At 55.7% G+C, this 461373-nt stretch carries 407 protein-coding genes, 16 tRNA genes, 3 rRNA genes, 2 other RNA genes and 1 other annotated feature (2 of these 429 only partly in view); of the genes, 150 read left to right on the top strand and 278 right to left on the bottom strand.

Going from position 1 to position 461373, the window contains the following annotated elements:
* The 4 genes from ACXKZG_RS06900 to ACXKZG_RS06885 form a co-directional block, all read left to right on the top strand.
* Window positions 1-395, top strand: the final stretch of a protein-coding gene (locus tag ACXKZG_RS06900) for a 4-aminobutyrate--2-oxoglutarate transaminase (protein ID WP_488875886.1). It extends 865 nt beyond the left edge of the window; only the last 395 of its 1260 coding nucleotides appear in the window; its start codon lies off the left edge, out of view; it ends in the stop codon at window positions 393-395.
* 75 nt (window positions 396-470) lie between these two features.
* Window positions 471-1496 (top strand): ABC transporter substrate-binding protein, encoded by a 1026-nt coding sequence (locus ACXKZG_RS06895; RefSeq protein ID WP_488875885.1) that lies wholly within the window; start codon window positions 471-473, stop codon window positions 1494-1496.
* 56 nt (window positions 1497-1552) lie between these two features.
* Entirely contained in the window at window positions 1553-2818 is a 1266-nt protein-coding gene (locus tag ACXKZG_RS06890; protein WP_013203111.1) for an ABC transporter permease, read from the top strand.
* A 10-nt stretch (window positions 2819-2828) separates the two neighbouring features.
* Window positions 2829-3656, top strand: a complete 828-nt coding sequence (locus tag ACXKZG_RS06885; RefSeq protein ID WP_013203112.1) for an ABC transporter permease — start codon at window positions 2829-2831, stop codon at window positions 3654-3656.
* A 76-nt stretch (window positions 3657-3732) separates the two neighbouring features.
* On the opposite strand, the gene yfcD is transcribed toward ACXKZG_RS06885, so the two are convergent.
* Together yfcD and yfcF are read right to left on the bottom strand one after the other, a co-directional pair.
* Entirely contained in the window at window positions 3733-4278 is a 546-nt protein-coding gene (gene yfcD, locus ACXKZG_RS06880) for an NUDIX hydrolase YfcD (RefSeq protein ID WP_013203113.1), read from the bottom strand.
* 96 nt (window positions 4279-4374) lie between these two features.
* Complete coding sequence (yfcF, locus tag ACXKZG_RS06875; protein WP_346566498.1) at window positions 4375-5019, bottom strand: glutathione transferase; 645 nt, start codon at window positions 5017-5019, stop codon at window positions 4375-4377.
* A gap of 131 nt (window positions 5020-5150) precedes the next feature.
* Between yfcF and ACXKZG_RS06870 the strand changes: the two genes are divergently transcribed.
* Complete coding sequence (locus ACXKZG_RS06870; RefSeq protein WP_053144308.1) at window positions 5151-6044, top strand: TIGR01777 family oxidoreductase; 894 nt, start codon at window positions 5151-5153, stop codon at window positions 6042-6044.
* 48 nt (window positions 6045-6092) lie between these two features.
* Here ACXKZG_RS06870 and hisP read toward each other — a convergent pair whose 3' ends face one another.
* The 15 genes from hisP to ACXKZG_RS06795 form a co-directional block, all read right to left on the bottom strand.
* Window positions 6093-6866 carry a histidine ABC transporter ATP-binding protein HisP gene (gene hisP / locus ACXKZG_RS06865; RefSeq protein ID WP_013203116.1) on the bottom strand — a complete coding sequence of 258 codons (774 nt, stop codon included), beginning with the start codon at window positions 6864-6866 and terminating at the stop codon, window positions 6093-6095.
* 8 nt (window positions 6867-6874) lie between these two features.
* The gene (locus tag ACXKZG_RS06860) at window positions 6875-7591 is read right to left on the bottom strand and encodes an ABC transporter permease (protein ID WP_013203117.1); all 717 of its coding nucleotides are present in this window, start codon (window positions 7589-7591) and stop codon (window positions 6875-6877) included.
* Window positions 7588-8274: a histidine ABC transporter permease HisQ gene (locus tag ACXKZG_RS06855; RefSeq protein WP_013203118.1), complete on the bottom strand. Its 687-nt coding sequence runs from the start codon at window positions 8272-8274 to the stop codon at window positions 7588-7590. The genes ACXKZG_RS06860 and ACXKZG_RS06855 overlap by 4 nt, the downstream gene beginning before the upstream one ends.
* 102 nt (window positions 8275-8376) lie before the next feature.
* Window positions 8377-9159, bottom strand: a complete 783-nt coding sequence (gene argT / locus ACXKZG_RS06850; protein WP_013203119.1) for a lysine/arginine/ornithine ABC transporter substrate-binding protein ArgT — start codon at window positions 9157-9159, stop codon at window positions 8377-8379.
* A gap of 284 nt (window positions 9160-9443) precedes the next feature.
* Entirely contained in the window at window positions 9444-10013 is a 570-nt protein-coding gene (locus ACXKZG_RS06845; protein ID WP_013203120.1) for a UbiX family flavin prenyltransferase, read from the bottom strand.
* A 109-nt stretch (window positions 10014-10122) separates the two neighbouring features.
* Window positions 10123-11640, bottom strand: a complete 1518-nt coding sequence (gene purF / locus ACXKZG_RS06840) for an amidophosphoribosyltransferase (protein ID WP_013203121.1) — start codon at window positions 11638-11640, stop codon at window positions 10123-10125.
* A gap of 36 nt (window positions 11641-11676) precedes the next feature.
* Complete coding sequence (cvpA, locus tag ACXKZG_RS06835; RefSeq protein WP_013203122.1) at window positions 11677-12162, bottom strand: colicin V production protein; 486 nt, start codon at window positions 12160-12162, stop codon at window positions 11677-11679.
* A gap of 291 nt (window positions 12163-12453) precedes the next feature.
* Entirely contained in the window at window positions 12454-13182 is a 729-nt protein-coding gene (gene dedD / locus ACXKZG_RS06830; RefSeq protein ID WP_053144315.1) for a cell division protein DedD, read from the bottom strand.
* Window positions 13172-14434, bottom strand: a complete 1263-nt coding sequence (gene folC, locus ACXKZG_RS06825) for a bifunctional tetrahydrofolate synthase/dihydrofolate synthase (RefSeq protein WP_346594018.1) — start codon at window positions 14432-14434, stop codon at window positions 13172-13174. Before folC ends, dedD begins: the two co-directional genes overlap by 11 nt.
* A 64-nt stretch (window positions 14435-14498) precedes the next feature.
* Window positions 14499-15416, bottom strand: coding sequence for an acetyl-CoA carboxylase, carboxyltransferase subunit beta (accD, locus tag ACXKZG_RS06820; RefSeq protein ID WP_013203125.1), 918 nt, complete (start codon window positions 15414-15416; stop codon window positions 14499-14501).
* A 146-nt stretch (window positions 15417-15562) separates the two neighbouring features.
* Window positions 15563-16225 carry a DedA family protein gene (locus ACXKZG_RS06815; protein ID WP_013203126.1) on the bottom strand — a complete coding sequence of 221 codons (663 nt, stop codon included), beginning with the start codon at window positions 16223-16225 and terminating at the stop codon, window positions 15563-15565.
* Between the two features lie 30 nt (window positions 16226-16255).
* Window positions 16256-17071, bottom strand: coding sequence for a tRNA pseudouridine(38-40) synthase TruA (truA, locus tag ACXKZG_RS06810; protein WP_488875884.1), 816 nt, complete (start codon window positions 17069-17071; stop codon window positions 16256-16258).
* Window positions 17071-18081: an aspartate-semialdehyde dehydrogenase gene (locus ACXKZG_RS06805; protein ID WP_053144321.1), complete on the bottom strand. Its 1011-nt coding sequence runs from the start codon at window positions 18079-18081 to the stop codon at window positions 17071-17073. The genes truA and ACXKZG_RS06805 overlap by 1 nt, the downstream gene beginning before the upstream one ends.
* A gap of 89 nt (window positions 18082-18170) precedes the next feature.
* Window positions 18171-19307, bottom strand: a complete 1137-nt coding sequence (pdxB, locus tag ACXKZG_RS06800) for a 4-phosphoerythronate dehydrogenase PdxB (RefSeq protein WP_338574224.1) — start codon at window positions 19305-19307, stop codon at window positions 18171-18173.
* 78 nt (window positions 19308-19385) lie between these two features.
* On the bottom strand, window positions 19386-20186 hold the full coding sequence (locus ACXKZG_RS06795; RefSeq protein ID WP_346594015.1) for an AraC family transcriptional regulator: 801 nt from the start codon (window positions 20184-20186) through the stop codon (window positions 19386-19388).
* Window positions 20187-20285: 99 nt separating this feature from the next.
* On the opposite strand from ACXKZG_RS06795, the gene ACXKZG_RS06790 reads away from it, so the two are divergent.
* A complete protein-coding gene (locus ACXKZG_RS06790; protein WP_346566490.1) occupies window positions 20286-21200 on the top strand; it encodes a DMT family transporter in 915 nt (304 codons plus the stop codon).
* Window positions 21201-21404: 204 nt separating this feature from the next.
* Window positions 21405-22442 carry a flagella biosynthesis regulator Flk gene (flk, locus tag ACXKZG_RS06785; RefSeq protein WP_013203132.1) on the top strand — a complete coding sequence of 346 codons (1038 nt, stop codon included), beginning with the start codon at window positions 21405-21407 and terminating at the stop codon, window positions 22440-22442.
* Window positions 22443-22445: 3 nt separating this feature from the next.
* Here flk and ACXKZG_RS06780 read toward each other — a convergent pair whose 3' ends face one another.
* On the bottom strand, window positions 22446-22895 hold the full coding sequence (locus tag ACXKZG_RS06780) for a rhodanese-like domain-containing protein (protein ID WP_488875883.1): 450 nt from the start codon (window positions 22893-22895) through the stop codon (window positions 22446-22448).
* An 88-nt stretch (window positions 22896-22983) separates the two neighbouring features.
* Here ACXKZG_RS06780 and pdxR point away from each other — a divergent pair, with 88 nt between their 5' ends.
* Window positions 22984-24417: a MocR-like pyridoxine biosynthesis transcription factor PdxR gene (gene pdxR, locus ACXKZG_RS06775; RefSeq protein ID WP_488875882.1), complete on the top strand. Its 1434-nt coding sequence runs from the start codon at window positions 22984-22986 to the stop codon at window positions 24415-24417.
* Here pdxR and ACXKZG_RS06770 read toward each other — a convergent pair.
* Complete coding sequence (locus ACXKZG_RS06770; RefSeq protein ID WP_488875881.1) at window positions 24411-25586, bottom strand: MFS transporter; 1176 nt, start codon at window positions 25584-25586, stop codon at window positions 24411-24413. The genes pdxR and ACXKZG_RS06770 overlap by 7 nt on opposite strands.
* Window positions 25587-26216: 630 nt before the next feature.
* On the opposite strand from ACXKZG_RS06770, the gene ACXKZG_RS06765 reads away from it, so the two are divergent.
* The 7 genes from ACXKZG_RS06765 (at window position 26217) to ACXKZG_RS06735 (ending at window position 33406) form a co-directional block, all read left to right on the top strand.
* Window positions 26217-27203, top strand: coding sequence for an autoinducer 2 ABC transporter substrate-binding protein (locus ACXKZG_RS06765; protein WP_013203136.1), 987 nt, complete (start codon window positions 26217-26219; stop codon window positions 27201-27203).
* Between the two features lie 78 nt (window positions 27204-27281).
* Window positions 27282-28775 (top strand): sugar ABC transporter ATP-binding protein, encoded by a 1494-nt coding sequence (locus ACXKZG_RS06760; RefSeq protein WP_013203137.1) that lies wholly within the window; start codon window positions 27282-27284, stop codon window positions 28773-28775.
* Window positions 28768-29754: an ABC transporter permease gene (locus tag ACXKZG_RS06755; RefSeq protein ID WP_013203138.1), complete on the top strand. Its 987-nt coding sequence runs from the start codon at window positions 28768-28770 to the stop codon at window positions 29752-29754. The genes ACXKZG_RS06760 and ACXKZG_RS06755 overlap by 8 nt, the downstream gene beginning before the upstream one ends.
* A gap of 1 nt (window position 29755) precedes the next feature.
* The gene (locus ACXKZG_RS06750) at window positions 29756-30709 is read left to right on the top strand and encodes an ABC transporter permease (protein ID WP_488875880.1); all 954 of its coding nucleotides are present in this window, start codon (window positions 29756-29758) and stop codon (window positions 30707-30709) included.
* A 15-nt stretch (window positions 30710-30724) separates the two neighbouring features.
* Entirely contained in the window at window positions 30725-32359 is a 1635-nt protein-coding gene (locus ACXKZG_RS06745) for an FGGY-family carbohydrate kinase (RefSeq protein ID WP_053144343.1), read from the top strand.
* Window positions 32359-32964, top strand: a complete 606-nt coding sequence (locus ACXKZG_RS06740) for an SIS domain-containing protein (RefSeq protein WP_346566483.1) — start codon at window positions 32359-32361, stop codon at window positions 32962-32964. The genes ACXKZG_RS06745 and ACXKZG_RS06740 overlap by 1 nt, the downstream gene beginning before the upstream one ends.
* Window positions 32965-33034: 70 nt before the next feature.
* Window positions 33035-33406 carry an MmcQ/YjbR family DNA-binding protein gene (locus ACXKZG_RS06735; protein ID WP_013203142.1) on the top strand — a complete coding sequence of 124 codons (372 nt, stop codon included), beginning with the start codon at window positions 33035-33037 and terminating at the stop codon, window positions 33404-33406.
* Between the two features lie 37 nt (window positions 33407-33443).
* Here the strand turns inward: ACXKZG_RS06735 and fabB are convergent, their stop codons facing one another.
* Window positions 33444-34667: a beta-ketoacyl-ACP synthase I gene (gene fabB / locus ACXKZG_RS06730; protein WP_013203143.1), complete on the bottom strand. Its 1224-nt coding sequence runs from the start codon at window positions 34665-34667 to the stop codon at window positions 33444-33446.
* 157 nt (window positions 34668-34824) lie between these two features.
* Between fabB and mnmC the strand changes: the two genes are divergently transcribed.
* A complete protein-coding gene (gene mnmC / locus ACXKZG_RS06725) occupies window positions 34825-36834 on the top strand; it encodes a bifunctional tRNA (5-methylaminomethyl-2-thiouridine)(34)-methyltransferase MnmC2/FAD-dependent 5-carboxymethylaminomethyl-2-thiouridine(34) oxidoreductase MnmC1 (protein WP_488875879.1) in 2010 nt (669 codons plus the stop codon).
* A 40-nt stretch (window positions 36835-36874) separates the two neighbouring features.
* Here the strand turns inward: mnmC and ACXKZG_RS06720 are convergent, their stop codons facing one another.
* Genes ACXKZG_RS06720 through prmB form a run of 6 tightly spaced genes read right to left on the bottom strand, consistent with a single transcriptional unit; the run spans window position 36875 to window position 41428 of the window.
* Window positions 36875-37156, bottom strand: a complete 282-nt coding sequence (locus tag ACXKZG_RS06720) for a YfcL family protein (RefSeq protein ID WP_488875878.1) — start codon at window positions 37154-37156, stop codon at window positions 36875-36877.
* Window positions 37157-37186: 30 nt separating this feature from the next.
* Window positions 37187-37732: an elongation factor P hydroxylase gene (locus ACXKZG_RS06715; protein ID WP_013203146.1), complete on the bottom strand. Its 546-nt coding sequence runs from the start codon at window positions 37730-37732 to the stop codon at window positions 37187-37189.
* Window positions 37733-37743: 11 nt separating this feature from the next.
* A complete protein-coding gene (locus tag ACXKZG_RS06710) occupies window positions 37744-38547 on the bottom strand; it encodes a sulfite exporter TauE/SafE family protein (protein ID WP_488875877.1) in 804 nt (267 codons plus the stop codon).
* Between the two features lie 9 nt (window positions 38548-38556).
* Complete coding sequence (mepA, locus tag ACXKZG_RS06705; RefSeq protein ID WP_346566479.1) at window positions 38557-39381, bottom strand: penicillin-insensitive murein endopeptidase; 825 nt, start codon at window positions 39379-39381, stop codon at window positions 38557-38559.
* A gap of 4 nt (window positions 39382-39385) precedes the next feature.
* Window positions 39386-40471: a chorismate synthase gene (gene aroC, locus ACXKZG_RS06700; protein WP_151036854.1), complete on the bottom strand. Its 1086-nt coding sequence runs from the start codon at window positions 40469-40471 to the stop codon at window positions 39386-39388.
* A gap of 24 nt (window positions 40472-40495) precedes the next feature.
* Complete coding sequence (gene prmB / locus ACXKZG_RS06695; protein WP_013203150.1) at window positions 40496-41428, bottom strand: 50S ribosomal protein L3 N(5)-glutamine methyltransferase; 933 nt, start codon at window positions 41426-41428, stop codon at window positions 40496-40498.
* Window positions 41429-41616: 188 nt separating this feature from the next.
* Between prmB and smrB the strand changes: the two genes are divergently transcribed.
* Complete coding sequence (smrB, locus tag ACXKZG_RS06690) at window positions 41617-42168, top strand: endonuclease SmrB (RefSeq protein WP_013203152.1); 552 nt, start codon at window positions 41617-41619, stop codon at window positions 42166-42168.
* Window positions 42169-42204: 36 nt separating this feature from the next.
* Here the strand turns inward: smrB and sixA are convergent, their stop codons facing one another.
* From sixA to ACXKZG_RS06670, 4 genes are all read right to left on the bottom strand, one after another.
* Window positions 42205-42687, bottom strand: coding sequence for a phosphohistidine phosphatase SixA (sixA, locus tag ACXKZG_RS06685; protein ID WP_013203153.1), 483 nt, complete (start codon window positions 42685-42687; stop codon window positions 42205-42207).
* A 170-nt stretch (window positions 42688-42857) separates the two neighbouring features.
* Complete coding sequence (gene fadJ, locus ACXKZG_RS06680) at window positions 42858-45032, bottom strand: fatty acid oxidation complex subunit alpha FadJ (protein ID WP_488876235.1); 2175 nt, start codon at window positions 45030-45032, stop codon at window positions 42858-42860.
* Window positions 45033-45037: 5 nt separating this feature from the next.
* A complete protein-coding gene (gene fadI, locus ACXKZG_RS06675) occupies window positions 45038-46348 on the bottom strand; it encodes an acetyl-CoA C-acyltransferase FadI (protein WP_013203155.1) in 1311 nt (436 codons plus the stop codon).
* 165 nt (window positions 46349-46513) lie between these two features.
* A complete protein-coding gene (locus tag ACXKZG_RS06670) occupies window positions 46514-46810 on the bottom strand; it encodes a YfcZ/YiiS family protein (protein ID WP_013203156.1) in 297 nt (98 codons plus the stop codon).
* A 377-nt stretch (window positions 46811-47187) separates the two neighbouring features.
* Between ACXKZG_RS06670 and fadL the strand changes: the two genes are divergently transcribed.
* On the top strand, window positions 47188-48471 hold the full coding sequence (gene fadL, locus ACXKZG_RS06665; RefSeq protein ID WP_013203157.1) for a long-chain fatty acid transporter FadL: 1284 nt from the start codon (window positions 47188-47190) through the stop codon (window positions 48469-48471).
* Between the two features lie 63 nt (window positions 48472-48534).
* On the opposite strand, the gene mlaA is transcribed toward fadL, so the two are convergent.
* The 10 genes from mlaA to ccmA are packed head-to-tail and all read right to left on the bottom strand — an operon-like array spanning window position 48535 to window position 56292.
* Entirely contained in the window at window positions 48535-49296 is a 762-nt protein-coding gene (mlaA, locus tag ACXKZG_RS06660) for a phospholipid-binding lipoprotein MlaA (RefSeq protein WP_013203158.1), read from the bottom strand.
* A gap of 31 nt (window positions 49297-49327) precedes the next feature.
* A complete protein-coding gene (gene ccmI / locus ACXKZG_RS06655) occupies window positions 49328-50539 on the bottom strand; it encodes a c-type cytochrome biogenesis protein CcmI (RefSeq protein ID WP_488875876.1) in 1212 nt (403 codons plus the stop codon).
* Complete coding sequence (locus ACXKZG_RS06650) at window positions 50539-50994, bottom strand: cytochrome c-type biogenesis protein (protein ID WP_013203160.1); 456 nt, start codon at window positions 50992-50994, stop codon at window positions 50539-50541. The genes ccmI and ACXKZG_RS06650 overlap by 1 nt, the downstream gene beginning before the upstream one ends.
* A complete protein-coding gene (locus ACXKZG_RS06645) occupies window positions 50991-51548 on the bottom strand; it encodes a DsbE family thiol:disulfide interchange protein (protein WP_013203161.1) in 558 nt (185 codons plus the stop codon). Before ACXKZG_RS06645 ends, ACXKZG_RS06650 begins: the two co-directional genes overlap by 4 nt.
* Window positions 51545-53500: a heme lyase CcmF/NrfE family subunit gene (locus ACXKZG_RS06640; protein WP_488875875.1), complete on the bottom strand. Its 1956-nt coding sequence runs from the start codon at window positions 53498-53500 to the stop codon at window positions 51545-51547. Before ACXKZG_RS06640 ends, ACXKZG_RS06645 begins: the two co-directional genes overlap by 4 nt.
* Complete coding sequence (ccmE, locus tag ACXKZG_RS06635; RefSeq protein WP_134824651.1) at window positions 53497-53988, bottom strand: cytochrome c maturation protein CcmE; 492 nt, start codon at window positions 53986-53988, stop codon at window positions 53497-53499. The genes ACXKZG_RS06640 and ccmE overlap by 4 nt, the downstream gene beginning before the upstream one ends.
* Window positions 53985-54218, bottom strand: a complete 234-nt coding sequence (gene ccmD / locus ACXKZG_RS06630; RefSeq protein ID WP_013203164.1) for a heme exporter protein CcmD — start codon at window positions 54216-54218, stop codon at window positions 53985-53987. The genes ccmE and ccmD overlap by 4 nt, the downstream gene beginning before the upstream one ends.
* Window positions 54215-54958: a heme ABC transporter permease gene (locus ACXKZG_RS06625; protein ID WP_013203165.1), complete on the bottom strand. Its 744-nt coding sequence runs from the start codon at window positions 54956-54958 to the stop codon at window positions 54215-54217. Before ACXKZG_RS06625 ends, ccmD begins: the two co-directional genes overlap by 4 nt.
* A gap of 57 nt (window positions 54959-55015) precedes the next feature.
* Complete coding sequence (gene ccmB / locus ACXKZG_RS06620; RefSeq protein ID WP_013203166.1) at window positions 55016-55675, bottom strand: heme exporter protein CcmB; 660 nt, start codon at window positions 55673-55675, stop codon at window positions 55016-55018.
* Window positions 55675-56292, bottom strand: a complete 618-nt coding sequence (gene ccmA, locus ACXKZG_RS06615) for a cytochrome c biogenesis heme-transporting ATPase CcmA (protein ID WP_053144373.1) — start codon at window positions 56290-56292, stop codon at window positions 55675-55677. Before ccmA ends, ccmB begins: the two co-directional genes overlap by 1 nt.
* 240 nt (window positions 56293-56532) lie before the next feature.
* Here ccmA and ACXKZG_RS06610 point away from each other — a divergent pair, with 240 nt between their 5' ends.
* Entirely contained in the window at window positions 56533-57450 is a 918-nt protein-coding gene (locus ACXKZG_RS06610; protein WP_346566471.1) for a formate/nitrite transporter family protein, read from the top strand.
* A gap of 449 nt (window positions 57451-57899) precedes the next feature.
* Window positions 57900-57974 (top strand) — tRNA-Arg (locus tag ACXKZG_RS06605).
* Between the two features lie 128 nt (window positions 57975-58102).
* Here ACXKZG_RS06605 and ACXKZG_RS06600 read toward each other — a convergent pair.
* From ACXKZG_RS06600 to ACXKZG_RS06585, 4 genes are all read right to left on the bottom strand, one after another.
* Window positions 58103-58819: a YoaK family protein gene (locus ACXKZG_RS06600; protein WP_013203238.1), complete on the bottom strand. Its 717-nt coding sequence runs from the start codon at window positions 58817-58819 to the stop codon at window positions 58103-58105.
* A 112-nt stretch (window positions 58820-58931) separates the two neighbouring features.
* Window positions 58932-59228 carry a hypothetical protein gene (locus tag ACXKZG_RS06595; RefSeq protein ID WP_013203245.1) on the bottom strand — a complete coding sequence of 99 codons (297 nt, stop codon included), beginning with the start codon at window positions 59226-59228 and terminating at the stop codon, window positions 58932-58934.
* A 24-nt stretch (window positions 59229-59252) separates the two neighbouring features.
* Window positions 59253-59594, bottom strand: coding sequence for a hypothetical protein (locus ACXKZG_RS06590; protein ID WP_346566384.1), 342 nt, complete (start codon window positions 59592-59594; stop codon window positions 59253-59255).
* 150 nt (window positions 59595-59744) lie between these two features.
* Entirely contained in the window at window positions 59745-60152 is a 408-nt protein-coding gene (locus ACXKZG_RS06585; RefSeq protein WP_488875874.1) for a hypothetical protein, read from the bottom strand.
* A gap of 274 nt (window positions 60153-60426) precedes the next feature.
* Here ACXKZG_RS06585 and ACXKZG_RS06580 point away from each other — a divergent pair, with 274 nt between their 5' ends.
* Entirely contained in the window at window positions 60427-60747 is a 321-nt protein-coding gene (locus tag ACXKZG_RS06580; RefSeq protein WP_346566383.1) for a hypothetical protein, read from the top strand.
* Between the two features lie 114 nt (window positions 60748-60861).
* Entirely contained in the window at window positions 60862-61074 is a 213-nt protein-coding gene (locus ACXKZG_RS06575; RefSeq protein WP_013203249.1) for a hypothetical protein, read from the top strand.
* Window positions 61075-61126: 52 nt separating this feature from the next.
* Here the strand turns inward: ACXKZG_RS06575 and ACXKZG_RS06570 are convergent, their stop codons facing one another.
* Window positions 61127-63061, bottom strand: coding sequence for a methyl-accepting chemotaxis protein (locus ACXKZG_RS06570; protein WP_151036842.1), 1935 nt, complete (start codon window positions 63059-63061; stop codon window positions 61127-61129).
* Window positions 63062-63388: 327 nt separating this feature from the next.
* On the opposite strand from ACXKZG_RS06570, the gene ACXKZG_RS06565 reads away from it, so the two are divergent.
* Window positions 63389-64639 (top strand): mechanosensitive ion channel family protein, encoded by a 1251-nt coding sequence (locus tag ACXKZG_RS06565; protein WP_013203252.1) that lies wholly within the window; start codon window positions 63389-63391, stop codon window positions 64637-64639.
* 191 nt (window positions 64640-64830) lie between these two features.
* Window positions 64831-66057 (top strand): L-lactate MFS transporter, encoded by a 1227-nt coding sequence (locus ACXKZG_RS06560; RefSeq protein ID WP_134824780.1) that lies wholly within the window; start codon window positions 64831-64833, stop codon window positions 66055-66057.
* Window positions 66058-66114: 57 nt separating this feature from the next.
* Here the strand turns inward: ACXKZG_RS06560 and ACXKZG_RS06555 are convergent, their stop codons facing one another.
* Window positions 66115-66996 carry an SMP-30/gluconolactonase/LRE family protein gene (locus ACXKZG_RS06555; RefSeq protein WP_053144385.1) on the bottom strand — a complete coding sequence of 294 codons (882 nt, stop codon included), beginning with the start codon at window positions 66994-66996 and terminating at the stop codon, window positions 66115-66117.
* Between the two features lie 296 nt (window positions 66997-67292).
* Between ACXKZG_RS06555 and ACXKZG_RS06550 the strand changes: the two genes are divergently transcribed.
* The gene (locus ACXKZG_RS06550) at window positions 67293-67454 is read left to right on the top strand and encodes a hypothetical protein (protein WP_013203255.1); all 162 of its coding nucleotides are present in this window, start codon (window positions 67293-67295) and stop codon (window positions 67452-67454) included.
* 119 nt (window positions 67455-67573) lie between these two features.
* On the opposite strand, the gene ACXKZG_RS06545 is transcribed toward ACXKZG_RS06550, so the two are convergent.
* The 4 genes from ACXKZG_RS06545 to ACXKZG_RS06530 all read right to left on the bottom strand — a co-directional run bounded on the left by ACXKZG_RS06545 (window position 67574) and on the right by ACXKZG_RS06530 (window position 70218).
* On the bottom strand, window positions 67574-67861 hold the full coding sequence (locus ACXKZG_RS06545) for a putative periplasmic lipoprotein (RefSeq protein WP_013203256.1): 288 nt from the start codon (window positions 67859-67861) through the stop codon (window positions 67574-67576).
* Window positions 67862-68111: 250 nt separating this feature from the next.
* Window positions 68112-68918: a hypothetical protein gene (locus ACXKZG_RS06540; protein WP_346593996.1), complete on the bottom strand. Its 807-nt coding sequence runs from the start codon at window positions 68916-68918 to the stop codon at window positions 68112-68114.
* Between the two features lie 52 nt (window positions 68919-68970).
* Window positions 68971-69423, bottom strand: coding sequence for a universal stress protein (locus tag ACXKZG_RS06535; RefSeq protein WP_151036839.1), 453 nt, complete (start codon window positions 69421-69423; stop codon window positions 68971-68973).
* 12 nt (window positions 69424-69435) lie between these two features.
* A complete protein-coding gene (locus ACXKZG_RS06530) occupies window positions 69436-70218 on the bottom strand; it encodes an IclR family transcriptional regulator (protein WP_013203259.1) in 783 nt (260 codons plus the stop codon).
* 167 nt (window positions 70219-70385) lie between these two features.
* Between ACXKZG_RS06530 and ACXKZG_RS06525 the strand changes: the two genes are divergently transcribed.
* The 3 genes from ACXKZG_RS06525 to ypdK all read left to right on the top strand — a co-directional run bounded on the left by ACXKZG_RS06525 (window position 70386) and on the right by ypdK (window position 73279).
* Window positions 70386-71987: an MFS transporter gene (locus ACXKZG_RS06525; RefSeq protein WP_105760586.1), complete on the top strand. Its 1602-nt coding sequence runs from the start codon at window positions 70386-70388 to the stop codon at window positions 71985-71987.
* 4 nt (window positions 71988-71991) lie between these two features.
* Window positions 71992-73020, top strand: coding sequence for an HlyD family secretion protein (locus ACXKZG_RS06520; RefSeq protein WP_134824785.1), 1029 nt, complete (start codon window positions 71992-71994; stop codon window positions 73018-73020).
* A 187-nt stretch (window positions 73021-73207) separates the two neighbouring features.
* Window positions 73208-73279 (top strand): membrane protein YpdK, encoded by a 72-nt coding sequence (gene ypdK / locus ACXKZG_RS06515; protein ID WP_105760737.1) that lies wholly within the window; start codon window positions 73208-73210, stop codon window positions 73277-73279.
* Between the two features lie 51 nt (window positions 73280-73330).
* Here the strand turns inward: ypdK and alaC are convergent, their stop codons facing one another.
* Entirely contained in the window at window positions 73331-74566 is a 1236-nt protein-coding gene (alaC, locus tag ACXKZG_RS06510; protein WP_013203262.1) for an alanine transaminase, read from the bottom strand.
* Between the two features lie 118 nt (window positions 74567-74684).
* Complete coding sequence (locus ACXKZG_RS06505) at window positions 74685-75212, bottom strand: GNAT family N-acetyltransferase (protein ID WP_471719759.1); 528 nt, start codon at window positions 75210-75212, stop codon at window positions 74685-74687.
* 120 nt (window positions 75213-75332) lie between these two features.
* Between ACXKZG_RS06505 and ACXKZG_RS06500 the strand changes: the two genes are divergently transcribed.
* From ACXKZG_RS06500 to ACXKZG_RS06490, 3 genes are all read left to right on the top strand, one after another.
* The gene (locus ACXKZG_RS06500) at window positions 75333-76571 is read left to right on the top strand and encodes a DUF1479 domain-containing protein (protein ID WP_488875873.1); all 1239 of its coding nucleotides are present in this window, start codon (window positions 75333-75335) and stop codon (window positions 76569-76571) included.
* A gap of 125 nt (window positions 76572-76696) precedes the next feature.
* Complete coding sequence (locus tag ACXKZG_RS06495) at window positions 76697-78391, top strand: LytS/YhcK type 5TM receptor domain-containing protein (protein ID WP_488875872.1); 1695 nt, start codon at window positions 76697-76699, stop codon at window positions 78389-78391.
* A 26-nt stretch (window positions 78392-78417) separates the two neighbouring features.
* Window positions 78418-79149: a LytR/AlgR family response regulator transcription factor gene (locus ACXKZG_RS06490; protein ID WP_013203266.1), complete on the top strand. Its 732-nt coding sequence runs from the start codon at window positions 78418-78420 to the stop codon at window positions 79147-79149.
* A gap of 47 nt (window positions 79150-79196) precedes the next feature.
* On the opposite strand, the gene glk is transcribed toward ACXKZG_RS06490, so the two are convergent.
* Both glk and ACXKZG_RS06480 read right to left on the bottom strand, forming a co-directional pair.
* Window positions 79197-80162, bottom strand: coding sequence for a glucokinase (gene glk, locus ACXKZG_RS06485; RefSeq protein ID WP_013203267.1), 966 nt, complete (start codon window positions 80160-80162; stop codon window positions 79197-79199).
* Between the two features lie 161 nt (window positions 80163-80323).
* On the bottom strand, window positions 80324-81976 hold the full coding sequence (locus tag ACXKZG_RS06480) for an alpha-keto acid decarboxylase family protein (protein WP_488875871.1): 1653 nt from the start codon (window positions 81974-81976) through the stop codon (window positions 80324-80326).
* 204 nt (window positions 81977-82180) lie between these two features.
* Between ACXKZG_RS06480 and mgrA the strand changes: the two genes are divergently transcribed.
* Window positions 82181-83170 (top strand): L-glyceraldehyde 3-phosphate reductase, encoded by a 990-nt coding sequence (gene mgrA / locus ACXKZG_RS06475; RefSeq protein WP_013203269.1) that lies wholly within the window; start codon window positions 82181-82183, stop codon window positions 83168-83170.
* Between the two features lie 155 nt (window positions 83171-83325).
* Entirely contained in the window at window positions 83326-83685 is a 360-nt protein-coding gene (locus tag ACXKZG_RS06470; protein WP_013203270.1) for a DUF2502 domain-containing protein, read from the top strand.
* A 64-nt stretch (window positions 83686-83749) separates the two neighbouring features.
* Here ACXKZG_RS06470 and ACXKZG_RS06465 read toward each other — a convergent pair whose 3' ends face one another.
* On the bottom strand, window positions 83750-84988 hold the full coding sequence (locus ACXKZG_RS06465) for an Nramp family divalent metal transporter (protein ID WP_013203271.1): 1239 nt from the start codon (window positions 84986-84988) through the stop codon (window positions 83750-83752).
* Between the two features lie 364 nt (window positions 84989-85352).
* Here ACXKZG_RS06465 and ACXKZG_RS06460 point away from each other — a divergent pair, with 364 nt between their 5' ends.
* Window positions 85353-86543 (top strand): NupC/NupG family nucleoside CNT transporter, encoded by a 1191-nt coding sequence (locus tag ACXKZG_RS06460; protein WP_488875870.1) that lies wholly within the window; start codon window positions 85353-85355, stop codon window positions 86541-86543.
* Between the two features lie 58 nt (window positions 86544-86601).
* Here ACXKZG_RS06460 and ACXKZG_RS06455 read toward each other — a convergent pair whose 3' ends face one another.
* Complete coding sequence (locus tag ACXKZG_RS06455; protein WP_488875869.1) at window positions 86602-87918, bottom strand: NtaA/DmoA family FMN-dependent monooxygenase; 1317 nt, start codon at window positions 87916-87918, stop codon at window positions 86602-86604.
* A gap of 1 nt (window position 87919) precedes the next feature.
* Complete coding sequence (locus ACXKZG_RS06450; RefSeq protein ID WP_258167029.1) at window positions 87920-88780, bottom strand: ABC transporter substrate-binding protein; 861 nt, start codon at window positions 88778-88780, stop codon at window positions 87920-87922.
* Between the two features lie 306 nt (window positions 88781-89086).
* Here ACXKZG_RS06450 and ACXKZG_RS06445 point away from each other — a divergent pair, with 306 nt between their 5' ends.
* Genes ACXKZG_RS06445 through ACXKZG_RS06430 form a run of 4 tightly spaced genes read left to right on the top strand, consistent with a single transcriptional unit; the run spans window position 89087 to window position 93320 of the window.
* On the top strand, window positions 89087-90169 hold the full coding sequence (locus ACXKZG_RS06445; protein WP_488875868.1) for an LLM class flavin-dependent oxidoreductase: 1083 nt from the start codon (window positions 89087-89089) through the stop codon (window positions 90167-90169).
* On the top strand, window positions 90169-91143 hold the full coding sequence (locus tag ACXKZG_RS06440) for an ABC transporter substrate-binding protein (RefSeq protein WP_488875867.1): 975 nt from the start codon (window positions 90169-90171) through the stop codon (window positions 91141-91143). Before ACXKZG_RS06445 ends, ACXKZG_RS06440 begins: the two co-directional genes overlap by 1 nt.
* Complete coding sequence (locus ACXKZG_RS06435) at window positions 91136-91726, top strand: cysteine dioxygenase family protein (protein WP_134822508.1); 591 nt, start codon at window positions 91136-91138, stop codon at window positions 91724-91726. The genes ACXKZG_RS06440 and ACXKZG_RS06435 overlap by 8 nt, the downstream gene beginning before the upstream one ends.
* Window positions 91719-93320 carry a rhodanese homology domain-containing protein gene (locus ACXKZG_RS06430; RefSeq protein ID WP_488875866.1) on the top strand — a complete coding sequence of 534 codons (1602 nt, stop codon included), beginning with the start codon at window positions 91719-91721 and terminating at the stop codon, window positions 93318-93320. Before ACXKZG_RS06435 ends, ACXKZG_RS06430 begins: the two co-directional genes overlap by 8 nt.
* Window positions 93321-93360: 40 nt before the next feature.
* On the opposite strand, the gene ACXKZG_RS06425 is transcribed toward ACXKZG_RS06430, so the two are convergent.
* Both ACXKZG_RS06425 and ACXKZG_RS06420 read right to left on the bottom strand, forming a co-directional pair.
* A tRNA-Ala gene (locus ACXKZG_RS06425) sits at window positions 93361-93436 on the bottom strand.
* Between the two features lie 49 nt (window positions 93437-93485).
* Window positions 93486-93561: transfer RNA gene (locus ACXKZG_RS06420), tRNA-Ala, on the bottom strand.
* 430 nt (window positions 93562-93991) lie between these two features.
* Here ACXKZG_RS06420 and ACXKZG_RS06415 point away from each other — a divergent pair.
* Window positions 93992-94780 carry a formate/nitrite transporter family protein gene (locus ACXKZG_RS06415; RefSeq protein WP_013203279.1) on the top strand — a complete coding sequence of 263 codons (789 nt, stop codon included), beginning with the start codon at window positions 93992-93994 and terminating at the stop codon, window positions 94778-94780.
* Between the two features lie 149 nt (window positions 94781-94929).
* Window positions 94930-95289, top strand: coding sequence for a YfeC-like transcriptional regulator (locus ACXKZG_RS06410; protein WP_488875865.1), 360 nt, complete (start codon window positions 94930-94932; stop codon window positions 95287-95289).
* Window positions 95290-95339: 50 nt separating this feature from the next.
* Here ACXKZG_RS06410 and gltX read toward each other — a convergent pair whose 3' ends face one another.
* A complete protein-coding gene (gene gltX, locus ACXKZG_RS06405) occupies window positions 95340-96755 on the bottom strand; it encodes a glutamate--tRNA ligase (protein WP_013203281.1) in 1416 nt (471 codons plus the stop codon).
* Window positions 96756-97028: 273 nt separating this feature from the next.
* On the opposite strand from gltX, the gene ACXKZG_RS06400 reads away from it, so the two are divergent.
* The 6 genes from ACXKZG_RS06400 (at window position 97029) to ACXKZG_RS06375 (ending at window position 98126) form a co-directional block, all read left to right on the top strand.
* Window positions 97029-97104, top strand: a tRNA-Val gene (locus ACXKZG_RS06400).
* Between the two features lie 50 nt (window positions 97105-97154).
* Window positions 97155-97230 (top strand) — tRNA-Val (locus tag ACXKZG_RS06395).
* Between the two features lie 30 nt (window positions 97231-97260).
* Window positions 97261-97336 (top strand) — tRNA-Val (locus ACXKZG_RS06390).
* Window positions 97337-97340: 4 nt separating this feature from the next.
* Window positions 97341-97416, top strand: a tRNA-Lys gene (locus tag ACXKZG_RS06385).
* 31 nt (window positions 97417-97447) lie between these two features.
* Window positions 97448-97570: non-coding RNA, RtT sRNA (locus tag ACXKZG_RS06380), on the top strand.
* 202 nt (window positions 97571-97772) lie between these two features.
* A complete protein-coding gene (locus tag ACXKZG_RS06375; protein ID WP_013203282.1) occupies window positions 97773-98126 on the top strand; it encodes a FlxA-like family protein in 354 nt (117 codons plus the stop codon).
* On the opposite strand, the gene ACXKZG_RS06370 is transcribed toward ACXKZG_RS06375, so the two are convergent.
* The gene (locus ACXKZG_RS06370) at window positions 98123-99043 is read right to left on the bottom strand and encodes a LysR family transcriptional regulator (protein WP_053144426.1); all 921 of its coding nucleotides are present in this window, start codon (window positions 99041-99043) and stop codon (window positions 98123-98125) included. The two genes, ACXKZG_RS06375 and ACXKZG_RS06370, sit on opposite strands and share 4 nt — an antisense overlap.
* A gap of 96 nt (window positions 99044-99139) precedes the next feature.
* On the opposite strand from ACXKZG_RS06370, the gene ACXKZG_RS06365 reads away from it, so the two are divergent.
* Window positions 99140-100159, top strand: a complete 1020-nt coding sequence (locus ACXKZG_RS06365) for a bile acid:sodium symporter family protein (protein WP_106381734.1) — start codon at window positions 99140-99142, stop codon at window positions 100157-100159.
* Between the two features lie 18 nt (window positions 100160-100177).
* Here ACXKZG_RS06365 and ACXKZG_RS06360 read toward each other — a convergent pair whose 3' ends face one another.
* The 3 genes from ACXKZG_RS06360 to zipA all read right to left on the bottom strand — a co-directional run bounded on the left by ACXKZG_RS06360 (window position 100178) and on the right by zipA (window position 103462).
* Window positions 100178-100393: a DUF3820 family protein gene (locus ACXKZG_RS06360; protein WP_013203285.1), complete on the bottom strand. Its 216-nt coding sequence runs from the start codon at window positions 100391-100393 to the stop codon at window positions 100178-100180.
* Window position 100394: 1 nt separating this feature from the next.
* Window positions 100395-102413, bottom strand: coding sequence for an NAD-dependent DNA ligase LigA (ligA, locus tag ACXKZG_RS06355; RefSeq protein ID WP_013203286.1), 2019 nt, complete (start codon window positions 102411-102413; stop codon window positions 100395-100397).
* Window positions 102414-102499: 86 nt separating this feature from the next.
* Entirely contained in the window at window positions 102500-103462 is a 963-nt protein-coding gene (gene zipA / locus ACXKZG_RS06350) for a cell division protein ZipA (RefSeq protein WP_488875864.1), read from the bottom strand.
* Window positions 103463-103682: 220 nt separating this feature from the next.
* On the opposite strand from zipA, the gene cysZ reads away from it, so the two are divergent.
* The 5 genes from cysZ to crr all read left to right on the top strand — a co-directional run bounded on the left by cysZ (window position 103683) and on the right by crr (window position 108690).
* Complete coding sequence (gene cysZ, locus ACXKZG_RS06345; RefSeq protein ID WP_013203288.1) at window positions 103683-104444, top strand: sulfate transporter CysZ; 762 nt, start codon at window positions 103683-103685, stop codon at window positions 104442-104444.
* A gap of 129 nt (window positions 104445-104573) precedes the next feature.
* A complete protein-coding gene (gene cysK, locus ACXKZG_RS06340) occupies window positions 104574-105545 on the top strand; it encodes a cysteine synthase A (protein WP_013203289.1) in 972 nt (323 codons plus the stop codon).
* 392 nt (window positions 105546-105937) lie between these two features.
* Window positions 105938-106195: a phosphocarrier protein Hpr gene (gene ptsH / locus ACXKZG_RS06335; RefSeq protein WP_013203290.1), complete on the top strand. Its 258-nt coding sequence runs from the start codon at window positions 105938-105940 to the stop codon at window positions 106193-106195.
* Between the two features lie 220 nt (window positions 106196-106415).
* Window positions 106416-108143, top strand: coding sequence for a phosphoenolpyruvate-protein phosphotransferase PtsI (gene ptsI / locus ACXKZG_RS06330; protein ID WP_013203291.1), 1728 nt, complete (start codon window positions 106416-106418; stop codon window positions 108141-108143).
* 43 nt (window positions 108144-108186) lie between these two features.
* A complete protein-coding gene (gene crr / locus ACXKZG_RS06325; protein WP_053144436.1) occupies window positions 108187-108690 on the top strand; it encodes a PTS glucose transporter subunit IIA in 504 nt (167 codons plus the stop codon).
* A 49-nt stretch (window positions 108691-108739) separates the two neighbouring features.
* Here crr and ACXKZG_RS06320 read toward each other — a convergent pair whose 3' ends face one another.
* The 8 genes from ACXKZG_RS06320 to ACXKZG_RS06285 all read right to left on the bottom strand — a co-directional run bounded on the left by ACXKZG_RS06320 (window position 108740) and on the right by ACXKZG_RS06285 (window position 117649).
* Entirely contained in the window at window positions 108740-110242 is a 1503-nt protein-coding gene (locus ACXKZG_RS06320; protein WP_488875863.1) for an amidohydrolase family protein, read from the bottom strand.
* Window positions 110230-111420 carry an amidohydrolase family protein gene (locus ACXKZG_RS06315; RefSeq protein WP_488875862.1) on the bottom strand — a complete coding sequence of 397 codons (1191 nt, stop codon included), beginning with the start codon at window positions 111418-111420 and terminating at the stop codon, window positions 110230-110232. Before ACXKZG_RS06315 ends, ACXKZG_RS06320 begins: the two co-directional genes overlap by 13 nt.
* On the bottom strand, window positions 111417-112442 hold the full coding sequence (locus tag ACXKZG_RS06310) for an ABC transporter ATP-binding protein (RefSeq protein WP_488875861.1): 1026 nt from the start codon (window positions 112440-112442) through the stop codon (window positions 111417-111419). The genes ACXKZG_RS06315 and ACXKZG_RS06310 overlap by 4 nt, the downstream gene beginning before the upstream one ends.
* Window positions 112439-113431, bottom strand: a complete 993-nt coding sequence (locus tag ACXKZG_RS06305) for an ABC transporter ATP-binding protein (protein ID WP_471721104.1) — start codon at window positions 113429-113431, stop codon at window positions 112439-112441. Before ACXKZG_RS06305 ends, ACXKZG_RS06310 begins: the two co-directional genes overlap by 4 nt.
* Window positions 113432-113445: 14 nt before the next feature.
* A complete protein-coding gene (locus ACXKZG_RS06300) occupies window positions 113446-114414 on the bottom strand; it encodes an ABC transporter permease (RefSeq protein ID WP_488875860.1) in 969 nt (322 codons plus the stop codon).
* Between the two features lie 10 nt (window positions 114415-114424).
* On the bottom strand, window positions 114425-115390 hold the full coding sequence (locus ACXKZG_RS06295; RefSeq protein WP_488875859.1) for an ABC transporter permease: 966 nt from the start codon (window positions 115388-115390) through the stop codon (window positions 114425-114427).
* Window positions 115391-115413: 23 nt separating this feature from the next.
* Window positions 115414-116988 (bottom strand): ABC transporter substrate-binding protein, encoded by a 1575-nt coding sequence (locus tag ACXKZG_RS06290; RefSeq protein WP_134822519.1) that lies wholly within the window; start codon window positions 116986-116988, stop codon window positions 115414-115416.
* 259 nt (window positions 116989-117247) lie between these two features.
* Complete coding sequence (locus tag ACXKZG_RS06285) at window positions 117248-117649, bottom strand: nuclear transport factor 2 family protein (protein WP_488876234.1); 402 nt, start codon at window positions 117647-117649, stop codon at window positions 117248-117250.
* Between the two features lie 148 nt (window positions 117650-117797).
* Here ACXKZG_RS06285 and ACXKZG_RS06280 point away from each other — a divergent pair, with 148 nt between their 5' ends.
* A complete protein-coding gene (locus tag ACXKZG_RS06280) occupies window positions 117798-119021 on the top strand; it encodes an amidohydrolase family protein (protein WP_488875858.1) in 1224 nt (407 codons plus the stop codon).
* Here the strand turns inward: ACXKZG_RS06280 and ACXKZG_RS06275 are convergent.
* From ACXKZG_RS06275 to xylF, 12 genes are all read right to left on the bottom strand, one after another.
* Complete coding sequence (locus ACXKZG_RS06275) at window positions 119018-119713, bottom strand: GntR family transcriptional regulator (protein ID WP_105760908.1); 696 nt, start codon at window positions 119711-119713, stop codon at window positions 119018-119020. The two genes, ACXKZG_RS06280 and ACXKZG_RS06275, sit on opposite strands and share 4 nt — an antisense overlap.
* A gap of 64 nt (window positions 119714-119777) precedes the next feature.
* Window positions 119778-121127 (bottom strand): ATP-binding protein, encoded by a 1350-nt coding sequence (locus ACXKZG_RS06270; protein WP_013203303.1) that lies wholly within the window; start codon window positions 121125-121127, stop codon window positions 119778-119780.
* Window positions 121124-121804 carry a response regulator transcription factor gene (locus tag ACXKZG_RS06265; protein WP_013203304.1) on the bottom strand — a complete coding sequence of 227 codons (681 nt, stop codon included), beginning with the start codon at window positions 121802-121804 and terminating at the stop codon, window positions 121124-121126. The genes ACXKZG_RS06270 and ACXKZG_RS06265 overlap by 4 nt, the downstream gene beginning before the upstream one ends.
* Window positions 121805-121897: 93 nt before the next feature.
* The gene (cysM, locus tag ACXKZG_RS06260) at window positions 121898-122776 is read right to left on the bottom strand and encodes a cysteine synthase CysM (protein WP_488875857.1); all 879 of its coding nucleotides are present in this window, start codon (window positions 122774-122776) and stop codon (window positions 121898-121900) included.
* Between the two features lie 80 nt (window positions 122777-122856).
* Window positions 122857-123945: a sulfate/thiosulfate ABC transporter ATP-binding protein CysA gene (gene cysA / locus ACXKZG_RS06255; protein ID WP_013203306.1), complete on the bottom strand. Its 1089-nt coding sequence runs from the start codon at window positions 123943-123945 to the stop codon at window positions 122857-122859.
* Window positions 123935-124810: a sulfate/thiosulfate ABC transporter permease CysW gene (cysW, locus tag ACXKZG_RS06250; protein WP_488875856.1), complete on the bottom strand. Its 876-nt coding sequence runs from the start codon at window positions 124808-124810 to the stop codon at window positions 123935-123937. The genes cysA and cysW overlap by 11 nt, the downstream gene beginning before the upstream one ends.
* A complete protein-coding gene (gene cysT / locus ACXKZG_RS06245; RefSeq protein ID WP_013203308.1) occupies window positions 124810-125643 on the bottom strand; it encodes a sulfate/thiosulfate ABC transporter permease CysT in 834 nt (277 codons plus the stop codon). Before cysT ends, cysW begins: the two co-directional genes overlap by 1 nt.
* Entirely contained in the window at window positions 125643-126659 is a 1017-nt protein-coding gene (locus ACXKZG_RS06240) for a sulfate ABC transporter substrate-binding protein (RefSeq protein WP_013203309.1), read from the bottom strand. The genes cysT and ACXKZG_RS06240 overlap by 1 nt, the downstream gene beginning before the upstream one ends.
* A 162-nt stretch (window positions 126660-126821) precedes the next feature.
* Window positions 126822-128000 (bottom strand): D-xylose utilization transcriptional activator XylR, encoded by a 1179-nt coding sequence (xylR, locus tag ACXKZG_RS06235; RefSeq protein WP_013203310.1) that lies wholly within the window; start codon window positions 127998-128000, stop codon window positions 126822-126824.
* 133 nt (window positions 128001-128133) lie between these two features.
* Window positions 128134-129312: a xylose ABC transporter permease XylH gene (xylH, locus tag ACXKZG_RS06230; protein ID WP_013203311.1), complete on the bottom strand. Its 1179-nt coding sequence runs from the start codon at window positions 129310-129312 to the stop codon at window positions 128134-128136.
* A complete protein-coding gene (locus tag ACXKZG_RS06225) occupies window positions 129290-130831 on the bottom strand; it encodes a xylose ABC transporter ATP-binding protein (RefSeq protein WP_206403785.1) in 1542 nt (513 codons plus the stop codon). The genes xylH and ACXKZG_RS06225 overlap by 23 nt, the downstream gene beginning before the upstream one ends.
* Before the next feature lie 31 nt (window positions 130832-130862).
* Window positions 130863-131858 carry a D-xylose ABC transporter substrate-binding protein gene (gene xylF, locus ACXKZG_RS06220; protein WP_053144461.1) on the bottom strand — a complete coding sequence of 332 codons (996 nt, stop codon included), beginning with the start codon at window positions 131856-131858 and terminating at the stop codon, window positions 130863-130865.
* A gap of 353 nt (window positions 131859-132211) precedes the next feature.
* On the opposite strand from xylF, the gene xylA reads away from it, so the two are divergent.
* Window positions 132212-133531, top strand: a complete 1320-nt coding sequence (gene xylA, locus ACXKZG_RS06215) for a xylose isomerase (RefSeq protein WP_013203314.1) — start codon at window positions 132212-132214, stop codon at window positions 133529-133531.
* A 17-nt stretch (window positions 133532-133548) separates the two neighbouring features.
* Window positions 133549-135012: a xylulokinase gene (xylB, locus tag ACXKZG_RS06210; RefSeq protein WP_013203315.1), complete on the top strand. Its 1464-nt coding sequence runs from the start codon at window positions 133549-133551 to the stop codon at window positions 135010-135012.
* A gap of 64 nt (window positions 135013-135076) precedes the next feature.
* On the opposite strand, the gene ACXKZG_RS06205 is transcribed toward xylB, so the two are convergent.
* The 4 genes from ACXKZG_RS06205 to ACXKZG_RS06190 form a co-directional block, all read right to left on the bottom strand.
* Entirely contained in the window at window positions 135077-135973 is an 897-nt protein-coding gene (locus ACXKZG_RS06205) for a Dyp-type peroxidase (protein WP_346566344.1), read from the bottom strand.
* 15 nt (window positions 135974-135988) lie between these two features.
* A complete protein-coding gene (locus ACXKZG_RS06200; RefSeq protein WP_013203317.1) occupies window positions 135989-136606 on the bottom strand; it encodes an RpoE-regulated lipoprotein in 618 nt (205 codons plus the stop codon).
* 115 nt (window positions 136607-136721) lie between these two features.
* Complete coding sequence (locus ACXKZG_RS06195; protein WP_013203318.1) at window positions 136722-137168, bottom strand: DUF2919 domain-containing protein; 447 nt, start codon at window positions 137166-137168, stop codon at window positions 136722-136724.
* A gap of 56 nt (window positions 137169-137224) precedes the next feature.
* The gene (locus ACXKZG_RS06190; protein ID WP_013203319.1) at window positions 137225-137650 is read right to left on the bottom strand and encodes a GNAT family acetyltransferase; all 426 of its coding nucleotides are present in this window, start codon (window positions 137648-137650) and stop codon (window positions 137225-137227) included.
* Window positions 137651-137861: 211 nt separating this feature from the next.
* Between ACXKZG_RS06190 and amiA the strand changes: the two genes are divergently transcribed.
* Both amiA and hemF read left to right on the top strand, forming a co-directional pair.
* Window positions 137862-138740 (top strand): N-acetylmuramoyl-L-alanine amidase AmiA, encoded by an 879-nt coding sequence (gene amiA, locus ACXKZG_RS06185; RefSeq protein WP_134822531.1) that lies wholly within the window; start codon window positions 137862-137864, stop codon window positions 138738-138740.
* 50 nt (window positions 138741-138790) lie between these two features.
* Window positions 138791-139699: an oxygen-dependent coproporphyrinogen oxidase gene (gene hemF / locus ACXKZG_RS06180; RefSeq protein ID WP_206403781.1), complete on the top strand. Its 909-nt coding sequence runs from the start codon at window positions 138791-138793 to the stop codon at window positions 139697-139699.
* Between the two features lie 60 nt (window positions 139700-139759).
* On the opposite strand, the gene maeB is transcribed toward hemF, so the two are convergent.
* The 7 genes from maeB to ACXKZG_RS06145 form a co-directional block, all read right to left on the bottom strand.
* Complete coding sequence (gene maeB / locus ACXKZG_RS06175; protein ID WP_346566340.1) at window positions 139760-142039, bottom strand: NADP-dependent oxaloacetate-decarboxylating malate dehydrogenase; 2280 nt, start codon at window positions 142037-142039, stop codon at window positions 139760-139762.
* 297 nt (window positions 142040-142336) lie between these two features.
* Window positions 142337-143299, bottom strand: coding sequence for a sugar-binding transcriptional regulator (locus ACXKZG_RS06170; protein ID WP_013203323.1), 963 nt, complete (start codon window positions 143297-143299; stop codon window positions 142337-142339).
* Window positions 143300-143453: 154 nt separating this feature from the next.
* Window positions 143454-144311 (bottom strand): phosphogluconate dehydrogenase C-terminal domain-containing protein, encoded by an 858-nt coding sequence (locus ACXKZG_RS06165; protein WP_488875855.1) that lies wholly within the window; start codon window positions 144309-144311, stop codon window positions 143454-143456.
* Between the two features lie 4 nt (window positions 144312-144315).
* Window positions 144316-145122 carry a sugar phosphate isomerase/epimerase family protein gene (locus tag ACXKZG_RS06160; protein ID WP_346566337.1) on the bottom strand — a complete coding sequence of 269 codons (807 nt, stop codon included), beginning with the start codon at window positions 145120-145122 and terminating at the stop codon, window positions 144316-144318.
* Window positions 145107-145901, bottom strand: coding sequence for a triose-phosphate isomerase family protein (locus tag ACXKZG_RS06155; protein ID WP_488875854.1), 795 nt, complete (start codon window positions 145899-145901; stop codon window positions 145107-145109). Before ACXKZG_RS06155 ends, ACXKZG_RS06160 begins: the two co-directional genes overlap by 16 nt.
* Window positions 145901-147652, bottom strand: a complete 1752-nt coding sequence (locus ACXKZG_RS06150; RefSeq protein ID WP_134822537.1) for a dihydroxyacetone kinase family protein — start codon at window positions 147650-147652, stop codon at window positions 145901-145903. Before ACXKZG_RS06150 ends, ACXKZG_RS06155 begins: the two co-directional genes overlap by 1 nt.
* Window positions 147649-148989, bottom strand: a complete 1341-nt coding sequence (locus ACXKZG_RS06145) for an MFS transporter (protein WP_471719739.1) — start codon at window positions 148987-148989, stop codon at window positions 147649-147651. Before ACXKZG_RS06145 ends, ACXKZG_RS06150 begins: the two co-directional genes overlap by 4 nt.
* A gap of 415 nt (window positions 148990-149404) precedes the next feature.
* Here ACXKZG_RS06145 and rpiB point away from each other — a divergent pair, with 415 nt between their 5' ends.
* The 3 genes from rpiB (at window position 149405) to tkt (ending at window position 153159) form a co-directional block, all read left to right on the top strand.
* Window positions 149405-149863, top strand: a complete 459-nt coding sequence (gene rpiB / locus ACXKZG_RS06140) for a ribose 5-phosphate isomerase B (protein WP_105760893.1) — start codon at window positions 149405-149407, stop codon at window positions 149861-149863.
* Window positions 149864-150182: 319 nt separating this feature from the next.
* Window positions 150183-151133 carry a transaldolase gene (gene tal / locus ACXKZG_RS06135; protein ID WP_013203330.1) on the top strand — a complete coding sequence of 317 codons (951 nt, stop codon included), beginning with the start codon at window positions 150183-150185 and terminating at the stop codon, window positions 151131-151133.
* A 25-nt stretch (window positions 151134-151158) separates the two neighbouring features.
* Complete coding sequence (gene tkt / locus ACXKZG_RS06130; RefSeq protein WP_013203331.1) at window positions 151159-153159, top strand: transketolase; 2001 nt, start codon at window positions 151159-151161, stop codon at window positions 153157-153159.
* Window positions 153160-153297: 138 nt separating this feature from the next.
* Here the strand turns inward: tkt and ACXKZG_RS06125 are convergent, their stop codons facing one another.
* The 9 genes from ACXKZG_RS06125 to ACXKZG_RS06085 form a co-directional block, all read right to left on the bottom strand.
* Window positions 153298-154389: a DUF1176 domain-containing protein gene (locus ACXKZG_RS06125; protein WP_488876233.1), complete on the bottom strand. Its 1092-nt coding sequence runs from the start codon at window positions 154387-154389 to the stop codon at window positions 153298-153300.
* Between the two features lie 657 nt (window positions 154390-155046).
* Window positions 155047-155625: a GDP-mannose pyrophosphatase NudK gene (nudK, locus tag ACXKZG_RS06120; RefSeq protein WP_488875853.1), complete on the bottom strand. Its 579-nt coding sequence runs from the start codon at window positions 155623-155625 to the stop codon at window positions 155047-155049.
* A gap of 63 nt (window positions 155626-155688) precedes the next feature.
* A complete protein-coding gene (locus ACXKZG_RS06115) occupies window positions 155689-157017 on the bottom strand; it encodes a M20 family metallopeptidase (RefSeq protein WP_488875852.1) in 1329 nt (442 codons plus the stop codon).
* A gap of 3 nt (window positions 157018-157020) precedes the next feature.
* Window positions 157021-157965: an ABC transporter permease gene (locus ACXKZG_RS06110; protein ID WP_134822541.1), complete on the bottom strand. Its 945-nt coding sequence runs from the start codon at window positions 157963-157965 to the stop codon at window positions 157021-157023.
* Window positions 157962-158939: an ABC transporter permease gene (locus tag ACXKZG_RS06105; protein ID WP_245174164.1), complete on the bottom strand. Its 978-nt coding sequence runs from the start codon at window positions 158937-158939 to the stop codon at window positions 157962-157964. The genes ACXKZG_RS06110 and ACXKZG_RS06105 overlap by 4 nt, the downstream gene beginning before the upstream one ends.
* Window positions 158939-159922, bottom strand: a complete 984-nt coding sequence (locus tag ACXKZG_RS06100; RefSeq protein WP_488875851.1) for an autoinducer 2 ABC transporter substrate-binding protein — start codon at window positions 159920-159922, stop codon at window positions 158939-158941. Before ACXKZG_RS06100 ends, ACXKZG_RS06105 begins: the two co-directional genes overlap by 1 nt.
* Before the next feature lie 33 nt (window positions 159923-159955).
* Window positions 159956-160729 (bottom strand): ATP-binding cassette domain-containing protein, encoded by a 774-nt coding sequence (locus tag ACXKZG_RS06095; protein ID WP_041692094.1) that lies wholly within the window; start codon window positions 160727-160729, stop codon window positions 159956-159958.
* A gap of 324 nt (window positions 160730-161053) precedes the next feature.
* Window positions 161054-162523: an L-asparagine permease gene (gene ansP / locus ACXKZG_RS06090; RefSeq protein ID WP_013203339.1), complete on the bottom strand. Its 1470-nt coding sequence runs from the start codon at window positions 162521-162523 to the stop codon at window positions 161054-161056.
* Window positions 162524-162842: 319 nt separating this feature from the next.
* Window positions 162843-163118, bottom strand: coding sequence for a YdgH/BhsA/McbA-like domain containing protein (locus ACXKZG_RS06085; protein WP_013203341.1), 276 nt, complete (start codon window positions 163116-163118; stop codon window positions 162843-162845).
* A gap of 379 nt (window positions 163119-163497) precedes the next feature.
* Between ACXKZG_RS06085 and narQ the strand changes: the two genes are divergently transcribed.
* Both narQ and acrD read left to right on the top strand, forming a co-directional pair.
* Complete coding sequence (narQ, locus tag ACXKZG_RS06080) at window positions 163498-165156, top strand: nitrate/nitrite two-component system sensor histidine kinase NarQ (RefSeq protein WP_488875850.1); 1659 nt, start codon at window positions 163498-163500, stop codon at window positions 165154-165156.
* Between the two features lie 262 nt (window positions 165157-165418).
* Complete coding sequence (gene acrD, locus ACXKZG_RS06075; RefSeq protein ID WP_346566325.1) at window positions 165419-168535, top strand: multidrug efflux RND transporter permease AcrD; 3117 nt, start codon at window positions 165419-165421, stop codon at window positions 168533-168535.
* A gap of 85 nt (window positions 168536-168620) precedes the next feature.
* On the opposite strand, the gene ACXKZG_RS06070 is transcribed toward acrD, so the two are convergent.
* A complete protein-coding gene (locus tag ACXKZG_RS06070; RefSeq protein ID WP_225309844.1) occupies window positions 168621-168668 on the bottom strand; it encodes a hypothetical protein in 48 nt (15 codons plus the stop codon).
* A gap of 213 nt (window positions 168669-168881) precedes the next feature.
* Between ACXKZG_RS06070 and ACXKZG_RS06065 the strand changes: the two genes are divergently transcribed.
* Window positions 168882-169316, top strand: coding sequence for a GNAT family N-acetyltransferase (locus ACXKZG_RS06065; RefSeq protein ID WP_488876232.1), 435 nt, complete (start codon window positions 168882-168884; stop codon window positions 169314-169316).
* A gap of 38 nt (window positions 169317-169354) precedes the next feature.
* Here the strand turns inward: ACXKZG_RS06065 and ACXKZG_RS06060 are convergent, their stop codons facing one another.
* The gene (locus ACXKZG_RS06060) at window positions 169355-169549 is read right to left on the bottom strand and encodes a hypothetical protein (RefSeq protein ID WP_013203346.1); all 195 of its coding nucleotides are present in this window, start codon (window positions 169547-169549) and stop codon (window positions 169355-169357) included.
* Between the two features lie 143 nt (window positions 169550-169692).
* Between ACXKZG_RS06060 and ACXKZG_RS06055 the strand changes: the two genes are divergently transcribed.
* The 3 genes from ACXKZG_RS06055 to ACXKZG_RS06045 are packed head-to-tail and all read left to right on the top strand — an operon-like array spanning window position 169693 to window position 171388.
* The gene (locus tag ACXKZG_RS06055; protein WP_013203347.1) at window positions 169693-170052 is read left to right on the top strand and encodes an ArsC family reductase; all 360 of its coding nucleotides are present in this window, start codon (window positions 169693-169695) and stop codon (window positions 170050-170052) included.
* Between the two features lie 2 nt (window positions 170053-170054).
* Entirely contained in the window at window positions 170055-171182 is a 1128-nt protein-coding gene (gene dapE, locus ACXKZG_RS06050) for a succinyl-diaminopimelate desuccinylase (RefSeq protein ID WP_488875849.1), read from the top strand.
* A 17-nt stretch (window positions 171183-171199) separates the two neighbouring features.
* Window positions 171200-171388, top strand: a complete 189-nt coding sequence (locus ACXKZG_RS06045) for a YpfN family protein (protein ID WP_013203349.1) — start codon at window positions 171200-171202, stop codon at window positions 171386-171388.
* Between the two features lie 59 nt (window positions 171389-171447).
* On the opposite strand, the gene ACXKZG_RS06040 is transcribed toward ACXKZG_RS06045, so the two are convergent.
* The 5 genes from ACXKZG_RS06040 to dapA form a co-directional block, all read right to left on the bottom strand.
* Window positions 171448-173469, bottom strand: a complete 2022-nt coding sequence (locus ACXKZG_RS06040) for a tRNA(Met) cytidine acetyltransferase TmcA (RefSeq protein ID WP_488875848.1) — start codon at window positions 173467-173469, stop codon at window positions 171448-171450.
* Window positions 173470-173471: 2 nt separating this feature from the next.
* Window positions 173472-174344, bottom strand: coding sequence for a KPN_02809 family neutral zinc metallopeptidase (ypfJ, locus tag ACXKZG_RS06035; protein WP_105760887.1), 873 nt, complete (start codon window positions 174342-174344; stop codon window positions 173472-173474).
* Window positions 174345-174516: 172 nt separating this feature from the next.
* A complete protein-coding gene (gene purC, locus ACXKZG_RS06030) occupies window positions 174517-175230 on the bottom strand; it encodes a phosphoribosylaminoimidazolesuccinocarboxamide synthase (RefSeq protein ID WP_134822547.1) in 714 nt (237 codons plus the stop codon).
* Window positions 175231-175359: 129 nt separating this feature from the next.
* On the bottom strand, window positions 175360-176394 hold the full coding sequence (bamC, locus tag ACXKZG_RS06025) for an outer membrane protein assembly factor BamC (RefSeq protein ID WP_013203353.1): 1035 nt from the start codon (window positions 176392-176394) through the stop codon (window positions 175360-175362).
* Window positions 176395-176409: 15 nt separating this feature from the next.
* Window positions 176410-177288, bottom strand: a complete 879-nt coding sequence (gene dapA / locus ACXKZG_RS06020; RefSeq protein WP_013203354.1) for a 4-hydroxy-tetrahydrodipicolinate synthase — start codon at window positions 177286-177288, stop codon at window positions 176410-176412.
* 158 nt (window positions 177289-177446) lie between these two features.
* On the opposite strand from dapA, the gene ACXKZG_RS06015 reads away from it, so the two are divergent.
* Window positions 177447-178040, top strand: a complete 594-nt coding sequence (locus tag ACXKZG_RS06015) for a glycine cleavage system transcriptional repressor (protein WP_013203355.1) — start codon at window positions 177447-177449, stop codon at window positions 178038-178040.
* On the top strand, window positions 178018-178485 hold the full coding sequence (gene bcp / locus ACXKZG_RS06010; RefSeq protein ID WP_013203356.1) for a thioredoxin-dependent thiol peroxidase: 468 nt from the start codon (window positions 178018-178020) through the stop codon (window positions 178483-178485). The genes ACXKZG_RS06015 and bcp overlap by 23 nt, the downstream gene beginning before the upstream one ends.
* Window positions 178486-178587: 102 nt before the next feature.
* Here bcp and ACXKZG_RS06005 read toward each other — a convergent pair whose 3' ends face one another.
* The 9 genes from ACXKZG_RS06005 to ACXKZG_RS05965 form a co-directional block, all read right to left on the bottom strand.
* Window positions 178588-179661, bottom strand: coding sequence for an AI-2E family transporter (locus ACXKZG_RS06005; protein ID WP_134822548.1), 1074 nt, complete (start codon window positions 179659-179661; stop codon window positions 178588-178590).
* A 105-nt stretch (window positions 179662-179766) separates the two neighbouring features.
* Complete coding sequence (locus ACXKZG_RS06000; protein WP_488875847.1) at window positions 179767-181374, bottom strand: sensor domain-containing diguanylate cyclase; 1608 nt, start codon at window positions 181372-181374, stop codon at window positions 179767-179769.
* Window positions 181375-181533: 159 nt separating this feature from the next.
* Entirely contained in the window at window positions 181534-182367 is an 834-nt protein-coding gene (locus ACXKZG_RS05995) for a phosphodiesterase (RefSeq protein WP_488875846.1), read from the bottom strand.
* Between the two features lie 23 nt (window positions 182368-182390).
* Window positions 182391-183371: an ABC transporter ATP-binding protein gene (locus ACXKZG_RS05990; RefSeq protein WP_488875845.1), complete on the bottom strand. Its 981-nt coding sequence runs from the start codon at window positions 183369-183371 to the stop codon at window positions 182391-182393.
* On the bottom strand, window positions 183371-184192 hold the full coding sequence (locus tag ACXKZG_RS05985) for an ABC transporter permease (protein WP_134822552.1): 822 nt from the start codon (window positions 184190-184192) through the stop codon (window positions 183371-183373). The genes ACXKZG_RS05990 and ACXKZG_RS05985 overlap by 1 nt, the downstream gene beginning before the upstream one ends.
* A complete protein-coding gene (locus tag ACXKZG_RS05980) occupies window positions 184192-185070 on the bottom strand; it encodes an ABC transporter permease (RefSeq protein WP_134822553.1) in 879 nt (292 codons plus the stop codon). Before ACXKZG_RS05980 ends, ACXKZG_RS05985 begins: the two co-directional genes overlap by 1 nt.
* Window positions 185070-186089, bottom strand: coding sequence for an ABC transporter substrate-binding protein (locus tag ACXKZG_RS05975; protein ID WP_471719727.1), 1020 nt, complete (start codon window positions 186087-186089; stop codon window positions 185070-185072). Before ACXKZG_RS05975 ends, ACXKZG_RS05980 begins: the two co-directional genes overlap by 1 nt.
* Before the next feature lie 34 nt (window positions 186090-186123).
* A complete protein-coding gene (locus ACXKZG_RS05970) occupies window positions 186124-187137 on the bottom strand; it encodes a LacI family DNA-binding transcriptional regulator (protein ID WP_488875844.1) in 1014 nt (337 codons plus the stop codon).
* 181 nt (window positions 187138-187318) lie between these two features.
* Window positions 187319-187924, bottom strand: coding sequence for a DsrE family protein (locus ACXKZG_RS05965; protein ID WP_013203365.1), 606 nt, complete (start codon window positions 187922-187924; stop codon window positions 187319-187321).
* A gap of 823 nt (window positions 187925-188747) precedes the next feature.
* Here ACXKZG_RS05965 and bepA point away from each other — a divergent pair.
* Window positions 188748-190208 (top strand): beta-barrel assembly-enhancing protease, encoded by a 1461-nt coding sequence (gene bepA / locus ACXKZG_RS05960; protein ID WP_041692383.1) that lies wholly within the window; start codon window positions 188748-188750, stop codon window positions 190206-190208.
* Between the two features lie 35 nt (window positions 190209-190243).
* Here bepA and hda read toward each other — a convergent pair whose 3' ends face one another.
* The 3 genes from hda to upp all read right to left on the bottom strand — a co-directional run bounded on the left by hda (window position 190244) and on the right by upp (window position 193010).
* Window positions 190244-190945, bottom strand: coding sequence for a DnaA inactivator Hda (hda, locus tag ACXKZG_RS05955; RefSeq protein ID WP_219845779.1), 702 nt, complete (start codon window positions 190943-190945; stop codon window positions 190244-190246).
* Between the two features lie 87 nt (window positions 190946-191032).
* On the bottom strand, window positions 191033-192316 hold the full coding sequence (uraA, locus tag ACXKZG_RS05950) for a uracil permease (RefSeq protein ID WP_479994430.1): 1284 nt from the start codon (window positions 192314-192316) through the stop codon (window positions 191033-191035).
* A gap of 67 nt (window positions 192317-192383) precedes the next feature.
* Window positions 192384-193010 (bottom strand): uracil phosphoribosyltransferase, encoded by a 627-nt coding sequence (gene upp / locus ACXKZG_RS05945; RefSeq protein WP_013203369.1) that lies wholly within the window; start codon window positions 193008-193010, stop codon window positions 192384-192386.
* Window positions 193011-193253: 243 nt separating this feature from the next.
* On the opposite strand from upp, the gene purM reads away from it, so the two are divergent.
* Both purM and purN read left to right on the top strand, forming a co-directional pair.
* A complete protein-coding gene (purM, locus tag ACXKZG_RS05940) occupies window positions 193254-194294 on the top strand; it encodes a phosphoribosylformylglycinamidine cyclo-ligase (RefSeq protein WP_041692384.1) in 1041 nt (346 codons plus the stop codon).
* Window positions 194291-194929, top strand: coding sequence for a phosphoribosylglycinamide formyltransferase (purN, locus tag ACXKZG_RS05935; RefSeq protein WP_013203371.1), 639 nt, complete (start codon window positions 194291-194293; stop codon window positions 194927-194929). The genes purM and purN overlap by 4 nt, the downstream gene beginning before the upstream one ends.
* 50 nt (window positions 194930-194979) lie before the next feature.
* On the opposite strand, the gene pstB is transcribed toward purN, so the two are convergent.
* The 3 genes from pstB to ACXKZG_RS05920 are packed head-to-tail and all read right to left on the bottom strand — an operon-like array spanning window position 194980 to window position 199545.
* Window positions 194980-195753 (bottom strand): phosphate ABC transporter ATP-binding protein PstB, encoded by a 774-nt coding sequence (gene pstB / locus ACXKZG_RS05930; protein WP_013203372.1) that lies wholly within the window; start codon window positions 195751-195753, stop codon window positions 194980-194982.
* Between the two features lie 13 nt (window positions 195754-195766).
* On the bottom strand, window positions 195767-197413 hold the full coding sequence (gene pstA / locus ACXKZG_RS05925) for a phosphate ABC transporter permease PstA (protein WP_488875843.1): 1647 nt from the start codon (window positions 197411-197413) through the stop codon (window positions 195767-195769).
* Window positions 197410-199545 carry an ABC transporter permease subunit gene (locus tag ACXKZG_RS05920; RefSeq protein ID WP_471719725.1) on the bottom strand — a complete coding sequence of 712 codons (2136 nt, stop codon included), beginning with the start codon at window positions 199543-199545 and terminating at the stop codon, window positions 197410-197412. Before ACXKZG_RS05920 ends, pstA begins: the two co-directional genes overlap by 4 nt.
* A gap of 157 nt (window positions 199546-199702) precedes the next feature.
* Here ACXKZG_RS05920 and ppk1 point away from each other — a divergent pair, with 157 nt between their 5' ends.
* The 3 genes from ppk1 to tehB are packed head-to-tail and all read left to right on the top strand — an operon-like array spanning window position 199703 to window position 203904.
* Window positions 199703-201763 (top strand): polyphosphate kinase 1, encoded by a 2061-nt coding sequence (gene ppk1, locus ACXKZG_RS05915; protein WP_013203375.1) that lies wholly within the window; start codon window positions 199703-199705, stop codon window positions 201761-201763.
* Between the two features lie 6 nt (window positions 201764-201769).
* Window positions 201770-203302, top strand: a complete 1533-nt coding sequence (gene ppx / locus ACXKZG_RS05910) for an exopolyphosphatase (protein ID WP_013203376.1) — start codon at window positions 201770-201772, stop codon at window positions 203300-203302.
* Window positions 203299-203904, top strand: a complete 606-nt coding sequence (tehB, locus tag ACXKZG_RS05905; RefSeq protein WP_151036790.1) for a tellurite resistance methyltransferase TehB — start codon at window positions 203299-203301, stop codon at window positions 203902-203904. The genes ppx and tehB overlap by 4 nt, the downstream gene beginning before the upstream one ends.
* Window positions 203905-203929: 25 nt before the next feature.
* Here the strand turns inward: tehB and ACXKZG_RS05900 are convergent, their stop codons facing one another.
* Window positions 203930-206146: an EAL domain-containing protein gene (locus ACXKZG_RS05900; RefSeq protein WP_134822559.1), complete on the bottom strand. Its 2217-nt coding sequence runs from the start codon at window positions 206144-206146 to the stop codon at window positions 203930-203932.
* Between the two features lie 288 nt (window positions 206147-206434).
* Here ACXKZG_RS05900 and ACXKZG_RS05895 point away from each other — a divergent pair, with 288 nt between their 5' ends.
* The gene (locus ACXKZG_RS05895; RefSeq protein ID WP_013203380.1) at window positions 206435-206611 is read left to right on the top strand and encodes a YfgG family protein; all 177 of its coding nucleotides are present in this window, start codon (window positions 206435-206437) and stop codon (window positions 206609-206611) included.
* 124 nt (window positions 206612-206735) lie between these two features.
* Window positions 206736-208172 (top strand): magnesium transporter, encoded by a 1437-nt coding sequence (mgtE, locus tag ACXKZG_RS05890; protein WP_346566305.1) that lies wholly within the window; start codon window positions 206736-206738, stop codon window positions 208170-208172.
* Between the two features lie 96 nt (window positions 208173-208268).
* On the opposite strand, the gene guaA is transcribed toward mgtE, so the two are convergent.
* A complete protein-coding gene (guaA, locus tag ACXKZG_RS05885; protein WP_013203382.1) occupies window positions 208269-209849 on the bottom strand; it encodes a glutamine-hydrolyzing GMP synthase in 1581 nt (526 codons plus the stop codon).
* A gap of 81 nt (window positions 209850-209930) precedes the next feature.
* Complete coding sequence (gene guaB / locus ACXKZG_RS05880) at window positions 209931-211397, bottom strand: IMP dehydrogenase (protein WP_488875842.1); 1467 nt, start codon at window positions 211395-211397, stop codon at window positions 209931-209933.
* 170 nt (window positions 211398-211567) lie between these two features.
* On the opposite strand from guaB, the gene xseA reads away from it, so the two are divergent.
* The 3 genes from xseA (at window position 211568) to ACXKZG_RS05865 (ending at window position 214394) form a co-directional block, all read left to right on the top strand.
* Window positions 211568-212947, top strand: a complete 1380-nt coding sequence (xseA, locus tag ACXKZG_RS05875; protein WP_488875841.1) for an exodeoxyribonuclease VII large subunit — start codon at window positions 211568-211570, stop codon at window positions 212945-212947.
* 101 nt (window positions 212948-213048) lie between these two features.
* A complete protein-coding gene (locus ACXKZG_RS05870; protein WP_013203385.1) occupies window positions 213049-214062 on the top strand; it encodes a M4 family metallopeptidase in 1014 nt (337 codons plus the stop codon).
* The gene (locus tag ACXKZG_RS05865; protein ID WP_488875840.1) at window positions 214062-214394 is read left to right on the top strand and encodes a protealysin inhibitor emfourin; all 333 of its coding nucleotides are present in this window, start codon (window positions 214062-214064) and stop codon (window positions 214392-214394) included. Before ACXKZG_RS05870 ends, ACXKZG_RS05865 begins: the two co-directional genes overlap by 1 nt.
* Window positions 214395-214479: 85 nt before the next feature.
* Here the strand turns inward: ACXKZG_RS05865 and ACXKZG_RS05860 are convergent, their stop codons facing one another.
* The 12 genes from ACXKZG_RS05860 to ACXKZG_RS05805 all read right to left on the bottom strand — a co-directional run bounded on the left by ACXKZG_RS05860 (window position 214480) and on the right by ACXKZG_RS05805 (window position 234505).
* A complete protein-coding gene (locus ACXKZG_RS05860) occupies window positions 214480-216906 on the bottom strand; it encodes a glucose/quinate/shikimate family membrane-bound PQQ-dependent dehydrogenase (protein WP_488875839.1) in 2427 nt (808 codons plus the stop codon).
* Between the two features lie 434 nt (window positions 216907-217340).
* Window positions 217341-218828, bottom strand: coding sequence for a ribosome biogenesis GTPase Der (gene der / locus ACXKZG_RS05855; protein WP_013203388.1), 1488 nt, complete (start codon window positions 218826-218828; stop codon window positions 217341-217343).
* A 176-nt stretch (window positions 218829-219004) separates the two neighbouring features.
* On the bottom strand, window positions 219005-220186 hold the full coding sequence (gene bamB / locus ACXKZG_RS05850) for an outer membrane protein assembly factor BamB (RefSeq protein ID WP_488875838.1): 1182 nt from the start codon (window positions 220184-220186) through the stop codon (window positions 219005-219007).
* A gap of 47 nt (window positions 220187-220233) precedes the next feature.
* Entirely contained in the window at window positions 220234-220854 is a 621-nt protein-coding gene (locus ACXKZG_RS05845) for a YfgM family protein (protein ID WP_013203390.1), read from the bottom strand.
* A 39-nt stretch (window positions 220855-220893) separates the two neighbouring features.
* Window positions 220894-222168: a histidine--tRNA ligase gene (hisS, locus tag ACXKZG_RS05840; RefSeq protein WP_053144532.1), complete on the bottom strand. Its 1275-nt coding sequence runs from the start codon at window positions 222166-222168 to the stop codon at window positions 220894-220896.
* A gap of 98 nt (window positions 222169-222266) precedes the next feature.
* Window positions 222267-223388, bottom strand: a complete 1122-nt coding sequence (ispG, locus tag ACXKZG_RS05835) for a flavodoxin-dependent (E)-4-hydroxy-3-methylbut-2-enyl-diphosphate synthase (protein ID WP_013203392.1) — start codon at window positions 223386-223388, stop codon at window positions 222267-222269.
* Between the two features lie 41 nt (window positions 223389-223429).
* Window positions 223430-224419 carry a cytoskeleton protein RodZ gene (gene rodZ, locus ACXKZG_RS05830; protein WP_013203393.1) on the bottom strand — a complete coding sequence of 330 codons (990 nt, stop codon included), beginning with the start codon at window positions 224417-224419 and terminating at the stop codon, window positions 223430-223432.
* The gene (gene pilW / locus ACXKZG_RS05825; protein WP_105760869.1) at window positions 224409-225140 is read right to left on the bottom strand and encodes a type IV pilus biogenesis/stability protein PilW; all 732 of its coding nucleotides are present in this window, start codon (window positions 225138-225140) and stop codon (window positions 224409-224411) included. Before pilW ends, rodZ begins: the two co-directional genes overlap by 11 nt.
* Before the next feature lie 82 nt (window positions 225141-225222).
* Complete coding sequence (gene rlmN, locus ACXKZG_RS05820; RefSeq protein ID WP_013203395.1) at window positions 225223-226392, bottom strand: dual-specificity RNA methyltransferase RlmN; 1170 nt, start codon at window positions 226390-226392, stop codon at window positions 225223-225225.
* A 181-nt stretch (window positions 226393-226573) separates the two neighbouring features.
* Window positions 226574-227005 (bottom strand): nucleoside-diphosphate kinase, encoded by a 432-nt coding sequence (gene ndk / locus ACXKZG_RS05815; RefSeq protein ID WP_013203396.1) that lies wholly within the window; start codon window positions 227003-227005, stop codon window positions 226574-226576.
* A gap of 174 nt (window positions 227006-227179) precedes the next feature.
* Entirely contained in the window at window positions 227180-229468 is a 2289-nt protein-coding gene (gene pbpC / locus ACXKZG_RS05810) for a peptidoglycan glycosyltransferase PbpC (RefSeq protein WP_488876231.1), read from the bottom strand.
* A gap of 72 nt (window positions 229469-229540) precedes the next feature.
* The gene (locus ACXKZG_RS05805) at window positions 229541-234505 is read right to left on the bottom strand and encodes an alpha-2-macroglobulin family protein (protein ID WP_488876230.1); all 4965 of its coding nucleotides are present in this window, start codon (window positions 234503-234505) and stop codon (window positions 229541-229543) included.
* A 254-nt stretch (window positions 234506-234759) separates the two neighbouring features.
* On the opposite strand from ACXKZG_RS05805, the gene sseA reads away from it, so the two are divergent.
* A complete protein-coding gene (gene sseA, locus ACXKZG_RS05800) occupies window positions 234760-235605 on the top strand; it encodes a 3-mercaptopyruvate sulfurtransferase (protein WP_134822567.1) in 846 nt (281 codons plus the stop codon).
* A 71-nt stretch (window positions 235606-235676) separates the two neighbouring features.
* On the opposite strand, the gene sseB is transcribed toward sseA, so the two are convergent.
* The 5 genes from sseB to trmJ form a co-directional block, all read right to left on the bottom strand.
* Window positions 235677-236456: an enhanced serine sensitivity protein SseB gene (gene sseB / locus ACXKZG_RS05795; RefSeq protein ID WP_488875837.1), complete on the bottom strand. Its 780-nt coding sequence runs from the start codon at window positions 236454-236456 to the stop codon at window positions 235677-235679.
* 15 nt (window positions 236457-236471) lie between these two features.
* The gene (gene pepB, locus ACXKZG_RS05790) at window positions 236472-237755 is read right to left on the bottom strand and encodes an aminopeptidase PepB (protein WP_346593916.1); all 1284 of its coding nucleotides are present in this window, start codon (window positions 237753-237755) and stop codon (window positions 236472-236474) included.
* A 167-nt stretch (window positions 237756-237922) separates the two neighbouring features.
* Window positions 237923-239128, bottom strand: a complete 1206-nt coding sequence (locus ACXKZG_RS05785) for an IscS subfamily cysteine desulfurase (RefSeq protein WP_013203402.1) — start codon at window positions 239126-239128, stop codon at window positions 237923-237925.
* Between the two features lie 130 nt (window positions 239129-239258).
* Window positions 239259-239756 (bottom strand): Fe-S cluster assembly transcriptional regulator IscR, encoded by a 498-nt coding sequence (gene iscR / locus ACXKZG_RS05780; protein WP_013203403.1) that lies wholly within the window; start codon window positions 239754-239756, stop codon window positions 239259-239261.
* A gap of 166 nt (window positions 239757-239922) precedes the next feature.
* Window positions 239923-240651 (bottom strand): tRNA (cytosine(32)/uridine(32)-2'-O)-methyltransferase TrmJ, encoded by a 729-nt coding sequence (trmJ, locus tag ACXKZG_RS05775; RefSeq protein WP_013203404.1) that lies wholly within the window; start codon window positions 240649-240651, stop codon window positions 239923-239925.
* 118 nt (window positions 240652-240769) lie between these two features.
* Between trmJ and suhB the strand changes: the two genes are divergently transcribed.
* On the top strand, window positions 240770-241573 hold the full coding sequence (gene suhB, locus ACXKZG_RS05770; RefSeq protein WP_013203405.1) for an inositol-1-monophosphatase: 804 nt from the start codon (window positions 240770-240772) through the stop codon (window positions 241571-241573).
* 65 nt (window positions 241574-241638) lie between these two features.
* On the opposite strand, the gene ACXKZG_RS05765 is transcribed toward suhB, so the two are convergent.
* Complete coding sequence (locus tag ACXKZG_RS05765; protein ID WP_488875836.1) at window positions 241639-242643, bottom strand: nickel/cobalt transporter; 1005 nt, start codon at window positions 242641-242643, stop codon at window positions 241639-241641.
* Entirely contained in the window at window positions 242634-243281 is a 648-nt protein-coding gene (locus tag ACXKZG_RS05760) for a DUF1007 family protein (protein WP_105760862.1), read from the bottom strand. The genes ACXKZG_RS05765 and ACXKZG_RS05760 overlap by 10 nt, the downstream gene beginning before the upstream one ends.
* Before the next feature lie 138 nt (window positions 243282-243419).
* Here ACXKZG_RS05760 and csiE point away from each other — a divergent pair, with 138 nt between their 5' ends.
* Window positions 243420-244688 (top strand): stationary phase inducible protein CsiE, encoded by a 1269-nt coding sequence (gene csiE, locus ACXKZG_RS05755; protein WP_134822574.1) that lies wholly within the window; start codon window positions 243420-243422, stop codon window positions 244686-244688.
* Here the strand turns inward: csiE and ACXKZG_RS05750 are convergent, their stop codons facing one another.
* Both ACXKZG_RS05750 and glyA read right to left on the bottom strand, forming a co-directional pair.
* A complete protein-coding gene (locus tag ACXKZG_RS05750; protein WP_488875835.1) occupies window positions 244689-245825 on the bottom strand; it encodes a 3-phenylpropionate MFS transporter in 1137 nt (378 codons plus the stop codon).
* Between the two features lie 124 nt (window positions 245826-245949).
* Complete coding sequence (gene glyA, locus ACXKZG_RS05745) at window positions 245950-247203, bottom strand: serine hydroxymethyltransferase (protein ID WP_013203410.1); 1254 nt, start codon at window positions 247201-247203, stop codon at window positions 245950-245952.
* A gap of 256 nt (window positions 247204-247459) precedes the next feature.
* Here glyA and hmpA point away from each other — a divergent pair, with 256 nt between their 5' ends.
* Window positions 247460-248644 (top strand): NO-inducible flavohemoprotein, encoded by a 1185-nt coding sequence (hmpA, locus tag ACXKZG_RS05740; protein ID WP_488875834.1) that lies wholly within the window; start codon window positions 247460-247462, stop codon window positions 248642-248644.
* 74 nt (window positions 248645-248718) lie between these two features.
* On the opposite strand, the gene glnB is transcribed toward hmpA, so the two are convergent.
* From glnB to purL, 5 genes are all read right to left on the bottom strand, one after another.
* Entirely contained in the window at window positions 248719-249057 is a 339-nt protein-coding gene (glnB, locus tag ACXKZG_RS05735) for a nitrogen regulatory protein P-II (RefSeq protein ID WP_013203412.1), read from the bottom strand.
* A 142-nt stretch (window positions 249058-249199) separates the two neighbouring features.
* Window positions 249200-250534 (bottom strand): two-component system response regulator GlrR, encoded by a 1335-nt coding sequence (gene glrR / locus ACXKZG_RS05730; RefSeq protein ID WP_013203413.1) that lies wholly within the window; start codon window positions 250532-250534, stop codon window positions 249200-249202.
* A complete protein-coding gene (gene qseG / locus ACXKZG_RS05725; RefSeq protein ID WP_338574063.1) occupies window positions 250531-251226 on the bottom strand; it encodes a two-component system QseEF-associated lipoprotein QseG in 696 nt (231 codons plus the stop codon). Before qseG ends, glrR begins: the two co-directional genes overlap by 4 nt.
* Window positions 251226-252656 (bottom strand): sensor histidine kinase, encoded by a 1431-nt coding sequence (locus tag ACXKZG_RS05720; protein ID WP_041692098.1) that lies wholly within the window; start codon window positions 252654-252656, stop codon window positions 251226-251228. The genes qseG and ACXKZG_RS05720 overlap by 1 nt, the downstream gene beginning before the upstream one ends.
* 590 nt (window positions 252657-253246) lie before the next feature.
* A complete protein-coding gene (gene purL / locus ACXKZG_RS05715; RefSeq protein WP_488875833.1) occupies window positions 253247-257137 on the bottom strand; it encodes a phosphoribosylformylglycinamidine synthase in 3891 nt (1296 codons plus the stop codon).
* A gap of 269 nt (window positions 257138-257406) precedes the next feature.
* Between purL and mltF the strand changes: the two genes are divergently transcribed.
* Window positions 257407-258864 (top strand): membrane-bound lytic murein transglycosylase MltF, encoded by a 1458-nt coding sequence (mltF, locus tag ACXKZG_RS05710; protein ID WP_013203417.1) that lies wholly within the window; start codon window positions 257407-257409, stop codon window positions 258862-258864.
* Between the two features lie 27 nt (window positions 258865-258891).
* Here the strand turns inward: mltF and tadA are convergent, their stop codons facing one another.
* The 4 genes from tadA to murQ all read right to left on the bottom strand — a co-directional run bounded on the left by tadA (window position 258892) and on the right by murQ (window position 262351).
* Entirely contained in the window at window positions 258892-259377 is a 486-nt protein-coding gene (gene tadA / locus ACXKZG_RS05705) for a tRNA adenosine(34) deaminase TadA (protein WP_231853721.1), read from the bottom strand.
* A 70-nt stretch (window positions 259378-259447) separates the two neighbouring features.
* A complete protein-coding gene (yfhb, locus tag ACXKZG_RS05700; protein ID WP_041692099.1) occupies window positions 259448-260086 on the bottom strand; it encodes a phosphatidylglycerophosphatase C in 639 nt (212 codons plus the stop codon).
* Between the two features lie 3 nt (window positions 260087-260089).
* A complete protein-coding gene (locus tag ACXKZG_RS05695; protein WP_488875832.1) occupies window positions 260090-261448 on the bottom strand; it encodes a PTS transporter subunit EIIC in 1359 nt (452 codons plus the stop codon).
* 3 nt (window positions 261449-261451) lie between these two features.
* Entirely contained in the window at window positions 261452-262351 is a 900-nt protein-coding gene (gene murQ, locus ACXKZG_RS05690; RefSeq protein WP_488875831.1) for an N-acetylmuramic acid 6-phosphate etherase, read from the bottom strand.
* Window positions 262352-262547: 196 nt separating this feature from the next.
* Between murQ and ACXKZG_RS05685 the strand changes: the two genes are divergently transcribed.
* Window positions 262548-263387 (top strand): MurR/RpiR family transcriptional regulator, encoded by an 840-nt coding sequence (locus tag ACXKZG_RS05685; RefSeq protein ID WP_013203422.1) that lies wholly within the window; start codon window positions 262548-262550, stop codon window positions 263385-263387.
* Window positions 263388-263444: 57 nt separating this feature from the next.
* Entirely contained in the window at window positions 263445-263699 is a 255-nt protein-coding gene (locus ACXKZG_RS05680) for a YfhL family 4Fe-4S dicluster ferredoxin (RefSeq protein WP_013203423.1), read from the top strand.
* Between the two features lie 41 nt (window positions 263700-263740).
* Here ACXKZG_RS05680 and acpS read toward each other — a convergent pair whose 3' ends face one another.
* From acpS to rpoE, 12 genes are all read right to left on the bottom strand, one after another.
* Entirely contained in the window at window positions 263741-264121 is a 381-nt protein-coding gene (gene acpS, locus ACXKZG_RS05675) for a holo-ACP synthase (protein WP_013203424.1), read from the bottom strand.
* A complete protein-coding gene (gene pdxJ, locus ACXKZG_RS05670; protein ID WP_488875830.1) occupies window positions 264121-264852 on the bottom strand; it encodes a pyridoxine 5'-phosphate synthase in 732 nt (243 codons plus the stop codon). The genes acpS and pdxJ overlap by 1 nt, the downstream gene beginning before the upstream one ends.
* Before the next feature lie 77 nt (window positions 264853-264929).
* The gene (gene recO, locus ACXKZG_RS05665) at window positions 264930-265664 is read right to left on the bottom strand and encodes a DNA repair protein RecO (RefSeq protein WP_013203426.1); all 735 of its coding nucleotides are present in this window, start codon (window positions 265662-265664) and stop codon (window positions 264930-264932) included.
* A 5-nt stretch (window positions 265665-265669) separates the two neighbouring features.
* The gene (gene era, locus ACXKZG_RS05660; RefSeq protein WP_013203427.1) at window positions 265670-266575 is read right to left on the bottom strand and encodes a GTPase Era; all 906 of its coding nucleotides are present in this window, start codon (window positions 266573-266575) and stop codon (window positions 265670-265672) included.
* The gene (gene rnc, locus ACXKZG_RS05655; protein WP_013203428.1) at window positions 266572-267252 is read right to left on the bottom strand and encodes a ribonuclease III; all 681 of its coding nucleotides are present in this window, start codon (window positions 267250-267252) and stop codon (window positions 266572-266574) included. Before rnc ends, era begins: the two co-directional genes overlap by 4 nt.
* A gap of 136 nt (window positions 267253-267388) precedes the next feature.
* On the bottom strand, window positions 267389-268351 hold the full coding sequence (lepB, locus tag ACXKZG_RS05650; RefSeq protein ID WP_013203429.1) for a signal peptidase I: 963 nt from the start codon (window positions 268349-268351) through the stop codon (window positions 267389-267391).
* Window positions 268352-268376: 25 nt separating this feature from the next.
* Complete coding sequence (gene lepA / locus ACXKZG_RS05645) at window positions 268377-270176, bottom strand: translation elongation factor 4 (RefSeq protein ID WP_013203430.1); 1800 nt, start codon at window positions 270174-270176, stop codon at window positions 268377-268379.
* A gap of 286 nt (window positions 270177-270462) precedes the next feature.
* The gene (locus tag ACXKZG_RS05640; protein ID WP_488875829.1) at window positions 270463-271608 is read right to left on the bottom strand and encodes an ABC transporter substrate-binding protein; all 1146 of its coding nucleotides are present in this window, start codon (window positions 271606-271608) and stop codon (window positions 270463-270465) included.
* Between the two features lie 202 nt (window positions 271609-271810).
* Window positions 271811-272275 carry a SoxR-reducing system protein RseC gene (gene rseC / locus ACXKZG_RS05635; RefSeq protein WP_013203432.1) on the bottom strand — a complete coding sequence of 155 codons (465 nt, stop codon included), beginning with the start codon at window positions 272273-272275 and terminating at the stop codon, window positions 271811-271813.
* Window positions 272272-273228: a sigma-E factor regulatory protein RseB gene (gene rseB / locus ACXKZG_RS05630; RefSeq protein WP_013203433.1), complete on the bottom strand. Its 957-nt coding sequence runs from the start codon at window positions 273226-273228 to the stop codon at window positions 272272-272274. Before rseB ends, rseC begins: the two co-directional genes overlap by 4 nt.
* On the bottom strand, window positions 273228-273884 hold the full coding sequence (rseA, locus tag ACXKZG_RS05625; protein ID WP_488875828.1) for an anti-sigma-E factor RseA: 657 nt from the start codon (window positions 273882-273884) through the stop codon (window positions 273228-273230). Before rseA ends, rseB begins: the two co-directional genes overlap by 1 nt.
* 30 nt (window positions 273885-273914) lie before the next feature.
* Complete coding sequence (gene rpoE / locus ACXKZG_RS05620) at window positions 273915-274490, bottom strand: RNA polymerase sigma factor RpoE (RefSeq protein ID WP_013203435.1); 576 nt, start codon at window positions 274488-274490, stop codon at window positions 273915-273917.
* Window positions 274491-274963: 473 nt separating this feature from the next.
* Here rpoE and nadB point away from each other — a divergent pair, with 473 nt between their 5' ends.
* Window positions 274964-276565, top strand: coding sequence for an L-aspartate oxidase (nadB, locus tag ACXKZG_RS05615; RefSeq protein ID WP_488875827.1), 1602 nt, complete (start codon window positions 274964-274966; stop codon window positions 276563-276565).
* A gap of 4 nt (window positions 276566-276569) precedes the next feature.
* On the opposite strand, the gene trmN is transcribed toward nadB, so the two are convergent.
* Window positions 276570-277307, bottom strand: coding sequence for a tRNA(1)(Val) (adenine(37)-N(6))-methyltransferase TrmN (gene trmN / locus ACXKZG_RS05610; RefSeq protein ID WP_488875826.1), 738 nt, complete (start codon window positions 277305-277307; stop codon window positions 276570-276572).
* A gap of 132 nt (window positions 277308-277439) precedes the next feature.
* On the opposite strand from trmN, the gene srmB reads away from it, so the two are divergent.
* Window positions 277440-278771: an ATP-dependent RNA helicase SrmB gene (srmB, locus tag ACXKZG_RS05605; RefSeq protein WP_013203438.1), complete on the top strand. Its 1332-nt coding sequence runs from the start codon at window positions 277440-277442 to the stop codon at window positions 278769-278771.
* Window positions 278772-279016: 245 nt separating this feature from the next.
* Here srmB and grcA read toward each other — a convergent pair whose 3' ends face one another.
* Window positions 279017-279400, bottom strand: a complete 384-nt coding sequence (grcA, locus tag ACXKZG_RS05600; RefSeq protein ID WP_134822583.1) for an autonomous glycyl radical cofactor GrcA — start codon at window positions 279398-279400, stop codon at window positions 279017-279019.
* A 282-nt stretch (window positions 279401-279682) separates the two neighbouring features.
* Between grcA and ung the strand changes: the two genes are divergently transcribed.
* The gene (gene ung / locus ACXKZG_RS05595) at window positions 279683-280363 is read left to right on the top strand and encodes a uracil-DNA glycosylase (protein WP_013203440.1); all 681 of its coding nucleotides are present in this window, start codon (window positions 279683-279685) and stop codon (window positions 280361-280363) included.
* 49 nt (window positions 280364-280412) lie between these two features.
* On the opposite strand, the gene grpE is transcribed toward ung, so the two are convergent.
* The gene (gene grpE / locus ACXKZG_RS05590; RefSeq protein WP_013203441.1) at window positions 280413-280994 is read right to left on the bottom strand and encodes a nucleotide exchange factor GrpE; all 582 of its coding nucleotides are present in this window, start codon (window positions 280992-280994) and stop codon (window positions 280413-280415) included.
* A 124-nt stretch (window positions 280995-281118) separates the two neighbouring features.
* Here grpE and nadK point away from each other — a divergent pair, with 124 nt between their 5' ends.
* The 3 genes from nadK (at window position 281119) to bamE (ending at window position 284251) form a co-directional block, all read left to right on the top strand.
* The gene (nadK, locus tag ACXKZG_RS05585; protein WP_013203442.1) at window positions 281119-281997 is read left to right on the top strand and encodes an NAD(+) kinase; all 879 of its coding nucleotides are present in this window, start codon (window positions 281119-281121) and stop codon (window positions 281995-281997) included.
* Between the two features lie 88 nt (window positions 281998-282085).
* Entirely contained in the window at window positions 282086-283747 is a 1662-nt protein-coding gene (gene recN / locus ACXKZG_RS05580) for a DNA repair protein RecN (RefSeq protein WP_346566268.1), read from the top strand.
* A gap of 153 nt (window positions 283748-283900) precedes the next feature.
* Window positions 283901-284251: an outer membrane protein assembly factor BamE gene (gene bamE / locus ACXKZG_RS05575; RefSeq protein WP_013203444.1), complete on the top strand. Its 351-nt coding sequence runs from the start codon at window positions 283901-283903 to the stop codon at window positions 284249-284251.
* A 40-nt stretch (window positions 284252-284291) separates the two neighbouring features.
* Here the strand turns inward: bamE and ACXKZG_RS05570 are convergent, their stop codons facing one another.
* Together ACXKZG_RS05570 and ACXKZG_RS05565 are read right to left on the bottom strand one after the other, a co-directional pair.
* Window positions 284292-284579, bottom strand: a complete 288-nt coding sequence (locus ACXKZG_RS05570; protein WP_013203445.1) for an RnfH family protein — start codon at window positions 284577-284579, stop codon at window positions 284292-284294.
* Complete coding sequence (locus ACXKZG_RS05565; protein ID WP_013203446.1) at window positions 284572-285006, bottom strand: type II toxin-antitoxin system RatA family toxin; 435 nt, start codon at window positions 285004-285006, stop codon at window positions 284572-284574. Before ACXKZG_RS05565 ends, ACXKZG_RS05570 begins: the two co-directional genes overlap by 8 nt.
* A 158-nt stretch (window positions 285007-285164) precedes the next feature.
* Between ACXKZG_RS05565 and smpB the strand changes: the two genes are divergently transcribed.
* From smpB to speG, 5 genes are all read left to right on the top strand, one after another.
* The gene (smpB, locus tag ACXKZG_RS05560; RefSeq protein ID WP_013203447.1) at window positions 285165-285647 is read left to right on the top strand and encodes an SsrA-binding protein SmpB; all 483 of its coding nucleotides are present in this window, start codon (window positions 285165-285167) and stop codon (window positions 285645-285647) included.
* Between the two features lie 52 nt (window positions 285648-285699).
* Window positions 285700-286063, top strand: a transfer-messenger RNA (tmRNA) gene (ssrA, locus tag ACXKZG_RS05555).
* 125 nt (window positions 286064-286188) lie between these two features.
* Window positions 286189-287043, top strand: a complete 855-nt coding sequence (locus tag ACXKZG_RS05550) for a PA4780 family RIO1-like protein kinase (protein ID WP_013203448.1) — start codon at window positions 286189-286191, stop codon at window positions 287041-287043.
* Between the two features lie 530 nt (window positions 287044-287573).
* Window positions 287574-288440 (top strand): nucleoside-specific channel-forming protein Tsx, encoded by an 867-nt coding sequence (locus ACXKZG_RS05545; RefSeq protein ID WP_013203449.1) that lies wholly within the window; start codon window positions 287574-287576, stop codon window positions 288438-288440.
* A gap of 142 nt (window positions 288441-288582) precedes the next feature.
* Window positions 288583-289140 carry a spermidine N1-acetyltransferase gene (gene speG, locus ACXKZG_RS05540; RefSeq protein WP_041692388.1) on the top strand — a complete coding sequence of 186 codons (558 nt, stop codon included), beginning with the start codon at window positions 288583-288585 and terminating at the stop codon, window positions 289138-289140.
* 71 nt (window positions 289141-289211) lie between these two features.
* Here the strand turns inward: speG and ACXKZG_RS05535 are convergent, their stop codons facing one another.
* The 4 genes from ACXKZG_RS05535 to ACXKZG_RS05520 all read right to left on the bottom strand — a co-directional run bounded on the left by ACXKZG_RS05535 (window position 289212) and on the right by ACXKZG_RS05520 (window position 292577).
* The gene (locus tag ACXKZG_RS05535; protein WP_041692100.1) at window positions 289212-289631 is read right to left on the bottom strand and encodes a hypothetical protein; all 420 of its coding nucleotides are present in this window, start codon (window positions 289629-289631) and stop codon (window positions 289212-289214) included.
* 108 nt (window positions 289632-289739) lie between these two features.
* Window positions 289740-290612 carry a homocysteine S-methyltransferase gene (mmuM, locus tag ACXKZG_RS05530; protein ID WP_245174183.1) on the bottom strand — a complete coding sequence of 291 codons (873 nt, stop codon included), beginning with the start codon at window positions 290610-290612 and terminating at the stop codon, window positions 289740-289742.
* A gap of 49 nt (window positions 290613-290661) precedes the next feature.
* The gene (gene mmuP, locus ACXKZG_RS05525; RefSeq protein WP_488875825.1) at window positions 290662-292080 is read right to left on the bottom strand and encodes an S-methylmethionine permease; all 1419 of its coding nucleotides are present in this window, start codon (window positions 292078-292080) and stop codon (window positions 290662-290664) included.
* Window positions 292081-292241: 161 nt separating this feature from the next.
* Window positions 292242-292577 carry a DUF2002 family protein gene (locus tag ACXKZG_RS05520; protein ID WP_013203454.1) on the bottom strand — a complete coding sequence of 112 codons (336 nt, stop codon included), beginning with the start codon at window positions 292575-292577 and terminating at the stop codon, window positions 292242-292244.
* Between the two features lie 162 nt (window positions 292578-292739).
* Between ACXKZG_RS05520 and ACXKZG_RS05515 the strand changes: the two genes are divergently transcribed.
* From ACXKZG_RS05515 to emrB, 12 genes are all read left to right on the top strand, one after another.
* On the top strand, window positions 292740-293066 hold the full coding sequence (locus ACXKZG_RS05515; protein WP_053144600.1) for a DUF883 family protein: 327 nt from the start codon (window positions 292740-292742) through the stop codon (window positions 293064-293066).
* 277 nt (window positions 293067-293343) lie between these two features.
* A complete protein-coding gene (gene nrdH, locus ACXKZG_RS05510; RefSeq protein ID WP_013203456.1) occupies window positions 293344-293586 on the top strand; it encodes a glutaredoxin-like protein NrdH in 243 nt (80 codons plus the stop codon).
* 4 nt (window positions 293587-293590) lie between these two features.
* Complete coding sequence (nrdI, locus tag ACXKZG_RS05505; RefSeq protein ID WP_013203457.1) at window positions 293591-294001, top strand: class Ib ribonucleoside-diphosphate reductase assembly flavoprotein NrdI; 411 nt, start codon at window positions 293591-293593, stop codon at window positions 293999-294001.
* A gap of 17 nt (window positions 294002-294018) precedes the next feature.
* Complete coding sequence (nrdE, locus tag ACXKZG_RS05500) at window positions 294019-296124, top strand: class 1b ribonucleoside-diphosphate reductase subunit alpha (RefSeq protein WP_488876229.1); 2106 nt, start codon at window positions 294019-294021, stop codon at window positions 296122-296124.
* A gap of 43 nt (window positions 296125-296167) precedes the next feature.
* Window positions 296168-297127, top strand: coding sequence for a class 1b ribonucleoside-diphosphate reductase subunit beta (gene nrdF, locus ACXKZG_RS05495; RefSeq protein WP_488875824.1), 960 nt, complete (start codon window positions 296168-296170; stop codon window positions 297125-297127).
* Window positions 297128-297522: 395 nt separating this feature from the next.
* Window positions 297523-298722, top strand: a complete 1200-nt coding sequence (gene proV / locus ACXKZG_RS05490; RefSeq protein ID WP_013203460.1) for a glycine betaine/L-proline ABC transporter ATP-binding protein ProV — start codon at window positions 297523-297525, stop codon at window positions 298720-298722.
* A complete protein-coding gene (proW, locus tag ACXKZG_RS05485) occupies window positions 298715-299953 on the top strand; it encodes a glycine betaine/L-proline ABC transporter permease ProW (RefSeq protein WP_488875823.1) in 1239 nt (412 codons plus the stop codon). Before proV ends, proW begins: the two co-directional genes overlap by 8 nt.
* 70 nt (window positions 299954-300023) lie before the next feature.
* The gene (gene proX / locus ACXKZG_RS05480; protein WP_013203462.1) at window positions 300024-301019 is read left to right on the top strand and encodes a glycine betaine/L-proline ABC transporter substrate-binding protein ProX; all 996 of its coding nucleotides are present in this window, start codon (window positions 300024-300026) and stop codon (window positions 301017-301019) included.
* Between the two features lie 140 nt (window positions 301020-301159).
* Window positions 301160-302344 (top strand): MFS transporter, encoded by a 1185-nt coding sequence (locus tag ACXKZG_RS05475; protein WP_134822590.1) that lies wholly within the window; start codon window positions 301160-301162, stop codon window positions 302342-302344.
* Window positions 302345-303061: 717 nt separating this feature from the next.
* On the top strand, window positions 303062-303592 hold the full coding sequence (mprA, locus tag ACXKZG_RS05470) for a transcriptional repressor MprA (RefSeq protein ID WP_013203464.1): 531 nt from the start codon (window positions 303062-303064) through the stop codon (window positions 303590-303592).
* 162 nt (window positions 303593-303754) lie between these two features.
* The gene (emrA, locus tag ACXKZG_RS05465) at window positions 303755-304927 is read left to right on the top strand and encodes a multidrug efflux MFS transporter periplasmic adaptor subunit EmrA (protein WP_013203465.1); all 1173 of its coding nucleotides are present in this window, start codon (window positions 303755-303757) and stop codon (window positions 304925-304927) included.
* A gap of 17 nt (window positions 304928-304944) precedes the next feature.
* Window positions 304945-306480, top strand: a complete 1536-nt coding sequence (gene emrB / locus ACXKZG_RS05460) for a multidrug efflux MFS transporter permease subunit EmrB (protein WP_013203466.1) — start codon at window positions 304945-304947, stop codon at window positions 306478-306480.
* Between the two features lie 66 nt (window positions 306481-306546).
* Here the strand turns inward: emrB and ACXKZG_RS05455 are convergent, their stop codons facing one another.
* Window positions 306547-307584, bottom strand: coding sequence for a tRNA/rRNA methyltransferase (locus tag ACXKZG_RS05455; protein WP_013203467.1), 1038 nt, complete (start codon window positions 307582-307584; stop codon window positions 306547-306549).
* A gap of 277 nt (window positions 307585-307861) precedes the next feature.
* Between ACXKZG_RS05455 and trxC the strand changes: the two genes are divergently transcribed.
* The 5 genes from trxC to ACXKZG_RS05430 all read left to right on the top strand — a co-directional run bounded on the left by trxC (window position 307862) and on the right by ACXKZG_RS05430 (window position 313665).
* The gene (trxC, locus tag ACXKZG_RS05450) at window positions 307862-308281 is read left to right on the top strand and encodes a thioredoxin TrxC (protein WP_488875822.1); all 420 of its coding nucleotides are present in this window, start codon (window positions 307862-307864) and stop codon (window positions 308279-308281) included.
* A gap of 85 nt (window positions 308282-308366) precedes the next feature.
* The gene (locus ACXKZG_RS05445) at window positions 308367-309074 is read left to right on the top strand and encodes a tRNA-uridine aminocarboxypropyltransferase (RefSeq protein ID WP_013203469.1); all 708 of its coding nucleotides are present in this window, start codon (window positions 308367-308369) and stop codon (window positions 309072-309074) included.
* 92 nt (window positions 309075-309166) lie between these two features.
* Window positions 309167-311818, top strand: coding sequence for a bifunctional acetate--CoA ligase family protein/GNAT family N-acetyltransferase (locus tag ACXKZG_RS05440; RefSeq protein ID WP_134822593.1), 2652 nt, complete (start codon window positions 309167-309169; stop codon window positions 311816-311818).
* Window positions 311819-311935: 117 nt separating this feature from the next.
* On the top strand, window positions 311936-313291 hold the full coding sequence (pssA, locus tag ACXKZG_RS05435) for a CDP-diacylglycerol--serine O-phosphatidyltransferase (protein ID WP_013203471.1): 1356 nt from the start codon (window positions 311936-311938) through the stop codon (window positions 313289-313291).
* Window positions 313292-313344: 53 nt separating this feature from the next.
* Window positions 313345-313665 (top strand): YfiM family lipoprotein, encoded by a 321-nt coding sequence (locus ACXKZG_RS05430; protein WP_206403705.1) that lies wholly within the window; start codon window positions 313345-313347, stop codon window positions 313663-313665.
* Here the strand turns inward: ACXKZG_RS05430 and ACXKZG_RS05425 are convergent.
* The 8 genes from ACXKZG_RS05425 to rluD all read right to left on the bottom strand — a co-directional run bounded on the left by ACXKZG_RS05425 (window position 313662) and on the right by rluD (window position 325274).
* Window positions 313662-314966 carry an MFS transporter gene (locus tag ACXKZG_RS05425; RefSeq protein WP_134822594.1) on the bottom strand — a complete coding sequence of 435 codons (1305 nt, stop codon included), beginning with the start codon at window positions 314964-314966 and terminating at the stop codon, window positions 313662-313664. The genes ACXKZG_RS05430 and ACXKZG_RS05425 overlap by 4 nt on opposite strands.
* A gap of 380 nt (window positions 314967-315346) precedes the next feature.
* Window positions 315347-315462, bottom strand: a 5S ribosomal RNA gene (gene rrf, locus ACXKZG_RS05420).
* A gap of 107 nt (window positions 315463-315569) precedes the next feature.
* A 23S ribosomal RNA gene (locus ACXKZG_RS05415) occupies window positions 315570-318477 on the bottom strand.
* Between the two features lie 227 nt (window positions 318478-318704).
* Window positions 318705-318780: transfer RNA gene (locus ACXKZG_RS05410), tRNA-Glu, on the bottom strand.
* A 73-nt stretch (window positions 318781-318853) separates the two neighbouring features.
* Window positions 318854-320394 (bottom strand): 16S ribosomal RNA (locus ACXKZG_RS05405).
* Together the 16S, 23S and 5S rRNA genes with 1 tRNA gene alongside form the textbook arrangement of a ribosomal RNA operon.
* A gap of 475 nt (window positions 320395-320869) precedes the next feature.
* Window positions 320870-323443 carry an ATP-dependent chaperone ClpB gene (gene clpB, locus ACXKZG_RS05400; protein WP_346567022.1) on the bottom strand — a complete coding sequence of 858 codons (2574 nt, stop codon included), beginning with the start codon at window positions 323441-323443 and terminating at the stop codon, window positions 320870-320872.
* A gap of 125 nt (window positions 323444-323568) precedes the next feature.
* Window positions 323569-324297, bottom strand: coding sequence for a purine nucleoside phosphorylase YfiH (gene yfiH / locus ACXKZG_RS05395; RefSeq protein ID WP_488875821.1), 729 nt, complete (start codon window positions 324295-324297; stop codon window positions 323569-323571).
* A complete protein-coding gene (rluD, locus tag ACXKZG_RS05390) occupies window positions 324297-325274 on the bottom strand; it encodes a 23S rRNA pseudouridine(1911/1915/1917) synthase RluD (protein ID WP_013203476.1) in 978 nt (325 codons plus the stop codon). The genes yfiH and rluD overlap by 1 nt, the downstream gene beginning before the upstream one ends.
* Window positions 325275-325404: 130 nt before the next feature.
* Between rluD and bamD the strand changes: the two genes are divergently transcribed.
* The 5 genes from bamD to ACXKZG_RS05365 all read left to right on the top strand — a co-directional run bounded on the left by bamD (window position 325405) and on the right by ACXKZG_RS05365 (window position 330056).
* Window positions 325405-326136, top strand: a complete 732-nt coding sequence (gene bamD / locus ACXKZG_RS05385; protein WP_013203477.1) for an outer membrane protein assembly factor BamD — start codon at window positions 325405-325407, stop codon at window positions 326134-326136.
* A gap of 268 nt (window positions 326137-326404) precedes the next feature.
* Complete coding sequence (gene raiA / locus ACXKZG_RS05380) at window positions 326405-326737, top strand: ribosome-associated translation inhibitor RaiA (protein WP_013203478.1); 333 nt, start codon at window positions 326405-326407, stop codon at window positions 326735-326737.
* 97 nt (window positions 326738-326834) lie between these two features.
* Window positions 326835-326968 (top strand) — a sequence feature (Phe leader region).
* A 23-nt stretch (window positions 326969-326991) separates the two neighbouring features.
* Window positions 326992-328152: a bifunctional chorismate mutase/prephenate dehydratase gene (gene pheA, locus ACXKZG_RS05375; RefSeq protein ID WP_053143930.1), complete on the top strand. Its 1161-nt coding sequence runs from the start codon at window positions 326992-326994 to the stop codon at window positions 328150-328152.
* A gap of 132 nt (window positions 328153-328284) precedes the next feature.
* On the top strand, window positions 328285-329337 hold the full coding sequence (locus ACXKZG_RS05370; protein WP_488875820.1) for an ABC transporter substrate-binding protein: 1053 nt from the start codon (window positions 328285-328287) through the stop codon (window positions 329335-329337).
* A complete protein-coding gene (locus ACXKZG_RS05365; protein WP_488875819.1) occupies window positions 329337-330056 on the top strand; it encodes a substrate-binding domain-containing protein in 720 nt (239 codons plus the stop codon). Before ACXKZG_RS05370 ends, ACXKZG_RS05365 begins: the two co-directional genes overlap by 1 nt.
* A 33-nt stretch (window positions 330057-330089) precedes the next feature.
* On the opposite strand, the gene tyrA is transcribed toward ACXKZG_RS05365, so the two are convergent.
* Together tyrA and ACXKZG_RS05355 are read right to left on the bottom strand one after the other, a co-directional pair.
* Window positions 330090-331211 carry a bifunctional chorismate mutase/prephenate dehydrogenase gene (gene tyrA, locus ACXKZG_RS05360; protein ID WP_471721090.1) on the bottom strand — a complete coding sequence of 374 codons (1122 nt, stop codon included), beginning with the start codon at window positions 331209-331211 and terminating at the stop codon, window positions 330090-330092.
* A gap of 2 nt (window positions 331212-331213) precedes the next feature.
* A complete protein-coding gene (locus ACXKZG_RS05355) occupies window positions 331214-332293 on the bottom strand; it encodes a 3-deoxy-7-phosphoheptulonate synthase (RefSeq protein ID WP_206403679.1) in 1080 nt (359 codons plus the stop codon).
* A gap of 383 nt (window positions 332294-332676) precedes the next feature.
* On the opposite strand from ACXKZG_RS05355, the gene ACXKZG_RS05350 reads away from it, so the two are divergent.
* Entirely contained in the window at window positions 332677-333192 is a 516-nt protein-coding gene (locus tag ACXKZG_RS05350) for a GNAT family N-acetyltransferase (RefSeq protein ID WP_488875818.1), read from the top strand.
* 61 nt (window positions 333193-333253) lie between these two features.
* Here ACXKZG_RS05350 and rplS read toward each other — a convergent pair whose 3' ends face one another.
* From rplS to ffh, 5 genes are all read right to left on the bottom strand, one after another.
* The gene (gene rplS / locus ACXKZG_RS05345; protein ID WP_013203485.1) at window positions 333254-333616 is read right to left on the bottom strand and encodes a 50S ribosomal protein L19; all 363 of its coding nucleotides are present in this window, start codon (window positions 333614-333616) and stop codon (window positions 333254-333256) included.
* A gap of 78 nt (window positions 333617-333694) precedes the next feature.
* Window positions 333695-334450 carry a tRNA (guanosine(37)-N1)-methyltransferase TrmD gene (gene trmD, locus ACXKZG_RS05340; RefSeq protein WP_013203486.1) on the bottom strand — a complete coding sequence of 252 codons (756 nt, stop codon included), beginning with the start codon at window positions 334448-334450 and terminating at the stop codon, window positions 333695-333697.
* Window positions 334451-334467: 17 nt separating this feature from the next.
* Window positions 334468-335016, bottom strand: coding sequence for a ribosome maturation factor RimM (gene rimM, locus ACXKZG_RS05335; protein ID WP_041692103.1), 549 nt, complete (start codon window positions 335014-335016; stop codon window positions 334468-334470).
* Between the two features lie 18 nt (window positions 335017-335034).
* Entirely contained in the window at window positions 335035-335283 is a 249-nt protein-coding gene (gene rpsP, locus ACXKZG_RS05330; protein ID WP_013203488.1) for a 30S ribosomal protein S16, read from the bottom strand.
* 136 nt (window positions 335284-335419) lie between these two features.
* Window positions 335420-336781: a signal recognition particle protein gene (gene ffh, locus ACXKZG_RS05325; protein WP_013203489.1), complete on the bottom strand. Its 1362-nt coding sequence runs from the start codon at window positions 336779-336781 to the stop codon at window positions 335420-335422.
* Window positions 336782-336945: 164 nt separating this feature from the next.
* Between ffh and ACXKZG_RS05320 the strand changes: the two genes are divergently transcribed.
* Together ACXKZG_RS05320 and ACXKZG_RS05315 are read left to right on the top strand one after the other, a co-directional pair.
* The gene (locus ACXKZG_RS05320; RefSeq protein ID WP_134822602.1) at window positions 336946-337737 is read left to right on the top strand and encodes a cytochrome C assembly family protein; all 792 of its coding nucleotides are present in this window, start codon (window positions 336946-336948) and stop codon (window positions 337735-337737) included.
* Window positions 337738-337762: 25 nt separating this feature from the next.
* A complete protein-coding gene (locus tag ACXKZG_RS05315; RefSeq protein WP_041692104.1) occupies window positions 337763-339049 on the top strand; it encodes an HlyC/CorC family transporter in 1287 nt (428 codons plus the stop codon).
* Between the two features lie 85 nt (window positions 339050-339134).
* Here ACXKZG_RS05315 and luxS read toward each other — a convergent pair whose 3' ends face one another.
* From luxS to ACXKZG_RS05235, 16 genes are all read right to left on the bottom strand, one after another.
* Complete coding sequence (luxS, locus tag ACXKZG_RS05310) at window positions 339135-339650, bottom strand: S-ribosylhomocysteine lyase (RefSeq protein ID WP_488875817.1); 516 nt, start codon at window positions 339648-339650, stop codon at window positions 339135-339137.
* A gap of 153 nt (window positions 339651-339803) precedes the next feature.
* Window positions 339804-341405, bottom strand: a complete 1602-nt coding sequence (gshA, locus tag ACXKZG_RS05305) for a glutamate--cysteine ligase (protein ID WP_041692105.1) — start codon at window positions 341403-341405, stop codon at window positions 339804-339806.
* Window positions 341406-341436: 31 nt separating this feature from the next.
* Window positions 341437-341865 (bottom strand): YqaA family protein, encoded by a 429-nt coding sequence (locus ACXKZG_RS05300; RefSeq protein ID WP_041692106.1) that lies wholly within the window; start codon window positions 341863-341865, stop codon window positions 341437-341439.
* Window positions 341862-342428 (bottom strand): fructose-1-phosphate/6-phosphogluconate phosphatase, encoded by a 567-nt coding sequence (gene yqaB, locus ACXKZG_RS05295; RefSeq protein WP_488875816.1) that lies wholly within the window; start codon window positions 342426-342428, stop codon window positions 341862-341864. The genes ACXKZG_RS05300 and yqaB overlap by 4 nt, the downstream gene beginning before the upstream one ends.
* A 450-nt stretch (window positions 342429-342878) precedes the next feature.
* Window positions 342879-342955, bottom strand: a tRNA-Arg gene (locus ACXKZG_RS05290).
* 136 nt (window positions 342956-343091) lie between these two features.
* Window positions 343092-343168: transfer RNA gene (locus ACXKZG_RS05285), tRNA-Arg, on the bottom strand.
* A gap of 93 nt (window positions 343169-343261) precedes the next feature.
* Window positions 343262-343338, bottom strand: a tRNA-Arg gene (locus ACXKZG_RS05280).
* Between the two features lie 108 nt (window positions 343339-343446).
* Window positions 343447-343523, bottom strand: a tRNA-Arg gene (locus tag ACXKZG_RS05275).
* A 3-nt stretch (window positions 343524-343526) separates the two neighbouring features.
* Window positions 343527-343619, bottom strand: a tRNA-Ser gene (locus tag ACXKZG_RS05270).
* 405 nt (window positions 343620-344024) lie between these two features.
* Window positions 344025-344210: a carbon storage regulator CsrA gene (gene csrA, locus ACXKZG_RS05265; protein ID WP_004155916.1), complete on the bottom strand. Its 186-nt coding sequence runs from the start codon at window positions 344208-344210 to the stop codon at window positions 344025-344027.
* Between the two features lie 245 nt (window positions 344211-344455).
* Window positions 344456-347083, bottom strand: a complete 2628-nt coding sequence (alaS, locus tag ACXKZG_RS05260; RefSeq protein ID WP_488875815.1) for an alanine--tRNA ligase — start codon at window positions 347081-347083, stop codon at window positions 344456-344458.
* A 139-nt stretch (window positions 347084-347222) separates the two neighbouring features.
* Entirely contained in the window at window positions 347223-347738 is a 516-nt protein-coding gene (locus tag ACXKZG_RS05255; protein ID WP_488875814.1) for a regulatory protein RecX, read from the bottom strand.
* 139 nt (window positions 347739-347877) lie between these two features.
* Complete coding sequence (gene recA / locus ACXKZG_RS05250; protein ID WP_013203498.1) at window positions 347878-348945, bottom strand: recombinase RecA; 1068 nt, start codon at window positions 348943-348945, stop codon at window positions 347878-347880.
* A 98-nt stretch (window positions 348946-349043) separates the two neighbouring features.
* Window positions 349044-349538, bottom strand: coding sequence for a nicotinamide-nucleotide amidase (pncC, locus tag ACXKZG_RS05245; protein WP_206403676.1), 495 nt, complete (start codon window positions 349536-349538; stop codon window positions 349044-349046).
* 110 nt (window positions 349539-349648) lie between these two features.
* Window positions 349649-350422: a trans-aconitate 2-methyltransferase gene (gene tam / locus ACXKZG_RS05240; RefSeq protein ID WP_013203500.1), complete on the bottom strand. Its 774-nt coding sequence runs from the start codon at window positions 350420-350422 to the stop codon at window positions 349649-349651.
* Between the two features lie 25 nt (window positions 350423-350447).
* Complete coding sequence (locus ACXKZG_RS05235) at window positions 350448-351581, bottom strand: trans-sulfuration enzyme family protein (protein ID WP_013203501.1); 1134 nt, start codon at window positions 351579-351581, stop codon at window positions 350448-350450.
* A gap of 97 nt (window positions 351582-351678) precedes the next feature.
* Between ACXKZG_RS05235 and ACXKZG_RS05230 the strand changes: the two genes are divergently transcribed.
* The 6 genes from ACXKZG_RS05230 to ACXKZG_RS05205 are packed head-to-tail and all read left to right on the top strand — an operon-like array spanning window position 351679 to window position 356639.
* Window positions 351679-352869, top strand: coding sequence for a M20 metallopeptidase family protein (locus tag ACXKZG_RS05230; protein ID WP_488875813.1), 1191 nt, complete (start codon window positions 351679-351681; stop codon window positions 352867-352869).
* A 29-nt stretch (window positions 352870-352898) separates the two neighbouring features.
* The gene (locus ACXKZG_RS05225) at window positions 352899-353747 is read left to right on the top strand and encodes a transporter substrate-binding domain-containing protein (RefSeq protein ID WP_134822609.1); all 849 of its coding nucleotides are present in this window, start codon (window positions 352899-352901) and stop codon (window positions 353745-353747) included.
* A gap of 15 nt (window positions 353748-353762) precedes the next feature.
* Window positions 353763-354482 (top strand): ABC transporter permease, encoded by a 720-nt coding sequence (locus ACXKZG_RS05220; RefSeq protein ID WP_013203504.1) that lies wholly within the window; start codon window positions 353763-353765, stop codon window positions 354480-354482.
* A gap of 10 nt (window positions 354483-354492) precedes the next feature.
* On the top strand, window positions 354493-355179 hold the full coding sequence (locus ACXKZG_RS05215; RefSeq protein WP_488875812.1) for an ABC transporter permease: 687 nt from the start codon (window positions 354493-354495) through the stop codon (window positions 355177-355179).
* Window positions 355176-355952 (top strand): ABC transporter ATP-binding protein, encoded by a 777-nt coding sequence (locus tag ACXKZG_RS05210; protein WP_488875811.1) that lies wholly within the window; start codon window positions 355176-355178, stop codon window positions 355950-355952. Before ACXKZG_RS05215 ends, ACXKZG_RS05210 begins: the two co-directional genes overlap by 4 nt.
* A 9-nt stretch (window positions 355953-355961) precedes the next feature.
* Window positions 355962-356639: a GntR family transcriptional regulator gene (locus tag ACXKZG_RS05205; RefSeq protein ID WP_105760035.1), complete on the top strand. Its 678-nt coding sequence runs from the start codon at window positions 355962-355964 to the stop codon at window positions 356637-356639.
* 3 nt (window positions 356640-356642) lie between these two features.
* On the opposite strand, the gene mltB is transcribed toward ACXKZG_RS05205, so the two are convergent.
* The 8 genes from mltB to ACXKZG_RS05165 all read right to left on the bottom strand — a co-directional run bounded on the left by mltB (window position 356643) and on the right by ACXKZG_RS05165 (window position 364059).
* Window positions 356643-357710 (bottom strand): lytic murein transglycosylase B, encoded by a 1068-nt coding sequence (mltB, locus tag ACXKZG_RS05200; protein ID WP_346567031.1) that lies wholly within the window; start codon window positions 357708-357710, stop codon window positions 356643-356645.
* Between the two features lie 135 nt (window positions 357711-357845).
* Window positions 357846-359078 carry an L-fucose:H+ symporter permease gene (gene fucP, locus ACXKZG_RS05195; protein ID WP_053143899.1) on the bottom strand — a complete coding sequence of 411 codons (1233 nt, stop codon included), beginning with the start codon at window positions 359076-359078 and terminating at the stop codon, window positions 357846-357848.
* A gap of 86 nt (window positions 359079-359164) precedes the next feature.
* The gene (locus tag ACXKZG_RS05190; RefSeq protein ID WP_013203510.1) at window positions 359165-359515 is read right to left on the bottom strand and encodes an L-rhamnose mutarotase; all 351 of its coding nucleotides are present in this window, start codon (window positions 359513-359515) and stop codon (window positions 359165-359167) included.
* Window positions 359512-360288, bottom strand: a complete 777-nt coding sequence (locus tag ACXKZG_RS05185; protein ID WP_013203511.1) for an L-fucose dehydrogenase — start codon at window positions 360286-360288, stop codon at window positions 359512-359514. The genes ACXKZG_RS05190 and ACXKZG_RS05185 overlap by 4 nt, the downstream gene beginning before the upstream one ends.
* On the bottom strand, window positions 360285-361133 hold the full coding sequence (locus tag ACXKZG_RS05180; protein WP_488875810.1) for an amidohydrolase family protein: 849 nt from the start codon (window positions 361131-361133) through the stop codon (window positions 360285-360287). The genes ACXKZG_RS05185 and ACXKZG_RS05180 overlap by 4 nt, the downstream gene beginning before the upstream one ends.
* Window positions 361133-362422: an L-fuconate dehydratase gene (locus tag ACXKZG_RS05175; RefSeq protein ID WP_488875809.1), complete on the bottom strand. Its 1290-nt coding sequence runs from the start codon at window positions 362420-362422 to the stop codon at window positions 361133-361135. Before ACXKZG_RS05175 ends, ACXKZG_RS05180 begins: the two co-directional genes overlap by 1 nt.
* 24 nt (window positions 362423-362446) lie before the next feature.
* Window positions 362447-363289 (bottom strand): fumarylacetoacetate hydrolase family protein, encoded by an 843-nt coding sequence (locus ACXKZG_RS05170; RefSeq protein ID WP_488875808.1) that lies wholly within the window; start codon window positions 363287-363289, stop codon window positions 362447-362449.
* A 29-nt stretch (window positions 363290-363318) separates the two neighbouring features.
* A complete protein-coding gene (locus ACXKZG_RS05165) occupies window positions 363319-364059 on the bottom strand; it encodes an SDR family oxidoreductase (protein ID WP_151036718.1) in 741 nt (246 codons plus the stop codon).
* Between the two features lie 214 nt (window positions 364060-364273).
* Here ACXKZG_RS05165 and ACXKZG_RS05160 point away from each other — a divergent pair, with 214 nt between their 5' ends.
* Window positions 364274-365026, top strand: a complete 753-nt coding sequence (locus ACXKZG_RS05160; RefSeq protein ID WP_013203516.1) for a FadR/GntR family transcriptional regulator — start codon at window positions 364274-364276, stop codon at window positions 365024-365026.
* Window positions 365027-365077: 51 nt separating this feature from the next.
* On the opposite strand, the gene narI is transcribed toward ACXKZG_RS05160, so the two are convergent.
* The 5 genes from narI to ACXKZG_RS05135 all read right to left on the bottom strand — a co-directional run bounded on the left by narI (window position 365078) and on the right by ACXKZG_RS05135 (window position 373480).
* The gene (gene narI / locus ACXKZG_RS05155; protein WP_346595679.1) at window positions 365078-365755 is read right to left on the bottom strand and encodes a respiratory nitrate reductase subunit gamma; all 678 of its coding nucleotides are present in this window, start codon (window positions 365753-365755) and stop codon (window positions 365078-365080) included.
* A 2-nt stretch (window positions 365756-365757) separates the two neighbouring features.
* Complete coding sequence (gene narJ / locus ACXKZG_RS05150; protein ID WP_455916806.1) at window positions 365758-366480, bottom strand: nitrate reductase molybdenum cofactor assembly chaperone; 723 nt, start codon at window positions 366478-366480, stop codon at window positions 365758-365760.
* Window positions 366477-368021, bottom strand: a complete 1545-nt coding sequence (narH, locus tag ACXKZG_RS05145; protein WP_013203519.1) for a nitrate reductase subunit beta — start codon at window positions 368019-368021, stop codon at window positions 366477-366479. Before narH ends, narJ begins: the two co-directional genes overlap by 4 nt.
* Window positions 368018-371779 (bottom strand): nitrate reductase subunit alpha, encoded by a 3762-nt coding sequence (locus ACXKZG_RS05140; protein WP_488875807.1) that lies wholly within the window; start codon window positions 371777-371779, stop codon window positions 368018-368020. The genes narH and ACXKZG_RS05140 overlap by 4 nt, the downstream gene beginning before the upstream one ends.
* 306 nt (window positions 371780-372085) lie before the next feature.
* A complete protein-coding gene (locus ACXKZG_RS05135) occupies window positions 372086-373480 on the bottom strand; it encodes a NarK family nitrate/nitrite MFS transporter (RefSeq protein WP_488875806.1) in 1395 nt (464 codons plus the stop codon).
* A gap of 368 nt (window positions 373481-373848) precedes the next feature.
* On the opposite strand from ACXKZG_RS05135, the gene narL reads away from it, so the two are divergent.
* Entirely contained in the window at window positions 373849-374451 is a 603-nt protein-coding gene (gene narL, locus ACXKZG_RS05130; protein WP_049789667.1) for a two-component system response regulator NarL, read from the top strand.
* Between the two features lie 29 nt (window positions 374452-374480).
* Here narL and ACXKZG_RS05125 read toward each other — a convergent pair whose 3' ends face one another.
* Complete coding sequence (locus ACXKZG_RS05125) at window positions 374481-375428, bottom strand: LysR family transcriptional regulator (protein ID WP_197535583.1); 948 nt, start codon at window positions 375426-375428, stop codon at window positions 374481-374483.
* 148 nt (window positions 375429-375576) lie between these two features.
* Between ACXKZG_RS05125 and ACXKZG_RS05120 the strand changes: the two genes are divergently transcribed.
* Window positions 375577-376563 (top strand): aldo/keto reductase, encoded by a 987-nt coding sequence (locus ACXKZG_RS05120; protein ID WP_013203524.1) that lies wholly within the window; start codon window positions 375577-375579, stop codon window positions 376561-376563.
* Between the two features lie 103 nt (window positions 376564-376666).
* Here the strand turns inward: ACXKZG_RS05120 and ACXKZG_RS05115 are convergent, their stop codons facing one another.
* From ACXKZG_RS05115 to ACXKZG_RS05080, 8 genes are all read right to left on the bottom strand, one after another.
* Window positions 376667-376927 (bottom strand): hypothetical protein, encoded by a 261-nt coding sequence (locus tag ACXKZG_RS05115; RefSeq protein WP_488875805.1) that lies wholly within the window; start codon window positions 376925-376927, stop codon window positions 376667-376669.
* A gap of 57 nt (window positions 376928-376984) precedes the next feature.
* Window positions 376985-377581: a nucleotidyl transferase AbiEii/AbiGii toxin family protein gene (locus ACXKZG_RS05110; protein WP_488875804.1), complete on the bottom strand. Its 597-nt coding sequence runs from the start codon at window positions 377579-377581 to the stop codon at window positions 376985-376987.
* Window positions 377582-377587: 6 nt separating this feature from the next.
* On the bottom strand, window positions 377588-378361 hold the full coding sequence (locus ACXKZG_RS05105; RefSeq protein WP_488875803.1) for a type IV toxin-antitoxin system AbiEi family antitoxin domain-containing protein: 774 nt from the start codon (window positions 378359-378361) through the stop codon (window positions 377588-377590).
* Between the two features lie 189 nt (window positions 378362-378550).
* Window positions 378551-379570: a fimbrial protein gene (locus ACXKZG_RS05100; RefSeq protein ID WP_134822622.1), complete on the bottom strand. Its 1020-nt coding sequence runs from the start codon at window positions 379568-379570 to the stop codon at window positions 378551-378553.
* On the bottom strand, window positions 379571-382030 hold the full coding sequence (locus ACXKZG_RS05095; RefSeq protein WP_488875802.1) for a fimbria/pilus outer membrane usher protein: 2460 nt from the start codon (window positions 382028-382030) through the stop codon (window positions 379571-379573).
* Window positions 382031-382186: 156 nt separating this feature from the next.
* On the bottom strand, window positions 382187-382876 hold the full coding sequence (locus tag ACXKZG_RS05090; RefSeq protein ID WP_013203529.1) for a fimbrial biogenesis chaperone: 690 nt from the start codon (window positions 382874-382876) through the stop codon (window positions 382187-382189).
* Window positions 382877-382937: 61 nt separating this feature from the next.
* Window positions 382938-383489 (bottom strand): fimbrial protein, encoded by a 552-nt coding sequence (locus ACXKZG_RS05085; protein ID WP_013203530.1) that lies wholly within the window; start codon window positions 383487-383489, stop codon window positions 382938-382940.
* Window positions 383490-383700: 211 nt separating this feature from the next.
* On the bottom strand, window positions 383701-384120 hold the full coding sequence (locus tag ACXKZG_RS05080) for a DUF4354 family protein (protein ID WP_488875801.1): 420 nt from the start codon (window positions 384118-384120) through the stop codon (window positions 383701-383703).
* A 1108-nt stretch (window positions 384121-385228) separates the two neighbouring features.
* Between ACXKZG_RS05080 and mutS the strand changes: the two genes are divergently transcribed.
* The 4 genes from mutS (at window position 385229) to biuH (ending at window position 391605) form a co-directional block, all read left to right on the top strand.
* A complete protein-coding gene (gene mutS / locus ACXKZG_RS05075) occupies window positions 385229-387790 on the top strand; it encodes a DNA mismatch repair protein MutS (protein ID WP_488876228.1) in 2562 nt (853 codons plus the stop codon).
* A gap of 329 nt (window positions 387791-388119) precedes the next feature.
* The gene (locus ACXKZG_RS05070; RefSeq protein ID WP_346567044.1) at window positions 388120-389562 is read left to right on the top strand and encodes an amidase; all 1443 of its coding nucleotides are present in this window, start codon (window positions 388120-388122) and stop codon (window positions 389560-389562) included.
* A gap of 37 nt (window positions 389563-389599) precedes the next feature.
* The gene (locus ACXKZG_RS05065; protein ID WP_488875800.1) at window positions 389600-390901 is read left to right on the top strand and encodes a purine-cytosine permease family protein; all 1302 of its coding nucleotides are present in this window, start codon (window positions 389600-389602) and stop codon (window positions 390899-390901) included.
* Between the two features lie 17 nt (window positions 390902-390918).
* Window positions 390919-391605: a biuret amidohydrolase gene (gene biuH / locus ACXKZG_RS05060; RefSeq protein ID WP_488875799.1), complete on the top strand. Its 687-nt coding sequence runs from the start codon at window positions 390919-390921 to the stop codon at window positions 391603-391605.
* A gap of 69 nt (window positions 391606-391674) precedes the next feature.
* Here biuH and rpoS read toward each other — a convergent pair whose 3' ends face one another.
* The 13 genes from rpoS to cysG all read right to left on the bottom strand — a co-directional run bounded on the left by rpoS (window position 391675) and on the right by cysG (window position 403066).
* Window positions 391675-392667: an RNA polymerase sigma factor RpoS gene (gene rpoS, locus ACXKZG_RS05055; RefSeq protein WP_013203537.1), complete on the bottom strand. Its 993-nt coding sequence runs from the start codon at window positions 392665-392667 to the stop codon at window positions 391675-391677.
* Between the two features lie 54 nt (window positions 392668-392721).
* Complete coding sequence (gene nlpD / locus ACXKZG_RS05050; protein WP_013203538.1) at window positions 392722-393888, bottom strand: murein hydrolase activator NlpD; 1167 nt, start codon at window positions 393886-393888, stop codon at window positions 392722-392724.
* Window positions 393889-394031: 143 nt separating this feature from the next.
* Window positions 394032-394658 (bottom strand): protein-L-isoaspartate(D-aspartate) O-methyltransferase, encoded by a 627-nt coding sequence (locus ACXKZG_RS05045; RefSeq protein WP_013203539.1) that lies wholly within the window; start codon window positions 394656-394658, stop codon window positions 394032-394034.
* Window positions 394652-395413 (bottom strand): 5'/3'-nucleotidase SurE, encoded by a 762-nt coding sequence (surE, locus tag ACXKZG_RS05040; RefSeq protein WP_488876227.1) that lies wholly within the window; start codon window positions 395411-395413, stop codon window positions 394652-394654. The genes ACXKZG_RS05045 and surE overlap by 7 nt, the downstream gene beginning before the upstream one ends.
* Complete coding sequence (truD, locus tag ACXKZG_RS05035) at window positions 395394-396440, bottom strand: tRNA pseudouridine(13) synthase TruD (protein WP_488875798.1); 1047 nt, start codon at window positions 396438-396440, stop codon at window positions 395394-395396. Before truD ends, surE begins: the two co-directional genes overlap by 20 nt.
* Window positions 396440-396919, bottom strand: a complete 480-nt coding sequence (gene ispF / locus ACXKZG_RS05030) for a 2-C-methyl-D-erythritol 2,4-cyclodiphosphate synthase (protein ID WP_013203542.1) — start codon at window positions 396917-396919, stop codon at window positions 396440-396442. The genes truD and ispF overlap by 1 nt, the downstream gene beginning before the upstream one ends.
* Window positions 396919-397629: a 2-C-methyl-D-erythritol 4-phosphate cytidylyltransferase gene (gene ispD, locus ACXKZG_RS05025; protein ID WP_346595946.1), complete on the bottom strand. Its 711-nt coding sequence runs from the start codon at window positions 397627-397629 to the stop codon at window positions 396919-396921. The genes ispF and ispD overlap by 1 nt, the downstream gene beginning before the upstream one ends.
* Before the next feature lie 9 nt (window positions 397630-397638).
* Window positions 397639-397959, bottom strand: a complete 321-nt coding sequence (ftsB, locus tag ACXKZG_RS05020) for a cell division protein FtsB (RefSeq protein ID WP_013203544.1) — start codon at window positions 397957-397959, stop codon at window positions 397639-397641.
* 203 nt (window positions 397960-398162) lie between these two features.
* Window positions 398163-398483, bottom strand: coding sequence for a DUF3561 family protein (locus tag ACXKZG_RS05015; RefSeq protein ID WP_013203545.1), 321 nt, complete (start codon window positions 398481-398483; stop codon window positions 398163-398165).
* A gap of 204 nt (window positions 398484-398687) precedes the next feature.
* Complete coding sequence (cysC, locus tag ACXKZG_RS05010) at window positions 398688-399296, bottom strand: adenylyl-sulfate kinase (protein ID WP_013203546.1); 609 nt, start codon at window positions 399294-399296, stop codon at window positions 398688-398690.
* Window positions 399296-400723, bottom strand: a complete 1428-nt coding sequence (gene cysN / locus ACXKZG_RS05005) for a sulfate adenylyltransferase subunit CysN (RefSeq protein WP_013203547.1) — start codon at window positions 400721-400723, stop codon at window positions 399296-399298. Before cysN ends, cysC begins: the two co-directional genes overlap by 1 nt.
* A gap of 9 nt (window positions 400724-400732) precedes the next feature.
* Complete coding sequence (gene cysD, locus ACXKZG_RS05000) at window positions 400733-401641, bottom strand: sulfate adenylyltransferase subunit CysD (RefSeq protein WP_013203548.1); 909 nt, start codon at window positions 401639-401641, stop codon at window positions 400733-400735.
* A gap of 9 nt (window positions 401642-401650) precedes the next feature.
* The gene (cysG, locus tag ACXKZG_RS04995) at window positions 401651-403066 is read right to left on the bottom strand and encodes a siroheme synthase CysG (RefSeq protein WP_134822632.1); all 1416 of its coding nucleotides are present in this window, start codon (window positions 403064-403066) and stop codon (window positions 401651-401653) included.
* Window positions 403067-403321: 255 nt separating this feature from the next.
* On the opposite strand from cysG, the gene ACXKZG_RS04990 reads away from it, so the two are divergent.
* Together ACXKZG_RS04990 and ACXKZG_RS04985 are read left to right on the top strand one after the other, a co-directional pair.
* Window positions 403322-404341 (top strand): aminopeptidase, encoded by a 1020-nt coding sequence (locus tag ACXKZG_RS04990; RefSeq protein WP_346595697.1) that lies wholly within the window; start codon window positions 403322-403324, stop codon window positions 404339-404341.
* Window positions 404342-404354: 13 nt separating this feature from the next.
* Window positions 404355-404639, top strand: coding sequence for a YciI family protein (locus ACXKZG_RS04985; protein WP_013203551.1), 285 nt, complete (start codon window positions 404355-404357; stop codon window positions 404637-404639).
* 61 nt (window positions 404640-404700) lie between these two features.
* On the opposite strand, the gene cysH is transcribed toward ACXKZG_RS04985, so the two are convergent.
* From cysH to cysJ, 3 genes are read right to left on the bottom strand one after another with little or no spacing between them, the layout of a single operon-like run.
* Entirely contained in the window at window positions 404701-405432 is a 732-nt protein-coding gene (gene cysH / locus ACXKZG_RS04980) for a phosphoadenosine phosphosulfate reductase (RefSeq protein ID WP_013203552.1), read from the bottom strand.
* 13 nt (window positions 405433-405445) lie between these two features.
* Complete coding sequence (gene cysI, locus ACXKZG_RS04975) at window positions 405446-407161, bottom strand: assimilatory sulfite reductase (NADPH) hemoprotein subunit (protein ID WP_013203553.1); 1716 nt, start codon at window positions 407159-407161, stop codon at window positions 405446-405448.
* Window positions 407161-408966, bottom strand: a complete 1806-nt coding sequence (gene cysJ / locus ACXKZG_RS04970) for an NADPH-dependent assimilatory sulfite reductase flavoprotein subunit (protein ID WP_488875797.1) — start codon at window positions 408964-408966, stop codon at window positions 407161-407163. The genes cysI and cysJ overlap by 1 nt, the downstream gene beginning before the upstream one ends.
* Window positions 408967-409272: 306 nt before the next feature.
* On the opposite strand from cysJ, the gene queD reads away from it, so the two are divergent.
* Window positions 409273-409632, top strand: a complete 360-nt coding sequence (queD, locus tag ACXKZG_RS04965) for a 6-carboxytetrahydropterin synthase QueD (protein WP_013203555.1) — start codon at window positions 409273-409275, stop codon at window positions 409630-409632.
* A 103-nt stretch (window positions 409633-409735) separates the two neighbouring features.
* Here the strand turns inward: queD and queE are convergent, their stop codons facing one another.
* Window positions 409736-410407: a 7-carboxy-7-deazaguanine synthase QueE gene (gene queE, locus ACXKZG_RS04960; RefSeq protein ID WP_488875796.1), complete on the bottom strand. Its 672-nt coding sequence runs from the start codon at window positions 410405-410407 to the stop codon at window positions 409736-409738.
* A 146-nt stretch (window positions 410408-410553) separates the two neighbouring features.
* Window positions 410554-412440: an acyltransferase family protein gene (locus ACXKZG_RS04955; protein ID WP_488875795.1), complete on the bottom strand. Its 1887-nt coding sequence runs from the start codon at window positions 412438-412440 to the stop codon at window positions 410554-410556.
* A gap of 297 nt (window positions 412441-412737) precedes the next feature.
* Between ACXKZG_RS04955 and ACXKZG_RS04950 the strand changes: the two genes are divergently transcribed.
* Complete coding sequence (locus tag ACXKZG_RS04950) at window positions 412738-414162, top strand: amidohydrolase family protein (protein ID WP_488875794.1); 1425 nt, start codon at window positions 412738-412740, stop codon at window positions 414160-414162.
* An 83-nt stretch (window positions 414163-414245) separates the two neighbouring features.
* On the opposite strand, the gene eno is transcribed toward ACXKZG_RS04950, so the two are convergent.
* The 5 genes from eno to rlmD form a co-directional block, all read right to left on the bottom strand.
* Window positions 414246-415541, bottom strand: coding sequence for a phosphopyruvate hydratase (eno, locus tag ACXKZG_RS04945; protein WP_013203559.1), 1296 nt, complete (start codon window positions 415539-415541; stop codon window positions 414246-414248).
* Between the two features lie 135 nt (window positions 415542-415676).
* Entirely contained in the window at window positions 415677-417314 is a 1638-nt protein-coding gene (pyrG, locus tag ACXKZG_RS04940) for a glutamine hydrolyzing CTP synthase (protein WP_013203560.1), read from the bottom strand.
* A gap of 194 nt (window positions 417315-417508) precedes the next feature.
* Complete coding sequence (gene mazG / locus ACXKZG_RS04935; protein ID WP_488875793.1) at window positions 417509-418291, bottom strand: nucleoside triphosphate pyrophosphohydrolase; 783 nt, start codon at window positions 418289-418291, stop codon at window positions 417509-417511.
* 206 nt (window positions 418292-418497) lie between these two features.
* Window positions 418498-420726, bottom strand: a complete 2229-nt coding sequence (gene relA / locus ACXKZG_RS04930) for a GTP diphosphokinase (RefSeq protein WP_013203562.1) — start codon at window positions 420724-420726, stop codon at window positions 418498-418500.
* 32 nt (window positions 420727-420758) lie between these two features.
* On the bottom strand, window positions 420759-422075 hold the full coding sequence (gene rlmD / locus ACXKZG_RS04925) for a 23S rRNA (uracil(1939)-C(5))-methyltransferase RlmD (RefSeq protein WP_013203563.1): 1317 nt from the start codon (window positions 422073-422075) through the stop codon (window positions 420759-420761).
* 125 nt (window positions 422076-422200) lie between these two features.
* Between rlmD and barA the strand changes: the two genes are divergently transcribed.
* Window positions 422201-424927, top strand: a complete 2727-nt coding sequence (gene barA / locus ACXKZG_RS04920; protein WP_488875792.1) for a two-component sensor histidine kinase BarA — start codon at window positions 422201-422203, stop codon at window positions 424925-424927.
* A 35-nt stretch (window positions 424928-424962) separates the two neighbouring features.
* Here barA and ACXKZG_RS04915 read toward each other — a convergent pair whose 3' ends face one another.
* From ACXKZG_RS04915 to ACXKZG_RS04890, 6 genes are all read right to left on the bottom strand, one after another.
* The gene (locus tag ACXKZG_RS04915; protein WP_346567055.1) at window positions 424963-426102 is read right to left on the bottom strand and encodes a glycerate kinase; all 1140 of its coding nucleotides are present in this window, start codon (window positions 426100-426102) and stop codon (window positions 424963-424965) included.
* Window positions 426103-426176: 74 nt separating this feature from the next.
* The gene (garR, locus tag ACXKZG_RS04910; protein ID WP_013203566.1) at window positions 426177-427061 is read right to left on the bottom strand and encodes a 2-hydroxy-3-oxopropionate reductase; all 885 of its coding nucleotides are present in this window, start codon (window positions 427059-427061) and stop codon (window positions 426177-426179) included.
* A gap of 24 nt (window positions 427062-427085) precedes the next feature.
* Window positions 427086-427856 (bottom strand): 2-dehydro-3-deoxyglucarate aldolase, encoded by a 771-nt coding sequence (gene garL, locus ACXKZG_RS04905; protein ID WP_013203567.1) that lies wholly within the window; start codon window positions 427854-427856, stop codon window positions 427086-427088.
* Window positions 427857-427878: 22 nt separating this feature from the next.
* Entirely contained in the window at window positions 427879-429219 is a 1341-nt protein-coding gene (gudD, locus tag ACXKZG_RS04900) for a glucarate dehydratase (protein WP_471721068.1), read from the bottom strand.
* A 23-nt stretch (window positions 429220-429242) separates the two neighbouring features.
* Window positions 429243-430580, bottom strand: coding sequence for an enolase C-terminal domain-like protein (locus ACXKZG_RS04895; protein ID WP_488875791.1), 1338 nt, complete (start codon window positions 430578-430580; stop codon window positions 429243-429245).
* 9 nt (window positions 430581-430589) lie between these two features.
* On the bottom strand, window positions 430590-431933 hold the full coding sequence (locus ACXKZG_RS04890; protein WP_488875790.1) for an MFS transporter: 1344 nt from the start codon (window positions 431931-431933) through the stop codon (window positions 430590-430592).
* Between the two features lie 525 nt (window positions 431934-432458).
* Here ACXKZG_RS04890 and garD point away from each other — a divergent pair.
* Window positions 432459-434018, top strand: a complete 1560-nt coding sequence (garD, locus tag ACXKZG_RS04885; protein WP_013203572.1) for a galactarate dehydratase — start codon at window positions 432459-432461, stop codon at window positions 434016-434018.
* An 88-nt stretch (window positions 434019-434106) separates the two neighbouring features.
* Here the strand turns inward: garD and ACXKZG_RS04880 are convergent, their stop codons facing one another.
* The 4 genes from ACXKZG_RS04880 to syd all read right to left on the bottom strand — a co-directional run bounded on the left by ACXKZG_RS04880 (window position 434107) and on the right by syd (window position 436807).
* Complete coding sequence (locus ACXKZG_RS04880; RefSeq protein WP_013203573.1) at window positions 434107-434556, bottom strand: flavodoxin; 450 nt, start codon at window positions 434554-434556, stop codon at window positions 434107-434109.
* Between the two features lie 21 nt (window positions 434557-434577).
* Window positions 434578-435357 carry a tRNA pseudouridine(65) synthase TruC gene (gene truC / locus ACXKZG_RS04875; protein ID WP_488875789.1) on the bottom strand — a complete coding sequence of 260 codons (780 nt, stop codon included), beginning with the start codon at window positions 435355-435357 and terminating at the stop codon, window positions 434578-434580.
* Entirely contained in the window at window positions 435357-435683 is a 327-nt protein-coding gene (locus ACXKZG_RS04870; RefSeq protein WP_013203575.1) for a YqcC family protein, read from the bottom strand. The genes truC and ACXKZG_RS04870 overlap by 1 nt, the downstream gene beginning before the upstream one ends.
* A gap of 560 nt (window positions 435684-436243) precedes the next feature.
* A complete protein-coding gene (gene syd, locus ACXKZG_RS04865) occupies window positions 436244-436807 on the bottom strand; it encodes a SecY-interacting protein (protein ID WP_488875788.1) in 564 nt (187 codons plus the stop codon).
* Between the two features lie 92 nt (window positions 436808-436899).
* Here syd and queF point away from each other — a divergent pair, with 92 nt between their 5' ends.
* The 3 genes from queF to xni all read left to right on the top strand — a co-directional run bounded on the left by queF (window position 436900) and on the right by xni (window position 440109).
* Window positions 436900-437745, top strand: a complete 846-nt coding sequence (gene queF / locus ACXKZG_RS04860) for an NADPH-dependent 7-cyano-7-deazaguanine reductase QueF (protein WP_013203577.1) — start codon at window positions 436900-436902, stop codon at window positions 437743-437745.
* A 189-nt stretch (window positions 437746-437934) separates the two neighbouring features.
* Window positions 437935-439299 carry a nucleotide 5'-monophosphate nucleosidase PpnN gene (ppnN, locus tag ACXKZG_RS04855; RefSeq protein ID WP_013203578.1) on the top strand — a complete coding sequence of 455 codons (1365 nt, stop codon included), beginning with the start codon at window positions 437935-437937 and terminating at the stop codon, window positions 439297-439299.
* Between the two features lie 48 nt (window positions 439300-439347).
* Complete coding sequence (xni, locus tag ACXKZG_RS04850) at window positions 439348-440109, top strand: flap endonuclease Xni (protein WP_488875787.1); 762 nt, start codon at window positions 439348-439350, stop codon at window positions 440107-440109.
* Window positions 440110-440185: 76 nt separating this feature from the next.
* On the opposite strand, the gene rlmM is transcribed toward xni, so the two are convergent.
* The 4 genes from rlmM to ACXKZG_RS04830 form a co-directional block, all read right to left on the bottom strand.
* Complete coding sequence (gene rlmM, locus ACXKZG_RS04845; protein WP_013203580.1) at window positions 440186-441286, bottom strand: 23S rRNA (cytidine(2498)-2'-O)-methyltransferase RlmM; 1101 nt, start codon at window positions 441284-441286, stop codon at window positions 440186-440188.
* Window positions 441279-441674 carry a DUF423 domain-containing protein gene (locus ACXKZG_RS04840; protein WP_013203581.1) on the bottom strand — a complete coding sequence of 132 codons (396 nt, stop codon included), beginning with the start codon at window positions 441672-441674 and terminating at the stop codon, window positions 441279-441281. Before ACXKZG_RS04840 ends, rlmM begins: the two co-directional genes overlap by 8 nt.
* A 60-nt stretch (window positions 441675-441734) precedes the next feature.
* The gene (locus ACXKZG_RS04835) at window positions 441735-442652 is read right to left on the bottom strand and encodes a transcriptional regulator GcvA (protein ID WP_013203582.1); all 918 of its coding nucleotides are present in this window, start codon (window positions 442650-442652) and stop codon (window positions 441735-441737) included.
* Between the two features lie 344 nt (window positions 442653-442996).
* Window positions 442997-443221 carry a YgdI/YgdR family lipoprotein gene (locus ACXKZG_RS04830; RefSeq protein ID WP_013203583.1) on the bottom strand — a complete coding sequence of 75 codons (225 nt, stop codon included), beginning with the start codon at window positions 443219-443221 and terminating at the stop codon, window positions 442997-442999.
* A gap of 224 nt (window positions 443222-443445) precedes the next feature.
* On the opposite strand from ACXKZG_RS04830, the gene csdA reads away from it, so the two are divergent.
* On the top strand, window positions 443446-444651 hold the full coding sequence (csdA, locus tag ACXKZG_RS04825) for a cysteine desulfurase CsdA (protein ID WP_134822642.1): 1206 nt from the start codon (window positions 443446-443448) through the stop codon (window positions 444649-444651).
* Entirely contained in the window at window positions 444651-445094 is a 444-nt protein-coding gene (gene csdE, locus ACXKZG_RS04820; protein WP_053143802.1) for a cysteine desulfurase sulfur acceptor subunit CsdE, read from the top strand. The genes csdA and csdE overlap by 1 nt, the downstream gene beginning before the upstream one ends.
* Window positions 445095-445116: 22 nt before the next feature.
* Here csdE and tcdA read toward each other — a convergent pair whose 3' ends face one another.
* Together tcdA and mltA are read right to left on the bottom strand one after the other, a co-directional pair.
* A complete protein-coding gene (gene tcdA / locus ACXKZG_RS04815) occupies window positions 445117-445917 on the bottom strand; it encodes a tRNA cyclic N6-threonylcarbamoyladenosine(37) synthase TcdA (protein WP_105760081.1) in 801 nt (266 codons plus the stop codon).
* A gap of 55 nt (window positions 445918-445972) precedes the next feature.
* Window positions 445973-447118, bottom strand: a complete 1146-nt coding sequence (gene mltA, locus ACXKZG_RS04810) for a murein transglycosylase A (RefSeq protein WP_013203587.1) — start codon at window positions 447116-447118, stop codon at window positions 445973-445975.
* Window positions 447119-447323: 205 nt separating this feature from the next.
* Between mltA and ACXKZG_RS04805 the strand changes: the two genes are divergently transcribed.
* The 3 genes from ACXKZG_RS04805 (at window position 447324) to ACXKZG_RS04795 (ending at window position 447686) form a co-directional block, all read left to right on the top strand.
* A tRNA-Met gene (locus ACXKZG_RS04805) sits at window positions 447324-447400 on the top strand.
* 65 nt (window positions 447401-447465) lie between these two features.
* Window positions 447466-447542 (top strand) — tRNA-Met (locus ACXKZG_RS04800).
* Window positions 447543-447609: 67 nt separating this feature from the next.
* A tRNA-Met gene (locus tag ACXKZG_RS04795) sits at window positions 447610-447686 on the top strand.
* A gap of 112 nt (window positions 447687-447798) precedes the next feature.
* Here ACXKZG_RS04795 and amiC read toward each other — a convergent pair.
* Window positions 447799-449052 (bottom strand): N-acetylmuramoyl-L-alanine amidase AmiC, encoded by a 1254-nt coding sequence (gene amiC, locus ACXKZG_RS04790; protein WP_488875786.1) that lies wholly within the window; start codon window positions 449050-449052, stop codon window positions 447799-447801.
* Between the two features lie 236 nt (window positions 449053-449288).
* On the opposite strand from amiC, the gene argA reads away from it, so the two are divergent.
* Window positions 449289-450635, top strand: a complete 1347-nt coding sequence (gene argA, locus ACXKZG_RS04785; RefSeq protein ID WP_013203590.1) for an amino-acid N-acetyltransferase — start codon at window positions 449289-449291, stop codon at window positions 450633-450635.
* 53 nt (window positions 450636-450688) lie between these two features.
* On the opposite strand, the gene recD is transcribed toward argA, so the two are convergent.
* The 4 genes from recD to recC form a co-directional block, all read right to left on the bottom strand.
* The gene (gene recD / locus ACXKZG_RS04780) at window positions 450689-452524 is read right to left on the bottom strand and encodes an exodeoxyribonuclease V subunit alpha (RefSeq protein ID WP_488875785.1); all 1836 of its coding nucleotides are present in this window, start codon (window positions 452522-452524) and stop codon (window positions 450689-450691) included.
* Window positions 452512-456057 carry an exodeoxyribonuclease V subunit beta gene (gene recB, locus ACXKZG_RS04775; RefSeq protein ID WP_488875784.1) on the bottom strand — a complete coding sequence of 1182 codons (3546 nt, stop codon included), beginning with the start codon at window positions 456055-456057 and terminating at the stop codon, window positions 452512-452514. The genes recD and recB overlap by 13 nt, the downstream gene beginning before the upstream one ends.
* A complete protein-coding gene (ptrA, locus tag ACXKZG_RS04770; RefSeq protein WP_134822647.1) occupies window positions 456054-458939 on the bottom strand; it encodes a pitrilysin in 2886 nt (961 codons plus the stop codon). Before ptrA ends, recB begins: the two co-directional genes overlap by 4 nt.
* Window positions 458940-459098: 159 nt before the next feature.
* Window positions 459099-461373, bottom strand: partial view of an exodeoxyribonuclease V subunit gamma gene (gene recC, locus ACXKZG_RS04765; RefSeq protein ID WP_488875783.1) — the 3' portion only. Its footprint extends 1094 nt past the window's final position; only the last 2275 of its 3369 coding nucleotides appear in the window; the start codon falls outside the window, past its right edge; it ends in the stop codon at window positions 459099-459101.

Genomic DNA, 461373 nt, shown 5'->3' with positions numbered 1-461373 from the left:
TGCCTGGCGGACTGGGTGGCACCTATGCCGGCAACCCGCTGGCCATCGCCTCTTCGCTGGCGGTACTGGAGGTGATTGACGAAGAAGCGCTGTGCGAACGCGCGCTGCGTCTGGGTGCAGAACTGGTTGAAACGCTCAACGGCTGCGGCAATCCGGCGCTGGTTGAAGTGCGTGCCCGAGGCTCGATGGTGGCCGCCGAATTCAACGATCCGGCAACCGGCAAACCTTCTGCGGAAATCGCCAAAAACATTCAGCAAAAAGCGCTGGAACACGGCCTGATCCTGCTGACCTGTGGCGTGCATGGCAACGTCATCCGCTTCCTTTATCCACTGACTATTCCGGACGCCCAGTTTAAACAGGCGCTGACGCTGCTCGACACGCTGTTGCGCGCGTAGCTCCGCTGGCACAAATACTGCAATAACGCACCGGCAGCGCTGGCTGCTGATAACAATAACGAGGGGAGTTTTGGCATGGTTAAGACGTTGGCATTAATGATTCTGGCTGCTTTTGCCGTACAGGCGCAGGCAGAAACCCTGACCGTCGTTTCTTTTGGCGGCACCAACAAGGATGCGCAGGAGAAGGCTTTCTACAAACCCTTTACCGCCGCAGGTAAAGGCACCATTGAAGCCGGCGAGTATAACGGCGAGATGGCGCGCATCCGCGCGATGGTCGAAACCGGCCAGATTGGCTGGGACGTGGTGGAACTGGAAACCCCGGAACTGCAGCGCGGTTGTGAAGAAGGTCTGTTTGAAACGCTGGACTGGAACAAACTGGGTAAAAAATCTGACTTTATCCCGGCAGCGGTCACCGAATGTGGCGCCGGTATTTTTGTCTGGTCTACCGTGCTGACTTACGATGCCACCAAGTTAAAGAAAGGGCCAACCAGCTGGGCGGACTTCTGGGACACCAAAGACTTCCCGGGTAAACGTGCGCTGCGCAAAAGCGCCAAATACACGCTGGAAATCGCGCTGATGGCCGACGGCGTGAAGCGTGAAGACGTGTATAAGGTGTTAGCCACCCCTGCCGGGGTCGATCGCGCCTTTAAAAAGCTCGACCAGATCAAACCGAATATTCAGTGGTGGGAATCCGGCGCTCAGCCGCTGCAGTGGCTGGTTTCCGGCGATGTGGTGATGAGCTCGGCCTACAACGGCCGCATTGGTGCCGCGCAGGCTGAAGGACATAACTTCAACATCGTCTGGGACAACGCGCTATACGACCTGGATAACTGGGCGATCGTCAAAGGCTCGAAGCACAAGGCCCTGGCCGAACAGTTTATTGCCTTCGCTAACCAGCCTGAAAACCAGAAGGTGTTTGCTGAAAACATTCCTTACGGCCCGACCAACCTTAGCGCCGGCAAGATGCTGGCTCCTAAACGCCTGAGCACCCTGCCAACCGCGCCGGAAAACCTGGCGAAGTCGTTACAGGTGAGCAGTGATTTCTGGCTTGAGCACGGCGAAGATCTCGAACAGCGCTTCAACGCCTGGGCAGCCAGATAAGTTAAGCCGGCCGGGCCAGCATCGCGCCCGGCCGCACCTGAATTAAGGAGTCAGCAATGAGTCAAAATCCGGTTCTGGAGTCCAACATGCCCCCTGCACTGAACGGCGAGCTGTCCCTCAGTCAGCGTCTGCGCCGCGTGGACCGGGCGAAAACCCGCCGCTCACTGATGCTGATAGCGCCTTTGCTGATCTTCGTGGTGGTCTGTTTTCTTTTTCCGATCGTTTCCATTCTGAGTAAAAGTGTTGAGAACCCGGAGTTCCACGACACGCTGCCGGAAACCACCGCCGCGCTGGCGCAGTGGTCAGGCAACGCCCTGCCCGATGAATCCCTGTATGCCACGCTGGGCAAAGAGCTGAAGAGCGCCCGCGAGCAAGGCCAGATTGCGGCCATCGCCAAACGGATGAGCTATGAGGATCCCAGCTTCCGCCGGCTGATTGTGACCGCGCCGCGTCTGGTGCCCGACTCGGGAAGCCAGGTAAAAGAAGCGATGATCGCCCGTCAGCCGTTGTGGGGCGAACTGTCTACCTGGCAGACGCTGCAACGCGCCGCCAAACCGCTGACCAGCTACTATCTGCTGTCGGTCTTCGATCGTAAGGTGGATGTCAAAACCGGTGAGGTAGTGAAGATCCCGGCTGAGCAGGCGCTGTATGTTAACGTGCTGCTGCGCACGCTGTGGATGGCGTTGGTGGTGACCTTACTCTGCGTGGGCATTGGCTATCCGCTGGCGTACTGGCTGGCAAAGCAGCCCTCTAATCGCGCGAATCTGCTGATGATCCTGGTCCTGCTGCCGTTCTGGACCTCGCTGATCGTCCGCACCGCCAGCTGGATTGTGCTGTTGCAGTCAGGTGGGTTAATTAACCGCGCATTGATGGCAGTGGGCTTAATCGACCACCCGTTAACGCTGGTGTTTAACCGCATTGGCGTCTTTATCTCGATGACCCACATTCTGCTGCCGTTTATCGTGCTGCCGTTATATGCAGTGATGAAAGGCATTTCCCCCACCTATGTGCGCGCGGCTATTTCCCTTGGCGCGCATCCGTTCCTCGCTTTCTGGCGCGTCTACGTGCCGCAAACCTACGCCGGGATTGCCGCGGGTGCGCTGCTGGTCTTCATGATGGCGATTGGCTACTACGTAACGCCCGCCCTGCTGGGCGGACCGGATGACCAGATGGTCAGCTACTTTGTGGCGTTCTTTACTAACAGCACCATGAACTGGGGCATGGCCGCAGCATTGGGCAGCCAGCTGCTGATTATCGTGATGTTGCTGTATGTGGTTTATGTCCGCGTGACCCGCACCTCTGCCGAATCGGCAGCCCATTAAGGAGACGATGATGAGACAAAATGGAAGCCAACTGCTTCGCCTGTGGAACGCCTTCTTCACCTTTTATGGCGCGGCGGTACTGCTGTTTCTGATCGTGCCGGTCCTGGTGATTGTGCCGCTGTCGTTTAACTCAAGTTCGTTTTTAAGCTATCCCCTCAGCGGCTTCTCGCTGCGCTGGTATCAGACCTTCTTCCATTCAGGTGAGTGGCTGAATGCGCTCGGCAACAGCCTGATGATTGCGCCGATGGCCACCTTAGTGGCAACGGTGCTGGGCGTGCTGGCGGCGATGGGGCTGGTGCGGGGGGAATTCCGTGGCAAAGGGATCGTGATGGCCATTCTGATTTCGCCGATGGTGGCGCCGGTGGTGATCATCGCCGTGGGGATGTTCTTCTTCTTTGCGAAACTCTCGCTGCTGAACAGCTACCTCGGGCTGGTTCTTGCTCATGCCCTGCTTGGCGTGCCGTTTGTGGTGATCACCGTGGTGGCGGTACTTAAGAGCTATGACAGCAATCTGTCGCGCGCGGCCGCCAGTCTGGGGGCTTCGCCGCTGTATACCTTCCGCAAAGTGACGCTGCCGCTGATTGCGCCCGGCGTATTCTCCGGTGCGCTGTTCGCCTTCGCCGCCTCTTTCGATGAAGTGGTGGTGACGCTGTTCCTCGCCAGCCCGCGTCAGCGAACCTTGCCCATTCAGATGTTTGCCGGCATCAGGGAAAATCTTGACCCGACCATCGCCGCGGCGGCGACGTTGATGATTGGCGCGTCCTTGATCCTGCTGATCGTTATGGAACTGCTGAGAAGGCGCGGCGAGAAAATGCGTCAGTCGGCACCGGCTCATTAGACTCGATGCCAGAAAAGCAAAACGCCTGACGAAATTCATCAGGCGTTTTTTTTGCACTAAGGCGAGCCGCCGGAGGTTACTCCTGGCGTGAACTGCCAGAGCTGGAACGGCCGGACTCGTTATTACGGCTGAGCCACAGTGACAGGGCTTTCAGTGAATCATCGGTGAATTCATCGCAACGGGCGGTGATCTCTTCCGGCGTCATCCAGGTGACCTCATCCACTTCTTCTTCCTGCATGGCAAACGGACCGTGTGAGACGCAGCTAAACAATCCGCCCCAGACGCGGCAGTGCTGATCTTCAAAGTAGAACAGGCCGTGTTCAGCAAAAGGAACCGCCGCAATACCCAGCTCCTCTTCCGCCTCACGGCGCGCTGATTCCAGCATATCTTCGCCACTTTGCACCACGCCACCGGCGGTCGCATCCAGCATACCCGGCATAAAGTCTTTGGTTTCTGTACGGCGCTGTACCAGAATTTTGCCCATCCCATCGTGTACCACGATGTAGGTCGCGCGATGGCGCAAACATTGTGCCCGCATATGCGCACGGCTGGACTGTGCGACGACCTCGTTTTCTTCATTAACGATGTCTACCCACTCCGTGCCGCTCTCTTGCTCCACCATCCGTAACCCTTATTTGTTCTGGCGCATCAGCGCACGTTTACTCTTGCCCGCACAGTGTGCCACGGACCGTAAAAAAATTATAACCCGCGAGTGTGATTAACAGGCGGTCTTGGAGGATTCTGAGAGCCAAAGTTGCACGGATGCACGTTGCCACTGGAAATGGGCATAGTCAGCCACGCGATCGGGCACCGGATCGCCGTGCAGAGCCAGCCGATTGATCATCACCGCCAGGTCGGTATCAGCAATTGACCATTCGCCAAACAGGTTTTGCTGGCCCGGCGAGAGCCGACGCTCCACCGCGTCAAACAGCTTTTGCGCAGACGCCTGCGCATCTACGGTTAAGGCCGGAAATTTTTCATCGGCAAACAGCACTTCCGTGGGGCGCTGCTGGCGGATCGGCAGAAAATCGCTGCGCAGCCAGGCCTGAATTTCACGCGCTCTGGCCCGTTTTTCACGATCTTTAGGATACAGGCGTTCATATTCCGGGGCAGGAAAACGCTCTTCCAGATATTCGGCAATCGCAGAAGATTCGGAAAGCAGGAAATCATCAATCTGTAAGGCCGGTACGCGACGCGTCAGCGAGATCTCGCCAAACGCATTTTCAAGATGCTGCTGGCTGGCGAGATCAACATGCTGCATCGAGAACGGCACGCCCTTCTCGCTCAGCGCAACAAAGACCGACATCACATAGGGGCTAAAAAAACAGGCATCGGACCACAGCGTTACGTTTGGGTAATTCATCCTGATATCCTTACAAGGCGGCGTCTGCAACCTGTTTACCCATTTTTTCACATAAAGGCAATCCCCCAAACTTCACCTAAGCTGAAAGCAGGCTGTTGGATTTTTTATTTCTCTGATTAAGGACAGACAGCATGCATATTTTACTGACAGGCGGCACCGGCCTGATTGGCAGCCACCTTATTCCCCGCCTGCTGCATCGGGGTGAAACCGTCAGCGTGGTGACACGCGACGTCGCCGCAGCACGGGCGAAGCTGGGCCCGGAAGTGCACCTCTGGTCCGGCCTCGATCAACAACTGGATCTGAATGACGTTGATGCGGTAATCAATCTGGCCGGTGAACCGATTGCCGATAAGCGCTGGACCGAGCAGCAGAAGCGCCACCTGTGCGAAAGCCGCTGGCAAATCACCGAACGGCTGGTGAGCCTAATCCATGCCAGCAGTAACCCGCCTTCGGTACTGATTTCCGGCTCCGCCACCGGCTTTTATGGCGATACCGGTGACCTGGTGCTGACCGAAGACGATCCCGGTCACGATGAGTTTACCCATCAGCTTTGCGCGCACTGGGAACAGCTGGCGCTGGCGGCGGCCAGCGAACATACCCGGGTTTGCCTGATGCGTACCGGCGTGGTGCTGGCGAAAGAAGGTGGCGCGTTAAGCAAAATGAAATTGCCCTTCAGAATGGGCATCGGCGGCCCGATAGGCAGTGGCAAGCAGTATATGCCGTGGATCCATCTGGATGACATGCTGAATGCCATCCTGTGGCTGCTGGACAGCCCTGGCTTAAGCGGTCCGTTCAACATGGTGGCGCCGTATGCGGTGCGCAATGAACAGTTCGCTGCCACGCTGGGACACGCCATGCACCGCCCGGCCTTTATGCGCACGCCGGCGACCGCCATTAAGCTGATGATGGGCGAATCGGCGATTCTGGTGCTGGGCGGGCAACACGTGTTGCCTAAGCGGCTGGAAGAGTCGGGGTTTGCCTTCCGCTGGTATCAGCTGGACGAGGCGCTGGCAGACGTGGTGTAAGCGCAAGCATCAACCCCGGAAACCGGGGTTGATGTCAGCGCGAACCGGTTACTTCAGCGCACCGGAAAGGAATTGCTGCAGACGGGTGCTTTTCGGATTATTGAACAGCTCCTGCGGCGGCCCTTCTTCCTCAATTTTCCCCTGATGCAGGAAGATCACATGGCTGGAAACGTGGCGGGCAAACTCCATTTCATGCGTCACCACCACCATGGTTTTCCCCTCTTCTGCCAGCTTCTGCATAATCTTCAGCACTTCACCGACCAGCTCAGGATCCAGCGCAGAGGTGGGCTCATCAAACAGCAGCACTTCGGGCTCCATCGCCAATGCGCGGGCAATAGACACACGCTGCTGCTGACCCCCTGACAGATTCACCGGATATTTGCCGCGCGCACGCTCATCAATCCCCACTTTATCGAGGTACTTGATCGCCCGTGACTGCGCTTCCGCTTTGCTCAGGCCCAGCACCTGGATTGGCGCTTCCATCACGTTCTGCAGCACCGTCATATGGCTCCACAGATTGAAGTGCTGGAATACCATGGTCAGGCTGGTGCGCAGTTCACGCAGCTGTTCTTTGTTGGAGACCTTCAGCTGGCCATCGGTATCACGCACCAGGTTAATCATCTGGTTGTTCACCGCGATGGTGCCTTCGCTTGGCTTCTCAAGGAAGTTAATGCAGCGCAGGAAGGTACTTTTGCCTGAACCGGACGAGCCGATAATGCTGATCACATCGCCGGCATTGGCCTGCAGCGATACGCCCTTCAGCACTTCATGCTCGCCATAACGTTTATGCAGTTCAGTTACGCTTAATTTATTGTCGGCCATAATTCTGCTCAATGAGTTGATGAAGGTTTAACGTGCTTCAGCCAGCGTTTTTCCGCCTTGCGGAACAGACTAATCAACACATACGAGATCATAAGATACAGCACCGCCGCAATGCCAAAGGCCACAAACGGCTGATAGGTTGCGGAGTTAATGTCGCGGGCGACCTTCAGCAGATCGGGCACCGTGGCGGTAAACGCCAGTGCCGTCGAGTGCAGCATCAGGATCACTTCATTGCTGTAAGCAGGCAGCGCGGTGCGCAGTGCGGAAGGCATGATGATGCAGCGATACAGTTTGAAGGTGGAGAAACCATAGGCCCGCGCCGCTTCAATTTCACCGTGCGGCACCGAACGGATTGCCCCGGCAAAGATTTCGGTGGTGTAGGCACAGGTATTCAGCGTTAACGCCAGCAGCGTACAGTTAAGGCCGCTGCGGAAGAAGGCGTTGAGCAAATCGTTGCCCTTCACAATCTCCAGCGTGTACATGCCCGAGTAGAAGATCAGCAGCTGCACGTATAACGGCGTGCCACGGAAAATATAGGTGAACAGCCACACCGGGAAACGCACGGCGGTAATCGAGGAGACGCGCGCAATGGACAGCAATACCGCCAGGCAGCCGCCCAGCACCACGGAAATAATCAGCAGCCACAGCGTAATCGCCACGCCTGAAAAACGGTATCCGTCAGTCCACAGCAGGGCTTGCCAGTAGTCATGAATAATGTCGATCATAGGTCAGCCCTTCTTACACCCACCGAATAACGGCGTTCAAGCCACAACAGCACGCCGTTTGACAGCGTGGTAAACACCAGATAGATCACCCCGGCCACCACCGCAAAATAGAACGGCTGCCAGGTACTTTTCCCCGCCAGCTGGGTCGCTTTGACCACGTCTTCCAGCCCCAGCAATGACACCAATGCCGTTGCCTTGAGGATCACCTGCCAGTTATTGCCGATGCCCGGCAGCGCATAGCGCATCATGCCTGGGAACAGGATCCGACGGAAAGTCTGGGAAGAGGTAAAACCGAATGCCGTCGCGGCCTCAATCTGGCCTCTCGGCACCGCCATATAGGCGCCGCGGAAAGTTTCAGTGAAGTACGCGCCGTAGATAAAGCCAAGGGTGATGATACCGGCAACCATCGGATCAATATCAAACTGATCGACGCCCAGTGCATCAGTAAGTTGGTTCAACGCAATTTGCAGACCGTAGAAGATCAGCAGCATCAGAACCAGATCGGGCACGCCACGGATCAACGTGGTGTAACCTTCGAAAATCAGGCGTAACGCCCGATTGCTGGAGAGCTTGGCCCCTGCGCCAATCAACCCAAGGATAACCGAGAGCAGCACCGAGCTGAGAGCCAGCTCAAGCGTGACCAGCGCACCTTTAAAAATCACTTCAGAATAGCCATACAGCATAAGGATGTCCTGTCTTTGGATTAACTTCGCGTTTCATCCGCCTGTGGCGTACAAAACAGGGGCCGCAGTCTACCGACTGTCGGCCCCCATGACAGGTTTTACTTAACCGCCGTACACGTCAAAGTCGAAATATTTTTTCGCTAACTTATCGTAGGTTCCATCTTTACGCATGGAATCGAACGCTTTATCGATCGCGGCTTTCAGGTCGGCATCATCTTTACGCATGCCCATCCCGGTACCCACACCGAAGATTTTCTCGTCTTTTACTGCCGGACCTGCAAAGGCAAAGCCCTTACCGGCAGGCTGCTTCAGGAAGCCTTCGCTGGCGGCAACTTCATCCTGGAAGGCGGCATCGATACGTCCCGCGGTCAGATCCTGATACACCAGGTCCTGGTTCGCGTAAGGGGTAACGGTGATGCCTTTTGGACGCCAGTTTTCGTTGGCGTACGTTTCCTGCGTGGTGCCCTGCAGCAGACCGATGGTTTTGCCTTTCAGCGAATCCAGCGTCGGCATGATTTTCGAGCCTTTCGGCGCGATCAGACGGGCGTTAGCTGCGTACAGTTTTTCCGAGAAAGCGATTTCCATCTGACGCTTTTCGGTAATTGAGAGCGAGGAGATGATGGCATCAATTTTTTTCGCTTTCAGAGAGGGGATCAAAGCATCGAAATCACTTTCCACGTAGGTACATTTGGTCTCCATACGCTTACAGATCTCATTCGCCAGATCGATATCGAAGCCAACCAGTTGCCCCTGAGCGTTTTTAGACTCAAACGGAGCATAGGTCGGATCGGTGCCGATGCGCAGCGTTTTCGGCGCAGCAGCAAACGCGCTGCTTGCGCTGGAGAGAGCCAGCAGCAGAGAAAGAGCCAGGACCTGCTTTTTCATAGATTACCCTCGAAGATGATTTTTTATTATGTCAGTCGTGATGTTGTTAGCGCAGTTGGAACAGTTGTCTTTTGCAGATTTCATGCCAGTTTTGTGCTGCCCTGCCCCATTGCTGCGCAATCAGCGCGTTTCGCCTGTTGGCGGCGTAAACGCCTTGATTGTGGGGAAATATATAACAGGTTTGTACATTCGAGGTGGTAACAATGTTGCATTTTGGTGCACTCAATGCACGAAATGCGATTCAGCACCAATTAAAGCACCATGATGGTGCATAGCAGGCGGCTTTATGCACCCTGCCAGCGCGTAAACAGATCTTTATCGAGCGTGATCTCGAACTGGTCGAGCACGCGATTGACGGTCTGATCGACGATATCCATGATGCTTTCAGGACGATGATAGAAGGCGGGGACCGGCGGCATAATGATCGCGCCAAGTTCGGCAGCGGTGGTCATCATCCGCAAATGGCCGACATGCAGTGGGGTTTCACGCACGCACAGCACCAGCCGGCGGCGCTCTTTTAACACCACATCGGCGGCGCGGGTCAACAGGCCGTCGGAGTAGCTGTGCACAATGCCCGAGAGGGTTTTCATTGAGCATGGCAGAATGGCCATGCCGTCGGTTTTATAGGAACCGGAGGAGATGCTGGCGGCAATGTCGCGCACGTCATGGACCACATCGGCCATCGCCTGCACGTCACGTACCGAATAATCACTTTCCAGTGCCAGCGTCTGGCGTGCAGCCGCGCTCATCACCAGATGGGTTTCCACCCCGCTGACCTGCTGCAAAATCTGCAGCGCACGGACGCCATAAATGACGCCGCTGGCACCTGAGATGCCAATAATAAGTCGTTTCATAAATATCCTGCGGGGGTAGCTAAAGACTGAAGTATGCCATCTGCGACGCTAAAATAGAAATGGGCCGGAATCTCTTCCGGCCCATCTGACCTGCCACACCACTCAGGGATTAACCTTCGTTGTGCATTTCCAGGTTTTCCACTTCGTTAACGCGCGCCATCGCTTTGGCATCATCGTTACGCAGCGACTGGAGGTACTCCAGATATTGCTGATCGACATCTTTGGTCACGTAGATCCCGTTGAACACCGAGCACTCGAACTGCGCGATATCCGGGTTTTCTTCTTTGACCGCTTCGATCAGATCGTCCAGGTCCTGGAAGATCAGGCCATCAGCCCCAATCAGCTGGCGGATCTCTTCCACTTCACGGCCATGGGCAATCAGCTCCGTTGCGCTCGGCATATCAATGCCGTACACGTTCGGGAAACGGATTTCCGGTGCTGCGGAAGCCAGATAGACTTTCTTCGCACCCGCTTCACGGGCCATCTCGATGATCTGCTCACAGGTGGTGCCGCGAACAATGGAGTCATCGACCAGCAGCACGTTTTTACCACGGAACTCAGCACGGTTCGCGTTCAGCTTGCGGCGAACCGCGCTGCGGCGCTGGTGCTGACCCGGCATGATAAAAGTACGGCCGACGTAGCGGTTTTTCACAAACCCCTGACGGTATGGCTTGTCCAGAATGCGGGCCATCTCCAGCGCGATATCGCAGGAGGTTTCCGGGATTGGAATGACCACGTCAATGTCCAGGTCTTCCCACTCACGGGCGATTTTCTCACCCAGCTTGGTGCCCATGCGAACGCGGGCGCTGTAGACGGAAATTTTGTCCAGGAACGAGTCCGGGCGGGCAAAATAGACGTACTCAAACAGGCACGGATTGCATTTCGGATTCTCTGCACACTGACGCGTGAACAGCTGACCTTTCTCGGTGACGTAAACCGCTTCGCCCGGCGCAACATCACGCAGGAATTCGAAGCCGAGCGTATCCAGCGCCACGCTTTCAGAGGCAACCATATACTCATGGCGACCGTCTTTCATGCCACGCTTGCCAATCACCAACGGACGGATGCCGTTAGGATCGCGGAACGCGACCATGCCATGGCCGATGATCATCGACACGCAGGCATACGCGCCACGAACGTGCTGATGAACCGCTGCCACAGCGGCAAAAATATTGTCTGCTTCCAGCGGGAAGTGCTGAAAACGATCCAGCTCCTGAGCAAAGATATTGAGCAGGATTTCAGAATCTGATGTGGTGTTAACGTGACGACGACCGCTTTCGAACAGCTGCTTACGCAGTTCGTGCGCGTTGGTCAGGTTACCGTTGTGCGCAAGCGTAATGCCGTAAGGCGAGTTCACATAGAAAGGCTGCGCTTCGGAAGCACTGGAGCTTCCCGCAGTTGGGTAACGGACGTGACCGATGCCCATATTGCCTTGCATACGCTGCATATGGCGGGCTTCAAATACATCGCTAACCAGGCCGTTTGCTTTACGCAGGCGGAAGCAATTCAATGCATCAATGGTTACGATGCCTGCGGCATCCTGCCCACGGTGCTGGAGCACCGTTAACGCGTCATAAATCGACTGGTTGACCGGCATAAATCCGGCGATCCCGACAATACCGCACATGTGGTTATTTCCTCATAAGCCGCAACCCAGGTTCTATTACCGGGGCAAAAAACTCGACGTGCTTTTCAGGTAGTCAAAAAACCACCTGATGATGTAACTGAACTGGGGAACCAGCTGAGACTGTTGCCAGTCCGGACTTTTGGAAAATCCGGTGAATGTATCGAGGAAAAACAGAATGGCTGAGACTATCAGCACGCCACGTAATGCCCCGAAACAGACTCCCAACACTCTGTCGGTACCCGACAGGCCGGTTTTTTCAACCAGCGACCCAATAACGAAGTTGACGATAGCCCCAACTAACAGCGTGGCAACGAACAACACCGCAATGGCGATCCCATTTCGAACCAGTTCGTCTTCAAAACCGGTGAACCAGACCGCGAGGAAGGAGTAGTAATGACTGGCGACAAAAAATGCGCAACCCCAGGTGACGAGTGATAATGCTTCCCGAACGAACCCACGGATCAGGCTGACAAGAGCCGAAAAACTAATAACCGCAATAATGACGTAATCTATCCAGACCATGAACTCTTCCAGCGACTGTGCCCCTGCATCCAGTTCGGGGCGAATTCTAACAGAAAAAGAAAACGTTTGCGTAGGGTTTTCCTTTGCCAGTTTAATTAAAACAATTTGCTAAAAAAACCAGCAATCATGCGCGCTGGCGGCTATCCGACCTTGTCGGACAGCCCGGTACTGCAATCTTTTGATTTGCATCGGGTAAGCCGCCCAAAAGGCGGTTTTACCCGAGTGAAGCGCCTGGCCGAAAACGGCCGTTGGCAAGGCGCAGACTCTTACAGTAATAGCGACAGGCTAACGTTAGCGAGCGCTATATGGTTTCACCACGCCGCCCAATCCTGATATGCCTTTCAGCTCTGAGATTGATGCCTGCATTTTCGCTTTCGACGCGTCCGGCCCGACATAAATACGGGTGATTTCGCCCTGAACCGGCGTGGAAGGCACGGTAAAGGCGCGATAACCGGAAAGACGCAGCTGGGCGACAACCTGGTTCACCTTGCTGGCATTCTTCAGTGCGCCGAGCTGAACGACGTAAGCCTGACCGGTTGGTGCGCTCTCCGGCTCGGCGGCCTGAGGTGCAGGTTCTGGCTTCGGCTCTGGCTTCGGTTCGGCCTTCGGCTGTGCTTTCGGTTTCTCAACCGGTTTTTCAACCGGCTTCGGCTTCGGTTTTTCCACCGGCTTCGGCTGCTGTACCGGCTTAGACTCGACCATCGGCGGCGGGGAAATCACGCTGGGCTTATTGACGGATTTTGGCGCGGTTGAGCCACTTTCAGCCTGCGAGGTATTGCCCGGCGTTTTGCCTTCCACCGCCGTGGCTGCACCTTCCGGCGGCTGCGAAGGTAAAGACTGCGTTACCGGAGGAACCAGATCGTTCTCCTGCTGGTCGCCCGGTTTAGGCACCAGCGGGATCGCGGCAAACTCTTCTTTATAGTGCTTCTTCTTGCCGTCGAGCAGGCCTGGCAGAATGATGACACCCAGTGCAACTATTATGACGGTCCCGACTAAACGGTTCTGAAACTTACTGGCCACTGCCGTTCTCCGTTTCCCTCGTTTCCATAACCTGTGCCACGGTGTGGAACGATCCGCACACCAGCACAATATCCTGCGCTTCAGCCTGTTGCAGCGCCTGGCGATAAGCATCGGCCACGCTGGTAAAGGTCTGCGCTGTCGGCAAATGGGCCTTCAGCTGTTCAGCGCTGGCACCGCGCGGGCCGTCCAGCGGCGCGCAATACCAGTAATCCACTTCAGGTTGCAGACAGGCCAGCGTACCGGCAATGTCTTTGTCATGCAGCATACCCACCACCGCGTGAACCTTGCCGCTTTTTGGCAGTTCACTGAGTCGACCCGCCAGATAGCTGGCCGCATGCGGATTGTGCGCCACGTCCAGAATCACCCTCGGTGACTCGGCGACCGTCTGAAAACGGCCTGGCAGAATCGCCTTGTCCAGCCATTGGTAGATGATTGCATCATCCACCTGCAGCGAGGAACAGCGCAACGCAGCCAGCGCGGTGGCAGCATTAGGCATCGGCACCTGCGGCAGAGGCAGTGCGCTTAGCGTGCCCTGCGCATCGCTAAATGACCAGCTGCCCTCTTCCGCGGTGTAAGACCAGTCACGGCCGCGCTTCAGCAGCTGCGCGCCGAGATTATCGGCCACTTCGGCGATGGTGTACGGCATATCAGGTTCACCAACTACCGCCGGTTTACCGCCACGGAACACGCCGGCTTTCTCGCGACCGATGCTTTCACGATCCGGACCCAGCCAGTCGGTGTGATCCAGCGCGATACTGGTCACCACCGCGACGTCGGCATCGACGATATTGGTGGCATCCAGTCGACCGCCCAACCCAACTTCGAGGATCACCACATCCAGCTTAGCGCGTTTAAACAGCCACAAAGCGGAGAGCGTCCCGAATTCAAAGTAGGTCAGTGAAGTGTCGCCCCGTCCGGCGTCGATATCCGCAAACGACGCGGTGTGATCGGCTTCGGGCAGCTCTTCGCCCTGAATGCGCACCCGTTCGGTATAGCGCAGCAGATGCGGGGAGCTGAACACGCCGACGCGATAGCCTGCGGCCATCAGCAGCGTTTCAAGGGTTCGACAGGTGGTGCCTTTGCCGTTGGTCCCGGCGACGGTGAAAACCACGGGAGCAGGTGTTAACAGGTCGAGCGACGTAGCCACGCGATGGACGCGTGTCAGCCCGAGTTCGATAGCTTGAGTATGGAGATTCTCAAGATAATGAAGCCACGTGACCAAAGGTGACGTGGCTTGAGGAAGATTATCCATTTGTCCCGTTCACAGCGTTACGGTTCATTGGTAAAAGGGGCTGTCCGCCCCTTTCAATCGTTGATCAGGCCTCATGGCCCTGCGACGCGTCTTCGTCCTGGACCGCTTCTTTATGCGTATCTTCCACTGGCGCAGGGATATTCATCATCTTCGCCAGAATGCTGGCCAGCTTGAAGCGCATCACCGGACGGCGCACGATCATATCGATAGCGCCCTTCTCGATCAGGAACTCACTGCGCTGGAAGCCTGGTGGCAGTTTCTCACGCACGGTCTGTTCGATAACGCGTGGACCGGCAAAGCCGATCAGCGCTTTAGGTTCAGCAATGTTCAAATCGCCCAGCATCGCGAAGCTGGCAGACACGCCACCCATGGTTGGGTCAGTCAGTACCGAAATATACGGCAGACCGCGTTCCTGCATCTTCGCCAGCGCGGCGCTGGTTTTTGCCATCTGCATCAGCGACATCAGCGCTTCCTGCATACGGGCACCGCCGGAAGCGGAGAAGCAGATCATCGGGCAGTTGTCTTCCAGCGCCTGTTCCACCGCACGAACGAAACGCGCGCCAACAACAGAACCCATTGAGCCGCCCATAAAGGAGAACTCAAACGCAGCAGCCACGACCGGCATGCCGTGCAACGTCCCTTTCATCACGATCAGCGCGTCTTTTTCGTTGGTCTCTTTCTGAGCCGCAACCAGACGATCTTTATATTTCTTGGAGTCTTTGAACTTGAGCAGATCTTTCGGCTCGAGTTCGCTGCCCAGCTCTGTCATTGAGCCTTCGTCCAGCACGCTGTGCAGGCGGTCGCGACCATGCATACGCATGTGGTGATCGCATTTCGGGCAAACTTCCAGATTACGTTCCAGCTCGGCGCGGTACAGGACCTGGCCGCAGCTGTCGCATTTGGTCCAGACCCCTTCAGGAATACTGGCTTTACGCGATGGAGTGGTGGTGCTTTTATTGAGAATTCGTTCAATCCAGCTCATTGATGACCTTTCTGTTTGAACCTGGTGAAACCAGTTTTCTTTTTTCCACGCCGCAGGCAGCGCAGACCATAATGTCGCTCATTAAACCATAACCGCCCGATGCTGTGGATAAAAATCTGGTATCCGGGCGGCAGTTTAGCGATGTATTACTGCGATTTTTGCTGCTTTGCGGCCCGACGGTGACGCCAGACTTCAATCACACCCGGCAGAATCGACAGGACGATTATTGCCACGATCAGCAGCTTCAGATTCTCCTGCACAACCGGCAAATCACCAAACAGGTAACCCGCGTAGGAGAATAGCAGCACCCAAAGCAACCCACCCGAGATGTTATACAGGGCAAAGTGGCGATAGGACATTTTTCCCATACCGGCGACAAACGGCGCAAATGTCCGGACGATCGGCACGAAGCGCGCAAGAATAATCGTTTTCCCGCCGTGACGCTCGTAAAATTGATGGGTTTTATCGAGGTGGCTGCGACGGAAGATTTTCGAGTTCGGGTTACTGAACAATTTATCGCCAAACAACCGGCCAATGGTGTAGTTCACCGCATCGCCGACGATAGCCGCCACGGCCATCAGCGCCACCATGACATGGATATTCAGATCGTTGGTCGGTAACGCCGCCAGCGCACCGGCAACAAACAACAGCGAATCCCCAGGCAGGAATGGGGTCACCACCAGTCCGGTTTCACAGAACAGGATCAGGAACAGAATGGCATACACCCACATGCCGTACTGCGCCACCAGCTCCGCCAGATGGACATCAATATGCAGGATAAAGTCGACTACAAAACGAATCAGTTCCATACACCTTTCCTTAATTCGTAAGGCTTAAAATTAATCCTCGAGGAACAATGGTCCCATCGGCGGACGTGGTAATTCAAAATGGTCAGGATAATCGACTGACACCAGGTACAGTCCTTCGGCCCGGGCAGTCGCCGCCGCCAGCGTGCGATCTTTCGCTGCCAACAGCTCTGCTATCCAGCGTTCCTGCTGATTACCACAGCCTACTTCCATCAGGCTTCCGACAATATTGCGCACCATATGGTGGACAAAGGCGTTGGCTTTAATGTCCACAATCACGTAAGCGCCAAAGCGGCTGACGTTCAGGTGGAACACTCTGCGCCACGGCGTGCGGGACTGACACTGCACGGCGCGGAATGAGGTGAAATCATTTTCGCCTAACAGGCTCTGCCCGGCCCGCTGCATCTTTTCCACATCCAGAGGATGGTAAAAGTGCGTCACGCCGCCATGCAGAATGGCCGGACGTAAACGGCGGTTATAGATGACGTAACGGTACCGGCGTGCAGTGGCGCTGAAGCGGGCATGAAAATCGTCGCTGACCGGTTTTACCCAGCGCACCGCGATATCATCGGGCAAATTTGCATTCACCCCCAGCGTCCAGGCGGCATCTTTACGCAGCGAGGTGGTTTCAAAATGCACCACCTGACCGGTGCCGTGCACGCCCGCATCGGTGCGGCCGGCACAAAACACGCTGACCGGATGGTCTGCCACTTTCGACAGCGCCTTTTCCAGCTTTTCCTGCACGCTGCGGACTTCCTGCTGCCGCTGCCAGCCATAATAGTGGCTGCCGTCATATTCAATGCCGAGCGCCAGCTTATGCGTTTGCTCCGGCAAGGCTGCTTCTGACATCAGTACATATACTCCTGAACCAGTTTCTCGGCCGTTTTCACCGCCATCAACGCGCCGCCGAAACGGACGTTGTCAGACACTGACCAGAACTGCAGCATTTCCGGCACGCCGTAATCGTTACGCACGCAGCCGATGCTCAGGTGATCGTTGCCGGAGGCATCGCCAACCTGAGTCGGGTAATCCGTTTCGTCAGACAGCGCGATATCTTCCGCCTGAAGCAGCACTTCGCGCGCCTCTTCGGCGGACATCGGACGCAGGTTTTCCAGATGGATAATCTGCGCGTTACCGTAGAACACCGGCGCCTGTACGGTAGAAACCGAGACCGGCAATCCTTCGTCCTGCAGCACTTTGCGCACCTGATCCACCAGGCGACGCTCCTGCACCACGCTACCTTCCGCATCTGGCAGTAACGGCAACATGTTAAAGGCCAGCTGACGATCGAAGAAACCGGCTTCGACCGGCAGGCCGTTCAGCAGACGGGCACTTTCACTGGCCAGGGAATCGACCGCGGCTTTGCCGTGCGCCGAGGCGGCAATCAGGCTGGTGACCTGAATGCGGCTTAAACCCGCCTGATCGACCAGCGGTTTGATGGCGCACAGCAGTTGGCTGGTCACGCTGTCAGCAACGCTGATGATATTGCGATTGCGGTAATCGCCGAGTACCTGCGGATTGACATCGGGCACCACCAGCGGCACATCCGGCTCCAGCGCGAACAGGTCGCTGCTGTCAATCACCAGGCAACCCGAGTTGGCCGCTTCTTCCGCATAGGTTGCGGAAGCTTCGCGTCCGGCGACAAAGAACGCCAGCTGTACCTGCGACCAGTCAAAATCTTTCGCATCCGTCACCAGCACGGATTTGCCATCAAAACGCAGGGTTTCGCCCGCGCTGCGTTCGCTGGCCAGCAAATGCAGTTCACCAACCGGGAACTGGCGTTCCGCCAGCAGTTCCAGTAAAGCTCGCCCTACTGCGCCTGTAGCGCCCAATAGCGCAATGTTCCAGCCGTCAGACATGTTGGTTAACTCCAGAAATGAAACAAAAAGAGAAGGCGGTGTTCACACCGCCCGAAGAATAAGACTATGAACTAAGGCTTATCCTAACCTTAGGTTGCCGGCTGAAAAACGGCGTTGAATCCGAGTTTTTTCAGCAACGCCGCGACCGGCTCCACGTCGCACTGCACCTGCAGTGACGACCATTCGCGACGTTCCAGATAATTCTTACGCAGGCGATCAAATTCGCCTGGGATTGCGGCCACGGCTCGCAGCGGCGCATCATCGCGGCGCACATCATACACCAGATGCACCAGTCTTTTTAGCGTTGGCTGATCCAGCTCGCCATGCAGGGTGATCTGACCAAACTCAGGGGCCGGCAACAGCGTGTCCAGCGCCACCTGTTGGGGCTCACCCAGGAACGCCGTCCAGGCTTCAAATACCTGCGTGGTGCCGCGCGCCTTGCCTTCCAGCGTATAGCCAGCAATGTGCGCGGTGGCGATGTCCACTTTAGCCAGCAGCGGCAGAGACAGCTCGGGTTCCGGCTCCCAGACGTCAAGGATCACGCTCAGATCGTCACGCTGTTCCAGTACCTTCAGCAGCGCGGCGTTATCAACAACCGGGCCACGACAGGCGTTGATCAGGATGGTGCCCGGCTTCAGCGCCTTCAGCAGCGCTTCGTCAGCAAGGTGCAGCGTTTTATAGTCACCCTGCTTATACAGCGGCGTATGGAAAGTCAGGATATCGGCGTCGGCCACCAGCGTGGAGAGCGGCAGAAACTCGCCGTCATCACCGCGATCGGCACGCGGCGGATCGCACAGCAGGGTTTTGATCCCCAGCGCTTCAAGGCGAGCCTGCAAACGGCCACCCACGTTACCCACGCCGACGATACCGACCGTGCGGTCCTTCAACAGGAAGCCGTCACGCTCAGCCAACAACAGCAGAGAAGAGAACACGTATTCCACCACGGCAATCGCATTGCAGCCAGGCGCCGCAGAGAAGGCAATGCCCTGCTCCTGCAGAAACGCCTCATCAATATGATCCGTACCGGCGGTGGCGGTACCGACAAATTTCACCGGTTTGCCGCTCAGCAGTTCCGCGTTCACTTTGGTGACGGAACGCACCATCAAACCATCCGCATCGTCCAGCTCGGCCTGCGGCACAGGACGGCCCGGCACGGCAACCACGGTTCCGGTGCGGCTGAACAGCTCGCGGGCGTAAGGCATATTTTCATCAACGAGGATTTTCACTGTCGTGTTCCTGCTTGGGTCGGGTGGGGCAATATTCTGCCATAAACCCGCGGGCCGGATAACCCTCAGGTGCGGTGATTAGGATGTTGTCCGTTTACAAGGCCGTAAAGCGTGGCGATAGCGCTCCGGCGTGGTGCCAGACTGCTGCTGAAACATGACAATCAATGCCGAGGCGGAGTTGTACCCCAGATCCAGTGCCGTCTCCTGCACGGTCTTTCCCTGTTCCAACAGCGAGATGGCATGCAGAAAGCGCAGACGTTGCCGCCATTCGCTAAACGACATCCCCAGCTGTGCCTGGCAGCGCCGCGACAGCGTGCGCTCGGTGGTGAACACGCGCGTCGCCCACTGCGCCAGCGTGGTGTTATCCGCCGGATCCTGTTCTAACGCCAGCAATACCGGCGACAGGATTTTATCGTCGGAGGTCGGCAGATAACTCTCCTGCTCTTCCGCCAGCTTGAGTTGATCCAACAGCACCCCGCACAGTCGTCGATCTTCCTCACTGGCAGGCACCGAGACGGCGCGCTGCGCGAAGTCCTCCATGATCGCCTTGACGATCGGATTGACGTTCAGCAGGCAGGCGCTGGTGGGCAGGCCCGCGCAGAATTCCGCCGCCACGTTAAAGGTGTAGAAAAAAGCCTGTTTCGGATTAAAGCTGGTGTGTTCGACCCCTGGCGGGATCCAGATCGGGATCGCGGTGGGCGTCAGCAGGCGCTGTCCCGCCACCTGCATTTGTAGCACGTTGCTCTGGACAAAAATAACCTGTCCCCAGACGTGCGTATGCGGCAAATATTCGGTATTGGCGTTGGCATGCTCATAACGAAAGAAGTAGTGCAGGCTGCTGGCATCCAGCGGGGCGGTGTAGGTAATTTGCGCGATCATTCTGTCCGGTCAGTAACGGTTATTGTCCGATATTCACTATCTGTCTTTAATGCGACAAGCGTACACTGTTTCCTCTGGCTTCCCAACCTGGTTTTATCGATGAATTTTCTGTTTCCCCTGCTGGCCGTGCTGATCTGGTCAGTGAACGCCATCGTCAGCAAAGTGTCGGCTGGCGCGATCGATCCTGCGGCGATCTCCTTCTATCGCTGGCTGCTGGCGTTGCTGACCCTGACGCCCTTTGTGCTGCCTTCCGTCTGGCGTAACCGTCAGCAGATCCTCAAGGTGTGGTGGAAACTGTTGGTCCTCGGCCTGCTGGGCATGGTGCTGTATCAGAGCCTGGCCTATTACGCCGCGCATAGCGTGACCGCGCTGTTTATGGGCATCCTCAATGCGCTGATCCCGCTGTTAACGGTGTTAATCAGCATTGTGCTGCTGCGGGTGGCACCGACGGTGGGCATCGTTATCGGCAGCCTGCTGTCGTTTGGCGGTCTGGTGTGGTTGGTCAGCCAGGGGCATCCGCAACAGCTGCTGTCGCACGGCATGGGCCAGGGCGAACTGATGATGTTCGCCGCCTCAACATCCTATGCGCTGTATGGCGTGCTGACCAAACGCTGGGCAATCCCACTGCCTAACTGGCAGAGTTTGTATGTGCAGATTGTGTTTGGCGTGCTGATGCTGTTACCGAACTTCCTGATGGCGAAGGACGTTTCGCTTAACCTGCACAACATTCCGCTGGTGCTGTTTGCCGGTCTGTTCGCCTCAATCCTCGCCCCGTTCCTGTGGATCCACGGCGTGATGCGGATGGGTGCCAACACCGCGACCATCTTTATGAATCTGGCGCCGATTTTTACCGCCATTATCGCCGTGCTGTTCCTGCATGAGCAGCTGCACAGCTATCACTATATCGGCGGTGGCATCACCCTGCTGGGCGTGATCCTGGCACAGCGTCTTCGCACCCCGTTACGGGTGAAGAAAACCGCAACGGTCGACCCCGTTTTGCCCAGGGCTGAATGAGCGGGTAATCCCCCGAAACCTGACCGTCGCTGAGTGAATCATTAAGGCCGGAGATTTCCGGCCTTTTCTTTCTCTTGTGCCGATAAATTATTTCCCGCTGCCATGCCCTCGCCACTACCTATCACCGGGCGGGATTGTTATCATAGCCAATCATACTTTCTCCGGCGTGCCCCGGATGTTGACCTTTCAGTGAAGGATTTTGTCATGCAACCTCTTAGCGGCCCCGGTGCGCCGATCCCCGGCGACCGGACGACGGTCGATGCCAAACCTGGCACCACCCGCCCAGGCCCGGGAGATCAACCCTTATCACCCGCACAGCGCACCACGCTGGAAAGGCTGATCGTCAAAATCATGTCGCTGAGTTCGCTGAAGTCGCCTGAACTGTGGGCCGGAATGCGCCACGAAGTGGGAGTGAAAAACGATGCGGGTTTGCTGTCGCGCCATTTTCCGGCAGCGGAGCAGTTTCTCAATACGCGCCTGTCGCAGGTACAGAACACCCATGCGACCCGCCAGCTGTTCCAGCAGTTGACCGATCTGCTGCCGCAGGGAAATAACCGCCAGGCGGTCAGTGACTTTATCCGCCAGCAGTTTGGCCACACGGTGCTCAGCTCGCTGAACCCGGACCAGCTGCGCCAGGTGCTGACCATGTTGCAGAACGGCCAGATGGCCATTCCTCAACCGCAGCAGAGTCGCGTGTCCGATCGCACCCTGCTTCCGGCAGAGCATCACACCCTCAATCAGCAGATTTCCCGCCTGGCTGCCGCCACCGGCGAACAGCCGGTCAAGCTGTGGGCGTCGGCGATGAAGATGGTGAATTTGCACAGCGGCGATCCCATCCCGTCACGCCTTTATCCGCTGCTGACGCAATACCTGCAGGCCAGCCAGACGCTGAGCCAGCATCCGGCCCCGACCTTACCGATGCTGTTAGCCTCGCTAAAAGTGCCGCCGGACCATGCCGAGCAACGCCTGCTGGAAGATGCCAGCCAGCAACGTTTCCAGCAGCCACCGCTGGCGGTGCTGACCACCTCGCAGGCGCAGGATCTGATGAACCTGCTGTTTGCCCGTCGTGCGGAACGCCTGCGCGAGCAGCTGCTGCCGGACAGCGAAATCAACCCTCAGCCGATTGTCGCTCCGCTGTCTGGCAACCTGCCGCCCGTGCTGCAGCCGCTGGTCAATCGTCCGGTCTTCACCGCCTTTGCGGTGCTGGTGCTGATTGTTTTCCTGATGTGGATTTTCCTCTAAGCCTTAGCAGCCGCAATCCTCAGGCGTTGTCTGCACAGGCCATTCGCCTGCGGCTTCTCCCTGCGTGACCGGATGCCGGTCACGCCGCCAGAAATCCAGCCCGCCGATTAACTCTTTCACCCGAAATCCCGCCGCCGCCAGCTTCCAGGCCCCCTTGGTCGATCCGTTACAGCCAATGCCATCACAATAGGTGACGTACACGTTGTCGCTGTTCAGCTGTGACAAGGTTTCCGCCGTCATCGTGCGGTGTGGAAAGCTGACTGCACCGCAGATATGTCCGGCCTGATATTGCTCAGCAGAGCGCGTATCCAGCACCACAATGTCGCTGATACCGCGCGCTAAATCCTGCGCCACATCCCAGGCATCGGCGTAATACGCCAGCTTATCCCTGAGCCACGCCTCGCTTGTCGCTGCTGAAGGTGGCGGAAACTGTAAAACGGCTGATTGAGACATGCTAACTCCTGAGCATTGGGTGAACGCTGATGATACGATGAATGGGCCTTAGCGATAGTACCCATTCAGAGGAGAGGATAAGACCATTATGCCGCACGCCACGGTTGCCATTATTCAGCTGTTTGACTCGCTACAGGCCCAGACCAAACGGGAAAAGCTCTGCAGCACCTTGCGCCAGCTGATCCGCAGCGGCATGTTGACCAGTGGCGAGCGCCTGCCTTCCTCCCGCCTGCTGGCGAGTGATTTGGCGCTGTCCAGAATTACGGTTGAGGCGGCTTACGCGCAGCTTGAAAGTGAAGGCTATCTGCAACGCCAGATTGGAAAAGGCACCTTCGTGTCGGTGAGTCTGGCAGACCATCCGCCACGCAAAAAACCGCCTGAGCCGATGGCGGCCACGCTTTCCGCCCGTGGCAACCGCATCGTGGCCACCGGCGGTTGCCAGGATCCGCTGTTTCCGCAGGCGTTTGCCGCCGGTTCCCCTGACCTGCACGCCTTTCCTCATGCCATCTGGCGCAGGCTGGTGGGTCAGCGCCTGCGGCACGCGCCGGAAGAGATGATGCGCTATGGTCATCCGCAGGGTTTGCCGCTGCTGCAGCACGCGGTGGCCCGCTACCTTGCACAGTCACGCGGCGTGCGCTGCGAACCGGAGCAGGTGATGATCCTCACCAGCTCCCAGCAGGCGCTGCAAATGCTGGCGCTGCTATTGTGCGATGCGGGTGATACCGTCTGGCTTGAGGAGCCCGGCTACAGCGGTGCCCGCAATGCTTTTATCAGCGCCGGCGCCAACGTCATCCCGATGCCGCTGGATGAAGAAGGAGCAACGATACCCGATAAAAAAGCCGCCAGGCTGGTGTATCTGACCCCTTCCCATCAGTATCCCACCGGCGTGGCGATGACGCTCCAGCGCCGCCTGCAGTGGCTGGCTTTGGCCCGCCGCGAAGGCTGCTGGTTGCTGGAAGACGATTACGACAGTGAATTTTATTACCAGGATCAGCCGATGCCCGCGCTACAAGGGCTGGATGACAGCAATCGGGTGCTGTATCTCGGCACCTTCTCTAAAGTGCTGTTCCCTTCACTGCGGCTGGCGTATCTGGTGGTGCCGCCTTCGCTGGTTGATCCGCTGTCTAAGCTGCGCAGCGTGATGGACGGTCACAGTGCCCAACTGATGCAGGCCGTCACCGCCGATTTTATCAATAACGGCCATTTTCAGGCGCACCTGCGGCTGATGCGCAAGCTCTACGCCAGCCGCAGAGCATTATTACTGGAGCAATTAGCCAGCAAGCTGGGCGATAACCTGGTGCCGCTAAGCCACAGCAGCGGGCTGCAGCTGGCGGTGACGCTGCCGAAAGGTGGAGAAGCGCGATTGACTGAGGAAGCGTTGCAACGGGGGATAATCCTGCCGCGCCTGTCGCCGTTATATTCCGCAAACGCGCAGCAGGAAGGATGGATATTAGGCTTCTCTGCCCTGCAACGGGCAGAGATTATTCAGGCGGTAGAGAAGCTGGCGAAGCTGCGTTATTGATTGCGGGCAAAATTCAGCGTCACGGCGATACCCAACAGGGCGCAGACGGCGCCGGCCAGATACACCGAGCCGTAGCCCAGCGAGGTGGCCAGCAGACCGGTTAACGGGCCGCTGGCACCGTAGGCGATATCCTGAAAGGCTGAGAATCCTCCCAGCGCCGTACCGCGCACCTGTGGCGCAACGCGCTTAACCACCTCCACGCCCAGTGAAGGGAACACCAGCGAACAGCCGCTACCGGTCAGCGCCGCACCCAGCAACGCCATCCACGCCGAGGTGGATAAGCCCAGCACCATCAGGCCAACCGCTTCCACCGTCAGTGAAATCAGCGCCACTTTCAAACCGCCAAGGCGGTCCGGCATCCAGCCAAACAGAATGCGCACCAGCACAAACGAAAGGCCAAATGCGGTCAGGGCAAAACCGGCATTCCCCCACTGCTGGCTGGCGAAATAGAGCGAGGTGAAGGTGCCGATCACCGCAAAGCCCACGCCCTGCAACGCCAGCCCAAAACCTGGAGAAAGGATCTGCCCCACCACCGTCCACAACGAAGGACGCTCGCCGCCGTGGGTGGGCACCGGCTTGACCCAAACGTTAAACAGCAGCGCGACAACGGGCAGGATCATGGTGGCAATGCCCATCGCCATAAAGCCCCATTTGTCATGCAGCATCAGGCCCAACGGGGCGCCCGCCGCCAGCGCGCCATAGATGGCCATGCCATTCCACGACATCACCTGGCCGGAACGTTTCGGGCCAACCAGCCCCATTCCCCAGGTCAGGTTGCCGGTCAGCAGCTGGCTTTCTCCAAAGCCCAGCAGTAAACGCCCTACCACCAGCAGCGCAAACTTACCCATCACCGGCAACGGCAGCACCGCCGCCAGCACATACGCCAGTCCGACCAGCGTACAGGCGAGCATGCCCTGTAACACCGAGCGTTTGGCACCGCGCTGATCCGCCAGCCTGCCGGCATAGCCGCGCGTCAGTAAGGTCGCAAAAAACTGAATACCGACCGCGACCCCGACCATCACGTTATTCAGTCCCAGCTCCTGATGCACGAACAGCGGGATCACCGGCAAGGCGAGGCCGGCAGTCAGATAGGTGAGGAACACGGCAAAAGAGATGCTCGCCAGCGAGGTGGTTGGCTTAGCTGAGCGTTCAGAAAGTGTTGTCGACATGGTTGTCCTTGTTTTACGTAAGGGTTCGCCGGTTCAGACGCGCCCAAAAGTGCCATTGCCGGAGCAATGCCAGGGGCGCGTTGTTTGACGTTAGACGCTTACGCAACATCGTGGCGACGTTGAGGGGAGTAATCTTGAGTGGAAAGTGTGGAGGAAAGTCCGCCAACCGTCAACGTTTGTAAACGGGACGACTGTAAGCGAATTACGTCGGAAATTACCGGGAAATTGGGCCAATCTTGGGCTTGTTTGCCCTTCAACTGCGAAAAAACTCACACTTCCTGCATATCAAATGCGCACGGGCGTCAACAGTTGGCCATTTTTGAATCAGACCGTTAGCCTTGCCAGCAAATTGTTAATGAAAAGATATCAAATCATCTAAATTTAACAAAATAAAAACATTATTTTGGCGTATAAATCCAATATTTATAATTAAATAACAATTATTTAACTATATTTACGCTAAATTTTAACTAAAAAAGTCAGCGATCACACTTCACTCAGCTGGCTGCCAGAGTCCTGAAAATTGCTTGCTATCTTGCTCCGGTGGCTAACGCCATATCTGACCACTATAAGCTCGCGCCTGGCGGGTAACGAAAGCGGAGAGTCCGCGCCCTACAATAAGGTATTGCTATGAAATTCAACGTCGCATTACTCAATGCATGTGTGGTTTCTGCCTGCATGCTGTTTACAACACCCTCCTTCTCAGCTGAAAAACATGATATCGCTGTGGTGGCGAAAGTCACCGGCATTCCCTGGTTTACCCGCATGGAAGTGGGCGTGAAAGAAGCCGCCACCAAGCTTGACGTCAATGCCTATCAGGTCGGCGGTTCAACGCCCGATCCGGCGCAGCAGGTGAAGGTGATTGAAGATCTGATCGCCAAAAAAGTCGATGCCATTATCGTGGTGCCAAACGATGCCAAGGTGCTGGAGCCGGTGCTGAAGAAGGCCCGCGATCAGGGCATCGTGGTGTTGACCCATGAATCCCCGGATCAGCCGATTGGTCAGTGGGATGTGGAAACCATCGACAGCCAGAAATATGCCGAAAAGAACATGGATGAGCTGGCCAGTGCGATGGGCGGCAAAGGCGGTTACGCGATTTATGTCGGATCGCTGACCGTGCCACTGCATAACGCCTGGGCTGACGCCGCCATCAAATACCAGAAACAGAAATACCCGGATATGCATGAAGTCACTTCCCGCCTGCCTGTGGCGGAGAGTATTGATAAATCCTACGCCACCACCCTCGATCTGATGCGCACCTACCCTGACCTGAAAGGGATCATCGGCTTTGGCTCGCTCGGCCCGATTGGTGCCGGTCAGGCGGTGAAAAGCAAACGGGCGAAAAACAAAATTGCCGTAGTGGGTATCGCGATGCCAGCGCAGGCCGCGCCGTACCTGGCGTCTGGCGACATCAAAAAAGCGCTGCTGTGGGACCCGAAAGATGCCGGCTTTGCGCTGGTGAGTCTGGCCGACCAGATTCTGGATGGCAAACAGGTCACGCCTGACCTGACTATCGATGGCCTCGGTAAAGCCGATGTGGATATGAAAACCCATGTGATCCGCTTCAACCGCATTCTGGAAGTGACCAAAGATAACGCCAAAACGCTCGGATTCTGATGGCTGGGCCCGGCCGGTCACATCGGTGACCGGCAAGCGGGCCGCCTGCGGCTACAGTCCCTACGGTGAGTAAATTCTATGTCGCAAACCTTTCTCTCTCTCGACCATATCAGCAAATCCTTTCCTGGCGTTCAGGCGCTGGATAACATCAGCCTGACGCTGAATAAGGGCGAAGTCCACTGCCTGGCCGGACAAAACGGCTGCGGGAAAAGCACGCTGATTAAAGTGATTTCCGGGGTGTATCAGCCCGATAAAGGCTCGCACATTGGCATCAATGGCAAGCTGTTCAACCATCTCAGCCCTTCCCTGTCGGCCTTTTACGGCGTGCAGGTGATTTATCAGGATCTGTCGCTGTTTCCCAATCTGACGGTGGCAGAGAATATCGCCGTGCATCGCTATCTGCCCGGCGGTGGCTTCTGGGTAAAAAGAGCGGCAATGCGCAAACTGGCGGTCGATACCCTGCAACGCATTGGTGTGACGCTGGATCCGGACCGCAAAGTCGAAAAGCTGTCGATTGCCGATCGCCAGTTAGTGGCTATCTGTCGCGCGCTGGCCGCGGATGCCAGTCTGGTGATCATGGATGAGCCCACCGCTTCCCTGACCCGGCATGAAGTCAATGGCCTGCTGCGGGTGGTCAACGAGCTGAAAGCCGCCGGGATCTGCGTAGTGTTTGTCAGCCATAAGCTGGATGAAGTCATGGAAGTGGCGGACCGCATCAGCGTGATGCGCGACGGCAAACTGGTGGGAACCTTCCCGGCCAGCGAGCTGAACAGCGACGAACTGGCGTTCCTGATGACCGGGCAACGCTTTGCCTTCAGCCATCTGCCTGAACGGGCCGATAAAAGCGAAACGCCCCTGCTGGAAGTGCGCAACCTGTCGCGCAAAGGCCAGTATCAGTCGATCAATCTGAGCCTGCGCCGGGGTGAGATTACCTCAATTGTTGGCCTGCTCGGGGCCGGACGCACCGAGCTGTGCCTGTCCCTGTTTGGCATGACCCAGCCAGACAGTGGTGAAATCTGCGTTGAGGGCCAGCCGGTCAGCCTGCGCAGCAACCGGGATGCGATCCGCCACGGTATTGCCTATGTTTCCGAAGATCGGCAAACCCAGGGGCTGGTGATGCAGCAATCTATTTTCGACAACATGCTGGTGCCGATTTTTAACCGGCTGCATAACCGTGCCGGGCTGATGGACCAGAAAAAGGCCCGTCATCAGGTCGCCACCCTGATCCGCGAACTGAATATCAAGGTGTCGGACAGCCAGCTGCCGGTGCAAACCCTGTCCGGCGGCAATGCGCAGCGCGTGGCCATCGCCAAATGGGTGGCGACCCATCCGAAAGTGCTGATCCTTGACTCGCCCACCGTCGGCGTCGATATCGCCAATAAAGAAGGGATCTACCGGATTGCCCGCGATCTTGCCGAATCCGGCATGGCCGTGTTGATGATTTGCGATGAGATCCCGGAAGCGTATTACAACAGCCATCGCGTACTGGTGATGCGGAAAGGCGAACTGGTCGCCAGTTTTGCGCCGCACCAGTGCCAGGAAGACGAGATTGCCGGGGTGGTCAATGAATAACAAATTACGACATCTGATCGGCCACCATGAGTTCTGGCTGGGGATGCTGATCCTGCTGCTGGCTGCGGGCCTCAGCCTGCGCTCCAGCGAGTTTTTAACGCTCGGTAACCTGACCGATGTCGCCACCAGCTATGCCATCCTCGGTATTCTGGCCTGCGGCCTGTTTGTGGTGCTGATCGCCGGCGGGATCGACATTTCCTTCCCGGCCATGACCGCGATTGCGCAGTACGCAATGGCCAGTACCCTGCTGGCGCACGGCGGCAACTTCGTGACGATCTTCGCGATTGCCATGGGGTGCGGGCTGCTGCTGGGGCTGATCAATGGCGCGCTGGTCTACTTCTTACGCGTTCCGGCGATCATCATCACTATTGCCACGCTCAACCTGTTCTATGGCCTGCTGGTGTGGTTTACCGATGGCACCTGGCTGTACGGTTTCCCCGAGTGGTTTATGAACGGCATCAACTGGTTCTCTTTCACGGCCGCCGATGGCTATGAATACGGGCTGACGCTGCCGCTTTTATGCCTGCTGGCGGTGTTTGTGCTGACCGGCGTGCTGATGCGCTATACCCGGCTGGGACGGCAGATTTATGCGATGGGCGGCAACCGCGAATCCGCTTCCCGGCTGGGCATGAACCTGCTGACGCTGCACTTTTACGTCTACGGCTATATGGGACTGCTGGCCGGTGTTGCCGCCATCGTTCAGGCGCAGACCACCCAGTCAGTCGCGCCCAATTCGCTGGTCGGCTATGAACTCACGGTGCTGGCCGCCGTGGTTCTCGGCGGCACCAGCATGACCGGCGGCCGCGGCTCCTTATTCGGCACGCTGCTGGGGGTGCTGCTGTTGGCCTTCCTGCAAAATGGCCTGACGCTGCTCGCCGTCTCCTCTTACTGGCATATGGTGTTTAGCGGGCTGATTATTCTGGTCAGCATCAGCGCCACCGCGTGGAATGAAAAACGCAAACTGGCGAAGGGGATGTGAAATGAACGCCATAATCAAAATCCTTCCGGGCGACCGGATTATTCGCCTGCAGCTGCTGATGATTGTCATTGTGCTGGCGCTGTTCTCGCTGACGCTGGGTGGACGGTTCTTCAGCGCGGGCAACTTTCAGTCGATTGCCACCCAGCTGCCCGTTTTAGGCTTACTGGCGCTGGGCATGGGGCTGACCATGCTGACCGGCGGCATCAACCTGTCGATTATCGCCAGCGCCAACGCCTGTTCCCTGCTGATGGGCGCGATCATCGTTGCCCATCCGGGCCAGCCGCTGTTTCTGATGCTGGCGCTCATCGCCGGTGCGCTGCTGGCGGTGCTGATCGGCACGCTGAATGGTCTGCTGATCGCGGTGATTGGGGTGTCGCCGATACTCGCCACGCTCGGCACCATGACGCTGATCGCCGGGTTGAATATCCTGCTCTCCAACGGCGCGGTGATTTCCGGCTTCCCACCGCTGATTCAGTTCCTCGGCAATGGCGAGGTGTTTGGCGTGCCTTTTGCCCTGCTGCTGTTCCTGCTGGTGGCCTTTGCGCTATGGGTTCTGCTGGAGCAGACCACGCTGGGCCGCAGCATTTATCTGCTGGGATCTAACGAACAGGCCACCCGCTTCAGCGGCATCAACACCGCGCGGGTGCAAATCACGGTGTATATCTTCTCTGCCCTGCTGAGCTGGGGCGCGGCGCTGCTGATGATGTCGATGTTCAACTCGGCGAAGGCAGGCTACGGCGAGTCCTGGCTGCTGGTGACCATTCTGGCCTCGGTGCTGGGTGGGGTGAATCCCGACGGCGGGTTTGGCCGGGTGATTGGCATGGTGCTGGCGCTGATCGTCTTACAAATGCTGGAAAGCGGGCTCAATCTGCTGGGCGTGAGCAGCTATCTGACGATGGCGCTCTGGGGCGGTGTGCTTATCCTGTTTATTGCGTTACAGAATCGCAGAACCTGACGGTCGAGGCTAACAATGACAAGTTATTATCTGGGTGTGGATGTAGGGACCGGCAGCGCACGTGCGGGAATTTTCGACCTTAAGGGCCGGATGATGGGCCAGGCCAGCCGGGAAATTGCGCTGTTTCGCCCGCAGGCCGATTTTGTCGAGCAGTCGTCAGACAATATCTGGCAGGCGGTGTGCCAGGCGGTGCGCGATGCCGTCAATCAAAGCAACATCAATCCGGTACAGATTAAAGGCATCGGCTTTGATGCCACCTGTTCACTGGTGGTGCTGGATAAAGAAGGCAAACCGCTGACGGTCAGTCCGTCGGGCCGCAGCGAGCAGAATATTATCGTGTGGATGGATCACCGCGCCATTTCGCAGGCCGAGCGCATCAACGCCACCCAGCACCGGGTGCTGGACTATGTTGGTGGGGTGATCTCACCCGAAATGCAGACGCCAAAGCTGCTGTGGCTGAAACAGCATATGCCCAACAGCTGGCAGAATATCGGCCATTTATTTGACCTGCCCGACTTCCTCACCTGGCGGGCCACCCAGGATGAAACGCGTTCGTTGTGCTCGCTGGTGTGCAAATGGACTTATATGGGCCATGAGAACCGCTGGGATGAGAGCTATTTCCGCCAGATTGGGCTGGAAGATTTGCTCGAGCATGACGCGGCGAAAATTGGCCGCGATGTAAAAACCATGGGTGAACCGTTGGGGCACGGCCTGACGCAGCGAGCCGCCAGCGAAATGGGCCTGCTGCCCGGCACGGCGGTGAGCGTATCGATCATTGATGCCCATGCGGGCAGCCTCGGCACGCTGGGTGCGGCGGGCGCGTCCGGGGAACATGCTGACTTTGACCGGCGCATCGCGCTGATAGGCGGCACCTCCACCGGCCATATGGCCATTTCGAAAGAGCCGCGCTTTATTAAAGGCGTCTGGGGCCCCTACTTCTCCGCCATTCTGCCCGACTTATGGCTGAACGAAGGCGGCCAGTCGGCCACCGGCGCGCTGATTGACCATATGATCCAGTCTCACCCCTGCTATGCCACGCTGCGCGATCAGGGAAAGGCTCAGGGCAAAACCATCTATGAAGTCCTTAACGACCTGCTGCGCAAAATGGCCGGCGAGCCCGAAAAGATTGCCTTTCTGACCCGCGATATCCATATGCTGCCCTATTTTCACGGTAACCGCTCACCGCGCGCGAACCCGAATCTGACCGGCATCCTCACCGGCCTCAAACTCTCGCGCACGCCGGAAGATATGGCGCTGCACTATCTGGCGACCATTCAGGCGATTGCGCTGGGAGCCCGCCATATCATCGAAACCATGAACCAGACCGGCTACAGCATCGATACCATTATGGCCAGCGGCGGCGGCACCAAAAATCCGATCTTCGTGCAGGAACATGCTAACGCCACCGGCTGTGCGATGCTGCTACCGGAAGAGAGTGAAGCGATGCTGTTGGGCAGCGCGATGATGGGCACCGTGGCCGCCGGGGTGTATGAATCCCTGCCGGAAGCGATGAATGCCATGAGCCGCATCGGCAAAACCGTCACGCCGCAAACCAATGAGATCAAACATTACTACGATCGCAAATACCAGGTGTTCCGCGAGATGTATCACGACCATATGAAGTATCGCCAGATGATGCAGGAGGCCTGATGGAGCACATCGACGCCTGGTCACAGGCCACCTGTGGCTGGCAGACCTATCGCGATGCGCTAACCACGCTGGAAAGCCAACTCGACCGTCAGCAGTGGCTGGCGGTACTCAACACGCTGGCACGCTGCGAGGGGAAAATTGCGGTCACCGGCATAGGTACTTCGGGCATTGCCGCCAGAAAGATCGCCCATATGCTTTCCTGCGTAGAGCGCCCCGCCACCTGGCTCAGCGCTGCCGATGCGGCGCACGGTGATATCGGTTTTCTGCGCGCCAGCGACGTGCTGATTATGCTGTCGCGCGGCGGCAATTCCGATGAGTTAACCCGCTTATTGCCGACGGTAAAAAGTAAAGGCTGCACGCTGGTAAGCGTCACTGAAAACGCAGGTTCAGCTATTGCGCAGGCGGCAGACCGACTGTTGCTGATGCCTGAAACTCAGGAAATTGATCCGCTAAATATGCTGGCCACCACCTCGATAATCAGCGTGCTGGCGGTGTTTGACGCGATGATAGCGGTGTTAATGACGCAAAGTGGCTACAGTCGGGAAACGCTGCTGGCGGTTCATCCTGCGGGAAATGTCGGCAAGGTGCTGCGGGAGCAAGAATAAAATCGGGGTGAGCCGGAGGGTGCGGTTATGCTAGCCTTCCGGACAGAAATCCCCGCGATGGAGCCATACAATGGACGGAAAAGAGATTCAGCAACTGGCGGCTGACGTCGCACGTACCCTGCCTTCAGCCGAGCTTTGCTACCCGTTTGGCCCGGAATATGAGGTATTTAAGGTGCGCGGCAAGATGTTTGCCTTACTGGCACAGGTTCGCGGCGAGCGGATTGTGAATCTGAAGTGCGATCCCGAAAACGCACTGTTACAACGGGCGATCTACGACAGCATTCATGCGGCTTACCATATGAATAAACGTCACTGGATCTCGATTTATCCCGGCGAACAAATTAGTGAAGGCCTGGTACGGCAGCTGGTAGAGGAATCTTACGATTTGGTGGTTGCCGGCTTGCCGAAGCGATTGCGGCCGATGGAACAGAGAGAACGCTGAAGGGAAAGACAGGGGGCGACATTTCGCCCCCTGAAACTTAGTCGAGCTTACGCATCACCAGGGTGGCGTTAGTCCCGCCGAAGCCAAAGCTGTTAGACATAACGGTCTTCAGCTTCTGCTCGGTTGGCTTGGTCACGATGTTCAGACCTTTCGCCGCGGGGTCCAGCTCATCAATGTTGATGCTTGGCGCGATAAAGCCGTGTTCCAGCATCAGCAGAGAGTAAATGGCTTCCTGCACGCCGGCGGCACCCAGAGAGTGGCCCGTCATTGCTTTGGTCGCGGACATGGCAGGCATATTCTCGCTAAACACTTCACAGATTGCGCCCAGTTCCTTCACATCGCCCACTGGCGTAGAGGTACCGTGGGTGTTCAGGTAGTCGATTGGGGTATCCACATCGGCCATTGCCAGACGCATACAGCGCATTGCGCCTTCGCCTGATGGGGCAACCATGTCAGCACCGTCAGAAGTCGCGCCGTAGCCAACCACTTCTGCATAGATGTGAGCACCGCGAGCCAGCGCGTGTTCCAGTTCTTCAACCACCACCATACCGCCGCCGCCAGCGATAACGAAGCCGTCACGGCTGGTATCGTAAGTACGGGAGGCTTTTTCTGGGGTTTCGTTGTACTTGGTGGACAGTGCGCCCATCGCGTCGAACTCACAGGACATTTCCCAGCACAGCTCTTCGCCGCCGCCAGCAAAGACCACATCCTGTTTGCCCAGCTGGATCTGCTCAACCGCGTTACCGATACAGTGAGCGGAAGTGGCACAAGCGGAGCTGATGGAGTAGTTCACACCGTGAATTTTGAACGGTGTTGCCAGGCAGGCAGAAACGCCGGACGCCATGGCTTTGGTCACCATATAAGGACCCACGCCACGCAGGCCTTTCGCACGCATACCATCAACGCTGGCAGCCTGGTTGTAAGGGGAACCGCCACCGGAACCGGCAACCAGACCCACACGTGGGTTGTTCTGGTACTGCTCGGCGGTCAGGCCGGAATCTTTCACCGCTTCCAGCATGGAGATGTAAGCATAAATGGACGCATCGCTCATGAAACGCAATACTTTGCGATCGATGAGAGCTGAGATTTCGTCTTTAGACAGTTTGACGTTACCCCAGACGTGACTACGCATGCCGGAATCTTTCAGCTCCTGGGAGAAGGTGATGCCTGAGCGACCCTCACGCAGAGATGCCAAAACTTCCTCTTGGTTATTACCAATGCTGGAAACGATACCCAAGCCAGTAATCACTGCACGTTTCATTCAATACCTCATTCACTACTTATATTAGGATTCGACAGGCACTTTAGCTTACAGTTGTACGCCGAACAAGTCCGATCAGCGCTTAACTTTTGTAAATTTGCGTGGGCCAGCTCACACCGTTACAATCGCGGCACCGCCTGATAACCGAGCTTCCCCCTTGAAAACGACCCCGATCGAGTATGCCGAATTAAGCTGGAATGAACAGGGTACACCTGTATCCCGAGCGTTTGGCGACGTCTACTTCTCCAATGAAAATGGTCTGGAAGAGACCCGCCATGTGTTCCTCGGTGGCAACCAAATACCCGATCGATTTGCTCAACATTCGCGCGATTTATTTATCGTTGCTGAGACAGGTTTTGGGACTGGTCTGAACTTTTTGACCCTTTGGCAGGCGTTCGATCGCTTCCGGGAAACGCATCCCGAGGCTAAATTACAGCGTTTACACTTCATCAGCAGTGAGAAATATCCTTTAAACGTGACAGATCTCGCCAGTTCGCTGGCCGTCTGGCCTGAACTGGCCGACTACGCGGCGGAACTTTGCCAACAGTGGCCGCAAGCGTTGCCAGGCTGTCACCGCTTGCTGTTGGACGGCGGCCGCATCACGCTGGATCTGTGGTTTGGCGATATTAACCAGCTGATCCACACTTTTGATGACAGCCTGCAGCATCAGGTCGATGCCTGGTTCCTGGATGGCTTCGCGCCCTCTAAAAATCCCGATATGTGGACGCCCGAACTGTTTGCCTGCATGGCGAAACTGGCCCGCCATGGCGGCACCTTTGCCACCTTTACCGCCGCGGGCTTTGTTCGTCGCGGTCTGAGAGATGCGGGATTTAACGTTATTCGCAGCAAAGGCTTTGGCCCGAAACGCGAAATGCTTTGCGGTACAATGGACGCGTTAACGTCCCCTCAGGCAAACATGCCGTGGTACGCACGTCCGGCTGCTGAAGGCGATGATATCGCCATTATTGGCGGCGGCATTGCCAGCGCGCTGCTGGCGCTGGCGCTGTTACGTCGCGGCAAAAAGGTCACCCTATACTGCGCGGATGCCAGGGCCGCCGAAGGCGCGTCCGGGAATCGTCAGGGCGCGCTCTATCCCCTGCTCAATCAGCACGATCCGGCATTAGCCACCTTCTTCCCACTGGCGTTCACCTTTGCCCGCCGGCTTTACGACAGCCTGCCGGTGGCCTTTGATCACGACTGGTGCGGCGTCACGCAGCTGGGTTGGGATGAAAAAAGCCGCGAGAAGATCGCCAAACTGCTGAGCATGGGCTTGCCTGAAGAAATCGCCCGCGAAGTATCGCAGGCTGAAGCGGAAGCCTTGTGTGGCGTGGAAACAGGCTGCGGCGGAATAAGCTACCCGCTGGGCGGCTGGCTCTCTCCGGGGCAACTGACCCCGGCGCTGTTTGAACTGGCTATGCAGCAAGGATTGCAGATCCACTGGCAGCATACGCTAACGGAAATGCGGTCCGAGGCGGATGGCTGGCAGTTACAGTTCCATGACCAGCCTGCTAAGCCACACCGCAACGTGGTGCTGGCCACCGGCCACACCCTGGCGTCCTTTGCCCAGAGCGAAATGCTGCCCGCTTACGCCGTTAGCGGCCAGGTCAGCCATATTCCCACCACGCCTGGGTTAAGCCCGCTAAAGCAGGTGCTGTGTTATGACGGTTACCTGACGCCGGCAAACCCGAACAATCAGCATCACTGCATTGGTGCCAGCTATCATCGCGCGGACACCTCAACCGACTACCGTGAAGAGGACCAGCAGGAAAACCGCGAAAGGCTGATCCGCTGCCTGCCACAGGCAGACTGGCCGAAAGAAGTCGACGTCAGCGCCGGTGAATCCCGCAGTGGCGTGCGGTGCGCCTCTCGCGACCATTTGCCGATGTTTGGTCCCCTGCCCGATTATCAGCAAACGCTGGAACAGTATGCCGATCTGTCACAGCATAAAGAGACCGCACAGGCAGCGCCGGTGCATAAAGGCTTGTTTGTGTTGGGTGCGTTAGGTTCACGCGGGTTGTGCAGCGGTCCGTTGGGCGCAGAAGTGCTGGCGGCAGAACTCTGTGGCGAGCCGATCCCGCTGGATGCCGACACGCTGGCAGCGATGCATCCGAATCGTTACTGGGTAAGGAAATTACTGAAAGGGAAAGCGATTAAAACGGCGTTCTGACAGGAGAATTAAGCTAGGCGGCACGGTGGCCGCCTGGTTTTCAGGAAGGTTTGCGCGCTTGCAGGAACAGATTGTCCCACATGCCAATCACCAGCGCCTGATCGCGCGGAGAAAGTTCACCGGCCTGGATGGCGTTCTGCAGACTTCTCTGCACCTGAATCTGTAATGCTTCAGGAGTATGCTCGCCGGAGAGTTCAATCTCAGCCACGGCCAGCGTCAGATGCCCACGCAGATAACCACTGGCAAACAGCTCGTCGTCACTGGCGCTTTCCACCATGTCGTCGATCAGGGCCAGAATACGCGCCGCAAATTCATCGATCATAAAATTCCTTATTCGTTCCTGTCCCCACGATCACAGGTCTTCTGGCCAGGGAAACTGTGCCGCCGTCAGCGGGGGCGTTGAGTAATACGAGCAGAGTTCAGCAATCAATCGGGCTGGACGAGCAGGAAGGCCCTGTTCCAGATGCGTCATGACCTGAGCATGGACTTTGCGCTGAAACGCGATGCGATCCGGCTCACAATCTCCGTTGAGATTGTCACAACTTACATTGAAGGGAAACCCTGCCGCAACACAAAACATCCACTCCAGCGATTGCGGTTTCACTTCTACCGTTTCGAATTGGTTCTGCGTCATGGCATCACGGCCATCCGGGCAATACCAGTAGCCAAAATCAACCTGTTTGCGGCGTTCAGCACCGGCAATGCACCAGTGCGAGATTTCATGCAGCGCGCTGGCGTAATAGCCGTGAGCAAACACCACGCGGTGATAATTCACGTCGTCATCAGCAGGAAGATAGATCGGTTCGTCATCGCCTTTAATCAGGCGTGTCTGAAAATCGGCAAAAAAGCAGCGGTCAAAAATTTCAATCAGCTGCGTGTAGTGGTGGCTATCGTTCATTCTTTCTTTTCTCAACCCAACAGATGGTGACACCAGGCCGCAATCGCCGCGCCATGACTGTCGTAAAGCAGTTTTGCACTCATCACAGCAGACACGATCACCACCATCGGGCGGATCAACGTTTGCCCACGGCTTAACACCATGCGTGCACCTAACCGGGCACCACAGATGGCGCCCACCAGCATCACCAGTCCGGTTCCCCACACCACTTTGCCGCCAAACATAAAGAACAGCAGGCCACCAAAATTGGAGGTGAAGTTCAGCACTTTGGCATGAGCCGTGGATTTGGCGAGGTTATAGCCGCACAGGGTGACGAAAGCCAGCGCGTAAAAAGAGCCCGCGCCGGGACCAAAAAAGCCGTCATAAAAGCCGACGCAACCACCGGCCACCAGCGCAAATGGCAAGCCGTGCAGGCGACGCTGGCGATCTTCTTCGCCAATTTTCGGCAGCAGCAGGAAGTACAGCCCGATAGCGATCAGCAGGATCGGCAGAACCTGCCGCAGCAGTTCGGCCTGCAAATGCTGGATCAGAATGGCGCCGGTCACTGCACCCAGAAACGTCATGCCGATATTCAGCCGCTGCTCGCGCAGATTGACCGCGCCACGACGGACAAAATAGAGGCTCGCCGAGAACGAGCCGCCGACTGACTGCAATTTATTGGTGGCAATCGCCTGCGCGGGAGAGAGGCCCACGGACATCAGCGCCGGCACGGTCAACAGCCCGCCGCCACCGGCAATCGAATCGATAAATCCGGCCAGCATGGCGACTAAGAACAGCAGCCCAACAAACAGAGGGCTGACGACGAACCAATCCATCTTCGATCCCTAAAGCAAATGTTTATCCAGTAACGCCTGACAGGAAGGCGGTAACGGCGGCGGCTCGCGCTTCACTGGCGCACCACTGCCCGGTTTGGCAGGCAGGAACCAGCTTTGCAGCTCGGCACCACAGCCATCACCGGCCGGCGGCGCGGGCTGATCCTGGCACTGCAGGCTGCCCGCCGGGCAACGCAAACGCACATGCATGTGCGCGCGGTGTCCAAACCATGGACGCACTTTGCGTAACCAGTCCCGATCGGCACCGGCATCGGCACACAGCTGCTTTTTAATTGCCGGATTGACGAAGATGCGCGTCACATCATCATCTTTCGCCGCCAGTTTAATCAGGCTGTCGATTTCCGGCTGCCAGTGGCGCGCGACCACGTTTTTACCGTCCGCCGCCACCAAATCCAGTGGCTGAGGCTTTAACAGCATCGCCGATGACCAGCGCGATTTAGGCAGCTGTAACCAGATATCCACATCCAGTCCCGACTGATGGCTGGCATGACCGCTGCTGAAGCGCCCACCGGCGGCCATGCCCATATCACCAATCAACACTTCGCCGAGCTGCAGGTTATGCACCTGCGTACTCAGACGCTGAATAAACATGATCAGGTCGGGATGGCCGAAGTAGCGACGCTGATCCTGGCGCATCACCTGATATTCAGGCGCATCCAACGGCAGTTGTTCTGCGCCAACGATACAGCCGTTAGCAAACTGGCCAATCGACTGCGGCGTGCCGCTAATCGGTTGGCGGATCGATTGCCAGGGCGTTGCCGCCAGCGAGGAAGCACTTATCAGCAGCGCACCAAGCGCCATCAGCGTCTTTTTCATTCGGTTACCAGCGAGGAATGTCCGTGTGCACATCAGCGTTCTGAGCGCGCTGACGCAGTAAGTGATCCATCAACACGATCGCCATCATCGCTTCCGCGATCGGCACCGCGCGGATCCCCACGCAGGGATCGTGGCGGCCTTTAGTGATCATCTCGATTTCTTCACCAAAGCGGTTGATGGTTTTGCCCGGCACGGTAATGCTCGAGGTTGGCTTCATGGCGATGTTCGCCAGAATCGGCTGACCGCTGCTGATGCCGCCCAAAATGCCGCCGGCGTGGTTGCTCTGGAAGCCATCAGCACGAATTTCGTCACGGTGCTCGCTGCCGCGCTGGTTGACGACGGCAAAGCCGTCACCAATCTCAACGCCTTTCACTGCATTGATGCTCATCAACGCATGCGCCAGATCGGCATCCAGGCGATCGAAAACCGGTTCGCCAAGGCCAACCGGGACGTTTTCGGCCATCACCGACACTTTTGCACCAATCGAGTCACCCGCTTTCTTTAGCCCGCGCATCAGTTCATCCAGCGCCTCCAGCTTCGAGGGATCCGGGCAGAAGAACGGGTTCTGTTCAACCTGATCCCAGTCCTTCAGCTCACAGGCCACATCGCCAATCTGCGCCAGGAAACCGCGGACTTTGATGCCGTGCTTCAGTGCCAGATACTTTTTGGCAATGGCGCCAGCGGCAACGCGCATCGCGGTTTCACGGGCCGACGAACGGCCACCGCCACGGTAGTCGCGCAGGCCATATTTCTGCTCGTAGGTGTAGTCAGCATGGCCGGGACGGAACACGTCTTTGATCTCACTGTAATCCTGAGAACGCTGGTCGGTGTTCTCAATCAACAGCCCGATGCTGGTGCCGGTGGTCACACCTTCAAACACGCCGGAGAGGATTTTGACCTGATCCGGTTCGCGACGTTGGGTGGTGTAACGTGACGTACCAGGACGACGGCGATCCAGATCGTGCTGCAGATCGGCTTCGGTCAGCGGAATGCCGGGCGGCACGCCGTCTACAATACAGCCCAGCGCCAGTCCATGAGACTCACCGAAGGTGGTGACGCGAAACAGTTGCCCAATAGTGTTACCAGCCATGATGACCTCTTTTATTGTTCTTTATTAATCTTTGAAAATGCCAAAGTGGTGCTGCGCATCGACGATCTGCTGACGCGTCAGCATAAAGACGCCGTCGCCGCCGTTGGCAAACTCCAGCCAGGTAAACGGCACGTCAGGGTACTGGTCAATCATGTGCACCATGCTGTTGCCCACTTCACAAATCAGCACGCCCTGCTCGCTCAGGTAATCTGGCGCGTTAGCCAGGATACGGCGCGCCAGCTTCAGACCATCACGTCCGGCAGCCAGGCCCAGTTCAGGCTCATGGCGGTATTCGTTTGGCAAATCGTCCATGTCGTCTTCATCCACGTACGGCGGATTGGTGACGATCAGGTCGTAAGGGGTTTTTGGCAGTTCGCGGAACAGATCGGCGCGGATCGGCGTGACGCTGTGGGTCAGGCCATGCGCTTCAATATTCTGCTCGGTCACCGCCAGCGCGTCAGTGGAGATGTCGACCGCATCCACTTCGGCGTCCGGGAAGGCATAGGCACAGGCAATCGCGATGCAGCCGCTGCCGGTACACATATCCAGAATATATTTCGGCTCATCCGGGATCAGCGCCGCAAAGCGATCGTTGATCAGCTCGCCGATGGGCGAACGCGGCACCAGCACGCGTTCATCGACATAGAACTCGTGTCCGCAGAACCAGGCTTTGTTGGTCAGGTAGGAGACCGGAATACGTTCGTTGATGCGGCGGATCACGCGCTCGACAATGCGATGACGCTCGCTGGATGTCAGCCGTGCGCTGCGCATGTCTTCCGGGATATCCAGCGGCAGATACAAGGTGGGCAACACCAGCTGAACCGCTTCGTCCCAGGGATTATCGGTGCCGTGACCATACCAGAGCTCGGCGGCGGAAAAACGGCTTACCGTCCAGCGCAGCATATCCTGAATGGTGTGCAGCTCACTGACTGCCTCATCGACGAAAATTTTGTCCAAAGTGCCCTCCACAGGCCTTACTAAAACTCGGCAGCTAGTTTGCCATGAAGCGGGCCATAATTCAGCGCGGCGGTGTGAAAAAGCTGACATTTGTTTTTTGCCGCCACAACTCAGGGTAGACTGTCAGCATTTCCTGAAGACGACGTTCCGCGCCGTTTTGCCTTATTAAGCCGGACAATGAGAACCTGATGAGTAAAAAACAGCCCCTCAGCGCCGAAGATCAGGCGTTGTTTCGCGGATTAATGACCGGCACCCGAAAGCTGGCGCAGGACACCATTGTCCACAAACCGCAGAAGAAAAACCTCGCGGTGGTTCCGCAGAAAAAGCTGATTTCTGAGCAGATGGATGCCAGTCACTATTTTTCCGATGAATTCCAGCCTTTGCTGGCCGAGGAAGGCCCCACGCGATACGTGCGCAGTGATGTCAGCCATTACGAGCTGAAAAAGCTGAGGCGTGGCGATTACACGCCGGAAATTTTTCTGGATTTGCATGGGCTTACGCAACGGCAGGCCAAGGAAGAGCTGGGTGCGTTGATTGCAGCGTGCCGACGTGAGCACATTTTTTGCGCCAGCGTGATGCACGGCCACGGCAAGCATGTATTGAAGCAGCAGTCGCCGCTGTGGCTGGCACAGCATCCGATGGTGATGGCATTTCATCAGGCGCCCAAGCTGTTCGGCGGCGATGCCGCGCTGCTGGTGCTGATTGAGGTGGAAGAGTGGATGCCGCCAGAATTACCTTAAGACGGCGTCAGGGCCAGATCGCCTGGCCCTGTAACATCACATCGCTTTCGCCAGTTTGGAAGGACTGACCTGCCACTCCAGCTTACCGGTGCCGTTGTCAGCATCGTAGTCGATACGGGCAATGGCCGAGGTCGCGAACATCGGCGGCGATTCCTGCGGGCAGAGCTCAGACACCAGGTAGCCCACCAACGGCAGGTGGGAAATCACTAATACAGATTTCACCCCTTCTTTCGCCAGCACTTGCAGGTAACTAGCCACCATCGCGGGATCGCCGCCAGGCGTCAGTTCAGGCAAGACCTCCTGCCCCTCCGGCAGGATCAGTGCTTCACGCACCGTAGCCAGCGTCTGTTCAGCACGCAGGTACGGGCTGACTAACACACGTTCAATATCTACTGTCTGGCCATTAAGCCATTTCGCCATCTGGCGTGATTCATCACATCCGCAATGAGTCAGAGGTCGTACAGAATCACTAGCCGCATCTAATGCCGCATCGCCGTGACGCATAATGAAAACTTGCATAATGCACCGCTGTTGTTAAACGTAAACGCCGGAAAACACAGCTTCCCGACTCTTCATTCAGTGAATGAACGCTGTGTTGTACCCTAATGCCTTGAGTATAGTCAACCGATTGTTTATTAAATGAGCGCTTTCCAGAACAGTGCTAAAGCGCCCCTGTTTTGCGGTAAAATCTAACCCCCTGAATCGGCATGGCTATTCGATTTTTCCGCCGTTTTGTAAAAACGTTCGCCGCTGGCGGCCCGTCGCTTCAGCGCCTCGCACGGGGCAAAACGTTCGCCGTGTGACTGCATCAGCCGCTCTAATGTGTTGACCACGTCCGCCGCCCCAAGACGATCCATATAGCGGAACGGGCCGCCGAGGAACGGCGGGAAACCGATGCCAAACACCGCGCCAATATCGCCATCGCGGGCGGAATGAATCACGCCTTCGTCGAGGGTTCTCGCGGCTTCGTTCAGCATCATCATCACACAGCGCTCAGCGACAGAATCGGCGCTGAGATGGCTTTTAGGGTTCAGCGTAAGCAGTTTATAAATACTCTCATCAACCGACTTTTTACGGCTGAAGGTTTTACGGTTGTAGAGATAGAAGCCACGTCCATTCTTGCGCCCTTTACGGTCATCATTCAATACCGCGGCAAAGGCGTCCGGCGTGTTAAAGCGCTCGCCCCAGGCCTGTTCCAGCACCGGCATAATGTGCGTGCCGACGTCGATGCCCACTTCATCCAGTAACTGGATTGGCCCGACCGGGAAACCGAACTTCACCAGCGCCCGATCGATGCTGTCGATCGGCTCTCCTTCCAGCAAACAGCGCATGGCTTCAATAATGTACGGCGCCAGGATGCGGTTGACATAAAATCCGGCCCGGTCGGCCACCACAATCGGCGTTTTGCCCTGCTTTTTCGCCAGCGAAACCACGGTGGCGATGGTTTCGGCCGAGGTGGTGGTATGCGGGATCACTTCGACCAACGGCATTTTGTCTACCGGGCTGAAATAGTGCAGGCCGATGACGTTTTCCGGCCGGCTGGCGTTAGCTGCAATATCAGCAATCGGCAGCGAGGAGGTATTGGAGGCAAAAATCGTCTGGCCCGAAGTATTGGCTTCAACCTCTGCCACCATGATTTGCTTCAGCGTCAGGTCTTCGAACACCGCTTCAATGATCACGTCACGATGATGGAAGCCCTGGTAGTCGGTGCCGCCGCCAATCAGGGCCATTTGTTGCTGGCGCTCTGCCGGGCGCAGATGCCGACGCTGCACGCTTTTGCTCAGCAAATCCCAGCTGTATTTCATCGCATGATTAATGCCTTCCGGCTTAATGTCTTTGATGCGCACCGGCAACTTGCCACGCGTTGCGGTGACATAGGCAATGCCGCCGCCCATTAAGCCGCCACCCAGCACGCCAATCGCTTTCAGTTCACGCGGGCTGGCATCCGCACCGCGATCCTTTTTCATCTCGGTGGTGGCGAAGAAAATCGACCGTAACGCCTGTGATTCCGGCGTCATCGCCAGCTCGCCAAAGGCTTTGGCTTCTGCGGCATAGCCGATAATACTGCCCTTCAGCAGGCCGGTTTTCACCACCGACAATATTTTCCGGGTGGCCGGGTAATTGCCTTTGGTTTTGGCTTCCGTCTGTCTGGTCGCCATGGCAAACAGCAACGCGCGCCCTGCCGGAGCATTCAGCAGCCGCTCGCGCAGCGGTAAGGTTTTTCGCGGCTTACGGCCGTTAAGGGCCATCTTCACCGCCGTTTCCAACAGAATAGCCTGCGGCACGGCGTCTTCCACCAGCCCCATTTTGACGGCCTGCTTTGCCCGCAGGGTTTTGCCGGTGAGGATCAGATCCAGCGCTCTCGATGCGCCAATCAGTCGCGGCAGTCGCTGTGTACCGCCGGAGCCCGGCAGCAAACCTAACTGCACTTCTGGCAGCCCGAGCCGGGTTTTATCATCCAGCGAACACACGCGTTGATTGCAGGCCAGTGCCAACTCCAGCCCACCGCCGAGGCAGGCGCCATGAATCGCAGCAACTACCGGCACGGAAAGCGAGGCAATTTCGGCCATCACCTTCTGTCCTTCATGCGCCAGCGCTTCTGCTTCCTGCGCCGTTTTGCAGCGGTCGATCATCGAGATGTCCGCACCGGCAATAAACGAGTCCGGTTTGCCGGAAATCAGCACCAGTCCCGCGAGGTGCGAATTAGCGCGCGCCTGGGCGATCACCTCCCGGATCTGAACGGCAAACTCCGCCTTCAGCGTATTCATCTTTTCGCCAGGCACATCAATGGTGATTACCCCGACGTTATCCAGCCGCATCACCAGGCTGAATGCCGAGGCTTTTTCTGGGTTGTGCGTCATCATCGTTGTCATTCGGCCTCCAGAACCATTGCTGCGCCTAACCCGCCCGCGGCACAGGCGGTGACCAGCCCCAGCCCACCGCCGCGTCGACGCAACTCGTTCAGCGTCTGGGTAATCATGCGTGCGCCGGTCGCCGCAAAAGGATGGCCGTAAGCGATTGAACCGCCCATCACGTTAAATTTCTCTTCGTTCACTTCGCCCAGCGCATGCGGGCGTTTTAACACCTCGCGGGCAAACCGCTCGTCGGCAAACATTTTCAGATTAGCCAGCGTTTGCGCGGCGAATGCTTCGTGCATATCGATCAGCGTCAGATCGTCCAGGGTGATCCCGGCCCGGTCCAGCGCCAGCGGCGAAGCGTACGACGGCCCGAGCAGCATGTCCTGCCAGACGTCTATCGCGGTAAAGGCATAGCTGCGCAGATAGCCCAGCGGCACGATGCCCAGCGCTTTCGCCCGCGATTCGGTCATCAGCACCACAGCAGCGGCACCATCGGTCAGCGGCGTACTGTTGGCGGCGGTGACGGTGCCGTGCTGCCGATCGAAGGCGGGACGAAGACGCGCGTAGTCATCCAGCGTCGAGGCCATGCGCACGTTATTGTCCTGCTCAAACGCTTTGCGCCACGGCGGAACAAAAGCGGTCATCACTTCACCCGCCAGGCGGCCATCTTCCCAGGCCCGGGCGGCACGCTGATGGGAACGGTGAGCCAGCGCGTCCTGTTGCTGGCGGGTAATGCCATGGGTTTTTGCCATCTGCTCGGCGGTGTCACCCATTCTGAGTCCGGTAGAGTATTCTGCCACGGCGGGCGGCACCGGCAGCAAATCGCGCGGGCGCAGCTGGCTGAACAGCGACATTTTCTGCGAGAAGGTTTTTGCTTTATTGAGATCGACCAGAATACGACCGAGCTTTTTGCTGACGCCAATCGGCAGCACTGAGGAAGAGTCCGCCCCGCCGGCAATTCCGGCCTGAATGGTGCCTGCCAGCATGCTTTCAGCAACGTTCGCTACTGCCTGAAAACTGGTGGCGCAGGCGCGGCTGACGCTGTAGGCATCGGTCGACACACTCAGGCCGCTGCCAAGGACGATTTCGCGGGCAATATTCGGCGCTTCGGGCATCTGCACCACCTGGCCAAACACCAGCTGTTCGATGACTTCGGGCGGCAGTTCGCTACGCGCCAGGAGTTCACTCACCACCATCCGCCCCAGCTCAATCGCCGGCACGCCGTGTAATGCCGTTGCCTGGCGGGCAAACGGGGTGCGGAGTCCGTGTGTAATAGCGATGCGATCGCCCTGACGCGTCAGCAAAGGAAGCGCTTTGCTCATTCTGATTACCCTTAACAGTCAAACGGCATCATTGCCTAACAGGTCTGACCTCTAAGGTTAACCAGATTTTAACAATGTGCACGCGGAATGAGAGAAAATTGCGAGAGCAAACACGCTTTAGAAAACAATGAGTGGGAAAACCCACTCATTGCGGAAGACGGGGGATTAACGCAGGCCGAGCTGAAAAATCATCGTTTCAGCCTGGCAGCTGAAGGTGAAATCAGCGTCAAGCAGCACACCCTCAGGCTGCTCGCTAAAGCGCGCGTCAATCTGGCAGGGATCGGATTCGACCTGACGCGCTTTTTCCGTCAGCTGGCTGAGCATGGCTTCCGCCTGCTGGCGAGTGCCGTACAGCTGGCTCCAGCTTGCGGTGCAGTCGGTATTGTCCATGATCGTACCAACATCGACACAACAGCAGGCGGCGGTTTCATTGGCGCTGCATTTATTAATGGCATGGGACATGGGAAATCTCCTGTTAGCCGCGCGGGTTGCGGCAGAAAGTGTATTCGCTGGCCGCTATGTTACCCCTGCGGCGAAAGGCTGTCTGGCAATTGCGCGATATAGCGCCAATAAGTGCCATATATCCACGTCAAATTTGATCTGAAACAAGCTAGACTCGATAGGTTCAATTCAGACACGCAGTTTTTTGTTAAGCAGATCGCTTTTCTTAGATCATTTCAGAAATATTTATAAAACAATATTGCAACATCGATACAGGTCGGACCTATACTGGTGCCACTGGTCTGATTTGTTAGCCGTACGTCAGTCCCTAAAATTCGTGAACCTTTGTTACATCCGTGACAAAGTTCAATAAAAATCAAATAAATGAGGTTGTGGTCATGAACCATAAAAACCTGTTTGCGAAGTCTGCTCTCGCAGCTGCAGTGGCAATTGTTTCTTCTAACGTTTACGCAGCCGGCTTTCAATTGAATGAATTTTCGGCCATAGGTTTAGGACGCGCTTATTCAGGCGAAGGCGCGATGGGGGATACCGCGGCATCTGCCAGCCGTAACCCGGCCACCATGGCGTTAATGGATCGACCGATGTTTTCTGTCGGTGCCGTATTTATTGACCCTGATGTCAATATCAGTGGCGACAGCCAGTCAGGACAAAGTCTGGATGCCAATAATATTGCGCCAACGCAATGGGTACCCAACCTTCATTACGTCCAGCCTATTAACGATCAATGGTGGTTAGGCGCGTCGGCAACCTCCAATTATGGCCTGGCAACCGAATTTAATGATGACTACACCGCGGGCGGATATGGCGGTAAAACCGATCTGCAAACGGTGAACTTTAATTTAAGCACCGCTTATCGTCTTAATCAGAACTTCAGTTTTGGTGTGGGCTTTGATGCGGTTTATGCCCGTGCCAAGATTGAACGTTATGCGGGTGAATCCGGTGCCGCCCTGGGCTTGCCAGCAGATACGCAGATTGCCCATCTGAAAGGGGATGAATGGGGTTACGGCTGGAATGCCGGTATTCTGTATGAAGTGGACCCGAATAACCGTTTCGGCTTTACTTACCGCTCTGAAGTTAAAATCGACTTTGACGGCGATTATAAGAGCAGCATCCCAACCTATATTAACCCAATTAATCAGGCGGGTAATTTCGGCCTGCCTTACGGTACCAGCGGTCAAACTGTTCCGGGCGCATTGACCCTGAACCTGCCTGAAATGTGGGAGCTGTCCGGTTACCATAAAGTGGCGCCGCAATGGGCCGTGCATTACAGCCTGACCTATACCAGCTGGAGCCAGTTCCAGGAGCTGAAAGCGACCGGCAGCAATGGCCAGACGCTGTTCTATAAAGATGAGAGCTTTAAGGATGCTTACCGCATCGCGCTGGGAACGTCCTATTTCTATGATGAAAACTGGACCTTCCGTACCGGTATTGCCTTTGATGACAGCCCGGTCCCGGCAGAAAACCGTTCCATCTCTATCCCGGATCAGGATCGTCTGTGGTTGAGCGCCGGTGCTTCCTACGCCTTTAACCAGGATGCTTCCGTCGACGTTGGCCTGTCCTATATGCACGGTCAGCATGTCACTGTAGAAGAAGGCCCTTACACCTTTAACTCTACCGGTAAAGCCTGGCTGTACGGCGCGAACTTTAACTACAAGTTCTGATATCACGCCGGCAACAAAAAAGGCCTGTCGCAAGACAGGCCTTTTTTTATATCACCGCAACGGTTAGTTAGAGTCGATATCGTTGAGATCGCCCTGAATCGCCGAGGCGTTAGGGTTTTCCTGCGGGATCAGCCTGCCATCGCTGGCGAGGAAATCATGATGCTGGAAGTATGCCGCACGCACAAAGGCATAAGGGTCCTTCGAGTTACGCAGCATCGCATCTGAATCCAGCAGCTGGGCACGGGTTTCAACCCCTTCCAACGCCCACTTCCCTGCCGACATCCACCAGGTCAGCCAGCTGAGCGGCGCATAAAGATCGTCAACCAGCCCACCGACATCCTCACGCGGGGTGAAGCCACCGTAGCCCGGCACTTCAACGTAGGGACCATAGCCGACGCCGTAATTCCCCAGCGTACTACCAAACCCGCGCGCCTCTTCTTTGGCCAGCTTTGGATTCGCCATGCTCGCCACGTCGATAAAGCCGCCCATCCCCAGAATGGTATTCAGGAAGAAGCGGTTGAAGTGGATCATCGCTTTATAAGGTTTACCCTCAATAAAGTAGTTCACCATCGTCGACGGCTCATCAAGGTTGCTGAAGAAGTTACTCAGCCCGGTGCGCGCAGGCACCGGCAGATAGTCACGCCAGGCCACCGCCACAGGACGAACTACGTACGGGTCGAGCACGTTGTAGTTAAAGTTGAACATCGAGCGGTTAAAGCCCTCGAACGGATCGGACCGCCCTTGTGGCTCATCTGCCGTATTCGAACTGGCGCAACCTATCAGCAGCACGCTGGCCAGCGCTACACCCGTCACGCGGTAGCTCATCTCTTACTCCCTGTCTTCTGTGTAATACCGCCTATGGCTGCTGCTGATTAATCTCAACAGACAGTTGCTGATGACCATCAAATGGCGTGACGGCACTGGTGCCGAACCAATCCCCGGACTGCGGGTTGGCGCTGCCATCACGTGAGATACGCACGCGTACCTGAACCTGATGCTGAGCAGAAAGAAGCCGCTCCGGCATCATGGCATTGCTGTCATCCAGCGTCAGCGATAGAGGAAAATGGCTTAACGGTAATTTTTTCACCGCCACCGGGACGGGAGAAACACCATCAGCAACGGAAATATACAACACTCCGCCAGCGGGTAACATTTTTTCTGCACCCGGGGCCAGAGTGACGGAAAGCGCCAGATGGCTGTTTTGCTTACCGGATTCCGTTTTTGCCTGCTCGATGCTGCGCTGGATCATTACCCCGCGCTTATCGTCAGCAGGTAACAATTGTAACATCTTTTGCCAAACGGCAATGGCCTCAGGATAGTGCTGCTGACTAAAAGCATTAAATGCCAACAGGCTCAGCACCCGCAGATTATCACCGTCCGCTTTGATCATCTCGTTCAGCATCACGCTCGCCTGACGATTATCTTCCGGATCGGGAGAACGCGTCAGTACGTCCGCGTAGCTGAGCTTCACTTCGGGATTATTGGGCGCCAGCTGCATCGCGCGCTGGAAGGCTTTGATGGCCGTATCGGCATTATTCAGCACCATGCCGATCCGCCCCAACATTAGCCAGTCGTTGACGTTCTGCGGATCGTCCTGCAGCGAGCTGCGCACGCCAAGCCCCAGCCGCGCCAGTTCTTCCATGGTCAACGGTTTGGCAGCGGGATCCATCACCTGCGCACGCAAGGCCGGCAGATCGTTTTTCACCTGCTGCCAGGACATCACCTGCGCAAAGCCACCGGTTTTGAAGTAGAAGCCCAGGCTGACCAGGATCAGCACCAGCACGCCAGGCAGCAGCACCCAACGCCCTACGCTACGTTCAACGATCTCTTCATCTTTTGGGATATCGTGCAGCAGGGTTTGCTGTAACTCACGCACCATCTCTGGCCGCTCGCCCACCACACCCTGATCTTCATCTTCTTCCAGCTCTTTCAGACGCTGATGATAAAAGGCTTTATTCAGCGCATCGCGTTCAATTGAAACCGGGCGATGTTTGCGCCCGCCGGCAATCAGCAACAGCGCGCAGGACGCTATTAACAGCGCCAGAATGGTTAACCAGAATCCACCCATTATTGCTTCCTGTTATTCTTTAAGAGCGCATTCAGGCGCTGTTGCTGTTCCGCATCCATCTCGTCATCTGGCCTGCGCTTTTTACTGCGCAGTACAATCACCATCGCGCCAATAATCACAAACAGCGCCGGACCGGCCCACAAAATCAGGGTTGATGGCATTACCGGCGGTTCATAGGTGACGAAATTGCCGTAGCGCGCCACCATATATTGCTTAACCTGATCCGGCGTCTGGCCGTTTTGCAGCAGTTCATAGACCTTCAGCCGCATATCGCTGGCGATCATCGCGTTGGAATCGGCGATGCTGTTGTTCTGGCATTTTGGACAGCGCAACGATTCCGTCAGATGGCGATACTGCTGCTCCTGATCGACGGAAGAAAATTTATAGGTATCAATGTTGTCAGCCAGCACGCTGCCACTGAGAAACAGCACTAAAATCAGGACGATCCCTTTCATGCACCCGCCTCCTTGCTGTATTTATCCCATAACGGCTTCACTTCACGGTTCCACACGTCGTCGTTCAGATCCCCGGCGTGGCGATAGCGAATAATCCCTTTGCCATCGATCAGGAAGGTTTCCGGCGCGCCATAGACGCCCAGATCCAGCCCCAGCATGCCATCACCGTCATACAGGCTCAGTGCATAGGGGTTGCCCAGCGTGTTCAGCCAGTTGATCGCCTTATTGCGATCGTCCTTATAATTCAGCCCGACCACGCGCACGCCCGTTGACGCCAGCGAATTCAGATACTGATGCTCGGCCCGGCAGGTCGGGCACCAGGTCGCCCAGACGTTCAGCAGGATCGGTTTGCCGTCAGTGAGTACTGACTGATTGTAGGTTTTACCCGGCTGATCCAGTGATTCCAGCTTAAACACCGGCACCGGCTTGCCGACCAGGGCCGACTCCAGCAGCGTGGGATCGTCACCGTGCGCATTGCGGTTCAGCTGCCACATCAGGGCCGCCGCCAGCAGCAGGAACAGCACCAGCGGGATATAAAGAATTTTCTTGCTCATGCCAGCTCCTTCTCTGCTTTTTTGCGTGAACGATAGCGCGGGTCACACAGGCAGAAAATACCGCCAACGGCCATAAACAGACCGCCGAACCAGATCCAGCGAACGAAAGGTTTGTAGTAAATACGCACCGCCCAGGCGTTATCGCCCAGCTCTTCACCTAATGCGGCGTACAGATCACGGGTGAAGCCGCCGTTGATCGCGGCTTCGGTCATCATGGTGTGCGCCACGCTGTAGTAGCGTTTTTCCGCGTGCAGTGTCGCTTCGTGCTTGCCGTTACGCGTGACGTCGATAATGCCGACGCCGCCGGTATAGTTCGGCCCTTGCAGGTTGTGCACATCGCGGAAGGTGAAGTGATAGTTTTGGATGTCGACCGTATCGCCCGCGCGCATGCGCACATCGCGCTCAACGCTGTAGTTCTGGCTGAAGGCAATACCGATAACCGTCACCGCCACGCCCAGGTGACCCAGCACCATTCCCCAGTGGCTGCGGGAAAGATGGGTTAATCCTTTGAAGAAGCTGTGACGGTGAGTGGCGCGTTCGTGCAGCTCCATCAGCGTCAGGAAAATGACCCAAATCGACATCAGCAGGCCGACGACCGCCATCGCTTCGATGCGGTCCTGCATCAACCACGGCAGCAGGATCGACAGCACCAGCGTCCCCACCAAGGCCACCGCCAGACGCTTCCACAGTTTCTGCGGATCATCACGACGCCAGCGCACCAGCGGGCCAATACCCAGCATCAGCGCCATTGGCGCCATCAGCCAGGTAAACAGGGTATTAAAGAAGGGTTCGCCAATCGAGATACTGCCCAGGCCCAGCTGTTTGTGCACCAGCGGCAACAGCGTTCCCAGCAAGACCACCAGCATCGCGGCGATCAGCAGCACGTTGTTACCCAGTAAGAAGGACTCGCGCGACCAGACTTCATTCTGCACGCGGCTGCGGACTTTGCTGCCCTTCACCGCATACAGCAGCAGCGAGCTACCGATAACAATCACCAGGAAGGCGAGGATAAACATCCCGCGCGACGGATCGGATGCGAACGAGTGTACCGACACCAGCACGCCAGAACGCACCAGGAACGTCCCCAGCAGGCTCAGTGAGAAGGCGGTTATCGCCAGCAGCACTGTCCAGGCTTTAAAGGTGCCGCGTTTTTCGGTCACCGCCAGCGAGTGGATCAGCGCGGTGCCGGCCAGCCACGGCATAAAGGACGCATTTTCAACCGGATCCCAGAACCACCAGCCGCCCCAGCCAAGCTCATAATAAGCCCAGGCCGAACCCAGCACGATGCCGACGGTCAGGAAGACCCATGCTGCGGTGGTCCACGGGCGTGACCAGCGCGCCCAGGCGGTATCCAGCCTGCCCGCCATCAACGAGGCGATCGCAAACGCAAAGGCCACCGAGAAGCCCACGTAACCCATATAGAGTATCGGCGGGTGGAAGATCAGGCCGATATCCTGCAGCATCGGATTCAGGTCGCTACCGTCGATCGGGAAGTCCGGCAGCGTGCGGGTAAACGGATTCGACGTCAGGGTGATAAACAGCAGGAAACCGAGGTTAATCATTCCCATCACTGCCAGCACGCGCGCGATGGAATCCATCGGCATGCCGCGGCTGAACAGCGCGACGGCGAGCGTCCAGGTGCTGAGCAACAGCAACCACAGCAGCAGCGAGCCTTCATGCGCACCCCAGGTGGCCGCAATACGGTAGTAAACCGGCAGCAGCGTATTGGAGTTGGTCGCCACATAGGCCACGCTGAAATCGTTGACGATAAAAGCATGAACCAGTATCGCAAAAGCGCCAAGGATACAGGCAAACAGCGCGAAGCTCAGCGGGCGCGCCAGCCCCATTAAACGGCGATCCTGCCGGGCGGCGCCCCACAGCGGGTAGATACTTAACAGCAGCGAAATAGCCAGCGCCAGACAGAGCAGAAAACTGCCGATTTCCGGCATCATGACTGGCCACCTTGTACGGGTGGCTGATAGGCCGACTGCGGGCCTTTAGGATTGGTTTTCATCGCGTCCTCAATTTCTGGCGGCGTATATTTTTCATCGTGTTTTGCCAGCACTTCCTTGGCTTCCACCAGATTGCCGTTCTGCAGCACACCTTGTGCCACCACGCCCTGTCCTTCACGGAACAGGTCAGGAAGAATGCCGAGATAGCTAACGCTGATCACGCCACGGGCATCATACAATTTGAAGGAGACCTGAAGCGTCTGCGGATCGCGCTTCACGCTGCCCGGCATCACCATGCCGCCGACGCGCAGGCGCTGGCCGGGTTCGGGCTTCACGTGGGCTTCCCCTTTACCGTCAATAATTTCACCGGGTGTGTAAAAAAGGTCGATGTTTGAACGCAGCGCGTACATCACCAAAGAGGTGGCCAGGCCGAGGCCTACCAGAATTGCTGTCACCATGATCAGGCGACTTTTACGGCGCGGATTCACTGTTGTTCTCCTGCGGCTTCACTGGCTCGTTTTTTACTTTTGGCGGCGCGGATGCGACTTTCCCGCGACTGACGCTGGCGAATGTCATGCAGCAGGCGATGACGCTGGATAACGGTGTGCAGCACCAGCCCGGCGAGGGCAATCAGCGTGCAGGCAACCGCCAGCCAGACATAAAAGGCGTAACCGCCCATGGCAAAGAATGCTGACCAGGATGAGAATGCTGGGGTCATGCTTTACGCCCTCCTTTCGCTGCCAGTTCAGCCACCCACGGGCGATGGCGTTCGGTAAACAGCAGCAGATTGCGCAAGCGCATCAGCGTCAGTGAGATGAACACCAGCAGATAACCGAGGATCGACCAGCGCAGCGGCGAGCGCATGCTGGGGTCAATCGACTGCTGAAGCATGCCGGAGGAACCCTGATGCAAGGTGTTCCACCACTGCACCGAGTAATGAATGATGGGCAGATTAACCACGCCGACCAGGATCAGGATCCCGGCGGCACGTCCCGCCATCCGGCGGTCGTCAAAGGCGTTGTACAGGGCGATGACGCCCATATAAAGGAACAGCAGAACCAGTTCAGAGGTGAGGCGGGCATCCCAAATCCACCAGGTGCCCCACATCGGCTTACCCCAGGCAGAACCGGTGATCAGCGCAATAAAGGTAAACACCGCGCCCACCGGCGCCATGGCGGCAGCAGCCAGGTCGGCGGTTTTCCATTGCCAGACCAGACCAATAAAGGCAGCGATAGCCATTGAGGCATAGATACCCATTGACCACATGGCGGCCGGGACATGGATATACATGATGCGGTAGCTGTTTCCCTGCTGATAATCGGCCGGGGCGAAACCAAATCCCCAAATCCAGCCCAGTAACAGTGCTGCGACGCCCAGCACCGCGAACCAGGGCACCAAACGACCGCATAACCGGTATAGCCGGTCGGGCTTACCGAGTTGATGTAACCATTTCCACATTATTATTTTGCTCACATAAAAAGAAAAAGCGTTCTGGTGTTTTTTATTAGAAATCAGTTAATGCACGCTAACCCGCAATGCTGCGGCGGTGGCGAACGGCGCCAAGGTGGCACTGCCCACCAACAGGGCTCCCAATATAGCCAGGTAGCCGTCAATCGGTAATCCCATGCCGGCAGCGTCTATGGCTGCACTGGCAAATATCAGCACCGGCACCGCCAACGGCAATACCAGCAAACTCAGTAATACGCCGCCGCGACGCAATCCGACGGTCAGTCCAACGCCGATGGCCCCAAGAAAACTCAGGGTTGGCGTACCCAGCAGCAGCGTCAGGGCAATGGCTCGCCAGCTGGCAAAATCCAGCGAAAGCAGTAAAGCAGCCAGAGGAGATAGCAACAATAACGGCAGGCCGGTTACCACCCAGTGAGCGGCCACTTTCCCCAAAACCGTTATCGGCAGTGGCGTCGGCAACAACAGCAGTTGTTCCAGCGAGCCATCAAGAAAGTCATCACGAAACAGGCGTTCAAGGGCCAGCAACGAGGAAAGCAATGCCGCCACCCAAACGATGCCCGGCGCGATACGCGCCAGCAATTTAGGTTCTGGCCCAATTCCCAACGGGAACAGGGTAATCACGATCAGGAAGAACCACAGCGGATTAATGATTTCCGAGCCACTGCGAAACGCAATGCGCAGTTCGCGCTTAAGGACACGCCAGAACATCAGACTACCTCCGAAGAGGTAAGACGAATTTTGCGAACTGTGCGATGTGCCGACGGTAAATCCTGATGGGTGGTTAAAATCACCGCCCCGCCGTTCTCAGCATGGAGGTTAAACAGCGCCATCAGCTTTTCCACGCCGGATTTATCAATCGCGGTGAGCGGCTCATCCAAAATCCATAAAGGCGAGCGGCTTAACCATAATCTGGCCAGCGCCACACGACGCTGCTGGCCTGCGGAAAGCTGGGAGACGGCGACATCTTCAAATCCGGTTAAATCCACCTCTTCCAGCGCCGCCATCAGTGACGCTTCAGACTGACTGGCATGATAAAAATGCAGGTTCTCGCGTGCGGTCAGTACCGCTTTCACACCGGGCTGATGCCCAAGGTACAGCAGTGCGGCGTGCCAGGTTTCACGCTGGTGACGAATGGGCTTTTGCTGCCACAGCACGTCGCCCTGTTCAGCCCGGCTGAGCCCGGCAAGGATCCGCAGCAGAGAGGTTTTCCCTGCCCCATTCGCCCCTTCAATCTGGACAATATCGCCCGCTGAAACGGTAAAACTGAGATCGTTAAACAGCGTGCGTTCATCACGTACGCAGGTCAGATTGTTGGCTTCCAGCATCAAAAAAATTCGCGCTTAGTAGAATTGGGCGAAATAGTACCACAGGCAATCAGTTCATCGCAGCCTGCAGTAGCCCTGCATTTTTCCCGGGTAAGGCATTATGCCTGTTACGCGTCACAAATCGCGCAAAAAAGCCTTGCGGTTAAAGGTTTGTTACGCTTCTTCTGAGGTTTCGTTACATTTCAACTTCCCGATAAACACGCTACGCTTAGAGAGTAATTACCACTGGGAACTAAAATAATGAATAAGAAACAGGATGATGGCGAAGTAGAAAGTCAGGAAAGTGAACAAGGCGAAGAGATCGAGGTGGATGAGGAGGCCCTGCCCTCGCGCGCGGCGGCGGTGCATGAGCAGATCCGTCAGGAGGGTGAAAAGGAGTTAGAACGTGATGGGCTGGCCCTGCTGTTTTCGGCCATTGCGGCAGGGCTTTCGATGGGTGCTTCGCTGATGGCCAAAGGGATTTTTCAGGTCAATCTGGAAGGCGTGCCGGGCGCGTTTATTCTGGAGAATCTGGGCTACACCTTTGGCTTTATCATTGTGATTATGGCGCGACAGCAGCTGTTTACGGAAAACACCGTTACGGCGGTATTGCCGATTATGCACAAACCGTCGGGCAGCAACCTGCTGCTACTGCTGCGTTTGTGGGGCATCGTGCTGGGCGGTAACCTGGTCGGTACGGCGCTGGCGTCACTGGCCTTCACCCATATGCCGATATTTGATCAAGCTACGCGGGATGCCTTTGTGGCCATCAGTCAAAAAGTGATGGAGAACTCACCGGGAGAGATGTTTGCCAATGCGGTGGTATCCGGCTGGATTATCGCCACCATGGTGTGGATGTTCCCTTCTGCCGGTGCGGCAAAAATTTGGGTCATTATCCTGATGACCTGGCTGGTGGCCCTGGGCGACCTGGCGCATATCGTGGTTGGTTCGGTGGAAGTGCTCTATCTGGTGTTTAACGGGGTGATCAGCTGGCATGAATTCCTCTGGCCGTTTGCCCTGCCAACCCTGGCCGGCAATATCATCGGCGGCACCTTTATTTTCGCGGTGATCAGCCATGCACAGATCCGCAACGATATGAGCACCAAAGCCAAGGCTAAGGCGAAAGCAGAAGCAAAAGCCAAAGCGAAGAAAGAAGGCAAGGTTCAGCAGGCGGAGTAAGGCGGTTTTGTCACGCAGCAGACTTGAATGATAAAGGCCCCGATGGGGCCTTTTTTACAGGATAACCGGCGAGATTGGCATCCTGTCAGCGCTTAGTTGAACATCGACCAGGTGGCGGCGTAGAAGGTTCCGGCATAGACAACATAACCCACCCAGATCACTGTGATCACCGCAAGGGACAGTTTCATAGACATAGTCTTACCTCTTCAGGACGTTAGCGTAGAGCCGTGGATTTACTTTGCTTTACAGTAGTCCTGCACGATTAGGGCAATATTGATCCAGCGCATAAATTGCGGATTTAGCTGCTATAGGGAAAATTGCGTTTGCGGGGTGTTTTGCGGTAACCGGGCAGTTGCGGCAGGAAACTGTGGGTAACTGGCGACAAAACCAGCAGTTGACCGGGTAAGTGCTTAATCTGCGACTAAAAGCGCGCTATACTGCCGCCCGCTGTCTCCTTAGTTAAATGGATATAACGAGCCCCTCCTAAGGGCTAGTTGCAGGTTCGATTCCTGCAGGGGACACCATCTGACCGTTCGCTACCCTCCGCTTTAGTTCGCAAATCCCAAGTCAATCAACCTCCCCTTAAATCATTTTACGCATTGTTTTTTTGGCCGTTTACTTGAGCGGAAAAGAGGCAGGCGGTGAAAAGTTATTATGAGTTTTTATGCCTCTTTAGCATGTTATGCAGCGCCAGAAATATCAGACCAACACCTATCAGTATCAGGAACGCATATCCAAGTGAATGGAACAACCCTATTCCTGCTATCCCGCCGGCCAGAAATGACAGCAAGGTGAATGAGTGCAGCCTGAGTCTCTCAAGATAAAGCGGAGCGTCCTTAGGTGATTCCTTTCGCCTGAGCACGTCGAAGAGCAAGGCCAGCTCTATACCGATATCCGTAGATGTGCCTGATACATGCGTTGTTCTTACACGCGCGTTAGATATTCGCGTGACGACAGCATTTTGTAAGCCCATTAAAAAGCTCAGGCTTAAGATAAGTAACACGCCGGGGGAAACTGGCGTGAGATAGCTCTCAACAATACCGAGCACGACAAGCCCGACACCCTCTATAAAAATATTAATGGCGTATACCGTACGCATTTTCTTTCTGCGACCTGAATTGATAACAATTGTCGAGAATGCAGAACCGGCAATGAAAATGCTGACAATCGACAGAAAGAAAATGGCTGGTGCCAGGTTTGCTTTGGCAAGATGATCTGACAGTGAAGAGACGTTTCCCGTCATGTTGGCAGAGAAAAAACCGACAGCTTCAAATGCTGCGGTGTTCAGGGCTCCGGCAACGGCGGCGAGCGTACAAGCGAGTTGTGTATCTGCTACATGACTTCGCGAATTCTCAGTGCTAATTAACATGGAACCTGCCGTGTTCACCTGGGGTAACCACATGATCCGCTCATTTTTCATCAGTGACAAGATGACCAGCCAGGGTATCTGCAGATGGCACCATTGCTTTATCCCCCTTTCCTCAGGTCTTACTCACCGTGTAGCTTTTAACCTTGCCGCCATCGAGTTGCACCGTTAGGGTTTTGCCTTCAGTGGTACTGCCGGCTTTCGCCTGACTGTAGCTCCACATCATCAGCAGATGATTCTCCGGGTATGGTGTTTCCGTGGTCGGCTGGCCGAACAGCGAAATCAGATCCTGGCGGCTGGTTTGGCCGTACTGGATTTTGCTCAGCTTGGCGTCATCGAAATCCTTGCCGGTTGAAGAGGTGCAGCCGGAAAGAAACAGAACAATGGCCAACACAGTCAGTATTTTTCTCATCTATGTTCTCGTCAAACTGAAGGGCTATCCGACTTTTTCACAGTCGTAGGAACCGCTGATGCGGATCTGGCTGGCGCTGGTTCGCACCACCTGCACGTTCAATGTCGCCTTGCCGTGCTGAACAGCCTGGTCCATATCCAGCATACCCGGTGCCTTGGTATTCTTAACCCGCAGATGGATTTTCACATTTTCGTAATCCCCTTTATCACCGGTAAAAGTGACTTTCTGCTGGCTGGGCTTGGTGTTATTGACGTAAACGCTACCGTCCTGGTGGCGATCTAAATGAAAAGGACCGCATTGCATTGCCGCCATTGCCGGTGAAAGGCACAGCATTAGCGTGGAGAGAAGCAGGGATGTTTTTATCATAACGGAGGCATGACCTGTTGAAGCGGAGGCAGGAAGTGGACCTGCTAACCAGGGTAAAGTGTGCATCACTGCAATGCATACTTTACCGTTCAGGCCGTCAGTATAACTGATGACAGGGCGAAAGAGATCTGTCGCCCTGGTGTTGAAATTCTATTTGGTGCGCCACATGCGATATTGTCCCCAGAAACCCACCTCGGCGACATATTCCTGATCGGTACCGTCTGCGGTAATATCCAACGTTTTTCTCATTCCCATCGTCAGCACACTACAATCGTTACTGACGCGTAATTTATGCGGCCCGTTTTTCAAATAGCTCGTCACAAATTGGTTCTGACGCAATAAAGCCACTTCAGTATTATCAACGGTAATAACAAACCTACATATCCCACCACTCATGCTGCCAATAAACTGCTTCTGCCGGGTGATGGTGACCTTGGTCTGCTGACCGGATGAAGATGGGGTAACAATCTGATTATCCAAAATTTTATCTGCAGGACCATAAGGCCTTGCACAGCCTGCCAAAGTTAACACTGCTAAGGCCAAAACCAACTTTTTCATTTCCCTGCCCTTTTATTAACGAATTTCCTGAAAGCACGCAAAACGGCCAGATAAAAATAAGGTTATCTGCAAGAGTATTATGTTGAGGGTCGATATATTAACGCCTGACCATGTTGTGAATCAATAATTATATTTACCATTATCCTCTTTGAAGTGAAAAAAGCGCGACCTCAATTGAATCAATTAATTCTCATTCAATAATATTTTAAAAAACGTCGCATTAAGAAAAATTAACAGGGTAAACTCCAGTCATCTGAATAAGGAGATGCACTGAATGCCTGCCACTTTTACCCTGCGTATGGCCCACCGTGTGAGTGATGTTTTGCTGCCCGATCTGAAAGCGCTGATCCCACCCGAGTCGATGCAGTTCTTCTCCAATGAACTCGATGAAGAGTGGCATTACACTTTGCTCTGCCAGCAGAGTGACGAAACCTGTTCGCTGGCGGTATCGGCTATTCTGGTCTGGCATCAGTTAAAAAGAATCACCCTGATGAATTACAGCAATGCCACCGTGCAGAAAGATCTTTCCCATTGCGCTGCGGCCGACCTGTTTAACTTCCTGAAAATGCCCGGTGCGGTATTGCACCTGTCCTGATGCGCTCGCCCGATTTGATTAGCCACCGTTATGCCGGTGTATTCCATTGATTGATTTTTGCTCCCTGCCCCTAAGCTGGTGGGAAATACATACCGAATCATGGCGGAGTACCCTATGTCAGAAAAAGATCCTATCGTTGAACGCCTCACCGTTGAAGTCGTTGCCCTCAGGCATATCGTGCAGATGCTGATTGCCTATGGCAACGTGCCAACCGGCGGCAAACTGAATAAATACCTGATGAAAGTGGCCGAGGACGCGGAACATCGCGACGATCGCCACGCGAATAAAGCCATCGCTGACGCTATCCGCAGCTATATTCAGAAGTAATAAAAAACCCGGTCCAGCATCTGGACCGGGTTTTTGCATTAACATCCGGCCGTTACGAGGTAGCCACCTTAAACGAAGAGATGTCCTGAGCCAGCTGTGAAGCCTCGGCCCGTAATGCCTGGGTGTTTTCCGCGGTCTGATTGACCAACAGCAGGTTCTGCTGAATGCTGCGCTCCATCTGCGAGACGGCCAGCGTCACTTCACCAATTCCTTTACTCTGCTCATCGCCCGCAACGCGGATTTCACCAACAACCTGCTTCACTTTCAGCACGTCGTTCACCAAACCTTCCAGCTGTTCCCCTGCACCTTCCACCAGTTTACTGCCTGCCAGCACCGTGGTATCCGACTGGCTGATCAAGGTTTTGATCTCCTGCGCCGCATTAGCGCTTCGCTGTGCCAGCGCGCGGACTTCGGCGGCCACTACCGCAAATCCACGGCCCTGCTCACCGGCCCTGGCGGCTTCAACCGCAGCGTTCAGCGCCAGAATATTGGTCTGGAAAGCAATGCCATCAATCACACTCAGGATCTCGCCGACGCGGCTGGAAGAGGTTTTGATGGTCGCCATGGTATCAATCACTTTATGCATTACTTCGCTGCTGCTGCGGGCAATCTGCGCCGTCTGCTCGGTGAAGGCATCTGCCAGGCGGGTGTTCTCGGCATTCTGCTGCACGGTGGCGTTGAGCTGCTCCATCGCAGCGGCACTCTGCTCCAATGCAGCGGCCTGATCGCCAATCTTCGCCGACAGAGCCTGATTGCCCTCTGCCAGGAAGGTGGCATTGGCAGCCACGTTGATGCCGCTGGCCTGCACATTAGTGATAACGCCGGCAATCTTGTCGACAAACTGGTTAAACGATACGGCAATTTCCGCGATCTCATCCTTGCCGGAAGCATCCAGACGGCGGGTTAAATCCCCATCGCCATTGGCAATCTCATCCAGCGCGGCACGCGTGGATTCCAGACGCGTGGTCAGCCCGCGTGCAAATAACCAGGCACCCGCCAGCAGAACCAGCAGCGCCGGGATCAGCACCACGAAGATATCCTGCATGATATTTCTGGCCAACGCGGTCACGTTTGCTTCCGGCGTGACCAGGCCGATCACCCAGCCGGTATCCGGCATCTTAAACAGCGTGACCTGAGCACGGGTATGCAGGTAATCATCCTGCAAATTATTCAGCGTGGTGGTTCCCGGCTGATGGGCTGCCGTCGCAAGGCCTTTTACCACCGGCGCCAGCCACTTCTGCTCATCCGCCAGCGCACTGAATTTCTTCAACGCTTTGTCTTTACTGCCGGGGAAATACAGCACGTTACCGGACTGGTCCAACGCGAAGGCATAGCCGCCGGTCAGGTTGCCATTCTTCGCCATAAAGCCAGACAGGTTGTCCAAAAGCACGTCAAAGGTTGCCACGCCGGCAAACCTGTCGCCTGCGGTGTAAGGCACGCTACAGGTGACCATATTCACGTTGGAAACCGGGTCCTGGTACACTTCGGACCAGTTACACTTGCTGCGCGATGCAGCTTTAGTTGAGGTGTACCAACTTTCATTGTGGTAACCCGCACCGGCAGGATCGTTGTAGCCGTCGGAGTAATCCAGCGTGCCGTTGGCGCCGCGTGACCAGAAGAAGCTGCGACGGGCAACCCCCTCGGTAAAGGCATTCGGTTCCGGCCAGATGCCGCCACCGGCAATGCTTTTGTCACCTTTGCTGTCGATAATCTGCGGCAGCACGCTCTTGAATAAATCGTCCTGATGGGGCAGCACTTCCGCCAGACGCGCCATGCTGACGACTTCGCCTTCAATGCGGATCAACTGCTGATTCAGCTGGCCGACAATGTTTTCGCCGGTCTGCTGGATCAGACTGTTACTGGCTTCGATCACCCTCGGTTGGCCGCGCAGCGAGATGGCAAGATAAACAATTAATGTGATGAGTAGCAGCATCGAAATGCCGCCTAGTGTCAATTTCCCTGACAGACGAACTGGGATCCCCGGCATAGTGATTTCCTTCATAGTAAAGAAGTCGTGATAACTGAGAGAAAGGGTGGCGTAAGAGATGACACAGCGTGATTGTTAACCATCACATCCCCGGGTTATCGGCCTGCCGCGAGAAAACCTTAAACAGAGTATGTCAGCGCAGGTAAAGGATCGGATTTACCCTTCATTCATCGCCGCGCTTAATTGATAATAACGGCTGGCAGCGGAACGTCTGCGCTGTCAAAGGCCGGGTGGCTGGGGTTCGGATGAGCCCAAAGGCCCGCCTGAACGATAATTTTTGACTGAAACTGCACTCTGGACAGCTTCACCTGAAGGGATAATAGCCACATGCAACTTTTAATAACCGGATGGCTGACCGCCTTCGACCTGCCCTACGCGCCGCTGATTGCGCTCTTCGCCATCATCGCCCTGATTGCCATCATCTCATTGATTGTGCATGGCTTACTGCACCGCGCGGTGCTGCCATTCCTGCGTCGGTTTGCCGACCGATCCTCACACCTGTGGCCAAAATCCATCATTGATAAAAAGCTGTTCAGCCGTTTCGCGCTGCTGATGCAGGGCGTGCTGCTGCAAATCCAGCTTGAGGTGTTCCTGAAGGGCGACGAGCCGATTTACTCCGTGCTGATGATCGCCAGTCAGGTCTGGCTGATGATCTTCACCCTGCTGATACTTTACTCGCTGCTGGACGTCCTGCTGGAGCTCTCCGATAACAGCAGCTTTGCCGGCCAGCTGCCGTTACGCGGCATTTTTCAGAGCATCAAACTGATCGCCACCCTGTTGATTGGGCTGATGGTGATCTCGCTACTAATTGGCAAATCCCCGCTGGTGCTGTTGACTGGTCTGGGTGCGATGACCGCAGTGTTGATGCTGGTGTTTAAGGATCCGATCCTCGGCCTGGTCGCCGGCATTCAGCTTTCGGCCAACAATATGCTGAAAATGGGTGACTGGCTGGATATGCCAAAATACGGCGCGGATGGTGACGTGATTGATATCGGGCTGACCACGGTGAAAGTGCGCAACTGGGACAAAACCATCACCACCATTCCAACCTACGCGCTGATTTCTGACTCGTTTAAGAACTGGCGCGGCATGTCCGAATCCGGTGGCCGCCGCATCAAGCGCAGCCTGAATATTGATGCCACCAGCATTCATTTTCTGTCAGATGAAGAGATCGCCCGGATGAATCGCGCGCAGCTGCTGACGCCGTATCTCGACGGCAAGGTCGCTGAAGTCGCTAACCACAATGCCAGCCTGGGCTGCGATCTCACCACGCCACTGAATGGCCGGCATATGACCAATATTGGCACCTTCCGCGCCTGGCTCGAAGCCTGGTTGAAGTCTCATCCCCAGATCCACAAAGATATGACGCTGATGGTTCGCCAGCTGGCGCCGGGTTCTGAAGGCCTGCCGATTGAGATTTATGTCTTCACCAACACCACGGTCTGGCTGGAGTACGAAAAGATCCAGTCAGATATCTTTGACCACATCTTTGCGCTGCTGCCTGAATTCGGCCTGCGCGTGCACCAGACGCCGACCGGCAATGATATGCGCAATATGCGCTTTTCCCCCGCGGAATAAGGGCTGAACCGGCGGACGGGATGCTGAAAAGCCCGTCCGCCAACGCCCGCTGTGTATTTCGCCATGCCATTCATACCCCCTAACAGGCATTTCATTCCGCTCTGACGGCAGTTCATGCCCTATTCTCCCCGCGCGCGAAGTCCCGGCTTATCATCTGCTCATTCTCTTAAACTTTCCCCCGGGAGCTTTCCATGAGCACACAGCCCGTCAGCACAAGCGTTAACCGTACCCGCTGGTTAACCCTGTTCGGCACCATCATTACCCAGTTCGCGCTGGGCTCCGTTTATACCTGGAGCCTGTTTAATGGTCAGTTGTCGCATAAGCTGGATGCCCCGGTTAGCCAGGTGGCGTTCTCCTTTGGCTTGCTGAGCCTGGGGCTGGCGATTGCCTCTTCCCTGGCCGGCAAGCTGCAGGAGCGTTTTGGCGTGCGCAACGTCACCATCGGTGCGGGCGTGTTGATGGCGATTGGTTTTTATCTGACGGCGCACTCCAGCAACCTGTTTATGCTGTATCTGAGCGCGGGCGTGTTGGTGGGACTGGCTGATGGCGCCGGCTATCTGATGACCCTGTCGAACTGTGTGAAGTGGTTCCCGGAACGCAAAGGGCTGATTTCCGCCTGTGCCATCGGGGCTTACGGTCTGGGCAGCCTCGGTTTTAAATTTATCTGCGGCTACCTGCTCAGCGTCTACAGTCTGGAAAATACCTTCCTGATTTGGGGTCTGCTGGCGATGGCGCTAATTGTCACCGGCGCACTGTTTATGAAGGAAGCGCCGAAACAATCTGCCGCAGCGCAGGGCAGTCACAGTAAAGCCCGCGATTTCTCTCTGGCGGAAGCGGTGCGTCTGCCACAGTACTGGATGCTGGCTCTGATGTTTCTGACCGCCTGTATGAGCGGCCTGTATGTGATTGGCGTGGCGAAAGATATTGGCGAAGGCTTGGTGCATCTGTCGACGCAAACGGCGGCCAATGCGGTGACCATTATCGCCATTGCTAATTTGAGTGGACGACTGATCCTCGGCGTGATGTCCGACAAGATGGCCCGTATCCGGGTGATTACTCTGGCGCAGGTGGTCTCGCTGGCGGGCATGAGCATCCTGCTGTTTACCCAGATGAATGAAACCACCTTCTTTATCTCTATCGCCTGCGTGGCCTTCAGCTTTGGCGGCACCATTACCGTTTACCCCTCGCTGGTCAGCGACTTCTTCGGCCTGAACAATCTGACCAAAAACTACGGGCTGATTTATCTGGGCTTTGGTATTGGTAGCGTATTGGGGTCGTTGATTGCTTCGCTGTTTGGCGGCTTCACCATCACCTTCAGCCTGATTATGGCCCTGCTGGTGATTTCGCTGATTATGTCTGCCACCATTCGCTTACCGCACCGTGCGGAAGAAGAGAAAAAGGCCCTGCAGCACGCGTAAAAAAAATGGGGCGATAATTCGCCCCATTCATACACCGTAGATATATCCCTTCCCGGATTATTTCGCCTGAAACAGCGGCTCGGCAATTCCCGCCACCGCCACTCTTACCGCAAACACATCGCCTGACTGAGGATAGCGCGCCAGCTCTTCTGCCGTGCGGTCTTCGCGTGAACTGGTGATATACAGCGTCTTCAGATCCTCCCCGCCGAATGCCACCATGGTCGGCCAGCGAACCGGCAACGGGATCTCATCCACAATGCGTCCATCAGCGGGATCGAGACGGATCACCCGGGAACCATCAAACATTGCCGCCCAGTAGAAGCCTTCACTGTCGACGGCGGCACCATCAGGCAAACCGCCCTCTTCCTGCACAAAGCGTTGCAGCACTTCGCGTGGACCGATTTCGCCCTGTTCATCCATCGGATAACGCCAGAGCACGCCGTTTGGCGTATCGGTCTGATACATCCAGCGACTGTCTGGTGAGAAAGCCAGCCCGTTGGAGATTTTGATATCTTCAGCCTGCACCGTCAGCGTCAGGTGTTCGTCCAGACGGCACAGCTTGCCGCCGTTGCGATCCTGCGGTTCCCACAGGCTGCCACACCAGAAACGACCGTGGCGATCGACGCGGCCATCATTAAAACGGCTGCGTTCCGCATCACCCGGATTTGGCGCGATGCGCTGAGTAATCTGCCCGTGATCATCCAGCATGCAGACGCCGCTGCGTAATGCGGCAACAAATCCACCCTGAGCATTCAGGCCAAAGCAGCCAATGTCCTCAGCCACCGGGAAAACCTGATGCTTACCACTCTGTGGATCGAACCGGTGCAAAGCAGGCGCCAGAATATCGACAAAATAGAGGACCTGTTCCCTGACAGACCAGACCGGACACTCACCCAGTTCCGCCTGCGCCGACAGCACGTTTTCTACCTGATAACTCATAGTTTCTCCTTAGTCAGTCTGCCCTAAGTCTACTGCATATTTGATGTCGGTGGCGGCCTGAGGTGAAATTGATTCGTATTAAGGTTTATTCGCTGCTGGCGCTAAATTAAGAGCATTCCGGATGGAAACGGCTTATTTTAGGCCTTATCTTATTTATGAATATTATGCCGCGATTATTAAACTCAAATTTGAAATATCTGGAAATACCTGATTAAATAACTCTACACAACCGGCATTATTCCTCCACTTTTCTCAAGTAAAGTTGTAGTCATTGAAAAAGTGAAGGAGCATTCACAATGAAAAAACTTATCAAAGTTGTCTCGGTTCTGGGCGTAATGCTGATGTTGAACGGTTGTATCGTGCATGATGGATATCGTGGCGGACATCACGGCGGCGGTTATCATAACGGGTATCATGGCGGCTATCACCACGGAAATGGCCCGCATCGGGGCTGGTAAGCAGAAATTCTAAGAGGGTGAGGAAACTCATCCTCAAGCGGGCAAAGCCTGCACACGGCAATATAATAAGATCGTTGAAAAAAATATTGGGCGGGAATTTTCCCCGCCCTTTTTTCGTTTTAGCTTTTAATGCTGTAATTACACTGATACCAGGCGTTCATTAATCCAGGTACCCGACTTTCCTGCGGTTTAATCGGTTCCACTTTATCAAACCCGCGTTCTGTACAGTAGCGTTCCACATCCTCTTGCATCGCCATCTTATTGACGGTGGACGGATTAAAACGATACTGCACAGTATTTACCGCAGGATCTTCATCAACTTTTTCAAATGCCCCTGGCTTGCTGGAAGTACAACCGGCTAATACAAATACAGCCAGCGCAACGGCGCCAGTCACTAACTTCTTCATTTTAGCTCCTTCGTTCGGTGCGGCATGATAACAGCCGACTTTCCTGACGCCATCGGAAAATCCCGCATTTGCAGTTTCTTTACCGTGCAAATGCATTGTTTTACCAATTGAATCGATTCAGGAAGCCGTCTGGCGCTATCTGGAAAGGGATGCGATTATCCGTACAGACATCTTTTAATGTCTGCCAACACCATGAATGACTTACAATAACAATGTGTTATGCCCGCGGCGAGCGGGCTTTTTTTTGCGTTTAATTCGCGTTACCGTCGAGAATAATACGTAAAACGTCTGCAGAATTATTAACCGGAAGTGCCAGAACCGACTGATAAAGGTCAATGGTCATATCGCAGAGTTTACCTTTATCAGAACCCGCTTCGGCCGGGGAGTTAAGCGTTTGCAGATCGCTGCCCCACTTGCCATAAAGCGAACGCACGATGGTTTGCAGAGCGGCACGGCCCTTCGCCACATCGACCTGCTGCTGTGCGCCGTGGCTGTGCAGCAGGAAATCATCAATGCTGGCCATCTCTTTGTCGATCAGCGCCTTGGGTAATATTTCTGCGGTGTTAACGCCACCTTCCACCTGAGGGAAAAGGTATTTGAAACAGAGAGCACTGTCCTTCTGCCTGATGACTTTCATTTCTTCCAGCGCTACGGCCATATAATCATGCAGTTGCCGATCGCCGGCATAGCTGATGCGCTGATTCAGCAGGTCTGACAGCATCGGACGTAACCGTTCCAGCGCCTGTTGCTCGCTGTTGCCTTCACGTAAGGCGCGAATAAATTCCTGATCCAACGTCTGGAAAAGTGCCGGCTGCTGATCTTTGATGGTGCGGTAGACCGGCAGCGTCGCCAGACGTTGCTCTGCCGCAGCCAGGCGGGCTTCCTGCTGCTGTTGCGGCGCCACAAAACCAAAGTAATAAAGGTTACCGGCAAACAGCAGCACAAAGGCCAGCAAAACCGCTTTGGCTTTACTGAGGGAACCCCGCTTTGACAACCACGCGAGAAATAAAACGACCAGCAGGCCGCTAATAAAGGAGATGAGTGTAGCCTGGGACATGACAGTAAATACCTGTAGAGGCGGGCCGCGATGCGCGGCCCAATAGGCGGAGTTAATCTAGCCGAACATCCACCAGCACCGGGCAGCTGGCGCGCTCGATCACGGCAGCACTGACAGAGCCCTTCAGCAGACGGTTAAAAGAGGAAAGATGACGGCGGCCCATAATGATCATCGCAGCAGAGAGTTCATTGGCCTGCGCGACGATGGTTTCCGCGGACTCACCGGCCACCACACGCCCGGTGGAGGCGATGCCGGCGCGCTGCAGTTCCGCCAGTGCCTGACGCACCGCGGCTTCAGCGGTGTTTTGCTCATCCAGCGCGCAACCGAAATCATTCGGGTCTTCGCCGGCCTCGATAAGGTAGGTGCCGGTGGTGCTGGCATAGCTGGCATCGATACAGCACAGCACCACAACGTTGGCCTGCAAAGCCTGCGCCTGTTCAGTGGCCAGTGCCACCACCTTGCGGGCTATAGCGGAATTATCAACGGCGACTAAAAGCGTTTTCATTTCCCTCTCCTGTCAGTCACGTAAGGCCGCTTTGCCTATCTCATCCACCAGCGCCTCTTTGCATTTAAGGATCTCTGTACGGTAGAGCGCCTCGTGCTTCTGAAAACGGGTAGACGGAACCAGCAAGCTGATGGAAAAACGGCCCAGAATGGTATCGATCGCCACCGCCATGGTGGAGATCCCTTCCAGCGTCTCGCCCCGATCGTAAGAAAGACCCGTGCGGCGGATCTCTTTAAGGCGTTCAATCAGTTCAGGAAACGCCTTAACGGTCAGATCGGTAATGGCTTCATAGGCATCGCCGACGACGGCGCGAGCCTGTTCATCGCTGTCCAGCGCCAGCAGCGCTTTGCCACCGGAGGTGCTGTACAACGGCAGATTCAGGCCGATGCGCGGAACCACGCGCAGCTCACGATCGGCCACCACATAATGCACGATCGCCAGCTGCAATCCGCTGGCACGCGCCAGAGAAACCGTTTCACCGGTGGCATCGCACAGCGCCTGCAGCCAGGGCTGAGCAATCGCCACCACGTCGGTATGCAGCGTGGCAATGAGCCGAAGCAATGCCGGCCCAAGCCGGACGCCACCCGCGCCGGGACTGCGTACCAGCTGCACCGAATCCAGCGCCGCGACGATGCGTTGCACGGTTGAACGGGGTAAATCCACCGCCTGAGCGATTTCGCCCAGGCTCATGCCGTCGGGACGGTTGCCCAACGCATCCAATATTTTCGCCGCACGAGAGATCACCTGGATCCCCCCAGTGCGCTCATCCTCACGCTGTGTAATAGGGTCAGACATACGCGTTGCTCCTTGCTTGATGACGATACTTTAGCACTTATTTACCGTTCGAGGCAGGCTGTATCGCATTGCAATACACCCATTCACACTGTAAACTCTGCGGCAAATGTACCACAATGCAATACAGTGCATCGTAATTTTATTTCCTTCCTGACGGAGCCCCTGCTATGACTGCTCAACCAGCAGCGCCGCCTGCTCCCCACCCGTTTACCTTGCGTCTGGCGTTGGGACTGGTGGGTGTACTGATCGCTGCGTTGACCTCAGGATTAAACGACCGCGTCACCGACCTGGCGCTGGCCGATGTGCGGGCAGCCATTGGCTTCAGCTATGACCAGGCCAGCTGGATCACCTCGGTGTATCAGGCGGCAGAAGTCGCCGCGATGATGATCGCTCCCTGGTTTGCGGTGACGTTTTCCCTGCGGCGCTTTACACTGACCGTCGCAACCGGCTTTGCGCTGGTGGGTTTATTGCAGCCTTTCGCACCCACGCCTTCTTTATTTATCGCGTTACGCGTGATCCAGGGGATTTTTGGTGGCGCGCTGCCGCCGATGCTGATGACCGTGGCACTGCGTTTTCTGCCGCCGCCGATCAAGCTTTATGGTCTGGCTGCCTATGCCTTAACCGCCACCTTCGGCCCCAACATTGCCGCGTCGCTGGCGGCATTCTGGACCGATTCGGTCGGCTGGCAGTTCGTCTTCTGGCAGGTGATCCCGCTGATCCTGATCGCCAACCTGTTAATTGGCTGGGGAATTCCGCAGGATCCCACCCGCTTTGAGCGTTTTAAACAGATCGATTTGTTCGGCATGTTGACCGGCACCAGCGGTATTGCGCTGTTAATCCTGTCGCTGAGCCAGGGCGAACGCCTTGACTGGTTTGCCTCGCCGCTGATTAGCGGCATGATGCTCAGCGCCTTTGCCTTGCTGATCGTCTTCCTTATCAACGAGTGGTATCACCCGCTGCCGCTGTTTAAGTTGCAGATGCTGGAGCGCCGGAATCTGACCCATGGCTTGCTGGTGCTGGCGGGCGTGCTGATGGTGTCGCTGTCCGGCTCGGCTCTGCCGTCGGGGTACTTCGGTCAGGTCAGTGGATTCCGCACGGTGCAGTTCGCGCCGCTGGCCCTGACCATCGGTTTGCCACAGCTGATCATTGCGCCCTTTATGGCGGCGTTACTCAATCGGCGCTGGATAGACTGCCGCTGGATGCTGGCCTGCGGCGCGGCGTTGATGATCATCTCCTGCCTGATGGGCATGCAGTTGACTGACGACTGGGCGCGACAGAACTTCTGGCTGATCCAACTGCTGCAAGCCTTCGCCCAGCCGATGCTGATCCTGCCGGTATTGATGAGCGCCACCAGCGTGGTTCTGCCACCGGAAGGGCCTTTTGCCTCGGCCATGTTTAACACCGTGCGCGGTTTTTCCAGCGTGGCGGCCAGCTGTCTGGTGGAGAATTTCCTGACCCACCGCGAGAAGTTTCACTCGCATACGCTGGTCGATAACCTGGGCAATCGTCCGTGGCTGATGACCGCGGACACCTCTGCCAGTGCCAGCAGCCTGACGCCGTTATTGCCGGATGGCAGCGCCAGCTCAACAGAAAATCTGAGCCACTTCGCCACGCTGCTCAAGCATCAGGCGGTGATCCTTAGCATCAGCGATGCCTATCTGCTGATCATTGGTTTTGCCCTGCTGATGGTGCTGTTGACCGTCTGGCTACCCAAGCGTGTTTATCCGCCGCAAACCCTTTTACAACAAGCCGCAAAAGCAACGAGATAATAATATGAGCTTCACACCTGCCAAAAGAACCTTAATGTTAGTGCTGCTGCTAGCGATCCTGCTGGGCATCGTGTTTTTTGTCTGGTCAGCAATGAATCGCCACCAGTCACGCACCGATGACGCCGTGGTGACCGCGGACTACACGCTGGTTGCGCCAAAAGTGTCGGGGTATATCCGCACCGTTAACGTCAGCGATAACCAGGCGGTTAAGGCCGGTGCCCTGCTGGCGACCATCGATGACCGCGATTATCGCGTCGCGCTGGAAACCGCAGAAGCCAACCTGCAGGTCAGCCAGGCCAAGCTCACCAGCGTTCAGGCGCAGCTCGATCAGCAGCAGGCGACCATAGCGCAGAATGATGCGGCGGTCAGCTCCAGCGAAGCAACGCTGAACTATGCCGGACAGAATGCCGAGCGTTATCGCCGCCTGCTAAAAAGCGGCACCACCACCGCCGACGAGCAGCAGAAAACCAACGCCTCAATGCGTGAAGCCTCGGCTCAGCTGCGTCAGAGTCAGGCCGCTGCCCTCGCCTCACGCAAGCAGGTGGGTATTTTGCAGGCCAGTATCAAACAGGCTGAAGCCGATATCGCCGCGTCAACCGCCAGTGTCGATCAGGCGCGCCTGAACCTGTCGTACACCACCATTACGGCGCCGATTGATGGTTCAGTGGGTCAACGCTCGGTCCGTCAGGGCGCTTGGGTGGCCGCCGGAACCCGCCTGCTGGCGGTGGTTCCCTTGCACCAGACCTACGTTGTGGCGAATTTCCTCGAAACTCAGCTGACCGACGTCAAGCCAGGCCAGCCGGTTTCCGTTGAGGTTGATGCGCTGCCGGGCGTGACGTTACGCGGGCATGTCGACAGTATTGCTCCGGCCACCGGTTCCACCTTCGCGGCAATCACGGCTGATAATGCCACGGGTAACTACACCAAGGTGGTGCAACGCCTGCCGGTGAAGATTGTGTTTGAACCGGGCCAGGCCGATGTGGCGCGTTTGCGGGTTGGGATGTCGGTGATCCCGTCCATCGAGACGCCGTAATCGCAACGATTCATAGCACAATCGGCTTTATTTTGCGAAACAGAGCGGGTAAATTAGCGAACGATCCTGCCATAAGCTTCTTATGGCTACCTGATACGGTAGGGCGTAACTGTCTGCCGTATCGTATCTGTTCGCGTTACGCAGGCCCGGGATCGCCCCAGACGTAGGCGCTCAGAGGAGTTTTGCGGTGAAATATGCTTTGATGGGGATCTCTTTTATCCTGCTACTTTGGGTTGGCACCTTCTATCTGATGGTTTAACCCTGCCAGGGCTGATTAAGCGGGTCAGGCCACACGGCCTGACCCCAGTCCTTACGCTTCTTCTTCGTTCAGCTTCGTTGCGCCTGGCAAAATGCCATCCGCGCGGAACATCGATTTAATGCCTCTCACCGCCTGACGAATACGGTCGCTGTTTTCAATCAACGCAAAGCGCACGTGGGTATCACCGTAATCACCAAAGCCAATGCCCGGCGAGACGCAAACCTTGGCTTCCTGCAGCATATGCTTGGCGAACTCCAGCGAGCCCATCTGTGCGTAATGATCGGGGATTTTCGCCCAGACGTACATCGAGGCTTTCGGGATTTCGACCATCCAGCCCGCTTCATGCAGCCCTTTCACCAGCACATCACGACGACGTTTATACTGCTCGGCAATGTCCTTCACGCATTGCTGATCGCCTTCCAGCGCTGCAATGGCGGCGACCTGAAGCGGAGTAAAGGTGCCGTAATCGTGATAGCTTTTGATTCGCGCCAGTGCCGCCACCAGCTCTTTGTTGCCAACCATAAAGCCAATACGCCAGCCGGCCATGTTGTAGCTTTTCGACAGGGTGAAGAACTCAACGGCGACATCACGCGCGCCCGGCACTTCCATAATCGACGGAGCTTTCCAGCCGTCATAGACGATGTCGGCATAGGCCAAATCGTGGATCACCAGAATGTTGTATTGCTTCGCCAGCGCAATCACGCGCTCGAAGAAATCTAACTCAACGCACTGCGCGGTTGGGTTAGACGGGAAGCCGAGGATCATCATTTTCGGCTTTGGATAGCTTTCACGGATCGCCCGCTCCAGCTCGGTAAAGAAGTCGACGCCCGCCACCAGCGGCACGGAACGCACCTGCGCGCCGGCAATCACCGCACCGTAAATATGAATCGGATAGCTTGGGTTCGGCACCAGCACGGTATCACCGTGATCCAGCGTGGCCAGCATCAGATGCGCCAGGCCCTCTTTTGAGCCGATGGTGACAATCGCTTCAGACTCGGGATCGATATCCACCTGATAGCGGTCTTTATACCAGTGTGAAATGGCCCGACGCAGGCGCGGAATACCGCGCGAGGTAGAGTAGCCGTGAGTATCGTCACGCTGAGCGACAGCACAGAGTTTTTCCACGATATGCGGCGGCGTAGGGCCATCGGGGTTACCCATACTAAAATCGATGATGTCTTCGCCACGACGGCGTGCGGCCATTTTCAGTTCGGCCGTGATGTTAAACACGTAAGGGGGAAGACGTTCAATGCGGGAAAAACGGCGTGGTGAGCTGTTGTCAGCCATAGATACCTCTGATTTACGTTAGCGCCCGGACCATCCGAGCGACGCTGACCAGAAACTGGTCGAACAACGAACATAACGTAGAGTCCGCTGCCCTGTCGAGAGGCGGGATAAAATATTTTCAGGCGTCGCTTTTCAGCTTTCCAAACACCCAATCGTTCACCCATTGCCCGCGTAACAGATAATTATCCCGTAGGGTGCCTTCAAGGATAAAACCGTTTTTCTCCAGCACCCGCCGCGAGGCCCAGTTGCCTTCCACCACCTGCGCTTTGAGTTTATGAAACTCACAATGTTCGAAAAGATAGCCCGCCAGCGCGCCTAATGCCTCGCTGCCATAGCCATGGCCAAAGTGCTCGCTAAGGAAGGAATAGCCCACTTCGGCCTGGCGATACGGTGCCCACTCGGCGTTGGCGCCAATCAGCCCAAGGATCTCACCGCTGCTTTTCAAGCGGACAGTCAGGCACAGCATATGAAAACTGGTGACCTGCCACGGGGCCAGACGATCGTGAAAACGCTGGCGGATATCGGCCAGCTGCGGCACGGCGCTGATAAATTCCATGCTGGTTTTATCGGTATGGACCCGATGGAAAAGTTGCCAGTCTTCCGGCTTTAACCCTTTCAGCTCCAGCCGTTCGGTAAACAGATGCATAGTGTCCTCACAAAAGGGGAAGTCTCGCACAAACTTAGCCCCTTTTAATTTCCGCTTTTAAACGCTGTAATTCACATCAACCCTACATAACCATAACGAGAGTGTTACAGGAGAATCGCCATGTCTTCCCTCAACATTGATAACATCCCGCAGGCCGTTGCGGATATTAAACGTCAGCTGCGCAAGGCACTGCCGAACTATGCAGACGTATTTGCTGAAGTTGATGCCAACATCCGCCAGCAAATTGCCGAACTGAATGCGCAGCAGCAACGCGGTGAAAATCCCGTGCCGCAGCTGGATGCCGAAGATATCCTTCAGCACCGCGTCACCCGCCAGCAAAAAGCGCAGATCCTGCAACGTGGCTGTTGCGTCATCCACGGCGTTTTTCCACAGGAACAGGCCGAGGCCTGGAATCAGGAAGTCGGTAACTACCTTGACCGTAATAACTTTGTCGAGCGCCTGAAGCATGCGGCGGAAGACAACTATTTTGGCGATCTCAAACAGGGTAAACCGCAGATTTACGGCATCTACTGGTCGAAGCCGCAGGTTGAAGCCCGCCAGCACGCGCGGATGAACGCGGTACAGGTATTCCTGAATACGCTGTGGCAAACCGAAAGTCACGGCAAGCAGCATTTCGACCCTGCGCGCATCGTCAGCTATGCCGATCGCACGCGTCGCCGTCCCCCGAACTCGGGTTCACTTGGCCTGTCGCCGCACATTGATGGCGGCTCGCTTGAACGCTGGCTGGATGAGAATTTCCGCCACGTTTACCGTCACGTGTTCAGCGGCAACTGGCAGCAATATAACCCATTCGATGGAGAAATGCGTACCGAGGTGCGTGAATTTGCGTCACCGGCCGTATGCTCAATGTTCCGCACCTTTCAGGGCTGGACGGCGCTTTCGCCGCAGCGTAAACATGGCGGTACGCTGAACCTGCTGCCGGTAGCAAACGTGATGGCGTGGATCCTGTTGCGTGCCATCCAGGATGATGTGCCGGAAGACGATCTCTGTGGCGCGGCGCCGGGCCGCGCACTCTCGATCAGTGAAAAATGGCATCCCCTTTTGCTGACTGGGATTTCCGCAATTCCTGATATGGAAGCCGGCGATACCGTATTCTGGCACTGCGATGTCATTCATTCGGTTGAAAATGAACATCAGGGCGATTTCGACAGCAACGTGATGTACATTTCTGCCGCGCCCTGGTGTGCGAAAAATGCAGCCTACCTGCAGCGTCAGTGGCCAGCCTTTATTGAGGGCCGCTCGCCGCCGGACTTTGCCGCCGATGATTTCGAAGTGGACTTTGTCGGCCGCGCAACGGAAGCCGAATTGACCGAACTGGGCAAATCCCAGATGAAATAGCCCATCAGAGATTGATCTGGACAGGCATCGGCGCAAATCACTGCGCCGATGCCTGGCACATCCCGCCCGCTTTCCTTATCATAGCCCTTTCCCCTCTTCCCTCCGCCGAGGCGCCCGTGCACTCGATGTTTGAAATGCTGTTAGCCGTGCTGGACCGCGCCGCGCTGATGCTGATCTGCCTGTTCTTCATGACCCGCACGCGCCATTTCCGGCAGCTGCTGCAAAAAGACGAGCATTCACGCCAGGAACTGATCGCCGTTACCGCCATCTTTTCGCTATTTGCCCTGTTTGGTACCTGGAGCGGCATCAACGTTGATGGCTCGCTGGTTAACGTCCGCACCATCGCGATTATGTCCGGCGGCATTCTGTTTGGGCCCTGGGTCGGAATAGTTACCGGCGTGATTGCCGGCCTGCACCGTTTCCTGATCGATGTTCATGGCGTGACCTCGGTGCCTTGCCTGATCACCAGCATCATCGCCGGCGTGGTTTCCGGCTATATCAACCTGAAAGTGGTAAAAGAGAAGCGCTGGAGCGTGGGCATTCTCGGCGGCATGCTGTGTGAATCCCTGACCATGATCCTGATTGTCGTCTGGTCACAGCCCACTACCTTAGGCATTGAAATCGTCTCGGAAATCGCGGTGCCGATGATCCTCGGTGCGGTAAGCATCGGGTTGATTGTGCTGTTAATCCAGAGCGTTGAGGGCGAAAAAGAAGCCATTGCCGCCAGGCAGGCCAAGCTGGCACTGGAGATTGCCAACAAAACCCTGCCGCTGTTCCGGCATGTCAACAGCCAGTCGCTGCGTCAGGTGTGCGACATTATCCGCAATGATATCAATGCCGATGCGGTCGCCATCACCAACAAAAACCAGATCCTCGCCTATGTCGGCGTTGGCGAAGCGAATTACCACAACGGTGATGACGCGATCAGCCCGACCACCGCCCGTTCGATCGCCAACGGCGAGATCATCATCAAGAATAACGACGAGGCGCACCGCACGCCGGAAATTCACTCGATGATTGTGATCCCACTGTGGGAAAAAGGGGAAGTCACCGGCACGCTGAAAATTTACTATCGCCATGCGCACCGCATCACCTGGTCGCTGAAAGAGATGGCGGTAGGCCTGTCGCAAATTATCTCCACCCAGCTGGAAGTGTCCCGCGCCGAGCAGCTACGTGAAATGGCGAACAAAGCCGAACTGCGCGCGCTGCAAAGCAAAATCAACCCGCATTTCCTGTTCAATGCGCTGAATGCCATCTCCTCCTCAATCCGCATGAATCCGGATACCGCGCGGCAGCTGATCACCAATCTCGCGCGCTACCTGCGCTATAACCTTGAGCTGAACGATGATGAGATCATCGATATCAAGAAAGAGCTGTATCAGGTTAAGGATTATATCGCCATTGAACAGGCGCGTTTTGGCGACAAGCTGACGGTAATCTACGACATTGATGAAGACGTCAACTGCGCGCTGCCCAGCCTGCTGCTTCAGCCGTTGGTTGAGAACGCCATCGTGCATGGCATCCATCCCTGCCGTGGAAAAGGCGTGGTGACCATCAGCCTGAAAGACCAGGGCGACCGGATCCGCATCGCCGTTCGCGATACCGGCAATGGCATTAGCGAAGAAGTGATGGCGCGGGTGGAAAGTAATGAGATGCCCGGCAATAAAATCGGCCTGCTCAACGTTCATCACCGCGTAAAGCTGCTTTACGGCGAAGGTCTGCATATTCACCGGCGCAATCCGGGCACCGAAATCGCCTTTTATATCAGTAAAAACGGCACGGCTTTGCCGGCCACTGAAAGCGTCTCTTTACGGGCGTAATGCCCTGCTAACTCCGGGAAAATGATGTGAAAGCGATAATTGTTGAAGATGAGTTTCTGGCCCAGCAAGAGCTGAGCTGGCTAATCAGACAACACAGCCAGCTGACGCTTGAGGCCACGTTTGACGATGGTCTGGACGTGCTGAAGTATCTGCAAAGCCACCAGGTTGACGTGATTTTTCTCGATATTAATATTCCGTCACTGGACGGCGTGCTGCTGGCGCAGAACATCAGCAAGTTCGCGCAAAAGCCGCTGATCGTCTTTATCACCGCCTATAAGGAACATGCGGTGGATGCCTTTGAGCTGGAAGCGTTCGATTACATCCTCAAGCCCTATCATGAGATGCGCATTATCACCATGCTGCGCAAGGTCGAAAATACGCTGCAGCAGGCCGCGCACCAGAGCAATCCGGAAGCCGTCCGCAGTTCGGTACATACCATTAACCTGGTCAAGGATGAGCGGATTATCGTCACCGATATCAACGACATTTATTATGCCGAAGCCCATGAAAAGATGACCTTTGTCTACACCCGGCGGGAAGAGTATGTGATGTCGATGAATATCACCGAATTCTGTAGCAGGCTGCCGGAAGAGGCCTTTTTCCGCTGCCATCGATCGTATTGCATCAATCTCAGCAAGATCCGCGAAATCGAACCCTGGTTTAATAACACCTACATGCTGAAACTGCGGGATTTGGAATTTCAGGTGCCGGTCAGCCGCAGCAAAGTCAAAGAGTTTCGCCAGCTGATGCGGTTATAGAGGAAGGAAGCAAGATCAGGGCCGGGAAACTGGCCCTGTTACCACTGTTACAGCACGCTGCCCAGCGTCTGACGCAGGTGCGCGCCGGCACCCAGCAAGCCTGGCTGATCATGAGTGATCAGGAATACCGGAATATTCTGCACGTAATCCTTAAAGCGGCCTTTGTCTTCAAATGCGGCACGGAAGCCGGACGACTTAAAGAATTCCAGGAAGCGAGGCACGATACCGCCGGCGATATACACCCCGCCAAAGGTACCGAGGTTCAGCGCCAGGTTGCCACCAAAGCGGCCCATGATCACGCAGAACATCGCCAGTGCACGGCGGCAATCGGTGCAGCTGTCATCCAGCGCACGTTGCGACACGTCTTTCGGCTTCAGGTTTTCCGGCACCCGGTCATCTGATTTAACAATCGCCCGATACAGATTCACCAGGCCAGCACCAGACAGCACGCGCTCGGCAGAGACGTGGCCCAGTTCCGCACGCAGCACTTCGAGGATCAGGTCTTCTTCTTCACTGTTAGCAGCGAAATCGACGTGACCGCCCTCGCCCGGCAGGCTGACCCAGCGCTTATCAACGTGAACCAGGTGAGCAACGCCCAGACCGGTCCCTGCGCCGTAGACCGCAACAGGCTTGTCGTTGACCGCTTTGCCGCCACCAAACTGCATCACATCGTCTGCGGACAGCATCGGGATGGCCATAGAAACGGCGGTAAAGTCGTTGATGATCTCCAGGTGCTCAAAGCCGAGGTTAGCTTTCATTTTACTGGTGGAGAACGCCCAGTCATGGTTGGTCATCTCGACCCAGTCGTCAGTGATTGGACAGGCAATAGCGATACAGCCGTCGGTAATCTCCTGCTTCTGTTCGTCAAGATAGAAGCGGATCACAGCTTCAAGGCTGTCGTAGTCTGCTGTGGAGAAAGTTTTGGCTTGTGAAAGGGCACCGTTTTCTACTTCACACAGTGCCAGGCGGGCATTCGTGCCGCCAACATCACCTACCAAAGCATACTTAGTCATTATTGTTTTGCTCCGCTTACGTCATTTAAACACACTATAAATTTCCCCCACTCAAACAACAACGCCTCCCCGGTCAAAACAGGCACGCGAGGCACGTTAATCGACTACCTTACCTGCCCGCGACGTCCTTGCCCACGGGCATCAATCTGAATTCTGTAACATTATGCAGAATTTCGTTTATTTAGAGCTTCACAGACCGCCTGCAACAGCGGCGGCACGTCCAGCGGTGGCAGTACCACCTCCACCAGCGACAGGCGATCGCTTTGCGCGATAACCTTCATCACTTCAACCAGTTGCACCGTTTGCTCCACCCGCCAACTCTGCGCGGCGCAGTTCAGGCTCAGCGCCTGCGGCAGCTGCGTCCAGTTCCAGGCGGCAATATCATTGTAGCGTTGATGCTCGCCATGGATCGCCCGCTCGACAGTATATCCTGCATTATTCAGGATAAAGATGACGGGTTTCATACCATCCCGCAGCATCGACCCTAATTCCTGGATGGTCAGTTGAGCCGATCCATCGCCGCTAAGCAGCACCACCCGACGATCGGGACAGGCAACCTGCGCGCCATAAGCGGCGGGTAACGTATAGCCAATCGATCCCCACAGCGGCTGACTGATAAAGGTCACGCCTTCAGGCAGCCTTAACGCCGCTGCGCCAAAAGCCGAGGTGCCCTGGTCGGCCAGCACAATATCACCAGGCTTAAGAAAATGCTGTATTGCCTGCCAGAAACTGTCCTGCGTGAGCGCGTCTGACGGCACATCGTTGAGCGGCGGAGGCGAAACCTCGGGTTCAGGCCATTGCGCGGCATAACGTTTAACCAGCGGCTGCAGCGCGGTTAATGCGGCGCTCATCGGCAACGGGGTAAAGGTCTTGTCCCCAATGCGGCTGGATGAAAGCCCGATAGCGAGTGTTTTGCCGCTGTCGATATTTTGCGTGAATCCGGCGGTGATGGTGTCGGTATAGAGCACGCCCACGGTAATCAGCACGTCGGCCTGCTCAATAATTTGCTGGGTGTGACCGGCACTGGCAGCACCGGCATAGGTTCCGGCAAAACCGGTATGCTGCTCGGGGAGCACGCCCTTACCCATCAATAAGGTGGCAAACGGCATCGGCGCATCGGTTAACAACTGTTTAAGCTTGCCCTGCTGCTGCGCCCGGTCGGCGAGGAAGTCCGCCAGCATGGCGACGTTTTTTGCCCCCGCCAGCAGTTGGTCGGCCGCATCAGCAAAGGCGGCGACGGTCGCCGCATCGCAGGGCCGTTCTGTCGCCAATGACGTGGCGGCTGGGGTGATTTTTGCCACCGCCACATCGGTTGCTAAGTAAAGGTAGACCGGACGGCGTTCATGTAAGGCGGCGATCAGCAGGCGGTCGATCTCTTCCACGGCGTTCTCTGGCGTTAATATTGTCTGGGCGACCGTCACCTCCTGCGACATGCGCATAAAGTGGCGATAGTCACCGTCACCCAGCGTGTGGTGCAGCAGCAGACCTTCGCGGGCGGCGGCCGTTGCAGGCGCACCGACAATATGAATAACCGGCAAGTATTCGGCATAGCTCCCTGCCACGCCGTTTAACGCACTCAGCTCACCGACGCCAAAGGTGGTCAGTAACGCCGCCGCGCCGTGGCAGCGCGCATAGCCATCGGCCGCGTAGGCGGCATTTAACTCATTGGCGCAGCCAACCCAACCAATCTCGCTGCTGGTAATAACATCATCGAGAAACTGCAAATTGTAGTCACCCGGCACGCCGAACAGATGCCCAATCCCGGCTTCCCATAAACGCGACAGCAGGTACTCCCCAACGGTAAGACTTTGCATAGCTCTTTCTCCACAGTTGTCCTCAGCAAAGTATTAGCGATATTTTTCAATGCGCAGCACAGTGGCAGGCTGCCGCAGTGGCAAGCTGTCGTTACGCCTCGGAATTATCCTCAAGTTGCGATCTACCGCGCGAACCGGTTCGGTGTAACCGTATACACTGCTATGCTTTCCCGGAAACCGACCTCTACTGAACAGGATTTATTCATGGTTTATCAGGCAGATGCAGAACGTTATCAGAAAATGACCTATCACCGCAGCGGACGGAGTGGCCTCAAGCTACCGGCAATTTCGTTAGGCTTATGGCATAACTTCGGCGACAGCACCCGCGTGGATAACAGCCGTCAGCTGCTGCGCCATGCATTTGATAACGGTATCACTCATTTCGATCTGGCTAACAACTACGGTCCACCACCGGGTTCAGCTGAAGAAAACTTTGGCCGCATCCTGCGGGAAGACTTTGCGCCGTACCGTGATGAGCTGATCATTTCGTCCAAAGCGGGTTACACCATGTGGGACGGCCCTTATGGTGACTGGGGTTCGCGTAAATATCTGATTGCCAGCCTGAACCAGAGCCTGAAGCGGATGGGACTCGATTACGTCGATATCTTCTATCACCACCGTCCAGATCCTGAAACGCCGCTGGAAGAGACGATGGGCGCACTGGACCACATTGTGCGTCAGGGCAAGGCGCTGTATATCGCGCTGTCCAACTATCCGGCTGAACTGGCGGCAGAAGCCATTGGCATCCTCAAGCAGCTCGGCACGCCATGTCTGATCCACCAGCCGAAATACTCGATGTTCGAGCGTGCGCCAGATAACGGTCTGCTGGACGTGTTGATAAAAGAAGGCGTCGGCAGCATTGCCTTCTCCCCATTGGCTGGCGGCGTGTTGACCGACCGCTACCTGAACGGTATCCCGGAAGATTCGCGCGCGGCCAGCGGCAGCCAGTTCCTCAGCGGCGACCAGTTGACCCCGGAGAAAATGGAGAAGGTGCGTCAGCTGAACGCGATGGCGCAGGAGCGTGGGCAGAAACTGTCTCAGATGGCGCTGGCCTGGGTGCTGCGGGAAAACCGCGTGACCTCGGTGCTGATTGGTGCCAGTAAAACCAGCCAGATTGATGATGCGGTTGGCATGCTGCAGAAGCGTGATTTCAGCCAGGCTGAACTGCAAAAAATCAGCAGCATTCTCGGCTAAACCCGTCCCGCCGCGCCCTGCGGCGGGATCGCTCCAGATAAATCTCAAATCTCCCCGGCAGGCAGTTTTTCGGAATCCCCCAGGCGAAACGGCAACAAACTCTTTATAATCTTGGCTGCACAGCGGAGCAGGTGAGCCGTTGATAAGGAGATCCAATGAAACGTTTATTACTTGTTGCCACCTTAGTGGCAAGTTTATCCCCGTTGGCAATGCACACAGCGCAGGCTGACAACGCAAATATCACCTTAGCTCCTGGCGTCTCGTTACATATTGGTGACCGCGATCCGCGCGGTAATTACTGGGACGGCGGCCGCTGGCGCGATGGGCACTACTGGCGCAGCAACTACCGTTATGATGAAGGCCGCTGGTGGCGACACGAGCAGTGGCGCAGGCATGAAGAGATGCGCCGTCGTCACGAATGGGAGCGGGAACGCAGATGGCACGATCGCGAACGTCATCGCGAATACCGTCATCATGAAAGAGAGCGTCATCACGACCACGATCATCGCCATTAAGCGATCAAAAAAGCCGACCTGTTAAGGTCGGCTTTTTTATCGGCTGCGCAGTAATGAAGTCGGCTTACAACCCCATGGCCATCGCCACCAGCAGATACAGATTCAGCGCCACCACCACCAACACAATCACCTTGCCTGCCAGCTGCATCGGGCGTGAGTTCACCATATCGCCCATCAGCTCGCGGTTGCCGGTAAAGGTCAGCAGCGGGATTAACGCCAGCGCGATACCGAAGCTCAGCAGTACCTGACTCATCACCAGGATACGTGTCGGCTCCCATCCGGCAAGGATCACGATAAAGGAAGGCAGCATGGTCACCACGCGGCGCACCAGAATCGGAATGTGAATATGGACGAAGCCCTGCATCACCACCTGCCCGGCCATGGTGCCCACCACGGTGGAAGAGAGTCCGGCAGCCAGCAGGCTCAGACCAAACACCAGCGCCGCTGCGCGACCCAGCAGCGGATCCAGCGTCAGGTAAGCCTGATCCAGATCGGCAATGCCGGTATGACCGCTAAAGTGGAACGCGGCCGCCGCCGTGGCCATCATCGCCAGATTGACGAAGCCGGCAATGGTCATCGCAATCGCCACATCCAGTTTGGTTGACGAGTAGCGCTGTTCACGCGAGCCGCCGTCGGGATTTTGCGTTAACGAGGAGTGCAGATAGATCACGTGCGGCATAATTGTCGCGCCCAGCACGCCCGCCGCCAGTAACACCGCATCGGCGGTTGGCAGCGAAGGCACGGCCAGTCCCTGCATCAGATCGGTAATCTTCGGCTGTGAGAAGAACAGTTCGATGACGTAAGCCGCCGCGACAAACAGCAGCAGGCCACCAATCACCAGTTCCAGCGGCTTTTTACCGTGGTTTTGCAGCATCAGGATCAGGAAGGTGACCACGCCGGTGAGCACCGCGCCCTGCAGCAGACTGACGCCGAAAATCAGCTTGAAGCCAATCGCCGCCCCGATGAATTCCGCCAGGTCGGTCGCCATGGCAATAATTTCAGCCTGCACCCAGTAAAACCAGACGGCAGGACGCGGGAAACGATCGCGGATATGTTCAGCGAGGTTTTTCCCGGTAGCGATGCCGAGTTTGGCAGACATCAGCTGGATCACCATCGCCATAATGTTGGCCCACACCACCACCCACAGCAGCGTATAGCCATAAGAGGCGCCGGCCTGAATATTGGTGGCAAAATTGCCGGGATCGATATAACCGATAGCCGCGATAAACGCAGGGCCCATCAACGCAAATTTGATTTTGCGCGATCCGCGAACCGTTTGTTCTACTGTGCGGCCTTCAAACATAGTTAGTCCCCTAAACACCTGAAGAGATCATTGTCTTTTAAATGATAATGATTATCAAGCGCATTTGAGTGGGTTTTGCATATCGCTCTGATAGCCAGTACTAAGAAATATAGCAAAGGCTATACCTTGATTTCAAACTACTCCATAGCTAAAAAATGAGCAATCACTTTTCGTGCGCCGGTAAAAGCTTAACCTTCCGATGCGTGGGGTGTTTTTTTAAACAGTATCAGGATGTGATCAATCAGGGGATTCTGTCGGGAAGGGTGATAGGTAATTGTTATATTGTGTTCTAGATCTCGTTTTTCAGTTTCTTGTTACATAGAATGTGCAGCGAAATATAACATCCTTCAAAAATGGAGCACACATGTCAGGCATTTTTCATTTTGCTTTGGCGCTGGTGATGGTAGCCGTGCTGGCCTTACTGGTTAGCACCGATCGGAAAAACATCCGCGTACGTTTTATTATACAGCTTCTGGTTATCGAAGTGCTGCTTGCGTGGTTCTTCCTTAACTCTGAAGTGGGTCTTGGCTTCGTTAAAGGGTTTGCGGGTCTGTTCGACAAATTGCTGAGCTATGCAGCACAAGGGACTAATTTCGTTTTCGGCAACATGAGTGATAAAGGCCTGGCATTCTTCTGGCTCAATGTTCTCTGCCCTATCGTGTTTATCTCTGCACTGATCGGGATTTTGCAGCACTTCCGTATCCTGCCGATTGTTATTCGCGCCATCGGTACCGTGCTGTCAAAAATCAACGGCATGGGCAAGCTGGAATCTTTTAACGCCGTGAGCTCGCTGATTTTAGGTCAGTCAGAGAACTTCATTGCCTACAAAGATATCCTCGGAAAAATGTCTCAGCGCCGCATGTACACCATGGCGGCAACGGCGATGTCTACCGTATCAATGTCAATTGTGGGCGCGTACATGACCATGATTGATCCGAAATACGTGGTGGCCGCGCTGGTACTGAACATGTTCAGCACCTTTATCGTGCTGTCGATCATCAACCCATACAGCGTCGACAGCGAAGAAGAACTGACGCTGGGCGCTCTGCACAAAGGGCAGAGCTTCTTTGAGATGCTGGGTGAATACATCCTGGCCGGTTTCAAAGTTGCGGTGATCGTCGCGGCGATGCTGATTGGCTTTATTGCGCTGATTTCAGCGATTAACGCCCTGTTCGATTTCGTCTTCGGCATCAGCTTCCAGGGTGTGCTGGGTTACGTCTTCTACCCGTTTGCCTGGGTGATGGGCGTGCCGGCAGGTGAAGCGCTGAAAGTGGGTAGCATCATGGCAACCAAACTGGTGTCTAACGAGTTTGTGGCGATGATGGATCTGCAAAAAGTGGCGGCTGAACTGTCACCACGCGGCGTCGGCATCCTCTCCGTGTTCCTGGTCTCTTTTGCGAACTTCTCGTCTATCGGGATTGTGGCAGGCGCGATCAAAGGCCTGCACGAAGAGCAAGGTAACGTGGTTTCCCGCTTCGGCCTGAAACTGCTGTACGGCTCAACGCTGGTGAGCGTGCTCTCTGCTTCCATTGCAGGATTAGTGCTGGCCTGGTAACACGCCAGAACGAAAAAAGGCGAACCTGTGATGGGTTCGCCTTTTTTTTACTCGTCGTTCAGCGAGGCGTGACCAGCGGTAAATCCAGATGGTCGCGCAACGTGGTTCCCTGATAGCCCTGCCTGAAGGCACCGCGCTTTTGCAGTTCCGGGATGACCCGTTCAGCAAAATTATTCAACGAGGCCGGCATATCAGCGGGCATCAGCACGAAACCGTCGCAGGCTTTGGCCTCTACCCAGGCAATCATCTCGCTGGCAATCTGTTCTGGCGTGCCGGCAATCACCTTAAATGAGGCGCTGGCCGCATAGGCTTTCGCCACTTCGGCCAGCGTTTTCCCCTCTTTCCTTGCCTGAGAAATCACGTACTCAAAGCGCCCTTTGCTGCCGCTGATTTTGTCGAAGATATCCGGGAATATGTCGTTTTCATCATGCTGGGACAAATCGTAATTCATGCTGGCAGACATAAAGCTCAACCCGGCTAACGGATTGACCAGTTCATCCAGCCGACGGCGCTTCTCTTCCGCCTCCTGCTGCGTTGCGCCCACAATCGGCATCAGGCCGGGCAGCACTTTACAGGCTTGCGGTGGACGACCCAAGGCGGCCATCTCCTGCTTAAACTGCTGATAAAATTGCTGCGCGCGCGCCATGTCGGGTTGAACGGTGAAAATCACCTCTGCCACCCGGGCGGCAACCTTTTTAAAATCCTCCGAGACGCCCGCCAGGATCTGCACCGGCCTACCCTGCGGCGAGGCGGCGACGGTCAGCGGCCCTTTGATATGGAAATGCTCGCCGTGAAAATCGGTATAGCTGACCTTTTCCGGATCCATATAAACGCCGCTCTCCTGGTCGGCCACCAGCGCACCAGGCTGCCAGCTGGCAAGCAGCTGATGCACCGCATCGATAAACTCTCCCGCACGCTGATAACGCGCCTGATGGCCTAAATGCTGCTGGCGGCTGAAATTGCGTGCTTCGCCATCATTGGTCGAGGTCACCGCGTTCCAGCCCATTCTGCCGGCGCTAAAATGATCGATTGTGGCGATGGTGCGGGCAGTATGGAAAGGCTCACCGTAGGTGGTCGATACGGTAGCGCCTAAGCCAATGCGATCGGTAAACAGGCTCAATGCGGTCAGCAGCGCCATCGGTTCCGGACGGGCATAACCCGGACGCGACTGAAGGGTGCTGGCGATGTCGTTACCGTAAATATCATCGATCGACAGTTTGTCGGCGATAAATGCGAAATCAAATCCGGCCTGCTCGGCTTTTTTCACCAGCGTCAGCCAGGTCTGCAGCTGCATCGGATCGTTATTTTGCGCCTCAGGATGCCGCCAGCCTCCGGCGTGCAACCCGGTGTCGCTGAGATAAAGCGCCAGATGCATGCTATTTCCCCTGCGAAAGGCTGAGGTCAATAAAGGAAGCCGCCTTCAGCGGTGCCGGGATCAGGCCATTTTTCACGTAGAAATCGGCGGTATTTTGCTGCACCGCAACCACGTCCTGACTGTTGGTGTCGACGGAGTTCACTTCGCGCTTCACCTTTGCCAGCGCCACGTCCTGCGGGATCCTTAACAGTTTGCTGATGGAGGCCGCATAGGCGTCAGGATGCTGGATGCCCCAGGCGCGGGCACGGCTCAACCGCTGCGTGAAGTCGGCCAGTTCGGCCTTCTTGCTGGCAATGGCGGCGTTGCTGGCCACCAGATAGTTGAGGGCCGGATAGTCTTTACCGTCCGCCAGGATCTGTGCGCCTGACTGGTGCGTGGCAAACGACACGTAAGGTTCCCAGGTGGAAACCGCATCGACGCCACCCTGATCCAGCACCAGCGTCGCTTCTGCTGGCGTGGTAAAGACAAAGCTGACCTGCTTAGGATCGACACCGGCTTTTTGCAGCGCCTGCAAAGCCAGGTTGTGCCCGGATGAACCTTTGACCGTCGCAATGCGTTTGCCAATCAGATCCTTCACGCTGTGAATCGGGCTACCCTTTTTGACGATAATGGCGTTGCCGGCATAGCGCGTCGCCAGGATCCCTTTGGCATCCAGCCCTGCCGCCACGGCGAAAGTTAAGGGTGCATCCCCCACCGAACCGGCATCTATTGAACCTGCGCGCATCGCTTCCAGCAACGGTGCGGCGTTAGCAAACTCATGCCAGTCCAGCGTATAAGGCGTGTTGTTTAACTCGCCGGAGGCTTCAAGGATCGCCCGCGCATTGCCCCGCTGGTCGCCAACTGAAAGCGTATTCGCAGCCAAAACGGGCGCCGTGACCGCCGCGAGAAGTACAGCAAGTGCAGAAAGAGAAAGGGTTTTCATCTGGTGTCTCAATAAGGAGAAAACCCGAGACTAACACCGGCTTTTTTAGAACCTAAATGCATTTATTGCGCATAATTTATGCAAAATGAACATAACGAGCGGCACGCTCACCGTCGGTTGCCTGCGACTGAGTAATAGCTGTATTTGCGCAAAGCTTCGCAGATTAATGAATTTCACACTCCCGCCCATCAACTATACGGTTTTCTCTCTGCCGGCGTTTACCGGCCCTCACCTGGAGAGAACCTGATGAGCATTCAATTCCTCGGTATGATTGGCCATCGCCTGGCGTCCGAAATCATTCCTGCCAGCGGTCCGCTATTCAATAAACAGTACATTGCAGACTTTGCCCGTGCTCATGAGCAGGCCGGTTTCGATCGGGTGTTGGTCGGCTACTGGTCCGATCAACCGGATGGTTTTCTGGTCACTGCGCATGCCGCCGCCAACACCTCAACATTGAAATTCCTGCTGGCCCACCGTCCGGGCTTTGTCTCGCCGACGCTGGCAGCCCGTAAACTCGCTACCCTCGATCAACTCACCGATGGCCGCCTGGCGGTGCATATCATCAGCGGCGGCAGCGATGTTGAACAACGCCGTGATGGTGATTTCCTTAACAAGACCCAGCGCTATGAGCGCACCGATGATTTCCTGAGCGTATTAAGGCAGAGCCTCACTTCCGACACGCCATACGATCACCAGGGCGAGCATTATCAGGTTGAGCAGGCGTTTTCGGCGGTGAAGCCACAGCAAAGCGCGCTGCCGATCTATTTCGGCGGCTCCTCGCCTGAAGCGATCAAAGTGGCAGGTCGTCATGCGGACGTGTTCGCCCTTTGGGGTGAACCGCTGGCCGGTGCCGCAGAAACCGTGCGGACGGTGCGTGCAGAAGCCGCCAGACAGGGCCGCAAGATTGGTTTCAATATCTCCTTCCGCCCGATTATTGCCGCCACGGAGAAAGAAGCCTGGGAAAAAGCCGAGCATATCCGCGAAGTCGCCCGCAAAAAGCTGATTGAATCCGGCCATGATTTTGGTTTGCCGAAGCCGCAAAGCGTCGGCGCGGCCCGCCTGATGGCCGCCGCCAATGAAGGGGAACGCCTCGACAAATCCCTGTGGACCGGCATCGCTAAACTGGTTGGCGGCGGTTATAACTCCACCTCACTGGTCGGTACGCCGGACCAGGTCTCCGACGCGCTGCTGAAGTATTACGACCTGGGCATTGAAAGCGTGCTGATCCGCGGCTTCGATCCGCTGAACGATGCGCTGGATTACGGCCGTGAACTGATCCCGCTGACCAGAGAGAAAGTCGCGGCCCGCAAAGTGGCAAGGAGTGCCTGATGCGTTTTCCTTTTTTACTGGCAGTCGTACTGTCATCGCTCGCCACCTCAGCGCTGGCGGAGAAAGTCACCCTGCGGCTGGGCGATGTGAAAGGCGATCGCTTTATTTCGCTGCGCGAGTCCGGGCAGTTAAAAGACCTGCCTTATGATTTGAAGCTCACCTCTTTCGATTCCGGCGCACCGGTGCAGGAAGCGCTGAACGCGGGCGCGTTGGACGTGGGATTCACCGGCGATCTGCCGTTCTTATTTGTGTATGCCGCCGGCGCACCGGTAAAAGCGGTGGGTGCCTGGCAAAACAACCCTGACAGCATTGCCTTACTTACCCGCCCGGATTCGGGCATCCACAGCTTAAAAGATCTGAAGGGCAAACAAATTGCCGTCAACCGTGGCGGCTGGGGCCACTATCTGTTGCTGGGTCTGCTGGACAGAGCCGGCCTGAAACCCTCTGACGTTACGCTGCGCTTCCTTGGGCCGGTTGATGGACGTGCCGCGCTCGCCAGTCATTCTGTCGATGCCTGGGCCACCTGGGAACCGTACGTCTCTTCCGCCGTGGTGGTCGATCAGGATGTGTTAGTGCCGCAGGGCGGCGGCAAAGGGATCCTGTCCGGTTACTCCTATGCCTTAGCCCGTGAAGAAGCGCTGAAGGATCCAGGCAAACGCAAGGCGATAGCCGACCTGCAGGCACGGCTGGCAAAAGCGCAAATCTGGGCGCAGCACCATCCTGAGGCCTTCGCTAAGGCACTGTCGACCTCACTGGGCATGCCAGAGAACATCACCCAACGCTGGATTGCCAGTGCGCAGATCCGCCCGGTGGAATTCACGCCAAAGCTGGCGGATTCCCTGCAGCAATCCGCCGATTTTTTCTATAAAAATCATGTGCTGCCGAAGTCGATTGATGTCCATCAGGCCTTCGATTACAGCCTCTCCAGCCAATCCAATCAGCTGGCCTTAAGCCAGGAGGCAAAACATGAGTGAGTTGAACAGCGCTCGCCTGCGCGAGTTTGTCGGTAGCCTGGCCACGCTGGTGGATGAACAGCCGCAGGAAGCCGATCTGCTTCATCGCGGCAGCCAGCTGCTGCATCAGCTCATCGCCCATGATGACTGGCTTCCCGAGGCGTTTGCCCAGCCAAATCCGGCCCGCTACCAGCAGTATTTGCTGCATGCCGATGCCCGCCAACGGTTTTCGGTGGTCAGCTTTGTCTGGGGCGCAGGGCAATCGACGCCGGTGCATGACCATCGCGTCTGGGGATTAATTGGCATGCTGCGCGGCGCGGAAATTTCACAGAATTTCATCCGCGATGCGCGCGGGTTATCGCCACATGGCGATCCGGTGCGGCTGGATCCCGGCACGGTTGAAGCGGTCTCGCCGCAGGTCGGCGATATTCACCGGGTCAGCAACGCTTTCAGCGATCGCACCTCCATCAGTATTCATGTTTATGGCGGCAATATCGGCGCAGTTCAGCGCGCGGTTTACAGCGAAACCGGCGAAGAAAAACCGTTTATTTCCGGCTATAACAACGCGTATTTACCTAATATTTGGGATCTTTCACATGGTTGATCATTTACTCCACACCCGCAGTTTTCACGACATCCGCCAGGCGTTGCTTCAGCAGCAGGAGCTGGCGTTAATTGACCTGCGGGAAGAGGCGCAGTATGCCGAAGGCCATCCGCTGTTTGCGGTAAACATTCCGCTGTCAAAGCTGGAACTGGAGATCCTTAACCGGGTACCGCGCTTTGCCACGCCGATTACCGTCTATGACAACGGCGAAGGGCTGGTGGCGCTGGCCATTGAGCGCCTGAAAGACTTCGGCTATGCCAACGTCGCCCTGCTGGAAGGCGGCCTGCAAGGCTGGAAGGATGCAGGCGGTGAACTGTTTATCGATGTTAACTCGCCAAGCAAAGCCTTTGGTGAGCTGGTCGAGAGTCGGGTGCACACCCCGTCGCTGCCCGCGGAAGACGTTCAGGCGTTATTAAACAGCGGTGAACCGGTGGTGGTGCTGGACAGCCGTCGATTCGATGAATATCAGACCATGAGCATTCCTGGCAGCATCAGCGTGCCGGGTGCAGAACTGGTGCTGCGGATGCAGGATTTGGTTCCTTCGCCAACCACAACGGTTATCGTTAATTGCGCGGGCAGAACCCGCAGCATTATCGGTACGCAGTCGCTGGTGAATGCCGGGATTACCAACCCGGTATTTGCGCTGCGAAATGGCACCATCGGCTGGACGCTGGCCGGACAACCGCTGGAGCATGGCCAGAGCCGACGCTTTGGTGAAAGCAGCGAGACGGCCAAAGCCCAGGCCGCGCAACGCGCCCGCCATGTCGCTGACCAGGCAGGCGTCAAGCGTCTGACGCGGGCGCAGCTGCAGCAATGGCAGCAGGATCACGCCCGGACGCTGTATCTGTTTGATGTCCGCGATCCTGAAGAATATGCCGCCGGTCATTTGCCCGGTTCACGATCGGTGCCGGGCGGTCAGCTGGTGCAGGAGACGGATCACACCGCCAGCGTGCGCGGCGCACGCATCGTGCTGATTGATAACGACGGTGCACGCGCCAATATGAGTGCGTCCTGGCTGGCGCAGTTGGGCTGGGATGTGTCGGTACTGGATGGATTGGTTGAGCACGATTTCAGCGAGCAAGGCCCTTGGGTAGCGAAAGTCCCTGCCCTGCCAGAGCAGGAAGAGGTTTCACCCGCCGTGCTGGCGGACTGGCTGAATACGCCCGGTACCCAGGTATTGGACTTCACCACCAGCGCTAACTATGTTGCCAGCCATATTCCGGGCGCAGCATGGCTGCAGCGCGGTTTACTGACGCAGAAAGGCCTGCAGGCACTGCCCGCCGCCGATCGGTATGTGGTGACCTGTGGCAGCAGTTTGCTGGCACGCTATGTCGTGGAAGAGTTGCAGCAGCTTAGCGGCAAGCCGGTCAGCGTGCTGACGGGCGGCAATGCGGCGTGGAGAGCGGCAGGTTTACCCATAGAACAGGGTGAAACGCAGCTGTTACAGCCAAGAAGCGATCGCTATCGTCGCCCGTATGAAGGCACGGATAATTCTGCCGACGCGATGCAGGCGTATTTAGACTGGGAGTTTGGGCTGATTGCGCAGTTAGATCGCGATGGAACGCATGGATTTACGGTGCTTGAACTGAAATAAAACGGATGCTGGGGGAGAGTGAAGCAAGAAAGGAATTGATTGGTGGAGATAAGCGGGATCGAACCGCTGACCTCTTGCATGCCATGCAAGCGCTCTCCCAGCTGAGCTATACCCCCACATAATTCAATCTGTTATCCGGTGCCACAAAATCTGCTGGTGAAGATTTGGTGGAGATAAGCGGGATCGAACCGCTGACCTCTTGCATGCCATGCAAGCGCTCTCCCAGCTGAGCTATACCCCCAAGCCGGATAACCTCGTCAGACAACCGGAGTCGTCTCAACGGCGGGGATAATATGAAACGGGGATGAAGGTGTCAACGGCAAATTGCCAAACTCTGTCTAATCGCTGAAAAAGCCGCCAAACCGCACCAATTACAGCTTGTTGAGTCACCGTTTATCCAGAGAGAACTGCCTTGAACTGGCCTGTTGAAACGACAAAATAGGGTAAAGAGTGCAATTTCATCCGGTTATTCCTGCCGACACAGTTTGACCGCGCCAATCTTGTAAACAACGCGTTAATTAGCGGTCTAATTGATCTTGTTTTTGTTAATTTCTCGTGCAAAACTGCCCGCGCTTTCGAAGGCCGGAGCCCTCTCAGCGCTGGATGCGCGCGTTTCCCGACGCGACGGAACCGGCCATTTCATCCTTAACTACACCAGAATCAGAGCTCCTATGTCCTTGCATTCACCTAAAGAAATCGCAGCGGTTGCTATTCAATCCGGCGTGGCGAAAAGCCATTCATCTGTTTCGACTTTATTGATCCTTGGCTTCCTGGCCGGTGCGTTTATTGCCCTTGGCTTCCTGCTGGATATCCACGTTATTAACTCCTTACCTGCAGACTGGGGCTCATTTGGCGGCCTGCTGGGCGCTGCGGTGTTCCCGGTGGGAATTATCATGACGGTTCTGGCCGGCGGTGAACTGCTGACCGGCAACATGATGACCATGCCCATTGCCTGGTTCGCGCGTCAGATCAGTGCTTACAGCGTGTTGCGTAACTGGTTTTGGGTCACCATCGCTAATTTTATTGGCAGCATCGCCATCGCCTGGTTCTTTGGTCATATGCTGGGCATGACCGAAGGCGACTACCTGAAGAAGACCGTTGCTATTGCCACCGCGAAAGTAAACGCTGACTTCACTCACGCCTTTATCTCTGGCGTCGGCTGTAACTGGCTGGTCTGCCTGGCGACCTGGCTGGCGTTTGCCAGTAAAGATGTGGTCGGCAAAATCTTTGGTATGTGGTTCCCGGTGATGGCCTTTGTGGCGATCGGCTTCCAGCACGTGGTGGCCAACATGTTCATCATTCCTGCGGCCATTTTTGCCGGTCAGTTAAGCTGGGCGGAATATCTGCCTAACTTTGCCGCCGTGTTCCTCGGTAATACCTTTGGCGGCGCGGTGTTCGTCGGTCTGGCCTATTATATGGCTTACCGTCCGCAGGCAGAGTCAGCTAAAGCGCAGGGCTAATCCCCCTTTCCCTCTGCCTGCGGGCAGGGGGAAATTTCTTCTTTTCAATTGCGAACCGCCTCCCTTTTCAGCGCTTGCTGTTAGTTGTCCACGCAACAAAATCCTGTAATATGTTCGCGTTATCTCACGTCGCAAACAGGAATTGCATTATGAAAAAGGAATGGTTAACACCAGAAGAGCTGGCCCAGGAAACAGGTTTCAGCCGTCAGACGATCAACAAATGGGTCAAGAAAGAGCAGTGGACAACCATGCCGAAAACCGGCGTCCAGGGCGGTAAAGCACGGATGATCCAAATTGATGACCGCGTCAAAACGTATCTAAAATCCACGCGCCATGCGTCGGAACCCTCTGCAACTTACCGCGTTGCCCCCAACTCTCTGCAATCTTTACTGATGACCTCATTGCAGCAAATGAATGCCGCCGAACAGGAAAGGCTTTACGCGTTGCTGTTACGTGAAGGCGTACAAGGTTTACTGAGCCGCCTCGACATCAGCGACGCTCAGGCATAAAAAAACCGGCCAGTTGGCCGGTTTTTTTTATTTGCAGACGTCAGCTGAGATTACTGCTGAGCTTCGCGCTCTGCGATAAAGCTTAATGCCTGATTGATGCGCGCCACTGAGCGCGTTTTGCCGATGGCGTGAACGGTGACATCCAGCGCAGGAGACTGACCGGCACCCGTTACCGCCACACGCAGCGGCATGCCGACTTTGCCCATACCGACTTCCAGCTCATCAGCCGTGGCCTGAATGGCCTGGTGAACGTTTTCTGCCGTCCAGTCAGTTAAAGCAGCCAGTTTGTCACGCACAACTTCCAGAGGCTGGCGAGCGACCGGACGCAGGTGTTTTTTCGCTGCATCCGCATCAAACTCCGCGAAGTCCTCATAGAAGTAGCGGCATGACGCAGCCATCTCTTTCAGCGTTTTGCAGCGCTCACCCAGCAGTTTGACCAGCTGAGCCAGTTCTGGGCCGGTACGCGTATCAATTTTTTCCTGCTCGATGTGCCATTGCAGATGCGTCGCCACGTACTCAGGCGCCAGGGTATTGATGTAATGATGGTTCAGCCACTGCAGCTTTTCGGTGTTGAAGGCGCTGGCAGATTTGCTGACCGCGTCCAGCTCGAACAGCTCTTTCATCTCAGCAATAGAGAAGATTTCCTGATCGCCATGGGACCAGCCCAGACGCACCAGGTAGTTCAGCAGCGCTTCTGGCAGATAGCCATCATCGCGATACTGCATCACGCCCACGGCACCGTGACGTTTGGACAGTTTTTTCCCGTCGTCGCCGAGGATCATCGACACGTGCGCATAAACAGGCACCTGCGCACCGATCGCTTTCAGGATGTTGATCTGACGCGGAGTGTTGTTGATATGGTCTTCACCGCGGATCACGTGGGTAATTTCCATATCCCAGTCATCAATCACGACGCAGAAGTTATAGGTCGGCGCGCCGTCAGTACGACGGATGATCAGATCGTCCAGCTCCTGGTTGCTGAATTCGATCGGGCCACGGATCTGGTCATCAAAGATTACCGATCCTTCCTGCGGGTTACGGAAACGCACCACGCACGGCTCATCATCGGCATGATGTTCGTGGCTGTCGCGGCAGTGGCCGTCATAACGCGGCTTTTCATGATTCTCCATCTGCTTTTCGCGCAGCGCGTCGAGGCGCTCTCTGGAGCAGTAGCATTTATAGGCTGTGCCGGCGTCGACCATCTGATCAATCACCGCGTTATAGCGGTCAAAACGTTTGGTCTGGTAATACGGGCCCTCGTCCCAGTCGAGGTTCAGCCAGTTCATGCCATCCATAATCGCGTCGATAGCCTGCTGGGTGGAGCGCTCCAGATCGGTATCTTCTATACGCAGCACAAACTCACCGTCCTGGTGACGGGCAAACAACCAGGAGTAAAGCGCGGTACGCGCGCCGCCAACGTGCAGATAGCCGGTTGGGCTGGGTGCGAAGCGGGTTTTGATTTTCATTAACAGCTGCCTTATTACGCTATCAGAGTCGCGCATTGCTGGAGGAGGTCTGTAAAGACCAACACAAAGTGGGCAACATTCTACCATCTGCAAACGAATCCTCAACGGCATTCCCCCGGTTGTTAGAGGCCTTTGACGGAAAAGCCAGCGGCACCCCCCCATTTTTGGATAAAACCCCAACATCTTGATTAAATTTAAGACGAACGAACATTTTCGTTTTAAAAACCGTTGACTCATTTGCCGCGATCCCTATAATGCGACTCCACACAGCGGGGGTGATTAGCTCAGTTGGTAGAGCATCTCCTTTACACGGAGGGGGTCGGCGGTTCGAGCCCGTCATCACCCACCACTCTAAACGGTGGCTCCGCAGTGTTAAGCAGTACCGAAGTTCTCAGAGATGGGTGATTAGCTCAGTTGGTAGAGCATCTCCTTTACACGGAGGGGGTCGGCGGTTCGAGCCCGTCATCACCCACCATCTCTCAGCAGTTTCGTGAAGTACCGAAGTGGGTGATTAGCTCAGTTGGTAGAGCATCTCCTTTACACGGAGGGGGTCGGCGGTTCGAGCCCGTCATCACCCACCACTTCGGGTCGTTAGCTCAGTTGGTAGAGCAGTTGACTTTTAATCAATTGGTCGCAGGTTCGAATCCTGCACGACCCACCAATGTACGAAGGCGCCCTAAAGGCGCCTTTTTGCTATCTGCGATTCGTGAAGGATTTGAACCTGCAGCAGGTCGAGTCGAACGCAGTGAGACAGCGTTGCGACAGCAACGACCCGAAGGGCGAGGCGTAGCCGAGTCATCCTGCACGACCCACCAATGTACGAAGGCGCCCTAAAGGCGCCTTTTTGCTATCTGCGATTCGTGAAGGATTTGAACCTGCAGCAGGTCGAGTCGAACGGAGATAGACAGCCACTCTTTTTCCTTTTCGATTTTTTAGCACTTCTTTTACGATTTTTCTTATCAAGTATCCCGCCACTCCTACCGATAACCGTATTGGTCTATTACACAGGAGAAAGCGATGACTACAATCAGTTCCAACTCCCTATCCTCTATTGGCTCTGGAAGTTCAGGCGGCGGGTCGGCCTCTCAGGTTGCCACCCTCAACAAGCAGATCACCCAACTGCAGGCGCAGTTAAAGGATTTGGGCAACGACACGACGCTGACGGATGAACAAAAGTCTGAACAACAGCAGTTGATCGAAGGCCAGATTCAGATGATTGAAGCGCAGATTGCTCAGGTTGAGCAGCAGCAGGCTGAGAAGGCGCAGGAAAAGCAAAGCAGCGCGAAAGATGACACTGCCAACACCATTTCCAAAGCGGCAGACGGCGTAAACCGCCCTACCGCCACCAACACGCTGAACGTCTATATCTAAAACGCCGGAGTTTTCTTGCGTTGTTGCGTCAGCAGGAGTGCCTGCTGGCGTACTTCCTGCCAGATGGCCTCGGCTGCGGGCGTAAGCGAGCGATTTTTACGGCGCACCAGCACAATGGTGCGGTTAATCTCCGGCACCATACGCCTCACCAGCAACGGCCTGCCTTCAGGCAACGGCAATGCCAGCGCCGGAAGAATACTGATGCCAATTCCCGCTTCCACCATCGGATAGAGCGTGGCGGGATGACCGATCTCCTGCACGATCTCCGCCTGCACCTGCTGGACGCGTAATGCCTCATCGATAAGAACCCGACTGCCGGAGGCATAATCCTGCAGCACCAGCTGCCGCTGGTTAAGCATCTGCCAGTGAATGGTTTGCTGAGCCGCCAACGGATCGTCCTTACGGCACAACAGCAAAAAAGGTTCATCGAGAATCGCTTCCGTTTCGAAATCCTCTTCCGGCAGCGGCCCGACAACAATACCGAAGTCCACTTCCGCATTGCGAATGCTTTGCAGCACCCATTGCTGAGGACGATCGCGCAGCATCACTTTGATATCAGGAAAATGCTCCGTGCTGGCGGCAAGGCACTGCGGCATTAAATGCGCGGCGATGGTCTGGCTGGCAGCTACCCGCACCGTGCCGCTTCTCTGCTGCCCGTAGCTGCGTACATCCAGCAAGGTGGTATTCAGCTCTTCCAGTAGCCGCTCAAGCCGGCTGGAGAGCTGTTCTCCGGCTTCGGTCAGCAACACTTCCCGCGTGGTGCGGTCCAGCAAACGGATGCCCATCTCCCCTTCCAGCTCTTTAATGCTGTGGCTGACCGCGGACTGGCTCAGTCCGATCAGCTGCCCGGCCTGGCTGAAACTGCCTTGCTGGGCAACGGCGACAAACACGCGAAGTTGACGCAGGGTATAATTCATCTGTTTTATTCATATATGTATTCAATAAATCAATTTTATTTCTAAAACCGCCCGGCGCACAATAGCCCCCATCATTTTTTTAACCAGGCATTAACAATGGGCATCTTCCGTATCGATCCACTGATGTTGAAACTGATTATTACCGTGCTGCTGGCAACCTTCCTGCCCGCGCGTGGGCATTTTGTGGAATTCTTTGAATACCTGACCACGGCGGCGATTGCGCTGTTGTTCTTTATGCATGGCGCCAAGCTGTCTAAAGAAAAAATCATTGCCGGTGGCAGCCATTGGCGACTGCATCTGTGGGTGATGTGCAGCACCTTCGTGCTGTTCCCGATCCTTGGCCTGCTGTTCGTCTGGTGGCACCCGCTGCCGGTAAGCGCGGAAATCTATACCGGCTTCCTGTACCTGTGCATTCTGCCGGCCACCGTCCAGTCAGCCATTGCCCTGACCTCACTGGCGGGCGGCAACGTCGCCGCGGCGGTGTGTAGCGCCTCGGCGTCCAGCCTGCTGGGCGTATTTATCTCGCCGATGCTGGTGGGCCTGGTGATGAACGTGCACAGCGATGCGGCCGGCGGCAGTTTTGAGCAGATCGGTAAGATTATGCTGCAGCTATTAGTGCCGTTCGTGGTGGGTCACCTTTCACGCCGCTGGATTGCGGGCTGGGTGGAGAGAAACCGTGGGCTGATTGGTAAAACCGACCAGGCGTCGATTCTGCTGGTGGTCTATTCCGCGTTCAGTGAAGCGGTGGTAAACGGCATCTGGCATCGCGTGGGCGCATCTACGCTGCTGTATATCGTTGCAGGTAGCCTGGGGATCCTGTTTGTGGCGCTGGTGATCAACCTGCTGGTCGCACGACTGTTCCGCTTTAATCGCGCAGATGAAATCACCATCCTGTTCTGCGGCTCGAAAAAGAGCCTGGCGAACGGTGTACCAATGGCCAACATTCTGTTCCCGTCGGCCTCGGTGGGCATCATCGTGCTGCCGCTGATGATTTTCCATCAGGTGCAGCTGATGGTCTGCTCGATGCTGGCGCAACGCTATAAAAAAGCTGGCGAGAAGCTGGCGGCTAAGCAGCAGATGGAAGCAAAACCCGCCGTGGTTGAATCGCAGAAGTAATGCAGACCGGGCTGGTGATCACCCGCGCTTCAGCGGTTTCACCAGCCCATCAAGCCCTTCGATTTTTATCGCGAGGGTGAGCTGCAACAGCTCACCCAGATGACCCGCCGGAAATTCACCCTTCCGTTCAAACCACAACAGATACTCTTCCGGTAAATCAATCAGCGCCCTGCCCTTATATTTACCAAAAGGCATGATGCTGTTGGCGATTTCAAGCAAATGCTCTTTTTCCATCTCACTCTCCCAGTAAACGGATCATCTCAGCTTCATCAATCACGTCGATACCCAATTCCTGAGCCTTGGCCAGCTTGGAGCCTGCCGCTTCGCCGGCAATCACCAGATCCGTTTTCTTCGATACGCTGCCGCTGACCTTGGCGCCTAACGCCGTCAGGCGATCTTTCGCTTCATCGCGCGACAGAATCGTCAGTGAACCGGTCAGAACCACGGTTTTTCCGGCAAACGGACTGTCGATCTCTGCCGCATTGACCACTTCAACGGCCGGCCAGTTGATACCCGCTTCTTCCACCAGCTGACGGATCACCTCGCGGTTGCTCTCTTCATCCATAAAGTTACGCAGATGGCTGGCCACCACGGTGCCGACATCCTGTACCGCGATCAGCGCGTCCAGATCGGCGGCCATGATCTTCTCCAGCGAGCCAAAGTGCGCGGCAAGGTTAGCGGCTGTCGCTTCACCCACTTCGCTGATGCCAAGGGAGTAAAGGAAACGCGCCAGCGTGGTGGTCTTCGCCTTCTCCAGCGAGTTCACCACGTTTTGCGCTGACTTTGGCCCCATCCGATCCAGCCCGGTGAGTTTGCCTGCGGTAAGCCTGAACAGATCGGCTGGCGTATGGACGTACTCTTTCTCCACCAGCTGATCGATAATCTTGTCGCCCATGCCATCAACATCCAGCGCGCGGCGGGAAACGAAATGCTTCAGTGCGCCTTTGCGCTGAGCACCGCAGATCAGGCCGCCGGTACAGCGTGCAACGACTTCACCCTCGACGCGCTCGACATCGGAGCCACAGACCGGGCAATGGGTTGGGAATACCACTTCGCGCGCATCGTCCGGGCGCTCTGACTCAATCACCCCGACCACCTGCGGGATAACGTCACCGGCGCGACGGATAATCACCCGGTCGCCGATACGCAGTCCAAGACGCTCGATTTCATCGGCGTTATGCAGCGTGGCATTGCTGACAATCACGCCAGCCACCTGCACCGGCTCCAGTCGGGCTACCGGGGTGATAGCGCCCGTCCGGCCCACCTGAAACTCGACATCACGCACGGTGGTCATCTGCTCCTGCGCCGGGAACTTAAACGCCACCGCCCAACGCGGGGCCCTGGCGACAAACCCTAACTGCTCCTGCAGATCCTGTGAATCCACCTTGATAACCACACCATCAATATCAAAGCCTAAGGTCGGGCGATCCTGCTCAACCTGACGATAGAAGGCCAAAACTTCCTCGGCAGTATGGCAAAGCTTGATGCGGTCGCTGACCGGCAAGCCCCAGGCCTTAAACTGCTGCAAACGCGCCATATGGCTGCGCGGCATCTCGCCGCCTTCCAGCAGGCCAAAGCCGTAACAGAAAAAGGTCAGCGGGCGTTTGGCGGTGATGCGGGGATCAAGCTGGCGCAGCGAGCCTGCGGCGGCATTGCGCGGGTTGGCAAAAACTTTGTTACCTGTGCGGCGCGCTTCATTATTTAACGCTTCAAATCCTGCCAGCGGCATAAAGACTTCGCCACGCACTTCCACCCGCGACGGGATATTCTCGCCGTGCAGACGTAGGGGAATGGCGCGGATAGTGCGCACGTTGGCGGTAATGTTCTCACCGGTTGTGCCGTCGCCACGCGTCGCAGCCCGCACCAGCAGGCCATCTTCATACAGCAGACTGACCGCCAGTCCATCCAGCTTCAGCTCGCAGCAGAAGGTGATGTCATCGGTATTCTTTAACCGATCCTGCACCCGCTTATAGAAAGCCAGATAGCTCTCTTCATCAAAGGCGTTATCCAGCGACAGCATCGGCACTTCGTGACGTACCTGCTCAAAAGCGCCGAGCGGTGCCGCGCCAACGCGTTGAGTGGGCGAATCGGCGGTGACCAGTTCAGGATGTGCCTGTTCCAGCTCGCGCAGTTCGCGCATCAGCCGATCGTATTCCGCATCGGGAACCTCAGGATCGTCCATCACGTGATACTGATATTCGTGATGGCGGAGAGTGGTTTGCAGCGCAGTGATTTTGTCTTGTACGGATTCCATAGCGGCACCATAGCGATAAAAAACCCCCGACTGGCGGGGGTTTTGGAAAAACGGGAAGTCAGGCTGTTGCCTTACTGCTCAGTGAGTCAGGCGTTGGCCTCGATCACATCACGAATACGGTTTTTATAGGTTTCCAGCTTCTGCGGCGTCATCATGCGGCGCTCATCATCCAGCACCACACCGCCCACATCGTCGGCGATACGCTGGGCAGATTGCAGCATCAGCTTGAAGTTCTGATTCGCATCACCATAAGAAGGCACCATCATAAAGATGGAAATGCCCGGCGTGGTGAAATCACCCATATCGTCGGGGTTAAACGAACCCGGTTTCACCATGTTCGCCAGGCTGAACAGCACAGGGCCGCTTCCGGCCGGGCTCAGGTGACGGTGGAAGATGTTCATCTCACCGAACTGGAAGCCCGCCTGCAGCACGCCCTGTAACAGCGCTTCGCCGTTCAGCGTGCCGCCAGCATGGGCGCCAACATGCAGCACCAGCACGGTTTCCTTCGCGCGTTCCTGCTTCGCTGCCGCTGCAGGCGCTTCTGGCTCTGCGGCGACCGGTTCCGCTTTAGCCTCGGCAACCGGCGCACGGGTAGCGACGTCAGGCTTAGCGGCAGGCTGCGGCTGATGAACAAGCGGCTGCTGACGAACAGGCTCCGGCTCATCGTCGTAATCAGGTTCAGGCGCATGCGGCAGCTCGCCACCGAACAGCGGATCGAGTTCCGGCTGCTCGTCAATCTGCGGCTGGTGACGTACCGGTTCAGGCTGGGCACGAACGGGACGCGGTGGCGCTTGATCAGTGCCAAAAGCGGCTGGAGGAACGACATCATCGTCTTCATCATCAGCTCGCGACCGTTTCACCCGCACTTCACCCACGCCATCATCGACGTCGTCAAATGTCTCTTCTCTTTCCTGTTTTAAACGCTTGTGAGGGCGATCGCGAAAAACGGATGAGCGCTCTTTACGGCTGGTCCAGAGGCCGTGCAGTAAAAGCGCTATTATGGCGATCGCGCCAACAACGATTAATATCAGACGCAAATCCTGCATCATTGTATTCTCTGTTGTTCCAATACCTTGCCACCGCGGCAAACTTTATCCTCTAACTGTATTTGCCCTGGTTAACAAGTGCAAGTCCGTGCAGTATTTTCTGACAAATAAGCGTGCATCAACACGGTTTTTTGCTGTTTTTTCGTTCAAAAGCGCACTGGTCAGCGCAAATAGCTGAGTTATGCTAGCGTTGCAACACCGTCTGTAAGGAGAAAATCAGACCATGGCCCCGACAAATACCCCACCTTCTGTTAATGGCATTCACTATTTTTCGCAGGGCTGGAAGTTGATCCGCTTGCCGGGCATCCGCCGCTTTGTGATTGTGCCATTGGCGATCAACGTCCTGCTAATGGGCGGTGCTTTTATCTGGCTGTTCTGGCAACTTGGCCAGTGGCTCCCGGCCCTGATGGCTAAAGTTCCCGACTGGCTGCAATGGCTAAGCTATTTGCTCTGGCCGCTGACCGTTATTTCAATCGTATTGGTGTTCAGTTATTTCTTCTCCACCATTGCCAACTGGATAGCCGCGCCGTTCTGTGGCCTGTTGGCCGAGCAGCTTGAAGCCAGATTAACGGGCAAGCCGCTGCCAGACAGTGGCTGGGCCGGTCTGGTGAAAGACCTTCCGCGCATCATGAAACGCGAATGGCAAAAGCTGGCCTACTACCTGCCCCGCGCGATTGTGCTGTTGATCCTTTACTTTGTGCCGGGCTTTGGCCAGACCGTTGCGCCGGTGCTGTGGTTCCTGTTTAGCGCCTGGATGCTGTCGATTCAGTACTGTGACTATCCGTTCGATAACCATAAAGTCAGCTTCCAGCAGATGCGTATGGCATTGCGGCAAAACAAAACCGACAACATGCAGTTTGGCGCGCTGGTCAGCCTGTTCACCATGGTCCCTATTCTGAATTTAGCGATCATGCCGGTGGCGGTTTGTGGCGCCACGGCGATGTGGGTTGACCGCTATCGCACGACGCTCGGGCGGGTGGCGTAGGGCCTTATGCCATTTCCATTGCCCTTATTTCTGCATAACATATATATATACGATTTCTTCACTTCCTTGAGAAACTGAAGCGGGTATGCTTTCTGCGTTCCCAATTTTTCATACAGTTAAGGACGGGCTATGAGTAAGATTTATGAAGACAACTCTTTAACAATCGGTCATACACCGTTGGTTCGTCTGAACCGCATCGGTAACGGTCGCATTCTGGTAAAAGTGGAATCCCGTAACCCGAGCTTCAGCATAAAATGCCGTATCGGTGCCAATATGATTTGGGACGCAGAGAAACGTGGCATTCTGAAGCCAGGTGTTGAACTGGTTGAACCAACCAGCGGTAACACCGGTATCGCACTGGCCTATGTTGCCGCTGCGCGCGGTTACAAGCTGACGCTGACCATGCCGGAAACGATGAGCGTTGAGCGCCGCAAGCTGCTTAAAGCGCTGGGTGCCAACCTGATCCTGACCGAAGGCGCAAAAGGCATGAAAGGTGCCATCGCCAAAGCGGAAGAAGTGGTTGCCAGCAATCCGGACAAATTCGTGCTGTTGCAGCAGTTCAGCAACCCAGCCAACCCAGAAATCCACGAAAAAACCACCGGTCCTGAAATCTGGGAAGACACCGATGGCAACGTGGATGTGTTTATCGCCGGTGTCGGTACCGGCGGAACGCTGACCGGCGTTAGCCGTTATCTGAAAAATACCAAAGGCAAAAAGGATTTGATCACCGTTGCAGTAGAGCCAACGGATTCTCCGGTTATCGCTCAGGCGTTAGCAGGCGAAGAGATCAAGCCTGGTCCGCACAAAATCCAGGGTATCGGTGCCGGGTTTATCCCAGGCAACCTCGACCTGAACCTGATTGACCGCGTGGTGGCGATCACCAACGAAGAATCCATTTCTACTGCCCGTCGTCTGATGGAAGAAGAAGGGATTCTGGCCGGCATCTCTTCCGGTGCGGCGGTTGCTGCAGCACTGAAGCTGCAGGAAGAAGAAGCCTTCGCTAATAAGACCATCGTGGTGATTTTGCCGTCCTCCGGCGAACGCTATTTGAGTACTGCGCTGTTTGCCGATCTCTTCACCGAGAAAGAATTGCAGCAGTAACGCTGCAGCAGGCGGATTTGTCTAAAAAAGCACCCAAACGGGTGCTTTTTTGTGGAGCACATCAAAGTTTTGCCATCCTGCAGATTGCTTTTACCCGTCAGTGTCTGGTATCTAAGCTGCCATTATTTCGATCCACAAAATTAATCGCCGCGTGAGATGGATCAAGCTGAATCGATTTACTGGTTTGGCGCTACGGCACAATTCGCGGCATAATGGGAACAGGTTAGTGATGGCGCGTAACAGGTTTTACTCCGCCTCCACCCTACCCTTAAACAGCGCATTTTTTGGCGCGTCTTTGTACGCAGGCCAGCGCGACACATCCAGGCTAAAGTCCGGTCACCAGGCTAGACTTTAGGTCGATAACATCAAACAAAATAAGTTGGGGAAAAAGCATGTTCCAGCAAGAAGTTACCATCACCGCACCTAACGGCCTTCATACCCGCCCTGCTGCACAGTTCGTGAAAGAAGCGAAAGCTTTTGCATCAGACATCACCGTGACCTCTAACGGCAAATCAGCCAGCGCGAAAAGCCTGTTCAAGCTGCAGACTCTGGGCCTGACTCAGGGAACTGTGGTGATGCTGTCTGCTGAAGGTGAAGACGAGCAGAAAGCGGTTGAGCATCTGGTCAAGCTGATGGCAGAGCTCGAATAAGCGCCTCTTCTCACGCTGAGCCAGTAAAATTAGTGCAAACATATTGATCGCGGACAGCATGTCCGCGTTGTTGCTTTCGTAAAGTACGTTTCTGTGCAAACCGGGAGCAGCCAGCGTGTTACGCTGTCGCCTACATAGAGGCTGGCTCGCTGAGGTGATTGACCCACAGATTCTGGGTTGTTCGCCCCGGGTGATTACTAGTAATTAAAAAGGTAGGGTTATGATTTCAGGTATTTTAGCATCACCGGGTATCGCTTTTGGCAAAGCGCTTCTGCTGAAAGAAGATGAGATAGTCATCAACCGGAAAAAAATTGCTGCCGACCAGGTTGAGCAAGAAGTTCAGCGTTTTCTCGACGGTCGCACCAAGGCTGCAAGCCAGCTGGAAGCGATCCGCATCAAAGCCGGCGAATCGCTGGGTGAAGAGAAAGCGGCCATCTTCGAAGGGCATATTATGCTGCTGGAAGATGAAGAGCTGGAACAGGAAATCATAGCCCTGATTAAAGACGATCTGTCTTCTGCCGACGCGGCTGCTCACTCTGTGATTGAAGGCCAGGCGAAAGCGTTAGAAGAGCTGGATGATGAATACCTGAAAGAGCGTGCGGCTGACGTGCGCGACATCGGTAAGCGTCTGTTGCAGAACATTCTGGGTCTGCACATCGTCGATCTCAGCGCCATTGCTGATGAAGTGCTGCTGGTTGCCAAGGATCTGACGCCGTCAGAGACCGCACAGCTGAACCTCGACAAGGTGCTCGGCTTTATTACCGATCTGGGTGGCCGTACCTCACACACCTCGATTATGGCGCGTTCCCTTGAGATCCCTGCCATCGTCGGTACCGGCAATGTCACCTCTCAGGTTAAGAATGACGACTATCTGATTCTGGACGGCGTAAACAACCAGATTTACGTCAATCCAACCGCAGAAAAAATTGAAGAGCTGAAGGCGATTCACGCGCAGTACGTGGGCGAGAAAAACGACCTGGCGAAACTGAAAGATCTGCCGGCGATTACGCTTGATGGCCATCAGGTTGAAGTCTGTGCCAACATCGGTACCGTGCGCGACGTCGCCGGCGCTGAGCGTAACGGCGCAGAAGGTGTCGGCCTGTACCGTACCGAATTCCTGTTTATGGACCGTGACTCCCTGCCTACCGAAGAAGAGCAGTTCCAGGCTTATAAAGCCGTGGCTGAAGCGATGGGCTCGCAGGCAGTGATCGTGCGCACCATGGACATCGGCGGCGACAAAGATCTGCCTTACATGAACCTGCCAAAAGAAGACAACCCATTCCTCGGCTGGCGCGCCATCCGTATCGCGATGGACCGTCCGGAAATCCTGCATGCTCAGCTGCGCGCTATCCTGCGTGCTTCCGCTTTCGGCAAGCTGCGCATCATGTTCCCGATGATCATTTCGGTCGAAGAAGTTCGCACCCTGAAAGGCGAGCTGGAAACGCTGAAAGCGCAGCTGCGCGAAGAAGGCAAAGCCTTTGATGAGACCATTGAAGTGGGCATTATGGTGGAAACACCGGCTTCAGCGGCAATTGCGCATCATCTGGCTAAAGAAGTTGATTTCTTCAGTATTGGTACCAACGACCTGACGCAGTACACGCTGGCGGTTGACCGTGGTAACGATCTGATCTCGCATCTGTACAACCCGATGACCCCTTCCGTACTGACACTTATCAAGCAAGTTATTGATGCGTCTCATGCTGAAGGCAAATGGACAGGGATGTGTGGTGAGCTGGCTGGCGATGAACGTGCTACACTGTTGTTATTGGGAATGGGGCTGGACGAATTCAGCATGAGTGCCATTTCTATCCCACGCATCAAGAAAATTATTCGTAATACGAATTTTGAAGATGCGAAGGCATTAGCAGAGCAGGCTATGGCTCAACCGACAGCGGATGAGTTGATGAACCTGGTTAACAAGTTCATTGAAGAAAAAACACTCTGCTAAGATGTGTAGACGCTGGCCCAATATTACTGCTTAGGAGAAGATCATGGGTTTGTTTTCAAAACTTTTTGGCGATAAGTCAGATACCGCATCTGGAGCCATTGAGATCGTAGCGCCGCTGTCTGGTGAAATCGTCAATATCGAAGACGTACCGGACGTAGTGTTTGCGGAGAAAATTGTTGGCGACGGTATCGCTATCAAACCTACTGGCAATAAAATGGTTGCGCCGGTTGATGGCACCATCGGTAAAATTTTCGAAACCAATCATGCATTTTCCATCGAGTCAGACAACGGCATCGAGCTGTTCGTCCACTTCGGAATTGATACGGTTGAACTGAAGGGTGAAGGCTTCAAGCGCATCGCTGAAGAAGGCCAGAAAGTGAAAAAAGGCGACGTCGTTATTGAGTTCGACCTGGCACTTTTGGAAGAAAAAGCGAAATCAACGCTGACGCCGGTCGTCATCTCCAACATGGATGAGATCAAAGAGCTGGTTAAACTGACAGGTTCTGTGGTCGTGGGTGAAACACCTGTGATCCGTATCCGTAAGTAATCGGTTTTGCGTCTGAAACAGAGCCCCCTGAGCAGTCAGGGGGCTTTTTTTATGGCTGTTTGCCGCGTCGGATGGGGAACGAAGAGCGAAATATCTCGCTGACCTCAGGATGCTGCCAGCTTCGCTCCGGATAGGTTTGTTGCAACTCCGTCAGCTGAATGCCCGCCTGGTGATGCAGCCGATCGAGATCAAAACCCGGCTTAACCAGCTGTCGGTCCCACAACACCTTCTCTCCTGCCACAATCACGCCCTGCACATCGCGGCCGTTGCCGTTAATCACCAACGCGGTGATCGGATCAAAAACCTGCCCCATCGCCGGTTCATCCAGATCGAACAGCACAATATCCGCCTGCGCGCCCGCAGCCAGTCGCCCTAAATCCTCTCTGCCAAGGGCTTTGGCACCGCCCAGCGTTGCCATGCGGTAATATTCGGCCGCGCTGGCTGCAGCGCTGTCCGACGCCACCACGCGGCTCAGAATGGTGCCGAGATGCATATTGCTGATCATATCGGGCGGGAAGGTATCGGTGCCAAGCGCAAGGTTTACGCCCTTCTCACGCAGCTCGTCGAAGGATTCGAGATATTTACCGTGCCGCCCTGACACCAGCGGGCAGGAAATCAGCGTGGCCTGCGACGCCGCCAGCCGCGCGATGTCTGCGGAGATCTTCACGCTGTCAGGCTGAGGACCACCTAAAAACTGCCCATGCGGTAACAGCATGTGGCGATTGAGCAGCGAGAAATCCTCCAGCACTTCCAGCGAGCTCTTGCCCGCAAAGCGGGAAGCCACCTCATTGACCTCCAGCTGGCTTTGGCAACAGTGCAGGCGTGTCGGACAGCGCAGCGCGTTAACAGCCTGTGAGAGACCGTTAAACAGCGCGGGCGTGCCACCTTCAATTCGATCCGGTGCCAGCATACCTTTAACCGTTGCGCAGTTCCGCGCCGACAGCCGGTCGACAAACGCCACCGCCTGCTCAAGTCCGTGCAGACCTTTGGCTTCATCCAGCCGCAGAGTAATGCTACCGTCGGCTTCCACTACGTGGTAGCCAGCCATAAAGGCCGGACCAAGATAAGCGCGGATGCCCAGCGATTCCGCCACGTCAGCGGCGTAGCAGTATTCATCAAAGGTTTCTGCCCACTCGCGATAGAGGATTGAGGTGATGGGAAGTGCGGTGGTAATGCCGTTGCGTAACAGCTGGCTGTAAGCATAGCGTTTACTGAAGTCGAGCTGGTCCCGGCTGTACAGGTCGCGCCGGACCCAGTCGGCGGCGACAACCCGGCCCTTACGCCAGCCGGGCTGGTTATCAAATCCCAGCACGGTGGTATCGACATCGCCCAGCGCGTCCAGGTCGATAAAACCGGGCCCCACCAGCGCATTTCCGGCCTCAATCTCATCATCAACCTGGCCCGGATAACCATGGCCGACAAAAAGTATCTGCGCGCCCTGCCAGACCACTTCGCCATCCTGAAAAAGCTGATGATCGCCGTTTTCATAGCCAACCACCCAGCGCGCCCGGATGCGGCTGACTTTCTGCGGGATATCGGTCAAAACAGGCACTCCCCGTTGCGGGCAATCACCACGCCCTGTTTGATCACGGTGCGTCCCGACGGCGGGCAGGCGATCGCTTCCGCCATTGCGCGGGCCGGCACCAGCACCATATCCGCCCGACAGCCAACGTTCAGACCGTAATTTTCCAGCCGCATCACCTCCGCGCCGCCTTCGGTAACGGTTCGCGCAGCCTTGAGGATTTCACTGTCCTTGCGCCAGCGGTAGCGTAAGCCCATCAGCATCGCGCGCTGCAACATATCGCCGTTGCCATAGGGGTTCCAGGTATCGCGCACGCCGTCATTCCCGGCGCAGACCCGCACGCCTGCGGCACGCAGCAGATCGAAAGGCGGAACGGCGACGTTAGGGGGTGCGGTGGTGGCGATGGCGATGTCCAGCTCCGCAAGCTGGTCGGCAAAGCGTTTCTGCGCGTCGGCATCGACCATGCCGAGGCAGAAGGCGTGACTGATGGTCACTTTGCCAGCTAAACCGTATTCCCGCGTGCGGTTGATGATCAGCTCGGTGCTGAACGCCCCCAGTTCACCCAGCTCATGCAGGTGAATGTCCACGCCTTTGCCATATTTCGTCGCCAGGCGGAAAATGATATCGAGGTGTTTAACCGGATCCTTTTCATACGAGCAGGGATCCAGTCCGCCAATCAGATCGGCCCCCATCTGCAGCGCTTTTTCCAGCAGTGCTTCCGTTCCCGGACTGCGCAAAATCCCGCTCTGCGGGAAGGCGACGGTTTCAATATCCACCTGCCCGCGCAGCGTTTCTTTGGTAGCCAGCACGCCAGCAAGGTTATTCAGCCCGCATTCGTTATCGATGTCGATATGGCTACGGATAAACGCGGTGCCGTGGCTGATGCACTCACGGACTATCCGCTCCGATTGCAGCTGAATATCCGGCTGCTGATTGCGGCGATAGTCCCGTTCGTTGGCGATAATCGCCGTCAGATCCCGCGGCACATCGTTGTGATACCAGTCGCGTCCCCAGACGCTTTTATCAATGTGCGCGTGCCCATCCACCAGACCTGGGAAGAGCTGGAAGCCGCGGCCATCAATCACCGTACAGTCAGCGGTCGGTGCGGGCAACGTCGCGGCTCTGGCCACGATTTTACCCTGCTCCAGCAGCCAGTCTTCGGGTTGATGATGGTCAAATGCCGTCGCCTGCTTAATCAATAAGGTCATAAGGTTGCTGCTCCTGTGATAAGGGATTGCTGAGGCTGTAACGCCAGCTCGGGGAAATGGCATTCCACCTGATGGCTGGCCGAGCGGGAGTGGATAACGGGCGCTTCACTGCGGCATATTGCCGTGGCGTGCGGACAACGCGGGTGGAAGGCACAGCCGGAAGGCGGATTTAAGGGGCTGGGAACCTCGCCGGTTAATGCGCTGCGTTCGCGGGTGTTGCCCTCAAGATTAGGGATGGCGGCCATCAGCAGGCGGGTATAAGGGTGCGTCGGATGACTGAAAATCTCCTCGACGGTGCCGGTCTCAACGATGCGCCCCAGATACATCACGCCCACGCGATCGGAGAAGTGCGAAATCACCGACATATTATGGCTGATAAAAAAGTAGGTCAGCCCCAGCTCGCGCTGAAGCTTGCGCATCAGGTTCAGCACCTGTGCCTGCACCGACACATCCAGCGCCGAGGTGGGCTCATCACAGATCAAAAATCGTGGCTGGGTTGCCAGCGCCCGGGCGATAGAAATTCGCTGCCGCTGCCCGCCTGAAAACTGGTGCGGATATTTCTCCATATCAGCCGCCGTCAGCCCCACCTGCTCCAGCAGAGCAATACATTGCTGCCGCGCCTGACGGTAGTGCCCTACCCGCTTTTGCAGGCATAGAGGCTCGGCAATAATCCGCTCGATTCGCCAGCGGGGATTCAGGCTGGCGTAGGGATCCTGAAAAATCATCTGAATGCCGCTGGCAGAAGGTGCCGCCAGGGGATCTAACGTTTGCCCGGCAAAAGCGATCTCGCCCGCTTCCGGCTGATAAAGCCCGGCCAGCGCGCGCGCCACCGTCGATTTACCGCAGCCGGATTCGCCAACCAGGCTGAAGGTTTCGCCCTGACGAATATCGAAGCTGATACCGCGCACTGCCTGCAGCCGCGGCGGCTTACCTTTGCTGAACAGGCTGCGCTGCCCGACCCGAAAACTGATATGCAGATCCTTGACCGACAGCACCACGCGTGGAGACGCAACGGGTTTCATAGCGAACTCCCAGGCAGGTTAAGACAGGCGACGCTTGATGAGCCGACAGTCAGCAAGGCGGGCTCCTGTTGACGACAGTGTGCCGTACAGTGCGTGCAGCGCGGATGGAAGGTACAGCCCGACGGCAGTTGCGTCAGACGCGGCATCGCGCCTTCAATCTGGGTGAGGAATTCCTGACGTTGATGCATCGACGGAATAGACGCCATCAACCCCTGGGTATAGGGATGACGGGGATGGTGAATGACGTCGGCAACCGGCCCAATCTCTACCAGTCTGCCGGCGTACATCACCGCTACCCGATCGCAAATTTCGGCGATCACGCCCATATCATGGGTAATCAGCATCACGGCGGTTTGGTGCTGTTTGCATAACCGCCGCAGCAGCGCCAGCACCTGCGCCTGCACCGACACATCCAGCGCCGTGGTCGGTTCATCGGCGATCACCAGCTGCGGATCGACGCACAGCGCCAGCGCGATAACGATGCGCTGACGTAACCCACCCGAAAGCTGATGCGGGTACTGGTCCATACGCATTTCCGGGCTGCTGATGCCGACTTCGGTCATCAAATCAATCGCCCGCTGGCGACAGGCCGACGCGGAGAGCTTGAGATGGGTGGCAATGGTTTCGGTCAGCTGGTCGCCGATGGTCAACACCGGGTTCAGGCTGGTCAGCGGATCCTGGAAGATGCAACCAATCGCTTTGCCACGCAGCTTGCGGCGGGGTTCCTCTTTCAGGTTATCAATGCGTTGGTGATTAAAGCGGATCTCGCCACCGCTGATGCGGCCTGGCAGGGTCAGCAATCCGCTGATCGCCGCGCCGGTAAGCGATTTCCCCGCACCGGATTCGCCAACGATGCCGAGGATTTCCCCCGGCTTCAGCGAGAAGCTGACCTCATGCAGCGCCTGCACATCGCCTTTACGGTGCAGGAACTCCACCGAAAGTTGCTTCACTTCCAGCAACGGTTCAATTTCAATCGCGTCAGGATTCATCATTCTTTTCTCACTTAGCGCAGACGCGGGTTAAGCACATCGCGCAGCCAGTCGCCCAGCACGTTAAACGCCAGCGACAGCGTCACCAACACCAGCGCCGGGAATAACACCACCCACCACTGACCCGAGAATAAAAACTGATTGCCTTCGTTGATCAGCGTGCCCAGCGAAGGTTGATCCGGCGGCATGCCGACGCCGAGGAACGAGAGCGTGGCTTCAGTGAGGATCGCCATCCCAAGATGCAGGGTCGCCAGCACCGACAGCGGGCTGATGACGTTCGGCAGGATATGGGCAAACATGATATGCAGGGTGCCGCCACCGCTGATGCGGGACGCCTGGACATACTCTTTCTGCTTCTCCAGCAGCGTCAGACTTCTGATGGTGCGGGCATACTGCATCCAGCCGGTCAGGGTAATCGCCAGCACAATCACCGGCATCGCCACCGCACCGTACATCTCTTTCGGCACCAGCCCTCGCGCCACGCCGCTGATCAACAGTGAAAACATGATGGTGGGAATACTTAACATCGCGTCGGCAAGCCGCATGATCAGCGTGTCCACCCAGCCGCCGAGATATCCGCTGATCACCCCGAGCAGCGTGCCCACCACCAGCGAGCAGCCCACGCTGATCACCCCAACCGTTAAGGAGATGCTTAAGCCGTAAAGAATTAAGGAGAGCACATCCCGGCCCTGCACATCCGTTCCCAGCCAGAAGCGCGGATCGCCGGCCTCCAGCCAGGCCGGCGGCAGTTCTGAATCCATCAGATCGAAGCTGGAACTGTCAAAAATCGCGTGCGGTGCCAGCCAGTGGCTGAACAACGCCGCCAGCAGCAGCACCAGCGTCCAGATAAAGGCCAGCACCACCGGTTTTGAGCGCCAGAACAGCCAGAGAAAATCACTGTCCCGCCAGGCCGAAAGGCGCTGACGTAACCGGGTCAGGCTCCCGCTGGGCGCGGCTACGGCCGGGTTTTGTGGCATTTTCATTATTCCGCCCTCACTGTTTTTTCATTCGTGGATCGATCAGGAAATAGAGCAGATCGACCGTGGTATTAATAACGATAAAAATCAGTGCGATAAAAATCAGATAGGCCGAAATCACCGGGATATCGACATAGTTAATCGCCTGAATAAACAGCAGACCCATGCCGGGCCACTGGAACACGGTTTCGGTGACGATGGCGAAGGCGATCAGCCCGCCGATTTGCAGGCCGATAATGGTCACCACCGGCAGCAGCGCATTACGCAGCGCATGGTGGAACCAGATGCTGCGGGACTTCAGCCCTCGCGCCCGGGCGAACTTGATGTAATCGGTGCCCATCACCTCCAGCATCTGCGTTCTTACCAGGCGGATAATCAGGGTGATCATAAACAGCGACAGCGAAACCGCCGGCAGGATCACCGAGCGCCAGCCGCTCAGGCTTAACAGGCCGGTACTCCAGAAGCCCAGATGCACCGTGTCACCGCGCCCGCTGGAAGGGAACCAGCCCAGCCACACCGAGAAGATGATGATCAGCAGGATGCCGGTCAGAAAGCTGGGTAACGAGATGCCGATTAACGACAGGCCCTGGATCAGGCCGGGCATCACCCGGTTCTTGCTGATAGCCGACCAGACGCCCAACGGAAATCCCACCATCAGCGACAGCACCACCGCCACAAACACCAGCTCCAGCGTGGCGGGCAGGCGTTCCATAATCAGATGGAACACATCGACCTGGTTGTAATAGGAGATGCCGAAATCGCCGTGCAGGATGCGCTGCATAAAGTGCAGAAACTGCGTCAGCATCGGATCGCTCAATCCTAACGAATTTCTCAGCTGCATCCGTTCCGCCTGGGTGGCGCTTTCCGGCAGCATGTTATTCACCGGATCGCCCAGATACTGGAACATCGAGAAGGCGATAAACGCCACCACCACCATCAGACACAGCGCCTGAATCAACTTCTTAATCAGAAAGAGAGGCATAGGTCATCTGTCCGTTCAGAGGGTTACTTAACGCTGCTGTACCACAGGCGCACCACGTTGTCCGGGCTCTGCTTGATGGCGATATTTTTCTTCGCCACCCACACCACCGGCTCGAAATGCATCGGCATAAACGGCAGGTCTGCCTGCGCCAGGTTGATCTCCTGACGCAGCATTTCGGTTCGTTTCGCGCTGTCCAGCTCCGGGATAGACTGCTCGATCAGCTTATCGACGGCGGGATTCGAGTAGCGCGGCACGTTGAACATGCCGTAGCCGCTGCCGTCATTGGTATGCAGCAGCTGCACGGAAATGCTGTAGGCATCCATAATCGGCAGGTTCGCCCAGCCCAGCACGCCAATATCGGTTTTGCCGTTATCGGTGATCTGGTTGTAAACGCTGTTGGTATGCATTGTCAGCGTGGTTTTGACGCCGATTTTTGCCCAGTAGCTCTGCACCGCCTGGCACCACTGCGGCGCGTTCATATACATCCCTTCCGGGCAGTCAAATGCCAGTGAAAAGCCTTTGCCGTAACCCGCTTCGGCCAGCAACGCTTTGGCTTTTTCCGGGTTGTAGTCCAGCGTGATGGCGCTGGCCGCGTCATAGCCAGGAATGGCCGGTGCCAGATAGGTATTGGCGACGCTGGTCATTTTGCGCATGATTTTTTGCACGATGGCCTCGCGGTTCACCGCCATCATCAGGGCCTGCCGCACGCGCAGATCTTTCAGCGGGTTTTTGCCGTCGACGTTGCCGGCATTCAGGGTGTCGCGCAGGTTAAAGGTGAGGAAGTCGACGCGCAGCGAGGGACTGATCAGGGTTTGCAGCGTCCGATCCTGATTCAGCCGGGCGATATCCTGCAACGGCACGCTGGTCACCAAATCGTATTCGCCCGCCAGAATGCCGGAGAGACGCGTGGCGTCGGCGGTGATCGGTTTGAAAATAATGCGGTCAATGTTGGTTTGCGAATGCGCCTTGTTCCACCAGTTGGGGTTACGCACCAGCACCATCTGCGCTTCACGCTGGCGACTTTGCAGCATAAAGGGTCCGGTGCCGTTGGTGTTATTGGTGGCGAAGCCTTCGGTTCCCTGGCTCATGCTGGTCGGGGACAGCGCGTTATGCTGTGCCATCCACTCCTTGTCCATCATCATCACGCCGCTCAGTTCATTCAGCGCGATACCGCTTTTCTCTTTCAGATGAATATCGACGGTGTACTTGTCGACGGCCACCGCATCTTTGATGGTGGAGGCGTTGGCACGGATGCCGGAAGCCGGATCGGTGACGCGCGCAATGGACGCCACCACATCGGCCGAATCAAAGTCATCACCGTTCTGGAACTTAACGCCCTGACGCAGGGTAAAGCGCAGCGTGGTGTCGTTAACATATTCCCAGCCTGTCGCCAGCGTCGGCTGCAGCTTCAGTTCGTTATCGCGCTGCAATAACGCCTCATAGATATGGTTCTGGAAGGTCAACGCCGTGGTAGAGGCATAGGCGTAAGGGTCCAGCGTGGGAATATCTGCGGCAACGGCCCAACGTACGACGTTTTCAGCCTTTGCCCACGGAGAAGCAATCAGACCCAACAACAGTGTAACCATGACTTTTTTCATTTTTCCGCCTGGAGGTAACAGTGAAAGAAGAGGCACCTTAAACAAATAGCAACAAACCCTTTAATTGCTAGCAATCATTGCTAGCATTAACTGTGCCAGATCTCAGAAAAGAAAAAATAAGCTGATAACACGGGAGATTAGGCGGAGGGGAGAAAAAGCATTGCGGGTTGAGTTGCCCAAAAATGGAACAAAAAAAGCAGGAAAACACACCGTATTGGTGCAAAGCGGCAGGAGCGGAAGCGATCCGCTCCTGCGGGGATCAGGCCGTGCGGCCGATTTCTGGCGTCAGGATCCATTCAGCGCTGTCGTTCAGCACGTCCATATGGGTGATTTTACCTTCACGCACTTCGTAACGGTCGACGTAGCGATTGCCGGCAAACTCGCGGCCATCGGGCCACTGGCCATACAGCGTGCCGGTCGCATAGACCACAACATGATCGCCCCGATCCATCCAGTCGAACTGCCCCAACTGTTTTTTTACCCATTTATAGCGGGCACCGTTAAATGCCGTGATCGCCTGCGGATCGGGCATTTCGCGCCGTCCGGTGAAGGTGATTTTTACATCATTGGTCATATAGGTGGCCGCCAGCACCGGGTCCGGTGCCATTGATGCCGCCAAAAAGTCTTTGACGAGATCAACCGCTGAACAATCGTTAGTCATGGTTTTCTCCAGTTTTACTTGAACAGGCATCAGGGGATTCCGTCAGCGCCATACCGGCGCTGGTCAGCCCGGATGGGGTGAGGAATAACAAAATGGCATCTAAATTGCTAGAGATAATTATTATATTGCTAGCAATTAAGGATTCACCATGAGTGCTGTTCAGTTTATTCATGCCCGCCTGGCCGACAGCGACCGGCTTCAAACCTTGTGGGTGCAAGACGGCCGCTTTATCTCCTCGCCTGAGGAAGCAATCCCCGGCTGTTCCACCGTCGATTTAGGCGGCAATCTGGTGCTGCCGGGGCTGGTGGAAACCCATCTTCATCTGGATAAAGCCTGTATTTTGTCCCGCTGCCAGCTGCACAAGGGCACGCTCGGCGAAGCCATCGAACAAACCCGGCTGGCGAAAGCCACCTTTAGCGAAGAGGATGTCTATCAACGCGGGGCGAAAGTGCTGGAGCAGGCCATTTTGCAGGGCACCAGCTGGATCCGCACGCATATCGAAATCGATCCGCAGATTGGGCTCACCGGGTTTAAGGCGATCAAACGGCTGAAAGCGGATTATGCGTGGGCGATCGATCTCAGCCTGTGCGTTTTCCCGCAGGAAGGCTTGCTGAACAATCCGGGCACCGAGGCGTTGCTGGAGGACGCGCTGGCTTCAGGTGCCGATCTGCTCGGCGGCTGCCCGTATACCGACAGCGATCCCTGCGGGCAGATTGACCGCCTGTTTGCGCTGGCCGCTCGCTGGCATGTGGATCTCGATTTCCATCTGGACTTCGATCTGCAGGCCGACAGCAGCAACATGGACTATGTGATTGCCGCCACCGAACGCTGGCAGATGGCGGGCCGGGTCACGCTGGGCCATGCGACACGTCTGGCAGCCCTGACTGAACCGCAGCTGATCGCGCTGGCACACCGGCTGGCGAAAGCGGGCGTGCAGATCACCGCCCTGCCTGCCACCGACCTGTTTCTCACTGGCCGTGACCAGTTTCAGCTGAAGCCGCGTGGCGTTGCGCCGCTGGCCACGCTCGATCGCTGCGGCGTGACCTGCTCACTCTCCAGCAACAACATTGGCAACCCGTTCACGCCGTATGGTGATGCGTCGCTGGTGCGTCAGGCAAACCTGTTTGCCAACGTCACGCAGCTGGCCACGTCAGCAGAAATGCTGCGCTGCCTGGCGTGGATCTCCAGCCAGTCGGCGAAAATGTTGCGGCTAAAAAACTATGGCTTAACGCCGGGATGTCAGGCTGATTTTGTGGTGTTTGCCAGCGCGCAGGCGTGTGAGGTCGTGAGGGAAATTGCGGTGCCGCTGATGGGCTTTAAGCGCGGGCGACAAACCTTTCATCGCCCGGCCGCGCAGTTACTCAGAGACTAGGAAGAGAGCGTCAGCGCCTGGCGCAGGCTCAGGGAATCTGGCGAGGTGTCATTCAGATCCAGCTGCTGCTCCAGCTCATTAAGATGGGCAATCATAATCGCCTGCGCACGGGCCAGATCGCCCTCTTTCAGCGAGCTGACAATTGCGCTGTGCTCGTCGCACTGGCAGGAAGGAATATCGTTACGCTGGTAAAGCGCCACAATCAGCGAGCTGCGCACCATCAGGTTGGCGAGAATTTCACTGAGCACCTGATTGCCACTGACTTTGCCTAACAGCAGATGAAACTGGCTCAGTTCGCGAACAATTTCCCGGCGGTCATCAAGCTTAGTGGCATTCATTTCCGCCAGCTGCTGGGCTTCCAGCTCAGCCAGATGGGCAGCCATATTTTCAGGCGTGATGCAGGCAATGATGGCACTTTCGATGGCGCGGCGGGCGGTGAAAATTTCGCGGGCTTCACGGGCTTCTGGCTGCGCGACCATCGCGCCACGGTTGGGCTCAATGGTGACGATATGCTGCAGCGCCATGCGTTGCAGGGCCGACTGAACGTGGTTGCGATTGGCATCCAGCACGTCCACAATTTGCGCTTCCACCAGTCGCGTTCCCGGCTTTAGACGATGCTGAGCGATGGCAATGGACAACGCTTCAACGATCCGCTGGACTTCCTGTTGCTTGCTGGTCGCAACTTTACTCATCCCTTACCTCATGAACGTGATTGCTAACGATTTAAGCCGACAATCATAGCACCGTGCGGCACACTTAAACCACCCAGTGTGGCAAACGTAACGTAAGTTCCAGTCCGCCGTTCTTGCCGTTGACTGCGCTGACCTCGCCCTGATGGGCCAGCAGCACTTTGCGGACGATCGACAGCCCCAGTCCGTAGCCTTTTCCCGACAGCGGCGAATTCACCCGCACAAAGGGATCGAAGATGCTGGAGAGCTTATCGGCATCCACGCCCGGCCCCTGATCGATCACGCTGATATTCAGCCAGCCCTGCTCCTGACGCAGATTGATCACCACCCGTTGTCCCTGCAATGAGTAGCGAAGCGCGTTACGCACCACGTTTTCCACCGCCGATCGGATCAGCTTGGCATCCCCTTTAACGGTGTAGTCGCCGCTCTTGTCGGCAAACAGCAGGATTTCCACGCCGGGGATTTGCGCTTCATAGCGGGCATCGTTTGCCACCGCTTCCAGCAGGCCCAGTAAATCAAAGTACTGCTCGTCGGGCATGGCTTCATGTTCAGCCCGCGAGAGGGTCAACAGTTCGCCAATCATCTTATCCAGACGACGCGCCTCTTCATCGATGCGATCCAGCGACTGGCCAACGGATTCCGGCGTCTGGCGGGCCAGTCCGGTTGCGAGCTGCAAACGTGCCAGCGGTGAGCGTAATTCATGGGAGACATCATGCAGCAGCTCTTCGCGCGCCTTCACCAGCACCGAAAGGCGCTCAACCATTGCATCGAAATCCTGCGCCACCACCGACAGCTCATCGTAACGACGTCGCATTACCGGGAACAGGCGTACCGAAAGATCGCCTTTGGAGACGCGGTCAAACCCGGCGCGCAGCTGGCGCATCGGTCGGGTCAGGTTCCATGCCAGTATCAGGCTGAAGAGTAAACCGCCGCCGCCGGCCAAAAATAGCATCGGCTCGGGGATATTGAGGAAGCTGCGGCGCGGGCCGCCCATATGGCTGTCTTCGCGCAGGCCCTGCACATCGTAGCGCAGCTGATACTGCTGGCCGTCGGCACCGGTTACCCACTCAATCACTTCTTTAGGAAACTCACCCGGACGAAGGTCACGATTCAAATCGCCGCGCGGAATTTCCTGCGGCGGCTTTTGCATCACCTGCACCGAGAAGAAACGGCGGTCGCTGTCAGACCAGTCGGCCATCATATCATTCAGCGCGTCCATGCCGCCGCGCTGCAGGACTGACACCGCCGAGGTCATCTGCAGATTGACGATGCGCCGGGCCGCGAGGCTTTCCGGCGGCTCATGGTGCTTGCCGTAAAAGGAAAAGCTCAGCCACAGAAACTGGCTCATGATCAAAAAGGTCAGCCAGAAGCCCAGCAAAATTTTCCAGAACAACAGCCCGCGAAACCCTGCTTTCATCGGATACGGTAGCCAATGCTGCGCACGGTTTCGATGTTGATCGTCTCGTTAGTTAAGGCGGCCAGCTTCTGGCGGATGTTGCTGATATGCACGTCGACGCTGCGGTCATAGGCTTCGCGCGGGCGTCCAAGGCCTTTTTCAGACAGCTCGTCCTTGGAGACCACGCGGTCAGGAGAACGCAGCAGCAGATCGAGCAAGTTGAACTCCGAGGCCGTTAAATCAAACGCCTGTTTTTTCCATTCGCTGATGCGCGTGGCCGGATTCAGCGTCAGATCGCCCCAGGTTGCCAGCTCTTTGCTTTCGACAACCACCGGCTGCTCTTCAACGCGGCGCAGTACGGCGCGCAGTCGGGCGACCAGCTCGCGCGGATAGCAAGGTTTCGGCACGTAGTCATCGGCACCCATTTCCAGGCCAATCACCCGGTCAATGTTGTCGCCTTTGGCGGTCAGCATGATCACCGGCAGGCGGCAGTTCTGCCGGACCTGGCGCAGCACATCAATACCGCTCATATCGGGCAGCATAATGTCGAGGATCATCGCGTTGTACTCGCCAGACAGTGCGCCTTCCACGCCCGCTTTGCCGGTTAACACCAGCGAAGCGTCGAAGCCTTCAGCAATCAGGTACTGGCTGAGCATGGTGCCCAGCTCGAGGTCGTCGTCGACCAGTAAAATTTTCATACAGCATCTCTCAGTGAGTCAGCCGCTATATTCACCTGTCGGTGACTTAATAGCAGCCGGTTTTACCTAATCCTTACAGTGTATCAGCAGGAATTAGTAAACGCCGGTAGAGAGATAACGGTCGCCGCGATCGCAAACTATCGCCACCACGATACTGCCCGGCTGCTCCTCCGCAATGCGCAGTGCGCCGGCAACCGCACCGCCGGAACTGACGCCGCAGAAAATGCCTTCACGGCGGGCCAGCAAACGCATGGTTTGCTCAGCTTCGGCCTGCGCCATATCGATCACCCGATCTACCAGCTCCGGGCGATAAATGCCCGGCAAATAGGCCTCGGGCCAGCGACGGATACCGGGAATGCTGCTGCCTTCAGCGGGCTGCAAACCGATGATTTGCACGCTGTCGCTCTGCTCTTTCAGATAGCGACCCACGCCGGTAATGGTGCCGGTGGTGCCCATGCTGGAGACAAAATGGGTTAATCGTCCGGCAGACTGCTGCCAGATTTCCGGTGCGGTGGTGGTGTAATGTCCCAGCGGATTGTCCGGGTTGTTGAACTGATCGAGGACCTTGCCCTCGCCTCTGGCTTCCATCTCCTTCGCCAGATCGCGTGCGCCTTCCATCCCGAGAGTTTTGCTGACCAGAATCAGCTCGGCACCGTAAGCCTGCATCGCCATCTGGCGCTCCACGCTCATGTTCTCAGGCATCAACAGCTTCAGCGCATAGCCTTTCATCGCGGCGATCATCGCCAGCGCGATCCCGGTGTTGCCACTGGTGGCCTCGATCAGCACGTCGCCCGGCTGGATCTCACCGCGACACTCGGCCCGATCGATCATCGAGAAAGCGGCACGATCCTTTACCGAACCTGCGGGATTATTGCCTTCCAGCTTCAGCCAGATTTCGCTGCCGTTGGCGGGCGTCATGCGCTGAAGCTTGATCAGTGGCGTGTTGCCGATGGTATTTTCTAGTGTGGTCACTGTGCGATTCCTGGAAGGAGCCAGAAAAGCTGGCAAAAAAAAAGGGTCAGGAAGACCTGACCCTGTTCGACTAGAAAATATCAGGCACTTTGCGCAAAGGCAACCTGTCGCAACGGCGTTTCACCTTTGTACAGGCGAGCCTGTTGCAGGCCTACAAACAGCTGCTCGCCGCGAACCGGCGCAGTCTGCGTGCCTTCCACCACCAGCGTAATCGGATCCAGTCCCCAGCCGGCTGGCTGCGCAACCAGCTGCCAGTAGTGACCGCGCGGGCTGACTTCCAGCACCTGCACCGGTAACGGCGTTTCCAGGCTGCTGTGGCGGCTGACGTCGATTTCCCACGGACGCAGGAACAGCTCGACGCGGCCCTGATGCGCGGGCGTATAGCCCAACGGCCAGTGATGCGCGCCAACGTGGAACTGGGAACCATGCACTTCGGCTTCAAAGCGGTTCACTTCACCGAGGAACTCCAGCACAAACCGGGTAGCCGGATCGCGCCAGACGTCGTCCGGTGTGCCGACCTGTTCAATGTTGCCCTGGCTCATCACCACCACGCGATCGGCCACTTCCATCGCTTCTTCCTGGTCGTGGGTCACGAACACGCTGGTGAACTTCAATTCTTCATGCAGCTGACGCAACCAGCGGCGCAGCTCTTTACGTACCTGGGCATCCAGCGCACCGAACGGCTCATCAAGCAGCAGGATCTGCGGTTCAACCGCCAGCGCACGCGCCAGCGCCACACGCTGTTTCTGACCGCCCGAAAGCTGTGCCGGGAAGCGCGTAGCCAGATGGCTTAACTGCACCATCTCCAGCAGCTTGGTGACTTTCTGCTTAATCACCGCCGCAGAAGGACGTTCGCGGCGTGGCAGCACGGTCAGGCCGAAGGCGATGTTATCGAACACCGTCATATGGCGGAATAAGGCGTAATGCTGGAACACAAAGCCCACCTGGCGGTCGCGCGCGTGCAGCTGGGTGACGTCTTTGCCATTAAAGCTCAGACGGCCGCTGTTCTGGCTTTCCAGCCCGGCAATAATGCGCAGCAGCGTGGTTTTCCCTGAGCCAGAAGGCCCAAGCAATGCCACCATCTGACCGGAAGGGATATCCAGTGAAATATCGTTCAGGACCTTAGTACGGCCGAAAGATTTGTTAATTTTGCTGATATCAATGCTCATGGTTCCCCTCCTGTTGCAAACGCTTGTTCTGGTGTTCTAAACGCCATTGCAGCGCGCTCTTCAGAAACAGTGTGACTATCGCCATCAGGGTTAACAGCCCGGCCGCCGTAAAGGCCCCGACGGTGTTGTAATCCTGATGCAGTAATTCAACTTGTAATGGCAGCGTGTAGGTCTCGCCGCGAATCGAGCCCGATACCACCGAGACCGCACCGAACTCGCCAATCACACGGGCATTGGTCAGTACCAGACCGTACAACAGCGCCCAGCGGATATTGGGCAGGGTCACCCGCCAGAACATTTTCCAGCCTGACGCGCCTAACAACACCGCCGCTTCATCTTCATTGCTGCCCTGACTCAACATCACCGGCACCAGCTCACGGACTACAAACGGACAGGTCACAAAGATGGTCACCATCGCCATCCCCGGCCAGGAGAACATCAGCTGGATATTGTGCGCGTCCAGCCAGCCGCCTGCCGGGCCGTTGACGCCCCAGAACAGCAGATACATCAGCCCCGCCACCACCGGCGACACGGCAAAAGGAATATCAAACAGGGTCAGCAGCAGCTGGCGGCCGGGGAAATCAAAGCGCGTAACCAGCCAGGCCAGCAGCGTCCCGAACACCAGATTGACCGGCACGGTAATCAGCGCCATCAGGACGGTCAGCCAGATTGAGTGCAGCATGTCGCCATCTTTCAGGTTGCTGAACGACGCCATAAGGCCGTTGGAGAAGGCGCTGGTAAAAATCGCCACCATCGGCACCACCAGCAGCCCAAAGGAGATCAGCATGCCCAGCGCAATCAGGATCCATTTACCCCAGTTGATGCGGCTGCGGCTGGCCCCTTTCAATTCGGTGATATCGGCCATTAATGACCTCCAATACGACGGCCAAAGCGGCTCTGTAAGGTGTTAATCGCGAACAGTAGCAGCAGCGATGCCGCGAGGATCACTGACGCAATGGCGCTGGCGGCAGGATAATCAAACTCCTGCAAACGGACGAAAATCATCAGCGAGGTCACTTCGGTTTTCCAGGCAATGTTGCCGGCAATAAAGATCACCGCACCAAACTCGCCCAGGCTGCGGGTAAAGGACAAGGCGGTGCCGGCCAACAATGCCGGCGCCACTTCAGGCAGCACCACGCGACGGAAGCTCTGCCACGGCGTGGCGCCCAGCGTTTCGGCCGCTTCTTCGTATTCCGGGCCCAGTTCTTCAAGCACCGGCTGAACGGTACGCACCACAAACGGAATGCTGGTAAACGCCATGGCGACGGCAATGCCCAGCCAGGTGTAAGACACTTTAATGTCGAACTGCGCCAGCCATTGACCATACCAGCCGTTGACCGAGAACAGGCCCGCCAGCGTCAAGCCCGCCACCGCCGTCGGTAAAGCAAACGGCAGATCCATTAAGCCATCCAGCAGCGTGCGGCCAGGAAAACGGTAGCGGGTAAGGATCCACGCCATCAGCATGCCGAACACGGCATTGAACAGCGAGGCCACGCCGGCTGAAATCAGGGTAACTTTGTAGGCGGCCATCACCTGTGGGTTGGTCACGACTTCCCAATACTGAGACAGCGTCATTTGCGACAGCTGCATCAGCAGTGCGCTGATCGGCAACAGCAGGATCAGGCAGGTGAAGAACAGGCTGCTACCGAGGCTGATACCAAAGCCTGGCAGCACGCGCTTACTTTTAGTGGCAAACATTACTGATGTCCTGCGGCTAACAATTTGTCCAGCTCACCACCGCTGGCGAACTGGGTTTTCATTACCTGGTCCCAGCTGCCGAAGGCCTCTTCCACGCGGAAAAGGTCAACCGCCGGGAAACGCTCTTTCTGCTGCGCCATCAGCTCAGGATTGTTCACGCGGTAGTAATACTGCGTGATAATTTTCTGCGCCGCTGGCGTGTAGAGATAGCCCAGGTAGGCTTTAGCGGCTTTGCCAGTGTTATTGGCATCGACGTTTTTATCGACCCAGGTCACCGGGAACTCCGCCAGGATATTGGTTTTCGGCACCACCACTTCGTAGCCATCTTTGGCGTACTGGTTGCGGATATTGTTCACTTCGGACTCGAAGCTGATCAGCACATCGCCCTGCCCACGCTCAACAAAGGTGGTGGTGGCACCGCGACCGCCGGTATCAAAGACCTCGACGTTTTTCAGGAACTGAGTCATAAACTGCTCGGTTTTAGCCCGATCTTTACCGTCCGCTTTATCGGCGGCACCCCAGGCAGCCAGGTAGGTGTAACGCCCGTTGCCTGACGTTTTTGGATTGGGGAACACCAGCTTCACATCAGTTTTCACCAGATCATCCCAACTGTGGATGTTCTTGGGGTTGCCCTTGCGCACGAGGAACGCCATGGTCGAATAGAACGGTGAGCTGTTATTGGGGAAACGTTTTTGCCAGTCGGCCGGGATCAGATTGCCGCGATCGTGCAAAATCTGCACGTCAGTCACCTGGTTGTAGGTCACCACATCGGCTTTCAGGCCCTGCAAAATGGCCAGCGCCTGCTTGGATGAGCCGGCGTGTGACTGTCTGATAGTCAGCTTGTCACCGTTATTTTGCTCGGCCCACTGTTTTTCAAAAGGCGCATTCAGGGCGACAAACAGCTCGCGCGAGACGTCGTAGGAGCTGTTCAACAGCTCGGTAGCCTGAGCGGACCCGGCTAACAGCAACGAGAAAGCGGCACTGCTCATTATTTTTTTAACCGTCGGTAACGTCATTATGCACCCTGGGAAACAGTCGGCTCGCGCCCTGAAGTATCCTCAGTTTATTTATAACCACACTAAAAGCAGTAACGATTTCATATACCGTTTGGTGATTTGGAAGTTTAAAACGCTATAAGCGAATGGAATTGTTTATGCAGGGGATGGGAAAGCAGACGATCAGCACAGCACCTCACCGTACTTATCGCGGTGCTCTTTCGGCGTCATATCGTAATCTTTGCGGAATACCGAATAGAAGTACTGTAAGGAAGGATAGCCGCACATCTGTGAGATCTCGTTGATTGACAGCGAGCTGGAAATTAACAGGTTGCGCGCCCTCTCCAGCTTCTCGCCGTGGATCATATTGTGGATGGTCTGGCCGGTCTCATCCTTGAAGCGCTTCTCCAGGTTCGATCGCGACATGCCGACCGATTCCAGCACCTGCTCCACCTTAATCCCTTTGCAGGCGTGATGGCGAATATAATGCATCGCCTGGATCACCGCCGGGTCGCGCAGCGAACGGAAGTCGGTCGAGCGCCGTTCCACCACCTTTACCGGCGGCACCAGAATGCGTTGCAGCGGCATTTCCCGCTCGTTCAACAACTGATGCAGCAGTTTTGCCGCACGGTAGCCCATTTGCCGCGTGCCCTGTGCCACCGAAGAGAGCGCCACGCGCGATAAATAACGCGTCAGCTCTTCATTATCGATGCCAATCACGCTGAGTTTTTCCGGCACGGCAATGTCCAGATGCTCACACACCTGCAGCAGATGACGGGCGCGGGCATCGGTGACCGCAATAATTCCGGTCTGCTGCGGCAGGGTTTGCACCCAGTCCGCCAGCCGGTTTTGCGCGTATTGCCAGTTCTCCGGCGCGGTTTCCATTCCCTGATACACCACGCCCTGATACTGCTCGGCCGAAACCAGATTGCGGAAGGCCTGTTCCCGCTCCTGCGCCCAGCGCTTGCCGCCTTCCGGCGGTAAGCCGTAAAAGGCAAAGCGGTTCAGGCCCTTTTCCTTCAGGTGCATAAAGGCCGCTTCGACCAACGCATGGTTATCCGTGGCGATGTAATGCACCGGCGGGTAATCTTCTTTTTGCAGATACGATCCGCCCACGCCAACGATAGGCACCTTAACGTTGTGCAGCAGCCTGGCTATCTCACCGTCGTCAAAATCCGCAATCACCCCATCGCCCAGCCAGTCGCGGATATTGTCGATGCGGCAGCGGAAATCTTCCTCAATAAAGATGTCCCAGTCGCACTGTGAAGCCTGCAGATATTCGCCGACGCCTTCCACCACCTGACGGTCATAGACTTTATTGGCGTTAAACAGCAAGGTAATGCGAAAACGTTTGCCGAACATACGGGTTCCCCTGAAATCATGCTGCTCTCTGGATAGCACAGCCATCAACAGAGCAGTGAAAATGCCGCCAGATTTGTGAGGCAACGCGAAGCCTTTCGCTGGGCCGGCACATTCTGGCGGCATTCCAGGCGATTCATACCCGACGCTTGGTGGCGGAATCCATCCACACCGCCAGCAGCAAAATCGCCCCTTTAACGATGTACTGCCAGAAGGTCGGTACGTCCAGCATGCTCATGCCGTTATCCAGCGACGCCATAATAAAGGCCCCCATCACCGCGCCGGCGACGCTGCCGATGCCGCCCGCCAGGCTGGTTCCGCCAATTACGCAGGCCGCTATCGCATCCAGCTCGGCAATGTTGCCGGCCGAAGGTGAACCGGCACCCAGTCGGGAGCTGAGGATCAGCCCGGCAATCGCCACCATCAACCCATTAATGGCGAACACCGCCATCTTGGTGCGCTCAACGTTTACGCCCGACAGGCGCGCGGCATCGATGTTGCCGCCAATAGCATAAATGCGTCTGCCAAAGGCGGTTCGGGTGGCCATAAACATTCCGGCCAGCATCAGCGCGGTCAGGATCAAGACCGGCGTGGGCACCCCGCGATAATCATTCAGCAGATACACCGCGCCCAGCACGATAATCGCCATGATGCTTTGGCGCGTGACGTCGCCGCTGGCACTGGCCACCGGCAGTCCCATTTGTGCCCGACGGGCGCGACGTCGCCACTGCCAGGCGACAAACAGCATCAGCCCCACCGCCCCGATACCAAAGCCCAGCCCGCCGGGCAGATAGCTTTGCCCCATCAGCGACATCGCATCGCTGGTCGGCGCCACCGTGGTACCGTTAGTGATACCGATCAGCACGCCGCGAAACGCCAGCATGCCGGCAAGGGTGACGATAAATGACGGAACCTTGCGGTAAGCCACCCACCAGCCATTCCACGCGCCCAACAACACCCCGGCCAGCAGCGTCACCACAATGGTCAGCGGCAGCGGCCAGCCCAGCCAGACATCGAAGATCGCCGCCGCACCGCCCAGCAATCCCATCATTGAGCCCACCGAAAGATCGATTTCGGCAGAGACAATCACGAACACCATGCCCACCGCCAGAATGCCGGTGATCGCCGTCTGGCGCAGCAGGTTGGAGATATTACGGGCGCTCAGGTAGGCACCTTCGGTAGTGAAGGTAAAAAACAGCATGATCACCACAATGGCGGCCAGCATCACGAAGACTTGCAGATTGAGCGACTTCAACCGCAGGCCGCGTGGCGTGACTGGCGGTAAACTCACTTCAGATTGCGTGCTTTTCGACATCAGTTTCACTCCTTAACGCGGCTTCCATAATCTGTTCCTGGGTCAGGTTGCGGTTCGGCAGATCGGCTTTGATTCGCCCTTCATGCATCACCAGCACCCGGTCGCTCAGCCCCAGCACTTCGGGCAGTTCAGAAGACACCACAATTACGGCGATGCCCTGCTGCACCAGCTGGTTAATCAATTTGTAGATTTCATATTTCGCCCCGATATCGATGCCGCGCGTGGGCTCATCGAGGATCAGGATTTGCGGGTCCAGCAACAGACAGCGCGCCAGAATCGCTTTTTGCTGATTGCCACCGCTGAGCCGCCCAATCGCCAGTAAGGGCGAGGAGGTTTTCACCTTCAGCCGCGCCAGCGAATGCTGAATGGTGGCCTGTTCTTTGGCTTCATCCAGCAGCGAGAAGCGGCCGCTGTACTGGCCTAATGCCGCCAGAGTGATATTTGCCCCCACGCTCATCACCGGCACGATGCCGTCACGTTTACGATCTTCTGGCACCATCGCAATGCCCTGCGCCATCGCATGGCGACAGTGCTGAATGGTCACCGGGCGCCCGTTTACCGCGATGTTGCCTTGCCAGCGGCCAGCGTAAACGCCAAACAGGCACTGCATGGTTTCGGTACGGCCCGACCCCACCAGCCCGGCGACACCGAGGATTTCGCCGCGCCGCAGGGTAAAGGAAACGTCATCGACGCGGCGAATATGGCGGTTAACCGGATGCCACGCGGTGAGGTTGTCCACCTGCAGTACCACCTCACCAATCTGATGCGGCTCCTGGGGATACAGCTCGGTTAACTCACGCCCCACCATCATCGCAATGATGTCGTCTTCGTTCATGCCTGCGGCAGAGCGCGTGGCGATATGCCGCCCGTCCCGTATCACGCAGATTAAATCCGAGATGGCTTTCACCTCGTTCAGCTTGTGCGAGATGTAGATGCAGGCAATATCGTGATCGCGCAGATCGCTGATGATCTCCAGCAACGTGGCGGTTTCGCTTTCGGTGAGCGAAGCGGTTGGCTCATCCAGTACCAACAGGCGCACCTGCTTATTCAGCGCTTTGGCAATTTCCACCAGCTGTTGCTGGCCCAGGCCAAGCTCACCCACGCGGGTATTGGGGTCGATGTTCAGCTTGACCTGCGCCAGCATTCGCTGGCAGCGCAGATACATCGACTCGTAATCCATCAGGCCAAACCGGCCCCACTCGCTGCCGAGAAACATGTTCTCCAGCACGGTCATTTGTTTCACCAGCGCCAGCTCCTGGTGAATAATGGCGATGCCCTTTTGTTCGGTTTCCCGAATGGTTTTCGCGGTGATCAGATCGCCTGAAAAATAGATCTCACCTGAATAACTGCCGTGCGGATATATTCCGCACAGCACTTTCATTAGCGTTGATTTCCCTGAACCATTCTCACCACAAAGTGATAATACCTGGCCTGCTTCAAGCTGCAGGCTGATATTATCGACGGCTTTAACCACGCCGAATTGCTTGGTGATATTTTTCATCTCTAAGAGAATAGCCATTCTGTCCTCCCGTTATTTCGCTGCGGAGGGTTCAATTTAATTCGGCTTTTTTATGGAATCCGTCAGCGATAATGGTACTGTCGATATTCGATTTATTGACCGAAATCGGCGTTAATAACCAGGACTTCACCTCTTTAGCGCCATTATTTAATGTGGCATTACTTTCTGGCTGCTGGCCCGAACCTAATTGCACCGCAATTTTCGCCGCGTCATCTGCCAGCTTGCTGATCGGTTTATACACCGTCATGGTTTGGGTGCCCGCCTCAATGCGTTTCACCGCCGCCAGGTCAGCATCCTGCCCCGAGATCGCCACTTTCCCCGCCAGCCCCTGGGCCGATAGCGCCTGAATCGCCCCACCCGCGGTCGCATCATTCGACGCCACCACCGCATCAATGTGGTTATTGTTGGCGGTCAGCGCATTCTCCATAATCTTCAGCGCGTTCTCTGGCAGCCAGCCGTCGACCCACTGATCGCCCACCACTTTGATTTTCCCGCTATCGATCAGCGGCTTCAGCACGGTCATCTGCCCCTGACGGAACAGCTTGGCGTTGTTATCCACCGGCGAGCCGCCCATCAGGAAGTAATTCCCCGTAGGCACGCGCTGTACCAGGCTTTGCGCCTGCAGCTGCCCGACCTTTTCGTTATCGAAAGAGATATAGAAATCGATGTCGGCGTTGTTGATCATCCGGTCATACGCCAGCACCTTGATGCCTTCGCGTTTGGCTTCTTTGATCACGTTGCTTAGCACCTGGCCGTTGTAAGGAATGATCACCAGCACATCGACCCCGCGATTGATCATGTTCTCAATCTGCGCCATCTGCGTCTCTTCGTTGCCGTTGGCGGACTGCACAAACACGTTTGCGCCCAGCGACTCGGCCTTCTTCACAAAAATATCGCGATCTTTCTGCCAGCGCTCCAGACGCAGATCGTCAATCGCCATCCCGATTTTGATTTCTTTACTGTACCCAGGCTGGCTGGCCAACACGAACAGCGCGCAGGCAGAGAGTAAGAGGTGCTTGAATTTCATTTTTATTACCCTTTTTTATTGATGGTGTCGGGGAAATAGAGGTCACGAAACGTCCAGCGGATTGTTGTCAATTGCTTCCGGTTGAGCAATTACTGATTCTTACCCGTTGATTACGATTTTTGGTTTAGTTTTTGTTTTATGACCACGGTCATGTTTTGCTGTCGTCATTCACCTTCAGCGCATTTAAAAATGCGGCACCGGCTGAAGTTAACTTTTTCCGCTGAATAATGAGATCTCACGCACAGTTAATAATTCTCTGAATTTGAGTGTGAAATAACGTAATTGTGGTTCGGCCCCTGAACTCCGAAGATGCCCCTATCCCGCCAGACGGGCCAGCTACCCAGGAGTCAACCATGCAACCCTATTTTGATCAGCTTGAACAGGTTCGCTTTGAAGGAACCGGCAGTAAAAACCCGCTGGCGTTTCGCCATTACAATCCCGACGAGATCGTCCTCGGCAAACGGATGGATGAACATCTGCGTTTTGCTGCCTGTTACTGGCACACCTTCTGCTGGACCGGGGCGGATATGTTTGGCGTCGGGGCGTTCGAGCGGCCGTGGCAGCAGGCGGGGGATCAGCTGGCGCTGGCAAAGCGTAAGGCCGATGTCGCCTTCGAATTCTTCCAGAAACTGAACGTGCCTTACTACTGCTTCCACGATGTGGACGTCTCGCCGGAAGGCGACTCGCTGAAGACCTACCTGAATAACTTTGCGGTGATGAGCGATGTGCTGGCGGAAAAACAGCAGTCCACCGGCGTCAAGCTGCTGTGGGGCACCGCCAACTGCTTTACCCATCCCCGCTATGGCGCAGGCGCGGCCACCAGCCCCGATCCGGAAGTGTTCAGCTGGGCAGCGACTCAGGTGTTCACCGCGATGAACGCAACGAAGAAACTGGGCGGCGAAAACTACGTGCTGTGGGGCGGACGCGAGGGTTATGAAACCCTGCTTAACACCGATTTACGTCAGGAGCGCGAGCAGATCGGCCGCTTTATGCAGATGGTGGTTGAGCATAAGCATAAAATTGGCTTCCAGGGCTCGCTGCTGATTGAGCCGAAACCGCAGGAGCCGACCAAGCACCAGTATGATTACGACGTGGCGACGGTGTATGGCTTCCTGAAGCAGTTTGGCCTGGAAAAAGAGATCAAGGTGAATATCGAGGCGAACCACGCCACCCTCGGCGGCCACTCCTTCCATCATGAGATTGCCACAGCGATTGCGCTGGGGATCTTCGGCTCGGTCGATGCCAACCGTGGCGATCCTCAGCTCGGCTGGGATACCGATCAGTTCCCGAACAGCGTCGAAGAAAATGCGCTGGTGATGTTTGAAATTCTTAAAGCGGGCGGCTTTACCACCGGCGGCCTCAATTTTGATGCCAAAGTCCGCCGTCAGAGCACCGATAAATACGATCTGTTCTATGGTCATATTGGTGGCATGGATACCATGGCGCTGGCGCTGAAGGTGGCGGCGAAGATGATTGAAGAGGGTGAGCTGCATCAGCTGGTCGCCAAACGCTACGCCAACTGGAACGGCGAGCTGGGCCAGCAGATCCTGCAAGGCAAGCTGTCGCTGGATGCGCTGGCGAAATACGCCGGCGATCATAACCTGGCCCCACAACATCAGAGCGGTCATCAGGAAAAGCTGGAGAATCTGGTGAATCGCTATCTGTTTGGTTAATACAAGGACACGTCCCTATGTATATCGGCATCGATCTCGGCACCTCCGGGGTGAAGGCTATCCTGCTCAGTGAAAGCGGGCAGTTGCTTGCCACGCACGGTGAGCCGCTGACGATTTCACGCCCGCAGCCATTATGGTCCGAGCAGTCGCCTGCTGAATGGTGGCAGGCAACGGATAAGGCGATGCAGGCGCTGGCGAAACAACAGGATTTGCAGCAGGTGAAGGCCATCGGCCTGACCGGACAAATGCACGGCGCCACGCTGCTGGATGCGCGCCAGCAGATCTTACGTCCGGCGATCCTGTGGAACGACGGCAGAAGCGCGGCGCAATGTCGGGAACTGGAACAGGCGGTTCCGGCCTCGCGTGATATCACCGGCAACGTGATGATGCCGGGGTTCACTGCGCCCAAGCTGCTGTGGGTGAAGCAGCACGAGCCGGAGATTTTCAGCCAGATCGACAAAGTGCTGCTGCCGAAGGATTACCTGCGCTGGCGGATGACCGGTGAATTCGCCAGCGATATGTCCGATGCGGCGGGAACGATGTGGCTGAACGTCCGTCAGCGTGACTGGAGCGATGAACTGCTGTCCGCCTGCGGCCTGTCCCGCAACGCCATGCCTGCGCTGTTTGAGGGCAACCAGATAACCGGCAAGCTGCACGCCGAACTCGCCGAGCATTGGGGGCTGGCGGGTAGCTTACCGGTGGTGGCGGGCGGTGGCGATAATGCCGCCGGCGCGATTGGCGTTGGGCTGTATCAGCCGGGCCAGGCCATGCTGTCACTTGGCACCTCGGGGGTTTATTTCGCGGTGAGCGACGGCTTCAGGAGCAATCCGGAAAGTGCGGTGCACAGCTTCTGCCATGCGCTGCCGGAAACCTGGCATCTGATGTCGGTCATGCTGAGCGCGGCGTCCTGCCTGGACTGGGCCTGCAAGCTGACCAATATTCGCGATGTGCCGACGCTGCTTACGTTGGCGGAGCAGGCCAAACCGGTTGATGCGCCGGTGTGGTTCCTGCCCTACCTTTCCGGAGAACGCACGCCGCATAACAATCCGCAGGCGAAAGGCGCTTTCTGGGGGCTGACGCATCAGCACGGTGCCGAACATCTGGCGCGCGCCGTGCTGGAAGGGGTGGGTTTTGCGCTGGCGGACGGCATGGATGCGCTGCATGCCAGCGGCCTGCAACCGCGCAGCATCACGCTGATCGGCGGCGGTGCGCGAAGTGCCTGGTGGCGGCAGATGCTGGCGGATATTTGCGGACATGCACTGGAGTACCGCACCGGCGGTGACGTGGGTCCTGCGCTGGGTGCGGCCAGGCTGGCGCAAATCGCGATCAATCCTCACAAGCCGCTCAGCGAGATGTTGCCCGAGCTGCCGCTGGAACAACGCCATACGCCGGATGCGGAAAATCATCAGCATTATGCCCAACAGCGGGAAACCTTCCGCCAGCTGTATCAGGCGCTGTTGCCGTTTATGACTGAGGAGTAATGCCGGTTGAGGAAGGATCTGTGAGCAGGGAATTAAGCCCCTTTCGTGAGGGGCTTATTGCGTATTACAGGGCGGCTAACTGCTGCTGAGAAGGCGCATAGAAATAGCTGCCGCTGACCGGCTTGGTAAAGCGCAGCATGGCATCGAACTTATTGTCCAGCTCGCCGAACATGCTTAACAGCTGCTTTTCAATGTTGTAAAGCGTGGCGCAATAGGCGAGGAAGAACAGCCCGTTGGTGCCGCTGGCCGTACCGTATGGCAGGCTCTGGCGCAGAATTTTCAGGCCTTTGCCGTCCTCTTTCAGGTCGACACGGGCCACGTGCGACGTGGCCGGGCGGTCGTCGCCTTCCAGCTCTTCATTGCTCTCTTTGGTGCGGCCCATAATCTGCTCCTGCTTATTCACCGCCATGCGGTTAAACATCTTCAGATTATGTTCCCAGCGCTGGCTGAAGACGTAGCTGCCACCGGCATTTTCGCCTGCGCCAATCAGTGCCACCATCGGCCGCTGCTCGCCCTGCGGGTTTTCCGTACCATCAACAAAGCCGCTTAAATCGCGATCTTCCACCCAGCGGAAACCGTGGGTTTCTTCCACCACGGTAATCGCTCCGCCAAATGCCGCCACCGCCGCCTGCGCCAGGCTGAAGTTCACGTCATGGCGTAAGGACTGAATATGGATCAGCAGATCGCGCTGCGTGGCGGGTGCCATGCCCTTCCCCAGCGGCTGAAAGTCTTTCAGCTCAGCAGTGCTGTTTGCAGGGTTCAGATCGTTCCATAACGCCGGGCCAAAGGCGATAACCGCACCCAGTCCCGCATCCGGCCAGCGCTGTTGCAACTGCTCAAGCTGCTGCAGGAAAAGAGGAATACCCTGACGAAAGGCGGCTAAATCGCCCTGCATCATCGCTTCAAGGTAAACAGCAAAACGGCGATGTTCTAATAAAATGCCGCTCTGGGACTGGGACATGGTGTGGCTCTCCTGCTATTTTTGCCAGATGATTTTACTGATGGTCCATTTCTGCAGCGCCTCATCCGACGGCATCAGGCCTTCCGGACCGTGCCATTCGCCGGTAAAGACGTAGCTGATATGCTGACTGCCTGGCGCATTACACTCCACGCCGTCGCTGTCTTTGCCGGTGCCTTTCTGGCAGGCGCCGAAGGCTTTGCGGAACAGATCGCTGAACGGCGTACCGATTTTATTGCCGTCGGCGGAGGCAATGCTGCTGTCGGTCACCTCAATACGGTCGACGGTCGACTGCCCGCTCACTTCCACCTTAACCTTGGCATCTTTCACGGCCTGGAAGAAGGTCACCACGTTGCCATTATCACTGCGCATCCCTTTGCGCACCTGATAGTTGCCGTTGAGGCCGTCACTGATAGCCTCTTCGGTCATGGCGGTGCTGCCATTCAGCGTGCCGACACCCTGCTCTTCAACGGTGAGCGAGGAGCCAAACCAGTGCCATGGCGCCAGGCTGGACCACGAATAGGTCAGCGGATTCCACCAGGTCGCGCCGTTGGACGGCTGGGGTGAAGGGCCTGAACTGGCGCAACCGGCCAACAGCAAAGCGACGGCGATCAGTGCCGGGCGAACAGATTTCATTGCAACTCCTGTCATGGTGACTAAAACGTCTGAACTGGTTGGAGTGTTAATCCGTGAAAAAGTTTTATCCGGCTCACAGAGTGGGATAAAAACCTGAAAGCGCCAGGCGACAGGTTTATGCCATATTGCTGGCAGGATCAAAACAGGCTTTTAACCGCCGGTTGAAAGCCAGCCAGTACAGCGCCAGCAGGTCAAAACCGGTAAACAGGATCACCAGCGGTGAAACGGCGTCGTCGCCGTGCCACAGGGTGAAGGCCTGCAACGCCAGCATCGCCACCAGGGTCAGCATCAGCACCCAGCGCCAGGCCTGCCAGAGTTTCGGTGCGCGCTGGCGATAGCCGGTTAACAGCAGGCCCAGCGCGGCGGGCACGCCTAATCCCAGCCCCAGCCAGAAGGCATGGGTGTCAGGATAGAATAACGCCAGCAGCGAAGTCCCTTGCTGACGCGAGGCGCCAGCCATCACAAACAGCACCCAGGTGCGGGCCTGTAACAGCAAAATCGCCCAGAAGCCCAGCGGTAATCGCAGCTGGCCTCGGGCATCGTAATCGTCAGGGGAATACATCAGGTTATTTCACATCACAGGCAGGAACGTCGGGTGACACCGCGCCACCCGAGCGATTAATATTCGCGATCTTCGATCAGGCGTTTGCCGAGCAGCGCGCTGTCCACCGCTTCATAATCGAGCTTTTCATAAAAGCCCATTACCGCATCATTTTCTTCACGCACCATCACGTGGATTTTCGGACATCCGCGGGCGATCAGCTTTTTCTCCAGCCGGTTGATCAACGCATTAGCAAAGCCACGGCCCTGATAATCGGGATGAACGCCGAGATAATAAGCCGATCCACGATGACCGTCGTAGCCGCCCATCAGCGTGCCGACAATTACCCCACCGACGACCGCCACCAGAAACAGATCGGGATCGTGATTGAGCTTACGCTCGATATCCATTTCCGGATCGTTCCAGGGACGTAACAGATCGCAACGCTCCCACAGGGTAATCACTTCTTCAAAATCGTCCTGGCTAAATACGCGAATTTCCATGGCGTTGCCCCAGATGTTAACCACAATTTGCTGATTATCACGCTTTCTTTCGGCGGTGCAAGCCTCAACCACCATTAAGAGCGAAAAAAACGCCCGAGCCCATCTGTTAGCCTGCTGAAATGGAAAGTAAAAAGTTGAAATAGTTCCCTCCTCGCGCGGGAGCTATTGTTACGATATAACAATAAGCACTTTGTGCCCTGAGGATGTGTTGATGAAAAAGTTTGGCCAGATGACCCCGTTAACTTCCCGACGTCAGCTGCTGCTTTCCGGCCTGGCGTTGGCTTTACTGGTCAATAAACCGGCAAGGGCGAAAGAGGAAAGCGCGTCGCTAAAACTCGCTTCGGCACGGGCTAAAGCCAACACCCCGCCACCGCCGTCCGCCAACGGTAAAAAAATCGTGATGATCGATCCGGGCCACGGCGGCATTGACTCCGGTGCGGTGGGCGAAGAGGGTTCCGAAGAGAAGCATGTGGTGCTGGAAATTGCCAATCATATCCGCACCATGCTCAACGACCATCCGCATATCGAAGCGCGGCTCACCCGCGAGTCCGACCACTTTATTCCGTTGGGTGAGCGTGTCGAAATCGCCCATCAGCACGGCGCGAACCTGTTTATGTCGATCCACGCCGACGGTTTTACCAGCCCCGATGCCAACGGTGCCTCGGTGTTTGCCCTGTCCAATCGCGGGGCCAGCAGCAGCATGGCGCGCTACCTGTCGCAGCGTGAAAATGCCGCCGATGACGTCGGTGGCGTCAAAGCCGCCGATAAAGACCACTATCTGCAGCAGGTGCTGTTCGACCTGGTACAGACCGACACCATTAAAAACAGCCTGACGCTGGGCAAACACGTGCTGGGCCAAATCCGTCCGGTGCATCACCTGCACAGCCAGCATACCGAACAGGCGGCGTTTGCCGTGCTGAAGTCCCCTTCGATCCCGTCGGTGTTAGTGGAAACCTCCTTTATTACCAACCCGGCTGAGGAGCGTCTGTTAGGCACCACCGCCTTCCGGCAAAAAATCGCCACGGCGATTGTCGGCGGCATCGTCAGCTACTTTAATGAGTTCGATGCCAATAACAGACGCCCCAGCTGACCCATTTTGGCGTATACTCCGCGCGTCAATTTTCATCAGCAAGGTAAGCCATGAACGCACCCGACCTCGCCCAGGTGAAGCAGTTTCTGCTCACATTACAGGACAGCATTTGCCAGCAGTTAGCCCAGGCTGACGGCAAGGCAAATTTTGAAGAAGACAGCTGGGACCGCGAAGGCGGCGGCGGCGGTCGAAGCCGCGTGCTACGCAACGGCGCGATATTCGAGCAGGCCGGCGTTAACTTCTCCCACGTTCATGGCGATCAAATGCCGGCGTCTGCCACCGCACACCGCCCGGAGCTGGCAGGCCGCAGCTTTGAAGCGATGGGCGTGTCGCTGGTGATCCACCCGGAAAACCCCTATCTGCCGACCAGCCATGCCAACGTGCGCTTCTTTATTGCCGAGAAGCCCGGTGCCGATCCGGTGTGGTGGTTTGGCGGCGGGTTCGATATGACCCCGTATTACGGCTTCGCCGAAGACGCCGTGCACTGGCACCAGACGGCCAGCGATCTCTGCCAGCCGTTTGGTGAAGATGTCTATCCGCGCTATAAAAAGTGGTGCGACGACTACTTCTTTATCAAGCACCGCAACGAGCAGCGCGGCATCGGCGGGCTGTTCTTTGACGACCTGAATACCCCTGACTTTGACCATTGCTTCCGCTTTACTCAGGCGGTGGGCGAAGGCTTTTTGCAGGCCTATCTGCCAATTATCGAACGCCGCAAGGGGTTGAGCTGGGGCGAACGTGAGCGGGATTTCCAGCTGTACCGCCGTGGCCGCTACGTGGAGTTCAATCTGGTGTGGGATCGCGGGACCTTGTTTGGTCTGCAAACCGGTGGGCGAACCGAGTCGATCCTGATGTCGATGCCGCCGCTGGTGCGCTGGGAGTATGACTACGCGCCGCAGCCAGGCACCCCGGAAGCCGCGCTCTATACCGATTTCCTGCCGGTGAAAGACTGGATTTAAGCTAAAAAAAAGGGGCGATAACACGCTTATCGCCCCTTGCATCCTCTTCAGCCTGCGGCTTTATAACGGTGCCGTTTGCGCCTCAACCACCGCCAGCGCCACCATATTAACGATACGCCTGACCGAGGCGATTGGCGTCAGCACATGCACCGGTTTGGCAATCCCCATCAGTACCGGACCGACGGTCACCCCTTCCGAACAGGAAACGCGCAGCAGGTTGTAGCTGATCCGCGCCGCCTCGACGTTCGGCATAATCAGGATATTCGCCGCGCCTTTTAACGGGCTGTCCGGCATCAACTCCTGACGGATGCTTTCCACTAACGCCGCATCGCCATGCATCTCACCGTCTATTTCCAGCTCCGGCGCGCGCGCTTTCACCAGCGCCAGCGTTTCCCGCATCTTACAGGCGGCCGGCGCGTTGGAGGTGCCGAAACTGGAGTGTGAGAGCAGCGCAACTTTCGGTTCAATACCAAAGCGGCGCACGGTTTCCGCCGCCATCAGCGTCAGCTCGCACAGCTGTTCCGGCGTGGGATCCTCATTGACGTAAGTATCGGCGATAAAGGTGTTGCCGGCAGGCAACAGCAGCGCGTTCATCGCTCCGGCGACCCTGACGCCTTCGCGGAAGCCAAACAGCTTTTCAATCACCTCGTAATGCTCTTTAAAGTCGCCAATGGTGCCGCAGATCAGCGCATCCGCTTCACCGCGATGTACCATAATTGCGCCAATCAGCGTCGGGTTGCCGATCACCGCGCGCTGGGCCTGTTCCGGCGAGACGCCGCGCCGCTTCATAATCTGGTAATACTCGCTCCAGTAGGCTTTGAAACGCGGATCGGATTCGTTATTCACCACGTCAAAATCCTTTCCGGCTTCAATCTTCAGCCCCAGCTTTTTCAGCCGCATGTCGATCACGCTCGGGCGGCCGATCAGGATTGGTTTCGCCAGCCCCAGCGAGACTAACTCCTGGGTGGCATGCAGCACTCTGGCTTCCTCGCCTTCCGCCAGCACAATCCGTTTCGGATCTTTGCGCGCCTGCGAAAAGATCGGCTTCATAAACAGGTTGGTTTTATAAACAAACTCGCTGAGCTTTTCGCGATAGGCGTCCATATCCTCAATCGGCCGCGTCGCCACGCCGGAATCCATCGCCGCCCTGGCCACCGCCGGCGCTATCTGCACAATCAGCCGTGGATCGAAGGGTTTGGGGATCAGGTAATCCGGGCCAAACGCCAGTTCTTCATCGCCATAGGCGGAAGCCACCACGTCACTCTGCTCTGCCAGCGCCAGTTCGGCGATAGCATGCACCGCAGCCAGCTTCATCTCTTCATTTATCGCCGTCGCACCGACATCCAGCGCGCCACGGAAAATAAACGGGAAGCACAGCACGTTATTCACCTGGTTGGGATAGTCAGAACGTCCGGTACAGATAATCGCATCCGGCCGCACCGCTTTTGCCAGCGGCGGCAGAATTTCAGGCTCTGGATTGGCCAGCGCGAGGATCAGCGGATCGCGCGCCATTTTTTTCACCATCTCCTGCGACATCACGCCGGGACCCGAACAGCCCAGGAAGATATCGGCACCTTCAATCACCTCATCCAGCGTGCGTTTGCCGCTGTCCTGCACCGCATAGGCCGCTTTGGTTTCGGCCATATTTGCTTCGCGCCCCTGGTAAATCACCCCTTTGGAGTCGCAGACCACGATGTTGTGTTTTTGCATTCCCAACGCCACCAGCAAATTCATGCAGGCGATGGCGGACGCACCGGCGCCGGAAACCACCAACCGCACGTCGGAAATGGTTTTCTTCACCACCCGCAGCCCGTTGAGTACCGCGGCGGTACAGATTATGGCGGTGCCGTGCTGATCGTCATGGAATACCGGGATATTCATCCGCTCACGCAGCGTCTTTTCGATATAGAAGCACTCGGGCGCTTTGATATCTTCCAGATTGATGCCGCCAAAGGTCGGCTCCAGCGCGGCAATCACGTTGATCAGCTTGTCGGGATCCAGCTCATCTATTTCGATATCGAACACGTCAATGCCGGCGAACTTTTTAAACAGCACGCCCTTCCCTTCCATCACCGGCTTACCTGCCAGCGCACCGATATTGCCCAGCCCCAGCACGGCGGTGCCGTTAGAGATCACCGCCACCAGATTTCCCCGCGCGGTGTACTTAAAGGCGGCGAGCGGATCGGCGGCAATTTCCAGACAGGGCGCCGCCACGCCTGGCGAGTACGCCAGTGCCAGATCGCGTTGTGTTGCCAGGGGTTTCGTCGGTGAGACCTGAATTTTTCCCGGAACCGGGAACTGATGAAAATCGAGCGCACTCTGCTTCAGTTGTTCGTCCATTATCAGGATCCTTGTTTTCTACGGAGGGAGTCAACGCGTCAGTATAAAAGGGCTTCGCCGGGCAAAACTTGAAGCAGTGCATAAAACCGCCAGGAAGTGGGGTTTTATGGAAATGGTTTCCAGTAATCAGCAACAGCGAATAAAACCCGCCCGGCGTCAGCAACGTGGTGCCTTCAAAGACGGGATAAATGCCTGCGGGGGGGAGAAAAGGCAGAGCAGCCATAAAGGCTGCTGCAGAGTAAATCAGCGAGGAAAGGGCTATCGTTGAACGCCGCGATATCCGCGCGCGTTCCAGCGTTACTTGGTCATATTCAGCAAGGTGCGGATGTTCTGTGCCGAGCTGGCAATAATATCGATAGCGCCGGTTCTTAACGCGCCAAGAATGGCCATGGCTTTGGTATTTTCCGAGGCGATGGCAATCACGCAGGGTATTTTGCGCAGCTCTTCGATACTCAAACCGATCACCCGATCGTTCATCACCGTATCAACGTGCTGGCCCTGCGCATTAAAGAAGTCATAGCCCGCCACATCCCCGGTGACGCCCTGATTCAGGCTGGCATCAATAATTTCATGCGGCGTAAACCAGCCGAGCTTCACCATATAGCTGTTCTCGTTCATGTCACCAATGCCGACCAGCGCAATATCGGCTTTGCGGGCGCGATCGAGGGTCTCTTTAATGGTGCCGTTCTGCATAAAGGACTCTTTCAGCGCGCGGTTTTCCACGTAGGCCGGGGCATACAGCGTTTCGCTGATGCCGCCGAACTTGCGCGCCAGACGGCGGCTGATATGGTCGGCGTTGATCGCATCGCCAGGCCGATGGGTGCCGCCAATGCCGCTGATAAAGTGGCAGTTGCGGATCGGCACGTTGCCGGGATGATCGGCCACCGCGGCGATATTGCGTCCCTGTCCCACGGCGACCACCGCGTTATCCTTCAGCGTCTGCGCCAGATGCGCGGAAACCAGCGCCGCAACCTGACGGCGCTGCTCTTCTTCATCCTGATAATCCAAAGCGATTAAGGCACGTTGCAGCGGAAAGCGCTCAAGCAGCTGCTGTTCCAGGCGGGTACTGAACACCGGGTGATAGCGCACGTTGATTTCAACAATGCCCTCTTCCTTGGCCCGCTTAAGCAAGCGACCCACTTTGATGCGGGAAATACCGAATTTACGCGCGATCTCTTCCTGGGTAATTTCGTCCTGATAGTAGGCAACGGCAATTTCCGTCAGCAGTTCTGTATCCTGAGAAGGCGAGTTCTTTTCCATCCGGGTTCTCTTGAGCTGGAGATAAGTCGGTGCCTGGCGGGCAACAAAGCCCGGGCGGCACTCGGGCCGCCCGCACGGTATAGACCGGATTTATACCACTTTCCCCCGGCGATGAGCCAATGATTGCCCATTCTTGCCCGGGGGACGCTCACAATTAGCGGCGGATTGCGTCAATTTTCAGCATACGGGCAATGACGATATCCAGCTCTTTCTCGTCAAAAATCTGCTTCCAGTCGGGTTTCACAATCTTCTCACGGCCATATTCCATGGCGATCATGCAGGCATCCGAGAACGGGTTGGTGGCGCGGAAAGCCACCGCCAGCGCAATCTGAATATGTCCGTAGAGCATCGCTTTCGCAGCGGCTTCCGGCACGCCAGAATGCTTGACCGTTTCGTCCAGCGCTTCTTTCATAAAGGCACCGACCATACAGGCCACGGTTTCCACTAACGTTGGCTCCAGATAGGCCAGCTGCTTCACCGTTACCCAGTGCACTTCCTCAACCGGGCCGTACATCACGCTGACCACCTTGCCCAGCTGGGCTTTTTGCGCGTCGCTGCCGGTCTCATAGGATGCGGCAATGTGCTGGATGGCGGCCACACCTCCGAACGCATCGGCATGTTCTTCCTTGGTGTAACGCTCGAGGAATACCGAGGGATGGCAAGGGTGCGCAACCGCGTACTCAATGCCGTCGCGCTGGGCGATCAGGTTGGCATAGGCGGCAGCCGGATCCAGCGTTAACAGGATGCCGCCGGTTTTCATCTGCGGCACCACGATTTCAGACACTTTGCCCAACACGATGTCCGGCACCGCGAGGATCACCACATCACTGACCGGCACCACCGATTCAGCGGCTGACAGTTCACGGCCCTGGGCGGTGACCTGTTCCTGCGCCTGTGGCGCGCTCTCACAATAGAAGACCTGATAATCACTTTTTTGCAGATTGGCTGAGATGCGCATGCCCATTTTGCCGCCGGCGCCAATAACGGTAATTGTTTTTAATTGTGTGCTCATAAAATCACTCCTGGAATTGATGTTTCGCTAAATAATCGACGCTTTGTTGAGTCCACTGCTGTTCCAGCTGGCAGGTGCGTTGCGCATCCTGCTGCCAGGGTAACCAGTGCTCGACGATTTGGTTGATGCCTCTGCTGTCCGGGCGCACGCGCTCAATCAGCTGGCGATAATTCAGTAAGCCTTCGCCCATCGGACTGCCGGCGAGGGTAAAGCCGACCCAGCCATCCTGACGCGAGAAAGCAAAATCTTTGATATGCAGGTTCAGTACCCGATCGACGGTGTTTTCAATCACCTGTTCAGGCAGTTCCAGCGCGGCCACGCAGTTAGCCGGATCGAGACATACGCCCAGAGACGGGGAGTCGAAGCGGTTGATCACCGACATCATGTCGGCGCTGCGCACCTGCTCGTAGGTTTCCAGACAGAGTTTGACCTGCTGCTGCTCAAATTTTGGCAGCACGGTTTCGATCATCGCGCCCGCTTCGGCCAGCGTCGGTCGTGACGTCGCGCTGTTGAACATTGACCGCAATACGGTCACTTCAAGCGCATCGGCCAGTTCGAGGTAGCGTTGCAGATGCCCGGCCTGCAGGCCACGCGTGCCCAGCTCAAGCGCCATGCCCAGCTGGTCAGCTTGCTGACGCAGCGCCTGAAGCTGCGCCGCGCTCCAGCTTTCAATCTGCGGATAGTCGCAAATCTGGAACAGCGACACGCCTATTTCAGCGGTGTGCTGCAGGACCTGTTGCAGGGACATCGGTGCCGGGACTTTTTCTGACATCCGCCAGAAATAGGCGTAGGTGCTTAAGCCTGTTGCCATGCTGCCTCCTGAGATGTAGCCAGTTCGGCGGCTTCATCAATAATTGACGCCAGTGCCGCCGGCTGATGGGCAAAGCGTCCAAGGAACAAACCGTCAACGTGGTGACCCAGACGGCGTAATAAGCCCGGCCCCGCGCTGCCGCCATAAATCACGCTGAAGGTGAATTCCCCCAGCCCGCTGAACGCACGCAGGCCGTGGCAGACCTCAGCGATAAAATCGTCGGGCGCGGAGGTGGCCGCGCCAATCGCCCACTGCGGTTCATAGGCCAGAACGATGTGGCCGGAAAGCTGTTGCTGGCGGGCCGTCAGCAGATAAGCGTCCAGCTGCTGACGACAAACGGCAATCGCCTCCTGACTGGTGCCCTGTTCTGATTCACCCAGACAGAGCACCGGCGTCAGGCCATTGCGCAGCGAAGCGGCCAGCTTGGCGGCAATCAGCCTGTCGTCTTCGGCAAAGTAGCGACGGCGCTCGGCATGACCGATTTCGGCGAAGCCACAGCCCATTTCCGCCAGCATCGCGCCGCTGACTTCACCGGTCCAGGCACCGTTATCTTCCTGACACAGATCCTGCGCACCGACCAGCACATTGCTGCCGGCAAATGCCTCAAGCACCGGCGGCAACGCGGGAAACGCGGGCAGGACAAACAGCGCCACCTCACCACTGATTATTGCCGGATGGTTGCGGGCAATGGCCGCGACCGCCTGACTCCACGCCAGCGTCTGCTGATAGCTGAAATACATCTTCAGGCTAACGCCCAGCGTTATACGCGGCTGTGTCATCAGTGCACTCCCTGCAGGCGGGCTTCGGTCTGCGCGGTCAGCTGCTGATGAATTCTGTTAACGATCAGCGCCAGTGAGACGGCACCGGCATCCGGCGTGCCGACGCTTTTTTCGGCCAGCGGACGGGCGCGGCCCATTTTCGGCACCATCTGACGGGTGGCTTCGGCACTCAGCGTCGCCTGCTTCGCGGCGGCGGCCCAGGCATCATTCAGCGAATCACCGGCCTCAACGCGGGCGCTCAGCGTTTCGCTGAACGGTACCAGCACATCGACCAGGGTTTTATCACCGACCTTGGCCTTACCAAAGTGCATGATGCCCTCTTTGGCATGCTGCACGCCCAACGCCACGCGTTGCGCATTCGGCGACTCAGCGTCACCCAGCGCGGAGCCAATGGCGGTTAACGCCACGCCCCACAACGCGCCCGAGGTGCCACCAGCTTTATCCGCCCAGGCATCGGCAGCGCGGCACAGTAAGGTGCCGGCGCCCGCGTGGCGCTGGTGCATTTCGACCGCTTTTTCCACCGCACCGGTCACGCCGCGCGCCATGCCAATGCCGTGGTCGCCGTCACCGGCCACCGCATCGATGCGGCCTAGCTCTTCTTCATGCTGATAGATAACCTCTGCCATCGCCTTCACCACCGCCAGCACGCAGCGCGCGGACTGTTGTGACGCTTGCGAGGCGTTCGGCACCTCATCCACCTGCGGCAAAATCAGTTCGGCTGCGCTCAGCGGTTCAGCCACCAGCACGCTGCCTTTGCGGAAGGCCGGGGCATTGGCCGGCGCGCGCCAGAAGGTTTCCAGCTCGTCATCCAGCCACACCAGCGTTAATGACGCGCCGGCCATATTGAAGCTGGTGACAAACTCACCCACCTCGGGTTCAACCACTTCCAGTCCGGCGTCTTTCAACAGCTGGGCAACGCGGCGATAGACCACAAACAGCTCTTCATATTTTACCGAGCCAAGGCCGTTGAGGATCGCCGCCACGCGCTGACCGCGCGGTTCGCCAATCTCTTGCGGACACTCTTTTAGCAGGTGCTCAACAAACAGCTCCGCCAGCGTATCGGCCGGTGGAATGGCACATTCGCTGATGCCCGGTTCGCCGTGGATGCCCATTCCCAATGCCATGGTGCCGTGCGCCACTTCAAACAGCGGCTGGCTGGCGCCGGGCAGCGTACAGCCGGAAAAGGCCACGCCGAGGGAACGGGTGCGGTGGTTGGCATGGCGTGCCAGCCGGGTGACCTCGGCCAGCGAGTAACCCGCTTCAGCCGCGGCGGCAGCGGCTTTAAATACCGCTAAATCACCGGCGACGCCGCGTCGCTTTTCCTGCTCGGACAGCGACGCGCTGGAGATATCGTCGGTGACCGCCAGCAGTTCACAGGGAATGCCTTCGGATTTCAGGCGCTCACAGGCCTGGCCGAAGTGCAGCACATCGCCGGCATAGTTGCCGAACGCCAGCAACACGCCGCCGCCATTGTCGGCCGCGCGGGCCACGTTATAAATCTGCTGAGCGGAAGGTGAGGCAAACAGGTTACCCATCGCCGCACCGTGCGCCATCCCCTGCCCGACCAGGCCAGAAAATGCCGGGTAGTGCCCGGAGCCGCCGCCGATAACAATCGCCACACAGCCCGGCTTGCTGCGCGTGCTGCGCACCACGCCGCCCGCCACCTGACGCACTTTGTCCGCATTCGCCGCCACAAACCCTTCAATCAGTTCATTGGCAAACGCAGAGGGTTGGTTAAAGAGATAGGTCATTGTGAAGGCTCCTGTGAAAGACGGGCAGACTGCATTCCTGAACGTTTGGCGTTGAGCAACAGCATCAACACGGCGGAGAGCAACATAAAGCCGCCGACCACCATCATCGACACGGTGTAGCTGCCGGTGGCGTCTTTTAGCATCCCGGTCAGATAGCCCGCTGAGAATCCGGCCACGTTGCCCAGCGTGTTAATCAGGGCAATTGCCGCGGCTGCTGAAGCGCCGGTCAGGAACTGCGTAGGTAAAGTCCAGAAATTAGGTAAGGCAGCAAAGATTGAGCTGGCGGTGATGGAAATCACCAGAATGGTCGCCATCGGCGAGTCCATATACAGCGCCAGCGGCACGCTGATAGCACCGGTCAGGGCCGGTAGCGCGATATGCCAGGTTTTGCAGCCACGACGTGACGCATCACGCGACCAGAAGAACATCACCACCGCCGCAAAGATGTACGGCACGCCGGTAATCAGCCCTTTCTCAATCACGTTAAACGAGGTGCCGAACTGCTGCTGGAAGCCAGAGATAATGGTTGGCAGGAAGAAGGCCAGCGCGTACAGGCCATAGATGAAGCCGAAGTAGATCAGGCACAGCATCCACACGCGGCCATTAAACAGCACGCTGCGCAGGCCTGGATGGGCGTTGCCCTGCTTCTGGTCACGCTCTTTTTCCAGCTCGCTGCTCAGCCACGCTTTCTCTTCGGCGTTAAGCCACTTAGCCTGACGCGGCGAGTCGGCCAGATAGAACCAGGTGACGATACCGATGACGATGGCCGGGATCGACACGCCAAGGAACATCACCCGCCAGCCGGATAAACCAAACAGGCCATGCTGTTCGATCAGCGCGGCGGCCAGCGGTGCACCAAACACCACCGTCAGCGGCTGGGCCAGATAGAACAGCGACAGCACCTTGCTGCGATGGCGCGCCGGTACCCACATGCTCAGGAACAGAATGGCACCCGGGAAGAAGCCGGCTTCCGCCACGCCCAGCAGCATCCGCAAGGTGTACAAGCCTTCGACGCTGCTTACCCAGGTAAACAGTAACGAGACGATGCCCCAGCTGACCATGATCCTCGCCAGCCACTTGCGTGCGCCGAAGCGATGCAGCGCGAGGTTGCTTGGCACCTCCAGCAGGATATAGCCAATAAAGAAGATGCCCGAGGCGAGGCCGAACTGCGCCGCGTGCAGCCCCAGATCCTCGCTCATGCCGTTTGGCCCGGCGAAAGAGATCGCCGTACGGTCAAGGAAGTTGATGAAAAACATCAGCGCCACAAAGGGCACCAACCGCATTGAGACTTTGCGGATAGCCGACTTTTCGACGGCCGATTGCAGATGAGTTGTCATGCCACGACCCCTTTTGCCACCGGCATCAAGGAAGAAACGGCTAACGTTGTGTAGGGCGATGAACCTGGTTGAAAGTGAATTTGACGCATGGTTTGAGTCCTCAGTGGGTCTTCTTGTGCATTGCATCAATGCGTGAACATATGAACACTACCTGTATCAATGCTCATTGCCCACGGGACAATCACAAAAGTGTGAGCGACCTCAAAACCTTTCATTTTTCCGACTTCCGCCGAATAAAAGCGCAATTAAGCGACACTCGTCACCATACCTCGCATATTAATCTCACGATCAAAAAAAACAAAAGAACATCTATTGAACATATGAGCATTTTTATGCGAGGGTAATAGCAGTTCGCCGTCGACCGGTTTTCCTGACGTCAGGATGCCCAGCGGCCCCCTTACCCGTGGAGTAACCTATGACTTCTATTGCAATTGGTGCTGATGATGCGGCGCTGGAATTAAAAAACCTGATTAAACAGTACCTTCAGACGCTGAATCTGGATGTCAGCGACTACAGTAATGATGCGCAGACCGATAAACCGATCTACCCGGACATCGCCTGGACGCTGGCCAATGCCATTAAAGACGGCAAGCATGAGCGTGGGATTTTGATTTGCGGCACCGGCATTGGCATGGCGATCGTCGCCAACAAGGTGCCGGGCATTCGTGCGGCGCAGTGCCACGATACCTATTCCGCCGAGCGCGCCCGCAAAAGTAACAATGCGCAGGTGATGACGCTGGGTGCGCGAGTGATCGGCCCTGAACTGGCGCGATCGATTGTATCCAGCTGGTTGAATTCGGAATTTGAGGGCGGCGGTTCGTCGGAGAAGGTCGATAAAATCAGCTATTACGAGCAGCACGCCGTCGCGAAATAAGCCTGCCGTTGGCGGGCAACCGTGCGCGCCATCACGAAATCCCAGGGAAGTGCTACACTGAAAAGTGCGGCATTTTTTTCGTCCGCGCGGCCTGACCATTGGGCGAACCCATTGCAATAATCAGAGAAAACGCATTTCTATTACAGGACGTCTGATGCAATGTTTGGCCTGAGAACAGAAAACCCTGTCGGGCAGACCGGCTGTTAGCCACTGAAAATTCCCCCTTATGAGAAGATTCAAGGCTGGATAGTTGGCCTTCAGCCCACGTTGTCCGCAAGGGTCGTAAACGTATGCAGATTGCACATCAAGGAGCCAAGAGATGAACCAGCTAGACGCACTGAAACAATACACCACCGTGGTGGCTGACAGTGGCGATATCGAATCCATCCGCAATTATCACCCGGAAGATGCCACCACCAACCCGTCTCTGATCCTGAAAGCCTCCAGCCTCGATTCTTACAAACACCTGATTACCGACGCTATCGACTACGCCAAAAAACAGGGCGGCAGCAAAGAGACTCAGATCATCAATGCCAGCGACAAGGTCGCGATTAACCTCGGTATGGAAATTCTGAAAAGCGTTCCAGGACGCGTTTCAACCGAAGTGGATGCACGTCTGTCGTTCGATCGCGGTATGTGTGTCACCAAGGCTGAGAAGCTGGTCAGAATGTACGAAGACAACGGCATTGACCGTTCGCGCATCCTGATCAAACTGGCTTCCACCTGGGAAGGTATCCGCGCTGCGGAAGAACTCGAAAAGAACGGCATCAACTGTAACCTGACGCTGCTGTTCTCCTTCGCCCAGGCGCGCGCCTGTGCTGAAGCCGGCGTGTTCCTGATTTCGCCGTTTGTGGGCCGTATCTTTGACTGGTACAACAGCCGCAAGCCGATCGACCCGTATGTCGTTGATGAAGATCCGGGCGTAGTGTCCGTACGCAACATCTACGAATACTACAAACAGCATCGCTATAACACGGTGATCATGGGTGCCAGCTTCCGTAAAGTTGAGCAGATCCTGGCACTGGCCGGCTGCGATCGTCTGACTATCTCCCCTAACCTGCTGGAAGAACTGCAGGCCAGCGATGCGCCGGTTGAGCGTAAGCTGAAGCCGTCAACCGAGGCCTTTAACCAGCCAACGCCGATGACTGAAGCCGAGTTCCGTTGGGAGCACAATCAGGATCCGATGGCGAATGACAAGCTGGCAGAAGGTATTCGTCAGTTCGCCGTTGACCAGCAGAAGCTGGAAGACGTGCTGTCCGCCAAGCTGTAAACACTCAATAACCAGGGAGAAAAATATGTCTTCACGTAGAGAACTGGCTAATGCCATCCGTGCATTGAGTATGGATGCGGTGCAGAAAGCCAATTCCGGTCACCCAGGTGCCCCAATGGGCATGGCAGATATCGCCGAAGTGTTGTGGCGCGAGTTTATGCATCACAACCCGACCAACCCACTGTGGGCCGATCGCGACCGTTTTATCCTGTCTAACGGCCACGGTTCAATGCTGCTGTACAGCCTGTTGCACCTCACCGGCTACGATTTGCCGATTGAAGAGCTGAAAAACTTCCGTCAGCTGCACTCTAAAACGCCAGGTCACCCGGAATACGGCTACACGCCGGGCGTCGAAACCACCACCGGCCCGCTGGGTCAGGGTCTGGCGAATGCGGTCGGTATGGCGATTGCGGAACGTACGCTGGGCGCGCAGTTTAACCGCCCAGGTCACGATATCGTCGACCACAACACCTACGTCTTCATGGGCGATGGCTGCCTGATGGAAGGGATTTCCCATGAGGTCTCTTCTCTGGCCGGTACGCTGGGTCTGGGTAAACTGATCGGTTTCTATGACCACAACGGCATCTCGATTGATGGCGAAGTGGAAGGTTGGTTCAGCGATGATACCGCCAAGCGATTTGAAGCCTACAACTGGCATGTGATCCACGAAATTGATGGTCACGATGCCGATGCCATCAAAAATGCCATCAAAGAAGCGCAAAGCGTTACCGACAAGCCTTCACTGATTATCTGCAGAACGGTAATTGGTTTTGGTTCGCCGAACAAAGGCGGTAAGGAAGAAGCGCACGGTGCCGCACTGGGCCCTGAAGAAGTGGCGCTGACCCGTAAGCAGCTCGGCTGGAACTACCCTGCCTTTGAAATCCCGAAAGACATTTATGCCCAATGGGATGGCAAAGAAGCCGGTGCGAAATACGAGAAGTCGTGGAACGAGAAATTTGCTGCTTATCAAGCTGCGCATCCGGAACTGGCGAAAGAGTTTTTACGCCGTATGGCCGGCGATCTGCCGGACGTCTGGGAGCAGGAAACGCAGAAGTTCATTACTGAACTGCAGGCTAACCCGCAGAAAATTGCCAGCCGTAAAGCGTCACAAAATACGCTGGAAGCTTACGGTAAGCTGCTGCCGGAATATCTGGGCGGCTCCGCTGACCTGGCGCCAAGTAACCTGACCATCTGGTCTGGCTCTAAGTCGATCAAAGAAGACCATGCCGGTAACTATATTCACTACGGCGTGCGCGAATTTGGTATGACCGCCATTGCCAATGGTCTGGCGCTGCACGGTGGCTTTATCCCGTACACCGCGACCTTCCTGATGTTTGTGGAATATGCCCGTAACGCCGTGCGTATGGCCGCGCTGATGAAAGCCCGTCAGATTATGGTTTATACCCATGACTCGATTGGTCTGGGCGAAGATGGCCCGACGCACCAGCCGGTTGAGCAGCTTGCCAGCCTGCGCGTCACGCCAAATATGAGCGTCTGGCGTCCGTGTGACCAGGTTGAGACCGCCGTGGCGTGGAAACATGCCGTTGAGCGCCATCATGGGCCAACCGCGCTGATCCTGTCACGTCAGAACCTGTTGCAGCCTGAGCGTAGTAAAGAGCAGGTCGACAACATCTCTCGTGGTGCTTACGTGCTGAAAGATTGCGAAGGTACGCCGGAAGTGATCCTGATTGCCACCGGTTCAGAAGTGGAAATCACGCTGGGCGCAGCGGCGAAACTGACCGCAAGCGGCCATAAAGTGCGTGTGGTATCGATGCCGTCGACCGAGCTGTTTGATAAGCAGGAAGTGGGTTACCGTGAATCGGTGCTGCCATCCAACGTCACCGCGCGTGTTGCGGTGGAAGCGGGCATTGCAGATTACTGGTTCAAATATGTTGGCCTGAACGGCGCTATCGTCGGCATGACCACCTTTGGTGAGTCAGCGCCTGCCGATAAGCTTTTTAACGAGTTTGGCTTCACGGTTGAGAATATCGTCAGCCATGCTGAAGCACTGCTGAAACCTCACTGAGGTGACTGACCGTCACGATCGCTGACTGAAGGCGATCGCTGATGGACAACAAAAAGCCCGGCAATCTGATTGCCGGGCTTTTTTTATGCCGCGAGAAGCGGCTCCGTTGGCTTTATCACCGGGCTTCGCGCGGGGAAGTTAAGGCGTCATTTCCACATTACCGGTTGGCGTCACCGGCAAGGTTTTGCTGGTCCACAGCGTTGGCCAGTCATCGCTGCCGTGCCAGGCGTCGCAGGTGCCCTCTTCCGCGAACTCGGCCAGCACAAACTGACGTCCGTTGAACTGCCAGCGTGACGCGGTGCCACAATCTCCCAGCCCGCGATCCTTGCTGAAGGTCAGCAGCTCTCCCGAGTTGGCGTCATATTCAGCGTTAATCAATTCCAGCTGCTTATCACCGTGGCCAGGCGGCACAAACGGCAAGGTCAGCGTGATGCCCTTAGCAATATAGGGTTCGCTGCGGCTGACTTCAAAAGCCAGATCGATGACGTTGTACGCTCCCATCTCACAGCTCACCAGCAGCAGCGCTTTCTGATCGGATAACGGGGCGACGCTGACTTCACGACGTTGCGGATCCAGCGAGCACTCATCGGTATTGATCCGCCAGGTTCCAAAATCAATCAGGCCGGTGGTTTCTTCGCGCGTCAGCGGTAAAGGCGGACGCGGCGGCGGGATGATTTCAGGCATCGCCGGCTCAGGCGGCACATCCATCGCCGCACGATCGCCCCGCTTAATCCAGGCGCTCATGCCATTAACCCGTCCCTGAACGTCGTCCATCAGCAGCAGCGCCGCTTTCAGCCCGTGCAGGGAAATGGTGGCGTTTGGCCGGTACAGCAACTGGATATTATCCGCGTCCATCACCTGCGCCAGAAACTCATCGATGGAGATGTTATGCGCGGTGGTCAGATGATGGGGTTCTACTTCCCAGTGCTTCAGGTCGGGCTTCAGTCGCTGCCCGTCCAGCAGCAGGTTATCCTTCAGCGCGGCGCCCTTCAGCTCACCGGTATAGCGGTTGCCATAATCAATGCGCAGCAGCGGCCGGTCATTAATTCCGGCATTACGGCTGAGGGTCATCACCAGGCCATCATCGCCGGGGAAATTACGCACCACACAACCATTAAGGTTATTGCAGGTAATCTGCCAGCCGGAAAAGACTTTTTGCAGCGGCTCGGCATGTAGCGAAGCAGCAAACAGCAGCAGCGAAGCAAAAGGTAATTTCATCCAGTAAGGCATTGAAAACGTGTATCCCAGGGTGACGTAATGGCGACGGAAACGTGCGGATAAGATCAAAAATTCGATACCGCTATGATGACGTCTGCAGGCGGGCAGCTCAATCGGATTTTTCGGACAGTGTTAGTAAAACGTTAAATCAGTCAAATCCACGCATTCGGTCAAAAGCGGTCATGTTATTCTGATTCGGCAATAAGACCGTAGCCGACTATTTCTCTGCGGCACCGTGCCACAATAGCGAAATAATGTGATGTGGTTCAAGCTGCGGACTTAAAAACATTGCCATTCAATGATTTAAATTAATCACCTTCCCATCAGAAAATGACTTAACTGGGGTTAATTCATTGATCCGGTTTATTTACTGAAGGGATATGCGTTTAGCGCTTGTTTAAACGCCTCATGCTTTTTTCCGGCAAAGAAAATCTTTATTAAGGACATCCGAAAATTGCTGATGTTCTTGTTCCCGTATTTGCTATTAGCCTAAGTGAGCTTTTAATTATCAGTATGCTGAGAGAGAGTCGATCTGATTAATCGGGTTGGTGTGCCCCGGCAAATGTTGACTTTATTTTGCAACAATAGCGGCATGACGCGGCAGTTTAGCTGCCGCTATCTGGGAAAAGTCCGGCCGCGATACTCTCCGCGTAAGCCGGTCAGAGAGGGTTACAGTTTTAGCCAGCCTTCCAGCAAGGCGTGCTGAAACAGCATCACCGTTTTGCCGTCCTTGATGCGCCCCTCTTTGACCATCGCCCAGGCCTTGGGGAAAGGAATTTCCATCACATCGATATCTTCATCATCCACGCCGCCGCCCGCATTGGCGCGCAGGGAATCATTGTATTCTGCGGCGAAGAAGTGGATCAGTTCGGTCACGCCGCCCGGCGACATATACATTTCGTACAGCTTCTCAACGTGGCCGACCTCGTAGCCGGTCTCCTCAATCGCTTCCTTACGGATGCAGTCTTCCGGCGAATCATCGTCCAGCAGCCCGGCGCAGGTTTCAATCAACATGCCGGTTTCATTGCCGTTAATAAAGGTCGCAATACGGAACTGACGGGTGAGGATCACGCTGTTTTTTTCGCGGTTATACAGCAGGATGGTCGCGCCATTGCCGCGGTCATAAACCTCGCGCTTGTGGCGGATAGTGGAGCCATCGTTGGCGGTAAGATCGTAAGTAAAGTTACGCAAAACGAACCAGTTTTCTGACAGGATTTTATTCTTAATCACTTCGATTTTGGCTGACATACAGGCTCCATTGCGTTTTTAAGGAGCCTGTCATCATACGGCCAGGCTTTGCGGAAAACTATCCTAATTCGGGCTTTGTTGCGGGCCGCTCCAGCGGGCGATCGCCAGCGCGATGGCGGTGGTGCAGGCAAGCAGGTCAGCCACCGGAACATGTTCATTGGGCTGATGGCATAACGCCGGGTCGCCGGGGCCAAAGTTGACGGTCGGCGTGCCGAATAATCCCGGCAGGCCAATATCACTGTGTGCACCAAAGCCGACCAGCGCCGGCGGCATTGCCGCTTCGGTGACCGCTGACTGGAAGGTGGTGACGAAAGGATGGTCGGCGGGCACTTCCGCGCAGTCGGCATCGAGGATCCATTCAATGCGCACCGGATGCTGCTGCAAATAGGGATCGACCGCGCAGACCCGCGCCAGATAGTCTTCCAGCTCGGCCTTAACGTGGCCGCCGAGACCGAATTGATCCTTTTCCGCCGGCAGATACTGCACGTCAATAATGATTTCGGCCCGTCCGGCGATCGACGCCGGATGCTCACCGGCCTTCAGCTGCGTGACGATGATCTGATTCGGCAGATCCATCAATGGATGATTTTTGCGTGGGTCGGTCTGCCAGCGGCGATTCAGAATATCTATCGCATCGAGCATCTGGCGGCACAGCATAATGGCGTCGACCGGCCCGCTGCTGTTCCAGGCGTTCGGCGTCAACTCCGCGTGGCCGCCGATGCCCTCCAGCACAATTTTGCCCCACAGCACGCCATGGCAGATCGGCGCGATGCGGTTGGCGGTGGGTTCGGTCATGATCCCGGCATCGGCCTTAAAGCCGCGATCGACCATCGCCAGCGATCCCATGCCACCAATCTCTTCGTCTACCACCGTAGTGAAAACCACATCACCGGCCAGCGGAATGTTCAACTCTTTGAGAAACGTCAGCGCCATCAACATGCAGGTGACGCCGCCTTTCATATCTACCGAGCCACGTCCATACACCGCACCGTCCTTCACCACCGGGGTAAAAGGATCGGTGTGCCAGTGCTCCGCAGCACCCGGCGGCACCACGTCGACATGGCCGTTGAGCATGATTGAACGCCCGCCGCCGCTGCCCGCCAGAATCCCGCCCAGATTCGGCCGCCCTTCAAAGGTGCGGCCTTTATTGGCGCCCGGTCGGCCCTGGTATTTGGCGTACAGCGCCGGGCCATCGGGATCCCACAGATCGGTGGTCATGCCTAATGCCTGCAGCCGTTGCTGAAGGTAAAGCTGGCAGCCACGCTCGCCCGGCCCGGCTTCACGCGGATCGACTTTGACGATCGATGGGAAGGCGATCAGATCGCAAAGCGTCTGCACCAGACGATCGGTGTTGGCCTCAACGTGACGCGCAATCTGCTGTGCTAATGTCATAAATTATCTCCGGTAAGATGAGAAGCGGTCGGCCAGCAGCACGGCGATCAGTAACACCCCTACCACGCCCACTTGCCAGACCGTATTGATGCCAAACTGCAACAGGCTGGTTTTGATCGCCACCAGCAACAGGGTGGCGGCAAACACGCCCACCACACCGCCCCGGCCACCAAAGATCGCCATGCCACCCAACAGCGCGGCGGTCAGCGATTCCAGCTCCAGATTCACGCCGACATTGGGGCGTCCGCTGCCCAGCCAGGCCAGAGTAATAAATCCGGCACAGCCCGCCAGCGCACCGCAAATGCCGTACACCAGCATGCGCAGACGATCGACAGGAATGCCCACCAGCCTGGCCGAACGTTCGTTGAATCCCATCGCATAAATCCATCGGCCCCAGCTGGTAAAGCGCAGGATTGCCCAGGCGATAACAAACGCGGGGATCACACAGCAGAGGAACGGCAGCGGAATGGCCGCCAGTACGCCGCGTCCCCACGGCAAAATATCGCGCGGGACGCCGGATTGGGCGGCCCCGCCGGTCAGCGCCAGTGCCAGACCGGACCAGGCGTAGAACGTGCCCAGCGTGACGATCAGCGGCCAGATTTTTAGCTTCGCCACCAGATAGCCGTTGAACAGGCCAAGCAGGAAACCGCAGAGCAGGCAAATAACCGGCAGCAGCACCGGCGGTAAACCGGCATGCAGCGCCATCATGCCCGCCACTGCCGAGAGCGAAACGTTGCCACCGACCGACAAATCGATCCCGGCGCCGCCGGCCAGCACCACCAGCGCCTGGCCTAATGCCACCAGCGCCAGTACGGTGGCAAATTGCAGGATGGTGGTCAGGGTTATCGGGTCCAGCATGCCGGGTTGCAGAATCAATACCGTGCCCAACAGCAGACACCACAACAACACCAGCAGAGAGGCCACCAGATGCGCACGTAAAAATTTCATGCCCTTCCCCGCTTCAGTCCATTCAGGTTTACGCGTCCGCTAATCACTTCCGCACTCAACACCAGCAATAACAACACGCCCGTCACCACCGTCTGCCACAGCGACGGCACGCCCACCAGCAGCAGGCCGTTTTGCAAAATCCGCAGCAGCAGAACGCCTAACACCGTGCCCAACAAACTGCACTGCCCACCGGTGATGCGGGTTCCGCCCAGCACCACCGCCGCAATGGCTTCCAGCGCCAGCGTGCTGCCGACGGTCATCTCCACGTTGCGGTAGGTGGCCACATAAAAGGTGGCTGCCAGCCCGCACAGCAGGCCGCTCAACATAAAGGTGATAAAGCGCACCCGGGTGACCGGTACGCCGGACAGGCGGGCTTTCTCTTCCGAATGGCCAATCGCCAGCAGATGCGGGCCATAGGCCGTGCGCCGCAACGCCAGCCAGACCAGCAGATAAGCCAGCGCTATCAGCCACGCCATCAGCGGCAGGCCAAGCAAGCGGCCATCCACCCAACGCGTCAGCCCATCGGGCAGACCCGATAACCACTGACCGCCGAGTAAGGCAAAAATGGCGGTGCGGTAGACGCCGTACAAACCCAGCGTGCCGACAATGGCCGGGATGCGTCCCAACACCACCACCACCGCCGTAAAGGCACCGACCAGCATGCCAATCAGCGGGCCGGCAATCGCTGCGGCCAACACCGCGTTCGCCCCCAATAACTGTCCCACGCCCCAGGCCGCCAGCCCCATCACCACGCCGACGGAAACATCGACGCCGCCCATCGCCAGAATCAACGTCATTCCCAAACCAATCAGCAGCAGCTCAACGCTGTTACGCAATACCGTGCCCAGGTTGTCGACGGTGGCAAACCAGGGCGAGGCCAGTGAGAAGATCGCGCAGGCCAGCAGGCAGACGATGGCAAGGGTGATTTCACGCGCCGACCAGCGCCACAGGGTTCCTTTAAGTTGCATGCTCATCAGAAGTGATACTGATCGACGTTATCTTTGGTGAAGACCGCAGGAGCACCCAGCAGCAGGATACCGGTTTTGCTGTCATAGCGGACCGGCTCGGCAAAGCCCGGCACGCGGTTTTCCGCCGCAAATTTTTTGCCGTCGATCAGCGCTTTGCCAGCCCAGACGGTCAGGTAGCCCAGTTTCTCCGGGTCCCACAGCACGCTGTAACCAAAGGCGCCGCTCTTCAGATAGGCGCGCGCGGTGTTCGGGCTGCAGTAGCCTGCGCCAATCACCTTGCCGATTTTCCCGGCGGTTTCGATGGCCTGCGCCACGCCAGGGCAGGTGGTGGACGCGACGGCAATAATGCCTTTCAGGTCAGGATTGGAAGACATCAAATCGGTGGAGATTTGTGCCGCACGACTGGCGGTGCCACCGGCAAACTGCGGTGCCAGTAAGGTAACGTTCGGGTATTTCGCTTTCACCCTCGCCTGCATAAAACCGATCCAGGCATTGAGATTCGATGCGGTCGCTTCGCCAGAGACGATGCCAATTTTGCCGCGATCGCCTACCCGTTTAACCATCTCATCAATGATGCTTTCGCCCAATCCCTGGTCCGTGGCCTGGGCAACATAGACCGCCCGGCCGCTGTCCGGCGCATCGCTGTCGCTGGTGTACAGCGAGATGCCGCGTGATTTGGCCTGTTCAACCACCGGGGCCAGGCTGGAAGCATCCAGCACGCTGACCGAGATGGCCTTTACGCCCTGCGCAATCAGGTTCTGCACGATTTGCAGCTGATCCATCGGGTTGGTGTCCACCGGGCCGGAATAGATAAAATCGACGCCCAGTTCCTTCGCCGCACGGTTGCCACCGTCCTGCATCGCCTGGAAGTACGGAATGCCGACTATCTGCGGCACAAAGGCCACGTTCGGTTTGTCGGCAGCGCTGACCAACTGGCTGACAAGGTAAACAGAAGACGCAAGCAGTGTAAGAGTGACGCGTTTCAACATAGTTAAATTCCACCCAGAGAAAGGAACGATTGGTTAGTCACGGCGTTGTTCAAAGGCGCGCGCATCGGGATGCGCGCCGGTGATCAGCGAGACGATTTCATCCGGCGAGGTCTCTTCCCGTCGCCGTTCGGCAATTTTGCGGCCACGGCGGAAAACCACCATGCGATCGGCCACTTCAAACACGTCGCTGATGTTATGGCTGATCAGCACCACGCCACAGTTACGCTCGGCCAGCCGCCGCGTCAGTGAAAGCACCTTGCGGGTTTCGGCTACCGCCAGCGCGGCGGTCGGTTCGTCCATGATCACCAGTTGGGCATTGAGATTCAGCGCGCGGCAGATCGCCACCGCCTGACGCTGACCGCCTGACAGACTGCCTACCGGCGCTTCTGCATCGGAGATATGCGCATCCAGTTCGGCCAGCAGCTGTTGCACCCGTTCACGCATCGCCTGCATACGTAAAAATGGGATGCCCAGCACCTGCCGTTTCAACTCGCGACCGAGAAAGACGTTTTCGGCAATCGACAGGTTTTCCGCCAGCGCCAGCTCCTGATAAATGGTGGCGATGCCGCAGTCGGACGCCTCTTTCGGCGAGGAGAAACGCACGCTTTTACCGGAAACAACCAGCTCGCCTTCCGTGGCGCTGTAGGCACCCGACAGGACTTTGGTAAAGGTCGACTTTCCGGCGCCGTTATCCCCTAGCAGCGCAAGCACCTCTCCCCGGTTGATCTCCATGTTGACGCCGTTGAGCGCGGTCAGCGCGCCAAAGCGCTTGGTAATGTTGGTAGCTTTAACCAAAACGTCACCCATAACGGTTTCCCTGATGCTGGCAATAAACGAGTAAACCGGTTTACCCCTTTTCAACATCCCGGGCTTACGGCGGTGGTCTTATGGAGGATTATTAAGCAGTTCGCGTGCCAGTTCAGAGGGGTTATGACAAATATAAAAGCCAGGCGACTGAAAACCCTGCACTAATTTGTGAATGGTCTGGTAAACCGGTTCACGTGTCAGCAGCGGGAATTTTCCGTGTTAAATCAAGGATGCGACATCGTTGTGCATAATTGCGCCAGTGTGAGGCACGGGCATAAAAAAAGGCGACCTGTAAAAGGCCGCCTTTTTCTGAACGTCTCAGGATTACTTCGCTGAGGTTTCCTTCACCGGTGCATGCTCGGTTTGCGCCACCGCATGCACGCGCTTGCGCACGCCAAACCAGCCGAGGATCAGGATCAACGCAATCAGCGGCACGGCGGCAATGGTGTAAGTCCCGTTAGGGTAATCAAACGCCATCAGCACCAGCACGCTGGCCAGGAACACCAGGGTCAGCCATGAGGTGAACGGTGCCCACGGCATTTTGAAGCTGACGTCTTCCGCTTTCCCTTCTTTGATCGCTTTACGCAGACGCATCTGGCAAACCACGATAAAGCCCCAGGAAGAGATGATGCCCAGTGAAGCGATATTCAGCACGATCTCAAACACGCGCGATGGCACGATATAGTTGAGGTAAACCCCAATAATATAGACGCCAATCGTCACCAGGATGCCCATATAAGGCACCTGCTGACCGCTCATTTTTGACATGAACTTAGGTGCCGAGCCGCCCATCGACATCGAACGCAGAATGCGGCCGGTGGAGTACAGGCCGGAGTTCAGGCTGGACAGCGCCGCGCTCAGCACCACGATATTCATGATGCTGCCAACGTAAGGCACGCCCAGTTTCGAGAAGAAGGTCACGAACGGACTCTGTCCTGCCTGGTAAGCATTCCACGGCAGTAACAGCACCAGCAGCACCACCGAGCCAACGTAGAACAGGCCAATACGCCAGATCACGCTGTTAATAGCCTTCGGCAGCATGGTTTTCGGGTCTTTACATTCGCCGGCCGCCGTCCCCACCAGTTCAATGGAGGCAAAGGCGAAGACCACACCCTGCACCAGCACCAGCGCCGGTAACAGACCGTGCGGGAAGAAACCGCCGTTATCGGTGATCAGGTGGAAGCCGGTTGAGTTGCCGTCCAGCGGTTTACCGGTGCCAAGGAACACCACGCCGACAATCAGGAAGATGGCGATAGCCAGTACCTTGATCAGCGCGAACCAGAACTCCATTTCGGCGAACCACTTTACGCCGATCATGTTCATGGTGCCGACAATCGCCAGCGCGCCCAGCGCGAACACCCACTGCGGCACATCGCCGAACGCGCCCCAGTAGTGCATATACAGCGCCACCGCCGTGATATCCACGATACCGGTCATCGCCCAGTTGACGAAGTACATCCAGCCCGCCACGTAGGAAGCTTTTTCGCCGAGGAATTCACGCGCATAGGAAACAAAGCTGCCGCTTGATGGGCGGTGAAGAACCAACTCACCCAGCGCACGCAGGATAAAGAAGGAGAAGATGCCACACACTAAATAGACGATTGCCAGCGCCGGGCCGGCAATCTGCAGACGGGCTCCCGCACCAAGAAACAGTCCTGTACCTATCGCCCCACCAATCGCAATCATCTGAACGTGACGATTATCCATGGCCTTGTGATAGCCAGAGTCATGAGAATTTAACCAACGTCTTCTTGCGGCGCGTTTGTCTGCGACCGCTGTTTTATCAGCTTTCATTTTCTTTCCTATTATCCTGTCCACAGTATTACGGTTACCCGTCCCAGGTATCCTGATGTCTGTCGCCAACCAAACGATTGCGTCGCAGCACAAACGTCTGGGCAAAAGCCGACTTCCTGTAATTATATTCTTAGCGGAAGCGGCAAAATTGCGGCGATGCATCCTAACCGTTCTGGAAAGCTGACGCAAAAGTTCCGCGCGTGAAATCGTGAGCTTTTGTAATTTTTGCCGGATGGCGCATAAAAAAACCGACCGCAAAGGGCGGTCGGTTCAGTGAAATCACTAAGGCTACACAGGGATAAAACGGAGAGGGTACAGCTTAACGGTAAATCTCTGCGTTACCGCTCCACAGGCTTGAATCACCCGGGGTATCAGCGCGGATAACACGATAGTGCGTGGCGCCCATTTCAGATGCTTTCTGAGAAAGCTGATGGGTTGCGTCATCCAGCGAACCGCTAACGGCCGAGACGGACACCGTACCCATTGATTGCAGATTCTGGCTCTGCTGTGCATCGACCTGAGTAGCGGCCAATGCTGAGAAAGAGGTTGCAGCTAAAAGGGTGGCGGCGACAAGCGCAGGTATTTTGATATTCATAATTGATTTCCTCGTCGAAAGTTATCATTCGTCAGAAAGTTGATGTTGGTTACGGAATCAATTATGACCGTGCTAATGAAAAGCAGGGTGAGCGAGGGGTAAAGGTGTTTAAGGATTGTGAAGAGATCGCGGATTTATCTTAAGAAGCGTCAATAAAAGTTACATTTAACCAGGGATGTAAACAGAGGTGTCAAACCGCACGGGGGAGATACATTTAATCGGGTATTTTAAGCAGTGAAACCACTGTATCCGGGTTGCCACGGCGCTTCAAGCGATACACCGCACGTTTTGAACATTCTTTTTTGCAGCCGCTTCAGGTCAGTATTTTGCTTGTGGGTTGCGGCTATACTGACCGCCTCTCTGATAAAGGATAAGCCGGATGTTTAAACGTTCCGTCACTGGCAGCCTCGCCCGCGCGCTGTTCGCCATTGCCCTGCTTTCAGTGCTGTCGACCGGTCTGGCGCTGCTGACGCTCTCCACCAGCCTGCGCGATGCGGAAGCGGTGAACATTGCCGGATCCCTGCGGATGCAAAGCTATCGACTGGCGTGGGATGCTGCCAGCCAGCGGTCTGAATTGCCGAAAGATATCGCCGCGTATCAGAAATCCGTGCAGGCGCCGCCTTTGAAAGCGTTGGATCGGGCCTATGTGCCGGAGAGTGTCCGGGCCCGCTATCATGCCCTGCTCCATGACTGGCAGAGCCTGCAGCCGGCGTTACTGGCGGGAGAGACTCAGCACTACCAGCAAAACGTCTCCTTATATGTCGCGCAGATCGATCGCTTTGTGCTGGCGCTGCAGCACTGGGCCGAACTGAAGATGAAACTGGTGGCCGGCGTCAGCCTGCTCGGCTTTATCGCCATCGCCCTGCTGGTGTTTCTGACGTTAAGACGGGTGAAGCGCCAGGTGGTGATCCCGCTGAATAAGCTGGTGAACGCCAGCCATGAGATTGAGCAGGCCCATTTTCAGCACGCGCCGCTGGATACCGGACTGAGCAACGAACTGGGCGTGCTGGCCCGCGCCTTCACCAGCATGTCGGCTGAACTGGATAAACAGGTGCAACGTCTCGAACAGGCGGTAAAAGAGAAAACCAGCGACCTGAGTCAGGCTAACCGCCATCTGGCGCTGCTTTATCACTGCTCGGAAACCCTTAACCGCCACCTGAATCCTGCCGACGCCTGGCCGGAGGTGCTGGAAAAAGTCATTGAGCATCAAGGCCTCAGCGCGATTGAACTGAGCGCCGATCCCCACGGCACGCTGAGCGCTGGCCAGCCGAATCCCCATCTGCCGTGGCTCAGCCTGCCACTGGCGGAGAAGCCCGCATCGGCATTACGCTGGCAGGCAACAACCAGTGAGCCGCAACTGATGCAGGGACTGGCCACCATGCTGGCCCGTTCGCTGCAACTCGATCGCGCGCAGCAAAGAGTTCACCATCTTCTGGTGATCGAGGAGCGCGCCACCATCGCCCGCGAGCTGCATGATTCCCTGGCACAGTCCCTCGCCTATCTGCGCATTCAGCTCGCCAGATTAAAACGGGTGGTCGATAGCAAGGCGGAACCGGCGCTGGCGATTGTGGCTGAGATCGATCGCGCCCTGACCGAAGCGAATATTCAGCTGCGCGAGTTACTGACCACCTTCCGCCTGTCGGTTGAACCCGCAGATTTAGCCACCGCGCTGCGCCAGGCGATCGCCACCCTGCGCACGCAGTCCAGCGCTGAAATCGTGTTAGAGAGTGAGCCAGCAGTACAGCACCTGGAGGCACAACAGCAGGTTCATGTGCTGCAAATCGTGCGCGAAGCCCTGCTCAATGCGATTCGTCATGCCCAGGCATCGCGGATTGTGATCCGCTGCAGCCGCATGGATTCGGGAGAAAATCTGATTGAAATTCATGATGATGGTGTCGGTATCGCCGACGCGGCCTCGCCACCCGGGCATTACGGCCTGTCGATTATGCAGGAACGGGCCAAAAGCCTGCGCGGCGGCATAACCATCTGTTCCGCCGGCCACCAGGGGACCACCGTCTCATTACGCTTCCCGGCATAGCGATGAGGTCACGGTCGTCAGATCAGATATTGCTGATGGCACAAGGGCTGACGGCGTACGTCTGCGGACGAATTAGCACGATAATTTACACTTTCTCCTCATTTTCTCCACGATTCTTCACAATGCTGAGGGTAAAGTGTTTGCTGCCGAAGCAGTTTGAATAAACTAGAAAAATTTGCGGCGGACCGGATTTCAGAAGCCCGCGCCCAAGAATAAGGCCGGCGCATTTCCTTTCCCGATTACTTGCCAGGAGCCTTATTCAATGGCGAATTTTTTTATCGATCGCCCGATCTTCGCGTGGGTGATAGCGATTTTACTTTGCCTGACCGGCACACTGGCTATTTTAAAACTCCCCATTGAGCAATATCCCGACCTGGCTCCGCCTAACGTCCGCATCACTGCCAACTATCCTGGTGCCTCCGCCGAAACGCTGGAGAATACCGTAACCCAGGTTATCGAACAGAATATGACGGGCATCGATAACATGATGTACATGTCTTCCCAGAGCAGTAATACCGGGCAGGCAACCATCACCCTGACCTTTACCGCCGGAACCAACCCGGATGAAGCGCGCCAGCAGGTGCAGAACCAGCTGCAGGCCGCGCTGCGTAAGCTGCCGCAGGACGTGCAGACCCAGGGCGTCACGGTCACCAAAACCGGTGACACCAATATTTTGATGGTGGCGTTCGTCTCCACCGACGGCAGCATGGATAAGCAGGATATTTCCGACTACGTCGCCAGTAACGTGCAGGATCCACTCAGCCGTATTGATGGCGTGGGCGAAGTGGATGCTTACGGTTCGCAGTACGCGATGCGCATCTGGCTCGATCCCAACAAGATGATCAATTACGCCCTGACCACCTCGGATATAGTTTCGGCGATTGAGTCGCAAAACAGTCAGGTGGCCGTGGGTCAGCTGGGCGGCCTGCCGTCGGTCGATCGCCAGGCGCTGAATGCCACCATTAACTCGCAATCCCTGTTAAACACGCCGCAGCAGTTCCGTGATATCACCCTGCGGGTAAACCAGGACGGGTCAGAAGTCAAACTCGGCGACGTGGCGGATGTGGCACTGGGCGCGGAGAAATATGACTTCCTCAGCCAGTACAACGGCCAGGCCGCCTCCGGTCTGGGGATCAAGCTGGCGTCCGGCGCGAATGAGCTGCAAACCGATGAGCTGGTGCGCGCCCGTATTGAAGAGCTGTCGCACTTCTTCCCACACGGGCTGAAAGCAGAGGTCGCTTATGAAACCACGCCGTTTGTTAAAGCGTCGATTGAGGATGTGGTCAAAACCCTGATTGAAGCGGTGATCCTGGTATTTGTGGTGATGTATCTGTTTATGCAGAACTTCCGCGCCACGCTGATCCCAACCATCGCCGTGCCGGTGGTGTTGCTCGGGACCTTTACCATCCTGTCTGCCTTCGGTTTCAGTATCAACACCCTGACCATGTTCGCCATGGTGCTGGCAATCGGGCTGCTGGTCGATGACGCCATTGTGGTGGTGGAGAACGTTGAGCGAATAATGAGTGAGGAAGGACTCTCGCCGCGTGATGCCACCCGAAAATCAATGGGACAGATTCAGGGCGCGCTGGTGGGGATTGCGCTGGTGCTGTCAGCGGTCTTTATTCCGATGGCCTTCTTTGGCGGCACCACCGGAGCAATCTACCGTCAGTTCTCGGTGACCATCGTGTCCGCCATGGTGCTGTCGGTGCTGGTGGCGATGATCCTGACCCCTGCCCTGTGCGCCACGCTGCTTAAACCTATCGCTAAGGGCCATCATCATGGTCGCCGCGGGTTCTTCGGCTGGTTCAACCGCATGTTCAACCGCAATGCCGAACGCTATGAACGTGGCGTGGGCAAAATTCTGGCCAAAGCCGGACGCTGGATGGTGCTGTATGTGCTGCTGATCGCCGGGATGGCCTTTATGTTCCTGCGCCTGCCAACCTCCTTCCTGCCGCTTGAAGACCGTGGCGTGTTCACCACCCAGGTGCAGTTACCGCCGGGTTCCACGCTGCAGGAAACCAATAAGGTGGTTAATAAGGTTGAGCAGTACTATCTGACCGAGGAGAAGAACAACGTGCTGTCGGTGTTCTCGACCATTGGTGCCGGTCCGGGCGGGAATGGTCAGAACGTGGCGCGTATGTTTGTCCGCTTAAAAGACTGGGGAGACCGCCCAGGCGCCGAAAACACCTCCTTCGCGATCATTGAACGGGCAACGGCCGCCTTTAAAAAGATCAAAGAAGGCCGCGTGATTGCCAGCAGCCCGCCGGCCATTACCGGGCTGGGGAACTCAGCCGGATTTGATATGGAATTGCAGGATCACGCCGGCCTGGGCCACGATGCGTTGATGAAGGCGCGCGATCGGCTGCTGGCCGCCGCCGAGGGCAATGCCTCGTTAGTGCGCGTGCGCCATAACGGGCTGGATGATACGCCGCAGTTACGGATTAACGTCGACCAGCATAAAGCTCAGGCGCTGGGGGTTTCCATTGATGATATCAATAACACCCTGCAGACCGGCTGGGGCTCGACCTACGTTAACGATTTCCTTGACCGTGGCCGCGTGAAGAAGGTCTATGTTCAGGCCGCAGCAAAATACCGCATGTTGCCGGACGACATCAGCAAGTGGTACGTGCGCAACAGCAGCGGCGGCATGGTGCCGTTTACCGCCTTTGCCACCACCAGTTGGGAAACCGGTTCGCCACGCCTGGAGCGCTATAACGGCTATTCCGCGGTGGAAATTGTCGGTGAATCCGGTCAGGGGATCAGTACCGGTACCGCCATGGACGTGATGGAAAATCTGGTCAGCAAACTGCCTACCGGCTTTGGCCTGCAATGGACCGGGGCGTCCTATCAGGAACGGATGTCCGGATCGCAGGCGCCTGCGCTGTATGCCATTTCCCTGCTGGTGGTGTTCCTCTGTCTGGCGGCACTGTATGAGAGCTGGTCGATTCCGTTCTCAGTGATGCTGGTGGTGCCGCTCGGCGTGATCGGCGCGCTGGTGGCCACCTGGGCACGCGGTCTGGAAAATGACGTCTACTTCCAGGTTGGCCTGTTGACGGTGATTGGCCTGTCGGCGAAGAATGCCATTCTGATTGTGGAATTCGCCAATGAAATCAATTCAAAAGGCCGGGATCTGCTGGAATCGACCCTGGAAGCCTCGAAACAGCGTCTGCGTCCGATTCTGATGACCTCACTGGCCTTTATCTTCGGCGTGTTGCCGATGGTGATCAGTAACGGGGCCGGCTCCAGTAGCCAGCATGCGGTGGGCACGGGCGTGATGGGCGGTATGATTTCCGCCACGGTGCTGGCGATCTTCTTTGTCCCGCTGTTCTTTGTGTTAGTCAGACGGCGCTTCCCGGTACAGGAAAAACCCGGCAAATAAACGAACAAAGGCAGCACCGAGGTGCTGCCTTTTTCTGTTCTGGAGGTGGCCGGTGTTGCCCGATCCGCCTTACTTAAAGAAGGTGTTATTTACGCGTTAACATTGCTTCGATAAAGTCTTTCCAGGTCCCCATTTCTGTATCAATCATAAATCACCTCTCTTTTATTGTGGGTCCATTATAGGATTAATCCTAAGGCGAAGTGAATCATTTTCGCTCACCCATACCATCGGCAGTTTCGATCAAAACTGTAATTTGCGTGGCAGGACACAGTTCTGCCGTTATCATTGGCAGACTAATCAATAGCGTGATTATCGTTCGAAAACCAGAGGGAAAAACATGATTCAGATGGTACTGACAACCTCTTACGAAAAGCCTGACGTCGACTGGCAGGAACTGGCCGAACTTATCGAGCGCGCCGGCCTTAGCCGCCGCGATCCGCACACTCTTCAGCGTGCCTATCAGCATTCGCAGTTTGTCTGGTTTGGCTACGTAGACGGTAAGCTGATGGCGACGGCGCATGCCATTAGCGACATGACCTATGCTTCCTACCTTTCCGATGTGATTGTCGACGCCTCTTTCCAGGGCAAGGGCTATGGCGGGCAATTGATGGCGGCGATTATGCAAGCGCTGGCGCCCTGTGGAAAAATCTTTATCTACTCAATGCCGGACAAAATCAGCTTCTATAAGAAACTGGGCTATGCGCCATTAACAACCGGGATGATTTATGCAGAAGGGACGGCATTACTGAGGTTGCAGGAGAAGGGATTCGTCAGCGGATAGAACCTGGGGGGCCCTGCGCCCCCCATCCACGTCCACTGTTATTTCAGAACTATCACTTTATCGTAGCCGCCGCTCTCGCTGTCGATATGCGTTTTGGCATCGGGATGGTCCAGCATCACCGCCTCAACGATGTGATTGAACTCATCACACCGGCTGGTTTTCTTCCGCACGATCACGATCATTGATTGTGTCTCTTCAACCGAATGGGCGGAAGACGCTTTCATATAGTTCATATTGTCCCTCCTTACGCTAAGTCTCTGTCTGGGTGATGATATTCTGTGCTTCCCTGCTGCCTCGCAGGCGTATCCGTTGTAGACTAACCGCCTGAACAGTATCGAATATAGTTGAAACCCACAGAAAAAAGAAGGGAACCGTCATGCTTACAATGTACGGCATCAAAAATTGCGACACCATTAAGAAGGCGCGAAAGTACCTGGAAGCTGAGGCGGTGGCCTATCAGTTTCATGACTACCGTGCCGATGGCCTGGACAGCGCAACCTTACAGGGCTTCATCGACGTGCTGGGCTGGGAAGCCTTGCTGAATACCCGTGGCACCACGTGGCGCAAGCTCAGCGAAGAAACGCGCAATGGGGTGAATAATGCGGCAACTGCTCGCGAACTGATGCTGGAACAGCCGGCAATCATCAAACGCCCGTTGCTCTGCAGCGCAGACGGCTCTATGCTGCTGGGCTTTAGTGAAGCAACCTACCAGCCATTTATTTCGGAGAAGTCCTGATTATGTTTTGTCCGGTCATTGAGCTGACGCAGCAGCTTATTCGTCGCCCTTCCCTCAGCCCGGATGATGCCGGCTGTCAGGCTATTTTGATCGAACGCCTTAAGGCGCTTGGCTTCACTATTGAGCCGATGAACATTGGCGATACCCTCAATGTCTGGGCGTGGCGTGGCCAGGGCGAAACGCTGGCCTTTGCCGGGCATACCGACGTGGTGCCAACCGGCGATGCCAGCCGCTGGATCAACCCGCCGTTTGAACCGACCATCCGTGATGGCATGCTTTACGGGCGCGGCGCAGCCGATATGAAAGGCTCGCTGGCAGCGATGATTGTTGCGGCTGAGCGCTTCGTGACCAGTAATCCGAACCATAAAGGTCGTCTGGCATTTCTGATCACCTCAGATGAAGAAGCCAGTGCCACCAATGGCACGGTGAAAGTGGTTGAAGCGCTAATGGCGCGCAAAGAGCGCATGGATTACTGTCTGGTCGGCGAACCGTCCAGCACCGAAATCGTCGGCGACGTGGTGAAAAATGGCCGCCGCGGATCGATGACCGCCAATCTGACCGTGCATGGCGTTCAGGGGCACGTGGCCTATCCTCATCTGGCCGACAACCCGGTTCACCGCGCGCTGCCGGCGCTCAATGAGCTGGTCGCCACCGAGTGGGACCAGGGCAATGAATTCTTCCCGCCGACCAGTATGCAGATTGCCAACGTGCAGGCCGGAACCGGCAGCAACAATGTGATCCCCGGTGAATGCTTAGTGCAGTTTAACTTCCGCTTCAGCACCGAGCTGACGGACGTAATGATTAAGCAGAAAGTGCAGGAGCTGTTGGATCGTCACCAGCTGCGTTACACGCTGGAGTGGAATGTTTCCGGCCAGCCGTTCCTGACGTCTCGCGGTAAGTTGGTCGATGCGGTAGTAAATGCCGTTGAGCACTATAATGAAATTAAACCGCAGTTGCTGACCACCGGCGGCACTTCAGACGGTCGTTTTATCGCCCGAATGGGTGCGCAGGTGGTTGAACTGGGTCCGGTGAATGCCACCATTCATAAAATCAATGAGTGTGTCAAAGCCGCCGACCTGCAATTGCTGAGCCGCATGTACCAGCGGATTATGGAACAGCTAATCGCTTAAGCGAATAAGGTGAGAATATGGAATGGCTGAAAGAGTATTGGTGGCTGTTGGTGATTGTGCTGATGGTAGGCGTGCTGATGAACGTCTATAAAGATCTGAAGCGCATCGATCCGAAAAAATATATGGCGAACAAACCGGATTTGCCACCGCATCGGGATTTTAACGACAAGTGGGATGACGACGACGACCTGCCGAAAAAGAAATAAATCGCAGGGGCTTTGGCCCCTGCTTTACCCTTCCGGTTCGACCCGCTCACTTTCCTGAATTACGATAATGCTTTGATTGCCTCTATCACGCTCTGCCAGCGTTCGCTGGCTGCGGCATCCAGGCCCGTTAACGCTCTTTGCGTCTCCTGCCGCCACCCGGCCAGCAGTGCCTTGCGGCCAGACAGGCCAAAGTGCTGATTGAGTTCCGCTGCTGACTTCTCCGCCACCATCGCCCCGTTAAGCAACGGCAGATCGCTCTGGCACTGGCTGACCAGCCGCCCCAGCGCGCCAAAGCTGGCTTCAAACGGACGGTGGCCCCAGGCAAAGCCTGCCAGCTCGCGCCAGTCTTCTTCATTCAGCTGCCGATCGTCCGCCTCAGGCAGTTGCAGTGCGATGCCGGGAACAAGTCGCTGTAACCACGGCCAGTCGCGTTGAAGCCTTTTTTCGGCACAGGCCTGCAGCTGTTCAGCCGGTTCACTTAATGGCAGGATCGCCATCGCCGTAAAACAGCCGCTGCTGGCTTCACGCTGGCTGCCCAGCCGCATCAGCTTAAAGCCGCAGGATTGCCAGAAGGCCCAAAGCTCTGCGGTATACCCAAAGCTGACCGACAAATAATCCAGCCCGTCGGCATCTTCCCTGCTCCGTTCCACCATTTGACGGCCGATGCCCTGGCGCCGCCGTTCAGGTGCAATGGCAATCCGACTGATACGCCGGGAACGAAGCTGGGCGGCTGCGGGCCAGCCACCATGAGCGGCAAGAGACTGCGCCACCAGATTTCCCCGGGGACGCCTAAAGCCGGCCCAGACCGCCTCGGACAGAGCGGCAGTCAAACCACCTTCATCAACCAGTATCATCGCGCCCTGCACGGTATTGCCCTGCGATGCCAGGCTGAAATGCATGCCTGGCGCATCCATCATCCGCCGTAAATCCAGCGGCGAAGTACGATAGTGGGCGCTCGCCAGCAGCTGGTACATGGCGGACAATTGTTCCGGCTGAGTCAGCCATGCTGATTGCTCAGGGAACGAAAATTGCAGCGGCAGGGTGCTTTGCTCTGGCTCCGCTTCCGCAATTAGCAGCGCCTGATTAATAAAGCGCTCCAGCGGATCATCGGCTGACCAGCGCAGCGGCTGATCCAGTTTGAGCAGCGTCACCTGCGGCAGGCTGGCACAGAATTTCAGCATAAAGCCGCGACCGGTGCCTTCGTAACCCTGCAAGGTTGAGGTCAGCAACACGCGGGGATACAGCGCCACCAGCTGCCGCAGGATCGGCGCCGGTATGGCTGCGGCTTCGTCCACAAGCAGCCAGTCGATCGGCTGCGGCCGCTGTTCAGGGCTGAGAGCCAGCAGCCGGTCCGGTGCGATAAACTCAAAAGCGTCGCCGGCGAATTCTGCCAGCACTTCGGTGGCCACTTTGGCCGGTGCGGTCATCAGGCAACGCCCTGGCCAGCGTGCCGCCAGCAGCCCGGCCAGCGCAGACTTTCCTCTGCCGCGCGGTGCAGTAATCACAGAGATACCGGGTTCGCTTGCCAGCAACGCATCAAGCACCGCCTGCTGCTGTGACGTATCATCAGGCTGCCAGGCTGGCGATGTGGGCAGAGACGGTAAGGTGAATGACTGATGCTGCTGGAGCAGCGCAATGCTGTCGTCCTGCTCAACCAGTTGCTGAAAACGACGGATAAAATTAAATGAAGGAATGGCCGAAGCCTGTTCGCTCCAGCGCAATGAATCGGTGTCTGGTAAGGTGGCCCAACGCGACCAGTCAGGCACCAGCATCAGCAGCCAGCTGCCCGCTTTTAGCGTGCCGGAAAGTGCGGCCAGCGCTTCGGCATGAAAACCGCTGCGGGCATCAAACACCGCGTGCAGAAACTCGCGCCCCAGCAGGGTTCTTGCCGCCGCCGGCGCGCAGTTCAGCGGACTGTGGGGTGCATCGCCCAGCCACATCCAGTCGCCTGGTAACCAGGCCATCCACTGCTCGGCCTGATGCTGGCACCAGCTATCGTCGCCGCTGATCACCAGGATTTGCCGCAGCCCGTGCTGCCTGAGATGTTCGCTATGACGTAGTGTGTCGTTAACCCCGGCCATAATCAGCGACTAAAGGTGTCGCACTGGCCCGGATTACCGCTATCAAACCCTTTTTTGAACCAGCTGTAACGCTGCTCTGACGTCCCGTGGGTAAAGCTGTCCGGTACTACCCGGCCCTGACCACGCTGTTGCAGACGATCGTCACCGATCGCTTCAGCGGCGTTAAGCGCTTCCTGCAAATCGCCAGGTTCAAGGATATTTTGCTTTTGCATGTAGTAACCCCACACGCCCGCAAAGCAGTCCGCCTGTAACTCCATTTTCACCGAAAGCTGATTAGCCTGAGTCTGGCTTGCACCCTGCTGCATCTGGCGGACTTTTTGCTCAATGCCCAACAATCTCTGTACGTGGTGACCCACTTCATGAGCAATAACATATCCCTGGGCGAAATCTCCGTCCGCCCCCAGCTTGTTTTTCATTTCATCGTAAAACGACAGGTCAATGTAAACCGTGGTATCAGCCGGGCAGTAAAAAGGCCCCATCACTGACTGACCGGTACCACAACCTGTGCGGGTGGCCCCGCGATACATCACCAGTTTGGGTGGCGTATAGGTTTTACCCATTTTCTGAAAAAGCTGCTGCCAGGTATCTTCCGTGGTGGCAAGGATCACTGAGGTAAATTTGGCCGCTTCATCCTGCTGCGGCTTGATGCTGCTCTGGCGTTGCGGGGCTGGCTGAGAAACGCTGCTGCTTTCACCGGTCAGCAACGGGCTAAGGTCATAGCCATAGTAGCTGGCGATCACCACCACAATCAGCAGAATGATGCCGCCTTTGCCCCGGGGAATGCGCATTCTTCCCGCCCCCATTGATGGCGACGAACCAGAATCATCACGGCGATCTTCCACATTGTCGCTCTCGCGGCGCCCTTGCCAACGCATACCTTACCTCTCGTTATATCCATTTCACGGCTGTCAGATTGATTTTAGACGTGTGTCTCGGGTAACACCAGTTAACCGGGCGTAACCTGCGATTTGAGTGAATCAGGCGGGGAGAATACGGGCAATGCGAGGGAAAAGAAAGGCTGCGGTATGAGCGCCGCAGCCACAAATCTTAGTCGAGCTTCACACCCAGACGGGTAGCAACTTCTTCATAGGCTTCGATCAGGCCGCCCAGACTCTGGCGGTAACGGTCTTTGTCCATCTTGTTCAGGGTGTCTTTATCCCACAGGCGCGCGCCGTCCGGCGAGAACTCATCGCCCAGCACCACTTCGCCATTGAACAGACCAAACTCCAGCTTAAAGTCCACCAGGATCAGTCCAGCATCGGAGAACAGCTTGCTCAGTACTTCGTTCGCTTTGTAGGTTAGCTCACGCATACGGGCCAGATTCTCTTTGTTCACCCAACCAAAGGTTTCGCAGTAGGATTCGTTAACCATCGGATCGTGCTTGGCATCATCCTTCAGGAACAGGTCAAACAGCGGTGGGTTGAGGATCATTCCCTCTTCCACGCCCAGACGCTTCACCAGCGAGCCAGCGGCACGGTTACGCATCACGCACTCAACCGGCACCATATCCAGCTTTTTGACCAGCGATTCGTTATCAGACAGCAGCGCTTCCATCTGCGTTGGGATACCGGCTTCCTGCAGTTTAGTCATGATGAAATGGTTAAACTTATTGTTAATCATTCCTTTGCGATCAAACTGTTCGATACGTTCACCGTCCAGTGCTGACGTATCGTTGCGGAATTCGAGTACCAACAGATCCGGGTTTTCGGTGCTGTAAACGGTTTTCGCTTTGCCGCGATACAACTCAGCTTGCTTTTGCATCTTCTTAAACTCCAAAAATAGAACGGGGAAAATTGTGCTGTGACCAGTTTATTCTCTGTGGCGAAAAAATCGAAGCAATCGTTTACGTACAGAGGAATAAAAAAGGCCGGAGAGATCCGGCCTTAAGGTTTACTTGCTAAAGGCTGCGTTGAATACGGCAACCAGCGCGTCATTTTGCGACTGGGTCAACGTATGACCTTTAGGATCGAGGAACTGCAGGCTGCTGCGGTTATCCAGATCGCCGACCTGCAGCTTATAATCGCCGTTGGTCAGACCCGGATCTTTCGCGCCCAGCGCGTCCCACTCATCACTGCCCAGCGTTTTGTAAGTCACGTTCAGGCTGCCCTGAGAACGGTTAGTATCGGTGACTTTCCAGCCTGCGCGTTGCAGGGCTGCTGGCAGACGTTCCCACACGGTGTTGAACGGTGCGCGAACAATCAGATCCGGCAAGCCGGTATCATCTGCGCCGCTCTGCACGTCAATCTGCGCGGAACTGCGTTTGGCCGCTGCGTTTTCACGCGAGGTTTCGTTTTTATCCAGACCGCTGCTCAGCTCGTTCAGCATCTGCGCGGTGTAGCGCTGCAGCTGGACCGGTGAGTTCACGCCTTTGCCTTCCTGCTGCAGTTCCAGCAGTTTGACCGACAATGCCTGCTGATAACCCTGCTGCTGCACGCTGATCTGGTAGCGGCCACGATACTGGTGATCTTCATCAGCACGGTTCCACTGCACCCAATCGGTGGTCAGCGTCTGGGTGGCATCAGTCCGGCTGGCAATCGGGTAATTCTTCGCCTGCACCACATCGACAACCTGCGGCCACAGTGAACCGGTACGCGCGCTGTCCAGTAACAGGACGCCAGAATTACCGGCAAACTGCGTCCGGGTGCCGTTCATCAACGCCAGTGGCTGAGCCGGTGGACGGATGTCCAGCTGCTTACCAATCGCGCCGGTGGTGCTGGCGGAAGGAATGTCGAAATCGCCATTCTGCAACGGCATCACCATCCCTGCCGGGGCGTGCAGATCGCTTACATCAGCCGCTTTCAGATAAGATTCATCGCCGCTGACCTGACGCTTGTAACGCTGGTCGCTGGAACATGCTGCCAGCAGCATCACCAAAGAAAGCCCTACCACTTTTGCTACCGTGGACTTTTGTACTGAATAAGCCATTAAAACTCCCTAAATTTACAGCAGACCTGCGCTTTTCAGTGCCTGCTCAACAACCGGACGACCGGCATCAGTCATCGGCGTCATCGGCAGACGCAGCGTGTCGGTTGCAATTAATCCTAACTGCTTAGCAGCCCATTTAACCGGGACAGGATTAGGCTCAATGAATAGCTTCTGATGCAGATGCATCAGGCGCTGATTAAGGCGTCGCGCTTCGGTAAAATTGCCCTGGCTGGCCAGTTTGCACAATTCTGCCATTTCACGCGCGGCAATGTTTGCCGTCACAGAGATTACGCCCTGTCCGCCAAGCTGCATGAAGTCGAGGGAAGTCGCATCGTCGCCACTTACCAGGATGAAATCTTCATCAACCAGCTCTTGGATCTGACTAACCCGCGATAAGTTCCCGGTAGCCTCTTTGATTCCGATAATATTTTTTATTTTCGCCAGGCGACCCACCGTTTCTGGCAGCATATCGCAACCCGTACGTGACGGGACGTTATACAGCATTTGCGGCAAATCGGTGCTTTCAGCAATGGCTTTGAAGTGCTGATACAGCCCTTCCTGAGTGGGACGGTTGTAGTATGGCGTCACGGTCAGGCAGCCTACCACGCCGCTTTTTTCAAAGCGTTTGGTCAGAGCAATCCCTTCAGCGGTGGCGTTAGCGCCGGTTCCGGCGATCACCGGAATGCGGCCGTCGGCCAGTTCCAGCGTCATCATCACCACGTCACCATGTTCGTCATGGCTTAATGTGGCGGATTCACCGGTAGTCCCTACTGAGACAATTGCCGCGGTTCCGCTGGCAACATGATAATCAATCAGTTTTTTCAAACTCGCACGGCAGACAAACCCTTTGTCATCCATCGGCGTGACGAGTGCAACAATACTTCCCGTGAACATTAGCCATCCCCTCCACAAACAAGTCCTTCATGGTACGGTTTACGGCACTCTAAAAGCAAGCAGACAAGCCCCCCAGGCCACTTGGCATAGGGTATTTTTTATGTTTACCTTAGAGTTATCACAATTGCTAATCATCATGACGGACAGGAAGCATCATTTTGCCGCAGTCACAGCAACATCATCTGGTTATCACCGCACTGGGGGTTGACCGCCCGGGGATCGTTAACACCATCACCCGCCACGTCAGCAGCTGCGGTTGCAACATTGAAGATAGCCGTCTGGCCATGCTGGGTGAGGAATTCAGCTTTATCATGCTGCTTTCCGGCAGTTGGAACGCGATTACGCTGATTGAATCCACCCTGCCGCTAAAAGGCGCGGAGCTGGAGCTGCTGATCGTGATGAAGCGCACCACCTTCCGCGAACGGCCGCCCATGCCCGCCACGGTCTGGGTTCAGGTGGAAGTAAAGGATTCACCGCATATTATTGAGCGCTTCACCGATCTGTTTGATTCCCATCAGATGAACATCGCCGAGCTGGTGTCCCGCACGCAGCCCGCGCAAGAAAATCAGCCGCCTTTACTCTATATTCAAATTACCGCTCACAGCCCCGCCAGCCAGGATGCCTCATTTATTGAGCAGGCATTCAACAGGCTATGTACAGAACTGCAGGCGCAAGGCACTATTAACGTCGTCCAGTACCCACAGCATGATGAAAAAATGGAGAGTAGTGATGAATCCACTGAAAGCCGGTGATACCGCACCGAAATTTAGCTTGCCCGATCAGGATGGCGAACAAGTAAATTTGACCGACTTCCAGGGACAGCGCGTTCTGGTGTATTTCTACCCGAAAGCGATGACGCCAGGTTGCACCGTTCAGGCTTGCGGTCTGCGTGACAGCATGGATGAGCTGAAAAAAGCCGGTGTTGATGTGTTAGGGATCAGCACCGATAAGCCAGAGAAACTGTCGCGATTTGTTGAGAAAGAGCTGCTGAACTTTACGCTGCTTTCCGATGAAGACCATCAGGTCTGCGAACAGTTTGGCATCTGGGGTGAGAAGACGTTCATGGGCAAAACCTATGATGGCATCCACCGGATCAGCTTCCTGATTGGCACCGATGGCAAGGTTGAGCATGTGTTTGATGACTTCAAAACCGCCACTCACCACGACATCGTGATGGACTACCTGAAGAGCGCCTGATCCCAGGCGCAACATAAAAAGGGCAGAAGAGAGTGCCCCTTAATCTCCGGTTTGTCGCCGAAGATTAAGGCACAGCGCCGCTTCTGCCCTTTTCTTATCCCGCTATGTGCGTTTTTTCGGCTCGACGTTCAGCTCATCAGGCCAGGCATGCACCACCGCTTTGATCAGCGTGGCCAGCGGAATGGCGAAGAACACCCCCCAGAATCCCCACAGCCCGCCAAATATCACCACCGACAGAATGATCACCAGCGGATGCAGATTGACCGCTTCTGAGAACAGCACCGGCACCAGAATATTGCCGTCCAGCCCCTGAATAATCAGATAGACGATAATCATCGTCCAGAAGTCACCGCCGAGGCCCCATTGCGCCAGGCCCACGCCGATGACCGGAATGGTCACCGCCAGTGCGCCGACGTAGGGGATCAGCACCGAGAAGCCAACCAGCACCGCCAGCAGCAGCGCATAGTTCATGCCGATCGCGAGGAAGCCAATCCAGGTGGCGATACCGACCACCACCATCTCCAGCACTTTGCCGCGAATGTAGTTGGAGACCTGCTGGTTCATCTCTGCCCACACCTGACCGGCCAGGCCACGGTTGCGCGGCAGAACGCGGCTAATGGCTGCCAGCATCTGGTCTTTGTCCTTCAGCAGGAAGAACACCATCAGCGGCACCAGCACCAGATAAATCGCCAGGGTCATAATGCCCACCAGCGAAGCCAGCGAGTATTTCACCAGCTGGTCGCCCATGCCGCTCAGGCGGCTGCGCAGGTTCTCCACCACGATATCGATGATGCCCACGTCCATCAGCGTAGGGAAGCGCTCCGGTAAGCGGGTGGCATAGTGATACAGGCCGTTAAGCATGGTCGGCAGTTCATGCGCCAGGTTAATCCCCTGTTGCCAGGCAACCGGCGCGACCACCAGCACTAACACCATTAATAAAGAGGCAAAGATAATCAGGATGATGGCGGTCGCCCAGGTACGGGAACAGCCCAGGCGTTCGAGGCGCACCGTTGGCCACTCCAGCAGATACGCCACCACTAACGCCACCAGCAGCGGGGCCAGCAGGCCGTTAAAGAAAAACAGAATACAAAAGGCGGCGATCAGGATGGCCAGCAAGGCGATAGCCTGTGGATCGCTGAAGCGGCGGCGATACCACTGAATTAAGAGGTCCAGCATGGGAAACGTCCTTGCGTACTAAGGGGGGAAACAGTCTACCTGAAGGGTGAGGCTCTGTCGCGTGGCTGTCCGGCGTGGCGGGATGCCAGGCCGGACGGGTGAGGATTAGCCGTTGTGACGTTGCGGGTGCATCTCAAGCTGCGGTTCTGGCTGGCTGGCGATGACACGGTTACGTCCGGCATTTTTCGCCTGATAAAGCGCATCATCAGCCTGCTTGAACACCCGCTCCATCGAGATTTCATCCGGTGACCAGAACGCCACGCCAATCGAAATCGAAATATGCCCAACGGTCGGTAATTCCAGCTGCTCAATCTTTCTTCTGACGCGCTCGGCAATCGCCATTGCCACATCACGATCGGCGCCAGGCATGATCATCAGGAACTCTTCCCCGCCGTTACGGCAGACAACGTCTGTCTGTCGGGAGCTATTACCCAGCTGATCGGCGACGCTTTTAATCACGTTATCGCCCACATCATGACCCCAGGTATCGTTCACCCGCTTAAAGTGATCGATGTCCACCGCCAGCACGGCAAACGGCTGACGGGTCGCGAGGAAATATTCCAGCACCGCGTTCAGGCCGCGACGGTTAAGCAGTTCGGTCATTGGATCGGTCTGCACCTCGAACTTCAGCCGGCCAATTTTATCCTGCAACAAACCAATCCCGGCCAGCATCGCGCGTTTGATTTGCGACGATTCATAATACCAGGAGCGGATGCCGTTAATCTCTTTCGACACGCCTGGCGCGTCCATCTGGCTGGCCTTACGGGCCAGTTGCCACAGCGGTAACGCAATCAGGCGCGCAAGGATCCAGGCACAAATCAGGGTCAGTAGCGCGAAGGGAACCGAATGCTGAAGCACCTTCATCAACAGGCTGTTCAGCGGTTCAAGGGTGGTCTGCGTCGGTTTAAGCGCGACGATGGTCCAGCCCGGCGTGGAGACCGTGGCGTAACCTGCCAGCATCGGTTCGCCGCTGGCTTTCGGGATCTGCTGGTAGCCGTTGCTGTTCTTCTCCCGGACATCGTCCGCGATCAGCGGAGCAATTTTCTGCCCAATCAGTTTGGCGTTCTGGTGGTAGAGCACCCGGTTGTCGCCATCAACCACATACAGTGACGAACCATCGCGGTAGAACTGCTCGCCGAGCAATTCATTGAGAATGCTTTTTTTCTTCAGGTAAATCGTGCCGCCGACAAAGCCCAGATAGCTGCCGGTTTTTGACCAGACAGGATAAGAGACAAACACCATCAGGTTGTTGGCCGCCGAAATGCTCGGTTTGCCGATCAGCGGTTTGCGCTCAGTCAGTGCTTGCGTGGTGCTGCTGGTAGTGAGATGCATGCCTTTCAGCATCAAAGACTCGGGCGAAATCGCTTTCACCCAGCCATTGGCGTCGACAATCACCACCGAGTTAAAGCTGTTGGTCTGTTCGCGCAGGCGATCGACCTCACTTTGCAACGCCGCATCGTTATCCATACCGTCGCCCAGCACTTTGGCACTGAACGCCAGCTGTGACTGCGCCAGCTGAAAAAACATTTCAGTGGTGGAGGCCAGTTTCGTGGCGTAAACGCGGTTGGATTCGAGCGTATTATTGATCAGCACTTCACGCTGTACTCGCCAGGTGGCGTACAGTGAGTTGGCCAGTGTAATCACGATGCTGGCCACGGCTAATAATGTAATAAGCGTGCGTAAGTCCGTCTTGGGGCGACTTAGCCTCAACATGGACTCACCTCGGTGAGACGTTTCATAATGTAGCGCCTTATTATTTTATGTGCGCATTTGATAAGTGCGTGTTATGCCCTGGTAAAGCACACGCCAATTGTACACCTCTCGTTCGTTTTGGGAATATTCTGACGCCCTTTATACCAATAATAATTTGGTTTAATCGATAAGCCCGTTGGCATCATAGAAGGGATAAGGGCCATCAAATTGCCCAACGACGCACTGATGGGTGACCACCCCCTGCTCCGGCGTCCAGCGGTGCAGTAAATAACCGGCGGGCTCCAGGCAGAAGTTGGCCGGGCCGTCGGTTTGCAAATCAAACGCCACCTGATGGGATACACCTGGCGCGCTGCACGCCAGCGTACCGGCAAACCTGACCTGCATACTGCGATGAAGATGCCCGCACAGCACCCTTTCCACCTGCGGATGGCCCTCGATCACCGCAGCTAACGAGTGGGGATTACGCAGCCGCTGGCGATCCATATGGTCAATCCCGCTGATAAACGGCGGATGGTGCAGCATCACTATTGTCGGCCGCAGAGGTTGTTCCTTTAGCCTGTCAGACAGCCAGCCCAGACGTTCTTCGCAGAGTTCCCCTTGCGGTTGTTGTGGCACGGTGGAATCCAGTGCCAGCAGGCGTAACGGCCCGCATTCGCCTTCCCACTGAATGAATTCGTGGTGCTGAAAAAGATGCGTTTGGTCGGCAAAGATTTTTCGCATCATCTGGCGATCGTCGTGATTGCCCGCCATCAGCCAGTACGGCAATTCAAGGTGGGATAACGCTTCCTTCAGCGTCAGATACTCTTCTTCGTGGCCAAAGTCGACCAGATCGCCGGTAATCACCACCGCATCAGGGCGTGGCAATAGCGCATTCAGTCGGGCAATCACCTGGCGTAATGCGCCAAGGGTATCCACTTTGCGGTAGGACAATTTGCCCTGGGCTTTAATGTGTAAATCACTGATCTGGGCCAGTAACACCGCTTGCTGAGTCAAAATAACGATCCCTTAATCCCGAATTAAAAATGCATCACCCGTTCGTCGGTGATGATCAATCCTACCCTCTGACCGGTCTGCCAGACCTCACGGGCAGAACGTTCGACCTGAATCGGTTTTTCGCTGCCGATATCAATCAGCAAGCGCTGGCTGGCACCGAGAAACAGCTGTTCGACGATACGGCCATGACGCAAGCCGGCATCCGGCTGACCAAGCTGAATATCTTCAGGCCGGCAGAAACGGGCCGGCGTGCCGTATCCGGCTGGCTGAATGCAGTTGATGGCACCGACAAAATCAGCGACAAACCGGGTGGCAGGCTGCTGATAAATGGTGCGCGGCGTGTCGATCTGCGCGATCCGTCCACGCTCAAGCACCGCAATCCGGTCGCCCAACGCCATCGCTTCCTGCTGATCGTGCGTGACATAGACGGCAGTGATGGCCAGCGTTCTCAGCAGATGGCCGATATCCTCACGCAGGCGCTCACGCAGCTTCACATCAAGCGCCGCCAGCGGCTCATCAAACAACAGAACCTTTGGCCGGGCTGCCAATGCGCGCGCCAGCGACACGCGCTGCTTTTGCCCACCGGAAAGCGCCTGCACCGGGCGATGAGCAAAGGGCAACAGATCGACCATCGCCAGCATCTCATCCACCCTTTCCTGCCGTTCCGCTTTGGGCACACCCTGAATACGCAGGCCGTAGCCGACGTTATCCGCAACGTTTAAATTGGGGAACAGCGCATAGTTCTGGAACACCATGCCGACATTGCGCTTCTCAATCGGCAAGTGGGTGACGTTACGATCGCCAAACCAGACTTCACCGCCAGCGTCTGGCGTTTCCAGGCCGCTGATGATGCGCAGCGTGGTGGTTTTCCCGCAGCCAGACGGCCCCAGCAGCACCAGCGTTTCGCCAGCCACAATGTCGAGATCCAACGGGTGCAATGCCACTGAACCGCCGGCAAAAGTGCGTGAACAGTGACGTAAATGAATACTCAGGGAGTCTGCCATCAGACGGTTTCCTTAACGGGTAACGCTCGCGCATCTGCCCGGCGCTGAGCAAACTGGGTGACCCAGCTCAGCGCCAGCAACAGCGGCAAAATAATCGCGAGGAAAATCAGGGTATAGGCCGAGCCCACTTCCAGACGCATGGAGGCATAGCTGTCCGCCAGACCCACCGGCAGCGTTTTCGTCAGCGGCGTGTGCAGCATCCAGGTGATATTGAATTCACCAATCGACAGCGTCAGCACCATAAATGCCCCGGCAAGAATGCCGTTACGGCAGTTCGGTACGATGACGGTAAAGAACCGACGCCAGAAACCGGCGCCCAGGCTGGCGGCCGCTTCTTCCAGCTGCAGCAGCTGGCTGGCGCGCATCACCGACAGGACCGGACGCACCATAAAGGGCAGAGTGAACAGCACATGGCCGATCAAAATAAACAGCCAGCTGCTGCGTAAACCGTGGAAGCCGCCATAGATGACAATCAGGCCGAGCGCCGTGGCCAGTCCGGGTAACGCCACCGGCAGCAACAGAAACTCTTCAATGCGGCTGGCCCAACGTGAGGGGGTTTTCAATAATCCCCATGCGGCTGGCACGCCTAATACCAACACGCACCCGAGGCAGCTGACGGCGATCAGTAGCGACAGCCCGATCGTGCCGGCGTACAGCTCCCAAACCTGGGCAACCCAGCGCAGCGTCAGCCCGCTTTTCAGCCCGATAAAATAGTTCTCCGTCACCCCTGCCAGCAGCGAAAGGACGATGGGTACCACCATAAACAGGCACAGGCTGAGCGTGAAAATCAGCTGTAACCAGAACAGTCCGGTGCGTTTCATTACGCCATCTCCTTATGCTCACCGGCCAGCCAGCGCGCCAGAATCAACGCCAGCCAGGCGACACCGCCCATCGCCACGGACAATGCGGCCGCCGTGGCAAAATTGGCGTAATTGGTGAACTCACCGTAAATCGTCAGCGGCAAAACCTTCAGGTCGGTGCCAAGAGTAAACGCGGTGCCAAAAGCGCCCATACTGGTGGCAAAGCAGATGGCGCCGCTGGAAAACAGTGCCGGCGAGATCCCCGGCACAATCACATCCCACACCACTCGCCACTGGCTGGCACCAAGGGATCGCGCTGCCTCCTCCAGCGACGGATCGAGTTTTTCGCAGGCGGCGACCAGCGTCATCACCACGCGAGGGATGGAGAAATAGAGATAGCCCACGAACAGCCCCGCCAGCGAATAGGCAAACATCCAGCGTTCGCCGGACAACGTCAGGCTAATTTGCGCAATCAGCCCCTGGCGTCCCGCCAGCATCACCACCAGAAAGCCCACCACCACGCCTGGAAAAGCCAGCGGGAAAGTTAACACCGCCAGCAACAGCGAGCGCCCGGCAAAGCGGTGACGCGCCAGAAAACAGCCGACGATGGCACAAATCGCTACCGCCAACAGGGAAACCAACAGCGACAGCAGCACCGTCACCCCGAGGCTGCGCAGGTATTGCGGCTGCGTCAGAATGGTCCAGTACGCATTCACACCGGTGCTGTTATCGGCTTCGGTGCCCATCATGATCAGAGTGGCGAAAGGCAGCAGCCAGAACGCCGCAAAAAACAACAGGGCGGGAACCAGCATCCACTGCACCTTTATCCGGCGGAGAAATGGCGTGGCGCGCGCCCCGACATGGGGACGCGAACCGCTGCTGACTAATGGCGCAGACATTACTGGATCTCACTCAGATAACGCGCGGAAAAGGCTTTTTGCGCGTCAGCCATCTGCTGATAATCGACGGTTTTGGCGCGGGCATAATCACTGTCAGGCAGGAAGCGTTTCTTCGCCTCAGCCGACATCGCTTCCGGCCGGACCGGGCGCAGATAAGCATTGGCCCAAATCGCCTGCCCTTTGTCGGACAGCACGTAATCAATCACCTTTTTGCCGTTATCCGCGTGTGGCGCGTTTTTTACCAGGCTGATGACGTACGGCACGGTAACGGTCCCCTCTTTCGGGATCACAAAGGCGACGTTGGCATGGTCGGTGTATTTCGCGCGATAGGCATTGAAGTCATAATCCAGCAGGATTGGGATTTCGCCGGACAGCAGACGCGCATAGGCGGTTTGCTTCGGCACAATCGGCTTATTGGCTGACAGTTTTTTAAAGTACGCCAGGCCAGGTCCGAAGTCCTGCAGGGTGCCGCCCATTGCCAGGTTCGCGGCGACCGCGCCCACGTAACCGACGAACGCGCTGGAAGGGTCGAGGAAGCCAATCATGCCTTTATATTCCGGCTTCAACAGGTCATTCCAGGATTGCGGCACCGGCAAGCCGCCTAAGGCATCGACATTGACCATAAAGCCCATGGTGCCAGAGTGCAGCGCGACCCACTTCCCGTCAGGATCCTTCATGCCAGCCGGGATCGCATTCCATCCGGCGGGTTTATACGTCTCCACCACGCCCGACTTTGCCGCCTGAATACCAAAGGTGACGCCCAGATAGGCCACATCGGCCACCGGGTTGGCTTTTTCCGCCACCATCTGTGCCAGCGCCTGACCGGAGTTTTTATTGTCCTGCGGCACGTTGATGCCGGTATCGGTGGCAATCGCTTTTAACTGCGTGCCCCAGTCAGCCCATTCTGGCGGGCAGTTATAACAAATGGCATCGGCTGCTGACGCCAGCTGGCTGACCATTGCACTCCCCGCCAGCAGCGCGGCGACGGCAATCTTGCTGAACTGTTTACGCTGTAACATAAGTTTTCCCGGATGTTGGTGTAATAAAAAAAGGTTAAGGCAAAGGCAGAACTGGCGGCGGCGCGATGCTTTCACCCAACCGCAGTTGCACCGGTAGCGGCGCAACAGGATCCGGACGCTGACCGGCAATTAATGCCAGCAGATGGGTAATCGCCTGCGTTCCCATATTCTGTAAAGGTTGCACCACGGAACTGAGCGACGGATAAACCAGCCGCCCGAGATCGATTCCGTCGAAGCCAATAATTGAAATTTGCTGCGGCACGCGATAGCCCGCACGAAGCAGCTCGCCGATCACGCTTATGGCCAGCAGATCGTTAGTGCAGAGCAGCGCGGTCATCGCCTGATGGCCCTGTAAGGCGGGTTGCAGCGTCTGCAGGCCTGAACGGGTATGGCTGGGCATTTCCAGCACCGCGGCGGGCGTCAGACCGGCGGCGTTCATCGCATCGCAGTAGCCCTGATAACGCTGAAGCGCGCGGTCAGATTGCAGGATTGGCCCGGCAATCATGCCGATGTGGCGATGCCCGAGGCCAAGCAGGTGCCCGGTGGCCTGACGCATGGCCTGGCGGTTATCAACACACACCGACGGCAGCGTGATTTTTTGCGGCGCGTTGTGGACCAAGACCACCGGCACATCTTCCCGCTGAAGGTTGGCGAGAACCTGGCTGCTGTCGGCATCGGCGACGGTCAGCACCAGCCCATCAACGCGCTGGCGGAGCATATTTTCCACGATGTCCGCTTCGCGCTGCGACTGATAATCACTGGTGGCAATCAGCAGCCCGTAGCCTCTTTGCTGAGCAGCCACTTCCATCGCCTGCAGCTGTTCAGCAAAAACGGGGTTACTTAACGAAGGCAACAACACCCCCAGCGTGCGGGAAGATTGGGTGCGGAGCTGGCGGGCAATAAGATTTGGCCGGAAGCCAAGCGCATCTGACGCAGCAAATACTTTCAGCCGGGTCTCTTCACGCACCAGCTCAGGCGAAGAGAAAGCCCGTGCTGCCGTAGCGCGTGAAACGCCCGCCAGTTTTGCTACCCGCAATAAATCCGTCATTCGCTCACCTTTTCACCATGAGATCGATCTCATGGCAGGCAAGTTAACAACGATTTATGACAGAAAAATGATCGCAGAATGGGCCGTGCAGCGGCTCAGGGAAGGTGATCAACGAAAGGCGGCAGAAGCCTGAGTCCGGATTTGCGGGCCAGCGGCCCGCGTTATAGCAGGGACGGCAGAATTACATCGCGAGGAAGGCGTAGCCCTGGTTTTCCAGGGTTGAAACCGTGGTCGGGCTGGACAGCGCATGGGTAACGGATTTATCAATCCAGTCATGCTGGAAATGGTGGAAGGCGACAGACTGATCGCAGACCGAGACATCCACTCCTTTGGCCCGCAGCTGGCTGATGAGCTTCAGGTTAGGATTATCCATACCAAACATTTTTTTATACTGTTCGTTATTTAACATCGCCGGGGTGCCATCACCGGTGACAGAAACCACGAACTTCAGCTGGTCGACCGGCACGCCAGAAGCGACATACAGATTCACAACCCTGGCAACACGCTCCAGGCCGAGATTAGGATCGTTGGGGCCATTTTCCGCTTTGGTGATCTGGAAAACGATTTTATTACTCTCACCCACAGCCGGTTTATACGCCACGTCTGATTCGTAATGAATTTTGCCGTAACCCTCAATGGTTGGAGTTGACCAGAAACCTGCGGGATCGGCAGCCGGGGTGCCAAAACGGGCACTGATTTTATCGGCAATATCGGGGGCCTTTGAAAAACTGGCGCCGACAAAACCGGCTACAACAGCGATGACTAAATAGGATACGACAGGACGCATAGGATGCTCTCCGCAACAGGGCAACGAGTCAGATGGCTCACGGATAAAAAGGCTGTAGAGTGTCGCCAACTGCGGCGATAACAGGATCTATACCATAGCTTTGACGAATTGCTTGCGGCTGAAAAAAGCATAAGAGCGCAATTAGTTTAGCGATGAAATCATTGATATTATGCAATATCAAAAAAATATTGAAAGTTACTGATTACAACAGGTTGCGCAAAGATCCAGCCAGTGCTCAGCGCATTAAATAGAGTGTATTTTTTATCGTCATGGTTAATATCCATAATTAAAATTTAACTTAAGTTATTAATGGTACTGTTAGTTAACCAATAAATTAATAATTGGCTCTGTTTAATTGCTGATATCAGTCAAAATAAAGTAATTATGCTAATAAACACATCGTTCACTCCCCGGTTCATTAGGGGTATTTTTAGGACTAAACCTAATCAAATTCCATGCCATCATCAGATTAATTGAATAAATTTACCTAACTTTAAGGAAAGCGCGGCTAAGATTCGCTGACAGGTCACATTTATTTGTGATCGGGGACGCAGTAAAACCAGAAATATCAGGCGCTGCCTGTTGTGCTCAAAGCAAAGTGCGTTAAGCCGCCTGATTGGGGTTAGCGATGAGATAGTCAATTTTTTACGGCAATAATGGCCGTTTTGCAGAAAATCATTCAGTAACCGTCTGTTGCAACCGTTCCCTTACGACTGACTAGTGATTAAGATACCCTGCGAAAAGTACAACGATTGCCCACGGCTGCCAGAACATTTGGTCAGACTGTCGGTCGAAAGAAGACGTCATCAGAATGGGATTCCGCATGATCAGTAGATTGAAGAAGTGTGCTCTGGCCTCACTCATCTTTTCTCTTTCGGCCGCTTCACTGCCGTTGAAAGCGGACGTCAGCGACAATCTGCCGGACATTGGCACCACGGCAGGCAATACGCTTTCCATCGGCCAGGAAATGCAGATGGGTGACTTCTATGTGCGCCAGCTGCGTGGCAGCGCGCCGTTGATCAACGATCCGCTGTTAAACGACTACATCAATCAGTTAGGCCAACGGCTGGTCGCTCACGCCTGGTCGGTAAAAACGCCGTTCCACTTCTTCCTTATCCGCAATGATGAAATTAACGCCTTCGCCTTCTTTGGCGGCAATGTGGTGCTGCATTCTGCCCTCTTCCGCTATACCGACAATGAAAGCCAGCTGGCCTCGGTGATGGCGCACGAAATCTCGCACGTCACCCAACGACACCTGGCGCGCGCGATGGAAGAGCAGCAGCGCAATGCCCCGCTGACCTGGGTGGGTGCGCTGGGCTCAATCCTGCTGGCCATGGCCAGCCCGCAGGCGGGCATGGCGGCGTTAAGCGGTACGCTGGCGGGCGCGCAGCAAGGGGTGATCAGCTTTACCCAGCAAAACGAGCAGGAAGCCGATCGCATCGGCATTCAGGTGTTGCAGCGTTCGGGCTTTGATCCGGAAGCAATGCCGAACTTCCTGCAAAAACTGGCCGATCAGTCCCGCTTCTCCTCCAAGCCGCCGGAGATCCTGTTAACGCACCCTTTACCGGATAGCCGCCTGTCGGATGCCCGCAACCGCGCCAACCAGATGAAGCCGGTGGTGGTGCAGTCTTCGCAGGACTATTACATGGCGAAAGTTCGCGCGCTGGGCATGTACTCCACCGGACAAAACCAGCTGACCGATGACCTGCTGGATACGCTGAATAAAGGCAACACGCGGGAGCAGGCGGCGGGACAGTACGGAAAAGCCGTGCAGTTTTTACAGGCCAAAAGCTTCGCCAATGCCAAAAAGATCATTGCGCCGTTACTGGCAAAGCAGCCGGACAACGTCTGGTATCTGGATATTATGAGCGATATTGATATCGGGCTTAATCAGCCGCAGCAGGCAATCTCGATGCTGCTGGCCGCGAAAGGCGTCAGTGCCAGCGCGGTGGTTCAGCTCAACCTGGCGAATGCCTATGTCGAAGCGAAGCAACCCGCCGAAGCCAGCAAGATTCTCAATCGCTATACCTGGGCGCACAAAGACGATCCGAACGGCTGGGATTTACTGGCGCAGGCCAGTGCCGATCAGGGATTAACCGACGAAGAGCAAGCGGCCAGAGCGGAGAGTTTGGCGCTGAACGGCCAGCTCGATCAGGCGATCAGAAGTTTGAGCAGTGCCAGTGCCTCGGTGCCGTTGGGTAGCCTGAAGCAGGCAAGATATGATGCGAGAATCGATCAGCTGCGTCAGTTACAGCAGCGGTTCAAGCCTTATATGCGATCGTGATCCAGAGCGGGCTGATGCAGTGGCCCGTTGCCGAACTACAGACCGAGCGCTTCTTTCACAAAAGGAATGGTCAGCTTACGCTGGGCACTGATTGAAGCGCGGTCCAGCTTATCCAGCGTTTCAAACAGCGTGCGCATCTCACGATCCAGCCTTTTCAGCAGAAAACGGCCCACGTCTTCCGGTAGTTCAAAACCTCGCAGTCTGGCCCGCAGCTGCAGCGCCTGTAACTTATCCTCATCGGATAACGGCTGCAGGCGATAAATCTGCCCCCAGTCGAGGCGGGAAGCTAAATCGGCTAACTTGAGGTTTAACTGGCGGGGAGGACGATCGGCGGTGATCAGTAAGCGGGTGCGGCCGGTTTCCAGAATGCGGTTATAGAGATCGAAAATCGCCATTTCCCAGGGTTCATCCCCGGCAATGCATTCAATATTGTCGATGCAAATCAGCGGCAGCTGCTCCATGCCATCCAGCACTTCCGGCACAAACCAGGTGCGCTTATCCAGCGGCACATAGCCGACGGCCTCGCCACGGGCGGAGAGCTCGGCGCAGGCGGCATGCAGCAAATGGCTGCGGCCTCCCCCTTCACGCGACCAGAAATAAAAATAGCTGCCGTGCTCCTGTTGCAGCGCACTTTGCAGCGCGGCAATCAGCGACGGGTTTTCCCCCGGCCAGAAGCTGGCGAAGGTTTCGTCATCGGGCAAATACAAGGGCAAAGACAGCTGTGCCGGTGTGTTCAGAAGCACCTCAGTGTTGATCGGGCAAAATCCGGCTGGAGTTTATCACAACTTTCTTCTGTTAATAAACGCAGGCCGGATTGCCGTCGCTTACAGGCGATCGCGATCCTGCGGATCGAGCACCACTTCTTCAGGGCGGATCAGGCTGATCGCCTTGAAGATCAGGCTCAGCAGAATGCCGATGATGGTGGCCAGCGCCATGCCTTTCAGCTCCGCCGCACCGATATGCACCGTTGCGCCGCTCACGCCAATAATGAGGATCACCGAGGTCAGGATCAGGTTCTGCGCCTTATTATAATCAACCTTGGACTCAATCAGCACGCGAATACCGGAAGCGCCAATCACGCCGTATAACAGCAGTGATACGCCGCCCATAACCGGCACCGGTACCGCCTGGATCACCGCGGCCAGTTTACCGACGCAGGACAGCAGGATCGCCAGAATGGCCGCGCCGCCAATCACCCAGGTGCTGTAGACGCGGGTGATGGCCATTACGCCAATATTTTCACCGTAGGTGGTGTTGGGCGTGGATCCAAAGAAGCCGGAGATGACCGTAGAAATGCCGTTGGCAAACATCGAGCGATGCAGACCCGGATCTTTCAACAGGTCCTTTTTCACGATGTTGGCGGTGACCACCAGATGACCGACATGCTCGGCAATCACGACCAGCGCGGCCGGCAGGATAGTTAACATCGCATACCATTCGAAACGCGGCGTATAGAAGGTAGGCAGCGCGAACCAGTGCGCGGCTTCTACCGAAGACCAGTCGACAATGCCCATCGCCGAAGAGAGCGCATAACCGGCAATCACCCCAATCAGGATCGGGATAATCGCCAGAAAGCCGCGGAACAGCACCGAGCCAAACACCGTTACGCCCAGCGTCACCATCGAGATGATAATGGTTTTGCTGTCAACGGAAGCGCCGTCAGCGGGCAGCAGTCCGGCCATTTTCGCCGCCACGCCCGCCAGTTCCAGCCCGATAACCGCCACAATCGCGCCCATTGCCGCCGGTGGGAACATCACGTCCAGCCAGCCGGTGCCAGCTTTTTTGACAATCAACGCCACCAGGCAGAACAGCACGCCGCAGAGAATAAAGCCGCCGAGCGCCACTTCATACCCGAGCGGCAACAGCAGTAACACCGGAGAAATAAAGGCAAAGCTTGAACCGAGGTAAGCCGGGATTTTGCCCTTACAGATAAAGAGATAGAGCAAGGTGCCGACGCCGTTAAACAGCAATACCGTGGCCGGATTGATATGGAACAGGATCGGCACCAGCACGGTGGCGCCAAACATCGCAAACAGGTGCTGGAAGCTGAGTGGGATGGTTTGCAGCAGCGGTGGCCGCTCGCTGACGCCAATTGCACGACGTGTCATAGTATTACCCCTTGTTTTACCCATTAAAAAGCCGACTCTGCGGTCGGCTTGTCTCGTTGATGACGGCTTATTTGGTGCCGAAGATCTTATCGCCTGCGTCACCGAGGCCCGGAATGATATACCCTTTCTCATTCAGACCCTGATCGATAGACGCGGTGTACAGCTCAACATCCGGGTGCGCTTTTTCCAGCGCGGCAATGCCTTCCGGTGCGGCGACCAGCACCAGCACTTTAATGCTGGTACAACCGGCTTTTTTCAGCAGGTCAATGGTGGCAATCATTGACCCACCGGTAGCCAGCATTGGATCCACCACCAGCGCCATGCGCTCTTCGATATTCGAAACCAGCTTCTGGAAATACGGGACCGGCTCCAGCGTCTCTTCATCGCGGTAAACACCGACAACGCTGATGCGCGCGCTTGGCACGTGCTCGAGTACGCCTTCCATCATGCCCAGTCCCGCACGCAGGATCGGCACCACGGTGATCTTCTTACCTTTGATTTGCTCGATTTCTACCGGACCATTCCAGCCTTCAATGGTCACCGTTTCGGTGGCTAAATCAGAGGTGGCTTCGTAAGTCAGCAGACTTCCCACTTCTGAGGCGAGTTCACGAAAACGTTTGGTGCTTACGTCATGCTCACGCATCAGACCCAGTTTATGTTTGACCAGCGGGTGTTTGACTTCCACGATCTTCATTGTTGTACTCCCGGAGTGTTAAGCTGCAAAAAAAAATCGCGAGATTATAGCGCCATTTACGCTCCACGCCATATGACTTAGTGCAACTTTTGATTAAACCGTCCCTACCCGTCAATAATTAGCTAAAATCCAGTTATCCGCAACGCGTCTGAAGATGGCACTCGCAAACGTTTGCCTGCGCTGTTAGAATTGCCGCGCTTTATTTTCCATACCACCAACCGCAAACCGCGTGGGGATTTCGCAGTGACCGATAAGACCTCTCTCAGCTATAAAGACGCCGGCGTAGATATCGACGCGGGTAATGCTTTAGTCGATCGTATTAAAGGCGTAGTGAAAAAGACTCGTCGCCCGGAAGTGATGGGTGGACTAGGCGGTTTCGGTGCCCTTTGTGCGCTGCCGCAAAAATACCGCGAGCCGATTCTGGTTTCCGGCACTGACGGCGTCGGCACCAAGCTGCGTCTGGCGATGGACCTTAAACGCCACGATACTATCGGTATCGATCTGGTCGCGATGTGCGTGAATGATTTGGTGGTTCAGGGCGCCGAGCCGCTGTTCTTCCTGGATTACTATGCCACGGGCAAACTGGAAGTCGACACCGCAGCCAGCGTGATCACCGGCATTGCTGAAGGCTGCTCGCAGTCTGGCTGTGCGCTGGTCGGCGGCGAAACCGCAGAGATGCCGGGCATGTACCACGGCGAAGATTACGACGTGGCAGGCTTCTGCGTTGGCGTGGTTGAAAAATCAGAAATCATCGATGGCAGCAAAGTTCAGGACGGCGACGTACTGATTGCCCTCGGCTCCAGCGGCCCGCACTCCAATGGCTACTCGCTGGTCCGTAAAATTCTGGAAGTCAGCAACACCAATCCGGAAACGACGCAGCTGGAAGGCAAGTCGCTGGCCGATCATTTGCTGGAACCTACCCGCATCTATGTGAAGAACATCCTCAGCCTGATCGAACAGGTTGATGTTCACGCGATTGCTCACCTGACCGGTGGCGGCTTCTGGGAAAATATCCCACGCGTGCTGCCAGACAACACCCAGGCGGTGATTGAAGAGTCAAGCTGGCAGTGGCCGGCCGTCTTCGGCTGGATGCAGGAAGCGGGCAACGTCAGCCGCTTTGAGATGTACCGCACCTTTAACTGCGGCGTGGGCATGTTAATCGCCCTCAGCGCAGACGAAGCTGATAAAGCGGTACAGCTTATGACTGACGCGGGCGAAAAAGCCTGGAAAATCGGCGTGATCAAAGCGTCCGATTCTGAAGAGCGTGTGGTCATTAACGCATGAAACGGCTAGTCGTGCTGGTTTCCGGCCAGGGAAGCAATCTTCAGGCAATCCTGGATGCCTGCCAGCAAGGCCAGATCCACGGCAGCGTCGCTGCCGTGTTCAGCAACAAGTCGGACGCGTACGGTCTGACCCGCGCGCGTGAGGCCGGTGTTCCGGCCCATGCGCTCGCCGCTTCCCAGTTTGCTGACCGTGAAGCGTTCGATCGCCAGCTGATGCTGGAAATCGATGCTTATGCGCCCGATTTAGTGGTGCTGGCCGGTTACATGCGGATCCTCAGCCCGGCCTTCGTCCAGCACTATGCCGGACGCATGCTGAACATCCACCCTTCCCTGCTGCCGAAATACCCGGGTCTGCACACTCACCGCCAGGCGATTGAAAATGGCGATGAAGAGCACGGCACCTCGGTGCATTTCGTTACCGAGCAGTTGGACGGCGGCCCGGTGATCCTTCAGGCGAAGGTGCCGGTGTTTGCAGAAGACAGCGAAGAGGATGTGAACGCCCGCGTTCAGCATCAGGAGCACGCTATTTATCCGCTGGTGGTCAGTTGGTTTGTCGATGGCAGACTGGCGATGCGTGATGATGCGGCGTGGCTGGACGGTGAAAAGCTGCCTGAAGAAGGGCATGCTGGCGACTAGCTTGTCGTAGCGCATATTAAGGGGGAGATCGTCGATCTCCCCCTTTTTTATTAGCCGTAGCGGCCGGTAATGTAATCTTCCGTGCGACGCTGGCGCGGCGTGGTAAACAGTTCGTCAGTCTCGCCAAACTCCACCACGCTCCCCTGATGCATAAACGCGGTGTAATCTGACACCCTCGCGGCCTGCTGCATATTGTGCGTGACCAGAATCAGCGTGAAGTGCTGCTTCAGGCTGCTCATCAGCTCTTCAATCACCAGCGTCGAAATCGGATCCAGCGCCGAGGTCGGTTCATCCAGCAGCAAAATTTCCGGTTCAATCGCAATCGCACGGGCGATCACCAGCCGTTGCTGCTGACCGCTGGACAGCGTCAGCGCATTCTGCCACAGGTTATCCTTCACTTCGCCCCACAGCGCCGCCGCCCGCAACGCCCGCTCAACCGCTTCATCCAGCACCCGCCGATCGCGAACGCCCTGCAGGCGCAGACCATAAACGATGTTTTCATAGATGGTTTTCGGAAACGGGTTGGGCCGCTGGAACACCATGCCAACGCGCCGACGTAGCGAGGATAAGTCCTGACTGCTGCCGAGGATCGACTGCTGGTTCAGCCGGATATCGCCTTCGGTGCGGCAGCCATCAATCAGTTCGTTCATCCGGTTCAGGCTGCGTAACAGCGTCGATTTTCCGCAACCGGAAGGGCCAATCAGCGCGGTGATGCGATTTTTTGGGATCCGCAGGTTGATCTCATTCAGCGCCTGCTTTTCGCCATACCACAGCGACAGGTTCTCCAGCTCAAGCGTGCTTTCCAGCAAATCGGACTTCACCATTTTTCTCTCACCATCAGTTCATCAGGGCGCGATAGCGTTCCCGCAGGCGATGCCGTAACACCATCGCCAGCATGTTCAGCGCCAGAATTATCGTTACCAGCAACAACGCGGTGGCAAAGACCAGCGGACGATCCGCCTGAGCATTCGGGCTCTGGAAAGCCAGATCGTATATCTGGAATCCAAGGTGCATAAATTTACGGTCCAGATGCAAATAAGGAAACACCGCATCGATCGGCAGTTCTGGCACCATTTTCACCACGCCCACCAGCATCAGCGGCGCGGTCTCTCCTGCTGCGCGCGCCACGGCGAGGATCAGCCCGGTCAGCATCGCAGGAACGGCCAGCGGCAGGGTCACGTGCCACAGCGTTTCCGCCTGGGTGGCCCCTAAGGCTAGCGAGCCCTGACGCAGGGATTTAGGGATACGCGACAGGCCTTCTTCAGTGGCGACAATCACCACCGGCAGCGTCAGCAATGCCAGCGTCAGCGAGGCCCACAGCAGGCCAGGCGTGCCAAAGGTAGGGTCGGGCAAGGCATCGGCAAAGAACAGTTTGTCGAGGCTGCCGCCCACCAGCCAGACAAAGAAGCCGAGGCCAAACACGCCGTAAACGATCGAAGGCACGCCCGCCAGGTTCACCACCGCAATCCTCACCAGCCGGGTCATCAGACCGTTTCCGGCATATTCATGCAGCCAGATTGCCGCGATCACCCCCAGCGGCATCACCACGATCGACATCAGCAGCACCATCAGCACGGTGCCGAATATCGCCGGGAACACGCCGCCTTCGCCCAGGCTGTCGCCCTGGGTGCCGCTGACAAAGTGCCAGATCTGCCAGGCCAAATGCAGCCATTTCTCGCCGTAGCTCATCGCATTGGGATACCAGGCGCCGAGGATCTCGTTCATCGCAATGCGGTGCTGCTGGCCCTGAGCATCCCGCAGGATCAGCACCGTGCTGCTGCTTTCATCATTCAGGTCGCTGAGCTGCTGGGCCTTCTGCACAAACTGACGCTGCAGCTCGGCACTGTCCGCCTGATGGATCGACTGTGCCTGCGCCGTGTACTGGTGCTGTTGCTGAAGATGCCGCTGTTGCTGCGCCAGCTGCTCCAGTTCGCTGTTCAGCCTGGCCATGCTCACCCGGCGGATTTTCTCCGCCTGCGACATATGCTGTTGCGACTGTTTAATTCGCTGCTGCAAGGTACGCATCATATTGCGCGCCACCAGCGGCTGACCGTTCTCCAGCAGGCCGTCGAACCAGCCGTACGCCATGCCGCCGGTACGACGTTGCAGCGCGATCACCCCGGTAGGCTGCTCGCTGGACACAATCTGGCTGCTTAAGATGCTGTGAAAATCGGACGCGGCGAAATCGCGGTTGCCGGTTTTAATCAGATAGCGGGTCAGCTCTTGCGGCAGCCCGGCTGGCAACACGCGGCCACTCTCCTCAAGCTGCTGGCGGGAAACCGTCTGTGACTGGGCAACTTCACCCAGCATCTGCGTGGTGCCGACCGTTTGCTGAACCGTATACAGCGTAACCGGATGCGGCCAGAAATACTTCATGCCCTGCCAGGCAAGCAGAGCGATCAGCAAAATAAACGCCAGCAGGCTGACCGCCACCGCGCCACCGGTCAGCCAGCGCCAGCGGTGATTGTTCATCACTCCACTCATAACGTCTCCTCCTGCTGACTGTAACGCCGGCGAAGGCGCTGGCGGATCAGTTCAGCCAGGGTATTTACCGTCAGGGTAAACACCAGCAGCACCAGCGCGCTTAAGAACAGGATGCGGTAGTGACCGCTTCCGGCAGCCGCCTCGGGCATTTCAATCGCCACGTTAGCCGCCAGGCTGCGCACGCCCTGCAATAAACCGCCTTCGGTGACCGGCGTGTTGCCGGTTGCCATCAATACAATCATCGTTTCACCCAGCGCCCGACCAAAGCCAATCATCAGGGCGGCGAAAATGCCGGAAGAGGCGCCCGGCACCACCACGCGAGTGAGCGTTTGCCACTGCGTTGCACCAAGCGCCAGTGAGCCCTGCCCTAGCGATGCCGGCACGCTGAAGATGGCATCTTCCGCCAGGGTGAATATTAACGGCACCAGCGCAAAGCCCATCGCCACGCCGGCAATCAATAAGTTACGTTGCTGATAGCCGCTGCTGAAACGGTCGGCCAGACCCTGACCAAACAGGCTGTGCTCAATGGCGGGCAGCAACCCCAGGCAGAAGACGCCGGTCAGCAGCATCAGCGGCAGCAGGATCCAGATTTCACGCCCTTCATCACACAGGCGGCGACGCCAGCGCGCAGGCAGTTTCAGCGAGGCCCAACTGCATAAAAGCAGGACGCCAGCCAGCATTAGCGGCAACAGCAGCACGCCGAGCAGTTTGTCAGCCAGTAGCGGGGCCAGCCACAGCCCGGCAATCAGGCCGATGACCACGCTGGGCAATGCGCCCATCATCTCTATCGCCGGTTTCACCCAGCGCCGTAAACCCGGCGCCATAAACCAGGCGGTATACATTGCCGCAGCCAGTGCCAGCGGCGTGGCAAACAGCATCGCCAGGCCAGCCGCTTTCAACGTCCCCATCACCATCGGGACCAGGCTGAATTTGCCCTGATATTCGTCATTGGCCGAGGTCGATTGCCAGACGTAATCAGGCGAGGGATAGTGTTCATACCAGACTTTTTGCCAGAGGTTGCGCCAGCTGATATCGGGCCACGGGTTATCAATTTTATAGTGCTGCAACATGCCGCCGTGCTCCAGCAGCAAACCATCACCCTGCGGCGAAAATGCGCCATTTTCGGCATTGGCAGCCAGCTGGCGTGACAAAATCGCGCCTCTTTGCTTACTGGCATACAGCTTGAGTTCACCAGCGGGGCTGAGCGTGGCAAACACCCGCCGATGCGCCTCGCTGAACAGCAGCCCGCGATCTTCTGCTCCGGCAAACTGGCGGATAGGCTGCAAATGCGGCCCGGTTTCGCTGGCGATATCAAACCACTGCGCAATCCCATTGGCATCGGACAACAGCAACGAGCTTCCGCCGCTCAGTAAGGCAATTCGATGGGGTGCGCTGGTTAAGGTGCGCGTATCGCGCAGAACCGGCCCGTCCGGGGCGATCCGCCAGACGCGGAGAATATTGCCGGCGACGCCGAACAGCAGTTTGCCATCCGGGGAAAGCAGCAGTTGATTGATGTCCGGCACCGCAAGCGTGAATTTCTCAGGCGCAGCGCCTGCCGCATACCGCAACAGCGTGATCTGCTGCGCACTGCCCTGAGCAATCAGCCAGCGATCGTCGGCATGGGCCAGGCTCATGACCGTTGCATTGGCATCGCTGCCCGCTAACGGTCGATCGCCGAGCGGGAACTTCCACACCGGTTCGTCGTGGCTGACGGTTAGCTGTGGCTGAACCAGCACCAGCCCGCTGGCGCTATGCAGCAACACGCTGCCATTATCGGCGGACGTCACGGCACTGACTTCGCCAGCGGCAAGCGGAAAGGCCACTGACGGCGGCTGTGCATCAAGCGGGATAAACATGCCCTGTCCCTGGCGGTCAATTCGCCATGCCCACTTTTGCCGGGTATCCATCCCCAGCGCCACTGACGGTGTTGAGGCGGGCAGCCTGATGGTCTGCGCACTGCCAATCGACGGTGACGAGAACAGCGGCACCACCACCCACAGCAGCCAGACAAACAGCAGCAGCATCACCAGCAGGATCGCCAGCCCGCAGACTCTGACGACGCGGCGAGTCAGCCGATCAATAAATTGACGGCGCCGGTCGTTGAACTGGGCGGGAATGGGGGTCGAACTCATGCGTTAAGTGCTTTCCTGTGGGCGTTGAAGCCGCTATGTTGCCCGTATGTGGTTAATAAGACAATCAACAATGTCCGTTGGACTTTCCTGCCATACTCTCGCCATAATGAAGTGAGACAATGGCCGGTCAAGGGCAGGATCTTCATACGGAGTAAAAATGGGTCAGGAAAAGCTGTATATAGAAAAAGAATTGAGCTGGTTATCGTTCAATGAGCGCGTTCTCCAGGAAGCGGCAGATAAATCCAACCCCCTGATTGAGCGTATGCGCTTTTTAGGCATTTACTCCAATAACCTGGAGGAGTTCTATAAAGTCCGCTTCGCCGACCTGAAACGCCGCATTCTGATTGGCGAAGAGCAAGGCATTCCCAATACCCCGCGCCACTTACTGAAAAAAATTCAGGCCAGGGTGTTGAAAGCGGACCAGGAATTCGACGGCCTTTACAATGATTTGCTGCTGGAGATGGCCCGTAATCAGATCTTCCTGATTAACGAGCGCCAGCTTTCGCCAAACCAGCAGAGCTGGTTGCGCCACTATTTCAAACACCAACTGCGTCAGCACATCACGCCGATTCTGGTCAATCACGACACCGACTTGATTGAGTTTCTGAAGGATGACTACACCTATCTGGCGGTAGAGATCATCCGTGGCGATCAGATCAGCTATGCGCTGCTGGAAATCCCGTCAGACAAGGTGCCGCGCTTCGTCAATCTGCCGCCGGAAACGCCGCGCCGCCGCAAACCGATGATCCTGTTGGACAATATTTTGCGCTATTGCCTGGGCGATATTTTCCGCGGCTTCTTTGATTACGATGCGCTGAACGCTTACTCGATGAAGATGACGCGCGATGCCGAATACGATCTGGTCACCGAGATGGAATCCAGCCTGCTGGAACTGATGTCCTCCAGTCTGAAGCAGCGTTTAACCGCCGAGCCGGTGCGCTTCGTTTATCAGCGTGATATGCCGGATGCGATGGTTGAGATGCTGAGCAAAAAGCTGAACATCACCAACTACGACTCCATTGTGCCGGGCGGCCGTTACCATAACTTTAAAGACTTCATTACCTTCCCGAACGTCGGCAAGGCCAATCTGGTTAACAAACCGCTGCCGCAGTTGCGCCACATCTGGTTCGACCGTTTCCGTAACGGCTTCGATGCCATCCGTAATCGCGATGTGCTGCTGTATTACCCGTACCACACCTTTGAGCATGTGCTGGAACTGCTGCGTCAGGCGTCGTTTGACCCGGCGGTGTTAGCCATCAAAATCAATATTTACCGTGTCGCCAAGAACTCGCGCATTATCGACGCGATGATCCATGCGGCTTATAACGGCAAAAAAGTCACCGTGGTGGTGGAACTGCAGGCGCGCTTTGATGAAGAAGCGAATATTCACTGGGCCAAACGCCTGACGGAAGCCGGCGTACACGTGATTTTCTCGGCTCCTGGACTGAAAATTCACGCCAAGCTGTTCTTAATCTCACGGCGTGAAAACGGCGAGATTGCCCGTTATGCCCATATCGGCACCGGTAACTTCAACGAAAAAACCGCGCGTATTTATACCGACTACTCATTGTTGACCGCCGATGCGCGTATCACTAACGAAGTGCGCCGGGTGTTTAACTTTATTGAAAACCCTTATCGCCCGGTCACCTTCGAGCATCTGATGGTTTCGCCACAGAACTCGCGCCAGATGCTGTATCAGCTGATCGATAATGAGATCGCCAATGCGCAGAAAGGCATTCAGGCTGGCATCACGCTTAAAGTGAACAATCTGGTGGATAAAGGCCTGGTCGACAGGCTGTATACCGCTTCCAGCGTCGGCGTGAAGGTCGATCTGCTGATCCGTGGCATGTGCTCGCTGATCCCCAATCTGGAAGGAATCAGTGAAAATATCCGCGTAATTAGTATTGTTGACCGCTACCTTGAGCACGATCGCGTCTATATTTTTGATAACGGTGGCGACAAAAAAGTCTATCTCTCCTCGGCTGACTGGATGACCCGCAATATCGATTACCGTATCGAAGTGGCCGTCGCCATTCTTGACCCTATTCTGAAACAGCGGGTGCTGGATATTATTGGCATCCTGTTAAGTGATACGCTTAAAGCGCGCTTCGTAGACAAAGAGTTGAGCAATAAGTATGTTCCGCGCGGCAATCGCCGCAAAGTGCGCGCCCAGCTGGCTATTTACGATTACATTAAATCTCTGGAACAACCTGACTAACTCACTATGCCAATATCCCAGAAAAATACGCCCAAACCGCAGGAATTCGCCGCAATCGACCTGGGCTCGAACAGTTTTCATATGGTGATTGCCCGCGTGGTGGATGGTGCCATGCAGGTGCTCGGCAGGTTGAAACAGCGGGTTCATCTGGCCGACGGCCTGGATCACAATAACGTGCTGGGCGAAGAGGCGATTGAGCGCGGGTTAAGCTGCCTGGCGCTGTTTGCCGAACGTTTGCAGGGTTTCAGCCCGGCCAATGTGACCATCGTGGGTACTCACACGCTGCGTGAAGCGGTAAACGCCGAAGATTTTCTGCGTCGTGCCGCCGATGTCATCCCCTACCCGATTGAGGTGATTTCCGGCAATGAAGAGGCCCGTCTGATCTTTATGGGCGTCGAGCACACGCAGCCGGAGAAAGGACGCAAGCTGGTCATTGATATCGGCGGCGGCTCAACGGAAATGGTCATCGGGGAAGACTTCGAGCCTAAGCTGGTCGAGAGCCGCCGCATGGGCTGCGTCAGTTTTGCTAACCTCTACTTCCCTGGCGGCGTGATCAGCAAAGAGAATTTCCGCCGTGCCCGCCTGGCCGCTGCGCAAAAGCTGGAAACCATGGCCTGGCAATATCGCCTGACAGGTTGGCAGTTTGCCCTCGGCGCGTCTGGCAGCATCAAAGCCGCCTGTGAAGTGTTGCTGGCGATGGGTGAGAAAGAGAAGCTCATCACGCCTGAACGCATTGAGATGCTGTACGACGAAGTGATCAAACATAAATCGTTTGATGCCCTGAGCCTGCCAGGCCTGTCTGAAGAGCGCAAAGCGGTGTTTGTGCCGGGCTTAGCCATCCTCAGCGGCGTGTTCGATGCGCTGGCCATTCGCGAACTGCGTCTGTCGGACGGCGCGCTGCGTGAAGGCGTGCTGTATGAAATGGAAGGTCGGTTCCGTCATCAGGATATTCGTAGCCGGACCGCGCAAAGTCTGGCCAATCATTATGCCATCGACAGCGACCAGGCGCGACGCGTGCTGGAAACCACCGAAAAACTCTACCTTCAATGGCGCGAACAGAATCCGAAGCTGACCAATCCACAGCTGTCAGCCATGCTGAAATGGGCCGCGATGCTGCATGAAGTCGGACTGACCATCAACCACAGCGGCATGCAGCGCCACTCCGCGTATATCCTGCAAAATACCAATCTGCCGGGCTTTAACCAGGATCAACAAACGCTGCTGGCAACCCTGGTACGCTTCCACCGTAAAGCGGTGAAAGTCGATGAAATGCCTCGTCTAACCCTGTTCAAGAAAAAGCAGTTCCTGCCGTTAGTGTTCCTGTTGCGCCTTGCCACGCTGCTGAATAATCAGCGTCAGGCCACCAACACGCCGGACGTGCTGAAACTGGATACGGATGATGGCCACTGGACGCTGACTTTCCCGGTCGACTATTTCAGCCAGAACAACCTGGTACAGCTCGATTTAGAACGCGAGCAAAGCTACTGGAAAGAGGTTACTGGCTGGCAGTTAACGATTCAGGAAGAGAACAAGCCATGATTGTCAGGCCCGATGACTACTACACCGAAAAATATCAGCTTTCCCCGACCCATTCTGAGGTGCTGGAAGCGCTGCAACTGATTGCGCCCGGACGGGCGCTGGACGTAGGCTGCGGCAGTGGCCGAAATTCGCTTTACCTCAACCTGAAAGGGTTTGAGGTTACCGGTTGGGATAATAATCCGGCCAGCCTGGCGCGGCTGAACCAGATTATTGCCGATGAGCAGCTGACCGGGATCGAGACCGCAGAAAAAGATCTCAACGATCTGCGTTTCAACGGCGGCTGGGATTTTGTACTGTCTACCGTGGTGATGATGTTTTTGCAGCCGGAAACCATCCCGCAGTTGATTGCCGATATGCAGGCCAGCACGGTCAAAGGCGGCTATAACCTGATTGTTGCGGCGATGGATACCGACGATTATCCGTGCGATCAGGGCTTCCCTTTCGCCTTCAAATCCGGTGAGCTTAGCGACTACTACCGCAAATGGCACATTCTGAAATACAACGAGCACGTCGGTCAGCTGCATCGTACTGACGAGCACGGCAATCGGATTTCGCTGCGCTTTGCCACCTTGCTGGCACAGAAAGAGATCACGAAAGACTAATCTCTGCGGATTCAGGCTGGCTACATCACTTCTCCACGCCGGCCTGAATCATTTCCTGCAGCGGCCTTGCCGCACCGATCGCTTCCCCCTGAAAATAATCCACTCCGAGCTGGCGCAGCGCCTGTTCTGTTTCCGGTGAATTTACGCCACAGGCAATAACGCCCATGCGCTTACTTTGTGCCAGCGCACAGATTGCCGCTATCACCTGATAATTCAGGCAGTCCTGCAGCATGCTGCTGATAAAGCGCGCGTCCACTTTCAACATATCGCCTTCCAGCTCTTTCAGCCTGGCGTAGCCGGCAAACTCACTGCCAAAATCAGTGACCACTACCCGACAGCCCAGTTGCAGCAGCTGTAAAGCTGAACGCCCGCCCCATCTGGCTTGATTCATCAGCGGCGAATCCGCCACCTGGATAATCAACTGCCAGGGCTGCAGGTCATAAAGCTCCAGATACCCTTTGATCTCTTTAGCCAGCGTGGGCCGGCACAAGCTGGAGATAAACAGGGTCACGGCAAAACGGCTGACTGCAAGCCGATCCCGCTGCCGGTCGGCAAAGGCCAGCACGTGCTCGAGGGTCCAACGATCCACTTCCCAGCTCAACCCCAGCTCATCCAGTTTCTCCGGAGATAGCGTTTGTCCTGAGCTGTCCTGCATGCTGAGCGTAAGGTCGTAGTAATCATCTCCCCGCACGCCCTGTACCCGCTGTGCCAGGATCGGATAGCCCTGGTTTCGCAGCCTGTCGCGGATCTCATCCATCACCGCCACCTTTTCCGCGATCCGGCGCTGAACCGGCAGACTGTTATTCCGCAGCAAGCTTTCCGCGATGCCGGTTCTGAGCGACTGTTCGGCCATGGCGCTCATCTCGCCCAACAGCTCGTAAAGATGCGTCACCGGGCGGCGGACGGTGCAATAACTGATGCCAATATCGGGATGGATCGGCAGACCTTCCCAGCGCAGATGGAACGCCTTCAGACTGGCCTCAATGCTTTCTATACGCTGCTGGCGAGCGGTGTAATTAAGCCTGATCGCCAGATCAAAACCGGGCAGCTGGTAGACATCCTCGCCCGGCTGCAGGTCATTGAGCAGATAGTTCGCCAGGCTGCGCTTGTACTGGATGCGCAACCGTAATCCATACATACGGCTGAGCCTGTCGAGTTCCGGGATGCTCAGGTAGAACAGTAGGGTCAGCGGGATTTCATTCAAATCCGCGCTGAGTGCGCGCAGATTGGGTAGGTTGAAAACCGGATCGCTTAAGGCAGCCAGCCTGGTTTTGATTAAGATCCGCCGCTGGCGGGTACTGATCGCCGCCATCATCAGGATCGTCAGACTGAATACCAGCAGGTTCGCCGACATCACCGCCAGATGGTAAGGCTCGGTCTCAGGACAGAGAAAGCGGTCGCGTAACTGGTACAGCACCACCAGCAGCACGGCCCAACTCAATGACGTGAAGAGGTAACCAAACCGCATTGCCGACCACAGCATCAGCGGCAGCAGCAAAGGAAGGCCATAATCGCTGGCCAACAGGTTGTCTTCGCTTTGCTGCATCAGCAGCAACATCACCAGCAGAAACGCCACCAGCGAGAGCCATGCCACACACTCATACGGGTGGAGATTGGCCGCCCGTTGATGGGTAAGCCGACAGTAAATCACCCGAATAAATCGCGGCTTGCGGATGCAACGGATAGCAAAGTAGTAAATCTGCACCATCGTCACGCAGGACAGCAGTACGGATTGATAATTAAGCAGCGTGTGCAGAGTGAATAAGCCGGGGGTAAAAACCGTGCCATCCAGCGCGACCACGCCCGTGGTTGCCACGCCCTGCATACCAAAGACGAACAGGGTTGGCATCAGAAAAGCCAGCCAAAGCAAACGCACCTGTGCCAGGCTCAGGCCACCATAATCCGCCTTACCGCGCCGGCCAGCATGGAGTTTATAGCCCTTCATACCCAGCGCCAGCACGGCAAGCGTAACGCTAACGATCAGCGCGGCGGGCAGCGGGCTAAAGCGCGAGAAATAGTACAGGCTCAGCACCAGCGCAATTCCCGGCATCGCTCGCCAGTCAAAAACCAACAGCATGGCAAGGTACATGGCCAGTGGCAGATAGATCAGATAGACATAGCCGCCTTCAACCACCAGCCGGATGGAGAGCTGGGTGGAAAGCGGCATCAGCAGCAACGGTAAAATCAGGGGCAACCCGAAGGCGCTTTGGCTGAAGCGGGAGATCCAGTGTGTGATATTCATGGTGCTCGACAGGGTGGCAAAAACGTCAGGCCATAACAGGTCTTTGCACGTTTCTCGGGGTCGGATTCGGTTATAGTAAAGTCAGCAGTTAAGTAAAAATTGATTTAAATCAAACCTGGCTGATTTGCTGTCGTTAATGCCGACGCGTTTAAGCAAATGATCGTTTAGCCTTGTCAAAATCTGATTTGGCGCAATCTGTTGGCCCGCGCGCAGCCTCAACGTTGACCTGCTGGGCTGGCTGTGCCTAAATTGTATTAATGCCTGCGGGCTTTTTTCAGGAACCGTTGCGTGAATAGCGCTATGTCATTTAGAAAACGTCGTAAAACCAGCCATATGACCCGAATTATATTGCTGGTGAGCTTTATTATCTTAGTGGGACGGTTAATTTTTGTGGTGCCCGGTGCCATCAAACATCATCAGCAAAAAAATCAGGACGTTGCTGTGCCTACCGTCATAACGAAATAATCGGCTCTGCCATCGTATTCCCCCCAGGGAGTTGCTATAAAAATGCGACTTCTCTCACTCTTTTGCCTGATTTGAGCAATACTTACCGTCTCGCTCGTCTTTTGCCAGACACAAGGGAATTTTTATGTCTGTAGCCTTATCCCATGCCCAGCAACTTGCTGAAATCCGTGGCCGTATCCTCAATCTGCTGTTAAATGACGGCGATCTGGTCGATACGCTGCTTGAACGTCCGCTAAATGAAACACCTGCCGAGGCCAGGGCGCACGAGGAACAGGCGGAAGAGATCAGGCAGTATATTCCCCTGCTGCACGCTGCGGATATTGCTGACCTGCTGGAAGCCCTGCCGGAAGATGAACGCCTGGCATTGTGGCATCTGATTGACACCGAGCGCCGCGGGATGGTGCTGGTCGAAGCCTCTGAAAGCGTCTGGGACAGCCTGATCGAAGAGATGAGCGACCGCGATTTGCTGCGCGCCATCGCCCCGCTGGATATTGATGAGCAGGTTTACCTGTCAAAATATCTCTCGCGGGATTTAACCGGCCGACTGCTGACCTCTCTGGATCCGGCGTTACGCTCCCGCGTGCTGGAAGTCATGGATTTCGATCGCGATCGCGTCGGTCGCATCACCGACTTCAAGCTGATCACCATGCCTGCTGACGTAACCCTTGCCACCGTGCAGCGTTACCTGCGGCGTAAAAAATCCATTCCTGATGGCACCGATAAGCTGTTTATCACCGATGAGCACAACACCCTGTTAGGTGAGCTGGCGCTGACTGACATTCTGCTGAACAAGCCGAAGAAGATGGTTCATGAAGTGATGAACGACAAGCCGACCACCTTCCGCATCGATGATAAGGCGGAAGATGCCGCCGGGGCCTTCGAACGTTATAACCTGATCTCTGCGGCGGTAATTGATGCCAAGGGCAAGTTAATGGGCCGTGTGACCATCGAAGATGTGGTCGACCTGGTCAACGAAGAGAACGACAGCAACATCCGTAAAATGGGTGGGGTGAACCCGGATGAGGACGTGTTCGCGCCGGTACGTAAATCGGTGCGCACGCGCTGGACATGGCTGGCCGTTAACCTGTGTACCGCGTTTGTCGCCTCACGGGTGATTGGATTATTTGAAGGCACCATTTCGCAAATCGTCGCCCTTGCGGCACTGATGCCGATTGTCGCGGGCATCGGCGGCAATACCGGTAATCAGACCATTACTATGATTGTCCGTGCTCTGGCATTGCACCAGGTCGAACCGGGCAACTTCTCCTTCCTGATTGGCCGTGAACTTGGCGTCGCGCTGATTAACGGATTGTTCTGGGGAGGCATTATGGGCGGCGTCACCTGGGCGATGTACGGCAATCCGGCGCTGGGCGGCGTGATGATGCTGGCGATGGTGCTGAATCTGTTGCTGGCCGCGTTAATGGGCGTGCTTATCCCGTTGATGATGACCAAATTCAAAAGGGATCCCGCAGTCGGTTCCAGCGTATTAATCACCGCGCTGACCGACACCGGCGGCTTCTTTATTTTCCTCGGTCTGGCGACGATTTTCCTGATCCACTAACCGGTCTGGCTCCGCCCAGCAGCCTGATAACGGACATAAAAAAGCCCGCGATTACGCGGGCTTTAGTTTCAACGTTCAGAACGGGTTAGCTGAGCGCTATTCCCACTCAATCGTCGCCGGTGGTTTACCTGAAATATCGTAAACCACACGGGAAATGCCGTTGATTTCGTTGATGATGCGGTTAGAGACGCGGCCGAGGAATTCATACGGCAGGTGCGCCCAGTGCGCGGTCATAAAGTCGATGGTCTCTACCGCACGCAGAGAAACAACCCAATCGTATTTACGGCCATCGCCCATCACGCCAACGGAGCGCACTGGCAGGAAAACGGTGAACGCCTGGCTGACCTTGTTGTACAGGTCGGCTTTATGCAGCTCTTCAATGAAGATGGCATCCGCACGACGCAGCAGGTCACAGTACTCTTTCTTCACTTCGCCCAGCACGCGAACACCCAGGCCTGGACCCGGGAACGGATGACGGAACAGCATGTCGTGAGGCAGACCCAATTCCAGACCGATTTTGCGCACTTCGTCTTTGAACAGCTCTTTCAGCGGCTCAACCAGACCCAGCTTCATCTCTTTCGGCAGTCCACCCACGTTGTGGTGCGACTTGATCACGTGCGCTTTGCCGGTGGCAGACGCAGCAGACTCGATCACGTCCGGATAGATGGTGCCCTGCGCCAGCCATTTCACGTCCTGCAGCATGGTGGCATGCTCGTCGAACACTTCAACGAAGACGCGACCAATGGTCTTACGCTTCGCTTCAGGTTCGTCGATGCCAGCCAGCGCATCAAGGAAACGGTCTTCAGCGGCAACGTGAATGATGTTCAGACCGAAGTGGTCACCGAACATATCCATTACCTGCTCGGCTTCGTTCAGACGCAGCAGGCCGTTATCCACGAACACGCAGGTCAGGCGGTCGCCAATGGCGCGGTGCAGCAGCATCGCGGTTACAGAGGAATCCACACCGCCAGACAGGCCGAGGATGACTTTGTCGTTGCCAACCTGCTCACGCAGACGCTCAACGGTGTCTTCGATGATTTTTGCCGGTGTCCACAGCGCTTCACATTCACAGATATCGCGAACAAAACGCTCCAGCAGACGCAGGCCCTGACGGGTATGCGTCACTTCCGGGTGGAACTGCACGCCGTACAGACGCTTCTCTTCGTTGGCGATAATCGCGAACGGACAGGAATCCGTGCTGGCAACGGTGACGAAATCAGCCGGGATAGCGGACACTTTGTCGCCGTGGCTCATCCAGACATCCATCAGCGGCTTGCCATCTGCGCTCAGGGAATCTTCGATGCCACGGGTCAGTGCGCTCTGCAAGGCAATTTCAACCTGTGCATAGCCAAATTCACGCTCGTTAGAGCCTTCCACTTTGCCACCCAGCTGCATTGCCATGGTCTGCATGCCGTAGCACACGCCCAGCACCGGCACGCCCGCATTGAAGACATACTCAGGCGCACGTGGGCTTGCGTGCTCGGTGGTGCTTTCCGGGCCACCAGAAAGGATGATGCCGTTCGGGTTGAACCCGCGGATCTGCTCTTCGGTGACATCCCACGCCCACAGTTCACAGTAGACGCCCAGCTCACGCACGCGGCGTGCAACCAGCTGCGTGTACTGCGAGCCGAAATCAAGGATCAGAATGCGATGTTTATGAATATTTTCCGTCGTCATTGGGCTATTCCAGGGCGATATAACAAATTCAGGGAGAAGGAGTAAAACGCCCGGCTAAGCCGGGCGTGGGGTTCAGCGATGTTATGAACCCATACGGTAGTTCGGGGACTCTTTGGTGATCGTCACATCGTGAACGTGACTTTCCGAAATACCGGCGCCGCTGATGCGGACAAATTCTGCTTTGGTGCGCAGGTCGTCGATGGTAGCACAACCGGTCAGACCCATACAGGAGCGCAGGCCACCCATTTGCTGGTGAACGATCTCTTTCAGACGGCCTTTGTAAGCCACACGGCCTTCAATCCCTTCCGGTACCAGTTTGTCCGCCGCGTTGTCGGTCTGGAAGTAACGGTCAGAGGAGCCTTTGGACATTGCGCCCAGCGAACCCATGCCACGGTAGGATTTGAATGAACGGCCCTGATACAGCTCGATTTCGCCCGGAGATTCTTCGGTACCCGCCAGCATTGAGCCAACCATGACCGCGCTTGCACCTGCCGCAATCGCCTTAGCGATATCACCCGAGAAGCGGATACCGCCATCAGCGATAACCGGAATCCCGGTGCCTTCCAGCGCTTCAACCGCGTCAGAAACCGCAGTGATCTGAGGCACACCGACGCCGGTCACGATACGCGTGGTACAGATGGAACCCGGACCGATACCGACTTTCACTGCGCTGACGCCAGCTTCAACCAACGCCAGTGCGCCTGCACCGGTCGCCACGTTGCCGCCCAGGATCTGCAGATCGGGATATTTCGCACGGGTTTCACGGATACGTTGCAGAACGCCTTCAGAATGGCCGTGTGAGGAGTCAATCAGCAGCACGTCAACACCCGCAGCCACCAGCGCATCAACACGCTCTTCGTTGCCGGCACCGGCGCCAACCGCAGCACCAACACGCAGACGGCCATGCTCGTCTTTACAGGCGTTAGGTTTACGTTCGGCTTTCTGGAAGTCTTTCACGGTGATCATGCCCAGCAGATGGAATTTATCATCCACCACCAGCGCTTTCTCTACGCGTTTTTCGTGCATTTTGTGCAGAACCACTTCGCGGGATTCGCCTTCGCGAACGGTAACCAGACGGTCTTTCGGGGTCATTACCGCAGAAACCGGCAGGCTCAGGTCGGTCACGAATCGCACGTCACGACCGGTAATGATACCGACCAGTTCGTTGTCGCCGTTCACCACCGGGTAGCCTGCAAAGCCGTTACGTTCGGTCAGCACTTTCACATCGCTCAGCGCGGTGGTTGGCAGAACGGTCTGCGGATCGGTAACCACACCACTTTCATGCTTCTTCACCTTGCGAACTTCTTCCGCCTGGCGCTCGATTGGCATGTTTTTGTGGATAAAGCCGAGTCCACCTTCCTGTGCCAGTGCGATAGCCAGACCGGCTTCGGTCACGGTATCCATAGCAGCGGAAAGCATTGGGATGTTCAGACGGATAGATTTGGTAAGCTGGGTGCTGAGGTCAGCCGTGTTTGGTAAGACTGTGGAGTGAGCAGGAACGAGCAAAACGTCGTCGAAAGTCAGGGCTTCTTTAGTGATTCTTAGCATGGCAATATCTCAACCTCAGGGTGAATGAGAACTTGTAAAATATTGCCGCGGCATTATACAGGCCGTAATCGATTGCCTCCAGCATTATTTACGAAAAGTTCTTGATCCCGCCAGTCAGGCCTGTAGTATCGGTCAATTAGCCCTCTGATTTAAAGTTTGATCTTCATCACATGTCGCTACCGCCATCAGCCAATATTTTTACCGTCAGCCGTCTCAATACCACAGTGCGCAAGCTGCTGGAGATGGAAATGGGCCAGGTCTGGCTGAGTGCTGAAATCTCTAACTTCTCGCAGCCCTCTTCCGGTCACTGGTATTTCACTCTGAAAGACGATGGTGCCCAGGTGCGCTGTGCGATGTTCCGCAACAGCAACCGGCGCGTCACCTTCCGGCCGCAAAATGGTCAGCAGGTGTTAGTCAGAGCAACCATCACCCTGTATGAACCGCGCGGGGATTACCAGCTGATTGCCGAAAGCATGCAGCCCGCTGGTGAAGGTCTGTTGCAACAGCAGTTCGAGCAGTTGAAGCAGAAGCTGATGAGCGAAGGGCTTTTTGAACAGAGCCATAAACAGCCGTTGCCGGACCCGGCCCGTCAGGTTGGGGTGATCACCTCGTCAACCGGCGCCGCGTTGCATGACGTGCTGCGCGTACTGCATCGACGCGATCCCTCGCTGCCTGTCGTCATCTACCCTACCCCGGTTCAGGGGGTTGATGCGCCGGCCAGCATTGTTCGCGCCATTGAAACCGCCAACGCCCGTGCCGAATGTGACGTGCTGATTGTGGGACGCGGCGGCGGCTCTCTGGAAGATCTGTGGAGCTTCAACGACGAGCGGGTTGCCCGCGCGATTTACGCCAGCCGCATTCCGATTGTCAGTGCCGTTGGCCATGAAACCGATGTGACCATCGCCGATTTTGTTGCCGACCTGCGGGCACCGACGCCTTCTGCTGCCGCCGAGCTGGTGAGCCGTAACCAAATCGAACTGCTGCGTCAGCTGCAATCTCAGCAAACCCGGCTGGAAATGGCGATGGATTATTTCCTCGCGCAGAAGAGCCGGACCTTCACCCGTATTCAGCATCGTTTGCAGCAGCAGCATCCGCAGTTACGCCTGGCCCGTCAGCAGACCGCGCTGATGCGTCTGCAACGCCGTCTGGACGACGCAATGCAGTTACGAGTGCGTCAGGCTGGCCGTCAGCAAGAACGCGCTGAGCAGCGTCTGAGCGCGTTTCAGCCGCAGGCGCGCATCCATCGCGCTCAGCAAAACCTGCAGCAGTGGCAGTACCGTTTGCAACAGGCGATGCAGCAGCAGCTGAACGGCGGGAAACAGCGCTTCTCAACGCTTACCGCGCAACTCGAGGGCGTCAGCCCACTGGCGACGCTGGCGCGTGGGTTTAGCGTCACCACGGCCCAGGATGGCCAGGTGGTGAAAAAGACCCGCCAGGTGCAGACCGGCGACACGCTGAAAACCCGGTTAGATGACGGTTGGGTCGAGAGCGAAGTCACTGCCGTAACCCCGACTAAAAAACCGCGCAAGCCGAAAAATCCCGCATCCTGATTGCCATGCCGCCTGATTAACAGGCGGTACTGACTTCACCGCACAACTCTCCCCTGGCGACTATACTTTTCGCATACCCATCATCGACCAGGGAGCTTGGTATGCACTATGGCGTTATTCCCCCTTACATCCTGCGCAAAATAATCGATAACGGTTCCGGGCAGCAGCAAAGCTGTGCGCGCAATACGTTAGTCCACGTTCAGACGCTGATGGCCGAGAACTGGATCAAACCTGAAGGCACAACAAACGCCACGCCCGGCGAGGTCCAGCGGGAAATTTACGATTCAGAACAGACGCAAAATCTGCCCGGTACGCTGGTTCGTCGCGAAGGCCAGCCCGCAGGCAGCGATATCGCCTCGACCGAGGCGTATGACTATCTTGGTTTTACCTATGATTTCTTCTGGCAGGCCTACCAGCGCAACTCGCTGGACAATCAGGGCCTGACGCTGAAAGGCACCGTCCACTATGGTAAAGACTATCAAAATGCCTTCTGGAACGGTCAGCAGATGGTGTTCGGTGATGGAGACGGCGAGATATTTAATCGCTTTACCATCGCGCTGGATGTGGTCGGTCATGAACTGGCACACGGCGTCACCGAAACCGAAGCCGGATTGATTTACTTCGAGCAGGCTGGTGCGCTAAACGAATCGCTGTCGGATGTCTTTGGCTCGCTGGTGAAGCAATTTCATCAAAAGCAGACAGCCGACCAGGCCGACTGGATTATTGGCGAAGGCCTGCTGGCCGACAAAATCAAAGGCAAAGGCCTGCGATCGATGTCAGCGCCCGGTACCGCCTATGACGACCCGTTATTAGGCAAGGATCCGCAGCCCGCCGACATGAAAGGCTACATCCAGACCCGCGATGATAACGGTGGTGTGCACCTCAATTCCGGCATTCCAAACCGCGCATTCTATCTGGCGGCAAAAGCGCTGGGTGGCTATGCATGGGAACTGGCCGGATACGCCTGGTATGACACGGTCTGTGACAAAACCCTGCCACAGAATGCCGATTTCAAAACCTTTGCCGGTTTCACCATCAAGCATGGTCAGAAACGGTTTAACAAATCCGTCGCGGAAGCGATTGAAGAGGCCTGGAAACAGGTTGGCGTACTCTGATGGACAGCTTGCCGGAACTGAGCGATGACGCGGTGATTGATGTGGCGCGTGAAGGAGGCTTTGCTTATATCCCTAAACTGTCGGGACCGCGACGCATTGCGCTGGCAAAGCTTAGCGGGCCTCAGCGTGAGCATGTGTGCAATGTTTTGCGCCAGGCCATGCCGCTGGCCGAATCGCCGGCAGAACAAAGCCGGGCTGGTCAGGGCGATCAGCGCTATTACCGCATAGAGATCAGTTATGCCACGCCCGATCGGCTGGGTAACATCGTGATTATCATTGCCGAAGATCAGGCACCGCCGGCGTTGGTACAGCTCTGGCAGGACGGGCAATAGCCCTGACACGCAGGCAATAAAAAAGCCCCTTCAGTGATGAAGGGGCTTTGTTTTTTCAGGCCTTCAGAGGTTTCCCCCGCAGGACTTACTCATCCAGTGCGTAAGCAATCACGTAGTCGCCACGGTCTGGAGACTGACGGCCACCGCCTGCAGAAATCAGGATGTACTGCTTCCCGTTCTCTGGTGAGACGTAGCTGATTGGCGTACCCTGGCTGCCCACTGGCAGACGCGCTTTCCACACTTCTTTACCGGTTGCGGTATCGAAGGCGCGCAGGTAGTAATCCTGAGTACCGGCAATGAACACCAGGCCGCCCTGAGTGGCCATGGTGCCGCCCAGTGTTGGCATACCGACAGGCATCTGTGCATGCATTTTGATACCAAACGGACCGGTATCCTGCACGGTGCCGACCGGCACCTGCCAGACGATTTTCTGGGTATTCAGGTCGATTGCAGACAGCGCACCGAACGGTGGCTTCTGGCAAGGGATGCCCAGCGGCGACATGAAGCGGTTTTTGTTCACTGCATACGGCGTGCCTTTCATCGGCACCAGGCCCATACCGGTGTTAACGGCTTCGCCACCGTTGTTCACCGCGCCATCTTTCGCCGGTGCCGCAGCAACCATCTGCTGCCACAGGCCCAGACGCATATCGTTGACGAACAGGTAGTTATGGTTTGGATCGGTAGACATGCTACCCCAGTTCATCCCGCCCAGAGAGCCAGGGAAGCTGAGGGAGATATCGGTGCCTGGCGGGGTGTAAAGCCCGTTATAGCGCATCGATTTGAAGCTGATACGGCATGCCAGCTGATCGAACGGCGTTGCACCCCACATGTCAGACTCTTTCAGCGTTTCGTTGCCGATCTGCGGCATGCCCACTGAACGTGGCTGAGTTTTGGAATACTGCTCGTTCGGAATGTTAGCCGTCGGAACCGGCTGCTCTTCCACTTTGGTCAGCGGCTCACCGGTCAGACGATCGAGAACGTAAATCTGACCAGACTTGGTGCCGATCACCACGGCCGGTTTCTTGCTGCCATCTTTCATCGGGAAGTTGACGAGGCTTGGCTGCATTGGCAGGTCGAAGTCCCACAGATCGTTATGCACGGTCTGGTAAACCCACTTCTCTTTACCGGTCGTTGCATCAACGGCCAGAACCGCTGCACCGTATTTGTGGTCAAGCTTGGTACGGTTAACGCCCCACAGATCGACAGACGAGCTGCCCATCGGGATGAACACGGTGTTCATGTTCGGGTCGTAAGACATCGGTGCCCATGAGTTAGGCGTGCTGCGGGTGTAGTGCTCGCCCGGCATCAGGATCGCATTTGGATCGTCTTTGCCTGGATCGAACGCCCAACGCATTTTACCGGTGATTACGTCAAAGCCACGCATTACGCCGCCAGGCATATCGGTGCTGACGTTATCCGCCACACGTCCACCCACCACGACGGTGCTGCCAGCCAGCGTTGGCGCTGACGTCAGGACGTAGCTTGGGTCTTTTGCATCGCCCATACCTTCACGCAGATCAACGGTGCCGTTCTTGCCGAAGTCAGCACAGAACTGGCCGTTATCGGCATCCAGCGCAATCAGACGGTCATCAATGGTGTTCATCAGAACACGACGCTGACAGGCAGCACCTGCAGGCAGGTTAACCGGTGCTGGCGCGTTTGAACCCGGCGCAGCAGGCTGCGTCAACGGTTTGGTCGCGTCGAAGTAAGCCAGACCACGGCAGCGCATCCAGACGGAGGATTTCGCGTTGATGTCCGCTTTCCAGATCTGCTTACCGGTATCAGCCGCAACGGCAATCACGTTGTTGTGCGGCGTACACAGGAACACGGTGTTACCAACCTGCAGAGGCGTCTGCTGATCTTCCGCACCATTGCCGTCCGGGCTCAGTGGGATATCACCAGTGTGGTAGGTCCAGGCAACTTTCAGATCCTTCACGTTATCGCGTGTGATCTGGTCCAGCGCCACAAAGCGGCTACCGCCAGGGGTATTACCGTAGTTGTCCCAGTCTTTCTGCTGCTGATCTTTCGCAACAGGAACCAGTGGCAATTCCTGACCGTTTGCCACGGGCGGCTGGAACATCTGCACCAGCGTGGCCACCAGGCCAACCACCAGTACCGCAGAGATCGCGTAAGCCGGCTTAGCCGCCGATGATTTGCCTTCGCGCTTGCGCAGGGCTGGCAGCGTAATCATCGCCACCAACAGCAGGCCGGCCAGCGTCATCAGGCGGGAAACCAATGGCCAGAAATCCATGCCCGCGTCCTGCACGGCCCAGATAGCCGAGCCAATGAACACCAGCGCGAAAATCGTCACGGCAGAAGATTTGCGGCGGAAGAATTGAATCGCGGAAAGAACGGTGAACACGCCGGCAATAACGAAATACCAGCTACCGCCCAGTGAAACCAGTTTCCCGCCACCAATCACAAAGAAAAGGCCGGTCGCCAGCAGGATTAACCCGAGCAATACGCACCACAAGCTCAGCCATTTTGATGGCCGGGCATTCAGTTGAGACATGGTAAAAATACTCCTGAACAAAATAGGGCTTCAGCACAATCTTCATTTTGCATCTGTACCGCAAACACGAAGGTTGGCAGGTAGCGGAGGGCGATGAACATTATTCTTAAGTCACTAAACTTATTAACAATTCGATACGGGCTGTCCCCGTCCTGTATTAGCCAAAGCCCCTGACGACGCCTGTTGCAGGCGGGGTGGCTCTGAAATAACGGCAAAATTGTACCACGTGGTTCGTAAAGGAATAAACACAAACTTAACAAACTTCACACTTCTGGCTCTTTTTGGCAAAAGCAGATAGCACGCGTAAAAAGCGGAAGAAATAGTTCAGCGCCACAATTATCCATTATAGCTGAAGTGATTTTTTTGATATTCAGAAGCGGGAATAAAATAAAGGGAATAAAAAAGGGAGCCAGGCGGCTCCCTTAATATCCATTTTACTTTTTCTTCAAATGGCTGATTAAACGCTTACGTTTGCGCAGCTGATTTGGCGTCAGCAGGTTACGTTTACCTTCGTACGGGTTATCGCCTTCCTTAAACTGGATACGGATTGGCGTGCCCATCACTTCCAGCGAACGGCGGAAGTAATTCATCAGGTAGCGTTTATAGGAATCCGGCAGATCTTTCACCTGATTACCGTGAATAACCACAATCGGCGGGTTATATCCCCCGGCGTGAGCATATTTCAGCTTCACACGGCGGCTACGAACCAGCGGCGGCTGATGGTCATCAGCCGCCATGTTCATGATGCGGGTCAGCATAGAGGTGTTCACGCGGCGCGTTGAACAGTCATAGGCTTCGGTGACCGATTCAAACAGGTTACCCACACCGCTGCCATGTAAAGCAGAGATGAAGTGTACGCGCGCGAAGTCGATAAAGCCCAGACGGAAGTCCAGCGTCTCTTTCACTTCATCACGCACTTCCTGTGACAGACCATCCCACTTATTGACCACAATCACCAGCGAGCGGCCGCTGTTGAGGATAAAGCCCAGCAGCGACAGATCCTGATCGGAAATGCCTTCGCGGGCATCGATCACCAGCATTACCACGTTAGCGTCTTCGATAGCCTGCAGGGTTTTGATTACCGAGAATTTCTCAACGGTCTCCGTCACCTTGCCGCGCTTACGTACACCGGCGGTATCAATCAGGATGTATTCGCGACCGTCGCGCTCCATCGGGATATAGATACTGTCACGGGTGGTACCCGGGGCATCAAACACCACGACACGGTCTTCACCCAGAATACGGTTAGTAAGCGTTGACTTACCGACGTTAGGACGACCGACGATAGCCAGCTTGATCGGCAAATCCAGCGGGTTGAAGTTGTCTTCAGCTTCCGCTGCTTCGATTTCACCCTGCTCTGCCGCTTCCAAATCAGCCCAGTAAGCGGCGTTTTCTTCTTCTTCCGTCAGCGGTGCAGACTCTTCCACGACTTCGCGGTAAGGCTCCAGCACATCCTCCAGCAGGCTAGCGACGCCGCGGCCATGAGAAGCAGCAATCGCATGGATCTCGCCCAGGCCTAACGAGTAGAAATCCACCACGGCAGAATCAGGATCCAGACCGTCAGTTTTGTTCGCCACCAGGAAAGTCGGTTTTTCGCGCGAGCGTAAATGCTGGGCGATAGCGATATCAGCAGGCATCAGGCCGGCACGGGCATCAACCATAAACAGCACCACATCGGCTTCTTCAATCGCCAACAGGGACTGCGCGGCCATGCGTGTTTCCACACCTTCTTCGTTACCATCAATACCGCCGGTATCGATGCAAATAAACTGCTGCCCTTCGACCTCAGCACGACCATATTTACGGTCACGCGTCAGTCCAGGAAAATCCGCCACCAGCGCATCTCGCGTATGCGTTAAACGGTTAAACAGGGTGGATTTTCCCACATTGGGACGCCCGACCAGCGCGACCACAGGTACCATATTGAAGCCTCATGACAAAAATTAAGCGCCTGACATACATACTATTCATGCACGACAAACAAAAAGAGTGCTGACGCACACGCAGGCTGAAGGCGTAGAGGATACCACGCCCAGAGAAAAACGAAACGGCCCCTGACGAATCAGGAGCCGTTTAAGACCAGAACAGCGGGTGGAAGTTAGCGGGTAAACGCGTAAACTTCGCCGCCTTTTGCCTGGATCAGTAACTTATCGCTGGCGACGACCGGTTCAGTCTGGAAGCCGGAGCTGTCGACGTTCTGCTGAGCAACGAAACGACCGTCATCGGTATTAATCCAGTGCAGATAGCCTTCGCTATCGCCGACAACCAGATAGCCGTTGTACAGCACAGGCGAGGTCAGGTTACGGTGCAGCAGATCGCTCTGACGCCAGATGGTCACGCCACCTTCGGTATTCAGGGCAACCACACGGTCATCCTGATCGACCAGGTAGATACGGCCGCCATCAACGATCATATCGTGCACGGAGCCAATTTCACGCTTCCACAGGATCTGACCAGAACGCAGGTCCATCGCGGTCAGGTTGCCGTTGTACGCCAGGGCATAAACCACGCCATTGACCACCACCGGCGTGGTATCCACGTCAGACAGGCGATCGATTTCCGTGGCGCCGCTTGGCTGGGAAATACGCTGCTGCCAGATAATCTGGCCCTGGTTCATCATCACGGCGCTCACGCGACCGTTATCACCGCCAACAATCGCCGCACCAAAGGCTGCCGTAGGCGCAGACTCACCGCGCAGGGAAAGCGCCGGCACGTCGAGGTTCACAGACCACTTAATGGCACCGCTGGTCTGATCCAGACCCTGCAGCATGCCGTTACTGGTGTGAATCAATACCAGGCCATCGCTGACCACCGGACGGGACAGCACTTCGCCGGCCGCCTGGGTCTGCCAGGCAACGGAGCCGTCGCTGGTGTTCAGGGCATAGACCTGAGCACGTTCGCTACCGAGGTAGACATGACCACCGTCAACCGTCACGCCGCCTGAAATCAGCGCAGGACGATTGCTGGAGAAGAAGCCGGTTTTTTCTGACAGGTCAACTTTCCACTGTTCTTTACCGTCGCCCGCATTCAGTGCTTTCACAATGCCATGGCGATCGGCGGCATAAACCGTACTGTCTGCCCAGCCTGGATGCAGGTTGGAGTAGTAATCACCTACACCATAACCTACTGAGGTGCTCCAGACTTTTTCCGGGGTAAACTGATTTTCAACTTTTGGTAACGGTGACATTTTGACGACGTCTTCTTCACCGCTAAACCATGAACATCCGCTGAGCAAAGTGACTGAAATCAGTCCCGGCAGAAGTATCTTACGCAATTCCATGAAATCCCTCTTGAGCCTGTGGAGGCAATTTTATACCGCGGGTAAACTTAGCCGGGTAAATTATTCATTTTCATCTGCAGCATCTCTTTCAGCGCCGGAGACGCGTCAGAGTCAATGCCTTTGCTCCAGGCATCGTGGGCGCCTTTGGTGTCGCCTTTGCTGAGCAGGGCTTCACCACGCACGTCAGCCACGATAGCTGTCCAGCCGTCACCTTTGATTAAATCGAGGGTTTTTACCGCCTCATCAGGTTTCTTCTGCTGCAGCTGAATACGCGCCAGGCGCAGATTCAACACGGCTTGCAGGTTCGCGTCTTTAGTATCTTTCAGGCCGCTTTGCAGCTGGGCTGCCGCTTGATCCAACTGGTTGCCGTCGGCGTAGCGCTTGGCCACGTCCAGAGAAGCCAGCGCACCGTAGGTGTTGCTGTTTTCACTGGCAAATTTGGCCGCAGCGGCCAGCGTTTCTGGCTTGCTGCTGTCCAGCGCGCCAGACACCTGCTGATAAGCTGCGGAGGTTTCACGGCTGCTGCCATCTTCATGGCTGCTCCAGTAGCGCCAGCCGGCCAGGGCACCAATACCAATAATGACGCCGATAACCAGTGCTTTACCGTTCTGGGCAAAGAAACCGCGTAACGCATCAACCTGTTCGTTTTCGTTGCTATAGACTTCCACGCAAACCTTCTCCTTTAAAACCGCGATACCGCTTTTGGCTTATTTCAACATCGCTGCCAGTGTGGCTGCAGCATCACGTTGCGCCAGCGTCTGTTGCTCGCCATTGCGCAAATCTTTAATAGTCACCTGCCCGTTGGCAACTTCATCTTCGCCAAGCATCAGTGCAACGCGAGCGCCCCACTTGTCCGCACGGGCGAACTGCTTCTTGAAATTACCGCCGCCGAAGTTAGTCATTAACTTCAGTGTCGGGTCTGCATCACGAATCTGCTCGGCCAGTTGCATGGCGGCTGACTGCACGCCTTGACCCGAAGCGATAACATAGACATCGACAATTCGCGTCGGTTCAAATTCCGGATTAACTGCCTGAACCAGCAGCACCAGACGCTCCAGCCCCATCGCAAAACCGACGGCTGGGGTCGCACGACCGCCAAGCTGTTCAACCAGACCATCATAACGGCCGCCGCCACAAACGGTGCCCTGCGAGCCCAGACTGGTGGTCACCCACTCGAAGACGGTGCGGTTGTAGTAATCAAGCCCGCGCACCAGACGCTGGTTAACGGTATAGGCAATACCCGCTGAGTCCAGCAGTTCACACAGGCCAGCAAAGTGCTCGCGTGATTCAGCGTCCAGATAATCGCTCAACTCCGGTGCCGCGTTCAGCAACGCCTGAATATCCGGGTTTTTGCTGTCCAGCACACGCAGCGGATTGGTGTACATACGGCGCTTGCAGTCTTCATCCAGCACGTCCTGGTGTTGTTCCAGGAAAGCGATCAGCGCATCACGATAGTTAGCACGCGCCTCCAGTGAACCAATTGAGTTCAGCTCGAGCTTAACGTGTTCAGAAATGCCCAGCGCTTTCCACCAGCGCGCGGTCATCATGATCAGCTCAGCATCAACGTCAGGGCCCTGAAGACCGAAGACTTCCACACCCATCTGATGGAACTGGCGATAACGGCCTTTCTGCGGACGCTCGTAGCGGAACATGGGTCCCACATACCAGAGACGCTGCTCCTGATTGTACAGCAGACCATGTTCGATACCGGCACGTACGCAACCTGCCGTGCCTTCCGGACGCAGCGTCAGGCTTTCACCGTTGCGGTCTTCGAAGGTGTACATCTCTTTTTCAACCACGTCGGTGACTTCACCTATGGCGCGTTTAAACAAAGGGGTCTGCTCTACAATCGGCAGGCGGATTTCACTGTAACCATAGCTGGCCAGCACCTGCTTGAGGATCTGCTCAATGCGTTGCCATACGACGGTTTCCGCGGGGAGGTAATCATTCATGCCACGGATAGCCTGGATATTCTTCGCCACTTTTTTTCTCTTCTTAACTCAGGGGCTGGTTAAAAGGGCCGGGACAGAAAGTCAGTAAACTCTGTCCTCCGGCCTTCGGGCCAACCCGTAAATGCGATTTATTTTTCTAACTGCTGGATAGCAATGCGGCGGCTTTCGTCCATCATCGTGGCTTTAGCACGGATGCGGGCTTCCAGCTGATCGATCATGTCGTTGTTATCAAGACGTTCACGCAAGCGCACGCCGTCTTCATATAAGCCACTTTTTTTGTTGCTACCGGTGACGCCAAGGGTGGAAACCAGCGCTTCACCCGGGCCATTCACCACACAGCCGATAATGGAGATATCCATCGGCGTCACAATATCTTCCAGCCGCTGTTCAAGCTCATTCACCGTGCCAATCACATCAAATTCCTGACGTGAACAGGTTGGGCAGGCAATGAAGTTGATACCGCGTGAACGAATGCGCAGGGACTTGAGGATATCGAAGCCGACTTTCACTTCTTCCACCGGATCGGCGGCTAACGAAATACGCAGCGTATCGCCAATGCCTTCTGAGAGCAGCAGGCCAAGACCGATGGCAGATTTCACTGAGCCAGCACGCATGCCACCGGCTTCGGTGATGCCAAGGTGCAGTGGCTGATCGATCTGCTTAGCCAGCAAACGGTAAGACTCAACGGCCAAAAACACGTCGGAGGCTTTAACGCTGACTTTAAACTGATCGAAGTTCAGGCGATCCAGATGATCGACATGACGCATGGCAGATTCCAGCAGGGCCTGTGGCGTAGGTTCGCCATACTTTTCCTGCAGGTCTTTTTCCAGCGAGCCGGCGTTCACGCCAATGCGGATAGGGATGTTGTAGTGACGCGCGCAGTCCACAACCTGGCGGATACGCTCATCATTGCCGATGTTACCTGGGTTGATGCGCAGGCAGTCAACGCCGTATTCGGCAACCTTAAGGGCAATGCGATAGTCGAAATGGATGTCAGCAACCAGCGGGACATTGACCTGCTGCTTGATCAGGCGAAAAGCCTCAGCGGCGTCCATGGTAGGAACAGAAACGCGAACAATGTCGACACCGACACGCTCAAGCGCTTTGATTTGATTGACCGTCGCCGCCACATCGGTGGTTCGCGTGTTGGTCATGGACTGAACGGCTATTGGTGCGCCGTCGCCCACTGGCACCTTGCCGACGTAAATGCGCGTAGATTTGCGACGGATAATGGGTGCTGCGTTATGCATAGTCTTCTTTCTCCACAATTACTCGCGATCAGAAAGATGCGTTATTGCGCACCGACTGTCAGGCGAGCAACCTGGTTGGTACGGATGAAACGACTCAGATCGACCGGCTGGCCCTGATACTGGATCTGAACGGCGCCCGGCGCACCAATCTTCAGACGATATGGCGCTTTACCGGCGAGGCTGAGTTTACCACCACTACGCTGCATTCCGCTGAACAGTTTTTTCCCTGTTGCATCGGCGACTTCCAGCCAGCAGTCTTTATCGAAGCTCATCACCAGCGCATTGCCGTCGGCAGCAGGCGCGCTAACGCCTGCAGATCCGGTTGGCATCTGGCTGTTGGCCGTGTTGTCCACTGGCGCCTGAGAAGGCGAAACGGCAACAGGCTGTGAAGAAGCCGCGGCATTATTTGCCGGGGTCTGAGTTGCCGCAGGTGCGCTGGCTGCTGCTGGCGCCGAAGCTGATGGCGTCTGGGCTGAAGCGTCAGCAGGAACACTTTGAGCGGCCGAGTTATCGGCCGGCGTGTTGTCATTGCTGCTGTCACCCAGCGGGATCGACTGGCTATTATCGCCACTGGTTCCCGCGTTCTGATCGGCCATCGACACCAGATCGTCCTGAGCAGCCTTGTGGTTTTGCCACCACCAGGCGCCGGTCAATCCGACGACAACAAACAGGACCAGCCAGGTGAAAATCATCAACCAGCCATCGCGTTTTTTGCGACGTTTGCCCAAAGAAAAACTCTGCATCGGCTCCACTTTGGCAGCACGAACAGGTGAATGCTTAGCCATCATCGGCAGCAGTTCATCTTCAGGTACGTGTACCAGACGGGCATAAGAACGGATATATCCCCGCAGGAAGGTCGACGCCAGATCGGCAGGCGACTTGTCCTCTTCAAGATCACGGACGGTGGAAAGTTTCAGGCAAAGGCGTTCAGCAACGTTCTGCTGAGTCAGTCCCATTTGCTCACGGGCACTGCGCAGGCGCTGGCCTGTTGAATTTACTGCTGAGTTATCTTGAGTGGCTTCAGTATTCATTAGCTAAATAATGCAGGTGCTGTATCGATTGTGGAAAATTTCGCGCCAACTGCGCCCCGGCAAGCTTAACGCCTTCGGGTTGCTGCGCCAGCGCGGCGAAGCGAATCTCTAACCACAAACTCTCAGCCGAGGCTGAAAAGTTGCGTTGATAAACATCTAAAAGGAGCCGCGATACCTCGCGCTCATTCTTTCCAAATCGCCTTTCGGCTTCTGCCAGCAGAGCCTTTCCCTTGTCGACAGCGTTTTGTGTTGCCTCAACCAATGCTGTCCGTGCCCTATCCTGTTCCCCCGCAAGGAGGTAGCAGTAACCGGCATTTTCACGCGCATCGGCAAGCACGCCGTTTTCAGGTAATTCAGCGGCTTTGCTGAACTGCTGCTGAGCCGCATCATACTGCCCTAAACTACAGAGAAACGCACCGTAATTATTGATTACATCACGGTTTTGTCCTGCCAGCAGCAGAGCCTTCTGATAATGCTCGCTGGCGGCAACCGGGTTATCCGATCGCTGGTAAAAACGCGCTATCGCCAGCTGAACACGATAATCCGTCGGTGCAAGCACCACGGCCTGATGCAGATTGCGCCCGGCAGCAGATAAATTATCGCGGGCCAGATAATCCAGCCCCAATTGTAGTCGGGTCTGCAGCAGTTCATTGCGTTGCGATGACGAGTGGCAGCCTGCTACCAGCAACAGTGCCAACCAGAACGGGAATCCTTTACCCATGCAACCTCCTGATTTGAGTTAAGCGTATGGTACGCTTTTCACATCAGGGCGGACAGCACGGGTCACTGCCAAGGTTCAGGTTTCAGAGCGCTTTCACAGAAATCGCTTCACCGGCCATTTTTTTACGCAAGGTACGCTTGGTACGGTCAATCACTTCCCCGGCCAACTGTCCGCAGGCCGCATCAATATCATCACCGCGCGTCTTACGCACAATAGTGGTAAATCCGTAATCCATCAACACTTTAGAGAAACGATCGATGCGACTGTTCGAACTGCGACCATAAGGAGCGCCCGGGAAGGGGTTCCATGGGATCAGGTTGATTTTGCATGGGGTGTTTTTCAGCAATGCCGCCAGCTCGTGTGCGTTGTCGGTGCTGTCATTCACATGATCCAGCATCACGTACTCAATGGTCACACGGCCCTGATTGGCATTGGACTTAGCAATGTAACGGCTCACCGAGGCTAAAAACGTCTCGATATTGTACTTTTTGTTAACCGGCACAATTTCGTCACGAATTGTGTCGTTTGGCGCATGCAGGGAGATCGCCAGCGCCACGTCAATCATGTCGCCCAGCTTATCCAGTGCGGGAACCACGCCTGATGTGGACAGGGTGACGCGACGCTTGGACAGACCGAAACCAAAGTCATCCAGCATGATTTCCATCGCCGGAACAACGTTGTTGAGGTTAAGCAGCGGCTCGCCCATACCCATCATTACCACATTGGTAATGGGGCGCGTACCGGTGATTTTAGAGGCACCGATAATTTTTGCTGCACGCCATACCTGGCCGATAATTTCAGACACGCGCAGGTTGCGGTTGAAGCCTTGCTGCGCCGTCGAGCAGAATTTGCATTCCAGCGCGCAGCCCACCTGGGAAGAGACGCACAGGGTGGCGCGGTCTTTCTCCGGAATGTACACGGTTTCGACCTGCTGACCGCCAACGGTGATCGCCCATTTGATGGTGCCATCGGTCGAGCGCTGCTCGGTTGCGACTTCAGGAGCGCGGATTTCAGCAACTTCTTTCAGCCTGTTGCGGAAAACCTTGTTGATGTCGGTCATCTCGTCGAAATCATCACAGCAGTAGTGATACATCCACTTCATCACCTGATCGGCGCGGAACGGCTTTTCGCCCATGCTGGCAAAAAACTCGCGCATTTGCTGACGATTAAGATCGAGCAGGTTGATTTTTTCTGTTTTTGGCGTGGCAATGACAGGAGATTCGGACGACGGACTCACAATTAGTTCAGACATAATATTCTCTGGCCTCGTTATTACACGTTATGGCTCTGGGGGAATGGAAGGTAAAGTAATGCGCCCCTGACAGCCAGGCTGGTCAGGGGCGCATTATCATACAAGCGTGTAGCGACAGGTTAAAGCGCGTCTGCAAAATAAATTGTAAACGCCCGGCGCTATTTGCCCTGTAGTAACGATCTTAGCGGGTGCGTGGGCAAACTTCACCTTCGCCGAAGAAATAGGCGATTTCACGGGCAGCAGATTCAGCAGAGTCAGAACCGTGGGTCGCGTTCTCGGTGAAGCTGTCAGCGTAATCTGCACGCAGAGTACCTGCCAGTGCGTTAGCTGGGTTAGTTGCGCCCATCAGGTCACGGTGACGCTGAACGGCGTTTTCGCCTTCCAGCACAGAAACCACAACCGGACCTGAAGTCATGAACTCGACCAGACCGTCGAAGAACGGTTTGCCCTGGTGTTCAGCGTAGAAACCTTCAGCCTGCTCTTTGCTCAGGTGCAGCATTTTGCTGCCAACGATTTTGAAGCCAGCGCTTTCAAAACGGTTGAAGATGGCACCAATAACGTTTTTTGCCACCGCGTTCGGCTTAACGATAGAAAAAGTACGTTCGATAGTCATATGGACCCCTGTTTGATGTCGAGTTTGGCCGGTGAAAAGGCTCCCCGGCCTGGAAAATGGCGCCGATTATAGGGGGCATCGCCGCCCTTGCCTATCGGAGATTCAACAATTTAATAAAAAAATGCGATCTATAAACCCACAATTATTTAGCGGTTTTATCGCATTCAAGCGGAATTACTCCACAGTAAAAGTTGCCGAGGCGACTTGTCCACCCTCATCCAGCACCGTTAGCTGGTAACTGCCGGCTTTACCTAATGACAAATTTACGGTGTCTTGCCGGTTTGGGCGCGGAAGCGCACTGCCGTCCAGGAACCACCAGCGTTGATTTCCGCGGCCTCCCTGCGACGTGACGTTCAGATCCAGCTGACTTTTACCTGGCAGACGATGCAACAGCTGACCACTGCGAACGCCCGTCAAAATCAGAGGAACCGCACTGCCGTTATCCAGTGGCGGACAGCGGGGATCCACTGCGGGCAACCGCTGTTGCCGTCGCTCAGACACCGGCAGCCAGGGTTCCAGCGGTAATGGCCACAACACCACATTTTCACCCTTCGCCTGCGGGCAATCCGCTGCCACGCGCAAGCCTGCGGCATTAATCCATACTGGCTGTTGCAGCCCTGCCAGGTTTTCCTGTCCTTCCGCCAGTAAAGTGGGCGGTGTCGTCCCTTCCAGAATCCAGCTTTGCTTACGCTGCCGGCAATTGCTGTCGCCTTCAGGTAACGCCTGCCCACCCGGCCAACACAGCGATCCGGCGGAGACCGTCGCAGGACGCGGTTCGACGGGTAACCAGTTACCGCGAAAACCGGGTGAGGTCATCAGCAAATTATTGATTTGATTTAACACCGGTACGGCGCTGGCAAAGCCAAACTGCCCGGCAACCGGTGTTCCATCCGGACGGCCAACCCACACGCCGATCAGATAACGAGGATTGACGCCGATGGCCCAGGCATCCCGGTAGCCGTAACTGGTCCCGGTCTTCACCGCCAGCGGGACAACGCCCGGTAACAGGTTGTCTGCTAAGGGTTTGGCCTCCCCGGCAAGGATCCGCCTGACGATCCACGCAGCGCCGGGAGAGAGTAACGGCCTTTCCACCAGCGGTTGTTCCGGCATAAAGCGTAATCCTGCCGCCAGCCCGTTGCGGGCAAAGGCGCTGTAGGCCGCAACAATCTGATCCATTCGCGCGCCGGTCCCACCTAAAACTAAGGACAGGTTTGGCTCCGCTGCCGGCGGGAAACGCAACGTCAGGCCCACATTGCGCAAGCTGGCAGCCAGAAACTTCGGCCCGACCGCCTCCAGCAGCTGCACCGCAGGCAAGTTCAGCGAACGGGTCAGTGCTTCGCTGGCGCTAACGGCGCCGTGAAATCCGGTATCAAAATTTCCCGGCCGGTAATCACCAAAACGGCGTGGGACATCCTGCAACAGCGATTCCGCGGCGATCAGCCCCTGATCCAGCCCCATGCCATAGACGAAAGGCTTCAGAACCGACCCCGGCGAGCGGATGCTGCTGATCATATCCACATGGCCGAAGCGGCTGTCATCGTCCAGATCGACCGAGCCCAGATAGGCCCGCACTTTCATCGTGGCATGATCGACCACCAGGACAGCCATTGAGGTGCGCGGCGGTAGCTGGCTTTTCCAGCCTGACGCCAGCGCCTCTATCTGCCGCTGCAGTGCGGCATCGACCGTTGAGACGATCTTTTGCTGGCTGGACATCGCCAGTAAACGGCGGGATAGCAGTGGGGCCAGCTGTGGCATCTGCCTTGGCGCCAGCCAGACAGGCTCCGGATAAATCTCCTCAACCAGCTCTTTCGGCCAGACATGCAGAGCGACCATTCTTTCCAGTACTTTATTACGCGCGGCCTGAGCCCGCTCTGGCCAGCGATCGGGCCTCAACCAGCTCGGTGCCTGTGGCAACACCGCCAGCAATGCGGCTTCGCTTTTGGTTAGCTGCGAGGGAGGCTTACCCAGCCAGGTCCAGCTTGCTGCGCCGACGCCTTCTACCGTGCCACCAAAAGGCGCACGGTTGAGATACAGCGTCAGAATGTCACGCTTGGACAGATGCCATTCCAGCTGCATGGCGCGCCATGCCTGCCAGAGCTTGCCGGTAAAGGTTCTCGGGTGGGGATCAATCAGTCGGGCAACCTGCATCGTTAGCGTGCTGCCGCCTGAAACGATCTCACCTCCGCTCAGATCCTGCCAGGCTGCCCGGATAACCGAGAAGGGATTAATACCCGGGTGATACCAGAACCAGCGGTCTTCATAGGTAAGTAACGCTTGCAGGTAATCAGGGGAAACGTCTTCTGGCGTAACGGGATAACGCCAGACGCCCTGGGCATCAGCAAAGCGCCACAGCGGCGTGCCATCTTCCGCTACAACCACTCGCGCTGGCTGCAGCTCCTTCAACGGCAACGGCCACAGGCGATCCGCCAGTACAAGCAGCAGCACAACGGCAATCGGCACCATCAACCAGCGGGTATAGCGTAATAGCTTATTCATTGGTTAGCGGTGCCCGGCGTTAAGCCAGGCACCTGCAACTCAGTGAATCGTCAGGCTGTCTGGCGTAGTCCCCAGCGCCCGCCATTGTGGGACATACATCGATTCCACCTGTGGAGGCGGCATCAGGTACTGACCCGGCGTCACCGCCCTTGCCAGATAAAGCAGGGTAACCGGGCGGTAGCCATCCACATCCACCGCGGCAACAAAGCGATCGTCGCGGAACTCGATGTGTTTGATATTGGCTTGCTGCATATCCCCCATCAACTCCTGCACATCGGCGGCGCTCTCCTGCAGGCTGGCGCTGCTGTTCGCCAGGTTCTGGTTTTCCAGCTCAAGTCCCGCCGGCAGAAGATCGACCACCAGCGCATCTGGCACCCGGCGATCCGCCCAGACCTTCAGGCTGACCAGCAGCAAATCACCGCTCTTCAGGTTTTCCAGTGAGATCTCCTTGCCCTGAAGATCAAGATAGCGTCGGGTGACATTCAGCACACTGTTGAAAGGCGCCGGCTTAGCCGTTGGGTAGCCAACCACATCCAGTCGACTGTAAATGGCATCCGCAGAATCGTTTTGCAACTGAACCCCTTCCGCCAGCTCTGGGAAGTTTAATGGCGTGGTCACCGGTCCTTTACCATTGAGGGAACTGCCGTTGAGCGTGGCCTGCCAGGCTGAACCTGAGGCATCGGTCAGCGCCCTGCCCACCAGGAACAGGGCATTATTTTCCTGAGTAGACAGCCAGCGCTTACCATTCAAGTTCTGCGTCAACGTAAGCAGTAAGCTGTCCTGCGCCTGTGGCAGCAGCTTATTCTCTGACAACAACACGTAGATCATGGCCTGGTCGCGGATGTCGCTGCCGTAATCGCCCAGCCAGCTCTCTTTCTGGCTGCGCTGCGTCGCCAGTCCGAGGTTCAGGGCTTGTTCAGAACGCGGCCGATCGCCCATTAATTTCAATGCAACGCCCAGTTGGACCAGCGACAGCCCGGTTTTCGCCTGACCTTGTTTATCGAACAGGGCACGCAGTGCGCCCAGTGGCGCTTTTTGCTGACGCGCAAGGACCAGCGCAGCATATGCCTGAACGCTAAAGCGGGAGGCATTGCTATCCTGGCTGTAGTAAACCTCGATCTGAGTGGGGTCCTGCAGATAGCGCAGCAGGCGCTGGTCTGCATTTTCAATCACTGATTTTTCCACGCCATAGCCCATCTCGTTGGCCCGCACGAGGAAATCAGTGACGTAGGCCGTCAGCCAAAACTCTTCCGGACTCTCTTTGCTCCACAAGCCAAAGCCGCCGTTTGCACGCTGCATTCCCGCCAGACGGTCAATGCCCAGATCGATGGAGGCCCGCCGCGCTTCATCAGTGCTGGTCTTGATCCCCAGCGCCTTCAACTGCAATTGATTGGTAAACAGTGAAGGATAGAGTCCGCTGGTTGTCTGCTCCAGACAGCCGTACGGGTATGCGTAGAGTTCGGCAATATAGCGGGCGATATTCAGCGGAGGTTTATTGCTTAATACCAGCTGCCCCTGCAGGGTTTCCGTTGCCAGACCAGAAAGCGCATCTGCTGGCAAGGCCCACGGCTCACCCGCATGCAGCACGCTGCTAAAGCTGCGCGTCACGCCCGGCCAGGCGGGACGAACGCCAATTTTCCATTGTTGTTTCATCGGTTTGAACGCTTCACCCGGCAGCGACAGGCCGGTGATTTCCGTGCTGACGTCGCCATCTCCAAATCCGGCTGAGGCGGTGACGGGCAGGAACAGCGTTTTGCGTTCTCCTGCTTTCAGGATCACTGATTGCGTCTGCGGATCATCCAGCTTAAGCAAACCACCCGCACTGAACGCTATTTGCAGCGTTTGCGGCTGTGGGGTCAGGTTAGTCAGGTCCATAGCCAGCTTGGCGCGGTCGCCACCCGCCATAAAGCGCGGCGTCGCCAGTTCACTGACTAACGGTGCCGCGACAACCACTTTCTTCTCAGCCGAACCAAAGTCGTTATCGCTCCAGGCCTGCGCCATTACGCGCAGTTCACCGTTGAACTCCGGTATTGGCAGCTCAAGCGTGCCCTCGCCATTGGCATCCAGCGTAACGGCCTGCAGCTGTTGGGCAACAATATTGACGTGAGTGACCGGTTTCTGCCCGCCACGGGTTAACGGATCTTCGTCATCGCCGTCACCACCGAAGCGCAGTGCCGCCAGGCGACCGCTGCCTTCAATCAGCTGACCGTAAACATCATATTGATCGGCGTTGTACCGTTTGCGGCCAAAGAAGGCTTCCCACGGGTCCGGCGTTTTGTAATCGGTAATGCTTAAGACACCACTATCAACGGCTGACAGCAGCACGGTGATTTTTTGCGGCACTGGCCCCTGCGAAACGCCCGCTTTCACCTTCACTTTCAGGGTCTGCTGCGGGCGAATTTTCTCTGCGGCATCCAGGCTGAGGGACAAACGTCGGTTCTCTTGCGCCAGCGGAAGATGCAGTAAGCCTACCGCACGTTTTGGCGTGCTTCCCTGGGTTTTATCCCCAGGGCGGATCACCAGCGCGCTGAGGTACAGGTCATGGCGTTTCCAGGCATTATCAACCGGCACGTCAACATCCATGCCACCTGCCGGTACGGTGATCTCCTGCCACCACAATGGACCGTTACTGGACTCCACCATCAGATAGCCTTTACCGGCTGCCGGAGATTCAACGTGCACCCGCGCCTTCTCACCCGGCTTGTAGGCCGGTTTATCGAGCTTTAACTTGACCTGATCCGGGCGTAAAGCACCGGAGCCATCGGTATTATCCTGCCAGCTGTAGCCCGCCCAGAAGCGCACGCTGCTGAGCACATTATTCTCCGGGTCACGCACTTCAAGACGGTAAGAACCCCAGTCCACGGGATATTCGACACGCGTGCTGCCGTCAGCGGCAATGGTGACATTATGTTCATCTTCAATCAGATCTTTCTGATCGAAGCGGGACTGCCAGCCTTCGCTGTCCGAGAAGCTCCAGTAATAATCGCGGCGTTCATGGATCAAACGGACATTCAAATCCTGGGCAGCCAACTTCTTGCCGCGACTGTTGGCATACACCAAATCAAAGGCGGCGGTACTGCCCTCTTCCACCATGGGCTGGCTGTGATAACTGTCGCTGCGATAATCGTACACGTCCTTATTACCAAATAAAGGCCGGATACCGGGTAAAATCTCAGCAGGCCAAATCGCCTGAGAAGCACGGCGCGTCACCGGTCGGCCACCCGCCTCCAACAGGCTGGCCTGCAGAATGACGGTCAGCGGTGAATGCACCTGTTTCCAGCTCGATTCGGCCACCACGCTGCTGTTGCCCTCGGCGTCCAGCTTGAGGTCAACTTCATCAAGCGTGCGTTTCAGGTCGGATTCATTGATATCGCCAAACTGATAGCCTGGCAGGCTGGCGACAGCATCCCTCAGCGGGCGCAGGAACAGTTGACCTTGCAGAGTGTTTCCGGCAGCCGGAGCACCATACAGATAACGGCCATTCACCTGGAAGGCAGCATCCTCCTCCATAGACTGCGGAAGTGGGCTGCTTTTAAGGGTCAATGCCATGCGCTCTGGCATAAAGTCTTCTACGTTAAACGCCCAGCTTCGTTTACGGTTATCGCCGGTATTCAGGCGGAATGACCATTTGCCGGTGGTTGCCGACTCCGGCAAGGTGAAACGATATTGATAGAGGCCATTTTCTGGCTGCCAGACTAACGTGCGGGCAACCTCGCCATCCGGCTTAACCACTTCCAGCGTGACCGGCTGAGGAGGTAAAGGTTGACCATCGGCATCACGCATCAGCGCATTGATCACCACCGTCTCACCCGGGCGATACAGGTCGCGTGGGCCAAAGATAAAGATCTGCTTGTCGTACCCTTCCGGGCCAGCCACCGCGAATTCCGCCAGATCCAATGCCGGACGCGTCAGATCCAACAGCGTGGTTTGCTCACCCAGCTTTGCCAGCACGATTTTGGCTTTCGGGAAGCGGGCAAATTCCGCATGGCCCTGCGCATCCGCAGTCGCTTCGGCCAGAACCTGCCCTTTTTCGTCCAACAGTGAAAGCTGAGCACCAGGCAGAGCGGCCCCGCTTTCCAGGCTCTGGCTGAACAATGCCAGCGTTTGCGGGAACTGATGCAGAGACAGGCCGATATCGCTCAGCGTGAAGAGCGTGGCGGGGTTGCTGTAGTTATAGGAACCGGCCTGCTTCATCACTGCCAGATACACGCCAGGCTGTTTTAGCGCGTCAATGTTGCTGAGCGGCAGCAGCATTTTTTCACGGGTATTGCGCTGCGGATTGAGATCAAAACGGCCGGTGTAGACCAGGTCAGCTTTGGTCAGCACATCCTGTGACTGCCAGCTGGAAAGCGTGGTGCCATATTGCCAGGACGCCAGAAAAGAAGGCAGTGAAGCCGGTTTTACCCGAAAGAAATCGACATCAATGCTGTTAATGTTGAGCGCCAGAACCGGCAGACCCTGCGTAACTTTGGTCGGCAGAAGAGAACCGCGGCTGGCAAAGCCAACCATCGGCTGCACGTCACGCGTGGCTATTTTTTGCTGGAAGGCCTGCTCAAGGACAGCGCCATTGGCGGCTTTTATCCCGCTATCAACCGAGACGGTCAGCTCACGCGCCGGTTCAAGATGACGGAAACGCAGTTCTTTACGCGAGGGAGAAAGCTCCCATCCGCCTTCGACTGCACCGGTTTTGGTGTCGATCAAATGTAACTGGCTGGCATAGTTTTGCCGATCGTCAAGCGGGATGGAAAACGTCAGCACCAGCGTGGAGGCGCCATCCAGCTGCACTTCGGAAGCATCAATAAGCGTTAATGATTTACCCGCATCACGTTTAGCTTCAGCTGCCCTCTGCGCGTCACTTAGTAAGGGAGGCTTACTGGCTGGCGCCTTATCAGATGCACTCTGGCTGGCCGGTGTCGATGATGTTTCTTCTTTTTGATCGCAGCCACCTAACAGCAGCAGCGAGAGAAAAGCCGCAACATATAATCCATTCCGTTTAACGTTCATCATGACTCCATGGCCAGCACCCGATAATTGAGGTGCACAGTATGACCTCAGCAGGGGCAAAAAAAAGCCTGTTTTTTCACTTTTAGCAACATTTCGCAAAGTTATTCAAGACGCGTCAGCCAACGACACAAGAATTGCGCGCTGCATTCAGATTCTTACGCAATATCATCCTGATAGTGCGGAACATCTTGTGATGGAGTAACAGCGCGGTACACTGGAACTATCGTTACTTCATGTCCCAACGCGAGGCCGCTATGACATCCTCTTTCTTTGTTACCGCCGACTGGCTGGCAGAACACCTTTCGGATCCCGATCTGCAAATTGTAGACGCACGCATGTTGCCTCCGGGTATGGAAAACCAGCGGGACATTAAGGCTGAATATCTGGCAAAGCACCTGCCTGCCGCGCCGTTCTTTGATATCGAAGCCCTGTCGGATCACACCAGCCCTTACCCACATATGTTGCCGAGGGCGGAAACCTTTGCGGTTGCGATGCGTGAGCTGGGGGTTAACAGCGATAAACACCTGGTGGTTTACGATGAGGGCAACCTGTTCTCTGCTCCGCGCGCCTGGTGGATGCTGCGCGAGTTTGGCGTGGCGAAGGTGTCGATTCTGGCTGGCGGATTAAAAGGCTGGGAAGAGGCCGGTTATGCGCTGGAAAGCGGTGCGGTTGACCTGCCCGAAGCGGAATTTGATGCCCGCTTTGACAGCAAACTGGTGAAACGCCTGACCGACGTGCTGTTAATCAGTCATGAAGGCGGCGCGCAAATTGTGGACGCGCGAGCAGCAAACCGTTTCAGAGGCGAAGTGGATGAACCCCGTCCCGGCCTGCACCGTGGACGCATTCCTAACAGCCTGAATGTGCCGTGGAATTCGTTGGTCGAAGACGGTGAGTTGAAGTCGCCCAAGGCGCTGGAAGAGATTTTCAGCCAGCAAGGCGTCGATCTCACCCAGCCGATCGTCACCAGCTGTGGCTCCGGCGTGACGGCGGTGGTGGTCATTCTGGCGTTGACCACGCTGGGCGTCGAAAACGTTACGCTGTATGACGGCTCCTGGGGAGAATGGGGAAGTCGTGACGATCTGCCCATCGCCATCGGCTGATTCGCGCGGATAAAAAAGGCGGGTCAACTACGCTGACCCGCCTTTTTTCACCTTATGCCGCCTTGACGAGCTTATACCGGCTTATTGTTCGCCTTAAACTGCCGCAGGAAGCTGCCCCACTTGCGTTCATAAAACGGGGTGATATGGGCGGTAAAGAAGTGGCTAATGCCTTTATCGTTTTCCACCACTTCACAAATATCCACCGGCTCATCTTCCAGCAGCGTATCCGTTGCCACACTGCCCGCCGCCTGAATAATCGCCTCGATATCGCTGTCCGCTTCAATCCCAATCAACAGGTTTGGCCGATCCTCTGCCGCTTCTTTGATATGCGCCACATAAGCCCGACGAACCTGCTTATATTTCGCAAACAGCTGGGTCAGGGAATCAATCATCTGCGCTGGCGGTTCAGCAATCTCAGACAGTAACAGCGAGGTTCCCCCTTCCAGCACCGTTTGCTGGCTAAGCGCATTCGCGCCTTCGCCCAACAGGCTGGTGATTTCGCGTGGAGAGAACTCTTTGCCTGTCGGCAGCTTAGGGTTAAGAAACAGCGTTTCTCCCACCGTCATTTCAAACAGGGTGCGTACCGGCATCACCAGGAACGGCTGCTCTTCGGTGACCGCCTGCTCCATCGCTTCTACCGAGGTAAAGAAGGGAATGATGCTGGTGCCGTCGTCTTTTTCCCAGTGCTGCAGGTCCACCTGAGATTCAGCGGTGACGGCCTGTTCCTCCGGGCTTTCACCTGGCACCCAGACGCTGGCGTCCATCAGCAGAGCAAAAAATTCAGGGCGATGAGCAGGCTCAGTCGCGGCCAGTTTTAGCACCTCTTCAAGGCGCTGATTGGTTTCATTCATCGGTTCGATCCAGGCTTATTTCAGCAGCATATTGGCGACGGTGCGCACGCCTAAGCCCGTCGCACCGGCAGACCACTGATCGACAGCACCTTTACGGTAGGTGGCTGAACAGTCGATGTGCAGCCAGCCCTGCTGATAGTTCTTCACAAAATGCGACAGGAAGGCAGCCGCAGAGCTGGCACCGGCGGTGTGTGACGGCGCAGCAATGTTGTTCAGATCGGCAAAGTTGGATGGCAGGTGGCCACGATGGAATTCAGCCAGTGGCAAGCGCCAGAACGGCTCGTTTTCATCCGTTGCACTGCCCAGTAACGACTGAGCCAGCCGATCGTCAAAGCTGAACAGCGCGTGGTAATCATTACCTAATGCGGTTTTCGCCGCGCCGGTTAAGGTGGCGGCATCAATCAGCAGCTCGGGATTTTGCTCGCTGGCATCAATCAGGCCATCAGCCAACACCAGACGCCCTTCTGCATCGGTATTCATAACTTCAACGGTTTTACCGTTACGGTAAGTGATGATATCGCCCAGACGGAAAGCGTTGCCACTAACCATATTGTCGGCACAGCAAAGATAGAGTTTGACGCGTTTGGCCAGCCCACGGCTGATGGCCAGCGCCAGAGAACCGGTCAGCGTCGCTGCACCGCCCATATCTGACTTCATTGAGTCCATTGAACCGCTTGGCTTCAGGCTGTAGCCGCCGGTATCAAAGGTGATGCCCTTACCCACCAGGCAGGCAAACACCGGTGCGTTCTCATCGCCCGTTGGGTTGTAATCCAGCGCCAAAAACGCCGGGCTGCGGGTCGAGCCACGACCGACGGTGTGCAGGCCCATATAGCCCTGCTTGCGCAGATCTTCGCCTTTGGTGATGCGGTAGCTGACCTTGTCGCTGCCTGCGCCACACAGCAGATCGACGGCACGCTGAGCCAGTTGCTCAGGGCTGAGGTCTTCTGCAGGCAGGTTGATGGTGTCGCGCACCCAGTTGATGATCTTCATGCGGCTGTCGAATTCGGCACGGTCGCTGTCATTCAGCGTCGCCCACTCAACGGTGCGCTGCCCTTTCGGCCCACGATAACCCTGCCAGAATGCCCAGCTTTTTTCCAAATCCCAGTCGCCACTCAGGCTGACATGACGGATGCCCTGTGCATCAATTTTACGCGCTGCGCGCTGGATAGTTGCCAGCGCATCGCTGCCGGTCAGATGAATGGTCATCCCGCTGTCATTGCTGGTCAGGGTCGCTTTTTCGCCCCAACGTGCATCCGCCGCTGCCGTTGACAGTGTTATTTTCATTGGTGTGGTTGTCATCGCATGGCTCCTTCTAGAGTTTATTATTTGGTCCGTCCTTAAAAACGGTCGGTCACTACAATAAACCTTTATTTGCGTTCGTCTAATCAGACTTGCAGAAATGAGAGCAAACGGACTGAAAAAGTGTTCAGTCCGTTGGAGAGTCGTAGAGGGAAAGTGCTGCTAATTCAACGAGAAGTCGTTGCTGTCTGACTGTTAGCTTTGAATGCTTTCCACTCCGGGGAAAGCTCGCGCAGGCGGCCAATCGACTTCTGCACCAGCTGAATCGCATAGTCGATCTCTTCTTCGGTGGTAAAACGGCCTAAAGAGAAACGCAGTGAACTGTGCGCCAGTTCATCATTCAGCCCCAATGCGCGAAGCACATAGGAAGGCTCGAGGCTGGCAGAGGTACAGGCAGAGCCTGACGACAGCGCGAGATCTTTCAGCGTCATAATCAGCGACTCACCGTCGACATAATTAAAGCTGACGTTGAGGATATTCGGCGCACCCGCCGCCAAATCACCATTCAGATAGACTTCCTCGATGTCACTGAAGCCCGACCAGAGTTTGTGGCGAAATGCGCTCAGGCGCGCCATTTCACCGGCCATCTCCTGCTTAGCGATGCGGAATGCTTCCCCCATGCCGACAATTTGATGCACGGGAAGCGTTCCGGAACGCATACCGCGCTCATGACCGCCGCCGTGGATCTGCGCTTCCAGACGGATACGCGGTTTACGGCGAACATACAGACCGCCGATGCCTTTAGGGCCGTAAATTTTATGCGCAGAAAATGACATCAGATCGACTGGGATCTGGGTGACATCGACCGGTAATTTACCGACGCTTTGAGTCGCATCAACATGGAACAGAATACCGCGCGCCTGGCAAAGCTCAGAAATTTTGCCAATGTCCTGCACCACGCCCGTTTCGTTGTTCACGTGCATGATCGACACCAGGATGGTGTCATCGCGCATCACCGACTGCAGCAGATCCAGGTCGATCACCCCGTTGCTGGCAGGTGCCAGGTAAGTGACTTCGAACCCTTCACGTTCCAGCTGAATACAGGTGTCCAGCACCGCTTTATGCTCGGTCTGGCTGGTGATGATGTGCCTGCCCTTCTCCTGATAGAAGTGAGCAATGCCTTTGATCGCCAGATTATCGGATTCGGTCGCGCCGGAGGTGAAGACGATTTCGCGCGGATCGGCGCCAATTAATTCGGCCACCTGATTACGGGCGATATCCACCGCTTCTTCGGCTTGCCAGCCAAAACGGTGAGAACGGGATGCGGGATTACCAAAGGTGCCGTCGAGCGTCAGGCACTTGATCATTTTCTCGGCTACGCGAGGATCGGCAGGGGTGGTTGCAGCGTAATCAAGGTAAATCGGAACCTTCATTGCTTTTGAACTCCATACATCATGCTAAATGTAAGTCATTCAATGCGACCCGATAAGGTTATCACCCTGCCGCCACCGGCTGAAACTATCAGCCGGTGAACGACAGGAGACAGGTTCGCGTTAGCGACAATCAGGCACGCAGATTGACGTTAATGGTTTCATGCACGCGGCCATTGGACACGCGCGCTTTTTCAGTATTGTTCTGACGGTCAGCCACTTCCAGGATTTCCTGGTTGTTAACCAGCTCAGCCAGTGAAATGTTGTTCAGGAAGTCGCTGATACGCTCGCTCAGGTCACGCCACAGCACGTGAGTCAGGCAGCGTTCGCCACCCTGGCAGCCTTCTTTACCCTGACACTTAGTCGCATCAACGGATTCGTCAACCGCCGTAATCACGGCACCGACCGCGATCGCGTCAGAGCTTTTACCCAACAGGTAACCACCGCCTGGACCACGTACGCTAGCCACCAGGCCATTTTTGCGCAGGCGTGAGAACAACTGCTCCAGATAAGACAGGGAGATGCCCTGACGTTCTGAAATATCAGCTAACGGCACAGGCCCCTGATGGGAGTGAAGTGCAACGTCGAGCATAGCAGTAACGGCATAACGGCCTTTGGATGTCAGTCTCATGGCGTAAACGACCTCAGTAATTACCCTGGTTGGGTGTTAACAAAATATGCCTGAAGTCTGCCATTCCCGACTAAATTGGTCAAGTATTTAACCTAGTAAAACACTCAACTATTTAACCAACCGTTTTAGTCAACTATTACCCCCGCAAACCGGGGGGTAAAATAGTCTACTTTTCGCCCTTTGGCTTTTGCAGCGAAGAGAGCATGCCGCGCAGAATATTCAGTTCATCGCGCTCCGGGCGGGCTCGAGTGAACAGGCGACGCATTTTACTCATCACCTGGCCAGGGCTGCCTTCACGGATAAAGCCGCTGTGGGTCATCATCTGTTCCATATGCTGATAGAAGCGCTCAAGGTCATCGACCAGCGGATATGGCGACTCTTCGTACTCTGGCTGCACGGTTTCCTGCGACTGTAAAAACGCCATACGCACTTCATAAGCGATGATCTGCACCGCCATCGCCAGGTTCAGCGAGCTGTATTCCGGGTTAGCGGCGATTGCCACGTGGTAGTGACATTTCTGCAGTTCTTCATTAGTCAGACCCACGCGCTCGCGGCCAAAGACCAGCGCGACCGGCGCCTGCTGACCTTCCTGCACGCTTTTGATCCCGCATTCGCGCGGATCCAGCATCGGCCACGGCAGCGAACGGGAGCGGGCACTGGTGCCAACAACCAGACTACAGCCGGCCAGGGCTTCATCGAGGGTGTCAACAATGTGGGCTTCGCCGATCACATCGCTGGCACCCGCCGCCAGGGCGATAGCCTGGGAGTCAGGCTTGACGAGAGGGTTAACCAGATAAAGGTTGGTCAGTCCCATGGTTTTCATCGCGCGGGCGACGGATCCCATGTTGCCGGTGTGAGAGGTTTCAACCAGCACGATTCGGATGTTTTGCAGCATAGGAGTTCAGGTCAGTGAGATAATTTGAGGATGCTATCATATTTTCAGGACATTTTACGATCTCCCTGCTATAATCCGCGCCGTTTTCCCGTTCTTTAACATCCAGTGAGAGATAACGATGCATCCAATGCTCAACATTGCCGTGCGCGCTGCGCGCAAGGCCGGAAATTTAATCGTCAAGAATTACGAAACCCCGGACGCTGTCGAAGCGAGCCAGAAAGGCACCAACGACTTCGTTACCAATGTTGATCGCGACGCTGAGCGCCTGATTATTGAGGTGATTCGCAAGTCCTATCCGAAGCACACCATTATTACCGAAGAGAGTGGTGAATTAGCCGGTGAAGACGAGGATGTACAATGGGTTATCGATCCACTGGATGGCACCACTAACTACATCAAACGCCTTCCTCATTTCTCTGTTTCTATCGCCGTGCGCATTAAAGGCCGCACTGAAGTCGCCGTCGTTTACGATCCAATGCGCAATGAGCTGTTCAGCGCCGTTCGTGGACAGGGCGCGCAGTTAAACGGTTACCGCCTGCGCGGCAGCACCGCTCGCGACCTGGATGGCACCATCCTGGCAACCGGCTTCCCATTCAAGCTGAAGCAGCACGCCACGCCTTACATCAACATCGTAGGCAAGCTGTTCACCCAGTGTGCGGATTTCCGTCGTAGCGGTTCTGCTGCCCTGGATCTGGCCTACGTGGCAGCTGGCCGTGTTGACGGTTACTTTGAAATTGGCCTGAAGCCATGGGATTTCGCGGCCGGTGAACTGCTGGTGCGTGAAGCAGGCGGCCTGGTGACTGACTTTGTTGGTGCACACGGTTACCTGACCTCCGGCAACATCGTTGCGGGCAACCCACGCGTCGTTAAAGCGATGCTGGCTAACATGCGTGAAGAACTGAGCGAAGCGCTGAAGCGCTAGGTTCCCGGTCGGGATCGTTCAGTGACAAAAAGGCGGAGCTCAGCTCCGCCTTTTTTGCTTTCAGATTAGCCTAAAAACATCGGTCTTATGCCGCCGGACATCGCCGGCGTGGCGCTCAGCCACAGCATGATGCCGACCGCGACCAGCAGCACGCCTCCCACCAACGACAATCCTGACCAGCCGACCTTCTGCCAGCCCGCCGGAGAGGCGCCACGGCTGAGTTTTAGCGCCAGCGCTCTGGAAACCTGCACCAGCAAGGCCATCGCCGAAACGGTTAATGCCGTGCCCACCGCCATCGCCAATGCCGACAGCACGCCCCAGCCATAAACACCGATCACTTTTGAAAACAGCAGCATCATGATCGCCCCTGAACAAGGGCGCAATCCCATCGAAAGCACCACGATCGCTTTGGTTTTGCCATTGACCGCTTTATCCAGCATCTGGCTGTCCGGCACATGCTGATGCCCGCAACCACAGCTGTCGCTGTGTTGATGCCCTACCGGCACGATCCGTTGAATCTTCATCGCTGGCATGGGCCGTAAGGCTTGCCAGATTTTGCGCAGCGCGCGCCAGCAAAGCCAGAGGCCCAGTCCGGCGACCATCAGATAACTGCCCTTCTCCAGCCAGTAACTGCTGAGATGCAGCTGGCGGGATGAGAGGCCGAGCACCACCAGCATCACGGTGACCAGCAGGATGGCCACCCCGCCCTGAACCACCGCTGCGGCCAGCGTCAGCTGCAAACTGGTTTTAACTTTCGTCGGATGCGTGGCAAGAAACGTCGCGATCACCACCTTGCCATGCCCCGGCCCCAGCGCATGCAGCACGCCATACATCAGGCTAAATCCCATCAGCGCCAACCCCGCCTGATGCGGATGGCTGGCCACCTGCTGCAGCAACGCGGTCATCTGTTGATGCAGCGTTTTCTGCCACAGAATGCTTTGCAACAGGATCTGCGGCCAGTGTTGCCAGACAGTGAAACCTGCGGCAATAAACAGCAGCAGCACAACGTAGAGCGGCCACGCCTGCAGCCAGCCACGTTGCGGCCGGGGAGTTATGGCATTTACTGACATGTCAGGGTCACCGTCTGCGCGAACTGTTGCCCCAAATCCATATCCTCTGGCGGCGCGTCGGCTTTATCCAGCGACAGCGCATAGGCCTGCATCGACGCATCTGGTTTCGGCGTTTTCAGGGTGAAGGTACAGCGCTGCGCCAGCTCAGGGGGAATGTGTAGGGACTTTTCGGAATCGTAATACATATCAACGAAGTAACTCGGGTCAAAGGTGGTAAAGACATACGTCTGGCCGGCCAGCGGCTGCGGTTCGCCCAGCGGTAAAACATAGTCCAGCACCGCCTTGTTCCCCTGCCTGGAAAGATGGTATTCCGGCGGTAAGTTATCGAACTTCACCGGTTTGCCCTGATGCCAGAACTCACTGAAATAATGCTGTCCGAGCACGTTGGCCATCACCTCTGCCGCCAGCTTTTTCCAGACCACCGAATCGGGTTTGGCCTTGCCGGCGTCGTACAGCAGATCGGCCGAGGTAATCTCATCCATCACCCAATGCATTTTCAGGCCAGTGATCTTATCGTCCTGATGCACTAGCGTTGCCTGCATATCAATAAAGCTGTGCGGATGGGCCCACGCGTGCGGTGCCAGACACAGGCATAATGCCCCGATTAGCCGCCCAACAATAATGTTATAATGTAACAAATTCAATTCCCTCTGCTGTTCAGGCAAAAATTCTGTGACCTGCCTAGAAAGCTATAAATAAAACTGGCCGCACCACGCTGCCACCGGCAGCAATCACGCTATGCTTAGCGATGTTACTTTTCACTGGGATTGCCGACGATGAGTTTACCCTCACCCGAGCCTTCAGCTTTCTCCAGTCCGCAGCGTCATTGTCATCTGCTTTTATTGCTTTATCTCCCTGAACTTCCCGTGACTCTTGAGGTGATGAGTCAGATTAACGGGGTGGATCGGTCGGTTACCCGGCAAGATATAGCGGAGGTCGAAGCAGAAATCCAGCGCTATCACCGCCTCGCCCTGCATCAGGATGCCGCGGGGAAGTGGCAGATAAGCGGTGCGGAACTGGACCAGCGGTTGTGCCTGTTTCACTGGTTACGTCGGGCATTGCGGCTGACACCGGATTTTGTGCAGCAACATTTTGCCCCGCACGTTAAGCAGCAGCTCAAACAGAAGCAGATAGAGAAGGTGCTTTATGATGAGCGAAACCTTCTGGCGTTGGTGCAACATTGCGGCCAGAAGCTCGCACGCCAGTTCACCGAGCGGGATCGCCAATTCTTGCAACTGCTAATGCAGCATTCACTGTGCCGGCAATCACGCACGGAATTCAATGACGCGCAGCAAAGCTGGCTGGCGGCAAAAATCGAACATCAGGTGGCGGAGGAAGTGGTTCGTCACTGGCAAAAACGCTGTAAAACGGCCCCCGATGGCAGTGAAACCTGGCTGTTTGCCCTGCTGTTCAGTCAGATGCACGCACCCAGCGCTGATGATGCCCACCATGATTATGAACATCAACTGCTGGACGCGGTGCGCCAGTTAATCGATCGCTTTCAGCAGCTTTCGGGCATGCGCTTCAGTGATGATAAGGGGCTGGCCGACCAGCTTTATACCCATCTGGCCCAGGCGCTGGAACGCTCGCTGTTTGGTGTCGGCATTGATAACAGCCTGACTGAGGAAGTGACCCGCCTGTATCCAAAGCTGTTGCGAACCACCCAGGCCGCGGTAGCGGAATTCGAGCAGCAGTATCAGCTGACCTTCTCGCAGGAAGAGATGGGGCTGATTGCGATAATTTTTGGCGCCTGGCTGATGCAGGAAAGTGCGCTGCAGGAGAAGCAGGTTTTGCTGCTTACCGGCAAGGATGAGGCGCTGGAGCGGGAAGTTGAGCAACAGGTGCGCGAGCTGACGCTGCTGCCACTGAATATCAAATACCTGGATGTGGCCGAGTATCAACGCAGCAGTGCGCCTAAGGGCATTGCGCTGGTGATTACTCCGTACGCCACACCGCTTCCTCTCTACTCGCCGCCGTTAATTCATGCCGAGCTGCCGCTGCAACCTCATCAGCAACAGCGCATCCGGCAGCTGCTGGAGTCGTGATCAGGCGACCTTCGGCCGCAGGAACAGCGCAGGTATCACCACCATCGCCATCACCCAGAAGACGCCGCCGTGCAGATGCTTGAACAGCACGCCGCAAATCATGGTCATCACCGCAATACCGCCCCCCATCGCCAGCGCCGAATAAACCGACTGCAGACGGATCACCTCTCCTCCCTCGCGGGTGGCAATAAAACGCATCGCCGCCAGATGACAAACGGTGAAGCTGCCGCAGTGCAGGATCTGCGCCACAATCAGCCAGGGTAGCGCGGTGGTTGATGCCATCAGGCTCCAGCGGACCAGCGCACAAATCCCTGACAGCAACAGCAGGTCGCGCGCGCCCCAGCGACGGAACAGTCGGTTGCTGGAGGCAAAGACAATGATTTCGGCCACCACGCCCAGCGACCAGAGATAGCCGACGACGCTGGCTGAGTAGCCGGCTTCCTGCCACCAGATGGCGCTGAAGCCGTAATAGGCGGCATGCGCGCCCTGCATCAGCGTTACGCACAGCAGGAACCGCCTGACGGCATTTTCCTGCAGCAATCGCTTCCAGTCAGCCCATCCGGCCGTTTCGGTCTGCTTCGCATTGCCTGTAGGCAGCACGGATGGCCGTAACAGCATGCCAGCAAACATCGCGGCAACGCCGATACACAACATCACCAGTATCGCCTGATAAGAGAAAGCATTGACCAGCACGCCGGTCAGCGCCGAGCTGATAACGAACGCCAGCGAGCCCCACAGGCGAACCGGGCCATAGGCCATTGATATTTGCTTTTGCCAGGTCGCTGCCAGCGCATCGCTGAGCGGAACCAGCGGCGAGAAGAACAGGTTGAAGCCAATCATCACCAGCAGCAGCCAGATCCACGAAGTGCTGATCCAGAAGCTGAGCACAAAGCATAACGCCAGCACCGCCAGCAGGCGAAGCGCGGTAATCAGTTGCGAAGGATTGGTGACTCTTGAGGCGATGATCAGGCTGCCGAGGAATCGGGCGATCATGCCGCAGCCCAGCAGCAGGCCAATTTTCTCTGGCTGCAGGCCAGAGTCTTTCAGCCACACTCCCCAGAAAGGAAGCCAGACGCCATAGGCAAAGAAGTACGTGAAATAGCCCAGACCGAGCCAGTAAGCTGAACGAATCGCCATGTTCCCTCCGACAAAAGTGCGCGCTACTTTCTCAGAGGTCAGGCCTAAGATTAATTAACGGGACAGTATTGTCCCGTTAATGTGTTCCGGATCCCCTTTCGCGAGGGAAAGGGGTAACGCAGCGTTATGCGTAAACCGGGAAGCGTGCGCAGATTTCCAGAACCTGCTTCTTCACACGTTCCTGAGTGCCTTCATCCGCGACGTTGTCCAGAATGTCGCTGATCCAGCCAGCCAGCTCGCGGACGTCAGCTTCTTTGAAGCCACGGCGGGTAACTGCAGGAGAACCAATACGAATACCTGAAGTCACAAACGGGCTCTTCGGATCGTTTGGTACGCTGTTTTTGTTAACGGTGATGTTGGCGCGACCCAGCGCGGCATCCGCTTCTTTACCGGTCAGGTTTTTATCAACCAGGTCCAGCAAGAACAGGTGGTTATGCGTGCCACCAGAAACCACTTTGTAGCCACGCTCCAGGAACACCTCAACCATCGCTTTAGCGTTTTTAGCCACCTGCTGCTGGTACACCTTGAACTCAGGCTCCATCGCTTCTTTCAGTGCGACCGCTTTACCGGCAATCACGTGCATCAGCGGGCCGCCCTGGCCGCCAGGGAAGACAGCAGAGTTCAGCTTCTTGTACAGGTCTTCGTCGCCGCCCTTCGCCAGGATCAGGCCGCCACGCGGACCCGCCAGGGTTTTGTGGGTGGTGGTGGTAACGATGTGTGCATGCGGGAGTGGGTTAGGATAAACGTCCGCTGCGATCAGACCGGCAACGTGCGCCATATCAACAAACAGCCAGGCACCGATGCTATCAGCGATTTCACGCATTTTCGCCCAGTCGCACAGACCGGAGTACGCGGAGAAGCCACCGATGATCATTTTTGGTTTATGCTTCTGTGCCTGCGCCGCCAGATCGTCGTAATCGATTTTGCCGGTTTCATCGATGCCGTAAGGCACGACGTTATACAGCTTACCCGACAGGTTAACCGGGGAACCGTGAGTCAGGTGACCACCGTGTGCCAGGTTCATCCCCAGAATGGTGTCGCCCGGCTGCAGCAGCGCGGTGTAGACGGCGAAGTTCGCCTGGGAACCTGAGTGTGGCTGCACGTTCGCATAATCGGCACCGAACAGCGCTTTCGCCCGATCGATAGCCAGCTGCTCAACGATATCCACATACTCACAGCCACCGTAGTAGCGCTTGCCCGGATAGCCTTCGGCATATTTGTTGGTCAGCTGAGAACCTTGCGCCTGCATAACACGCGGACTGGTGTAGTTTTCAGAAGCAATCAGTTCAATGTGCTCTTCCTGACGCACTTTTTCCTGCTCCATTGCCTGCCATAACTCGGCATCATAATCGGCAATATTCATATCACGCTTTAACATCCGCATCTCCTGACTCAGCTAACAAAATAATCGGTATCGATCGGCCCGTTTGGGCGAAGGCCAACAGTGTAAACTGTTTTACCTGCTTAGGGGTAGCCACAAAGCGCCCTTTTTACGCAATCGATTGGCTTCAGGACTGGCGAGGGTTGCCTAACCAAATGATGCCCCCGCCACTTAAAGGTGTATTTACAATGCGTGTTTATAAGTTATAAGATGCATTTAAAATACATGTTTAAGCCCTCAAGGGAGTTCACCTATGTTAGACGCAAAAACCATTGCCACTGTGAAAGCCACCATTCCTGCCCTGCTGGCGACCGGCCCGGCGTTGACCGCCCATTTCTATGACCGAATGTTTACTCATAACCCCGAGTTGAAAGAGATTTTTAATATGAGCAATCAGCGCAACGGCAATCAGCGTGAAGCGCTGTTTAACGCCATCTGCGCCTATGCCAGCAATATTGAAAATCTGGCTGCCCTGCTGCCCGCCGTGGAAAAGATTGCGCAGAAGCACACCAGCTTCGCCATTCAGCCCGCGCAGTATCAGATTGTCGGCCAGCATCTGCTGGCAACCCTTGATGAAATGCTCAGTCCGGGCGACGAGGTGCTGGATGCCTGGGGCAAAGCCTATGGCGTACTGGCGGGCGTGTTTATTCAGCGGGAAGAACAGCTTTATCAGCAGGCCGAGGAAAAAGTGGGCGGCTGGCGTACGCCGAGGGCGTTTCGCATCAGCGCCCTTGAGCCGCAAAGCGAGGTGATCAAAAGCTTTATTCTCAGCCCAACCGATGGTCAGCCGGTGGCGGATTATCAGGCGGGTCAGTATCTTGGCGTCTGGCTGCAAGATAAGCGTTTTGCCAATCAGGAGATCCGCCAGTATTCGCTGACCCGCGCGCCCAATGGCCGGGATTATCGCATTGCCGTGCGTCATGAACCGGGCGGCACGGTGTCTGGCTGGCTGCACCAGCATGCACAGGTCGGTGATGAGCTGAGACTGGCCGCACCGGCGGGTGACTTCTTGCTGGATGTCTCTCCCGAGACACCGGTCACCCTGATCTCCGCCGGCGTCGGCCAGACGCCGATGCTGGCGATGCTGGATGTGCTGGCCTCTCAGCAGCATCCTGCCCGCGTGCAGTGGTTCCATGCTGCCGATAATGGCAACAGGCATGCGTTTGGTGAGGAGGTGGCGGCTTCAGCACAACGTCTGCCCAACTTTTCGCAGCACCTGTGGTATCGCGATCCGCTGCCGCAGGATGCCGGACGTTTCGACAGCGCCGGCGTGATGAATTTACTGCCGCTGGAGAGCCAGCTTAGCGATCCGACAGGTCATTACTACCTTTGTGGGCCGTTAGGCTTTATGCAGCAGGTGGCGCAACAGCTGGTGACGCTGGGCATTGACAGCGCCCGCATCCATTACGAAGTGTTTGGTCCGCACAAGGTGCTGTGATCGGTCAGCCAGAAACGACATCGCCGCCCTGTAAAGGACGGCGATGTGATGGGCCAGACGGGAGAGGCAAAAAATCAGATCGCTTCTTCGTCTTCCTCACCGGTACGAATACGCACCACGCGTGCCACATCAAAGACAAAGATTTTGCCATCGCCAATTTTGCCGGTCTGCGCGGTACGCATGATGGCTTCGACGCAGGTATCGACGATATCGTCAGCGATAACCAGCTCAATCTTCACCTTCGGCAGAAAATCGACCATGTATTCCGCACCACGATAAAGCTCGGTGTGTCCTTTCTGACGACCAAAGCCTTTCACTTCAGTCACGGTCATTCCAGTAATCCCTACTTCGGCCAGTGCTTCACGCACATCGTCGAGTTTGAACGGTTTGATAATGGCATCAATCTTTTTCATGGCAGACCCTTTTCATTCTCTCCGCGGCCGGAGAGTAATCTCTGTTCAGTATACGTGCAACGGACAGCTCCCGCTGCGCGGTCTGTCTCTTTTTCAGCGTGCTTAAGCTAACATATCTCAGCCGTGAAGCGGCACAAAAAAACTACTCTTTAAAATCAGAGGCATCCAGCTCGTGGCGGGATAACAGCTTATAGAATTCCGTGCGGTTGCGCCCGGCCAGACGTGCGGCATGGGTGACGTTGCCTTTGGTCATTTGCAGCAGCTTGCGTAAATAATTGAGTTCGAACTGGTTTCTCGCTTCCACAAAGGTCGGGAGCGCGGTATTTTCGCCCACCAGCGCCTGTTCAACCAGCGCTTCACCAATCACCGGTGCCGAACTCAGCGCCACACACTGTTCGATCACGTTGACCAGCTGACGGACATTCCCCGGCCAGCTGGCGGCCACCAGTCGCTTCATCGCGTCGGTCGAGAAACTGCGCACAAAGGGTTTGTGCCGCTCGGCCGCCTGCTTCAACAGATGATTCGCCAGCAGCGGAATGTCTTCTGAACGCTCATGCAGCGCGGGAATTTTCAGGTTAACCACGTTCAGGCGGTAGAAGAGATCCTCACGGAACTCTTTCTTTTCCATCGCTTTCGGCAGATCGCGGTGCGTTGCCGATAGGATGCGCACGTTAATGTCCTGATCGTGGTTACTGCCGAGCGGACGCACCTTGCGCTCCTGCAACACGCGCAGCAATTTCACCTGCAACGCCTGTGGCATATCGCCGATTTCATCGAGAAACAGCGTGCCGCCTTCGGCTGCCTGAAACAGGCCTTCACGCTGGCTGACCGCGCCGGTAAAGGCCCCTTTGGCGTGACCAAACAGCTCCGATTCCAGCAACTGCTCAGGCAAGGCACCGCAGTTAATGGCGATAAAGGCTTTGCCGGCTCTTGGGCTGGCGGCATGGATCGCCTGGGCGAGGATCTCCTTGCCGGTGCCGCTCTGGCCATTGATCAGCACGCTGACATCCGACTGAGCGACCATTCTGGCCTGTTCTAGCAAGCGCAGCATTACCGGGCTGCGGGTCACAATGCTTTCGCGCCAGGCATCATCACTGGCGGGCGCGCGGTGGGCCAACGCCTGATCGATAGCACTGTAAAGCGCATCGCGGTCGACGGGTTTGGTCAGAAAGCTGAACACGCCCTGCTGGGTGGCGGAGACCGCTTCAGGTATTGAACCGTGGGCGGTAAGAATGATCACCGGCATGCCAGGCTGCTGCTTTTGGATTTCGTTAAACAGCTCGACGCCATTCATTTCGTCCATCCGCAGATCGCTGATCACCAGGTCGATCTTCTCCCTTTGCAGCAATCGCAGCGCTTCCGGCCCGCTTTCGGCCGTTTGCACGCTAAAGCCTTCGCTGCTCAAACGCATTCCCAACAGTTTTAACAGGCTGGGATCGTCGTCCACCAGCAGCAGATTGGCTGATTTCTTTATCATGGCTGCGCAGCATCCTCGGGTGTTGTGGCCGGCGTGCTTCCGTCGCTCTTATCGGTGTGGCTGCTATCGGCCGCATCCGGAGAACGGCGGGATGAGAGCTGGCGTTCAATGTCGGTCAGTGACTCCAGCTTACGACGGGTCACGCTGAGTTCGTTAGTTAACGCCAACTGGTGCTGGCGCAACGCATCCAGCTCGGCATCACTGCTTTGCTGCAGATGGTGGTAGCGGGTTCTCTCTTCCGACAGTTGCAGCAACCCCATCTGATCGTCTCGCCACAGTTGAATAAGTGGACGCAGCGAAGAAGGATAGTCGGCACTGAAGGTGTCCAGCCGCGCCATATATTGCCGCCGTTCGACCGGCGTGACGTTGCCATTATTCAGCAATACGCCCTGTTTGAAGGCGCTTTGCCAGTTATCCGTTGACCAGCGCCGGGCTTCTTCACGGGCTTCAGCCGGGGAAAGACGCACCGCACAATCCATCGCCCGTAACCAGTACAGTGAACTGTTCAGCGCCGTGTCACTGTCGATGTCCCATAAGCGGTTGCAGTCAATCAGCTGGAAATTGACGATTTTGATTTCGGGTTCGGTTAGCGGTTTACCGTTGATGGTCATGGCCGGATCGGGGGCTTTGCTGCTGCATGCCGCCAACAGCATAGCGATGGCGACCACAGCGGAAACAGGGAGGGTTCTCATTATTGGGCATTCCCGACGATGGCGTTAAGTTCGATACGAAAACAGACTTCTTCCGCTTCACTGTTAACCAGTTGCAGATCGCCCTGCAGGCGATGGATACAGTCCCTGGCGATGCTCAGCCCAAGTCCGCTGCCCTTTACGGCGCCTTTGCGCTGCTGGTTGCCCTGGAAGAAAGGCTCAAAGATCATTTTTCTCTCGCCTTCAGGGATGGTGCTGCCGGTATTTGCGACCTCGATCAGCACCTTGCGCCCCTGCTGGCGGCTGCGGATCCAGATGGTACCGGATTCTCCGCCGTAATGTATCGCATTCGAGTAAAGATTATCGATGGCCCGCGCCAGCAGCGTGGCGTCAGCGCGACAGGCCGCAACCGGTAGCGTCACTTCAGTCTGCATCATTTTAGCTCTGGCGGTCAGGCTGTGCGAACTGACGATGCCGTTGATCAACGGATCCAGCTGCACCTCGCCCATCGCCACCGGGGCTTCAGACAGCTTGCGGTTGTAGTCCAGCAGCTGCTCGATCAGCCGCTGCAAATGGCGGCTGCTTTGATCGAGGATGCTGACCACTTCCTGCTGGTCCGGCGTTAAGGTGCCCACCACTTCGTCCGCTAACAGCGCGGTGCCTTCACGCATACTGGCCAGAGGGGTTTTTAGCTCATGAGAAATATGACGCAAAAACTCATGGCGCTGGGATTCCAGCCATGCAAGCCGTTCGCTCAGCCACAGGATCCGTTGCCCTAACGAGCGCAATTCACGCGGGCCTTTGTACGCCAGGTTGTGGCTAAGCTGTCTGCCCTCGCCCAGCCGGTTAATCATTCTCTCAACCGCCTTGACCGGGCCGATAATCATTCGGGTAAACAGCAGCACCAATCCCAGGCTCAGTAAGAACAATATCAGCGCTTGCCAGCCGAAATACTGGCCGCGTTCGGCAATTTCGCGCTGAAGTTGTAAACCGCGCGAGAAAACCACTTCGCGCGTCGACTGAACCAGCTGCGCATTTGCCGTCGAGAACGCCTCCAGCGCGTCGGAAGCGGCCTTCACTGGATTGCTGTTATCACAGCTGATCTTTACCAGCTGGCCCAAGGCGTTATGCAGCGTGGTGGCAATCCGGCTGTCGGGCAGTACGGAGGATTGGGCATCAAGCATCTGCGCGTATTTGGTGCGCTGGGTCTGATAGAGGTTGGCGAGCATCGGATCGTCCAGCACGCAGTACTGGCGATAGCTACGCTCCAGTTCCAGCGCGGTTCGCGCCATCGCTTCACTGCGACGAACGTCAGTCAGCGTAGTGCGGTTGGTATCCGCCGCCCTTTCGCTCAGCGCAGACAGGCTTTCCCATGCCTGCCAGGCCAGCACCAGCAAGGGCAGCAGCACCAGCAGAAAGGCCATTAATACCAGTTGACGAAGGGAACGGGGAAATAGACGCCATTTTTTCACAAGAGTTTCTCATTTTGCACGCTGCAACGATGCTAGCTGAGTGACGCGCGGGAAGAAAGCCCTGGATCCAAAACGAAAAATGGCAGATTCATAGAATCTGCCATTCACGCTGTGAGGACATCCGTCATCACAGAAAATTAGGTGGTGCCTAACTCAACGTTGCGTCCGAAGCTTGATAGAGCCACAAAGTGGACTGTATCGGTTTGGTGGACGGCAGGCACCGTATTGTGCGTCATTCGGGTTGTTATGAAGCGCTTGACCGCTTTCGCAGGGCTGTCGTAACCAAGTGAATGAGCCACTGCAGGTATATTAGCAATAGTTGTGCCAACTTTAAAATTAATGATTAACACAATGATTTCTATAACAAAAATAAATTCGAGGTAACCGGAGTCAGCACGTTCCGGACCTGATGGTCAAAAGAAACTGTCGCTGAATAGAAACGTTATTCGGATAAAACTCAGCGAGTGAGTGAAATCAATAACTTAGATGTCACTTATTGGCGACAGTGCCAACAGGCCACTGTCGCAATTTTGCAACAGGTGGTCAGAACGTAAAAGGGCAACCCCGGAGGGTTGCCCTGTAAACCCGACTTAGCCGAGTTGTTTGCGCGCGTTGCGGAAGATCCGCATCCACGGGCTGTCTTCGCCCCACTCTTCCGGGTGCCATGAGTTGCTCACCGTACGGAACACACGTTCCGGGTGCGGCATCATGATGGTCACGCGACCGCTTTCGTTGGTCACCGCGGTAATACCGTTTGGTGAACCGTTCGGGTTCGCCGGGTACTGCTGAGTCACCTTACCGAAGTGGTCAACGAAGCGTAATGCCACCAGACCTTTGTGCTCCAGCGTCGCCAGATGCGCATCATCACGCACTTCCACGAAGCCTTCACCGTGCGATACCGCAATTGGCATACGCGAACCCACCATGCCTTCCAGCATCAGTGATGGGCTTGCCGCCACTTCCACCAGGCTGAAACGGGCTTCAAAGCGCTCGGACTGGTTGCGCACAAAGCGCGGCCAGGCTTCGCTTCCCGGCACCAGTTCGCGCAGGTTGGACATCATCTGACACCCGTTACAGACGCCCAGCGCCAGCGTTTGCGGACGGTGGAAGAAGGTTTCGAACTCATCACGCACGCGGGAGTTGAACAAAATCGACTTCGCCCAACCTTCGCCTGCGCCCAGCACGTCACCATAAGAGAAGCCGCCACAGGCAACCAGCGTCTGGAACGCTTCCAGACCACGGCGTCCTGCCAGCAGGTCACTCATGTGCACGTCAACCGCATCAAAACCGGCGCGGTGGAACGCGGCCGCCATTTCAACGTGGGAGTTAACGCCCTGCTCACGCAGCACGGCAACTTTCGGAGGCGCACCGGTCGCGATGTATGGCGCGGCGATATCTTCTTCTGGCTTAAAGGTCAGCGCCACGTTCAGGCCTGGATCCTGGTCGTTTTTCTTGGCCTCGTGTTCCTGATCGGCACAGTCCGGGTTATCACGCAGACGCTGCATCTGCCAGGTGGTTTCTGCCCACCAGGTACGCAGCGTGGTGCGGCTTTCGCTGTACACCGCAGAGTCGCCAGAGGTGATCACGAAACGATCGCCCTGAACGGCCTTGCCAAGGACGTGCACACAGTCAGCCAGACCGTGTTGAGCAAACACCTGCTCAACCTGAGCACGGTCTGCCGCAGCCACCTGAATCACGGCACCCAGCTCTTCGTTGAACAGCGCGGCCAGTGAATCGTTACCCAGCGCAGCGATATCCGCTTCAACACCGCAGTGACCGGTAAAGGCCATTTCAGCCAGCGTGACCAGCAAACCACCGTCTGAACGGTCGTGGTAAGCCAGCAGTTTGCCATCCGCCACCAGCACCTGCATGGCGTTGAAGAAGCCTGCCAGCTGCTGCGCGTCACGCACGTCTGCCGGCTTGTCGCCCAGCTGACGATAAACCTGTGACAGCGCCGTGGCGCCCAGCGCATTGATGCCTTTGCCGAGGTCGATTAACAGCAGCGCGTTATCCTGCTGCGGCTGCAGCTGAGGCGTTACGGTGCGGCGCACGTCTTCCACGCGGGCAAACGCGGTGATCACCAGCGACATTGGTGAGGTCATTTCACGCTGTTCGGTGCCATGCTGCCAGCGGGTCTTCATCGACATGGAGTCTTTGCCCACCGGGATAGTAATGCCCAGCGCCGGACAAAGTTCTTCGCCAACCGCTTTCACCGCTTCATATAAACCGGCATCTTCGCCCGGGTGACCGGCTGCGGCCATCCAGTTAGCCGAAAGCTTGATGCGCTTCAGCGAACCAATCTGCGTGGCGGCAATGTTGGTCAACGCTTCACCCACCGCCAGACGGCCGGATGCGGCAAAGTCCAGCAGGGCAACCGGCGCACGTTCGCCCAGCGCCATCGCTTCACCGTAGTAGCTGTCGAGGCTGGCCGTGGTCACCGCACAGTTCGCCACCGGGATCTGCCATGGACCGACCATCTGATCGCGCGCAACCATACCGGTCACCGAACGGTCGCCAATGGTCACCAGAAAGGTCTTCTCAGCGACCGCAGGCAGGTGCAGAACACGGTTTACCGCATCCGCAACCGTTATGCTGTCGCGGATCAGCGGCTCACCCTGCGCTTTCAGCGTGGTGACATCGCGGGTCATTTTCGGGGTTTTACCCAGCAGCACGTCCAGCGGCATATCGATAGGCTTGTTATCGAAGTGGCTGTCTTCCAGAGACAGATGCATCTCTTCGGTGGCTTCGCCAATCACCGCGAATGGCGCACGTTCACGCTTACAAAGTTCGGCAAACAGTTCCAGCTTCTCTGGCGCAACCGCCATCACGTAGCGTTCCTGGGACTCGTTACACCAGACTTCCAGCGGGGTCATGCCCGGTTCGTCGTTAAGAATGTCACGCAGGTTGAAGCGACCGCCGCGCTCGCCGTCGCTGACCAGTTCAGGCATCGCGTTAGAAAGACCGCCTGCACCCACGTCGTGGATAAACAGAATCGGGTTGTCTTCACCCAGCTGCCAGCAGCGGTCGATCACTTCCTGGCAACGACGTTCCATTTCTGGGTTGTCGCGCTGTACCGAAGCAAAATCCAGATCGGCATCAGACTGGCCGGAAGCCATGGAAGAGGCTGCACCGCCGCCCAAACCAATGTTCATCGCCGGGCCACCCAGCACGATCAGCTTGGCACCGACGGTGATTTCGCCTTTCTGCACATGGTCAGCACGGATGTTGCCGATGCCGCCAGCCAGCATGATCGGCTTGTGGTAACCGCGCAGCTCCACGCCGTTATGGCTGTTGACCTGCTCTTCATAGGTACGGAAGTAGCCATTCAGCGCAGGACGGCCAAATTCGTTGTTAAATGCCGCGCCGCCCAATGGGCCTTCGGTCATGATATCCAGCGCGGTGACGATGCGGTCAGGTTTGCCGAAGTCTTCTTCCCACGGCTGTTCAAAACCAGGGATACGCAGGTTAGAAACCGAGAAGCCAACCAGACCCGCTTTCGGTTTCGCGCCACGTCCGGTTGCGCCTTCATCACGGATTTCACCGCCTGAACCGGTTGCCGCACCCGGCCATGGCGAAATTGCCGTCGGGTGGTTATGGGTTTCGACCTTCATCAGAATGTGCGCTTCTTCCTGATGGAAGTCGTACTGCCCTTTTTCTGCGTCCGCATAGAAACGGCCCACCTGAGAACCTTCCATCACCGCGGCGTTATCTTTATAGGCAGACAGCACGTGGTCCGGGGTCTTCTCCATGGTGTTTTTGATCATCTTGAACAGCGATTTTGGCTGCTGCTCGCCGTCGATAATCCAGTCGGCGTTAAAGATTTTATGACGACAGTGCTCGGAGTTCGCCTGGGCAAACATATACAGCTCGATGTCGTTCGGGTTGCGCCCGAGTTTTTCAAAGGCCGCCAGCAGGTAGTCTATTTCATCATCGGCCAGTGCCAGACCCAGCTTACGGTTGGCTTTATCCAGCGCGTCACGGCCTTCACCCAGCACGTCGACGCTTTGCAGCGGAGCAGGCTGGTGATGAGCAAACAGCTGTTCAGCCTGGTTCAAATCGCTGAGGACCACTTCCATCATGCGGTCATGCAGCAGCGCAGCCAGCAACGACCACTGGGCGTCGGTCAGCTGTGGGGCCTTAACATAGAAAGCCAGACCGCGCTCCAGACGAAGCACCTGAGGCAGATCGCAGTTGTGCGCGATGTCGGTCGCTTTAGACGACCACGGCGAAATGGTTCCCGGACGTGGTGTCACCAGAATCAGGCGCCCTTCCGGCGTATGTTCCGCGAGAGAGGGACCGTACTTCAGCAGGCGCTGTAAACGGGCTTTTTCATCAGCAGCCAGAGGCGTGCTGACGTCAGCAAAATGGACGTACTCAGCGTAAATGTCACTCACCGGCAGGTGAGCGTCCTGAAAGCGGGCCAGCAATTTAGTAATACGAAATGCCGACAGAGCGGGCGAACCACGCAGAATTTCCATCATCAAAGATCTCTCGTCTTCGAAGCGCCGGGCGACGCTTCTTTGGGCGCAACAGGGAAAGCGGGCGGTATTATAGAGAATCCCCACCGGTTACGAAACCGTTTGCGCAGAATAAATCGCACCAGGGAATTGGCTGAAATTCACACAATTCAGGTCGAATTCAGTTGCGCAGGGGCACCGAGTTGCGCAAAATGCCCCACGCTCAGGAACCATTATAGACATCAAATACTGCCGTTACAGACAGAACCTGAGAGCAATCGAGAGATAACCATTTGAAACGCCTGAAAATTAATTATCTTTTCATCGGCCTGGTTACCGTGCTGCTTGCGTTGGCACTGTGGCCATCGATCCCCTGGTACGGGGGTCAACAGGACCAGATAGAGCAGATAAAATCACGGGGAGTTTTGCGTGTGAGCACGTTAACTTCCCCGCTGACTTACTACACCATTAATAAAGCCCCAGCCGGAATGGACTATGAGCTGGCGAAACGCTTCGCTGATTATCTTGGCGTGAAGCTGCAGATCACCGTCCGGCAAAACCTCAGTGACCTGTTTGACGACCTGGAAGATGATAAAGCTGACGTGCTGGCCGCAGGCTTAATTTACAGCGGCGAACGTCAATCGCGCTTTCGTACTGGCCCCACTTATTACTCCGTATCCCAGCAACTGGTTTACCGGATGGGTAAGCCACGCCCAAAAAACCTCGGTGAGCTGCATGGCCGACTGACCGTCGCTTCCGACTCTGCCTACCTTTCCACCCTGCGCGGCATTAAGCAGAATCAGTATCCCGATCTGGATTGGGCGATTTCGACCGATCAGAGCCCGAACACCCTGTTGGAAGCGGTGGCCGATGGCAAACTGGATTACACGGTGGGGGATTCCGTGTCGATCGCCCTGCTCCAGCGCATCCATCCGCAGCTGGCGGTCGCCTTTGATATTACCGATGAAGAGCCGATTACCTGGTATATGCAGCGCGATCAGGACGACAGCCTGAATGCAGCGATGCTCGACTACTTTAATCAGATGGGTGAAGAAGGCGCGATGGCCCGTCTGGATGAGAAGTACCTCGGCCACGTGGGGACCTTCGATTATGTCGATACCCGCACCTTCCTGCGCGCCATTGATGGCACGCTGCCGGATATTCGCCCGCTGTTTGAAAAGTATGCCAGCGAAATCGACTGGCGTTTACTGGCGGCGATTTCCTATCAGGAGTCGCACTGGAATCCTCAGGCAACCTCCCCGACCGGCGTGCGCGGCATGATGATGCTGACCCGCAACACGGCTGAAAGTCTGAACGTCAGTGACCGCACCGATCCCGAGCAAAGCATCCGTGGCGGCAGTGAATATCTGGTGCGAATGATGGAAAAAGTGCCGCAAACCATCCCAGACGATGAGAAGATTTGGTTTGCTCTGGCGGCCTATAACATGGGTTATGCCCATATGCTGGATGCCCGTAAGCTGACGGAAAAACAGAAGGGAAATCCGGATAGCTGGGCAGATGTGAAGCTGCGTTTGCCGATGCTGAGCCAGAAACGCTATTACAGTCAGACCAACTATGGCTATGCCCGTGGTCAGGAAGCCTATAACTACGTGGAAAACATCCGGCTGTATCAGATAAGCCTGGTGGGCTATTTGCAGGATCAGGAGCGGAAGCTGGCACAGCAGGCGGCTTATGAAGCCGAGATGGGGGAAGGCTATCCGGCTGTGGCCCCTAAAATTGCGCTGAACTAACGGCATTCCGGGGCGACAGGCCGCAACTTACTGGTCGTCTTCGGCAGCCTGCTCGCGTTGTTGCAGGCGCAGTGCCTTTTTTTCTGCGCGACGGTGACGGAAGAAATCACTCAGCATGCCCGCGCACTCTTCCGCCAGCATCCCCTCTTCCACCTTAACCTGATGGTTCATGCCTGCGTGGCCCAACACGTCGATCAGCGATCCTGCTGCGCCGGTTTTCTCATCCCTTGCGCCAAACACCAGCCTGCCGATCCGTCCATGCACCATCGCCCCGGCGCACATCACGCAAGGCTCCAGCGTGACGTACAGCGTGGTGTCCAGCAGCCGATAGTTTTCCAGCACTTTCCCACCCTGACGCAGCGCCATAATCTCGGCATGCGCAGTGGGATCATGGTGGCCAATCGGGCGGTTCCAGCCTTCGCCAATCGCCTTATCGCCCTGTACCAACACCGCACCGACCGGCACTTCACCCTCTTCCCAGGCACGACGCGCCAGCATCAGAGCATGGCGCATCCAGAATTCATCGCTTACTTTGTCGCTCACCTGAGTCTCCAGCTAAAAAACGCGGCACAGTATACCTGTTTTACTCAAGCTGTTGCAGCTCGCCCTGCGGCGTGACGCGCCAGCGGTGCTGGCAGAAGAACAGCAGCGGGTTATCCTGCTTACTGTCGCTGTAGCCGCTGTAAAGCTGCAATGGCGTGCCTATCTTCTCTTCCAGCCGGGCCACTTTTTCATGCCCCAGGCAGCGCATCGACAGCACCCGGCCACCGAAACCGCGGCTCATCTGGCTGGCGATCAGCTTTACCTTCGGCAGGAAAGCCGAGTCAAAATAGACCTGCTCCACCAGCCGTTGCGGTGAACCGGTGATTAACCAGACGTCCGCATCCGAGCTGTTCAGATAGTCCGTCAGCCGTTGCTGAACCACCGGGAAGGCCGTGACGCGCTGACGGAACCACTGCGCAAAGGCATTTTCCTTCGCCGTCAGGCTTTCCTCGCTGTGGCCAAAGGTGATCGACCACAGCAGCAGGCTCATCGGCCAGCGTGCCGCCCGTCCCTTTATCAGTAAACCGGCGCCAATCACCGGCAGCAACGGCACCACCAATAGCAGGTTCAACGGCTGGCGCTTCAGTAAATAGCGCATAAAGGTGCCGAACATATCCTGCTGATGCAGCGTGCCGTCTAAATCAAAAAACACCACGCGTCGTTCCTGACCAGTTATCAAAAATTACTCCTCAGGGTCATTGAATCCCATAAACCAGGCAAAGAGAAAACCGCAGACTACCGCGGCAAGCCACCCTGCGAGATAGAGCATTACCTTACCAGAGATGATAGTGAGCGCCAGCGGCAGACCCGAAATACCAAAAGTAATCACCGTCGCCACCTTGGCATAACCGATCACCGCGCCGCCGACCGCACCGCCCAGACAGGCGGCAATAAATGGCCGGCCTAAAGGCAGTGTGACGCCGAAGATCAACGGCTCGCCAATACCCAAAATCCCCACCGGAAGCGCCCCCTTCACCAGCTTTTTGAGTCGCGCATTGCGGGTTTTCAGCAATACCGCCAGTGAAGCGCCCACTTGCCCTACCCCGGCCATTGCCAGAATTGGCAGCAGCGCGTTGTAGCCATGCGCCTGAACCAGCTCAACATGAATCGGCACCATGCCCTGATGCAAACCGGTTAACACCAACGGCAGGAACGTGCCCGCCAGTAGCGCACCGACCAGAATGCCACCGCGATCGATGGCCAGGGTTGCGCCGTGCGCAATCGCATCAGACATGATCCCGCCAAGCGGCTGTAATGCCACAATCGCCAGCGTTGCCGTGATAAGTGTAGTCAGAAGTGGGTTAAGGATCAGCTCCAGTGCTTCTGGTAGCCACTGCCGCAGCTTTTTTTCAATCCAGCACATCAGCACAACCACTAGCAGCACGGCAATGACCCCACCCCGGCCGGGTTGCAGATTTTCACCAAACAAACTGATTTGCGCCAGCGCCGGAGTGGAAAGGATCCCTGCCATCACTCCGCCTAGGGCGATCGAACCGCCAAACACTCTGGCGGTATTGACCCCAACCAGAATGTTCATGATGGTGAAAATGGTGCTGCCGAAAATCGCCGCCAGACCTAACAAATTGGGATAATGAGTGGCAAAATCCCCGATGATATCCGGGCGTTTAACAATGTTGATGATGCCGGTTATCAAGCCGGAGGCGATGAATGCCGGAATAAGCGGGATAAAAACGTTGGCCAACTGGCGCAATGCGTCGCTCATCGGCGCTTTGTACTTTTGCTTCACCTGCGCCTTGGTCCGATCGATCGCCTGCGGTTGAGACGGCGCGGAAGCCATCAGACTGCGCATCGCCTCCACCACCTTAGCCGCGGCACCCGGCCCGACGATGAACTGATGCTGGCTTCCCTGCTTGACGTATCCCTTCACGCCGTCGAGCTGACGTAGTCGGGTCAGATCCAGACGCGCATCGTCATTCACTTCAATACGTACTCTTGTCATGCAGTTTTCCAGCCGGGTGATGTTCTCCTCCCCGCCGATCCCCTGCAACAGGTGGCCAGCCAGCGTCATCGCCTTATCCATCGCCTATCCCCTGTCCTGAAGCGCTGCGCGCAGGAATCCTTTATGCCTGGTTAACAAACTTTTGGCCTGGTCAGCCGCGAGGCCGCTCAGCACCATCAGAATGGCGGTTTTTACCTCGTACTGGGTTTGCTTCAGGGCCGTTTCCGCCTCTTCGGCTGAGCAGCCGGTGGCCTGACACACCATGCGGCAGGCGCGATCCACCAGCTTGATGTTGGTCGCCTGCATGTCCACCATCAGGTTCTGGTACACCTTGCCAATTCGCACCATCGCGCCGGTTGAAATCATGTTGAGCACCAGCTTCTGCGCGGTACCCGATTTCAGACGCGTCGAACCGGTCAGGGCTTCCGGGCCCACCACCGGGGAAATAGCAATTTCGGCTTCATGGGCGATCGGTGACGCGGGATTGCAGGAGACCGCTGCGGTATGGCAGCCCTGCTGGCGGGCGTAACGCAGTGCGCCAATCACATACGGTGTGCGGCCGGAAGCGGCAATACCGACCACCATATCTTGCGGCTTGAGTTCCAGCGCCTGCAGATCGCTGACGCCCAGCTGCGCATTATCTTCCGCACCTTCAACCGCTTTCAGCAACGCACCCGGACCACCGGCAATCAGTCCGACCACCAGACCGTGCGGGACGCCAAAGGTTGGCGGGCATTCAGACGCATCCAACACGCCCAGACGCCCGCTGGTGCCGGCCCCCAGATAAATCAGCCGCCCACCCGCCGATAACGACGCCGCCGCAGCATCCACCGCTTTGGCCACGTCCGGCAAGGTCAGCCGCACCGCCTCGGCCACGGTGGCATCCTGTTGATTAAACTTTGTGACCATCTCAAGCGTGGACAGGTTGTCCAAATCCATCGTCTCTGGGTTACGCGTTTCTGAAACCAGTGCGCCAAGATCCATGTTTCCTCACTTATGAATTTTTAATTCTTAAAAATAGAGTAAATTTTGAATATTATATTCACTGCAAAACAGAAATTACCTAATTTTAATCATGGATTGTGATAAATGTGCCGATAAACTTACCGCTTATCGTACAGCAAGCTATTATCTGTCCATAGAATTCAAGCTGTTGGCATTTTTATTTAGAGGTAGACCGATGAGTTCCCTGCTGCGTATTCGCCAGCTGTATCCGTCCCTGGCCATGAACGAACGGCGTCTGGCCGATTTTCTGCTGTCGCAGCCGGATCGTGCACGTCATCTCAGCTCGCAGAAGCTGGCGGAGGAGTCGGGTGTCAGCCAGTCGAGCGTGGTGAAGTTTGCTCAAAAGCTCGGATATAAAGGTTTCCCCGCACTGAAGCTGGCGCTCAGCGAATCGCTGGCAGATAAAGATGCCATCACCGTGCACAACCTGATTCTCAGCGATGACCCGCTAAAACTGGTCGGCGAGAAGTTGCTGACGGAAAAGCAGTCGGCGATCCGCGCCACCCTTGATATCAACAGTGAAGAGATGCTGCTGGAGACGTTGCGGCTGATCCGCAGCGCCAACCGCATTGTGTTGGTGGGCATTGGGGCTTCCGGCCTGGTGGCGAAGGACTTCTCCTGGAAGCTGATGAAAATCGGTATTAACGCGGTGGCAGAACAGGATATGCATGCGCTGCTGGCCAGCGTGCAGGCGTTGAATCCCGGCGATCTGCTGTTAGCAATCTCTTATACCGGCGAACGGCGCGAGATTAACCTGGCCGCGCAGGAAGCGCAGCGGGCGGGCGCCAATGTGCTGGCCTTTACCGGCTTCACGCCGAATACCTTGCAACAGTGCGCGACGCATTGCCTGTATACGGTGGCGGAAGAACAAACCACCCGCAGCGCCGCCATCTCTTCAACCACCGCCCAGCTGACGCTGACCGATCTGCTGTTTATGGCGCTGGTGCAGCGCGATCCCGAAAGAGCCTCCAGCCATATCCGCCATAGCGAAGCGCTGGTGAAAAAGCTGGTCTGATAACATCAGCGGCGTATAATACCCGCGCACTTTATCCTGTTACTGATTGAGAGACTTATGGCGCTGCTTATCACAAAAAAATGCATTAACTGTGACATGTGCGAGCCGGAATGCCCCAATCAGGCCATTTCGATGGGTGACAGCATCTACCAGATTGATGCCGATCGCTGTACCGAGTGCGTGGGTCATTACGACACGCCAACCTGCCAGCAAGTTTGCCCAATCGTGAATACCATCATCACCGATCCCGCGCATCGTGAAAGCAATGAGCTGCTGTGGGAGAAATTTGTGGTGTTGCATCACGGGGGATAAAGGAAGCAGCCGGGCAAGCTGTGCTCAACCCGGGTTGTTGATCAGTTTTCAATAATGACCGTCGCGCAGGCGTAATGCCTTTCGTCAGCCAGCGTGACGTGGACATGCGCCACGCCCAGCTTTTTCGCCACTTCCTGCGCCTGCAGGAAGAAACGCAGTCCCGGCTTACCCAATTCGTCGTTGTACACTTCAAACTGGTTGAACGCCAGGCCACCACGGATCCCGGTGCCAAAGGCTTTTGCTGCCGCCTCTTTTACCGCAAAGCGCTTGGCCAGAAAACGCACCGGCTGCTGATGAGCCTGGTATTGCGCCCACTCATTGTCACTCAGCACGCGTTTTGCCAGCCGGTCGCCGGAACGGGAAATCACCCCTTCAATGCGTGCGATCTCCACGATATCGGTGCCGAGGCCCAGAATAGCCATTAGCGACGCGCTTCCCGCATCAGCGCTTTCATCTCTTTAACCGCGTCCGCCAGCCCACTCATCACAGCACGGCCGATGATCGCGTGGCCGATGTTCAGTTCATGCATCTGCGGCAGCGCGGCGATAGGCTGGACGTTGTGATAGGTCAGACCGTGACCCGCATTGACCTTCAGCCCTTTGCCTGCGGCATAGGCTGCAGCATCTTTGATGCGGATAAATTCTGCGTGACGCTCGCGCCCTTCTTCGGCTTCCGCATACGCACCGGTATGAATTTCAATGTACGGCGCGCCGGATGCCATAGCGGCATCAATCTGGCGATGATCCGCATCGATAAACAGCGACACCAGGATCCCGGCTTCAGCGAGACGCGTCACCGCATAGGTGACTTTCTCCAGCTGTTCGGCTACGTCCAGACCGCCTTCGGTGGTCACTTCTTCACGCTTCTCGGGGACCAGGCAGCAGAAATGCGGTTTGATTTCGCAGGCGATATCCACCATTTCATCGGTGACGGCCATTTCAAGATTCATGCGGGTCTGGATGGTCTGACGCAGGATGCGCACATCGCGATCGGTAATGTGGCGACGATCCTCACGCAGATGCACGGTGATGCCATCGGCACCTGCCTGCTCGGAGACGAATGCTGCCTGCACCGGATCGGGATAGTTTGTGCCACGCGCATTACGCACGGTTGCAACGTGATCGATATTGACGCCTAACAACAACTCAGCCATGACAATCCTCGGAATTTTTGCAATGAGTGAAAGCAGTGTACAACGTTCGGCACGCTGACCGGAACGGCCTGATGGCTTTACTCTTCGTCCGGCAGCACGTCTGCGCGTTTTTTCGGCACAAACTGACGGAACAACTCCTGGCTTTTGAGTGGCTTTCCGCCGAGATAGGGCTTCAGTGCGATGCGGGTAAAGCGTTTCGCCGCCCGTAAGGTATCGATATCCGGGAATGACCGCTCTTCCAGCGCGCGCAGTTGACGACCGGTAAAGGTGTTATTGCCCATCACCAGGCTGGCGATAAAGCCTTTCTCCGCGCGATAGGTATAGGTCATTCCATCGGCCACTTCTTCCCCGCTGCCGGCGCAATGCATGAAGTCAACGCCATAGCCCAGGTGACCCAGCATGGCCAGCTCAAAGCGCCGGAGTGCCGGTTCGGGTGAGCCAGTGACCGCAGCCAGTGCCTGAAGACAATAGAGATAATCGAAGAAGAGTTCGGTAAACGCGGTTTCCTGCTCCAGTACCCGTGACAGCAGCTCGTTAACGTACAGGCCGCAGTAGAGCGTCAGACCAGAAAGAGGCAAAGCAAGGGAGATGGGCTCAGCGCCACGAAGCGTTTTAACTTCGCCGCGCCCGCCCCAACGGACCAGTAAGGGAGTGAAAGGTTGTAGTGCCCCTTTCAGGCTGGAACGTTTGCCTCGGGCGCCTTTGGCCAGCACCCGAATACGGCCGTAATTCTCAGAAAACAGGTCGAGCAGAAGGCTGGTTTCGCTATAGGGACGTCCATGCAGGACGAATGCGCGCTGCCAGCCTTCCATAGGGATCAAAGGTCGTCGGTGTAGCCCAGGCTACGAAGAGCACGCTCGTCATCCGCCCAGCCAGACTTCACTTTCACCCACAATTCAAGATGCACTTTTTGCTCGAACATCTCTTCCATGTCTTTACGCGCTTCGATACCAATGGTTTTGATCTTGGTGCCTTTGTTACCAATAACCATCTTTTTCTGGCCTTCACGCTCAACCAGAATCAGGCCATTGATGTCATAACCGCCGCGGGCGTTAGTCACAAACTGCTCAATCTCAACGGTCACCGAATACGGCAGCTCAGCACCGAGGAAACGCATCAGTTTTTCACGGATGATTTCTGATGCCATAAAGCGCTGCGAGCGGTCGGTAACGTAATCTTCCGGGAAGTGGTGAACCGCTTCCGGCAGACGCTTACGCACGATACTGGCGATGGTATCAACATTCTTGCCGCTTTCGGCAGAGATTGGCACCACGTCCATAAAGTCCATCTGCTGGCTGAGGAACTGCATATGGGGCAGCAGAATGCTCTTATCAGTGATGTTATCAACTTTGTTGATCGCCAGAAGAACCGGTACGCGGTTGTCTCTCAGCTTGTTGACCACCATCTCGTCATCCGCTGTCCAGCGGGTGCCTTCAACCACAAAAATCACCAGCTCAACATCGCCGATGGAGCTGCTGGCTGCACGGTTCATCAGACGGTTGATCGCCCGCTTCTCTTCCATATGCAGGCCGGGGGTATCCACATAGATGGCCTGGTAAGGCCCTTCAGTATGGATGCCCATAATACGGTGGCGCGTGGTCTGTGGCTTGCGCGAGGTGATCGAGATCTTCTGCCCCAGTAACTGGTTCAGTAAGGTGGATTTCCCGACGTTTGGACGGCCTACGATAGCAATAAAGCCGCAATGGGTAGTTTCTTCGTTCATTCAAGTCCTAGCTTAATCAGCGCCTGTTCGGCGGCTGCCTGCTCGGCTTTGCGACGGCTGGAGCCGGTTCCTACAACCGGTTCTGCCATGCCGCTAACCTGGCAGTGAATAGTAAATTCCTGGTCATGCGCTTCGCCACGCACCTGCACCACCAGATAGGAGGGCAGCGGCAGATGACGACCCTGCAGATATTCCTGCAGACGCGTTTTTGGATCTTTCTGTTTATCGCCTGGGCTGATTTGCTCCAGTCGGCTGGCATACCATTCGAGGATCAGCTTTTCAACGTTCTGAATATCGCTGTCCAGGAAGACGCCACCAATCAGCGCTTCGACGGTATCGGCAAGGATTGATTCACGACGGTATCCGCCGCTTTTCAGCTCGCCAGGCCCAAGACGCAGGCATTCGCCCAGGTCAAACTCACGGGCCATTTCTGCCAGCGTGTTACCGCGCACCAGCGTGGCGCGCATGCGGCTCATATCACCTTCATCCACACGGGGAAAACGTTGATAAAGCGCATTGGCGATCACGTAGCTGAGGATCGAGTCGCCCAGAAATTCCAGTCTTTCGTTATGTTTGCTGCTGGCACTGCGGTGAGTAAGCGCCTGCTGCAACAGTTCCTGATGAGTAAAAGTGTAGCCCAACTTCCGCTGGAGCCTGGTTATTACAATGGGGTTCATGTGTTACCAATATCTGAATGCGTCAATAATTCTGCACACGGAACAGGGCTGGCCAGGCCAACACGAAACTGTTTCGTGTGCAGTGGCTGCCCCGCAGGGCAACCACCCGTTTAACTGAACATGTCTACCGACAAACTCAGTGAATACCGCCAATGCGGCTCAGGCGAACGCCGGTTGGCCATTGCCCTTCCTGCTTGTCAAAGCTCATCCAGATGGCTGTCGCTTTGCCTACCAGATTCTTCTCCGGCACGAAGCCCCAATAACGGCTGTCTGCGCTGTTATCACGGTTGTCGCCCATCATAAAGTACATGCCCTGCGGCACGACCCAGCTTGACTGAGGCTGACCAGGCTGCTGATAGTACGAGCTGGCCTGACTTTGTGCCTGAGTGACCAGCAGAATGCGGTGCGTTACGTCACCCAGCGTTTCATTGCGGGTCGCCAGACGAAGGCCACCTTGCATTGATTCGCCCTGCGGTTTCTCGTAGAAGCCGTTGCCCACTTCATTACCGTCAAAGCCGCTGAAGGTCTGGATAAAATCACTTGGCTGTACATCGGAATAGGTCACCGGCACCGCTTTATCACAGCTCTGCTGGGCACAAGCGGGATTGATGGTGACGGTTTTGCTCTGCGGGTCATAAACCACGTGGTCACCCGGTAAGCCTACTACACGCTTGATGTAATCCATGCTCGGATCTTTCGGATATTTAAAGACCGCGATATCGCCGCGCTTAGGATGCCCGGTTGGGATCAGCGTGGTCTGGGTGATCGGATCTTTAATCCCATAAGCGAACTTCTCAACCAGGATGAAATCGCCGATCAACAGCGTTGGCATCATGGAACCGGACGGGATCTGGAAAGGCTCGTAAATAAACGAACGCACCACAAACACCAGCAACAGCACCGGGAAGACGGACGCTGCCGTTTCTACCCAACCTGGCTGTTTAGTGGCTTTATCCTGCTCCCCTGTGCTACCAGCAGCTGCGCTAGCTTCGGCCAACCTGGCCTTGCGGGCTGGCGCCCACTTGAATTTATCAATGCACCAGATTATCCCGGTGATCAAGGTCGCAATCGCCAAAATCAGGGCGAACATATTAGCCATTCCAGTTCCCTCGTAGCCTTAGGGCTTATTTACTTTCTTTACCAACATGGAGTATGGCAAGGAACGCTTCCTGTGGCAGCTCAACGTTACCAACCTGCTTCATACGTTTCTTACCGTCTTTCTGCTTCTGCAACAGCTTTTTCTTACGGCTGACGTCACCGCCGTAGCATTTCGCCAGGACGTTTTTACGCAGCTGCTTAACGGTAGAACGGGCAATAATATGGGTACCAATCGCTGCCTGAATCGCAATATCAAACTGCTGGCGAGGGATCAGCTCACGCATCTTCTCAACCAGATCGCGACCACGGTAAGGGGCGTTATCACGGTGAGTGATCAGCGCCAGCGCATCAACACGCTCAGAGTTAATCAGTACATCGACACGAACCATGTCAGACGTCTGGAAGCGCTTGAAGTTGTAATCCAGCGAGGCGTAACCACGCGAGGTCGACTTCAGACGGTCGAAGAAGTCGAGAACCACTTCAGCCATCGGAATTTCATACGTCAGGGCAACCTGGTTTCCGTGATACACCATGTTGGTCTGCATGCCGCGCTTCTCGATACAGAGGGTGATAACGTTGCCGAGGAATTCCTGTGGCAACAGCATATGACACTCGGCAATCGGCTCACGCAGCTCTTCGATGTTGTTCAGCGGCGGCAGTTTACCCGGGCTGTCAACATAGACGGTTTCGCCTGAGGTGGTGATCACTTCATAAACCACGGTTGGCGCGGTGGTGATCAGCTCAAGGTCATATTCACGCTCAAGACGTTCCTGAATGATCTCCATGTGCAGCAGACCCAGGAAGCCACAGCGGAAGCCGAAGCCCAGCGCCGTAGAGCTTTCTGGCTCATAGAACAGCGAAGCATCGTTCAGGCTCAGTTTGCCCAGCGCATCACGGAAGGCTTCATAATCGTCAGAGCTGATTGGGAACAGACCGGCATAAACCTGCGGCTTCACTTTTTTAAAGCCTGGCAGTGCTTTGTCTGCCGGGTTACGCGCCAGCGTCAGCGTATCGCCGACAGGTGCGCCAAGAATGTCTTTGATGGCACATACCAACCAGCCAACTTCACCGCAGTTCAGGGCATCACGATCCACGCGCTTCGGCGTGAAGATACCCAGACGGTCAGCGTTGTAGGTCTGGCCGGTGCTCATGACTTTGACTTTTTCGCCTTTGCGCAGCGTGCCGTTTTTCACACGGATCAACGACACAACGCCAAGGTAGTTATCAAACCATGAGTCGATAATCAGCGCCTGCAGTGGGCCATCCGGATCGCCTTCTGGCGGTGGGATGTCACGCACTAAACGCTCGAGCACGTCCGGTACGCCAACGCCGGTTTTTGCCGAGCAGCGCACCGCATCGGTGGCATCAATGCCGACGATGTCTTCAATTTCCTGGGCAACGCGATCCGGATCTGCCGCGGGCAGATCGATCTTATTCAGCACCGGTACTACTTCCAGATCCATTTCCATCGCGGTGTAGCAGTTTGCCAGCGTCTGAGCTTCAACGCCCTGACCGGCATCTACCACCAGCAATGCACCTTCACAAGCCGCGAGCGAGCGGGAGACTTCATAAGAGAAGTCTACGTGGCCTGGGGTGTCGATAAAATTGAGCTGGTAAGTTTCACCGTCCGGCGCATGGTACGCGAGGGTTACGCTTTGCGCCTTAATGGTAATACCGCGTTCACGTTCCAGATCCATGGAATCCAGAACCTGTGCGGCCATTTCACGTTCGGTCAGGCCACCGCAAATTTGAATCAAACGGTCGGAGAGCGTTGATTTGCCGTGGTCGATATGAGCGATGACAGAAAAGTTTCTTATATGCTTCATTTATATGAATATTTTCGCTTAAACGTTCGGTTTAATTCTCGCGGTGGACACAGCTATTAACACTTCATGCAATGTACCCGCCATCAATGAGCACGCATCTTACACTGTTAGCCCCTTGCACGAAAGAATTCACATACATAGCCGGACATCAAATTCGCAACCGGAGGTGTCATTTTATAAACAAAATCTCTCTGTAAAGCGCAATGGCGTAACCAAAATAGGCGCTTTGGACTGTCACGATCAATTAAGGCCGCATGGCGGCCTTTATTCAGATAATGAAAAGCGGTTATGGCGTTGCCGGTGGATTCTTTGCCGGTAAGGTCACCCAATAACCTGGCTGATACGCCAGCGGCAGGAAGCGTTGATGGAATTCACGGAAGGTGGCATCGGGATCGATATCTTTGAACAAATCCGGGTGCAGCCATTTGGCCATCGCCTGAATCGCCACAAAGTTATAGGGACTGTCATAGAACTGATGCCAGATAGCATGAACGTTGCCATTGCTGGCGACCGGTAAGGTTCTGAAGGCAGGACGTACCATCAGCGCTTGCAGACGCTTAATCGCTTCCTTTTGGTCGGCGCCTGGCCCCACACCCACCCAACCGTTGGCGGTGTTGTAATTTTTCCAGTTAGCACCCGTCACAATCACCACATCCGGGTTTGAGCTGATGATTTGCTCAGGGTTGAGCATGCCAAAGGTGCCTGGGATCAGCCCTTTGGCGATATTACGGCCACCGGCAACCTCCACCATTCGGCCAAAGTTTTCATCGCCAAAGGACATGCAGCACTCTTCCGTGTAGCCACCGGCGCGATCCAACATCACTGAAGGACGTTTACCCTGGTAGTTTTTGAGACGTTCGGTGACGATCTCGACCTGCTGACGGCGGAAAGCGATGATTTCATCTGCTCTTTTCGGATTGCCGACCAGCTGGCCCATGATGTGAATGCTCTTCTCCGCATTTTCAAACGGCTTCTCACGGAAATCGATAAAGACTACCGGGATGCCCAGTTTGCTCAGCTTATCAATCAGCTGGCCTTCATCGGTTGCCGCTTTAGATTCGAGGTTCATCAACACCAGATCGGGCTTCAGCGTCAGCGCCTGTTCAATGTTGAAGGTGCCGTCTTTCGCCCCGCCAAAGGTGGGCAGATTTTTGATCTGAGGGTATTTCTTTTCGTAATTCTGATAGCTGTCGAAATCCGCCTTCGGCAGATCGTCACGCCAGCCGACAACACGCTGGAAAGGTGCTTCGGTATCAAAAGCAGCCAGCAAAAAAATCTGCCGCCCTTCCCCGAGGATAATCCTTTTAACCGGCGATTTTATTTCGACTTTTCGACCACTGACATCTTCCACCACAAAAGGCGCCGCCAGTGAAGAGACCGAAAATAACAGACAACCAACAAAGACACAGAACCTGGCCAAACGATGTTGCATGACTTACCCCAGAAAAAGTAATGATAATCATTATCATCAAAGAACCAGCATGCTACGACGTTAGCAAATTGAAAACAACATGTGTCCGGGGATTTCGTAATGTTTCAGAGGGAGCGTAAGAAAAGTGAGATCGGCGTCACTTTATCGGCAAGATTAGAAGCAGAAAGGAGAAACCCGCCGTTAACACGGCAGGTTGGCAAGCTTAGCGATCTGTCTCTACGCGCAGTGCATCAGGTGGTAGAGCAACGCTTAAAATAACAGGCTGGAATGAGGCCGATTTCCCCAAATACGTGGAGATGCCTTTCGCCAGGATGAAGCCACCAACCCCACCGAGCAACGCGCCAGATACTGCGGCAATATCGGTGTGAAACAATGCCTGAAACAGGCCAGCGACGATAAACAGTCCGACCAACGGCGTCATATAGACCAGCAGCGCTGAACTGAGCAGACTTTTTTCGGCAATCCCCAGCTCAATCCGCTGACCGGCAGCTAACGGCTCGGCGCTGGCGACTTTCATTACGTGCGCATTTTTCGGCCCCAGCTTATCCAGCATATGGCTGCCGCAACCCTTCCGCGCAGAACAGCTGCTGCAGGAGGTTTTGATTTCTGAATGCAGCGTAGCAATGCCGTTGTTCCAGGAGACCACAGTGGCCCATTCTCTCATCATGGTGTTGATCCTAAATTGACCGCATCTGCAATACGCTTGGCGGTTGACGGTGGCAGTTCGCCAACGACAGTTATTTCCGCATTATTACGCACTTCAGTCTGCACCGTACGACGCCCAGTGCGCATTAGCTGCGGAGAACTGTTTTTATCCGCTGCGCTGACGTTGATGGAGAAGCTGAACAAGCCATCTGAGTATAGACGCGACTCAACCGGTTTATTCATTGAGGGGATCTGTCGGCGACTCTGTGTCACTTCTTTCATGCCGGTAGGTAACCAGTCGGCTTTCCACTTTAATGCCACTTTCTCGCTGGGTGGCACGGACAACGCGGGAGGAAGCGTGGATTTTTCCAGCACCTTCATCACGTTCTTCACGCCATCGTCTACCGCAAAGCTAATCACGCGGTATTGCTCCAGCGTTTCGCCATCGCGGTCCAGCAAATCAACCCGCAAAGGCAGTTTGGTTTCGCTGTCCAGCCAGACTATATAGCTGTAACGGGTTCCATCACGCGCCACAATGCGGATCACTTCGCACAGCTGATCGGCGATACGGGTACGCCCAACCGCAACAAAATCATAGTTGTCGGCTAGCTTGCGGAAATCGGCATACACGAGGGAAGGAAGTGAATCGACAATATGGTCGCCAGGCAGGGTAAAGGGCTCCAGGCCAGGTTCGAAATAGCTTATTTCGCTCCCACGCTGAATAATCTCACGGCGCGGGCCATCCATCTGCAGCAGCTGAGCGTAGACTTTATTGCCCAGCATTGCATGACGATAGCGTAAGGATTCAATCCCTAACCGAGAAACGTTGATATAGGCGAATTCATAACTGAGAGACTGGCTGGCCTGCTCCATCTGTTGCAAGAGCGCCCCGGAGGTGGTTGATTCCGCCGGGGCGACACTGGAGTACATCAGGCTGCCAGCCATTAGGCTGACGGCACACCAAAGTTGCTTCATTACTGCTGCTGAATTCCTAACGACTGATTACCGGGAACCTGAACAGCGGCTTGCTGATCGGGTGCCTGCTCAAACTGGAGCTGGTCGGAATGCAAACGACGCTGCAATTCATAATCCTGCAGCATGGCATTCACGCGACGACGCGAGTCCTGCACCTGCTGGCTGGCATTGGTGTTGTTGGTCGCACTTTCAGAAGAAGGTACACCAAGGCTAACAGGTGACGCCTGCCCCATCATCGGCAGCGTGTTAAACACCGGCGAATCGGATTGTGGCTGGCCATCCTGCGGCTGGTTGTAATGCTGAACACCAACAATCACGGCCAATGACACACACGCAGCAACTCCAATCTGAGTGATTTGGGCAGCCCATGGACGCACCTTGTGCCAGAACGGCATATTTTCATAGCGCTCTGGTTTGGGTTGCGCTTCAGGGATCAGCGTCGTGGTTTTGTTGACCGCCTCAAGTTCAATGGCGGCGGCAACGCGTGCGGCAATATCGAAATGCATAACCTGACCCACATCGCCACGCATAGTGTCGCGGATCAGGTGATAGCTTTCCCAATTTTTCTGCAGCGTAGCGTCTTTAGACAATGCGGATAAAACTTCATTATCTAAAGCCTCACCATCCATCAAAGCGGAAAGTTGTTCTTTCTGCATGCCTCAGTACCCTTCCTGTGTACGCTATGACTAGCGTTGGATAAGCGGTTGAATTTTATTATCAATAGCTTCTCGCGCACGGAAAATACGGGAACGTACCGTACCGACCGGACAATCCATAATGGCGGCTATCTCTTCGTAGCTCAAACCATCCAACTCCCTGAGGGTGATCGCCATACGGAGATCTTCAGGCAGCGTCTCAATGGTGCGAAAAACTATCTGCTTCAATTCTTCAGACAACATTAAGTTCTCAGGGTTCGAAATTTCTTTCAGTGCTCCTGCACTTTCGAAGTTTTCGGCGTCTATTGCATCCACATCACTCGCCGGTGGACGACGCCCCTGAGCAACCAGGTAATTTTTGGCCGTATTGACGGCGATTCTGTAGAGCCAGGTATAAAACGCACTGTCGCCACGGAAAGATTCCAGCGCACGATAGGCTTTTATAAAGGATTCCTGCACTACGTCAGGCACATCTCCGGAGGGGACGTAACGGGAAACCAGACTCGCCACTTTGTGCTGGTAGCGAACCACCAGTAAGTTAAATGACTTCTGATCTCCTTTCTGTACTCGCTCAACGAGAACCTGATCCGTTAACTGCTCGCTCATCCGAGGTAATGTCTCCCCAAATCTTGTTCCACGCGTTCTTGAACTACCCGCAATAACTCATATTTTTCGAGCAAGCATCCGCTTTGAGTGATCATCATGAGTAAAGTTCCGTTGCGCCATTATATTTGTGATGTTCTGCCGGAAAAGGATAAATCAGCGATCATTTTTATGATTTCTGACTGATTAAGCAGCCACTGCCCCCCTTTGCACTTTCGCATGTTAGCAAAAAGTGCCCCGTCAACGCCGCAGAGTACCCCATGGAGCCCGCTTTTTCACCTTAAAATCACGGTAATCCAAGGCTGTTCTCAATATTAAACCTTATCCTCGCTTAATTGACGCAAATTGACTTAATTCTTACATTTGCGAAAGTCTCGACCAGCTCACACTCTGCCTGTTGACAAAGAAAAAGCCTTTTTTCGTCCCGAAGTTGAGTGCTATGCTCAGCAAACAACCTGTTTAGTAAATTAAACACTATGACTTCTTCTCCTGAATACAGCTGTGACGTGTTGATCATTGGTAGCGGTGCCGCGGGCCTGACCTTAGCGTTGCGCCTGGCGGAAAAGCATCAGGTCACCGTATTGAGTAAAGGCCCGGTTAGCGAAGGCTCAACCTTTTATGCTCAGGGCGGAATAGCCGCCGTTTTCGATGAGACGGACAGCATTGAATCTCATGTTGAAGACACCTTGATTGCCGGTGGCGGCCTGTGCGACAGGGACGCGGTCTCGTTCATCGCCAGCAATGCGCGCCACTGTGTTCAGTGGTTGATTGATAACGGCATGCTGTTTGATAAAGAAAACCCGGACGCTTTGGAAGGTCGTTACCATTTGACCCGCGAAGGTGGCCACAGCCATCGTAGAATTCTGCACAGTGCGGATGCGACCGGTCGTGCGGTCGAAACCACACTGGTCAGCCAGGCATTGAGCCATCCCAACATTCATATTATTGAACGCAGCAATGCGGTGGATTTGATTGTCTCTGACAAAATTGGTCTGCCGGGCGAACGCCGCGTGGTCGGCGCCTACATCTGGAACCGTAGGCGCGAAAAGGTGGAAACCTGCCGGGCACGTTCTGTGGTGCTGGCCACGGGCGGCGCCGCCAAGGTGTATCAATACACCACCAATCCGGATGTGGCTTCAGGGGATGGCATCGCGATGGCCTGGCGTGCGGGTTGTCGGGTCGCCAATCTTGAATTCAACCAGTTTCATCCCACCTGCCTGTTCCATCCCGACGCCCGTAATTTCCTTTTAACGGAAGCGCTGCGTGGCGAAGGCGCGATCCTCAAGCGTCCCGATGGCAGTCGCTTTATGCCCGACTTCGATCCACGCGCTGAGCTGGCCCCGCGCGACATTGTCGCCCGCGCAATCGACCACGAAATGAAGCGGCTGGGGGCAGATTGCATGTATCTGGATATCAGCCATAAACCGGCTGAATTCATCCGTGCGCATTTCCCGATGATCGATGAGAAACTGCAAACGCTGGGCTTTGACCTAACCAAAGAGCCGATCCCCATTGTTCCTGCCGCCCATTACACCTGCGGCGGCGTGGTCGTCGATCGCCAGGGTTTGACGGATATCACCGGGCTGTATGCCATTGGCGAAGTCAGCTATACCGGTCTGCATGGCGCGAACCGTCTGGCATCGAATTCGCTACTGGAGTGTCTGGTTTACGGCTGGTCGGCAGCGGAGCACATCAATCAGCATCTGCAGGACGTCAGCATGCCGGAAAGCTTGCCGCAGTGGGATGAAAGCCGGGTCGATGATTCTGATGAACGCGTAGTGATCCAGCATAACTGGCACGAGCTTCGCCTGTTGATGTGGGACTACGTGGGGATCGTGCGCACCACGAAACGTCTTGAGCGCGCGCTTCGCCGCATCAATATGCTGCAACAGGAAATTGACGAGTACTACGCTAACTTCCGCATCTCAAATAACCTGCTGGAGCTGCGTAACCTGGTGCAGGTTGCGGAGCTGATTGTCCGCTGTGCGATGGAGCGAAAGGAGAGCCGTGGATTGCATTTCACGCTCGATTATCCCGAGCTGCTGGATGAGGCGAAGCCTACCCTTCTCTCGCCGTAGTGAGTTAGCGGAACAGATAGAAATCGCGCGTCAGGCTGCAATGCACTTCGGAATAATTGTGGTCTGGCCCGCGAATCGTCATACGATCAACAAACGGTTCGCCGGGTTTGGGTGACAGTGCCAACAGCACGCGATTCGGCGGGCGCATTTCGGTATCCGATATATCCGTACGGCAATGCAGATGCCAGCCGCGCTGTTGAGCCAGCTCAACCAGTTTTTCTCCCGCTGAGGCTGGCAGCACCACACAGAAATAGCCTTCCTCGGTAATTAATTCTTCCGCGCAGCTCAGCAACACATCGTGCGTTAAATCCGTGGTATAACGAGCAGATGCGCGCTCAGGGCTGGCACAGTCAGTTCCGGGCACAAAATACGGCGGATTGCTGACGATCAGCGAGTAACGCTGCTCAGCGTTTTTTGACCAGTGAACAATGTCGTCCTGCCAGACGTGAATTCTGTCTGCCCAGGGGGACTCGGCGGCATTTTCCCGCGCCTGACCAACGGCCTGCTCGTCCAGCTCAACGGCATCAACCTCAACGTCCTGCCCGGTTCGCTGAGCCAGCATCAGTGCAATCAACCCGCTGCCGGTGCCGATATCCAGCACGCGTTGCGCACCTGCGACTGGCGCCCAGGCACCCAGCAACACGCCATCGGTTCCAACCTTCATCGCACAGCGATCGTGGGCGACAAAAAACTGTTTGAAGGTAAATCCGTTGGACCGAAGGACCGCTTTCTGTTGAGACATTTGACTGACCTGAAATGGAAACGGCGCTAGCATAGGACAATATCCTCGTAAGGAAAAGTCATTCAGACCACACAAACAGATGAAGATCGTGTTCAATCTGTCTATAATCAGCGCCCCAAACTGAGGTAGACCATGACTGTAACCACTTTTTCCGAACTCGAACTAGATGAAAGCCTGCTGAAAGCATTGCAGGAGAAGGGCTATACACGCCCTACGGCTATCCAGGCCGCTGCGATCCCGCCTGCACTGGAGGGTCGTGACGTTCTGGGTTCGGCACCAACCGGTACAGGCAAAACGGCGGCCTATCTGCTGCCCGTGCTTCAGCATTTGCTCGACTTCCCCCGTAAAAAATCCGGACCGCCGCGCGTTCTGATCTTAACGCCGACGCGCGAACTGGCGATGCAGGTTGCCGATCAGGCCCGTGAGCTTGCTAAATACACCCATCTGGATATCGCGACGATAACCGGTGGCGTTGCGTATATGAACCACGCGGAAGTGTTCAGCGAAAACCAGGACGTCGTGGTCGCCACCACCGGCCGTCTGTTGCAGTACATCAAAGAAGAGAACTTTGACTGCCGCGCGGTAGAATCGCTGATCCTCGATGAAGCGGACCGCATGCTGGACATGGGCTTTGCCCAGGATATCGAAACCATCGCGGCTGAAACCCGCTGGCGCAAACAGACATTACTGTTCTCCGCCACGCTGGAAGGCGATGCAATTAAAGACTTCTCTGAACGTCTGCTGAACGAGCCGGAAGAAATTGAAGCCGATCCGGCCCGCCGCGAACGTAAAAAAATTCTGCAGTGGTACTATCGCGCAGATGACGTTAAGCATAAAACCGCGCTGTTGATCCACATGCTGAAACAGCCTGAAGTCACCCGCTCCGTGGTGTTTGTGCGTAAACGTGAGCGTGTGCACGAGCTGTGTGGCTGGCTGCGTGAAGCGGGCATTAACACCAGCTATCTGGAAGGCGAACTGGAGCAGTTCAAGCGTAACGAAGCGATTAAACGTGTGGTGGATGGCCGTGTAAACGTGCTGGTTGCAACCGATGTTGCCGCGCGCGGTATCGACATTGAAGATGTCAGCCACGTGTTCAACTTCGATATGCCACGCACCTCCGACACCTACCTGCACCGTATTGGTCGTACTGGCCGCGCGGGTAAGAAAGGCATCGCGATTTCGCTGGTTGAAGCACACGACAACGTGTTGTTGGGTAAAGTGACTCGCTACATCAAAGAGCCGCTGAAATCCCGCACCATTGACGAGCTGCGTCCAACTACTCGTCCGCCGAGTGAGAAGCTGAACGGCAAGCCGTCGAAGAAAGTGCTGGCCAAGCGCAAAGAGCTTAAACAGACCGAAGCGAAAGAAGCGCAGCCGCGAGCGAAAGAGCGCCATCGCGATACCAAGAACATTGGTAAGCGTCGTAAGCCTACAGCAGTGGCTAAACCGGACAGTGCTGAATAATTGCACCGCACAACAAAAAACCGCCCTTAGCAGGCGGTTTTTTTATGTCGGTGATGCAGTAAAATAACGGTTCCAACAACTTTTCAACCATAAAATGGGCATTGTTGCCTCAGTCCGATTTACCCCTGAAACAACAATGACTCATTTTCTCTAACTTTCATCACATTACAATGAAAATAGCGCTGATGCACTTTTCAACACCCATCTTATTTTCATAGCGATATCAGTTAGAATCTCTTCGATTATTACAGACTTTCTGTGAAGGTACGGGCGATCACATCGCGCTGCTGTTCTGGCGTCAATGAATTGAAACGCACCGCATAACCCGAAACGCGGATTGTCAGCTGAGGATACTTTTCAGGATGATCGACAGCATCCTGCAGCGTCTCGCGGCGCAGCACGTTCACGTTAAGATGCTGACCGCCTTCCACACGCACTTCCGGCTTCACTTCCAGCGGAATTTCACGGTATTCGATTTGGCCTAACTCACTGACCGGCACAACCTGATCCTGGTTGTAACCTTCTTTGGCACACACGCAGCGTGCTTCGGCTTTCTCATCGTCCAGCAGCCAGAATGAGTTCAGCAGACCGGCGTTGGATGCTTTAGTAATTTGAATTCCGGTAATCATGATTGTGCCTCCAGGCAGTTCAGGGCTGATAACTATCAGCAAGGATAATGGAGCAGGATTGACTCATATCCGATCTGTATATCAGCCCGAAGGTGGTGCCTCTTTGACCAAAATCAATATTCTGCCGCGGATGAAAATGCATCCCTGAACAACTTAATGATTTAGCTCAATTTTCGTCAAACTCCCGCTTCATATTTTTTTGTAAAATATCAACAATATTTTAAGTTTTACCGATCGCGGTTCCACGTTAAGCTACACGGCTTAAATGTTAAGGAGGCGATAATGGCCAACACACTGACCTGGCACGACGTGCTGGCAGAGGAAAAAGAGAAGCCCTATTTCATTGAAACGCTGGCCAAAGTGGCTCATGAACGTGCGTCGGGCAAAATCGTCTATCCGCCTCAGAAAGATGTGTTCAACGCGCTAAGAATGACGGAATTAGGGGATATCAAAGTGGTGATCCTCGGTCAGGACCCTTATCACGGCCCCAATCAGGCACATGGTCTGGCCTTCTCAGTGCTGCCTGGCGTGGCTGTGCCGCCATCACTGGTGAATATGTACAAAGAGCTGGTTACAGACATTCCCGGTTTCATCCGTCCGCAGCACGGCTTCCTCGAGAGCTGGGCACGTCAGGGCGTGATGTTGCTCAACACCGTTTTAACTGTTGAAGGCGGCAATGCCCATTCACACGCGAAATTTGGCTGGGAAACCTTTACCGACAGAGTGATCGCTGCGATTAACGAACATCGCGAAGGGGTGGTATTCCTGCTGTGGGGCGCACATGCGCAAAAGAAAGGCAGCATTATCGATCGTCAGCGGCACCATGTGTTGCTGGCACCTCACCCTTCCCCACTCTCAGCCCATCGTGGCTTTTTTGGTAGCGGTCATTTTTCAAGCACCAACGAATGGCTGGAGCAGCACGGCGAAAAACCGATCGACTGGCAGCCGGTTTTGCCGGAATAACAGCATAAAAAAAAGCACCCGAGGGTGCTTTTTTACTGGGTCAGCGCGATTACGCTTTGGCTTTCGCTACGGCAACCATCGCCGGACGAAGCAGACGGCCATTCAGCGTGTAACCACGTTGCATCACCATCAGAACGTGGTTTGGCGCCACATCCTCAGATTCCATCATCGACATCGCCTGGTGCAATTCAGGGTTGAACGGCACGTTAATGTCACCAATCACTTCCACACCGAATTTACGGACTGCGCCCAACAAAGATTTCAGCGTCAGCTCAATCCCTTCGACCATTGAGTTCAGTTCAGGATTGCTTTTGTCAGCCACTTCCAGCGCGCGCTCCAGGCTATCGATCACTGGCAGCAGTTCGTTGGCAAATTTTTCCAGCGCAAATTTGTGCGCTTTTTCGACGTCCAGTTCGGTACGGCGACGGATGTTCTCAATCTCAGCCTGGGCACGGATTTGAGCTTCACGTACGCCACCCTGAGACTGTGCCAGCTGGACTTCCAGCTCGGCAATACGCTCATCACGCGGATCGACCGCTTCGGCTGTGTCTGCGCCCTGATTCTGCGCCTGCTCCATCTCGATATCGTCTGAGACTTGCTCGTTTGGGGTGTTCTGTTCTTTACTACTCATGAATTTCTCCGCGTTTATGCACATTCATCTCGCTGGTTCGCTTATTATGGGGATCAGAATTGCGGTTTCAAGGGAACCCGTCACATTGTCTGAGGTAGTTTACCTCATGAGGAACGCCAGCATCATGAACAAACATTTCAACTGTATCGGTATTGTGGGCCATCCGCGCCATCCTACCGCGTTGACGACACACGAGATGCTCTATCGCTGGCTGACAACCAAAGGCTACGAGGTGATTATCGAGCAGCAGATCGCCCGTGAGCTGAATCTGACGGACGTTGAAACCGGCACGTTGGCGGAAATTGGTCAGCGAGCCGACCTTGCCGTAGTGGTCGGCGGTGATGGCAATATGCTGGGCGCGGCGCGCGTACTGGCGCGTTACGATATCAAAGTGATTGGGATCAACCGTGGCAATCTTGGCTTTCTTACCGACCTCGATCCGGATAATGCCCAGCAGCAGTTAGCCGACGTGCTGGAAGGTAAGTACATTACAGAAAGCCGCTTCCTGCTTGAAGCGCAGGTGTGCCGCCAGGGACGTGAACCGCGCATCGGCACGGCCATTAATGAAGTGGTGCTGCATCCGGGCAAAGTCGCCCATATGATTGAGTTCGAAGTCTACATTGACGAGTCGTTCGCCTTCTCTCAGCGCTCAGATGGCTTGATCATCTCCACGCCGACCGGTTCAACGGCGTATTCACTTTCCGCAGGCGGCCCCATTCTAACGCCGTCTCTGGATGCCATCGCGATTGTGCCGATGTTCCCGCATACGCTCTCCGCAAGGCCACTGGTGATTAACAGCAGCAGCACCATTCGCCTGCGCTTTTCCCATATGCGCGGCGACCTGGAAGTCAGCTGTGACAGCCAGATTGCCCTGCCAATTCAGGAAGGTGAAGACGTGTTGATCCGCCGGAATAACGATCACCTCAATCTCATCCATCCCCAAAACTATAATTATTTCAATACGCTGAGCTCTAAGCTCGCCTGGTCGAAAAAATTGTTTTAAAAACCAACGCCAGCTACTTTACTGGTTATAAAACCAGTATATACTGTATGAAAAACCATATCTGTGTTTACGTACAGGAATACCCACTATGCTGGCACAACTGACCATCAGTAATTTTGCGATTGTTCGTGAACTTGAAATCGATTTTCAGCGTGGCATGACCGCCATCACCGGCGAGACCGGCGCAGGGAAGTCCATTGCTATTGATGCGCTCGGCTTGTGCCTGGGCGGTCGGGCGGAAGCGGATATGGTTCGCCTTGGCGCTTCCCGCGCCGATATTTGTGCGCGCTTCTCTCTGAAAGATACCCCTTCTGCTTTGACGTGGCTGATTGAAAACCAGCTTGATGAAGGTAACGAGTGCCTGTTGCGCCGGGTGATCAACAGTGACGGCCGTTCACGCGGCTTTATCAACGGCACTGCGGTTCCCCTTTCTCAGCTACGCGACCTCGGTCAGTTGCTGATCCAGATCCACGGTCAACATGCTCACCAGCTTCTGCTGAAACCGGAACATCAGAAAACGCTGCTTGATGGTTACGCCGGAGAAACAGGCCTGATGCAGGAAATGGCGACCAGCTATCGTGCATGGCACCAGAGCTGCCGCGTGCTGGCACAGCATCAGCAACTCTCTCAGGAGCGCGAGGCTCGCCGTGAGCTTCTGCAATATCAGCTGAAAGAGCTGAACGAGTTCGCGCCCGTGACCGGTGAATATGAAGCGATTGATGAAGAGTACAAGCGTCTGGCCAACAGCGGGCAGCTGCTCTCCACCAGTCAACAAGCTCTGATGCTGCTGGCTGATGGCGAAGACGCCACGTTGCAGAATCAGCTGTATACCGCTCAGCAATTGCTTAGCGAGCTGCTGACGATGGATGACAAGCTCAGCGGGGTCTATAAGCTGCTGGATGAAGCATCCATTCAAATCAGTGAAGCCAGCGATGAACTCCGTCACTACTGCGAACGTCTGGATCTCGATCCAAACCGTCTGCATGAGCTTGAACAGCGGATATCTAAACAGATCGCTCTGGCGCGCAAACACCACATCTCCCCTGAAGAACTGCCGGTCTTCCACCAGCAGCTGCTGGAAGAACAAGGTCTGCTCGATCAGCAGGAGAGCGATCAGGAAGATCTGACGCTGACCGTTTCCCGCCATCATCGTGCGGCAATGACCTGTGCTGAGCAGTTGCATCAGCGCCGTGTGCATTTCGCAGAAGAATTGAGCCGCCTGATTGGTGAGAGCATGCATGCGCTCTCCATGCCGCACGGTAAGCTGGGGATTGAGGTGCTGTTTAACGCTGACCATTTGACCGCTGAGGGTGCAGACCGTATCGATTTCCGCGTGACCACTAACCCTGGTCAGCCGCTTCAACCATTATCGAAAGTGGCCTCTGGCGGTGAGCTGTCGCGTATTGCCCTCGCCATTCAGGTGATTACAGCCCGTAAGATGGATACGCCAGCGTTGATTTTCGATGAGGTGGATGTGGGTATCAGCGGTCCTACCGCAGCCGTGGTCGGTAAGATGCTGCGTCAGTTAGGGGAATCCACGCAGGTTATGTGTGTGACCCACCTTCCGCAGGTAGCGGGCTGTGGAAATCATCATTTCTACGTCAGTAAAGAGACCGATGGCGAAATGACTGAAACCCATATGATCCCGTTGGATAAACGTGCCCGTCTGCAGGAACTGGCCCGTCTGCTGGGCGGTAGCGAGGTCACTCGCAACACGCTGGCGAACGCAAAGGAGCTTTTAGCAGCCTGATTGCCGCACTTTTTTGGCCTGTTGTGGTCATATCCTTGCTCCGTAGAGGTTTCAAACTGCGGAAAGGTTTATTATCATCGTCTTCTTACGCTGTAATCGTAGCGAACGTTCGATGCAGCCAGATTGTTGGCCCGAAAAGGAATAGAGATACTTATGCGCTGTAAAACGCTGACTGCTGCGGCGGTGGTTCTTCTGATGATGACTGCTGGATGTTCCACTCTGGAGCGAGTGGTTTACCGCCCGGACATCAACCAGGGCAATTACCTGGTTGCGAATGACGTTTCCAAAATTCATACCGGCATGACGCAACAGCAGGTGGCTTACACCCTGGGCACGCCGATGATGCGCGACCCGTTTGGTAGCAACGTCTGGTATTACGTGTTCCGCCAGGAGCCAGGCCATGAGCCTGTGACTCAGCAGACGCTGACGCTGACCTTTGATGGTAGCGGTACCCTGACCAACATTGATAACAAGCCAACCCTGAGCGGCAAGAAAAGCGGTTAACAGCAGGCTTGTTGATGAAATCGTAAGGCGCTAAGGCGCCTTATTTTTTTGCCGCGCGTTCGGCGCGCTGACGGCGGAGTTCTTTCGGGTCGGCCAGTAACGGGCGATAGATTTCAATGCGATCGCCACTGTGTACCTCATCCCCCAGTTTTACCGGACGACTAAAAACACCCACTTTGTTACTGGCGAGATTGATATCACTTCTGAGTTCAAGAATGCCGGAAGCTTTGATAGCGTCTTCGACAGTCGCGCCCTCTTCCACGTTGACCGTGTACAGATACTGTTTTTCTGGCAACGCATAGACCACTTCAACCGCGATATCAGGCACTGTAGACCTCTTTCGCGCGTTTAGTAAACGCCTGCACCATGCTGCTTGCCAGCTCTTTGAAGATGCGTCCAAAGGCCAGTTCAACCAGCATATTGGTGAACTCAAAGTCCAGACTCAGCTCAACCTTACAGGCATCATCACTGAGCGCAGTGAACTTCCAGCCACCGTTCAATTTGCGGAACGGGCCATCAACCAGCTGCATAGCAATGCTCTGGTTATCCGTCAGTGTATTTCGCGTGACAAACGTTTTACTGATCCCAGCCTTAGAGACATCCACTGACGCGGTCATCTGCTGTTCGCTGGCATCGAGAATACGGCTACCGGTACACCCTGGAAGAAATTCCGGATAGGCATCCACATCGTTTACCAACCGGAACATCTGCTCTGCGCTGTAGGGCACCAACGCGGAACGACTAATCTGAGACATAACGTTTCCTGTTAATCTTCAACTTTTCAATAATACCATCGCCGGCAGGCAAACAAAAATTCTCAGCCGCCAGCGTTCTGCTAAAATAGCGCTTTTCCCCGTCTCGTTTGTTACAGGGGATGCCTTCAATCACTGCTTCATGTAAACTAAGTGGCACTATGACTAAGAAAAAAGCACATAAACCCGGTTCCGCTACCATTGCCATGAACAAACGGGCCCGCCATGAATACTTCATTGAAGATGAATTCGAAGCGGGACTGTCGCTCCAGGGATGGGAAGTCAAATCACTCCGCGCAGGAAAGGCTAACATCAGCGAAAGCTACATCATGCTGCGTGATGGCGAAGCCTTTCTGTTCGGCGCAACCTTCCAGGCGTTGATTGGCGCATCCTCGCATGTGGTCTGCGACCCTACCCGCACCCGCAAGCTTCTGCTTAAGGAGCGCGAGCTGGCAATCCTGTTCGATAAAGCCAACCGTGATGGTTACACCATCGTCGCTTTATCGCTGTACTGGAAAAATGCCTGGGCCAAGCTGAAGATTGGCGTAGCCAAAGGTAAGAAAGAGCACGACAAACGCGGTGACATCAAAGATCGCGAATGGAAGACCGACAAAGCACGTATTATGAAACACGCAAATCGCTAAGCCTATGGCGTAGCGACAGGTTTTTCTGTTATACTGCTTCACAGTAGTACTTGGGGCTGATTCTGGATTCGACAGGATTTGCGAAGCCCTAGGAGCATGCCGAGGGGCGGTTTGCCTCGTTAAAAGCCGCAAAAAAATAGTTGCAAACGACGAAAACTACGCACTAGCAGCTTAATAACCTGCTCAGAGCCCTCTCTCCCTAGCCTCCGTTCTTAGGACGGGGATCAAGAGAGGTCAAAAACAAAAGAACTCGTGTGGATGTCCTGCCTGGGGCTGAAACACTAAATCTAATCAGGCTAGTTGGTTAGTGGCGTGTCCGTTCGCAGCTAACCGGCGAATGTAAAGACTGGACTAAGCATGTAGTGCCGACGGTGTAGTAATTCTGGACGCGGGTTCAACTCCCGCCAGCTCCACCAAATTCTTGGTCGATGGTTACCAGACCCACTCGATGAAGTCCTGAGAACCCACACGGTGAAAACCTTGTGGGTTTTTTTGTGCCTGATATCTTTCGTAACCTGGCTGAAATAAGGTATAAAGCCGCATGAAAATCCCAAACCGAATCCAACCTCTGGTTGATGATGGCCTGATAGACGATGTGCTCCAACGCCTTAAAAGCGGAAAGGAAGCCGACGTTTACACTGTGTTATGCGGTGACAAGATCAATTGTGCCAAAGTGTACAAGGAAGCGACACAGCGCAGCTTTAAGCAGGCCGTGCAGTATCAGGAAGGCCGCAAGGTCCGTAACTCACGTAGCTCCCGTGCGATGCAGAAAGGCTCTAAATTCGGCCGCAAGCAGCAGGAAGAGTCCTGGCAAACCGCAGAGGTGGATGCGCTGTTCCGGTTGGCAGAAGCGGGCGTACGAGTCCCTCAGCCCTATCTTTGTATCGACGGCGTGCTCCTGATGGAACTGGTGACGGATGCAGACGGCATGGTGGCTCCACGTCTTAGCGATGTGACTATGTCCGAAGAAAGCGCGGTGACTGATTTCCATACCATGATCCGTAATATCGTACGCATGTTGTGTGCCGGTATCGTGCATGGTGACCTGTCGGAATTTAACGTACTGCTCGATGCGCAAGGCCCGGTCATTATCGACTTGCCTCAGGCTGTCGATGCTGCAGCGAATAACCATGCTGAAGCCATGTTCGAGCGTGACGTGAATAACATCACGGCGTACTACGGTCAGTTTGCTCCGCAGTTGCTTAAAACCCGTTATGCGAAAGAAATCTGGCTGCTGTATGAAGACGGCAAGTTAACCCCAGAAACGCCGCTGACAGGACTGTTCGTTGAAGAGATTCATGAAGTCGATATGGACTCGCTGATGGATGAAATCATTACGGCGGAAGATGACTATTACGAACGTCAGCGGGCAAATAAAGAACGCGACGAAGAGTAGATGATTCTGCCCCGGTAAAATTCTGCGGCTATTTTGCAGGTGTTATTAAGGAGATCACTCCCCGCGATCTTCTTAATGAAACCAAAAAGGGCTCATCTCGCCAGGGATGACGCGACGCTAAAAACGCCACTATCCATAAGCTTACCTTATTATAAGCCGCTGCCATTCCCCTTCTCTTCCCACGGCAGAATCGCTAATTCTACTTCCGCTTTTTGCCTGTTCTACCTTAAACAGCGATGCAAACGATTACCTGGCTCAAAAAACCCCCTTCCTGTCCTCAATCCCCTTTCAGACCATCCGGTCAAACATATTTGTGACACCCATCACACTTTACCTAAAGTGAAATGAAACAAGGTTTGACAAGTGTGAGCGATATCTATTTCCTTAAGCGCGGATGACGGCACACTGCCGCAGCATTCATCGCGGGTGTTTTTTGCTGTGAAAACAGTCACCCTTTCCTCTTCTGTTGACGACTTAATAAGACCTTCGCAGTGGCTTCATAAAAGGGTCATTAAGCCTGTGGTAATATAATGAAATATAAAATTCTGATGGCTGGCGCACTCGCAGCGCTCTCTTATAGTGCCTCTTCAACTGCTGCTACCGATTCGCCGGAGTATGTTTCCGACTGGTGGCATCAGAGCGTCAACGTGGTGGGAAGCTACCACACCCGTTTCGGACCTCAGTTCAATAATGACGTATATCTGGAATACGAAGCGTTCGCCAAAAAAGACTGGTTCGATTTCTACGGCTATATCGATGCGACTAACTTCTTCGGCGTGGGTAACTCCAATGCTAACGGTATCTTTGACCACGGCTCCCCGCTGTTTATGGAAATCGAACCTCGTTTCTCTATCGACAAGCTGACCAACACGGACCTGAGCTTCGGCCCGTTCAAAGAGTGGTACTTCGCGAACAACTATATCTACGATATGGGCCGTAACAGCGATAACCGCCAGAACACCTGGTTCATGGGTCTGGGTACCGATATCGATACCCACTCAGATGTTGGCCTTTCACTGAACGTGTATGCCAAATACCAGTGGGAAAACTACGGTGCAGCGAACGAAAACAGCTGGGATGGCTATCGCTTTAAGGTGAAATACTTCGTGCCGATTACCAGCCTGTGGGGCGGAAATCTGAGCTACATCGGCTTCACCAACTTTGACTGGGGCTCCGATCTGCGTGATGAGACCGGCCCGTCCCGTACCAGCAACTCTATCGCTTCCAGCCATATCCTCTCGCTGGGTTACGATCACTGGCATTACTCGTTCGTGGCGCGTTACTTCCACAACGGCGGACAGTGGGCTGATGGCCAGGAGCTGAACTTCGGTAACGGTCAGTTTGAAGTGAAATCCACCGGTTGGGGTTACTACCTGGTCGCTGGCTACAACTTCTGATGCCTTAAACACATTCTAAACGCCAGCACCGGAAACCGTGCTGGCGTCATTGTTTCTACGCTTACGCCGTGCCATTTCCTCCCGTCAGACGTATAATTCCTCAGCAATATTGCATCTGATAAAAGGAACTTATATGTCTCCCATGCCTGCCGAAGATGGCTTAAAACTGCGTCCTCTCGAACGTGAAGATCTGCGTTTTGTTCACCAGCTTGATAACAACGCCAGCGTTATGCGTTACTGGTTTGAAGAGCCGTACGAAGCGTTTGTGGAACTGTCCGATCTCTACGATAAGCATATTCACGATCAGAGCGAACGTCGGTTTGTGGTGGAATTTGAAGGGGATAAAGCGGGACTGGTTGAACTGGTTGAGATTAACCATATTCATCGACGTGCTGAATTTCAGATTATCATTGCCCCAAGCCATCAAGGCAAAGGCCTTGCCAGTAAAGCCGTCAAGCTGGCGATGGATTACGGATTTTCCGTGCTGAACCTGTATAAACTGTACCTGATCGTCGATAAAGAAAATAAGAAAGCCATTCACATCTACACCAAATTAGGCTTCGATATTGAAGGCGAACTTATCCACGAATTCTTTATTAATGGCGAATACCGTAACACCATTCGCATGTGCATTTTCCAGCAGCAGTATCTGGCAAAACATAAACCCGCTCACGTGATGCTGAACCCAACGGCACAATAGCGTCGGGTCGGTTTTGAACCCGTCAGAACGCGCAACCAGGGGAAGAGCGATCTTCCCCTGGTTGTCCGCATCTAGCCGCGTGCGCCCACCGGATTCATAATGGTATTCACTTTTTCCGGATGGATGTTGTACATGCCGCCATTAAACGGATCGACAAACAGCCAGCCAGGAATGCCACCCAGCGGAATGTTGCCGAGGATGTACCAGAGGTTGGCTCTCTCTTCCAGTGGGATCGTCTGCGGCACATAACCCGCGCGCTCCAGTTGCAGCGTGTATTTCTTCTTGCCAAGGTACGAGCCGTCAGACTTCAGCAGTGAGACTGTTTTAGGGGTAATCCCTTCTGCAACGGCCCTTCCCGTTTCATCCTGCACCACAAATTTCACGCCCTGAGGCCAGGTCTGGATGGAAACGTCCTGGGTCTGATCGCCAACGATGGTGGCACATCCGCTCAATAACCACGCTGAAGCCAGCGCCAGCAAAAGCCTTCTCATATGCATTCCTGCCAATTTAAATATTCAGAATAGTCTAAGCGGAGTCTGACGGGTTTTCATTAATTACGCCCGACCATTGCGGGCGTAATAAGACAAATTTTTAGCGGCTTATCGTGAATGGCAGCGCTGGGCGATCGCGGCGATATCAGCTGGCGTTGTCCGGCAGCAACCACCGATCAATTTAGCCCCGGCAGACTGCCAGGCAGAAAGATTGTCGATCAACGTACAGGTTGAGGCATCGCTGTGCCAGGTTTTGCTGATCGCATCGTACTGCTCGCCGGAGTTGGGATAGACCACCAGCGGCTTTTTGGTCAGTGAGCTGAGGGTCTGCAGCGCAGCCGTCACTTTATCCAGCGCGATACAGTTCAGTCCCAGCGCAACGGCCTGCGGGCAACTCTCCAGCACACTGACGACCTGGCTTAATGGCGTACCGTCGCTCAGGTGTTCCCCGTCACGCAGCGTGAAAGAGAACCAGGCTGGAGTGCCGGGAAACTCCGCCAGCAAGGCCACCAGCGCCTGAATCTCTGCAAAGGATGGCATCGTCTCACAGGCGAGGATATCCGCCCCAGCTGCAACCAATGCCTGAATACGTGGGCGATGAAAAGCCATCATCTCTGCTTGCGGCAAGCTGTAGTCACCCCGATATTCGGATCCATCCGCCAGATAGGCGCCGTAGGGCCCGACAGAGCCGGCAATCAGCAAATTGCCGGCCTGCGGTTCGGCAGCCTGGTAATCCGCTCTGGCACGGCTGGCAAGCTCCACGCTGCGGGCAATCAGCGTCAGCGACTGTTCTTCACTCAGCCCACGTTTGGCGAAGCCCTGCGGGGTTGCCTGATAGCTGGCGGTAATGGCCACCTGCGCGCCCGCCTTGAAATAGTCGTAGTGCACCTGATAAATCAGTTCAGGGTTCTCAATCAGCACTTTGGCCGACCACAGCGCGTCGGTCAGATCGCAGCCGCGCGCTTCAAGTTCGGTGGCCATTGCGCCATCCAGCACCAGCCCCGCGGCCACCTGTTGTTCTACAGAAAGTTTATTCGGTAACACGCACACTCTCCTTTGCCAGCTCGCGATTTTTCAGTCGCTGAGTGAAATGATAGGCCGCGTAGCACAGCGCTACGAAAGGCAGGCCGCAGTATAACGCAATGCGTTGTTCCGGATCGAACGCCAGCCCAACGCAGGCCAGCAGGCAAAGCAGGAAGCCGAGGATCGGCGTCACCGGATACCAGGGCGCGCGGTATTTCAAGTCTGTCAGCGGTTTACCCGCCCGCACATGCTCACGGCGGAAGAAGAAATGGGAAGCGCAGATGCTGAGCCAGACGGCCACCACCGCAAAACCCGAAATAGCCGACAGCGCGACAAACACCGTATCCGGCGCAATCACGCTGGAAAACAGCGCCAGCAAGCCTCCCAGCATGCTGACTGAAATCGCCATCAGCGGGATACCGCGGGAGGTCAATTTGGCAAAGCAGCGCGGCAAGGTATTCTGATTCGACAGCGACCAGAGCATCCTGCCCGAAGCATATAATCCTGAGTTCGCCGCCGAGAGGATCGCCGTGAGGATCACAAAGTTAAAGATATCGGCCGCATACGGAATACCGATCTTTTCAAAGACCATCACAAACGGGCTTTTGACGATCCCCGCCTGATCCATCGGGATCAGCGCTGCCAGGATCAGTACCGTACCCACAAAGAAAATGATCAACCGTGCGACCGTGGTGCGGATCGCCATTGGCAGAACTTTGTGCGGATTCTCGGTTTCACCCGCCGCGATGCCAATCAGCTCGGTACCGGAGAATGCAAAGTTGACGGCCACCATGGTCATCAGGATCGGCAGGCCACCGTGCGGCAACCAGCCAGAGGCGGTGAGATTGTGGAAGAACGGCGCGCTGCTGCCATCCTTCAGCGGGATAAAACCGAAAATGGCTCCCCCGCCGAGGAGTATAAAGGCCAGGATGGTGACCACTTTGATCACCGAGAACCAAAACTCCCCTTCCGCGAAGAAGCGGGAAGAGACCACGTTCAGCATAAAAATCAGCGCGCAAAACAGCAGGCACCACAGCCACACCGGCGATTGCGGGAACCAGTACTGCATACAGAAACCCGCAGCGGTCAGGCTTGAGCCAAGGGCGACCGTCCACGTCAGCCAGTAAAGCCAGGCAACGGTGTAACCCGTCGCCGGGCTCAGGTAGCGGGCCGCATAAACATGGAAAGCCCCGGTCTCTGGCATCGCCACCGACAGCTCGCCAAGGCTCAGCATCACCAGATAGACCACCAGCGCCCCAATGATATAGGCGAGCAAGGTGCCAGCTGCACCCGTGGTGGAAATGATATAGCCAGTATTGAAGAACAGGCCGGTGCCAATCACGCCGCCTAACGAGAGCATCACCAGATGGCGGGCTTTCATGCTGCGCTTGAATTGTTGAGTTGTCTCGGGCTTGCTTTGCTGCATCGCTGATTTATCCGTTTAGACGTCTAAACTTCTACATGGGGTCAGCGTTATACCGATTCTGGCCGGTGAAAGCAACGTTACTGAGTGTGAGGGATGATCGTGCGGGGGCGAGATTTTCAGCGCGACCAACGCGTGCGCCGAAAACTCAACGGGCTGATTACTCAGCCAAACATGTTTACGATATAGCGTTCCAGCGCCGCGCGGGAGCTAAAACCGTGGGGGATGCCGTAGTGATCCTGATTCTCTCCAGCCAGATACATCGGAAACTGCACGTACTCTTCACAGGCTTTCATATCGGAGGCCGGATGCGCAAAGCCGTGGCTTTTTTCCTTCAACACAGGATGAATAATCAGGGCGGTACGGCCCATGCGCGCTTCACGATTAACGTAGACATAGTTATCGCCTCGACGGTAACCATAGGCTCTTGCGGTGACCGCATCCATTTCAAATCCCGCACCTTCCAGTACGCGAGCAACTTCATCAGGGCGTAAATACATACTCATTCCTCTAAAACGTGCCAACCCTGCAACCTTACAACAGCGTGAAGGTTAAGCGCTTTCGGAATAATCCATAAACGCCCTGCTTTCCGGTCCGGGTCACTAAAAATCTGCATGATGGTCTATAGTTAATAGTACGTTTCATTTCCAAGGGAGAGAAAAATGTTTAACCGAAACACTAAAAATGAAGACATTGATATCAATCAGGACGTCAATCAGCTGGCCGATACCCTTGACGATCTGCTGAAATCTTACGGAAGTAAGACTAAAGATGAAGTCGACGGTGCACGTTCCCGCGCAGAAGCGATGTTGAAAGAGACTCGCGCCAAACTCCACGGCAATAACCGTGTGACCCAGGCGGCAAAAGATGCCGGTGGGCAAGTTGACTCTTATGTGCGTGACAAACCGTGGCATGGAGTTGGGATTGGTACTGCATTAGGTATTTTTGTTGGGGCGTTGATTGCAACGACCACCTCATCGCGTAACTAGTTTCGTTTACTTTACAGACAAATCCCCGCACCTGATGGTGTGGGGATTTTTTTTTGCCGGTCTTAAAACGCTGCATCCCGCGCCTGACAAGGCCTGTCCATTTTCCTCATCAAGAAAATTCTTATACCTGGATATTGTGTGGTTGCAATATCTAAACACTATATCTAGTATTTATCCCATCAACTCAGCCACTACATGTGGTTAAACGACGGCAGCGGATTGCAGCAAAAAGCGTGCCAGACGAGACGTCAACCAGACCATAAGGTAAATACGAATCATGCGCATTATTATTTACACAAAAAACAACTGTGTCCAGTGCAATGCGACAAAAAACGCCATGGACAAGCACGGCCTCGATTACCAACTGGTTAACCTCGACCACGAGCCGGCTGCCGTTGAAACGCTGAAATCGATGGGTTATCGCCAGGTGCCCGTCGTGATGGCGGAAGAAGATCACTGGAGCGGTTTCCGCCCGGACAAAATCTCCGCGCTTCGCCCACTCACGGCGATGCAGGGTTAAGACGATGTCGACGCTGGTCTATTTTTCCAGCCAGTCTGAAAACACGCACCGTTTTGTCATCCGCACCGGCCTGCCTGCGCGCCGCATTCCACTGGATGCCGCGCAGCGTTTGCAGGTGGATGAACCCTATATATTGGTGGTGCCCAGCTACGGCGGCGGCACCAGTCAGGGCGCGGTGCCTAAGCAAGTCATCCAGTTTTTAAACGATGTCAGTAACCGCCAACTTATCCGCGGAGTGATTGCCGCCGGTAATCGCAATTTCGGCGAAGCCTATTGCCTGGCCGGCAGCATCATTGCGCAGAAATGCCAGGTGCCATGCCTGTACCGCTTCGAGCTACTGGGCACCGCCGACGACATCGCCAACGTTTATCAGGGAGTAACCGAATTTTGGCAGCGACAGAAAGTACACTCATAACCCCGAATCCGGCCGTGCTGGATTATCACTCGCTGAATGCGATGCTCAATCTGTACGATGCCGACGGCAACATTCAGTTTGAGAAAGATAAAGAAGCCACGCGTCAGTATTACCTGCAACATGTTCTGCCGAACACCGTGAAATTTGATTCCGTTGGTGAGCGCTTACAGTACCTGGTTTCAGAGGGCTACTACGAAGCCGACGTGCTGAATGCTTATCCGTTTGAATTTGTCAGTTCGCTTTTTGAGCAGGCGTATCAACGCCGTTTCCGCTTCCAGACCTTCCTTGGCGCGTGGAAGTTTTATACCAGCTACACGCTGAAGACCTTTGATGGTAAACGCTATCTGGAAGGCTTTACCGAGCGCGTCTGCATGGTGGCGTTGACGCTGGCCAAAGGCGATCGGTCGCTGGCCTTATCGCTGATGGAAGAGATGCTGTCTGGTCGTTTCCAGCCGGCCACGCCGACCTTCCTCAATTGTGGAAAACAGCAGCGAGGCGAGCTGGTTTCCTGCTTCCTGCTGCGTATTGAAGACAATATGGAGTCAATTGGCCGCTCGGTGAACTCCGCTTTACAGCTCTCCAAGCGCGGTGGCGGCGTCGCTTTTCTGCTTTCCAACCTGCGTGAATCGGGTGCGCCAATAAAGCGTATCGAAAACCAGTCATCGGGCGTGATCCCGGTGATGAAAATGCTGGAAGACGCCTTCTCTTACGCCAATCAGCTTGGCGCGCGTCAGGGTGCAGGTGCCGTCTATCTGCATGCTCATCATCCGGATATCCTGCGTTTTTTGGATACCAAGCGCGAAAACGCCGACGAAAAAATCCGTATTAAAACGCTGTCGCTGGGCGTGGTGATTCCCGATATCACTTTCCAGCTGGCCAAGACTAACCAGCAGATGGCGCTGTTTTCGCCGTATGACGTTGAGCGTATTTACGGCCTGCCGTTCGCGGATATCAGCATTAGCGAAAAATACGAAGAGATGTTGGCGGACGACCGTATCACCCGCACCTTTATCAATCCGCGTGAATTCTTCCAGACGCTGGCGGAAATCCAGTTCGAATCCGGCTATCCGTACATCATGTTTGAAGACACGGTAAACCGCGCGAACCCGATTAAAGGCCGGATTAACATGAGCAACCTCTGCTCTGAGATCCTGCAGGTGAACACGCCAACCGAATACAATGACGACCTCAGCTATCGCCGTATCGGTAAGGATATCTCCTGTAATCTTGGCTCACTGAATATTGCTCACACGATGGATTCGCCAGATTTTTCACGCACGGTGGAAATTGCGGTGCGGGGTCTGACGGCGGTGTCCGATCAAAGCCATATCCATTCGGTTCCTTCCATTGAACGTGGCAATGCCCAGTCGCATGCCATTGGTCTGGGGCAAATGAACCTGCACGGCTATCTGGCACGCGAAGGCATTCAATATGGCTCTGAGGTGGCGCTGGACTTCACCAACCTCTATTTCTATACCATCACCTATCACGCCCTGCGCACCTCTAACCTGATTGCTCAGGAGCGTGGAGAGCGCTTTGCCGGTTTCGAAGAATCGCGTTACGCCAGCGGTGAATACTTCGCTCAGTACGTTGAGCAACGCTGGCAGCCACGTACACCAGAAGTCGCCGCGCTATTTGCCCGCGCGGGAATTACGTTACCGGGCCAGAAAGAGTGGCGGGAACTGCGTGAAGCGGTGATGAAGCACGGGATCTACAACCAGAATCTTCAGGCAATCCCACCGACGGGTTCTATCTCCTATATCAATCACGCGACGTCGAGCATTCACCCGATCGTGTCGAGGATTGAAATCCGTAAAGAAGGTAAAACTGGCCGCGTGTATTACCCGGCACCGTTTATGAATAACGACAATCAGGCGTTCTACCGGGATGCCTATGATATCGGTCCCGAAGCGATTATTGACACCTATGCCGAGGCCACGCGCCATGTCGATCAGGGGCTTTCTTTGACGCTTTTCTTCCGCGATACCGCCACCACGCGCGATATCAACAAGGCGCAGATTTACGCCTGGAAGAAAGGCATTAAAACGCTGTACTACATTCGCCTGCGTCAGATGGCCCTGCTGGGCACTGAAGTAGAAGGCTGCGTTTCCTGCTCGCTGTAAGCTCACCCTAAGGGGCGGATAACGCGCCCCGGAAGAAAAAAATATGACCTTAAAACGTGTACACGCTATTAACTGGAACCATATCGAAGATGATAAAGATCTGGAAGTCTGGAACCGTCTGACCTCCAACTTCTGGCTGCCAGAAAAAGTGCCGCTCTCCAATGATATTCCCGCCTGGAACAGCCTGAATGCGGATGAACAGCAACTGACCATTCGCGTATTTACCGGGCTCACCTTGCTGGACACCATTCAGAATACCGTTGGCGCACCGGCATTGATGGCGGATGCGGTCACGCCACATGAAGAAGCGGTGATGTCTAACGTCAGCTTTATGGAAGCCGTGCATGCCCGCTCATACAGCTCGATCTTCTCAACGCTCTGTCATACCACCGATGTGGATGCCGCCTATGCCTGGAGCGAGGACAATCAACCGCTTCAGCGCAAAGCAGAAATCATTCTGGAACATTACCATCATGACGATCCGCTGAAGAAGAAGATTGCCAGCGTGTTCCTGGAGTCCTTCCTGTTCTATTCCGGTTTCTATTTACCGATGTACTGGTCAAGCCGCGGCAAGCTCACCAATACCGCCGACCTGATCCGTCTGATCATCAAAGATGAGGCGGTGCACGGTTATTACATCGGCTATAAGTACCAGAAAGCGCTGGAAAAAGAGAGCCCAGCCCGTAAGGATGAGCTGCAGCAATTTGCCGTAGAGTTACTGCTGGCGCTGTATGAAAACGAACTGGCGTATACCGAAGCCTTGTACGACGGCGTGGGCTGGAGCGAAGAGGTGAAAAAATTCCTGCATTACAACGCCAACAAGGCGCTGATGAACCTCGGTTATGAAGCCCTTTTCCCGGCAGAAATGACCGACGTGAACCCGGCCATCCTCTCCGCGCTATCGCCTAACGCCGATGAGAATCACGATTTCTTCTCCGGATCGGGGTCATCCTATGTGATGGGCAAAGCGGTCGATACGGAAGACGAAGACTGGAATTTTTAACTGCCTGCCAGATGGCTGCGCCCGGCAGCCATCTTTCCTCTCATCACCCGTCATTTATTTTTTATTAATCAGTCGTTCAACAAAAATTGAATGACAGATTAATGGCAGTTTTGTGTGGCATATTTGACAACAAATCACTGTTGCTGAGGCAATAATTCGGCGCTTTGCCGGATGATCCTGATCGAAATATTCATTTATTTTCCCGCACCTCAATTCGCCGCAATCCCTTACCCCTACTGAATTTTTCGGAGATCGCTGTCTCAGTGATAATTTTCGCACTGCGCCTGAAGGGTTGTCTCAGAATCTCAGTGTGCTACGGTATAGCCCGCTAATATTCAACCAGGTAAAAGAAGAAATATAAGAAATTAACCGCTAACAAGGAATTTAAATATTGCATGGCAATTAAACTAGAAGTTAAGAATTTATATAAGGTATTTGGGGAAAATCCCGATCGTGCGTTTAAGCACATCGAGAAGGGGATCAGCAAAGAAGCACTGCTCGAGAAAACAGGACTCTCTCTCGGGGTGAAAGATGCCAGTCTGGCCATTGAAGAAGGCGAGATATTCGTGATCATGGGGTTGTCCGGTTCAGGAAAATCCACCATGGTTCGCCTTCTCAATCGTCTGATAGAACCCACCAGGGGTCAGGTCATCATTGATGGCGTCGATATTGCCAAAATATCCGACAGCGCGCTGCGTGAAGTTCGCAGAAATAAAATCAGCATGGTATTCCAGTCATTCGCATTAATGCCGCATATGTCAGTTCTGAATAATGCCGCATTTGGCATGGAATTAGCTGGCGTTCCGCTGCAGGAGCGTCAGGAAAAAGCGCTTGATGCACTGCGTCAGGTGGGCCTGGATAATTATGCTCATGCTTACCCGGACGAATTATCTGGCGGTATGCGCCAGCGTGTTGGATTAGCCCGCGCTCTGGCAATTAATCCGGATATTTTATTGATGGATGAAGCCTTCTCAGCACTTGATCCGTTAATCCGTACCGAAATGCAGGATGAGCTGGTGAAACTGCAGTCGCGCCACCAGCGCACCATCGTCTTTATTTCCCATGACCTTGATGAAGCTATGCGCATTGGCGACCGAATTGCCATTATGCAGGGCGGTGAAGTCATCCAGGTGGGAACCCCGGATGAGATCCTGAATAATCCGGCGAATGACTATGTCCGCACCTTCTTCCGCGGCGTGGATATCAGCCACGTGTACAGCGCGAAAGATATTGCCCGTCGCAGCGCGGGCGCATTGATGCGTAAAGCTCCCGGCTTTGGCCCTCGCTCTGCGCTTAAGCTGTTGCAGGATGCTGACCGTGAATACGGCTACATTCTTGAAAAACAACGCTTCGTTGGTGTGGTTTCCACCGACTCCCTGAAAGCCGCGCTGGCTTCCGGTGAGGGTCTGGATGGCGCCATCCTGGCAACTCCTGCCGCCGTTCCTGGCGATACCTCGCTGAGCGACTTGCTGACTCACGTGGCTCAGGCACCGTGTGCCGTGCCGATTGTCGGTGAAGACCATCAGTACATCGGGATTATCTCCAAAGGCACGTTACTACAGGCATTAGACCGCGAAGGAGCCAGCAATGAGTGAACAAACAACCGCAACCGATCCATGGGCGGCCTCGAGCACGCCTGCGACGAACGCCCCTGCAGCCACCAGCGCACCGGCGACTGACAGTACCCAGTCTGCCGCCAGCAGCAGCGATCCCTGGTCTACCGCCGCGCCTTCTGATGGTGGCACCACGTCTTCAGCCCCTGCTGACGGCGGTTCCGCAACCTCCGCCCCAACAAACGCAGCACCCACTGGCGGCGGCGATGCATGGGGAACGCCATCAGGGGGTCATGATGCTGCGGCGGCCAGCGGCAGCGACTGGTTAAACAGCACGCCGGCGCCACAAGCCGAGCACTTCAATATTCTCGACCCGTTCCACAAAACGCTGATCCCGCTGGACAGCTGGGTGACCACCGGTATCGACTGGATCGTTTCCCACTTCCGTCCGGTGTTCCAGGGCATTCGTGTGCCGGTGGATTACATCCTCAGCGCTTTCCAGCAGCTGCTGCTGGGTATGCCGGCGCCGGTCGCCATTGTGATTTTTGCCCTGATTGCCTGGCAGATGTCCAGCCTCGGAATGGGTATCGCCACCCTGGTCTCACTGATTGCGATTGGGGCGATTGGTGCCTGGTCACAGGCGATGGTCACGCTGGCGTTGGTTCTCACCGCCCTGCTGTTCTGTATTCTGATCGGTTTGCCGTTAGGCATTTGGCTGGCGAGATCTGACCGCGCGGCGAAAATTATCCGGCCACTGTTGGATGCGATGCAAACCACCCCGGCCTTCGTGTATCTGGTGCCGATTGTCATGCTGTTCGGTATCGGCAACGTGCCGGGCGTGGTGGTCACCATTATCTTTGCACTGCCGCCGATTGTTCGTCTGACCATCCTGGGGATTAAGCAGGTGCCCGCCGATCTGATTGAAGCCGGTGAATCCTTTGGTGCCAGCCCACGTCAGATGCTGTTTAAAGTGCAGCTGCCGCTGGCGATGCCCACCATTATGGCTGGCGTAAACCAGACGCTGATGCTGGCACTGTCGATGGTGGTAATCGCCTCGATGATCGCAGTCGGCGGCCTGGGCCAGATGGTTCTGCGCGGAATTGGTCGTCTGGATATGGGTCTGGCTACCGTCGGTGGCGTGGGCATCGTTATCCTCGCCATTATCCTTGACCGTCTGACGCAGTCCGTTGGCCGCGACAGCCGCAGCCGGGGCGCTCGCCGCTGGTACAACACCGGACCACTGGGCCTGTTTACCCGTCCGTTTATCAAGTAACACCTTCTGCTGCTGGTGGCGTGCCCGCCGCGCCACCGGCAAGCTACGATAACTCAAAAAAGGATATCCCATGCGTAAGACAGCATTGTTAGCCGCCGCATTGACTACCCTGGTCGCCACTCAGGTTTCCGCCGCCGATCTGCCAGGCAAAGGCATTACCGTTAAGCCGGTTCAAAGCACCATTTCAGAAGAAACCTTCCAGACCCTGCTGGTCAGCCGTGCGCTGGAAAAACTGGGTTACACCGTTGATCAGCCAAGTGAAGTGGATTACAACGTCGCCTATACCACTATCGCTGCGGGTGACGGCACCTTTATCGCCACTAACTGGAAGCCGTTGCATGATGATATGTACAACGCAGCCGGCGGCGATAAGAAGTTCTTCCGCGAAGGCACCTATGTTCAGGGTGCCGCACAGGGTTACCTGATCGACAAGAAAACCGCCGAGAAATACCACATTACCCGTATCGACCAGTTGAAAGATCCTAAGCTGGCGAAGCTGTTCGACAGCAACGGCGATGGCAAGGCTGACCTGACGGGTTGTACGCCAGGCTGGGGCTGTGAAGCGGTGATTAACCACCAGATCAAAGCCTATGACCTGAGCAATACCGTGGTGCATAACCAGGGTAACTATTCGGCGATGATTGCCGATACCATCACCCGCTTCAAAGAAGGTAAACCGATCCTGTATTACACCTGGACGCCTTATTGGGTGAGCGATGTGCTGGTTCCGGGCCGCGATACCGTCTGGCTGCAGGTACCCTTCTCTTCTATGCCTGGCGCACAGAAAGATGTGGATACCAAGCTGCCGAACGGCGCGAACTACGGTTTCCCGGTCAACACCATGCATATCGTCGCCAACAAAGCCTGGGCTGAGAAAAACCCGGCAGCGGCGAAATTGTTCTCAGAGATGAAGCTGCCTATTGCGGATATCAATGCACAGAACTCCCGTATGCATCAGGGCCAGTCTTCTGAAGCCGACATTAACGCGCACGTTGATGGCTGGATCAAAGGTCACCAGGCACAGTTTGATGGTTGGGTGAAAGACGCGATGTCTGCAGCGAAATAAACTGCATTCTTCGCGGTAGAAAGGGGTGGCGCTGGCGTCGCCCCTTTTTCGTACTGGTTTGTCCTGTTAATTAACCTGTGAGTGAAATAGTAATTTGAGTTACCATTGCCCCTCAGATTTTTACTACCATACTGAGCGCGATGAAATCCCCGCAAGCTGGTCTTACTCCCTCTCTGGTTGCCCTGATGTCCGTGGCAACAGGTCTGTCGGTTGCCTGTAACTATTATGTACAGCCCTTGCTGGAGACCGTCGCCCGCACGTTTCATCTTTCCGTTAATCAAGCCGGCTTTATCGTTACCACCGCCCAACTTGGCTATGCCGCCGGACTCCTGCTGTTGGTGCCGCTGGGAGATATGCTGGAACGCCGTGGCCTGATTGTCATCATGAGCCTGCTGGCGGCGGGAGGAATGGTGATCACCGCCCTTTCTCCAACACTTCCCTTAATGTTACTGGGCACCGTGCTCACCGGACTCTTCTCGGTGGTGGCGCAGATTCTGGTGCCCTTAGCCGCCACGCTGGCCGCGCCGGAAAAACGCGGCAAGGTGGTTGGCACGGTGATGAGCGGATTGCTGCTGGGGATCCTGTTAGCCAGAACCGTCGCCGGTGGGCTTGCCCAACTCGGAGGATGGCGCACGGTGTATTGGGTCGCCAGCGTCCTTATGGTGCTGATGGCCCTGGCCTTATGGCGCTTTTTACCGCGCTACAAGCAATCGGTTCCGTTGAACTACGGACAGTTGCTCAACTCTATTTTCAGCCTGTACGCGCATTCCCCTCTGTTAAGAACCCGGGCCATAACCGGCTGCCTCGCCTTCGCCAACTTCAGCGTGCTGTGGACATCGATGGCCTTCCTGCTGGCTTCCCCGCCTTATGGTTATTCTGAAGGGACCATCGGGTTACTGGGTTTGGTGGGTGCAGCGGGCGCACTGGCGGCAAGACAAGCCGGTACGCTGGCCGACAAAGGCAAAGCCCGCTTAACCACCACCGTCGGGCTGGCGATTATGCTGTGTTCCTGGGGGATCACCGCGCTGGGAAGTCACTCATTGATTGCATTAATCATTGGTATCATCCTGCTGGATTTAGCGGTGCAGGCCGTTCACATTACAAATCAGAGTGTTATCTACCGGCAGATGCCCGAGGCACGCAACCGCTTAACCGCCGGATATATGACCAGTTACTTTATCGGCGGTGCCGTGGGCTCGCTGGTTTCCGCGACCGCGTTTCAACATGCTGGCTGGTATGGCGTTTGTAGTGCCGGTGCTTTGTTAACTTTGCTTAATATTTTAAGCTGGTGGCGCGGGGCACATAATGAGCAGGCTACTTCTTAGCCTGCAAATAGTAAATTGCGTAAATTTCAGGGTGACTGCCCTGTTATGCGTTTACACACTCTGGTATGGTTAGTCTGCACTTATACAGGTTAGTTATTTTTTCGTATGAAACTATTAAGTCACAGGCAGGAAGACGTTCAGAATGTCCCGACAATTTGCCCCGCTCGCTGCACGTGATCTTCTTCTATTGTGTGTTGCTCGCAGCAACCAGCCTGTTTGTTTTAACCACATTATTGCGTCCCGGTGCTTTGCGTTGAGCGGTGGTGTCGATCCCCACAGCAGAGTAAAGGACCCGGCAAGAATACGACCATCTTGTTACTGAGTGTGCGGGTTGGAGCGTCGCTGTTTGATTCGCTCTTTGCGGTATTACCGCACGCCAATAAATCAACTCCGCCGTGATGGTGGGGGATTACCGGTCTGTAACTGAGCAGAGCCCGCATCGCGTCAATCAGCAGAGTGCTGTTAAATGGCGTTTTCGGGCTTCTTCAGATTGATGACCGTTTTAAGCTTACCCTCAGGGGCTTAGGCTTATCAGGTATTACCTTTTATAACACCAGCAGTATCGCCCTTTTTGATGCTGCTGAGCGCCCTGGGTTATGGAGTGACCTGGAAATTACTGATGGTGTCCACCGGCATGTGAACAACCCCTGCCGACAGGATTGATGTTTTGACTTATCACCATCGATACGATACCAGTTGCAACTTATGAGGTCCCAGATGGAAAGTTCGTTTTCTCCCATTGAACAGATGCTAAATTTCCGCGCTAACCGCCAGAAAGATTTCCCTTTGCAGGAAATCATGTTGACGCGTCTGTGCATGCACATGCAGAGCAAACTGCTGGAAAACCGCAACAAAATGCTCAAGGCTCAGGGAATTAACGAGACGTTGTTTATGGCATTGATTACCCTTGATGCGCAGGAAAATCACAGCATTCAGCCTTCAGAACTTAGCGCTGCGCTGGGATCATCCCGCACCAACGCGACTCGCATTGCCGATGAACTGGAAAAACGCGGCTGGATTGAACGCCGTGAAAGCGACAGCGATCGCCGTTGCCTGCACCTGCACCTGACCGATAAAGGGAATGAGTTCCTGCGTCAGTTGCTGCCACCTCAGCATAAATGTCTGCAGCTGTTGTGGTCTTCACTGAATCCTTCAGAAAAATCTCAGCTCGAAGGGATCACCCGTAAGCTATTGACCCGACTGGATCAAATGGACGAAGAGGAAGTGGTCACCGCCCTTTCCAGATAACCTTTCCTTCAATAGCATATTGTGCGACAACCTGCCTGCCAGTAACCGCTATTTTAGACCGCAAATTTTTGATTTATGCCAGCGCTAACCCGCTGGCATTTTAGAATCCGGGCATGACTCATTTGAGCCATGCCCGGTTGGCATGGATAAGTGGAGAAGACCATGAGTGCAAATGCGGAGATCCAAAACCCGCAACCGCCGGCTAAAAAGAAGAAAACACGTAAAATAGCGTTACTTTTTCTCGCTGTGCTGTTCATTGTTATCGGGGTGGCTTACCTGGTGTACTGGTTTATGGTGTTGCGCCATTATCAGGATACCGATGATGCGTATGTTGCAGGCAACCAGGCGCAGGTGATGGCGCAGGTTTCAGGTAGCGTCAATAAGGTGTGGTTCGACAATACCGACTATGTCAAAAAAGGCGATGTGCTGGTCACGCTGGATAAAACCGATGCTCAACAGGCATTTGAAAAAGCGCAGACCGCTCTGGCGACAACGGTTCGTCAGACTCACCAGCTAATCATTAATGGTAAGCAGTATCAGGCCACCATCGATCTGCAAAAGACCGCGCTGGAACAGGCTCAGTCAGATTTAAAACGTCGCGAGCCTTTAGGGGCTGCGAACCTGATTGGCCGTGAGGACCTGCAACATGCGCGTGATGCCGTCGCCACCGCGAAAGCTCAGCTGGATGTTGCCACGCAGCAATACAATGCAAATCAGGCAATGATCCTCAACACGTCGCTGGAAAATCAGCCGGCGGTGAAACAGAGCGCGGCTGAACTGCGTGATGCCTGGCTGGCATTAGCACGTACCGAAGTGGTTAGTCCGGTTGATGGCTATGTTTCCCGCCGTAGCGTGCAGGTTGGTTCGCAAATCTCCTCCACCACGCCGCTGTTAGCCATCGTTCCGGCCAACAATTTGTGGGTCGATGCCAACTTCAAAGAGACTCAGTTAGCCGGCGTTCGCATCGGTCAGTCTGCCACCGTTGTCAGCGACATTTATGGTGACGACGTGGTTTATCACGGCAAAGTGGTCGGTCTGGACATGGGTACCGGTAGCGCCTTCTCGCTGCTGCCAGCACAGAACGCCACCGGCAACTGGATCAAAGTGGTTCAGCGTCTGCCGGTGCGTATTGAACTGGATCCGAAGGAAGTCGCCCAGCATCCACTGCGTATAGGTCTGTCTACGCTGGTGACGGTGGATACCACCAATACCGATGGCGGCGTGCTGGCCACCAGCGTGCGCTCTGCGCCAGCTTATGAAACCAATGCGCTGGCTCTGGATCTGGCACCTGCGGACAAGATGATTGCTGAAATCATCCGCGCCAATGCAGGTTAAGCAAGCGGGAGGCTGTTATGGCACAAAAACCGCTTGAGGGTACTCAGCTTGTTCTGATGACCATCGCGCTGTCGCTGGCCACGTTTATGCAGGTGTTGGACTCCACCATCGCCAACGTGGCTATCCCGACCATCGCCGGTAACCTGGGCGCCTCAAACTCTCAGGGCACCTGGGTTATCACGTCGTTTGGGGTGGCTAACGCCATCTCCATCCCGATTACCGGCTGGCTGGCCAAGCGCGTAGGCGAGGTGAAGCTGTTCCTGTGGTCCACGGCGGCGTTTGCCGTGGCTTCCTGGCTGTGCGGCATGTCCGACAGCCTGACCATGCTGATCTTCTTCCGCGTGGTTCAGGGTGTGGTCGCAGGCCCGCTGATCCCGCTTTCACAGAGTTTGCTGCTCAACAACTATCCGCCAGCGAAGCGAAGCGTGGCCCTGTCGTTATGGGCGATGACGGTAATTGTGGCACCCATTTGCGGGCCGATCCTCGGTGGCTGGATCAGTGATAACTATCACTGGGGTTGGATCTTCTTTATCAACGTGCCGATTGGCGTGGTGGTAGTGATGCTGACGCTGCAAACCTTGCGAAACCGGGAAACGGAGACCGTCATCAGGCCGATAGATACCGTCGGATTGGTGTTGCTGGTCGTTGGCATAGGCTGCCTGCAGGTGATGTTGGACCGGGGTAAAGAGCTGGACTGGTTCAGCTCACCAGAAATAGTTGTGTTGACGGTGGTGGCGGTCATCGCTTTGCTTGTCCTGTTGGTGTGGGAGCTGACGGACGACCATCCGATTGTGGATTTATCGCTGTTCAAATCGCGAAACTTCACCATTGGCTGCCTGTCGATCAGTCTGGCCTATATGCTCTATTTCGGCTCGATTGTCCTGTTGCCGCAGTTGCTACAGGAAGTCTATGGCTACACGGCAACCTGGGCGGGGCTGGCTTCGGCACCGGTGGGGATATTGCCGGTGATCCTGTCGCCGATTATCGGCCGGTTCGCGCATAAGCTGGATATGCGAAAACTGGTGACCTTCAGCTTCATCATGTATGCCGTCTGCTTCTACTGGCGAGCGTATACGTTTGAACCGGGAATGGATTTTGGCGCCTCGGCGTGGCCGCAATTTATTCAGGGCTTTGCGGTGGCCTGCTTCTTTATGCCACTGACCACCATCACCCTTTCCGGGCTTCCTCCCGATCGGATGGCGGCGGCCTCAAGCCTGTCGAACTTTACGCGAACCCTGGCGGGCTCCATCGGCACCTCGATCACCACAACCATGTGGACCGATCGGGAATCGATGCACCACAGCTACCTTAGCGAGTCAGTGAACGCTTACAACGTTAACTCGCAGGAGATGTATACCAAGCTGGAGCAACTGGGAATGACCCACGATCAGGCCTCGGCCTGGATTGCCCAACAGATCACCAATCAGGGGCTGATTATCTCCGCCAATGAGATCTTCTGGGCGTCGGCGGCGGTGTTCCTGTTCCTGCTGGTATTGATCTGGTTCGCCCGTCCGCCATTTGGTGCTGGCGGTGGCGGCAGTGGCGCACACTGACGATTGCTGAGTTTCAGCCAAAAAAAACGGGCCCTTGCGGGGCCCGTTTTTCTTTAGAGCAACAGCTTAAGCGTTCTGACGCCACCATTCTGCCAGCAGAATGCCGGTCGCTACCGAAACGTTAAGACTCTCAACGTTGCCGGTGCCGCCGATAGAGACGCTCAGATCGCCCTGTTGCCAGGTGCTGTCTGACAGACCATCACGTTCCTGTCCCAGAACCAGTACCGTTTTCGCTGGCAGTTCAGCCTGCGCTAACGGGGTTCCTTTATGACTTGACGTGGTGACGATGGTATAGCCCGCTTTACGGAATGCATTCAACCCTTCAGCAAAGCTTTCGCCGCTGATGGCCTGAACATGCTCTGCTCCACCTTCTGCCGTGCGCACTGCGGCACCGGACTCCAGTAAAGAAGCATCATCCACCAGCAACCCTTTCGCACCAAAGTGCGCACAGCTGCGCATCATGCCGCCCAGGTTGTGTGGATTACCAATCTGCTCTAAAGCAACAACACAATCTTTCTCGCCCGCGTTGGAAAGCCATTCGCTGACTGGCATTCCGACACGTTTTTTGATCAAGAAGCAGACGCCACCGTGGTGCTCTGTGCCGGACGCTTTGACCAGTTCGGCCTCGTCCACCACATGATAAGCCTTACGGTTAGCCGCCATCCATTTCAGCGCCTCGCGGAAACGCGGGGTCACTTCCTGGACAAACCAGGCACGCACGATGCAGTCAGGGCGGCTCTGGAACAGGGCCTGGCAGGCGTTTTCGCCATACACACGCGTCTCTTCCAAACGTTGACGGCGGATCTGCTCCGGGTCGATATAGCTTTTTCCGCTGATGCCACCGTGATCCGGTTTGCTGTCATCAATTGCAGACGGAGCGCGTGAAACCGTACGCCATGGTGAATCACCCGGTGCTACGTCGCGATCGCGCCCGCCACGCGGTTTGCTGTCTGTGTTACTACGTGAAGAAGGACGACGACTGCCATCCTGACGAGGTCCACCTTTACCCGTGCGGGGATTTTGCCCGCCCTTGCTACTCTCGTCATCACCGCGGACATACATCACTTTGACTTTGCCGCTTTTACCTTTAAATTCGTCGTTCATTTTCCCTCCACCTGGCTGAGCGCGAAGCGCGCAGAGTACCTGATGTGGCGGCGCTTAGCTATCAACTTCCACTAAAACCGCGTTGCACGCGTTATCCGGGCAGAGAGCGCGCTTCTCCCGGGTTGAAGATGCTGAAAATTCTGTCAGCCACAGCCTATTATACCCATTGAACAAACCACTTTGTTGGCTGAGACTCTCTCAACCATAATTATCGTCACTTTTACTCAGGAATGCGGTAAGTGAATGCTTACCCCCTACTCATCACCGAGGTGAATCAATGAATACGGTTTGTGCTTCATGCCAGGCGACGAATCGCGTTCCGCCAGAGCGTATCACTGATGGCGCGAAATGCGGCCGCTGCGGCAGCGAATTATTTACCGGTAAAGTGGTTAACGCCACTGCCGCCACGCTGGATAAATATCTGCAGGATGAACTGCCTGTGGTGATCGACTTCTGGGCGCCGTGGTGTGGCCCTTGCGTCAACTTCGCCCCGGTTTATGAAAACGTCGCTGACGAACGTAACGGTAAAGTGCGCTTTATTAAGGTGAACACCGAAGCGGAGCCTGAGCTTAGCGCCCGTTTCCGTATCCGCAGTATTCCTACCATTATGGTGTATAAGCAGGGCAAGATGGTCGATATGCTCAATGGCGCAATGCCGAAGACGCAATTCGATGAATGGCTGAACGAAAACATCTGATCTTCCCTTCGTGGTCAGGCTTGCCTGGCCACTACTGCTTAACCGCCAATTCCGTTAGAATGACGTTTTCCTCAGATTAACGCTCATGACTGAAAACGCTGTCCTGCGCCTGCGCGCCGAACGCCTTGCTCGCGCCACTCGCCCCTTCCTGGCACGCGGAAACCGTACCATTCGTTGCCAACGCTGCCTGCTGCCGAGGAAAAACTGCCTGTGCGCAACGATGGCGCCGCAGCAAGCCCGCAGCCGTTTCTGTCTGGTGATGTTTGATACAGAACCAATGAAGCCAAGCAATACCGGTCGCTTAATTGCTGATATACTGCCGGACACGCAAGCCTTTGGTTGGTCACGCATCGATCCCGATCCGGCACTGCTGGCGGCGGTGCAAAATCCCGATGTTCAGCCGGTAGTCGTTTTCCCCGAGTCCTATGCCGATGCCGGGCGTCCGGTGATGAACATCCCGCCGATGACAGGCAAACCGCCCCTCTTTATCATGCTCGATGGCACCTGGACTGAAGCCCGTAAGATGTTCCGTAAAAGCCCCTGGCTGGATACCTTCCCGGTGATGTCGTTGACGCTGACCAGACCGTCGAACTATCAGTTGCGTGAAGTGCATGGCGAAGGTCAGCACTGTACCGCGGAAGTGGCGGCTGAGCTGCTGCTTCAGGCAGGTGATACTGCGGCCGGTGAAGCGCTGTTCCGCCATTTCGACCTGTTCCGCCATCGCTATTTAGCCGGCAAACCGCATCACCCACTTCATCAAAATGCGGCTTCGCACGAGGAAGTTATTCCCTGATCGCTTTATCCTTAACGCTGTTTTCCGGCTGAGTGCGGCAGACTGGCCAGAAAGCGTTAGAATCAGGATGAATCTTTTCGAAGGGAGGGGAAATGAGCCAACGCGGATTAGAAGCGCTGTTAAGACCTAAATCGATTGCGGTGATTGGTGCCTCTTCACGACCGGATCGCGCAGGGTATCTGATGATGCGTAACCTGCTGGCGGGCGGTTTTAACGGTCCAATCCTGCCGGTCAACCCGAAATACCAAGCCGTTTGTGGCGTGCTCACCTGGCCTGATATCGCCAGCCTGCCCTTATCACCCGATCTTGCGGTCCTCTGTACCCATGCCAGCCGCAACCTTGACTTGCTGAAAGCGCTGGGTGAACGCGGCTGTAAGGCCTGCATCATCCTTTCGGCGCCCGCCAGTCAGCTTGATGCGTTAAAACAGTGCGCCAGCGAATGGCAAATTCGTCTGCTTGGCCCCAACAGTCTTGGCCTGCTGGCTCCCTGGCAGGGCTTAAACGCCAGCTTCTCACCTGTCCCGATTCAACAGGGAAAACTCGCCTTTATCTCTCAGTCTGCCGCGGTTTCTAATACTATTCTGGATTGGGCTCAGCAACGGCAACTCGGGTTTTCCTGGTTTATTGCACTTGGCGACAGCCTGGATATTGATGCCGACGACCTGCTGGATTTCCTCGCCAGAGATGGCAAAACCAGCGCGATCCTGCTCTATCTGGAGCATCTCAGCGACGCCCGGCGCTTTGTTTCTGCGGCGCGAAGTGCTTCAAGGAATAAACCGATTCTGGTGATCAAAAGCGGTCGCAGTCAGCAGGCACAACAATTACTGAAAACCCATGCCGGCCTTGATGCCGCCTGGGATGCCGCTATCCAGCGCGCGGGTTTGTTGCGGGTACAGGACACCCATGAGCTGTTCTCAGCGGTAGAAACGCTTAGCCATATGCGCCCGTTGCGCGGCGAGCGGTTGATGATCGTCAGTAATGGCGCGGCCCCCGCGGCACTTGCGCTTGATGCGCTGGATGCCAGAAACGGCAAGCTGGCACAATTAAGTGAGGAACTGCTCACTGACCTGCAAAGCCTGCTGCCTGATGAGATCAGCGCAGGTAATCCGCTGGATTTAAAGGATGATGCCACACCGGATCGCTATCTTCAGGTGGTCTCGCGCTTGCTGGATAGCCAGGACATTGACGCGCTGATGATTATTCACGCTCCCAGCGCTGTCGCACCCGCCACGCTGACTGCACAAAGGCTGATTGAAACCATCCTTAAACATCCCCGCGCCAAACAGATTTCTCTGTTGACCAACTGGTGCGGAGAGTTCTCTTCACTGGATGCGCGCCGGTTGTTCAGTGATGCCGGTATCCCAACCTACCGCACGCCTGAAGGGACGGTCACCGCCTTTATGCATATGGTGGAGTACCGTCGCAACCAGAAGCAGTTGCGTGAAACGCCGGCTCTGCCGCCGAACCTGACGGCGAATACCGCTGAGGCTCATCATTTGATCCGCCAGGCGCTGGAAGATGGCGCCATTACGCTCGACACGCATGAAGTTCAGGCCATTTTACGCGCCTATGGGCTCAATACATTGCCAACCTGGATTGCCAGCGACAGTGCCGAAGCGGTGCACATCGCCGGTCAGATTGGCTATCCCGTTGCGCTGAAACTGCGGTCGCCGGACATTCCCCATAAGTCGGAGGTTCAGGGTGTGATGCTGTATCTGCGCACCGCCAGCGAAGTTGAGCAGGCAGCAGAAGCCATTATCGATCGCGTCAAACTGGCCTTGCCGCAGGCAAATATTCATGGGCTTTTAGTGCAAAGCATGGCCAACCGTGCCGGAGCCCAGGAGTTAAGAATTGTGGTAGAACAGGACCCGGTTTTTGGACCGATGATCATGCTGGGAGAAGGTGGCATTGAGTGGCAAGCCGATAAACAGGCGGTGGTTGCTTTACCGCCGCTGAATATGACGCTGGCGCGCTATCTGGTTATTCAGGCCATCAAGAGCGGTAAAATCCGCAGCCGCAGCGCGCTCCAGCCGCTGGATATTGCCGGCATCAGCCAGGTGCTCGTGCAGGTTTCCAACCTGATCGTTGATTGCCCTGAGATCGTGCGGCTGGACATTCATCCTCTACTGGCGTCGGGGTCTGAATTCTCACTGCTGGATGTCACCATGCAACTGGCTGATTTTGTCGGGGATCCTGAAGCGCGTCTGGCTATTCGCCCTTATCCTCATGCGCTTGAAGAATGGGTAGAGATGAAAAATGGCGAGAGCTGCCTGTTCCGCCCGATCCTGCCCGAAGATGAGCCGTTGTTACGCCAGTTCATTAGCCGGGTGACGAAGGAAGATCTTTATTATCGCTATTTCAGTGAGATCAATGAGTTCACTCATGACGATTTGGCTAACATGACGCAGATCGACTACGATCGAGAGATGGCCTTTGTTGCTGTCCGTCAGCAAAATGGCAGTGATGAGATCATTGGTGTGACGCGTGCTATTTCCGATGCCGATAACATCGATGCAGAGTTTTCCGTGCTGGTACGTTCCGATCTTAAAGGGCTGGGCCTGGGTCGGCGGCTGCTGGAGAAGATGATTATCTATACCCGTCAACATGGGTTACAGCAGTTAAACGGTATTACCATGCCGGGCAATCAGGGGATGATTACGCTGGCACGCAAACTGGGATTTAGGGTTGATGTGCAGATTGAAGACGGCATTGTGGCCCTTTCGCTGCCTTTTTCGCCACCCTGATAATGTCTGGAAACGTAAAACTAAAACCATCGGGCCCGACTAATGGTAATATTCGCGGTTAGGGTGATGATTTTATGGCAAAAGGCCATTCTATGAACAGAGAAGATACGCACTGTGATGTTGTCTAAATTCAAACGTAATAAACACCAACAGCACCTTGCGCAACTGCCAAAACTGTCTCAGTCGGCTGCTGACTTCACGACGCTGTATTCAGCGGCTGATTTCCGTAAGACTTTGCTTGAGAAAATCGCCGGTGCGAAACATCGTATCTGCATTGTGGCGCTTTATCTGGAAAACGATGACGGTGGCCGCAGCATTCTCAACGCGCTGTATGAAGCCAAACGCCTTCGCCCTGAGCTGGATGTCCGTGTCCTTGTGGACTGGCACCGCGCACAGCGTGGTCGTATTGGCGCAGCGCGTACGGCAACCAATGCCGATTGGTATTGTGAGTTGGCAGACGCTCACCCTGACATTCACATCACCGTTTATGGCGTGCCGGTAAATACCCGTGAAGCCTTAGGCGTGCTGCATCTGAAAGGGTCGATCATCGATGATACCCTTTTCTATACCGGTGCCAGCCTCAATGACGTCTATCTGCATCAGCATGATAAATACCGTTATGACCGCTATCAGCTGATTACCAATCCCACGCTGGCTAACACCATGTTCGACTGGATAGAAACCAACCTTATCCAGGCTGAAGCGGTGCATCGTCTCGATCAGCATGAGCGGCCAAAAAGTCCGGAAATCAAAAATGAAACTCGTCAGTTCCGCCAGGATCTGCGCGGGTTTGATTATGAGTTCGAAGGCGATGCCAACAATGAACAGTTGGCAGTGACTCCGTTAGTTGGGCTGGGCAAACGCAGCCTGCTCAACAAAACCATCTTCCACCTGATGCCTTGTGCTGAGCAAAAGCTGACGCTCTGTACTCCGTACTTCAATATGCCCGCCATCCTGGTGCGCAACATTATCTGGTTACTGCGTCAGGGCCGCGAAGTTGAGATCATCGTCGGGGATAAAACGGCGAATGACTTCTACATCCCTGAAGATCAGCCGTTCAAGATTATCGGTGCCCTGCCTTACCTGTATGAGATCAACCTGCGCCGCTTCCTGAGCCGTTTGCAATATTACGTCACTAACGGCCAGTTGACGGTTCGCCTGTGGAAAGACGGCGAGAACAGCTATCATCTTAAAGGCATGTGGGTAGATGACGAATGGCTGCTTATTACCGGGAATAACCTGAATCCGCGCGCATGGCGTCTCGATCTGGAAAATGCCGTCCTCATTCACGATCCGCTCCAGCAGCTGGTTGAGCAAAGCCGCCACGAGCTGGCGCTGATCCGTCAAAACACCACCGTGGTTGAACACTTCCGCGATCTGGAAAGCATTGCCGATTACCCGCTTAAAGTGCGTAAGCTGATCCGCCGTCTGCGCCGTATCCGTATCGACAGGCTGATTAGCCGCATTCTGTAAGTTCGCTTAAATCAGGCCCTGTCAGTGACGGGGCTTTTTTTTAAGGAGAAGTAATGCGCAAACTCGTGTTGCTGATGTTTCTCTGTTGCACCGGTTGTACCCATATGGCCAACGACAGCTGGACCGGCAAGGATAAAGCGGAGCATTTTGTTTCCTCTGCGGTACTGTCGGCCGCGGGAAGTGCTTATGGCGATAAACAGCACTGGAGCGAAGGCCGAAGCGCCAGCTTTGGCTTGATGTTTGCGCTCAGTTTGGGCGCGGCGAAAGAGTTGTACGACAGTCGGGAGGGAGGTTCTGGCTGGAGCTGGAAAGATTTCAGTTGGGATGTAGCCGGTGCTGCCACCGGCTACACGTTATGGAGTCTTGCCCGTTAAAGCTTGATACCATTCCCTCTTCGGTGCAGCATCAGCGACACCAGGAATGCAACGGCCCCCATCGCTGAGACATACCAGAAGAAGCTGGTCTCGCTGCCCGCCGCCTTCAGCGACAACGCCACATATTCTGCTGAACCGCCAAACAAAGCGTTGGCTACTGCGTAAGACAGTCCCACACCTAACGCGCGTACCTCCGGTGGAAACATCTCTGCCTTCAGGATCCCACTGATCGACGTGTAGAAGCTGGTGATCAGCAGTGAGATCATGACCAGTCCAAATGCCGCCCACGGACTGCTGATGTTTTGCAGCAATGTCAGCACCGGCACGGTACATATCGCCGCCAGCCCACCAAAGATCAGCATTGAGCTCCGGCGTCCAATTTTATCTGACAACGCTCCAATCAACGGCTGAATCAGCATAAAAATGAACAGTGCAGCGGTCATCAGCATACTGGCCGTTCGCGCATCCATACCCGACGTGTTTACCAGATACTTCTGCATATAGGTGGTAAAGGTATAGAAGCTTAGCGAGCCGCCCGCCGTAAAACCAAGCACCATAATAAACGCGCGACGGTGTTTCCACAGACCTCTCAACGATCCGGCATCTTTATGCTGACGGGTTTTCTGATCGGATGTTTCATTCAGGGAACGGCGCAGATAGAGTGCAACGACGGCCAGCACGGCTCCGATTGCGAACGGTATTCTCCAGCCCCATGCACGAAGTTCTTCATCACTCAGGATCTGCTGCAACACCACCACGGTTAGCAGTGCCATCAATTGCCCACCAATCAGGGTGACATACTGGAATGAAGCATAGAATCCCTTCTTCCCTTCTACAGCGACTTCACTCATATAGGTTGCGCTGGTGCCGTACTCGCCGCCTACAGACAGCCCCTGGAACAAACGCGCTAACAGTAGTAAAGCCGGCGCCCATACACCGATGGTGTCGTAACCCGGTAAACAGGCAATCACCAGCGATCCGAAACACATCATGCAGACCGAAATCAGCATTGATTTCTTACGACCGTGCTTGTCGCCAATGTAGCCAAACAGCCAGCCACCGATGGGTCGCATCAGAAAGCCAGCGGCAAAGACGCCTGCGGTCTGTAACAGCTGAGTTGTTGGGTTTCCTGACGGGAAAAAGACGTGAGCAAAATAGAGAGAACAGAATGAATAGACATAAAAATCAAACCATTCGACCAGATTCCCTGATGATGCACCAACAATTGCCCAGATACGTTGGCGCGTGGAGAGCGCATCGGCCGTAGCCTCAGGCTGCCGTTCTGACGTGGCATCTGCCATAGAATTAACCTCTTTTATTATTCCTTGCTAATAATTAGCGATAGAAGTGAAACAACAACCGGTAGTAAACCTTACTGGCAAGATGTTAATGAATTGTTTTAAGTATTAACGTTACAGAACTGTGAAGCAGGTTGGATTATAGAGTAAGTGTTTAAGATCGCCATAAATGAAGGGCGTGGTGCGTCAGCACGGCGTTTTAGTTTTCTGGTTTTGGGGTGCTTGAGGAATCTCTTACCTGAATATCGGGTGGGTCTTGGGTAATTTTCAGGATTTCTTGGGAGTTTAGGAGCTGTTTTGGTGTGTTTTAGTGTGTTTTTTTTGCTTTTTACGCACACAAAAAAGCCCCATGCTTTCGCATGAGGCTTGTCTGCTTGTTTGATGCCTGGCAGTTCCCTACTCTCGCATGGGGAGACCCCACACTACCATCGGCGCTACGGCGTTTCACTTCTGAGTTCGGCATGGGGTCAGGTGGGACCACCGCGCTAAAGCCGCCAGGCAAATTCTGTTATTCACGCCGCCATAGGGCCGCGCAAATTTATCCGGTTCAAGCTGAAAATCTCTGTTTGTGTCTCTCAGACACCACCAGAACGCTTCTGGTGTTGTAAGGTTAAGCCTCACGGGTCATTAGTACCGGTTAGCTCAACGCATCGCTGCGCTTACACACCCGGCCTATCAACGTCGTAGTCTTCAACGTCCCTTCAGGGGCCTTAAAGGCCCAGGGAAGATTCATCTCGAGGCAAGTTTCGCGCTTAGATGCTTTCAGCGCTTATCTTTTCCGCACTTAGCTACCGGGCAATGCCATTGGCATGACAACCCGAACACCAGTGGTGCGTTCACTCCGGTCCTCTCGTACTAGGAGCAACCCCTCTCAATCTTCCAGCGCCCACGGCAGATAGGGACCGAACTGTCTCACGACGTTCTAAACCCAGCTCGCGTACCACTTTAAACGGCGAACAGCCGTACCCTTGGGACCTACTTCAGCCCCAGGATGTGATGAGCCGACATCGAGGTGCCAAACACCGCCGTCGATATGAACTCTTGGGCGGTATCAGCCTGTTATCCCCGGAGTACCTTTTATCCGTTGAGCGATGGCCCTTCCATTCAGAACCACCGGATCACTATGACCTGCTTTCGCACCTGCTCGAGCCGTCACTCTCGCAGTCAAGCTAGCTTATGCCATTGCACTAACCTCACGATGTCCGACCGTGATTAGCTAACCTTCGTGCTCCTCCGTTACTCTTTAGGAGGAGACCGCCCCAGTCAAACTACCCACCAGACACTGTCCCCACGCCGGATTACGGCGCCAGGTTAGAACATCAAACGTTAAAGGGTGGTATTTCAAGGTTGGCTCCACGCAGACTGGCGTCCACGCTTCAAAGCCTCCCACCTATCCTACACATCAAGGTTCAATATTCAGTGTCAAGCTATAGTAAAGGTTCACGGGGTCTTTCCGTCTTGCCGCGGGTACACTGCATCTTCACAGCGAGTTCAATTTCACTGAGTCTCGGGTGGAGACAGCCTGGCCATCATTACGCCATTCGTGCAGGTCGGAACTTACCCGACAAGGAATTTCGCTACCTTAGGACCGTTATAGTTACGGCCGCCGTTTACCGGGGCTTCGATCAAGAGCTTCTCCTTGCGGATAACCCCATCAATTAACCTTCCGGCACCGGGCAGGCGTCACACCGTATACGTCCACTTTCGTGTTTGCACAGTGCTGTGTTTTTAATAAACAGTTGCAGCCAGCTGGTATCTTCGACTGGCTTCAGCTCCGGGAGCAAGTCCCTTCACCTACGCGCCAGCGTGCCTTCTCCCGAAGTTACGGCACCATTTTGCCTAGTTCCTTCACCCGAGTTCTCTCAAGCGCCTTGGTATTCTCTACCTGACCACCTGTGTCGGTTTGGGGTACGATTCCGTGTTACCTGATGCTTAGAGGCTTTTCCTGGAAGCAGGGCATTTGTTACTTCAGCACCGTAGTGCCTCGTCATCACACCTCAGCGTTAAAAAGAGTCCGGATTTACCTAAACTCTCCGCCTACATGCTTAAACCGGGACAACCGTCGCCCGGCTAACATAGCCTTCTCCGTCCCCCCTTCGCAGTAACACCGAGTACAGGAATATTAACCTGTTTCCCATCGACTACGCCTTTCGGCCTCGCCTTAGGGGTCGACTCACCCTGCCCCGATTAACGTTGGACAGGAACCCTTGGTCTTCCGGCGAGCGGGCTTTTCACCCGCTTTATCGTTACTTATGTCAGCATTCGCACTTCTGATACCTCCAGCAGCCCTCACAGGCCACCTTCGACGGCTTACAGAACGCTCCCCTACCCAACAACGCATAAGCGTCGCTGCCGCAGCTTCGGTGCATGGTTTAGCCCCGTTACATCTTCCGCGCAGGCCGACTCGACCAGTGAGCTATTACGCTTTCTTTAAATGATGGCTGCTTCTAAGCCAACATCCTGGCTGTCTGTGCCTTCCCACATCGTTTCCCACTTAACCATGACTTTGGGACCTTAGCTGGCGGTCTGGGTTGTTTCCCTCTTCACGACGGACGTTAGCACCCGCCGTGTGTCTCCCGTGATAACATTCTTCGGTATTCGCAGTTTGCATCGGGTTGGTAAGCCGGGATGGCCCCCTAGCCGAAACAGTGCTCTACCCCCGAAGATGAGTTCACGAGGCGCTACCTAAATAGCTTTCGGGGAGAACCAGCTATCTCCCGGTTTGATTGGCCTTTCACCCCCAGCCACAAGTCATCCGCTAATTTTTCAACATTAGTCGGTTCGGTCCTCCAGTTAGTGTTACCCAACCTTCAACCTGCCCATGGCTAGATCACCGGGTTTCGGGTCTATACCCTGCAACTTAACGCCCAGTTAAGACTCGGTTTCCCTTCGGCTCCCCTATACGGTTAACCTTGCTACAGAATATAAGTCGCTGACCCATTATACAAAAGGTACGCAGTCACACCACGAAGGTGCTCCCACTGCTTGTACGTACACGGTTTCAGGTTCTGTTTCACTCCCCTCGCCGGGGTTCTTTTCGCCTTTCCCTCACGGTACTGGTTCACTATCGGTCAGTCAGGAGTATTTAGCCTTGGAGGATGGTCCCCCCATATTCAGACAGGATGTCACGTGTCCCGCCCTACTCATCGAACTCACAGCAAGTGCATTTTTGTGTACGGGAGTATCACCCTGTACCCTGCGACTTTCCAGACGCTTCCACTAATGCACAAACTGATTCAGGTTCTGGGCTGTTCCCCGTTCGCTCGCCGCTACTGGGGGAATCTCGGTTGATTTCTTTTCCTCTGGGTACTTAGATGTTTCAGTTCCCCAGGTTCGCCTTGCAACACTATGTATTCATGTTGCAATGATGCACCAAAGTGCACCGGGTTTCCCCATTCGGGTATCGTCGGTTATTACGGTTCATATCACCTTACCGACGCTTATCGCAGATTAGCACGCCCTTCATCGCCTCTGACTGCCTAGGCATCCACCGTGTACGCTTAGTCACTTAACCTCACAACCCACAAGCGTCCCGAAAGACACTGCTGTTGTAAGCATTTGAGAGACTCGAACATATCGTTGATTTCATTCTTATTACGGAGAATGAAAACGACATGTCGTTTCAATTTTCAGCTTGTTCCGGATTGTTAAAGAGCAAATATCTCAAACGTGACTCGTCCTTGCGGAGAGAATCAGTTTTGAGATACGGGTTGATAATGTCTTTCACTCATTATCAGGAGATGGCGTCCCCAAGGGGATTCGAACCCCTGTTACAGCCGTGAAAGGGCAGTGTCCTGGGCCTCTAGACGATGGGGACTCTGTTACTGTTGCTCATTACGTTTTCTATCAGACAATCTGTTGTGGACACTACGCGGGAAGGTATCTTCAGGTAAGGAGGTGATCCAACCGCAGGTTCCCCTACGGTTACCTTGTTACGACTTCACCCCAGTCATGAATCACAAAGTGGTAAGCGCCCTCCCGAAGGTTAAGCTACCTACTTCTTTTGCAACCCACTCCCATGGTGTGACGGGCGGTGTGTACAAGGCCCGGGAACGTATTCACCGTAGCATTCTGATCTACGATTACTAGCGATTCCGACTTCACGGAGTCGAGTTGCAGACTCCGATCCGGACTACGACGCACTTTGTGAGGTCCGCTTGCTCTCGCGAGTTCGCTTCTCTTTGTATGCGCCATTGTAGCACGTGTGTAGCCCTGGCCGTAAGGGCCATGATGACTTGACGTCATCCCCACCTTCCTCCGGTTTGTCACCGGCAGTCTCCTTTGAGTTCCCGACATTACTCGCTGGCAACAAAGGATAAGGGTTGCGCTCGTTGCGGGACTTAACCCAACATTTCACAACACGAGCTGACGACAGCCATGCAGCACCTGTCTCACGGTTCCCGAAGGCACTAAGGCATCTCTGCCGAATTCCGTGGATGTCAAGGCCAGGTAAGGTTCTTCGCGTTGCATCGAATTAAACCACATGCTCCACCGCTTGTGCGGGCCCCCGTCAATTCATTTGAGTTTTAACCTTGCGGCCGTACTCCCCAGGCGGTCGACTTAACGCGTTAGCTCCGGAAGCCACGCCTCAAGGGCACAACCTCCAAGTCGACATCGTTTACGGCGTGGACTACCAGGGTATCTAATCCTGTTTGCTCCCCACGCTTTCGCACCTGAGCGTCAGTCTTTGTCCAGGGGGCCGCCTTCGCCACCGGTATTCCTCCAGATCTCTACGCATTTCACCGCTACACCTGGAATTCTACCCCCCTCTACAAGACTCTAGCCTGCCAGTTTCAAATGCAGTTCCCAGGTTAAGCCCGGGGATTTCACATCTGACTTGACAGACCGCCTGCGTGCGCTTTACGCCCAGTAATTCCGATTAACGCTTGCACCCTCCGTATTACCGCGGCTGCTGGCACGGAGTTAGCCGGTGCTTCTTCTGCGGGTAACGTCAATCGATAAGGTTATTAACCTTACCGCCTTCCTCCCCGCTGAAAGTACTTTACAACCCGAAGGCCTTCTTCATACACGCGGCATGGCTGCATCAGGCTTGCGCCCATTGTGCAATATTCCCCACTGCTGCCTCCCGTAGGAGTCTGGACCGTGTCTCAGTTCCAGTGTGGCTGGTCATCCTCTCAGACCAGCTAGGGATCGTCGCCTAGGTGAGCCATTACCCCACCTACTAGCTAATCCCATCTGGGCACATCCGATGGTGTGAGGCCCGAAGGTCCCCCACTTTGGTCCGAAGACGTTATGCGGTATTAGCTACCGTTTCCAGTAGTTATCCCCCTCCATCAGGCAGTTTCCCAGACATTACTCACCCGTCCGCCACTCGTCACCCGAGAGCAAGCTCTCTGTGCTACCGTTCGACTTGCATGTGTTAGGCCTGCCGCCAGCGTTCAATCTGAGCCATGATCAAACTCTTCAATTAAAAGTTCGATTTGCTGAAACAAGTTCAGCGGTGCTCAAGTGTAAAACGTCATAATGAATTTCATTATGTGTTCACTCTTAAGGCTTGATATTTTTTTGCGCCTTGCGGCGCTGATATCAATCCTGCGAGTGCCCACACAGATTGTCTGATAAATTGTTAAAGAGCGTTGCGGTAAGTGCCTTGGCGCCTTACTGCGAGGTGGCGTATATTACGCTTTCCTCCTTCAGAGTCAACTTCTTTTTGGGAAGTTTTTCTCCGGCGATTCAGCTTCCTGAACCTCTGACCCGGTGACTCGTAAGTCGTTGTTCCGTGTCAGTGGAGGCGCAGTATAGGGAATTTCTGGAGACTGACAAGGGCTAAATGCAAAAAAACATTCAACCGCTCAATTTTCAACCCAAAACGCCAAACTGGCCCCTTTTACGACCACTTATTAAACAAAAATGGGCCCGAAGGCCCATTTTTGTTTTTACCGCGATTACTGCTGAGCCACTATGGCATCGTCTTTTACATCCATTTCGATCGTTTTACCCGGGATCAGTGCACCAGAAAGTATCTGCTGCGCCAGCGGGTTCTCGATCTGCTGCTGGATAGCACGCTTCAACGGACGAGCACCATAAACCGGGTCATAGCCATTTTCAGCAAGCTTATGCAACGCAGCATCGGAAATGTGTAAGTCATATCCGCGATCGGCCAGGCGATCGTAAAGACGCTGCAACTGAATCTTGGCTATAGAAGCAATATGCTGCTCACCCAACGGATGGAAGACCACCAGCTCATCTATACGGTTAATGAACTCCGGACGGAAGTGCTGACCGACTACCGTCATCACCACGTCTTTCATTTCCGGATAGCTAAGCGCGCCAAACCGTTCCTGAATCAGATCGGAGCCCAGGTTAGAGGTCATGATCACCACCGTGTTACGGAAGTCGACCGTTCTACCCTGACCATCCGTCAGACGTCCATCATCCAGAACCTGCAGTAGGATGTTGAAGACATCCGGGTGCGCTTTCTCCACCTCATCCAACAGGATCACCGAATACGGCCGGCGACGGACAGCTTCAGTCAGGTAACCGCCCTCTTCATATCCGACATAACCTGGAGGTGCACCCACCAAACGGGATACTGAATGCTTCTCCATAAACTCGGACATATCGAGACGTACCATCGCATCGTCACTGTCGAACATAAAGTTAGCCAGCGCTTTGCACAGCTCGGTCTTACCCACCCCTGTCGGGCCAAGGAACAGGAATGAACCAATCGGACGATTAGGATCCGCCAGACCCGCACGACTACGGCGAATCGCATTCGACACGGCTTCGACCGCTTCATTCTGTCCAATCACACGCTGATGCAGATCCTGCTCCATACGCAGTAACTTATCGCGCTCCCCTTCCATCATCCTGTCGACAGGGATCCCTGTCCAGCGAGCCAGCACGTCAGCAATTTCAACTTCGGTTACCCGGTTACGCAGCAAACGCATGGTTTTGCCTTCAGACTGCGTAGCCAGAGCCAGCTGTTTTTCCAGCTCAGGGATTTTCCCGTACTGCAGTTCAGACATCTGAGCCAGATCGCCAAGACGACGCGCCTGTTCCATTGCCAGCTTCGCCTGTTCCAGCTCAGCTTTAATTGTCTGGGTGCCGGAAAGAGAGGCTTTCTCCGATTTCCACTCTTCTTCAAGCTCAGAGTAATCACGCTCTTTCTGGTTCAGCTCATCTTCCAGCATAGACAGTCGTTTGAGGCTGGCATCGTCAGTCTCTTTCTTCAGAGCCTGTTGCTCAAGCTTCAGCTGGATGATGCGGCGTTCCAGGCGATCCAGAGATTCCGGTTTTGAATCAATCTGCATACGAATGCTGGAACCGGCTTCATCAATCAGGTCGATGGCTTTATCCGGCAGCTGACGGTCGGCAATATAGCGATGCGATAAGGTTGCCGCAGCCACGATAGCCGGATCGGTGATCTGCACATGGTGGTGCAGCTCATATCGCTCTTTCAGACCACGCAGGATCGCGATGGTATCTTCCACGGTTGGCTCAGCCACATACACTTTCTGGAAACGACGCTCCAGAGCCGCATCTTTCTCAATATACTGACGATACTCATCGAGAGTGGTCGCGCCTACGCAGTGAAGCTCACCGCGAGCCAGTGCAGGTTTGAGCATGTTACCGGCATCCATCGCGCCGTCAGCTTTACCTGCGCCAACCATAGTATGCAGCTCATCAATAAACAGAATGACATTGCCTTCCTGTTTAGAGAGATCGTTCAGTACGGCTTTCAGACGCTCTTCGAACTCACCGCGGTATTTCGCGCCGGCCACCAGCGCCCCCATATCAAGAGAAAGCACCCGGCGCCCTTTCAGCCCCTCCGGCACTTCGCCATTTATGATTCGCTGGGCAAGCCCTTCGACGATAGCGGTTTTACCTACACCAGGCTCACCGATCAAAACCGGGTTGTTTTTTGTACGGCGCTGCAGAACCTGAATGGTGCGACGAATTTCTTCATCACGACCAATCACCGGGTCCAGTTTGCCGGACTCAGCACGTTCGGTCAGGTCGATGGTGTATTTTTTCAGTGCCTGGCGCTGATCTTCAGCCCCTTGATCGTTCACGTTTTCGCCTCCACGCATTTGGTCAATTGCCTTGCTCAGTTTGTCAGTGGTTACACCGGCAGATTTCAGAAGATCGGCCAGCGAACCGCGCGACTCAAGAGCAGCCAGAACAAACAGTTCGGATGAAATGAAATTATCAGCACGTTTTTGAGCCAGCTTGTCACAGAGATTCAGAACACGAACCAGGTCCGCAGAAGGCTGAACATCGCCATCCGTTCCTTCCACCTGCGGCAAACGGCCGATAGCCTGTTCAACACTGCTGCGCAAAGCAGCGGTATCAACACCGGCGGTGGTCAGTAAAGGACGTACGGATCCGCCTTCCTGAGTCAGTAATGCACTCATTAAGTGGAGAGGTTCGATAAATTGATTGTCGCGACCCAGGGCTAAAGACTGGGCATCGGCGAGAGCAAGCTGGAATTTGTTAGTAAGACGATCCAGACGCATAATTCCCCCATTCAGGTCAAATTGCTACTGGAGATTAAATGAGGTCATCCCTCAAATTTTCAAGTTTAATGACCTAAATATTTTGGTGAAAAATACATCATTCTGGACCGTCTTATGGCGCTAGGTTATATCAGCCAGATCAAACTTGCCAGACGGCCGGTGATGCCATCGCGTCGGAAGGAGAAGAATTCAGTGGGTTTTGAGAGGGTGCAAAGGCCGCCACCCGAGATGTGGCGCACTCCGCTGCGGACTAAACGCTCTCTGGCAAGTTGCCAAATATCCGCATAATATTTTTCACCAACAGGCCTGAAAGCCCTGTCACTGTGCATTTTTTGCGCTAAAAATGCGTCCCGAACCTCGGGACCTACTTCAAAAGCGTCTGGCCCGATCGCCGGCCCCAGCCAGGCATGTATCTCTTCCGGCTGAGCATTAAATGCTGCCAGCGTCGATTCCAGTACGCCCTGGCAAAGACCTCGCCAGCCAGCATGTGCCGCCGCCACTTCCTTGCCATCTGAAGAACAAAAAAGCACCGGCAAACAGTCGGCTGTCATCACGGCGCAAGGTATTCCGCGCTGACGGGTGTATACGGCATCCGCCTTTAAGCTGTCAGGTTGACCGCCCGTCAGGTGAAGCACCTCAGTACCATGAACTTGTTCAAGCCAGACTGGCATTGCAGGCAGCTCGCCCAGCTCAACCAGACGCTGACGATTAGCCTGCACATGCAGAGGATTATCCCCAACATGTGCGCCAAGATTCAGTGAGTCCCACGGCAAGCAGCTTACGCCACCCACTCGGGTTGAGCTGCATGCCCGCACAGTGGCAGGCAGCGTCCAGTCAGGCGTGATCAGGCTCATTACCAGTCCATCTGATCCTTGAATTCAGCGGTATCCGCTTTCATCTCTGCGATCAGGTCAACCATATCCTGAGGCAACGGCGCATGCCATTCCATTTCAATGCCACTAATCGGATGGTACAGGCGAAGCATGGTGGCATGCAGAGCCTGACGATCGAACTTACGCAGCATCGCAATAAATGACTCCGACGCGCCCTTCGGCGGACGCGGACGGCCACCGTATAACTGATCGCCCACCAGCGGATGGTTAATGTGCGCCATATGGACACGGATCTGGTGAGTACGGCCGGTTTCCAGACGCAGACGCAGGCGCGTATGCACACGGAAATGCTCCATGATGCGGTAATGCGTAGTGGCAGGTTTACCGGTTGGGTGAACCGCCATATGCGTACGCTTGGTGGAGTGACGGCTGATAGGCTCGTCAACCGTACCGCCCGCTGTCATTCTGCCGATCGCCACAGCTTCATACTCACGGGTGATTTCTCTTAACTGCAAAGATTCCACCAGATGCGTTTGAGCTGGAACGGTTTTCGCCACCACCATCAGACCCGTTGTGTCTTTATCGAGGCGATGAACGATACCCGCACGCGGCACGTCAGCGATGGCCGGGAAATGATGCAACAGTGCATTCAGCACGGTGCCATCGGGATTACCGGCACCGGGATGGACAACCAGACCGCGTGGTTTGTTGATGACCAGAATGTCTTCATCTTCATATACGATGTCTAAAGGAATGTCCTGCGCTTCCCAGCGTGCTTCTTCTTCAATTTCAGCATCAATAGCGATTTGTTCGCTACCGAGCACTTTTTCCTTCGGTTTGTCGATGATTACGCCATTGACGGTGACGCGACGGTCGAGAATCCACTCTTTTATGCGAGATCGAGAATAATCAGGGAACAATTCGGCCAAAGCCTGATCTAAGCGTTGTCCGAGTTGTGATTCGGATACCGTTGCGTTGAGTTTTACTTGTTGTGCCATAAACAGCTTCTTCGTTAACGTTGGGTTTTCACGGCGATGCCGTTTAATATAATGTGCTATTGTACCTGGTCACTATCGGGAGCTACATGGACAGCTTCCTGAATAACACTCTGAGGATAATCAAATCGTCATGACGCGTATGAAATATCTGGTGGCTGCAGCCACGTTGAGCCTGGCATTGGCTGGTTGTTCCGGTTCGAAGGAAACGGTGCCTGACAATCCGCCTTCTGAAATCTATGCCACAGCCCAGCAAAAACTGCAGGACGGTAACTTTAAAGGAGCAATAACGCAACTGGAAGCGCTTGATAACCGCTACCCGTTCGGCCCTTACTCCCAGCAAGTTCAGCTAGACTTGATCTACGCTTACTACAAAAATGCCGATTTGCCGCTGGCGCAGGCCGCAATTGACCGCTTCATGCGTCTGAATCCAACCCACCCGAATATTGATTACGTGATTTATATGCGTGGTCTGACGGATATGGCGCTGGACGATAGCGCACTGCAGGGCTTTTTCGGCATCGACCGCTCTGACCGCGATCCGACGCATGCGCGTGACGCCTTCCATGATTTCTCTCAGCTGCTGCGCGGTTACCCGAACAGTCAATATGCAACAGATGCAAGAAAGCGTCTGGTGTATCTGAAAGATCGTCTGGCGAAATATGAATTATCCGTTGCTCAATTCTACACTAAGCGCGAGGCTTATGTCGCAGTAGTTAACCGTGTTGAGCAAATGATGAAAGATTATCCGGACACTCAGGCTACGCGCACGGCACTGCCACTGATGGAAAATGCATACCGTCAGCTGCAGTTAAATGCTGAAGCGGACAAAGTCGCTAAGTTGATTGCAGCAAATCAGGCTTAAGCGTTGAAATGAAAAATGGCAGCCCGTGGCTGCCATTTTTTTGCTCAGAATTCCTGCTGTTTGGCCAGTTCTCTTCTGAGTTATCCAGTCAATAATGCCCGCTAAAAAGCGCCCCGACAACCCCCATTTCAGCATTTCTCCTCCCATCTCACAGATTTCTCCACATTGACAAAAAGTGACAAAAAAACGTGATGTGAATCACGCATAAACCTCTTTTTCGAGGTATGCTGGACCTACATTCGACGGAAATGACAGAGAGGTAAGCACTATGGTTCTGAACATTACCAGCAAGCACATGGAAATCACTCCGGCTATCCGCCAACATGTCGAAGACCGTCTCGCCAAGCTCGAAAAATGGCAAACTGACCTGATAAAACCCCATATCGTTCTTTCAAAGGAGCCGAAGGAATTTGTCGCTGATGCCACCATCAATACGCCAAATGGCCCGCTGGTCGCCAGCGCGAAGCATGATGATATGTATACGGCTATCAATGATCTGATCGGAAAACTGGAACGCCAGCTGAACAAGGTTCAGCATAAAGGTGAAGCGCGCCGCGCCAATGCCAGTGTGAAAGACCTGAGCATCATCGATCAGGAATAGACGTCAAAAGGAAGATAACGCGCCTCAGGGCGCGTTTTTTATTGACAGAAATAAATTGCAGCGGTTACTTTAAACGCTCTCCGGTTCTGGATAGCACAATGCAAAAACGACCGTTCTTCTTCGCATTCTTTTTTACCTTCTTTACCTTCCCCTGATTGGGAGGCAATTCGTCGTGTAAGAATGAATGCGAAGACGAACTACAAAGCCTCCCCAGCGGGAGGCTTTTTTTTTATGAACATCTGACAGGTAGCCTTATGACCCCTGAGAATCCCCTGCTCGGCCTGCGCGATAAAATCAGCGCGCTGGATGAACAACTGCTGAATATGCTTGCTCAACGCCGGGCGCTGGCGATTGAGGTTGCAACGGCGAAGATGGCAACACATCGCCCAATCCGCGACATCGACCGCGAGCGAGACCTGCTTGAGCATCTGATTACCCTTGGCAAAGGCCACAAGCTGGACGCGCATTACATCACGCGTCTGTTTCAGCTGATTATCGAAGACTCGGTGCTGACGCAGCAAGCCCTGCTGCAAAAGCACCTCAATAAGACCACGGCTCAATCCGCACGCGTTGCCTTCCTCGGCCCGAAAGGTTCTTACTCCCATCTGGCTGCACGCAACTACGCCGCGCGCCATTTCGAGACGTTTATCGAAAGCGGCTGTCTGAAATTCCAGGACATCTTTAATCAGGTCGAAACCGGCCAGGCGGACTATGCGGTGTTGCCGATTGAAAATACCAGCTCCGGCTCGATCAACGATGTCTATGACCTGCTGCAGCTGACCAGCCTTTCAATTGTCGGCGAGATGACCATTCCGATCGATCACTGCGTACTGGTCAACGGCAGCACCGATCTGCAACAAATCGAGACGGTTTACAGTCATCCTCAGCCTTTCCAGCAGTGTAGCCAGTTCATTAATCGCTATCCGCACTGGAAAATTGAGTACACCGAAAGCACGGCTGCCGCAATGGAAAAAGTCGCCGCAATGAACTCGCCTAAAGTTGCCGCCATTGGCAGCGAAGCAGGCGGAGATCTTTATGGGCTGCAGGTACTGGAACGTAACCTGGCGAATCAGAAGCAAAATATCACCCGCTTCATTATCCTCGCCCGCAAACCGGTAGAGGTGACGCCGCAGGTTCCCGCTAAAACCACGCTGATTATGGCAACCGGCCAGCAAGCGGGTGCGCTGGTAGAAGCCCTGCTGGTTCTGCGTCAGCACAACCTGGTGATGAGTAAGCTGGAATCCCGTCCCATCAACGGCAATCCATGGGAAGAGATGTTTTATATCGATTTCCAGGGCAACCTGCGTTCCGATGAGGTTCAGCAGGCGTTAAAAGAGCTGACGCCGATTACCCGTTCCCTGAAAGTGCTGGGTTGCTACCCGAGCGAAAACGTTATCCCGGTTGAACCTGAATAAGCTTTAACGCCTTCCAGGCATCGGCCATCTCAACCCCGGCCGATGCCTCCTCGACTTGTTTACGCAGAATCATTGTCTCCATTCGACCTAACGCTATATTATGCTTTATATAACGTTACTCAGGGAATCACCATGTTGCGCGCCTTCAAGACTGCTGCTTTTACCACCCTACTCGTCCTTGCTCCTTTTTGCTCCCAGGCTGCCCGTCAGGTCACCGATCAGTTAGGCCGGCAGGTCACCATCCCGGATCGTGTCGATCGCGTGGTGGTTCTGCAGCATCAGACGCTGAACCTGTTAGTCCAGCTCGACGCGACCAATACCATGGTTGGCATTCTGGGTAACTGGAAACAACAGTTAGGAGACGGCTATCAGCGTCTGGTCCCGCAGCTGGCCACCATTCCTGCGCTGGGCGATCTGACGCATGTTGACGTGGAGAAATTGGTCGCGCTGCATCCGCAGGTAGTTTTTGTCACCAACTACGCCCCGAAAGAGATGATCGACCAGATCCAAAACCTTGGCATTGCGGTGATTGCGATTTCACTGCGTAGCGGTGATGAGAAACAGCAAGGTGAACTGAACCCTCAGTTACAGAACGAAGATCAGGCTTATAACCAGGGACTGAAGGACGGGATCAGATTGATCGGTGAGGTGGTAAACCATCAGCCACAGGCCGAAGCGCTGATTAAAGCGACCTTTGACGAGCGCCAGCAAACGGCGGATCGACTGAAAGACATTCCTGCCGAACGGCGGATCCGCGCTTTTATGGCCAATCCGGATCTGACGACTTATGGTTCCGGAAAATACACCGGGTTGATGATGGCACATGCCGGTGCGTTGAACGTCGCGGCAGCCACGGTCAAAGGCTTCAAGCAGGTCTCGATGGAGCAAATCATCGCCTGGAACCCGCAGGTGATCTTTGTACAGGACCGTTACCCAAAAGTGATCGATGAGATCAATCAGCAGCCAGCCTGGCAAGCCGTAGATGCGGTAAAAAATCACCGCGTTTATCTGATGCCTGAGTATGCAAAGGCCTGGGGTTATCCAATGCCGGAAGCGCTGGCACTGGGCGAACTGTGGATGGCGAAGAAGCTGTATCCTGAAAAATTCAGCGATGTCGATATGCAGAAAAGAGCCGACAGCTGGTATCAACGTTTCTACCGTACTCACTACGTTGGCGGTAATTGATGTGCAGCATAACGGTCTTAGCGGCCGGCAGCCTGCGGGTGGTCTGGCCCAGCTTAATGACGGCATTCGAACGGGAAAGTGGCATCAGCGTGACGACTGATTTTGGTCCTGCTGGCCTGCTGTTGCAACGCATCGAACAGGGCGAAGCCTGCGATCTGTTTGCGTCAGCCAACTCAGCCCATCCTCAGACTTTGGTTGAGAAAGGACAGGCAATCCATACCGCCCTGTTTACCCACAATCAACTCTGTCTGAGCGTTACCGCTACGCTGGCTAAGCAAGGTCGTGACTGGTTAGATCTGTTGCGGGATCCGCACTTGCGCCTGGCAACGTCCACGCCATTAAGCGATCCGTCAGGCGATTATACCTGGCAGCTTTTTGATCGTATTGACGCGACGCATCCCGGAGAAGGCACGGCGTTAAAGCAGCGAGCGATGCCACTGGTTGGTGGCCCGCAAAGCCCAGCCATCCCGGCCGGAGAACTGGCTGCGAGCTGGTTACTGAATACCAAACAGGCTGAGATGTTTATTGGCTATCAGAGCTACGCGCCATTGCTGAAAGAGAAGGGAAACCTGGTGACGCTATCCATTCCCGCGCCCTGGCAAATCACGGCTGATTATGCTTTTGCCGTGTGTCAGGAGCGTGCGCAACCACTGGCAGCATTTCTACTGTCAGCCAGGGCTCAGCAAATATTTAAGGATGCGGGTTTTTGCAGTGAATAGAAAAAGGCCGTTTCCGGCCTTTTAATGGAGAGATTACGGTCGGCTGTCATTCGCCTGGCGTAGCAGCGTACGGCTTTCCAGCATGAAGCGTTGGGCATAATCGCCAAACCAGTGCTCCACTTTGCGGAAGCTGGTAATAAACGCCTGCTTATCGCCCTGCTCCAGCAGCTTGATAGCTTCACCGAATCGCTCGTAGTAACGTTTAATCAGCGCCAGATTGTTCTCGGACGACATAATGATGTCCGCATACAACTGTGGGTCCTGAGCAAACAGCCTGCCCACCATCGCCAACTCCAGCCGGTAGATTGGCGAGGAGAGCGCCAGCAGCTGTTCGAGCTGCACATTCTCTTCGGCCAGATGTAAGCCATAAGCGAAGGTTGCGAAGTGACGCAGCGCCTGAATAAAGGCCATGTTCTGATCGTGTTCCACCGCGCTGATGCGGTGTAGACGCGCGCCCCACACCTGAATCTGTTCCAGCAGCCATTGATAGGCCTCTGGCTGACGGCCATCGCACCAAACCACTAACTGCTTCGCCAGGCTTCCACTGTCCGGACCAAACATCGGGTGCAGGCCTAAAACCGGGCCGCTGTGCGCCGCCAACATCGCCTGCAACGGACTGTTTTTTACCGATGCCAGATCGACCAGAATACAGTCGTCAGGCAATGGCGGCAGCCCGGCAATCACCTGCTCGGTCAGGTGGATCGGTACGCTGATGATCACCATTCCGGCATCAGACAGCATACTCTCAGCCTGTTCCCAGTCTTCTTTATCAAGGATCTTCACCTGATAGCCGGACAGCGTGAGCATCTTTTCAAACAGACGCCCCATCTGCCCTCTGCCACCGACAATCACCACCGGGCGCAGATCGGGATTCAGCGTTTTAAAGCCTTTATCATTTTCGCTGGTGTAGGATTCACGCATCACCCGACGAAGAATATCTTCGATCAGGTCAGGCGGGACACCGAGCAACTCAGCTTCTTTGCGGCGTGAAGCCAGCATTGAGGCTTCACGCTCTGGAACATAAATCGGTAATCCATAACGGCTCTTTACCTCGCCGACTTCAGCGACGAGGTGCAGACGTTTGGCCAGCAGATCGAGCAGCGCTTTATCAACTTCATCAATTTGATCGCGTAGCGCGGTCAGTTCAGCCACCATAATTAATCCTCTTGCGACAGACGCGCCGCCAGCACTCCGTTCAGGTCCTGATGAATTTCACGCAGCAAGGTTTCCGTGGTTTCCCAGTTGATGCAGGCATCAGTAACGGAAACGCCGTAGCGCATATCGCTGCGCGGTTGCTCGGAAGACTGGTTGCCTTCGTGAATATTGCTTTCCAGCATCAGGCCCATAATTGAACGGTTGCCGTCTTTGATCTGCGCTACCGCAGATTCAGCCACGCCGGACTGACGACGAAAATCTTTGTTAGAATTGCCATGGCTGCAATCTATCATCAAGGAAGGACGGAGTCCCGCCTGACGCATCTCTTTTTCACACTGCGCGACATCTTCCGGGCCGTAGTTCGGGCTTTTGCCGCCACGCAGGATCACATGACCATCCGGATTGCCCTGGGTCTGCAACAGGCACACCTGGCCACTCTGATTGATGCCGACAAAACGGTGAGGCATTGATGCCGCACGCATGGCGTTGATCGCCGTGCCCAGGCTGCCGTCAGTGCCATTTTTAAAGCCAACCGGCATGGATAAGCCCGATGCCATTTCGCGGTGAGTCTGAGATTCTGTGGTACGCGCACCAATTGCTGACCAGCTGAACAGATCGCCAAGGTATTGCGGGCTGTTAGGATCCAGCGCTTCGGTCGCCAGCGGCAGGCCCATTTCAACCAGGTCCAACAACAGACGGCGAGCAATGTGCAGACCGGCTTCCATATCGAAAGAGTTATCCATGTACGGGTCGTTGATTAAGCCTTTCCAGCCAACGGTCGTACGAGGTTTTTCAAAATAGACACGCATAACGATGTACAACTGATCCTTCAGTTGCTCGGAGAGACCTTTCAGCTGACGAGCATATTCCAACGCGGCTTCAGTATCGTGAATTGAGCAAGGGCCACAAACCACCAACAAACGGTGATCTTTGCCGCTGGTGATATCGGCAATGGTCTGGCGGGAAGCGGTGATTTGCGCTTCCAGCGCTGCATTCAGCGGGAACTGTTTTTTTAACTCTTCTGGCGTGATCAGAATCTGTTCGCCAGCGATATGGACATTATTAAGCGCGTCTTTTTGCATGATGGTCATCCTGTTTCTCTCGATATGCGTAGGTCAGCCCTCTATGGGGTGATTGACAATGTATCATATGCGATACAAAACTCAATCCACGCATGTACACTTTTATTACCACAACCAATCACCCTTTGAACTTATTTAAATAAATCTATATAAATCATATCTATAAATAACCTAGTGCACCCCTAACCCACAAATCATATGTACACTTAACTTTACACTGATATGTGAAATTTCCCCTGTTTTATTCGTGCCATCCCGTTCACTCTAGGTTTTCTGCGCGTCCATAAAGGGCACGGGCAGACATAAGATTCGTTCGTGAATGTTGAAATGATAACCTATGATGAAGATAACTAAGGATTAATCCCGCTAAAGGAGAGCCTGCAATGAAAATCCAGCTTCGCCCCTACCGTGATGAAGATGCTCCCGCATTCTCTCAGGCCGTGAATGATTCAATGGATACGTTACGTCCCTGGTTACTGTGGGCGCACTCAGGATTCACTGTAGCCGAAGCCCGCCAGTGGTTCGCCATCTCTCATCTGCTTCGGGATAAAGGAGAAGCCAATGAACTGGGCCTGTTCGCAGAAGACGGGCGCTTGCTGGGTGGCGCAGGGTTACGCTACTCCAGAGATCAGCAGAATCATTGTTCCATCGGCTACTGGGTGCGTAGCAGTGAACAGCGTCAGGGGATTGCGAGCTCCGCGGTGCAGTATCTGGTCGATCTCGCCTGGCAAAGTCCGGAAAGAGAGATTGTGGAGATCCTGGCCGTTGAAGAGAATCTGGCCAGCCGGGGTGTGGCGCTAAAGTGTGGCGCGGAGTTTATCGGCATTAAATACGGTTTGATCGTGCTGGACAGCGGTCCGGTGAACACCGCCATCTACCATTTTCACCGACAGCAGTGAGGCAAATTTCAGGCACAAAAAAAGGGGCCGCCTTTCGGTCAGCCCCTTGTTCGCTATTAACTTAAGAAGTTGCTTTAGCGCCCAAACGTTCTTTGATACGTGCAGACTTACCAGTACGCTCACGCAGATAGTACAGTTTAGCCTGACGCACGGCGCCACGACGTTTCACAGCAATGCTGTCGATAACCGGTGAGTGAGTCTGGAATACACGCTCAACACCTTCGCCGTTAGAAATTTTACGAACAGTGAATGCAGAGTGCAGACCGCGGTTACGAATAGCGATAACCACGCCCTCGAATGCCTGCAGACGTTTCTTAGAACCTTCAACGACCCATACTTTCACTTCCACGGAATCACCCGGACGGAATGAAGGTACGTCCTGTTTCATCTGCTCTTGTTCAATTTGCTTAATAATGTTGCTCATAATTAAATCTCTTATCCTGGGTAAACTGATATTCAGGCGCGCGGCGATTGCCGTGCATGCCCATCATCGTTATGTTGCTTAGCGAAGCTCCTTTTGGAACTCCTTCAGCAACTTTGCTTGCTCTTCAGTCAGAGCCAGGTTTTCCAGAAGTTCAGGTCTTCTTAGCCAGGTACGGCCCAACGACTGTTTCAGGCGCCAACGGCGAATTTCAGCATGGTTGCCCGACAGCAGAACTGGCGGAACCTCCATCCCTTCTAACACTTCAGGTCGGGTGTAGTGTGGGCAATCCAGCAAACCGTTAGAGAACGAATCTTCATCGGCTGACGCCTGCTTACCCAGTACGCCTGGAATAAACCGGGCAACTGAATCAATCAACGTCATTGCGGGTAGCTCCCCACCACTGAGTACGTAATCGCCAATCGACCATTCTTCATCGATTTCGGTTTTGATTACGCGCTCATCAATCCCTTCATAACGACCACATACCAGAATCAGTTTCTGGTTGGTCGCCAGCTCGCAAACCCCATCTTGATCGAGTTTGCGACCCTGAGGTGAAAGATAAATCACCTTAGCGCCTTCTCCTGCCGCCGCTTTTGCTGCGTGGATGGCATCCCGTAAGGGTTGAACCATCATTAGCATCCCCGGTCCGCCGCCGAATGGACGTTCGTCCACGGTGCGGTGCCGGTCATGAGCGAAGTCACGAGGACTCCAGCTCTGGATGCTGAGCAGGCCATTTTTTACTGCCCGGCCAGTTACTCCGTAATCGGTAATCGCGCTGAACATCTCTGGGAACAGGCTGATAACGCCAATCCACAGCGATGAAGCTGGTGCCATACCGTCTTGTCCGGAGCTCAAAAACCAGGATCCCAATCTACTTCAATGGTGCCGGTAGTGAGATCGACATTCTTGATAACCTGTCCATCAAGGAACGGAATTAACCGCTCCTTCGCACCGAATGCATCCTTCAGGTTTGCCTGTACGACGAGAACGTCGTTCGAACCGGTTTCCATCAACTCAGTGACTTTACCCAGCTCGTAACCTTCAGTGGTGACTACCTGGCAACCTATAAGGTCTTTCCAGTAGTAATCGCCGCCGTCCAGTTCCGGCAACTGCTCTGAGTCCACGACAATTTCGCAATTCGTCAGCAGACCGGCAGTATCACGATCGTCAATGCCTTTGACTTTGATGATCATGTCCTGATTGTGGCGCTTCCAGCCTTCCAGCTCGACAAGCTGCCATTGACCCGCACGTTGGATAAACCACGGCTGATAGTCAAAAATGCTTTCGGCATCTTCGGTGGAGGAAAACACTTTGAGCCAACCACGGATACCGTAGGCTGATCCCATCTTCCCCAGAATTAACGGGTTAGCTGGAGACCGCGCGGCGAGTTGCTTGCTCATGTTGACCACCGTGACAGATTAAGCTGCTTTCTTAGCTTCTTTGACCAGCGCACCAACGCGGTCAGAAACAGTAGCGCCCTGGCCAACCCAGTGCTCAATGCGGTCCAGATCCAGACGCAGTGCTTCAGCCTGACCAGATGCGATCGGGTTGAAGAAACCAACGCGCTCGATGAAGCGACCGTTGCGAGCATTACGGCTGTCAGTGACGACTACCTGATAGAACGGACGCTTTTTAGCGCCGTGACGTGCCAAACGAATTGTTACCATAACATCCTCTTGAGTTAATAAAACACACGGGCCCCATTGAGGGAACGGGGCCCGAATGCAATATAAAAAGCCCGAAAATTTTACTCATTTTGGCGCAAAAAGCAATCTAATTCGCCATCCTGTCTTTTCGGCTGATTTAGCGGCCCGGGAAGCCCGGCGGCATCATACCTTTCATGCCGCGCATCATCTTCGCCATACCGCCCTTTTTCATCTTCTTCATCATGCGCTGCATGTCGTCAAACTGCTTCAATAAGCGGTTAACGTCCTGCACCTGCATACCTGAACCGGTTGCAATGCGGCGCTTGCGGGAACCTTTGATGATCTCCGGCTTTTCGCGCTCTTTACGCGTCATGGAGTTGATCATCGATTCCATGCGCACCAGCACTTTATCGTCCATCTGCGACTTCACGTTATCAGGCAGTTGCCCCATGCCCGGCAGTTTGCCCATCAGGCTGGCCATGCCACCCATGTTACGCATCTGCTTGAGCTGATCGAGGAAGTCGTTCAGATCGAAGCCGTCACCCTTCTTGAGCTTGCTGGCCAGCTTTTCAGCCTGAGCACGGTCAACTTTGCTTTCGATATCTTCAATCAGCGACAGCACATCGCCCATTCCAAGGATACGGGAAGCAATACGTTCCGGGTAGAACGGCTCCAGAGCGTCGGTTTTTTCACCCACACCCATAAATTTAATCGGTTTGCCGGTGATTTGACGGATAGACAGGGCAGCACCGCCACGGGCATCACCGTCCACCTTGGTCAGGATCACACCGGTCAACGGCAGCGCTTCGTTAAACGCTTTCGCTGTATTGGCGGCATCCTGGCCGGTCATCGCATCGACCACAAACAGGGTTTCTACCGGGTTAATCGCGGCGTGAACCTGTTTGATTTCGTCCATCATCGCTTCGTCTACGTGTAAACGACCGGCGGTATCCACCAGCAGTACGTCGTAGAACTTCAGCTTAGCCTGCTGTAACGCATTCTTAACGATATCAACCGGCTTCTGGCTCAGATCGGATGGGCAGAAATCAACGCCAACCTGTTCAGCCAGGGTTTCCAACTGTTTGATCGCCGCCGGGCGATAAACGTCGGCAGAGACGACCAGCACTTTCTTTTTGTGCTTTTCGCGCAGGAATTTACCCAGCTTACCGACACTGGTGGTTTTACCCGCACCCTGCAGGCCAGCCATCAGCACCACGGCAGGAGGCTGCGCCGCCAGGTTAAGCGTGTTATTTTCTGCGCCCATCGCCGCGACCAGTTCACTCTGAACGATCTTGACGAACTCCTGACCTGGGGTCAGGCTTTTATTTACATCCTGACCTACCGCCCGCTCTTTTACGCGGTTGATAAAGTCACGCACCACCGGCAGCGCAACGTCCGCCTCAAGTAACGCCATGCGAACTTCGCGCAGCGTGTCCTTAATGTTGTCTTCGGTCAGCCGTCCACGGCCACTGATATTGCGCAGGGATTGCGACAATCTGTCGGTTAAATTATCAAACATCGTCTCTCGCTCAACGTAATGAGAGGTCGCCAGGCGACACAATGGGACGGATTATAACATGAAGCCGCTGCGATCTCAGCCATCTGCGTTGAGATCGTTTGGAGCCAGCAGCCGCTGACGCTATACTGATTTTTTTCTCATCTGGCTGGTACCTGACAACACCTATGTCCGTTTTTGCGATCCTGGCGCTACTCGCCTACTCCTTCAGCCTTGCTTTGATTATTCCCAGCCTGCTGCGCAAGCAAAGTGGATGGCGTCGCCTGGCGGTAATCTCAGCTGTAATCGCGCTGATTTGCCACGCTGTCGCGCTCGAACAGCGTATTTTTGCCATCGACGGCGGCCAGAATCTTAGCCTGCTGAATATTGGCTCACTGGTCAGCTTGCTGATTTGCGCGATCATGACCATCGTCGCCTCACGCAATCGTGGCTGGATGCTGCTGCCGATTGTGTACAGCTTTGCGTTGATCAACCTGGCCTTTGCCACGTTTGTTCCCAACGCCTTTATCACCCACCTCGAAACCACACCGGGGATGATGGTGCATATCGGTCTGGCACTGTTTGCATATGCTACGCTGATCATTGCCGCACTCTATGCCTTACAACTGGCGTGGATCGACTATCTGCTGAAAAACAAGAAGCTGGCCTTTAACAGTGATATCCCGCCGTTGATGACCATTGAGCGCAAGATGTTCCACATCACTCAGGTTGGCGTGGTGCTTCTGACGCTGGTGCTTTGCACAGGCTTGTTTTACATGCACGATCTTTTCAGTCGCGAGAATGTTGATAAAGCCGTGCTGTCGATTCTTGCCTGGTTCGTCTATATCGTTTTGCTTTGGGGTCATTATCACGAAGGCTGGCGCGGTCGCCGCGTAGCCTGGTTCAACTGCGGCGGGGCTTTTCTGCTGACCATGGCGTACTTCGGTAGCCGGATGTTGCAGCACTTCCTGTCCTCATGACCCTCCACTACAAGGAATTCCTTCGTTGGAACATGTTTCAACCACCACGTTAATTATCACTCTGGTCATCATGATTTTTGTCTCCGCCTACTTCTCAGGTTCCGAGACGGGGATGATGACCCTCAATCGCTATAAGCTTCGCCATCTGGCTAAAAACGGTAACCGTGCCGCTCGTCGTGTTGAAAAACTGCTGCGTCGTCCTGACCGCCTGATCAGCCTGGTGCTGATTGGCAATAACCTGGTGAATATTCTGGCCTCCGCGCTGGCCACCATCGTCGGCATGCGGCTATATGGCGATGCGGGTGTGGCCATCGCCACCGGGATCCTGACGTTTGCAGTACTGGTGTTCTCTGAAGTTCTGCCAAAAACCATTGCTGCGCTCTATCCGGAAAAAGTCGCTTTCCCCAGCAGCTTCCTGCTCGGCCCGTTACAGATCGTGATGATGCCGCTGGTGTGGTTGCTGAACACCATTACGCGCCTGCTGATGAGCATGGTGGGCATCAGAAGCGATGGGGCTATCAGCGGCGCATTAAGCAAAGACGAGCTGCGTACCATCGTGCATGAGTCGCGCTCACTGATGTCCCGTCGCAATCAGGACATGCTGCTGTCAGTGCTGGATCTGGAAAAAGTGAACGTCGATGACATCATGGTGCCCCGCAATGAGATTGCCGGCATTAATATCAATGATGACTGGAAATCGATTGTTCGCCAGCTGACCCACTCTCCTCATGGCCGCATCGTGCTCTACCGTGACTCACTTGATGACACCATCAGCATGCTGCGCGTGCGCGAAGCCTATCGACTGATGACCGAGAAGAAAGAGTTCACCAAGGAAGTCATGCTGCGCGCTGCGGACGAAATTTATTACGTTCCTGAGGGCACACCGCTGAACGTGCAGCTGGTTAAATTCCAGCGTAACAAAAAGAAGGTTGGCCTGGTGGTGGATGAGTATGGTGATATCAAAGGGCTGGTGACCATCGAAGACATTCTTGAAGAGATTGTCGGCGACTTCACCACCTCGATGTCCCCTACTCTGGCGGAAGAAGTGGTACCGCAGAATGACGGTTCAGTGCTGGTTGAAGGCAGTGCCAACATCCGTGAGCTGAACAAAGCCTTTAACTGGACGTTGCCAGAAGATGAAGCCCGAACGGTGAACGGCATGATCCTTGAAGAGATACAGGATATTCCGTTACCTAACACCCGGGTGAAAGTGGGCAACTATGCGATTGATATTCTTGATGTTCAGGAGAATATGATTAAGCAGGTACGCATCATACCGAAGAAATCGTTGAAAGAGTCAGTCGGATCGTAAAAGGCGGGCGGTAAAAAAGGGCGGGAAATTTTCCGCCCTGTTCAGAAGGTAAGACGTTGGGGCAAACTCACTTGCCCCGGACAAACTAGATGTGCAGTTCCTGCAGTTTGTCTTTCGGCAGCGCCAGTTCGTCGTTATGGTTCACGCGAATGTCGTTGTCGATAATGTGACGTGCAATATCCTGCGCTTCATCTAAAGAGTGCATCTCAAACGTGCCGCACTGATATTCGTTCAGTTCAGGGATTTTGCGCTGGTCGGTGACTTTCAGCACGTCCTGCATTGCCCCTTTCCAGGCTTTTGCCACACGCTGCTCATCAGGTGAACCAATCAGGCTCATGTAAAAGCCGGTACGGCAACCCATTGGGGAGATATCAATGATCTCCACGCCATCACCGTTCAGGTGGTTACGCATGAAGCCAGCAAACAGGTGCTCCAGCGTGTGGATCCCGCGCTCAGGCATCACTTCTTTGTTTGGCTTGCAGAAACGCAGGTCGAAAACGGTAATGGTATCGCCATGAGGAGTGTTCATGGTCTTAGCTACACGAACCGCAGGTGCCGCCATAATCGTATGATCGACAGTAAAGCTATCCAGCAATGGCATATTGTTACCTCAACTAATGAATTTATTTTCGAATCAGTGAAACTTTCTCTGTCGTGCCCGGTCTGAATATATGAAAGACGCGCAATTTTGTTATCATCATCCCTGACAACAGAGATGTTATTTTGGCCACAGCAATGTGGCCATTTTCTTTTCTTAACTGCGACTCTTTAAGAAGTCTTCAAAGTTAAGCGTATCACTTTCTTCGATTTCCTGCTGACTCGCATTTGAGCGAACAGCTTCCTGCTCAAAATCAGACTCAGTCAAAATTTCCAGCGACTCTTCAGCCAGCTGATGGCGATACTGTTCCGCCAGGGCCAGCCCCGTGCCGTCAATGCCGTTATCTTTCAGGGCATTCAGGAAACGTGCTGAATAGGTCAAATCCGGATCGTCGAAAGAAGCAACCAGACGGTCACACACTTCCTGATACAAATGATTTCCCTGCTGGCTATCCAGCGTTTCAGCCACGCGACGCAGATCTTTGAACAGCGTTTTGCCCACTTCTGCCAGCGGATGCTGCGCTTCACCACAACCCATGCCCAACATTAAGCCAGGCTTACGCCCTTCAAGGATCACGCGGTTCCAGTTAGTCCGGGTGCACAGCAGCTCGTCACTGCTCATCTCCGGCGCATCGGCCAGCGTACACCAAATCAGGAACAGATCCAGGAAGCGGACCTGATTCTCATCGACGCCAATGGCTGAGAACGGGTTGATATCCAGTGAACGGACTTCGATATACTCAATCCCACCACGCAGCAGCGCGTCAGACGGGTTCTCGCCGGAACGCGTGACGCGTTTAGGACGAATTGGCGCATAGAGCTCGTTTTCAATCTGCAGCACGTTGGTGTTCAGCTGCAACCAGTTACCCTGCTCGTCCTTAATGCCCATCTCGCCATACTCTTTCGACGGCGTTTTAATCGCCGCTTTCAGAGCCTTCACATAATCGGGCAGATTATTGAAGGTGATGCCCAGACCGTTCTGAGATTTGTTGGTATAACCGAGGTCGCTCAGACGTAATGAGGTGGCATAAGGCAGATACAGCATGCCCTTTTCCGTTTTCTCGAACGGCAACTTAGTCTCTTTTCCCTGCAGGAACGAAGAGCAGATCGCCGGAGATGCGCCGAACAGATAAGGAATGACCCAGCCAAAACGGTAGTAGTTACGGATCAGGCGCAGATAGCCTTCGGAGATCGCGTCCTGCCCGCTCTTCTCATCCTTACCTTCTCCCCATGCCTGCCAGAAAGAGAGCGGCAGTGAGAAGTTGTAATGGACGCCGGAAATAACCTGCATCAGCGAACCGTAGCGGTTTTTTAAGCCTTCGCGGTAGAGCGTTTTCATCTTACCGATGTTGGAGCTGCCGTACTGAGCCAGTTCGATATTCTGACTGTCTTCAATCAGGCACGGCATGCTCATTGGCCACATACGCTCTTCGCCTAAATCGCGGGAGGTATGACGGTGGATATCCCGTAAAAAGGCCAACAGTTTGTCGATATCGCCTTCTACCGGCGTAATGAATTCGAGCAGCGTTTCCGCAAAATCCGTGGTGATCCACTTGTGCGTTAACGCCGAGCCAAGAGATTTTGGGTGGCCGGTGGTCGCCAGATGACCATCTGGTCTGACGCGCAGCGTTTCGCGTTCAATACCGCGACCAATACCTTTTAATGCGTCAGGATGAGCTTCCAGCCAGGAAAGCGCCTGTGATACGTCCGGGATCAAATTGACCTCCCGCTCGGAGAAAAACTTATTATTGTTAAGCATAATGTTAACCGTAGCGCCGATTATTCGCGAATCAATGCCACCAATCCATGCCCTGTAGTGTTGCGTACGCCAACGCTATATAACGCAAGGTCTTGCCCACGGCGAGAAAAAACACCATCGGCAGCCAGGCAAAACGTAGCCAGCCAGCGAGAACGCATAGCAGGTCGCCAATCACTGGCAACCAACTCAATAGCAGCGCAGCAGGCCCCAAACGGTGCAGCCACGCCGTTGCTGTGTTATGCCATCGCCCCTGCTGTTTTAACGGCAGCCAGCGACCAATGATAATATTTGTCAGACCGCCTAGCGTGTTACCAAGTGCTGCGGTTGCAACAATGCCACTCACTGAAACCTTTCCTGCTATCAGCAAGCCCGCCAGTAACACTTCTGAACTGCCGGGCAGTAAGGTTGCACTGAGAAAGCTGCTGGCGAACATCGACCCGTAAGCGAGCCAGTCACTCACAGCAAACGTACATCGACGTAGTCCATTCCTGCGGCCTGAGCTGCCTGAATGCCGAAATCTGCGTCTTCAAACACCACGCAACGTGATGGAACCACCTTCATCAACTCTGCGCAGCGCACAAAGGTTTCTGGCTCGGGTTTGTGGCGGGTGACGTCATCGGCCCCCACAATCACATCGAAGTACTCACGTAGCCCCAGATGCTGCAGCAAGGCTTCTGCCATCGCATGTTCGCTACCGGTCCCTACCGCCATCGGACGACGCCCTTTATAGGCTTTCACCACCTCAATCAGCGGCAGTGGACGCACGGTATCAAAGAGCATCTCTTTTAGCGCCACGGTTTTTTCTTCCGCCAGCTTAAAAGGGTCCAGCGTACTTTGATGACTGGCGATGATCACTTCAGCAATACGCCAGGTCGGTGAGCCATTCAGGCCAATCACCGAGCGTTCATCAAAGTGCAGTCCATGGCGGGCCAGAACTTCATGCCAGGCCTTACGATGTGTTGGCTCCGTGTCCAAAATGGTGCCATCCATATCAAAGATCAACCCTGCATAACTGTCGTACATTCTGCTCTCTCCATCCTTGATCAAGTGAACAATTACTTTAGCGTAAAGCGGTGCACTTGTCGCTGTTGGCATGGATCCGCAAATGCCTTGATTTACATAGGGATTTTCATTATCAGAATTTGGCGTGAGAATAAGCTCAGAGGGTTCTAAACAGGAGTAGACATGTTTTATACAGGGTAATCAGAGGGTTAATATTTTGAGGGTGGTAAATTGTTGTGAAGAGGAGATGTTGTGCGGAACGGTAATCATCCTTTGTGCTGGCTTCAGCTACACGCTAATTTGCCAGAACAGCGATGCTGCCAGAATTGCAGAATATGGTGCATCCAGGAGGATTATTCGGCTTCGCCTCACCCTTACGGGCCGTTGCTGAAGCAACGTTATCCTCCCTGGTGCTGGCTTCAATCACAGGTAACTTTGCCAAACCGGAGGAGCTATAAGACTTGGGAAATATGGTGCATCCAGGAGGATTCGAACCTCCGACCGCTCGGTTCGTAGCCGAGTACTCTATCCAGCTGAGCTATGGATGCATTGGGAAATGCGGTAATGCTGAGGGGTAATGCGATGATACCGTCAAGTGCGCTGGCTGAATTGTTGAGAGAGACAACTCAGTCGACCACAAAGACCGTAAAATCTGTATTCTGGTGCTGCCAGAATTGCAAAATATGGTGCATCCAGGAGGATTCGAACCTCCGACCGCTCGGTTCGTAGCCGAGTACTCTATCCAGCTGAGCTATGGATGCATCGGAAAAACTAAGGGGAGATAACGCGACAAACCTGAGGTGATACAGAAGAAACTAATTGCCATTCGAAGGAACGCTTTCACTTCTCAGAAATGGTGCATCCAGGAGGATTCGAACCTCCGACCGCTCGGTTCGTAGCCGAGTACTCTATCCAGCTGAGCTATGGATGCATGACATATTCTGGTATAACGCAGGGTGCTAACGACTCACCGTGATACAAGCTGCTAACAAGTATCGTACTACACACAAAAAAGTTTCGTTCAAACTCTCTCGTAAAATGGTGCATCCAGGAGGATTCGAACCTCCGACCGCTCGGTTCGTAGCCGAGTACTCTATCCAGCTGAGCTATGGATGCAAATGGCGGTGAGGCGGGGATTCGAACCCCGGATGCAGCTTTTGACCGCATACTCCCTTAGCAGGGGAGCGCCTTCAGCCTCTCGGCCACCTCACCAGTACGCACTCTTGCGAGTTGTGCTTCAGAACTTGATAACTGCTCATCGGCACTGCGTGGCGCACATATTACTTTGGCGGACTTATAAGTCAAACAATTTTTCCCCCTACGTGTTTGATTGCACAATTCGCAGGCAATACGGGTGTTTTGGCGACAAAAAGATTGAAATATCAACAATAATACCCAGGAGATAATGCAATAAGCTCAGCGCAAGAAAATACGATTGAGGGAAGATTTTGGGCCACGACAGCCAATACAGGGCAATCAAAAGCGGCATTGAGGCAGAAACAGTGAAAAGTTCAGGGCAACAGAGAAAGCGGAACGGGGGATTTAAGACAGAAGAATGGCAGGGATGAGGAAGAAAACCGGTAGCGCCTCGCTAAGCGTAGCGAGACGCCGGATCCGTTAGTAACTCGTTTGCTGAGTTTTTTCGGCCTGAATACGCTGATAGATCTCTTCGCGATGGACAGACACTTCTTTAGGGGCGTTCACACCGATGCGAACCTGGTTCCCTTTCACACCCAGCACCGTTACAGTCACCTCATCGCCAATCATGAGGGTTTCACCAACTCGACGAGTTAGAATAAGCATTCTTTGCTCCTTGAAAGATTAAAAGAGTCGGGTTAACTGTCGCCCGGCATTATCCATCGTATAACGCTAAATATAGACTATGACAAATACACCACAAGTGCACCATCATACCAATACATTCTGCTGATACTTAGTTTAGCCGAAATACCCTTCGCTAACCTGACTTTGTGTTTTTTAAGAGTGCACCCATCAGTAAGCGCCATGGAGTGACTCCATAGCGCCTTCTGCGCGCATTTTTTATTTTGTTACAGCTTTGCAGCGACCCACGACTCAACGCCTGCCAGTGCCGCAGGCAGCGCCTGAGCATCGGTGCCACCCGCCTGAGCCATATCAGGACGACCACCACCTTTACCGCCAACCTGCTGAGCCAGTTCGCCCACCAGTTCGCCGGCTTTAACCCGATCGGTCAGATCTTTCGTTACCCCGGCAATCAGGGAGACTTTCCCATCCGCCACGGTCGCCAGCACGATGATCGCTGACTTGAGCTGATTTTTCAGCTCGTCGACCATCGTACGCAGCATCTTCGGCTCAACGTTGCTCAATTCACTGACCAGCAACCTGGTGCCTTTAATTTGAATCGCTTTACTGCTCAGGGACGCACTCTCCTGCGCCGCCTGCTGATCCTTAAGCTGCTGCAGCTCCCTTTCCAGGCCACGTACGTGATCAATCATCGCACGTACCTTTTCGTTCAGGTTGCTGTTGTTGGCTTTAATCAGATGGGCAATGTCCTGCAACTGCTCGCTCTGGGCATACATCAGGCCCAACGCGCCTTCACCGGTTACTGCCTCAATACGACGCACGCCAGCTGCCGTACCTGACTCAGACAGAATGCGGAACAGGCCGATATCACCGGTACGGCTGGCGTGGGTACCGCCACAAAGTTCCGTGGAGAAGTCACCCATGCTCAGCACACGCACGTGATCGTCATACTTCTCACCGAACAGCGCCATCGCACCATGGGATTTGGCGGCTTCCAGCTCCATGATATTGGTTTCAATGGCCAGATTGCGACGAACCTGGGCATTAACAATCTCTTCAACCTGGCGAATTTCTTCTGGCTTCATCGCTTCAAAATGCGAGAAGTCAAAACGCAGGTATTTGTCGTTAACCAGAGAGCCTTTCTGCGCCACATGATGACCCAGAACCTGACGTAATGCAGCATGTAACAGGTGCGTAGCAGAGTGATTCAGACGAATGCGGTCACGACGTGCCTGGTCAACCTGCGCGGACAGACGATCGCCAATGCGGATTTGCCCGGCGGCCAGCGTGCCAGTATGACCAATCGCCTGACCGTATTTCTGCGTGTCGTTAACGGTAAAGGTGGCTGCATCGCCTTTCAGCTCGCCGGTATCGCCAACCTGGCCACCCGATTCGCCATAGAATGGCGTCTCATCCAGCACAATCACCCCTTCCTGCCCTGCCACAATCTCTGTCGCCGGTTTGCCATCGACAAAAATAGCGGTCACGGTGGAGTTCAGTTCAAGCTGCTCGTAGCCTTTGAAGGCAGACGCGGCATCAATCTGGATCACTTTGCTGTAATCAGCGCCGAAGCCACTGGCCTCACGCGCACGTTGACGCTGCTGCTCCATGGCTTTCTCGAAGCCAGCCTCATCAATCTTCAGATTTCTTTCACGGCAGACGTCAGCCGTAAGGTCAGCCGGGAAGCCGAAGGTGTCATACAGACGGAAGACGGTTTCGCCATCCAGCGTATCGCCCTGCAACTTCTCCAACTCTTCATCCAGCAGCGCCAGACCACGCTCCAGCGTTTTAGCAAACTGCTCTTCTTCTGTTTTCAGGATCTGCTCAACCTGAGACTGCTGGCTTGCCAGCTCTTCGCCCGCGGAACCCATCACAGAAATCAACGGCCCAACCAGTTTCCAGAAGAAGCTGCCCTGCGCGCCCAGCATGTTGCCATGACGGACAGCACGACGAATGATGCGGCGCAGCACGTAGCCACGGTTCTCATTCGAAGGGATAACCCCGTCAGCAATCAGGAAGGCACAAGAACGAATATGATCGGCAATCACGCGCAGGGATTTGCTGGTCAAATCCGTGGCGCCCGTCACCTCAGCAACCGACGCGATCAGCCTGGCGAACAGGTCGATTTCGTAGTTAGAATTAACGTGCTGCAGAACGGCAGTAATACGCTCCAGGCCCATGCCAGTATCGACAGATGGCTTAGGCAACGGCAGCATGGTTCCGTCTGGCTGACGGTTGAACTGCATAAAGACGATGTTCCAGATCTCGATAAAGCGATCGCCATCTTCTTCCGGGCTACCCGGAGGGCCACCCCAGATGTGATCGCCATGGTCGAAGAAGATCTCGGAGCACGGGCCGCAAGGACCGGTATCGCCCATCTGCCAGAAGTTATCGGAGGCATACGCGCCGCCCTTATTATCACCGATGCGGATAATGCGCTCACGCGGCACGCCCACTTCTTTTTCCCAGATGTCGAAGGCTTCGTCATCGGTCTCGTAAACGGTGACCCACAGTTTCTCTTTCGGCAGGTTAAACCACGGCGCGCCGGTCAACAGTTCCCACGCAAAGCCAATGGCCTCGCGCTTGAAATAGTCGCCGAAGCTGAAGTTACCCAGCATTTCAAAGAAAGTGTGGTGACGGGCGGTATAGCCCACGTTTTCCAGGTCGTTATGCTTGCCACCCGCGCGCACGCAGCGCTGAGAGGTGGTGGCGCGGGAATAGTTGCGCTTATCCTGACCGAGGAAAACATCTTTAAACTGGTTCATCCCGGCGTTAGTGAACAACAACGTCGGATCGTTGTTTGGGACGAGGGAGCTACTGGCTACAACCTGATGTCCCTTGCTTTGGAAAAAGTCGAGAAACGCCTGGCGAATCTCCGCAGTGCTCTTGCTCATAATTGTCCCTGAATCACGCTAAAGACTGTTTCGTGAGTCTTACCTCGCCAGAAAGCGTTAGTCTTCGCTGGCAACTCACGAACAAAAAGTGGTGAATAAGATAAATTTTCTTCGGGGGGAAGTAAAATCCCATCGTCGGTCATTCGTCAAAATTTGAGAAAATGGCGCGAATATCGTCGGAAAAGAAGCCTTTGGTCATCAGATAGCGTTGGACTTTGGCTTTCTCCTTCCAGTCGGTAGGCAGCGGTAAGCCAAATTTGCGTTCAGCGACTTCAAATGCCTGGCGCGCCCAGTCAATTTCGCTATTGGCCAGCACCTCATCCGTCAGCGCCTTGTCTATCCCCTTCTGCCCCATCTCCATCCGAATACGCTGTGGGCCATAGCCTTCTCGGCTGCGGCTGGCGACAAAACGCTCGGCAAAATGGGCATCATCCAGATAGCGGTTTTCATAGCACCAGGCCACCACGCGGTCGATTTGCTCCGGCGTGATGGTCTCCGGTTCCTGAGACTTGTTTTTGGCATACATCGCGGCGCGTTCGGCTGACAACGCCAGCTTGCGGCGAAACTCAACTTCGCTGTGATCGCGCATGGCAAGAATGCGCATTGCCCGATCCAGCAGGCGAGCGAACTGGCTACGTTCAGTGGCGTCAGACATCTTGCTCCACGTTTTTTCAGGTTTAAAGGGGGATCACACGGTAAGGGTAGCGAGGTTGAAAGCAAGAAACAAAAAAAGGAACGGATTTAATCCCGTTCCTTTTTTCTCATGCTGACAGCGCAGGCTGTCAGGAACGAAATCAGAAGTTTTCGTTGGTTTCGCTGGTTTCATCCAGCTCGGCCGCCGTTGCCACAAAATCAGGCTTGGTGTCCGGGTTGGTCAGCAGCGTAGCACGCAGTTTAGCTTCAATTTCGTTGGCGATAGCCGGGTTCTCTTTCAGGAAGTTGCCTGAGTTCGCTTTACCCTGACCAATCTTATCGCCGTTGTAGCTGTACCAGGCACCGGCTTTTTCAATCAGCTTGTGCTTCACGCCCAGGTCTACCAGCTCACCGTAAATGTTGATGCCTTCGCCATACATGATCTGGAACTCAGCCTGCTTGAATGGCGCAGCAATTTTGTTCTTCACCACCTTCACGCGGGTTTCGCTGCCGACGACTTCGTCACCTTCTTTAATCGCGCCAATACGGCGGATATCCAGACGGACAGAAGCGTAGAACTTCAGCGCGTTACCACCGGTCGTGGTTTCCGGGTTACCGAACATCACACCAATTTTCATACGGATCTGGTTGATGAAGATCAGCAGGGTGCCAGAGTTTTTCAGGTTACCGGCCAGCTTACGCATTGCCTGGCTCATCATACGTGCCGCAAGGCCCATATGAGAGTCACCAATTTCACCTTCAATTTCTGCTTTCGGCGTCAGTGCAGCCACGGAGTCAACGATGATCACGTCTACCGCACCTGAGCGGGCCAACGCGTCACAGATTTCCAGCGCCTGCTCACCGGTGTCCGGCTGAGAACACAGCAGGTTATCGATATCTACGCCAAGCTTTTTGGCATAGACCGGGTCAAGGGCATGCTCTGCATCGATAAACGCACAGGTTTTACCTTTACGCTGTGCAGAAGCGATCACCTGCAGGGTCAGCGTTGTTTTACCGGAAGACTCAGGGCCATAGATTTCAACGATACGCCCCATTGGCAGGCCGCCCGCACCCAGTGCGATATCCAGTGACAGGGAACCGGTCGAGATGGTTTCCACGTCCATGGTACGGTCTTCACCCAGGCGCATGATGGAGCCTTTACCAAATTGCTTTTCAATCTGGCCCAGCGCTGCTGCCAGTGCTTTTTGCTTGTTTTCGTCGATAGCCATTTTCGCTCCTAATCATGCGGGGTAAAGCACACGCACACGCGGCTTTGCATATACTCAATATGGGGCTGATTATACTGTATGGTCATACAGTATCAAGTTTAATTTTCGAGAAAATGATCGCGCAGGGTCTGGAGCGCCCAGGCGGTGGCCTGACGGCGAACCGCTTCACGGTCACCGGAGAAAACCTGGCGTTGGGCCAGCGTCTCTTTGCCTTCCGCGGCAAAACCGAACCAGACCGTGCCCACGGGTTTTTCTGCCGAACCGCCATCCGGGCCGGCTATCCCACTGACAGATAGTGCAAAATTCGCCCGCGCCTGCTGCCGCGCGCCTTCGGCCATTTCCCGCACCACCGGTTCGCTGACGGCACCAAAACGCGCCAGCGAGGCGGCAGTCACGCCAACTAAATCCGCTTTCGCCTCATTACTGTAGGTCACGAAGCCGCGCTCAAACCATTGCGAACTGCCGGCGATATCGGTCAGCACTTTGGCGATCCAGCCGCCGGTGCAGGACTCCGCCGCCGTCACCGTCGCCTTGCGTTGTAACAGCCGCTGCCCGATGTCCTTACTCAGCTGCATTAATTCTGTGTCCGTCATCCCGACTCCTCTTTTCCCTCACTAACAGAACCGCAAGCCTAGCATTTTTTCTCGTTAAAAGAGGCCGCAAACGCCGTATTTGCGCGCCGTCTTCCAGTAAAAACGCAGGCTCACCCTTTTCGGGCCACCATAAACAGCCGAGGGAAAGGCATCAGCACATTGCCATCCTGACGGACCGAATAAGCACCGGCCAGCTCACGCAAATACTCCGCGAGGAAAGCCTCTTGATCCGGTTCACTCAGCGGGGTCAGAAACGGCCGCAAGCCGGTCGCCTTCAGCCAGTCCACCATCGCCTGATGCGACGGCATGACATGGTAATAAGTGGTGCGCCAGATATCGACCTTGCAGCCCGCCGCACTCAGCAAATCGTAATACGCTTCGGTGCTGAGCAGTTTCTTGCGGTCGGCGGCACCTGGGCCAATTTTCTCTGCCCACCGGCGGTCTTCCGCCACTTTGCGCATCAGGCTGTGCGTCGGCTGGTCGAGGTTATCAGGCATCTGGATTGCCAGCACGCCACCGGAAGCCAGCTGTGCCACCAAATGGGGGAACAACTGCTGATGATCGGTCAGCCACTGCAAAGAAGCGTTGGCGTAAATCACCTCCTGCGGCACGTCAGCCTGCCAGTGACGGATATCGGTCTGCACGAAATGGCAATCAGGCAGTCGTTTCAGCGCCTGCTCCAGCATGGCCTGCGAGCTGTCCAGCCCCGTCACGCGGGCTTCTGGCCAGGCCTGACAGAGCAGCTCGGTACTGTTGCCCGGTCCGCACCCCAGATCGGTGGCACGGCTGACATGTCGGAGGGGAATGCGGGAGAGTAATTCGGTGGCAGGACGCGTCCGTTCAGCTTCGAACTGACGGTAAAGATCGGGATTCCAGTCTTTCATGTGTTCCTCATTATAACGGTCAACCCTACGCATTAACTGTAGCATCTAACGCCTGGGCAAGATCGGCAAGCAGATCCGCGCAGTCTTCAATGCCCACCGACAGGCGCAGCAGATCGTCAGGACAACGAGATCCTTCGCCTTCCGTACTGCGACGGTGTTCAATCAGGCTTTCTGTCGACCCTAATGATGTTGAATGACGGAAGACGCGGGTGCGACGACAAAACGCGGCCGCGGCTTTTGCACCGGCGCTGAGCTGGAAAGAGAGCATTGCGCCAAAGCCGCCAGAGAACTGGGCCTCAGCGCGGGCAAAATGGGGATTTTGTTCCAGCCCGGGATAGTGCACCCCGGAGACGCCAGGCTGCTGTGCCAGCCAGCGCGCAATCTTCAACGCATTCTCAGAGGCCCTTTCCACCCGAAGCGCCAGCGTGCGCATGCCGCGTAACAGCAGCCAGGCTTCCATTGCCGGCAACACCGAACCGGATGCGGTGCGGTAAGCGATAATCTCCTGCCACCACGCGTCCGGCCTGGCGGTCACCAGCGCGCCAGCCGTTAAATCGCCGTGGCCATTCAGGTATTTGGTCGCCGAATGCAGCACCACGTCCGCCCCCAGCGTCAGCGCGTTGAGCCATAACGGCGTGGCCACGGTGGCATCCACCACCAGCCTCGCCCCCACCCGATGAGCCACCTTCGCCAGCGCCGCAATATCGGCAATTTTCCATAAGGGATTGGTGGGCAGCTCGGCCCAGATCAAATTCGTATGACCCTGACGCGTTGCCTGCCCGACCGCTTCCAGGTTACAAAGGTCCACCAGCGTTAAGGCGATCCCCTGCCGCTGGCAGTAGCGGCTGATGATGGTACGAAACTCGTAATAGCAATCCGCTTCGAGGATCACGCCGTCACCCGGTGTAAGGGTAGAAAGTACGGCCCAAGCTGCAGACGCCCCGGCGTTGAAGAAGGCACAACCCTGACCGTTTTCGAGGGTATTGAGTAGCGATTCAGCCAGTAATACCGACGAATTTCCGCTACGGGCATAGCCCAGTGCGCCTTCACTGCCGTCGATAACCGAGGTAACGCTGCTCTGAACAGGCGGCACAAGCCCACCGCTTTGCGGGCAGGTGTAATGGCCGAGTCCAGCCAGCAAGGTGGCATTTTTACGCATAGCGGCTTGTTTCCTGTTGATTTTTTGGCCATTATCGATTGTCGACAATCAATTGTCTATCTTTTGACCAGCGATTTTTCCCACTGTGAGGTTATGAATGAACGCATCTCAGCCTGAGGGCCTTGATGAAAAAATTGCCGGAATGGTGAAAGGGTTGGCGCCCCACCTGATTGCGCTGCGCCGCGATATTCATGCGCATCCGGAGCTGGGTTTTGATACCCATCGTACGGCAGACGTGATCGCCCAGGAGCTGCAGAAATTAGGCTTTGAGCCGCAGACCGGCGTGGGAAAAACCGGCGTCATGCTGGATATTCACGGTGCAGAGTCAGGCCCAAGTCTGTTGCTGCGTGCCGATATGGATGCCCTGCCTATCGAAGAGAAAACCGGATTGCCGTTTGCCAGCGTCTGGCCGGGCAAAATGCACGCCTGCGGTCATGACCTGCACACGGCAACCCTGCTGGGCGTGGCGGCCACGCTGAAAGAGCTGCAGCCGTTGCTGAAAGGGTCGGTGCGCCTGATCTTCCAGCCGGCGGAAGAAACCACCGAAAGCGGTGCCGCGGCGATGATTGCCGACGGAGCCGCCGATGGCCAGGACATGGCGATCACCTTCCATAACCGCCCGGAACTGGCGGTAGGTAATATTATGCTGACCCGTGGCGCCAGTACCGCGTCCTGCGATGAGTTCGACGTGCAGGTGATCGGCATCTCCGGTCACGCCGCCCGTCCTCATGCCGCCGCGGACCCGATTGTTGCCACCGCGTATTTGATTACCCAACTGCAAACCATCATCTCCCGCGAGATGGATCCAGCCCAGTCAGCGGTATTGACCGTGGGGCACATTGAAGGCGGCGCCATCCACAATATTATTCCGGATTCCTGCCTGTTTCGGGGCACGGTTCGGGCGCGCTCGGCCGCCTCACGCGATCATGTTGAAGCCGCCTTCCGCCGCGTGTGTGCCGGTGTGGCGCTGTCGATGAACGTCAAGGTGGAGATCAACTATCAGCGTGGCGTTCCGCCACTGCTCAATGACGACCGGATGGTCGACCTCGCCGAGCAAAGCATCACCCGCCAGTTTAAGCAGCAGCCTGAAGTGCAGCAAGGCAGAAGCTTCGGCGCGGAAGACTTCTCCTACTTTTCCGACCGGGTTCCGGCCTGTCAGATCCATATTGGGTCGGCTCAGCCTGGCCGTAACGACCATGTTCATAACTCAGACTATCAGCCAGACGAAGGCTGCATCAGCGTCGGTGCCATCGCGCTGACGCGTTTAACGCTGGATATTCTCTCTTAATCCGTTTTTCACTTTCTCAGGGGTAGCACATGATTCTGACACGCAAACGTTTCCTTACCGGTGCCATTGCCGCATTGGGCCTGCTGGTTTTGCCACAGTTACAGGCGAGAGACCTCTCGTCGCTGACCTTCGCCACCGAAGGCGCCTTCCCTCCGTACAACCAGACCACGCCATCGGGTGAAATTGTCGGCTTCGAACCCGACATGATCAAAGAGATCGCTAAGCGCGCGGGCTTTAACTACAAAATCGTCGCCCAGAGCTGGGGCGGCATGATCCCAGGCCTGCTGGACGGTAAATATGATGCGATCGTCGATGCGGTGTCGATCACCCCTAAGCGTCAGGAAACCATTAACTTCACCAGCCCGTACATCAACGGCGGCTCGGGCTTTGTCACCACCAAAGACAGCAGCATCCCCAACCTGCCCGGCACCGGCACCCGCATTTCACTGACCGATGATGCCGCCAGCAAACCGGCCATCGACAGCATCGCTAAGCTGGTGAAAGGCAAAACGATTGGTGTGCAGGTAGCCACCATTCAGGCTGACTTCCTGAAAAAATACTTTGGTGATATCGCCACTATTCGTACCTATCCTGGCGGCAAAGATACCTTCTTCGACCTCGATGCCGGCCGCGTGGATATGGTGATGGCGGCGGTTCCTAACCTGACGGCCTACGTGAAGCGTTCAAACGGCAATGGCGCACTGACCGGATACACCTTCCAGAATGGCGTACTGGGATCGGGTTCGGCGATCGGCATGCGTAAAGACGACACGGAACTGCAGGCGAAACTGAACACCGCTATCGATTCAATGGTGAAAGACGGCACGATGAAGGCGCTGATCGTCAAATGGTTTGGCATGGATTTATCGCCACAATAATGACCGGAGTTCCTGATGGGTATTGACTGGCAACTTCTGAGTTTTGGCCCCGACGGATGGGGCCCCGTGCTGCTGAAAGCCGCTGGCGTGACGGTATCCGTGTCGCTCTGCGCTTTTTTGCTGGGATCGGTAATTGGCAGCCTGGTGGCCTGGGCGAAGATTGGCGGCAATCGCTGGATGCGGCGACTGGCGGAAGGCTATACCGTGGTGTTACGCGGTATTCCTGACCTGATCGTCATCTATATCTTCTACTTTGGCGGTCGTCAGGTGCTGGCCTTCTTTGGTCACGCACTGGGCATGCAGGGGCCGTTTGATATCAGCGGCTTTGTCGCGGGCGCGCTGGCGATCGGGTTGATTTCGGGTGCCGGACAGGCTGAAGTGTTCCGTGGCTCTTATCACAGCATCCCCAAAGGCACGCTGGAAGCCGCCACGGTGGTCGGCATGGGAAAATGGCTGATGTTCCGGCGGGTGATCGTCCCGCAGGCGCTGACCACCGCCATCCCCGGACTGGGCAATCAGTGGCAGTCGGCAATTAAAGAGTCGGCGCTGGTGTCGGTGACCGGCCTGGTCGAAACCATGAATCAGGTGCAGGTGGCTTCCGGCTCGACGCAGATGCCCTTCTTCTTCTTTGCCGTTGGCGCAGTGATTTATTTGCTGATCACCACCGTCTCTGAGTTTGTGATCCGTCAGGCTGAGAAATGGTCTTTGCGCGGTCAGAATTACCACCAGCTTTAAGGGCACGGGCATGGACATCACCTTTATACACGAGACCTTTCTGAAACTGTTAGCCGGCCTGCCGCTGACCTTAAACCTGGCGGTGCTGTCGCTGTTGGGTGGCGGTTTGCTGGCGCTGACTCTCAACTTACTGCGCGCCACGCGTGCGGGCAGTTATGTCGCACGCAGCTACGTTTTTCTGTTCCGCGGCACGCCGTTGCTGATTCAGATTTTTATGATCTATTACGGCCTGGGCAATATCAGCGCCATTCGCCACAGCTTTCTCTGGCCGTTCCTGCGCGATCCTTACTGGTGCGGGCTGCTGGCCCTGATCCTCAATGACGCGGCCTACACCTCTGAAATTCTCAGAGGCGGCATTCGCGCCGTGCCGGCTGGGGCTATTGAAGCCGCGAGGGTGTGCGGCATGTCAACATTCACCATCCTCAAGCGGATCACGCTGCCAATTGCCGTCCGTCAGGCCTTACCGGCCTACAGTAATGAAGTGATTTCGATGGCCAAGTCGACGTCGCTGGTCAGCACCATCAGCCTGATGGACGTCACCGGGATTGCCAACGCCGAGGTCTCATCCACCTACCGGGCGCTGGAAGTGTTTATCAGTGCGGCGGTGATTTACCTCGCCATCTCGCTGATCGTCACCAAGGGTCTCTCCCTGTTTGAGAAATATCTTTCACCCGATAAGTTCGGAGCCAGAGCATGAGCACACCCACGCTGACACTGCGTAATATAAAGAAGAGTTTTGACCAGCATGAAGTGCTGCATGATGTCAGCCTGACCGCCAACGACGGCGATGTGATTTCGCTGATTGGCGCCAGCGGCTCGGGCAAAAGTACCCTGCTGCGCTGCATTCCTTTTCTGGAAGTGCCCCAGGGCGGCGAAATTCAGGTCGCCAACGAAAAAATAACCCTGACCGGTAGCGACGGCATGCTGACCACCGCGCAACAAACTGCGGTGCGCAATATCCGTCAGCAGCTCGGTTTTGTTTTCCAGAGCTTCAATCTGTGGCCGCACCGCACCGTGCTGCAAAACATCATTGAAGCGCCGGTGCATGTGCAAAAGCGCAATAAAAAGGAGTGCATCGAAGAAGCGGAAGCGCTGCTGGAAAAGGTCGGGCTGTCGGCGAAGAGGGATGCCTGGCCTGCTCACCTTTCTGGCGGTCAGCAACAGCGTATTGCCATTGCCCGCGCGCTGGCGCAGCACCCGAAAGCGATCCTGTTCGATGAGCCGACGTCAGCCCTCGATCCCGAGCTGGTCGGTGACGTATTAAAAGTGATCCGCGACCTGGCTGAAGAAGGCCGCACCATGATTATCGTCACCCACGAAATGGGCTTTGCCCGTGAAGTGTCGAATAAGGCGATCTTTCTTCATCAGGGTCGGGTTGAAGAAGAAGGCCCGCCAGAGCAGGTCTTTTCCAACCCGAACTCCGACCGCTGCCGGGCCTTTGTCAGCAGCCATTTCCAGCGCAACTTTTAAGGTTTCGTCATGGATAAACAGGATCCCATCGTACGCAAGAGTTTGCAGGATAACGCCATCGACTGGCTTCGACGGGAGATTGTCCATGGCCGCTTGCAGCCCGGCGAAGTGCTGACCGAGATTGCGCTGGCGCAGCAGATGGGCGTGGGTCGCGGTACCGTTCGCTCGGCGCTGTTTGCGCTGGAAGCGCAGGAACTGGTGGTACGTTCACCTTATCTCAGCTGTCATGTGGCACCGTTAAACGCCGAAATCATCTGGGAAATCTACACGCTGCGGGAAGCGCTGGAATGTCTGGCGGCCAGAATTTACGTCAGCCGCCGCACGCCGCTAAGCCGTCAGAAACTGAACCAGGCTTTTGACGGCCTGGCAAAGGCGGAGAAGGGTGATATGGACAGCCGCGTCGAGGCCGATCTTCGCTACCATCGCACGCTGGTGGACGCGACGAGTCACGGGCATCTCAACCGCAGGCACAAGCAGTTACAGGATAAAATGGAGTGGCTGTATCGCTGGTCAGAAGGCCACTGGCCGCAGCGTGAGCCGCTGGTCAGTGGGCATCAGGCACTGCATGATGCGCTGATTACCGGCGATGAGGATCGGGCTGAAGCGATGACCCGCCAGCATATCCGCTCCTCGCTGGAAGAAGACCTGCAGGGGTTTGCAGGCCTTTCCTCAGACACGCAGCGCTAAGGTTTAGCGCGCGTCCTTCACCGCCAGACCCAGTTGCCACACCGCCATCGCATAATGATTGCTGTGGTTATAGCGGGTGATGGCATAGAAGTTTGGCAAGCCGAACCAGTACTGGTAGCTGGTGCCCATATCAAAGCGCAACAGGCTGACCTGCTGATTGCCGTCCAGCTTCAGCTGCGGACGGAAGCCGCCAGCGGCCAGCGACGAGACGGAATAACGGGTTTTGAAGCCGGTTTCCCAGGTGGTGTCGGGACCGGTCGCCGGCACGGCCACGGTGCCATTTTTCACCCAGCCATGGGCGTTAAAGTAGTGCGCCACGCTGCCGATGGCATCCACCGGATCCCACAGGTTGATGTGCCCATCGCCATTGAAATCGACGGCATAGCTTTTAAAGGAGGACGGCATAAACTGGCCATAACCCATCGCACCGGCGTAAGAGCCGCGCAGATCCAGCGGGTCATCACCCTCTTCCCTTGCCATCAGCAGGAAGGTTTCCAGCTCCGCACTAAAGAAGTCGGCCCGACGCGGATAGTTAAACGCCAGCGTTGAGAGCGCATCGATAATGCGGGTTTTGCCCATCACGCGGCCCCAGCGGGTTTCGACGCCAATAATGCCGACGATAATTTCCGGCGGCACCCCGTAGGTTTGATACGCACGCTGCAACGCATCCTGATACTGGTTCCAGAACATCACGCCGTTTTGCACGTTGGACGGGGTAATAAACTTGGCCCGGTAGCGGATCCACGCGCCGTTTGGCCCGGTCGGTCCCTGCGAAATCGGCGCCTGGCGATCCATCAGGCGGATAACCCAGTTCAGGTTATTGGCCTGCGCCAGCACATCATGCAGCTGCTGACGCTGGAAACCGTGTTCGCGCACCATTTTATCGATAAAGCGCTCGGTGGCCGGATTGTTGGCAAAATCGCCCATCAGTGGCGTGGTGTTGTGCGCGGGGTCCAGCTTGAAGCCGCCGCCAAAGGGATTGCCCTGCGGTTCAACGTTCTGTGGTGGTTTATGGCTACTACAGGCGGTCAGTAACAGCAGTGCAGGAAGAAGTGTGGCCAGAGAACGCATTGAATATCCATAAGTGCGATGCGAAAATGTAACGCTATGGTAAAGCATTGGCTGGCGAGAAGAAAAGCAGATGTTATGTAAAGAAAGGGCAACCAGCGGCTGCCCGGAGCGTGCGGAATATTCAGATAAGACCCGTCAGGCTTTCGCCCGCTGGCGCACGGCATACACCAGCACCACGGCGAAGCACAGCAGAGGCAGGCTGTAGGCGGTAGCGGTGCTGTAGCGATCGGCCATCGCGCCCATCAGATACGGCATAATCGCGCCACCGACAATTGCCATAATCATCAGCGAACTGGCGCGTTTAGTCTGTTTGCCCATGTTTTTCACCCCCATCGCGAACAGCGTCGGGAACATGATCGACATAAAGAAGAACACTGCCACCAGCGCAATCACCGACAGCGTTTCAATCCCCGACACCACGATGGCGCACAGCACAATGTTGATGGCGGCATACGCCACCAGCAGCGTCGCCGGACGAACGCGTCCCATCAGCCAGGTGCTGAAGAAGCGGCCAATCATAAAGCTGACCATCCCCACCGACAGCAGGTAAGAGGCGTTCTGGTTAGAGAGGTTCGCCCAGTGCTCGGTAACGTAGTTAATAAAGAAGGCACCGACGCCCACCTGCGCGGCGACATAAAAGAACTGAGCAATCACCCCGCCGGTAAAGTGGCCATGCTGCCACAGGCTTTTTTCATCGCCGCTGCTCTGCTCTTCTTCCTGCGCGCGAATGTCCGGCAGACGGGTGCGGCCAAAGACAAAGGCAATCACCAGCACTAACGCCGCAATCGCCACGTAGGTGGTTTTCACTGACGCCAGGCCATCGGTGGTGGTGCCCTGCGTGGCAGAGAAGAACAGCGATCCGCCGATCACCGGGCCAACAAACTGCCCCAGGCCATTAAACGATTGTGACAGATTCAGGCGACGTTCCGCGCCAGCCGGATCGCCCAGCACCGTGGCGTAAGGGTTGGCCGCCGTTTCCAGACAGCCTAACCCCAGCGCGATGACAAACAGCGCCAGCAGGAACATCTCAAAACTGCCGGCTGAAGCGGCAGGAACAAACAGCAGCGCACCCAGCGCATACAGGCACAGCCCCACCAGCACACCGGCCTTGTAACCGAAGCGATCCATAAAGAATCCCGCCGGTAACGCCACCACAAAATACGCGCCGAAGTAGGCCGCCTGCAGCAGGCCCGACTGGGCTTTGTTGACGTGCAGCACCTCCTGGAAATGCTTATTCAGCACGTCGAGCAAGCCGTAGGAGAGTCCCCACATAAAAAACAGGACGGTGACCATAATAAAGGCCAGCCGATAGCTGGTTGCCGCTTGTCGCTCGCGATAAGCCGGCGCAGTCGTTTTATTGACTAACATGTTTCGTTCCTCGGTAGCTGTGGCCAGTACAGCGAAAAACACCGGCAGTGAAGAGATGAGGGCCAGAAGAGAACCCGTTGATTAACTTAGTTCTGCTCCTGCAGAGAGAAGATCCGTTCCATCGCCACCCATTTTTCTCCGGCGGGCGTCCAGGGGGTTGGCCGCTGATAAGTCCACATCAGCGCCTCCCACTCCCTGACTTTCGCATCCTGCTCACTAAACTGTGCGAACCGCTCGGCGTCGAAGTCTGGCGTGGTTTCCATCACCATCACCAGCCGGGTGCCCAGCAGATAAATTTCCATATCGGCGATGCCATAGCGCCGCAGATGTTGTGTAATCTCCGGCCAGATCTGCTGGTGATACTGGCGATATTCCGCAATCAGCTGCGGATCGTCAGCCAGGTCCAGCGCCTGGCAGTAACGTCGGTTCCCGGTCATGTCAGCGCCCTGTCCAGATGGGAATAGCCGCCGTCCACCGTCAGCCATTGCCCTGTGGTGTGCGAGGCACGCGACGACAGCAAAAAGACCACGGTGTCGGCGATTTCCTGCGGCGTGGTCATCCGCTTGCCAAGCGGAATATGGCGGGTAATTTGCTTCAGCTTTTCCTCCGGCTGGTCGAAGCTCTTGATCCAGCGTTCGTACAGCGGCGTCATCACCTCTGCCGGGATAACCGCATTGACGCGGATCCCGTCACTGAGCAATGAGGCGGCCCATTCCCGCGTCAGCGCCAGCACGCCGCCTTTTGCCGAGGCATAGCCGCTGGTGTTTCCCTGTCCGGTCAGCGCGGTCTTCGAGCTGATATTGACGATGGCGCCCTGGCTGGCTCGCAGATGATCCAGACACAAATGCGCCATCAGGTAGTAATGGATCAGGTTCTTTTCCAGCGAGCGCACAAAGGCTTCCCGTCCGGCTTCCAGACCCACGCTGTCATTGACGCCGGCGTTATTCACCAGCCCGTCAATGCGGCCACATTGTTGAGTGACGCGTTCCACCGCCTGAATGCAGCTGGATTCCTCCTGTAATTCCGCCAGCACGAAAAACGCCTCTGGCTGATGCTGGTGAAGCCGTTGCATCAGCTCAGCGGACGGTTCGCTGTTGCTGACAATCACCGGGATCGCCCCTTCTTCGGCCAGCGTCAGCGAGATGGCCGCACCAATGCCGGAGCCGCCGCCGGTCACGATCACCACTTTGTTTTGCAGATGAAGATTCATACTTCAACGTCCTCTATTCGATAGATTCGGCAGGCATTGCCGCCTGAAATGGCGTCCTGCTCGCTGGCCGATAACGGCGCGATGGCGCGCTGAATAAGCTGCCAGGCATCGGCATACTCGCCCGCCAGCAGACACACTGGCCAGTCTGAGCCGGCCAGTACTCTGTCAGGGCCAAACGCCTCGAGTGCCGCATCAATAAACGGCAGCAGATCGTCAATGGCATAGCCCGCCGGGCGGGGCTCGGTCAGCAGGCCGGACAGTTTGCAGCTGACATGCGGTAACGCTGCCAGCGGGGCGATCTGCCTGGCCCAGCTTTTGGCACCGGCCGCCAGGTCCGGTTTACCCAGGTGATCCAGCACCATCAGATGACCATCGTGACGGGCCGCAAACGCCGTCGCCTCGGCCAGATGTCGGTGTGTGACCAGCAGATCCCAGACGTACTCTTTGCGCTGCAGCTGCTGCATCGCCAACTGTACCGACGGCTGTGCCATCCAACCCGCCGGATCGGCTTCGTCCTGAATCAGATGGCGGAAGCCGCGCAGTACCACACGATGTTCACATTCCGCCAGTTGAGGTGTGAGATCGCCCTGCTGAAGATCGATCCAACCGACCACCGCCTTCACCTCGGGGGAACGCCCGGCCAGATCCAGCAACCCGCGCGTCTCCTGCAGGCTTTGCCGGGCCTGCACCAGCACGCTGCCGTCAATGCCCTGTGCCGACAACTCAGGCGCCAGCTGGCGTGGCAGGAAATCCTGCTTTAGCCGCGCCATCCCGTCACCGATCCAGCCATACTCCTGCGGCTGGTAGCGCCAGAAGTGCTGGTGCGCATCAATCCGCAGCGTCATCAGGCCGGTTCCAGCGCGCGAAAGCGGTATTGTTCAATCGAGGCCGGGTACATTTCGATCGAGAATCCGGGATGTTCTGGCGGCATATAGGCCGCTCCTTTGATCACACAGGGATGAACAAAGTGCTCGTGCAGATGATCGACAAACTCAATCACCCGGCCTTCGTGGGTGCCGGCAATGCACAGATAGTCGATCATCGACAGATGCTGGACGTATTCGCACAGCCCAACGCCGCCGGCATGCGGACACACCGGCAGATCGTATTTCGCCGCCATCAGCATCACCGCGAGGATCTCGTTGACGCCACCCATCCGGCAGGCATCGATCTGCACCACATCGATCGCCCCGCGCATGATGAACTGTTTGAACATAATGCGGTTCTGGCACATTTCGCCGGTGGCCACTTTGACCGGCGCGATGCCTTCCCGAATACGGCGATGGCCTTCGATGTCGTCCGGGCTGGTCGGCTCTTCGATAAACCACGGATTGGCAAACGCCAGCTTGTTCACCCAGGGAATGGCTTCATTGGTTTCCCACACCTGGTTCGCGTCGATCATCAGTTTGCGGTCCGGGCCGATCACTTCGCGGGCGATGGTCACCCGGCGAATGTCATCTTCCAGATCGCGCCCGACCTTCAGCTTCAGGTAATCAAAGCCGGCATCCACCGCTTCCTGACACAGGCGACGCAGCTTATCATCGGGATAGCCCAGCCAGCCGGCTGACGTGGTGTAGCAGGGATAGCCTTCAGCCAGCAGCGTTTGCAGTCGCTGATCTTTGTTGTCCGCCCGCTGACGCAGCAGCGCCAGCGCTTCCTCCGACGTGATGCAGTCGGTGATGTAGCGGAAATCCACACAGCGCACCAGCTCTTCCGGCGACATCTCTGCCACCAGCCGCCACAGCGGTTTACCTTCGGCCTTACTCCACAAATCCCACACCGCGTTGATCACCGCGCCGGTGGCCAGGTGGATCGCGCCTTTGTCCGGGCCAATCCAGCGCAGCTGGCTGTCGCTGGTAAAGGATCGCCAGAACGCGCCCATATCTGCGGCGATGGTGGCCAGATCGCGCCCGACCACCAGATGCTGCAGCGCATGGATTGCGGCGCAGCAAATTTCATTTCCCCGGCCAATGGTAAAGGTCAGCCCGTGGCCGCTCAGTGACGGGGTGTCGGTCTCTAAAATCACGTACGCGGCGGAATAGTCCGGGTCCGGGTTCATCGCGTCCGATCCATCCAGTGACAACGAGGTCGGGAAGCGGATATCTTCAACGCGCAGGGCAGTAATCGTGGTCATAAATGCGTCCTTTACTGAACCGGCCTAAGCCTGAATGGTTGTCTGGCGCTGTTCACCCAGCCCCTCAATACCAAGGCGGATCTGCTGGCCGGCACGCAGGTAGACCGGCGGTTTCTGCCCCATTCCCACTCCCGGCGGCGTGCCGGTAGAAATCACATCGCCCGGCTGCAGGCTCATAAAGCGGCTCAGGTAGCTGATGATTTCGGGCACCTTAAAAATCATGGTGTTGGTATTGCCGTTCTGATAGCGCTTGCCGTCCACTTCCAGCCACATGCTGAGCTGGTTGGCATCGGGGATTTCATCGGTGGTCACCAGCCAGGGTCCTAGCGGGCCGAAGGTATCGCAGCCTTTGCCTTTGTCCCAGGTGCCGCCACGCTCAATCTGGAATTCGCGTTCGGAAACGTCGTTAATTACGCAGTAGCCTGCGACGTGGGACAGCGCATCGACTTCACTGATGTAGCGACCGCCTTTGCCAATCACCACGCCCAGCTCCACTTCCCAGTCGGTTTTTACCGAGTCGCGCGGGATCTCAATCGCATCGTTCGGACCGACAATGGCGCTGGTCCATTTGCTGAAGATCACCGGCTCGTTGGGAATTTCCGCCCCGGTTTCCGCCGCATGGTCGGCGTAGTTAAGGCCGATGCAGATAAATTTGCCGACATTGCCAACGCAGGCACCGATGCGCGGCGTGCCAGCCACTTTCGGCAGCGCGTCGACATTCAGCTGGCGCAGCTTGTCCAGTGAAGCGGGCGACAAGGCGCTGCCGGCCAGATCGTCAATCACGTCGGAGAGATCGCGCAGGTTGCCCTGGGGATCAACCAGTGCCGGACGCTCTGCGCCTGGCTGACCGTAACGTAATAATTTCATCCTTCCTCCTGTCAAAAATAGGGCGGCGATCAGTTGCTCCAGCCGCCATCAATAATGTGGATCGCGCCGGTGGTGTAGGCGCTGGCATCCGAGGCCAGATACAGCGCCAGCTGGGCGATCTCTTCGGTTTTGCCAATGCGCCCTATCGGCTGGCGCGAGACAAACGCCTGATAAACGTCGGCTTCGCTGCGCCCTTCGGCTTTAGCCTGTTCAGCAATGCGCTGCCGCAGCGACGGCGATTCCACCGTGCCCGGACAAATGGCATTACAGCGAATACCGCGGCCGACATAATCCGCCGCCACCGACCGCGTCAGTCCAATCACCGCCGCTTTCGAGGCGCTGTAGGCAAAACGGTTTGGCACGCCCTTCACGCTGGACGCGACGGAAGACATATTGATAATCGAGCCCTTTTGCTGCGCCAGCATGCCGGGCAAAAACGCCCGCACGGTGTGGAACATGGCGGTCACGTTCAGGTCGAGGGCAAACTGCCACTGCTGTTCCGTGCAGCTGAGGATATCGCCGCTGTGCACCACGCCAGCGCAGTTAAACAGCACATCGATGCTGCCAAGTTCTTCCGCCAGCGCGTGAATGGCCTGCGCATCGGTCACGTCCAGCACCCTGCCGGTGACGCCGGGCAGTTCCTGCAGGCGGGCAATATTGATATCGGTGGCGATCACCTCTGCGCCCGAATCGGCAAACAGTTGCGCGGTATTAAAGCCAATTCCCTGCCCTGCGGCGGTGATCAGCACTTTCTTACCCTGAAGATCCATAACGGTTCCCGTTGATTAAAGGACTAATGGTCAGGCCATTAACGGTGAAAAAAAACGTTTTAAGCGGTGCCCTTTTGCTATGATTCAGGGCATATTCAGCCGTAAAACGCGCTATTTATTTAACCAATTTTTCACATGTTAAAAACATTCCAGCAAGCCGTATTTCTGCAAAATGCTGGCTGAATCGCTTAACTGAAAAACTGCCTGGTGAGCCATGCCGATAAAAAAATTAGAAAATCCAAGAATTTACCGCCAGATTGCCGATCAGCTGAAACAGCTTATTGCCAGCGGTGAATTTCCGCCTGGCAGCAAGCTTCCCGCCGAGCGCGATCTTGCCAGTCAGCTGCAGGTCAGCCGCGCGTCGGTGCGGGAAGCGTTAATCGCGTTAGAAGTGATTGGCCTCGTGGATGTGCGCGTCGGCAACGGAGTCATTGTTTGCCATCCCGGCACCGTCGCGTCGGAAGAGCCGGTGATGATGCAGGCTGGCCGCGATCAGTGGGCCGATGTGGATGATGAACTGGATATCCAGCTGGATTTCAGCGCCGAACTGCCGCCGTTTTCGCTGCTGCAAACCCGCCGGTTGATTGAACCTGAAACCGCCGCACTGGCCGCACGCCATGCGTCAGAAGACGAACTTGCGTTGATTGAGCAGGCTTATGAGCAGAACTGCCGCGATAACCGGCAAGGCTCGGCGACGCATCCCGGCGATCGGCTGTTTCATATCCGCATTGCGCAGGCCAGCGGCAATCCGGCCTATGCCTTTATCATCGCCCATCTGTTAGGACACCGTTACGGCAGCATGTTCCGCAGCCTGCAACAGCATTACACCCCGCAGGATATGCCGCATCGCTCTGAAACCGAACATCTGGCGATCCTGCAAGCCCTGCGCGCGCGCGATCCGCGTGCAGCGAAAAAAGCGATGAAGGATCATCTGGATGCGGTGATTGAAATTTTTGGTCGGGGATAAAAAAGGCCAGGGGATTAGCCCTGGCCTTGCAATACTCCGCTCGCTAAAAAGTTAACGGCGGTTACGCACAATCTGATAGCGGCGGGTGAGATACTCGACCGGCGCGCTCCAGATATGCACCAGGCGGCAGAACGGGAACAGCAGGAACAGCGTCATCCCCAGCACCATATGCAGGCGGAAAATCACCGCCACGCCCTCAAGATGCTGAGAAGCCCCGCCGTGGAAGGTCACCACCGCCTGCGCCCAGGCCACCAGCTTCATCATCTCGCTGCCGTCCATATGCTGGGCCGAGAACGGGATGGTCAGTAATCCCAGACAAACCTGCACCACCAGCAACGTCAGGATCAGGATATCGCCCAGGCTGCTGGTGGCCCGCACGCGGGGATTGGTCAGACGACGCTTCAGCAACAGCCCGCCGCCCACCAGCGTTAACAGCCCGCAAATGCCGCCGGCGATCATCGCCAGCTTCTGCTTAACGTCAATCGGCAGGAACGCTTGGTACATCCAGTGCGGCGTTAACATGCCGACAATATGGCCAAAGAAGATGCCCATAATGCCGATATGGAACAGGTTCGAGGCCAGACGCATGCCTTTTTTATCCAGCATCTGGCTGGAGCCTGCACGCCAGCTGTACTGGCCATAATCGTAGCGTAACCAGCTGCCGATCAGGAAAACCGCGCCGGCAATATAGGGATAGATGTCGAAAAAGAACTGCGATAAATAGTGCATGATTAGTGTCCTGAGGAACGTGGCGTGGCCTGCGCCACGTCCAGATACTGAGGCTTGACCGCGCCAGCAAAGCGACGCTGATGCGTGGCCTGTTGCGCAGAGGCGCAGCCCTGCTCGCCGAGGAACTTCACCTGCTCCTCTTCCCACACCGCATCCAGCGCGGCTGGCGTATCATCGCGGGCTTCGCTTGCCACCTGGCTTTGCAGGGCGTCGGCCTGCACACCGCTGCCGGACAGCGACAGCAGCGCGTCAAATAACCGCGCATACGGGCTTTCGCGCTGCTGAAGACGTGCCGCCAGCAGCGCCAGAATCGGCGCGATATCCTGTAATCCGCCGCGTGCCCGCTGCACTGAACCATTGCCCAGATACTCCAGGTACAGCGGCAGGTAGTCCGGCAGCTCTTTGCAATCCAGCTCCAGACCGTCGGCACGATACTGATCCAGCAGATCGACCATCGCCTGACCACGATCGCGGGATTCGCCGTGCACATGTTCGAACAGCAGTAGCGAAGTAGCGCGGCCACGATCGAACAGCTCGCAGTACTCCGCCTGCACGTCCAGCAGCGGACGGGCGCAGAAGTCGTGGATAAACTGCACCAGCGGCGCACGGCTATCCGCATCCAGCTCAGCCGCGCTTTGCAGCGCGTCCACCAGCTCGGCAGCGTGATCGAACAGCGCCTGTTCCGGGTAATCCATCAGTCGGCCAATAACACGTAAGCTGATCATGACCGATCCTCCTGCGGTGGCGTTTTGCGGCCCACATCTATCGCATCAATGCGGCGGCTGTTAAACAAATTGAACTTGCTGTCGCTGCCGTGGCAACCGTCGCCAAAGCTAAAGCCACAGCCTTTGCTTTCCGGGAAGGCTTCACGCGCCAGCTCACGGTGGCTGGAGGGCACCACGAAACGGTCTTCGTAGTTGGCGATCGCCAGGTAACGGTACATCTCTTGCGCCTGCGCTTCCGTCAGCCCAACCTGCTCCAGCGCGCGGGTATCCACTTCGCCGTCGACGGTTTCGGCGCGCTTGTAATGACGCATCGCCAGCATCCGCTTCAGCGCCAGCAACACCGGCGCGGTATCCCCCGCCGTCAGCAGGTTCGCCAGGTACTGCACCGGAATACGCAGGCTTTCCACATCCGGCAGCACGCCGCTGTGGCCAAGTTCACCGGCATCAGCAACCGACTGGATCGGCGATAAGGGCGGCACATACCAGACCATCGGTAAGGTGCGGTATTCCGGGTGCAGCGGCAGCGCCAGCTTCCAGTCCATCGCCATTTTCCACACCGGCGACCGTTGCGCGGCCTCAATCACACTGTTTGGGATGCCGTCTGCCAGCGCCTGTTCAATCACCGCCGGATCGTTCGGATCGAGGAAAATATCCAGCTGACGCTGGTAGAGATCCTGCTCGTTCTCCGCTGAGGCCGCCTGTTCGATGCGATCGGCGTCATACAGCAGCACGCCGAGATAACGAATGCGGCCGACGCAGGTTTCTGAACAGACGGTGGGCTGACCCGCTTCAATGCGCGGATAGCAGAAGATGCACTTCTCCGACTTGCCGCTTTTCCAGTTGAAGTAGATTTTTTTGTACGGGCAGCCGGTCAGGCACATCCTCCAGCCGCGGCATTTGTCCTGATCGATCAGCACGATGCCGTCTTCGCCGCGCTTGTAAATGGCGCCGCTGGGACAGGTCGCCACGCAGGCCGGATTCAGGCAGTGCTCACACAGGCGCGGCAGATACATCATGAAGGTGTTTTCAAACTGGCCGTACATCGCTTTCTGGATGTTATTGAAGTTCTGATCGGCGGAGCGTTTCGAAAATTCGCCGCCGAGGATCTCCTCCCAGTTCGGGCCGTTTTCGATCTTCTTCATCCGCTTGCCGGTGATCAGCGAGCGCGGACGGGCTATCGGCTGATGCTTGCCCGCTGGCGCGGTATGCAAATTCTGATAGTCATAATCAAACGGCTCGTAATAGTCATCCAGCTCCGGCACGTGCGGGTTGGCGAAGATTTTCGACAGCAGCCCGACGCGGCTGCCCATGCGTGGCTCCAGCCTGCCGTTGATTTTACGGATCCAGCCGCCCTTCCACTTCTCCTGATCTTCCCAGGCATGGGGATAGCCCACGCCCGGCTTGCTCTCGACGTTGTTGAACCAGGCATATTCCATGCCTTCACGGCTGGTCCAGACGTTTTTACAGGTCACCGAACAGGTGTGGCATCCGATGCATTTGTCGAGGTTCAGCACCATGCCGACTTGCGAACGAATTTTCATGGCTGTTTCTCCTGCTGGCTGCCCTGGCAATCGTCGGTGCCCTCACCGTCTAACCAGTTAACGTGATTCATTTTTCTCACCACCACGAACTCGTCACGGTTCGAGCCGACGGTGCCGTAATAGTTAAAGCCGTAGGACTGCTGCGCGTAGCCGCCAATCATATGGGTCGGCTTCGGACAGGTCCGCGTGACCGAGTTATGAATGCCTCCGCGCTGGCTGGTGATTTCCGAACCGGGAATATTCACGATGCGCTCCTGGGCGTGGTACATCATGGTCATCCCAGCTGGAATACGTTGGCTGACCACCGCACGGGCCGTCAGCGCGCCGTTGGCGTTGAAGGCTTCAATCCAGTCGTTATCCTCAATGCCCAGCTCGCGGGCATCGTCCTCACTCATCCACACAATCGGCCCGCCGCGCGACAGCGTCAGCATCAACAGGTTGTCGCTGTAGGTGGAGTGAATGCCCCATTTCTGGTGCGGCGTCAGGAAGTTCAGCGCCTTCTCCGGATTGCCGTTAGGCTTCTGGTTGAGGAACGGCTTCGCGGCACGGGTATCGATTGGCGGACGGTACACCAGCAGGCTTTCGCCGAAGGCACGCATCCACTCATGATCCTGATACAGCTGCTGACGGCCGCTCAGCGTGCGCCAGGGGATCAGCTCATGAACGTTGGTGTAGCAGGCGTTATACGACACATGCTCATCTTCCAGGCCTGACCAGGTCGGGCTGGAGATAATTTTGCGTGGCTGCGCCTGAATATCGCGGAAGCGGATCTTCTCGTCTTCTTTATTCAGCGCCAGATGCGTGTGGTCGCGGCCGGTGATTTTGCTCAGCGCCTGCCAGGCCTTGACGGCCACCTGGCCGTTGGTTTCCGGTGCCAGCGAGAGGATCACTTCCGCTGCATCAATCGCGCTGTCGATATTTGGCCGACCGGCGGCAGGGCCGTCCGCCTTGACGTAGTTAAGCTGCTTCAGGAAGTCGACTTCGGTCTGGGTATTCCAGCTGATGCCTTTGCCGCCGTTGCCCAGCTTATCGAGCAGCGGCCCCAGCGAGGTGAAACGCTCCCAGGTGGCCGGGTAGTCACGTTCTACCGCAATGATGTGCGGCGCGGTTTTGCCTGGGATCAGCGCGCACTGGCCTTTTTTCCAGTCCTTCACCTCAAACGGCTGCGCCAGTTCGGCCGGGGAATCATGCTGCACCGGCAGCGTGACCACATCGGTTTCCACCCCAAGATGGCCGACACACAGCTCTGAGAAGGTTTTGGCGATCCCTTTGTAGATTTCCCAGTCGCTTTTCGACTCCCAGGCCGGATCGACCGCCGCCGAGAGCGGATGAATAAACGGATGCATATCCGAGGTATTCATGTCGTCTTTTTCATACCAGGTGGCGGTCGGCAGCACGATATCGGAATAAAGACAGGTGCTGGACATGCGGAAATCCAGGGTCACCACCAGGTCGAGCTTGCCTTCACCGCCGTTATCCTGCCATTCCACCTCTTCCGGCATCACGCCGCCCTGACGGCCGAGATCTTTGCCCTGAATGCCGTTTTCGGTGCCGAGTAAATATTTCAGCATGTACTCATGCCCTTTACCGGAGGAGCCCAGCAGGTTGGAACGCCAGACGAACAGGTTCCTTGGGAAGTTTTGCGGACTGTCCGGCTGTTCCGCCGCAAAGCGCAACGTGCCCTGCTTCAGGCTGTCGACGGTGTAATCCACCGGCGACATGCCGGCTGCGTCGGCCTTAGCGGCAATGTGCAGCGGATTGACGTTGAGCTGCGGCGCGGACGGCAGCCAGCCCATGCGTTCGGAGCGCACGTTGAAGTCAATCAGGCTGCCGCTGTAACGGCTTTTATCCGCCAGCGGCGACAGCAGCTCTTCGGTGGTGACCGACTCGTAGCGCCACTGGCTGGAGTGGTTATAGAAGAACGAGGTGCTGTTCATATGGCGAGGCGGACGTTGCCAGTCCAGCGCAAAGGCCAGCGGCGTCCAGCCGGTCTGCGGCCGCAGTTTTTCCTGGCCCACGTAGTGCGCCCAGCCGCCACCGCTTTGTCCGACGCAGCCGCAGAACACCAGCATATTGATCAGGCCACGGTAGTTCATGTCCATGTGATACCAGTGGTTCATACCGGCACCGACGATGATCATCGAGCGGCCACGGGTTTTCTCTGCGTTTTCGGCAAACTCACGGGCAATACGGATGATGTTCTGGCGCGACACGCCGGTGATCTGCTCTGCCCATGCCGGGCTGTAGGCGTTGACCTCATCGTAATTCTGCGCGCAGTTGGCATCGCCCAACCCGCGTTCCAGGCCATAGTTGGCCAGGGTCAAATCGTAGACGCTGGTTACCAGCGCTTCGCTGCCGTCGGCTAAGGTCAGGCGCTTCACCGGCAGCTTGTGCAACAGGATCTCTTCCAGCGCGACGCTGTTGAAGTTCTCGCTGGTGATGCCGCCGAAGTACGGGAAGCCCACCTCAACCACCTCGTCATGCTTACCGAGCAGGCTGAGCTGAAGCTCCACCTCCTGCTGGCCTTTGCCTTCACGGGATTCCAGATTCCATTTGCCCTGCTCACCCCAGCGGAAACCAATCGACCCCTGCGGGGCAACCAGCTCGCCGTCCGCCTCATTGATGGCAATGGTTTTCCATTCGGGGTTGTTTTGCTGGCCCAGGCCATCGACCAGATCGCTGGCACGCAGCTGACGGCCGGCGGCATAGAAACCTCCTTCACGCGGCTCAAGCAGCACCAGCATCGGCATATCGCTGTAGCGGCGAACGTAGTCGCGGAAATAGGCCACTTCACGATCGAGGTGGAACTCTTTCAGCATCACGTGGCCCATGGCCAGCGCCATCGCGCTGTCGGTGCCCTGTTTCGGGTTCAGCCACTGATCGCAGAGTTTGGCCACTTCGGCGTAATCCGGCGTGATAGCGACGGTTTTGGTGCCCTTATAACGAACTTCAGTGAAGAAGTGCGCATCCGGCGTGCGGGTCTGAGGCACGTTTGAGCCCCAGGCAATGATGTAGGACGAGTTATACCAGTCAGCCGATTCCGGCACGTCGGTCTGCTCACCCCAGGTCATTGGCGACGCGGGCGGCAGGTCGCAGTACCAGTCGTAGAAACTCAGGCACACGCCGCCAATCAGCGACAGATAACGGGCGCCGGCGGCATAAGAGACCATCGACATCGCCGGGATCGGCGAGAAGCCAACGATGCGATCCGGGCCGAAGGTTTTCGCGGTATAGACGTTCGAGGCGGCAATCAGCTCGTTCACTTCCTGCCAGCTGGAGCGAACAAAACCGCCGCGTCCACGGGCAATCTTATAGCTTTTGGCTTTTTCCGCATCGCTGACGATGGAACCCCAGGCCTCGACCGGATCGCTGTGCTGCAGCTTCGCTTCACGCCAAAGGGCGATCAGCTTTTTGCGCATTAACGGGTATTTCAGGCGGTTGGCGCTGTAAAGATACCAGGAGTAGCTGGCACCACGCGGGCAGCCGCGCGGTTCGTGGTTTGGCAAATCCGGGCGGGTGCGAGGATAGTCGGTCTGCTGGGTTTCCCAGGTGACCAGGCCATTTTTGACGTAAATCTTCCAGCTACAGGAACCGGTGCAGTTCACGCCGTGGGTCGAGCGGACGATTTTATCGTGCTGCCAGCGGCTGCGATAGCCGTCTTCCCAGTCACGGTTGGCGTTGAGGGTCTGGCCATGTTTGCCAGAAAAAGGTTCGGCTAGCTGTTTGAAATAGCGGAACCGGTCAAGAAACTTGCTCATCCGGAATTCTCCTGAAGGCCTGATATTGTTAGGTGTGGAGCGACGACATTGCTTAATCTGCGGGCAGAGTACTGTTGCCCCCGAAGGGGCAGATTGATGGCGATCAACAGAAACAGAGGCTAAACCCGAGGGTTTTAGTCGGAATACCACTAAAGGAGGAGGCGGTGAAAAGCGCGTATTTGTCTGAAATTGTTCCATAAAAATACGCTTCGCATCCCCTTTCCGCTGCCCGTTACGCCTGCCCGGCGCAGAGGGAGTAGTGGCTTGCGGTCCGCCTCGACATTGCCGAAACGGACCGAATAACCGCTAGCCGACTTTCTTACGGCCGTAGACCGCCCAGGTGATCACCACGCAGAGCAGGTAGAAACCGAGGAAGACTTTCATTGCGCCGGCGGGGGATCCGCTCATCGCCAGTGACATGCCAAACATCTGCGGGATAAAGAAGCCGCCTGCGGCACCAATGGCGGAGATAAAGCCCAGCGCTGCGGAGGTTTCGGTTACCGCTTCATGCTGCGCCAGTTCGTCGCTGCCGCCCTGCGCTTTCACCCGCTCAAGGGTATTTTTGCGGAAAATAACCGCGATCATCTGGAAGGTTGACCCGCTGCCCAGACCGGCATTGATAAACAGCACCATAAACACGCTGTAGAAGGCGATAAACGATCCCGGATGGTCGCCCGCAGGCAGCGTCATAAACAGCAGTCCGCTGAAGACGGTCATCACCACAAAATTGATCAGCGTGACGCGCACGCCACCGAATTTATCGGACAGCATGCCGCCGACGGAGCGGGCCAGCGCGCCAAGGAACGGGCCAAAGAAGGCGTACTTGAGGATCACGATGTCCGGGAACTGGGTTTTGGAGAGCATGGCAAAGCCCGCCGAGAAGCCGATAAACGAGCCGAAGGTCGCCAGATACAGCACCGCCATAATCCACAGATGGCCGCGTTTCAGCACCGGCAGCTGCTCACGCAGCGAGGATTTCGAGGAGGCCAAATCGTTCATGCCAAACCAGGCCAACAGGGTGCCAATCACCAGGAACGGTACCCACAGCCAGGCGGCGTTTTCCAGCCAGATCACCTCGCCGGTGGCAGCCACCTGCGAACCTCCGCCAAAGAAACTGAAGATGCCGAAGGAGATGGCCAGCGGGGCGAAGAATTGCATCACGCTGACGCCGAGATTGCCCAGGCCGCCATTAATTCCCAGCGCGCTGCCCTGTTTCGCTTTCGGGAAGAAGAAGCTGATATTGCCCATGCTGGAAGCGAAGTTGGCTCCGGCACAGCCGCACAGCAGGGCGATAATCATAAAGGTGGAGAACGAGGTCTGGGTGTCCTGCACCGCAAACCCGAGCCACAGGCAGGGGACCAGCAGGATGCCGGTACTGAACGCCGTCCAGCGGCGGCCACCAAAAATGGGGATCACAAACGAGTAAGGCACACGCAGCAAAGCGCAGGCCACGGACGGGAGTGCGGTCAGCAAAAACAGTTGTTCGGTGGTGAAGTTAAACCCCACCTTGTTCAGATTGACGGTAATGGCGCTGAACAGCATCCAGACGCAGAACGCCAGCAGCAGGCAGAACACCGAAATCCACAGGTTACGGCTGGCGATGCGTTTGCCGTATTGCTGCCAGAATTCGGCATTTTCAGGCTGCCAGTCCTGAATGACCGTTCCGCCTTTGGTTAAGGGAGTAGAAGGTGTAAGCGACATAGTGTTCTCAGTGACAGGAAGATTTAACGCACATCCTGCTGATCGCTCTGCTGATTCAGGTTGATGCAAATCAACCAGACGACAGGTAGTTACTGCGCGTTTTCAGCGCCAGACTCCAAAAGAGGTAGATGAGGGGGATTAATTAACCTGCTGTAAATCCTCAGCTTTAAAACATTACTGCTACGCTATAATCAATTTCTGAACAGATTTGGAAATTTGGTGTTACCCATTAAGTGGTATAGGGATAATCCCCGGGATACGTAGAATAACGCTCAGGCCCGGCCAGTCTGGCCTGTAACAGCACTGACCCAAAGGACACCACCGTGAAAGAAGAAGCCGCCACCATATTACTGATTGACGATCATCCGATGCTGCGCAACGGGGTGAAGCAGCTGATCGCGCTGGACGAGCGGTTGCAGGTGGTTGCCGAAGCGGGCAACGGCACGCTCGGCGTCGAACTGGCGGGGGAACTGGATCCGGACCTGATCCTGCTGGACTTAAATATGCCGGGCATGAACGGGCTGGATACGCTGGTGCAACTGCGCACCATCGAGCTCTCTGGCCGCATCGTGGTGTTCAGCGTGTCGGATCATGAAGATGACGTGGTGAATGCGCTGAAGCGCGGTGCCGATGGCTATCTGCTAAAGGATATGGAGCCGGAAGAGTTGCTGAAATCGCTGCATCAGGCCGCCGCCGGGCAAATGGTGCTCAGTGAAACGCTGACCAATGTGCTGGTCGCCAGCCTGCGGGAAAACCGCCCTTCCGACGAACGGGACATCGAACAGCTCACCCGCCGCGAGCGCGATATCCTCAAGCTGATCAGCCAGGGCATGACCAATAAAGCCATCGCCCGCAAGCTGTCGATCACCGAAAGCACGGTCAAGGTTCACGTTAAGCATCTGCTGAAAAAGATGAAGCTCAAGTCCCGCGTCGAAGCCGCCGTTTGGGCGTTGCAGAGCGGGCATGAGTGAGCAAGCACTGCCGGCGACTGTCAAAACCCTCAGCTTTCCTTCGCCGGATCCTTATCCGGCAAATCGGGCAACGTCTGTAATCCGTTATTCCTGCGAATGATATTAATAAGCTCCCGTAAGGCTGGATGAACATAGCGACGGCTGCTGTAGTACATGTGAAACGGCTCACCCTGACATGCATGGCTCGGCAGCACGTTGATCAGTGACCCGCTGGCAAGCTCAGCATCGACCCGCGACTCCAGCACATAGGCGAGGCCAATCCCGTCGATGGCGGCGGCGATAGTGGTTGAGGTATCTTTCAAGGTGATAGCACCCGGCACACTCATGCTGTAAACACCGTCAGCCCCATCAAACTCCCAGCGGAAACTGGCGTTATTGCCAAGAAGCAGTTGCAGACAGTTATGTTCTGATAATTCAGCCGGGGTGGTTGGCACGCCATGACGCTTCACATACTCCGGCGAGCCGACCACGATCCAACGCTGCGTATCGGTCAAGGCGACGGCAACCATATCCTCGGGCACCAGATGCCCGTAACGCATGCCGGCATCAAAGCCTTCAGAGGTAATATCGACCGGCCTGTCCTCGACAACCACCGTCAGCCTGACGTCTGGCCACTGTTCGGCAAACGCTTTCAGCGCCGGCACGATTAACTGCGCGGCAGCATCGGCAAAAACATTGAGTCGCAATACGCCGAAACGACTGCGGCCAGGCGCGTTAACGGTATCCAGCGCGGATGAAATGACATCAAAACCCTCGGAGAGCTTCTCAGCCACCTCCAGCCCAAGCGCTGTGGGTGAGACCGAGCGACTGGTCCGGTTCAAAAGCCGTGCATCGAGTCGGGTTTCCACCCGGCGTATGGCATGGCTTATGGCGGAAGAAGAGAGGCCAAGTTCGATGGCGGCAAGCTTGAAACTTCGGCAGCGCAGTACCACCAGGAAGGCCTGCAGATCGGCAAAATCAACACGTTCCATTTTCATGATGAATACCATTAACTGATTCAATGAATAGCATGCATCTTTTAGCATGGGATCTCATGGCCCGTAAACGCTAAGCTCTGTTAAACGTTCCCTACTCAGTTTGAACAATCGGTGCGTAAGCTGTCGGCACCCTCAAAAGGAAGTTTTCATGAAGAACAGAATTCTTGGTAAAACGGGCCAGCGTGTTTCCGAAATCGGTTTTGGCGCCTGGGCCATCGGCGGCACCTGGGGTGAAGTCAGCATGGAAGATGCGAAAGGTGCATTGAATGCGGCGCTGGATGCCGGGATGACGTTTATCGACACCGCTGACGTTTACGGTGATGGCCGTTCCGAAAAAATCATCGCCGAGGTGCTAAATGAACGAGGAGGAGATCGCCCGTTCGTGGCGACCAAACTAGGGCGTCGCCTTTCACCGCATGTGGCATCCGGCTACAGCGAAAAAAATCTTAATGACTTTGTCGATCGTTCCCGAGATAACCTGCAAACCGAGACGCTGGATTTAGTCCAGCTGCACTGCCCTCCAACCGAGATCTATTACACCCCTGAAGTTTTCGCGGTGATGGATGAAATGATTAACTCCGGCAAAATTCGCAGCTACGGGGTTTCTGTCGAAAAAGTCGAAGAAGGCCTGAAGGCGCTTGAATACCCGAATGTGTCTTCCATCCAGCTGATTTACAACATTTTCAGGCAGCGCCCTGCCGAGCTTCTGCTTCATGAGGCCAAACGCCGGGATGTCGCTATCATTGCCCGCGTCCCGCTGGCGTCCGGCGTGCTGACAGGCAAAATGACCGCTGACACCGCGTTCGCAGCCGACGATCACCGCACCTTCAACCGTAATGGCGAGCAGTTTGATAAAGGCGAGACCTTTGCGGGCGTGCCATACGATGTGGCGCTGGATGCCGTGGAAGATATCCGTCGCTTGCTGCCGGGTGACACCAGCATGGCAACATTCGCGCTGCGTTGGATCCTGATGAATGAAAATGTCTCGGTGATCATTCCCGGCTCTAAAAATAAAGCCCAGTCAGAAACCAATGCGCAAGCAAGCGCTCTCGCCGACCTGTCCGACGACACTATGCTGGCGTTGAAAACCCTTTATCAAAACAAAATTGCCCCGTGGGTTCATCAGCGCTGGTAAGCAACTGACGCCTTCCTGAACGGAAGGCTTTCAATGCAGATGATTTTAAGCTGCAAGATTTCTCCTCAGCTGGAGCGGTCGGGCACCGATAGGTTCAATATGCTTAAAGATGCAAAACATGCCGGAGAAGAGTCAAAGCTTCGGCATGTTTAGCCTTGTTCATGTTGGCGAGGTTATGCAGCTTCCAACGTACGGCGGGTAACTGGTCAACCCCGGGCAATCCAAGCAATTGCCAGTCCGGGGAGCCTTTTTTAAACGATATCAAAAAATCACGTTCAGCCCGGGAAAGAGACCTGTTTATACATTCGACAAGATCTTTTCGCACATCCTCAAGCTCATTTAACGTAACATCTACTTCTGCCATATTTCTAAACTCACCTGCGTAAAGCCCGGATATCTCTTTAAAATGTGGCTGAAGTAATTAAGTAATCGGCCGGGGATGGCTGATGATATACACCAGCAAGGCTTTGCGTAGCGACTCTGTCACTCCCTCGTTATCCAGCAAGAACTTAACATCGAACAAATCTCTGGGATGCTGGCGGTCAAGCGCAGCGCAAATTTTGCCCGCATAAAGATCGGCGAAAGCGACTACGGACATTTCTGCAAAGCCGAACTCATCTTCAACGGCTTCACAGACAGGCTGGACATGTGGCTGATAGACGGTTCCCCTCAACACCGGTGAGAGTTCAATTTTGATCAGTATTCCTGCACGCTCAACCAACAGCCGCAAAGCATCATTTTTATCTTCATAGGACTTGCTCACCTTACACTCCGGCAGTGCACTTGTTGCCGCTTGCGCAATAGCGTCCAATGCTATTTTTATCTGCATTAACGATTCTTCGCGCTCCAGCACGGGCAAAAACACCAAATCGATATCTACGGATAAGCGAGGAAGATTGCGTACAAACAGATTTATTGCGGTGCCGCCTTTCAATGCAAAACAGTCATGTCTGGCGATGAAGGGGATCAGTTGAAGTAACAGCTGGACCTGCTTATGGTAAATGCTTTCCCTGTCCATATCGATTTACATCTCTCTGGGTACCGTTATCTGCCACGTCTTGTCCAGCCGCCCTCCCTTTGCGATTTCTCGCTTTCCCGTACCAAGCTCATACCGTTCTGGATCCAGATATTTAAGCCAGGCATGCTGGTGTCGGTTGGCCAACCACAGAAAAAGACGTTTCACCTTGATACTGGAACTTGCTTGCAGCAGCAGATCTAACTTACGCGGTGATAATGTTGTCAGGCCCTGCATAAGTTGATCGGCATGTTCAACGCTAATGCTTTTAGGTACGTCTGCCAGCAGTTCAAGAAAAGCTTTTTCAGGCCCGGAATAGCATAAGGTCGGCAGCGACTCCCGCCAGCTATCTTCACGAAAATACTTTGGGTTTTCTGTCACCGATGAAGGCCAGAGCCGTTGTACTCCACGCCATTCGAATTTGACATCAATGTCAATTTTATGTAACCAGGCAGGTAACGGGGACGCAGAGAACAGGTGAATGTGGGGTGTGCTTCCTCTGGCTTGATAATGCACCAAACCTTCTATCTCCAGTGCGCTAAATGCTCCGACACAGACCGGTTCGTCGCGCATGCGTTGAAGCGATGCAACGACGCCTTTCCAGTGCTGCGGCTTTTCTTCTCGTGCATAGACACCCGGCGTGAGTGGCAGTAGTGTCCTGCTCTTAACCGCATTATCAAGAAAATGAAGGTTAATTCCCTGAGCGAGCAGCCAGGATTTTGTCGCCACCATGCCAACGGGGAGCAAATTTTTAAGCTGTTGTCGTGCAATGAGATTGAGCATAACTCCCCAGGGGGTTTGAAGAAGCCAGAATTCACGTCGATTACTGCCGTAATCTATTATTTATTCAAACTTACTCTGCCTCGGGGTTTAAGTAAACCTCAATACACGGCAATAAACGCCGTAAAAACCAATATTATTAAACCAACCCTGTTCCTTTGCCTGCGCCCGCAGCGTCAGATTCAGAGCGAATCAATTATAATAAACATTAAATATCACCATCGAATCGGCGCTGCCAGGCGTGACGGTTTCGGCCGTCTGGTAGTACTTCGCTTCGAAATTCACCAGGTTATCCCCCTCGGCGATGGTGGCGACATTATCATTGAAGCCGGCGATTTCCTTGCCGTTCATCAACAGCTGAATGCCGACGCCGGTTGCTGAATTTTCATCGTTACTCAGCGCTATCACGCCCCGGTCTTGATTAGCAAAGCCATAGATCGGCGTGAAGTCAAAGTGGGCCTGGGTTGCTGCGCCCTTACACTCGGTGAGGCTCACGGCAAAAGGCACCTTAGGACCGGTGCTGCCTGCACGGGTAAAGCTGGCTGATGATAATGTCCCCATCTCGACGTCCGTTACGCTGCTAACCGTGCAGCCGCCCGCCGAAACGGTCATGACGCCCGAAAAGGTAAAGCTGTAGAGATGGCCGCGAGCAACGCGATCGGCATTGGCTTCATCAATGTAAGCCGTTTGCGAGAGTGCGTTGGTTTCACCGTATTTAAGATCCTTATTCGTTCTGACAACATATATTTTGTCGGTCAGCGTGGTTGAACCATTAGATAAAAGCCCCCGACGAACCGATGTGCCGGTGAAGGCTGTAGTCATACAGGACCATGTACCGGAAGCGGAATTGAAATTTGTCCAGACGATACCGAGTCCGGAATCGGATATGGCGGTCCCCTCATCAATCACCGGGCAGGTTAAGCCGTCTACCGACACCGTCATACCTGAACTGCTCCAGGCGGTTTGGCTGACCTCAGACACCTGCTGAAAGTTGCCCGTTAATTTGCAGGTGACATTCACGTTTTTAGTATCAACATGCAGGATATCGCCGGCCCTCGAACTTTCCGCAACCGCAACATCGCCAAGATTAAGAACATAAGAGTCGGTATCGGATGTGCAGTTCATGTCTTCTGCAGAAGCAGACTGGCACGTTAAAAGCGCGGCCATCAACGTTATCAGGCACAGTGTGATTTTCAGACTATTTAGCATCATTTAGTTTCCGTTAATTCCACGATCGGTGGTCGCATCACACGGCAAGTCAGCCACAATAATGCCGTTATTTTTGCTGCGCCCCTTCGCCGAGAATGGCACCGTACAGAGCTGTTCGCCCCCGGCCAGAGACACCCGCAACTGCGCTGTTTCAGGCACACCTGCCAGATAAACGCGCCCTTTTTCATCGGTAATCCCGCTGACGTCGTCCACACGGACCACACTCGCCAGCGGCAGCGGCCGTCCATCCCTTGTCAGCGTCAGGAACACCCGCAGCCCAACTTTGGTTTCATATTCAGCCAGCACCAGCGATTCTCTCGATGGCGTTTTACGCTGGATTGACTGCTTCAGATCGACGTCATCTTCTAAGGTGGAGGTGTCCAGGCTGACCTCATTTTCACGATAGGGTGTCAGTGACGGGACGATGGCATACCCGCGCGAATCCGTTGACAGCCCGCTGCGGTTTTTGATTTTGATATCTTTGCCACCCGGTGCCCGCACCAGTGCCCAGGAACTGCCTTCCGATAACTCCCGGGAAAGCGTGACGCCGTACGGGTGGACGACAACCGAGCCGCGTACTCCCCAGTTAACGGATTCGCTTTCACCATAATAATTTGCATATCCCAACGAGGCGGTTGCCTTGCTCCCCTGCAGGCTGCCGGACAGCGCGGTACTGTTCTTCACCCGGCCATCGGATTGACTGCTGCGGGCCTGGGACATTGACCAGGAAAGGTTATTGCTTTCAAGTGAGGTCCCTGACAGCGTGGTCGACAGGCTGCCCGTTCCCCGGTTTGACTGTGACCAGTTATTGCTCATCCGCATGTTGCTGTCGGAGGTCGGCGACAACCATTTGCCGATTGGCAAGCTGACGTTAACGGAGGTGCTGTTGTCGGTGCGACCTGTGCGCCACAACCGGCTCTGGCTTTGGTTCAGGCTGACGGTGACGCCGGAAAAACTTTTACTCCAGCTGCCGGTGATGGAGCGATTACGTGAGTTAGCCCGGTTCCAGTATTCGGATTGATAGGCGCTGAGCGAGACCGATCCGGCCACGCCGGCATTCTGATTCAGGGTTATCTGTGACTTATTCTTCAGCGTGTAGCGCGAGGCCAGGCGGCTGTTGTTAAAATACTCACTCGCTTCATCAAATGCATAGTATCCGTCGGTGCCATAGCGATAACCGGCCAGGGTCATGGAGGTGCCGGTGGTGTCAAACCGTTTGCTATATTTGGCTTGCAGGGACTGCCCGGTTTTGGAGGAGCCGTCGCTGAAGGTGGTTTCTGCCAGGGTCAAATCCAGTGAAATCGCCCCAACCATTCCCAGACTCTGACCGACACCGAGCGTCCCGGCGCGATAATGTTCGGCCACCAGGCCGCCGCCATACACCGTCGTATTGTTCAGCACGCCATACAGCATTTCGCCCTGCACAAAACGCTGATTTACTGCGCTCTCGGCATTGTTATTGCGCGTGCCATATTCACCGGCGGTCACCGAGTATTTGACCATGCCACGACGGACCGAAATCGGTGGCGAGGCGAATGACTGCGTGTAGCTACGCAACGAACCGTCTTCTTCTTTCACCGTAATCTCAAGATCGCCGGACGAGGATGTCGGATAGAGATCGTTGATCACAAAGGCGCCTGGCGGCACAAAGGTCTGATACAGCAGGTTGCCGTTCTGGCGCACTTCAACCGTGGCATGAGAAAGCGCAATCCCGCGGATTTCCGGCGCATAGCCGCGCTGACTGTCCGCCAGCATTTCGTCCTGGGTGGCCAGCCAGGCCCCCCGGAAGCTGAAGCTGTCCATCACCAGACCGGGGGTAGCCGTTTCACCGGCGACAAAGCGGGCACGCAGCGGACGGATGTCACGCTCCACCGACGTTTGCAGACTGTTCCACTGGCTGATGTTGTTACTGGTACGGCTGTAGGTGCTGTAGTTTCTTAAACGCCAGGGTCCCAGGTTGATGCCACTGCGCACGTTCAGATACTGAGAACTTTGGTTCTGGCTTAGTGCCGACTGATTGCGGGTTTCTGAGCCGGAAGCACTGTAGGAAGCAAAAAACATCGGCAATCCGTCGTCCCACTGTTCAGGGGGGACATCGCCGCGCGCAGACTGATTTAGCGCGGCCTGCGGCAGAGTGATTTCCAGCACCCGCCGTTCAAAATCAAAAAGCGTATCGGCATCGGGGATCGCCGCCGCAAGATCGGAGAGCGTGGCTTCCGCAGGCAGAGAAACCAGTGCCGGGAACGCAGCCACCTTGACGCCCAACTTCTGCAACAATGACGGCGTGAGCTCCGGGCATAAGCGGGTTCCGCAGACGATAAATTTCAGGGTGTATTCGCCCTGCTCTACCCGGTTAACGCTAACCTGCACCGTGTATTCACCTGGCATCTGAATTTCCGGCCGGGACAGGGTTTCAAGGTCAGTATCGGCTTTTTGCGCAGGCGTCAGTTTCAGTGCGTTCACGTTAAAATAAAGCTCCGCCCTGGCCGTTGATAACCCCATTAGCGAGACGATGACAAATAACAGTCCCGCTCCCCGATTTGCTGCCAGATGACTGACAACAAAACCTTGACCTGAATGCTCAGCATCACCACGCATCATTATCTCCAGAACATTGTCTTAGAAATTGACGGTGCGGGAAGGGGTTGTGCCGCCCCAGTCATTGATGGTGCTCCACGAAAAAGTCCGCAGCGCAGAGGCCGGCAGCGCGATCTCAAGGGATGATAAAGGTCGAAGGGTGCCCGGATTTTCAATCTTGCTGCCGTTAACCGTGACCTGAGTCAGGGTGACAACGTAAGGGGTCGGATTTTTGATGATGACGCGGCCAGACCCGGCTGATATCTGCAGTTTTTCTCCGGCGGCGGCCGCGCCACGGGCGGTTAATCCTTCCGGCCGGTAGATAAGTTTGATGATGTTCTGGGTGGCAATGGTCAGGCGCGTTGGATTTTGCTTTTTCTCCACCGCGGGGATTGTGCGGATGTTTAACAGAAACAGGCTTTCACGGTCTTTCGGCAACGCCGTTGGCGATCCGACATAGACAACCCGCACCGGACTTTCTCCACCGGCGGGGAGTTTAAAAAGCGGCGGCGTATTAATAAACGGAATATTATTAGTATCACGACTGTCGAAATTAGAGACCCAGTTCTGAACCAGCTGCGGCGCCTGACGGGGACCATTGCGCAAAGGAACACTGGCTTCTTTCTTACCAGCCTCATAAATCAGCCGTGTTGCACCAAGCGTTAATCCATCAGCCTGGCAAATTAAAGGCAGCAGCAAGGCTATTCCGAGAATAAGTTTAGTGTGTTTCATCGGGAATTGACTCCATATAAAGCGGAAGCATAATTAATTATGCCTCCACTCAATATTTATATTAGGTATTGGCGTAATCGATAACAAAGGTCACATTGGTATCAATCGTTCCGGTGTAATCTGAACTACCGGTATAATCCACCAGCCACGCTTTGAAATTAGCGACAGCCTGGGTTACGCCCGTTTTCAGTGAGTTAAATCCCGTATTTTCAGAGGAGACGCCGGGGGCATAGACAGTCGAAAGATTATCCGCGTCGCTGATACGTATCCCCAGTCCAGCAATATCAGTGGAGAAGAGCGACGTATAGCCCGTCGTGGCGACGGCCGCACCGTTAAAGGTGATAGAGGGGGAGGAGGCAACAGCACAGTCTTTCAGTTCGATACTGAACGGCGTGCCGCCGGTGGTACTGCCAGCCTTACCAAACGAAGTGCTACTGACGGTACCGAAGTTGACGGTTCCCGACGCGGTGGAGCTGCCAGCAATGCTACTGACCGTACAGGCCGCAGCAGAAATGACGCCTTTGAAATTGATTGTCCCGTCCGACGCCAGCGCGCTGGCCGAGAGGCCTAAAGACACCGCTATTACAGCGATTTTGGTACAAAGCTTACTCATGATTATTTCCTATGTTATCAATGTAAAATTTATTTCATTATCTTTCCCGGCAAAATAGGGAGGTATTAAAAACACTCCCTGTTAAAGTGATCACGGATTTCCCTGTCATCCCGATACAATTAAGCATTGGGAATCTCCGTTAATTAACTCTTTATAGAAAGTATGTGTTATCTCGCCGTCACTGCGCACACGGATAGATGAATAATATTATTTATCGAACATTAAGGTCTGAAACAACGTCAGGCATTGGGTCATTCTCGGTACTGTTACTTTCTATCCATTTCACAAATGGCAGCGTATAAATGGCTTCATTGTCGCTGAAGAAATAGACCGTCCCCGTTTTACTCTCACCCGGCGCAAACTCTTGTTGTAAATTCAGCTCAACGCCTCTGGCCACAATTTCTTTACCGGCATGGTTGAATAAAACAAAACAGCCCTTTGATAACGTCGCGGCACTGTCTAACGGGTTAAAGATACTGATCCGGTATGAAACCATATACTGCGCTTTATTATGATCCGTCATGCTGCCGACATCTTTATTCGTCGCGTAGATTGGGCCTGGCTGGAACAGCTGATTAGCATATGCCGGAGCCCCCACCATCAATAATGCCAACATCAGTATTTTTTTCATTTATGACTCTCGTGATGTTTTTCGCTTAACTTAAATAATTAGAAAAATGATATCAAGCATCTTTACGTGCATTGTTAAGGTGCTGACACTCATTTTAAGAGTGCGATAAAAACGTACAACTCATGAATATCCCATTCCTCTCATGAAAATCTCACGCACTTCTTAACCAACCACAAGTCATTGATAAAAAACACACGAATGTTGATCGCGAGCATTTACATAAATAATTACTCTGATGAAAATATTTTTCAACCTGCGTTATTTGAGCTGTGATAAGGTTTTTTCTTTAGCGTCAGGATTATCTAAGGTCGTGATTAGCGCTTTAACCACGCTTATAATCACGAAAAAATAAACACCTGCGTTAAGCATTTACCCTACGCATCAGGAGTCTCCGATGAGAGGATTAGGTTAACTTTAAACGGGCTTTCCGATATTATTTCTTCCTTGTTTTTATTTAAATAACCCATAACAAATGCCAACACCAGAAAGATATACTTTATAAAATACCCTCTCTGCGGTCAATAGCGGCCTTTAACCAAATAAAAAAGAACTAATAGCGAGTCAGGCCAGTCTGAATTTCGTCTATAGTCTCCTATCATACTGGTCAGTAAGGAAATTCCCCTATTCCACACCCTCACATTAAAATACTTTTAACATTATTAGATTCAATACTTCAAAAATATTCCGGAAAATAACCACCGTTATATAGGTATGCATTGAGGCGTTTTGTTAAGGCAGATATAATTTATTAACAAATAAAATAAATATCGCACAAGTAATGTTAAAGCCATCACGACATATTTCGCATTTATTTTATTGCGAGCGTTGTCGGAAGCTGGAGTTTGCCGACTTGCCCTGCATAATGAATGTTTGGAAAATCGGGTCGATTGGATGGCTATTCACTTGAAGCAGAGCCAGCCGTTTTGCCTTCGCTGAGAAACCCGCTGAGCAGGGTACTCTTCACTGGATTACCTCTGTTTTTTTCGTCAAACTGACCGGCCAGGCTCCATGCACCAGTTGAGCGACAAATTGACGAGTTTATGTGGATGTAAAGGCTGTGTTAAGGTCCACGTAAGTACTTGAAAGAATTGAAATGAGTAAAATGATTATGAAAGAGTCGATTGACAAGGATTTATCAGGCCACACCCCAATGATGCAGCAATACCTGCGTCTGAAGGCCGATCATCCGGAAATCCTGCTGTTTTACCGCATGGGGGATTTCTACGAACTGTTCTATGACGATGCGAAGCGCGCCTCGCAGCTGCTGGAAATCTCGCTGACTAAACGCGGGGCGTCAGCCGGTGAACCGATCCCGATGGCGGGCGTACCTTATCATGCGGTGGAGAACTACCTGGCGAAGCTGGTGCAGCTGGGCGAATCGGTGGCCATCTGCGAACAGATTGGCGATCCGGCGCTGAGCAAAGGCCCGGTAGAGCGCAAAGTGGTGCGCATCGTGACGCCAGGCACCATCAGTGATGAAGCGCTGTTGCAGGAGCGCCAGGATAACCTGCTGGCCGCCATCTGGCAGAGCCCGCGCGGCTTCGGCTTCGCCACGCTGGATATCAGCTCTGGCCGCTTCCGCCTGGCGGAGCCGACGGACCTGGAAACCATGGCCGCCGAGCTGACCCGCTCCAATCCTGCTGAACTGCTCTATTCCGAAGATTTCGCCGCCATGTCGCTGATTGAAAATCGCCGTGGTTTGCGTCGTCGCCCGTTGTGGGAGTTTGAAGTCGATACCGCGCGTCAGCAGTTGAATATGCAGTTTGGCACCCGCGACCTGAGCGGCTTTGGCGTCGAACAGGCTCACCATGCGCTGCGCGCTGCGGGCTGCCTGCTGCAATACGTCAAGGATACCCAGCGCACTTCCCTGCCCCATATCCGTTCTCTGACCATGGAGCGGCAGCAGGACGGCATCATTATGGATGCGGCAACGCGCCGTAATTTGGAGATCACCCAGAATCTGGCAGGCGGCATTGAAAACACCCTGGCGGCGGTGCTGGATAAAACCGTCACGCCGATGGGTAGCCGCATGCTGAAACGCTGGCTGCATATGCCGGTGCGGGAGATTAAAACCTTAGAGAACCGTCAGCAGAGCATTGGTGCACTGCAGGACTTTACCGCGGAGCTCTCGCCTCTGCTGCGTCAGGTCGGCGACCTGGAGCGTATTCTGGCGCGTCTGGCACTGCGTACCGCCCGCCCACGCGATCTGGCCCGGATGCGCCACGCCTTCCAGCAGCTGCCTCAGCTCGATGCGATGCTGGCGGAGGTCGCTACGCCGCATCTGCAAACGCTGCGCACGCAAATGGGCCAGTTTGATGAGTTGCGCGATCTGCTGGAACGGGCGGTGATTGAGTCACCTCCGGTGCTGATCCGCGACGGTGGCGTGATTGCGCCCGGCTATCACGCCGAGCTGGACGAATGGCGTGCGCTGGCCGACGGCGCGACCGACTACCTTGATAAGCTGGAAATCCGTGAGCGGGAAAAACTGGGGCTGGATACGCTGAAGGTCGGCTTCAACGCCGTGCATGGCTATTATATTCAGGTCAGCCGTGGGCAGAGCCATCGGGTGCCGATCAACTATGTGCGTCGTCAGACGCTGAAAAACGTTGAACGCTATATCATTCCCGAGCTGAAAGAGTACGAAGACAAAGTTCTGACCTCGAAAGGCAAGGCGCTGGCGCTGGAAAAGGGCCTGTATGAGCAGCTGTTCGACCTGCTGCTGCCGCATCTGGAAGCCTTACAGCTCAGTGCCGCCGCACTGGCGGAACTGGACGTGCTGTCCAACCTCGCCGAACGAGCCTGGACGCTGAATTACAACTGCCCAACCCTGACCGACAAGCCCGGCATCAAGCTGACCGGCGCGCGTCATCCGGTGGTTGAGCAGGTGCTGAAAGAGCCGTTTATTGCTAACCCGTTATCACTCTCTCCGCAGCGCCGCATGCTGGTGATCACCGGTCCCAATATGGGCGGTAAAAGTACCTATATGCGTCAGGCGGCGCTGATCACGCTGCTGGCCTATATTGGCAGCTATGTCCCGGCGGAGCAGGCGGTAATTGGTCCAGTCGACCGCATCTTTACCCGTGTGGGTGCTGCGGATGACCTGGCATCCGGCCGTTCAACCTTTATGGTGGAGATGACCGAAACCGCCAATATCCTGCACAATGCGACCGAACACAGCCTGGTACTGATGGATGAGATTGGGCGCGGCACCTCAACCTATGATGGCCTGTCACTGGCCTGGGCCTGTGCGGAAAGCCTGGCGAACCGCATCAAGGCGATGACGCTGTTTGCTACCCACTACTTTGAACTGACCACCCTGCCCGAAAAAATGGAGGGCGTGGCCAACGTTCACCTCGATGCCGTTGAGCATGGCGACACCATCGCCTTTATGCACAGCGTGCAGGAGGGTGCTGCGAGCAAAAGTTACGGCCTGGCCGTTGCCGCGCTGGCGGGCGTGCCGAAAGAGGTGATCAAGCGTGCGCGACAGAAACTGAAAGAGCTGGAAACCCTGTCCGGCAGCGCGGCCAGCAGCAAAGCCGATGGCCCGCAGTTGCCATTACTGGTTGAGGAAACCTCTCCCGCAGTGGAAGCACTTGAAGCACTGGATGCGGATTCCCTTACGCCGCGTCAGGCGCTGGACTGGATCTATCGCCTGAAAACGATGCTCTAAGCGTCGTTGCTGAACGGCATACGGTCATCACGGGCCGCTGCCGTCTCAAACGCACAACCAAACGGTGGGCATGATGCCTGCCGTTTTTTTTGCACCACTTTACGACCCGCTGCACTCCTGCAGTGAAATCCTCCTTCGGTACTGAAGCGCCTCAGCGTTAATGACGCCAACCTCCCGCCCATCAACCCCTCACGAATACCGGCCTGTATACAAGATGTTAGACCCGCGTCTTACGCTTATTTTTAGTGCCATCACAAATCTGGCCTGCAATATGCATTGCTATCCTCCAGCTAGCAATCATCAGCTCTTCAGGGGCACAGGGGACACCGTTGAACCAACAGGATATCTTGAATCTTGACGCCATCACGCTGGCGGCACACATCCGCGATAAGTCGCTTTCTCCGGTTGAGGTGGTGACCGCCTCGCTGGCTCGAATGGATCTCCTCGAACCCGAGCTGCATGCCTTTTGCACGCCGACGCCCGATCTGGCGATGGCGCAGGCCAGAGCGATCGAACAAAAGATCCTGCGCGGTGAAAAGGTCGGCCCGTTGGCTGGCGTGCCGGTGGCGATTAAAGATCTGATCAGCACCGCCGGGATCAAAACGGTGTCCGGCTCTTGGATCTACGAAAACTTTATCCCCGATGAAGACGACATCACCGTTGAACGCCTGAAGGCGGCCGGCGCCATCATCCTCGGCAAAACCAACGCGCCGGAGTTTGGCTACAGCGGCACCGGCCACAACCCGGTGTTTCCGACCACCCGCAATCCGTGGAATACCGACTTAACCCCTGGCGGCTCCAGTGCCGGTTCGGCTGCGGCGCTGGCGGCAAGAATGTGCCCGCTGGCGCTGGGGAGCGATGGCGGCGGTTCCGTGCGCATTCCCTCCGCCCACAGCGGCCTGTTTGGCATGAAAGCGTCGATGGGCCGCGTCCCGTTGTATCCCGGCTGCCGCGATGAACGCTATCCCGGACTCTCCAGCTGGGAATCGCTGGAGCATATCGGCCCGATGACCCGCACCGTGGCGGATGCCGCGTTAATGCTTTCGGTGATCGCCGGGCCCGATCCCCGCGACCGCCACTCGATCCCCACCAGCGACATTGACTGGCTCAACGCCCCCAAGGGCAGCCTGAAAGGGCTGCGCATTGCCTTCAGCGCTGACTGGGGCTATGCCGCGGTCGACCCACAGGTCCGCGAGGTGGTGGCGAAAGCGGTCAGGGTCTTCGAGCGGGAGCTGGGCTGCATTGTGGTCGAGGCGCATCCCGGCTTCAGCGATCCGAAAGAGACCTTCGCTGCGCTGGTCGCACAGGAAACCGATCTGACCGGCATGCGTAAACTGATGGAAAGCTATGGCGATCGCATGTCGCCCCATCTGGTGGCAATGCTGAACACCAACTGGACCGCCGAGATGTTCACCGATGCCAATATGAAGCGCAAAGAGGTGGTCAACAAAATGTGGCGCTTTATGCAGGGCTACGATTTGTTGCTGACCCCGACGCTGGCAACACCGCCCTTCCCAATCGATATCGAAAGCCCGGCGATGATAGATGGCCGTAGCGTGACGCCTGCCGAGTGGCTGGCCTTTGTCTTCCCGATCAACCTTACCGGACAACCGGCCGCCTCGGTGCCGGCTGGCTTTACCGCCGACGGGTTGCCGGTCGGTTTACAGATTGTTGGTCGTCACCTTGACGATGCGCTGGTGCTGCGTGCCAGTGCGGCATTTGAGAAAGTTTGCGGCTGGCAACATCGGTTACCGCCGATGCTGACCCGCTGATTAACGCCTACTGCTATTTACCGGGGATCACACCACTATGAGCCAGAAAACATCGCAGTCGCATGAGAGCACGTCAGGATTAGAGCAGGAGTTTGAAAACGCGGCCGTACCGCTTTCCCATCGCCATACCACCCGTTCGGTTTCTGCGGTGTGGTTTGGTTTCCCGATGATCCTGACCAATGCCGTTTTTGGCGGGATCATGGCGTACAACCTCGGCTTCTGGCATTCAATTATCGCTATTCTGGCCGGCAACCTGGTGCTGTTCGCCTATGTCGGTGCGCTCAGCTATCTGGCGGGCAATACCGGACTGAACTTTGCCATGCAGGCCCGCAAGACCTTCGGCAGCCGTGGCTACATCATTACCTCGGCGTTTCTGTCGACCGTGGTGATTGGCTGGTACGCCTTCCAGACCGGACTGACCGGCACCATCGTTAACGCCACCTTTGGCTGGAATACCTCGTGGGTGATCGTGCTGGCGACGGTGCTGTATACCGGCGTCACCTTCCTTGGCGTGCGCGCGCTGTCGGTGATTGGCATGATTGCTGCGCCGATGTTTGTCATCCTCGGCCTGGTGGCGCTGTACTTTGTCGCCCAGCATACCGACATCAGCCAGATCAGCAGCTATAAAGGTTCCGCCAGCGGCATCAGCATGGGCATCGCGATGACCATGGTGATCGCCGGATTTGCGGATTCGGGCACCATGACCGCCGACTTCACCCGCTGGTCAAAGAACGGCAAATCGGCGGTGGTCGCCACCTTCTCCGCGTTCCCGCTGGCTAACGTTGTTTCGCTGCTTTCGGGCGTGGTGATTGTGTCTGCCGGTGCGGGCATCAATCCGGCACAAAACGGCGGCGATTTCCTGCATCTGCTTACCGGTCACAATCCGGTGCTGGACATGCTGGCGCTGCTGTTCGTCTTTATCAACCTCGGCTCGGTCTGCACCCACTGCCTGTACAACGGCGCGGTCGGTTATGGCCATCTGTTTAAAAGCAAAATGCGTCTGTGGACGGTGATCCTCGGTGTGATTGGCGGACTGCTGGCGGTGATTGGCGTGTGGAGCTATTTCCTGACCTGGCTGAGCCTGTTGGGTGTCGCCGTACCGCCGATTGGCGCGGTGATGATTGTCGACCTGCTGTTTATGGGCCATATCGCCAGTTCTCGCCCGGAAACAACTTACCGCACCAGCGCGTTTGCCTGCTGGGCGTTCGGCACCGTCTGCGCCAGCATCGCGCACGTCTGGTTCCCGGATGCCGGTGAAGCCCTGATTGGCATGGTTGCCGGCGGGGTGGCTTACGGCATCGTGCAGTCACGATCGGCGAAAAAATGGGCCACGGCATAAGCCTGGGGAGAGTCAGCATGCAGGATTTTTATATTCAGGCCGCACCTTACCACTGGCCGTATGACGGCCAGCTTTCGCCGCAAGACACCGCATTAGTGATTATTGATATGCAGACGGACTTCTGCGGAGCAGGCGGATATGTCGATAAGATGGGTTACGACATTGGCTTAACCCGCGCGCCGGTAAAACCCATCAGCGCGCTGCTGGCGGTGATGCGGGCGCAGGGCTTTACCATCATTCATACCCGCGAGGGACACCGGCCCGATCTGGCCGATCTGCCGGCCAATAAGCGCTGGCGATCGCGGCAAAAAGGCGCCGGGATCGGCGATCCCGGCCCGTGCGGGAAAATACTGGTGCGCGGTGAGCCCGGCTGGGAAATCATTCCCGAACTGGAGCCGGCCGCTGGGGAAGTGGTGATCGACAAGCCGGGGAAAGGATCGTTTTACGCCACCGATCTGGAGCTGATCCTGCATACGCGCGGGATCCGAAATCTGCTGCTCACCGGTATCACCACCGATGTTTGCGTACATACTACGATGCGTGAAGCGAACGATCGCGGGTTTGAATGCTTACTGGTTGCCGATTGCTGTGCCGCAACCGATCCGGCAAATCATGCGGCGGCGCTTGAAATGGTGAAAATGCAGGGAGGCGTGTTCGGGGCGGTCGCCGCGTCCAGCGAAGTGCTGAAGGCGTTGAGTCAGTAAACGACAGGCAATAAAAAAGCGGTGGCTCTCGCCACCGCTTTTCGCATTAACATCGGTAAGTGCCCACGATTATTCGCGGAACAGGGCTTCGATACTCAGACCCTGAGCCTGCAGAATTTCACGCAGACGACGCAGACCTTCAACCTGAATCTGACGGACACGTTCACGGGTCAGACCAATTTCGCGACCCACATCTTCTAACGTGGCCGCTTCATAACCTAACAGGCCGAAACGACGCGCTAACACTTCACGCTGCTTGGCGTTCAGTTCGAACAGCCATTTGACGATGCTCTGCTTCATGTCATCGTCCTGGGTGGTATCTTCCGGACCGTTGTCTTTCTCGTCGGCCAGGATATCCAGCAGCGCTTTCTCAGAATCACCGCCTAGTGGCGTGTCGACTGATGTAATGCGTTCGTTGAGGCGCAGCATACGGCTGACATCTTCAACGGGTTTATCAAGCTGTTCGGCAATTTCTTCTGCACTCGGCTCATGATCTAACTTGTGGGTCAGTTCACGCGCGGTGCGCAGATAGACGTTCAGCTCTTTAACGATATGAATAGGCAAACGAATGGTACGGGTTTGGTTCATGATAGCCCGTTCAATCGTCTGGCGAATCCACCAGGTAGCGTAAGTAGAGAAGCGGAACCCTCTTTCAGGGTCAAATTTCTCTACCGCGCGGATTAACCCCAGGTTACCTTCTTCAATCAGATCCAGCAAAGCCAGACCACGATTGCTGTAACGGCGGGCAATCTTCACTACCAAACGCAGGTTGCTTTCGATCATGCGGCGACGAGACGGAACATCACCACGTAATGCGCGACGAGCGAAGAAAACTTCTTCTTCAGCCGTTAGCAGAGGAGAATAACCAATCTCTCCCAGATAGAGCTGCGTCGCGTCCAATACTCGTTGCGTAGCACCTTGTGACAACAGCTCATCTTCAGCTATTTCGTTATCAGCAGGTTCATTTCCGACGAGAGCCTTCTCATCAAAAACCTCAGCTCCGTTTTCGTCGAATTCCGCATCTTCATTTAGATCTTTAACTTTCAGCGTATTCTGGCTCATTTTCGGCTCCTACCCGTGATCCCAAAGCAAAGCACCAGTTGGTGTTCTGCCGGACTATCGCTGCGGTAAATAACGCAGCGGGTTTACGGATTTCCCCTTGTAACGAATTTCAAAATGCAATCTGACCGAACTCGTGCCGGTACTACCCATGGTGGCGATCTTTTGACCCGCTTTAACTTCTTGTTGTTCACGGACCAGCATAGTGTCGTTATGGGCGTATGCACTCAGGTAGTCATCATTATGTTTGATGATAATCAAGTTACCGTAACCGCGAAGGGCGTTACCGGCATACACAACGCGCCCTGAGGCGGTTGAAATGACGGGTTGTCCTCGCGAGCCCGCGATATCAATACCTTTATTGCCTCCTTCGGAAGCAGAGAAGTTATCGATGATCTTACCGTCGGTCGGCCAACGCCAGCTTCCCACTGGGGTGCTGCTGTTGGTTGTGCTACTGACGGTCGGAGCGGTAACCGGCGCTGTTGTCGTTGCAACAGTCGTTGTGCCGGATGATGGCAACATTTTGCCTTCACTTGGTTTACCTGAATCCTCAGAATACGTAATAACAGGCTGGTGTGCAACAGCCCCGCCCTGGTTTTGTGGCGCAGAAGGCTGGACAGCGACACCGCCCGCAGAGGCATCCGCTGCGGTCACCGCATTACCACCGGTTAAGGTTCCACCGGAGCCGTTACTAACCTGCAACTGCTGGCCAACATTGAGCGCATAAGGCGCGGCAACGTTATTTCGTTGGGCTAAATCACGGAAATCATTGCCGGTGATCCAGGCAATATAGAACAGCGTATCGCCCCTTTTCACCGTATAGGTCTGTCCGCCGTAGCTACCTTTAGGAATATTCCCATAAGAACGGTTGTAGACAATATGGCCATTCTCGGTCACCACGTTCTCTTGTGGTGCAGCATTGCTGCTGGAAATGTTCTGTGGCGCGCTCACCACATTGGAGGAGTTGGCCGAAATAGAGGCCGGTGGCGCGGTGTAGCCGCCATTGCCGCTATTGGCGTTGCTGAGCACTCCGCTGTTGCTGTTACCGCTGCCGCTGCTGGCGTTGGAGCCACCGCTCAACATACCGCCAGAGCCGCCGCCACTGCCGACAGAACTGATAGGGGCTTGTGTGGAGTTATCGCTGGAACAGCCAGCTAACCAAAAACCAACAAGTGAAACGGCCGCAATCCGGCGCAACTTAAACATTGGGCTTCCCGTGCTCATTTATATCCCCCTGAAGGCAAAACTGTGACTACTGCCGCGACGCACCTGGCCCGCATACAGTAATAAAGAGTGAAATTAAGCAGATAGTAACAACATCACAGACCCGGTGCCATTTACAGATGTGTGCAATTGCTAACGATCCGTCAGGCTAAGTCGCCTTTTACCAGCGGCACAAAACGCACTGGCTCAACGATATCGACGATAAACTCACCGCCCTTACGGCGGATGCGCTTCAGTTCCTGATGCTCTTCACCCACCGGCAACACCAGGATCCCGCCTTCGTCCAACTGCGACATTAGCTCGACAGGAATTTCTGGCGGCGCGGCGGTGACGATGATGGCATCAAACGGCCCGCGAGACGGCCAGCCCTGCCAGCCGTCGCCGTGCCGGGTAGAAACATTATGTAAATCAAGCTGTTTTAACCGTCGCTTGGCCTGCCACTGCAAGCCCTTAATCCGCTCGACGGAGTAAACGTGTTCGACCAGGTGTGCCAGGATCGCAGTCTGATAACCCGATCCGGTACCAATTTCTAACACGCGTGATTCTGGCGTCAGCTCCAGCAGCGCGGTCATTTTCGCCACCATATACGGCTGGGAAATGGTCTGGCCGGAGCCAATCGGCAACGCCATATTCTCCCACGCCTTGTGCTCAAACGCCTCGTCCACAAAACGCTCACGCGGTACATCTTCAATCGCTTTCAGCAACCGTTCATCGTCAATGCCCTGCTGGCGCAACTGTGCCAGTAGCGTATCAATGCGGCGACTCACCATTCGCGACTGACCTCAACGCTGGACAACCACGACGCCACCACATCCTGCGCGGCATGCGCGGTTAAATCGACGTGCAGCGCGGTGACGGAGACATAGCCCTGGTCAACTGCGGCAAAATCGGTATCCGGGCCTGCATCCAGCTTTTGTCCCGGCGGCCCAATCCAGTACATCATATTGCCGCGCGGATCCTGCTGCGGGATAACCTGATCGCTTGGATGGCGGCTACCACAACGGGTGACGCGAATGCCCTTGATCTCTGACAACGGTACATCCGGCACGTTGATGTTCAGAATGCGACCGGTGCGTAACGGTTCGCGCAGCAACGCACGCAGTATAGAACAGGTTACCGCCGCTGCCGTGTCGTAATGCTGATGCCCATCCAGCGACACCGCCAGCGCAGGCAGTCCAAGATGACGCCCTTCCATCGCCGCCGCTACCGTCCCGGAATAAATCACATCATCCCCGAGGTTCGGGCCGGCGTTGATGCCGGACACCACGATATCCGGCTTCGGCTGCATCAGCGAGTTCACACCCAGATAGACGCAGTCTGTTGGCGTGCCCATTTGCACCGCGATATCGCCGTTGGGATAGGTGAAGGTGCGTAACGGCGTTTCCAGTGACAGCGAATTGGAGGCGCCGCTGCGGTTGCGGTCAGGCGCCACCAACTGCACCTCAGCAAACTCACGCAAGGCCGCAGCCAGCGTCTGAATGCCAGGCGCATGAATACCGTCATCGTTACTCAGCAATATTCGCATCATCACCTTCTTGTAGAAGAACTTCACGCACCAGTGTGGTGGCAAAACTGCCCGCAGGCAGCCAGAAAGTCAGCTCAACGGTCACGTTATCCTGCCAGTCCCAGCGCAGATCGCGCGGTTTCACCAGCACCGCACGACGGGCCGCATCGACTTTCTCACGCTCAAGCAGTGTAATCAATTCTGTCTCAGTCGCCAGGCTTCGTTGCTCAAAGTCCAGCGCATCCTGCAAGGTTCCCCAGGCGCCGCTGCCGGGAAGCGGTGCGGTCACGCGCAGTTCGTCGTTATCGACGCGCGCCTGCAACGTTTCCAGTTCCGCCTCTTCCGCCACGAACCAGCTGCCCCGTCCGGTCAGCTGGAGCGCATCGCCAGCCATCACGGTGGTCAGCGAGCCTTGCTGCGCTAACCGGTCGCTCGCCACCTGGTTGAACATCGCGCTACGGGCGGCAGAAAACAGGAAGCTGCGCTTGTTACGCTCCTTCACCCGGATCTCGTTGGCTGCCCAGCGGCGCGCCATCAGCAGGTTATTGCCATCATGACCAAAGCGCTGCACGCCAAAATAGTTTGGCACACCGGCGGCGGCAATCTGCTGCAAGCGCTGCTCAACCGCATCACGATCGGAAATCTGACGCAAAATAAGGGTAAAGGCATTGCCCTGCAGCGCCCCCGTACGCAGTTTACGTCGATGGCGTGCACTTTCCAGTACCTCGCAGCCTGGCAGCTGAAAAGCAGAAAAATCTGGCGTCTCTTTGCCGGGAATGCGCAGGCAAATCCACTGCTCGGTGACCGCATGGCGATCTTTCATGCCGGCAAAGCTGACGTCACGCGGATGAATACCGGCAAACTTCGCCAGCGCTTCCGCGACAAATCGGGTGTTACAGCCGGTTTTGCGAATGCGCACCAGCACCTGCTCGCCATCGCCGTCCGGGCCATAGCCGAGGTCTTCGATGACGATAAAATCTTCCGGGTTGGCTTTCAGCACGCCGGTGGCCGTGGGCTTGCCGTGCAGCCAGCTCAGCTCATCGGCCATTACGCATCCGCCTTAAAGATCAGTGCAACCGCTTCACAGGCAATGCCTTCGCCACGACCGGTAAAGCCCAGCTTCTCGGTGGTGGTGGCTTTGACGTTAACGTCATCCATATGGATACCCAGATCTTCCGCGATGTTGATGCGCATCTGCGGCACATGGGGCAACATTTTCGGCGCCTGTGCGATGATCGTGACGTCAACGTTGCCTAAGCGGTAGCCTTTTTTCTGGATCTGACGCCAGGCTTCACGCAGCAGTTCGCGGCTGTCCGCGCCTTTATAGGCGGCATCCGTGTCCGGGAACAGCTTGCCAATATCGCCCAGCGCGGCGGCACCCAGCAACGCATCGGTCAGCGCATGCAGCGCCACGTCACCGTCGGAATGTGCCAGTAACCCTTTTTCATAAGGAATTCGCACGCCGCCAATAATCAGCGGGCCTTCGCCGCCAAATGCGTGAACATCAAAACCGTGGCCGATACGCATTATGCGCTCTCCTTATTCTGTGATTGAGTCAGGTAAAACGCCGCCAGCGCCAAATCTTCCGGCCGCGTTACCTTAATGTTGTCGCTGCGGCCGATCACCAGTTCAGGATGATAGCCACAATACTCCAGAGCCGATGCCTCGTCGGTGATCGTCGCCCCTTCCCTTAACGCCCGTTCAAGACAGGTGCGCAGCAGTTCCAGCGGGAACAGCTGCGGCGTCAGCGCATGCCATAAGGCTTCGCGATCGACAGTATGCGCTATCGCCTGTTTCCCCGCTTCGGCCCGCTTCATTGTGTCACGCACCGGGGCCGCAAGAATGCCGCCCACGCGACTGGTCGCGGTGATCGCCAGTAACCGCGTGAGGTCATCAAGATGCAGACAGGGACGCGCAGCGTCATGAACCAACACCCAGCGCGAGGCAGACGCCGCCTGCAGGCCTGCCAGCACGGAATCCGCACGCTCTTTGCCGCCGTTCACCACAGTGATACGCGGATCGCTGGCCATTGGCAGCGCAGGAAAGAAGGGGTCATCAGGACTGATGGCGACAATAATACGGCTGATGGCTGGATGCGCCAGCAAGCTGTTAAGCGCATGTTCCAGCAGCGTTTTGCCACCGATTGAAAGGTATTGTTTGGGGCACTCTGCCTGCATCCGGCTGCCGATCCCGGCAGCGGGAACCACAGCGATGATGTCCGGAAAGGACCCTGCGATGTTCATGAGTTATCGTTGCTGACTGTTAGAAGCACCCTGCTGCGCGTTTCGTTTATTTTGATCCGGCACAAGGCGATAGAAAGTCTCACCGGGTTTAATCATCCCCAGCTCGTTACGTGCGCGTTCCTCAATTGCTTCAGAACCGCCGTTAAGGTCGTCGATTTCTGCAAACAACTGATCGTTTCGCGCTTTTAGCTTCGCGTTGCCGCCTTGTTGCACCGCAACATCGTCTTTAACACGCGTAAAATCATGTATGCCGTTCTTGCCTAACCAGAGCGAATATTGTAACCAGCCCAGTAGCACAAGTAACAGCAGAGTAAGTTTTCCCATCCCCGCCCCCTGAAAACGGCTCAATCATCCCATAACTTTACATCCGACTCCACTTTCACAGTGATTTAACCGTCGATTGGTGGATCGGTGAGCGTTCCCCGCCCTGAAATCAGGTTTTGCGAGCAAAGTTTTGTAACCGCAGTGGGAATTCTGACATCAAATCCTGCCAGCCGGGCTGGCGAAAGATCCAACAAAGAGACCGGCTACCATCCGGTCAGTAGCGTAAACAGCAGCCAGAACAGACAGACCACCACCACAGCGGTCAGCAAAATGGTCCAAATCAACTGGCCCCGCAGCAGCACGTTGGCGACAATGCCGACCAACACCGAAACCGGCAGCAGCGCCAGGAAAAACGGCCAGGTATAAAGAAAGAAAAACAGCGTGTTTGCCCCATACATCACAAAGGGGATCGCCAGCGCGAGCCAGTATGAGGCAAAGCCAACCACACCACCGGGAAATGACCAGGAAGGGTCTTCCTGATCCCGATCGTCTTTGCGGGCGAGCATGGGCGTAACGTTATGCATAAGTATCCTGTTGACGCGAAATACAGCACGCTCTGAGGCGTTTTGCCGGGGCTATCTCAGGGGGTGATGATATCGCGACAACGCGGGAGATCTAACACTTGAACCCGCAATATTGTTACCAATTGTTCGCGGTTTTTCCTACGCAGCAGTAAGAAGCGCCCGGGTCTTTCCAGCGCGCTTCTGTGGCTATTTTTGAGGGCAATATTAACCGGCAATCACACCACGCTGGCGGAGGACATCCAGCGTTTGCGTCAGCAGATGGGCAACGGCCTGTTCACCGTCGAGATGGATTTCCGCCTGTTCAGGCGCTTCGTACACGCCATCGATACCGGTGAAGTTACGCAACTCTCCGGCACGGGCTTTCTTGTAGAGTCCTTTCGGATCGCGGGCTTCGCAGATCGCCAGCGGCGTATCCACAAACACCTCGATAAAGCGCCCTTCTCCCAGCAACTCCCGCACCATCTGACGTTCTTCACGATGCGGAGAGATAAACGCGCTGAGCACCACCAATCCGGCATCGACCATCAGTTTGGCCACTTCACCGACCCGACGGATGTTCTCTTTGCGGTCATCATCACTGAAGCCCAGATCGCGGCACAAACCGTGACGGACATTATCGCCATCAAGCAGGTAGGTGCTGACACCCACCTGTTGCAGCGCTTGCTCCACTGCACCGGCCACCGTGGATTTACCCGACCCCGAAAGGCCGGTAAACCACAACAGCACGCCCTGATGGCCATGCTGCTGCTCACGATCTTCCCGCGTGACAAAGTGCGAATGCCAGATGACGTTCTCATCGTGTTCTGCGGCCATTATTTGCCGCCCAACAGATCGCGTGCGCCCCAGTGTGGGAAGTGACGGCGAACCAGTTCGTTCAGCTCCAGCTCGAAAGCGCTAAAGTTGCCCGGATTCTGCACCACGTCTTCCAGCGGCTGACGGATCATCCCGGCGCCGACGGTGACGTTGCTCAGGCGATCGATAATGATCATGCCACCGGTCACCGGGTTCTGCTGATACTGATCCAGCACCATCGGCTCATCAAAGGTCAGATCGACCAGACCGATACCGTTCAGCGGCAGGCTTTCCGCATCATGTTTCGCCAGGCTGTTGATCTCAACCTGATGTTCAATCTTCTCAACACGGGCGCGAGTTTTCTTGCCGGCGATTTTAATGTCAAAGCTCTGGCCTGGCACCAGCGGCTGTTCCGCCATCCATACCACGTCAACCGACGCGGCCTGCACTGGCTTCAGCGTGGCATCGGCCGCCACCAGCAAATCACCGCGGCTGATATCGATTTCGTCTTTCAGCACCAGGGTGATCGCTTCACCGGCCTGCGCTTCCTGCAGATCGCCGTCAAAGGTCACGATGCGGGCAATCGACGATTCAACGCCCGATGGCAGCACCTTGACGCGCTGTCCGACGGTCACGGTGCCGGATGCCAGCGTGCCGGCGTAACCGCGGAAATCCAGGTTCGGACGGTTAACGTACTGCACCGGGAAACGCATCGGCTGCTGCTCAACCACGCGCTGCACCTCGACAGTTTCCAGCACGTCCAGCAGCGTTGGGCCGGTGTACCAGCTCATCGCTTCGCTTGGGGAGGCCACGTTCTCGCCTTCCAGCGCCGACAACGGCACAAAGCGGATATCGAGATCGGCGGGCAACTGGCCGGCAAAGTCGAGGTAATCCTGTTTGATCTGCTCGAAGGTCGCTTCGCTGTACTCAACCAGATCCATTTTGTTGATCGCCACGATCAGGTGCTTGATGCCCAGCAGCGTGGAGATAAAGCTGTGTCGACGCGTCTGATCCAGCACGCCTTTACGCGCATCGATCAGCAGGATCGCCAGGTCGCAGGTGGATGCGCCGGTGGCCATGTTGCGGGTGTACTGCTCGTGTCCTGGCGTGTCGGCAATGATGAACTTACGCTTCTCGGTGGAGAAATAGCGGTAGGCGACATCAATGGTAATGCCCTGCTCGCGCTCGGCCTGCAGGCCATCCACCAGCAGCGCCAGATCCAGTTTCTCGCCCTGAGTGCCGTGACGCTTGCTGTCGTTATGCAGTGAAGAGAGCTGATCTTCATAAATCTGACGGGTGTCATGGAGCAGGCGACCAATCAGCGTGCTCTTGCCATCGTCGACGCTGCCGCAGGTCAGAAAACGCAGCAGGCTTTTATGTTGCTGGGCGTGCAGCCAGGCTTCCACGCCGCCCTGGTCGGCAATTTGTTGTGCAATGACGGTATTCATCTCGGCTCCTTAGAAATAACCCTGGCGTTTTTTCAGCTCCATCGAGCCGGACTGGTCGCGGTCGATCATGCGGCCCTGACGTTCACTGGTGGTGGAAACCAGCATCTCTTCAATGATCTCCGGCAGCGTTTGCGCCTCGGATTCCACCGCGCCGGTCAGCGGCCAGCAGCCGAGGGTACGGAATCGGACCATGCGCTGCTCAATCACTTCGCCAGGTTGCAGATCGATACGGTCGTCATCGATCATCATTAACATGCCATCGCGCTCCAGCACCGGACGCGGTGCGGCCAGGTACAATGGCACGATGTCGATGTTTTCCAGGAAGATGTACTGCCAGATATCCAGCTCGGTCCAGTTGGAGAGCGGGAAGACGCGGATGCTTTCGCCTTTATTGATCTGGCCGTTGTAGTTGTGCCACAGCTCAGGACGCTGATTTTTCGGGTCCCAGCGGTGGAAACGGTCGCGGAACGAGTAGATACGCTCTTTCGCACGGGATTTTTCTTCATCACGACGGGCACCGCCGAACGCGGCATCAAAGCCGTACTTGTTCAGCGCCTGCTTCAGGCCTTCGGTCTTCATGATGTCGGTGTGCTTGGCACTGCCGTGAACGAAGGGATTGATGCCCATCGCCACGCCTTCCGGGTTTTTGTGTACCAGCAGCTCGGCACCGATGTTTTTCACCGTGCGGTCGCGGAACTCGTACATTTCACGGAATTTCCAGCCGGTATCCACGTGCAGTAACGGGAACGGCAGCGTGCCCGGATAGAATGCCTTGCGCGCCAGGTGCAGCATCACAGAGGAGTCCTTGCCGATGGAGTACATCATCACCGGGTTGCCAAACTCTGCTGCCACTTCACGGATAATATGAATACTTTCCGCTTCCAGTTGACGCAGGTGAGTCAGTCGTTTTTGATCCATAACCTTTCCTCAAGCCAAATTCACAACGGCGGACTCACGTCCGGCCTGCTGCGCTGAATGTTGAAACCATGCCAGTTGCTGATGCAGGTGAACCACTTCGCCTACCACCAGTAATGCCGGCGTCGGTGCGCGTTGCGCTAATGCTTCTAATTCTTCCAGCGTGCCGGTCAGCACCTGCTGATCCTGACGCGTCCCGCGGCCGATCACGGCCACCGGCGTCTGTGCGTCACGGCCATGGGCAATCAGCTGCGAGGAGATTTCCCCCGCCTTCATGGTGCCCATATAAATTGCCAGGGTCTGACGCGAGACCGCCAGGGATGCCCAGTCGAGCCCTTCGCCATCGGCGCGGCAATGACCGGTAATAAAGGTGGCGCTCTGCGCGTAGTCGCGGTGGGTCAGCGGGATGCCAGCATAGGCGGTCGCACCCGCCGCAGCGGTCACGCCGGGCACAACCTGGAAAGGAATGCCGGCTTCAACCGCCGCCTGCAGCTCTTCGCCGCCGCGGCCAAAGATAAACGGGTCACCGCCTTTGAGGCGCACCACGCGCTTGCCCTGTTTCGCCAGCGACACCAGCATGCGGTTGGTCTCTTCCTGCGGAATGCTGTGCGCATTGGCACGCTTGCCCACGCAGATACGGTCGGCGTCACGGCGCACCAAATCGAGAATTTCATCGCTGACCAGATGGTCATACAGCACCACGTCAGCCTGCTGCATCACCTGCAAGCCGCGCAGGGTCAGCAAACCCGGATCGCCCGGACCGGCACCGACCAGAATGATTTCGCCTTCGCCAGCATCGGGATCGTCAAGCTGTTGGTCCAGCGTGCGCTTCGCGCCCTCGATATTGCCGGAGGCCACCTGGCTGGCAAACAGGCCGTTAAAGGCCGCTTCCCAGTAGCGACGACGCTCGGACATTTTGCCGAGCCGCTGCTTCACTTTCGTCCGCCACTGACCGGCAAGCTCCGCCATCTGACCAAGGTTGGCAGGCAGCAGGGCTTCCAGCTTCTCACGCAGTAACCGCGCCAGCACCGGTGCCGTGCCGCTGGACGAGATCGCCACCACCAGCGGGGAGCGATCGACAATAGAGGGGAAAATAAATGAGCACTTCGGCTGATCGTCCACCACGTTGGCCAGCATCTGACGCTCGGTGGCATCGTGATAGACGCGGGCATTCAGTTCGCCGTCGTCAGTGGCAGCGATCACCAGATAGGCGCCGTCCAGCAGCGCGTTCTGATACTCTTTGGCTATCCAGCTGACCTCGCCACTGTTTTCCAGCGCGGTCAGCTCCTCACACAGCGTGCGAGCGGCGATTTGCACCCGGGCACCCGCGCGACGCAGCAAATCAATCTTGCGCGCAGCCACGTCACCGCCGCCTACAATCAGCACCGGTTTGTTTCGGATGTCAGCAAAAATCGGAAGATAGTCCACGTCAGCCTTTTCTGTAATTACACAAAGTTAGCGTGACTATACGGCCCTGGCTTAAGGCTTATGAAATTACTAATTGGAATGAGTAGTTACCGAATGGAATAACGATCTGGCATAGCATCCGACAAAATGTGCTTAAGGGATGATATTTAGGGGTTTTCAGAGAGATTGAAATTGTGCAATCGCCGTCACACTTTCATACTAAGCGGGTAAAAATATTTCGCAAGATCGTCACAGGATGACGACTAAGGATCCCGCATGTTTTCCCGACTCCGCCTGCGCGCGCTTGCCGTGTTGCTCAGTTGCGGTGCTATTTTTCCTCTGCAGGCCGCGAGCCAGCCAGAGGGCCATTTTGCTGAACAGCAACTGCGTCACATTGCCACCTACTTCCCTGGCCGCATGGCCGGCAGTCCCGCCGAGATGCTGACCGCAGATTATCTGCAACATCAGTTCAGCAGCATGGGCTATGAAAGCAACAAACGCGACTTCACCGCCAGCTATCCCTATCGCTTACAGGATGGGCAGATTACGCCGCATAAAGTCACCGCCACCACGGTGATTGCCGCCCGCGAAGGCAAGGTGCCCCAGCAGATTGTGATCGTCACCCAAGCCGACACCTTTATGCCGGTCAGCGACAGCGATCGCCAGCATAACCTCGGCGGCCTGACGTTACAGGGTGCAGACGATAATGCTTCGGGTCTTGGCGTAATGCTGGAGCTGGCGCAGCGTCTGAGCAAGGTGCCGCTGCACTACAGCCTGCGCTTCGTGGCATTAAGCGGTGAAGAGAACGGCCATCAGGGCGAAGCGGATTACCTCGCCCGCCTGAAGCCGGAAGAGAAGAAGAACACGCTGCTGGTGATCAACCTGGACAGCCTGATTGTCGGCGATAAACTTTACTTTGATAGCGGCAGCCATACGCCGGAAGCCGTCGCCCGACAAACCCGCGACCGCGCGCTGGCCATTGCCCGCCAGCATGGACTGGCAGTGGCCAGCAATGGCAAAGCCGTGAAGAACCAGCCGACCGACGATCTGTTCGATAAAGCCGGCATTCCTTTATTACACGTGCGCGCCACCAACTGGGAGCTGGGTAATAAAGATGGCCAGCAGCAACGCGCCATCAGCCGCCACTTCCCAGCGGGCACCACGCGCCATCAGGCCTCGCTGGATAATCTTGCATACCTCGATCGCTGGCTGCCTGGACGCATTACGCAACGCACCCGAAGCACCGTTAAGATCCTGCTGCCGCTGGTCACCGAGCTGGCGAACCCCAAAACCTGAGAGGAGCTACCGCATGTACATCGTCTATCTGAACTATGTCCGCCCGCTGGAAGAGGTGGAAGCCGTGCTGGATCCGCACGTCGCGTGGTTGAACAAGTATTTTGACGCCGGCGTGTTTATCACCGCAGGCCGCAAAGATCCGCGCACCGGTGGCGTGCTGATGGTGAAGGATATCGATCGTGAGCGCCTGAACACCATTCTCGCCGAAGATCCCTTCCAGGCCGTTGCCGAGTATGAAGTGACGAAGGTCAACGTCACCCGCAGCGCGGAGGAATTCCAGTCGCTGGTGGGGATTTAAGCGCAAAAAAAAACGCCTGATGGCAGCATCAGGCGTCGATCGTTCATTTCACTCTGCGGCGTTATTCGTGCAGACCGCATTCGCGCTTCAGACCAAAGAAGCGCGTCTCTTCTTCCGCCATGCCTGGCTCCCATTTGCGGGTGGTGTGCGTATCGCCAACCGACAGATAGCCCTGATCCCACAGCGGGTGATAACCCAGATCGTTATCCTGCAGGTACTGATGCACCTGACGATTATCCCAGTCGATGATTGGCAGCAGCTTAAAGACACCACGCTGGATGGCCAGCACCGGCAGATTGGCGCGGCTGCTGGACTGATCGCGACGCAGACCGGCGAACCACGTCTGGGCCTTCAGCTCTTTCATCGCGCGGTTCATCGGCTCAACTTTATTGATGTCGTTGTAGCGTTCAATGCCTTCCACGCCCTGCTCCCACAACTTGCCGTAACGCGCTTCCTGCCAGGCCGCGCTCTGTTCAGCACGGTAGACTTTCAGGTTGAGCTGCAGCTTGTCGGTCAGATGATCGATAAACTGATAGGTTTCCGGGAACAGGTAGCCGGTATCGGTGAGGATCACCGGAATGCCGGGCTTCGCCTGATTGACCAGATGCAGGCTGACCGCCGCCTGAATGCCAAAGCTGGAAGAGAGCACCGCTTCGCCCGGCAAATTCTCCAGCGCCCAGAGCACGCGATCCTGGGCAGACAGTTTCTCCAGCCTGGTGTTCAGCTCCGCCAGCGCCATCACGCGCTTAACCTTCGGTAATTCGTTCAGTTCAGAGAGATCGAGTACAGACATTATCACGCCTCCGTCATGCCCAAAAATCGCGGGCCGGATCAACAACCGGTTTCACCACGCCTGCGCGGATAGTGAAATCACCAAAGCCTTCATCGGCTTCGCGTTCTGTTGACCAGCGACCCAGTAATTCATCAAGGGTAGACAAAATTTCGTCTTCGGTGATGTTTTCACGGTACATCCGTGGGATACGCGTACCGATGCGGTTACCGCCCAGATGCAGGTTGTAACGGCCCGGCGCCTTGCCCACCAGCCCAATTTCCGCCAGCAGCGCACGGCCACAGCCGTTAGGACAGCCGGTTACGCGCAGCACGATGTGCTCATCGCCCACGCCGTGTGCGGTCATCAGACCTTCCACCCGGGTGACGAATTCTGGCAGGAAGCGTTCGGCTTCGGCCATCGCCAGCGGACAGGTCGGGAACGACACGCAGGCCATCGAGTTTTCGCGCTGGGCAGTGACGCTTTCCATCAGCCCATGACTGCGCGCCAGCGCTTCAATTTTCGGCTTATCCGCTTCCGGCACGCCGGCAACAATCAGGTTCTGGTTAGCGGTCAGACGGAAGTCGCCCTGGTGAATTTTGGCGATTTCAGCAATACCGGTCTTCAGCGGACGGCCCGGATAATCCAGCAGGCGACCGTTTTCGATAAACAGCGTCAGGTGCCATTTGTCATCGATACCTTTTACCCAGCCAATGCGATCGCCACGGGTGGTGAATTCGTAGGGACGCGTCGGTTCAAAGGTGATGTCAGCACGACGCTCAACTTCCGCCTTAAAGGTTTCCACGCCGACACGCTCAAGGGTGTACTTGGTTTTGGCGTTTTTACGATCGGTACGGTTACCCCAGTCGCGCTGCGTGGTGACCACGGCTTCCGCAACGGCCAGCGTTTTATCCAGCGGCAGGAAGCCAAACTCGCTGGCGGTGCGGGCATAGGTCGCTTTGTTACCGTGATCGATAGACAGACCGCCGCCGACCAACAGGTTAAAGCCGATCAGCTTGCCGTTCTCGGCAATTGCCACGAAGTTCAGGTCGTTGGCGTGCAGATCCACGTCGTTGTGCGGTGGCACCACCACGGTGGTTTTGAATTTACGCGGCAGATAGGTTTCGCCCAGAATCGGCTCTTTGTCGGTGGTGGCAACCTTCTCTTTATCCAGCCAGATTTCCGCATAGGCACGGGTCTGCGGCAGCAGATGCTCGGAGAGCTTCTTCGCCCACTCGTAGGCTTCCTGATGCAGTTCGGACTCCACCGGGTTCGAGCTGCACAGCACGTTACGATTGACGTCATTGGCGGTAGCCAGTGAATCCAGCCCCACTTCACTCAGCATCTGGTGAGCGGGCTTGACGTTGCCCTTCAGGATGCCGTGGAACTGGAAGGTCTGACGGTTGGTCAGACGGATGCTGCCATAAATGGTGTTGTTCTCGGCAAATTTGTCGATGCCCAGCCACTGCTTAGGCGTGATGATCCCGCCCGGTAAGCGGCAGCGCAGCATCATCGCGTGGCGCGGTTCCAGCTTCTGCTCGGCACGTTCGGCACGGATATCACGGTCATCCTGCTGATACATGCCGTGGAAACGGATCAGTAAAAAGTTATCGCCGGTAAAGCCGCCGGTCAGACCATTCTGCAGATCTTCGGTGATGGTACCGCGTAAGTAGTTGCTCTCTTTCTTCAGGCGTTCTGCGTCGGTGAGTTTGCCTTCAACCACCAGCGGGCCAGGATGTTTTTCATTGCTCATTAGTAAACGTCTCGCTGATAACGGCGCTCAATGCGCAGCTCACTTAAGAATTCGTCGGCGGTCTCTGTGTCCATGCCACCGTGCTCGGCGACCAGTTCCAGCAAAGCCTGCTCGACATCTTTCGCCATACGGTTGGCATCACCGCAGACATAGATGTGCGCACCCTGTTGGATCCAGTCCCACACTTCCGCCCCTTTGGCGCGGATTTTATCCTGTACATACACTTTCTGCTGCTGGTCACGGGACCAGGCCAGATCGATATTGGTCAGCAGGCCATCCTTCACGTAACGCTGCCACTCTACCTGGTAGAGGAAGTCATCGGTAAAGTGCGGGTTGCCAAAGAACAGCCAGTTTTTGCCGGCGGCGCCGTCCGCATCACGTTGCTGCATAAAGGCGCGGAACGGGGCGATGCCGGTGCCAGGGCCAATCATGATCACCGGCGTTTCCGGGTTGGCCGGTAAACGGAAGTTATCGTTATGCTCAATAAACACCCGCACGTCGCCATCTTCTTCCAGACGGTCGGCCAGGAAGCTGGACGCCCCGCCAGCACGCGCGCGGCCATCAATGTCGAAGCGGACCGCGCCAACGGTGATATGCACCTCGGTATCGTTCTCCGCCTGCGATGAAGCAATAGAGTAGAGACGCGGCGTCAGCGGACGCAGCAGCGCAATCAACTGCTCAGCGGTCAGCTCAACCGGCGCACCGCGTACCATGTCGACGATTGGCGTGTTCTGCGCGTAATGCTGCAGCCTGGGCTTTTCGCTGATCAGGCCCAGCAGCGTTTCGTCGCGGCTCAAGGTGCCGTACTGCTCAACGATCTGCGGCGTGTTGACCGTCAGTTCAAAATGTTTTTGCAGCGCCTCACTCAGGGTCAGCGTCTGGTCATTGACCGTGACGCTCTCATCGCCTTTTAGCCACACCAACTCAACCAACTCCTGCACCAGCGCTGCATCATTTTCAAACCAGACGCCTAACGCATCGCCCGGCTGATAACGCAGGCCCGAGTCGCCCAGATCGATTTCAATGTGGCGAACATCTTTGTCAGAGTCCCGGCCGGTAATTTTCTGATTAACGGCGAAGCTGGCGGTCAGCGGATCTTCTTTGCTGTACGGGCTGCTGAACACTTCGTTCACCGAGCCGGCGGCAGTGGCGGCCGCTGCCGCCGGTGATTCGGCCGGTACGCGGGCTTTCAGGATGGTAACAATCTGCTTGCGCCACTGCTCGGCGTCTGCGGCGTATTCCACATCGGCATCGACACGATCCAGCAGGCGTTCACCGCCCATCTCCGCCAGTCTACTGTCGAAGTCCTTCCCGGCCTGGCTAAAGAATTCATACGAGGTATCACCCAGCCCGAACACGGCAAACGCGGTGTTATCCAGCTTCGGCGCCTTTTTGGACATCAGGAACTTGTGTAACGCCACGGCTTCTTCAGGCGGTTCGCCCTCACCCTGGGTCGAGGTCACCACCACCAGCAGTTTTTCCTGGGCGATCTGCTTGAACTTGTAATCACCGGCGTTAACCAGGTTGACGTTCAGTTTCGCGGCCAGCAGGTCGTCGCGCAGCTGTTCTGCCAGACGGCGGGCGTTGCCGGTTTGCGACGCCGAAAGCAGGGTAATCGCCGGGGCTTCAACCGGTGCCGGTGCGCTGACGGCGGCGGTGCCGGGAGCCTGATTGACCATGCCCCAGAAATAACCGGAGAGCCAGGCCAGCTGAGTCGTGGAGTAATCCCCGGTGGCCGCCTGCAAACGGGCGAGTTGTTCCGGGTTAAGCGGAAGCAGAGAGCTTGGAGGTGCCTGAGTCGTCATTGCGTAGAAGGTTCCAGTATCGGTGGTCCGGGCCGTAAAGACAGCAAGATGAGAGTAGGGTAACGACTAGCATAATAACCATTAAATAAGGGTTGGTAATAATAAATAACCAAAATGACTAAACGGTTTTACGGGTAAGGCATAGTGGCAAAACAGGTTAATTAACTCACTGATATTCAACAGGTTAGAAGCGACATCGTTTACCGATAGTGCTCAGAATAAGAAACAGCCGGGAAACGGGTGCGAAAAAAGGCTTTTTCGGGTAGACTTCGGCGGTTTTTTCAAGAAAAGTTTACTGAGACTGTTATGGCTACCACGCTGTTTAAAGATTTTATGTTCGAGGCTGCTCACCATCTGCCTAACGTTCCTGCAGGGCACAAATGTGGCCGCCTGCACGGGCACTCCTTCCTGGTGCGGCTCGAAATTACCGGCGAAGTGGATGCGCATACCGGCTGGATTATGGACTTTGCCGAACTGAAAGCGGCCTTCAAGCCGATCTACGACCAGCTCGATCATTACTACCTGAATGAGATTGCCGGTCTGGAGAATCCAACCAGCGAAGTGCTGGCGAAATGGATTTGGGATCAGATGAAACCGAAGCTCGCAGAACTGAGCGCGGTGACCATCAAAGAGACCTGCACCGCGGGCTGCATCTACAGAGGTTAAGCGATCGGCTGCGGCCAACGCTCTGCTTTATTAACCCCGGATAGAAAAAGGGGAGAACCTTGCGGTTCTCCCCTTTTCTTTGTCCGCTGTTCACAGTGGACCACTAAGCGATGTTCAGGTACTTATGCGTCTGCATCGATAAACGCCAGTTGTGCTTGATACAGGTTTCAATGCACAGCTTAGTCGCATCGTCTTTCTGACTGATCGGCTGCAGCGCGATAATCCGCGGCTTGTCATCATTCAGCGTGGCCAACAGCGCCTGTAAAGCCTCCACATCACGCTGACGGGCCACCGGATGCTTCACTTCATCCGCGCGCACCAGCGCCTGATTCAACACGTCATAACCCCCGCGCATATTCACCTTCGGCGACACCGTCACCCAGGTCTCTGCGCTGCAAAGCACCTCGTGAGTACCGCTGGTTTCGATCTGGCAGCTGAAGCCGTGCTGTTGCAGCGTCTGGGTCAGCGGCGTCAGATCGTGGATGCAGGGCTCGCCGCCGGTGATCACAATATGGCGCGCCGTCCAGCCATGGTTGGCAATCACTGCCAGCAACGCGGCGGCATTGGCCGAGCCCCACGCATCGGTTTCGACGGTTTTGGTTAAGATATCGCCCAGCGAGGTTTCCCGATCGGCCAGCTTATCCCAGGTGTGTTTGGTATCACACCAGCTGCAGCCCACCGGGCATCCTTGCAGGCGGATAAAAATTGCCGGAACGCCGGTATAAAACCCTTCGCCCTGCAACGTCTGGAACATTTCATTAATCGGGTACTGCATGACAGTCTCAACTGGAAGTGAATTTAAGGGCGCAGAGTATGGCAGATTGGCGCGGAGATAGCCAAACCGCTTTGTGCTGGCTGGCGGCTATCTGACTTCCGTTAGGTGAGGGTTGAAGGGGCCAGCGTGCTGCCGGCCCCGGCGGATTACATAAAGTTGTCCTGATGCATCTCGGTCATCGCCTGTTTCGCCACGTCTTTTGCGCCACTCAGGGTGAAATGGCCATAGTCGTTGGAGATGGGATGCCCATCCGACGCCAGCCCACGACAGATATCGCCCGGACAAATGATGGAATAAACCGAGATGTAGCGGGTCTGCGCATCCACCATCGCCTGCTTCATCGCGCTGTCGGTCTGTTTGATGCTGTGGTCGATCGACGACGCCACCAGATCTTTACGGCCGTCGGTCTGATAGGCCAGCAGGTCCGGCAACGCTTCCGAATACTCAATGGTCGGGCCCATCACGATCACGTTGTCCGACACGCCTTTCAGATGCTGTAGTGTGGCTTTCAGCGGCGCAATGTCTTCCGGTGCCCAGCGTGCGGAGATGATGATGCCGTCAATCTTGTGTTTGGGGATCCACGAGCCGTAGACATAATCCACCAGATCGGTACAAGGGTTGCGCAGCGACTGCTGGTACAGCGGCTTACAGCCTGCCGAAGTGGCCTGAATCACATTGATGCCCTGCCCGGCCGCCAGGCTGAGTGCCCGCCACAGATGGGCCGCATGGCTGTCGCCAATCAGCACGTAATTTTTCGCCGTGTCTGAGGTTTTCAGGCAGTAATCCCGATCGAACGGTTTATCTTCCTCGCTTTTACCGTCCACAAAGCAGCGGCCCAGTCGGTACTGATAGTTAAATTCGGGCATGTCCTTGTACTGGGTATATTTCGCCAGCGCCAGCGCATCCGTGGAGAACTGGCCGGCATTGTTGTCGAGATGCCCTTTATAGAAGGTGCCGGAAGCCATCAACACCAGCCCCACCACCGACGCCGCCACAATTCTGCCCGGGCTGAACACCGCCAGCTTGTAGCGGAAGGGGATTTCAATCAGGTAACGAGAGGCGACCGCCAACAGCAGCGACAGGCCAGCGATAACCATCTCGCGAACGCCAGGCGCAAAGTTCGCGAACATCCGGCTGTAAACGATAATCGGCCAGTGCCACAGATACAGGCAGTAGGAGATCATGCCGATGTAGACGATCGGCTTCAGCGCCAGCACGCGGGAAACCGCCGCTTTTTGCCCGGCAAGAATAATCAGGAAGCTGCCGAGACAGGGCCAGAGGGCATTCCATGCCGGGAAGGGTTTATCGGTGTTGAGCCACAGGAAGCCAAACAGGATCAGCCCGAGTCCCGCCAGGCTCATCAGATGTTTAATCCCCTGCGACACCTTCGCCATTTTCGCTTCCAGGCCAGCAACCGCAATGATGCCGCCCAGCGCCAGTTCCCATGCGCGGGTTGGCAGCATATAGAAGGTGAAGGTCGGTTTTCGTGTCACCGCATAGATGCTTAACATCAGCGATACGGCGATAATCAGCAGCATCACCTGCGTGGTGCGCTGACGGAAGAAGCGCACCACCAACAGCAGGATCACCGGGAAGATAATGTAGAACTGCTCTTCAACGGCCAGCGACCAGGTATGCAGCAGCGGCTTCAGTTCGGCTGGCCCGGCAAAGTAGCCGGTGGTTTTCCAGAAGAAGATGTTCGACGAGAACAGCAGCGTGGCCAGCGAACTGTTGCTGAGATCGCTGAACTGCGCCGGCAGCAGATGGTAGTAGCCAAAGGCTAAGGTGGTCAGCATCACCACAAACAGCGGCGGCAGAATGCGCAGGCTGCGGCGTTTGTAAAAATCCAGATAGGAGAAGGTGTTGTTCATAGCGCCATTGTAAATAATGCCGCAGATAAGGTAGCCTGATATCACGAAGAAGATATCCACGCCGGTAAACCCGCCCGGGATCCCGGATATTCCCATGTGATAGGCGATTACCGGCAACACCGCCAGCGCCCGCAGTCCATCTACATCCGCTCTGTATTTCATTTTATACTGGTCCTGATTACATTTCGTAACCGCGAACTTACATAAATTGACCTGATATTTCGCCCTCCTTAACACAAATCAGACCATTCCTTAAAAGGCAGATTTTTTCCGCAACTCATTAATAAAATTCACAAATACTGCAGATCACCCCGCTGACAGGCCGGTTTTTTCAGATAATCCTCAGGTGGCGTGTGCCGCACCGCTGCGCTGGACTTAAAACGTGCGCAGCAAACCTTGCATATTTTTACACCCGACAGGATTGCTAGCAATCTTCATTCAGGTAGTATTGCTGGGGAAATGACCACAATAAAAAAGGAAACTGATGTGCAAACCGTTCAACAAAGCCGCAGGAACTTCCTCTCTACCGGCGCCAGAATGACCGCTGGCAGCGCCCTTCTTGCCTCTGGGATGGCAGGCGCCGCAACCGTCAACAATGCATCGGCAAGCGTACCCTGCGACGATGCCAGCCAGACCAAAACCCTCGCTGATGCGCATTACGTCCTGCGAAACGTCAGGCTGGAAGAGGGATTTGAGCGCGAAGGCGAGATGATTATCGCCACGCACACCGCGCTCTACGATCTGGAAATCAATCACGGCAAAATCGTCGCGATAAGTCAGGTTAAGGCGCGCGCGGCCAGCGCCCTGCCCGCCTACGATGCACAGGGCATGCTGCTGCTGCCCGCCACGCGCGATATGCATATCCATCTGGATAAAACCTTTTACGGCAGCCACTGGGAAGCGCCACGCCCGCGCAAAGGCAAAACCATCATGGATATGATTGCCCGTGAGCAGGTCATTATCCCGCGGCTGCTGCCGCACTCTGTCGAGCATGCCGAAGCGATCATCGGGCTGTTACAATCCAAAGGCACCACCGTTGCCCGCAGCCACTGCAATATCGATCCGGTCAGCGGCCTGAAAAGCCTGGAGCATTTGCAGATTGCCTTGCAGAAGCATCAGCAGGACTTCAGCTGTGAGATTGTGGCGTTTCCACAGCATGGCCTGCTGCACGCTAACGTCGATGGCCTGATGCGTGAAGCGATGCAGATGGGCGTGCAGTACGTTGGCGGCCTCGATCCGACGAATGTTGATGGCGCAATGGAGAAGTCGCTGGATGCGATGTTCCAGATCGCGCTGGATAGCCACAAAGGCGTCGATATCCATCTGCACGAAACTACCCCAGCGGGCATTGCCGCGGTGAAGTACATGATCAGCACCGTCGAGAAGAACCCGCAGCTGAAGGGCAAGGTCACGCTGAGCCACGGCTTTGCGTTATCGGTAATGCAGGGAAATGAGCTGGAAGAGGTGATCAACGGCCTGGCCGAGCAGCAGTTTACCGTGGCTTCCACGGTGCCGATTGGCAAACTCTCAATGCCGCTGCCGCAGTTGAGTGAGAAAGGCGTGTTCGTAATGACCGGCACCGACAGCGTGATCGATCACTGGTCGCCGTTTGGCACCGGCAGCATGCTGGAGAAAGCCAATCTGTATGCCCAGCTGTACGGCAACTCCGACGAGTTCGGCCTGACCCGTTCGCTGGCGATTGCCACCGGCAATATTTTGCCGCTGAGCGATGCGGGGCAGCGTCAGTGGCCGGCGGTCAATGATGCGGCGGAGATGATGCTGGTCGACGCCAGCTGCTCAGCCGAAGCGGTGGCCCGCGTACCGGCGGTGCAGGCCACCTTCCATCAGGGAAGACTGGTGTTCGGACAGCTGAAAAAGGCATAAAAAAAACCGGGCCCGCGATTAACGGGCCCGGTTTAGTTTCAGCTGAAATTCCTCAGCCCGTGACGGGCCGGGAAGTCAGGTCATTACTGACCTTTAACTTCTTTCAGACCGTTGAATGGCGCACGTGCTCCCAGCGCTTCTTCGATACGGATCAGCTGGTTGTACTTAGCAACACGGTCAGAACGGCTCATAGAACCGGTTTTGATCTGGCCCGCTGCAGTACCTACCGCCAGGTCAGCGATAGTGGCGTCTTCGGTTTCACCTGAACGGTGAGAGATCACTGCGGTATAACCAGCATCTTTCGCCATTTTGATCGCAGCCAGAGTTTCGGTCAGAGAACCGATCTGGTTGAATTTGATCAGGATGGAGTTAGCGATACCTTTGTCGATACCTTCTTTCAGGATCTTGGTGTTGGTTACGAACAGATCGTCGCCCACCAGCTGGATTTTGTCGCCCAGTACTTTAGTCTGGTATGCGAAGCCAGCCCAGTCAGATTCGTCCAGACCGTCTTCGATAGAGACGATTGGGTACTGTTTGGTCAGGTCTTCCAGGAAGTGAGTGAACTCTTCAGAGGTGAATTCTTTGTTGCCTTCACCCGCCAGCACATACTTGCCGTCTTTGTAGAATTCAGATGCTGCACAGTCCATCGCCAGGGTGATGTCTTTGCCCAGCTCGTAGCCTGCTGCTTTTACCGCTTCAGCGATAACCGCCAGCGCTTCTGCGTTGGAACCCAGGTTAGGCGCGTAGCCACCTTCGTCACCCACAGCCGTACCCATACCTTTAGACTTCAGCACTTTCGCCAGGGTGTGGAACACTTCAGAACCCATACGGATGGCTTCTTTCAGCGTTTTTGCGCCCACAGGCTGGATCATAAATTCCTGGATGTCGACGTTGTTGTCGGCGTGCTCGCCGCCGTTGATGATGTTCATCATTGGCAGTGGCATAGAGAATTTGCCCGGGGTACCGTTCAGCTCAGCGATGTGCTCATACAGCGGCATGCCTTTGGCAGCAGCAGCGGCTTTCGCAGCAGCCAGAGAAACAGCCAGAATGGCGTTAGCGCCGAACTGGGATTTGTTCTCGGTACCGTCCAGATCGATCATGATCTTGTCGATGTTTGCCTGGTCTTTCGCGTCTTTACCCGTTACCGCGTTAGCGATAGGGCCGTTAACCGCAGCAACGGCTTTCGTTACGCCTTTACCCAGGAAACGAGATTTGTCACCGTCACGCAGTTCCAGCGCTTCGCGAGAACCGGTAGAAGCGCCTGATGGTGCAGCAGCCATACCTACGAAACCGCCTTCCAGGTGCACTTCAGCTTCAACGGTCGGGTTTCCACGGGAGTCGATGATTTCGCGACCGATGACTTTAACGATTTTGGACATTAGTTTTTCCTCAGTATCAAGTTTACTTAAACTCAGACAAACAACGCCCGGATTAACCGCCATTTTGGCGCTGCAGCGGTGTGAGCTGCAGCCCGGCATCTGGTGATTAGTCAGTCAGCGCCATTATGAAAATACTTAGTTTGCCAAACGCTTCTGGTAGTCGCTAGCGGCTTTCACAAAGCCAGCAAACAGCGGGTGACCGTCACGCGGGGTTGAGGTGAATTCCGGATGGAACTGACACGCAACAAACCATGGATGGTCAGGGATCTCAATGATCTCCACCAGCTGGTCATCCCCGGAGCGGCCTGCCACACGTAATCCAGCCGCTTCAATCTGCTTCAACAGCATATTGTTGACTTCATAACGATGGCGATGACGCTCAACAATGGTTTCTGAACCGTACAGCTGGTGAACCAGACTGTCGGTGGTCAGCTGGCACTGCTGGCTGCCCAGACGCATGGTGCCGCCTAAATCGCTCTGCTCGGTGCGCTGCTCAACATTGCCTTCTTCATCACGCCATTCGGTGATCAATGCCACCACCGGATACTTACAGTCTGGCACAAATTCCGTGGAGTTTGCGCCTTCCATTCCGGCGACGTTACGGGCGAATTCCATCAGCGCAACCTGCATACCCAGGCAAATGCCGAGGTAAGGAACGTTGTTCTCACGCGCGTAACGGGCGGTCATCAGTTTGCCTTCCACACCACGGTAGCCGAAGCCGCCAGGGATAAGAATAGCATCCAAATCTTTCAGCAATTCGACACCGCGGGTTTCAACATCCTGCGAGTCGATCAGCTTGATGTTTACCGTCACACGGTTTTTCAGACCACCGTGCTTCAGGGCTTCAATCACTGACTTGTACGCATCTGGCAGCTCGACATATTTGCCGACCATACCGATAGTCACTTCGCCGCCCGGATTGGCTTCTTCGTAGATCACCTGTTCCCATTCGGCCAGGTTCGCTTCCGGTGCATTTAGATTGAAGCGCTTACAGATAAAGTCATCCAGACCCTGGGATTTTAACATGCCCGGGATTTTATAAATGGAATCAACATCTTTCAGCGAGATTACCGCTTTTTCCGGCACGTTACAGAACAGGGCGATTTTCGCACGTTCGTTGGCGGGTACGGCGCGATCGGAACGGCAAATCAGCACGTCTGGCTGAATACCGATGGACAGCAGTTCTTTTACCGAGTGCTGAGTTGGCTTGGTTTTCACTTCGCCAGCGGCGGCCATGTAAGGCACCAGCGTCAGGTGCATATACAGGGTGTGCTCGCGGCCAACCTGAACCGCCATCTGGCGGATAGCTTCAAGGAATGGCAGGGATTCGATATCACCCACGGTGCCGCCAATTTCAACCAGCACCACATCATGGCCTTCACCGCCTTCGATGATGCGCTCTTTGATGGCATTGGTGATATGCGGGATAACCTGAATGGTCGCGCCCAGATAATCGCCCCGGCGCTCTTTGCGCAGGACTTCTGAGTAGATACGGCCAGTGGTGAAGTTGTTACGACGGCTCATCTTGGTGCGGATGAAACGCTCGTAGTGACCCAAATCCAGATCGGTTTCTGCGCCGTCGTCGGTGACGTACACTTCGCCGTGTTGAGTTGGGCTCATGGTGCCTGGGTCCACGTTGATGTACGGGTCCAGTTTCATGATGGTCACGTTAAGACCGCGTGCTTCAAGAATAGCGGCCAGGGAGGCTGCGGCAATGCCTTTTCCCAGAGAGGATACGACCCCGCCGGTCACAAAAATATAGTTCGTTGTCATGCTGAACCTGAGAAAGTAGGTTTAAAGACGATGGAATAACCAGGACGGGAAAACAGTCTACCCGAATCCCTGCAGTGCCACAATTAATCGTTTCCGATTGTCTGCCTGCCACCGTATTGACCGACAAAATATTACCCGATTTGCCGGCGGCGGAGGTTGATACAAGTCACACTTTTGTTGAATCGAGTCAGCTATTACTCGCGGGCTTTGATTTGCTGCCAGGCAGCTTCCATCTGTTCGAGCGTCGCGTCCTGCATCGCCAGCCCTTGATCGGCAATATTCTGCTCAACCTGACGGAAGCGGCGTTCGAATTTGTCGTTGGCTTTTTGCAGCGCGATCTCGGCTTTGCTACCCAGATGCCGCGACAGATTCACCGTGGCAAACAACAGGTCGCCAATTTCCTCTTCCAGCTTCTGTTGATCGATTACCGCCTGCTTAGCCTCATGCATCACTTCGTCGATCTCTTCATACACTTTGTCCAGCACCGGCCCAAGCGTATGCCAGTCGAAGCCGACGTTACTGCAGCGCTTCTGAATCTTGTGCGAACGCATCAAAGCTGGCAGCGCGCGCGGGATATCATCCAGCGCCGAATGCTGCGCTTTCTCCGCCCGCTCGCGGGTTTTAATCTGCTCCCAGTGAGTCAGCACATCCTGACTGCCGCTAACCTTCACGTCGGCAAAAATGTGCGGATGGCGGCGTTCCAGCTTATCGCTAATAGTGTTGCAGATATCGTCGAAGTTGAAGCGCCCTTCTTCATTGGCCATCTGCGCATAAAACACCACCTGGAACAGCAAATCACCCAGCTCGCCCTGCAGATCGTCAAAATCTTCACGGCTGATGGCATCCAGCACTTCGTAGGTTTCTTCAAGGGTGTAAGGCGCGATGGTGGCGTAAGTCTGCTCGCGGTCCCACGGGCAACCGCCTTCAGGATCGCGCAGGGTTTTCATGATGCCCAGCAGGCGATCGAGTGCATTCATAACATTTTCCATAATCAGATTGGCAAGAACTGACAGCCAGAGGGTTGTCGTTCTTGATGTGAACGTATCTTTAACAACGTCGTGGCGTAACTGTCGCAGTCAGGTTGCGTCCCGCCAGCGCACAGGCCTGGGAGCATACATGAGTATGTGACCTGGACGAGCACTGCCGGGACGCAAACTGGCAAGTAAAGTCGCCACCTGACAAATTAATGCAAGCGCCTGGCGTCGATGATGTCTGGAACCTGGTTCAACCGCGCAATCACCCTTCCGAGCACCTGCTGGTTGTAGATCTCAATATCCATATCGATGGTCGCCAGCTGCTTTTTGGTGTCGCTGCGGCTGGAAACACCCAGCACGTTGACCTTTTCATTGGCCAGAATGGTGGTGATATCGCGCAGCAGGCCGCTACGATCGTTGGCGGTGACGCGCACCACCAGCGAATAACCGCTGGAGTAGCTTTCGCCCCACACTGCATCAACAATCCGTTCCGGCGCATGCGAGGTCAGATCGGTCAGCTGATCGCAGTCGGCGCGGTGGATCGAGATCCCGCGTCCCTGGGTGATAAAGCCGACGATATCGTCGCCCGGAATGGGCTGGCAGCAGCGCGCGATATGGTGCATCAGATTGCCGACGCCTTCGACCACCACCCGGCCACTCTCTTTGCTGCGCGGTGCCGCTGATTTCTGCGTGAGCTGACGCAGCGCCTCGCGATCTTCTTCCTCAGCACTGGGCTTGTGCAGCTTCGACTGCAGGAAGTTGCTCATCTGGTTGAGGCGGATATCGCCACCGCCGATGGCGGCCAGCAGCTCGTCCAGCGAGTTAACGTTGTAGCGCGGCAGCAGCAGCTTCTCTGCCTCTTTCATGCTGATATCAAGATGGTCCAGCTCGCTGTCGAGGATCTGACGACCCGCCACCACGTTCTTGTCACGATCCTGCTTACGGAACCAGGCATGAATTTTTGAGCGCCCGCGGCTGGTGGTGACATACCCGAGGTTCGGGTTCAGCCAGTCGCGGCTTGGGTTCGGCTGCTTCTGGGTGATGATGTCGATCTGGTCGCCCATCTGCAGCTGATAGGTAAAGGGCACGATGCGCCCGCTGATCTTGGCACCGATGCAGCGGTGGCCGATATCGCTGTGGATATGATAGGCAAAGTCGAGCGGGGTTGAACCCGCAGGCAAATCCACCACGTCGCCTTTCGGGGTAAACACATACACCCGATCGTCAAACACCTGGCTACGCACCTCATCCAGCATTTCGCCGGAGTCCGCCATCTCTTCCTGCCAGGCAATCAGCTTACGCAGCCAGGCAATACGTTCTTCATGACCTGCCGCACCGCGCGCATTGCCGCCGGTGCCACCCTCTTTGTATTTCCAGTGCGCGGCGACGCCCAGCTCGGCATCTTCATGCATCTGGCGGGTACGGATCTGCACTTCAACGGTTTTGCCTTTCGGCCCCAGCACCACGGTATGGATTGACTGGTAACCGTTCGGTTTCGGATTGGCGACGTAGTCGTCGAATTCGCTGGGCAGATGGCGATAGAGCGTGTGCACAATCCCCAGCGCACCGTAGCAATCCTGCAGGCGTTCGGCCACGATACGCACCGCGCGCACGTCAAACAGCTCGTCAAAGGTCAGCGACTTTTTCTGCATCTTGCGCCAGATGCTGTAGATGTGTTTCGGACGACCATAGACTTCTGCCTTGACGCCCTCTTTCACAATCTCCGTGCGCAGGGATTGCACAAAGGTATCGATGTAACCTTCACGATCGATGCGCCTTTCATGCAGCAATTTGGCGATGCGTTTGTATTCGTCGGGATGCAGATAGCGGAAGCAGAAATCTTCCAGTTCCCATTTGAGCTGGCCGATGCCGAGGCGGTTCGCCAGCGGCGCGTAGATATTGGTACATTCTTTCGCCGCCAGCACGCGCTCATCTTCCGGCGCATCCTTCACTTCGCGCAGGTGGGCGATGCGCTCGGCGAGTTTGATCACCACGCAGCGGAAATCTTCCACCATCGCCAGCAGCATCCGGCGGACGTTATCCACCTGCTCAGGCGCCATGGAATCATTGTGGGTGGCTTTCAGCTGGCGGATGGCGTCCATATCACGCACGCCGTGCACCAGTGAGACAATGGCTTTACCGAAGTGCTCTTCCAGCACCTCTTCAGAGACGACGTGGGTGTTGGCGAGTGGGAACAACAGCGCAGCCCGCAGGCTTTCGTTGTCCATACTGAGCATTGAGAGGATTTCCACCATCTCAACGCCCCGCCACAGCAGCAACGCCGCGTCAGGATGATTCCGGGTGGCTTCTTCGCAATAGCGCCAGGTCTCGGCCAGTCGTTCACATGACTGCGGATTAGAGATCCCCAAACTGGTGATCCATTGGTCGAGTGCAAACTCGCCAGCCGTATTCAAATGTGCACTTCTTACCGCAACCATATCCTCTCCTGCCTTGACGCCCGTCCGGGCGCCTATTTTCGGCTAAATAACACCATGGATTCCACGTGCCCGGTATGCGGAAACATATCAAGCAGCGTAATCCTTTCCAATTGGTAGCCGGAGGTCAGAAGACTCTGACTATCCCGAGCAAGTGTAGTCGGATTACAGGAAACATAGACCACGCGTTCGGGCGCAAGTTTAATGATGTGATCCATCACGCCTGCCGCCCCGGCACGGGCCGGATCCAATAACACCTTGTTAAATCCCTCTGCGGCCCATGGCTGCCGCGTCACGTCCTCTTCCAGGTTGTGCTGAAAGAAGCTGACATTATTCAGATTATTCAGGGCGGCATTATAACCACCCTTTGCCGCTAATGCTGCAACACCCTCCACACCCGTAACATTTTTAACGACTTTTCCTACAGGCAGCGTGAAGTTTCCCATGCCGCAAAACAGGTCAAGCACCCGATCTTCCGGTTGTAAATCGAGCCATGCTAACGCCTGGCTTACCATTTGCTCGTTCAGCGCGCCGTTGACCTGAATAAAATCGCGCGGGCTGAACGTCAGGGTCAGGTCATGGATGCGGTAGAACGGCATCTCCCCATTTACCTGCTCCAGCGTATCGCTTTCTGCTGCCAGGTATAACGCCACCTTATGCTTATGCGAAAACTGTTCCAGTTTTTCACGATCCTCAGCAATTAATGGCTCAAGATGGCGCAACACCAGCAGCGGGCCGTTATCGGCCAGCACCAGCTCGATATGCCCTAAGGTGCTGACTGCGTGTAAAGTGCTCAACACCTGATGCAGCGGCGCGATCAATGCATTAAGTTCGGGCTTTAAAATAGGGCATTGCGTCAGAGAGACCAGATCGTTGGAGCCCGCCTTGCGGAATCCCATTTGCAGCGTTTTGCTGCGCGGCTGGTAGCTGAGGCCCAGCCGGGCACGACGGCGATAGCCATACGCCTCACCGGAAAGGATGGTATCGACCTCGGCCGGCTGACCGGTTTGCTGGCTCAACAGACGCGACAGCGCCTGGGCTTTGCTGCTCTGTTGTAAAGCAGGTGAGACGTGCTGCTGCTGGCAGCCGCCACATTCGGTGAAGTGCGGGCATTTTGGCGTGACGCGGTCCGGGCTGGCCTTGAGGATTTTGCGCGTTTTCCCCCTGGCCCAGGCGCGTTTATCTTCGGTGATATCGACTTCCACCTGCTCACCCGGCAGCGCGCCTGCGATAAACAGCGCTTTACCATTATGCCTTGCCACGCCCTGGCCAAATCCATCGAGGTCATTAACCGTCACTATGATGATCTGGCGGGTCGTCACGCGCCGTTTTGCAGAGTAGAATTGCGCCATTATTCGCCTGTCCCGAAAGTAATCAGCTGTGTCAGCCACTAAAAATCGTGCGTAGCCTACACCAGCATACGGATTAATTCGACCCGCGTGATGGCCGGGCGAAAGAGATTTTCTTAAGGAAGTTTATGACCAAATATAGCCTGCGGGCACGGATGATGATTTTAATACTGGCCCCGACGCTGATGATTGGCCTGTTATTAAGTACGTTTTTCATCGTACATCGCTATAACGAGCTGCAGAAACAGTTAGTGGACGCGGGCGCCAACATCATCGAGCCGCTGGCGGTCGCCAGTGAATATGGCATGACCTTCCACAGTAAAGAGTCGGTCAGGCAACTGGTTAGCCTGCTGCACCGTCGCCACTCGGAAATCGTCCGCTCTATTTCGATTTTTGACGCGCAAAATCAGCTATTCGTCACCTCGAACTTTCATACCGACGCCGATAAGCTGCGGCTGCCGGCCGGGCAAAAACTGTCGAATTTATTCAGCTATCAGCGTGAGGGCAATTCGGTCATTCTGCGCACGCCAATTGTCTCTGAAAGCTATTATCCCGACGAGTCACCCGGCGAAGATGCCAAACCCGACGGCAATCCCCTCGGCTATGTGGCGATTGAATTAGATCTGCAGTCGGTGCGTTTGCAGCAATATAAGGAGGTATTTGTCTCCACCCTGCTGCTGCTGCTCTGTTTGTGTCTGGCGATGTACTTTGCCTATCGCCTGATGCGCGATGTCACCAGCCCGATCCGCGATATGGTCAGCACCGTTGACCGCATTCGTCGCGGTCAGCTGGACAGCCGGGTCAACGGCAATATGCTCGGTGAGCTGGATATGCTGAAGAACGGCATCAACTCGATGGCCATGTCGTTAACCGCCTACCACGAAGAGATGCAGCAAAATATCGACCAGGCTACCTCCGATCTGCGCGAAACGCTGGAGCAGATGGAGATCCAGAACGTGGAGCTGGATTTAGCCAAAAAGCGCGCGCAGGAAGCTGCGAGGATCAAGTCCGAGTTCCTGGCAAATATGTCGCACGAGTTGCGCACGCCGCTGAACGGCGTGATCGGCTTTACCCGCCAGACGCTGAAAACCCCGCTGAATATTACCCAACGCGACTATCTGCACACCATCGAGCGGTCGGCCAATAACCTGTTAAGCATCATCAACGACGTGCTGGACTTTTCCAAGCTGGAAGCGGGCAAGCTGGTGCTGGAAACCATCCCGTTCCCGCTGCGCGACACGCTGGATGAAGTGGTGGTGCTGCTGGCGCAGTCGGCCCATGAAAAAGGGCTGGAATTAACGCTCAGCATTCAGCCGGAGGTGCCGGATAACACCATCGGCGATCCGCTGCGTCTGCAGCAAATCATCATCAATCTGTTAGGCAACGCGATCAAATTTACCGAGCGGGGCAACATCGATATCCGTATTGAGCTGCGTTCGCTGAGCACTAACCGGGTGAATCTGGAAGTGCAGATCCACGATACCGGTATTGGCATCTCCGAGAAGCAGCAGTCGCAGCTGTTCCAGGCGTTCCGTCAGGCCGACGCCAGCATTTCCCGTCGCCATGGCGGAACCGGGCTTGGGCTGGTGATCACCCAGAAGCTGGTGAACGAAATGGGTGGGGAAATCTCGCTGCACAGCCGGATGAATCAGGGTTCCACCTTCTGGTTCAATATCAACCTGGCGCTGAATCCGAATGCCAATAGCGATCGTCGGGCGACGGACTGCCTGATCGGCAAACGCCTGGCGTATGTTGAAGCCAACAGTGCCGCGGCAAAAGCGACGCTTGAAATGCTCGGCGCCACGCAGATGAACATCAGCTACAGCACCACGCTGGATGGCCTGCCGGACGGGCATTTTGATGCCCTGCTGCTGGGCCTGCCGGTGACCAAACAGGCCGACCGGGAAATCTCCGCCGAGCTGCTGCTGCCCGCCTTGAAACGCGCCGATAACCTGATCATGGCCCTGCCTTGCCAGATGCAGATTTATGCCGAGGAGCTGAAGTCTCGCGGCGTCAACGCCTGCCTGATTAAGCCGGTCAGCCTGACGCGTTTGCTGCCGGTACTGATTGAGAACCACACCCGCGAAGCGGTCTACCTCCCTGCCCGTCTGCGCCTGCCGCTGACGGTGATGGCGGTGGATGATAATCCGGCCAACCTCAAGCTGATTGGCGCGCTGCTGGAAGAGCAGGTTGAAAATATCGTGTTGTGCGACAGCGGTGAAGCGGCGATCAAGCAGGCGCAGCAGCGCAATCTGGACATTATCCTGATGGATATTCAGATGCCGGATATCGACGGCATCCGCGCCAGCGAAATCATCCGCAGTTACCCGCAGCACGCTTCCACGCCGATTGTGGCGGTGACCGCCCATGCGCTGGATGGTGAGAAAGAGCACCTGATTGAAGCCGGGATGAACGACTATCTCGCCAAGCCGATTGATGAAGCCAAACTGAGCCAGCTGCTGGCGCGCTATACGCCGGGATTACTGGCGGTGGCGGCGAAACTGCAGGATGTTCCGGCGTCGCTGGACTGGCAGCTGGCGCTGCGTCAGGCGGCGAATAAGCCGGATTTGGCGCGCGATCTGCTGCAAATGCTGGTGGACTTCCTGCCGGAGGTGAAGGGGCTGGTAGAGAGTTATATGGCGTCTGACGATACGCTGGCGCTACGTGACATTATTCATAAGCTGCACGGCAGCGCCAGCTACAGCGGCGTGCCAAGGCTGAAGCAGCTTTGTCTGCAGCTTGAACAAGGCCTGCGCGCCCATGACAGCATTGATGCGGTGGAACCGGAGCTGTTTGAACTGCTGGATGAGATGGAAAATGTGGCCAGACTGGCGAAAAATCGGTTGAGTCTCTAAGCCCGGATGGCCGCTAAACAGCGGCCTGATAACCGTCAGAGTTTTTGCCCTATTGCCAGCGTCGCCGCAATATTGCGCGCGCTTAAACGCACGTTTTCGGCGGCATTATCCAGCGCTTCTTCCAGCGTGCAGATGCTGTAAATCACGCTGAACACCGCGTCCAGACCATGCTGATGCACGATCCCCACGTCTTTGGTCAGGCTGCCCGCAATACCAATCACCGGTTTGTTATAGCGTTTCGCCACCTGAGCCACGCCAATAGGCACTTTACCGTGAATGGACTGGCTGTCGATTCGGCCTTCACCGGTGATCACCAGCGTCGCATCCTTCACCAGCGCATCCAGCCCTAACGCTTCGGTAACGATTTCGATACCGCGACGCAGTTCTGCCTGGCAGAAAGCGTGCAATGCCACGCCCATGCCGCCCGCCGCGCCGCCGCCGGCAATGGTCAGCACATCTTTATCCAGATCGCGGCGGATCACCCCGGCGTAATGCGCCAGCGCGCTATCCAGCTGTTTCACCAGTTCTGGCGTTGCGCCTTTTTGTGGACCAAAAATGGCCGACGCGCCTTCTTCACCCAGCAACGGATTGGTGACATCGCAGGCCACTTCAAAGCGACAGTGTTTAATGCGGGAATCGAACTGGCTCATATCAATGCGGGCCAGGGCCGGCAGCTGTCCACCGCCATAACCAATCTGCTGGCCGTCCGTGTCCAGCAACTGTGCACCCAGCGCCTGCACCATCCCGGCACCGCCATCATTGGTGGCGCTGCCGCCGATGCCAATAATAAAGTGCTCAACACCCTTATCCAGCGCGTTACGGATCAGCTCGCCGGTGCCATAAGAGGTGGTGATCAGCGGATCGCGCTGGGCGGCCGGCACCAGCTCCAGCCCGCTGGCCGCCGCCATCTCAATAAATGCGCAGCTTTCGTCACCGGATAAGCCGTAAAAAGCGCTCACCGTTTCGCCCAGCGGGCCAGTGACATCAAGCTCAATTATTTTGCCTTTGGTTGCCGCTACCATCGCCTCGACAGTTCCCTCTCCGCCATCTGCTACCGGCAGCTTAACGTAGTGCGCGTCGGGAAATATCTCGCGAAACCCCAGCTCGATCTGCGTGGCGACCTGCTGAGCCGACAGGCTCTCTTTATATGAATCCGGTGCGATTACTATTTTCATACGGTTTCCTGGCGCGTTGACCTGGCCTCAACCAAAAGTGCAGATACCGGCCTGCGGACAAGCCGGACCATAGGCTATTTAGTGATTTCCACTTTCGCTAACTTCTCATAGTAGCAAGCCAGCGCGCTGTGGTCGGACGTGCCCATGCCATCGGCCTTCACCGCCTGCATCATCTCCATCACCGCCGCCGTTAATGGCAGCTGCGCGCCCACGCCATGAGAGGTATCCAGCGCATTGGCTAAATCCTTGATATGCAGATCGATACGGAAACCAGGCTTGAAGTTGCGATCCATCACCATCGGCGCTTTGGCTTCCAGCACGGTGCTGCCGGCCAGACCGCCACGGATCGCCTGGAACACCAGTTCCGGGTTCACGCCCGCCTTGGTAGCCAGCGTCAGCGCTTCGGACATGGCGGCAATGTTCAGCGCCACAATCACCTGATTTGCCAGCTTGGTGACGTTACCGGCACCAATATCGCCGGTGTGCACCACCGAGCCCGCCATCGCTTTCATGATGTCGTAGCACTGATCAAACAGCTCTTTATCGCCGCCGACCATCACCGACAGCGTGCCTTCAATCGCTTTCGGTTCGCCGCCGCTAACCGGCGCATCCAGCAGCGAGATGCTTTTCTTCGCCAGCTCATCGTGAATTTCACGGCTGGCCAGCGGCGCAATGGAACTCATATCAATCACGATAGTGCCCGGTTTTGCGCCCTGGATCACGCTGTCTTCACCGAGCAGGGCTTCTTTCACCTGGGGTGAGTTAGGCAGCATGGTGATGATCACATCGCTCTGCTCGGCCACTTCTTTCGCGCTGCCGGCCACCGTCGCCCCCAGGCTTACCAGCTCAGCTTCGTTTTCGCGGTTATGGTCGCGAACCACTAACGAGTAACCTGCTTTCACCAGGTTTTTGCTCATGGGTTTGCCCATGATGCCCAGACCAATAAAGCCAATTTTCATTTTTTCTTCTCCAGATTCGGGGGATTATTTTTTGAAGCGGTCGCACAGCGCCTGCGTGGCACCACGGAAAACGCCAACGTCGCTGCCTACAGCAACAAATCCAGCACCCCACTCCAGATAACGACGGGCATCGGCTTCGACCGGCGCCAGGATACCGCTTGGCTTGCCAGCGGCTTTGGCCCGCTCGAACAGGTATTTGATCACTTTCAACACTTCCGGATGCGCGGGCTGGCCGAGGTAGCCCAACGCGGCGGACAGGTCGCCAGGGCCGACAAAAATGCCGTCCACGCCGTCGACCGCAGCAATCGCATCAATGTTGTCGACGCCCAGCTGGGTTTCAATCTGCACCAGCACCGTCACGTTATCGTTGATGGTGTTGTTGTAGTCCGGCACCGTGCCGTACATGTTGCTGCGGTGCGAAACTGAGACGCCACGGATCCCGGCTGGCGGATAACGGGTGGAGGCGACCGCGCGGATGGCTTCCTCTTCGGTTTCGACAAAAGGCACCAGGAAGTTGGAGAAACCGATATCCAGCAGGCGTTTGATGATCACCGGCTCGTTGGTCGGTGGACGTACCACCGGCGCACTGTGGCTGCCTTTCAGCGCCATCAGCTGCGGCACAAAGGTGGTGATGTCATTCGGCGCATGCTCACCGTCCAGCACTAACCAGTCAAAACCGGCCAGCCCAAGCACTTCCGTGGTCAGCGGGTTAGCCATGGCACACCAGCTGCCAATTAAGGTTTCACCGGCCAGCAGGCGCTGACGGAAGCTGTTGGGGTTGTTTACGTAGCTCATCAGTAACTCCTGTGAAAGAAAATTAGCGCACCAGACACGGGCGTTTATTGTCGAAGGTCCAGTTCGGCACCAGGAACTGCATGGCCTGCGCATCGTCGCGCGCGCCCAGTCCGTGCTTCAGATAGAGCTGGTGAGCCTGCATGACTTTATCCATATCCAGCTCCACGCCCAGTCCCGGTTGTTGCGGAACCTGCACCCGTCCGCCTTTAATTTGCAGCGGTTGTCGGGTCAGTCCCTGATTGCCTTCCTGCCAAATCCAGTGGGTATCGATGGCGGTAATTTTGCCAGGCGCGGCGGCGGCCACATGGGTGAACATCGCCAGCGAAATATCGAAATGATTATTGGAGTGCGAACCCCAGGTGAGGCCAAAGTCATGGCACATCTGCGCCACGCGAACCGAACCTTGCATGGTCCAGAAGTGCGGATCAGCCAGCGGAATATCGACCGACTGCAAGGACAAAGTATGGCCCATCTGCCGCCAGTCGGTGGCAATCATATTGGTGGCGGTCGGCAGTCCGGTTGCCCGGCGGAACTCGGCCATCACTTCACGGCCGGAATAGCCCTGCTCGGCACCACAGGGATCTTCCGCATACGCCAGTACGCCCTTCAGCTGCTTGCCCAGCGAAATCGCCTCGTTAAGTGACCAGGCGCCGTTCGGATCGAGGGTGATCCTCGCCTGCGGGAAGCGTTTAGCCAGCGCGGTCACCGCTTCGGCCTCTTCGCTGCCTGCCAGCACGCCGCCTTTTAGTTTGAAATCGTTAAAGCCGTATTTCTCGTAGGCCGCTTCAGCCAGCCGCACGACCGTTTCCGGGCTCAGCGCTTCCTGATGGCGCAGGCGATACCAGTCGCAGCTGTCTTCGGGCTGACTTTGGTAAGGCAAGTCGGTCTTACGGCTGTCGCCGATGTAGAACAGGTAGCCCAACATTTCGACCTGGTCGCGCTGCTGACCGTCACCGAGCAACGAAGCCACATTAACGCCGAGGTGCTGACCCAGCAGATCCAGCAGCGCCGCTTCAATGCCGGTAACCACATGAATGGTGGTGCGCAGATCGAAGGTCTGATTTCCCCTGCCGCTGGCATCACGATCGGCGAAAGTTTCGCGCACGTGGCTCAGCAGGTTTTTATATTCGCCCAACCCGTGGCCGATAATCAGCTGCGCCGCGTCTTCCAGCGTTTTACGAATTTTCTCGCCGCCGGGAATTTCACCCACGCCCGTGTGCCCGGAGTTGTCTTTGATGATCACGATATTGCGGGTGAAAAACGGCGCGTGCGCGCCACTCAGATTCAGCAACATGCTGTCGTGACCAGCCACCGGGATAACCTGCATTTCTGTGACTAACGGGGTTCCTGTCATCGCGTTCATAACTCTTCCTTACCTGTCAGGGTTCAGCGTCCAAAGGCCGGACGTTTACGATCGAAGGTCCAGCCGGGGACCAGATACTGCATTGACGTGGCGTCATTACGTGAGCCGCCAGGCAACGTTTTGTAGAGTTCGTGGGCCTTCTCGATTTGCGCCCAGTCCAGTTCAACGCCCAGCCCCGGTGCGTCCGGGACCGCAATTTTGCCCTGGCGGATCTGTAATGGATTTTTGGTCAGGCGCTGGTCGCCTTCCTGCCAGATCCAGTGGGTATCAATGGCGGTCGGTTTGCCCGGCGCTGCCGCAGCAACGTGGGTAAACATCGCCAGAGAGATGTCGAAATGGTTATTAGAGTGGCAGCCCCAGGTGAGGCCCCAGTCGTCACAGAGTTGTGCCACGCGCACCGCGCCGCTCAACGTCCAGAAATGCGGATCCGCCAGCGGGATATCGACCGAATTCAGCATCACCGCGTGATTCATCTCGCGCCAGTTAGTGGCAATCATATTGGTGGCGACCGGCAGACCGGTAGCGCGGCGGAATTCCGCCATCACTTCGCGGCCGGAGTAGCCCTGCTCTGCGCCGCAGGGATCCTCGGCATAGGTCAGAATGCCCTGCAGGTCTTTGCACAGCGTGATGGCTTCATCCAGGTGCCAGGCACCGTTTGGATCAACGGTGATGCGCGCATCCGGGAATCGCTTCTTCATCGCTTTGACGGCATCGATTTCCTGCTCGCCAGGTAAAACGCCGCCTTTCAGCTTGAAGTCCCTGAAGCCATATTTGTCCTGTGCGGCTTCCCCCAGGCGAACAATGGCGGCGCTGTCCATCGCCTTTTGATGACGCAGGTGATACCAGTCGTGGCCAGATTTCTCGCCCGCCAGATACGGCAGATCGGTTTTCTCCCGGTCGCCGACGTAGAACAGGTAGCCCAGCACCGTCACTTCATTGCGCTGTTTACCGGGGCCAAGCAGTTCAGCCACCGGCACATTCAGGCATTTGCCCAGTAAATCCAGCAGCGCGGCTTCCAGCGCAGCCACCGCGTTAACCCGCAGTTCGAAGGTCCAGGCGCCTTTGCCAAAGGTATCGAAGTCGGCAGACTGATTGCCTTTGTGCACCTGCTGCACCAGGCTGTTCATCCTGGCCACTTCTTTACCGATCACCTGCGGGATGGCATCGACCAGCGTCTGGTAAATGGTTTCGCCGCCTGGCGCTTCACCGACGCCGGTGTGCCCGGCGCTGTCCGTTAACACCACAATGTTGCGGGTGAAGAAGGCGCCATGCGCGCCGCCGATGTTCAACAGCATGCTGTCGTGGCCCGCCACCGGAATGACTTTCATCTCAGTAATGACAGGGCTGCTTTGCGTGGTCATAACGCGTCCTTACAAAGGTTTCAGTTCGATGCGTTTGATATCCTGTACCAGCACCAGATAGCTCAGCACGGCGACAAAGGCATGGATACCCACATAAATCAGCGCACCGTTGTAGGAGCCGGTAGACGCAATGATGTAGCCGATGGCGATTGGCGTAATGATGCCGGAGATGTTGCCGAACATATTGAACAGACCGCCGCTCAGGCCACTGATCTCTTTCGGCGCGGTATCCGCCATCACCGCCCAGCCCAATGCACCAATCCCCTTACCGAAGAACGCCAGCGCCATAAAGAACACCACCACCCATTCGGTATCAACGTAGTTACACACCACCATCGAAATCGACAGCAACATGCCGAGCACGATCGGGGTTTTACGGGCGATATTCAGCGAGCCGGTTTTGCGCATCAGCCAGTCGGAAATAATCCCGCCCAGCACGCCGCCAAGGAAGCCGCAGATCGCCGGGATTGAGGCAACCATCCCGGCCTTCAGAATCGACATACCGCGCGCCTGCACCAGATAGACCGGGAACCAGGTAATAAAGAAATAGGTTAAGGCGTTAATGCAATACTGACCCAGGTAGATGCCGACCATCATACGCGAGGTGACTAACTGTTTGATTTGATGCCTTTTCTCAGCCCAGCTCACCTTACGCTCTTCTTTTTTCTGATCCATATTGATCAGCGCACCGCCCTGCTCCATGTACTCCAGCTCGGCTTTGTTCACGCCCGGATGGTCGTTTGGATCGTGGATCACTTTAAGCCAGATAAAGCTGAGGATGATGCCGAGGCCACCCATAAACCAGAACACGTGCGCCCAGCCAACGGAAGAGACCAGCCAGCCCATAATCGGCGCGAAGATCACCGTGGCGAAGTACTGTGCGGAGTTAAAGATAGCGACCGCGGTGCCGCGCTCCTGCGCCGGGAACCAGGCCGCAACAATACGGCTGTTGCCCGGGAAGGAAGGTGCCTCTGCCAGGCCGACCAGGAATCGCAACATAAACAGCGTGACGATAATGGTGAAGCCGCTGAACAGATCCACGAAGCCTTGCAGTAAGGTGAACAGTGACCAGAGGAAGATACTCCAGAAGTAGACGCGTTTAGACCCGAAGCGGTCCAGCAGCCAGCCTCCCGGAATTTGGCCAACCACATAGGCCCATGAGAATGCGGAGAAGATGTAACCCAGGCCTACCGAGCTGAGCCCGATATCCTTGGACATGGCGGAACCGGCAATGGCGATGGTCGCCCGGTCGCCATAGTTGAAAGAGGTGACGATAAATAACATCACCACTATCCAGTAGCGAGCATTTGTTCTTTTTTGCACGGCGCTCGCAGCACTACTGATTGAATTCATGATGCACTCCTGAAATATAGCGGTCAGGCTACTTTCACTCTGAACTGCATACACATCGCGTTGGGTATCAGAATGATGTTGGGTTAAACACAGCGATTAATTTGGCAGAATAGTTTTCACGCAGCGTGGCAATATCTCATCGTTCTGTTCGCTAAAAAGTATAGGAATAGCCCAAACGGAATACATCGGTAATTAGCCCTATAAAAAGCCATAAATATTCATATTCTTATGGCATATGCACAACCCCTTGCGGGGTGGCTCACGGAACCCGACCGTTCTGCGTGGGCGGTCACAGTCCGGTGGCTTTCCCCTTGCCTTTGTGAGCGCTCTCACTGATATCTGTACGTATGCCAGAAAAAGTCCTGCTCATCCGCCAGTATGTCGGACATCTGCATAATGTTTTCCACCGGGCGGGCTTTTATACTGTTTGGCAGCAGAATACGATTCAGGCACAAAAGGACGCATCGTTCATCACGGAGAGAATAAAAGACGCTTACCTTACTTATTTTCAGGAATTGTCGAGCAATGAACATTCAAAAAAACGATCCGCCCCTTTATATAAAGGTCCATGAGAACGATAACGTTGCCATCGTGGTAAATAATAACGGCCTGGTGGCGGGAACTGAATTTCCTTGCGGGTTGGTACTAAAAGAACATATTCCTCAGGGTCACAAAGTGGCTCTCAGTGATATTGCCAAAGGCGCGAATATTATTCGTTATGGCGAAGTGATTGGCTATGCGGTGAGGGATATCTCACGCGGTGGCTGGATTGACGAATCGCTGGTGGTGCTGCCCGAAGCGCCGGAGCTGTCCAGCCTGCCTCTCGCTAACAATATTCCCCCGGCATTGCCGCCGCTGGAAGGCTATACCTTTGAAGGCTACCGAAATGCGGATGGCAGCGTCGGCACACGCAATCTGCTGGCCATCACCACCAGCGTTCACTGCGTCGCGGGCGTGGTCGATTATGTGGTGAAGATCATCGAGCGCGACCTGCTGCCCGCGTTCCCGAACGTTGATGGCGTGGTGGCATTAAATCACCTGTACGGCTGTGGCGTGGCGATCAACGCACCCGCGGCCGTCGTGCCGATCCGCACCATTCACAACCTGGCGCTGAACGCCAACTTCGGTGGAGAAGTGATGGTGGTCGGTTTGGGCTGCGAGAAACTTCAGCCTGAGCGCCTGCTGGAAGGCACGCCCGACGTGCAGACCATTTCGCTGGGCGAAGAAGATGTTGTGCGCCTGCAGGATGAAAAGCATATCGGATTTGAGTCGATGGTCGACGATATCCTGCAGGTGGCCCGTCGGCATTTGCAGCGCCTGAATCAGCGGCAGCGCGAAACGGTTCCGGCTTCGGAATTGATTATCGGTATGCAGTGCGGTGGCAGCGACGCCTTCTCCGGCGTGACCGCGAATCCGGCCGTAGGCTATGCCTCTGATTTGCTGGTGCGCTGTGGAGCCACCGTGATGTTTTCTGAAGTAACGGAAGTGCGTGATGCTATTCATCTGCTGACGCCACGGGTGATCAATGAAGAAGTGGGCAAACGCCTGCTGGAAGAGATGGCCTGGTACGACGACTACCTGAATATGGGCCAGACTGACCGCAGCGCCAACCCTTCGCCAGGCAATAAAAAAGGCGGGCTGGCCAACGTGGTTGAAAAAGCGCTGGGATCGATCGCTAAATCCGGCCGCAGCCCGATTGTAGAGGTGCTTTCGCCAGGGCAGCGTCCGACCCGACGCGGGCTGATCTACGCCGCCACCCCGGCCAGTGATTTTGTTTGCGGAACGCAGCAGATGGCGTCCGGTATTACCCTGCAGGTGTTTACCACCGGACGCGGTACACCCTATGGCCTGGCCGCCATCCCGGTGATCAAAATGGCGACACGCAACGCGCTGGCCGACAGATGGTTCGACCTGATGGATATTAATGCCGGAACGATTGCCACGGGAGAAGAGAGTATTGAGCAGGTGGGAACGCGCTTGTTTGAGCTGATTCTGGATATTGCCAGCGGACGCAAACAAACCTGGTCCGATCGATGGGGTATTCACAATGCGCTGGCGGTGTTTAACCCTGCGCCAGTCACCTGATTGACGGCTGAGAAAAACAGCGAGCGCATCCGGCTGTTAATGCCTGGATGCGCCCGACCCAACCGGCGTCGGGAAAAGCGTCAACGGTTTAGCCGATCTGCTTTGCCCAGTCTTCAATCCACGGAGAAGTGATCTCTTCCGGTTCCGGGTTCTCAGTCGCATCCACTAACAGCACCTCACCCACGCGTTTAGCACTGTGTTCCTGCAACAGGGCATCAAACTTCTTGCCACCGCCACAGAAATCTTCGTAGCTGCTGTCGCCCAACGCAATCACACCGTACTGCAACGTCGGCTGATGGCCCAGCTTGTCTTTGATGGCATGAAACAGCGGAGCGATGCTGTCCGGCAAATCACCCTGACCGGTGGTGGAGGTGATAATCAGCGCCACATGATCGGCATAACGCTGCCAGTCATCCAGCGTCGGATCTTCAAAAATCTTAACCTGATGTCCCTGGTCGATCAGCAGAGGTTCAGCCTCTTCCGCCACCAGCAGCGCATTACCGTAAACGGTGCCTACAAAAATACCTACCTGAGCCATGCTTTTCTCCATTGCTGGCGCTTATTCTGAGGGACTATCCTGCAGGTTAGCCGCCACAAACTCAACCCTTGGGATATACGGAAGGCACTCCTGCCAACAAAAGGCGGTCATGCACCCTTGCCACACCGAATCGAGGCCGGCACGCAGTACCAGCGGTTCACCGGTAACCGGGTGCAGCAGACTCAACTCGCTGGCATGCAGCATCAGACGCTTCATGCCGAAGTGCTGCGCCGCGCTGCGGTTTTGTTTCAGATCGCCGTGCGCGCTGTCGCCGATAATCGGATGGCGAAGATGGCGTAAATGACGGCGCAGCTGGTGTTTGCGCCCGGTTTCAGGCTTGAGTTCGACCAGGCTGAAGCGCGAAGAGTCGTAACGACTGACCGCGACCGGCAGCTCTGCTTTGGCCAGCGATTTCCAGTGGGTTACCGCAGGCTGTGGCGCTTTGTCCGGGTTAGCGAATTTATCAGCGATTTTGTCCAGCTCTTCGGTCAGCGCATAGTCGAGGGTCTCTTCCCCTTCCAGCCAGCCTCTGACCACCGCATGGTAGGTTTTCTGCATCGCATGCTGTTCGAACTGTTGCGACAGCAGGCGCGCTACCTCGCTCGATAACGCCAGCAGCAGCACGCCGGACGTCGGGCGATCCAACCGGTGTACGGTGAAAACATGCTGACCAATCTGGTCGCGCAGGGTCTGCATCACGAACACCGTTTCATGGCGATCTAACCAGCTGCGGTGGACCAACCAGCCGGCCGGTTTATTGACGGCAACCAGCCACTGGTCCTGATAAAGGATCTCAAGCATCAGGCATCATGCTCAAACAGATCATCCAGCGCGACAAGGACATGCAGCAGGCTGGTGCGCTCGGGCATATCGGCTTCAAGGGCCATTTCGTAATACGGCGCGAGGGCTAATTTCACCGGCAGTTCGGTGCCGGCATCGATCAGCGCATGCATTCTTGGCAGGAAGATCCACTGAAGCCATTGCAGCGGCATCATGGTATCGACGCAGAAAGGTTCCACGCTGTTGAAAGCCTCGCTTTCAGGTGGGATGGACTGCCACAGCCCTTTATCGTGCAGTAGTTGTTCAATCGCCTGAAGGCGAAGCAGAACCTGTTGTTCGCGGCTCATTGGCTGCTCCCTGTTATCCGGTTTTTAATGGCCGCAAGCATACCACTCGCGCCCGGATTGGGAAAATAGCGACAAAAAAAAGGAGCACTGTAATAACAGTGCTCCCGGTTCGTTTGCAGCAATCCCGCCACGCTAATGCTCCCTGCTCGTCCTTGATAACTTTGTCCCCAGTTTTCCTTACAAATCACCTTTCTGGTGATAATCCCTTGCGTCCTGTCTCGCTATCGTCTTTGACAGCTCACTTCTCCATCCTGGAGGTGTCCCTGATCTCATCCTGAGACATCCTTTCTTCATCCTGAAGATTTCCTTGCAACCTCATCCAGAGGGGGTCCTGACTCAATCCTTAAGTCACAGAATCCGTTCTGATTAGGCTATTTTGCCAAATTGACATAAGCAAACAATATGGCTGGCGTTAAAATCCGGGGTAATTGAGGTGAAGCTGGCAAGGTGGAAGCACTATCGCGTTGATTAATAATCAATTAGTGAAAAAACCTGTTCATATGCCCGCGATATTTCTAGCGATCTCTCACAGCGAGTGTGAGAGATGTCTCACAGAAAAATTACCCTTTTCGGCCTGCCGGCAGTTCAACCTGCAACTCAGCGATAAACTGTTCCAAATCAGGCGCTAGCAGACTGCGCTTTTCCGTTCCCAACTGCTCCAGAATCACTTCGCCGGTCAGATTGCAGACCGAAATCACTTCCAGCTCCGAATCCGTGGTGGCGATAAACAGCGTTGGCGACTGTTTCAAGCGACGCTTCATCACCAGATGGCCGATAAGATTTTCCTGCACCCGCAGGTAATCCTCTTCGCTCCAGGTTTGCAGCAAGGTGCAGGCTTTTCCGCCAAACGTGGCCATCATATCGCCCGCAAATTGCGTACTGTACCAGGCGGCAACGGAAGGCTGGATGCGGAACTCAATGGCGCGTTCAACCGCTTCGAGGTTCTGCGCCAGAGTGAACGGCTGCGGCAGCCAGTAAAGTTCGTCGGCACCGGTCTGCTGCACGCAAGGTGAAGGCACACCCAGTAATTCCACGCTGGCTGGCGGATGGCCGCATACACGGTCCCATTCGTCACAATATTTTTGCGTAAACTCGGTTAAGGCACGGCTGGTTTCTTCAATCATTCTTTTTTCACTCTCTGTAGCCTGAGTTACACTAAGGCTATCTCTGCATTCTGCTCTACCGCCTGCAAACGGCAGGCCATAAGGTTATTACGATGTCTTTAACGGATCCACATCAGGCGCTAAGCAACCTGACGCTCGGCAAGCCAACAGAATACCACGATAAATACCAACCCTCTTTACTGCAAGCCGTTCCGCGCAGCATGAATCGCGAACCTCTGGGTCTGTATCCCGATAGCCTGCCCTTCCACGGTGCCGATATCTGGACACTGTATGAGCTGTCCTGGCTGAACGCGAAAGGCCTGCCACAGGTCGCGGTGGGCGAAATCACCCTGCAGGCCGACAGCGTCAACCTGATCGAATCCAAAAGCTTCAAGCTCTATCTGAACAGCTTCAATCAGACCAAATTTGCCGACTGGGGCGACGTGCGGGCCGCGCTGGAACGCGACCTCAGCGCCTGTGCTGAAGGTAAGGTCACCGTCGCCCTGTTCCGCCTGCAGGAAGTGGAAGGCCAGCCGATTGGCCATTTTGCTGGCTCCTGTATTGATGAACAGGATATCGAAATTGATAATTACCAGTTCACCACGGATTACCTTGAGCAGGCAACGCAGCCGGAAATTGTGGAAGAGCAGCTGGTCAGCCATTTGCTGAAGTCTAACTGCCTGATCACCAATCAGCCCGACTGGGGCTCGGTGCAGATCAGCTATCGCGGGCCGCGCATCCAGCGCGAAGCTCTGCTGCGCTACCTGGTCTCTTTCCGCCATCACAACGAATTTCACGAACAGTGCGTCGAACGTATTTTTAACGACATCCTGCGCTTCTGTAAGCCGGAAAAGCTCAGCGTCTATGCCCGTTATACCCGACGCGGTGGCCTGGATATCAACCCATGGCGCAGCAATGGCGAGTTCAGACCGGGGCATTCTCGGCTGGTCCGCCAGTAATCCACGAAGTTTTGCGCGCCGCGCCGCATAAGCATCGCGCGACACCTTGTTAAATCCCTGCTGACAAGGCTACTCTGGAGTGGGCTCAGGTAATCACCGGGCTCAGGGATTTTACTCTCCGCGTCCGGCCTGTTTTAGCGGGTCAGACCATGGAGTGACGATCACCCGGATGGGTGTAAAGGAGTTAATTTGATTACACATGTCAGCCCGTTGGGCTCAATGGATCTGCTGTCTCAACTGGAAGTCGATATGCTGAAGCAGACTGCCAGCAGCGACCTTTACCAGTTATTCCGCAACTGTTCTCTTGCCGTACTTAACTCCGGAAGTCAGACCGACAGCAGCCATGAGTTGCTTTCTCGTTTTGAGAATTTTGATATCAACGTCCTGCGTCGTGAGCGCGGCGTGAAGCTGGAATTGATCAATCCACCGGAAGAGGCCTTTGTTGATGGCCGGATTATTCGTTCCCTGCAGGCCAACCTGTTTGCGGTGCTGCGCGATATTCTGTTTGTAAACGGCCAGCTCAACAGCAACGAACGTTTCCAGAATCTGGATATTGAAGACACCGTGCAGCTGACCAATATGGTGTTCTCAATCCTGCGCAACGCCCGTGCGCTGCATATTGGCGAAGAACCCAATACCGTGGTGTGCTGGGGTGGCCACTCAATTAACGCGGTGGAATATCAATACTGCCGTAATGTCGGCTCGCAGTTAGGTTTACGTGAGCTGAATATCTGCACCGGCTGTGGGCCGGGTGTGATGGAAGCGCCAATGAAAGGCGCGGCGGTGGGCCATGCTCAGCAGCGCTATAAAGAAGGTCGCTTTATTGGTCTGACCGAGCCGTCCATTATTGCCGCTGAGCCACCGAACCCGCTGGTCAATGAGCTGATTATCATGCCGGATATTGAAAAGCGCCTTGAAGCGTTTGTCCGTATCGCCCACGGCATCATCATCTTCCCAGGCGGCGTAGGAACGGCTGAAGAGCTGCTTTACCTGCTGGGTATTTTGATGAATCCGCACAATCAGGATCAGGTGTTGCCGCTGATCCTGACCGGCCCCAAAGAGAGTGCAGACTACTTTAACGTGCTGGATGAATTTATCGTCAGCACGCTGGGCGAAGCGGCCCGCCAGCACTACACCATCATCATTGATGATGCGCCGGAAGTGGCTCGACTAATGAAGCAAGCGATGCCGAAAGTGAAAGAGCACCGCCGTGAAACGGGTGATGCTTACAGCTTTAACTGGTCGATTCGTATCGCGCCGGATCTTCAGGTGCCGTTTATGCCAACGCATGAAAATATGGCCAACCTGAATCTTCACCCTGACCAGCCTGCCGAGCAGCTTGCGGCCGCGCTGCGCCGGGCTTTCTCGGGCATCGTTGCCGGGAACGTGAAGGATATGGGCATCAAGGCGATTAAAGAAAAAGGCCCGTATAAGCTGCATGGCGATCCGGAAATGATGCGCCGCATGGACGATTTGTTACAGGGATTTGTTGCTCAACACCGCATGAAGCTGCCGGGCACGGCCTACATCCCCTGCTACGAAATCATCAAATAACACTCCCAACCGGAGCGGCTCTTGGGTCGCTCCGCCTTCGTGGTACTTATGACTATTCATTTGCTGATTGTTGATGCCCTGAACCTGATCCGCCGTATCCATGCTGTGCAGGGTTCCCCGTGCCAGGAAACCTGCGTCAACGCCCTGCACCAGTTAATCCGCCACAGCAATCCCACCCATGCGGTGGCCGTGTTTGACGATGACGAACGTCATGAAGGCTGGCGACATCAGCTGCTGCCGGGCTACAAAGCCGGCCGCACGCCAATGCCGGACAGCCTGCATGAGGAGATGCCGCTGCTGCGCGCCGCTTTCGCTGCCGCTGGCGTGGCCTGCTGGCAGGTTGCCGGTGAAGAAGCAGACGATCTGGCGGCCACGCTGGCTTGCAAAGTGGCGGCTGGCGGCCATCAGGCCACCATCGTTTCGACCGATAAAGGCTATTGCCAGCTGCTGGCACCCGCGATCCAGATCCGTGATTATTTCCAGAAACGCTGGCTGGATGTGCCTTTTATCGACGCGGAATTTGGCGTGTCGCCCGCACAGCTGACCGATTACTGGGGGCTGGCAGGCATTAGCAGCAGTAAGATCCCAGGCGTAGCGGGAATTGGTGCCAAAAGCGCGGCGGAGCTGTTAAGGGAGTTTGGTACGCTGGACGCTGTCTATCAGCAGCTTGCCTCGGTGCCGACAAAGTGGCAGAAGAAGCTTCAGGAACATCAGCAGATGGCAGAGATTTGCCGGCAGGTCGCCACGCTGAAAACGGATTTGGTGCTGGAAGGGAATCTGAAAGAGTTACGCTTGCCCGATCGCATCTGACCGCCCGGCCATGGGGTAAATGGCCGGGCAATTTTCTGCTGATGCCCGTCTGTTTGGCGAGCTTTCCTGAAGAAGCTTACTTCTCGTCACGACGTCCGGGCTCTGCAGCCCAGATGCGGCGAATGTGCACCGTCACTTCTTCACGATCGTGATACAGCTGACGGGCCTGGATCTGGGCATTAATGCCGTTGGCCTTCAGCTTCTCGTCGATCATCGCCAGGTTTTGCGACACTTCCTCGTAACGCTTTTTCATCGGCAGCTTGAGGTTAAAGATCGCCTCACGGCACCAGCCGTTAACCACCCAGTCAGCCATCAGGTTGGCAACGCGCACCGGCTTCTCAACCATGTCGCACACCACCCAGTAGATATTGCTGCGGGTTGGGCGGTATTTGAAGCCGTCTTCACGGTGGTGAAATACCTGACCGGTATCCATCAGGCTTGGCGCCATCGGGCCATTATCCACCGCATGAACCATCATGCTGCGTTTCACCAGCTGATAGGTCCAGCCGCCTGGACAGGCGCCTAAATCTACCGCGAACAATCCGCTGCCCAAACGCTCATCCCATTCATCGGCCGGGATGAAAGCGTGGAAGGCTTCTTCCAGCTTCAGCGTGGAACGGCTTGGTGCATCGGAAGGAAACTTCAGGCGCTGGATGCCCATAAACAACGGCGAGTTGTTTTTCGGCATTGAGTAGCCAACATAGCAACAGCCTGGGGCGATAAAGAACACGTGCACCACCGGACGGCGATCGGTCTCGTACTTCAGCAAAATGCCCGCGGCACGCAGGCTGCTGCGCAGCGGTACGGTGAACTTACGGCAAAACTTGAGCAGCTCTTTGCTTTCGTTAGTGTCGGGTACTTCGACACGCAGTTCGCCGCCCTTCTCGACAAAGCCGGTCAGCATGCCGGTCACCGGCGTAACGCGGTCTTCCGGCGGCAGGTCGCGCAGCAGTTCGCCGACCACAATCATCTGGCGGGCAAAAATCAGCTCGCTGAAAGGCAGCTCGGCAATCAGCTTTTCCGCTTCTTCCGCCTGATAGCACTCAAACAGCACATAGCCGGAATCGTCTTTTACCCGCGCAAAGCCAAACACTTCACGCTGGGCGGCTTTAGCGGTAATTTCTGCCGCACACTCTTTCTCAAAGCCCTGACGGCAATACAGTAATACTTTATTCATGGCGTTCTGCCCTTTTTTTCAGACGCAGCGCGCCAACCAACATCAAAATCCAGCCAATCAGGAAGCAGGTGCCGCCGATTGGTGTAACGAAAACCCACAGCTTCAGGTGCGAGAGTGCCAGACAATATAAGCTGCCACTGAACAACACCGTCCCCAGGGCCAGCAAAGCGCTGCTCCAGTAAAACCAGAAATTAGCCCGGCGGATCATCGCCGCAGCCAGACCCATGATCGCCAGCGTATGGAACGCCTGGTAATCCAGACCGGTTTTAATCCAGGCCATTTCCGCTGACCCCAGCGATTTACTCAATACGTGGGCGCCAAAAGCACCCAGCATCACATAGACAAACCCGCTTATTGCTGCAAAAACCAGCATCGCACGACTCGACATTTCCCAGATCCTCAGAGGGTGCACGCGCCGCCATCAGGCCACGCGGCAAAAAATCACATCTCAGCTCTCGTATCGAAAGCGGAATTTTTCTTGTTCACTGGCGGCTTTTGCCAGGATCCACTGCCGGAAGGCGGCTATTTTACCCAGTTCTGCCTGACTGTCATGACAAACCAGATAAAAAGCGTTTTTACTGACTAAAACGTCATTGAACGGGCAAACCAGCCGTCCCGCTTCCAGCTCGGTTTGCGCCATCACATTATTCGCCAGCGCCACGCCCTGCCCGTGAATTGCCGCCTGCAGCACCATCGCGCTATGGCTGAAGATCGGCCCTTGCTGCACATTAATATGCCCAACGCCCAGCTGCCGGGTGTAAGACTGCCAGTCCCGGCGCGAGGCATCATGCAGCAACGTCTGGTTAGCCAGGTCTTCCGGCGTCTTCAGCGGCTTATCCCCGGTCAACAGTAAGGGCGAACAGACCGGCAGCAGATATTCGGCGTAGAGTTTTTCCACCCGCAGGCCCGGCCAGTTGCCACGACCATAAAAGATAGCCACATCGACATCATCGGCCAGCTTCTCTTCGTCGCGGTCCACCGCAGAGATCCGTACGTCGATCCCCGGATAAGCTGAGTTAAAGCTGGTGAGCCTCGGCACCAGCCACTGAATGGCAAAACTGGGCAGCAAACTGACCGTCAGCGCGCCCTTTGCACTGCGCGCCTGAAGCTTGCGCGTCGCATCATTCAGCGAGGTAAAAATCTCTTTAATGTCGAGGTAATAGCTTTGCCCTTCTTCGGTCAGCAACAGCGAACGATTGCGACGACGGAACAGCTTCAGCCCAAGAAAGTCCTCTAATGACTTAATCTGGTGGCTGACAGCGGCCTGAGTGACGAACAGCTCTTCGGCGGCTTTGGTAAAGCTGAGATGACGCGCCGCGGCATCAAAAACCCGCAGAGCATTTAAAGGGGGAAGACGTTTTGACATGGTTACCGGATACTTTTGAACATCATCGGAAGTAACACTCCTGACGGAGCTTTACGTATTAGTTTTTTTTATCCGAGACATTATAATTTGTCCGTTGAGGATGTACCAGCAAATACCTATAGTTGCCGCACTTCCTGAGCCGGAACGAAAAGCAGTTTGAAATTGGGGCGGAAACGCCGGATTTTGAAGGGCTTTTGGCTTGTGGTCGTGATGTTGTGTTTGCATTTGATCTGACGCTTTTCAGATCTGATAGCCTGGCTATCTTTTATTCCTGTAGATTTACCCTGTCTGTCCATAGTGATTAATAGCACCGCAAATTGCGGTGCTTTTTTTTTGCCTGAAGCTTACTGGCCCATCTCAACCATTTCTTTCACGTCAGAACGGTTGATCTGCTGTTTGTTGCCATTGGCATCCTGATAGCTGATCATACCGGTATCGGTGTCGACCACAGGTTTGCCGTCTGCGACGATAGTGCGGCCATCATTGGTATGCATCACATAGTTGCTTGAACAAGCAGCCAGGGTAAAGGTCATGGCACAGGCGGCCAGAATTGCAGCAAATTTTTTCATCTTTATTCTCCTTGAAGACGGTAATCCGATAAATCACCTTCAGAGCACGACCTGTTGGCAAAATGCGGGTAAATTGCCTGCCAAAAGGGTGCTTATCTGCTGGTAATGTTTTAAAGCTTTCCTGAAAAAGCATAACCCGCTTTTCCAACTTTGCCAGGAATATGCCTGTTATTCAGAGTGGTCCTGAGTGATACCGCACCAATACATCATTAGTCGAGGAAATTATGACAAGCTTTAATCCCGCCCTCTTTCGTCAGCATTTCCCGGCGCTGGCTGATGCTGGAGTCTATCTCGACAGTGCGGCCACCACCTTAAAACCCTCGGCAGTGATTGACGCTACCCGGCAGTTTTACAGCCTCAGCGCCGGCACCGTTCACCGCAGCCAGTTTGCTGCTGCCCGTGAATTAACCGAAAAATATGAGCAGGCGCGCGAACAGGTTGCCCGGCTGCTGAATGCCCCGCTGGCGACCAATATCGTCTGGACCAAAGGCACCACCGAAGCGATTAACCTGGTGGCTCAAGGCTATTTTCGTCCTCGTTTAGCGCCAGGTGATGAAATTCTGGTGAGTGAAGCCGAGCATCACGCCAACCTGGTACCGTGGCTGATGGTTGCCGCCCAGACCGGCGCAAAAGTGGTGAAGTGGCCGCTGGGCAGCCATCTGCTGCCCGATATGGCCTTGCTGCCTGAACTGCTGTCGTCAAAAACCAAAGTGCTGGCACTTGGACAAATGTCGAACGTCACGGGCGGTTGCCCTGATATCGCTCAGGCCATCGCGCTTGCTCATGGTGTCGGTGCCAAAGTGGTGATTGATGGTGCTCAGGGCGTGGTTCACGCGCCGCCGGATGTGCAAACCCACGATATCGATTTCTACGCATTTTCTGCCCACAAGCTGTATGGCCCCATGGGCATTGGTGCGCTGTATGGCAAAACCGCGCTGCTGGAGGAGATGGAACCCTGGCAGGGCGGCGGCAAAATGCTGAGCAGCGTCAGCTTTGATGGATTCGTTCCGCAGCCGGTGCCGTGGCGCTTTGAGGCAGGAACGCCAAACGTCGCCGGCGTCATTGGGTTAAGCGCCGCGCTAAGCTGGCTGGAAGGCATTGATTTGGACGCCGCCGAGAGCTGGAGTTGTGGATTAGCCGATGTGGCAGAAGAACGCCTTTCCGCGCTGAGTGGATTCCGCAGTTACCGGGCCAGCCGCTCCAGCCTGCTTTCGTTTGATATCGCCGGCGTGCACCACAGCGATGTGGTCACGCTGTTGGCGGAAAGCGGCATTGCCTTAAGGGCCGGGCAGCACTGCGCACAGCCGCTGTTGCAGGCATTAGGAGTAAGCGGGACTTTGCGTGCGTCATTTGCGCCGTATAATACCCTTCACGATGTAGACGCGCTGGTCAAAGGGATGACCACCGCACTGGACCTGTTAGGCGATTAATCATGACTTCTTTACTGGCACCTCATCCCTTCGGCGAACTGATTACCGCCGACGGCCTGAAGCAAAAATTCTCGGCGTATACGCAATGGGAAGACCGTTATCGTCAGCTGATCCTGATGGGAAAACAGCTTCCGGCGCTGCCAGAGGCATTAAAAACGGCAGATATCGAACTTAGCGGCTGTGAAAATCGCGTCTGGCTGGGGCATCAACGGCGTGAAGATGGCAGCCTGCACTTTTACGGTGATAGCGAAGGCCGGATCGTGCGCGGATTGCTGGCGGTATTATTAACCGCCGTAGAAGGTCAGCAACCCGCCACTCTGCTGAGTCACGACCCGCTGACGCTGTTTGATGAGCTGGGATTACGTGCCCAGCTGAGCTCGTCGCGCAGCGCTGGGTTGAGCGCGCTGGCGGAAGCGGTGATCAAAGCGGCTAAGGAAAGCTAAGGCTCACGCCTGGTGCACGCCATCAGGCGCGCGCGGCTTTCGCCATCATCTTTTTCAGCACGTGGGAAACGGCAATAAAGCCAAAGGTTGCCGTCACCATGGTCGCCGCACCAAAACCTGACGCGCAATCCATCTTCTTCGGACCTTCCGCCGTGCTGCGGGAGGCACAAACCGAGCCATCCGCCTGCGGATACATCAACGCTTCCGTCGAAAATACGCAGTCGATCCCCAGCTTGCCCTTACTGTTTTTCACGATCTTAAAATCGCTCTTCAGCCGCTCACGCAGTTTGGCCGCCAGCGGATCCTGAATAGTCTTCGCCAGATCGGCAACCTGGATCTGGGTCGGATCGATCTGCCCACCGGCTCCCCCCGTGGTCACCAGCGGGATCTTGTTGCGGCGGCACCAGGCCAGCAACGCGGCTTTTGGCCGGACGCTGTCGATCGCATCAATCACATAGGTAAAGCCGGCGCTCATCAGCTCAGCCGTATTATCCGGGGTAATAAAATCATCCACGCAGGTGACTTTGCACTCCGGGTTAATCGCCAGAATACGTTCGGCCATCACGTCGGTTTTCGCCTGGCCAACCGTCTCTTTCAGCGCATGGATCTGCCGGTTGGTATTGGTGACGCAGACATCATCCATATCAATCAGGGTGATGGCACCAATGCCAGTGCGGGCCAGCGCCTCAGCAGCCCACGAGCCGACGCCGCCAATACCCACCACGCAGATATGCGCGTCGGCAAAAAGCTGCAGCGCCGGTTGCCCATACAAACGCGCCGTGCCGCCAAAGCGTTGCAGCCAGGCGTCAGAAAGAGAAGTCATGCTTTACCTCAGAATTCAGTGAAGGGCTGGCGAACCAGCCCGCTAACAGCCACGCTTACTGGGTCAGCAGAGCGGAACCGTTAGTGCTATTTGATGCAGAAGAGAATACCGGCACACCGGCACCAGGGGCTGATTTCAGTACCCAGACGCGGCCATAATGGTTGAACCAGCCGGCCATATGCCCCGCCTGCTCACCAATGCCCTGATAGATATCAAAGTGTTGGCCTTTGATCGCACCGCCAACATCCAGCGACACCATCATTCGCATCTCATATTTTCCGGTAAATTTACCGTTGTTGTCCAGTATTGGCACTTCGGCCAGCAGCGCGGTACCCGGCGGGATCAGCGAACGGTCAGACGCCACGGAGGCTTTCGCTACCAGCGGAACGGCGCTGGCTCCGCGCACCGGCGCAAAGTTTTCTGGCTTGAAGAACACAAAGGAGGGGTTCTGCTCCAGCAGTTCGCGCACCTGTTCCGGGCTGTGCTCTTCGCCCCATTTGCGGATCGCCTGCATCGACATATCTTCACGCTTCACTTCACCGCGATCGATTAACACCTTGCCGATACTGCGATACGCGTGGCCATTCTTGCCGCCGTAACCGAAGAAGGTCAGCGGACGACCGTCGCCATAATCCACGTAGCCGCTGCCCTGCACATCCATAATGAAGTTATCCATCAGCGAGTTGCTGTAGCCAACGATGTAGCGATCGCCCAGCGCGCCGCTATAAATGTCCGCACGGCTTGGCAGGCGTCCGCCTTTAGCACGCGCAGGCATTCTGTATAAAGGATACTGGAACTCGCCCTGGCGCGTGTAACGGGCCTGCAGCACCGGCGTGTAGTAACCGGTGAACTGCACGTTGCCATAGTTATCGGTGCCTTCCATCTGATAGGCATCCAGACCAAACTGGCGCAGCTGGCGCGTGTCGCCGCCCGCCATCAGCCAGGCTTTAATCGAACCGTAGGTGCCGGTCTGGCGGGAATACATCGCCGGCGACGCGTACTGAATTTCGCTGACCTGATCGCTGAAGTCTTTGCCATTCACCGGACGCCCTTTCGCATTCGGCTGATTGACCAGTCCGAGCGGCTCGTCCAGCTTTCCGTCTTTATACTGCTGGCCACGATCGGTCGGTTTTGAGGAACATCCCGCCAGCAGGGCAAGCAACGCCCCTGTTACTGCAAACTTCGCCCAACATCCTTTCATTATTTCACTGCCCTCTATGCGGAATTCCTCGCCGAAGATAGCAAAGGCACCGGGAGAATTAAACGGCTCAACGGTAAAGTTCATCGGTTGCTGTACGAGAATAAGGCAAATGCAGAAGAAGTGAGCAGTAAGCGCTATTTTGATGACTTTATTGCAGAAAGGGGTTGCATCAAAACTCCTACAGCGTATAGTGCGCTTCCACAGACGCGGGATGGAGCAGCCTGGTAGCTCGTCGGGCTCATAACCCGAAGGTCGTCAGTTCAAATCTGGCTCCCGCAACCATTTCTCTTCGGAGAATGTTCTGTGAACAGCAAGACCTGTTGTGATGGAAGCAACAGTATATCGGACGCGGGATGGAGCAGCCTGGTAGCTCGTCGGGCTCATAACCCGAAGGTCGTCAGTTCAAATCTGGCTCCCGCAACCATTTCTCTTCGGAGAAAGCAGTAAAAGAAAGACCTGTTGTGACGGAAGCAACAGTAGTACACTACGGACGCGGGATGGAGCAGCCTGGTAGCTCGTCGGGCTCATAACCCGAAGGTCGTCGGTTCAAATCCGGCTCCCGCAACCAACTTAACACCTTAACGGGTGTTTTTTTGTTTCTGGCCTCCGCCAAATTCCCCGCAATGGATTTGCCTGTCCGCTTTATGCCGGGCGAGCAGCACCCCGCCCCACAATCCCGATTATTTTCTGGGTGCCAGGCTTGCGCCACTGGCGAAGTACGCTTTGATCCCCGCCAGAATAGATTCCGCTACCTGATGCTGATAACGCGTCGTCCGCAGCTTTCGCTCTTCTTCTAAATTACTGATAAACGCCGTTTCCACCAGAATCGATGGGATGTCGGGCGCTTTCAGCACGGCAAAGCCCGCCTGGTCGACGGTTCGCTTATGTAAATGGTTCACCTTACCGATGCGGGACAGCACCTCTTTACCAAATTTCAGGCTGTCGTTGATGGTCAGGCTCTGCACCATATCGAACATGGTGTGATCAAGATAGCGATCGCCGCTCATGCTGACGCCGCCAATCAGGTCTGATTCATTCTGCGTTTGCGCCAGAAAACGTGCCGCAGTGCTGGTCGCGCCTTTGGTCGAGAGCGCAAATACCGACGATCCGCGTGCCGCACGGCTGGTGAAGGCATCGGCATGGATGGAGATAAACAGATCGGCACGCTGTTTGCGCGCTTTGGCCACCCTGACTTTTAGTGGAATAAAGACATCTTCGTTGCGCGTCATATAGGCCCGCATATTGGGCTGCTTGTCGATCAACACCTTCAGTCGTCTGGCAATCTTCAGCACGATGTCTTTTTCGCGGGTTTTATGTTTGCCGATTGCCCCCGAGTCTTCACCGCCGTGTCCCGGATCGAGCATGATCACAATCGGCCGATCCCGACCCGCCTTGCCCGGCAAAGCCGCCGCTGCAGGCTGGCTCTTTTCCAGATCGCCTTTGTTGTAATCTTCCAGTAACGCCAGAAGCGGATCGTCAGCATGATCGTAACTGCTGCCTTTTGCCGGATAGAGATCCAGCACCAGGCGATCGCGGATCCCGGCGACGGGCGCGAGGGTGAAAATCTTTGGCGACACATTTTGCTTCAGCTCAAGCACCAGCCGGACGGTATTGGCATCGAACTGCCCCACTCGGGCATTTTTAATGTAGGGATCGTCGCTGCGCACCAGGTTCCCGACGCCTTTCAGCGCATGGTTAAGCTGGATATTGGCAATATCAATCACCACGCGTTCGGGATGACTGAGCGCAAACTGCTTATATTTCACCGGGCGGTTGGATTCCAGCGTCAGGCGGGAATAGGTTGAAGACGGCCAGATGCGGATCGCCACCACGTGGCTGCTGGCGGCCAGGCCTACTTTGCTGACGCTTAGCAGCACGACGGCGCCGGCGCTTTTTAACCACCGGCGACGGCCAGGTGAGGGTAAATCGGACATGCTACTCCAGAGGTGTTTGCTGAACTGTGTCTAAAAAAAAGCCAAATGACTACCAAGTGCAAAAACTTTAGCGAATCCCTCCGGCGGTGTCACCCAGAAAAAGCGATAAAATGCAGCGTATTAGCGTGGCCGCCAGGGGAAGAAACCAGAAAATACTGAGAAATTGCCCCTTGCGCCCGGCCAATAAAAGAATAAAAATACACTTTTAGCGAATAATAATTCATAGAGGGTTTGCCGTGAAGGAACGGAGTACCGAGCTGGTTCAGGGTTTTCGTCATACCGTGCCCTATATCAATGCCCACCGTGGTAAGACGTTTGTCATTATGTTGGGTGGTGAAGCCATCGAGCATGAGAACTTCTCAAGCATCGTCAATGATATTGGCCTGCTGCACAGCCTGGGCATTCGCCTGGTAGTGGTGTATGGCGCCCGGCCGCAGATAGACGCTAACCTGGCTGAACACCAGCTGGAGCCGATTTATCACAAGCATACCCGTGTCACCGATGCGCAATCCCTTGAGCTGGTTAAGCAGGCCGCAGGCCGTTTACAGCTGGATATTACCGCCCGCCTGTCGATGAGCCTGAACAATACCCCGTTGCAGGGTGCGCATATTAATGTGGTCAGCGGCAACTTTATTATTGCCCAGCCGTTAGGCGTGGATGATGGCGTGGATTACTGCCATAGCGGCCGTATTCGTCGTATCGATGAGGAAGCGATTCACCGTCAGCTGGACAGCGGCGCGATCGTGCTGATGGGGCCGGTTGCGGTTTCCGTCACCGGCGAGAGCTTCAACCTGACCTCTGAAGAAGTGGCGACGCAGTTGGCCATCAAGCTGAAAGCCGAGAAGATGATTGGTTTCTGCTCCGAACAGGGCGTGACCAATGATGAAGGCAATATCATCTCCGAGCTGTTCCCGAATGATGCCCAGCAGCGCATTGAAGAGTTGGAAACGCGCGATGACTACCTGTCCGGCACCGTGCGTTTTCTGCGTGGTGCGGTTAAAGCCTGCCGCAGCGGCGTGCGTCGTAGCCATTTGATCAGCTACCAGGAAGACGGCGCGCTGTTACAGGAACTGTTCTCACGTGATGGTATCGGTACGCAGATCGTGATGGAAAGTGCCGAGCAGATCCGCCGTGCCACCATTAATGATATCGGCGGCATTCTGGAGTTGATCCGTCCGCTGGAGCAGCAGGGAATTCTGGTTCGTCGCTCACGCGAGCAGCTGGAGATGGAAATTGATAAGTTCACCATCATTGAGCGCGATAACCTGACGATCGGCTGCGCCGCGCTCTATCCGTTCCCGGAAGAAGCGATTGGCGAGATGGCCTGTGTGGCGGTGCATCCTGATTACCGCAGTTCCTCGCGCGGTGAAGCCTTGCTGGAACGCGTGGCACTGCAGGCGCGTCAGATGGGGCTGAAGAAACTCTTCGTGCTGACCACCCGCAGCATTCACTGGTTCCAGGAACGCGGCTTTACGCCGGTCGATATCGAACTGCTGCCGGAAAGTAAAAAGCTGATGTACAACTATCAGCGCCGCTCAAAAGTGCTGATGGCCGATCTGCGCCACGCGCGTCTCTTCTCCTGAAGACCAAAAAGGGGCGATTTATCGCCCCTTTTTAACGTCTCATCTCAGCCCGATTATTCGGTAAGCCGTTCGACCAGCCCGCTGCGCCTCAAGGTGCGCATTTTCACCGCGCTGTTTAACACGTTTTGCTCCGCATACAGCGTTAATCGTAATTTCGCGCGGGTGATGGCGGTGTAAACCAGCTCGCGGGTCAGCACCGGCGTGAACTGATTAGGCAGCACCAGCACGGTGTGATCGAATTCGGATCCCTGCGATTTATGCACCGTCATCGCATAGGCAGTATCGTGCGGCGGCAGTCGGCTGGGCTGTACGGCTTTGATGCTGCCGTCAGGCAGTGGGAAGAACACCTTCAGCGCCTGTTCCTCATCCAGCATCGCAATACCAATGTCGCCGTTAAACAGCCCCAACGCACTGTCGTTGCGGGCAATCATCACCGGCCGGCCGGGATACCATTTATTCGCCGCGCCCGGTGAACGACGGATCAAGCCCGCTTTTTGCAGCGAGACCTCAATGCGTTCATTCAGCCCCATCACCCCAAACGGCCCTTCGCGCAGCGCGCAAAGCAGCTGGAAACGGCTAAACGCATCCAGCACATCAGCAGGCTGTGCACCGGCTGCAAGGCGGCTCAGATAGTCGCGGTAACCGGCAACACAGCCATTAAGCAGATGCTGATATGCTTCGCTACTCCCCAAGGTGAAGCGCTCAATATCGGCGTAATCAGCGGCAAAGACTGCATCGACCTGGCGCGTATCGCCCGCATTGACGGCCAGCGCCAGCTGACCAATTCCTGAAGAGGCATCGAAGCGGTAGCTCTTGCGCAGCAGGCAAATGCTGTCACGCACCGGCGGCGCCTGCGGGTCTTCCCGGCCTGCGATAACGCAGCCCGTTAAGGCGCTCAGCTCTTCTGCACGCGCAAGACTGTATCCTGTTTCAGCGCAGCGGCAGATATCGCCCAGCACCGCGCCCGCTTCAACCGAGGCCAGCTGATCGCGGTCACCGAGGAAGATCACCCGCGCCTGCGAAGGTAACGCGGCAATCAGGTTAGCCATCATCGGCAGATCGACCATCGACGCTTCATCCACCACCAGCAGATCGAGGTGCAATGGGTTACCGGCGTGATAACGCATTCTCTGACTGCCGGGCACCGCACCGAGCAGGCGGTGCAGCGTGGTCGCCTCAGCCGGGAACCGCTGTTTCTCCTCGTCACTGACCTCCAGCCGCTGCAGGGCTTTGCCCAGCGATTCGGTCAATCGGGCCGCGGCTTTACCGGTTGGCGCGGCCAGACGGATACGTACCGTCTCTTGCGACAGCGAGAGCAAGGTGGCCAGCAGTTTGGCCACTGTGGTGGTTTTACCGGTGCCCGGTCCGCCGGAAATCACCGAGATCTGACGGGTGATCGCCACCGCAGCCGCAATCTTTTGCCAGTCATCCGGCTGCTGACCAAACTGCCGATCGAGTGCTGCGCGCAGCTGCTGCGGGTCGAATGCGGTTACAGCGGCTTCCCGTCCAATAAATCGCGCCACCTCTCCTTCAGACTGCCACATGCGGTGCAGGTAAAGACGCTGCTGATGCAAAACCAGCGGAGTGGCCGTGGAACCGTCACCGACGGCCTCCGAATTTTGCAGCAGGTCCAGCCAGTCTGGTTCACCCGCTGCCAGCCACAGCTGACGGGCAAGTTCAGGCTGTCGTCCGTCAAACAACGCCTGTTCGGTAAACTGGGCCAAAGGCAGGCAAACATGCCCTTCTCCCGCTTCCGCGCTGACGCAGGCCGCGGCCAGCATTAAAGCAGGATGATCTTCAGACGCAATCATGCGGGCAAACTGTATATCCAGCGAGCGGAACAGCCGCAGTTCACCGGCCTGTTGCAACAGCGCGGCTATCCCTGACATACGTCCTCCTGCGCGGTAGCGGCAAACAGCGCGTCCAGCGCGGTGATAAACCCAACATCCGGCCGCGTTCGGTAAATACCGTTCTCGCTGGCGGTGCCGTCCACGCCGCGTAAAAACAGATAAAATACGCCACCAAAATGCTGCTGATAGTCATAATCCGCCAGACGATGGCGCAGATAGCGGTGCAGCGCCAGGCTGTAAAGTTGATACTGCAAATCATAGCGGTGCGACTGCATTGCCAGCGCCATCGCCTCTGGCGTGTAGTCTTCAGCTGAAGCACCGAGCCAGTTGGATTTGTAATCGAGCAGGTAATATTTCCCCTGCCAGCAAAAGACCAGGTCGATAAAGCCCTTCAGCATCCCCTGAACCTGCTGGAAGTTCAGTGGAGGACATTCGGCTGAAAGCGGATCGTGGTGGCGAATAAGCTTATCCAGCGCCGAAGCGGTCAGCATTTGTTGAATCGGCAGATAGAACTGCAGCTCGACCTGGCGCTTATCGGCAGGAAGCTGGCTGAGGCTGACGCCGGAATCATCCAGCGGCGTTTGCAGAATCCGCTCCAGCCAGGCCTTCATCACCGGCAGCCAGGCAAGGTCATGTCCCTGCGCCAGCAGCTGCTCGCTGAGCCACTCATCCTCAACGGGTTGCGTAAAGTCCAGGTTTTCAAAAAGCCCGTGCAGGAAGGTCCCCGGCGCCGCGCCGCGCGGAAAACTGTGCGGCGTCAGTTGGCTGATCAGCGGGTTCTGACCTTCGCCTGCGGCATCGACGTCCAGCTTGGGTAGCAGGTCAAAGGTGACCGACTGTCCGTGTTGCTGAAGGCCGGAGTAGCTGGTAACTCGCCATTCATCGCGCAGCGTTCGGCCGATCTGCTGGCTGCTTAATACCTGCTCTTCATCCTGCACCGGCTGCCACGGTGTGGCATCTGGCGCTGCGGCGGCAATCACCTCAATAGAATCATTTTCCAGTGACTGAAGATGGCTGAGCAGCTGGCTGGCATCAGCAGCTTCGCCCTGTTGAACCAGATAGCCCAGCGCGCTGCGATGCAGGTCACTGTTGCCCTCTTTCTTGCGGTTGCCTTTAACCAGTGGCGCAATGCCTACGCTGCAATGCCAGACCGAACGGGTCAGCGCCACATACAGCAGCCGCAGATCTTCGGCCAGCCGTTCCTGCTCGGCCAGCTCAACACTCTCTTCATCGTCACGTAAATCCAGCAAAGCCTGATAGCTCTCACGGTCGTGATAAATGCCCTGTCCCGCTTCGCGATAGTTGGCGACAAATGGCAGCCAGACCAGCGGATACTGCAATCCTTTGGATTTATGGATGGTGACGATCTGCACCAGATGACGATCGCTCTCCAGCCGCAGCTGCTGGCTGGATGACTGCCCGTTGGGCTGAGCCACTTCCTGCGCCAGCCAGCGAACCAGCGCATGTTCGCTGTCCAGCTGGGCCGAAGCTTCCTGCAGCAGTTCACCGAGATGCAGCAGGTCGGTCAGCCGCCGTTCCCCGCTCTCTGAAGCCAGTAAATCTTCGGCAATCTTGCGGTTAATCATCAGCTCACGCAGCATCGGCAGTACGCCGCGTTTTAGCCAGCGTTGACGGTAGCCGTCGAACTCATCCACCAGCGCATCCCAGGCACGCTCATTCTGATTTAGCGCATCCAGCGTGACCGCATCCAGACCAAAAATGCTGGTGGCCAGCGCGCTGCGCAGCACGCGTTCCTGCTCCGGGGCCAGAACCGCCTGCAGCAGCCAGAGCATTTCACGCGCTTCCGGTGTGGTGAAAACGCTGTCGCGGTTTGAAAGATACACTGAGGGAATATTCAGGCCATTCAGGGCTTCACGCATCACCGAGGCTTCACCGCGGCTGCGAACCAGAATGGTGATATCAGAGGCCTGAACCGGGTGACGTTTTTCGCCTTTGCCAATCAGCGCAGTACCTTGCTGACCCGCGGTCAGCCAGTGGCAAATTTCCGCCGCGCACTGACGAGCCATAAACTGTTGGTAATCACTTACTCCCACGCCATCGCCAGGCTGCAGCCAGAAGCGCAACGCCGGTTGCTCAGTGCCATCCAGAGTAAAACTCAGGGCGGCATTTGGTCCGGCAGGTTGCACCGCAATAAACGGGATATCGCTGAATAAAAACGGATGTTGTTGCTGAGAAAACAGACGGTTAACGCTGTTAACCATGCCCGGAGAAGAGCGCCAGTTAGTCTCCAGCGTATAGTGGGCACTAACTTCATTACGCGCTTTCATATAGGTGAAGATGTCTGCACCACGGAAAGCGTAAATCGCCTGCTTCGGGTCACCAATCAGCAACAGCGCGTTCTCGGGCTGCCTGCCATACAGGGTACGGAAGATGCGGTACTGCTGCGGATCGGTATCCTGGAATTCATCTATCAGCGCCACCGGATAGCGTCCACGGATAGCCTCAGCTAATGCGCCTCCGGCCGGTTGCTGAAGCGCACTGTCCAGCCTGCCCAGCAGATCGTCAAAGCCCAGTAACGCGTTGAGCTGCTTCTCTTTTTGCGTGGCAAAACGGATTTCACTTAAGGCGCGTGCGATCACCAGCTCACGCAGAGAGAGAGGCTCCGCCAGGAAGCGGTCTATCTCGTCAAACAGCGGATGCTGAGGTGCTTCACCCTTTTTGGTTTTCTCCAGCAAAACCCGCTGACTAAAACGCTCGAGATCTTTGGGGAAGCTGTAATCCTGCGTCTCTTCCGTCGCCCACTGATTAAGCTTCTCCAGCCAATTAGGTAAGTGCTTACTACTGTAACTGCGCTTATCCACGCCAGAGTTAGCAATCACATCATGCAGATTTCCCGCGGCCAGCCAGGCGGCCTTCAGCCGGTCAATCTCGGCAATGATTTTTTCATGCCGCTCGGTAAAGGTTTCCTGCAGATTGGGCGGGTGTTTGAGTGACGGTGCTTCACCGTTCAACCAGGGCGATAGCGTGCTGAGCAACTGCTCCGGCCCCTGCCACATCTGGGTCATTACCCGGGCAATCGGCAATGGCAACGGATAACAGTAGCGACGCCAGAAATCAGCCGTGGCCTGTCGGCGTAACGGATACTCATCTTCAATCAGCTGTTGTTCAAACAGCATGCCGGATTCAAAGGCGTTGAGGTTGAGCATGCGCTGGCAAAAGCCGTGAATGGTGAAGATCCCGGCGTCATCCATCTGGCGCTCGGCGGCCAGTAACTGGGCAGCGGCCTGCTGTAAATCGGGGATTTGCTCAAGGAGTTGGGCCAACATCACATCTGAAGACTGCCCCCGCACGCAGGCGATGCGCAGCTTATGGATGTTTTCCCGGATGCGGCCACGCAGTTCAGCGGTGGCCGCCTCGGTGAAGGTCACCACCAGAATTTCCTCTACCGGCAGAGGGCGGCTATAAGCCGCTTCGCCGCCCAGCCCTAATAATAAACGCAGGTAGAGCAACCCGATAGTAAAGGTCTTGCCGGTGCCTGCCGAGGCCTCGATAAGCCTTTCTCCCTGCAATGGCAGCGTTAAGGGATCAAGGCGCTGGGCAAGTTGAGTCATGGTTTATCGCTTTTCACCGGGAAAGATTGCTGCAGTTTGGACACTTCTTTCCAGTTGGTAAAGCCTTCTGGTTTGGCATAATCCGCCTTATCGTGCTGACTGCCTGAAATTTGTGATAACAGCGTCAGGCCCTGCGGTTCAATCACCGCCTTGTGGAAGAAGGTTGCCATTTTTTCCGGCGTCAGCGCCTGGATCTGCGCAATCACCTTCTCGCGCGTATCAAACTGGTAGTTTTCACGGTTGAAGTCTTTGCTGAAGCGCCCGGCTTCTTCATCCAGGGTTTGCGGTCGCTGCTTCAGCTCGTTGATCATCGACGCCTGATACTGTGCAAAATCGTCTTTGCTCATCTCACGCAGGCGTTTTTCCGCGGTTGGATAGAACGCCTGGAAACGGGTCAGCAGGTAGGCTGGCTGCTTCACGTTACTCTGCAGCAGGAAGCCAATGCCCCACTGACGGCCAACCGGCATCTGGAAGGAGAACACCGCATAGCCCAGTTGCTCTTCGGTACGCAGCTGGTTGTAGAACCACGGCTGGATGATCTGGCTTAACAGCGCGCTACTGGCAACGCTCTCATATTCCGGATAGCCCAGCGGGACATACAGCGCGGCCAGCGCAGAATCCGTACTGCTGCCTTCATCCTGCAAGTTGGCGGAGGTTTTCTTGTCGATGTACAGATACTGACTGTGCCACCAACTTTCTCCTGAGCAGTTCAGCTGGCTCTTCACGTCCGTGGCCAGGGTCTTAGTGGCGTCTTCGGTCATGTTACCCACCACCATCAGCTCCGGCGTCGCCTTCTCCAGCAGCATATTGCGGTAGGCTTTTACGTCATCCAGCGTGATGCCCGCCACCAGCGCACGGCGTTCGCTGCGTTGGGTGTAAGGCAGTTGCGAAACCATCTGGGCAGGCTGAATGGCCAGCTCAAAGGCTTTGCCCTTCGCTGCGGAGGCCAGCCGCTCGAGATACCAGGACTTCGCCTGATCCAACATCTGCTGATCGGGCTGGTAGGTGGCGTAGCTTTTCAGCAGCTCTTTCATCAGTTCTGGCAGATGCTGGGTGAACCCACTGGCGCTAAAGGTCACGCCATCGTCTTCACCGGTGGAGAAACTGATCCCCGCCACCGAGGCCTGAGAATTCAGCTCGTCCAGCGCCAGCCCGGCCATATAATCATTCAGCCCGTACATCACCTGATTTTTAGCCGTGCTCATCGCCTCTTTATTACGCAGCGAAAGGGTAATACTGGCCTTGGGGTCATCGGCGTAATACTGGCTTGGCATATAAAACACCCGCAGACCTGGCTGATTCACCACTTCGGCCGGATGATCGTATTTATGATCCGGCTTAATCAGGCTGAAATCGTTTGGGATATACGGGTTAAGCACCGGCAACGACAGGTCGATTTTTTCACTGGCCGCCTGCCACTGCGCGAAATGCTCAGGGGTGATGGTATCGACCTGATAAGGCGCGTTAACGAAATACGCCACTTTGTTGTGAGGTTCATCCGGGCTGATATACCAGATGCGGGCATTCTGTGGCGTCATGCCGTCAAGACGGGCCTTGATCGCCTGCGGATCGTACTGGTCGGCGATATAGGGGGCGTCCAGGGTATCGGCAACCGGAACCCGCAGCATGGTGTCAGCCAGCCATTCGATATAATCCATATCACGGGTAATGGATGGGTAACGGAAATCGAGATTCAATACGTTGGCGACTTCATCGAAATAGCGCTTATCGATGCCGCCAGTGCGCAGCGTATTCAGATAGCTGAACACCGCCGCAACCACCCGATCGCGGTCAGCCTGGCCCTTATCGGTCAGCGAAACGGAAATAGAGAACACGCCGCCGTTGCGGTCAACCACCGGGTCGGCGCCGGCATCAATGGAATCCGCCAGCCCCTGATTTTGCAGCCAGTCAGAAAGGGTGTTCTTACTGCGGTTGCCAATCAGATAGGCAATCAGCGTGTCGGTCTTACTGCGGAATTTGTCGCTGTTATTTTCAATACGGAATTCAATTTTCAGCTGCTTGCGCGGTTGAGCAGGAACGTAATGAATGATGATGCCTTTCTGCTTGTCGGTGACCACCGGCACGGTGATAGCCGGCACCGTCGCATTACGGTTTGCCACCCGGCCAAAGGTTTTGGCCGCAATGGTCTGCAGCTCATCCATCGGCTTATTACTGTAAATCACCGCCTTCATCAAATTGGCAGAGTAATAACGCTGATAGAAGGCGGTTAACGCATCGTGCAATTTGCTGTCCGGCTTGTCCTTCAAAGTGTCCAGATTTCCGCCGGAGAACAGCGAGCTTGGGTGATCGGGATTCAGCGTTTCGGCACCCACTTGCGCCATACGCAGGCCGTCGCGTGAGCGAGCCATGGTCAGTTCCGCATTGACCGCATGACGCTCACGATCGGCATTGACCGGATCCAACAGCGGTTCGGCAATGGCATCCGCCAGGCGATCGACCGCCGGTTCCAGCGCGTCGTTTTCCACTTCAAGATAGAACGCGGTGCGATAAGACGCGGTGCTGGCATTGTGGCTGCCGCCATGCTTTTTAAGGAATTCGGCCAGGTTGTCAGGTTGAGGATAGCGTTTTGAGCCCATCAACAGCATATGCTCAAGGTAATGAGCCAGCCCTTGTTGGTTGCGCGGGTTTTCTAAGGAGCCTACGGGGATGGTCAGCGCGGAAAGCGATTTTGTCGCCTGCGGGTCGGAAACCAGCAGCACCGTCATGCCATTATCCAGCTTGATGGCCTGATACTGACGAGGGTCTTTTTCACTCTTGCGGATCGTTTCAGGGATCGGCTGCCAGCCAGGTTGTGCCTGTACCAAAGGGCTCAACGTAAACAGCAGGAAAAGCGTGGAAAACCAGACTGCATAACGACGCATTCAAACTCCTCGACGATCTAATCTTCTGGCTTACCGCCCCGGTGCGGGCAGAGCGGTAGCAGACATTTAACCTGGATATTTTCTTTGACGGCTGTGGACGAAAAAGAAACAAGAAAGTAAAAAACGACAAATGGTTATAAAGTAACACTACAGGATGTCTTACTGCATGTCATTCATCTGCAGCAGCGGCAGCAGCCAAATTTCCGCGTTGTGCGAGATCTGCTGCACTATTTCATCATCCAGCGTGCGGAACAGACGGGCCAGATAGGGATCGCTGCCCTCACCTTCAATCTGCATATTCCCCTGCCAGGCCTGCAACAGCTTGATACGGGCTTTGGCCTGCGTGCCATCATCCGTCAGCAGCTGTCCGGTCTTTTCGTCATAACAGGCTTCCAGCCAGGCACCGCCGGTTCGCGGTAATAACAGTAACGGTGAGCACATCCCCTGCTGGTAGCCTTCGACATAACGATCCAGCCATTCTCCGGCCTGTTCAGCTGGCAGTGCGGGAAAGCGCCACTGACTCTCTTTGCGGCCAACCATCCGGCTTTCGCCCTGGCCGCCAAGCGTGCAGTAAACCAGGTGTTCCAGCCACAGCGATAGCCCGTCGGTAAAGTTAAGGTGGCCCGGCCGCCAGCGCAGTAAGCCATCATCCTGAACCTGCGGCAGCCAGCCGTTCAGCTGTATCCCGCCGATCGGCAAGGCAATTTCCCAGCTGACCGCCCCGGCGCGCTGTTCGCGCACGCGACTCGCCAGCTCGGCCATCTCTTCCTGTTGCTCCAGCCAGAACAGCTCGCCATAAGCCCCATAGGGAAGATTCCCTGAGGCACGCTGCCGGGCGTAAAGCGGCTCGCTCGGCTGTTCATCAATCAGGGTATTAAGCAGTTGGGTGTTGACCTGATAACGACTGAGATTATCGAGGGTGAACGGCTCCGCATCGGGTAAACCGGCCTCTTCGGCGATAAAACTTACCCCCAGCCGCTGGCTGAAAAAGGCCCGCACCGGATGCCGCCAGAAACGCACCAGCTGCTCGAAATTAAGTTCCGCCATCTCCAGCACTGGCAGCGGCTGCATAAAGGCGGGATGCGGCACGCCGCTGGCATTGGCAGCAGGCAACCATTCGGCGGCAAAGCTTTTGAATTCGGCCTGCGGCGAGAAATTTTCCGCGGCAAAAGGCATCCGGCTGTGCAGATGATGCAGATGTCGTATCACCGCCTCGGCGCTTTTGTCGACGTCGAGCGACTGGTCCTCCGGCAGGCAGAAGCTCTGGCTGATGTACTCGACCAGTTCGCTAACCAACACCGATGGGAAGCGCTCCGAGTTGTCCTGAATGGTGCGCCCGATATAGCTGATATACAGCTGCTGCTGCGCCGAGTTAATCGCTTCCAGGAACAGATAACGGTCGTCATCGCGACGGCTACGGTCGCCCTTTTTCGGCTGCTGGCTCATCAGGTCAAAGCCCAATGGCGGCAGCGTGCGCGGATAAACCCCGTCGTTCATTCCCAGCAGGCAAACCACCTTAAACGGGATGGAGCGCATTGGCATCAGCGTACAGAAGTTGATGGGACCGGCGAGGAAGCGCTGGCTGATCCTTTCCTGATCGAGGCGGGAAGCCAGTTCATCCCGCAGCAGGGAGAGCGGAACAGCCTGTTGATACTGCGCCTGGATGCCGTAATTAATCGCCTGCTGCCACTGCTCTTCAATCAGCGCCAGCGCCGCTTCGGTATCGGCATCGCCGGCAAAGAAATCCTGCAGCAGCGTCCGGCACAGCGGCAGCCACTCTTCCAGTGGTCGCGTGGTATTCAGCAGGGTTCGCCAGTGGCGCAAACGCGTCAGCAGCTCGGCCAGGTTGCCGGCCAGTTCTGCAATCAAGCCGCTGGACTCATCATAAGGCAGCACGCCCTGCCAGTGACCGCTTTCGCTGTTCATCGCATAGCCCAGCAACATCCTGGTCAGGCCAAATTGCCAGGTATGCTGCCCGGTCGGCGGCAGTTCCAGATCGCGGACGGTATCGTCATCCAGCCCCCAGCGGATCCCGGACTCTTCCACCCAGCGGCGCAGGCGCTTCAGCCCTTCTTCATCAATGGCAAAGCGGTTTGCCAGTGCCGGAACGTCCAGCAGCGCCAGCACCTCTTCTGAGGTGAAACGGCTGTCGGGCAAACTCAACAGCGAGATAAAGGCCTGCAAGGCGGGATGGGCCTGACTGGCGCGGCGGTCAGAAATGGCAAACGGCAGATAACGCCCGGCGGGCGCATTACCAAATACCGCCTGAATAAACGGGGTATAAGCATCAATGTCGGCCACCATCACAATCACTTCACGCGGAGACAGCGCAGGATCGTCAGCCATCATTTGCAGCAGGCGATCCTGCAGCACTTCCACTTCCCGCTGCGGGCTATGGCAAAGGTGAAGGCTGATCGATCGGTCAGCAGGATCC

It is taken from the genome of Erwinia sp. 2186 (assembly GCF_057812255.1).
This window is presented reverse-complemented; position numbering and strand designations above follow the sequence as displayed.

Coding starts and splice junctions, on each gene's coding strand:
- ACXKZG_RS06895 (WP_488875885.1), top strand. CDS start 471: ATGGTTAAGACGTTGGCATTAATGATTCTGGCTGCTTTTGCCGTACAG.
- ACXKZG_RS06890 (WP_013203111.1), top strand. CDS start 1,553: ATGAGTCAAAATCCGGTTCTGGAGTCCAACATGCCCCCTGCACTGAAC.
- ACXKZG_RS06885 (WP_013203112.1), top strand. CDS start 2,829: ATGAGACAAAATGGAAGCCAACTGCTTCGCCTGTGGAACGCCTTCTTC.
- yfcD (WP_013203113.1), bottom strand. CDS start 4,278: ATGGTGGAGCAAGAGAGCGGCACGGAGTGGGTAGACATCGTTAATGAA.
- yfcF (WP_346566498.1), bottom strand. CDS start 5,019: ATGAATTACCCAAACGTAACGCTGTGGTCCGATGCCTGTTTTTTTAGC.
- ACXKZG_RS06870 (WP_053144308.1), top strand. CDS start 5,151: ATGCATATTTTACTGACAGGCGGCACCGGCCTGATTGGCAGCCACCTT.
- hisP (WP_013203116.1), bottom strand. CDS start 6,866: ATGGCCGACAATAAATTAAGCGTAACTGAACTGCATAAACGTTATGGC.
- ACXKZG_RS06860 (WP_013203117.1), bottom strand. CDS start 7,591: ATGATCGACATTATTCATGACTACTGGCAAGCCCTGCTGTGGACTGAC.
- ACXKZG_RS06855 (WP_013203118.1), bottom strand. CDS start 8,274: ATGCTGTATGGCTATTCTGAAGTGATTTTTAAAGGTGCGCTGGTCACG.
- argT (WP_013203119.1), bottom strand. CDS start 9,159: ATGAAAAAGCAGGTCCTGGCTCTTTCTCTGCTGCTGGCTCTCTCCAGC.
- ACXKZG_RS06845 (WP_013203120.1), bottom strand. CDS start 10,013: ATGAAACGACTTATTATTGGCATCTCAGGTGCCAGCGGCGTCATTTAT.
- purF (WP_013203121.1), bottom strand. CDS start 11,640: ATGTGCGGTATTGTCGGGATCGCCGGATTTATGCCGGTCAACCAGTCG.
- cvpA (WP_013203122.1), bottom strand. CDS start 12,162: ATGGTCTGGATAGATTACGTCATTATTGCGGTTATTAGTTTTTCGGCT.
- folC (WP_346594018.1), bottom strand. CDS start 14,434: ATGGATAATCTTCCTCAAGCCACGTCACCTTTGGTCACGTGGCTTCAT.
- accD (WP_013203125.1), bottom strand. CDS start 15,416: ATGAGCTGGATTGAACGAATTCTCAATAAAAGCACCACCACTCCATCG.
- ACXKZG_RS06815 (WP_013203126.1), bottom strand. CDS start 16,225: ATGGAACTGATTCGTTTTGTAGTCGACTTTATCCTGCATATTGATGTC.
- truA (WP_488875884.1), bottom strand. CDS start 17,071: ATGTCAGAAGCAGCCTTGCCGGAGCAAACGCATAAGCTGGCGCTCGGC.
- ACXKZG_RS06805 (WP_053144321.1), bottom strand. CDS start 18,081: ATGTCTGACGGCTGGAACATTGCGCTATTGGGCGCTACAGGCGCAGTA.
- ACXKZG_RS06795 (WP_346594015.1), bottom strand. CDS start 20,186: ATGATCGCGCAAATTACCTACACCGCCCCGCTGGATGCCAGCAGCCTG.
- ACXKZG_RS06790 (WP_346566490.1), top strand. CDS start 20,286: ATGAATTTTCTGTTTCCCCTGCTGGCCGTGCTGATCTGGTCAGTGAAC.
- flk (WP_013203132.1), top strand. CDS start 21,405: ATGCAACCTCTTAGCGGCCCCGGTGCGCCGATCCCCGGCGACCGGACG.
- ACXKZG_RS06780 (WP_488875883.1), bottom strand. CDS start 22,895: ATGTCTCAATCAGCCGTTTTACAGTTTCCGCCACCTTCAGCAGCGACA.
- pdxR (WP_488875882.1), top strand. CDS start 22,984: ATGCCGCACGCCACGGTTGCCATTATTCAGCTGTTTGACTCGCTACAG.
- ACXKZG_RS06770 (WP_488875881.1), bottom strand. CDS start 25,586: ATGTCGACAACACTTTCTGAACGCTCAGCTAAGCCAACCACCTCGCTG.
- ACXKZG_RS06765 (WP_013203136.1), top strand. CDS start 26,217: ATGAAATTCAACGTCGCATTACTCAATGCATGTGTGGTTTCTGCCTGC.
- ACXKZG_RS06760 (WP_013203137.1), top strand. CDS start 27,282: ATGTCGCAAACCTTTCTCTCTCTCGACCATATCAGCAAATCCTTTCCT.
- ACXKZG_RS06755 (WP_013203138.1), top strand. CDS start 28,768: ATGAATAACAAATTACGACATCTGATCGGCCACCATGAGTTCTGGCTG.
- ACXKZG_RS06750 (WP_488875880.1), top strand. CDS start 29,756: ATGAACGCCATAATCAAAATCCTTCCGGGCGACCGGATTATTCGCCTG.
- ACXKZG_RS06745 (WP_053144343.1), top strand. CDS start 30,725: ATGACAAGTTATTATCTGGGTGTGGATGTAGGGACCGGCAGCGCACGT.
- ACXKZG_RS06740 (WP_346566483.1), top strand. CDS start 32,359: ATGGAGCACATCGACGCCTGGTCACAGGCCACCTGTGGCTGGCAGACC.
- ACXKZG_RS06735 (WP_013203142.1), top strand. CDS start 33,035: ATGGACGGAAAAGAGATTCAGCAACTGGCGGCTGACGTCGCACGTACC.
- fabB (WP_013203143.1), bottom strand. CDS start 34,667: ATGAAACGTGCAGTGATTACTGGCTTGGGTATCGTTTCCAGCATTGGT.
- ACXKZG_RS06720 (WP_488875878.1), bottom strand. CDS start 37,156: ATGATCGATGAATTTGCGGCGCGTATTCTGGCCCTGATCGACGACATG.
- ACXKZG_RS06715 (WP_013203146.1), bottom strand. CDS start 37,732: ATGAACGATAGCCACCACTACACGCAGCTGATTGAAATTTTTGACCGC.
- ACXKZG_RS06710 (WP_488875877.1), bottom strand. CDS start 38,547: ATGGATTGGTTCGTCGTCAGCCCTCTGTTTGTTGGGCTGCTGTTCTTA.
- mepA (WP_346566479.1), bottom strand. CDS start 39,381: ATGAAAAAGACGCTGATGGCGCTTGGTGCGCTGCTGATAAGTGCTTCC.
- aroC (WP_151036854.1), bottom strand. CDS start 40,471: ATGGCTGGTAACACTATTGGGCAACTGTTTCGCGTCACCACCTTCGGT.
- smrB (WP_013203152.1), top strand. CDS start 41,617: ATGAGTAAAAAACAGCCCCTCAGCGCCGAAGATCAGGCGTTGTTTCGC.
- sixA (WP_013203153.1), bottom strand. CDS start 42,687: ATGCAAGTTTTCATTATGCGTCACGGCGATGCGGCATTAGATGCGGCT.
- fadJ (WP_488876235.1), bottom strand. CDS start 45,032: ATGATGACGCACAACCCAGAAAAAGCCTCGGCATTCAGCCTGGTGATG.
- fadI (WP_013203155.1), bottom strand. CDS start 46,348: ATGAGCAAAGCGCTTCCTTTGCTGACGCGTCAGGGCGATCGCATCGCT.
- ACXKZG_RS06670 (WP_013203156.1), bottom strand. CDS start 46,810: ATGTCCCATGCCATTAATAAATGCAGCGCCAATGAAACCGCCGCCTGC.
- fadL (WP_013203157.1), top strand. CDS start 47,188: ATGAACCATAAAAACCTGTTTGCGAAGTCTGCTCTCGCAGCTGCAGTG.
- mlaA (WP_013203158.1), bottom strand. CDS start 49,296: ATGAGCTACCGCGTGACGGGTGTAGCGCTGGCCAGCGTGCTGCTGATA.
- ccmI (WP_488875876.1), bottom strand. CDS start 50,539: ATGGGTGGATTCTGGTTAACCATTCTGGCGCTGTTAATAGCGTCCTGC.
- ACXKZG_RS06650 (WP_013203160.1), bottom strand. CDS start 50,994: ATGAAAGGGATCGTCCTGATTTTAGTGCTGTTTCTCAGTGGCAGCGTG.
- ACXKZG_RS06645 (WP_013203161.1), bottom strand. CDS start 51,548: ATGAGCAAGAAAATTCTTTATATCCCGCTGGTGCTGTTCCTGCTGCTG.
- ACXKZG_RS06640 (WP_488875875.1), bottom strand. CDS start 53,500: ATGATGCCGGAAATCGGCAGTTTTCTGCTCTGTCTGGCGCTGGCTATT.
- ccmD (WP_013203164.1), bottom strand. CDS start 54,218: ATGACCCCAGCATTCTCATCCTGGTCAGCATTCTTTGCCATGGGCGGT.
- ACXKZG_RS06625 (WP_013203165.1), bottom strand. CDS start 54,958: ATGTGGAAATGGTTACATCAACTCGGTAAGCCCGACCGGCTATACCGG.
- ccmB (WP_013203166.1), bottom strand. CDS start 55,675: ATGTTCTGGCGTGTCCTTAAGCGCGAACTGCGCATTGCGTTTCGCAGT.
- ccmA (WP_053144373.1), bottom strand. CDS start 56,292: ATGCTGGAAGCCAACAATCTGACCTGCGTACGTGATGAACGCACGCTG.
- ACXKZG_RS06610 (WP_346566471.1), top strand. CDS start 56,533: ATGAATAAGAAACAGGATGATGGCGAAGTAGAAAGTCAGGAAAGTGAA.
- ACXKZG_RS06600 (WP_013203238.1), bottom strand. CDS start 58,819: ATGTTAATTAGCACTGAGAATTCGCGAAGTCATGTAGCAGATACACAA.
- ACXKZG_RS06595 (WP_013203245.1), bottom strand. CDS start 59,228: ATGAGAAAAATACTGACTGTGTTGGCCATTGTTCTGTTTCTTTCCGGC.
- ACXKZG_RS06590 (WP_346566384.1), bottom strand. CDS start 59,594: ATGATAAAAACATCCCTGCTTCTCTCCACGCTAATGCTGTGCCTTTCA.
- ACXKZG_RS06585 (WP_488875874.1), bottom strand. CDS start 60,152: ATGAAAAAGTTGGTTTTGGCCTTAGCAGTGTTAACTTTGGCAGGCTGT.
- ACXKZG_RS06580 (WP_346566383.1), top strand. CDS start 60,427: ATGCCTGCCACTTTTACCCTGCGTATGGCCCACCGTGTGAGTGATGTT.
- ACXKZG_RS06575 (WP_013203249.1), top strand. CDS start 60,862: ATGTCAGAAAAAGATCCTATCGTTGAACGCCTCACCGTTGAAGTCGTT.
- ACXKZG_RS06570 (WP_151036842.1), bottom strand. CDS start 63,061: ATGCCGGGGATCCCAGTTCGTCTGTCAGGGAAATTGACACTAGGCGGC.
- ACXKZG_RS06565 (WP_013203252.1), top strand. CDS start 63,389: ATGCAACTTTTAATAACCGGATGGCTGACCGCCTTCGACCTGCCCTAC.
- ACXKZG_RS06560 (WP_134824780.1), top strand. CDS start 64,831: ATGAGCACACAGCCCGTCAGCACAAGCGTTAACCGTACCCGCTGGTTA.
- ACXKZG_RS06555 (WP_053144385.1), bottom strand. CDS start 66,996: ATGAGTTATCAGGTAGAAAACGTGCTGTCGGCGCAGGCGGAACTGGGT.
- ACXKZG_RS06550 (WP_013203255.1), top strand. CDS start 67,293: ATGAAAAAACTTATCAAAGTTGTCTCGGTTCTGGGCGTAATGCTGATG.
- ACXKZG_RS06545 (WP_013203256.1), bottom strand. CDS start 67,861: ATGAAGAAGTTAGTGACTGGCGCCGTTGCGCTGGCTGTATTTGTATTA.
- ACXKZG_RS06540 (WP_346593996.1), bottom strand. CDS start 68,918: ATGTCCCAGGCTACACTCATCTCCTTTATTAGCGGCCTGCTGGTCGTT.
- ACXKZG_RS06535 (WP_151036839.1), bottom strand. CDS start 69,423: ATGAAAACGCTTTTAGTCGCCGTTGATAATTCCGCTATAGCCCGCAAG.
- ACXKZG_RS06530 (WP_013203259.1), bottom strand. CDS start 70,218: ATGTCTGACCCTATTACACAGCGTGAGGATGAGCGCACTGGGGGGATC.
- ACXKZG_RS06525 (WP_105760586.1), top strand. CDS start 70,386: ATGACTGCTCAACCAGCAGCGCCGCCTGCTCCCCACCCGTTTACCTTG.
- ACXKZG_RS06520 (WP_134824785.1), top strand. CDS start 71,992: ATGAGCTTCACACCTGCCAAAAGAACCTTAATGTTAGTGCTGCTGCTA.
- alaC (WP_013203262.1), bottom strand. CDS start 74,566: ATGGCTGACAACAGCTCACCACGCCGTTTTTCCCGCATTGAACGTCTT.
- ACXKZG_RS06505 (WP_471719759.1), bottom strand. CDS start 75,212: ATGCATCTGTTTACCGAACGGCTGGAGCTGAAAGGGTTAAAGCCGGAA.
- ACXKZG_RS06500 (WP_488875873.1), top strand. CDS start 75,333: ATGTCTTCCCTCAACATTGATAACATCCCGCAGGCCGTTGCGGATATT.
- ACXKZG_RS06495 (WP_488875872.1), top strand. CDS start 76,697: ATGTTTGAAATGCTGTTAGCCGTGCTGGACCGCGCCGCGCTGATGCTG.
- glk (WP_013203267.1), bottom strand. CDS start 80,162: ATGACTAAGTATGCTTTGGTAGGTGATGTTGGCGGCACGAATGCCCGC.
- ACXKZG_RS06480 (WP_488875871.1), bottom strand. CDS start 81,976: ATGCAAAGTCTTACCGTTGGGGAGTACCTGCTGTCGCGTTTATGGGAA.
- mgrA (WP_013203269.1), top strand. CDS start 82,181: ATGGTTTATCAGGCAGATGCAGAACGTTATCAGAAAATGACCTATCAC.
- ACXKZG_RS06470 (WP_013203270.1), top strand. CDS start 83,326: ATGAAACGTTTATTACTTGTTGCCACCTTAGTGGCAAGTTTATCCCCG.
- ACXKZG_RS06465 (WP_013203271.1), bottom strand. CDS start 84,988: ATGTTTGAAGGCCGCACAGTAGAACAAACGGTTCGCGGATCGCGCAAA.
- ACXKZG_RS06460 (WP_488875870.1), top strand. CDS start 85,353: ATGTCAGGCATTTTTCATTTTGCTTTGGCGCTGGTGATGGTAGCCGTG.
- ACXKZG_RS06455 (WP_488875869.1), bottom strand. CDS start 87,918: ATGCATCTGGCGCTTTATCTCAGCGACACCGGGTTGCACGCCGGAGGC.
- ACXKZG_RS06445 (WP_488875868.1), top strand. CDS start 89,087: ATGAGCATTCAATTCCTCGGTATGATTGGCCATCGCCTGGCGTCCGAA.
- ACXKZG_RS06440 (WP_488875867.1), top strand. CDS start 90,169: ATGCGTTTTCCTTTTTTACTGGCAGTCGTACTGTCATCGCTCGCCACC.
- ACXKZG_RS06435 (WP_134822508.1), top strand. CDS start 91,136: ATGAGTGAGTTGAACAGCGCTCGCCTGCGCGAGTTTGTCGGTAGCCTG.
- ACXKZG_RS06430 (WP_488875866.1), top strand. CDS start 91,719: ATGGTTGATCATTTACTCCACACCCGCAGTTTTCACGACATCCGCCAG.
- ACXKZG_RS06415 (WP_013203279.1), top strand. CDS start 93,992: ATGTCCTTGCATTCACCTAAAGAAATCGCAGCGGTTGCTATTCAATCC.
- ACXKZG_RS06410 (WP_488875865.1), top strand. CDS start 94,930: ATGAAAAAGGAATGGTTAACACCAGAAGAGCTGGCCCAGGAAACAGGT.
- gltX (WP_013203281.1), bottom strand. CDS start 96,755: ATGAAAATCAAAACCCGCTTCGCACCCAGCCCAACCGGCTATCTGCAC.
- ACXKZG_RS06375 (WP_013203282.1), top strand. CDS start 97,773: ATGACTACAATCAGTTCCAACTCCCTATCCTCTATTGGCTCTGGAAGT.
- ACXKZG_RS06370 (WP_053144426.1), bottom strand. CDS start 99,043: ATGAATTATACCCTGCGTCAACTTCGCGTGTTTGTCGCCGTTGCCCAG.
- ACXKZG_RS06365 (WP_106381734.1), top strand. CDS start 99,140: ATGGGCATCTTCCGTATCGATCCACTGATGTTGAAACTGATTATTACC.
- ACXKZG_RS06360 (WP_013203285.1), bottom strand. CDS start 100,393: ATGGAAAAAGAGCATTTGCTTGAAATCGCCAACAGCATCATGCCTTTT.
- ligA (WP_013203286.1), bottom strand. CDS start 102,413: ATGGAATCCGTACAAGACAAAATCACTGCGCTGCAAACCACTCTCCGC.
- zipA (WP_488875864.1), bottom strand. CDS start 103,462: ATGATGCAGGATTTGCGTCTGATATTAATCGTTGTTGGCGCGATCGCC.
- cysZ (WP_013203288.1), top strand. CDS start 103,683: ATGGCCCCGACAAATACCCCACCTTCTGTTAATGGCATTCACTATTTT.
- cysK (WP_013203289.1), top strand. CDS start 104,574: ATGAGTAAGATTTATGAAGACAACTCTTTAACAATCGGTCATACACCG.
- ptsH (WP_013203290.1), top strand. CDS start 105,938: ATGTTCCAGCAAGAAGTTACCATCACCGCACCTAACGGCCTTCATACC.
- ptsI (WP_013203291.1), top strand. CDS start 106,416: ATGATTTCAGGTATTTTAGCATCACCGGGTATCGCTTTTGGCAAAGCG.
- crr (WP_053144436.1), top strand. CDS start 108,187: ATGGGTTTGTTTTCAAAACTTTTTGGCGATAAGTCAGATACCGCATCT.
- ACXKZG_RS06315 (WP_488875862.1), bottom strand. CDS start 111,420: ATGACCTTATTGATTAAGCAGGCGACGGCATTTGACCATCATCAACCC.
- ACXKZG_RS06310 (WP_488875861.1), bottom strand. CDS start 112,442: ATGAAACCCGTTGCGTCTCCACGCGTGGTGCTGTCGGTCAAGGATCTG.
- ACXKZG_RS06305 (WP_471721104.1), bottom strand. CDS start 113,431: ATGAATCCTGACGCGATTGAAATTGAACCGTTGCTGGAAGTGAAGCAA.
- ACXKZG_RS06300 (WP_488875860.1), bottom strand. CDS start 114,414: ATGAAAATGCCACAAAACCCGGCCGTAGCCGCGCCCAGCGGGAGCCTG.
- ACXKZG_RS06295 (WP_488875859.1), bottom strand. CDS start 115,390: ATGCCTCTCTTTCTGATTAAGAAGTTGATTCAGGCGCTGTGTCTGATG.
- ACXKZG_RS06290 (WP_134822519.1), bottom strand. CDS start 116,988: ATGAAAAAAGTCATGGTTACACTGTTGTTGGGTCTGATTGCTTCTCCG.
- ACXKZG_RS06285 (WP_488876234.1), bottom strand. CDS start 117,649: ATGACTAACGATTGTTCAGCGGTTGATCTCGTCAAAGACTTTTTGGCG.
- ACXKZG_RS06280 (WP_488875858.1), top strand. CDS start 117,798: ATGAGTGCTGTTCAGTTTATTCATGCCCGCCTGGCCGACAGCGACCGG.
- ACXKZG_RS06275 (WP_105760908.1), bottom strand. CDS start 119,713: ATGAGTAAAGTTGCGACCAGCAAGCAACAGGAAGTCCAGCGGATCGTT.
- ACXKZG_RS06270 (WP_013203303.1), bottom strand. CDS start 121,127: ATGAAAGCAGGGTTTCGCGGGCTGTTGTTCTGGAAAATTTTGCTGGGC.
- ACXKZG_RS06265 (WP_013203304.1), bottom strand. CDS start 121,804: ATGAAAATTTTACTGGTCGACGACGACCTCGAGCTGGGCACCATGCTC.
- cysA (WP_013203306.1), bottom strand. CDS start 123,945: ATGAGCATTGATATCAGCAAAATTAACAAATCTTTCGGCCGTACTAAG.
- cysW (WP_488875856.1), bottom strand. CDS start 124,810: ATGGCCGATATCACCGAATTGAAAGGGGCCAGCCGCAGCCGCATCAAC.
- cysT (WP_013203308.1), bottom strand. CDS start 125,643: ATGTTTGCCACTAAAAGTAAGCGCGTGCTGCCAGGCTTTGGTATCAGC.
- ACXKZG_RS06240 (WP_013203309.1), bottom strand. CDS start 126,659: ATGACGTTACCGACGGTTAAAAAAATAATGAGCAGTGCCGCTTTCTCG.
- xylR (WP_013203310.1), bottom strand. CDS start 128,000: ATGTTCGGCAAACGTTTTCGCATTACCTTGCTGTTTAACGCCAATAAA.
- xylH (WP_013203311.1), bottom strand. CDS start 129,312: ATGTCGAAAAGCACGCAATCTGAAGTGAGTTTACCGCCAGTCACGCCA.
- ACXKZG_RS06225 (WP_206403785.1), bottom strand. CDS start 130,831: ATGGCTATTCTCTTAGAGATGAAAAATATCACCAAGCAATTCGGCGTG.
- xylF (WP_053144461.1), bottom strand. CDS start 131,858: ATGAAATTCAAGCACCTCTTACTCTCTGCCTGCGCGCTGTTCGTGTTG.
- xylA (WP_013203314.1), top strand. CDS start 132,212: ATGCAACCCTATTTTGATCAGCTTGAACAGGTTCGCTTTGAAGGAACC.
- xylB (WP_013203315.1), top strand. CDS start 133,549: ATGTATATCGGCATCGATCTCGGCACCTCCGGGGTGAAGGCTATCCTG.
- ACXKZG_RS06205 (WP_346566344.1), bottom strand. CDS start 135,973: ATGTCCCAGTCCCAGAGCGGCATTTTATTAGAACATCGCCGTTTTGCT.
- ACXKZG_RS06200 (WP_013203317.1), bottom strand. CDS start 136,606: ATGAAATCTGTTCGCCCGGCACTGATCGCCGTCGCTTTGCTGTTGGCC.
- ACXKZG_RS06195 (WP_013203318.1), bottom strand. CDS start 137,168: ATGTATTCCCCTGACGATTACGATGCCCGAGGCCAGCTGCGATTACCG.
- ACXKZG_RS06190 (WP_013203319.1), bottom strand. CDS start 137,650: ATGGAAATTCGCGTATTTAGCCAGGACGATTTTGAAGAAGTGATTACC.
- amiA (WP_134822531.1), top strand. CDS start 137,862: ATGAAAAAGTTTGGCCAGATGACCCCGTTAACTTCCCGACGTCAGCTG.
- hemF (WP_206403781.1), top strand. CDS start 138,791: ATGAACGCACCCGACCTCGCCCAGGTGAAGCAGTTTCTGCTCACATTA.
- maeB (WP_346566340.1), bottom strand. CDS start 142,039: ATGGACGAACAACTGAAGCAGAGTGCGCTCGATTTTCATCAGTTCCCG.
- ACXKZG_RS06170 (WP_013203323.1), bottom strand. CDS start 143,299: ATGGAAAAGAACTCGCCTTCTCAGGATACAGAACTGCTGACGGAAATT.
- ACXKZG_RS06165 (WP_488875855.1), bottom strand. CDS start 144,311: ATGAGCACACAATTAAAAACAATTACCGTTATTGGCGCCGGCGGCAAA.
- ACXKZG_RS06160 (WP_346566337.1), bottom strand. CDS start 145,122: ATGGCAACAGGCTTAAGCACCTACGCCTATTTCTGGCGGATGTCAGAA.
- ACXKZG_RS06155 (WP_488875854.1), bottom strand. CDS start 145,901: ATGACACAGCCGCGTATAACGCTGGGCGTTAGCCTGAAGATGTATTTC.
- ACXKZG_RS06150 (WP_134822537.1), bottom strand. CDS start 147,652: ATGACCTATCTCTTTAACCAACCCTCTGCGTTTGCCAATGAACTGATT.
- ACXKZG_RS06145 (WP_471719739.1), bottom strand. CDS start 148,989: ATGACAACTCATCTGCAATCGGCCGTCGAAAAGTCGGCTATCCGCAAA.
- rpiB (WP_105760893.1), top strand. CDS start 149,405: ATGACTTCTATTGCAATTGGTGCTGATGATGCGGCGCTGGAATTAAAA.
- tal (WP_013203330.1), top strand. CDS start 150,183: ATGAACCAGCTAGACGCACTGAAACAATACACCACCGTGGTGGCTGAC.
- tkt (WP_013203331.1), top strand. CDS start 151,159: ATGTCTTCACGTAGAGAACTGGCTAATGCCATCCGTGCATTGAGTATG.
- ACXKZG_RS06125 (WP_488876233.1), bottom strand. CDS start 154,389: ATGCCTTACTGGATGAAATTACCTTTTGCTTCGCTGCTGCTGTTTGCT.
- nudK (WP_488875853.1), bottom strand. CDS start 155,625: ATGTCAGCCAAAATCGAAGTGATTAAGAATAAAATCCTGTCAGAAAAC.
- ACXKZG_RS06115 (WP_488875852.1), bottom strand. CDS start 157,017: ATGACATTAGCACAGCAGATTGCGCGTCACGTTGAGGCCAACACCGAT.
- ACXKZG_RS06110 (WP_134822541.1), bottom strand. CDS start 157,965: ATGAAATTTTTACGTGCGCATCTGGTGGCCTCTCTGCTGGTGTTGTTG.
- ACXKZG_RS06105 (WP_245174164.1), bottom strand. CDS start 158,939: ATGAGCATGCAACTTAAAGGAACCCTGTGGCGCTGGTCGGCGCGTGAA.
- ACXKZG_RS06100 (WP_488875851.1), bottom strand. CDS start 159,922: ATGTTGAAACGCGTCACTCTTACACTGCTTGCGTCTTCTGTTTACCTT.
- ACXKZG_RS06095 (WP_041692094.1), bottom strand. CDS start 160,729: ATGGGTGACGTTTTGGTTAAAGCTACCAACATTACCAAGCGCTTTGGC.
- ansP (WP_013203339.1), bottom strand. CDS start 162,523: ATGAAAGCTGATAAAACAGCGGTCGCAGACAAACGCGCCGCAAGAAGA.
- ACXKZG_RS06085 (WP_013203341.1), bottom strand. CDS start 163,118: ATGAATATCAAAATACCTGCGCTTGTCGCCGCCACCCTTTTAGCTGCA.
- narQ (WP_488875850.1), top strand. CDS start 163,498: ATGTTTAAACGTTCCGTCACTGGCAGCCTCGCCCGCGCGCTGTTCGCC.
- acrD (WP_346566325.1), top strand. CDS start 165,419: ATGGCGAATTTTTTTATCGATCGCCCGATCTTCGCGTGGGTGATAGCG.
- ACXKZG_RS06065 (WP_488876232.1), top strand. CDS start 168,882: ATGGTACTGACAACCTCTTACGAAAAGCCTGACGTCGACTGGCAGGAA.
- ACXKZG_RS06060 (WP_013203346.1), bottom strand. CDS start 169,549: ATGAACTATATGAAAGCGTCTTCCGCCCATTCGGTTGAAGAGACACAA.
- ACXKZG_RS06055 (WP_013203347.1), top strand. CDS start 169,693: ATGCTTACAATGTACGGCATCAAAAATTGCGACACCATTAAGAAGGCG.
- dapE (WP_488875849.1), top strand. CDS start 170,055: ATGTTTTGTCCGGTCATTGAGCTGACGCAGCAGCTTATTCGTCGCCCT.
- ACXKZG_RS06045 (WP_013203349.1), top strand. CDS start 171,200: ATGGAATGGCTGAAAGAGTATTGGTGGCTGTTGGTGATTGTGCTGATG.
- ACXKZG_RS06040 (WP_488875848.1), bottom strand. CDS start 173,469: ATGGCCGGGGTTAACGACACACTACGTCATAGCGAACATCTCAGGCAG.
- ypfJ (WP_105760887.1), bottom strand. CDS start 174,344: ATGCGTTGGCAAGGGCGCCGCGAGAGCGACAATGTGGAAGATCGCCGT.
- purC (WP_134822547.1), bottom strand. CDS start 175,230: ATGCAAAAGCAAGCTGAGTTGTATCGCGGCAAAGCGAAAACCGTTTAC.
- bamC (WP_013203353.1), bottom strand. CDS start 176,394: ATGGCTTATTCAGTACAAAAGTCCACGGTAGCAAAAGTGGTAGGGCTT.
- dapA (WP_013203354.1), bottom strand. CDS start 177,288: ATGTTCACGGGAAGTATTGTTGCACTCGTCACGCCGATGGATGACAAA.
- bcp (WP_013203356.1), top strand. CDS start 178,018: ATGAATCCACTGAAAGCCGGTGATACCGCACCGAAATTTAGCTTGCCC.
- ACXKZG_RS06005 (WP_134822548.1), bottom strand. CDS start 179,661: ATGCTGGACCTCTTAATTCAGTGGTATCGCCGCCGCTTCAGCGATCCA.
- ACXKZG_RS06000 (WP_488875847.1), bottom strand. CDS start 181,374: ATGTTGAGGCTAAGTCGCCCCAAGACGGACTTACGCACGCTTATTACA.
- ACXKZG_RS05990 (WP_488875845.1), bottom strand. CDS start 183,371: ATGGCAGACTCCCTGAGTATTCATTTACGTCACTGTTCACGCACTTTT.
- ACXKZG_RS05985 (WP_134822552.1), bottom strand. CDS start 184,192: ATGAAACGCACCGGACTGTTCTGGTTACAGCTGATTTTCACGCTCAGC.
- ACXKZG_RS05980 (WP_134822553.1), bottom strand. CDS start 185,070: ATGTCTGCGCCATTAGTCAGCAGCGGTTCGCGTCCCCATGTCGGGGCG.
- ACXKZG_RS05975 (WP_471719727.1), bottom strand. CDS start 186,089: ATGTTACAGCGTAAACAGTTCAGCAAGATTGCCGTCGCCGCGCTGCTG.
- ACXKZG_RS05970 (WP_488875844.1), bottom strand. CDS start 187,137: ATGACGGATTTATTGCGGGTAGCAAAACTGGCGGGCGTTTCACGCGCT.
- ACXKZG_RS05965 (WP_013203365.1), bottom strand. CDS start 187,924: ATGCGTCCTGTCGTATCCTATTTAGTCATCGCTGTTGTAGCCGGTTTT.
- bepA (WP_041692383.1), top strand. CDS start 188,748: ATGATCAGTAGATTGAAGAAGTGTGCTCTGGCCTCACTCATCTTTTCT.
- uraA (WP_479994430.1), bottom strand. CDS start 192,316: ATGACACGTCGTGCAATTGGCGTCAGCGAGCGGCCACCGCTGCTGCAA.
- upp (WP_013203369.1), bottom strand. CDS start 193,010: ATGAAGATCGTGGAAGTCAAACACCCGCTGGTCAAACATAAACTGGGT.
- purN (WP_013203371.1), top strand. CDS start 194,291: ATGAAACGGCTAGTCGTGCTGGTTTCCGGCCAGGGAAGCAATCTTCAG.
- pstB (WP_013203372.1), bottom strand. CDS start 195,753: ATGGTGAAGTCCGATTTGCTGGAAAGCACGCTTGAGCTGGAGAACCTG.
- pstA (WP_488875843.1), bottom strand. CDS start 197,413: ATGAGTGGAGTGATGAACAATCACCGCTGGCGCTGGCTGACCGGTGGC.
- ACXKZG_RS05920 (WP_471719725.1), bottom strand. CDS start 199,545: ATGAGTTCGACCCCCATTCCCGCCCAGTTCAACGACCGGCGCCGTCAA.
- ppk1 (WP_013203375.1), top strand. CDS start 199,703: ATGGGTCAGGAAAAGCTGTATATAGAAAAAGAATTGAGCTGGTTATCG.
- ppx (WP_013203376.1), top strand. CDS start 201,770: ATGCCAATATCCCAGAAAAATACGCCCAAACCGCAGGAATTCGCCGCA.
- tehB (WP_151036790.1), top strand. CDS start 203,299: ATGATTGTCAGGCCCGATGACTACTACACCGAAAAATATCAGCTTTCC.
- ACXKZG_RS05900 (WP_134822559.1), bottom strand. CDS start 206,146: ATGAATATCACACACTGGATCTCCCGCTTCAGCCAAAGCGCCTTCGGG.
- mgtE (WP_346566305.1), top strand. CDS start 206,736: ATGTCTGTAGCCTTATCCCATGCCCAGCAACTTGCTGAAATCCGTGGC.
- guaA (WP_013203382.1), bottom strand. CDS start 209,849: ATGACGACGGAAAATATTCATAAACATCGCATTCTGATCCTTGATTTC.
- guaB (WP_488875842.1), bottom strand. CDS start 211,397: ATGCTAAGAATCACTAAAGAAGCCCTGACTTTCGACGACGTTTTGCTC.
- xseA (WP_488875841.1), top strand. CDS start 211,568: ATGTCGCTACCGCCATCAGCCAATATTTTTACCGTCAGCCGTCTCAAT.
- ACXKZG_RS05870 (WP_013203385.1), top strand. CDS start 213,049: ATGCACTATGGCGTTATTCCCCCTTACATCCTGCGCAAAATAATCGAT.
- ACXKZG_RS05865 (WP_488875840.1), top strand. CDS start 214,062: ATGGACAGCTTGCCGGAACTGAGCGATGACGCGGTGATTGATGTGGCG.
- ACXKZG_RS05860 (WP_488875839.1), bottom strand. CDS start 216,906: ATGTCTCAACTGAATGCCCGGCCATCAAAATGGCTGAGCTTGTGGTGC.
- der (WP_013203388.1), bottom strand. CDS start 218,828: ATGGTACCTGTGGTCGCGCTGGTCGGGCGTCCCAATGTGGGAAAATCC.
- bamB (WP_488875838.1), bottom strand. CDS start 220,186: ATGGAATTGCGTAAGATACTTCTGCCGGGACTGATTTCAGTCACTTTG.
- ispG (WP_013203392.1), bottom strand. CDS start 223,388: ATGCATAACGCAGCACCCATTATCCGTCGCAAATCTACGCGCATTTAC.
- rodZ (WP_013203393.1), bottom strand. CDS start 224,419: ATGAATACTGAAGCCACTCAAGATAACTCAGCAGTAAATTCAACAGGC.
- pilW (WP_105760869.1), bottom strand. CDS start 225,140: ATGGGTAAAGGATTCCCGTTCTGGTTGGCACTGTTGCTGGTAGCAGGC.
- rlmN (WP_013203395.1), bottom strand. CDS start 226,392: ATGTCTGAACTAATTGTGAGTCCGTCGTCCGAATCTCCTGTCATTGCC.
- ndk (WP_013203396.1), bottom strand. CDS start 227,005: ATGACTATCGAACGTACTTTTTCTATCGTTAAGCCGAACGCGGTGGCA.
- pbpC (WP_488876231.1), bottom strand. CDS start 229,468: ATGGTGCCGATTGCCGTTGTGCTGCTGCTTGTACTGGCGGATCGCCTG.
- ACXKZG_RS05805 (WP_488876230.1), bottom strand. CDS start 234,505: ATGAACGTTAAACGGAATGGATTATATGTTGCGGCTTTTCTCTCGCTG.
- sseA (WP_134822567.1), top strand. CDS start 234,760: ATGACATCCTCTTTCTTTGTTACCGCCGACTGGCTGGCAGAACACCTT.
- sseB (WP_488875837.1), bottom strand. CDS start 236,456: ATGAATGAAACCAATCAGCGCCTTGAAGAGGTGCTAAAACTGGCCGCG.
- pepB (WP_346593916.1), bottom strand. CDS start 237,755: ATGACAACCACACCAATGAAAATAACACTGTCAACGGCAGCGGCGGAT.
- ACXKZG_RS05785 (WP_013203402.1), bottom strand. CDS start 239,128: ATGAAGGTTCCGATTTACCTTGATTACGCTGCAACCACCCCTGCCGAT.
- iscR (WP_013203403.1), bottom strand. CDS start 239,756: ATGAGACTGACATCCAAAGGCCGTTATGCCGTTACTGCTATGCTCGAC.
- trmJ (WP_013203404.1), bottom strand. CDS start 240,651: ATGCTGCAAAACATCCGAATCGTGCTGGTTGAAACCTCTCACACCGGC.
- suhB (WP_013203405.1), top strand. CDS start 240,770: ATGCATCCAATGCTCAACATTGCCGTGCGCGCTGCGCGCAAGGCCGGA.
- ACXKZG_RS05765 (WP_488875836.1), bottom strand. CDS start 242,643: ATGTCAGTAAATGCCATAACTCCCCGGCCGCAACGTGGCTGGCTGCAG.
- csiE (WP_134822574.1), top strand. CDS start 243,420: ATGAGTTTACCCTCACCCGAGCCTTCAGCTTTCTCCAGTCCGCAGCGT.
- ACXKZG_RS05750 (WP_488875835.1), bottom strand. CDS start 245,825: ATGGCGATTCGTTCAGCTTACTGGCTCGGTCTGGGCTATTTCACGTAC.
- glyA (WP_013203410.1), bottom strand. CDS start 247,203: ATGTTAAAGCGTGATATGAATATTGCCGATTATGATGCCGAGTTATGG.
- hmpA (WP_488875834.1), top strand. CDS start 247,460: ATGTTAGACGCAAAAACCATTGCCACTGTGAAAGCCACCATTCCTGCC.
- glnB (WP_013203412.1), bottom strand. CDS start 249,057: ATGAAAAAGATTGATGCCATTATCAAACCGTTCAAACTCGACGATGTG.
- glrR (WP_013203413.1), bottom strand. CDS start 250,534: ATGATAAAGAAATCAGCCAATCTGCTGCTGGTGGACGACGATCCCAGC.
- qseG (WP_338574063.1), bottom strand. CDS start 251,226: ATGAGAACCCTCCCTGTTTCCGCTGTGGTCGCCATCGCTATGCTGTTG.
- purL (WP_488875833.1), bottom strand. CDS start 257,137: ATGATGGAAATTCTGCGTGGTTCGCCCGCTCTGTCGGCATTTCGTATT.
- tadA (WP_231853721.1), bottom strand. CDS start 259,377: ATGCGCCATGCTCTGATGCTGGCGCGTCGTGCCTGGGAAGAGGGTGAA.
- ACXKZG_RS05695 (WP_488875832.1), bottom strand. CDS start 261,448: ATGGATAAGGCGATGACGCTGGCTGGCCACCTGTTGCAGGGGATCGGC.
- murQ (WP_488875831.1), bottom strand. CDS start 262,351: ATGGATCTTGGCGCACTGGTTTCAGAAACGCGTAACCCAGAGACGATG.
- ACXKZG_RS05685 (WP_013203422.1), top strand. CDS start 262,548: ATGAGTTCCCTGCTGCGTATTCGCCAGCTGTATCCGTCCCTGGCCATG.
- ACXKZG_RS05680 (WP_013203423.1), top strand. CDS start 263,445: ATGGCGCTGCTTATCACAAAAAAATGCATTAACTGTGACATGTGCGAG.
- acpS (WP_013203424.1), bottom strand. CDS start 264,121: ATGGCTATTCTGGGCCTCGGCACCGATATCGTGGAGATCGCACGCATT.
- pdxJ (WP_488875830.1), bottom strand. CDS start 264,852: ATGGCTGAGTTGTTGTTAGGCGTCAATATCGATCACGTTGCAACCGTG.
- recO (WP_013203426.1), bottom strand. CDS start 265,664: ATGGAAGGCTGGCAGCGCGCATTCGTCCTGCATGGACGTCCCTATAGC.
- era (WP_013203427.1), bottom strand. CDS start 266,575: ATGAACGAAGAAACTACCCATTGCGGCTTTATTGCTATCGTAGGCCGT.
- rnc (WP_013203428.1), bottom strand. CDS start 267,252: ATGAACCCCATTGTAATAACCAGGCTCCAGCGGAAGTTGGGCTACACT.
- lepB (WP_013203429.1), bottom strand. CDS start 268,351: ATGGCTAATATGTTCGCCCTGATTTTGGCGATTGCGACCTTGATCACC.
- lepA (WP_013203430.1), bottom strand. CDS start 270,176: ATGAAGCATATAAGAAACTTTTCTGTCATCGCTCATATCGACCACGGC.
- ACXKZG_RS05640 (WP_488875829.1), bottom strand. CDS start 271,608: ATGCAACATCGTTTGGCCAGGTTCTGTGTCTTTGTTGGTTGTCTGTTA.
- rseC (WP_013203432.1), bottom strand. CDS start 272,275: ATGATGAGAGAATGGGCCACTGTGGTCTCCTGGAACAACGGCATTGCT.
- rseB (WP_013203433.1), bottom strand. CDS start 273,228: ATGAAGCAACTTTGGTGTGCCGTCAGCCTAATGGCTGGCAGCCTGATG.
- rseA (WP_488875828.1), bottom strand. CDS start 273,884: ATGCAGAAAGAACAACTTTCCGCTTTGATGGATGGTGAGGCTTTAGAT.
- rpoE (WP_013203435.1), bottom strand. CDS start 274,490: ATGAGCGAGCAGTTAACGGATCAGGTTCTCGTTGAGCGAGTACAGAAA.
- nadB (WP_488875827.1), top strand. CDS start 274,964: ATGACTTCTTCTCCTGAATACAGCTGTGACGTGTTGATCATTGGTAGC.
- trmN (WP_488875826.1), bottom strand. CDS start 277,307: ATGTCTCAACAGAAAGCGGTCCTTCGGTCCAACGGATTTACCTTCAAA.
- srmB (WP_013203438.1), top strand. CDS start 277,440: ATGACTGTAACCACTTTTTCCGAACTCGAACTAGATGAAAGCCTGCTG.
- grcA (WP_134822583.1), bottom strand. CDS start 279,400: ATGATTACCGGAATTCAAATTACTAAAGCATCCAACGCCGGTCTGCTG.
- ung (WP_013203440.1), top strand. CDS start 279,683: ATGGCCAACACACTGACCTGGCACGACGTGCTGGCAGAGGAAAAAGAG.
- grpE (WP_013203441.1), bottom strand. CDS start 280,994: ATGAGTAGTAAAGAACAGAACACCCCAAACGAGCAAGTCTCAGACGAT.
- nadK (WP_013203442.1), top strand. CDS start 281,119: ATGAACAAACATTTCAACTGTATCGGTATTGTGGGCCATCCGCGCCAT.
- recN (WP_346566268.1), top strand. CDS start 282,086: ATGCTGGCACAACTGACCATCAGTAATTTTGCGATTGTTCGTGAACTT.
- bamE (WP_013203444.1), top strand. CDS start 283,901: ATGCGCTGTAAAACGCTGACTGCTGCGGCGGTGGTTCTTCTGATGATG.
- ACXKZG_RS05565 (WP_013203446.1), bottom strand. CDS start 285,006: ATGTCTCAGATTAGTCGTTCCGCGTTGGTGCCCTACAGCGCAGAGCAG.
- smpB (WP_013203447.1), top strand. CDS start 285,165: ATGACTAAGAAAAAAGCACATAAACCCGGTTCCGCTACCATTGCCATG.
- ACXKZG_RS05550 (WP_013203448.1), top strand. CDS start 286,189: ATGAAAATCCCAAACCGAATCCAACCTCTGGTTGATGATGGCCTGATA.
- ACXKZG_RS05545 (WP_013203449.1), top strand. CDS start 287,574: ATGAAATATAAAATTCTGATGGCTGGCGCACTCGCAGCGCTCTCTTAT.
- speG (WP_041692388.1), top strand. CDS start 288,583: ATGCCTGCCGAAGATGGCTTAAAACTGCGTCCTCTCGAACGTGAAGAT.
- ACXKZG_RS05535 (WP_041692100.1), bottom strand. CDS start 289,631: ATGAGAAGGCTTTTGCTGGCGCTGGCTTCAGCGTGGTTATTGAGCGGA.
- mmuM (WP_245174183.1), bottom strand. CDS start 290,612: ATGGCCACCGAACTTGAAGCGCGCGGCTGCGATCTGACCGACGCGCTG.
- mmuP (WP_488875825.1), bottom strand. CDS start 292,080: ATGCAGCAAAGCAAGCCCGAGACAACTCAACAATTCAAGCGCAGCATG.
- ACXKZG_RS05520 (WP_013203454.1), bottom strand. CDS start 292,577: ATGTATTTACGCCCTGATGAAGTTGCTCGCGTACTGGAAGGTGCGGGA.
- ACXKZG_RS05515 (WP_053144600.1), top strand. CDS start 292,740: ATGTTTAACCGAAACACTAAAAATGAAGACATTGATATCAATCAGGAC.
- nrdH (WP_013203456.1), top strand. CDS start 293,344: ATGCGCATTATTATTTACACAAAAAACAACTGTGTCCAGTGCAATGCG.
- nrdI (WP_013203457.1), top strand. CDS start 293,591: ATGTCGACGCTGGTCTATTTTTCCAGCCAGTCTGAAAACACGCACCGT.
- nrdF (WP_488875824.1), top strand. CDS start 296,168: ATGACCTTAAAACGTGTACACGCTATTAACTGGAACCATATCGAAGAT.
- proV (WP_013203460.1), top strand. CDS start 297,523: ATGGCAATTAAACTAGAAGTTAAGAATTTATATAAGGTATTTGGGGAA.
- proW (WP_488875823.1), top strand. CDS start 298,715: ATGAGTGAACAAACAACCGCAACCGATCCATGGGCGGCCTCGAGCACG.
- proX (WP_013203462.1), top strand. CDS start 300,024: ATGCGTAAGACAGCATTGTTAGCCGCCGCATTGACTACCCTGGTCGCC.
- ACXKZG_RS05475 (WP_134822590.1), top strand. CDS start 301,160: ATGAAATCCCCGCAAGCTGGTCTTACTCCCTCTCTGGTTGCCCTGATG.
- mprA (WP_013203464.1), top strand. CDS start 303,062: ATGGAAAGTTCGTTTTCTCCCATTGAACAGATGCTAAATTTCCGCGCT.
- emrA (WP_013203465.1), top strand. CDS start 303,755: ATGAGTGCAAATGCGGAGATCCAAAACCCGCAACCGCCGGCTAAAAAG.
- emrB (WP_013203466.1), top strand. CDS start 304,945: ATGGCACAAAAACCGCTTGAGGGTACTCAGCTTGTTCTGATGACCATC.
- ACXKZG_RS05455 (WP_013203467.1), bottom strand. CDS start 307,584: ATGAACGACGAATTTAAAGGTAAAAGCGGCAAAGTCAAAGTGATGTAT.
- trxC (WP_488875822.1), top strand. CDS start 307,862: ATGAATACGGTTTGTGCTTCATGCCAGGCGACGAATCGCGTTCCGCCA.
- ACXKZG_RS05445 (WP_013203469.1), top strand. CDS start 308,367: ATGACTGAAAACGCTGTCCTGCGCCTGCGCGCCGAACGCCTTGCTCGC.
- ACXKZG_RS05440 (WP_134822593.1), top strand. CDS start 309,167: ATGAGCCAACGCGGATTAGAAGCGCTGTTAAGACCTAAATCGATTGCG.
- pssA (WP_013203471.1), top strand. CDS start 311,936: ATGTTGTCTAAATTCAAACGTAATAAACACCAACAGCACCTTGCGCAA.
- ACXKZG_RS05430 (WP_206403705.1), top strand. CDS start 313,345: ATGCGCAAACTCGTGTTGCTGATGTTTCTCTGTTGCACCGGTTGTACC.
- ACXKZG_RS05425 (WP_134822594.1), bottom strand. CDS start 314,966: ATGGCAGATGCCACGTCAGAACGGCAGCCTGAGGCTACGGCCGATGCG.
- clpB (WP_346567022.1), bottom strand. CDS start 323,443: ATGCGTCTGGATCGTCTTACTAACAAATTCCAGCTTGCTCTCGCCGAT.
- yfiH (WP_488875821.1), bottom strand. CDS start 324,297: ATGAGCCTGATCACGCCTGACTGGACGCTGCCTGCCACTGTGCGGGCA.
- rluD (WP_013203476.1), bottom strand. CDS start 325,274: ATGGCACAACAAGTAAAACTCAACGCAACGGTATCCGAATCACAACTC.
- bamD (WP_013203477.1), top strand. CDS start 325,405: ATGACGCGTATGAAATATCTGGTGGCTGCAGCCACGTTGAGCCTGGCA.
- raiA (WP_013203478.1), top strand. CDS start 326,405: ATGGTTCTGAACATTACCAGCAAGCACATGGAAATCACTCCGGCTATC.
- pheA (WP_053143930.1), top strand. CDS start 326,992: ATGACCCCTGAGAATCCCCTGCTCGGCCTGCGCGATAAAATCAGCGCG.
- ACXKZG_RS05370 (WP_488875820.1), top strand. CDS start 328,285: ATGTTGCGCGCCTTCAAGACTGCTGCTTTTACCACCCTACTCGTCCTT.
- ACXKZG_RS05365 (WP_488875819.1), top strand. CDS start 329,337: ATGTGCAGCATAACGGTCTTAGCGGCCGGCAGCCTGCGGGTGGTCTGG.
- tyrA (WP_471721090.1), bottom strand. CDS start 331,211: ATGGTGGCTGAACTGACCGCGCTACGCGATCAAATTGATGAAGTTGAT.
- ACXKZG_RS05355 (WP_206403679.1), bottom strand. CDS start 332,293: ATGCAAAAAGACGCGCTTAATAATGTCCATATCGCTGGCGAACAGATT.
- ACXKZG_RS05350 (WP_488875818.1), top strand. CDS start 332,677: ATGAAAATCCAGCTTCGCCCCTACCGTGATGAAGATGCTCCCGCATTC.
- rplS (WP_013203485.1), bottom strand. CDS start 333,616: ATGAGCAACATTATTAAGCAAATTGAACAAGAGCAGATGAAACAGGAC.
- trmD (WP_013203486.1), bottom strand. CDS start 334,450: ATGGCACCAGCTTCATCGCTGTGGATTGGCGTTATCAGCCTGTTCCCA.
- rimM (WP_041692103.1), bottom strand. CDS start 335,016: ATGAGCAAGCAACTCGCCGCGCGGTCTCCAGCTAACCCGTTAATTCTG.
- rpsP (WP_013203488.1), bottom strand. CDS start 335,283: ATGGTAACAATTCGTTTGGCACGTCACGGCGCTAAAAAGCGTCCGTTC.
- ffh (WP_013203489.1), bottom strand. CDS start 336,781: ATGTTTGATAATTTAACCGACAGATTGTCGCAATCCCTGCGCAATATC.
- ACXKZG_RS05320 (WP_134822602.1), top strand. CDS start 336,946: ATGTCCGTTTTTGCGATCCTGGCGCTACTCGCCTACTCCTTCAGCCTT.
- luxS (WP_488875817.1), bottom strand. CDS start 339,650: ATGCCATTGCTGGATAGCTTTACTGTCGATCATACGATTATGGCGGCA.
- gshA (WP_041692105.1), bottom strand. CDS start 341,405: ATGCTTAACAATAATAAGTTTTTCTCCGAGCGGGAGGTCAATTTGATC.
- yqaB (WP_488875816.1), bottom strand. CDS start 342,428: ATGTACGACAGTTATGCAGGGTTGATCTTTGATATGGATGGCACCATT.
- csrA (WP_004155916.1), bottom strand. CDS start 344,210: ATGCTTATTCTAACTCGTCGAGTTGGTGAAACCCTCATGATTGGCGAT.
- alaS (WP_488875815.1), bottom strand. CDS start 347,083: ATGAGCAAGAGCACTGCGGAGATTCGCCAGGCGTTTCTCGACTTTTTC.
- ACXKZG_RS05255 (WP_488875814.1), bottom strand. CDS start 347,738: ATGTCTGACGCCACTGAACGTAGCCAGTTCGCTCGCCTGCTGGATCGG.
- recA (WP_013203498.1), bottom strand. CDS start 348,945: ATGGCTATCGACGAAAACAAGCAAAAAGCACTGGCAGCAGCGCTGGGC.
- pncC (WP_206403676.1), bottom strand. CDS start 349,538: ATGACGGACACAGAATTAATGCAGCTGAGTAAGGACATCGGGCAGCGG.
- tam (WP_013203500.1), bottom strand. CDS start 350,422: ATGAAAGACTGGAATCCCGATCTTTACCGTCAGTTCGAAGCTGAACGG.
- ACXKZG_RS05235 (WP_013203501.1), bottom strand. CDS start 351,581: ATGCGTAAAAATGCCACCTTGCTGGCTGGACTCGGCCATTACACCTGC.
- ACXKZG_RS05230 (WP_488875813.1), top strand. CDS start 351,679: ATGAACGCATCTCAGCCTGAGGGCCTTGATGAAAAAATTGCCGGAATG.
- ACXKZG_RS05225 (WP_134822609.1), top strand. CDS start 352,899: ATGATTCTGACACGCAAACGTTTCCTTACCGGTGCCATTGCCGCATTG.
- ACXKZG_RS05220 (WP_013203504.1), top strand. CDS start 353,763: ATGGGTATTGACTGGCAACTTCTGAGTTTTGGCCCCGACGGATGGGGC.
- ACXKZG_RS05215 (WP_488875812.1), top strand. CDS start 354,493: ATGGACATCACCTTTATACACGAGACCTTTCTGAAACTGTTAGCCGGC.
- ACXKZG_RS05210 (WP_488875811.1), top strand. CDS start 355,176: ATGAGCACACCCACGCTGACACTGCGTAATATAAAGAAGAGTTTTGAC.
- ACXKZG_RS05205 (WP_105760035.1), top strand. CDS start 355,962: ATGGATAAACAGGATCCCATCGTACGCAAGAGTTTGCAGGATAACGCC.
- mltB (WP_346567031.1), bottom strand. CDS start 357,710: ATGCGTTCTCTGGCCACACTTCTTCCTGCACTGCTGTTACTGACCGCC.
- fucP (WP_053143899.1), bottom strand. CDS start 359,078: ATGTTAGTCAATAAAACGACTGCGCCGGCTTATCGCGAGCGACAAGCG.
- ACXKZG_RS05190 (WP_013203510.1), bottom strand. CDS start 359,515: ATGACCGGGAACCGACGTTACTGCCAGGCGCTGGACCTGGCTGACGAT.
- ACXKZG_RS05185 (WP_013203511.1), bottom strand. CDS start 360,288: ATGAATCTTCATCTGCAAAACAAAGTGGTGATCGTGACCGGCGGCGGC.
- ACXKZG_RS05180 (WP_488875810.1), bottom strand. CDS start 361,133: ATGACGCTGCGGATTGATGCGCACCAGCACTTCTGGCGCTACCAGCCG.
- ACXKZG_RS05175 (WP_488875809.1), bottom strand. CDS start 362,422: ATGACCACGATTACTGCCCTGCGCGTTGAAGATATCCGCTTCCCGACC.
- ACXKZG_RS05170 (WP_488875808.1), bottom strand. CDS start 363,289: ATGAAATTATTACGTTACGGTCAGCCAGGCGCAGAGCGTCCGGCACTG.
- ACXKZG_RS05165 (WP_151036718.1), bottom strand. CDS start 364,059: ATGGATCTTCAGGGTAAGAAAGTGCTGATCACCGCCGCAGGGCAGGGA.
- ACXKZG_RS05160 (WP_013203516.1), top strand. CDS start 364,274: ATGCCGATAAAAAAATTAGAAAATCCAAGAATTTACCGCCAGATTGCC.
- narI (WP_346595679.1), bottom strand. CDS start 365,755: ATGCACTATTTATCGCAGTTCTTTTTCGACATCTATCCCTATATTGCC.
- narJ (WP_455916806.1), bottom strand. CDS start 366,480: ATGATCAGCTTACGTGTTATTGGCCGACTGATGGATTACCCGGAACAG.
- narH (WP_013203519.1), bottom strand. CDS start 368,021: ATGAAAATTCGTTCGCAAGTCGGCATGGTGCTGAACCTCGACAAATGC.
- ACXKZG_RS05140 (WP_488875807.1), bottom strand. CDS start 371,779: ATGAGCAAGTTTCTTGACCGGTTCCGCTATTTCAAACAGCTAGCCGAA.
- ACXKZG_RS05135 (WP_488875806.1), bottom strand. CDS start 373,480: ATGTCGCTTACACCTTCTACTCCCTTAACCAAAGGCGGAACGGTCATT.
- narL (WP_049789667.1), top strand. CDS start 373,849: ATGCTGCGCAACGGGGTGAAGCAGCTGATCGCGCTGGACGAGCGGTTG.
- ACXKZG_RS05125 (WP_197535583.1), bottom strand. CDS start 375,428: ATGAAAATGGAACGTGTTGATTTTGCCGATCTGCAGGCCTTCCTGGTG.
- ACXKZG_RS05120 (WP_013203524.1), top strand. CDS start 375,577: ATGAAGAACAGAATTCTTGGTAAAACGGGCCAGCGTGTTTCCGAAATC.
- ACXKZG_RS05115 (WP_488875805.1), bottom strand. CDS start 376,927: ATGGCAGAAGTAGATGTTACGTTAAATGAGCTTGAGGATGTGCGAAAA.
- ACXKZG_RS05110 (WP_488875804.1), bottom strand. CDS start 377,581: ATGGACAGGGAAAGCATTTACCATAAGCAGGTCCAGCTGTTACTTCAA.
- ACXKZG_RS05105 (WP_488875803.1), bottom strand. CDS start 378,361: ATGCTCAATCTCATTGCACGACAACAGCTTAAAAATTTGCTCCCCGTT.
- ACXKZG_RS05100 (WP_134822622.1), bottom strand. CDS start 379,570: ATGATGCTAAATAGTCTGAAAATCACACTGTGCCTGATAACGTTGATG.
- ACXKZG_RS05090 (WP_013203529.1), bottom strand. CDS start 382,876: ATGAAACACACTAAACTTATTCTCGGAATAGCCTTGCTGCTGCCTTTA.
- ACXKZG_RS05085 (WP_013203530.1), bottom strand. CDS start 383,489: ATGAGTAAGCTTTGTACCAAAATCGCTGTAATAGCGGTGTCTTTAGGC.
- ACXKZG_RS05080 (WP_488875801.1), bottom strand. CDS start 384,120: ATGAAAAAAATACTGATGTTGGCATTATTGATGGTGGGGGCTCCGGCA.
- mutS (WP_488876228.1), top strand. CDS start 385,229: ATGAAAGAGTCGATTGACAAGGATTTATCAGGCCACACCCCAATGATG.
- ACXKZG_RS05065 (WP_488875800.1), top strand. CDS start 389,600: ATGAGCCAGAAAACATCGCAGTCGCATGAGAGCACGTCAGGATTAGAG.
- biuH (WP_488875799.1), top strand. CDS start 390,919: ATGCAGGATTTTTATATTCAGGCCGCACCTTACCACTGGCCGTATGAC.
- rpoS (WP_013203537.1), bottom strand. CDS start 392,667: ATGAGCCAGAATACGCTGAAAGTTAAAGATCTAAATGAAGATGCGGAA.
- nlpD (WP_013203538.1), bottom strand. CDS start 393,888: ATGAGCACGGGAAGCCCAATGTTTAAGTTGCGCCGGATTGCGGCCGTT.
- ACXKZG_RS05045 (WP_013203539.1), bottom strand. CDS start 394,658: ATGGTGAGTCGCCGCATTGATACGCTACTGGCACAGTTGCGCCAGCAG.
- surE (WP_488876227.1), bottom strand. CDS start 395,413: ATGCGAATATTGCTGAGTAACGATGACGGTATTCATGCGCCTGGCATT.
- truD (WP_488875798.1), bottom strand. CDS start 396,440: ATGGCCGATGAGCTGAGCTGGCTGCACGGCAAGCCCACGGCCACCGGC.
- ispF (WP_013203542.1), bottom strand. CDS start 396,919: ATGCGTATCGGCCACGGTTTTGATGTTCACGCATTTGGCGGCGAAGGC.
- ftsB (WP_013203544.1), bottom strand. CDS start 397,959: ATGGGAAAACTTACTCTGCTGTTACTTGTGCTACTGGGCTGGTTACAA.
- ACXKZG_RS05015 (WP_013203545.1), bottom strand. CDS start 398,483: ATGCATAACGTTACGCCCATGCTCGCCCGCAAAGACGATCGGGATCAG.
- cysC (WP_013203546.1), bottom strand. CDS start 399,296: ATGGCCGCAGAACACGATGAGAACGTCATCTGGCATTCGCACTTTGTC.
- cysN (WP_013203547.1), bottom strand. CDS start 400,723: ATGAATACCGTCATTGCACAACAAATTGCCGACCAGGGCGGCGTGGAA.
- cysD (WP_013203548.1), bottom strand. CDS start 401,641: ATGGATCAAAAACGACTGACTCACCTGCGTCAACTGGAAGCGGAAAGT.
- ACXKZG_RS04990 (WP_346595697.1), top strand. CDS start 403,322: ATGTTTTCCCGACTCCGCCTGCGCGCGCTTGCCGTGTTGCTCAGTTGC.
- ACXKZG_RS04985 (WP_013203551.1), top strand. CDS start 404,355: ATGTACATCGTCTATCTGAACTATGTCCGCCCGCTGGAAGAGGTGGAA.
- cysH (WP_013203552.1), bottom strand. CDS start 405,432: ATGTCTGTACTCGATCTCTCTGAACTGAACGAATTACCGAAGGTTAAG.
- cysI (WP_013203553.1), bottom strand. CDS start 407,161: ATGAGCAATGAAAAACATCCTGGCCCGCTGGTGGTTGAAGGCAAACTC.
- cysJ (WP_488875797.1), bottom strand. CDS start 408,966: ATGACGACTCAGGCACCTCCAAGCTCTCTGCTTCCGCTTAACCCGGAA.
- queD (WP_013203555.1), top strand. CDS start 409,273: ATGGCTACCACGCTGTTTAAAGATTTTATGTTCGAGGCTGCTCACCAT.
- queE (WP_488875796.1), bottom strand. CDS start 410,407: ATGCAGTACCCGATTAATGAAATGTTCCAGACGTTGCAGGGCGAAGGG.
- ACXKZG_RS04955 (WP_488875795.1), bottom strand. CDS start 412,440: ATGAAATACAGAGCGGATGTAGATGGACTGCGGGCGCTGGCGGTGTTG.
- ACXKZG_RS04950 (WP_488875794.1), top strand. CDS start 412,738: ATGACCACAATAAAAAAGGAAACTGATGTGCAAACCGTTCAACAAAGC.
- eno (WP_013203559.1), bottom strand. CDS start 415,541: ATGTCCAAAATCGTTAAAGTCATCGGTCGCGAAATCATCGACTCCCGT.
- pyrG (WP_013203560.1), bottom strand. CDS start 417,314: ATGACAACGAACTATATTTTTGTGACCGGCGGGGTCGTATCCTCTCTG.
- mazG (WP_488875793.1), bottom strand. CDS start 418,291: ATGAATGCACTCGATCGCCTGCTGGGCATCATGAAAACCCTGCGCGAT.
- relA (WP_013203562.1), bottom strand. CDS start 420,726: ATGGTTGCGGTAAGAAGTGCACATTTGAATACGGCTGGCGAGTTTGCA.
- rlmD (WP_013203563.1), bottom strand. CDS start 422,075: ATGGCGCAATTCTACTCTGCAAAACGGCGCGTGACGACCCGCCAGATC.
- barA (WP_488875792.1), top strand. CDS start 422,201: ATGACCAAATATAGCCTGCGGGCACGGATGATGATTTTAATACTGGCC.
- ACXKZG_RS04915 (WP_346567055.1), bottom strand. CDS start 426,102: ATGAAAATAGTAATCGCACCGGATTCATATAAAGAGAGCCTGTCGGCT.
- garR (WP_013203566.1), bottom strand. CDS start 427,061: ATGAAAATTGGCTTTATTGGTCTGGGCATCATGGGCAAACCCATGAGC.
- garL (WP_013203567.1), bottom strand. CDS start 427,856: ATGAGCTACGTAAACAACCCCAACAGCTTCCGTCAGCGCCTGCTGGCC.
- gudD (WP_471721068.1), bottom strand. CDS start 429,219: ATGAACGCGATGACAGGAACCCCGTTAGTCACAGAAATGCAGGTTATC.
- ACXKZG_RS04895 (WP_488875791.1), bottom strand. CDS start 430,580: ATGACCACGCAAAGCAGCCCTGTCATTACTGAGATGAAAGTCATTCCG.
- ACXKZG_RS04890 (WP_488875790.1), bottom strand. CDS start 431,933: ATGAATTCAATCAGTAGTGCTGCGAGCGCCGTGCAAAAAAGAACAAAT.
- garD (WP_013203572.1), top strand. CDS start 432,459: ATGAACATTCAAAAAAACGATCCGCCCCTTTATATAAAGGTCCATGAG.
- ACXKZG_RS04880 (WP_013203573.1), bottom strand. CDS start 434,556: ATGGCTCAGGTAGGTATTTTTGTAGGCACCGTTTACGGTAATGCGCTG.
- truC (WP_488875789.1), bottom strand. CDS start 435,357: ATGCTTGAGATCCTTTATCAGGACCAGTGGCTGGTTGCCGTCAATAAA.
- ACXKZG_RS04870 (WP_013203575.1), bottom strand. CDS start 435,683: ATGAGCCGCGAACAACAGGTTCTGCTTCGCCTTCAGGCGATTGAACAA.
- syd (WP_488875788.1), bottom strand. CDS start 436,807: ATGATTGAAGAAACCAGCCGTGCCTTAACCGAGTTTACGCAAAAATAT.
- queF (WP_013203577.1), top strand. CDS start 436,900: ATGTCTTTAACGGATCCACATCAGGCGCTAAGCAACCTGACGCTCGGC.
- xni (WP_488875787.1), top strand. CDS start 439,348: ATGACTATTCATTTGCTGATTGTTGATGCCCTGAACCTGATCCGCCGT.
- rlmM (WP_013203580.1), bottom strand. CDS start 441,286: ATGAATAAAGTATTACTGTATTGCCGTCAGGGCTTTGAGAAAGAGTGT.
- ACXKZG_RS04840 (WP_013203581.1), bottom strand. CDS start 441,674: ATGTCGAGTCGTGCGATGCTGGTTTTTGCAGCAATAAGCGGGTTTGTC.
- ACXKZG_RS04835 (WP_013203582.1), bottom strand. CDS start 442,652: ATGTCAAAACGTCTTCCCCCTTTAAATGCTCTGCGGGTTTTTGATGCC.
- ACXKZG_RS04830 (WP_013203583.1), bottom strand. CDS start 443,221: ATGAAAAAATTTGCTGCAATTCTGGCCGCCTGTGCCATGACCTTTACC.
- csdA (WP_134822642.1), top strand. CDS start 443,446: ATGACAAGCTTTAATCCCGCCCTCTTTCGTCAGCATTTCCCGGCGCTG.
- tcdA (WP_105760081.1), bottom strand. CDS start 445,917: ATGACTTCTCTTTCTGACGCCTGGCTGCAACGCTTTGGCGGCACGGCG.
- mltA (WP_013203587.1), bottom strand. CDS start 447,118: ATGAAAGGATGTTGGGCGAAGTTTGCAGTAACAGGGGCGTTGCTTGCC.
- amiC (WP_488875786.1), bottom strand. CDS start 449,052: ATGTCCGATTTACCCTCACCTGGCCGTCGCCGGTGGTTAAAAAGCGCC.
- recD (WP_488875785.1), bottom strand. CDS start 452,524: ATGTCAGGGATAGCCGCGCTGTTGCAACAGGCCGGTGAACTGCGGCTG.
- recB (WP_488875784.1), bottom strand. CDS start 456,057: ATGACTCAACTTGCCCAGCGCCTTGATCCCTTAACGCTGCCATTGCAG.
- ptrA (WP_134822647.1), bottom strand. CDS start 458,939: ATGCGTCGTTATGCAGTCTGGTTTTCCACGCTTTTCCTGCTGTTTACG.